Origin of the sequence: Vibrio glycogenivorans, assembly GCF_051660965.1 — a bacterium.
Classification (GTDB): Bacteria; Pseudomonadota; Gammaproteobacteria; order Enterobacterales; family Vibrionaceae; genus Vibrio.
The window spans coordinates 57,672-519,044 of record NZ_JBPVIS010000003.1; the positions used below are offsets into that span (position 1 = coordinate 57,672).

328 protein-coding genes and 1 tRNA gene (2 of these 329 running past the window's edge) are annotated in these 461,373 nt (G+C 47.8%); 119 read left to right on the forward strand and 210 right to left on the reverse strand.

Going from position 1 to position 461,373, the window contains the following annotated elements:
- Together ACSTTG_RS08690 and ACSTTG_RS08695 are read right to left on the reverse strand one after the other, a co-directional pair.
- Positions 1-183 carry the 5' portion of an extracellular solute-binding protein gene (locus ACSTTG_RS08690; protein ID WP_438474504.1) on the reverse strand. Its footprint begins 1,650 nt before the window's first position, so the window shows 183 of its 1,833 coding nt (coding positions 1-183); its start codon is at positions 181-183; its stop codon lies beyond the left edge, outside the window.
- Between the two features lie 173 nt (positions 184-356).
- Positions 357-635 (reverse strand): peptidylprolyl isomerase, encoded by a 279-nt coding sequence (locus ACSTTG_RS08695; RefSeq protein ID WP_438474505.1) that lies wholly within the window; start codon positions 633-635, stop codon positions 357-359.
- 431 nt (positions 636-1,066) lie between these two features.
- Here ACSTTG_RS08695 and ACSTTG_RS08700 point away from each other — a divergent pair, with 431 nt between their 5' ends.
- Both ACSTTG_RS08700 and ACSTTG_RS08705 read left to right on the forward strand, forming a co-directional pair.
- The gene (locus ACSTTG_RS08700; RefSeq protein ID WP_438460813.1) at positions 1,067-1,981 is read left to right on the forward strand and encodes a chemotaxis protein; all 915 of its coding nucleotides are present in this window, start codon (positions 1,067-1,069) and stop codon (positions 1,979-1,981) included.
- A 37-nt stretch (positions 1,982-2,018) separates the two neighbouring features.
- On the forward strand, positions 2,019-2,189 hold the full coding sequence (locus ACSTTG_RS08705; protein WP_438460812.1) for a DUF2256 domain-containing protein: 171 nt from the start codon (positions 2,019-2,021) through the stop codon (positions 2,187-2,189).
- On the opposite strand, the gene ACSTTG_RS08710 is transcribed toward ACSTTG_RS08705, so the two are convergent.
- Positions 2,176-3,753 (reverse strand): cryptochrome/photolyase family protein, encoded by a 1,578-nt coding sequence (locus ACSTTG_RS08710; RefSeq protein ID WP_438460811.1) that lies wholly within the window; start codon positions 3,751-3,753, stop codon positions 2,176-2,178. The two genes, ACSTTG_RS08705 and ACSTTG_RS08710, sit on opposite strands and share 14 nt — an antisense overlap.
- A complete protein-coding gene (locus tag ACSTTG_RS08715) occupies positions 3,725-5,014 on the reverse strand; it encodes a DASH family cryptochrome (protein WP_438474506.1) in 1,290 nt (429 codons plus the stop codon). Before ACSTTG_RS08715 ends, ACSTTG_RS08710 begins: the two co-directional genes overlap by 29 nt.
- Positions 5,015-5,309: 295 nt before the next feature.
- On the opposite strand from ACSTTG_RS08715, the gene ACSTTG_RS08720 reads away from it, so the two are divergent.
- Positions 5,310-6,035, forward strand: coding sequence for a sulfite exporter TauE/SafE family protein (locus ACSTTG_RS08720; protein ID WP_438474788.1), 726 nt, complete (start codon positions 5,310-5,312; stop codon positions 6,033-6,035).
- A 50-nt stretch (positions 6,036-6,085) separates the two neighbouring features.
- On the opposite strand, the gene ACSTTG_RS08725 is transcribed toward ACSTTG_RS08720, so the two are convergent.
- The 3 genes from ACSTTG_RS08725 to ACSTTG_RS08735 form a co-directional block, all read right to left on the reverse strand.
- A complete protein-coding gene (locus tag ACSTTG_RS08725; protein WP_438474508.1) occupies positions 6,086-6,703 on the reverse strand; it encodes an esterase/lipase family protein in 618 nt (205 codons plus the stop codon).
- Between the two features lie 103 nt (positions 6,704-6,806).
- Positions 6,807-8,822, reverse strand: coding sequence for an EAL domain-containing protein (locus tag ACSTTG_RS08730; protein WP_438474509.1), 2,016 nt, complete (start codon positions 8,820-8,822; stop codon positions 6,807-6,809).
- Between the two features lie 153 nt (positions 8,823-8,975).
- A complete protein-coding gene (locus tag ACSTTG_RS08735) occupies positions 8,976-9,332 on the reverse strand; it encodes a hypothetical protein (protein ID WP_438460806.1) in 357 nt (118 codons plus the stop codon).
- Positions 9,333-9,510: 178 nt separating this feature from the next.
- On the opposite strand from ACSTTG_RS08735, the gene ACSTTG_RS08740 reads away from it, so the two are divergent.
- Complete coding sequence (locus ACSTTG_RS08740) at positions 9,511-9,837, forward strand: Hpt domain-containing protein (protein ID WP_438460805.1); 327 nt, start codon at positions 9,511-9,513, stop codon at positions 9,835-9,837.
- 107 nt (positions 9,838-9,944) lie between these two features.
- On the opposite strand, the gene ACSTTG_RS08745 is transcribed toward ACSTTG_RS08740, so the two are convergent.
- Both ACSTTG_RS08745 and ACSTTG_RS08750 read right to left on the reverse strand, forming a co-directional pair.
- Entirely contained in the window at positions 9,945-10,553 is a 609-nt protein-coding gene (locus tag ACSTTG_RS08745) for a molecular chaperone TorD family protein (RefSeq protein ID WP_438474510.1), read from the reverse strand.
- Between the two features lie 83 nt (positions 10,554-10,636).
- On the reverse strand, positions 10,637-11,518 hold the full coding sequence (locus ACSTTG_RS08750; RefSeq protein ID WP_438474511.1) for a LysR substrate-binding domain-containing protein: 882 nt from the start codon (positions 11,516-11,518) through the stop codon (positions 10,637-10,639).
- A 115-nt stretch (positions 11,519-11,633) separates the two neighbouring features.
- On the opposite strand from ACSTTG_RS08750, the gene ACSTTG_RS08755 reads away from it, so the two are divergent.
- Complete coding sequence (locus tag ACSTTG_RS08755; RefSeq protein ID WP_438474512.1) at positions 11,634-12,827, forward strand: MFS transporter; 1,194 nt, start codon at positions 11,634-11,636, stop codon at positions 12,825-12,827.
- Between the two features lie 87 nt (positions 12,828-12,914).
- On the opposite strand, the gene nfsB is transcribed toward ACSTTG_RS08755, so the two are convergent.
- The 9 genes from nfsB to ACSTTG_RS08800 form a co-directional block, all read right to left on the reverse strand.
- Complete coding sequence (gene nfsB / locus ACSTTG_RS08760) at positions 12,915-13,568, reverse strand: oxygen-insensitive NAD(P)H nitroreductase (protein ID WP_438474513.1); 654 nt, start codon at positions 13,566-13,568, stop codon at positions 12,915-12,917.
- 139 nt (positions 13,569-13,707) lie between these two features.
- Positions 13,708-16,794 (reverse strand): efflux RND transporter permease subunit, encoded by a 3,087-nt coding sequence (locus ACSTTG_RS08765; RefSeq protein WP_438474514.1) that lies wholly within the window; start codon positions 16,792-16,794, stop codon positions 13,708-13,710.
- 8 nt (positions 16,795-16,802) lie between these two features.
- On the reverse strand, positions 16,803-17,864 hold the full coding sequence (locus tag ACSTTG_RS08770; RefSeq protein ID WP_438460799.1) for an efflux RND transporter periplasmic adaptor subunit: 1,062 nt from the start codon (positions 17,862-17,864) through the stop codon (positions 16,803-16,805).
- Between the two features lie 145 nt (positions 17,865-18,009).
- The gene (locus ACSTTG_RS08775) at positions 18,010-18,393 is read right to left on the reverse strand and encodes a hypothetical protein (protein WP_438460896.1); all 384 of its coding nucleotides are present in this window, start codon (positions 18,391-18,393) and stop codon (positions 18,010-18,012) included.
- Positions 18,394-18,572: 179 nt separating this feature from the next.
- Positions 18,573-20,054 (reverse strand): EAL domain-containing protein, encoded by a 1,482-nt coding sequence (locus tag ACSTTG_RS08780; RefSeq protein ID WP_438474515.1) that lies wholly within the window; start codon positions 20,052-20,054, stop codon positions 18,573-18,575.
- A gap of 202 nt (positions 20,055-20,256) precedes the next feature.
- Positions 20,257-22,242, reverse strand: coding sequence for a peptidase U32 family protein (locus ACSTTG_RS08785; RefSeq protein WP_438474516.1), 1,986 nt, complete (start codon positions 22,240-22,242; stop codon positions 20,257-20,259).
- Positions 22,243-22,373: 131 nt separating this feature from the next.
- The gene (locus tag ACSTTG_RS08790; protein WP_438474517.1) at positions 22,374-24,284 is read right to left on the reverse strand and encodes a hybrid sensor histidine kinase/response regulator; all 1,911 of its coding nucleotides are present in this window, start codon (positions 24,282-24,284) and stop codon (positions 22,374-22,376) included.
- On the reverse strand, positions 24,274-25,347 hold the full coding sequence (locus ACSTTG_RS08795; RefSeq protein ID WP_438474518.1) for a cytochrome-c peroxidase: 1,074 nt from the start codon (positions 25,345-25,347) through the stop codon (positions 24,274-24,276). The genes ACSTTG_RS08790 and ACSTTG_RS08795 overlap by 11 nt, the downstream gene beginning before the upstream one ends.
- Before the next feature lie 107 nt (positions 25,348-25,454).
- The gene (locus ACSTTG_RS08800) at positions 25,455-75,818 is read right to left on the reverse strand and encodes a tandem-95 repeat protein (protein ID WP_438474519.1); all 50,364 of its coding nucleotides are present in this window, start codon (positions 75,816-75,818) and stop codon (positions 25,455-25,457) included.
- Positions 75,819-75,978: 160 nt separating this feature from the next.
- Between ACSTTG_RS08800 and ACSTTG_RS08805 the strand changes: the two genes are divergently transcribed.
- The 7 genes from ACSTTG_RS08805 (at position 75,979) to ACSTTG_RS08835 (ending at position 85,553) form a co-directional block, all read left to right on the forward strand.
- The gene (locus tag ACSTTG_RS08805) at positions 75,979-76,320 is read left to right on the forward strand and encodes a hypothetical protein (protein ID WP_438458821.1); all 342 of its coding nucleotides are present in this window, start codon (positions 75,979-75,981) and stop codon (positions 76,318-76,320) included.
- Between the two features lie 63 nt (positions 76,321-76,383).
- Positions 76,384-77,733 (forward strand): HlyD family type I secretion periplasmic adaptor subunit, encoded by a 1,350-nt coding sequence (locus tag ACSTTG_RS08810; RefSeq protein WP_438474520.1) that lies wholly within the window; start codon positions 76,384-76,386, stop codon positions 77,731-77,733.
- Positions 77,734-77,735: 2 nt separating this feature from the next.
- The gene (locus tag ACSTTG_RS08815) at positions 77,736-79,976 is read left to right on the forward strand and encodes an ATP-binding response regulator (RefSeq protein ID WP_438458819.1); all 2,241 of its coding nucleotides are present in this window, start codon (positions 77,736-77,738) and stop codon (positions 79,974-79,976) included.
- Positions 79,951-81,339, forward strand: coding sequence for a TolC family protein (locus ACSTTG_RS08820; RefSeq protein ID WP_438474522.1), 1,389 nt, complete (start codon positions 79,951-79,953; stop codon positions 81,337-81,339). Before ACSTTG_RS08815 ends, ACSTTG_RS08820 begins: the two co-directional genes overlap by 26 nt.
- Before the next feature lie 22 nt (positions 81,340-81,361).
- A complete protein-coding gene (locus ACSTTG_RS08825) occupies positions 81,362-82,972 on the forward strand; it encodes an ABC transporter transmembrane domain-containing protein (protein ID WP_438474523.1) in 1,611 nt (536 codons plus the stop codon).
- 3 nt (positions 82,973-82,975) lie between these two features.
- Positions 82,976-85,114: an ATP-binding cassette domain-containing protein gene (locus ACSTTG_RS08830; protein ID WP_438474524.1), complete on the forward strand. Its 2,139-nt coding sequence runs from the start codon at positions 82,976-82,978 to the stop codon at positions 85,112-85,114.
- 97 nt (positions 85,115-85,211) lie between these two features.
- The gene (locus ACSTTG_RS08835; RefSeq protein ID WP_438474525.1) at positions 85,212-85,553 is read left to right on the forward strand and encodes a hypothetical protein; all 342 of its coding nucleotides are present in this window, start codon (positions 85,212-85,214) and stop codon (positions 85,551-85,553) included.
- Positions 85,554-85,775: 222 nt separating this feature from the next.
- On the opposite strand, the gene ACSTTG_RS08840 is transcribed toward ACSTTG_RS08835, so the two are convergent.
- A complete protein-coding gene (locus tag ACSTTG_RS08840; RefSeq protein ID WP_438458814.1) occupies positions 85,776-86,678 on the reverse strand; it encodes a sigma-70 family RNA polymerase sigma factor in 903 nt (300 codons plus the stop codon).
- 392 nt (positions 86,679-87,070) lie between these two features.
- On the opposite strand from ACSTTG_RS08840, the gene ACSTTG_RS08845 reads away from it, so the two are divergent.
- From ACSTTG_RS08845 to ACSTTG_RS08855, 3 genes are read left to right on the forward strand one after another with little or no spacing between them, the layout of a single operon-like run.
- Positions 87,071-90,244, forward strand: coding sequence for a response regulator (locus tag ACSTTG_RS08845; RefSeq protein WP_438474526.1), 3,174 nt, complete (start codon positions 87,071-87,073; stop codon positions 90,242-90,244).
- Positions 90,245-90,260: 16 nt separating this feature from the next.
- Complete coding sequence (locus ACSTTG_RS08850) at positions 90,261-90,734, forward strand: hypothetical protein (RefSeq protein WP_438458812.1); 474 nt, start codon at positions 90,261-90,263, stop codon at positions 90,732-90,734.
- Position 90,735: 1 nt separating this feature from the next.
- Positions 90,736-91,845 (forward strand): outer membrane beta-barrel protein, encoded by a 1,110-nt coding sequence (locus ACSTTG_RS08855; RefSeq protein ID WP_438474527.1) that lies wholly within the window; start codon positions 90,736-90,738, stop codon positions 91,843-91,845.
- 50 nt (positions 91,846-91,895) lie between these two features.
- Here ACSTTG_RS08855 and ACSTTG_RS08860 read toward each other — a convergent pair whose 3' ends face one another.
- Complete coding sequence (locus ACSTTG_RS08860; RefSeq protein ID WP_438474789.1) at positions 91,896-93,203, reverse strand: ABC1 kinase family protein; 1,308 nt, start codon at positions 93,201-93,203, stop codon at positions 91,896-91,898.
- A gap of 129 nt (positions 93,204-93,332) precedes the next feature.
- Between ACSTTG_RS08860 and ACSTTG_RS08865 the strand changes: the two genes are divergently transcribed.
- A complete protein-coding gene (locus ACSTTG_RS08865) occupies positions 93,333-94,199 on the forward strand; it encodes a DMT family transporter (protein WP_438474791.1) in 867 nt (288 codons plus the stop codon).
- Between the two features lie 125 nt (positions 94,200-94,324).
- Here the strand turns inward: ACSTTG_RS08865 and ACSTTG_RS08870 are convergent, their stop codons facing one another.
- Entirely contained in the window at positions 94,325-94,888 is a 564-nt protein-coding gene (locus ACSTTG_RS08870) for a sugar O-acetyltransferase (protein WP_438458810.1), read from the reverse strand.
- Positions 94,889-95,251: 363 nt separating this feature from the next.
- On the opposite strand from ACSTTG_RS08870, the gene ACSTTG_RS08875 reads away from it, so the two are divergent.
- Positions 95,252-95,482 (forward strand): hypothetical protein, encoded by a 231-nt coding sequence (locus ACSTTG_RS08875; RefSeq protein WP_438474528.1) that lies wholly within the window; start codon positions 95,252-95,254, stop codon positions 95,480-95,482.
- A gap of 11 nt (positions 95,483-95,493) precedes the next feature.
- Here the strand turns inward: ACSTTG_RS08875 and ACSTTG_RS08880 are convergent, their stop codons facing one another.
- Positions 95,494-96,423 carry a LysR substrate-binding domain-containing protein gene (locus ACSTTG_RS08880; protein WP_438474529.1) on the reverse strand — a complete coding sequence of 310 codons (930 nt, stop codon included), beginning with the start codon at positions 96,421-96,423 and terminating at the stop codon, positions 95,494-95,496.
- Positions 96,424-96,617: 194 nt separating this feature from the next.
- Between ACSTTG_RS08880 and ACSTTG_RS08885 the strand changes: the two genes are divergently transcribed.
- From ACSTTG_RS08885 to ACSTTG_RS08895, 3 genes are all read left to right on the forward strand, one after another.
- Positions 96,618-97,526 (forward strand): YeiH family protein, encoded by a 909-nt coding sequence (locus ACSTTG_RS08885; RefSeq protein WP_438474530.1) that lies wholly within the window; start codon positions 96,618-96,620, stop codon positions 97,524-97,526.
- Positions 97,527-97,794: 268 nt separating this feature from the next.
- Positions 97,795-98,124, forward strand: coding sequence for a hypothetical protein (locus ACSTTG_RS08890; RefSeq protein WP_438458805.1), 330 nt, complete (start codon positions 97,795-97,797; stop codon positions 98,122-98,124).
- 207 nt (positions 98,125-98,331) lie between these two features.
- Complete coding sequence (locus ACSTTG_RS08895) at positions 98,332-98,574, forward strand: HP1242/YdcH family protein (protein ID WP_438458804.1); 243 nt, start codon at positions 98,332-98,334, stop codon at positions 98,572-98,574.
- A 56-nt stretch (positions 98,575-98,630) separates the two neighbouring features.
- On the opposite strand, the gene ACSTTG_RS08900 is transcribed toward ACSTTG_RS08895, so the two are convergent.
- From ACSTTG_RS08900 to ACSTTG_RS08910, 3 genes are all read right to left on the reverse strand, one after another.
- Positions 98,631-99,116, reverse strand: a complete 486-nt coding sequence (locus tag ACSTTG_RS08900; RefSeq protein WP_438458803.1) for an SRPBCC family protein — start codon at positions 99,114-99,116, stop codon at positions 98,631-98,633.
- A 230-nt stretch (positions 99,117-99,346) separates the two neighbouring features.
- Positions 99,347-100,780, reverse strand: a complete 1,434-nt coding sequence (locus tag ACSTTG_RS08905) for a methyl-accepting chemotaxis protein (RefSeq protein WP_438458802.1) — start codon at positions 100,778-100,780, stop codon at positions 99,347-99,349.
- Between the two features lie 333 nt (positions 100,781-101,113).
- A complete protein-coding gene (locus ACSTTG_RS08910; protein WP_438458801.1) occupies positions 101,114-101,461 on the reverse strand; it encodes a HopJ type III effector protein in 348 nt (115 codons plus the stop codon).
- 133 nt (positions 101,462-101,594) lie between these two features.
- Between ACSTTG_RS08910 and ACSTTG_RS08915 the strand changes: the two genes are divergently transcribed.
- Complete coding sequence (locus ACSTTG_RS08915) at positions 101,595-102,245, forward strand: endonuclease III domain-containing protein (RefSeq protein WP_438458800.1); 651 nt, start codon at positions 101,595-101,597, stop codon at positions 102,243-102,245.
- A gap of 50 nt (positions 102,246-102,295) precedes the next feature.
- On the opposite strand, the gene ACSTTG_RS08920 is transcribed toward ACSTTG_RS08915, so the two are convergent.
- The 4 genes from ACSTTG_RS08920 to ACSTTG_RS08935 all read right to left on the reverse strand — a co-directional run bounded on the left by ACSTTG_RS08920 (position 102,296) and on the right by ACSTTG_RS08935 (position 107,026).
- Positions 102,296-103,246: an ABC transporter permease subunit gene (locus ACSTTG_RS08920; RefSeq protein WP_438474531.1), complete on the reverse strand. Its 951-nt coding sequence runs from the start codon at positions 103,244-103,246 to the stop codon at positions 102,296-102,298.
- A 1-nt stretch (position 103,247) separates the two neighbouring features.
- Positions 103,248-104,099 (reverse strand): taurine ABC transporter ATP-binding protein, encoded by an 852-nt coding sequence (locus ACSTTG_RS08925; protein WP_438458798.1) that lies wholly within the window; start codon positions 104,097-104,099, stop codon positions 103,248-103,250.
- A gap of 50 nt (positions 104,100-104,149) precedes the next feature.
- Entirely contained in the window at positions 104,150-105,181 is a 1,032-nt protein-coding gene (gene tauA / locus ACSTTG_RS08930; protein ID WP_438474532.1) for a taurine ABC transporter substrate-binding protein, read from the reverse strand.
- A 432-nt stretch (positions 105,182-105,613) separates the two neighbouring features.
- Positions 105,614-107,026: an aminotransferase family protein gene (locus ACSTTG_RS08935; RefSeq protein WP_438474533.1), complete on the reverse strand. Its 1,413-nt coding sequence runs from the start codon at positions 107,024-107,026 to the stop codon at positions 105,614-105,616.
- A gap of 283 nt (positions 107,027-107,309) precedes the next feature.
- On the opposite strand from ACSTTG_RS08935, the gene pdxR reads away from it, so the two are divergent.
- Positions 107,310-108,776, forward strand: a complete 1,467-nt coding sequence (pdxR, locus tag ACSTTG_RS08940) for a MocR-like pyridoxine biosynthesis transcription factor PdxR (protein ID WP_438474534.1) — start codon at positions 107,310-107,312, stop codon at positions 108,774-108,776.
- Between the two features lie 123 nt (positions 108,777-108,899).
- Here the strand turns inward: pdxR and ACSTTG_RS08945 are convergent, their stop codons facing one another.
- On the reverse strand, positions 108,900-109,376 hold the full coding sequence (locus ACSTTG_RS08945) for a pyridoxamine 5'-phosphate oxidase family protein (RefSeq protein WP_438458794.1): 477 nt from the start codon (positions 109,374-109,376) through the stop codon (positions 108,900-108,902).
- Between the two features lie 367 nt (positions 109,377-109,743).
- Between ACSTTG_RS08945 and ACSTTG_RS08950 the strand changes: the two genes are divergently transcribed.
- Complete coding sequence (locus ACSTTG_RS08950; RefSeq protein ID WP_438458793.1) at positions 109,744-110,088, forward strand: YajD family HNH nuclease; 345 nt, start codon at positions 109,744-109,746, stop codon at positions 110,086-110,088.
- 79 nt (positions 110,089-110,167) lie between these two features.
- On the opposite strand, the gene ACSTTG_RS08955 is transcribed toward ACSTTG_RS08950, so the two are convergent.
- The gene (locus ACSTTG_RS08955; protein ID WP_438458792.1) at positions 110,168-111,010 is read right to left on the reverse strand and encodes a hypothetical protein; all 843 of its coding nucleotides are present in this window, start codon (positions 111,008-111,010) and stop codon (positions 110,168-110,170) included.
- A gap of 311 nt (positions 111,011-111,321) precedes the next feature.
- Here ACSTTG_RS08955 and ACSTTG_RS08960 point away from each other — a divergent pair, with 311 nt between their 5' ends.
- Positions 111,322-113,949, forward strand: coding sequence for a glycoside hydrolase family 3 C-terminal domain-containing protein (locus ACSTTG_RS08960; RefSeq protein ID WP_438474536.1), 2,628 nt, complete (start codon positions 111,322-111,324; stop codon positions 113,947-113,949).
- A gap of 127 nt (positions 113,950-114,076) precedes the next feature.
- On the opposite strand, the gene ACSTTG_RS08965 is transcribed toward ACSTTG_RS08960, so the two are convergent.
- The gene (locus ACSTTG_RS08965; RefSeq protein WP_438474537.1) at positions 114,077-115,576 is read right to left on the reverse strand and encodes a sulfatase family protein; all 1,500 of its coding nucleotides are present in this window, start codon (positions 115,574-115,576) and stop codon (positions 114,077-114,079) included.
- 335 nt (positions 115,577-115,911) lie between these two features.
- Between ACSTTG_RS08965 and ACSTTG_RS08970 the strand changes: the two genes are divergently transcribed.
- Positions 115,912-116,637, forward strand: a complete 726-nt coding sequence (locus ACSTTG_RS08970) for a TSUP family transporter (RefSeq protein WP_438458789.1) — start codon at positions 115,912-115,914, stop codon at positions 116,635-116,637.
- 18 nt (positions 116,638-116,655) lie between these two features.
- Positions 116,656-117,414, forward strand: a complete 759-nt coding sequence (locus tag ACSTTG_RS08975; protein ID WP_438458788.1) for an SDR family NAD(P)-dependent oxidoreductase — start codon at positions 116,656-116,658, stop codon at positions 117,412-117,414.
- 116 nt (positions 117,415-117,530) lie between these two features.
- Here the strand turns inward: ACSTTG_RS08975 and ACSTTG_RS08980 are convergent, their stop codons facing one another.
- Both ACSTTG_RS08980 and ACSTTG_RS08985 read right to left on the reverse strand, forming a co-directional pair.
- The gene (locus ACSTTG_RS08980) at positions 117,531-117,674 is read right to left on the reverse strand and encodes a hypothetical protein (RefSeq protein WP_438458787.1); all 144 of its coding nucleotides are present in this window, start codon (positions 117,672-117,674) and stop codon (positions 117,531-117,533) included.
- A 294-nt stretch (positions 117,675-117,968) separates the two neighbouring features.
- A complete protein-coding gene (locus tag ACSTTG_RS08985) occupies positions 117,969-119,903 on the reverse strand; it encodes a hypothetical protein (protein ID WP_438458786.1) in 1,935 nt (644 codons plus the stop codon).
- A 714-nt stretch (positions 119,904-120,617) separates the two neighbouring features.
- Here ACSTTG_RS08985 and ACSTTG_RS08990 point away from each other — a divergent pair.
- The gene (locus tag ACSTTG_RS08990; RefSeq protein WP_438474539.1) at positions 120,618-123,014 is read left to right on the forward strand and encodes an alkaline phosphatase D family protein; all 2,397 of its coding nucleotides are present in this window, start codon (positions 120,618-120,620) and stop codon (positions 123,012-123,014) included.
- An 84-nt stretch (positions 123,015-123,098) separates the two neighbouring features.
- Here ACSTTG_RS08990 and ACSTTG_RS08995 read toward each other — a convergent pair whose 3' ends face one another.
- The 8 genes from ACSTTG_RS08995 to ACSTTG_RS09030 form a co-directional block, all read right to left on the reverse strand.
- Positions 123,099-123,251, reverse strand: coding sequence for a hypothetical protein (locus ACSTTG_RS08995; RefSeq protein WP_438474540.1), 153 nt, complete (start codon positions 123,249-123,251; stop codon positions 123,099-123,101).
- A 225-nt stretch (positions 123,252-123,476) separates the two neighbouring features.
- Complete coding sequence (locus tag ACSTTG_RS09000; RefSeq protein WP_438474541.1) at positions 123,477-123,821, reverse strand: hypothetical protein; 345 nt, start codon at positions 123,819-123,821, stop codon at positions 123,477-123,479.
- 444 nt (positions 123,822-124,265) lie between these two features.
- A complete protein-coding gene (locus ACSTTG_RS09005; protein WP_438458783.1) occupies positions 124,266-124,730 on the reverse strand; it encodes an outer membrane lipoprotein in 465 nt (154 codons plus the stop codon).
- Positions 124,731-125,142: 412 nt separating this feature from the next.
- Positions 125,143-127,992 carry a beta-galactosidase gene (locus ACSTTG_RS09010; protein WP_438474542.1) on the reverse strand — a complete coding sequence of 950 codons (2,850 nt, stop codon included), beginning with the start codon at positions 127,990-127,992 and terminating at the stop codon, positions 125,143-125,145.
- Positions 127,993-128,012: 20 nt separating this feature from the next.
- Positions 128,013-129,467, reverse strand: a complete 1,455-nt coding sequence (aldA, locus tag ACSTTG_RS09015) for an aldehyde dehydrogenase (RefSeq protein ID WP_438458781.1) — start codon at positions 129,465-129,467, stop codon at positions 128,013-128,015.
- 15 nt (positions 129,468-129,482) lie between these two features.
- Positions 129,483-130,268, reverse strand: coding sequence for an enoyl-CoA hydratase/isomerase family protein (locus ACSTTG_RS09020; protein ID WP_438474543.1), 786 nt, complete (start codon positions 130,266-130,268; stop codon positions 129,483-129,485).
- Complete coding sequence (locus tag ACSTTG_RS09025; protein WP_438474544.1) at positions 130,265-131,416, reverse strand: CaiB/BaiF CoA transferase family protein; 1,152 nt, start codon at positions 131,414-131,416, stop codon at positions 130,265-130,267. The genes ACSTTG_RS09020 and ACSTTG_RS09025 overlap by 4 nt, the downstream gene beginning before the upstream one ends.
- Entirely contained in the window at positions 131,413-132,558 is a 1,146-nt protein-coding gene (locus tag ACSTTG_RS09030) for a CaiB/BaiF CoA transferase family protein (RefSeq protein ID WP_438474545.1), read from the reverse strand. The genes ACSTTG_RS09025 and ACSTTG_RS09030 overlap by 4 nt, the downstream gene beginning before the upstream one ends.
- 462 nt (positions 132,559-133,020) lie before the next feature.
- On the opposite strand from ACSTTG_RS09030, the gene ACSTTG_RS09035 reads away from it, so the two are divergent.
- Together ACSTTG_RS09035 and ACSTTG_RS09040 are read left to right on the forward strand one after the other, a co-directional pair.
- The gene (locus ACSTTG_RS09035) at positions 133,021-135,387 is read left to right on the forward strand and encodes a glycoside hydrolase family 2 protein (protein WP_438474546.1); all 2,367 of its coding nucleotides are present in this window, start codon (positions 133,021-133,023) and stop codon (positions 135,385-135,387) included.
- Positions 135,388-135,443: 56 nt separating this feature from the next.
- Positions 135,444-135,815 (forward strand): cupin domain-containing protein, encoded by a 372-nt coding sequence (locus tag ACSTTG_RS09040; protein ID WP_438474547.1) that lies wholly within the window; start codon positions 135,444-135,446, stop codon positions 135,813-135,815.
- A gap of 189 nt (positions 135,816-136,004) precedes the next feature.
- Here ACSTTG_RS09040 and ACSTTG_RS09045 read toward each other — a convergent pair whose 3' ends face one another.
- Together ACSTTG_RS09045 and ACSTTG_RS09050 are read right to left on the reverse strand one after the other, a co-directional pair.
- On the reverse strand, positions 136,005-137,093 hold the full coding sequence (locus ACSTTG_RS09045; RefSeq protein WP_438474548.1) for a glycoside hydrolase family 117 protein: 1,089 nt from the start codon (positions 137,091-137,093) through the stop codon (positions 136,005-136,007).
- A gap of 78 nt (positions 137,094-137,171) precedes the next feature.
- Positions 137,172-138,779, reverse strand: a complete 1,608-nt coding sequence (locus ACSTTG_RS09050) for a sulfatase-like hydrolase/transferase (protein ID WP_438474550.1) — start codon at positions 138,777-138,779, stop codon at positions 137,172-137,174.
- 241 nt (positions 138,780-139,020) lie between these two features.
- On the opposite strand from ACSTTG_RS09050, the gene ACSTTG_RS09055 reads away from it, so the two are divergent.
- The gene (locus ACSTTG_RS09055) at positions 139,021-139,893 is read left to right on the forward strand and encodes an AraC family transcriptional regulator (RefSeq protein ID WP_438458773.1); all 873 of its coding nucleotides are present in this window, start codon (positions 139,021-139,023) and stop codon (positions 139,891-139,893) included.
- A gap of 61 nt (positions 139,894-139,954) precedes the next feature.
- Here ACSTTG_RS09055 and ACSTTG_RS09060 read toward each other — a convergent pair whose 3' ends face one another.
- Both ACSTTG_RS09060 and ACSTTG_RS09065 read right to left on the reverse strand, forming a co-directional pair.
- Positions 139,955-140,224, reverse strand: a complete 270-nt coding sequence (locus ACSTTG_RS09060) for a hypothetical protein (RefSeq protein WP_438474551.1) — start codon at positions 140,222-140,224, stop codon at positions 139,955-139,957.
- Positions 140,225-140,283: 59 nt separating this feature from the next.
- Positions 140,284-143,109 (reverse strand): beta-galactosidase, encoded by a 2,826-nt coding sequence (locus ACSTTG_RS09065; protein WP_438474552.1) that lies wholly within the window; start codon positions 143,107-143,109, stop codon positions 140,284-140,286.
- Positions 143,110-143,696: 587 nt separating this feature from the next.
- On the opposite strand from ACSTTG_RS09065, the gene ACSTTG_RS09070 reads away from it, so the two are divergent.
- The 3 genes from ACSTTG_RS09070 (at position 143,697) to ACSTTG_RS09080 (ending at position 149,130) form a co-directional block, all read left to right on the forward strand.
- Complete coding sequence (locus tag ACSTTG_RS09070) at positions 143,697-144,983, forward strand: oligosaccharide MFS transporter (protein ID WP_438474553.1); 1,287 nt, start codon at positions 143,697-143,699, stop codon at positions 144,981-144,983.
- A gap of 124 nt (positions 144,984-145,107) precedes the next feature.
- Entirely contained in the window at positions 145,108-147,489 is a 2,382-nt protein-coding gene (locus ACSTTG_RS09075; protein WP_438474554.1) for an alkaline phosphatase D family protein, read from the forward strand.
- Between the two features lie 423 nt (positions 147,490-147,912).
- Positions 147,913-149,130: a LamG domain-containing protein gene (locus ACSTTG_RS09080; protein ID WP_438458768.1), complete on the forward strand. Its 1,218-nt coding sequence runs from the start codon at positions 147,913-147,915 to the stop codon at positions 149,128-149,130.
- Positions 149,131-149,265: 135 nt separating this feature from the next.
- Here the strand turns inward: ACSTTG_RS09080 and ACSTTG_RS09085 are convergent, their stop codons facing one another.
- Positions 149,266-152,382, reverse strand: coding sequence for an FG-GAP-like repeat-containing protein (locus ACSTTG_RS09085; RefSeq protein ID WP_438474555.1), 3,117 nt, complete (start codon positions 152,380-152,382; stop codon positions 149,266-149,268).
- A 1,204-nt stretch (positions 152,383-153,586) separates the two neighbouring features.
- Here ACSTTG_RS09085 and ACSTTG_RS09090 point away from each other — a divergent pair.
- Positions 153,587-155,773, forward strand: a complete 2,187-nt coding sequence (locus tag ACSTTG_RS09090; RefSeq protein WP_438474556.1) for a GlyGly-CTERM sorting domain-containing protein — start codon at positions 153,587-153,589, stop codon at positions 155,771-155,773.
- A 348-nt stretch (positions 155,774-156,121) separates the two neighbouring features.
- On the opposite strand, the gene ACSTTG_RS09095 is transcribed toward ACSTTG_RS09090, so the two are convergent.
- The 6 genes from ACSTTG_RS09095 to ACSTTG_RS09120 form a co-directional block, all read right to left on the reverse strand.
- Entirely contained in the window at positions 156,122-156,895 is a 774-nt protein-coding gene (locus tag ACSTTG_RS09095; RefSeq protein ID WP_438458765.1) for an IclR family transcriptional regulator, read from the reverse strand.
- Positions 156,896-156,974: 79 nt separating this feature from the next.
- Positions 156,975-158,417 carry an aldehyde dehydrogenase gene (gene aldA / locus ACSTTG_RS09100; protein ID WP_438458764.1) on the reverse strand — a complete coding sequence of 481 codons (1,443 nt, stop codon included), beginning with the start codon at positions 158,415-158,417 and terminating at the stop codon, positions 156,975-156,977.
- Between the two features lie 172 nt (positions 158,418-158,589).
- Positions 158,590-159,345, reverse strand: coding sequence for an FCD domain-containing protein (locus ACSTTG_RS09105; protein ID WP_438458763.1), 756 nt, complete (start codon positions 159,343-159,345; stop codon positions 158,590-158,592).
- 733 nt (positions 159,346-160,078) lie between these two features.
- Entirely contained in the window at positions 160,079-163,369 is a 3,291-nt protein-coding gene (locus ACSTTG_RS09110) for an FG-GAP-like repeat-containing protein (RefSeq protein WP_438474557.1), read from the reverse strand.
- Positions 163,370-163,776: 407 nt separating this feature from the next.
- Complete coding sequence (locus tag ACSTTG_RS09115) at positions 163,777-164,178, reverse strand: hypothetical protein (protein ID WP_438458761.1); 402 nt, start codon at positions 164,176-164,178, stop codon at positions 163,777-163,779.
- Between the two features lie 26 nt (positions 164,179-164,204).
- A complete protein-coding gene (locus ACSTTG_RS09120; RefSeq protein WP_438458760.1) occupies positions 164,205-165,476 on the reverse strand; it encodes an oligosaccharide MFS transporter in 1,272 nt (423 codons plus the stop codon).
- Positions 165,477-166,005: 529 nt separating this feature from the next.
- Here ACSTTG_RS09120 and ACSTTG_RS09125 point away from each other — a divergent pair.
- Positions 166,006-167,088, forward strand: a complete 1,083-nt coding sequence (locus ACSTTG_RS09125; RefSeq protein WP_438458759.1) for a glycoside hydrolase family 117 protein — start codon at positions 166,006-166,008, stop codon at positions 167,086-167,088.
- 229 nt (positions 167,089-167,317) lie between these two features.
- On the opposite strand, the gene ACSTTG_RS09130 is transcribed toward ACSTTG_RS09125, so the two are convergent.
- From ACSTTG_RS09130 to ACSTTG_RS09175, 10 genes are all read right to left on the reverse strand, one after another.
- Entirely contained in the window at positions 167,318-168,982 is a 1,665-nt protein-coding gene (locus ACSTTG_RS09130; RefSeq protein ID WP_438474558.1) for a sulfatase-like hydrolase/transferase, read from the reverse strand.
- 403 nt (positions 168,983-169,385) lie between these two features.
- Positions 169,386-171,959 carry a glycoside hydrolase family 3 C-terminal domain-containing protein gene (locus ACSTTG_RS09135; RefSeq protein ID WP_438474560.1) on the reverse strand — a complete coding sequence of 858 codons (2,574 nt, stop codon included), beginning with the start codon at positions 171,957-171,959 and terminating at the stop codon, positions 169,386-169,388.
- A 318-nt stretch (positions 171,960-172,277) separates the two neighbouring features.
- On the reverse strand, positions 172,278-174,200 hold the full coding sequence (locus ACSTTG_RS09140) for a sulfatase-like hydrolase/transferase (protein ID WP_438458756.1): 1,923 nt from the start codon (positions 174,198-174,200) through the stop codon (positions 172,278-172,280).
- A 664-nt stretch (positions 174,201-174,864) separates the two neighbouring features.
- Entirely contained in the window at positions 174,865-176,799 is a 1,935-nt protein-coding gene (locus tag ACSTTG_RS09145) for a sulfatase-like hydrolase/transferase (RefSeq protein WP_438458755.1), read from the reverse strand.
- Positions 176,800-176,906: 107 nt separating this feature from the next.
- Complete coding sequence (locus ACSTTG_RS09150) at positions 176,907-178,376, reverse strand: carbohydrate porin (RefSeq protein WP_438458754.1); 1,470 nt, start codon at positions 178,374-178,376, stop codon at positions 176,907-176,909.
- Between the two features lie 579 nt (positions 178,377-178,955).
- Complete coding sequence (locus ACSTTG_RS09155; RefSeq protein WP_438458753.1) at positions 178,956-180,434, reverse strand: methyl-accepting chemotaxis protein; 1,479 nt, start codon at positions 180,432-180,434, stop codon at positions 178,956-178,958.
- Positions 180,435-180,451: 17 nt separating this feature from the next.
- The gene (locus ACSTTG_RS09160; protein WP_438474562.1) at positions 180,452-181,321 is read right to left on the reverse strand and encodes a transporter substrate-binding domain-containing protein; all 870 of its coding nucleotides are present in this window, start codon (positions 181,319-181,321) and stop codon (positions 180,452-180,454) included.
- Positions 181,322-181,420: 99 nt separating this feature from the next.
- Positions 181,421-183,742 (reverse strand): GlyGly-CTERM sorting domain-containing protein, encoded by a 2,322-nt coding sequence (locus tag ACSTTG_RS09165; protein ID WP_438474563.1) that lies wholly within the window; start codon positions 183,740-183,742, stop codon positions 181,421-181,423.
- Positions 183,743-183,802: 60 nt separating this feature from the next.
- Positions 183,803-186,640, reverse strand: a complete 2,838-nt coding sequence (locus tag ACSTTG_RS09170) for a beta-galactosidase (RefSeq protein WP_438474564.1) — start codon at positions 186,638-186,640, stop codon at positions 183,803-183,805.
- 157 nt (positions 186,641-186,797) lie between these two features.
- A complete protein-coding gene (locus tag ACSTTG_RS09175; protein WP_438458749.1) occupies positions 186,798-187,397 on the reverse strand; it encodes a hypothetical protein in 600 nt (199 codons plus the stop codon).
- 778 nt (positions 187,398-188,175) lie between these two features.
- Between ACSTTG_RS09175 and ACSTTG_RS09180 the strand changes: the two genes are divergently transcribed.
- The 4 genes from ACSTTG_RS09180 to ACSTTG_RS09195 all read left to right on the forward strand — a co-directional run bounded on the left by ACSTTG_RS09180 (position 188,176) and on the right by ACSTTG_RS09195 (position 198,666).
- A complete protein-coding gene (locus tag ACSTTG_RS09180; protein ID WP_438474565.1) occupies positions 188,176-191,466 on the forward strand; it encodes an FG-GAP-like repeat-containing protein in 3,291 nt (1,096 codons plus the stop codon).
- A 205-nt stretch (positions 191,467-191,671) separates the two neighbouring features.
- Positions 191,672-194,965, forward strand: coding sequence for an FG-GAP-like repeat-containing protein (locus ACSTTG_RS09185; protein ID WP_438474566.1), 3,294 nt, complete (start codon positions 191,672-191,674; stop codon positions 194,963-194,965).
- 358 nt (positions 194,966-195,323) lie between these two features.
- Complete coding sequence (locus ACSTTG_RS09190) at positions 195,324-196,751, forward strand: sulfatase-like hydrolase/transferase (protein WP_438474568.1); 1,428 nt, start codon at positions 195,324-195,326, stop codon at positions 196,749-196,751.
- Between the two features lie 331 nt (positions 196,752-197,082).
- A complete protein-coding gene (locus ACSTTG_RS09195) occupies positions 197,083-198,666 on the forward strand; it encodes a sugar porter family MFS transporter (RefSeq protein ID WP_438458744.1) in 1,584 nt (527 codons plus the stop codon).
- Positions 198,667-198,750: 84 nt separating this feature from the next.
- Here ACSTTG_RS09195 and ACSTTG_RS09200 read toward each other — a convergent pair whose 3' ends face one another.
- Positions 198,751-199,329 carry a hypothetical protein gene (locus ACSTTG_RS09200; protein ID WP_438474570.1) on the reverse strand — a complete coding sequence of 193 codons (579 nt, stop codon included), beginning with the start codon at positions 199,327-199,329 and terminating at the stop codon, positions 198,751-198,753.
- Between the two features lie 425 nt (positions 199,330-199,754).
- Between ACSTTG_RS09200 and ACSTTG_RS09205 the strand changes: the two genes are divergently transcribed.
- A complete protein-coding gene (locus ACSTTG_RS09205) occupies positions 199,755-202,094 on the forward strand; it encodes a beta-galactosidase (RefSeq protein ID WP_438474792.1) in 2,340 nt (779 codons plus the stop codon).
- Between the two features lie 314 nt (positions 202,095-202,408).
- Entirely contained in the window at positions 202,409-204,748 is a 2,340-nt protein-coding gene (locus ACSTTG_RS09210) for a beta-galactosidase (protein WP_438474571.1), read from the forward strand.
- A 95-nt stretch (positions 204,749-204,843) separates the two neighbouring features.
- Here ACSTTG_RS09210 and ACSTTG_RS09215 read toward each other — a convergent pair whose 3' ends face one another.
- Complete coding sequence (locus ACSTTG_RS09215; protein WP_438458741.1) at positions 204,844-205,602, reverse strand: FCD domain-containing protein; 759 nt, start codon at positions 205,600-205,602, stop codon at positions 204,844-204,846.
- A gap of 287 nt (positions 205,603-205,889) precedes the next feature.
- Between ACSTTG_RS09215 and ACSTTG_RS09220 the strand changes: the two genes are divergently transcribed.
- Positions 205,890-208,124: a beta-galactosidase gene (locus tag ACSTTG_RS09220; RefSeq protein ID WP_438474572.1), complete on the forward strand. Its 2,235-nt coding sequence runs from the start codon at positions 205,890-205,892 to the stop codon at positions 208,122-208,124.
- Between the two features lie 202 nt (positions 208,125-208,326).
- Here ACSTTG_RS09220 and ACSTTG_RS09225 read toward each other — a convergent pair whose 3' ends face one another.
- The 5 genes from ACSTTG_RS09225 to ACSTTG_RS09245 form a co-directional block, all read right to left on the reverse strand.
- Complete coding sequence (locus tag ACSTTG_RS09225; protein ID WP_438474573.1) at positions 208,327-210,237, reverse strand: sulfatase-like hydrolase/transferase; 1,911 nt, start codon at positions 210,235-210,237, stop codon at positions 208,327-208,329.
- A gap of 651 nt (positions 210,238-210,888) precedes the next feature.
- Complete coding sequence (locus tag ACSTTG_RS09230) at positions 210,889-212,799, reverse strand: sulfatase-like hydrolase/transferase (protein ID WP_438474574.1); 1,911 nt, start codon at positions 212,797-212,799, stop codon at positions 210,889-210,891.
- A 750-nt stretch (positions 212,800-213,549) separates the two neighbouring features.
- The gene (locus ACSTTG_RS09235; RefSeq protein ID WP_438474575.1) at positions 213,550-214,638 is read right to left on the reverse strand and encodes a 3,6-anhydro-alpha-L-galactonate cycloisomerase; all 1,089 of its coding nucleotides are present in this window, start codon (positions 214,636-214,638) and stop codon (positions 213,550-213,552) included.
- A 17-nt stretch (positions 214,639-214,655) separates the two neighbouring features.
- Positions 214,656-215,279: a bifunctional 4-hydroxy-2-oxoglutarate aldolase/2-dehydro-3-deoxy-phosphogluconate aldolase gene (locus ACSTTG_RS09240; RefSeq protein ID WP_438458736.1), complete on the reverse strand. Its 624-nt coding sequence runs from the start codon at positions 215,277-215,279 to the stop codon at positions 214,656-214,658.
- Between the two features lie 9 nt (positions 215,280-215,288).
- Entirely contained in the window at positions 215,289-216,254 is a 966-nt protein-coding gene (locus ACSTTG_RS09245) for a sugar kinase (protein ID WP_438474576.1), read from the reverse strand.
- A gap of 353 nt (positions 216,255-216,607) precedes the next feature.
- Between ACSTTG_RS09245 and ACSTTG_RS09250 the strand changes: the two genes are divergently transcribed.
- The 3 genes from ACSTTG_RS09250 to ACSTTG_RS09260 are packed head-to-tail and all read left to right on the forward strand — an operon-like array spanning position 216,608 to position 220,133.
- Positions 216,608-218,068: a mannitol dehydrogenase family protein gene (locus tag ACSTTG_RS09250; protein WP_438474577.1), complete on the forward strand. Its 1,461-nt coding sequence runs from the start codon at positions 216,608-216,610 to the stop codon at positions 218,066-218,068.
- Between the two features lie 22 nt (positions 218,069-218,090).
- Positions 218,091-219,107, forward strand: a complete 1,017-nt coding sequence (locus ACSTTG_RS09255; RefSeq protein ID WP_438474579.1) for a zinc-binding alcohol dehydrogenase family protein — start codon at positions 218,091-218,093, stop codon at positions 219,105-219,107.
- A gap of 18 nt (positions 219,108-219,125) precedes the next feature.
- On the forward strand, positions 219,126-220,133 hold the full coding sequence (locus ACSTTG_RS09260; protein ID WP_438474580.1) for an Ldh family oxidoreductase: 1,008 nt from the start codon (positions 219,126-219,128) through the stop codon (positions 220,131-220,133).
- A gap of 230 nt (positions 220,134-220,363) precedes the next feature.
- Here the strand turns inward: ACSTTG_RS09260 and ACSTTG_RS09265 are convergent, their stop codons facing one another.
- The 25 genes from ACSTTG_RS09265 to ACSTTG_RS09385 form a co-directional block, all read right to left on the reverse strand.
- Positions 220,364-221,389, reverse strand: a complete 1,026-nt coding sequence (locus tag ACSTTG_RS09265; protein WP_438474581.1) for a DUF2860 family protein — start codon at positions 221,387-221,389, stop codon at positions 220,364-220,366.
- 185 nt (positions 221,390-221,574) lie between these two features.
- Entirely contained in the window at positions 221,575-222,528 is a 954-nt protein-coding gene (locus tag ACSTTG_RS09270; protein WP_438474582.1) for a HupE/UreJ family protein, read from the reverse strand.
- Entirely contained in the window at positions 222,521-223,381 is an 861-nt protein-coding gene (locus ACSTTG_RS09275) for a peptidylprolyl isomerase (RefSeq protein ID WP_438474583.1), read from the reverse strand. The genes ACSTTG_RS09270 and ACSTTG_RS09275 overlap by 8 nt, the downstream gene beginning before the upstream one ends.
- A 54-nt stretch (positions 223,382-223,435) precedes the next feature.
- Positions 223,436-225,994 (reverse strand): metallophosphoesterase family protein, encoded by a 2,559-nt coding sequence (locus ACSTTG_RS09280; RefSeq protein WP_438474584.1) that lies wholly within the window; start codon positions 225,992-225,994, stop codon positions 223,436-223,438.
- Positions 225,995-226,435: 441 nt separating this feature from the next.
- Positions 226,436-226,903, reverse strand: coding sequence for an Sbal_3080 family lipoprotein (locus ACSTTG_RS09285; RefSeq protein ID WP_438474585.1), 468 nt, complete (start codon positions 226,901-226,903; stop codon positions 226,436-226,438).
- 80 nt (positions 226,904-226,983) lie between these two features.
- Complete coding sequence (locus tag ACSTTG_RS09290) at positions 226,984-227,418, reverse strand: excinuclease (RefSeq protein ID WP_438458729.1); 435 nt, start codon at positions 227,416-227,418, stop codon at positions 226,984-226,986.
- A 15-nt stretch (positions 227,419-227,433) separates the two neighbouring features.
- Positions 227,434-227,826: a hypothetical protein gene (locus ACSTTG_RS09295; protein ID WP_438474586.1), complete on the reverse strand. Its 393-nt coding sequence runs from the start codon at positions 227,824-227,826 to the stop codon at positions 227,434-227,436.
- A gap of 15 nt (positions 227,827-227,841) precedes the next feature.
- On the reverse strand, positions 227,842-228,804 hold the full coding sequence (locus tag ACSTTG_RS09300; RefSeq protein ID WP_438474587.1) for an esterase/lipase family protein: 963 nt from the start codon (positions 228,802-228,804) through the stop codon (positions 227,842-227,844).
- Between the two features lie 45 nt (positions 228,805-228,849).
- Positions 228,850-230,076 carry a beta-ketoacyl-ACP synthase gene (locus ACSTTG_RS09305; protein WP_438474588.1) on the reverse strand — a complete coding sequence of 409 codons (1,227 nt, stop codon included), beginning with the start codon at positions 230,074-230,076 and terminating at the stop codon, positions 228,850-228,852.
- Positions 230,076-230,804, reverse strand: coding sequence for a 3-oxoacyl-ACP reductase FabG (fabG, locus tag ACSTTG_RS09310; protein WP_438474793.1), 729 nt, complete (start codon positions 230,802-230,804; stop codon positions 230,076-230,078). The genes ACSTTG_RS09305 and fabG overlap by 1 nt, the downstream gene beginning before the upstream one ends.
- Before the next feature lie 20 nt (positions 230,805-230,824).
- A complete protein-coding gene (locus ACSTTG_RS09315) occupies positions 230,825-231,289 on the reverse strand; it encodes a hotdog family protein (RefSeq protein WP_438474589.1) in 465 nt (154 codons plus the stop codon).
- A 7-nt stretch (positions 231,290-231,296) separates the two neighbouring features.
- Positions 231,297-232,475, reverse strand: a complete 1,179-nt coding sequence (locus ACSTTG_RS09320; RefSeq protein ID WP_438474590.1) for a beta-ketoacyl-ACP synthase — start codon at positions 232,473-232,475, stop codon at positions 231,297-231,299.
- Complete coding sequence (locus tag ACSTTG_RS09325) at positions 232,468-233,055, reverse strand: DUF3261 domain-containing protein (RefSeq protein WP_438474591.1); 588 nt, start codon at positions 233,053-233,055, stop codon at positions 232,468-232,470. Before ACSTTG_RS09325 ends, ACSTTG_RS09320 begins: the two co-directional genes overlap by 8 nt.
- Positions 233,048-235,309, reverse strand: coding sequence for an MMPL family transporter (locus ACSTTG_RS09330; RefSeq protein ID WP_438474592.1), 2,262 nt, complete (start codon positions 235,307-235,309; stop codon positions 233,048-233,050). The genes ACSTTG_RS09325 and ACSTTG_RS09330 overlap by 8 nt, the downstream gene beginning before the upstream one ends.
- Positions 235,309-235,944 (reverse strand): outer membrane lipoprotein carrier protein LolA, encoded by a 636-nt coding sequence (locus ACSTTG_RS09335; protein ID WP_438474593.1) that lies wholly within the window; start codon positions 235,942-235,944, stop codon positions 235,309-235,311. Before ACSTTG_RS09335 ends, ACSTTG_RS09330 begins: the two co-directional genes overlap by 1 nt.
- The gene (locus tag ACSTTG_RS09340; protein WP_438474594.1) at positions 235,932-236,342 is read right to left on the reverse strand and encodes an acyl-CoA thioesterase; all 411 of its coding nucleotides are present in this window, start codon (positions 236,340-236,342) and stop codon (positions 235,932-235,934) included. Before ACSTTG_RS09340 ends, ACSTTG_RS09335 begins: the two co-directional genes overlap by 13 nt.
- Positions 236,335-237,885, reverse strand: a complete 1,551-nt coding sequence (locus ACSTTG_RS09345) for an HAL/PAL/TAL family ammonia-lyase (protein WP_438474595.1) — start codon at positions 237,883-237,885, stop codon at positions 236,335-236,337. The genes ACSTTG_RS09340 and ACSTTG_RS09345 overlap by 8 nt, the downstream gene beginning before the upstream one ends.
- Positions 237,878-239,515, reverse strand: coding sequence for a glycosyltransferase family 2 protein (locus ACSTTG_RS09350; RefSeq protein WP_438474596.1), 1,638 nt, complete (start codon positions 239,513-239,515; stop codon positions 237,878-237,880). The genes ACSTTG_RS09345 and ACSTTG_RS09350 overlap by 8 nt, the downstream gene beginning before the upstream one ends.
- Positions 239,512-239,856: a 3-hydroxyacyl-ACP dehydratase FabZ family protein gene (locus ACSTTG_RS09355; RefSeq protein WP_438474597.1), complete on the reverse strand. Its 345-nt coding sequence runs from the start codon at positions 239,854-239,856 to the stop codon at positions 239,512-239,514. Before ACSTTG_RS09355 ends, ACSTTG_RS09350 begins: the two co-directional genes overlap by 4 nt.
- Before the next feature lie 2 nt (positions 239,857-239,858).
- Positions 239,859-241,190: an AMP-binding protein gene (locus ACSTTG_RS09360; protein WP_438474598.1), complete on the reverse strand. Its 1,332-nt coding sequence runs from the start codon at positions 241,188-241,190 to the stop codon at positions 239,859-239,861.
- A 2-nt stretch (positions 241,191-241,192) separates the two neighbouring features.
- The gene (locus ACSTTG_RS09365; RefSeq protein ID WP_438458715.1) at positions 241,193-241,741 is read right to left on the reverse strand and encodes a COG4648 family protein; all 549 of its coding nucleotides are present in this window, start codon (positions 241,739-241,741) and stop codon (positions 241,193-241,195) included.
- A 3-nt stretch (positions 241,742-241,744) separates the two neighbouring features.
- Positions 241,745-241,999: an acyl carrier protein gene (locus ACSTTG_RS09370; protein WP_438458714.1), complete on the reverse strand. Its 255-nt coding sequence runs from the start codon at positions 241,997-241,999 to the stop codon at positions 241,745-241,747.
- A 6-nt stretch (positions 242,000-242,005) separates the two neighbouring features.
- Positions 242,006-242,278 carry a phosphopantetheine-binding protein gene (locus ACSTTG_RS09375; protein ID WP_438458713.1) on the reverse strand — a complete coding sequence of 91 codons (273 nt, stop codon included), beginning with the start codon at positions 242,276-242,278 and terminating at the stop codon, positions 242,006-242,008.
- Positions 242,259-243,062: a lysophospholipid acyltransferase family protein gene (locus ACSTTG_RS09380; protein WP_438474599.1), complete on the reverse strand. Its 804-nt coding sequence runs from the start codon at positions 243,060-243,062 to the stop codon at positions 242,259-242,261. Before ACSTTG_RS09380 ends, ACSTTG_RS09375 begins: the two co-directional genes overlap by 20 nt.
- Positions 243,043-243,741 carry a beta-ketoacyl synthase chain length factor gene (locus tag ACSTTG_RS09385; protein ID WP_438458711.1) on the reverse strand — a complete coding sequence of 233 codons (699 nt, stop codon included), beginning with the start codon at positions 243,739-243,741 and terminating at the stop codon, positions 243,043-243,045. Before ACSTTG_RS09385 ends, ACSTTG_RS09380 begins: the two co-directional genes overlap by 20 nt.
- Before the next feature lie 283 nt (positions 243,742-244,024).
- Here ACSTTG_RS09385 and ACSTTG_RS09390 point away from each other — a divergent pair, with 283 nt between their 5' ends.
- Positions 244,025-245,092 carry a class I SAM-dependent methyltransferase gene (locus ACSTTG_RS09390; protein ID WP_438458710.1) on the forward strand — a complete coding sequence of 356 codons (1,068 nt, stop codon included), beginning with the start codon at positions 244,025-244,027 and terminating at the stop codon, positions 245,090-245,092.
- 7 nt (positions 245,093-245,099) lie between these two features.
- A complete protein-coding gene (locus ACSTTG_RS09395) occupies positions 245,100-245,648 on the forward strand; it encodes an acyloxyacyl hydrolase (protein ID WP_438474600.1) in 549 nt (182 codons plus the stop codon).
- Here ACSTTG_RS09395 and ACSTTG_RS09400 read toward each other — a convergent pair.
- The 3 genes from ACSTTG_RS09400 to ACSTTG_RS09410 all read right to left on the reverse strand — a co-directional run bounded on the left by ACSTTG_RS09400 (position 245,645) and on the right by ACSTTG_RS09410 (position 248,403).
- Positions 245,645-246,412 carry a 4'-phosphopantetheinyl transferase family protein gene (locus tag ACSTTG_RS09400; RefSeq protein WP_438474601.1) on the reverse strand — a complete coding sequence of 256 codons (768 nt, stop codon included), beginning with the start codon at positions 246,410-246,412 and terminating at the stop codon, positions 245,645-245,647. The genes ACSTTG_RS09395 and ACSTTG_RS09400 overlap by 4 nt on opposite strands.
- Before the next feature lie 87 nt (positions 246,413-246,499).
- Entirely contained in the window at positions 246,500-247,066 is a 567-nt protein-coding gene (locus ACSTTG_RS09405; RefSeq protein WP_438474602.1) for a porin family protein, read from the reverse strand.
- A gap of 644 nt (positions 247,067-247,710) precedes the next feature.
- Positions 247,711-248,403 carry a hypothetical protein gene (locus ACSTTG_RS09410; protein WP_438474603.1) on the reverse strand — a complete coding sequence of 231 codons (693 nt, stop codon included), beginning with the start codon at positions 248,401-248,403 and terminating at the stop codon, positions 247,711-247,713.
- A gap of 223 nt (positions 248,404-248,626) precedes the next feature.
- On the opposite strand from ACSTTG_RS09410, the gene ACSTTG_RS09415 reads away from it, so the two are divergent.
- A complete protein-coding gene (locus tag ACSTTG_RS09415) occupies positions 248,627-249,826 on the forward strand; it encodes an OmpP1/FadL family transporter (protein WP_438474604.1) in 1,200 nt (399 codons plus the stop codon).
- 51 nt (positions 249,827-249,877) lie between these two features.
- Here ACSTTG_RS09415 and ACSTTG_RS09420 read toward each other — a convergent pair whose 3' ends face one another.
- Positions 249,878-250,816 carry an alpha/beta hydrolase family protein gene (locus tag ACSTTG_RS09420; protein WP_438474605.1) on the reverse strand — a complete coding sequence of 313 codons (939 nt, stop codon included), beginning with the start codon at positions 250,814-250,816 and terminating at the stop codon, positions 249,878-249,880.
- A gap of 190 nt (positions 250,817-251,006) precedes the next feature.
- On the opposite strand from ACSTTG_RS09420, the gene ACSTTG_RS09425 reads away from it, so the two are divergent.
- A complete protein-coding gene (locus ACSTTG_RS09425) occupies positions 251,007-251,972 on the forward strand; it encodes an AraC family transcriptional regulator (protein ID WP_438474606.1) in 966 nt (321 codons plus the stop codon).
- Between the two features lie 129 nt (positions 251,973-252,101).
- On the forward strand, positions 252,102-252,587 hold the full coding sequence (locus ACSTTG_RS09430; RefSeq protein WP_438458702.1) for a VOC family protein: 486 nt from the start codon (positions 252,102-252,104) through the stop codon (positions 252,585-252,587).
- 40 nt (positions 252,588-252,627) lie between these two features.
- Here ACSTTG_RS09430 and ACSTTG_RS09435 read toward each other — a convergent pair whose 3' ends face one another.
- Positions 252,628-253,146 carry an ester cyclase gene (locus ACSTTG_RS09435; protein ID WP_438474607.1) on the reverse strand — a complete coding sequence of 173 codons (519 nt, stop codon included), beginning with the start codon at positions 253,144-253,146 and terminating at the stop codon, positions 252,628-252,630.
- A gap of 213 nt (positions 253,147-253,359) precedes the next feature.
- On the opposite strand from ACSTTG_RS09435, the gene ACSTTG_RS09440 reads away from it, so the two are divergent.
- Complete coding sequence (locus ACSTTG_RS09440; RefSeq protein WP_438474608.1) at positions 253,360-254,547, forward strand: anaerobic sulfatase maturase; 1,188 nt, start codon at positions 253,360-253,362, stop codon at positions 254,545-254,547.
- 20 nt (positions 254,548-254,567) lie between these two features.
- On the opposite strand, the gene ACSTTG_RS09445 is transcribed toward ACSTTG_RS09440, so the two are convergent.
- On the reverse strand, positions 254,568-255,509 hold the full coding sequence (locus ACSTTG_RS09445) for a LysR family transcriptional regulator (RefSeq protein ID WP_438458699.1): 942 nt from the start codon (positions 255,507-255,509) through the stop codon (positions 254,568-254,570).
- A gap of 141 nt (positions 255,510-255,650) precedes the next feature.
- On the opposite strand from ACSTTG_RS09445, the gene ACSTTG_RS09450 reads away from it, so the two are divergent.
- The 10 genes from ACSTTG_RS09450 to ACSTTG_RS09495 all read left to right on the forward strand — a co-directional run bounded on the left by ACSTTG_RS09450 (position 255,651) and on the right by ACSTTG_RS09495 (position 268,146).
- Positions 255,651-257,162, forward strand: coding sequence for an arylsulfatase (locus ACSTTG_RS09450; protein ID WP_438474610.1), 1,512 nt, complete (start codon positions 255,651-255,653; stop codon positions 257,160-257,162).
- 63 nt (positions 257,163-257,225) lie between these two features.
- The gene (locus ACSTTG_RS09455; RefSeq protein ID WP_438474611.1) at positions 257,226-258,188 is read left to right on the forward strand and encodes an AAA family ATPase; all 963 of its coding nucleotides are present in this window, start codon (positions 257,226-257,228) and stop codon (positions 258,186-258,188) included.
- 1 nt (position 258,189) lies between these two features.
- On the forward strand, positions 258,190-259,071 hold the full coding sequence (locus tag ACSTTG_RS09460; protein ID WP_438474612.1) for a DUF58 domain-containing protein: 882 nt from the start codon (positions 258,190-258,192) through the stop codon (positions 259,069-259,071).
- Between the two features lie 3 nt (positions 259,072-259,074).
- Complete coding sequence (locus ACSTTG_RS09465) at positions 259,075-259,539, forward strand: DUF4381 family protein (protein ID WP_438474613.1); 465 nt, start codon at positions 259,075-259,077, stop codon at positions 259,537-259,539.
- Positions 259,533-260,510: a VWA domain-containing protein gene (locus tag ACSTTG_RS09470; RefSeq protein WP_438474614.1), complete on the forward strand. Its 978-nt coding sequence runs from the start codon at positions 259,533-259,535 to the stop codon at positions 260,508-260,510. The genes ACSTTG_RS09465 and ACSTTG_RS09470 overlap by 7 nt, the downstream gene beginning before the upstream one ends.
- A gap of 2 nt (positions 260,511-260,512) precedes the next feature.
- Positions 260,513-262,057: a VWA domain-containing protein gene (locus ACSTTG_RS09475; RefSeq protein ID WP_438474615.1), complete on the forward strand. Its 1,545-nt coding sequence runs from the start codon at positions 260,513-260,515 to the stop codon at positions 262,055-262,057.
- A complete protein-coding gene (locus ACSTTG_RS09480; protein WP_438474616.1) occupies positions 262,057-263,265 on the forward strand; it encodes a hypothetical protein in 1,209 nt (402 codons plus the stop codon). Before ACSTTG_RS09475 ends, ACSTTG_RS09480 begins: the two co-directional genes overlap by 1 nt.
- A gap of 8 nt (positions 263,266-263,273) precedes the next feature.
- Positions 263,274-263,672 carry a hypothetical protein gene (locus tag ACSTTG_RS09485; RefSeq protein ID WP_438474618.1) on the forward strand — a complete coding sequence of 133 codons (399 nt, stop codon included), beginning with the start codon at positions 263,274-263,276 and terminating at the stop codon, positions 263,670-263,672.
- A 287-nt stretch (positions 263,673-263,959) separates the two neighbouring features.
- Positions 263,960-265,006 (forward strand): efflux RND transporter periplasmic adaptor subunit, encoded by a 1,047-nt coding sequence (locus tag ACSTTG_RS09490; RefSeq protein ID WP_438474619.1) that lies wholly within the window; start codon positions 263,960-263,962, stop codon positions 265,004-265,006.
- Positions 265,007-265,014: 8 nt separating this feature from the next.
- Complete coding sequence (locus tag ACSTTG_RS09495; protein WP_438474620.1) at positions 265,015-268,146, forward strand: efflux RND transporter permease subunit; 3,132 nt, start codon at positions 265,015-265,017, stop codon at positions 268,144-268,146.
- Between the two features lie 126 nt (positions 268,147-268,272).
- On the opposite strand, the gene ACSTTG_RS09500 is transcribed toward ACSTTG_RS09495, so the two are convergent.
- From ACSTTG_RS09500 to ACSTTG_RS09570, 15 genes are all read right to left on the reverse strand, one after another.
- Positions 268,273-269,433: an ABC transporter substrate-binding protein gene (locus tag ACSTTG_RS09500; RefSeq protein ID WP_438474621.1), complete on the reverse strand. Its 1,161-nt coding sequence runs from the start codon at positions 269,431-269,433 to the stop codon at positions 268,273-268,275.
- Positions 269,424-270,227 (reverse strand): ABC transporter ATP-binding protein, encoded by an 804-nt coding sequence (locus tag ACSTTG_RS09505; protein ID WP_438474622.1) that lies wholly within the window; start codon positions 270,225-270,227, stop codon positions 269,424-269,426. The genes ACSTTG_RS09500 and ACSTTG_RS09505 overlap by 10 nt, the downstream gene beginning before the upstream one ends.
- On the reverse strand, positions 270,224-271,240 hold the full coding sequence (locus ACSTTG_RS09510) for a FecCD family ABC transporter permease (RefSeq protein ID WP_438474624.1): 1,017 nt from the start codon (positions 271,238-271,240) through the stop codon (positions 270,224-270,226). The genes ACSTTG_RS09505 and ACSTTG_RS09510 overlap by 4 nt, the downstream gene beginning before the upstream one ends.
- The gene (locus ACSTTG_RS09515; RefSeq protein WP_438474625.1) at positions 271,237-272,295 is read right to left on the reverse strand and encodes an ABC transporter substrate-binding protein; all 1,059 of its coding nucleotides are present in this window, start codon (positions 272,293-272,295) and stop codon (positions 271,237-271,239) included. The genes ACSTTG_RS09510 and ACSTTG_RS09515 overlap by 4 nt, the downstream gene beginning before the upstream one ends.
- A gap of 62 nt (positions 272,296-272,357) precedes the next feature.
- Positions 272,358-273,350, reverse strand: a complete 993-nt coding sequence (locus ACSTTG_RS09520; RefSeq protein WP_438474627.1) for an ATP-binding cassette domain-containing protein — start codon at positions 273,348-273,350, stop codon at positions 272,358-272,360.
- A gap of 2 nt (positions 273,351-273,352) precedes the next feature.
- The gene (locus ACSTTG_RS09525; protein ID WP_438474628.1) at positions 273,353-274,042 is read right to left on the reverse strand and encodes a GTP-binding protein; all 690 of its coding nucleotides are present in this window, start codon (positions 274,040-274,042) and stop codon (positions 273,353-273,355) included.
- A gap of 42 nt (positions 274,043-274,084) precedes the next feature.
- A complete protein-coding gene (locus ACSTTG_RS09530) occupies positions 274,085-276,106 on the reverse strand; it encodes a TonB-dependent receptor plug domain-containing protein (protein WP_438474630.1) in 2,022 nt (673 codons plus the stop codon).
- 299 nt (positions 276,107-276,405) lie between these two features.
- Positions 276,406-277,245 (reverse strand): TOBE domain-containing protein, encoded by an 840-nt coding sequence (locus ACSTTG_RS09535; protein ID WP_438474631.1) that lies wholly within the window; start codon positions 277,243-277,245, stop codon positions 276,406-276,408.
- Between the two features lie 153 nt (positions 277,246-277,398).
- Positions 277,399-279,099 carry an alkaline phosphatase family protein gene (locus ACSTTG_RS09540; protein ID WP_438474632.1) on the reverse strand — a complete coding sequence of 567 codons (1,701 nt, stop codon included), beginning with the start codon at positions 279,097-279,099 and terminating at the stop codon, positions 277,399-277,401.
- A gap of 234 nt (positions 279,100-279,333) precedes the next feature.
- Entirely contained in the window at positions 279,334-280,062 is a 729-nt protein-coding gene (locus ACSTTG_RS09545) for an esterase family protein (RefSeq protein WP_438474633.1), read from the reverse strand.
- The gene (locus tag ACSTTG_RS09550; RefSeq protein ID WP_438474634.1) at positions 280,052-281,026 is read right to left on the reverse strand and encodes an acetylxylan esterase; all 975 of its coding nucleotides are present in this window, start codon (positions 281,024-281,026) and stop codon (positions 280,052-280,054) included. Before ACSTTG_RS09550 ends, ACSTTG_RS09545 begins: the two co-directional genes overlap by 11 nt.
- A gap of 184 nt (positions 281,027-281,210) precedes the next feature.
- The gene (locus tag ACSTTG_RS09555; RefSeq protein WP_438474635.1) at positions 281,211-282,335 is read right to left on the reverse strand and encodes a zinc-dependent alcohol dehydrogenase; all 1,125 of its coding nucleotides are present in this window, start codon (positions 282,333-282,335) and stop codon (positions 281,211-281,213) included.
- Between the two features lie 148 nt (positions 282,336-282,483).
- On the reverse strand, positions 282,484-283,323 hold the full coding sequence (locus ACSTTG_RS09560) for a class II fructose-bisphosphate aldolase (protein WP_438458676.1): 840 nt from the start codon (positions 283,321-283,323) through the stop codon (positions 282,484-282,486).
- 26 nt (positions 283,324-283,349) lie between these two features.
- Complete coding sequence (locus ACSTTG_RS09565; protein WP_438458675.1) at positions 283,350-284,864, reverse strand: L-fucose/L-arabinose isomerase family protein; 1,515 nt, start codon at positions 284,862-284,864, stop codon at positions 283,350-283,352.
- Between the two features lie 11 nt (positions 284,865-284,875).
- On the reverse strand, positions 284,876-285,781 hold the full coding sequence (locus ACSTTG_RS09570; RefSeq protein ID WP_438474636.1) for a carbohydrate kinase family protein: 906 nt from the start codon (positions 285,779-285,781) through the stop codon (positions 284,876-284,878).
- A gap of 170 nt (positions 285,782-285,951) precedes the next feature.
- Between ACSTTG_RS09570 and ACSTTG_RS09575 the strand changes: the two genes are divergently transcribed.
- The gene (locus tag ACSTTG_RS09575; RefSeq protein ID WP_438474637.1) at positions 285,952-286,794 is read left to right on the forward strand and encodes an AraC family transcriptional regulator; all 843 of its coding nucleotides are present in this window, start codon (positions 285,952-285,954) and stop codon (positions 286,792-286,794) included.
- A gap of 98 nt (positions 286,795-286,892) precedes the next feature.
- On the opposite strand, the gene ACSTTG_RS09580 is transcribed toward ACSTTG_RS09575, so the two are convergent.
- The 3 genes from ACSTTG_RS09580 to ACSTTG_RS09590 form a co-directional block, all read right to left on the reverse strand.
- A complete protein-coding gene (locus ACSTTG_RS09580) occupies positions 286,893-287,393 on the reverse strand; it encodes a tetratricopeptide repeat protein (RefSeq protein ID WP_438474638.1) in 501 nt (166 codons plus the stop codon).
- 68 nt (positions 287,394-287,461) lie between these two features.
- The gene (locus ACSTTG_RS09585; protein ID WP_438458671.1) at positions 287,462-288,157 is read right to left on the reverse strand and encodes a hypothetical protein; all 696 of its coding nucleotides are present in this window, start codon (positions 288,155-288,157) and stop codon (positions 287,462-287,464) included.
- A gap of 187 nt (positions 288,158-288,344) precedes the next feature.
- Positions 288,345-289,742 (reverse strand): c-type cytochrome, encoded by a 1,398-nt coding sequence (locus ACSTTG_RS09590; protein WP_438474639.1) that lies wholly within the window; start codon positions 289,740-289,742, stop codon positions 288,345-288,347.
- Between the two features lie 272 nt (positions 289,743-290,014).
- Here ACSTTG_RS09590 and ACSTTG_RS09595 point away from each other — a divergent pair, with 272 nt between their 5' ends.
- Entirely contained in the window at positions 290,015-290,725 is a 711-nt protein-coding gene (locus ACSTTG_RS09595) for a hypothetical protein (RefSeq protein WP_438474640.1), read from the forward strand.
- A 188-nt stretch (positions 290,726-290,913) separates the two neighbouring features.
- On the opposite strand, the gene ACSTTG_RS09600 is transcribed toward ACSTTG_RS09595, so the two are convergent.
- From ACSTTG_RS09600 to ACSTTG_RS09620, 5 genes are all read right to left on the reverse strand, one after another.
- Positions 290,914-291,720 (reverse strand): hypothetical protein, encoded by an 807-nt coding sequence (locus ACSTTG_RS09600; protein WP_438474641.1) that lies wholly within the window; start codon positions 291,718-291,720, stop codon positions 290,914-290,916.
- Positions 291,721-291,820: 100 nt separating this feature from the next.
- Positions 291,821-293,500, reverse strand: coding sequence for an ATP-binding protein (locus ACSTTG_RS09605; protein ID WP_438474642.1), 1,680 nt, complete (start codon positions 293,498-293,500; stop codon positions 291,821-291,823).
- 95 nt (positions 293,501-293,595) lie between these two features.
- Complete coding sequence (locus ACSTTG_RS09610; protein WP_438474643.1) at positions 293,596-294,900, reverse strand: sodium ion-translocating decarboxylase subunit beta; 1,305 nt, start codon at positions 294,898-294,900, stop codon at positions 293,596-293,598.
- Between the two features lie 9 nt (positions 294,901-294,909).
- A complete protein-coding gene (gene oadA, locus ACSTTG_RS09615; RefSeq protein WP_438474644.1) occupies positions 294,910-296,721 on the reverse strand; it encodes a sodium-extruding oxaloacetate decarboxylase subunit alpha in 1,812 nt (603 codons plus the stop codon).
- Between the two features lie 18 nt (positions 296,722-296,739).
- Complete coding sequence (locus tag ACSTTG_RS09620) at positions 296,740-297,027, reverse strand: OadG family protein (RefSeq protein ID WP_438474645.1); 288 nt, start codon at positions 297,025-297,027, stop codon at positions 296,740-296,742.
- A 251-nt stretch (positions 297,028-297,278) separates the two neighbouring features.
- On the opposite strand from ACSTTG_RS09620, the gene citX (ACSTTG_RS09625) reads away from it, so the two are divergent.
- The 3 genes from citX (ACSTTG_RS09625) (at position 297,279) to ACSTTG_RS09635 (ending at position 300,023) form a co-directional block, all read left to right on the forward strand.
- The gene (citX, locus tag ACSTTG_RS09625; protein ID WP_438458664.1) at positions 297,279-297,833 is read left to right on the forward strand and encodes a citrate lyase holo-[acyl-carrier protein] synthase; all 555 of its coding nucleotides are present in this window, start codon (positions 297,279-297,281) and stop codon (positions 297,831-297,833) included.
- 301 nt (positions 297,834-298,134) lie between these two features.
- Complete coding sequence (zigA, locus tag ACSTTG_RS09630; RefSeq protein WP_438458663.1) at positions 298,135-299,349, forward strand: zinc metallochaperone GTPase ZigA; 1,215 nt, start codon at positions 298,135-298,137, stop codon at positions 299,347-299,349.
- A gap of 2 nt (positions 299,350-299,351) precedes the next feature.
- Positions 299,352-300,023 carry a DUF1826 domain-containing protein gene (locus tag ACSTTG_RS09635; RefSeq protein ID WP_438474794.1) on the forward strand — a complete coding sequence of 224 codons (672 nt, stop codon included), beginning with the start codon at positions 299,352-299,354 and terminating at the stop codon, positions 300,021-300,023.
- A 39-nt stretch (positions 300,024-300,062) separates the two neighbouring features.
- On the opposite strand, the gene ACSTTG_RS09640 is transcribed toward ACSTTG_RS09635, so the two are convergent.
- Complete coding sequence (locus tag ACSTTG_RS09640) at positions 300,063-300,947, reverse strand: LysR family transcriptional regulator (protein WP_438474646.1); 885 nt, start codon at positions 300,945-300,947, stop codon at positions 300,063-300,065.
- A 104-nt stretch (positions 300,948-301,051) separates the two neighbouring features.
- On the opposite strand from ACSTTG_RS09640, the gene metE reads away from it, so the two are divergent.
- A complete protein-coding gene (gene metE, locus ACSTTG_RS09645; protein ID WP_438474647.1) occupies positions 301,052-303,340 on the forward strand; it encodes a 5-methyltetrahydropteroyltriglutamate--homocysteine S-methyltransferase in 2,289 nt (762 codons plus the stop codon).
- Between the two features lie 123 nt (positions 303,341-303,463).
- Here metE and citC read toward each other — a convergent pair whose 3' ends face one another.
- The 3 genes from citC to ACSTTG_RS09660 form a co-directional block, all read right to left on the reverse strand.
- On the reverse strand, positions 303,464-304,555 hold the full coding sequence (gene citC, locus ACSTTG_RS09650; protein ID WP_438474648.1) for a [citrate (pro-3S)-lyase] ligase: 1,092 nt from the start codon (positions 304,553-304,555) through the stop codon (positions 303,464-303,466).
- Between the two features lie 315 nt (positions 304,556-304,870).
- Complete coding sequence (locus tag ACSTTG_RS09655; RefSeq protein ID WP_438474649.1) at positions 304,871-307,456, reverse strand: bifunctional aconitate hydratase 2/2-methylisocitrate dehydratase; 2,586 nt, start codon at positions 307,454-307,456, stop codon at positions 304,871-304,873.
- A gap of 239 nt (positions 307,457-307,695) precedes the next feature.
- Entirely contained in the window at positions 307,696-309,315 is a 1,620-nt protein-coding gene (locus ACSTTG_RS09660; RefSeq protein WP_438458658.1) for a sensor histidine kinase, read from the reverse strand.
- Positions 309,316-309,695: 380 nt separating this feature from the next.
- Between ACSTTG_RS09660 and ACSTTG_RS09665 the strand changes: the two genes are divergently transcribed.
- The 5 genes from ACSTTG_RS09665 to ACSTTG_RS09685 all read left to right on the forward strand — a co-directional run bounded on the left by ACSTTG_RS09665 (position 309,696) and on the right by ACSTTG_RS09685 (position 315,732).
- Positions 309,696-310,679, forward strand: a complete 984-nt coding sequence (locus tag ACSTTG_RS09665; RefSeq protein ID WP_438474650.1) for a Bug family tripartite tricarboxylate transporter substrate binding protein — start codon at positions 309,696-309,698, stop codon at positions 310,677-310,679.
- Positions 310,680-310,694: 15 nt separating this feature from the next.
- Positions 310,695-311,183, forward strand: coding sequence for a tripartite tricarboxylate transporter TctB family protein (locus ACSTTG_RS09670; protein WP_438474651.1), 489 nt, complete (start codon positions 310,695-310,697; stop codon positions 311,181-311,183).
- A 22-nt stretch (positions 311,184-311,205) separates the two neighbouring features.
- A complete protein-coding gene (locus tag ACSTTG_RS09675; RefSeq protein ID WP_438474652.1) occupies positions 311,206-312,720 on the forward strand; it encodes a tripartite tricarboxylate transporter permease in 1,515 nt (504 codons plus the stop codon).
- Between the two features lie 334 nt (positions 312,721-313,054).
- Positions 313,055-314,014 carry a transposase gene (locus ACSTTG_RS09680; protein WP_438474653.1) on the forward strand — a complete coding sequence of 320 codons (960 nt, stop codon included), beginning with the start codon at positions 313,055-313,057 and terminating at the stop codon, positions 314,012-314,014.
- A 659-nt stretch (positions 314,015-314,673) separates the two neighbouring features.
- Entirely contained in the window at positions 314,674-315,732 is a 1,059-nt protein-coding gene (locus ACSTTG_RS09685) for a 4-oxalomesaconate tautomerase (RefSeq protein ID WP_438474654.1), read from the forward strand.
- 79 nt (positions 315,733-315,811) lie between these two features.
- On the opposite strand, the gene ACSTTG_RS09690 is transcribed toward ACSTTG_RS09685, so the two are convergent.
- A complete protein-coding gene (locus tag ACSTTG_RS09690) occupies positions 315,812-316,525 on the reverse strand; it encodes a response regulator (RefSeq protein ID WP_438474655.1) in 714 nt (237 codons plus the stop codon).
- 248 nt (positions 316,526-316,773) lie between these two features.
- Here ACSTTG_RS09690 and ACSTTG_RS09695 point away from each other — a divergent pair, with 248 nt between their 5' ends.
- Entirely contained in the window at positions 316,774-317,052 is a 279-nt protein-coding gene (locus ACSTTG_RS09695) for a hypothetical protein (protein ID WP_438474656.1), read from the forward strand.
- Positions 317,053-317,099: 47 nt separating this feature from the next.
- Here the strand turns inward: ACSTTG_RS09695 and ACSTTG_RS09700 are convergent, their stop codons facing one another.
- The 11 genes from ACSTTG_RS09700 to ACSTTG_RS09750 all read right to left on the reverse strand — a co-directional run bounded on the left by ACSTTG_RS09700 (position 317,100) and on the right by ACSTTG_RS09750 (position 328,164).
- Positions 317,100-317,882, reverse strand: coding sequence for a DUF5718 family protein (locus tag ACSTTG_RS09700; protein ID WP_438474657.1), 783 nt, complete (start codon positions 317,880-317,882; stop codon positions 317,100-317,102).
- An 87-nt stretch (positions 317,883-317,969) separates the two neighbouring features.
- A complete protein-coding gene (citG, locus tag ACSTTG_RS09705; RefSeq protein WP_438474659.1) occupies positions 317,970-318,950 on the reverse strand; it encodes a triphosphoribosyl-dephospho-CoA synthase CitG in 981 nt (326 codons plus the stop codon).
- On the reverse strand, positions 318,937-319,458 hold the full coding sequence (gene citX, locus ACSTTG_RS09710; RefSeq protein ID WP_438474660.1) for a citrate lyase holo-[acyl-carrier protein] synthase: 522 nt from the start codon (positions 319,456-319,458) through the stop codon (positions 318,937-318,939). The genes citG and citX (ACSTTG_RS09710) overlap by 14 nt, the downstream gene beginning before the upstream one ends.
- A 3-nt stretch (positions 319,459-319,461) precedes the next feature.
- Positions 319,462-320,931 (reverse strand): citrate lyase subunit alpha, encoded by a 1,470-nt coding sequence (gene citF / locus ACSTTG_RS09715; RefSeq protein WP_438474795.1) that lies wholly within the window; start codon positions 320,929-320,931, stop codon positions 319,462-319,464.
- A gap of 71 nt (positions 320,932-321,002) precedes the next feature.
- Positions 321,003-321,878 (reverse strand): citrate (pro-3S)-lyase subunit beta, encoded by an 876-nt coding sequence (gene citE, locus ACSTTG_RS09720; protein ID WP_438474661.1) that lies wholly within the window; start codon positions 321,876-321,878, stop codon positions 321,003-321,005.
- Complete coding sequence (gene citD / locus ACSTTG_RS09725) at positions 321,878-322,171, reverse strand: citrate lyase acyl carrier protein (protein ID WP_438458646.1); 294 nt, start codon at positions 322,169-322,171, stop codon at positions 321,878-321,880. The genes citE and citD overlap by 1 nt, the downstream gene beginning before the upstream one ends.
- A 435-nt stretch (positions 322,172-322,606) precedes the next feature.
- Entirely contained in the window at positions 322,607-323,596 is a 990-nt protein-coding gene (locus ACSTTG_RS09730) for an SPFH domain-containing protein (protein WP_438458645.1), read from the reverse strand.
- 306 nt (positions 323,597-323,902) lie between these two features.
- A complete protein-coding gene (locus tag ACSTTG_RS09735) occupies positions 323,903-324,829 on the reverse strand; it encodes a family 16 glycosylhydrolase (RefSeq protein WP_438458644.1) in 927 nt (308 codons plus the stop codon).
- A gap of 986 nt (positions 324,830-325,815) precedes the next feature.
- Positions 325,816-326,949: a YyaL domain-containing protein gene (locus tag ACSTTG_RS09740; protein WP_438474662.1), complete on the reverse strand. Its 1,134-nt coding sequence runs from the start codon at positions 326,947-326,949 to the stop codon at positions 325,816-325,818.
- 20 nt (positions 326,950-326,969) lie between these two features.
- Positions 326,970-327,665 carry a sulfite exporter TauE/SafE family protein gene (locus ACSTTG_RS09745; RefSeq protein ID WP_438474797.1) on the reverse strand — a complete coding sequence of 232 codons (696 nt, stop codon included), beginning with the start codon at positions 327,663-327,665 and terminating at the stop codon, positions 326,970-326,972.
- Positions 327,666-328,089: 424 nt separating this feature from the next.
- A tRNA-Gly gene (locus tag ACSTTG_RS09750) sits at positions 328,090-328,164 on the reverse strand.
- Between the two features lie 266 nt (positions 328,165-328,430).
- Here ACSTTG_RS09750 and ACSTTG_RS09755 point away from each other — a divergent pair.
- A complete protein-coding gene (locus ACSTTG_RS09755; protein WP_438458600.1) occupies positions 328,431-328,790 on the forward strand; it encodes a glutaredoxin family protein in 360 nt (119 codons plus the stop codon).
- A 59-nt stretch (positions 328,791-328,849) separates the two neighbouring features.
- On the opposite strand, the gene ACSTTG_RS09760 is transcribed toward ACSTTG_RS09755, so the two are convergent.
- On the reverse strand, positions 328,850-329,590 hold the full coding sequence (locus ACSTTG_RS09760) for a type 1 glutamine amidotransferase (RefSeq protein ID WP_438458599.1): 741 nt from the start codon (positions 329,588-329,590) through the stop codon (positions 328,850-328,852).
- Between the two features lie 756 nt (positions 329,591-330,346).
- Between ACSTTG_RS09760 and ascF the strand changes: the two genes are divergently transcribed.
- Positions 330,347-331,822 carry a PTS cellobiose/arbutin/salicin transporter subunit IIBC gene (gene ascF, locus ACSTTG_RS09765; protein ID WP_438458598.1) on the forward strand — a complete coding sequence of 492 codons (1,476 nt, stop codon included), beginning with the start codon at positions 330,347-330,349 and terminating at the stop codon, positions 331,820-331,822.
- Between the two features lie 75 nt (positions 331,823-331,897).
- Positions 331,898-333,328, forward strand: coding sequence for a 6-phospho-beta-glucosidase (locus ACSTTG_RS09770; RefSeq protein ID WP_438474663.1), 1,431 nt, complete (start codon positions 331,898-331,900; stop codon positions 333,326-333,328).
- A gap of 71 nt (positions 333,329-333,399) precedes the next feature.
- Here the strand turns inward: ACSTTG_RS09770 and ACSTTG_RS09775 are convergent, their stop codons facing one another.
- The 5 genes from ACSTTG_RS09775 to ACSTTG_RS09795 form a co-directional block, all read right to left on the reverse strand.
- Positions 333,400-334,554 (reverse strand): winged helix-turn-helix domain-containing protein, encoded by a 1,155-nt coding sequence (locus ACSTTG_RS09775; RefSeq protein ID WP_438474664.1) that lies wholly within the window; start codon positions 334,552-334,554, stop codon positions 333,400-333,402.
- Positions 334,555-334,648: 94 nt separating this feature from the next.
- Complete coding sequence (locus ACSTTG_RS09780) at positions 334,649-335,056, reverse strand: hypothetical protein (RefSeq protein WP_438458595.1); 408 nt, start codon at positions 335,054-335,056, stop codon at positions 334,649-334,651.
- Between the two features lie 165 nt (positions 335,057-335,221).
- Positions 335,222-335,674 carry an ecotin family protein gene (locus tag ACSTTG_RS09785; protein ID WP_438458594.1) on the reverse strand — a complete coding sequence of 151 codons (453 nt, stop codon included), beginning with the start codon at positions 335,672-335,674 and terminating at the stop codon, positions 335,222-335,224.
- A gap of 268 nt (positions 335,675-335,942) precedes the next feature.
- Positions 335,943-336,941: a cytochrome d ubiquinol oxidase subunit II gene (cydB, locus tag ACSTTG_RS09790; RefSeq protein ID WP_438458593.1), complete on the reverse strand. Its 999-nt coding sequence runs from the start codon at positions 336,939-336,941 to the stop codon at positions 335,943-335,945.
- A gap of 11 nt (positions 336,942-336,952) precedes the next feature.
- On the reverse strand, positions 336,953-338,341 hold the full coding sequence (locus tag ACSTTG_RS09795) for a cytochrome ubiquinol oxidase subunit I (RefSeq protein WP_438474665.1): 1,389 nt from the start codon (positions 338,339-338,341) through the stop codon (positions 336,953-336,955).
- A gap of 336 nt (positions 338,342-338,677) precedes the next feature.
- Between ACSTTG_RS09795 and ACSTTG_RS09800 the strand changes: the two genes are divergently transcribed.
- The 6 genes from ACSTTG_RS09800 (at position 338,678) to ACSTTG_RS09825 (ending at position 344,438) form a co-directional block, all read left to right on the forward strand.
- Positions 338,678-339,970, forward strand: coding sequence for an extracellular solute-binding protein (locus tag ACSTTG_RS09800; protein WP_438458591.1), 1,293 nt, complete (start codon positions 338,678-338,680; stop codon positions 339,968-339,970).
- Between the two features lie 69 nt (positions 339,971-340,039).
- Positions 340,040-340,921: an ABC transporter permease subunit gene (locus ACSTTG_RS09805; RefSeq protein WP_438474666.1), complete on the forward strand. Its 882-nt coding sequence runs from the start codon at positions 340,040-340,042 to the stop codon at positions 340,919-340,921.
- 9 nt (positions 340,922-340,930) lie between these two features.
- Positions 340,931-341,773 carry a sn-glycerol-3-phosphate ABC transporter permease UgpE gene (gene ugpE / locus ACSTTG_RS09810; RefSeq protein ID WP_438474668.1) on the forward strand — a complete coding sequence of 281 codons (843 nt, stop codon included), beginning with the start codon at positions 340,931-340,933 and terminating at the stop codon, positions 341,771-341,773.
- Entirely contained in the window at positions 341,763-342,932 is a 1,170-nt protein-coding gene (gene ugpC / locus ACSTTG_RS09815) for a sn-glycerol-3-phosphate ABC transporter ATP-binding protein UgpC (protein ID WP_438474669.1), read from the forward strand. The genes ugpE and ugpC overlap by 11 nt, the downstream gene beginning before the upstream one ends.
- 15 nt (positions 342,933-342,947) lie before the next feature.
- Entirely contained in the window at positions 342,948-343,715 is a 768-nt protein-coding gene (locus ACSTTG_RS09820; RefSeq protein WP_438474670.1) for a DeoR/GlpR family DNA-binding transcription regulator, read from the forward strand.
- 15 nt (positions 343,716-343,730) lie between these two features.
- On the forward strand, positions 343,731-344,438 hold the full coding sequence (locus ACSTTG_RS09825) for a glycerophosphodiester phosphodiesterase family protein (RefSeq protein WP_438474671.1): 708 nt from the start codon (positions 343,731-343,733) through the stop codon (positions 344,436-344,438).
- A 90-nt stretch (positions 344,439-344,528) separates the two neighbouring features.
- Here ACSTTG_RS09825 and ACSTTG_RS09830 read toward each other — a convergent pair whose 3' ends face one another.
- From ACSTTG_RS09830 to ACSTTG_RS09905, 16 genes are all read right to left on the reverse strand, one after another.
- Entirely contained in the window at positions 344,529-344,912 is a 384-nt protein-coding gene (locus ACSTTG_RS09830; protein ID WP_438474672.1) for a hypothetical protein, read from the reverse strand.
- Between the two features lie 240 nt (positions 344,913-345,152).
- Complete coding sequence (locus ACSTTG_RS09835) at positions 345,153-346,241, reverse strand: acyltransferase family protein (protein ID WP_438474673.1); 1,089 nt, start codon at positions 346,239-346,241, stop codon at positions 345,153-345,155.
- A gap of 147 nt (positions 346,242-346,388) precedes the next feature.
- Positions 346,389-347,612, reverse strand: a complete 1,224-nt coding sequence (locus tag ACSTTG_RS09840; RefSeq protein ID WP_438474675.1) for an allantoate amidohydrolase — start codon at positions 347,610-347,612, stop codon at positions 346,389-346,391.
- Positions 347,613-347,622: 10 nt separating this feature from the next.
- Complete coding sequence (locus tag ACSTTG_RS09845) at positions 347,623-348,852, reverse strand: pyridoxal-phosphate-dependent aminotransferase family protein (RefSeq protein WP_438474676.1); 1,230 nt, start codon at positions 348,850-348,852, stop codon at positions 347,623-347,625.
- Between the two features lie 54 nt (positions 348,853-348,906).
- Positions 348,907-350,079: an amidase gene (locus tag ACSTTG_RS09850; RefSeq protein ID WP_438474678.1), complete on the reverse strand. Its 1,173-nt coding sequence runs from the start codon at positions 350,077-350,079 to the stop codon at positions 348,907-348,909.
- 14 nt (positions 350,080-350,093) lie between these two features.
- Positions 350,094-350,915, reverse strand: coding sequence for a MurR/RpiR family transcriptional regulator (locus ACSTTG_RS09855; protein WP_438458569.1), 822 nt, complete (start codon positions 350,913-350,915; stop codon positions 350,094-350,096).
- A gap of 13 nt (positions 350,916-350,928) precedes the next feature.
- A complete protein-coding gene (locus tag ACSTTG_RS09860) occupies positions 350,929-351,657 on the reverse strand; it encodes an amino acid ABC transporter ATP-binding protein (protein ID WP_438474679.1) in 729 nt (242 codons plus the stop codon).
- Positions 351,644-352,297, reverse strand: a complete 654-nt coding sequence (locus ACSTTG_RS09865; protein ID WP_438458567.1) for an amino acid ABC transporter permease — start codon at positions 352,295-352,297, stop codon at positions 351,644-351,646. Before ACSTTG_RS09865 ends, ACSTTG_RS09860 begins: the two co-directional genes overlap by 14 nt.
- A 10-nt stretch (positions 352,298-352,307) precedes the next feature.
- The gene (locus tag ACSTTG_RS09870; RefSeq protein WP_438458566.1) at positions 352,308-352,976 is read right to left on the reverse strand and encodes an amino acid ABC transporter permease; all 669 of its coding nucleotides are present in this window, start codon (positions 352,974-352,976) and stop codon (positions 352,308-352,310) included.
- Between the two features lie 12 nt (positions 352,977-352,988).
- Positions 352,989-353,783, reverse strand: coding sequence for a transporter substrate-binding domain-containing protein (locus ACSTTG_RS09875; protein ID WP_438474680.1), 795 nt, complete (start codon positions 353,781-353,783; stop codon positions 352,989-352,991).
- 290 nt (positions 353,784-354,073) lie between these two features.
- Positions 354,074-355,240: a tetratricopeptide repeat protein gene (locus tag ACSTTG_RS09880; RefSeq protein ID WP_438474681.1), complete on the reverse strand. Its 1,167-nt coding sequence runs from the start codon at positions 355,238-355,240 to the stop codon at positions 354,074-354,076.
- The gene (locus ACSTTG_RS09885; protein WP_438458563.1) at positions 355,237-355,854 is read right to left on the reverse strand and encodes an energy transducer TonB; all 618 of its coding nucleotides are present in this window, start codon (positions 355,852-355,854) and stop codon (positions 355,237-355,239) included. Before ACSTTG_RS09885 ends, ACSTTG_RS09880 begins: the two co-directional genes overlap by 4 nt.
- On the reverse strand, positions 355,854-356,258 hold the full coding sequence (locus tag ACSTTG_RS09890; RefSeq protein WP_438458562.1) for an ExbD/TolR family protein: 405 nt from the start codon (positions 356,256-356,258) through the stop codon (positions 355,854-355,856). The genes ACSTTG_RS09885 and ACSTTG_RS09890 overlap by 1 nt, the downstream gene beginning before the upstream one ends.
- Entirely contained in the window at positions 356,255-356,812 is a 558-nt protein-coding gene (locus tag ACSTTG_RS09895; protein WP_438458561.1) for a MotA/TolQ/ExbB proton channel family protein, read from the reverse strand. Before ACSTTG_RS09895 ends, ACSTTG_RS09890 begins: the two co-directional genes overlap by 4 nt.
- Positions 356,812-358,167, reverse strand: a complete 1,356-nt coding sequence (locus ACSTTG_RS09900; protein WP_438474682.1) for a MotA/TolQ/ExbB proton channel family protein — start codon at positions 358,165-358,167, stop codon at positions 356,812-356,814. Before ACSTTG_RS09900 ends, ACSTTG_RS09895 begins: the two co-directional genes overlap by 1 nt.
- A gap of 1 nt (position 358,168) precedes the next feature.
- Positions 358,169-358,933: a DUF3450 domain-containing protein gene (locus ACSTTG_RS09905; protein ID WP_438474683.1), complete on the reverse strand. Its 765-nt coding sequence runs from the start codon at positions 358,931-358,933 to the stop codon at positions 358,169-358,171.
- A gap of 389 nt (positions 358,934-359,322) precedes the next feature.
- Between ACSTTG_RS09905 and ACSTTG_RS09910 the strand changes: the two genes are divergently transcribed.
- Positions 359,323-360,876 (forward strand): DUF1800 domain-containing protein, encoded by a 1,554-nt coding sequence (locus tag ACSTTG_RS09910; RefSeq protein WP_438474684.1) that lies wholly within the window; start codon positions 359,323-359,325, stop codon positions 360,874-360,876.
- A gap of 48 nt (positions 360,877-360,924) precedes the next feature.
- On the forward strand, positions 360,925-362,220 hold the full coding sequence (locus ACSTTG_RS09915; protein ID WP_438474685.1) for a DUF1501 domain-containing protein: 1,296 nt from the start codon (positions 360,925-360,927) through the stop codon (positions 362,218-362,220).
- A 66-nt stretch (positions 362,221-362,286) separates the two neighbouring features.
- Here ACSTTG_RS09915 and ACSTTG_RS09920 read toward each other — a convergent pair whose 3' ends face one another.
- The 3 genes from ACSTTG_RS09920 to ACSTTG_RS09930 form a co-directional block, all read right to left on the reverse strand.
- Positions 362,287-363,126: a histidinol-phosphatase gene (locus tag ACSTTG_RS09920; protein ID WP_438474686.1), complete on the reverse strand. Its 840-nt coding sequence runs from the start codon at positions 363,124-363,126 to the stop codon at positions 362,287-362,289.
- A 102-nt stretch (positions 363,127-363,228) separates the two neighbouring features.
- A complete protein-coding gene (locus tag ACSTTG_RS09925; RefSeq protein ID WP_438458555.1) occupies positions 363,229-363,480 on the reverse strand; it encodes a DUF6482 family protein in 252 nt (83 codons plus the stop codon).
- A gap of 154 nt (positions 363,481-363,634) precedes the next feature.
- The gene (locus tag ACSTTG_RS09930; protein WP_438458554.1) at positions 363,635-363,964 is read right to left on the reverse strand and encodes a YnfA family protein; all 330 of its coding nucleotides are present in this window, start codon (positions 363,962-363,964) and stop codon (positions 363,635-363,637) included.
- A 329-nt stretch (positions 363,965-364,293) separates the two neighbouring features.
- Here ACSTTG_RS09930 and ACSTTG_RS09935 point away from each other — a divergent pair, with 329 nt between their 5' ends.
- The gene (locus ACSTTG_RS09935) at positions 364,294-365,829 is read left to right on the forward strand and encodes a phospholipase D family protein (RefSeq protein WP_438474687.1); all 1,536 of its coding nucleotides are present in this window, start codon (positions 364,294-364,296) and stop codon (positions 365,827-365,829) included.
- 201 nt (positions 365,830-366,030) lie between these two features.
- Here the strand turns inward: ACSTTG_RS09935 and ACSTTG_RS09940 are convergent, their stop codons facing one another.
- Together ACSTTG_RS09940 and ACSTTG_RS09945 are read right to left on the reverse strand one after the other, a co-directional pair.
- Complete coding sequence (locus ACSTTG_RS09940; protein ID WP_438458552.1) at positions 366,031-367,914, reverse strand: methyl-accepting chemotaxis protein; 1,884 nt, start codon at positions 367,912-367,914, stop codon at positions 366,031-366,033.
- 202 nt (positions 367,915-368,116) lie between these two features.
- Positions 368,117-369,019, reverse strand: a complete 903-nt coding sequence (locus ACSTTG_RS09945) for a LysR family transcriptional regulator (protein ID WP_438474688.1) — start codon at positions 369,017-369,019, stop codon at positions 368,117-368,119.
- Between the two features lie 230 nt (positions 369,020-369,249).
- Here ACSTTG_RS09945 and ACSTTG_RS09950 point away from each other — a divergent pair, with 230 nt between their 5' ends.
- On the forward strand, positions 369,250-369,894 hold the full coding sequence (locus ACSTTG_RS09950) for a glutathione S-transferase family protein (protein WP_438474689.1): 645 nt from the start codon (positions 369,250-369,252) through the stop codon (positions 369,892-369,894).
- Between the two features lie 37 nt (positions 369,895-369,931).
- Positions 369,932-371,935 (forward strand): hypothetical protein, encoded by a 2,004-nt coding sequence (locus ACSTTG_RS09955; RefSeq protein ID WP_438474690.1) that lies wholly within the window; start codon positions 369,932-369,934, stop codon positions 371,933-371,935.
- Between the two features lie 102 nt (positions 371,936-372,037).
- On the opposite strand, the gene def is transcribed toward ACSTTG_RS09955, so the two are convergent.
- From def to ACSTTG_RS10010, 11 genes are all read right to left on the reverse strand, one after another.
- On the reverse strand, positions 372,038-372,541 hold the full coding sequence (def, locus tag ACSTTG_RS09960) for a peptide deformylase (protein WP_438474691.1): 504 nt from the start codon (positions 372,539-372,541) through the stop codon (positions 372,038-372,040).
- A gap of 89 nt (positions 372,542-372,630) precedes the next feature.
- Entirely contained in the window at positions 372,631-374,049 is a 1,419-nt protein-coding gene (locus ACSTTG_RS09965) for an ABC transporter ATP-binding protein (RefSeq protein WP_438474692.1), read from the reverse strand.
- The gene (locus ACSTTG_RS09970; RefSeq protein WP_438474799.1) at positions 374,036-374,839 is read right to left on the reverse strand and encodes an ABC transporter permease; all 804 of its coding nucleotides are present in this window, start codon (positions 374,837-374,839) and stop codon (positions 374,036-374,038) included. The genes ACSTTG_RS09965 and ACSTTG_RS09970 overlap by 14 nt, the downstream gene beginning before the upstream one ends.
- A complete protein-coding gene (locus ACSTTG_RS09975; protein WP_438474693.1) occupies positions 374,832-375,782 on the reverse strand; it encodes an ABC transporter permease in 951 nt (316 codons plus the stop codon). Before ACSTTG_RS09975 ends, ACSTTG_RS09970 begins: the two co-directional genes overlap by 8 nt.
- Positions 375,775-377,334 (reverse strand): ABC transporter substrate-binding protein, encoded by a 1,560-nt coding sequence (locus ACSTTG_RS09980; protein WP_438474694.1) that lies wholly within the window; start codon positions 377,332-377,334, stop codon positions 375,775-375,777. The genes ACSTTG_RS09975 and ACSTTG_RS09980 overlap by 8 nt, the downstream gene beginning before the upstream one ends.
- Positions 377,331-377,903, reverse strand: coding sequence for a HupE/UreJ family protein (locus ACSTTG_RS09985; RefSeq protein WP_438458543.1), 573 nt, complete (start codon positions 377,901-377,903; stop codon positions 377,331-377,333). The genes ACSTTG_RS09980 and ACSTTG_RS09985 overlap by 4 nt, the downstream gene beginning before the upstream one ends.
- Before the next feature lie 30 nt (positions 377,904-377,933).
- The gene (locus ACSTTG_RS09990; RefSeq protein WP_438474695.1) at positions 377,934-378,458 is read right to left on the reverse strand and encodes a hypothetical protein; all 525 of its coding nucleotides are present in this window, start codon (positions 378,456-378,458) and stop codon (positions 377,934-377,936) included.
- Positions 378,448-379,293 (reverse strand): peptidyl-prolyl cis-trans isomerase, encoded by an 846-nt coding sequence (locus ACSTTG_RS09995; protein ID WP_438474696.1) that lies wholly within the window; start codon positions 379,291-379,293, stop codon positions 378,448-378,450. Before ACSTTG_RS09995 ends, ACSTTG_RS09990 begins: the two co-directional genes overlap by 11 nt.
- 11 nt (positions 379,294-379,304) lie before the next feature.
- Positions 379,305-380,312: a HupE/UreJ family protein gene (locus ACSTTG_RS10000; protein ID WP_438474697.1), complete on the reverse strand. Its 1,008-nt coding sequence runs from the start codon at positions 380,310-380,312 to the stop codon at positions 379,305-379,307.
- The gene (locus ACSTTG_RS10005) at positions 380,305-381,228 is read right to left on the reverse strand and encodes a peptidyl-prolyl cis-trans isomerase (RefSeq protein ID WP_438474698.1); all 924 of its coding nucleotides are present in this window, start codon (positions 381,226-381,228) and stop codon (positions 380,305-380,307) included. The genes ACSTTG_RS10000 and ACSTTG_RS10005 overlap by 8 nt, the downstream gene beginning before the upstream one ends.
- A 302-nt stretch (positions 381,229-381,530) precedes the next feature.
- Positions 381,531-383,378, reverse strand: coding sequence for a DUF3604 domain-containing protein (locus ACSTTG_RS10010; RefSeq protein ID WP_438474699.1), 1,848 nt, complete (start codon positions 383,376-383,378; stop codon positions 381,531-381,533).
- 283 nt (positions 383,379-383,661) lie between these two features.
- On the opposite strand from ACSTTG_RS10010, the gene ACSTTG_RS10015 reads away from it, so the two are divergent.
- On the forward strand, positions 383,662-384,339 hold the full coding sequence (locus ACSTTG_RS10015) for a Crp/Fnr family transcriptional regulator (protein WP_438474700.1): 678 nt from the start codon (positions 383,662-383,664) through the stop codon (positions 384,337-384,339).
- A gap of 219 nt (positions 384,340-384,558) precedes the next feature.
- Here ACSTTG_RS10015 and ACSTTG_RS10020 read toward each other — a convergent pair whose 3' ends face one another.
- The 4 genes from ACSTTG_RS10020 to ACSTTG_RS10035 form a co-directional block, all read right to left on the reverse strand.
- Positions 384,559-386,088 (reverse strand): hypothetical protein, encoded by a 1,530-nt coding sequence (locus ACSTTG_RS10020; RefSeq protein WP_438474701.1) that lies wholly within the window; start codon positions 386,086-386,088, stop codon positions 384,559-384,561.
- A gap of 171 nt (positions 386,089-386,259) precedes the next feature.
- Complete coding sequence (locus ACSTTG_RS10025) at positions 386,260-388,338, reverse strand: DUF4962 domain-containing protein (protein ID WP_438474703.1); 2,079 nt, start codon at positions 388,336-388,338, stop codon at positions 386,260-386,262.
- Positions 388,339-389,334: 996 nt separating this feature from the next.
- Positions 389,335-390,246 carry a family 16 glycosylhydrolase gene (locus ACSTTG_RS10030; protein WP_438474704.1) on the reverse strand — a complete coding sequence of 304 codons (912 nt, stop codon included), beginning with the start codon at positions 390,244-390,246 and terminating at the stop codon, positions 389,335-389,337.
- A gap of 138 nt (positions 390,247-390,384) precedes the next feature.
- Positions 390,385-391,062 (reverse strand): hypothetical protein, encoded by a 678-nt coding sequence (locus ACSTTG_RS10035; RefSeq protein WP_438474705.1) that lies wholly within the window; start codon positions 391,060-391,062, stop codon positions 390,385-390,387.
- A 281-nt stretch (positions 391,063-391,343) separates the two neighbouring features.
- Between ACSTTG_RS10035 and ACSTTG_RS10040 the strand changes: the two genes are divergently transcribed.
- The 3 genes from ACSTTG_RS10040 to ACSTTG_RS10050 all read left to right on the forward strand — a co-directional run bounded on the left by ACSTTG_RS10040 (position 391,344) and on the right by ACSTTG_RS10050 (position 396,383).
- The gene (locus tag ACSTTG_RS10040; RefSeq protein WP_438474706.1) at positions 391,344-392,618 is read left to right on the forward strand and encodes a carbohydrate porin; all 1,275 of its coding nucleotides are present in this window, start codon (positions 391,344-391,346) and stop codon (positions 392,616-392,618) included.
- A 591-nt stretch (positions 392,619-393,209) separates the two neighbouring features.
- Positions 393,210-394,793, forward strand: a complete 1,584-nt coding sequence (locus ACSTTG_RS10045; RefSeq protein ID WP_438458531.1) for an MFS transporter — start codon at positions 393,210-393,212, stop codon at positions 394,791-394,793.
- Between the two features lie 63 nt (positions 394,794-394,856).
- The gene (locus tag ACSTTG_RS10050) at positions 394,857-396,383 is read left to right on the forward strand and encodes a sulfatase family protein (protein WP_438458530.1); all 1,527 of its coding nucleotides are present in this window, start codon (positions 394,857-394,859) and stop codon (positions 396,381-396,383) included.
- A 648-nt stretch (positions 396,384-397,031) separates the two neighbouring features.
- Here the strand turns inward: ACSTTG_RS10050 and ACSTTG_RS10055 are convergent.
- A complete protein-coding gene (locus ACSTTG_RS10055) occupies positions 397,032-398,453 on the reverse strand; it encodes an aldehyde dehydrogenase family protein (protein WP_438474707.1) in 1,422 nt (473 codons plus the stop codon).
- A 412-nt stretch (positions 398,454-398,865) separates the two neighbouring features.
- Between ACSTTG_RS10055 and ACSTTG_RS10060 the strand changes: the two genes are divergently transcribed.
- From ACSTTG_RS10060 to ACSTTG_RS10070, 3 genes are all read left to right on the forward strand, one after another.
- The gene (locus ACSTTG_RS10060; protein WP_438474708.1) at positions 398,866-400,749 is read left to right on the forward strand and encodes an Ig-like domain-containing protein; all 1,884 of its coding nucleotides are present in this window, start codon (positions 398,866-398,868) and stop codon (positions 400,747-400,749) included.
- 182 nt (positions 400,750-400,931) lie between these two features.
- Positions 400,932-401,294 carry a YidH family protein gene (locus ACSTTG_RS10065; RefSeq protein ID WP_438458527.1) on the forward strand — a complete coding sequence of 121 codons (363 nt, stop codon included), beginning with the start codon at positions 400,932-400,934 and terminating at the stop codon, positions 401,292-401,294.
- Between the two features lie 16 nt (positions 401,295-401,310).
- Positions 401,311-401,637 carry a DUF202 domain-containing protein gene (locus ACSTTG_RS10070; RefSeq protein ID WP_438458526.1) on the forward strand — a complete coding sequence of 109 codons (327 nt, stop codon included), beginning with the start codon at positions 401,311-401,313 and terminating at the stop codon, positions 401,635-401,637.
- Positions 401,638-402,304: 667 nt separating this feature from the next.
- Here ACSTTG_RS10070 and ACSTTG_RS10075 read toward each other — a convergent pair.
- Entirely contained in the window at positions 402,305-403,075 is a 771-nt protein-coding gene (locus ACSTTG_RS10075) for a sulfite exporter TauE/SafE family protein (protein WP_438474709.1), read from the reverse strand.
- Positions 403,076-403,282: 207 nt separating this feature from the next.
- Here ACSTTG_RS10075 and ACSTTG_RS10080 point away from each other — a divergent pair, with 207 nt between their 5' ends.
- Entirely contained in the window at positions 403,283-403,900 is a 618-nt protein-coding gene (locus ACSTTG_RS10080; RefSeq protein ID WP_438458524.1) for a Crp/Fnr family transcriptional regulator, read from the forward strand.
- A 167-nt stretch (positions 403,901-404,067) separates the two neighbouring features.
- Positions 404,068-404,793, forward strand: coding sequence for an IclR family transcriptional regulator (locus ACSTTG_RS10085; RefSeq protein WP_438458523.1), 726 nt, complete (start codon positions 404,068-404,070; stop codon positions 404,791-404,793).
- A 72-nt stretch (positions 404,794-404,865) separates the two neighbouring features.
- Here ACSTTG_RS10085 and ACSTTG_RS10090 read toward each other — a convergent pair whose 3' ends face one another.
- The 3 genes from ACSTTG_RS10090 to ACSTTG_RS10100 are packed head-to-tail and all read right to left on the reverse strand — an operon-like array spanning position 404,866 to position 407,606.
- Positions 404,866-405,504: a 2-dehydro-3-deoxy-6-phosphogalactonate aldolase gene (locus tag ACSTTG_RS10090; RefSeq protein ID WP_438458522.1), complete on the reverse strand. Its 639-nt coding sequence runs from the start codon at positions 405,502-405,504 to the stop codon at positions 404,866-404,868.
- Positions 405,482-406,432 (reverse strand): 2-dehydro-3-deoxygalactonokinase, encoded by a 951-nt coding sequence (locus ACSTTG_RS10095; protein WP_438474710.1) that lies wholly within the window; start codon positions 406,430-406,432, stop codon positions 405,482-405,484. The genes ACSTTG_RS10090 and ACSTTG_RS10095 overlap by 23 nt, the downstream gene beginning before the upstream one ends.
- Positions 406,433-406,460: 28 nt before the next feature.
- Complete coding sequence (locus ACSTTG_RS10100; protein ID WP_438458520.1) at positions 406,461-407,606, reverse strand: mandelate racemase/muconate lactonizing enzyme family protein; 1,146 nt, start codon at positions 407,604-407,606, stop codon at positions 406,461-406,463.
- A 425-nt stretch (positions 407,607-408,031) separates the two neighbouring features.
- Between ACSTTG_RS10100 and ACSTTG_RS10105 the strand changes: the two genes are divergently transcribed.
- Complete coding sequence (locus ACSTTG_RS10105) at positions 408,032-409,438, forward strand: aldehyde dehydrogenase family protein (RefSeq protein WP_438474711.1); 1,407 nt, start codon at positions 408,032-408,034, stop codon at positions 409,436-409,438.
- Positions 409,439-409,537: 99 nt separating this feature from the next.
- On the opposite strand, the gene ACSTTG_RS10110 is transcribed toward ACSTTG_RS10105, so the two are convergent.
- Positions 409,538-409,837, reverse strand: coding sequence for a putative quinol monooxygenase (locus ACSTTG_RS10110; RefSeq protein WP_438458518.1), 300 nt, complete (start codon positions 409,835-409,837; stop codon positions 409,538-409,540).
- Positions 409,838-409,902: 65 nt separating this feature from the next.
- Positions 409,903-410,220, reverse strand: coding sequence for a cupin domain-containing protein (locus ACSTTG_RS10115; RefSeq protein WP_438474712.1), 318 nt, complete (start codon positions 410,218-410,220; stop codon positions 409,903-409,905).
- A gap of 665 nt (positions 410,221-410,885) precedes the next feature.
- Between ACSTTG_RS10115 and ACSTTG_RS10120 the strand changes: the two genes are divergently transcribed.
- A complete protein-coding gene (locus ACSTTG_RS10120) occupies positions 410,886-412,445 on the forward strand; it encodes an AbgT family transporter (RefSeq protein ID WP_438458516.1) in 1,560 nt (519 codons plus the stop codon).
- Between the two features lie 159 nt (positions 412,446-412,604).
- Here ACSTTG_RS10120 and ACSTTG_RS10125 read toward each other — a convergent pair whose 3' ends face one another.
- On the reverse strand, positions 412,605-413,060 hold the full coding sequence (locus tag ACSTTG_RS10125; RefSeq protein WP_438458514.1) for a GNAT family N-acetyltransferase: 456 nt from the start codon (positions 413,058-413,060) through the stop codon (positions 412,605-412,607).
- Positions 413,061-413,335: 275 nt separating this feature from the next.
- Between ACSTTG_RS10125 and ACSTTG_RS10130 the strand changes: the two genes are divergently transcribed.
- The gene (locus tag ACSTTG_RS10130; RefSeq protein ID WP_438474713.1) at positions 413,336-413,857 is read left to right on the forward strand and encodes a DUF2058 domain-containing protein; all 522 of its coding nucleotides are present in this window, start codon (positions 413,336-413,338) and stop codon (positions 413,855-413,857) included.
- Between the two features lie 234 nt (positions 413,858-414,091).
- The gene (locus tag ACSTTG_RS10135; protein WP_438474714.1) at positions 414,092-414,778 is read left to right on the forward strand and encodes a DUF4336 domain-containing protein; all 687 of its coding nucleotides are present in this window, start codon (positions 414,092-414,094) and stop codon (positions 414,776-414,778) included.
- A 325-nt stretch (positions 414,779-415,103) separates the two neighbouring features.
- Here the strand turns inward: ACSTTG_RS10135 and ACSTTG_RS10140 are convergent, their stop codons facing one another.
- Together ACSTTG_RS10140 and ACSTTG_RS10145 are read right to left on the reverse strand one after the other, a co-directional pair.
- On the reverse strand, positions 415,104-416,987 hold the full coding sequence (locus ACSTTG_RS10140) for a glycoside hydrolase family 127 protein (RefSeq protein WP_438474715.1): 1,884 nt from the start codon (positions 416,985-416,987) through the stop codon (positions 415,104-415,106).
- Between the two features lie 75 nt (positions 416,988-417,062).
- Positions 417,063-418,028, reverse strand: coding sequence for an aldose epimerase family protein (locus ACSTTG_RS10145; RefSeq protein WP_438474716.1), 966 nt, complete (start codon positions 418,026-418,028; stop codon positions 417,063-417,065).
- Positions 418,029-418,575: 547 nt separating this feature from the next.
- Here ACSTTG_RS10145 and ACSTTG_RS10150 point away from each other — a divergent pair.
- Both ACSTTG_RS10150 and ACSTTG_RS10155 read left to right on the forward strand, forming a co-directional pair.
- The gene (locus ACSTTG_RS10150; RefSeq protein WP_438474717.1) at positions 418,576-420,021 is read left to right on the forward strand and encodes a sulfatase family protein; all 1,446 of its coding nucleotides are present in this window, start codon (positions 418,576-418,578) and stop codon (positions 420,019-420,021) included.
- Between the two features lie 267 nt (positions 420,022-420,288).
- Positions 420,289-420,585, forward strand: a complete 297-nt coding sequence (locus ACSTTG_RS10155; protein WP_438474718.1) for a hypothetical protein — start codon at positions 420,289-420,291, stop codon at positions 420,583-420,585.
- A gap of 170 nt (positions 420,586-420,755) precedes the next feature.
- Here the strand turns inward: ACSTTG_RS10155 and amrA are convergent, their stop codons facing one another.
- Entirely contained in the window at positions 420,756-421,364 is a 609-nt protein-coding gene (gene amrA / locus ACSTTG_RS10160) for an AmmeMemoRadiSam system protein A (protein ID WP_438474719.1), read from the reverse strand.
- Positions 421,339-422,145, reverse strand: a complete 807-nt coding sequence (gene amrB / locus ACSTTG_RS10165) for an AmmeMemoRadiSam system protein B (RefSeq protein WP_438474721.1) — start codon at positions 422,143-422,145, stop codon at positions 421,339-421,341. Before amrB ends, amrA begins: the two co-directional genes overlap by 26 nt.
- 68 nt (positions 422,146-422,213) lie before the next feature.
- On the opposite strand from amrB, the gene amrS reads away from it, so the two are divergent.
- Entirely contained in the window at positions 422,214-423,302 is a 1,089-nt protein-coding gene (gene amrS / locus ACSTTG_RS10170) for an AmmeMemoRadiSam system radical SAM enzyme (protein ID WP_438474723.1), read from the forward strand.
- Positions 423,303-423,350: 48 nt separating this feature from the next.
- Entirely contained in the window at positions 423,351-423,794 is a 444-nt protein-coding gene (locus ACSTTG_RS10175) for a copper resistance protein NlpE (RefSeq protein WP_438458502.1), read from the forward strand.
- Positions 423,795-423,904: 110 nt separating this feature from the next.
- Here ACSTTG_RS10175 and ACSTTG_RS10180 read toward each other — a convergent pair whose 3' ends face one another.
- From ACSTTG_RS10180 to ACSTTG_RS10195, 4 genes are all read right to left on the reverse strand, one after another.
- The gene (locus ACSTTG_RS10180; RefSeq protein ID WP_438458501.1) at positions 423,905-425,653 is read right to left on the reverse strand and encodes a sodium:solute symporter family transporter; all 1,749 of its coding nucleotides are present in this window, start codon (positions 425,651-425,653) and stop codon (positions 423,905-423,907) included.
- Between the two features lie 727 nt (positions 425,654-426,380).
- Complete coding sequence (locus ACSTTG_RS10185; RefSeq protein WP_438458500.1) at positions 426,381-427,004, reverse strand: bifunctional 4-hydroxy-2-oxoglutarate aldolase/2-dehydro-3-deoxy-phosphogluconate aldolase; 624 nt, start codon at positions 427,002-427,004, stop codon at positions 426,381-426,383.
- Between the two features lie 31 nt (positions 427,005-427,035).
- Positions 427,036-427,962 carry a 2-dehydro-3-deoxygluconokinase gene (gene kdgK, locus ACSTTG_RS10190; protein ID WP_438474725.1) on the reverse strand — a complete coding sequence of 309 codons (927 nt, stop codon included), beginning with the start codon at positions 427,960-427,962 and terminating at the stop codon, positions 427,036-427,038.
- A gap of 29 nt (positions 427,963-427,991) precedes the next feature.
- A complete protein-coding gene (locus ACSTTG_RS10195) occupies positions 427,992-428,327 on the reverse strand; it encodes a cupin domain-containing protein (protein WP_438458498.1) in 336 nt (111 codons plus the stop codon).
- A gap of 318 nt (positions 428,328-428,645) precedes the next feature.
- Between ACSTTG_RS10195 and ACSTTG_RS10200 the strand changes: the two genes are divergently transcribed.
- The 4 genes from ACSTTG_RS10200 to ACSTTG_RS10215 all read left to right on the forward strand — a co-directional run bounded on the left by ACSTTG_RS10200 (position 428,646) and on the right by ACSTTG_RS10215 (position 438,235).
- Positions 428,646-430,799: a heparinase II/III domain-containing protein gene (locus ACSTTG_RS10200; RefSeq protein WP_438474726.1), complete on the forward strand. Its 2,154-nt coding sequence runs from the start codon at positions 428,646-428,648 to the stop codon at positions 430,797-430,799.
- A gap of 4 nt (positions 430,800-430,803) precedes the next feature.
- The gene (locus ACSTTG_RS10205; RefSeq protein WP_438458496.1) at positions 430,804-432,957 is read left to right on the forward strand and encodes a heparinase II/III domain-containing protein; all 2,154 of its coding nucleotides are present in this window, start codon (positions 430,804-430,806) and stop codon (positions 432,955-432,957) included.
- 463 nt (positions 432,958-433,420) lie between these two features.
- On the forward strand, positions 433,421-436,693 hold the full coding sequence (locus ACSTTG_RS10210; protein ID WP_438474727.1) for a mechanosensitive ion channel domain-containing protein: 3,273 nt from the start codon (positions 433,421-433,423) through the stop codon (positions 436,691-436,693).
- Positions 436,694-436,843: 150 nt separating this feature from the next.
- Complete coding sequence (locus ACSTTG_RS10215) at positions 436,844-438,235, forward strand: MATE family efflux transporter (RefSeq protein WP_438474728.1); 1,392 nt, start codon at positions 436,844-436,846, stop codon at positions 438,233-438,235.
- Between the two features lie 73 nt (positions 438,236-438,308).
- Here the strand turns inward: ACSTTG_RS10215 and ACSTTG_RS10220 are convergent, their stop codons facing one another.
- Positions 438,309-438,464: a hypothetical protein gene (locus ACSTTG_RS10220; RefSeq protein WP_438458493.1), complete on the reverse strand. Its 156-nt coding sequence runs from the start codon at positions 438,462-438,464 to the stop codon at positions 438,309-438,311.
- Between the two features lie 322 nt (positions 438,465-438,786).
- Positions 438,787-439,542 carry an SDR family NAD(P)-dependent oxidoreductase gene (locus ACSTTG_RS10225; RefSeq protein WP_438458492.1) on the reverse strand — a complete coding sequence of 252 codons (756 nt, stop codon included), beginning with the start codon at positions 439,540-439,542 and terminating at the stop codon, positions 438,787-438,789.
- 446 nt (positions 439,543-439,988) lie between these two features.
- Between ACSTTG_RS10225 and ACSTTG_RS10230 the strand changes: the two genes are divergently transcribed.
- A complete protein-coding gene (locus ACSTTG_RS10230) occupies positions 439,989-440,786 on the forward strand; it encodes an SDR family NAD(P)-dependent oxidoreductase (protein ID WP_438458491.1) in 798 nt (265 codons plus the stop codon).
- Positions 440,787-440,976: 190 nt separating this feature from the next.
- A complete protein-coding gene (locus tag ACSTTG_RS10235; RefSeq protein ID WP_438474729.1) occupies positions 440,977-441,849 on the forward strand; it encodes a B12-binding domain-containing radical SAM protein in 873 nt (290 codons plus the stop codon).
- Positions 441,850-441,904: 55 nt separating this feature from the next.
- Here the strand turns inward: ACSTTG_RS10235 and ACSTTG_RS10240 are convergent, their stop codons facing one another.
- The 5 genes from ACSTTG_RS10240 to ACSTTG_RS10260 all read right to left on the reverse strand — a co-directional run bounded on the left by ACSTTG_RS10240 (position 441,905) and on the right by ACSTTG_RS10260 (position 445,264).
- Positions 441,905-442,828: a LysR family transcriptional regulator gene (locus tag ACSTTG_RS10240; protein WP_438474730.1), complete on the reverse strand. Its 924-nt coding sequence runs from the start codon at positions 442,826-442,828 to the stop codon at positions 441,905-441,907.
- A 113-nt stretch (positions 442,829-442,941) separates the two neighbouring features.
- Positions 442,942-443,256 carry a hypothetical protein gene (locus ACSTTG_RS10245; RefSeq protein ID WP_438458488.1) on the reverse strand — a complete coding sequence of 105 codons (315 nt, stop codon included), beginning with the start codon at positions 443,254-443,256 and terminating at the stop codon, positions 442,942-442,944.
- A gap of 189 nt (positions 443,257-443,445) precedes the next feature.
- Positions 443,446-443,922, reverse strand: a complete 477-nt coding sequence (bfr, locus tag ACSTTG_RS10250) for a bacterioferritin (protein ID WP_438458487.1) — start codon at positions 443,920-443,922, stop codon at positions 443,446-443,448.
- Positions 443,923-444,077: 155 nt separating this feature from the next.
- Complete coding sequence (locus ACSTTG_RS10255) at positions 444,078-444,266, reverse strand: bacterioferritin-associated ferredoxin (RefSeq protein ID WP_438474731.1); 189 nt, start codon at positions 444,264-444,266, stop codon at positions 444,078-444,080.
- 71 nt (positions 444,267-444,337) lie between these two features.
- Positions 444,338-445,264, reverse strand: coding sequence for a LysR family transcriptional regulator (locus ACSTTG_RS10260; RefSeq protein WP_438474732.1), 927 nt, complete (start codon positions 445,262-445,264; stop codon positions 444,338-444,340).
- Positions 445,265-445,302: 38 nt separating this feature from the next.
- On the opposite strand from ACSTTG_RS10260, the gene ACSTTG_RS10265 reads away from it, so the two are divergent.
- A complete protein-coding gene (locus ACSTTG_RS10265) occupies positions 445,303-446,115 on the forward strand; it encodes a fumarylacetoacetate hydrolase family protein (protein WP_438474734.1) in 813 nt (270 codons plus the stop codon).
- A 75-nt stretch (positions 446,116-446,190) separates the two neighbouring features.
- On the opposite strand, the gene ACSTTG_RS10270 is transcribed toward ACSTTG_RS10265, so the two are convergent.
- From ACSTTG_RS10270 to ACSTTG_RS10280, 3 genes are all read right to left on the reverse strand, one after another.
- Complete coding sequence (locus ACSTTG_RS10270) at positions 446,191-446,610, reverse strand: YMGG-like glycine zipper-containing protein (RefSeq protein WP_438458483.1); 420 nt, start codon at positions 446,608-446,610, stop codon at positions 446,191-446,193.
- A 122-nt stretch (positions 446,611-446,732) separates the two neighbouring features.
- Complete coding sequence (locus tag ACSTTG_RS10275; protein ID WP_438474800.1) at positions 446,733-448,022, reverse strand: MATE family efflux transporter; 1,290 nt, start codon at positions 448,020-448,022, stop codon at positions 446,733-446,735.
- A gap of 158 nt (positions 448,023-448,180) precedes the next feature.
- Entirely contained in the window at positions 448,181-448,897 is a 717-nt protein-coding gene (locus ACSTTG_RS10280; protein ID WP_438458482.1) for a FadR/GntR family transcriptional regulator, read from the reverse strand.
- A gap of 612 nt (positions 448,898-449,509) precedes the next feature.
- Between ACSTTG_RS10280 and ACSTTG_RS10285 the strand changes: the two genes are divergently transcribed.
- The 5 genes from ACSTTG_RS10285 to ACSTTG_RS10305 all read left to right on the forward strand — a co-directional run bounded on the left by ACSTTG_RS10285 (position 449,510) and on the right by ACSTTG_RS10305 (position 455,182).
- Positions 449,510-450,229, forward strand: coding sequence for a FadR/GntR family transcriptional regulator (locus tag ACSTTG_RS10285; RefSeq protein WP_438458481.1), 720 nt, complete (start codon positions 449,510-449,512; stop codon positions 450,227-450,229).
- Positions 450,230-450,390: 161 nt separating this feature from the next.
- Positions 450,391-452,253: a DUF294 nucleotidyltransferase-like domain-containing protein gene (locus tag ACSTTG_RS10290; protein WP_438458480.1), complete on the forward strand. Its 1,863-nt coding sequence runs from the start codon at positions 450,391-450,393 to the stop codon at positions 452,251-452,253.
- The gene (locus ACSTTG_RS10295) at positions 452,253-452,969 is read left to right on the forward strand and encodes a 3'-5' exonuclease (RefSeq protein WP_438458479.1); all 717 of its coding nucleotides are present in this window, start codon (positions 452,253-452,255) and stop codon (positions 452,967-452,969) included. Before ACSTTG_RS10290 ends, ACSTTG_RS10295 begins: the two co-directional genes overlap by 1 nt.
- 1,122 nt (positions 452,970-454,091) lie before the next feature.
- Positions 454,092-454,256 carry a hypothetical protein gene (locus ACSTTG_RS10300; RefSeq protein ID WP_438458478.1) on the forward strand — a complete coding sequence of 55 codons (165 nt, stop codon included), beginning with the start codon at positions 454,092-454,094 and terminating at the stop codon, positions 454,254-454,256.
- A gap of 137 nt (positions 454,257-454,393) precedes the next feature.
- Positions 454,394-455,182, forward strand: a complete 789-nt coding sequence (locus ACSTTG_RS10305; protein WP_438474735.1) for a hypothetical protein — start codon at positions 454,394-454,396, stop codon at positions 455,180-455,182.
- Between the two features lie 217 nt (positions 455,183-455,399).
- Here the strand turns inward: ACSTTG_RS10305 and ACSTTG_RS10310 are convergent, their stop codons facing one another.
- Positions 455,400-456,119: an oligogalacturonate-specific porin KdgM family protein gene (locus tag ACSTTG_RS10310; protein WP_438474736.1), complete on the reverse strand. Its 720-nt coding sequence runs from the start codon at positions 456,117-456,119 to the stop codon at positions 455,400-455,402.
- 650 nt (positions 456,120-456,769) lie between these two features.
- Between ACSTTG_RS10310 and ACSTTG_RS10315 the strand changes: the two genes are divergently transcribed.
- From ACSTTG_RS10315 to ACSTTG_RS10325, 3 genes are all read left to right on the forward strand, one after another.
- Positions 456,770-458,329, forward strand: coding sequence for a polysaccharide lyase 6 family protein (locus ACSTTG_RS10315; protein WP_438474737.1), 1,560 nt, complete (start codon positions 456,770-456,772; stop codon positions 458,327-458,329).
- Positions 458,330-458,396: 67 nt separating this feature from the next.
- On the forward strand, positions 458,397-459,251 hold the full coding sequence (locus ACSTTG_RS10320) for a right-handed parallel beta-helix repeat-containing protein (protein ID WP_438474738.1): 855 nt from the start codon (positions 458,397-458,399) through the stop codon (positions 459,249-459,251).
- Between the two features lie 108 nt (positions 459,252-459,359).
- Positions 459,360-460,361, forward strand: a complete 1,002-nt coding sequence (locus tag ACSTTG_RS10325; protein WP_438474739.1) for a polysaccharide lyase family 7 protein — start codon at positions 459,360-459,362, stop codon at positions 460,359-460,361.
- A gap of 229 nt (positions 460,362-460,590) precedes the next feature.
- Here the strand turns inward: ACSTTG_RS10325 and ACSTTG_RS10330 are convergent, their stop codons facing one another.
- Positions 460,591-461,373: the 3' end of a methyl-accepting chemotaxis protein gene (locus ACSTTG_RS10330; protein ID WP_438458472.1), read on the reverse strand. 1,155 nt of this gene lie beyond the right edge of the window; 783 of the gene's 1,938 nt are visible here — the last part of the coding sequence; the start codon falls outside the window, past its right edge; its stop codon occupies positions 460,591-460,593.

Sequence of the window (461,373 nt, forward strand, 5' to 3'; positions counted from 1 at the left end):
GCCATATTTAGGCGCATCGGGATTCACGTAGTCAAAATGAGAAAAGTCGGCGGGATATTTCGCTTCACCGAATCCGACCAAGCGGTCAGTTTCAATTACGCTGGGCTGCGCGTCCTCAGCGTAAGCTGACAGCGCAAAAAAAGAGACAGAAACACCCAAGATCACCTGCTTCAGTTTCCCCATTACCATTTCCTTATATTCCATTTGGGATAGAATTTGAGTATAACCCACTGAAAAAGAAAAAGACCAGTCGGTTTACCAACTGGCCTTAAAAACAGTTTATACGAGCACACTTTCAGCGTGACAGTGAAATTTGGGTTCCATTTGCCAAAACATGACTATTTCCCAAAATATGACTAGGTGCGGTAAAGCACCTTCACGACATGCCAGCCAAACTTGGTTTTGACTAGGTGCGGGACCAGCGTCTCGCCGCTGAAACAGATGCGATCAAAGGCGGGTACCATTTGACCTTTTTTAAACTCGCCCAAATCGCCACCTTTTTTGCCAGACGGACACTTAGAGTACTTACGTGCTAATGTCTGAAACTTCGCGCCTTTTTTTAGTTGTTTGATGATATCTTCTGCCTGCTCTTTGTGACTCACAAGGATGTGCAAGGCTGCTGCTGTGCGTGCCATTTAAATAACCTATAACGATAAAACGTGATCATTATACCATTTATTATCCTCTGCTCACTAGTTGAGGCTGGCATTGGGTATTTTATCTATATACCCAAGTGACCTCAAGATGCAGTTTCAGCGAGATTTGCTTGGTTTGCAGCCAAGGCGGTCACTTGAAGATTTAGTGGTTCTAAATCGAAAGTGACCAACGCAGGCTGCGAGCCGCGGGCGGCCAGCCAAGCAAACTCGCCCGAGGGAGTCAATATACAGGCTCATCTCCGCGTCAAATGACTTTGAAAGGGATGACCATTTCTGCAGCCATTTTCCTTGATATGAGCCTGTATATTGACTCTGAAGTCTGCATCTTGAGGTCACTTGGGTATAGCGATGGTTGGAAAACTTACCGTCAGCACAGTCGTTTATTTACAGTATTGAGGTAATTACTGGTTATGGTTGAGTTGCAAACCCAATCCAATCAAGCGCAAGGGATGTTGATGTTCACCCTCAACAGCCAACAACAGCGCTTTGCCATTGGCACGTTAAAAGTACGCGAGATTGTTCCGTATCTTCCCACCACACAAATTCCATACTCTCACCCTAACGTGATTGGCACCGTCTCAATCCGCGATAAAACCGTGCCGGTTATCGACATGCCCGGAGCGATTGGGTTTCGTCCAATCCAGCCAGAGGAGTACGAGAGTTGCTACCTGATTGTTACCGATTGTCTTCGTAGTGTGGTTGCGTTCATGGTTCGCTCGATTGAGAAGATTATTGAGTGTGACTGGCGCGCCATTGAGCCAGCGCCGCGCTCAGCTGGGCATCACGTTTTCGTTACCGGTATCGCGCGCTTTGACGACCAGTTGGTTCAGATGCTCGACATTGAGCTGCTGCTGTCAAAAATCTATCCTCAGCTCAATGATACCAGTCAACCTATCGTCACCGATATTGAACGAGAGCAGCTCAGAAGAACCAATATCTTGCTGGTGGATGATTCGGCCATTGCCCGCAAACAACTCGCCAACGCACTAGGCAATTTGGCGATACCTTATCAGATGGCAACCAATGGAGCCGACGGATTAGAGCGCATGCGAGAGGCAGCAGCGGCTGGCAACCCGTTTGATGTTTTGGTCAGTGATATAGAGATGCCTGGGCTCGATGGCTATGAACTGGTTTTCGCTGTGCAAAACAGCCCTGAGCTGCGCCACTGCTATCGCATCTTACATACCTCTCTCTCAAGTGAGATCTCAGTTGAGCGCGCCAACCAAGTCGGCGCGCACCAAGCACTAGAGAAGTTCAATGCGGCAGAGCTGGTTTCTGCAATGCTAGAGGGCGCTCAAAAGATAAGTGATCAAACCCTTAGCTAGGTAACGTAGTAGCACTTAGAGATTCTAAGGAACTGCTATGAGTCACAACAAAAGCACTTTACCTTCCAAAATATGTCCCGTTTGCCAGCGCCCTTTTTCTTGGCGGAAAAAGTGGCGGCTGAATTGGGACAATATCAAGTACTGCTCTAAGCGCTGCAGCAGTAAACGCAGCAGTAGTCGAGACAGCCAGTTAGCTACAACTGATTAATATCGCGTAAATAAAACTCGGCAGTTTGTAGGATCTCATCCTGCTCTGGATCACTAAGCTTGTCCCAATTACGGTAGACCATATTCATGCGCGGGTTGCGCGCTAGCCAGTCACGATGCTTGACCATAAAACGCCAGTAGAGCGGATTAAATGGGCAGGCCCCCTCTCCACTGCGCAGCTTGACTTGGTAGTGACACCCTCTGCAGTAGTCGCTCATGCGGTTGATATACGCACCGGATGAGATGTATGGCTTAGAGGCGATCAGGCCGCCGTCAGCATAGAGTGCCATACCCAATGTATTGGGCAGCTCCACCCACTCTATCGCATCAATATAGATACCCAGGTACCATTGATGGACCTCGGCCGGAGCCAACTCTGCCAACAAGGCAAAGTTGCCGGTGATCATCAAACGCTGAATGTGGTGCGCGTACGCATAATGCAATGACTGTTCAATTGCTTGTTGCATACAGCGCATCTTAGTTTGCCCATTCCAATAAAAATCCGGCAGTGCTCTTTGATGGCGCAAATGATTCAAGCCGGGATAGTCGGGCATATTGGCCCAGTACATACCACGAATGTACTCACGCCAACCGAGGATCTGACGAACAAAGCCCTCGACTTGCGCTAACGCCTGCTTCGAAGGGTTATGGTTGTAGACACGCTCGGCTGCGTCAATCACCTCACGAGGTGACAACAACTTGCAATTCAGGGCAAAAGACAATCGGCTGTGATACAAAGACCAGCGTGAGGTTGACTCTGCAGTCATTGCATCCTGGAATGTACCAAAATTTGGCAGGCACACTCGGCAAAAATGGGCCAACAGGTTCAGCGCTTGCGCACGATTAATTGGCCACAATAGCGCTTGGTCAACGTGACCAAACCCGAGCAATTGATGCTCACGCAGCCGCTCAATAATATCTCCTACCGGGTTGCTAAATACCAAAGGCTCCGGGAGCTCTGCGATATCGCTTGCCTTGAGTTTATGTCGATTATCGACGTCGTAGTTCCATTTTCCGCCCTCTGGAGCCTCCTCAGAGTCAACCAGGACCCCATGGCGCTTGCGCATGCGGCGATAAAAATGCTCCATCCTCACCGCTTTACCACTGGGAAATTCTTCGAGCAACCGGTCGAACTCGCAAAGGAAATGCTCAGTATCAAACTCCACCACCTGACAATCAGTCAAGCTCAGTTGGCGCAGCATACTCAGCAGGCGGTACTCATCCGGGCGCTGATAACAAAAGCGTTTCGCATCGACAACCTGACACACATCTGAAATCAATGGCGGCAAACTTTGATACACAGCAGTGTCATCTAGGGTGAGATGGACGACTTGATGACCATCTTTGGCCAAGTCGTCGGCGAACGCTTGCATCGCTGCAAAAAAAGCCACCTGTTTTTGCCGGTGATGACGGACATAGGTTTGCTCTTGAACCAACTCAGCGATCAGATAAAGCACATCGTCTTGTGGCTGCTTGAACCAACTGTGTTCACTGTTGAGTTGGTCACCCAATATCAGGCGCACCTGCCGATAGTGCTTACCCTTGATTAATTTCTGTATCGTCACTTAGCCACCTCTGGATAAACGCTTCATCTGGGTCATAGATCTCAGTCTGCTTTTGCAAATCAAACCGGCGATGACCACGAGGATCAGCGCCCACACCTGCCAAATATTGCCAATTACCCCAATTCGAACAGACATCATAATCAATCAACATTGCTTCAAAGTACGCTGCGCCAAAGCGCCAGTCCAAGCCAAGTTCGTGAACAAAGCAACTTGCTACTAACTGTCTACCCCGATTAGACATCGTGCCCGTGTATTTTAGCTGGCGCATACACGCATCCACGATCGCAAAGCCTGTGCAGCCCTCGGTCCATTGGCGGTATTGTTGCGAGTAAAACGTGGTCAAGGGTTTGCTTCCCTTAATTCCTCCAAACGAGAATAGCTTATTGCTGTGTTTTTCTGCATACCAACGAAAGTACTCACGCCAAAGCAACTCGAACCAAATCCAGTAGGTTGATTCATTGTAGCCATGGTTTTGTTGATAAGCCTCAAGGCACTCTACGATCTGTTTTGGGCTTATACATCCCCACGCCAGCCATGGTGAGAAACCAGTCGACTTGGTCCAATCATCAAGGTGGTTGCGCGTCTGCTTGTAATACGAGGGTCGTTGTGAGTCAAAATAGCCACGAAGCCATGCCTGACCGCTTGTCTCCCCACCCACAAACAAGCGTTGATCGTCAATTGGCTCTAGCGTCAACCAACGCATACCTTCATCATTGATCAACGCGAGTGGCGGCAGATTGTCCGGCATAGTGTCTAGCGCATGTCGAGGCGTGATATTGTCAACTTTCTTGCGAAAAGGAGTGAAGCTTGCTGGTAATTCACTGAGCGCAAACGGCAACTGCTCTAAATCAAACAGACCGCCTTGGTTGGCGATGTGCGTCGTAATTTCGGGCAATGTCGAGTTGAGGTAGCGTACTAGGGCATGTTGCTGATAGTCCGCACCACAATCATGATACAGGTCGCTGATGTGCGGGTTTTGTCCAAGGAGTTGCGTGAGTACCTGACTTGGTTGGCCACAAAACGTATGTAACACATGCCCATACTCCGCTAACCGACGCTTCAGGTCAGATATACACTGCTGCTCAAAGTTTGCCTGAGCCTTGCCTTGTGTTGCATGGGGAGAAAAATGGCGGGAAAAGACGCTAGGTTCAGGTTTAACATAAATAAAAGCAAGTTGGTCGCACTCATTCGCCGCCGAATGTAGTAAAGCGTTATCAGCCAAACGCAGATCCCGATGAAAATAGTAAATCCCAATACGCACACGCTACTCCTGTTAGTTTCACTATGCATGGTTACGTGAGTGACTAAAGGCTGATCACTTTGAATAAAATAAACCTAAGTATCAGCAGTAATTTAGGTCAATTTTCGATATTATCTAATACGTATTTTTCAGGTCAGGCTTTATCGCTCTGCTTGATTTCTCATAGTGTTAACTTTTTTGATGAGTCGCCTTGGAATAATTAAGGCTTACAGGCTTTTATCGCTCTTCATGTTCGTCTCATCACTTTGCTTATTTCGATACGCATCAAACGATATATCAATTGGAAATTCTGACTATGTTTGAAGAGTGGTTCACCACATCGGCTTTGCTCGCCTTTGGCCTGATTTTCTTGGGCTCTTTTGTTCAAACCGCCATTGGTTTTGGCCTTGCCATCGTTGCTGCGCCCTTGCTATTTCAGGTCTCCCCTATCTATGTACCTGGTCCAATCTGTCTTGTCGGTCTATGTCTATCCATCATGAATGCACTAAAACATCGAGAAAATATTGAGATGGGTGGATTAAAGATGGCTTTTCTTGGCCGCGTGCCCGGCACCCTGGCCGGTGGGTGGCTGTTGCTGGTGGTTTCAGGCGAACAGTTGTCGTTATTACTCGGGTTTATCGTGCTGTTTGCGGTGGTTTTGAGCCTGTTGCCTTTTCGTATTGAACCTACCCCAACTCGGATGGGGATCGCCGGATTCTTCTCGGGTTTTTTCGGTACCAGCTCTGCCATAGGGGGGCCACCCATGGCACTCTTACTGCAACATCAAGACGCGAGCAAGTTACGCGGTAACATGTCTGCGTTTTTTGTGTTTAGCTCTACGCTGACCCTACTGGTACTGATCCCCACCGGTTACTTTTCGCTAAACCACCTTTATCTCAGTATCCCACTGATACCGGCCGCATGGTTGGGGTATTACCTTGCGTATAAAACGACCCACTCTTTACCAAAAGAGAAGATCCGAATGGGGGCACTGATTCTTTGTTCAGTCAGTGGTCTTACGGCTATTGCTCAGGCTCTGTAAGCTCTTAAAAGTAGGACACAAGCGATAAAGAGCTAAGTTAACGATGCACTCTATTCGTCGGCAAACTCGCCGTAGCGAATAAAGTGATCTATCTGACGGGTGGCAAAGTCACTATAGATGAGGCTGGTATGACTTTGCTTGGTGACTATATGGTCGGTCATGCCCTCAATACGCGTTTCCGCTACTGTGACCGTGCCATCGGACTCTTCCATTTCTCCGAGCAGCAATCGGCGTGCACCGAGATCGAAGTTGCCCGCAATGCTGCCCAGCTTTTGCGGTAATTGCCAGCGATTGTCATGCATCGAAAGGCCATGCTCGGTTGAATTGCCCAAAATCATGCCCATCCCCATCTCTTCAATCACAGCAACAATCGATGCCCCTTGCAATGGAGAGCCAAGGGTGACTACATGGGAGACATGCTCAACAGAGGGTTGGCGGCTCTCAAGGTAACGCTGGATCATCAAACCACCGAGGCTATGTCCAACCAATATATTGGGCTGCTCTTGGTTTAAAGCTTGATCAATATCAGTAAAAACCTGCTCGGACTCAATAGCAAGGCTGTTGTAGGAGATAACTTGAGTACTGTAGCCCAACTTCTCTAGGTTTGACGCCAATGGTTGCATCACAACGCCATGCATGTACAGTCCATGCAGTATGACTATGTTCATTCCATTCCTCGTATTTGTGGCTAAGTGCACAGCAGGTCATAGGCCTTACCGGGCGCAGTCTTTACCTTACGAGATTTTTCCTAACAATCACAAGCGATTTTCATTATTCAATTACACTAATTGCAATAAGATCAACTGCATATTCTGGGTGGTCAATCACGTCATTGATGCTTTCGCACTCGAGTATCTGCTGCAAACTGCACGGCTTACTGAAATAATAACCCTGCACATACTTAACCTTGAGTGCCGCGAGTGTTTTTAGCTCGGCGAGCGTTTCGACTCCCTCCACGACGACATCCACCGCTAACTCGTGGGCAAGTTCAGTGAGCATTTTTACCGCTAAATACTTATGTCTCACGCTGTCAATATCAGAGATAAAACTGCGATCAATCTTGATACAATCAAACTTGATATCATTGAAGTATTGAAATGATGAGTTCCCAGAGCCGAAATCATCCACAGCGATATCAATGCCGTTGTCGCGCGCATTCATCACCTGCTCTGAGTCCATTAAGCTGTTATCGAAATAAGCCGACTCGGTGATCTCTATCATTACTGAAATATTCTCAGGCTTGTGCTTTTGTATCACCGTGCACAGCTCATCGAAGCACTTGAGCTTTTCATCGCTCTCTTTGAGTGAGCAGTTAAGAGATAAACGATGAACCGTTGGAAACTTAGCTCGAATTTTCTTCATTCCATGTAAGGCTCGCTCCGCAACGATTTTATCCAGCACATGCACGACACCAATTTTCTCCGCGGTATCGATTAATTTCTGAACCGAATACTCTTTCCCACCACCAGTAAATCGACACAAGGCTTCCAAGCGATGGATCCGGCCTGTTGATATATTCACGATCGGTTGAAAAGCAACGTCTATATTTCGCAGCCTCACGGCTTCCAATACAGCCGCGGTTAATTTCTGGTCAGTATTCGCCTTTTCTACCAATTGGCGATTAAAAAATGCATAAGGTGTTTTGCGCCTATCGTGGACACGCATAGTCTGCAGCGCTCGTTCTATCACCTTATCCAACGAGCTATTGTCAATACCATAGATATCAATGCCCCAATGTCCATTGACAATATCCCGATAGATCAAGTCATGAACGTTGCTTTTGAGTTCTTTGCGAAGCTGGCGCAACAACTTGGTCACCGCGTGGGTGTCCTGAAAGTTCTTTGGGCATAACTTGGTGACTAGGCAATACACACCACTCTCTAAACGCCCCATGACCAAAGGTATGGAGAGCTTCTTCAGTGCCAAAGAGAGTCGCCTATCCGCTTCTTCCCTAACCGACTTAAAAAAGTTTGGTCTGATACAGGCCACCATCAGCACTTGGTCCTTACAGCCCTGCTCGACTCGCTCAATAATGGCCTGCCTGCTGGGCAAATCAAAGCTTGGTTGCCATTTGACCTGTTCACTGTCGGTTAAATTGAGTTGTAAGCCATTAAGTTCATGTAGATTAATCACGTAAACTTGATTATCTGCCGACCAGCGAATGGCTCGCACGTCAATATCTTGAACGCTAGATTCCCCATTTGATTTGGCAAACTCTGCAACACTTCCCCATGACTCCTTATCGCGGTTATCGAGTAGCACAGACTGGATACTCTGGGCAGAGGACGCCCCAGCGCTCAATATCCAAACTGGCAGACCTAAGATCTGCTCTTCTTTCACATCAAATTTATTGAGTAATCGATGGTTAACACACAGGATATTGAAACTTTCATCGGCAATGATGACGCTTTTGCGCTGGTCATTGAGTAAGGTCTGTAGCAGCCACTCCGAGCCAACCTGGCTAGGAATAACCGATTGAACATTTCCCAATCCATTCACCTGCCCTTGGTGATTACCCTGGTGCTCGATATAGACAATACAGCTGCGCACGTCGTCGATTTGATAAATAAAAGATGCCCTCGCGACTCCATCATTATTTGGATGGAGTAAAAGGTTTCTTAGTCTTTTTCTGCTGACCGGGGAAATGTGACGAAAGACATCGAGCAAACTGAGTCGAAACTCAAAGCCTGCCCGCGACGCTCCGCTTGCAATGAACAGCGACCAAGTGGATAGGTCGAGTACCCACTTAAAGCTCTTTCCGACTAAAGAAGCAATCTGGCTGTCCATAACCTACCTTAAGCTTACCCAACTTTATGTAATTTTAGGAGATAACTAATATCAATCAATCACGTATATCCAAATAACCTCTAGATGCAGTTTCAGCGAGATTGGCTTTGTTTGCAGCCAAGTTTTCTCAGGCCCAAAGCACAGTAAGCGAGGTTAGTACTCGAGGCTTTCACATTTCTGATTTATCACCAACAAATAGTTGGCATAGGTTTTCGCCACTGTGTCATCCCGCCACTGATCAACAATTCTCACTGCGGCACAATAATAGTCACTGTTTTTCAATAAGGTAGATACCGTTTCATTCATGTCGTAGAAACGCTGTGATTCGATATCACCCAACTCACCGGGTGAGGTGTTCAAAATTGGTTCCAACCCAAACTCCAGCCAGGCTAAAAGTATTTCGCGCATTTCAAGTTCTGCTTCTGGTACATCTTCGCAAGAAAGGGCTCGCCCTTTAGGAGGGGGCTTTATATAGTGAGTTGCTGTGGGCGAGTCGACATATTTATACATGAATATTTCCTAACCAGTGTGGCTTGAAAATAATCTAGGAGTTAACCCGCGCAAATCAAATTAATAGGCCTATCACTAACTCGTTATTTGATTACCAGCAAGCCACCTGCAAGAAAATTTTGATTTCCAATAATCTATCCTAACTTACCTGTTAGGACTGTTAAGTAGGGACAAAGCAATGATTGATATTACTCAGTTAGAAGAAATGTTCGACGGTGATAAGGAGCTTATTCAAGCACTGTTTATGGCCTATCTCGATGATCACGTACAAGCTGAGAAGAAGGTGCAAGAGAAGGTCGACACGGGTGACTTTGAACAGCTGTTTTTCTTGTCACACACTCTCTGTGGCACGCTAAACAACCTGTGTGAATCCGATATCACGGCAAATTTGAAGCAGCTTGAAGAGGCCGCTCGCGATGGCAATCTCTCTAGCCAGGAAGATTTAACCAAGGTACTCAGCGAACTGCCGAAGATTGAGCAACAGATGAACGAGTACCTCGCCTAACAGCCAACCTAAAAGATACTTATGGCAAAGTAGCAAACCACCATCAAGCTACTTTGCTTCTTTCTCAAAGCTCTAACCAAGAAAGGTCAACCTTCTATGGTTGTGTCTTATCGATACAGCATTAAGGGCTTAACTTCGACCGACATAACCTCTTGTACAACTCGGCACCATTGCCTGGTTAAATAGGCGAGCTCGCGGTAGCTCTTGGATAACGCATTACGCTCAACCAATTCTAGATAGCGATAACACCACGGGAGCAGAAATTGTCCCAACAAGTGCTTGACCGCTTCAACATCGTAACGCAGCTCAAGAAGTTGGCTCACGGCAAACAGCATTAAGCCGAATTGATCTTCAGGATCATCCGCCCCTGTATTTACCTCGATTCCGTAATCTCTCAAAAACTGGCGATACTTGAGCGTGCTGATCCCTATCGGAGACTCACTCTGTTCAAGATACAGCGATCCCCATGGCGGGGCGACCAAGATCTCCCCACCCTCAAACAACAAGAAAAAGTCTTGCTCTAGGGTATCGGGTAACTCTCGATTGACGGTGTTCGACCAATCACTGAACACGCTCCCACCGCACTCAGACGCGTACGAGAGCGCACGTATTAGAGCCTGGTTATTGGCATCCGTTAGTGGATAGTAAAACAGCGACCCAAGGACCCTTGCCATGGTTTGTACGCTGTCTAAATCGATATCTGTGTGTTGGGACATGATCTTTCTTGTCTGCGGGTGATGTAATAAATCTAGTGTTAAAGGCGTTTTCCTGCCATTCCCAAACGAGCGACATCACGCACTTACAGTGTCAATCGTGGCTGGATAAAGTCGATAAATGCGGTAATTCGACGCGCAACATTGGATGACTTGTAGTACACCGCATTGACGAGTTCGCGCCCAGTATCCGTCATCTTTTGCTGCTCGAATAAGGCAATCAGCCTACCTGCTTGAATATCTTTCTTCACCATAAACCCCGACAGACACGCGATACCATTGCCATCTAACGCCATTTGACGCACGGTTTCGCCATTACTGGCGCTAAAGCAAGGGGTGATCATAACTCCCCCGTCGATTGGCCAATAGTTGAGGATCTTTACATCGGAAAACCCTATCAATTGGTGTGCAGCCAATTGATCACTGTGATGAGGTGTACCCCAAGCGGCCAGATACTCGGGCGAGGCTACAATAAATAATTCACTTTTGCCCAGTGCTCTTGCGTGCAAGGTAGAGTCGGTGAGCTTGCCGATACGAATCGCAATGTCAGTCCGCTTTTCTAGTAAGTCAACGAAACCCTCATTCGACGTCAACTCAAGCTCGATATCTGGATACTCAGTCTTAAATGCCTTAATCAGAGGAACGAGTTGATGAAAGATGAAAGGACTCGCCGCATCGACTCTCAATCGCCCTTGTGGGGTCAACCCTCTCGTCATCACCTCCTCTTCCGCCGCTTCGAGTTGCCCCAACGCCTGGCGGATTCGCTCAATAAACTGCTGGCCTTCTTCGGTCGGTTTCACCCGGCGTGTGGTACGATTTAGGATTGTCACGCCGAGTTGTGCCTCTATACGGCTGACTGCTCGTGAGACTTTGGCAACTTGGATCTCCATCTGCTCTGCTGCAGCAGAAAACCCACCGCTATCGACAACGGTGAGTAATATCTCTAAATCATCTGAACGTGTTCTCATCACCCCTCCCCCTTTATTGCAAATATAACAAAGGTCATTTGTCATTTTTACTGTTTCTGACAAAAGAAGATCTAAGCATAATGCGCCCCGTTCACTCACACAACGAGATACTATTATGCCATTAGCACTCTTTGCTCTTACGCTCAGCGCGTTTGCCATCGGCACCACTGAGTTCGTTATTGTTGGTCTGATCCCTACTATGGCATCGGATCTAAATGTTTCACTACCCTCTGCTGGACTACTTGTCAGCCTTTACGCGCTTGGTGTGGCCATTGGCGCACCCGTTTTGACCGCTCTTACTGGTCGATGGCCACGCAAGCGTGTCCTACTTGCCGTGATGAGCCTGTTTGTCTTGGGTAATCTGCTTGCTTGGCAGGCACCGAATTATACAACCTTGGTTGTCGCGCGTATTCTGACCGGGCTTGCCCATGGTGTGTTCTTCTCTATAGGTTCAACCATTGCAACGGGTCTGGTGGCCAAAGAAAAAGCGGCAAGTGCCATCGCGATTATGTTTACTGGCTTGACGGTTGCCTTGGTGACTGGCGTGCCCCTTGGAACCTACATTGGGCAATCTTTTGGTTGGCAAGCCACTTTCTTGATCGTCGCTCTACTTGGTCTCATTGCTCTTATTGGTAGCGCAATCTTGGTACCAAGTAACCTAAAGCAGCCACCAGCAACTAAGCTTGTCGATCAAATGAAGGTTCTAACTCAACCACGACTACTGCTGGTTTACTTGATCACCGCTCTTGGTTATGGAGGCACGTTTACCGCCTTTACCTATCTTGCGCCAATTCTAGAGCAGGTTTCAGGTTTTGAATCGACCGCAATTGGCTTGATTATGTTGGTTTACGGCGTTTCAGTCGCCGTGGGTAATATCTGGGGTGGTAAGCTGGCTGATAAAGCGGGCCCAATTAAAGCATTAACCATTATTTTCACCCTGCTTGCAGCGATTTTGTTGATGTTTACCTTCACCGCTGGCAATAAAATTACCGCGGTAGCGACCATCTTAATTTGGGGTGCATTTGCTTTTGGTAATGTACCAGGGCTACAGGTTTACGTGGTCAAACTGGCTGAGAAGTATGCACCGAATGCCATTGATGTTGCATCGGGTCTCAATATCGCGGCGTTTAATGTCGGTATCGCACTTGGTTCATGGGGCGGCGGTGTTATTGTTGCTGAAACAGGACTAATGAACACCCCTTGGGTTGGCGCGATTATTGTGGTCTTGGCTCTGATGCTGACACGTTTCAGTGGCGCGCTCGACAAGCGTTCTGCCTCTGCTGATACAACGGTGAAAGTAACTGTTTAAAAACCACAGTATTCTGACAAATACAACAAAGGCGGGTATTAACCCGCCTTTTCTTTTGCTAATCATCTGCGATCTTGTATTGAACGCCTAACACTCAGTGATAACGCGCTCTTGTGACCAACGCGCCTTAGGCAAGCTCGCATTGAAATCTTGCTCAGAATGGTGGCCAAGCGCCACTAATACAACGGACGTGTAGCCTTGCTCGCGTAAGCCAAACTCCTGATCAATCTTCTCAGCATCAAATCCTTCAATTGGCACGGCGTCGAGGCCGAGTGTTTTGGCGCCTAACAATAAGGTACCCACATTTAGGTAAACCTGTTTTTGCATCCAATGTTCGACATCACCAAGCTCATTGCGATGCAGGCCAACAAAATAACTCCTACCCGCATTCACCGTGTTCTTAACCTCTTCACTTGGGTAACGTCCAGCGCTCTCTTCGAGATCAGAGAGTGCTTTTAAGTAGTCATCATCCATCGAGGTTTTGGCACAAAATACCACCACGTGTGAGGCCGCTCTGACCTTGGCATCATTAAAGGCAAACCCATCCTGTGTGCCTTTGGCAACCCTTGCTTTACCCTCATCGGTGCCAGCGATGATAAAGTGCCACGGCTGTGAGTTGACACTTGAGGCGCTCAATCGAATCAACTCTTTGACGGCTGTCACCTGCTCTTCAGTCAATTTCTTTGAACTGTCAAAGGCTTTCGTCGCGTGACGAGACTTCGCGATGTTAACTATTTCCACACCAAAACTCCTGAAAGGTCATCTTTGCTACGGTACTGCAGCAGATTCATCGTGAGCACATAGTAGCAAAATACCCTGTGTTCACGATGAAAACGTCAAGTTATCTAGTTGAAAACCTAGCCCGATCACATTGTGGTTATCAGCGTGCGATCGCGGTATCGACATGAGCGACACGCGCTTCTGGCGATAAGCTCTTTCCACCAATTAGCAAGTATAGACTCGGGATCACATACAAAGTCACCACTGTGGTTAACAACATGCCGCTGAAGATCACCACACCCACTGCATAACGTGTCTCTGAGCCCGCACCAGATGCCAAGAGCATTGGAAGTGAGCCAAGTAATGTCGTCAAAGCCGTCATCAGGATTGGGCGCAAACGCTGTTGAGCCGCGTTGGTGATCGCCTCTTTCACCTCCTGCCCTTGATCTCGAAGCTGGTTGGCAAACTCAACAATCAAGATACCGTTCTTAGTCGCCATACCAATCAGCATCAACATGCCAAGCTGTGAATACAAGTTGAAACTTTCACCGGCGATTAAGATCCCGGTCAACCCCCCAAGCAAACCGATGGGTACGGTTAACATAACGATAGTTGGGCTGGTGAAGCTCTCAAATTGCGCAGCAAGTACCAAGTACGAAACAAACAGAGCCAAGACGAAGATCAACCATATCTCAGTTTGGTTATCGTAGTAATCCTTTGACTCCCCGGCATAATCATAGGTATAGCCTGGTGGGAAGAGCTTCTTCGCCTCCTCTTCAAGGAAGTGCAGACCCTCACCAAGGGTAACACCCGGTGATAAACTGGCTTTCAGGCTGATCGACTTTTTACGCTGATAGTGGAACAAACCACGCGCCGACGCGACGTCTCGTGAAGAGACTAAAGTATCCAGTGAGATGAGTTCGCCATGTCTTGAGCGAATGTAGACTTTGCTCAAGTCGGAAGCGGAATTAAACTGAGCTTCGTTGGCACGCAGATAGATATCGTACTCTTGACCCGTTTCCTCGTAGCGAGTTTCCGTCGCTCCTGCGAGCAGAACATCCAGTGTCGTGGCAATATCCGTGATGCTTACCCCGAGCTCACGCGCGACCTCGCGTTTGACCGAGAGCACCATCTCTGGCGTAGTCGGGTTATAATCAAGCTGCGTGCCATGCATCATTTCACTGGCTTGGACGATTCGCTCAAGCTCCTGAGCTATCTCGTATAGCACTTCATAATCATCACCTTGGAGAACAAAGTTGACCGACTTATCCATGCCGCCACGAAAACCCGGTAAGAAAGGGTTAGCCCGAACGTCTGTGATGTCATAAAGCAACTCACGGATCTCCTGCACCACCTCAGAAGCAGTTTCCTTACGCTCGCTCCAATGCTTGAGACGGATAATAAAGTAACCCGTATGGTCGGCCCAAGTACCAAAGGCTGGCGCTGAGTAGTTGAGATTCTCAACCGGACCGTCCTCGCTTGCCAGTGGCAACAGGCGCTCATTAATCAGCTCCATACTGCGTACCATACGCTCGTAACTGGTCGCCTCTAGGCCAAACACGCCGAGGTTTATCTGACCACGGTCTTCCACTGGAACAAAGGCGCGCTGTTGATTGTCATAGGCGTAATACAGACCAACGCCACACAAGAGCAGAACGACAAACGAGAACCAGCGCCAACGCAATACACGCTCAAGACTGCCGCGGTAAGACTGCTCTGCCGATTTCACTCCCGATTCAACCCACTGACAAACTTTACTTGGCTCTTCTAGTGGCTTGCTAAATAGCTTTTCACTTAGCACTGGACCAAGTGTCAGAGCCGCAACCGATGAGAAGCCGACGGCCGCCGAGAGGATAACCGCAAACTCAGCGAACATATTACCCATCTTGCCATCCATAAAGATCAACGGCAAAAAGGTCATGATCAGCACCAGTGTGGTGGCGATGACGGCAAAATTAAGCTCCTTGGTGCCTTGATAAGCAGCTGCGAGGGCAGACGCGCCATTACGCCGGTGACGAACGATATTCTCCACAACGACGATGGCGTCATCCACAACGAGACCGATAGCCAGGATCAAGCCCATTAAGGTCACTAGGTTAATCGAGTAGCCACACATATAGGCGACAGAAAATGCCGAGATGAGAGAAACAGGCACCGTTATCGCTGGAACTATCGTGGTTGATAAACGTCCCAAGAACAAATAGAGCACTGAGATCACCAGCACTGCCGTAACCGCGAGCGTCATGTAGACCTCTTTAATGGCTTCGCGAATAAAGAGCGTGCTGTCATAGTCCACATCCAGTGCCACTCCCTCTGGTAGGAAGTTTTGCAACATCTTGAGTTCTTTATGCACCGCATCGGAGACGGTCAACGGGTTAGCGTCTGACATTGGGACGATACCCAGCCCCATACTATCGATGTTATTGGCTTTAAAGGTCGTGGTTTGCTTCTTGGCGCCGACATAGACATTGGCGATGTCCTTCAGCATCACTGACTGGCCGTCGCGTTCGACGATTTGTAGCTGCTCAAAATCTTCTACTTGCTGATAGAGACGCTCGAGGCGAACCACCAGATTGAGTGCATTATTTCGCACGTAGCCAGCCGGAAGCTGAATGTTCTCCGCGCGCAGTGCTCGTGTCACATCGGTGGTGGTCAGTTCACGGGCGGCAAGGTCAATCGGATTGATCTCAACATACAACACCCGCTCGATAACGCCAGAGGTATTGATTGAGCTCACCCCTGGCAAGAGACTTAATCGCTCAATCAGTACCCGCTGCGCGTAGTCACTCAAATCCACCCTATCGTGCTTGGTACTCGTGAGGTTGAGCCACATGATGGGGTCACCCTCACTGCTGTTTTTGCGCACGTTTGGTGTGCCAGCATCACGAGGCAGGCGACCACGCGCCCGTCCAACGGCATCTCGAACATCACTGACCGCTTGCATGATGTCGTGCCCAGGCTTAAAGGTAATGTTGATGCCTGACCAGCCATCAACCGAGCGAGAAAAGATAAAATCGATACCGTCTATGCCGCCTAATTGATCCTCAATCGGTTTGGTTATCTGGCTCTCAACGATTGAAGAGGCGCTGCCTCGATAACCCGTACCGATTGAGACGACATTGGCATCAACCCTTGGCATCTCGCGGATCGTGAGCATACTGGCACCAACCAGACCAAAGAGAACCAATAACACATTCAATACCAACGCCGATGTTGGCCGATATACCGAAAAATCCGATAACTTCATCGTTTATTTCAACCCTGTGCAGTTAAGTCCGGCTGCACAGTTTCTTGCACTTCCACTGATGCACCATCACGCAGTTTAACCGTTCCTCGGTAAACTATTTCCTCACCCAGTTCAAGGCCTGAGCGTACCTCGACGATTTCACCATTGCGCTCACCCAATGTAACCTGTCTTTGACGCGCAACTTCGTCTTCAATAACGTAAACATAGCGATTTGGCCCGCGATAGATGACTGACTGGATGGGTATCGTCACAACATCTAACGCTGCAAGGGGGAGCTCGCCCGTCATCAGGCTCCCTGGTGTTAATTTTGCGGTTTGGTTATCAATACTGAACTGAGCTTGGATATTCTGTGTTTGACTGCTGACTCGTCCATCTAAGCTATCCAGTTTGGCGGTGATTGGAGTTAAGCTCTCGACATGAGACAGCGTCGTTGTGTTACCAAGGCGTAGATAAGGAAGATAGCTGGCGGGAATCGCAACGTTTAAACGCAGCTGGTCGGCATCATCAAGCGTAGTGAGCTCAGTACTATTTTCGACCCTTTGACCAACACTGATATCAACCAGACCGAGTCGCCCATCGAAAGGCGCTGTGATTTGTGTGTCTTTAAGGTTGACCAACGCTATTTCAAGCTCGGCTTGCTGCATCTCAAGCCGCGCAAAAGCGGCATCGACAACCGCTTTGGTTACCGCGCCATTCGGTAAGAGCTTAACCAGTTTATTGTAGTTTTGCTCAACATCACTGAGATTGGCTTGTTCACGCTTAACTTCCGCTCGCTCATAACGGTCATCGAGGGCAAATAACAGTTGCCCTTTTTTGACGTGCTCACCAGACTTGACTAAAACCTGACTGATACGTCCGCGGTTCTTTGGCGTGATGGAGATAGATTTGTGCGCAAAACTGTTACCCACTATGTGAATGCTGCGATCAAGCGTGCCACGTTCGACGATGGTAGTGTCCACCGTGAAAATACGAAACTTATTATTGATGGGTTCAGGTTCTGAACTGTTGAGGTAGTGTGCCCCCCAGCCACCGAGAGCGATGATGACTGAAAAAAACGCGATCTTTTTCATAGTGAGTTTTGCCAAACATTTAAACGGAATCCCATTGTACTTTGGAATTCCGTAAAATGGTGAAACAAAGCTCACACTTTTAATACCAATTTAATAAATTGGTTAACAAGAGGTAATGTAGGGTCGCTCCTGAGGTAAAATAGACCTAGAAGTAGACTCGAAAACCTGCTCGGGCCTCAAGTTCGATATCAAGTTCGTCAAGATACACACTTGGGCTCAGATCGATATAGAAACCAAATGGCCTAGCGCCTAGCTCGGCACCAATACCGGGTACGATGGCCAGTGATTTATTATTGCGGTCGACATAATGACCACCTAAAAATAAGTAGAAAGGTGTATTGTTAACACCAAAAACTTTATTTGCACCAAGACCAAATTGGTCGTCAAGGCTCACGTTAAATCTCAGGTCATTATGCTTGAGTTCAACACCCCAATACGGGTCACCAACCATCACGCCAACGCCTGTTGCTGCAACAGAGCTAAAGCTCATCATAAGCGCCATTAACGCTAAAGCACATTTTTTATACATCACACTGCTTTCCTGAGAAAAATAGAAAGCGCGTAACCTACCAGAAGAACATGATAAAACTATCAGTATACTGGTGCTTTGACCGAATCCTAACATTGGCGCACAGAATTCAACCATAAATTGACAGAGGGTTAAATTGACCAGTTACAAAAAATTACTTTTTATTCAATAACTAAGTGTTACAGCTTAGCAAGCTCAAACTTTGTCAGTGGCCGACTAAAAAGGTAGCCTTGTTGATAGTGAGCGCCTGCGGCAGATAAAAAGTCTGCTTGCAACTGAGTCTCCACCCCTTCCGCGACAATTTCAACATTAAGTCGATGGCCAAGGTTAATGATCGACTCAAGCACGGGACTATTGACCGCATCAACCCCAATACTGTCTATGAAGCATTTGTCGACTTTCAACACATCGAAGTGGACCTTTTGGATGACAGACAATGCGGTTTGCCCGGTTCCGAAATCATCCAACGATACTTTAATCTTATTCTCTTTAAGCACCGTTAATGCCTTGCGTGCATCACCATCTAAAAACTGTCTTTCTGTAATTTCAACACAAAGCTTCAAACCTATTTCAAGCAACTGTTTATTTGTCTCCAATATCTTATCCAGGTTGATTTGATGATGAAGATATTGTGGTGGAACATTGACCGCGACATAATTTATCTTAACGCTGTCTAATTCATTTAGGTCTCGTTGTAGCTGATGTAAGACAAAATCTGTCAATCGATTAACCAAACCATATTGCTCTGCCAGTGGAACAAAGACTTCCGGACTGATCATTCCCGTGCTTGGATGCTGCCACCTGATTAAAACCTCGGCACCGACTGCCTGGCCATCCTGACTTGAGACAATCGGTTGGTAAACCAAAAAAAGCTCATTGCGCTCAAGCCCACGCTTAAGATCGTCAACTACGGAATTACGATATTCAAGTGCCTTGCGGCACAGGAGCAATAGCAAGGAGATAACCAAGGATAAAAATAGAGCTTGAAGCATAACAAATACCATCATGTGGCGAACAAACGCCGGGTTAGCTTCAACAATAACTTGGTAACCATAACTTGCAGAGTCAGCCAATACATGCACCAAGTCAGATTCAAAGTGCTCATATTCTGGATATGTTTGGTGACCGAGACGAAATTTTACTCCATAGATACCATCACTGACACCTTTGCCAATATTGCGGTCAAAGTAATTCCGCTCGATAACCGACAACACCCCACTTCTAGCATCGTTTGGGTATGTATTTACTATCACTAAGGTTCTTTGCGAAGGGTCACCACCCTTGTTATGAAGATACTCTCCTGATGCAACGCCTTCACCAACTAGGTGGCTCAAATCTGCATGTGTTTCACCTATGCGAGAAGAGCAAGTAACGACACCGTCTTTGACCAATAACATCTCACGAAAAGTACTGTCGAAAAACAGGTCATCGCGCAGCGCCTCGCAACTTTCTTGATTATTCATCACCTGTTGGTGTTCGAAATACACTTCTTGGATAATCGTATCCAGTCGACGTACAAAGCCACTGGCAAACTGGTCTAGCGAGTCAGTGACTTTTCCCAATGCTAAAAATACCGCACACGGCATAATGACCAGCAAAGGCATTAACACCATAACTAGTTGAGCCTTAAGCTGTGGTTTAAGGTATTTCTTAGCAACCATGATTTCTCAAATTAACAAATAGGTGAATCCAACTGAAGTTGGCAACACAGGGACTCACGTCTGTGTTGGCATCACGTTACCAAATCTCATCGACATTAGCCCTGCTTATGTCACTAGGTTATAAAAAACGATATTAGTATAGATCCAAAACAAAAATAAGATGTGGGACTTTGATTCCCACAATGTGACATCTGGTTCAAAACTATGCGACACCTTTACGATACTGCCCATTACTTATGTTGAGGATCACTTTACTGAGCTCTTTCGTTGGTAATAGCTTTGTCACCGCCTGCTCAAACAAACTCACCAGCTCACTCTCAGCAACCAACACGCGAGTCTCGGTTTTAATTGGCCTTAAATCAACGACGTAGTGTGTAAACAAACCGTCTAACTCTTCAATAGAATCAAGGTGAAGCGCATTTTTGTCAGCATATAGGCTGTTAAAACAACCTTTTTGTTTATCAATAACGTAGGGGTTGTCACGCAGGTTCAGAATCGATGTATGCTTGCGGCATCGCTTAAGGCATCCACGGTTCATGCGCGTTTTTTTGCAACCGACACTTTGCATAAACAGGCAGTGACGACTGGTCAGGAGGGTCGTTGGCTGGTAGAGCGTGTAGTAGAGATCAAATCCTTCTGGTCGCGCCAACCGCTTCATTTGCTTGTGACTGAGCTCTGACGAAATCACTGCGCCATTACCCGCCAAATCACTATCGATACATTTTAATGCAAATGAGTTGGTAATATTAAGCTGCTGGCCTGCAATCCAGTTCACGCCTAGCTCTTTGGCCAACTGCGCGACACCGAGGTTGTTGGTGACCAACTTACGACCAACTAGCGTTTTGACCAACTGCTTAGCCGCTTGGTAGTGCTCACCTATTAATATCGCGGGAAAAACCGGAACAAGCGTTGAGTGCTCAGCCAAAATATCGGTCAACTGCGCCTGATAATCACTCAGTGCATCGGGCAGTTGATAGAAAAACTCGGCCTCTGGATGCTGTTCAATCAGCTCCAATTGCTCTGGCGTTGAAATATAAACTACAAGCCTTGCGGTTAAGGGCTCACGCGTGGGCTCAGGCATTGTAAAATCCGATAGTTCAATCGCGCCCTTCAAACTTCGTCGCTTTTCCTGGGTGATAGTCATATCGTGAGTATGTCGTTCAACATTCTCAATTATCGCCGTTTTTTTGTTGTATAGTTCTTGCTTTACTCGCTGAAGAGCCTCAGGCTCAACCGCATTCGCTAGCTGACTGAAATGGCGTGGTGCGTGATCGCGAGGATTATCTATGTACATGGCTTGGTTAATGTCGCCTTGCAAATAACCATTTGAGAAGTCGCGGTTAAACACCGTATACAGGGAGTCGGTATCGGTGAGTAGTTCACCCGTTTGACTAAAGGTATCTATCTGTTTGCGCCAGCTATCGACAACGGTGTACACATAGTGTGGTTTCTTAATCCGCCCCTCAACTTTGAGCGAATGTACTCCAGCCTTGGCCAAAGCCGCCATATCATGGTACGCAGAGTTGTCCTTGAGGTTAAGTGGGAAGTCCTTGCCAGTCTCAGTACGCTGATACTGCTCACGACAAGGTTGACTGCAGCGACCTCGATTGCCTGAGGCGCCGTTACGCGCCGAGCTGATGTAACACAATCCAGAAAAACCAATGCAGTACGAGCCATGGACAAACACTTCCATCAGCACATTATGTTGGTGACCAAATTGCGCCAAGTGAGTAATTTCTTCGATATTGAGCTCACGAGACAAGTTAACGCGACTGGCCCCCAAGTTACCCAACAGCAAGATTTGTCCTTCATTGTGAGTATTCATCTGCGTCGAGGCATGCATATCCAATTGTGGGAAATGATGCTTGAGGATATACGCCAGGCCCAGGTCTTGAACGATCACGCCATCGATCTTGGTGTCAATGAGTTGTTGTAGTAGGCGGACAATCGCTGGGATCTCACTCTCTAACACAACAATATTGAGAGTAAGGAATATTTTGCAGTCATGACGGTGCGCCAACTCAAGCACGCTGTCGAGGACATCTAAAGTGATATTGGTAGCTCGGTTGCGGGCATTGAATCGGTCTAAACCGCAATATATCGCATCAGCGCCTGCCGCAATGGCTGCTTTAATCGAATCAAGATCGCCGCCGGGGGCAAGAAGTTCAAATTGCTGTTTACTGTACACCGTCAAAGCCTGCTACCACTTAAAAACAAAAGTCCGGCATTGTAGCGATCTCGCTCACAAATTTCGAGGACTAGTTGAATAAACCGGCTTAAAGGAAAGGGCGAAATAACTCAGCAATCGCCAACAGGGGGTTAATTAAGTTGTTGTAACACCTTTATGCCCCCAATCGATTCTGCCAAGCGGTCTTTTTTTATCGGCTTGTGGATATAGTCGGTCGCTCCGGCCTGAATAAACTGCTGCTTGGTCTCCTCAAACCCATCGGCTGTACAGACAATGATCGGTATCGCCAGCTTGAGCTCACCTAGAATCACCTTTGTGGCCTCAAGACCTGTCATATTGGGCATATGGTGGTCCATCAAGATCAGATCAAAAGACCGCTGCTTGACCAGTTCGACGGCTTTTTCCCCATCAACCGCCACCTCACTGGTGTAACCAAGGTCTTTGCACAGCTTTTTGGCGACCATGGCATTCACTTTGTTATCCTCGGCAATCAATATATGTAGAGTGCCACTCTCTTCTTGTACTACTCGTTGGCTGTCTAATGTCGGTTGTTTGGCAGCGGCTAGCCGTGATTCGATAGGGATCGACACCCAAAAATGACTACCTTCCCCTTCATCACTATCGAATCCTTTGGTCCCGTTCATGCCCTCAACCATTTTATCGACAATCGCCAGTCCCAGCCCAGTCCCCCCGTACTCGCGCGATATACTGCTATCACTCTGCACAAACGGGTCAAATATGGTCGGCTGGCTCCTAATCGGGATCCCAACGCCAGTATCGATTACCTCAACCTTAAGATGATCGGCGTCGAGTGATAGGTTAAACACGACCTCCCCTTGGTGAGTGAATTTAGCGGCATTGCTGACCAAGTTATAGATGACTTGTCGAAGCCTCGATTCATCGCCTAATAGCTCGATATCAGGCTCAACCGAATTATTCACCACTAAGCGAATCCCCTTTGCATCGCAAATCGGTTTGTAAGTCGCAACGATAGGGTTAATTAACTCGGTGAGAAAAAATGGCTCTTTGGCAAATTCAATTTTATCCTTGTCAGACTTAGAAAAGTCCAAAATATCATTGAGTATGGTGACAAAATGGGTGCCACTGTCGACAATCGTCGAGAGCATCTCACGCTGCTGAGGGTTGGTGATCTGGCTCGATAGAACTTGCGCCATGCCTAGGACACCGTTCATCGGAGTACGCAGCTCGTGACTCATTGTCGCGAGAAACAAGCTCTTGGCCTCACTCGCGGCCTCTGCTTGCTCGCGTGCAATTTCCAGTTGCTGATTGGATCGCTGCTCACGAACATAACTTCGATACAGATAGCGGTAAAACAATATACCTGCACATATAATCGCGATGACACCACCGATAATCATCCCAAGCAGGGATTGGTTAATCCTGTTTATATAGTAGTTTTCTGTAATGTGGATATAGGCGAAGTTATCTGCTGTCAATAATTCGCCAACGATCTGTTGCTGATCCACAACCAAATTATAGTAATTATCGGCGTAAATAGATAAAGGTGCAGACCGCTCCTCGCTTGGTTTAACGCCATCGCTACTAAGAAGATCGATAATCACATCGACCAATTGCTGCTTGCTATAGTTATCTACATTTTGTGCTAGCGAATTTGGCATGGCCTTCTGAACAAATTGCAGCGCCACCTCGACACGAATTAACTGCTCAAGTCGGCTGACAATGTACTTTGACTTGGAATAAAACGCTTGCCGATAACGCTCATCCTGCTGGTTTAACGCTGCAAGTGGAATGGCTTGAGATGAATCTAGGTTTAATGTCTCTATATCGATATCAAATTGATTAAGCGTGTGGGTTAACTGGCTGGCAGCGGCTTGTGGCTGAATTTGAAATGCCAAGAACTCGCTGTTGATATCAACCAGTCGGTGTCCCAGTTCATTAACTACGACTAGATTACTGTCGAACAGCCGCAACTTATAATACGACCAAGCACCGGCTCCAGCAGAGAGCAATAGAATGACAACCAGAATACTGTTGTAAAAAATGAACTTTCTAATCTTCATTTTCAAGCTGCCCCAAAATGATTGGACGAGGGGTTTCTAAGCTCTCAAGAAATGCCGCTAGCTCTGCGATAGCTTGCTCATCAAGCTCCTGGCCCAACTGGACCTTGCCCATAATATATATCGCAGACTTAAGCTCCATGACTTTACCGTCATGAAAGTAAGGAGCAGTCACGGAGACATTACGCAGACTCGGAACGCGGAAGACTGAGCGATCAATCTCATCCCCCGTGATCGCCTGACGGCCAACATCTGGCGTTAGGTCTGTATCAATATAGTAGCCAAATTTCTGATAGATACTGCCGCCAACATTCGGCCCTTGATGACAGACGATGCAGCCGCGGGAGTTAAACTGCTCCCAGCCGGCTAACTCAACGGCGGTTAGTGCATCATCTTTACCGGCAAGAAACTGGTCAAAGCGCGAAGGAGGCGTGATCAACTGCGCTTGGAAGTAACTCAATGCCCTTTTCACACCGTGTTCACCAATATCTTCGATGCCTGCTTGGGCAAACAGAGTTGGGTACTCTGGGTGCTCACGCAAATACTGCGAAATCTCAAGCCAGTTATTGGCCATTTCTAGGGGGTTATGAATTGGGCCATCGACTTGTGCCTCAAGGGTATTTGACCGCCCATCCCAAAAGAAACGTGTATTGAGCGAGACATTAAATACCGTCGGTGAGTTACGCTCTCCTAGCCCACCGACCCCAACAGACAGCGGTGTAAGATCTGCGCCATTGGTGGCGAGGTCGTGACAGCTATTACAGCTTATTTGGCCATTGGATGACAGGTTTGGGTCATTAAACAGCTTCCAACCCAATCGAGCTAAAGGCTGGTTAGAGTTAACCACTTCTGGCAGCGGGAAAACAAGATCACTGCGAGAGTCGGGTAAAGACGCACTCTCCTTTGCAGAATGCTGATGAGAGTGCGAGTCATGATGATGGTGTTGATCGTGGCTATCTTCGCTGAGACTATGTTGATCAGAACCATTTTCGCTAAAACTATGGTCTTCACAACCGATGATGAGCACACACAACGCCACGCTCCAAAACAGTGATCGTTTGACCATAGACTTTTCCTTATCAGTGAACCTGATTGCCTTTACTGCCAGCCAAGTCACCTTTGTGCCGGTCGAGGTGGGTATTACACCCACCTCTTGTTGCGAACGCCAACTCATCAGAATGAGTTGTTATCGAAGTCGTTTTCGAAGTTGCCGCCTCCTTGTTGATCGTTATCGAAGCTACCGGAGTCGTCAGTAAAGTCGACACCAGCATCACCGCCACCAGCATTGGTCCAGTCACCGCCGCCTGCATCACCACTATCCATCTGACCAGCATTTGGATCTTGCTGCTGCGATGCCGTCATTGCGTGCTGATCATCGACCTCTAGCTCAACCGATGCCTGAGCGCCGTCAACCTGACCACCCAAATCATCGAAGCCTTGGAAGCCCACATCCACCGTGCCTTCATAGCCATCCGGCAATTCAACACTGACTGGCTGCGACAAGTCGCCACTGATGGTGTAGGTGCCATCGCCACTGTCAAGCGCACCACTGACATTCGAGCCATCCGGTAAGCCACTCATCTCAACGTGGTCGACGTCGTCATTGCCGCTGACCTCATCTGGAATCGCGATATTGATGGTGTCACCTGGCGCTGCAGTCATATCAGGCTCGGCCTCTTCATCACCGGCTGCTTCCGCTGCCGCCTCTTCAACCACAGGTGCCTCTTGCTCGGCTGCTGCCGCTTCGACCTCAACCTGCTCTTGCTCAGTTTCAGCCGCCGCTGGAGCCTCACCGCCGGTATCCACTTGTACCGTCAATGCATGCTCTTCGATGTTGCCGTTGTCGTTGACTTCAACCGCCATTGGGATTTCACCATTGAAGTCATCGTTCGGCCAGAAGGTCCACTCATTCTCACCGGACTCAACGAAGAAGCCCACGTCACCTTGGTCAGTCACATCCATTACTTCTGCCGATGGACTTAGGTCAAGCTCGCTGAGCAGTTGCTCTTCGCTAAAGGCAATCGAGCCGTCTTCAGCTTGAACATACTCATCGCTCACCTCGCTCGGACCTTGCAGGTTGACGTTGAAGTGGCTTTCGATGCGGTTTTCACCATCGGTGGCGATAAACCCAATCTCAACCGGTCCTTCATAACCCTCTGCAGGTGTGAACTGGTAGTTACCCTCGTTGTCGCTCTCGACCATGCCTTGGCCTTCCATAATACTGACTGACTCGATTGACAATGAGTCACCCTCAGCATCAGACAGGTTGGCGAGCATATCTTCATCGGTAAACTCAAGCGTTGAGCCTGGTTCAAGGTCAGTCGTCGTTACTGTCTCAACCTGTGGCGCCTCATTGGTGGCTTCGCCTGGTTCATTTACCACGATGCCAGTTTGCTCATCATGAAGCACGCCGTCTTTATCGATAACGTAGGCAATATCAACCTCACCGGTAAAGCCTGGTGCTGGGTTGAACGTCCAAGTGCCGTCACCATTATCGACAATCTCACCTTGGCTACGGTCAGCAAGATGAACCATCTTGACCTCATCGCCCGCATCCACATCGACATTCTCAGCAATCGCCATTAGGTCATCGGCAGTTAGCAAGATTGACTCACCTGCCACCATTTCGAAATCACCTGAATCGATGCCATCATCAAAGGCCTCTGGCTCATCACCGTAATCTACCGTGGTGGCGGATACGGTCACGAAGAAGTTGCCTGAGAAGTCATCTGGCGGTGTGATTTGCAGATCCGACATATCCCACTCGGTAATATCGATGTATTGATCTGGCGAGGTGATAATAATCGTGTTCTCACCATCCGATACCTCGAATCCTACTGGGAAGCCGGTCATAACCAAGTTACTCAGCGTCTCTGAATCATCAATCAAGTCGACATTCAGACCTAAGTGACCGGTGCTGTCTTCACCAATCACCAGTGGGCCATCGTGGTCAGTGGTGATCACGGCGCCATCAGCGACTGGGCGAACAAACACTGGTACATCTAGTGCCGTCTCAAACTCACCATCGCTAACCACTACTTGCATATCCGCAAGGCCTGCAAAGTCACCGGTTGGTGTGAAGGTCCAAGTGCCATCTCCGTTGTCGGTGATTGCACCGCCGTCTTCGTCCTCTGGCATGATGATGCGTGATACCACCAAGTTCTCGGTATCGATATCATCAAACAGGTTCATCAGGTCGCTAGCATCGAAGGTAAATGCCCCGTCCTCATCAGTGGCCATAAACGCATTGCCGTTGTTAAACGGTGCATCATTGACCGGAATGACGTCGACGTTCATTGCCCCTTCAACCGACTCAGTGCCATCGGTGATGGTGTACGCCAGCTCAACCAGACCGTTGTAGTCTTGCGCGGTCACTAAGTGGAACATACCATCTGGCTGCTGAGTAATGGTCGCATTTGCTGGTGCACGCACCGATAGATTTTCAAGCGAGATATTGTCGCTATCCATATCGGTAACCTGACTGGTGATAAAGCTTGGGTCGATGACCATTAACTGGTCTTCCTCACCAATCATCTCAACCATAGGTGCGTCAGGCGTGTCATTCACCGCTTCGATATCGATATTGCCCGATACCGTGGTGGTGAGTTCACCATCGCTGACCTCAAACTCCATTGGCACATCGCCATTAAAGTTCTCGGTTGGTGTAAATGACCAAGTGCCATCACCGTTATCTAGAAGCTCACCGAACTCTTCATCGATTCTCAAGTCAATCGCACTGAGCTCATCGAGGGTGTTATCCACGTCTGTTGCTTGAGCCAGCAGCATATCTTGAGTGATCAGAATCGTCGTATCTTCAGTACCTTGAAGCTCGATGTCCTCAGACTCTGGCGCATCATTAACCGGTACAAACTCAAGGTTCGCTTGGGTATCGACGACCTCAACGCCATCGGTCACTTGGTAATCGAGGGTAACATCACCGTTGAAGTCTTGTGCCGGAGTGAACTCGAAGAAGCGATCCACTTCGGTATCACCGCTGACATCCAGCTCAACACTGCCAGATTGATCAACAATCTCACCGTTTTGTACTTGAATATCTAGCGCTAGGTCATCAGAGGCTTCGCTGATTGGGGTGCCATCTAAGATGGCCTCTTCATCAACACGCTCGTAAGCCATGGTGAAGCCTGACAGCTCGACGTTCTCAAGACCACTGTCATCGAGTGAATCCGCTGCTTGACCAATGGTTGGCTGGATACCAGCTGGCATGACGATGCCAGGTTCAACTGCTTCGGTACCAACGAGCTCACCGTTATCATACAAGCTCACGGAGCCGTCTTCACTGCTCCAAGTCAGCACGATATCGTGGCTGTTGCCGTCATTAAGGTCGATACCGTCGAACATCACATTATCTTGGCCGTTCAAGTCAAGACCGATACCACCGTCCTCGTTGCGCACGTAAATCGACAGTCCTGCACCCTCGGAATCGCCAGACATCAAGGTTTCAACATTACCTTCATGCTCACCGGTCGAGGTGTATTCGAATTGAATTGAGAACTCGTCGTGCTCTTCGAGTTGATCCTCTATCTGGATTTCACCCGAGCCATCTGCACCAAACTGGATGGTACCGGTGTCCGCAATCGAACCATCGTCACCTGTGTACTCAACATTGATGACTTCCAGATCATCACCATCAATATCGGATGCATTCTCCAGAAGCTCCTCTGGGGTGATACGCATCACCGTATCTTCAAAGCCACTGAAGTCAGTTTCACCAGCAACTGGGACGTCGTTGGCAGGGTCAACCGTCAAGTCAACACCTACCTGAACGCTGGCTCCATCGTTATCGATCAGGTCGAACTGTAGATCAATCTCACCGTTGAAGTTCTCATCCGGTGTGATAGTGAAGCTGCCGTCCTGATTCTCGACTACGGTCGCATTGCCTGCTGCGGTGAGGTTGGTTGCTTCAAGATCAGTGCTATCAATATCCGATGCTTGCGCAAGCAACTGCTCTTGACTCAAGGTAATTGAGCCATCCTCGGTAACGGTGTAAGCCAAATCACCAGAGACCGGAGGGTCATTGATTGGCAACACATCAATGCTGGCAGTGGCCTCAGCGGTCGCACCATCGTCATCGACAACCACCACCTCAAGTGAAACCTCACCGTTGAAGTTTTCATTCGGCGCGAAGCTAAAGGTGCCGTCACCGTTGTTGGTCAAGATACCATCTGCGCCCGAGTAGTTGACGCTATCAAGACCTACTTTACCTTCGATATCACTTGATTGGGCAAGCAATTGGTCGGCAGTGAAGGTCAAGACTTCGTCTTCATTGACGCTGTAGCTGGTATCGCCGGCTATTGGTGGGTCATTGACCTCAATCACCTCGATGCCCGCGGTGGTCTCAGCTGTTGCCCCGTCTTCATCGGCGACGGTCACATCTAGACTGATATCGCCTGAGAAGTTCTCGTTTGGTGAGAAGGTGTAGGTGCCATCACCGTTATCAACAAACACGCCATCCGTGCCGCTGTAGCTGACATCGCTGACAGAGACATCCCCTTCAACATCAGAAGAGTTGGCCAGAAGCTGCTCATCACTAATTGTGATCGAGTTATCTTCTTCGACGGTATAGGAGGTCGCACCTGCTACTGGAGGATCATTCACCTCAGTCACAGAAACATCGATATTCGCGGTTACGGTATCGGTGCCATCGGTGACATCGAAGCTAAACTCCACATCGCCATTGAAGTTCTCGTTCGGTGCGAAGCTATAGGTGCCATCGCCGTTATCAGTAAGTACACCATCGGTGCCGGTGTAAGACACGCCTTCTACCGAAAGCTCATCACCGTCGATATCAGTAGCATTTTCTAGTAACTGCTCATCGGTAAAGGTGAGCGTACCGTCCTCTTCTACTGTGTAGGCTTTGTCTTCAGGTTGTGGCAAGTCATTGACTGGGTTGACGGTAAGGTCAGCCGTGGCCTGAATAGTGTCAGTGCCATCAGTGATATCAAAGCTCATATCGATATCACCGTTCCAATCTGCATCTGGCGTAATAGTGAACGAACCATCGTCGTTGGCCGTCACTTCGGCATTGCCATCAACCGTCAGATTGCTGGCTGTCAGATCATCGCCTTCAACATCTGATGCTTGTGACAGCAGCTGCTCTTGACTGATAGTAATTGAACCGTCTTCGTCAACTTGGTAAGCGGTGTCACCCGCTACTGGCGCATCATTTATCGGCAATACATCTACATTAATCACCGTTTCTACTGTTGCACCATCATCATCAGTGACAGTAACGTTGAGCTGCACTTCGCCGTTGAAGTTTTCATTCGGCGCGAAGCTACAAGTACCATCACCATTGACGGTAAAGACACCATCTGGGCCATCGTAGTTGATCTCAAGGGAAGTCACTTCACCATCGATGTCCGAGGCATTGGCCAAGATTTGCGACTCGCTAAAGGTCAAGACGCTGTCTTCATCAATGCTGTAAGACGTTGGGCCAGCAATTGGTGGGTCATTAACCTCAATCACCTCGATGCCTGCGGTGGTCTCAGCCGTGGCACCATCTTCATCCGCTACGGTCACATCTAGGCTGATATCGCCTGAGAAGTTCTCGTTTGGTGAGAAGGTGTACGTACCGTCACCATTATCAACAAACACACCGTCGGTACCGCTGTAGCTGACATCGCTGACAGAGACATCCCCTTCAAGATCCGAAGAGTTGGCTAGCAGCTGCTCATCACTGATAGTGATTGAGTTGTCTTCTTGAACCGTGTAAGACGTTGAGCCTGCAACTGGTGGATCGTTCACCTCAGTCACGGATACATCGATATTGGCTGTGACCGTATCGGTGCCATCACTCACATCAAAGCTGAACTCGACGTCGCCGTTGAAGTTCTCGTTCGGTGCGAAGCTATAGGTACCATCGCCATTATCGGTCAGCACACCATCGGTTCCGGTGTAAGACACGCCCTCTACCGATAGCTCATCACCATCGATGTCAGTCGCGTTTTCAAGTAGCTGCTCATCGGTAAAGGTGAGCGTACCATCTTCCTCGACTGTGTAGGCTTTGTCTTCAGGCTGTGGCAAGTCGTTAACCGGGTTAACGGTTAGGTCTGCTGTGGTCTGGATGGTATCGGTGCCATCGGTGATATCAAAGCTAATATCGATATCGCCGTTAAAGTCGGCATCTGGGGTAATGGTAAATGAGCCATCGTCATTCACTGTTACCTCAGCGTTACCATCAACAGACAGGTTACTCGCAGTCAGGTCATCACCCTCTACATCAGAGGCTTGTGCAAGCAACTGCTCTTGGCTAATGGTGATTGCGCCATCTTCATCGACAGAGTATGACGTTGTGCCTGATACTGGTGCATCATTGACATCGGTGACGGTGACATCAATGTTCGCTGTTACGGTTTCTGTACCATCCGTAACATCGAAGCTCAGCTCAACATCACCATTGAAGTTTTCGTTTGGTGCAAAGGTGTAAGTACCATCACCGTTATCGGTAAAGATACCATCACCACCTGTGTAAGAGACGCTTTCGACGCTGAGGTCATCTCCATCAATATCAGTTGCTCCTTCAAGCAACTGCTCATCGGTGAAGGTCAGCGTACCATCTTCTTCAATGGTATAGGCCTTGTCTTCCGCTTCTGGTGCATCGTTGACTGGGCTGACCGTTAGGTTCAGGTCAGTCGAGACAATCTGGTCACCATCTGAGACATCGAAGCTAAACTCAATCTCTCCATTGAAGTCCGCATCTGGCGTTAAGGTGTATGTACCATCGCCATTATCGGTAATGGTGACATTGTCATCATCGGTCGATAGGTTCAGTGCCGTTAGGTCATCACCATCCAAGTCAGTGGCATTGGCTAACAGATCCTCTTGAGTGATGAGAATTGAACCATCCTCATCAACCACCGCATCAACCGGAGCAGCCTCTGGTGCATGTTCAATATCAATAGTAATGGTCTGCGTTACGGTCTCTGAATCATCATTAGACAACTCAGTCGCGGTAGCGGAAACCGTAATATCGAAGGTTTCGCTCGCATCCTCAGGCAGCACGAACTCGATGGTTTGGTCGATCGCTGTGGTTGGTATGATGACTTGACCATCCTCACCGACAGTGATTTCACCACTGTAGATCTGGCTGTTTACTTCACCGACATCAATGGTGTAGTTAAAGTCACTGAAGTCGTTATCACCGCCGCCATAGAGGTCCTCGAAGCCATAAACCAACTCACCGTCTTCGTTGATGGTGGTGCGAGTATGCTCAATACCATCCTCGTTGATGCTCTCTGTTGAGCCACCATGGAACACGGCATCACCAAATTGACTGGTAACAACCGTCACTTCGCCATCTTCACCAACATGCACGAGTTGTGGATCAACCGTATCCATTGTCGCTGGTGAGCCATCTTCAGCGCGGAACTCGAAGCTACCGTCTTGCATCGCATCGAAGTCGTTAGTGTTGAAGCCATTTGGTACCACGAAGAGGTTGAAGCTTTCACCTTCTTCAATTGGGAAGGTAAATGAGTCTTGTCCTGGGACAAGGTCACCACCGCCACCAACTTGTGAGGCGTTTTCGTAGACGATTTCTACATCGTAGATATTGCCCTCGTCATCGACTTTGTAGTAACCCGCGGCATTCTTGAACCCGGCAGTTTCACCCTCAAATGTCACGGTGATCTCAGTATCATTGAAACTGGTGATACCGTTTTGCTGATCAGCCAAGACCTCTTCGTTGTCATAGCGAACCACGGTGCCTTCTGGGATACCATCGACGGTGACACTTAAGGTTTCTGACAAGTCTTGGTCGACCAAGCTGGCGCCAATGTTAAGCTCTACCACACCGCCTGGTTCTGTGACGATGGTGCTATCACCGACCTCATTACCATCACCATCGGTGACGACAAGATCCGGTGCATCGGCCACTGCCTCAACATTAACATCGATGGTCTGAGTGACCTCTGTTTCACCATCAGAGACGGTAAAGTCGAGCTGCAACTCACCACTGAAGTGCTCACCCGGTGTGAACGAGTACGTACCATCGCCGTTATCGACAATCTCACCCTGCTCACCGCTGTAATTCACGCCCGTTACAGACAAGTCGTCACCATCAATATCGGTGGCATTCTCAAGCAGTGCTTCTTCAGTGATCAGCAGTGTGCCATCTTCCTGCATGTCGAAGGCAAGGCCTTCCACTTCAGGGGCATCATTGACTGGCGTTACATCAAGGTTCAATTGCGTGGTGGTGCTAAGCTCACCGTCGCTAACCTCATAGTCAAACTGGATTTGACCATTAAAGTCCTCTGACGGTGTCACGCTAAAGGTGCCATCACCATTGTCGACCACGGTTGCGTTCGGATCGTTAGTAGTCAGACCTGAGGCGTAGAGATCATCGCCATCCACATCCGAGGCATTCTCAAGCAGCATCTCTTGAGTGACCAAGATGGTGCCGTCTTCCTCAACGGTTGCGGCAACCGCCTCTGCCTCAGGTGCATCGTTAACAAACTCAACAGTGAGGTCAATATTGGCAGTAACAATATCAGTACCATCACTGACATCAAAGGTTAAGTCAGCATTACCGAAGTAGCCCTCTTCTGTCGTTAGGGTAAAGGTACCATCACCGTTGTCTACCACCTCTACATTCTCATCAAGGCTGGTTACATTGAGCGCGGTTAGATCATCACCTTCAATATCGGTGGCTTGCGCCAACAACTGATCTTGAGTGAGGATAATCGACTCACCATCTTCAGTAGTGAACGATAGGTCCGGTACGTCTGGCAGGTCATTAACTGGATTCACCGTTAGGTTCAATCCGGCAGAGACCGTCTCAATCGCATCGGTCACATCGTAGGTAAACTCTACCTCACCGAAGAAGTTTTCACTCGGTGTGATGGTGAAGCTACCATCTGGGTTTTCAACAATGGTCGCATTTGGATCATTGGTTTGTAGATTAACTGCGGTTAGGTCATCACCATCCAAGTCAGAAGCATTCTCTAGCAAGTCTTCTTGGGTCAAGGTAATGGTACCATCTTCATCGACAGTGGCTTCCACTGGGCCAGAGACATCAGGGCCAGTATTGACCATTTCAACATCAATCGAGGCAGTGCTTGGCGCGCTCGCCATACCATCGCTGATATCAAAGGTTAGACTCACATCACCACTGAAGTCCGTTGCCGGTTCAAAGGTAAAGGTGTTGTCGCCATTGTCGGTCAAGGTACCTTGAGTCTGATCCACCAGCAGCAGGTTCTCGATATGGAGGATATCGCCATCCACATCAGTCGCACCAGCAAGCAGATCCTTGGCTTCGATAACGATCGTACCATTCTCAAGCATCTGAGTATGGAGAGGCTCACCAGGAACCGGTACGTCGTTGACTGGGATCACCGTCAAATCAAGGTGCGTTTCAGTGGTGTCCTGGCCATCAAAGACGGAGTAATCGATGTCCACTTCACCATTGAAGTTCTCGTTTGGCATAAAGGTGTAGCTGCCATCGCCATTATCAACTAGCTCACCGTTATCGCCATTGTAGGTGATGTCTGTAATAGACAGCTCATCCCCTTCAACATCGCTGGCATTGGCCAATAGATCTTCGGCGTTGAAGGTAATGCCCACATCTTCATCGGTTGAAAGTACGATTGGTCCAGAGACAATCGGCGCATCATTTACGGACTCGAAGTTGATATTGATGATGTTGTCATCAGTCAACTCGCCATCGGTAACTTGATAACCGAGCTCAATCTCACCGTGGAAGTTCTCATCCGGTGTGACCGTCCAAGTGCCATCGCCGTTATCGGTCAAGGTGGCATGCTCGGAGTTGTCACCCACTAGCTCGAGGTTCTGGATATCTAGGTTTTCACTGTCGATATCGGAGGCTTGAGCTAGTAACTGCTCTTCGGTGATAACGATAGAGGCAAACTGTGAGGCACCCTCGGTATCGATCTCGATGTTTGGCAGCTCAGCAGTTAGGTCTATCTCAGTGTCACCCTCGTGTAGGTTAAGAGTAACCGCCTCAGTGATCTCAGAGCCATCTACTCCAATTGAGGTAAACACGGCTTCATCTGGACAGGTTTGTGACACTGTCATGTTTTGTACAACGTACGTGCCGTTACCTTGAATAGTACCGAGCTCGAAGTAAGAAACAGGCTCATCAACCGTCAAGGTGTAGTCGGTCTCAAAGGTACCACGGTCTTCTTTGTGGTAGGTCATTGAGTCAATCAAGTCACCATCGGCGTTAAAGGCCTTGATTTCCACTTCAGTAAAGTGACGCGACTCTTCCATAAACCAGCCGCCAACACCATCAAGGTGGAAGCTAACCTCGTTGATGTCTTGCCCTTCGACCGTTACGGTCAGTTTCTCATCACCGCTCAAGCCTTGACGGTCGGTATCGCCGATACCATGCCCAATATGTCCATTGCCGTTCCAAGCGCCCAGTGGATCGTCGTTACTTTGAACGGTAATCGTTAGGTCGCCGTCGGTGAACTCACGGGTATATGGGTCAATCTCGGTACCCCAATCATCGACACTAGCGTTGTCGTCGAAAGTACCCACTTGGGTAGTATGAGTTCCGGCTGCAATGTCCTCTTCGTTGGCAACGAAGCGCACCTCAGTATCAGCTGGAATCTCAACCCCTACCTCAAGCTCAACCCACTCATCGTTGAGATTGGCTTCAATAATGCCGTGCTCTGGCGCTTGGTCAAGACGTAAGCTTGGCTCTTCACGTAAGGTCACACCAACGGTTTGGTCTTCTTCCGCTTGGATAAAGATCTCTTCACCAGCATCTGGCGCATCATTGACTGGATTCACCGTAAGGTCTGCGGTGCCCTGAACCACATTGTTTCCATCAGTGACATCGAAGCTAATATCAATATCACCATTCCAGTCTGCATCTGGCGTGATTGTGAATGAACCATCCTCGTTAGCAGTAACATTGGCATTGCCATCTACCGCTAGGTTAGTAGCACTCAACGTATCGCCTTCAACATCGCTGGCGTGGGTCAACAACTGCTCTTGGCTTAGCGTGATCTGACCGTCTTCATCAATGGTGTAAGCGAGGCTGCCATCGACAGTCGGCGCGTCATCCACTGGAGTGACTGACACGTCCACATTGGCGGTGACGGTATCGGTGCCATCACTGACATCGAAGGTAAACTCAACATCGCCGTTAAAGTCTTCGTTTGGCGCGAAGCTATAGGTACCATCACCATTATCGGTCAAGATCCCATCGGTACCAGTGTAGCTGACACCCTCAACAGTCAGTTCATCACCATCGATATCCGTTGCATTCGCCAACAACTGCTCATCGGTGAAGGTTAGGATGCCGTCCTCTTGCATGGTGAACTCATGATCTTGAGGCTGTGGCAAGTCGTTGACTGGGTTAACCGTCAGATCAGCCGTCGCTTGAACTGTATCGGTGCCATCAGTGATGTCGAAGCTTAGGTCGATATCACCATTCCAGTCTGCATCTGGGGTAATTGTGAATGAGCCATCATCATTGACGGTCACCTCAGCGTTGCCATCTACAGTGAGGTTACTCGCCGTTAGGTCATCACCCTCGATGTCTGACGATTGGGCAAGCAACTGCTCTTGGCTAATAGTGATTGCACCATCCTCATCGACGCTGTATGAGGTTGAACCCGCCACCGGAGGATCATTGATTGGCAACACATCAATACTCGCCGTCGCGGTATCGGTAGCGCCATCTTCATCAACTACGGTCACCTCAAGGCTGACATCACCGGTGAAGTTCTCGTTTGGTGCGAAGCTATAGGTGCCATCACCATTGTCGGTCAAGATACCATCTGCACCTGAGTAGCTGACATCTTCAATCGCTACCTCACCCTCAACATCACTTGATTGAGCAAGAAGCTGCTCAGCACTGAAGGTTAGGACTTCGTCCTCGTTGATGCTGTAAGCCGTATCACCAGCAACTGGTGGGTCATTCACTTCAATGACCTCGATACCCGCTGTTGTTTCTGCGGTCGCGCCATCTTCATCTGTAACCGTAACATCTAGGCTCACGTTACCAGTGAAGTTCTCATTTGGAGAGAAGGTGTAGGTGCCATCACCGTTGTCAACAAAGACACCCTCGTCACCAGAGTACGAGACCTCATCAATTGCAACGTCGCCTTCAATATCCGAAGCGTTCGCCAACAATTGCTCGTCACTAATGGTGATAGAGTTGTCTTCTTGAACCGTGTATGACGTCGCGCCGGCTACTGGTGGATCGTTGATCTCTGTAACCACAATGTTCACTTGGGCTTCAGAGATTAACTCGCCATCGGTAACCATGTAGTTAATGCTCAAATCACCATTGAAGTTCTCATTTGGTGAGAAGGTAAACGTGCCATCACCGTTGTGAGTGAACACACCGTCATTACCATAGTAGTTATCCACCTCAACCGTGAGCGCATCACCATCAGCATCGGTGGCATGTTGCAACAACTGCTCTTCGGTGAAGGTCAGACTGCCATCTTCTTCGATGGTGTAGGTGATATCATCCGCTTCCGGCGCCTGATTCTCAGGCTCTACCGGTGGATGCTCTCCAGTTTCTTCACCACCGTCACCTGGGTCGGTCGGATCGGTTGGGTCCGTCGGATCGGTCGGTCCACCGGTTGGCGGCTCTGGGAATACCTCGATACCCGCTTTGGTATCGGCGGTTGCCCCGTCTTCATCGACCACAGTAACATCGAGTAACAGGTTACCGGCGAAGTCTTCGGAAGGCTCGAAGGTAAAGGTACCATCGTCATTATCCGTCAGCTCACCGAAGTTGCCCGAGTAAGAGACGCTATCGACAAATACCTCACCCTCAATATCAGAGCTGTTGGCCAATAGCTGCTCTTCACTGATGGTGATTGAGCCATTGGCATCCATGGAGTACGAGGTAAAGCCTGCGATTGGTGGGTCATTCACCTCGATAACTTCAATACCCGCGGTGGTTTGCGCCGTTGCGCCATCGTCATCGCTGACGGTCACATCTAGGCTAATATCCCCCGAGAAGTTCTCGTTTGGTGAGAAGGTGTAGGTACCATCGCCGTTATCGACAAACACACCATCGGCACCGCTGTAGCTAACATCGCTAACCGACACCTCGCCGTCAACATCAGACGAGTTAGCCAGTAGCTGCTCATCACTGATGGTGATTGAGTTGTCTTCTTGTACGGTGTAAGACGTTGCACCGGCTATCGGTGGATCATTGACCTCAGTGACCGACACATCGATATTCGCTGTAACTGTATCGGTACCATCGCTTACATCAAAGCTAAACTCAACGTCACCCGTAAAGTTCTCGTTTGGCGCGAAGCTGTACGTGCCATCACCATTGTCAGTCAAGACGCCATCGGTGCCGGTGTAGCTCACACCCTCAACCGAGAGCTCGTCACCGTCAATATCGGTAGCATTTTCCAGTAGTTGCTCTTCACTAAAGGTCAGCGTACCGTCTTCCTCTACCGTATAGGCTTTATCTTCTGGCTGTGGCAAGTCATTGACAGGGTTAACTGTCAGATCCGCAGTGGCCTGAATAGTATCGGTGCCATCGGTAATATCAAAGCTCAAGTCGATATCACCATTCCAGTCTGCGTCTGGCGTAATGGTAAAGCTACCGTCTTCATTGGCGGTTACCTGAGCGTTACCATCCACAGTAAGGTTATCGGCAGTTAAGTCATCGCCATCAACATCCGAAGCTTGCGACAATAGCTGCTCTTGACTAATGGTGATTGAACCATCTTCGTCAACTTGGTAGGCAGTATCACCGGATACTGGTGCATCATTGATTGGCAATACATCAACGTTAATCACCGTATCAGTCGTCGCACCATCATCATCGGTGACGGTCACATTGAGCTGTACTTCGCCGTTGAAGTTCTCGTTCGGCGCGAAACTGCAGGTGCCATCGCCATTGACGGTAAAGATGCCATCAGGGCCATCGTAAGTGATTTCCATCGAAACCACTTCTCCATCGATATCGGAAGCATTGGCTAAGATCTGCGACTCACTGAAGGTCAGTACGCTGTCTTCATCAATGGTGTAAGAGGTTGGTCCGGCAATCGGAGGATCGTTCACCTCAGTGACCGACACATCGATATTGGCCGTCACCGTCTCGGTGCCATCGCTAACATCAAAGCTGAACTCAACGTCACCAGAGAAGTTCTCATTTGGCGAGAAGGTGTAGGTGCCATCACCATTGTCTGCCAACACACCGTCTGTACCGGTGTAACTCACCCCTTCTACTGAGAGGTCATCACCGTCAACATCTGTCGCGTTTTCAAGCAATTGCTCATCGGTGAAGGTAAGCGAACCATCCTCTTCAACGGTATAGGCTTTATCTTCCGGTTGAGGCAAGTCGTTAACTGGGTTGACGGTTAGGTCAGCACCGGCTTGAACGACATTCTCACCGTCAGAGATATCGAAGCTAATATCGATATCGCCATTCCAATCAGCGTCTGGGGTAATGGTGAACGAGCCATCGTCATTGGCGGTGACCTGCGCATTACCGTCAACACTCAAGTTGCTAGCCGTTAGATCATCACCCTCAACGTCTGAGGCTTGTGAAAGTAGTTGCTCTTGGCTGAGGGTAATCTCGCCATCTTCGTTGACACTGTAGGCCAAATCACCAGAGACTGGCGCGTCATCCACCGGAGTGACTGACACATCGACATTAGCGGTGACCGTATCGGTGCCATCCGAAACCTCGAAGGTGAACTCAACGTCACCATTAAAGTTCTCATTTGGCGCGAAACTATAGGTGCCGTTGCCGTTATCGGTCAAGATGCCATCGGTGCCTGAGTAGCTGATACCCTCGACAGACAGATCATCGCCCTCGATATCACTCGCACCTTGCAGTAAGTGCGCATCGGTGAAGGTGAGGATGCCATCTTCTTCAATGGTAAACTCTTGGTCTTGCGGCTGTGGTAAGTCGTTGACTGGGTTGACGGTTAAGTCAGCACCTGAGGCAACGATATTTTCACCATCGGAGACATCGAAGCTGATATCGATATCACCGTTCCAGTCCGCATCCGGTGTGATGGTAAATGAGCCATCGTCATTGACGGTGACTTCAGCATTGCCATCCACACTCAGATTCGACGCCGTGAGATCATCACCCTCAACATCCGTCACATTAGACAGCAGCTGCTCTTGGCTAAGCGTAATTTCGCCATCTTCATTAACGGTGTAAGACAGGTTACCTTCCACCGTTGGCGCATCATCGACTGGCGTCACTGACACGTCGACATTGGCTGTTACCGTATCCGTGCCATCAGAGACCTCGAAGGTGAACTCAACGTCACCGTTAAAGTTCTCGTTTGGCGCGAAACTGTATGTGCCATTGCCGTTATCCGTCAAGATACCATCGGTGCCTGAGTAGCTAATACCCTCAACCGACAGATCATCGCCTTCAATATCGGATGCACCTTGGAGTAAGTGCGCATCGGTGAAGGTTAAGATGCCATCTTCTTGGATGGTAAACTCTTGGTCTTGTGGCTGTGGCAAGTCATTAACTGGGTTAACGGTTAAATCGGCGCCGGAAGCGACAATGTTTTCACCATCAGAGACATCGAAACTGATATCGATATCGCCATTCCAGTCAGCATCCGGTGTGATGGTAAACGAACCATCATCATTCATTGTGACTTCAGCATTGCCATCGACACTTAAGTTACTCGCAGTCAGGTCATCCCCTTCCACATCAGTGACATTCGATAGCAGCTGCTCTTGACTTAGGGTGATCTCACCATCTTCATTAACGGTGTAAGACAGGTTACCCTCAACCGTTGGCGCGTCATCGACTGGGGTGACGGCGACATCAACATTGGCAGTGACCGTATCGGTACCATCAGAGACTTCGAAGCTAAATTCAACATCACCATTGAAGTTCTCGTTTGGCGCGAAGCTGTAAGTGCCGTTGCCATTATCGGTCAATATACCGTCTGTACCACTGTAGCTAATGCCCTCAACAGACAGGTCATCGCCTTCGATATCGGTCGCACCCTGAAGCAGGTGAGCGTCAGTGAAGGTGAGGATACCGTCTTCTTGAACAGTAAACTCTTGGTCTTGTGGCTGCGGTAAGTCGTTGACTGGGTTAACAGTTAAATCTGCACCCGAGGCGACGATATTTTCACCATCAGAGACATCGAAGCTGATATCGATATCGCCATTCCAGTCTGCATCCGGTGTGATGGTGAATGAGCCATCATCATTGACGGTGACTTCAGCATTGCCATCCACACTTAGGTTGCTCGCGGTTAGGTCATCCCCTTCCACATCGGTGACATTCGATAGCAGCTGCTCTTGGCTTAAGGTAATTTCACCATCTTCATTAACGGTATAAGACAAGCTGCCTTCTACCGTTGGTGCGTCATCGACTGGCGTCACAGACACATCAACATTAGCCGTTACGGTATCGGTGCCATCGGAGACATCGAAGTTGAATTCAACGTCTCCGTTGAAGTTCTCGTTCGGTGCGAAGCTGTAGGTACCATCGCCATTATCGGTCAAGATACCATCGGTACCGGAGTAGTTAACCCCTTCAACCGATAGATCATCGCCATCAATATCGGTAGCTCCAGTCAATAGGTCCTCATCCGTGAAGGTCAGCGTACCATCTTCTTCCATGGTAAACGCCTGATCTTCTGGCTGTGGCAAGTCATTAACAGGGTTCACCGTCAGATCAGCCTGGGCTTGAACCACATTGTCGCCATCCGAGATATCAAAGCTGATATCAATATCGCCATTCCAGTCGGCATCTGGCGTGATAGTGAACGAGCCATCATCATTGGCCGTCACATCGGCATTGCCATCGACGCTGAGGTTGCTGGCGGTCAGATCATCGCCCTCAACATCCGATGCTTGCGACAATAACTGCTCTTGGCTGAGCGTGATTTCACCGTCTTCGTTAACGCTGTAAGCCAACTCTCCTGATACTGGCGCATCATCAACTGGCGTCACTGAGACGTCGATGTTGGCCGTTACGGTATCGGTACCATCAGAGACATCGAAACTAAATTCAACATCACCGTTGAAGTTGTCGTTTGGTGCGAAGCTGTAGGTACCGTCGCCATTGTCACTCAAGATACCATCGGTACCGGAGTAATTTACACTTTCAACAGACAGATCATCCCCGTCGATATCAGTGGCTCCGGTTAATAGGTCCTCATCGGTAAAGGTCAGCGTACCATCTTCTTCCATGGTAAACGCTTGGTCTTCTGGTTGAGGCAAGTCATTGACTGGGTTAACGGTGAGATCCGCTCCAGATTGAACAATGTTCTGACCATCAGAGATATCAAAGCTAATGTCGATATCACCATTCCAGTCGGCATCTGGGGTAATGGTGAAGCTACCATCATCGTTAACTGTGACATCAGCGTTACCGTCCACACTGAGGTTACTTGCCGTTAAATCACCACCATCAACGTCGCTGGCATTGGCCAGTAATTGCTCTTGGCTTAGGGTAATCTCACCATCTTCATTCACGGTGTAAGACAAATTGCCTTCCACTGTTGGCGCATCGTTGACTGGCGTCACTGAGACATCGATATTGGCGGTTACGGTATCGGTGCCATCTGAGACGTCAAAGCTAAACTCAACGTCACCATTGAAGTTCTCGTTCGGCGCGAAGCTGTAGGTGCCATCGCCATTGTCAGTCAAGATACCGTCAGTGCCGGAGTAGTTAACCCCTTCAACGGACAGATCGTCGCCTTCAATATCGGTCGCACCGGTCAATAGATCGGCATCGGTGAAGGTCAGCGTACCATCTTCTTCCATGGTAAACGCTTGATCCTCAGGCTGTGGCAAGTCGTTAACTGGGTTAACCGTTAAGTCAGCACCTGAAGCAACAATGTTGTCGCCATCAGAGACATCGAAGCTGATATCGATATCGCCATTCCAATCGGCATCTGGCGTAATGGTATAAGAACCATCATCGTTTACCGACACTTCAGCATTACCATCTACTGTCAGATTCGAAGCGGTTAGGTCATCACCCTCCACATCAGTGACGTTAGACAATAGCTGCTCTTGGCTTAGGGTGATTTCACCATCTTCATTCACGGTGTAAGACAGATTACCTTCTACCGTTGGCGCATCATCAACCGGCGTCACTGACACATCAACATTTGCCGTCACGGTGTCTGTGCCATCAGAGACATCGAAGCTGAACTCAACATCGCCGTTGAAGTTTTCGTTTGGCGCGAAGCTGTAGGTGCCATCACCGTTATCGGTCAAGATACCGTCAGTACCTGAGTAGTTGACGCCTTCAACCGATAGGTCATCACCATCAATATCGGTGGCACCGGTTAATAGGTCGGCGTCGGTGAAGGTCAGCGTACCGTCTTCTTCCATGGTAAACGCTTGGTCTTCTGGCTGTGGCAAGTCATTGACTGGGTTAACCGTTAAGTCCGCACCCGTAGCAACAATATTTTCACCATCGGAGATATCAAAGCTGATATCGATATCGCCGTTCCAGTCTGCATCTGGGGTGATGGTAAATGAGCCGTCATCATTAGCCGTGACGTCGGCATTACCATCAACACTTAAGTTACTTGCCGTCAGATCATCACCTTCCACATCCGAGGCTTGTGACAATAGCTGCTCTTGGCTTAAGGTGATTTCACCATCTTCATTCACGCTGTAAGCTAAATCACCTGAAACTGGCGCATCATCGACTGGTGTGACTGAGACATCGACGTTGGCGGTCACCGTATCGGTACCATCAGAGACCTCGAAGGTGAACTCCACATCACCGTTAAAGTTCTCATTCGGCGCGAAGCTGTACGTGCCGTTGCCATTGTCAGTCAAGATACCATCGGTACCGCTATAACTAACACCTTCAACCGTGAGGTCATCCCCCTCAATATCGCTTGAACCTTGAAGTAGGTGTGCATCGGTAAAGGTTAAGATGCCATCCTCTTCGATGGTAAACTCTTGGTCTTGCGCTTGAGGCAAGTCATTGACCGGGTTGACCGTCAGATCTGCACCCGACGCAACGATGTTTTCGCCGTCCGAGACATCGAAGCTAATATCGATATCACCGTTCCAGTCTGCATCCGGGGTAATGGTGAAGCTGCCATCATCGTTGACAGTCACTTCAGCATTACCATCCACGCTGAGGTTGCTCGCGGTCAGGTCATCCCCTTCCACATCCGTCACATTCGACAGTAACTGCTCTTGGCTCAGAGTGATCTCACCATCTTCGTTGACGGTGTAAGACAAGTTACCTTCGACGGTTGGCGCGTCATCCACTGGCGTCACTGACACATCAATGTTGGCAGTAACCGTATCAGTGCCATCGGAGACATCGAAGCTGAACTCAACATCGCCATTGAAGTTTTCGTTCGGCGCGAAGCTGTAAGTACCATTGCCGTTGTCGGTCAAAATACCATCAGTACCACTGTAGCTAATGCCTTCAACGCTGAGGTCATCACCCTCAATATCCGTTGCCCCTTGAAGCAGATGGGCATCGGTGAAGGTTAAGATACCATCCTCTTCAATGGTGAACTCTTGATCTTGCGGCTGCGGCAGATCGTTAACTGGGTTAACGGTCAAGTCTGCGCCCGACGCAACAATATTTTCACCATCAGAGACATCGAAGCTGATGTCAATATCACCGTTCCAATCGGCATCTGGTGTAATGGTGAAGGAGCCATCGTCATTGACGGTAACTTCCGCATTTCCATCCACACTCAAGTTGCTGGCAGTCAGGTCATCACCCTCAACGTCAGAGACATTCGATAGCAACTGCTCTTGGCTAAGCGTGATCTCACCATCTTCATTAACGGTGTAAGACAAGTTGCCTTCTACCGTCGGTGCGTCATCGACAGGAGTGACAGAGACATCAATATTAGCGGTGACCGTATCCGTGCCATCAGAAACCTCAAAGCTGAACTCGACATCACCATTGAAGTTCTCATTTGGCGCGAAGCTATAGGTGCCATTACCGTTGTCAGTGAGGATACCGTCTGTACCGCTGTAGCTGATACCTTCAACAGTCAGGTCATCACCCTCAATGTCCGTCGCCCCTTGCAGTAGGTGGGCATCAGTGAAGGTTAAGATACCATCCTCTTCGACGGTGAACGCTTGATCTTGTGGCTGCGGCAAGTCATTAACTGGGTTAACGGTCAAGTCCGCACCGGATGCAACAATATTTTCACCATCAGAGACATCGAAGCTGATATCAATGTCACCATTCCAATCCGCATCAGGAGTAATGGTGAACGAGCCATCGTCATTCACTGTGACCTCTGCATTGCCATCAACACTCAAGTTGCTGGCCGTCAGGTCATCACCCTCAACATCAGTCACATTCGACAGAAGCTGCTCTTGGCTAAGAGTAATCTCACCATCTTCGTTGACGGTGTAAGATAAGTTGCCCTCGACGGTTGGGTCATCATCCACTGGTGTAACGGATACGTCCACATTCGCCGTCACGGTATCAGTGCCGTCAGACACATCGAAGCTGAACTCAACGTCACCGTTGAAGTTCTCGTTTGGCGCGAAGCTGTAGGTACCATCACCGTTATCAGTCAAGATCCCGTCTGTGCCGGAGTAGTTCACCCCTTCGACAGACAGATCATCCCCATCAATATCCGTCGCACCCGTCAATAGGTCGGCATCAGTGAAGGTCAGCGTACCGTCTTCTTCCATGGTAAACGCTTGATCTTCTGGCTGTGGTAGGTCATTAACTGGGTTAACCGTCAGGTCGGCCTGGGCCTGGACGATATTATTGCCATCCGAGATATCGAAGCTGATATCGATATCGCCATTCCAGTCTGCGTCCGGCGTGATAGTAAACGAGCCATCATCGTTAGCCGTCACCTCAGCATTACCATCGACACTGAGATTACTTGCGCTCAGATCATCCCCTTCAACATCACTAGCCTGAGATAGTAGCTGCTCTTGGCTTAAGGTGATTTCGCCATCTTCGTTGACGCTGTAAGCCAGGTCACCTGAGACTGGCGCATCATCGACTGGAGTTACTGACACATCAACATTCGCAGTCACCGTATCGGTGCCATCGGAAACATCGAAGGTGAACTCAACATCACCATTGAAGTTTTCATTTGGCGCGAAGCTGTAAGTACCATCACCATTGTCGGTCAAGATACCGTCAGTACCGGAGTAGTTGACCCCTTCAACAGACAGATCATCCCCTTCAATATCGGTGGCACCAGTGAGTAAGTCAGCATCAGTAAAGGTCAGCGTACCATCTTCTTCCATGGTAAACGCTTGATCTTCAGGCTGTGGTAGGTCATTGACTGGGTTAACCGTGAGGTCAGCCTGCGCTTGGACAACATTGCTGCCATCGGAGATATCAAAGCTGATATCGATATCGCCATTCCAATCCGCATCTGGGGTAATGGTGAACGAGCCATCGTCATTGACTGTTACTTCGGCATTGCCATCAACGCTGAGGTTGCTCGCGGTCAGGTCATCGCCCTCAACATCAGAAGCTTGTGACAACAGCTGCTCTTGGCTGAGGGTAATTTCGCCATCTTCGTTAACGCTGTAGGCCAAATCACCGGACACTGGCGCATCATCAACTGGCGTTACTGACACATCGATATTCGCGGTCACAGTATCCGTGCCATCCGATACATCGAAGCTGAACTCAACGTCACCGTTGAAGTTCTCGTTTGGTGCGAAGCTGTAGGTGCCGTCGCCGTTATCGCTCAAGATACCGTCCGTGCCTGAGTAGTTAACACCCTCTACGGTTAGGTCATCACCATCAATATCGGTCGCACCGGTCAATAGGTCCGCATCAGTGAAGGTCAGCGTGCCATCTTCTTCAACGGTAAAGGCTTGATCTTCAGCCGTTGGCAAGTCGTTGACTGGATTAACAGTCAGGTCTGCACCAGACTCGACGATATTTTCACCATCGTTGATATCGAAGCTGATATCAATATCACCATTCCAATCGGCATCTGGAGTAATAGTGAATGAACCATCTTCATTTGCCGTCACCTCGGCATTACCACTGACACTGAGGTTGCTGGCGGTCAAATCACCACCGTCAATGTCACTAGTATTCGCCAGTAACTGCTCTTGGCTTAGGGTAATTTCACCATCTTCATTGACGGTGTAAGACAAGTTACCTTCCACCGTTGGTGCGTCGTTTACCGGAGTCACGGACACATCAACATTCGCCGTTACCGTATCGGTGCCATCGGAGACATCGAAGCTGAACTCAACATCGCCATTGAAGTTCTCGTTTGGCGCGAAGCTGTAAGTACCATCACCATTGTCAGTCAAGATACCGTCGGTACCGGAGTAGTTCACGCCTTCAACAGACAGATCATCCCCTTCGATATCAGTCGCACCGGTCAATAGGTCGGCATCGGTGAAGGTTAGCGTACCATCTTCTTCCATGGTAAACGCTTGGTCTTCAGGTTGTGGCAGGTCGTTGACTGGGTTAACGGTCAGTTCAGCACCAGAGGCAACGACATTTTCACCATCAGAGACATCGAAGCTAATATCAATATCGCCGTTCCAATCCGCATCTGGGGTAATAGTGAACGAGCCATCGTCATTCACCGTCACCTCGGCATTGCCATCGACGCTGAGATTACTGGCGGTCAGGTCATCGCCTTCCACATCAGACACATTCGATAGTAACTGCTCTTGGCTTAGGGTGATTTCACCGTCTTCGTTCACGGTGTATGACAGGTTACCTTCCACCGTTGGGGCGTCATCGACTGGTGTCACTGACACATCAATGTTAGCCGTCACGGTATCGGTGCCATCGGAGACATTGAAGCTAAACTCTACATCACCGTTGAAGTTCTCGTTCGGTGCGAAGCTGTAGGTTCCGTCACCATTATCAGTCAAGATACCGTCGGTACCGGAGTAGTTTACGCCCTCAACAGAGAGATCATCCCCATCGATATCAGTGGCACCAGTCAATAGATCGGCATCGGTGAAGGTGAGTGTACCGTCTTCTTCAACAGTAAACGCTTGGTCTTCTGCTTGCGGCAGGTCATTAACTGGATTAACGGTGAGATCCGCCGTGGCCTGAATGGTATCTGTGCCATCGGTGATATCAAAGCTCATATCAATATCGCCGTTCCAATCTGCATCCGGCGTGATGGTGAATGAGCCATCATCGTTAACCGTGACTTCCGCGTTGCCGTCCACTGTCAGGTTGCTAGCTGTTAGGTCATCACCCTCAATATCTGAGGCTTGAGACAGCAGCTGCTCTTGGCTGATGGTGATCGAACCATCTTCATCCACTTGGTAAGCTGTATCACCCGACACTGGCGCATCATTGATTGGTAATACATCAACGTTGATCACCGTATCAACCGTCGCACCATCATCATCAGTAACCGTAACGTTCAGTTGTACTTCACCATTAAAGTTTTCATTTGGTGCGAAACTGCACGTACCGTCGCCATTGACGGTGAAGATGCCGTCTGGACCATCGTAGTTGATTTCAAGTGATGTCACTTCACCATCAATATCCGAGGCATTGGCCAGGATTTGTGACTCACTGAAGGTTAAGACACTGTCTTCATCAATGGTGTAAGACGTTGGTCCTGCAATCGGAGGATCGTTAACCTCAATCACCTCGATACCGGCTGTCGTGGTATCCGTTGCACCGTCTTCATCAACCACGGTCACATCAAGACTGATGTCGCCCGAGAAGTTCTCATTAGGTGAGAAGGTATAGGTGCCATCGCCATTGTCGGCCAACACACCGTCAGTGCCAGAGTAAGAGACATCCTCAACCGCAACGTCCCCTTCGATATCACTCGAGTTGGCAAGCAACTGCTCATCACTAATCGTGATCGAGTTGTCCTCTTGCACTGTGTACGCAGTAGAACCCGCCACCGGAGGATCATTGACTTCGGTTACGGAGACATCGATATTCGCTGTGACCGTATCAGTACCATCTGAAACGTCGAAGCTGAACTCAACATCACCGTTGAAGTTCTCGTTCGGAGCGAAGCTGTAGGTACCGTCGCCATTATCGGTCAAGATACCGTCGGTACCAGAGTAGTTCACCCCTTCAACAGACAGATCATCGCCATCGATATCCGTCGCACCCGTGAGTAGATCCGCATCGGTAAAGGTCAGCGTGCCATCCTCTTCGATGGTGAATGCTTGATCTTCCGGTTGTGGTAAATCGTTAACTGGGTTAACAGTTAAGTCAGCGCCTGCTTGAACGACATTCTCGCCATCAGAGATATCGAAGCTGATATCAATATCACCATTCCAGTCCGCATCTGGAGTAATGGTAAATGAACCATCGTCATTCGCCGTCACCTCAGCATTACCATCGACAGATAGGTTAGACGCGCTGAGATCATCTCCTTCCACATCCGAAGCTTGTGATAGTAGCTGCTCTTGGCTGAGGGTGATTTCACCATCCTCATTAACGGTATAAGCTAAGTCGCCGGAAACCGGTGCATCATCGACTGGCGTCACTGAGACATCGACATTCGCTGACACTGTATCTGTGCCATCGGAGACCTCAAAGGTGAACTCAACATCGCCATTGAAGTTCTCGTTCGGTGCGAAGCTGTAGGTACCATTGCCGTTATCGGTCAAGATACCATCCGTGCCGCTATAGCTAATGCCTTCGACAGACAGATCATCGCCTTCAATATCGGTGGCACCTTGCAATAGGTGTGCATCGGTGAAGGTTAAAATACCGTCCTCTTCAATGGTGAACTCTTGATCTTGTGGCTGCGGCAAGTCATTAACCGGATTAACGGTTAAGTCTGCGCCCGAGGCCACGATATTCTCGCCATCTGACACATCGAAGCTGATGTCGATATCACCGTTCCAGTCGGCATCTGGAGTAATGGTGAATGAGCCATCATCGTTAACCGTCACTTCCGCATTACCGTCAACGCTGAGGTTACTCGCGGTCAGGTTATCCCCTTCCACATCCGTTACATTTGATAGTAACTGCTCTTGACTGAGGGTGATTTCACCATCTTCGTTGACGGTGTAAGACAGGTTACCGTCGACCGTTGGTGCATCATCAACAGGGGTCACAGACACATCAACATTCGCTGTGACCGTATCGGTGCCATCAGAGACCTCAAAGGTAAACTCAACATCACCATTGAAGTTCTCGTTCGGTGCAAAGCTGTAAGTACCATTGCCGTTGTCGGTCAAGATACCATCAGTACCGCTATAACTGATACCTTCGACAGACAGATCATCCCCTTCAATATCGCTGGCCCCCTGTAGTAGGTGCGCATCGGTGAAGGTGAGAATACCGTCTTCTTGAATGGTAAATTCTTGGTCTTGCGGCTGCGGCAGGTCATTGACTGGGTTTACGGTCAAGTCTGCACCGGAAGCCACAATGTTCTCGCCATCCGACACATCGAAGCTGATATCGATATCACCGTTCCAGTCCGCATCTGGAGTAATGGTGAAGCTACCATCATCGTTGACAGTCACCTCGGCATTGCCATCGACGCTGAGATTACTCGCGGTGAGATCGTCTCCTTCCACATCCGTCACGTTAGAAAGGAGTTGCTCTTGGCTGAGGGTAATTTCGCCATCTTCGTTGACGGTGTAAGACAGGTTACCTTCGACAGTTGGCGCGTCATCGACTGGAGTCACAGACACGTCAATGTTGGCTGTTACTGTATCGGTACCATCCGACACATCGAAGCTGAATTCTACCTCACCATTGAAGTTCTCATTTGGCGCGAAGCTGTAAGTACCGTTGCCATTGTCAGTAAGAATACCGTCAGTACCTGTGTAGCTAATGCCTTCGACTGACAGGTCATCGCCTTCAATATCCGTGGCACCTTGAAGCAGGTGAGCATCAGTGAAGGTCAAGATGCCATCTTCTTCAATGGTGAACTCTTGATCTTGCGGCTGTGGCAAGTCATTGACTGGGTTAACCGTCAAGTCCGCACCAGATTGAACGACGTTTTCACCATCAGAGACGTCGAAACTAATGTCGATATCACCATTCCAATCGGCATCTGGAGTAATGGTGAACGAGCCATCATCATTGACCGTGACTTCAGCGTTGCCATCGACGCTTAGATTACTAGCGCTCAGGTCGTCGCCTTCTACGTCAGTCACGTTAGATAGTAGTTGCTCTTGGCTTAGTGTGATTTCACCATCTTCGTTGACGGTGTAAGACAGATTGCCTTCAACGGTTGGTGCATCATCAACTGGTGTAACCGATACGTCCACATTCGCGGTGACGGTATCGGTACCATCCGACACATCGAAGCTGAACTCAACGTCACCGTTGAAGTTCTCGTTCGGTGCGAAGCTGTAGGTGCCATCACCATTGTCGGTCAATATACCATCGGTGCCGGAGTAGTTTACCCCTTCAACGGATAGATCATCTCCATCGATATCGGTCGCACCCGTTAATAGGTCGGCATCGGTAAAGGTCAACGTACCATCTTCTTCCATGGTAAACGCTTGATCTTCTGGCTGCGGTAGGTCATTAACTGGATTAACCGTCAGGTCAGCCTGGGCCTGGACAATATTATTGCCATCTGAGATATCGAAGCTGATATCGATATCGCCATTCCAGTCTGCATCCGGCGTGATAGTAAACGAGCCATCATCATTAGCCGTGACTTCAGCGTTACCATCGACGGCGAGGTTGCTCGCGGTCAGGTCATCACCTTCGACGTCAGAAGCATGTGACAACAACTGCTCTTGGCTTAGTGTGATTTCACCATCCTCATTGACGCTGTAGGCCAGGTCACCAGAGACTGGCGCGTCATCGACTGGGGTCACTGACACATCAACATTGGCAGTCACCGTATCGGTGCCATCGGAAACATCGAAGGTGAACTCAACATCACCATTGAAGTTCTCGTTTGGTGCGAAGCTGTAAGTACCATCACCATTGTCGGTCAAGATACCGTCCGTACCGGTGTAGTTGACACCTTCAACAGACAGATCATCCCCTTCAATATCCGTGGCACCGGTTAGTAGGTCGGCATCGGTGAAGGTCAGCGTACCATCTTCTTCCATGGTAAACGCTTGATCCTCCGGTTGCGGTAGGTCATTGACTGGGTTAACCGTCAGATCCGCTTGCGCTTGAACGACATTGCTACCGTCGGAGATATCAAAGCTAATATCGATATCGCCGTTCCAGTCCGCATCCGGGGTAATGGTGAATGAGCCGTCATCATTAACAGTCACCTCTGCATTGCCATCGACGCTGAGGTTACTTGCTGTTAGGTCATCGCCCTCAACATCAGAGGCCTGTGACAACAACTGCTCTTGGCTTAAGGTGATCTCACCGTCTTCATTAACGCTGTAGGCTAAATCACCGGATACTGGTGCATCATCAACCGGCGTCACTGAGACATCGACATTCGCCGTCACCGTATCGGTGCCATCAAAGACATCGAAGCTGAATTCAACATCACCGTTGAAGTTCTCATTCGGCGCGAAGCTATAAGTTCCGTCGCCATTATCACTTAAGATACCGTCAGTACCAGAGTAGCTGACGCTCTCAACAGACAGATCATCCCCATCGATATCGGTCGCACCCGTTAGTAGATCAGCATCAGTGAAGGTTAGCGTGCCATCTTCTTCCATGGTGAACGCTTGATCTTCTGGCTGTGGCAGGTCGTTAACTGGGTTAACCGTTAGGTCAGCACCTGAGGCAACAATATTTTCACCATCAGAGACATCGAAGCTAATATCAATATCACCATTCCAATCTGCATCTGGAGTAATGGTGAAGCTGCCATCATCATTAACTGTGACTTCGGCATTGCCATCGACACTCAAGTTGCTCGCTGTGAGATCATCGCCTTCCACGTCAGTCACATTCGACAGGAGCTGCTCTTGGCTGAGAGTAATCTCACCATCTTCGTTAACGGTGTAAGACAGGTTACCTTCTACCGTCGGAGCGTCATCGACTGGGGTGACAGATACATCAATGTTAGCGCTAACGGTATCCGTGCCATCAGAGACATCGAAGCTGAACTCAACATCACCGTTGAAGTTCTCGTTAGGAGCGAAGCTATACGTGCCATTGCCATTATCGGTTAATATGCCATCGGTACCGGAGTAGTTCACTCCCTCAACAGAGAGATCATCCCCTTCGATATCCGTGGCCCCCGTCAACAGATCGCTGTCGGTGAAGGTGAGCGTGCCGTCCTCTTCAACACTGAACGCTTGGTCTTGTGGTTGAGGTAAGTCATTGACCGGGTTGACGGTTAAGTCAGCACCAGATTGAACGACGTTTTCGCCATCAGAGACGTCGAAGCTGATATCGATATCACCATTCCAGTCCGCATCCGGCGTAATAGTGAAGCTGCCATCGTCATTGACGGTCACTTCAGCATTGCCATCAACGCTTAAGTTACTGGCCGTCAGGTCATCACCCTCTATGTCAGAGACATTGGACAGCAACTGCTCTTGACTCAAGGTGATTTCACCATCTTCGTTGACGGTGTAAGACAGATTACCCTCAACCGTTGGCGCATCATCGACTGGAGTGACCGAAACGTCGACATTGGCCGTCGTCGTATCCGTGCCATCAGACACTCCAAAGCTAAACTCTACATCACCGTTGAAGTTCTCATTTGGTGCAAAGCTGTACGTACCATTACCATTGTCGGTTAAGATACCGTCGGTGCCAGAGTAGTTGACGCCGTCAATAGACAGATCATCCCCTTCCACATCCGTTGCACCCGCTAGTAGATCAGCGTCAGTAAAGGTTAAGGTTCCATCTTCTTCGACAGTGAAGGCTTTATCTTCAGCTTCAGGAGCATCATTGACTGGCGTAACAGTTAAGTTGAGGTCAGCTGCCACCACCTCTTCACCATCGGTGACGTCATAGGTAAATTCAATATCACCAAAGAAGTCGTCGCTTGGCGTGACGGTAAAGCTACCATCGTCGTTTAACTCAACCGTTGCATTTGGATCGGTGGTACTCAGGTTAATTGCACTGAGATCATCCCCGTCAATGTCGACGGCATTTTCAAGCAACTGCTCTTGAGTGATCACAATACTTGTGTCTTCAGCGGTCACCGCTGACACGTCGCCCTCTACCTCAGGGGCATCATTCGCAGGTGAGATGTGGATGGTGACATCTTGCGTCGCCGTAGCTGTCTGACCGCTATCAATGTCAGTCGACGTCGCATTTACGACCAGCTCAACATCACCGTTAAAGTCAGCGGCAGGAATAAACTCAAGTCCGGTCAGTTCTTCAGGCTCAAGTGACCAAGTTCCATCACCATTGTCGATACCTGCCGATAATTCGCTGCCTTCTGGGACATTTTCAATCAGGATTGAGAGATCTTCTGAGCCATCGGTATCAGTCAGATTAGCGTCAATATTCAGCGGCACTGGTTCGTCTTCAGTACCAATGATTTGATAATCAACATTGGCGGCGGTAATTTCGATATTATCAATACCGAACGACTCATCAGGCACGCTTTGGTTCAGTGTGGACCCGAAGCCAAGCTGCAACTGACCATCTTCTACTGGCACCGTTAGGTGCACTTCGTGAGCTTGGTCATTCCAACCGCTGAAGCCCTCTTGCTGCGAATCACCATGCACTACCTCACCGACTTGGTTACCATCTGAGTCGTACAAAGGTGTACTGCCGTCCTCTACGCGGAATGCCGAGTTCGACATCGCCGTTAACTGCTCGCCTCCAACGAAGATCTGGAAGGACTCACCATCCCACGAATCAATTTCGTAGAAACTAAACGAAATGTTAACCTCTGAGACATCATCTGGGATGTCATAGGTTTTGCTCACTGCCTCATCGCCACCAGTGCCACCGATGCGACCAAGCATGTCACCACTTTCAAAGCCTTGCGAATCCTCGGTACCGGCATTCCAGCCAGCAGAGCCCTCTTCAAAGTTGTCCGACGCGAGTAACAAGTCTGATGCAATCGACAGCTCTGGCATATCGACCACAGACTGGACATCAATATTCACCTCAGCAGGCACAACATTCACGCCATCAGAAACGTCGTAGCTGATATTGACATTGCCATCAAAGTTCTCATCTGGCGTAATGGTAAAGCTACCGTCATCGTTGGCGGTGACTTCGGCATTGCCATCCACCACCAAGTTTGAAGCGGTTAAGTCATCCCCCTCTATATCCGAGCTTTGCGATAGCAATTGCTCTTGGCTTAGAGTGATTTCGCCATCTTCGTTGATGGTATAAGACAAACTACCCTCAACCGTTGGTGCATCATCGACCGGGGTCACGCTGACATCGATATTTGCAGTAACGGTGTCGGTGCCATCGCTCACCTCAAAGCTAAAGTCAACATCACCATTAAAGTTCTCATTAGGCGCGAAACTGTAGGTTCCATCGCCATTATCGGTAAGAATACCGTCTGTTCCGGTGTAGCTGACGCCTTCGACTGACAGATCATCCCCTTCTACATCCGTTGCACCTGCCAACAGGTCAGCATCAGTAAAGGTGAGTGTGCCGTCTTCTTCTACGGTGAAGGCCTTGTCTTCTGCCTCTGGGGCATCATTGACTGGCGTCACAGTCAAGTTGAGGTCGGCCGCAACCACGTCTTCACCGTCGGTCACATCATAGGTAAACTCAATCTCACCAAAGAAGTCCTCGCTTGGCGTGACGGTGAAGCTACCATCTTCGTTCAGCTCGACCGTTGCGTTTGGATCTGTGGTGCTAAGGTTGATTGCGCTGAGGTCATCACCATCGATGTCCACCGCATTCTCAAGCAGCTGCTCTTGGGTGATGACGATACTGGTATCTTCCGCCGTTACTGCAGAGACATCTCCATCCACCTCTGGCGCATCATTGGCCGGTGAGATATGGATGGTTACCTCTTGAGTTGCGGTTGCTTGAGTACCGGTATCCACATCAGTCGAGATGGCGTTGACCACCAACTCAACATCGCCGTTGAAGTCAGCAGCAGGGTTAAACTCAAGCCCAGCTAAATCACCTGGTTCTAATGACCATGTGCCGTCACCATTGTCGACACCCGCTGAAAGCTCACTGCCCTCTGGCACGTTTTCAATCAAGATGGCCAAGTTCTCTGAGCCATCGGTATCGGTTAGGTTCGCGTCGATATTCAGTGGTACTGGCTCATCTTCCATACCCAGAATTTCGAAGTCAGCATCTGCTACCGTAATTTCGATATTATCGATACCGAACGACTCATCTGGCACGCTCTGGTTGAGAGTTGAGCCGAAGCCAAGCTGCAATTGACCATCTTCCACGGGCACGGTTAGGTGCACCTCGTGTGCTTGGTCATTCCAACCACTAAAGCCCTCTTGCTGCGACGCACCGTGTACCACTTCACCAACTTGGTTGCCGTCGGAATCAAATAGCGGTGTGCTACCGTCCTCTACACGGAATGCTGAATTCGACATCGTGGTTAGCTGTTCACCACCGACGAAGATCTGGAAGGATTCACCATCCCATGAATCAATCTCATAGAAGTCGAACGAGATATTGACCTCAGACACGTCATCTGGAATGTCATAGGTTTTACTCACGGCCTCATCGCCGCCCGTGCCACCTATGCGACCGAGCATATCGCCACTGTCGAAGCCTTGTGAGTCTTCCGTCCCCGCATTCCAACCTGCAGAGCCATCCTCAAAGTTATCAGAGGCAATCACCAAGTCAGAAGCAATAGACAACTCCGGCATATCCACCACAGACTGCACATCGATGTTCGCTTCTGCAGGCACCGTTGCCGTGCCGTCGGAGACGTCATAAGTGATGTTGACATTGCCATCGAAGTTTTCGTTTGGCGTAAAGGTGAAGGTGCCGTCGGCATTATCCACCAAGGTACCGCTATCAGACGCGACATTCTGAACTGACAGGTTATCGCCATCAATATCGCCTGCATTTTCAAGTAGCTGCTCTTCAGTGAAGGTAAAGCTGACGTCTTCTTGAGCCGTAAACTCTGGCTGGCCGACCGTTGGTAGATCATTGACTGGATTAACGGTGAGATCAGCCTGTGCTTGAACGACGTTCTCACCATCTGAGATATCGAAGCTGATATCGATATCACCGTTCCAATCAGCATCTGGCGTAATGGTAAATGAGCCATCGTCATTGGCTGTCACTTGCGCATTGCCATCCACGCTGAGGTTACTCGCGCTGAGATCATCTCCCTCAACATCCGATGCCTGTGACAACAACTGCTCTTGGCTTAGGGTGATTTCACCATCTTCGTTGACACTGTAGGCCAGGTCACCGGAAACAGGTGCATCATCAACTGGTGTAACCGAAACATCCACATTTGCCGTGACTGTATCGGTGCCATCGGAGACTTCAAAGCTAAACTCTACGTCCCCGTTAAAGTTTTCATTTGGCGCAAAACTATATGTACCGTTACCGTTATCCGTCAGAATACCATCCGTACCGGTGTAACTGATGCCCTCAATAGACAGATCATCGCCTTCAATATCGCTTGCACCTTGCAATAGGTGTGCATCGGTGAAGGTCAAGATACCATCTTCTTCCATGGTGAACTCTTGATCTTGCGCCTGTGGCAAGTCGTTCACTGGGTTAACGGTTAGATCTGCGCCGGAGGCGACAATATTTTCACCATCAGACACATCGAAACTAATGTCGATATCCCCATTCCAATCGGCATCTGGGGTAATAGTGAAGCTACCGTCGTCATTGACGGTCACCTCTGCATTACCATCCACGCTCAGATTGCTTGCGGTGAGATCATCACCTTCAACATCCGTAACATTGGACAGCAACTGCTCTTGGCTCAGCGTAATTTCGCCATCTTCGTTGACGGTATAAGACAAATTGCCTTCAACCGTTGGCGCGTCATCCACAGGCGTAACAGAGACGTCAACGTTTGCGGTGACCGTATCCGTGCCATCCGAGACTTCAAAGCTAAACTCAACATCACCGTTGAAGTTCTCATTTGGCGCGAAGCTATAAGTACCATTACCGTTATCGGTAAGGATACCGTCGGTACCACTGTAGCTAATACCCTCGATTGACAGGTCATCGCCCTCAACATCCGTTGCACCTTGAAGCAGGTGTGCATCGGTGAAGGTGAGAATACCGTCTTCTTGAATGGTAAATTCTTGGTCTTGTGGCTGTGGCAGGTCATTGACTGGGTTAACAGTCAAGTCTGCACCGGAAGCCACAATGTTCTCGCCATCGGACACATCGAAGCTGATGTCAATATCACCGTTCCAGTCCGCATCTGGAGTAATGGTGAAGCTGCCATCATCGTTGACAGTCACTTCGGCATTACCATCCACGCTGAGATTACTCGCGGTGAGATCGTCTCCTTCCACGTCAGTAACGTTAGAAAGAAGCTGCTCTTGGCTGAGGGTAATTTCGCCATCTTCGTTGACGGTGTAAGACAGGTTACCTTCGACGGTTGGCGCGTCATCGACTGGGGTCACAGACACATCAATGTTGGCTGTCACTGTATCGGTGCCATCCGACACATCAAAACTGAACTCAACATCACCATTGAAGTTCTCATTTGGCGCGAAGCTGTAAGTACCGTTGCCGTTATCGGTAAGAATACCGTCGGTACCGCTATAGCTAATGCCCTCTACTGACAGGTCATCGCCTTCAATATCCGTGGCGCCTTGAAGCAGGTGCGCATCGGTGAAGGTGAGAATACCATCTTCTTCAACGGTGAACTCTTGGTCTTGCGGCTGTGGTAAGTCATTGACCGGGTTGACGGTTAAGTCCGCACTAGATTGAACGACGTTTTCGCCATCAGAGACGTCGAAGCTGATATCGATATCACCATTCCAATCGGCATCCGGAGTGATGGTGAAGGAGCCATCGTCATTAACTGTAACTTCGGCATTGCCATCGACGCTGAGATTGCTCGCGCTTAGATCGTCGCCTTCCACGTCAGTCACGTTAGACAGAAGTTGCTCTTGACTAAGGGTAATTTCACCATCTTCGTTGACGGTGTATGACAGGTTGCCTTCTACCGTTGGCGCGTCATCAACTGGGGTTACTGACACATCAACGTTAGCCGTTACCGTATCGGTGCCATCAGAGACATCGAAGCTAAACTCAACATCACCGTTGAAGTTTTCGTTTGGCGCGAAGCTGTAGGTACCGTCGCCATTATCAGTCAAGATACCGTCTGTGCCGGAGTAGTTCACGCCTTCTACAGACAGATCATCCCCATCGATATCGGTAGCACCGGTCAATAGGTCCGCATCAGTAAAGGTCAGCGTACCATCTTCTTCCATGGTAAACGCTTGGTCTTCAGGTTGTGGCAAGTCATTAACTGGATTGACTGTTAGATCAGCCTGAGCTTGAACAATATTGATGCCATCAGAGATATCGAAGCTGATATCAATGTCGCCATTCCAGTCGGCATCTGGGGTTATAGTGAATGAGCCATCATCATTCGCCGTTACCTCAGCATTGCCATCGACGCTTAAGTTCGAGGCAGAGAGATCATCCCCCTCCACATCAGTTGCTTGTGATAATAACTGCTCTTGGCTTAAGGTGATTTCACCATCTTCGTTAACGCTGTACGCAAGGTCACCAGACACAGGCGCATCATCGACTGGCGTGACTGATACATCTACGTTAGCCGTCACAGTATCGGTACCGTCAGAGACATCGAAGCTGAACTCAACATCACCATTGAAGTTCTCGTTTGGCGCGAAGCTGTAAGTACCGTCACCATTGTCGGTCAAGATACCATCCGTGCCGGAGTAGTTCACCCCTTCAACAGACAGATCATCACCTTCAATATCAGTAGCACCGGTTAATAAGTCGGCATCAGTGAAGGTCAGCGTGCCATCTTCTTCCATGGTGAACGCTTGATCTTCTGGTTGTGGTAAGTCGTTAACTGGATTAACCGTCAGGTCAGCACCTGAAGCCACAATATTTTCGCCATCAGAGACATCGAAGCTGATATCGATGTCGCCATTCCAGTCTGCATCCGGGGTGATGGTGAACGAGCCATCGTCATTAACGGTGACTTGAGCATTGCCATCGACACTTAAGTTGCTCGCGGTTAGATCATCACCCTCCACATCAGTGACGTTAGAAAGCAGTTGCTCTTGGCTGAGAGTAATTTCACCATCTTCGTTAACGGTGTAAGACAGATTGCCTTCAACGGTTGGTGCATCGTCGAGTGGTGTAACCGATACGTCCACATTTGCCGTAACAGTATCGGTGCCATCCGACACATCGAAGCTGAACTCAACGTCACCATTGAAGTTCTCATTAGGTGCGAAGCTGTAAGTGCCGTCGCCGTTATCAGTCAAGATACCGTCAGTACCGGAGTAGTTCACGCCTTCAACAGACAGATCATCCCCGTCGATATCGGTCGCACCCGTCAATAGGTCTTCATCGGTGAAGGTCAGCGTACCATCCTCTTCCATGGTAAATGCTTGATCTTCAGGTTGTGGTAAGTCGTTAACTGGATTAACCGTCAGGTCGGCACCCGAGGCTACGATGTTTTCGCCGTCAGAAACATCGAAGCTGATATCGATGTCGCCATTCCAATCGGCATCTGGGGTAATGGTGAAGCTTCCATCATCGTTGACGGTCACCTCGGCATTACCATCCACGCTAAGGTTGCTCGCGGTTAGGTCATCGCCTTCCACGTCAGTTACATTGGATAGCAGTTGCTCTTGGCTGAGGGTGATTTCACCATCTTCGTTAACCGTGTAAGACAAGTTTCCTTCGACGGTTGGCGCGTCATCCACCGGCGTAACCGATACGTCCACGTTCGCCGTAACCGTGTCAGTGCCATCCGACACATCGAAGCTGAACTCAACGTCACCGTTAAAGTTCTCGTTCGGTGCGAAGCTGTATGTGCCATCGCCGTTATCGGTCAAGATACCGTCGGTGCCGGAGTAGTTCACGCCTTCAACAGACAGATCATCCCCGTCGATATCAGTCGCACCGGTCAATAGGTCTTCATCGGTGAAGGTCAGCGTACCATCTTCTTCCATGGTGAACGCTTGATCTTCCGGCTGTGGCAAGTCATTGACTGGGTTAACGGTTAAGTCAGCGCCCGAGGCAACAATATTCTCACCATCAGAAACATCGAAGCTGATATCAATATCGCCATTCCAGTCCGCATCAGGGGTAATGGTGAATGAGCCATCATCATTAACGGTGACTTCGGCATTGCCATCAACACTTAAGTTGCTCGCGGTCAGATCATCACCTTCCACATCAGTGACGTTAGAAAGCAGTTGCTCTTGGCTCAGCGTAATTTCACCATCTTCGTTAACGGTGTAAGACAGGTTGCCTTCGACGGTTGGTGCGTCATCCACTGGCGTAACCGATACGTCCACATTCGCGGTGACGGTATCCGTACCATCCGACACATCGAAGCTGAACTCAACGTCACCGTTAAAGTTCTCATTCGGTGCGAAGCTGTATGTGCCATCGCCGTTATCGGTCAAGATACCGTCAGTACCGGAATAATTCACCCCTTCTACAGACAGATCATCCCCGTCGATATCGGTCGCACCGGTTAATAGGTCGGCATCAGTGAAGGTCAGCGTACCATCCTCTTCCATGGTAAACGCTTGATCTTCAGGCTGTGGCAAGTCATTGACTGGGTTTACGGTGAGGTCCGCACCCGAGGCAACGATATTCTCACCATCAGAGACGTCGAAGCTGATATCAATGTCGCCATTCCAATCGGCATCTGGGGTGATGGTGAACGAGCCATCATCATTAACGGTGACTTCGGCATTGCCATCAACACTTAAGTTGCTCGCGGTCAGATCATCGCCTTCCACGTCAGTGACGTTAGAAAGAAGCTGCTCTTGGCTTAGCGTGATTTCACCATCTTCGTTGACGGTGTAAGACAGGTTACCCTCGACGGTTGGCGCGTCATCGACTGGCGTCACAGACACATCAACATTGGCTGCCACTGTGTCAGTACCATCAGAAACATCGAAGCTGAACTCAACGTCACCATTGAAGTTCTCGTTCGGCGCGAAGCTGTAGGTGCCATCGCCATTGTCGGTCAAGATACCGTCGGTGCCGGAGTAGTTCACGCCTTCTATAGACAGATCATCCCCGTCAATATCAGTCGCACCGGTCAATAGGTCAGCATCAGTGAAGGTCAGCGTACCATCTTCTTCCATGGTGAACGCTTGATCTTCTGGCTGTGGCAAGTCGTTCACTGGGTTAACGGTGAGGTCTGCACCCGCTTGAACCACGTTCTCGCCATCTGAGATATCGAAGCTGATATCGATATCACCGTTCCAATCGGCATCTGGAGTGATGGTGAATGAACCATCGTCATTGGCTGTCACTTCAGCGTTACCATCGACGCTGAGGTTACTAGCGGACAGATCATCACCCTCAACATCAGACGCTTGTGACAACAATTGCTCTTGGCTTAAGGTGATTTCACCGTCTTCGTTGACACTGTAGGCCAGATCACCCGAGACCGGTGCATCATCTACTGGTGTGACAGACACATCAACATTAGCAGTGACGGTGTCAGTGCCATCAGAGACTTCAAAGGTGAATTCTACGTCACCGTTAAAGTTCTCGTTCGGCGCGAAACTGTAGGTACCGTTGCCGTTGTCGGTCAAGATACCATCAGTACCACTGTAGCTAATGCCTTCGATAGACAGATCATCGCCTTCAATATCGGTGGCACCTTGCAGTAGGTGTGCATCCGTGAAGGTTAAGATGCCATCCTCTTCGATGGTAAACTCTTGGTCTTGCGCTTGAGGCAAGTCATTGACTGGATTCACCGTCAGATCAGCACCAGAAGCGACAATATTTTCGCCATCAGAGACATCGAAGCTGATATCAATGTCGCCATTCCAGTCTGCATCAGGGGTAATGGTGAAACTACCATCATCGTTGACAGTCACTTCGGCATTGCCATCTACACTAAGGTTACTCGCGGTCAGGTCATCGCCTTCCACGTCAGTGACGTTAGAAAGAAGCTGCTCTTGGCTTAACGTGATTTCGCCGTCTTCGTTGACGGTGTAAGACAGGTTACCTTCGACAGTTGGGGCGTCATCGACTGGTGTCACTGACACATCAATGTTAGCTGTCACGGTATCGGTGCCATCGCTGACATCGAAGCTAAACTCTACATCACCATTGAAGTTCTCATTTGGTGCGAAACTATAGGTGCCGTTGCCGTTATCGGTCAAGATACCATCAGTACCGCTGTAGCTAATGCCTTCGACAGTCAGGTCGTCACCTTCAATATCCGTCGCACCCTGCAGTAGGTGTGCATCGGTGAAGGTCAGAATACCATCCTCTTCCATGGTAAATTCTTGGTCTTGCAGCTGTGGTAGGTCGTTAACTGGGTTAACGGTCAAGTCCGCGCCGGAAGCAACAATATTTTCACCATCAGACACATCGAAGCTGATATCGATATCACCATTCCAGTCCGCATCTGGCGTAATGGTGAACGAGCCATCATCATTAACCGTGACTTCCGCGTTGCCATCCACGCTGAGATTACTCGCAGTCAGATCATCGCCTTCCACGTCAGTGACGTTAGAAAGCAGTTGCTCTTGGCTGAGGGTAATTTCGCCATCTTCGTTGACGGTGTAAGACAGGTTACCTTCGACAGTTGGCGCGTCATCAACTGGGGTCACCGACACGTCAATGTTGGCTGTTACTGTATTGGTACCGTCCGACACATCGAAGCTGAATTCTACCTCACCATTGAAGTTCTCATTTGGCGCGAAGCTGTAAGTACCGTTACCGTTGTCAGTCAAGATACCATCGGTACCACTGTAGCTGATACCTTCTACCGTCAAGTCATCTCCTTCAATATCGGTGGCACCTTGAAGTAGATGTGCATCGGTGAAGGTTAAGATACCGTCTTCTTCAACGGTAAATTCTTGGTCTTGGGGCTGTGGCAAGTCGTTAACTGGATTAACAGTTAGGTCCGCACCAGATTGAACGACGTTTTCACCATCCGAGACGTCAAAGCTAATGTCGATATCACCATTCCAATCCGCATCCGGAGTAATGGTGAATGAGCCATCATCATTCACGGTGACCTCTGCGTTGCCATCCACGCTGAGGTTGCTAGCAGTAAGATCATCGCCCTCAACGTCAGTGACGTTAGAAAGAAGTTGCTCTTGGCTGAGAGTGATTTCACCGTCTTCATTAACGGTGTAAGACAGATTGCCTTCAACGGTTGGAGCATCATCGATTGGTGTGACAGATACGTCTACATTCGCTGTTACGGTATCGATACCGTCCGAGACATCGAAGCTGAACTCAACGTCACCGTTAAAGTTTTCGTTTGGTGCGAAGCTGTAGGTGCCATCACCATTATCGGTCAAGATGCCGTCTGTGCCTGAATAGTTCACGCCTTCAACAGACAGATCATCCCCATCAATATCGGTCGCACCCGTCAATAGGTCCGCATCGGTGAAGGTCAGCGTACCGTCTTCTTCCATGGTAAAGGCTTGATCTTCTGGCTGTGGTAAGTCATTGACTGGATTGACTGTCAGGTCAGCCTGAGCTTGAACAACATTGCTACCATCCGAGATATCGAAGCTGATATCAATATCGCCATTCCAGTCCGCATCTGGGGTAATAGTAAACGAGCCGTCATCATTCGCCGTTACCTCAGCATTGCCATCGACGCTTAAGTTAGAGGCAGAGAGATCATCCCCTTCTACGTCAGTTGCTTGTGATAACAACTGCTCTTGGCTCAAGGTAATTTCACCATCTTCGTTGACGCTGTAGGCCAGATCACCAGAGACAGGCGCATCATCGACTGGGGTTACGGACACATCAACATTTGCGGTGACCGTATCGGTGCCATCGGAAACATCGAAGCTAAACTCAACATCACCGTTAAAGTTCTCGTTTGGCGCGAAGCTATAAGTACCGTCGCCATTGTCTGTCAAGATACCATCCGTGCCGGAGTAATTGACCCCTTCAACAGACAGATCATCCCCATCGATATCAGTGGCACCGGTCAATAGATCGGCATCGGTGAAGGTCAGCGTACCGTCTTCTTCCATGGTAAACGCTTGATCTTCTGGCTGTGGTAGGTCATTTACTGGGTTAACCGTTAGGTCAGCCTGCGCTTGGACTACATTGCTGCCATCGGAGATATCAAAGCTGATATCGATATCGCCATTCCAATCCGCATCTGGGGTAATGGTGAATGAGCCATCGTCATTGACTGTGACCTCAGCATTGCCATCGACGCTAAGATTGCTCGCGGTAAGGTCATCACCCTCGACATCGGAGGCTTGTGACAATAGCTGCTCTTGGCTTAGGGTAATTTCGCCATCCTCATTAACGCTATAGGCTAAGTCGCCAGAAACTGGCGCGTCATCCACTGGCGTAACGGAAACATCGACATTGGCTGTCACCGTATCGGTACCATCGGAGACGTCAAAGCTGAACTCAACATCACCGTTGAAGTTCTCATTCGGCGCGAAGCTGTAGGTACCATCGCCATTATCGGTCAAGATACCGTCAGTTCCGGAGTAGTTCACGCTTTCAACAGACAGATCATCCCCATCGATATCGGTGGCACCCGTCAATAAATCCGCATCAGTGAATGTCAGCGTACCATCCTCTTCCATGGTGAACGCTTGATCTTCTGGCTGTGGCAAGTCGTTAACTGGGTTAACGGTTAAGTCTGCACCGGACTCGACAATGTTCTCGCCATCGTTGATATCGAAGCTGATATCAATATCACCATTCCAATCCGCATCTGGCGTGATGGTGAATGAACCATCCTCGTTTGCCGTCACTTCCGCGTTACCACTTACACTGAGGTTGCTGGCGGTCAAATCACCACCATCAATATCGCTAGTATTCGCCAGTAACTGCTCTTGGCTGAGGGTAATTTCACCATCTTCGTTAACGGTGTAAGACAAGTTACCCTCAACGGTTGGTGCGTCGTTGACTGGAGTCACGGACACATCCACATTGGCCGTTACCGTATCCGTGCCATCCGAGACATCGAAGGTGAACTCGACGTCACCGTTGAAGTTCTCATTCGGCGCGAAGCTGTAGGTACCATCGCCATTATCGGTCAAGATACCGTCAGTTCCGGAGTAGTTCACGCCTTCTACAGACAGATCATCGCCTTCAATATCGGTGGCACCGGTTAATAGGTCTTCATCCGTGAAGGTCAGCGTACCATCTTCTTCTACAGTAAACGCCTGGTCTTCTGGCTGAGGCAGATCGTTAACTGGGTTAACGGTGAGGTCTGCGCCTGACGCAACGATATTTTCACCATCAGAGACATCGAAACTGATATCAATGTCGCCATTCCAGTCCGCATCTGGGGTGATAGTAAACGAACCGTCATCATTGACTGTGACATCAGCATTACCGTCCACCGTTAGGTTCGACGCAGTCAGGTCATCGCCTTCGACATCCGACACGTTAGAGAGCAACTGCTCTTGGCTGAGGGTAATTTCACCGTCTTCATTCACGGTGTAAGACAGGCTACCTTCGACAGTTGGAGCGTCATCGACTGGTGTCACGGAGACATCGATATTCGCTGTGACTGTATCGGTACCATCTGAAACATCGAAACTGAACTCAACGTCACCGTTGAAGTTTTCATTTGGTGCGAAGCTGTAGGTGCCATCGCCGTTATCGGTCAAGATACCATCCGTGCCAGAGTAGCTCACGCCTTCAACAGACAGATCATCCCCGTCAATATCGGTGGCACCGGTCAACAAGTCGGCATCGGTAAAGGTTAATGTACCGTCCTCTTCAACTGTAAACGCTTGATCTTCGGGCTGAGGCAGGTCGTTGACTGGATTAACAGTAAGATCAGCTGAAGCCTGAATGGTGTCCGTACCATCAGTGATATCAAAGCTCATATCGATATCACCGTTCCAGTCGGCATCTGGCGTAATGGTGAACGAGCCATCATCATTGACTGTCACCTCAGCATTGCCATCAACCGTTAGGTTACTAGCAGTGAGATCATCCCCTTCGATATCCGAAGCTTGAGACAACAGTTGCTCTTGGCTGATGGTGATAGAGCCATCTTCGTCGACTTGGTACGCCGTATCTCCAGAGACCGGAGCATCATTAATTGGCAATACATCAACGTTAATTACCGTTTCAGTCGTTGCACCATCGTCATCCGTCACGGTGACGTTAAGTTGTACCTCGCCATTGAAGTTCTCATTTGGCGCAAAGCTACAGGTACCATCGCCATTAACCGTAAAGATACCGTCCGGTCCATCGTAGTTGATTTCAAGTGAGGTCACCTCACCATCAATATCTGAGGCATTAGCCAGGATTTGCGACTCACTGAAGGTTAAAACACTATCTTCATCAATGGTGTAAGAGGTTGGCCCAGCAATCGGTGGGTCATTGACCTCTATGACTTCAATACCCGCTGTTGTGGTGTCCGTCGCACCATCTTCATCGACAACGGTGACATCAAGGCTGATATCACCCGAGAAGTTCTCATTTGGTGAGAAGGTATAGGTGCCATCGCCATTGTCGGCCAATACACCATCGGTACCCGAGTATGAAACATCCTCGACCGAAACATCACCTTCAATGTCACTCGAGTTGGCAAGAAGCTGCTCATCACTGATGGTGATCGAATTATCTTCTTGGACTGTGTATGAAGTTGAGCCAGCGACTGGTGGATCGTTGACTTCCGTCACTGAGACGTCGATATTTGCCGTGACAGTCTCGGTGCCGTCACTGACATCGAAGCTGAACTCGACCTCACCGTTAAAGTTTTCATTTGGCGCAAAACTGTAGGTGCCATCGCCATTGTCGGTCAATACACCGTCAGCACCCGTGTAGGACACACCTTCTACCGACAACTCATCGCCATCGATATCGGTGGCATTTTCAAGTAGCTGCTCATCGGTAAAGGTCAGCGTACCGTCTTCTTCGACGGTGTACGACTTATCTTCTGCTTGTGGCAAGTCATTGACTGGATTAACGGTCAAGTCAGCACCCGCTTGAACCACATTCTCGCCATCGGAGATATCAAAGCTGATGTCGATATCCCCATTCCAGTCGGCGTCTGGGGTAATGGTGAATGAGCCATCATCATTGGCCGTCACCTGTGCATTGCCATCAACACTTAGGTTAGACGCAGTAAGGTCGTCGCCTTCCACGTCTGAAGCTTGTGACAGGAGCTGCTCTTGGCTAAGGGTGATTTCACCGTCTTCGTTAACGGTGTAGGCTAGCTCACCCGAAACAGGCGCATCATCAACAGGCGTCACTGACACATCAACATTCGCTGATACCGTATCGGTGCCATCAGAGACTTCAAAGGTAAATTCAACATCGCCATTGAAGTTCTCATTCGGCGCGAAGCTGTAGGTACCATTGCCATTATCGGTCAAAATACCGTCGGTACCGCTGTAGCTGATGCCTTCAACAGACAGATCATCCCCTTCAATATCCGTGGCACCTTGCAAGAGGTGTGCATCGGTGAAGGTGAGAATACCGTCTTCTTCAATGGTAAATTCTTGGTCTTGAGGCTGTGGTAAGTCGTTAACTGGGTTAACGGTGAGATCAGCACCAGAGGCAACAATATTCTCGCCATCGGAGACATCAAAGCTGATATCGATGTCGCCATTCCAATCGGCGTCAGGGGTAATGGTAAACGATCCATCGTCGTTAACCGTCACTTCAGCATTACCGTCGACACTTAAGTTGCTAGCGGTAAGCTCATCGCCTTCAACATCAGTCACATTGGACAGCAACTGCTCTTGACTTAGGGTTATTTCACCATCTTCGTTCACGGTGTAAGACAGGTTACCTTCCACCGTTGGTGCATCGTCAACTGGCGTGACCGACACATCGACATTCGCCGTCACGGTATCGGTGCCATCAGAAACATCAAAGCTAAACTCAACATCACCGTTGAAGTTCTCATTCGGTGCGAAGCTGTAAGTACCATTACCGTTATCGGTAAGAATACCGTCAGTACCACTGTAGCTAATGCCTTCGACTGAGAGATCATCACCTTCGATATCCGTTGCACCTTGAAGTAAGTGGGCATCGGTAAAGGTCAAGATACCATCTTCTTGGATAGTAAACTCTTGGTCTTGTGGCTGAGGCAAATCATTGACAGGATTCACCGTCAAGTCTGCACCTGAGGCAACAATATTCTCGCCATCAGACACATCGAAGCTAATATCAATGTCCCCGTTCCAGTCGGCATCAGGGGTAATGGTGAACGAACCATCGTCGTTCACCGTCACTTCGGCGTTGCCATCAACGCTCAGGTTGCTCGCGGTAAGGTCATCCCCTTCCACATCAGTGACGTTGGATAGGAGCTGCTCTTGGCTAAGGGTAATCTCACCATCTTCATTGACGGTATAAGACAGGTTACCTTCAACGGTTGGCGCATCATCAACTGGCGTCACAGACACGTCAATATTGGCCGTTACCGTATCCGTGCCGTCAGACACATCGAAACTAAACTCAACATCACCGTTGAAGTTTTCATTCGGTGCAAAGCTATAAGTGCCGTTGCCGTTATCGGTCAAGATGCCATCGGTGCCGCTATAACTGATGCCTTCAACGGTAAGGTCATCGCCTTCAATATCGGTCGCACCTTGCAGTAGATGCGCATCCGTGAAGGTAAGAATGCCGTCTTCTTCTACGGTGAATTCTTGGTCTTGTGGCTGAGGCAGATCGTTAACCGGATTGACTGTTAAGTCCGCGCCAGATTGAACTAGGTTTTCGCCATCAGACACATCAAAGCTGATGTCGATATCACCATTCCAATCCGCATCTGGGGTAATGGTAAACGAGCCATCGTCATTGACAGTGACTTCAGCATTACCATCAACCGAAAGGTTGGAGGCGGTGAGATCATCGCCCTCAACATCGCTTACATTAGATAGAAGCTGCTCTTGGCTGAGGGTAATTTCACCATCTTCATTCACGGTGTAAGACAGGTTACCTTCCACCGTTGGCGCATCATCGACTGGTGTCACGGATACATCGACATTCGCCGTGACAGTATCCGTGCCATCGGAAACATCAAAGCTGAACTCAACATCACCATTGAAGTTCTCGTTTGGCGCGAAGCTGTAGGTACCATCACCATTGTCGGTCAAGATACCATCAGTGCCGGTGTAGCTTACCCCTTCAACAGACAGATCATCCCCATCAATATCCGTAGCACCGGTCAATAGATCGGCATCGGTAAAGGTCAGCGTACCGTCTTCTTCCATGGTAAACGCTTGATCTTCAGGTTGTGGCAGGTCGTTGACTGGATTAACGGTAAGATCAGCTTGTGCCTGTACTACATTGTTGCCATCAGAGATATCAAAGCTGATATCAATATCGCCATTCCAATCTGCATCAGGCGTAATGGTAAAGCTGCCGTCATCATTGACCGTGACTTCGGCATTACCGTCGACGCTCAAATTGCTCGCCGTCAGGTCATCGCCCTCAACATCCGAGGCTTGTGACAATAGCTGCTCTTGGCTCAGCGTTATCTCACCATCTTCATTCACGCTGTAAGCTAAATCGCCAGACACTGGCGCGTCATCTACTGGTGTCACTGACACATCAACACTTGCAGTCACAACATCCGTGCCATCAGACACATCGAAACTAAACTCAACGTCGCCATTGAAGTTTTCATTAGGTGCGAAGCTATACGTGCCATTACCATTGTCAGTTAAGATACCGTCCGTTCCGGTATAACTCACTCCATCAATCGACAGATCATCGCCATCGATATCGGTAGCACCGGTCAAAAGATCAGCATCAGTAAAGGTTAGAATGCCGTCCTCTTCGATGGTAAAGGCTTGATCTTCAGGCTGAGGAAGGTCGTTAACTGGGTTAACCGTCAAATCTGCCTGAGCCTGAACAATATTACTGCCATCAGAGATATCGAAGCTGATATCGATATCGCCATTCCAATCGGCATCTGGAGTGATAGTGAAAGAGCCATCACTGTTCACGGTGACATCAGCATTGCCATCAACACTAAGGTTGCTGGCAGTCAGATCATCGCCCTCGACATCACTAGCCTGCGACAGCAACTGCTCTTGGCTAAGCGTGATTTGACCATCTTCATTGACGCTGTAAGCCAGATCGCCTGAGACAGGAGCATCATCAACCGGCGTGACGGAAACATCGATATTTGCCGATACCGTATCGGTACCATCGGAGACGTCAAAGCTGAACTCGACATCACCATTAAAGTTTTCGTTTGGCGCGAAGCTATAAGTGCCGTCGCCGTTGTCAGTCAGGATACCATCTGTGCCGCTGTAGCTAACGCCTTCTACAGACAGATCATCTCCTTCGATATCGGTTGCACCCGTGAGTAAATCGGCATCGCTAAAGATCAAGGTGCCATCTTCTTCAACACTAAAGGCTTGATCTTCAGGTTGTGGTAGATCATTAACTGGATTGACGGTGAGGTCAGCACCTGAGGCAACGATATTCTCGCCATCAGACACATCGAAGCTGATATCAATATCACCATTCCAATCCGCATCTGGCGTGATGGTGAAAGAGCCATCATCATTGACGGTGACATCCGCATTACCACTGACGCTAAGGTTACTCGCGGTTAGATCACCACCATCAATATCACTGACATTGGATAGCAACTGCTCCTGACTTAGGGTGATTTCACCATCTTCATTCACGGTGTAAGACAGATTACCCTCAACCGTCGGCGCATCATTGACTGGTGTCACCGACACATCAACATTGGCCGTCACAGTATCTGTGCCATCCGACACATCGAAGGTAAATTCTACGTCGCCGTTAAAGTTCTCGTTTGGCGCGAAGCTGTAGGTACCATCACCATTGTCGGTCAAGATACCATCGGTGCCACTATAGTTGACCCCTTCAACTGACAGGTCGTCACCCTCAATGTCTGTTGCACCTGTGAGTAAGTCTGCATCGGTAAAGGTTAGCGTACCGTCTTCTTCAACACTAAAGGCTTGGTCTTGCGGTTGTGGTAAGTCGTTCACCGGGTTAACGGTTAGATCCGCTCCAGAAGCAATGATGTTCTCACCATCAGACACATCAAAGCTGATATCGATATCGCCATTCCAATCGGCATCTGGCGTAATGGTAAATGAGCCATCATCGTTGACTGTTACCTGCGCATTTCCGTCTACAGTGAGGTTCGATGCTGTTAGATCATCACCTTCAACATCCGACACATTGGACAACAGTTGCTCTTGGCTTAGAGTAATCTCACCATCTTCATTGACGGTATAAGACAAATTGCCTTCCACCGTTGGCGCATCGTCTACCGGGGTTACCGAGACATCAACATTGGCCGTTACGGTGTCAGTACCATCAGATACATCAAAGGTAAACTCTACGTCGCCGTTAAAGTTCTCGTTTGGTGCAAAGCTGTAGGTGCCATCGCCATTGTCGGTTAAGATACCGTCGGTACCGGAGTAAGTTACCCCTTCGACCGACAGATCATCCCCTTCGATATCCGTCGCACCGGTGAGTAGATCGGCATCAGTGAAGGTCAGAGTGCCATCTTCTTCAACAGTAAACGCTTGATCTTGAGGTTGAGGCAGATCATTCACCGGGTTAACGGTCAGATCTGCGGTGCCTTGGATAGTATCAGTGCCGTCAGAGATATCGTAGCTAAGGTCGATATCACCATTCCAGTCAGCATCTGGCGTAATGGTGAACGAGCCATCCTCATTGATGGTCACTTCAGCGTTACCATCGACGGTTAAGTTTGAGGCTGTCAGGTCATCCCCTTCCACATCAGAAGACTGAGACAAGAGCTGATCTTGGCTAATGGTGATCGAGCCGTCCTCATTGACTTGATAGGACGTTGAACCAGAGACTGGTGGATCGTTAATCGGCAACACATCAACGTTGATCACGGTATCCACGGTCGCACCGTCATCATCGGTGACGGTAACGTTCAACTGAACCTCACCATTAAAGTTCTCGTTAGGGGCAAAGCTGCAAGTACCATCCCCATTGACAGTGAAGATCCCATCTGGGCCATCATAGTTGATCTCAAGCGATACGACTTCGCCGTCGATATCGGAGGCATTGGCAAGGATCTGTGATTCACTAAAGGTCAGGACTTCATCTTCATTGATGGTGTAAGAAGTTGGTCCTGCAACCGGCGGATCATTCACCTCTGTGACTTGGACATCAATGTTAGCTGTGACGGTATCGATTCCATCGGTCACATCAAAGGTAAAGTCGACATCGCCGTTAAAGTTCTCGTTTGGCGAGAAGGTATAAGTACCGTCACCATTGTCAGACAAAACACCATCTGTGCCCGTGTACGAGACCCCTGAAACCGAAAGGTCATCGCCATCAATATCGGTCGCATTTTCTAACAACTGTTCATCGGTAAAGGTTAATGAACCATCTTCCTCAATGGTGTAAGCCTTGTCTTCTGCTTCCGGCGCATCATTAACGGGCATGACTTCAAAGTCAAAACGTGTTCTGGTCGATGCGGTATCACCATTGCTGTCCTCAACGGAAGTCGAGGTGATATTCAACGACACTGGGCCATTGAAGTTCTCCGCACCTTGGAAGCTCAAATTATCGAGGTCCCAATCAAGCACATCGGCGCTGTCATTATCACCGTCTGCAGTGAAGGTATTGGTGCCATCAGTGATGGTAGCACCATCGGGGATCTCGTCGATCACCAACGACTGAAGTGACTCTGAACCGTCCAGGTCCGTCACGGATGAGTCAATACGGATCGGCACCGAGTTATCTTCACTCGGCATTTTGGTCACTGAGATATTATCTAACAAGCCACCCAGAGAGTTATCGTCAGGTGAGTCAAATTCAAGGCGGGGGTTATCAGTCGTTGCAGTCAGTTCATAGTTGAAACTGTTCCAACCCATCTCTTCAGGGACGATGGTATCGATCAACTCCCCTTCAAAATAAACATCAATTTGTGAATCTTCACCTAGATGTCCTTCGCGTCCAGACATATCGAAAGACAAGCTGATCACTTCACCCGCTTCGGCATCGAGATCCGTGAACAGATTAGATTCATCACCACGATTCGCTTCAAGTTCAATCACATCGCCGCGATCATCACCCGCGCCGTAAACCCAATCCGGGTTGACCTCAATAGCGTTATTAACGTTATCTGTCTGCCAACCTGTCAGCACACTATCGTCACCTTGGCCATAATCCGCCAAAGTCATATCACCCAGCGAAACGGTCAGAGATGGTTCATCTGCATCTGCGGTAACGGTAACTGGCGCATCAAACACAGCATCAACCGTTCCGTCGTTAACCGTGATGCTTAGGTTGGCGTCACCACTGTAATCTTCATTTGGTGTGTACAACCAATCACCGTCTTCCGTTTGGGTAACGGTGCCGTTTTCATCCGAGCTAATATCCGTAATCGACAACTGATCGCCATCAATGTCGGTCGCATTTTCAAGCAATGAAGATTCGGTGATCAGGATCGATCCATCTTCATTGATTTCATAAGAGGTTTCGGCAAGTACTGGGGTATCGTTTACCGCGGCAAGATTCACGTTACCAGTCGCTTGTGTCACTGCCCCGTCGTTATCATCAACATCGAAGGTAAACGGCACATCACCGTTATAATCCTCTGTTGGAGTATAGGTAAAGGTTCCATCACCGTTATCGACAACGGTACCGTACTCTTCGTCAATCTGGAGATTCAGTGCGGTTAGCTCATCTGAGTCGATATCCGTCGCCGTTTGTAACAGCATCTCTTGGGTAAAAACGATAGCGGTATCTTCGGTACCATCAATTTCGGTTATGCCCGCTTCTGGCGCATCATTAATTGGGCGAACCGTTAGGTCAATATTGCTAGTGACCGTCTCTTGGCCATCACTAATATCAAAGGTGACGTCCAGCTCGCCGTTAAAATCTTGATCTGGGATAACGGTAAAGGTGCCATCACCATTGTCGGTAACGGACGCGTTCTCACCCACCGACAGATTAGAGGCTGTCAAATCATCACCTTCAACATCGCTGGCGTATTCTAATAGTTGCTCTTGGGTGAAAGTAATCGTGCCATCTTCGTCCATGATGTAGGCGAGGTCTTGCTCAACCTCAGGTGCATCATTAACGTCCTCGACTTGTATCTCGAAGGTGCTGCTAGTGGTTTCTGAATCAAAGTCATCCTCGGTTTGACCCGTGGTCTCATCGCTGCCATCAGCAACATTGACTTCGAACTGCTCACTGGTGGTTTCAGAGTCAAACTCTTCCTCTTCCCCCTCGCCTGCTCCAGTACCTGAAGATGCTGCGGCTGGCGCAGCGCCTCCAGCTGCAGCGGCAGCTTGTGTCGCCCCCTCAGCTTCAGCGCCGCCATCAGACCCACCAGTATCGCCACCAACGGCTTGAGAACCTACTGTTGCACTAGCGCCACCACCAGAACCACCACCAGTATCGGCGCCAACACCGCCACTGTCTGAGCTGCCATCAACGTTCTTAGATTGAGCCGCGCTCGAGCCTTCGGTCCCTGTATCAGCAGCGCTCGCTGCTGATGAGCCGGAGCCACCACTCTCGCCTTCCTCACCTGCCCCAGATGGACCACCCGCCATCGCCTGATTCGCCTGCGCCGCCGCATCTTCAGAGCCCGCAGCAGTCGCCGCAGCCGTTGCTGCCGTACTTTGTTGATTTCGCGTATTCGCCTGCTGTGAGTCGGTCCCTGCATCCGGTGTAACTTGCTGTTCTACCGCATCATTTAGTTTGTTTTCATTATTGTTGGGATCTTTGTTATCAGCCATGATGAGCTCCAATAGGGTGGAAGTGCAAAATATTTCATAGGTAGTAAAGAAAACTAATCTCAAACTTCAAACTTTTTTGCCGCTTTGTCTCAGAAAATAAATTTGAAAAACAGCCAAATAGCTACTTAATTGCTGTCGTATGTTTGGAATGGAATGAGTGATGATAGATATGGAGCAGTTCTCCAAATCGATGGAGTTGAATCACAATGGTATGCAACTGCTTTTGGTGGATTATGTGAACCACTTCAAGCGGCCCAGCACGTACATCAATCAGCTGTACAAGCGCGAAGACTATTTAGAGCTGATGACGTACTCCAAAAAATTAAAAATGACGCTTGCACTATTTAGTGACGCTGACACACCGATAAAACTTGCTAGGCTAGAGCATCTAGCCAGACACGAGTTCTATCCACCAGAGGAGCTGATTCGAGATATTCAGCTCGATTTAGCGGTGGTTGAGCATCAAATACGCTCACTGTGTTCCACGCTTCCTAGTGACTGAGTCACACATAGCGATCAAAAATGCCCAAGGGGTTATAGATGCCCAAGGGCTTAAGGATATGTAGTGAGCAAGAACCCCATTGAGCAACACCTCAAAACCGCCCTTATCTCTAGTGGCTCAACTGATGGAGATAAAGTCGATGACAAAGTAGTCCTGTCTAGCACGATGACAGCCGTGCATAAAACGCTACTGGTCATCTTCTTTTTGATCATCGTCGCTTTAGTCGTCGCATCACAAGCACGCATCGATATCGTGGTCTCGGTGCGTGGAGAGCTGCTGCTCGATTCTGATATAGAGAAGGTTCAACATCTTGAGGGAGGGATGTTAGAGGAGCTGTTAGTAAAAAAAGGTGACCTTGTTTACGAGGGGCAACCTATTGCAAGACTCAAGGCACTTGAGCGTAACAGCCAGTTGGATACGGTGAATACTGAGCTAGTCCAGCTGCAACTCGATAAAATCCGCTATCAAAGTCTGCTCGATATGGTTGAGCCAGACTTTTCCGCCTATCAAGAGGAATATCCTGAGTTCGTTGCCACCAACTTGAATACTTGGCGCCAAGAGTACAGCAAAAACCTCTCTAACGAGCAGTTGATCACCCACGATATCGAGCACAAACAAGCCTTAATCTCATCTATGCGAGAGCGCAGAAAGAGTTCGGTCCATCAGTTGGGCTTGATTCGCAAACAACTCGAGATCAAAGAAACCTTATATAAAGAAGAGATGGCCTCGTATGTCGATGTCCTCAACAATCAAGTGCAAGTGTCTAATATGGTGCGCGAGATAGAAAACCTCGATGAATCGTTGATGAATGAGGATTTTCAGCTTGCCAAGCTCGATAAGCAGCTGCGTGATTTAGTTGAAAACCGCAACTCCGAGTACCAATCGCAGATCATTCAAGCCAAAAAAGACATTAAGATTAAGCAGCTACAACAACCTCAACACTCAGACAAAGTCGACCGCCTGACGGTCTATTCCCCCATTGACGGGCTGGTTGACAAGGTCCATTTTAACTTTAAATCCGCCATTGTGCCTCCCGGTGAGAGCATCGCTGATATTGCCCCGCTCAACAACTCTCTGCACGGAGAGGCCAAAATCCCTAGAAAAGAGATGGGCTTTGTCGAGATTGGTCAGGTAGTCAAGGTTAAGTTCGACACCTATAACTTTGCCAAGTTTGGTTTTGTCGAGGGAACCATCACTTCCATCAGTCGCTCCTCTTATGAAGAGGAAGACAATCAGTTCTACCTTGCCGCTATTGAGCTCGACCGCAATTATCTTGAACGTGCGGGGGCAAAATACAACTTATCACCCTATATGGAGTTTACCGCAGACGTCAAAACCGGCTCTCGTCGGGTCATTGAATACGCGGCTAAGCCAGTTATGTCGGCCATTGAAGATGCCTTTGATGAGAGATAAATATGGCTAAAATACAGAAACCGCTACTCACTCTCTCTATATACCGAATCAGCATAGGCTTGTTTGTGGCAATTGCCGTGTTGGTCGGTATGATGTTCTACAAGTGGCAACAAATCACACCGATAGATTCTGTGGCCAGCAATGAGTTGGTCATCGCCTCCAAAACCCTCAATGAAACGCTCTCTTCTGTGACCCTTGCTTTACAAGACTGTTTTGTCGTCGAAGATTGTATGTTTGCTGAAATTAGTCAGCAGCTATTGACTATCCAACAATCACTCGATGACTTGATAAAAGGTGCGTCGTTGGACAAGAGTAGCCTTAGCTTAGTCGGTGCTATTGAGTACACCAATCTACAATTAGCTCTCGCTCGCTACCTTCGTAGTGCCGATAGCGAATATATTGCTACCCGAGCTCTTTATGATGCTTTGGTTACTGCAGGCGTTCATTTTGAACAGAATCACTCAGCCTTAACCCAAGCGCTACTAGCAATGGAGCTCAATGAAAAAGATCAGTATTACCATCGCCTAATGTGGTTGATCGCTGCCGCTTTGGCTCTTGGGGTATTAGCCGTGAACTTGCTTTATCTTCGGCTGAAAAAAGTTAGGCATGGCTCACAAGACATCAGCTCAGGCTACCAGCATTTGGCCAAACAAATCGAAAATATGGACACCACGGCCCTGCGAGCGCAGCTCAATGATACCGCTTTAAATGTTCATCTTCGCCAAATTTACTCCACCCTCAAGCAAATCCTAGAGGGCAGTGAACGACAGAAACAGGTCAATGATCTCTACAAGCAACTGTATGCGTTGATCGGTTACGAGATTCGTAGCATCACCACCACCATCAATGGTGGCATCCAATACCTGGTTCAAGAGACGGATGACAGCGGTGTGGCGATGGCGAGAGACATTACCTCAGCGGCCAATACCCTGTCAGAGCTGGCGGACAATTATAATCGCCTCATTTCAAAAGGCGGGGATACCGAACAGAAAGACTTTGCCCTGCCAAATGTGTTGTCAGAACTTGTGATCCACCTGCACTCTAAAACCTCGCGCGAGCAAACGCGCCTAGAGTGCTATATCGACAATGGCATTCCTAACCGAGTACAAGGCCAATCGACCCAATTGTTCTGGATCTTATTTCTTCAATTATCTAGCGCATTGCAGGTACAAAATAGCCAGCACATACTGGTCAAGGCCACCTCAGGTGCCTCGAGCAGCGTTGAGAAAACCAAGCTGACCATCAGCGTTTATTTCCTTACGACATCAAATGTCACATTAAGCAAACTCGATACACTTCACTGGAGTAGACACACTAACCCGCCAACCAGCAATGAGGAGTTGGCAAGAACACTGCTTAATGATGACAGCCATTTTTCAATTCAATGGCTGCAATCCGGTAACCAGGTCTGTTTCCAATTGCAAATCGATCTGAGTGTAAAGAGCTATTTGTCAGATGAAACCAAGCTAGATAATCGCCAACTACTCGTGCTGTCCAACTCCCAGCTCCAGGTCGATATCTTACAAACTACCTTAGAGCCGACTGGCGCCACGATCACGGCTATCGATAGCCCAAACGAATTGTTTAAGCTGGCGGGTAAATTTAAAGACTATGATGCGATTATCCTCACCGATACGCTCGATAGCAAAAAACTGCCCAGCTTCAGTAAGACCGTCAAAGCGCAACTGAAAGCAGCACCAGAGACCAAGTTGTTCCTGTCCGTTTCCTCGGCACAAATGGCTCAAGAGACCCTATCCTACGTCGACAAAATATTTTATCTCCCGTTTATAGGTTTTGAGTTCACTCCGGCTCTTTTGACCGCCCTTGAGACTGAGAGCACTGAGGACAACGCTCAAAACAGCTCCTTCTTGATTGTCGAAGACGATCGAGTACAGCAAATCTTACTCAAACGAATACTAACCAGTCAGGAATACGAACCTGATGTAGTCAACGATGGTACTGATGCGGTTGAGCACTACAAGCAGCAGCGCACCGATATTATCTTTATGGACTGCATCATGCCCGGCATGAATGGTATGGAGGCCACCAAACTGATTCGAATTCACGAGCAAGAACAAGACCTAATGCCCTGTACCATCATTGGCGCCACAGCACTGACCAGTAGCCAAGAGCACCAAGCCTGTATCGAGGCCGGGATGGACTTTGTGATCAGCAAACCCTACAAAAGCGATGAAATCGTCAAGGTGATTAATAAGTATGTTGCGGTTCAAAAGCTCTATTAACCCCTTGCTAGTGCTGCTCACTGCAGTCAGCTCAGCTAGCCAAGCCACTACCCTGCTAGAGGCGGTTGAGCTGGGCCTAGATAATAATATTTCCCTGCGCGCGAGCGCTAAGGGCTTAGAGGAGAGTGAGAACAGCATCTTCATCAGCCGCTCAAAATTCTTGCCCTCACTGACAGCAAGTGCCAACACTAACTGGAGCCGAAGCCACAGCAACCGCACCGGTGCCGTCGATGCCACCTCTTACTCTCACTCCAGTGGCGCTGCCCTCTCGCTATCACAAACACTATTTAACCTTGGGGATATCTACAAATATCAAACCGCCAAACTGAATTTCAACACCGAAGAGCTCAATCACGACGACAAAATTCAAGGCACTATCGTCGAAATCGCCACCAGCTACTTTGAATACCTTAAAAATAACGCCCAAATAAAAGCAACCGAGGTGGAACTCAAATCATCCAATTCTCGTGAAACGCAGATGCGTCGCAATGTAGAATTAGGTAACACTGCAGGCAGTGAGCTCTATGAAGTCGTATCACAAAAAGAGGAAGTCAGTAACCGGCTCAGAAGCTTGAGAAAAGACCGCCAAGTGATCCTCAACGATCTCGCTGTTCTCATCCAAAACCCAATCACTCCCTCGCAAGACTTGTATAGCCGTGCTGAGCTCGATGAGTTTGACCAACAGCAAACCCGTCAGTTGATAGAGGAGTCGCTAAGATATAACAGCAGCGTGCTGATCTCGAAAAACACCTTGGATATCAGTCGCCAGAGCCTAAAAGAGAGCGGCGCCACCTTCCTGCCCTCATTGTCGTTATCGGGTAGCTATAGCTATGACTACGCGCACAGCTTTGAGGATCTCCAAGACCCAACTGCAACAGGTAACTCAGATTCAGCCAGCGTCAGCCTCAACCTCAGCATTCCCATCACCTCCGGCGGCTCTGACTACTATGACTACAAAAAAAATGCCTTGGCCATCGAACGTCAAGAGCTGCTATATCAAGACACCTTGATCTCGACGCGCAATGACGTTAACTCCCTGATCATGGACGTTAACGACCTAGCCCAATCAGTCGATAGTTTTGAACGAATTATTCGCGCTAACTATTCCTCCTACCGTGGTATCCAGCGCGCACAGCAATTGGGCACCCGGACCATCACCGACCTTCTCGCCGCCGAAAGTAAGCTGTTTAATGCGGTGCGGGATTACCAAAACACTCGCTACGACTATGTGATCAACATTATTAATTTGGAGAAATCCAAAGGCTCTCTCTCGCTCATCTCCATGCAAAATATGATGGACCTGATGACCGACATGAGTTCACAAAGTGATGAGGAGTTAATTCCAATGCACCTATTGGAATAACGAGCGAGGGAGAGACAACACTATGCAAACTGAACACTTTTCACAAAAGATAAACCTCGCCGACAAGCTGTATCTCACCGCATCGACGATCCTCTCAACTTTGCTTGGCTTGGTGCTGCCGTTTTCCATTCTGATCATCTTTGACCGGGTTTTACCCAACCAAGCCAAAGATACGCTCTATTTACTGTTCACCATTATCCTTGGCGCCATCTATCTCGACTATCAACTTAAAGCGCAAGAGGAAAAGATCTCTTCCGCGCTGATGAGTCAGTTTGAGACCAACCTGACTAACAAGGTTTTTCGCTCGATCTGTTTGGCTGAATTTTCCAAGTTCCGTACCCGTGAGCCGGGCGAGTATTTAGAGCGGATCGCCACGATCCCCGAAATCAAAGCCTTTTTTGGCGGGGAATCCGTCAGAGCCCTGATTAACTTAGCCGTCAGTATTATTACCATTGCCTTGATTGGTGTGATTAACCTCGGCGCAGGGATAACTCTGATCATAGCCTCAACGGTGCTGGCCATTGCTGCCGTGCGATTATCAGAGAAAAAAGTCGCCAACTTGCAGAGCAAGTCCGATATTGAGGGTCTCACCACCTCAAAAATCATCGAAATCGTCTCAAGCCCTATGGATATCAAGGCGCGGAATATGGAGTATCGGGTAGAAAGCTTGATGACCGAGATGATCAAAGAGCGTGAGACCGAGAGCATCAATTATGAGCAAATTGAGTCACACTTTGGCCTAGTCCTATCTCTTATCCAGCAGTTATCAATCGCCTGTGTGGTGGTGTTACTGGCATCGGCGGTCATTAACCTAGAATCCAGTCAAGGTATCATGGCCGCGATCATCATGCTCACCAACCGCTACTTTGCCCCTTACCAGCAAGTTATGCGTACGCTCAGTCGCTGGAAGTTGAACAAAATGCACATCCAGCGTATTGCTGAAGTACTTGACCTAGTCGCCGATCAGAATCAGCAAGATGAGGATATGGATGTAGAAACCATCAAGGTCACATTCCCTAATGGTAAGCGGATTGAACTGAACCGTGGCACTGCTTTTCTATTGACTGGACGCAGTGGTACCGGCAAAACCCATTTGTCCTCTTGCCTAGCAAGGCAGAAACACGACCCTCAGCTTGCTATCCTGATCAATGATAAATCGCTTGACGATATCAACTACAACGTATGGAAGAACAGCGTCATCCTGATCAATAACCGCAGTACCTTTGTTGAGGGCTCGATCATCGATAATCTCACCTGTTTCAAGCCAAGTTCAAATACCGCGGCCTATTCACTGTGTGAAACACTTGGTATCAAGGCGCAGATCGACAGCCTGCCGAATGGCTTTTATACCGAGTTAAGTGGTAATCAGCGCATGCCGTTTTCACGCCAGGTTGTGTATTCGCTGCTGGTTGTTCGAGCGATTCTTGCAGATAAACCACTGATTATTTTAGATGACATTGACGCTGTCTATGACGAAACCTTCGTCAGAAAGATTCTTGCTTCACTGATCAGTCGTACGCAAAACAAGATCACTATCGTGGCAAGCAACAAGATTGACGCCACCGCTAAACTGAAAAAGATCAGCCTCGAGCGTGAGTTCGCCGCGACACAGAAACAGACGGTGGAGAGTTAAGTTATGGGTATCTTAGTCGATTTCAACAATATCTCTCAGCGCTTAGCAGACTTTGATGACGCTGCGTATGATGAACGCTATCGCCACTCTCCGCTATTGCGGGGGTTGGCTTATTTGCTTATCTCAGTTGAGTGGGAGGGCACACCCAGCCTACTCAGTGACGCCTTTGTCCCAGCAACTAATGATACCGACGCGTTCACCGAAACGCTCGAGCGATTGAGCTATCAGTGCAATATCGAAAAGCACCGCAACACCTTTGAGTTGCAGACTTTCACTAACATCTGCTTCGTCAAAATCGAAAACTTGTGCGCAATCTTGGTCGGCCATCATGACAATAAGCTGATTCTTTTTGATTACAACAACAATACCACCTTCGAGATTGAAGCGAGCAACACCCCCTGTACGACTATTTCGATCAGCGAATATTCGCGGCTGTTTCGCGAGCCACCGCCGGAATCACAGGATAAGTCCAACTGGATTAAATATTCTTTTTATCGTTACAACAGTGAACTAAAGAGCCTGATCATACTGAGCTTTGCCATCAGTGTCCTCGGCGCGCTGCAGCCGTTTTTTATTATGAGCGTGTATAATTTTGCCCTCACCTCCAGCTCGGTGAGCACCCTGTACTGGCTGACACTGTTTGCGATTATCGTTGCCTTTGCTGAGTACACGTTTAAAAAGCTCCGGGTCAAGATCATCAGTACCTCAGGCAAAGATCTCGCCGTGCACATCTCAAAAAACGTGGTGTCTAAGCTGCTGTGGCTACCCTACTCAATGACATCCAGCGCAGGCGTTTCAAGCCAGTTAGCTCGCCTTAAGGATATCGACAATTTCCGCCGCTTGGTCACTGCTGAATCGACCATGAGTTATTTCGATATGCCGTTTGTGATTGTGTTTATCATCGCTATTGCCTTTATGTCGGGTACCGCTGCGATTGTGGTATTCACTGGACTACTTTTAATGCTAGTTTTCTGTGTCTACTCACGTTATCAATACACCCAAGCAACCTCACAAAGCTCGCGAGCCAACGCTATGGTCTCCTACCAATGGAACGAGATATTGCGTGGAATTCGCACCATACAGGGACTTCCACTGCTGCGTGTGATCCAATCACGTTTTCGCGCTTGCCACAGCCAAAGCACCGGTGATGCAGAGCGCGTTGCAGTGACCAATAGTAAAGTTCAAGCCGCTGGGGGAAGCTTAATCCAGGTGATAGGTACGGCGAGTATCGTGGTTGCGGTGGTAGGCGTGATGGATGGCACCTCAGATGCAGGGGCGATGCTGGCCACGGTGATCTTAGTCTGGAAGGCATTAGGGCCTATCATGGGGATCTACAACTCGATCTCAAAGTTCCAATCGTTAAAGGCATCAGCCGCGCAGATAAACAACCTGATGGCGCTGGGTGATGATAAGTTGACCCTGCATAAAAGTCCCCCGGTGCGTCAGTTTGAGGGCTTAATTGTTGGCAGTGGCATCACTCACCGCTATCTGGGTGCCACAACTGGACTGACTAACCTTGGCTTCAAGATGGCGCCAGGCTCAAAAACCGTAGTGTCCGGTCCTTCAGGCAGTGGCAAAACGACCCTACTCAATGTGCTAACCGGGATGGAAGATCGCTACCAAGGCGCTGTGTATTTTGATGGGTATAACATTAAGCAATTCAATAGCTTTCGTTTTAGAAAGTCGATTTGTCATATCCCTTTTGAGCTGCATATCTTCGATGGTAGCCTCGAAGCCAACTTTATTTTCCACAATGGTGTTATGCCGACCACGCAAATGAACGAGTGGATTGAGTTCTTTGATCTTGGATACTGGTTTAAGGAGGGGTTAAGTACCGAACTCTCGATGGATATCGTCCAGGGCTTTCCCAACAGCGTGCAACAAAAGCTGCGTCTCGCTTTAGGTCTTGGCACGCTTGAGCAGCAGATCTACATCATTGACGAGCCATTCTGTGGCTCTGAAAAGGAAAACGCCCACTATTTTAACCAACTCTTTAGTGACAAGTTGCTCAAAAAAACAGTGGTCTTTTCGTCAAACGACACCAACCTAATCTCCTCAACCAACCTTAGCATGGTGTTGGAGGCAGATGGTAACAGCAAGTATTTTGGCCTTACAGACAAGTACTTAGCGAGTATGGGCTAGCAAATTCTCACTTGTGAACCAATCTCAATTTTGAGATAATTTTTGGTGATAGGATTATAGATACGGCCTTAGTTCAGGCTAGCTGAAATGGATTCATATGCGAAGAAGCAACCTTAAACAACACAGTGTTCACCCTCCTTGCACGTGCAGCGACTGTGTCGACGCGTACTTAGCGAGCGCGAGAGAGGAAATCAGGGATATCCTTGACATCTGGTATCACGAGGGCTTTCTGCCAAGTACCAGGCACTGTCATACCAAGCCAATGACCAAGGCAAAAGCCGACCGCACCCGCTATGAAGCCACCATCGTCTTCTTACTCAAGTCAAACCAATATAGAGACGCACTACAACACCTCACCCACCACTGGCCCTATTGCAATGCCAGCCAAGAAGCACTCGAACAACTGACTTGCCTTGCTGATACGGAACTGCAATCGTAGAATCGAGAGGCGAGATCGGGCTTTGCCCTGCGAGAAGCGAGTAGCTTGTCTCGCGTGATATTCCCTCGATCCAGAAATGAGTCTGGAAACGGACTTAAACATTGACATTCGATTTAGGACTCAACTCCTTACGATATGGTTCTCGCCTCTCGAAGCGCAGCGATCTCGCCTCTCGCCTCTTCCCGACAGGGAAAAAAAGAGGACCTAAGTCCTCTTTTTTGCTCAAACCCATCCATCATTCATCAGCCGTTTTTGTATCCTGTCGATGGCCTCTATTTGTAGTTGTCTTACTCGCTCGTTGGAGATACCTAAGATCTGCCCCACTTCAGCTAGGGTTTTTGCTGGGGTATTAAACAGCCCATAACGATTGATAAGAATCATTTTCAGCTTCTCTGGCAGAGAATCAATCACATGCTCAAGTGAAGTCCCAAACTCTTGATCTTGAAACATATCCAGTGGATCGACACAGGTCTCACTCTCGCACTCATCTAAAGTAAGTGGACGAGAGAGGATATCTGCAGTGGTTGAAGTCTCGATAAAGCCGCTCAATTTTACCAACTCACTCACCTTCTCTACTGACATTTGCGCTTCATCGGCGAGCTCAGAAACCGAGCTGGCGTGTGATTCCGCCCTGTGAAAAGCAGAACTCTTTGAGGCGAGTTTATTGATCTCTTTAACCACATGCACTGGGATTCGCACTGTACGGCTAGTGTTCATTAAAGCAGATTCAATGCTCTCTCTGATCCACCATACTGCGTAAGTAGAGAAACGATAACCCAACTCTGGATCGAACTTTTCAATCGCCTTAATCAAACCGATGTTACCCTCTTCAATCACATCGAGCAGATTGAGGTTACCAAGATTACGTCGGGTATAGCTTTTGGCAATCTTTACCACCAAGCGCAGATTCGCCTCTATAAGGGTATCACGAGCACTCACATCACCGGCACGATTGAGGCGTGCGTAATGAAGCTCTTCTTCGGGAGATAACAGATCGATACCCACAATATCAGAAATATAGTTGGAGTAAGGATCATAGGAACGGCTGCTTGAGAACCCTGTTTGGTTCTCTTCTCTCTCTTCCCTGACCTGCTCCCTTGCTCTGCAACGGCTATTTCCTTCCATACGTCGTTCCCCTGAACCAACATTAATGTTTTTGATTCGTACTACCTGACCGATTCACCATCCATAGCCAGCTTGACAGCACGCCTTTTCAATACATCTAACGTGTGTTGCGTTACGCTTTTGTTAAGTATTTGTTCAATCAACACATGTAAATGAATTGCTACCCTCTTGTGGGGAAAAGCTTAGCAATATTAACAATGAGAAACACAAAAATCACTAACTTTTTACACAATTCATTAACAACAGGCTCACTTTTGAGCTACCTAAGTATCTCACTTTTACAACTATAGCAAAGGAGGGGTGTTTTTGTGCTTTTTTTCCTGAAAGTGAGATTTTGTATCCTAGACTGATTTCTGTAGTAAACAGATCTATGCATTATTTGGGTATTATTTATGACGCTATGGCACGATTTATCAGTAAGATATAAGCTCATTGGGCTGGTATTATTGCCAATTATTCTCGTGGCGGCCTTGGCATTCAATCAAGTACACGGGCTGCAAAACCAGGTTCAAGATTTAGAGAAAATTAAATCCGCCTCACAATTTATCGATCACCTCTCCTCGTCAATCGTCGCAGATAAGGAGTTGCTGACAAAACAAGATGCGTTACAACAACTGGACAATAGCCACGCTATCCAGATCCCCTTGTTGCCCAACCTATTCCCCTTAGATGACCAGTTGGCTGAGCGTATGGCAGAAATGCAGGAGGCGGTTGAGTTCCTCTATGAAAGCGAAGATGCCTATGACCAATATGATGCTATCGAATCACAAGCCGACATCGTCGAAGAGTTGCTGACTAAAATCGAAACTCTGCAACTCAACGCTGCCCCGCAAGACATTCAGGATGACCTTGGCGCTTTGGTCAGAATCGAGTGGTTGATGCTTTGGGGGTTGAAGGAAAACGCTTTAAGTCACCTTTTGTATAACAGCTATCTGCAAGAGGCCGAGTTTGATTCAGAAATCGCCGATGAGATACAAGCCCTAAGTCAGAACCAGCTTCTTTATCTCGAACGCTTCATCGCCCTAAATGCCGACGAACAACAGGTATCACTGATGCTTGAAGTGTTTGGCAACCAAGTATTTTCACAAGGTCGCGAATTCATGCAGACCCTGTTAGAGGAAGAGCAAATCGCTGAGGTGGCCTTTGAGCAAGCCCAAGTTGGCTTCTCTGTACTCGAGCAGCGGCGTGTACTCCTTGAAGGTGTCGCGGATAACATTGAAAGTCAGTTGCGCTCTGAGGTGGACCAAAAAGCCACCGCTGCCAAAAACCAAATCACCGGCTTCACCCTGACACTCATCGTGATCAGCTTGGCGGTTGTGATTGTGACTGTGCGCTTCTCGCGCCATGTCACCAACAACCTCAAATTGGTACTGGAGTACCTTATTGATGAGCGCACTCCAGATGGCCTGGCTCTCTCATCACATATCAAGGGTAAAGATGAGCTTAATACCTTCGCCAACGAGGTGGAGCGACTAACGGTTGAGCGAAAGCATGCGCAAGAAAAGCTCAAACATGCGATTGAAGTAGCTGAAAAGGCTAAAGACGATGCCATTATGGCGAGCAAGGCAAAAAGCAGTTTCTTAGCTAATATGTCACATGAGATCCGTACCCCGCTCAACGGTGTGATTGGTATCTCTGAGGTATTATCGGACACCCAACTGACCGCGACGCAGCGTGAGTATGTTGACACCATCGAGACCTCTTCGCATCTATTGCTCACCCTGATCAATGATATTCTCGACTTCTCTAAGATAGAGTCCGGCATGTTGATTGTGAGCCCCCACGCTTCGAGCTTGAGAGAAACTGTCTATGATCTCGCCTCGATTGTAATGCCCAAAGTCAAAGAGAAAGAGATAGGCCTCAATATCAACATCAGCAATGATATGCCCTACAGCTTAATCATCGATGATCACCGTCTTAGTCAAGTGCTGATGAACTTCTTGTCCAATGCCGTTAAGTTTACCAGCGAGGGCACTGTCGAGCTCAGCGCTCAATGCCTAGAGCTCACCGATAACAATGCCAAGATAGAGTTTGCTGTACAGGATTCTGGCATTGGTATCGATGCTGAGCAGCAACGCAAGATTTTCGAGCCTTTCTCCCAAGAGGACAGCTCTACAACACGTCAATTTGGGGGGACTGGGCTTGGCCTGGCAATTAGTACCCAACTGGTTGAGTTGATGGGGGGTAAGATTGCGCTCCATTCTGAAAAAGGAGTGGGTAGCCGTTTCAGCTTTGTCTTAGAGGTGCCTCTTGATAAGCAAGACTACACACCGAAACACGCAATCAAGGCACCGATTGTGCTGGTCGGCGAGCCTTCGGCGGCGTTAGAGTCGTTACTGCATGAGATGCAGGTTTACAAATTACCTATCAAACAAACCGTGAGTTCAATTTCTCAATTAGAATCCGACCTTGCCAAAGCGCTTGTCGTGTATCTTGAGTCCTCTGCAAGTCAAGCTAATGACCTCGTCGACGCCTTTACCCAACTAGAGGGTAACAATAACCGCATCTGTCTGGTTCAGCACTTTGCCAGCCAAAATTTTGATTATAAAAGCAGTATCTCTGCCCTAGTCACCAACCCTGTTTTCGGACTTCGCCTGGTTAAAGCGATTGAGAATTGCGACAAAGCAATGACTCAGTCGGTAGCCAAGGAAGATAGCCAATTCGAGGTCAAGCAACGACTATTGATTGTCGAGGACAACAAGGTTAATCAGAAAATTGCCAGCTTACACGTCTCTCGCCTAGGTTTTGATTTTGACATCGCCAACGACGGTCAAGAAGCGGTAGATATCATTAGTGGTGGCGCACGTTACAACTTGATCCTCATGGATTGCATGATGCCGATTAAAGATGGCTTTGAAGCGGTGATTGAGATTCGCCAATGGGAAAAAGACACTAATACCCGCAAGACTCCGATCATTGCCCTCACCGCCAGTGTGGTCGACGATGATGTCCAACGCTGTTTTGATGTAGGCATGGACGGTTACGTACAAAAACCGTTTAAAGGTAATCAGCTCAAAGAAAAGATCTTTGATCACATCGATTCCAGCGTTAGTCCTCAGGGAGTTGCTACAACCTCTGAGAATCTAGCCTCAGAGAGCACCTCAAAGGCTGTGGATGATAAGCGGCCACAAGCCCCAACTAAAACTCCAGATTCACACAACGTCAGTGCACAACCCAATGTCCCGTTAGAGGACAAAAAAGAACGGGTCATGCTCGTAGAAGACAACAAGGTTAATCAAATGGTGACTAGCCTGTTTTTGGAGAAGGCCGGCTATCAATATGAAATCGCCAACAACGGTCAGGAGGCCATCAACACCTATCTCAGCGGTAACTTCGACATTATCCTGATGGACTGCATGATGCCAATCAAAGACGGATACGAAGCCACCAAGGAGATACGGGCCTATGAACAACAAGAGGGTCTCAATCGAACCCCAATCATAGCCCTCACAGCCAGTGTTATCGATGACGATATACAGAAGTGTTACGACTCTGGTATGGATGCTTATGTACCTAAGCCAATTAAAAAGGAAAAACTCCTTCAGCAGATGCAAAGCATCGTCTAGCAGGGAGAGGTTAACTATGAAAAAACTTTTTTCGAGAACACTTTTTAATCGAGCGGCCTATTTTGCAGTGTTGTTAGGTCTCTCTCCCCTATCCACTTCATTCGCCCTCTCTGCTTCTGAGCAGTTCGCGATCATCTCTCTTAATCCTGAGTTTGAACAACTGAGTGTGAGTAAGGCCAAAAAGCTCTATCGTGGGAAAACCAAAAAGCTCCAAGGCGAGCGAATCGAGCTGTCTGACTGGCCCGAAGGAACCAATGTGCGCGAAGAGTTTTATAAATCTCTGCTGGGTAAAACCGTAGCTCAGATGAACGCCCATTGGGCAAGCTTGTCATTTTCGGGCAAAGCTAGGCCCCCCAAAGAGATTGATGGTAATAACGTTAATCAGTTAATTGAATGGTTGAATGATGATCCCAGCCGTATTGGTTATGCCCCTCTGAGGTTAGTACCAGAGAATGCCAATATTATCTATGTCGTTGGTGCGGAGAAATAACATGAAAAAGAATATTATTTACGGGACGCTTTGCTTACTTCCACTCCAAACCATGGCAGCGATTGATCTCACAGATAACCTTTCAGTTAGTGGGTTTGGTACTACTTCTTGGGCGACGAGTGACAATGAAACACCTGTTTTAATTAATCGTAACATAGACGACTCTAACTGTTTTGATTGTGACACAATATTAGGCCTACAACTCGACTTTTATCATGAGGCCTTAAAAGCATCTGCTCAGGTGGTTAAACGACCACAAGATGATTGGGGAGAGCCTGAGCTAGAGTGGGCTTACATTGGCTACGAATGGGATAACTTTGAGGCCAAAGTCGGTCGGCTTAGACTTCCAGTATTTTTAAAATCTGAGTACTTTTATGTCGGTCACGCCTATACCTATGCAAGACCACCAAGTGAAGTTTATGACGGAATTTTGGGAATCACGGCTTTCAATGGGGTCAGCGCAACTTGGAATCATGATTTCGATACTACTACATTGACGCTGACTCCATTTGTAGGGTTTAAAGATAGTAATACCGTTGATTACACACCTACATTTAGACTGGAGATCGAGACACAATACACCGTTGGTTTGAATAGCATTATCACTGGTGAAAACTATCGAGCATACTTAACCTACCTTCGATCCAAATATGACGCAGATGCTATACTCCAAGTTGGTCCTGGTGAGATTCCATTCCTTCCTTTTGGTGGGACCGTCACCATACCAACTCGAGATGTCGAGGTTGATCTCTACGCTGCAGGCTTCGAGTATGAATTTGGCCAAGCTACTCTTACTTTTGAAGCGCAAGCGAGCGACCAGAGACAGTCATGGTATTCGGGTGCAGAATATAATGTAAATAAGCTGACTCCTTACGCAATTTTTGGTCAACAGTATTCAGACTCTCAGCACTCTAATTTTAGAAAAGCGGGCAATAGTTTCACGTTGGGAGCGCGTTATGATTTGCTGCCGAACGTGTCTGTTAATGCCGAGTGGCAAAAATTCAAAGCGTTTACACCATACGGAGGTGCATTCGCGGTAGCCGAAGGTGCAGAATTAGGTGATGATACTGATGCTAATGTTTACACCATTATGGTTAACTTTGTATTTTAGAAACGCGAGAGGCGGTGATACCACTATCACCGCCCACTGTTTGGCTTGCTTCACAAATAACACTGGACTAATTTGTGGATATCGACGCGTACTTTTAACCTAGCAGCGAGAAGGTATAACCCCGCGATCTTGCGATGCAAAAACAACGCCTCGACCGGAGGCGTATGCCAGTACCCCTGCTCCAAACTCAGCGCTGCTCCAGCATCGCGAAGTCTTGGTGCCAAATCACTGGTAGCAAAATTGTATCGCCCTTGCACCAACATCGGCTCGCAGGCAATCGAGACCAAATTAAGAACCGATTGTCTCTGCTCATCCGCAATCTCTTCACTGAAAAACCCTATCTGCTCGAGTGCGGCATTAAGCCCTTGATTATCACTGCGCATCACCGCAGCAAACGCTAAGCGGTAACCCTCACAGATCCGCTCGTCGTACTCTCTTGTGGCACCAAAATCGAGTAGACCAATCTGTTGGGTCTCTTCTAGGTAAAGGTAGTTGGCAAAGTTAGGGTCGGTTTGCACCAAGCGATATTCAAAAATTTCTTTGAATAGCAGCTCGAGCAATTTGGTCATAACATGGTCACGGGTCGCCTGATCGTGTCCGGCCAAATCTTCGATAGCAATCCCATTGAGGTATTCCATCGATAACACACTATCACTTGAGCAGTGGCGAATGATTTTGGGCACAACAAAGTTGCTATCCCCTGCAAGTAACTGCCCATAGCGCTCCGCAAATCTTGCCTCACGCTGGTAGTCAGCCTCAAAATGAAGCTGCTGCTTGGCATCTTCAAGTAACTCGGAATAATTTACCCCCTCAGGGATCAATCCCACCATGTTAAGCAGTGTACCGACGTTATCTACGTCACTATCAATACTCTTTCTAATCCCAGGATATTGAACCTTGATTGCCAGTGAGTCGCCGTTTTCAGCATAGGCATGATGGACTTGGCCAATCGATGCGCTGGCAACAGGTTTGAAGTTAAACGCCAAAAAATGCTGTTTCCAGTCAACACCTAAACCATCTTCAAGCGCCTGTGCAAGTTGTTTTGCTGGCATTGGATTGGCATCAGAGCGCAATCGTGCGAGGATTTCAGCCAAATCTGGGTCAATCAGTTCCCCGGCATCCATCGAGAGCATTTGACCGAGCTTCATGGCTGCGCCACGTAACTGAGCAAGCTGATCCGCCAGGTGAGCAATATTGTGTGGTGTCAGCACCAAGTCTCTCATATTGGGACGCTGTCCTTTAAACCACTGTTTGGAGCCCTCAGTCACCACGTTTGTCGCTACGCGCGTAGCAAGGGATGCAAACTTACCAAAACGAGCCACTCTGTGCGTTGGTAGGTTGCTCTCTTTCATTAACACGTCTTTCATCAACATAGGTCGCCTATATCATCTATTAGTAATTTTTAGTTCCTACGCACGAATAACTAATAGGTAGCAAACCTCGTGTTGCAGTATCATAGCGACCCAGAGATTTCCAACCCTATTCCGATGAAAATGATCAACAAAGGCGACTTAATCATAGTTCTGACCACCCTACTCGCAGCTGCAGGATGGGTGTTTTCAAAAGAAGCGGTGCAAGAGATGCCGCCGTTTATGTTTATTGGTACGCGCTTTTTTCTTGCCAGTGTTTTTCTTTTGCCTTTTTGTTGCAAAACACTGCGTCGGATCCCGAGCAAAGCGTTATCATCAGCGATGGGTGTCGGAGTGGTACTTGGGTGTGCGATTTTCTGTTGGATTTATGCCATCTCTATCTCAGATACCTTGGGCGAGGGCGCGTTTATTATGAGCCTATCGATGCTGTTCGTTCCCATCGTCGCCTGGGTAATGTTCGGCCAAAAGCCTACTCGCCTATTTTGGTGGTCACTGCCCATTGCTGCGCTCGGACTTTTTTTGCTCTCTTACGACGGCGGATTCGTGTTCGCAAGCAGCCAATTACTGTTTTTACTTTCTGCGATGGCACTGGCCGTTCACTTTAACCTCAACAGCAAATACGCCTCTACAATCCCACCGCTGGCGCTGACTACTATTCAACTGTTCGTGATTGGAATCATTGGTACACTGCTCTCAGCCGCTGTTGAGCAATGGCCAAGCACCCTTTCGGCACCGACGCTGAAATGGTTTGCGCTGAGCGTATTGCTCGCCACCAGCATCCGCTATGTGATGCAAACCAGCGGACAAAAATTTGCCCAGCCAACCTCAGCTGCGATTTTGATGCTGCTCGAGCCGGTTTGGACGGTTGTACTGAGCGTTTTGATCTACGCCGAAGCGATGCCTGCTACCAAGCTGGTAGGCTGTGGACTACTTCTATTTTCTTTGCTGTTTTATCGCTTAGGCAGCCTGCGAAAACTTCACTAACGCTATTTTAGTTGGCGAGGGGCGGGTTACACTTCGTTGCGGGTTTCGAGGAGTTACCAAACAGAGGTCAATTTCGCAGTACGCCAACTAGTGATAGATGTATACCCAAGTGACCTCAACATTCATCACTGGTTGTTATCGATTGGGCGGATGATTTTACATGGGCTGCCTGCGGCGAGGACATTGGCCGGGATGTCTTTGGTGACAACACTGCCTGCGCCAATAACGGTGTTTTCGCCAATCGTGACACCTGGACAGACGATCACCCCGCCTCCGAGCCAAACATTGTCGCCAATGGTGATTGGCAGACCAAACTCAACGCCTTCTACCACTCGTTGCTCAACATCAAGTGGATGACCTGCAGTATAAATCTGCACGTTTGGCGCAAACATCACATTGTCACCAATCTTGACAGGGGCGACATCTAGCACTACGCAATTGAAATTGGCATAGAAGTTTTTGCCCAGCTTGATGTTGTAGCCGTAGTCACAACGAAAAGGGGGTTCAAGAAACGCTTGCTCAGAGTCCGGAATAAGCTTGTCAATTGCGTCTCGCCACTCTTCAGAATTGGGGATTGAGTTATTTAACTCCATCAAGGTTTTACGACACTCAATTCGCTCGTTGTATAAAGTTTCATCCCACGCATCATAGGCCTCACCGGCCAACATTTTTTCTTTTTCGGTTCTCATTTACTTACTTCACTTAACAATGATTGGATTGAATTTGCGAATAGTGCAGTGGAATATCCCTCTTTCACAAGCCATTCATCAAACATTTGTCTAAACGACTAACTAGGTCACATTATTTACGCCAACTCTGGCTCTACCGGTTCGGCTCTTTGAATCATTGGTCACTTATAGAAATGAGATCCTGTGCCAATTAACGGCAATACAACTTGGATAATGGCGTGCTAGATCCTAAGTTTAATAGGTGTCATGTTGCTTAACTTGGCGTTACTTTGCACAGACTTGACACAAATCTGTCCAAACACTGTTTTGTAAATGACGTGCTAGACGTATGCTTTTTGCCTATTGAGAATACAAGGTCCTGCGATGAAAGAGACCATGTGCAACCAAACAGATACAACAAAAGCGAGCAGTAGTGAGATCAGCCTTATGGATAATGAAAAATTCAGTGAACTCATTTCACAAGTCGGCCGACTCTCGAGCGAGCAATTAATTCGTCTCGAGCAAGAGCTGCATTTACGTCGTACTCAACCTCAAACCATATTGACAGAGGATGAGTTAGACGCCCTTCAAGCCCTATTCCGCGAGCAGGACTAACCGCTTACGCCTCAAGATTGGCTCTTGGCCCAGCTTTGCATAAACCCAACCAACTGATTGAGCCCAACGCTGCGAAACTTATTTTTGTGCAGCACAATCGAATACTCACGCGTCAAAGGCCTGTCCAACTTCACTCTTTGTAGCTTCTGTGCTACTCGACTCGCATCAAGCGATAAGTTTGATAAACAGCAAAAACCCAATCCCGCACTGACACCATTGATAATGGCTGTTGCAGAGTTAAATTGATAGAGCTCCCCCCAACTCGTGAGTGAAGGGGAAACGTGTTTAATGAAATACTCGCGACTGCCTGAACCATACTCCCTCAACAGCCACTGTTGATCAGATAGCTCATCTAAACTCATTGGTTTATCCATACTCAATGTGCTATTGGGCGGACAAGCAATCACCATTTCATCACTGGCAAAAGGCAACGCCACTAAGTCTGAATGGCTCACCTGCCCCTCAGTTAAACCAATGTCTAACTTAAATTCAGCTACCTGGTCACACAAGGATTCATGATTGGTAATTTGAATGTTTGGATCAATCAAACCAAGTTTATCCCCCTGCAACCCGGCATCCTGATATTGCGCATTCAGCGCAGCTAAGATTGAAGGTAGCATGTGATTTCCAATGGTTTGACTTGCTCCCAGTTTCAACCCTGCCAGGGACGAGTATTCTTTTTGCCCCAACTGCTCGATTTCTGCATGCCTAGCCAGTAATTCATCCGCTAAGGGTTGTAACTGTTTGCCTTGATGATTGAGCTGAAGTCGATTATTAATGCGATCAAACACAGTATGCCCGAGTTGCTTCTCCAGCTCCGAGATAGCAATGCTGACCGCTGCTTTTGACAGGTAGAGTTTTGCCGCAGCATCACTTAAGCTGCCTGACTGTGAAACATGCAGAAATATCGTCAACTGACGGAGTGTGATTCCTGAAGCCATCGTTAAATTCTATTAAACATTGATAAAATAAGTTTAAATTTATTTAAACTTATTTTCCATGTATTATGCTCTCATTCTCTCGATACCCATCGCAGCACTCTTGAAAAGCAATCAAACTTTACCTGGTATTCACCACTGGTGATTAGATGCTGGACTGCACAGGAGCAGGACTTTAGTTCCTCGAATAAATGAACATGAATAAACGAACCCTTTTTTACATCGTCGGACTCCTGTGTCTCACGCCTTGGATTTCATCGCCTATGGCGTTAACCCTGGGCTTTGCTTTGTCCTCTTTTGGCATGGTGCCAACCCAATTCCCGGTTAGCAAATGGACCAAAAAACTACTGTCTTACTCAATTATTGGTCTTGGCTTTGGCATCAGTCTTGAGCAGGCCCTCGTCGTGACCGGTGACGGTATTGGTCTGATTGTCACTAGTATTGCCGCCACCTTTGCCTTAGGTATGCTGCTGGCGAAGCTGCTGCAACTCGACACGGTCCTGAGTTATTTGATCTCTGCGGGAACTGCGATTTGTGGTGGTAGTGCCATAGCTGCCGTCGCGCCAGCCATCAAAGCCAAAGACCAGCAGATAGGGCTTGCTCTCGCCACTATCTTTGTCCTCAACTCGATTGCTCTATTTATCTTTCCGGTCATAGGGCATGCCTTGAATTTAGACCAAGTCACCTTCGGTCAATGGGCAGCTATCGCCATACACGATACTTCCTCAGTTGTGGGAGCGGCGTCTGCCTATGGTGAACAAGCGCTGCTCACCGCGACCACCCTCAAACTTGCGCGAGCGCTATGGATTGTTCCCGTCGCTTTTGTCAGTGCGCTTATTTTTCGCAGCGACAACGGCAAGGTGAGCATTCCATACTTTATCCTCTTCTACTGCCTCGCGATCTTGATCAGTGATTGGCTTCCGCAGTTTGAGTTGATCTATTCGGGTATCTTCTCTGTAGCCAAGCAAACACTTGTGTTGTGTTTGTTCCTGATCGGCTCTGGCATCTCTATTGATAACCTCAAAGCAGCCGGCATTAAGCCAATGGTGCTTGGCATCAGCTTGTGGTGTTTTATTTCGATTGGTTCATTGATTTGGCTGATGTGAGATATACCCAAGTGACCTCAAGATGTATATTGGCTCCCTTCGGGCAAGTTTACTTAGCTGAAACTGCATCTTGGGGTTGCTTGGGTATACGACAAAGTTGCGCTGATGAACCGATAGTCTCATCAATAACCAATAAAAGCCGTCAATTAGTGATCTTGCACGCGCCACACCTGGGTATTTTTTGACCAAAAACAATCTTTTCTAAGTTCAGCTAAGGCATAACTTTTAAATAGATGAATTTGTATAAACTTTCCGCGGGGTAAAGGCGATGAAGATAGCTTTTGAGAGGTTGAAGTTATTAACCAACCAGTTATGTGAGACTGAGGTCTCTTCACCAGAAACACAAGCAGCGCGAACCTATGCTTACGGTCTCTGTTGTGAGCTTGGCTCGGTCAAAACCGAGCAAGAGTTTGAACGAGGATTACTCAACAACCTGTATCTAAGCATGCCAACAAAGACGATAGAGAAGGCGCAAAACCAACTGCTCGCTGCTCAACAGTACCACCTAGCAGAGAAATGGCAGAAATTGATGTCTAACTTACAAATGCGTTACCAAGATCAAAAACGCGCCAATCGACACTTTGCCAGACATCTGTAATACGGATGAGTTTGCTGACTCAATTCACTTAAATCGACGCACTAACTGAGAGGTTATTTGAGGTGATATTCTGGGTGTTTTTCGGGGTACTATAGCGTGCGATCGATCATACATCCAGAGAGTAAAATGTAACGGTGCAGCAAACTCACTCTTGTCTTCTATACTGTGATTAGCGATGCAAAACCAACGGTTACGAAAGGAGACACTATGTTAGGTGAAGTACACTCTCTCAATAACGACTTTCCTGAGCACGAAGCTGCGATCAACAAACTTAAAGAGACCGACGCAGACTTTCTCAACAGTATGAAGGAGTACGATGCGATCGATAAGCAGATCCGCACCCTTGAACTTAACGGTGCCCCAATTGGCGATGACCAGATGCACCAGCTCAAGCATGACAGAGCGGTATTGAAAGACTCACTGTATAAGCGCTTAGTTAACGGTAAATAGCGCTTTTTTTTTACGCCATAATGTTAGATCGAAATAAGCCAAGCCATTCGCTTGGCTTATTTGTTTTTACAGCTGGTTTGCTCCGTTAAGCACTGCAGCCACTTTTGATGATAAGCTTGCATTCGGGCTGGCTGGTAGAGGCGCGTCAACCAAGTCATCCCCCCGCGTTGAGTAGCCTCGGTGATCACGCGGCTCCCTTGCTCTAACGGCTCAATCACCCAGGCATGATACATTTCAGTGCTGCCCAGCCGACCCTTCCAAGCGATGCGCTGCAAAGGCTGGTACTCAACAACCGTGCAGTTATAGGCAAGCCAACCCGCCTTCCACAGAAACGCAGTTCCCCGCTCCAGAGAGTGTCCATCGCCATGAATGATCTGTACCGATGTTTTGCTGTGCTTCCAGCCCGGCCAGCATGCTGCGTTAACCAAACAGCGCCAGATCGTTTCAGGTGAATTGTCACTGATCACCTGGCTTTTGACATGAATACGCGCATTTCGCGGGTGATAGTAATCTGGCCAATAGATAGATGTTTGCTCTGACATAGCGAATCTCTTACATAACGTCGTAAGTTAAGGCTAAGACAATGACTGGTATTTGCCAAATTCGACCAAGCCAGTCTAACTAAAGTCAGGTACCAACGCATCCACCAAACGGCCTGACGCGAAACGTTCAGAGTCCCGCGAGTTTGGTCGGCAGAGCTCACGGGGCATAGTGTTGGCCGATACGAAAAAAGGAGCGCAACGCGCTCCTTTGTCAACTAGTCAGTAGCGACTTACTCGGTATGGTAGCCTGATAGCACTTGACCAATTTCGCCTGAAGCATTGCCAACCTGCGCCACACCCTCTGCACTGCCGCTGATCTGCTTCTTCATACTGTTGGCATGATTGCGAACATTGCTAAGTTGCTCTGCAATATCGCTTGCTACGGCGCTCTGCTCTTGTGCGGAGCCAGAAATCTGTACGCTCATTGCAATCATAGAGCGAGCTGACTCCGCAATTCGGCTTACGTCACCGCCGATTTCTGCCACCAAATCACTACTGGTCTGCGCCTGTTGTACCGTTTGATCAGTAATCGTCGCGATACTCTGGCTCTCTGCCTGAAGTTTTTCAATCATCGTCTGGATTTCAACAGTTGCTTGCTGGGTACGACCAGCAAGGGTGCGAACCTCATCAGCCACAACCGCAAAACCACGCCCTTGCTCGCCAGCACGAGCTGCTTCGATCGCCGCATTTAGAGCCAATAGGTTGGTCTGCTCTGAGATAGCGTTGATGGTCGTGATCACCTCATTAATCTGAGTTGTGCCGTTATTGAGGCTTTCAACCGAGATTGAGGTTTGCTTGATTAGCTCACTTAGGTGACTAATTTCCTGCATCGATGACACAACACGCTGCTGGCTAGATTCGACGTACTCGGCGTCTTTCTCCGTCTGTTCTGTTGCCTGATTGGCAACCATTGCTACTTCTTTTGATGAAGCCGTCATCTCTTCCATTGCGGTCGCGACGGAATCAAGCGAAATACACTGATCATCGATTTCAGACTCGTTCTTGGCCACTACATGAGTAAACATCTCAGACAGATTATCCAAGTTATTGGCATTGCCTTTGACCACGTTGATCAAATTAGCCAGCTTATCCATCGCAGAGTCAAGCTCACAACCAATCGTGCCAAATTCATCGCGACCCGATCTAAGCCCCAAGCGTGAGGTCAGATCCCCTTGAGAGATCTTCTTGGTTGTGTTGTATAAGATCCACAATGCACCATTAATAAACGACGTAATCCAATAGCAAAACAGCGCAAACGGTAAAATCCATAACAGGCTCAGCAATAGCGTATTACGTGCCTCTTGTTTCACCAATGAATAATCCGCGGAATAATCATGACGTACGCGAACATACTCCCCAGAAGCGAGTCGAGCGCTGGCAGTAGCTGTATGGCCGTCAAATCTTGAGGGTGATGCATTGCGAGTGATATCGATATTTTGTGGCAAACGCGTTTGATCATTGCCTATTACAGCGGCTATCCCTTCCGCTCTTGCTTGAGTGCTTGCGACAGCTTGTTGCTCAAAAGAAGCTAATTGAGCAGAGTAGCGTCCTGTCGCCAGCGTCAGTGTTGCAGCAAGGAAGATCGCTGATAACAACCACATCTTATCGTTAATTGACATCTTAACGAACAGAGCATCGATCGTTCTAAAAGGGACATATTTCATAGATTTTCCAATAATTTCGTCAACAGCTTGGATTTAACGCTCAAATACTAGACTTGATAAGCGTGTCCTTAAACAGAATAACACTATGACCTCAAAACATTGCTTTCAGCATTCCGAGGAAAAAGGGTCTAATTTATTTCAACGTCGCTAATCTATCAAAACTTAATAGAGCAATCTATGTTACTCATGCTAATTGTGCACTGTAAGAGCAACTGAGTGACTAACATGACAAAATTTAATCAAATTAAGGAATTATACGCAGGAAAACTATTTTGAGAATGAGATAAAGTGGCTTGCAAGATCCCACTTCATCTCGATTACTGTGGGTTAAACTTAACGTTTTTCAATCAGCGGCTGACCTTTAAAACTTACTTTATCCCAACCATGGAGAATAAAGTTACGAATATTGGCGTGGTCATCACCTGAAGGATTGCCCAACACGTCAATGCGGTAGTAATCACCAAAACAGCTTAGTGTCTGCTCTTTGCTCAAACCTTGCAGTTGACCAAAAGCGAGAATTTTACACGAGCCGTTGTTTGTCCCAGCTAGGTTTTCCACCGCACCATTAGTAAAATCCGTTGGCGTGAAATCATACAAGGCATCAATGACTGCCATGGTCTCGCTAAATTGAATCTCAGCGGGCTCGTTGTTAAGTCGTTCAATAAATTGTGTTAGTGGCATCTCGGGTTTCCATTGCGTTTTTTCCAAGCGCTAATACTAAACGCCAGTCAAAAACAAACGCAAGCCAATTTGTCTAACACTAACTACACTTTTACTCTAGTGGCCTAAAGATAACCTTGCAGTGAGATGGGTAATGTCAACTTCCAAGCTAATATCGGACGTGTTTTATCAACTAGAGCAGCATTATGGTTATTTTATCTGGTGGCCGAGTACCAGCCCATTTGAGGTGATGGTTGGAGCGATTCTGGTGCAGAACACCAACTGGCGCAACGTAGATAAGGCCCTCAACAATTTACCCTCTCCCCTCACCCCACAGGCGATAGAAGGTATTGAGCAAGACGAGCTTGCAAAGCTGATTCGCTCAAGTGGCTATTACAATCAAAAAGCAATTAAACTCAAGTCTCTACTTGCGTGGTTTAAGCAATACAACTATCAAGTCGATCCACTGCTGACTCGAGATGTGACGGGATTGAGAGCAGAGCTGCTCAAGATCAAAGGTATCGGTAATGAAACCGCCGATGTGATCCTCACCTATGCGCTAAATAAACCCTCGTTTGTGATTGATGCTTACGCAAGACGGATCTTCAGTCGCTATGGCCTTGATGTGCCGAAAAATTATGACCACTTTCGCGCAATGATGGATAGCGCCTTATCCCACCAACGCGATAAGTATGACTACTTTCATGGACTGATGGTAGAACACGGTCAGCAGTTTTGTAATAAGGCGCCAAAATGTGCTGAATGCCCACTAACGCTGTTGTGTCAAAAAAGGCTAGAGAACTAGCCTTTTTATTAACGTGTTTATCAGCGTGTTTATCAGCGTAGTGTGCTCAATTAGAAGCCTTTCCAAGGCACCAACTTTTTCTCAAGGTAGCGCATCAAAAGGTCAAACGCATAGGCAATCACACCAATGATGATAATCCCCGCGATCACCACATCCGTGACGAGAAACTCGGCGGCGTTAAGCACCATAAATCCGATCCCAGCCTCAGCGGCGACCATCTCACTCGCAACCAGCGTCGTCCAACCAAAACCGATACCAATTCTTAACCCGGTTAATATCTCTGGCAAGGCACTTTTAATGATCACATGATAAAGCACTTGGGCTTTACTCGCGCCCATCGAGTACGCCGCCTGGATCTGCTCACTGCGCGCCGAGTTGACTCCCGCTCGAGCACTCAGCGCAATCGGGGCGAACATCGCAAGATAAATCAGGGTCACTTTGCTGGTTTCATCAATACCAAGCCAAATAATCACCAAAGGCAGATATGCCAAAGGCGGTAGTGGGCGATAGAACTCAATCAATGGGTCAAATATACCGCGAACCCAGACATTGGCGCCGATTAAGATACCAATTGGCACCGCGGTGACTACCGCGAGGAAAAAGGCACCAAACACACGGCTTAGGCTCGCACTAAGGTGCTCGGCCAATGAAACGCCAGAGAAACCATTGACCACTAAGTCAAAGAAGCGTTCAATCACCGCACTCGGAGACGGAAGGAACAGCGGTTTCACCATTCCCATCTCTGTCACCAACGCCCACAAGCCGATAAAAAAGCAAGTCGCCAAAACAGACACCAAGCGTGAATCCCCTTGCCCGGGCTCACCATAGTAATTCCCCTTGGTTAATGTTCTGCGTTTAATCGCCTGGATAAGAACAAAAAACGGGGGCGTCTTGTGTAGTTGACTGTCCTGTTTTTGCTCAGGTTCAGTGCTTGGTTTTTGGCTGGTCTCCGCGCTCCCTGCCGAAATCTTCGTCTCTGTCGCTAACAGTACGTCACTCATACTAGGCTACCTCCGGCACTTCGTCTTGGTGAATAATGGAAAGGATTGTCTCACGCATCTCGATAAAGTCCGGCATAGACTTGACTGCCCTTGCATCTCGGCACTCTAAAAAGCGTCGGTTAAAATCTAACTCGAAGCTGTGGGTGATCCGTCCGGGTCTTGGTGACATCACGATCAAGCGTGAGGCCATAAACAGCGCCTCTTCCACACTGTGGGTAATGAAAAACATCATCTTGTTGGTGGCCTGCCACGCATCGAGCAACAGCTCTTGCAGCGTTTCTCTGGTTAAAGCATCGAGTGCGCCTAACGGCTCGTCAAGCAAGAGAATACTTGGGTCGTTAGTCAAGGCTCGTGCAATGCCGACACGCTGTTGCATCCCGCCGGAGAGTTGATAAACCTTGTGATGATGGAAATCCTCAAGCCCAACCAACTTTAAGTACTTCGCCGCGCGATCCAAGCGCTGCTTCTTGTCGACCCCTCTGAGCTTTAAGCCAAAAGCGGTGTTTTCAATCACATCCAACCAAGGAAATAACGCATGCTTTTGAAACACAACACCTCGATCAGCCCCTGGTCCTGTGATTTGGTCGCCAATTTCACGCCCCATGCTGACTCGTGGTAAACCTTCAATTGATGAATTACCCAGGGTCAAGTAGCCTTCCGTTGGGGGAATAAACCCAGCCATCAGATTAAGTAAGGTCGTCTTACCACAACCTGAGGCACCGAGTGCAACCACCAGCTCGCCTTGCTCAATCTCTAGGTTGACACCTGAAAGAGCACGCACCGGCTCACCACCTTGATGATCCTCATAGATCACTGAGACATCTTGAATTTTTAATGTTTTTTCTGCAGTCATACGTTACTTCCTTGTCAGTACGTCCTTGTCGGTATTAGCAGGTTAGGCCATTACTGAGACACAGCCGCAGCCGCATAACTTGGGTTGATAAATACACTGTAGTCAGGCTTAAGTGCAGAGATCTTTTTCTCTTTAAGCAAGAACTCTGAGGTGGCCTTAAGCGCTTGGCTAGCACCGCCTTCTGCGCCGCAGCCTAGCCACTGACATGACAACTGCGTCTCAACATCCAAGAACTCATAAAGGCTCATTGCTTCAACCACACCCTCTGGTTCGCCACCGGCAAGCTTGGCAACCGATACTGCCATTGGGTCTTGCGCAGAGAAGCTGTCTTTACCCGCGCGGTACTGTTCATCCACACCGGCAACCACAGAGATAAATTGAGTGACAAATTCAGGGTTAGCGGCAGCAAACGCTTTATTAGCGATCATGCCATCAAAGGTTGGTTTACCCCAGGCACTAAGCTGCTTAGAGCTGATCAGTACACGACCGTCTTGCTTGATTTGACCCAGAGCTGGATCCCAGATAAACGCACCATCGATATCGCCACGTTGCCACGCTGCCATAATCGCGTTCGGTTGCATGTTGATCAGTTTGACATCGCGCTCAGTCAAGCCAAACTGCTCAAGGGCAAACAACATATGAAAATGGGTTGTTGAGACAAACGGTACGGCAATGCGTTTACCCTTAAGATCCGCCGGTGAAGCAATGCCGCTACCCTCTTTAACTACCAAGGCTTCTGCATCGGCGATGTTTTCCATCACCCACACCAACTCCATATCGACACCGTTGCTGGCTGCACTCGCAATTGGGCTTGAGCCTGCTACTGTCATATCAACAGCACCCGCCGCCATTGCAGTAATCGCACGCGCGCCTGAATCAAATTTGCGCCACTTAATATCGTAGCCAGTTTCAGCCTCAATCAATTTTTGGTCGATGGCAAACTTCATTGGGTTGTACATGCCCTGATAACCGATGGTCACTTCCTTTGCCGCCCAGCTATTGAATGAACACAATAGCGCTCCGAGAAGCACGGTTTGTTTTACTAGTTTATTTTTCAGAGACTTAGTTAGTAATCTATTCATGTCTACGTCCTCATATGCTGTATGACATCTTTACCCTAAGACTTTGATCACAGATTCGGTAGGGCCAACTAATTTCTTTATTGGTCCAGATGTGCACTATGGTGAGGCACTAAAATAGTGCAACCACATTGGAGGGGCGAGGGGCGGGTACGCTTCGCTACGGGGTTCGAGGAGTTTAGTGGGTAGGTGTGCTTACCGCGCCCACCCCTCACTCCTCAGAGGGCGTTAGCCCGAAACTCGCACCTTAATTACAGGGGCGAGGCGCGGGTACGCTTCGCTACGGGGTTCGAGGAGTTCAGTAGACAGGTGTACTTACCGCGCCCACCCCTCGCTCCTCGGAACGAAGTGTAACCCGCTCCTCGAACCTAAAAAAAATGCCCTAGTTGGAAACTAGGGCATTTTTTAGCTGGGATAGCAAAGTGTTTTGGATAGTTAAGCTGTTGTCGTCGGTACTTTGTCTTTAATTGCTGCGGTCACCGCTTCGATGATCACATCGGCTTGCTCTAGGCTCAAGGTTAGCGGTGGGCTTATGCATAGAGTGTTGTTAAAGCGTGCGAATGAGCGGTTGGTGCGGCCGATGATGACGCCGCGTTGCATGCAGTTGGCGACCACCTCTGCGACCAGCGATTCTGCTAGCGGCTCTCGGGTTGCTTGGTCTGCGACGAGCTCAATGCCAATAAGCAGCCCTTTTCCTCGCACATCTCCGACGATAGGTAACTGCTCCTTAAGCAAAGACAGCTTGGCTAAGAGATATTCTCCGACCATTTGGGTGTTGCTCACCAACTGCTCTTCTTCAATGATCTTGAGGTTTTCTAATGCCGCGGCTGGCCCCATAGTACAACCACCAAAGGTACTGATGTCGCGGAAATAGTCGTATTTATCGCCTGGGTTCTGGCTAAATTGCTCGAAGACTTCCTCTGTTGTTACGGTACAAGAGATAGCGGCGTACGCAGAAGCCACACCTTTAGCCATAGTGACAATATCTGGCTTGAGGCCATAGTGCTGATAGCCAAACCATTTGCCCGTGCGGCCAATACCACACACGACTTCATCAACATGAATGAGAATATCGTACTGCTGGCAGATACGCTGCACTTCTTGATAGTAACCTTCTGGGGGGGTAATCACGCCGCCACCCGCCGTAATAGGTTCGACCACAATCGCGCCCACGGTGTCTGGGCCTTCACGCAAGATCACTTCCTCAAGGGCACGTGCTGCCTTCAAGCCATAGTCTTCACTCGAATCAAACTGGCTACGATACTCGCAACAGTGAGGAAACTCGACAAATCCAGGCGTAAACGGACCATATTGCTCACGTCGCTCCTCTTGCCCGGTTGAGCTTAGACAAGTAATCGTCGTGCCGTGGTAATCACGCTCACGATAGAGAATTTTGTTCTTCTTGCCACCATATTTCTTATGCGCGATCTGTCTGACTATTTTGTAAGCTTTTTCGTTTGCCTCGGAGCCTGAGTTTGAGAAATACACTCGGCTCATCCCCGGCATTTTCTCTATCAGTTTATTAGCAAACTCCGCCATTACCGGTGAGCCAGCGGTGCCAGCAAAGTAGTTAAGTTGCATGGCTTGCTGCTTGATCACTTCCGCGATGCGCTCACGACCATAGCCAACGTTGACGCACCATACACCACCAGAGCTGGCATCAAGATAGCGTTTACCATTAATGTCCCAAATATATTCCGCTTTACCATGCGACATGATCAACGGCGCTTGGTCCTTAAACTGCGCGTGTTGCGTCATATGATGCCAAACATGGGATTTGTCCCACTGCTTGATTTGCTCGACACCTTCAGCGCTAAGCTGAACCTGAGTTGATTGTCCGTAATCCATAAGCCCTCCTGCCTTTTGTTACAACATAGGCAATCGACTCAGACTTGGGTTAGATCCAGAATTGGCTATTTATGGTGACAAAAAATCACAGGTGCGGGGCGCGGGTATCACTTCGTTCCGAGGAGCGAGGTGTCCACAACGCGTGTTAAACTCCTCGCACCTCGTAGGGCAAAGCCCGTACCCGCGCCCCGCCCCCTAGCCTTCCACGTCTTAAAAAGTTTATTGGCACGCTTGATGCACAGTTTAAATTAATGATTAAAATAACAACGTTTAAGGCTAGGTAATGAAGAGTGATTTACTCCTGCATATCCAGTTTTCGCCTGAGCGGAGCTTGCAAGAGCAGATCAGGGAACATCTGTTGGAAGCGATGCGCAATGGGGTTTTTGAGGGGAAAGCGCTGCCCTCGTGTAGAAAATTAGCATCAATGCTACGTGTTTCGCGAAATACCGTGGTTTTAGTCTACGATAGGCTGGTGGATGAAGGGTATCTAGAGGCGCAACAGCGTAGTGGCTACTACCCAAATGCGGCGGCGTTTGAGCCCAATACTTGTGGTACTGCCCCGAGTATCAGTGACAATTTTGGTGCAAAACCCGCCCATTTTTGGGCAAAGCGAGTCAAAAAAGACCTTTCAAGTCAACGTAATATCGTCAAAGCGAAAAACTGGCAAGACTACCCCTATCCGTTTTTGTTTGGTCAGCCTGATCATTCGCTGTTTCCTTTAAGTCATTGGCGCGAGTGTTGTCGCTTGTCCCAGCGCTCAGGGGTGGTGAAAGACTGGATCTCAGACTCCATCGACAGCGATGATCCTGCACTGATTAAACAGCTACAAAACAACGTATTACCCAAACGCGGCATCCAAGCACATCACGAAGAAATTTTGGTCACGATCGGCACACAAAACTCACTATTTTTGCTCGCTCAATTGCTCTCTGACCAAGACACATGCTTAGGGGTTGAAGAGCCTGGTTATCCCGATGTACGCAATATTTTCTCGGCACATGGCGCACGAATCGTGCCACTGGGCATTGATTGCCAAGGTGTCGAGGTCAGTGATCAGCTTAAGCAGTGTGACTACGTCTATGTCACTCCCAGCCACCAAGTCCCCACTAACGTCACCATGTCGATGGCAAGAAGAGAAGCGCTGTTGGTCGCGGCTGAAAAGCATGACTTTATCATTATCGAGGATGACTATGAGAGTGAGGTCAACGTGCTGCACCAGGCGAGCCCTTCACTAAAAAGTCTCGATACTAATGGACGCGTCATCTATATCGGCAGCCTTTCCAAATCCCTCTCGCCCGGGCTTCGACTCGGCTACATGGTCGCTGAGCGCCCGCTGATTGATGCAGTGCGCAGCTTACGCCGCCTGATGTATCGCCATGCGCCAGCCAATAATCAGCGCACCTGCGCACTTTTCATTGCGCTTGGGCATTACGACAGTTACCTACGCAAACTGAAAAACTGCTACCAAGAGCGCTGGAGCATCATGCGCCAAGCGATCGAGACCCACCTGCCACAATGCATCACCACGGACTCCGTCGGCGGCAGCGCATTTTGGTTAAAGCTGCCCAAACACACCAACTGCGAAACCTTCACCCGCCAAGCCAAGGAGCTCGGCGTGCTCGTTGAACCGGGCACAGTACACTACGCCCGCTTTCACATCGACAGCCGCAACCACATCCGCCTCGGCTTCTCAGCGATTGATACTGATAAGATCGAAGCGGGGATTAGAAAACTCGCCCAACTAATTTAAGAGCGAGTTTCACTGCGTTCCGGGGTTCGGGTTACACTTCGTTCCGAGGAGCGAGGATTTCACTGCGCGCTTCAAACCACTCGCACCTCGTAGGGCAACGCCCGTCCCCGCGCCTCGAACCTTTTATTTCGCGACTTGCTCAATAAAATCCACCTCAAACACCCGTTGGCCATAACGGGCTTCGAAATCGGTAATCGAACCTATGGTTGGGGAGATTAATAGTACGATTGAATCCGGGTTGTTTTCGTCGCCTTCGCTGTCAAACCAATCGAAAGTCTGCTTGAACTTATCTCTTATATGGCGGTTTTTCTCGGCGCCTACCCAGCCTAGGTTCTCTGCAATCCCGTGGAAGGAAAAACCATCGATACCTGCGATGGTGACATCATTGTTGTGCTCGATCTGAAGCACCTTGTTAGATTGTGCATCGGTCGAGACGTAAAAATCTCCATCCTCGTAGTAGGCACACAGCATTCGATTTGCTGGGCGTGGTTTACCCTCAACACCGGGCTCTAAAGAGATTGTTGCGAGCGCTATGATGATTTCTTTGCCATTGCCACAACACTCATCCATCAGTTTAATCGCGTCATCATACTTGCTCATCATTACATCCTTCTAATATAAAGCGCACGATAGCCGTGCTTTTCTGGTCTATCAATTAAAGGGGGATACACTCAAACCAGCCTGTAGCTTGTTTGGTCTATCAGGTAACGTGCCACTCAGATTACGATTGACGCGAGGAAAGGCCCTATGATTTGGATCAATTGCTCTATATAAACAAACATCGGGTAATCAATAATTTGCACTGGCGCAAAGGTGATGAATTTATAGCCAAACCTCCTATCCGAGTTATAAGCTTCAGTTTGTGACCGCGATCTGATACCTGAGTGATTTGTCTGAAGCTGCACCTTGAGGTTACTTGGGACTATGTTAGCATCGCGCGACATGCTGTTATTTATGGGAAAGAACTATGTCGTCAGACTTTTATGGCTCTAGTGCGGCTTATGCGCGCAAGGAATCCGACTATCGAGAGAAGGCACTCAAGCTTTATCCTTGGGTATGTGGCAGTTGTGCGAGAGAGTTTGTCTATTCAAACTTGCGTGAGCTCACTGTGCATCACAAGGATCATGACCATACCAACAATCCTGAGGACGGCAGCAATTGGGAGTTACTCTGCCTTTACTGCCATGATCATGAGCACAGCAAATACCTTGAGCATGATCGATACGGTAGCGAGATCAAACCGGGTGAGGACGACCATCAAAGTGCGACCTATAACCCATTTGCTGATTTAGCCAATATGATGAAAAAGTAAGGTTGATCCTATTTTTCGCCAGGTGAGCGGCCCGTTGCCCCTCACCTGCTATTGTCTATCTCATCATAAGAGATAGTAATTAGTAGATATCCAACCAGGTGGCAAAATCATCAACATCATTGATTTGGTCAAGCTTTAATATCCATATCAGCTCAGCAACATCCGAGAAATCAACGCCATTTTCCTTAGCGATCATAGGGTTTAAATACCGCCCGTCTAAACCGTTATATTCGTGGGCAATATCAAAGGCCAGCTTCCAGGATTCACCATGTACTGGATTGCTTTTGATGACCTCAACAAACTTTGCGTTAACCTCATAAAAACCAGCCGTGCTGTTAGTTCTCACATTGCCATCCTCAATTCGATGATAAGAGATATGCTGTTTAACAAACGCTAAGTCGGCTGGTGTGGTTTGCTCTTCATTCCAGTCACTGTGCTGAACAATATGCACGTGTGCTTTTAACTCCGCGGGCGATAGATGTTCTTGCAGCAAAGCAACCCAAGCCGCTGACACATCAGACTGCCCAGCCTCCATTACCCAAACATTGCCGCCAGCAGAGATGGTTTGCTTGGCTTTGGCGTGAATTGCCTGTGCGGCTTTTGGCTTGTTTTCATGTGCATCGACCCAGTTATCACTGAACACCAAATTAAACAGCTCAGGGCTGGGAATATAGAGCTTGCCTTGTCTGCCATAAGCGCCTGCGACGGCTAAGTAATCGATATTACTTGGCTCGAGTTTCTTCAACATACTGCCGACCGCCGCAATTGACATAATATCATCCGCATCTGGGTTGCTATCAAACTGCAGTAGCAATAAATCTGCTTTGGGGTCAAAGTCGGGTCTTGATTCTACACTCGCCGAACTATGAAACGAAAAGGCGATAAAACTCAAACAAATTAGATTAATAAACCACTGCTTCATTGAAACTTCCTTATTTTTGTTAATAGATACTCTGCAAATGACGGAAAAGAGCCGGCCCTTCTAAGGCCACTTTACTTAATTTTAACCTGAATATTGACTTTAAAGTCAGTAACTTGGATTCACCCAAGCATCTATCTATTTTGTATCAGATGACGGAATCAATATACCAATATCGTAATTGTTGACCAAATTCACCGATCCAAAGCACATTATTGGTTTTCCAATATTAGCGAAAAGAGTTTTGCTCGATAGAGTAAAACTCAGTAATGCACGGCTAACCATTAACAATGAACACACTAGGTAAACGAATAATGATGCGTAGAAGAGAGTTTTTGAAAAAATCATCAGCCGTTGGTTTGTGCGGCCTTCTTCCTGTGCCTATCTCTATGGCACAAATAATGAGTGACGTTTCCTCTCGGCAAGATTCAGCTGAGACAGCCTTATGGCAAGACGCCAGCGCAAGCCCTGAAGAACGTGCTGCTGATTTAGTCTCCCGAATGACGGTAGATGAAAAAATCAGTTTTTTTGGCTCCAGGATCCCAGAAAGTGAGCGACTAGGTTTACCCTACTTTGAGTGGTATGGGGAGGCGCTGCATGGACTCATCGCCTGGAACTGCACCCAGTTCCCACAAAATATTGCCATGGGCTGTACTTGGAACCCTGACTTAATGTTTGATGTTGCCACAGCCATTTCTAACGAAGCACGCGCACTGAAAAATGTTGGAGAGAAAGAGTTGATGATGTTCTCACCAACGGTGAATATGGCGCGCGATCCTCGCTGGGGAAGAAATGGCGAGTGCTATAGTGAAGACCCTCACCTGATGTCGGAAATCGCCCGTATGTACGTACGGGGCATGCAGGGTAACGACCCTAAACATCCCAAAACGGTTACCACGGTTAAGCACTTCGTCGCCAATAACATCGACACAGGTCGCAATCGAATCCATTCAAATATCAGTGAAAAAGAGCTCTATGAATACTATTTCCCGGCTTATAAGACGTGTATTGTCGATGAGGAAGCGACGGGAATGATGATGGGTCTGAACGGTCTCAATGGCGTTCCGTGTTGCGCTCATGACTGGTTGATCAATCAGGTATTGCGTGATGAATGGGGCTTTAAAGGCTATGTGATCGCGGACTGGACCGGGGTTCGTGGTCTTGAGATCAATATGCACTACGCCAATAGCCAGCCTGAAGCCGCGGCAAAAGCCCTCAAAGCGGGTGTTGACCAAGAGTGTTTCAGAAACGCAGAAAGACTGGCGCCGATGGTATACGCGCTAAAACCGGCACTCGAGCAAGGTCTGATTGAAGAGAGTGAGCTCGACGTTTCGGTTCAAAGGCTGCTGCGCCTGCGCTTTATGACCGGAGAATTTGATGATCCTGCCTTATCACCTTACTCCAATATTCCTAAATCTGTCCTTGAATGTGACGCCCACATACAGTTAGCCAGAAAAGCCGCTGAGCAATCCATCGTCATGCTCAAAAACGACAATGCGCTACCGCTAAGCAAAGATCTCAACAGCATCGCTATGATCGGTCCGTTTGCTGACCGCTGCTGGCTCGGTATTTACTCTGGATTCCCACGTAGTAAAGTCTCACCTCTAGATGGATTGCGCCAGGTGACTAACGCAGAGATCACCTTTGCAACCGGTTGTGGCGTGACGGAGCATGAGGATGACGACGCCAATATTGCCAAGGCAGTTGAAGCGGCGAAAGGCACTGAGAGCGTCATACTGGTAGTGGGTAACGACTCATCAACCTCGACTGAGAACGTTGACCGCATGTCGCTGAGTCTGCCGGGTAGACAGCACGAATTGATTAAAGCGGTGCAAAAGGTCAATAGCAACATCACCCTAGTATTGGTTCCAAGCGGTCCAACGGCGATTTCATGGGAACAAGAGCACATTCCAGGTATTGTTTGCGCATGGCCTAATGGCCAAGAGCAAGGAAACGCGCTGGCTGACGTCCTGTTTGGCAACGTCAACCCAAGTGGCAAACTCTGCTCAACCTGGTTTAATTCCGAAGCTGACCTGCCCGATTTGCACGACTACACCATCGAGAATGGCCGCACCTACATGTACTTTGACGGCAAACCTCTATATCCATTTGGCTATGGCTTGAGCTACACCAATTTCACTATCGAAGATATCTCCTTGAACACGACTTCTGTCGCGGCTCAAGCCAAGCTTGTGGTCTCTGCAACCGTCTCTAACAAGGGTAAACGAGATGGAGATGAGATAGTCCAAGTGTATGTCAAAGACCCTAACTCAAACAAAAAGCAAGCGCTGAAAGGCTTTAAGCGTGTCAGTGTTGCCGCAGGGCAAACTGTGCCTGTTGAAATCACGCTCCCTTATGAGGCGTTTTCTCACTATGATACCTCGGATAAAGAGTATGTCGTCTCACCTGGTGACTTTGAGATCCGTGTCGGTAGCTCAAGCGTGGATATCGCCGCAACCAAAACAATCCAGGTTGCCGGAGGTGTGCTACCTGTTGCAAGAGTGGGCGCAAATAAGAGTGGCTATTTCATCGCGGATGATCCCAAGCGCCAATTGGCTTGGAACTATCTGTATCCGAATAATCAGGGCATGACCACCGCGGCGACTGAGGGTGATGAGGCCCTTGGCTGGGTAGAGTACGAGATAACCTTCCTTGATCCGGGCTTTTATGTCGCCACATGGGATGCCACACTCAACTTCGAATCTGCATCGAAAAACGCAGTGATCGAGACCTCTATTGGCGGCGCCAAAATCGCCTCTTACCAATTGAAGCAAAAACTAAATCAGCCGATTAAAATCCCAATTCCACCAGAATACGGCAAACCGGTTCGTTTACGAGTCAGCACTTTGGCAGGTGATGTGAAAAACCACTCCATCCAAATCACACCACCAGGCGAAGTCCCAGCATTCGTAATCAACAAAACCGCCGCACAATCAAGCTAAGCCCAACCCAGGCGAGCATCGAGAAGAAGCAAGAGTCATCTATCCTCGACTCTCGCCTCTCGATTCTCGCCTCTTGTCCACAACACTCTTCGATTACGAATCACTTAAAACACCCGTATCACTCAACTTAATCGATAAAATAAGGTTCACGCTCTTGGGCAAGCTTCACCCGCTCTTGGTACAAGCTGTCATAAAAGTTGCTGATAGTCTTTTTATACGGATAGCTCTGCTGAAGAATCGTTTGCGTATTGTCCGCATTCCAGGCGTTCCACAACTCAGCGAGCTGTTGCTGCACCATAGGCTCTTGACCATAGATATCATGCTGCTCATAGGGATCATTGACCATATTAAACAGGGATTTACCTTGAACCCCAGGGTCTGTCACACCTTTGCTTGTGACCTTGGGAAAGCCTTGAGACAAGTACTTATGGGTCGGTGTGCGCACTGCCCAAATATGGTCACCCTCTTCAAAGCGCCAAAACAGCGCATTGTGTGGCGAGCCCTGTTTCGTTCCCTGGATATAAGGGATAAGGTTTTTCCCCTCCAGTTTCATCTCCGCTGTATCGATTCCGGCAATACTCAGTGAAGTAGCGGCTATATCTAAAGCGGAAACCAAACCATCAAAGTGGGTGTCCTTGGCTATCGCATCAGGCCAGTGGGCGATAAACGGGACATGCACTCCTCCTTCCAACAGCGCCACCTTACCACGGCGAAAGGGGAAGTTATCCGCCCAATCAGATTTGGGTTGCCAAGCTTCAGGGTAGACCCCACCGTTATCAGATAGAAAGAAGATTAGGGTATTATCCAATTCATAGGTCTGCTCGAGAGAGTCAATGATCATCCCCACGCCTTGATCCATCGAGTCCACCATCGCAGCATAAATTCGCCGTCTTCTATCTTCAATATGCGCGTATTTCGCCACATCTTGCTCTAATGCTTGCAATGGCGCATGAGGCGCATTGTAAGACACATATAGCATGAAGGGCTGCTTACCCGCGCTATCTTGAATAAACTCAGCAGCCTTACGGCTTAAGGCAGTGGTCAGATACTCATCGAAAATCGCGGGCTTGCCATTTTCCACCATCGGCATCCAGTACTCGTTGTGGTGCCCTACGGCGACCCCGTCAGGAAAGTAGTTATGCCCACCACCAAGAAAACCATAAAAGTAATCGAAACCGCGATTTTGCGGCTGAAAATGCAGTGCGCCACCAAGGTGCCATTTGCCCACCATACCGGTTCGATAGCCCGCGGTTTGCAGATGCTCAACAAAGGTAGTCTCGGACAGCGGTAATCCCATATGCGGGTCTTGAGGCGCATAAGTGATGTTATTTTCCATGCCAAACCTGGCTTGGTATCGACCGGTCAATAATCCCGCGCGTGAGGGCCCGCAGTATGGGTGCGTCACGTACCCATTGTGAAAAATAACCCCATCGTACGCCAAACGATCAAGATTAGGGGTTTGAATTTGCGTTTCTCCAGTAAAACCCACATCGTTATATCCCAGATCGTCCGCCAGAATAACTATGATGTTGGGAGCTAAATTATCAGCCGCTAGCACGGGTGACGGCGTAACACTAGCCAGCGCGATAACAACAGATAAAGTGACCTTTGTACTCGACAATTTCATTCCCTTCCCTCTTTTATTTATCGACTACGATGATAACTACACTAACGACTCAATCACGCCATCGCACATCGGTCAATCTTTCCTGCCATTTTGGTTAACCATAATAACAACACATATCATCAAGAATAACCACAGCGAATCTAACCTGTGACTTAAGCATCCTTTTGCCCAAGAAACCAATCAGTTACCAAAGCCAACCCAAGGGTAGATATCGCCACCTGATGCCGTTATTTTTCCACTGCCCCAAAAATTTACTCTAACTGGTACTAACACACCCCTGGCCAAATCGGCGACCATCAAGCTAAAGAACGATTGATGTAAATGGGGTTAATAAAGTGCTTGAGGTCATCATCATCGCTACGCTGCTGATCGCGGGTTTCTTACGTGGCTACACCGGGTTTGGGTTCTCTGCATTAGTGATCCTGGTGTTATCAAGCTTCTACCCCGTTGCTGAGATGGTTCCTGCGGTGTTACTGCTTGACCTAATCATATCGCTGCCCCTAGTCGCGCGTAGCTGGCAGCAAACCGATTTACAAAAGCTCTCCCCACTGCTGTGGGCAACAGGTCTGGGCGTCCCTTTCGGTTATTTGCTGCTCAGTTACTTACCAGATCCGATATTAAAACTAGTGGTCCCCGGGGCCATCTTGGTTCTAGCACTGATGACCCATAGCCAAAACCGGATAACTCAATGGCTTTCGCGATCGGCTTGGCTGTGTGGTTTTATGTCGGGTTGGACCACCAGCGCTGTCTCTGCTGGCGGTGCGCCAGTGGTTATCTATATGCGCCAAAGCAACCTGCCACTTGCCGAGCAGCGTCATTGCTTAATCAGCTACTTTTTTCTTACCACCTGTCTGGTTGTGGGCTGTAGTTATTCCCTCACAAGGCAGTGGCATTTGCTCCCTGATCGTCCAGTTGTCTATGGTCTAGCCGCTTTATCTGCACTGCTTATTGGACAATGGGCACAGCGCAAAACCGATCATCCACTCATTCACCATGTGGCGTTCTACTTAATGCTCTCGCTCTCGGCGATCTCTTTGCTGCGCGCATTGTGGATGCTTTAATCGATAAGGATATTAACTATGACTACACCCAGCGTATTTATTACTGGTGCCACCTCTGGCTTTGGTCAAGCGGCTGCACGTCGCTTTGGTGAGCAAGGCTATCAACTGATCTTAACCGGTCGACGTCAATCACGCTTGGAAGCACTGGCTGATGAACTTGGACAATACTGCCGGGTACACATTGCCAGTATGGATGTGCGCAATCAATCGGACGTGACCGACGTCATCGAGATGTTGCCGGCTGAGTTTAGAAATATTGAAATCTTGATCAATAATGCCGGACTGGCCTTAGGCGCAAGCCCTGCCGATCAAGCCAGCCTTGATGACTGGCACACCATGATAGACACCAATGTCACCGGGTTGGTTAATGTCACTCACGCGCTGCTGCCTACCCTACTCAAGCAGCCGAAAGCAACCATTATCAACCTTGCGAGCATCGCCGCCAATTGGTGCTACCCTGGCGCACACGTTTACGGAGCGAGCAAGGCGTTTGTCGCACAGTTTTCGCGTAATCTACGCTCAGACTTTGCAGGCACTGGTTTGCGTGTCACCAGCCTTGAGCCGGGTTTATCAGAGAGCGAATTCAGCTTAGTCCGCTTTAACGGCGATCAAGACAAATACAACCAGATTTATAATGGCACCAACCCACTGCAACCCGAAGACATCGCCGACATTATGCTGTGGATAGCCGAGCAGCCAAGCCACATCAATATCAATAATATTGAGGTCATGCCAACCAGCCAGGCGTGGGACAACTTTAAAGTCGTCAAGGCTTAATACCAACCATAAATAACAACGCACCTTATATTTAAGGTGCGTTGTTTCTTCTCATCAAACTCCGGCAACCTGCCGTTTTTTTAATTTAAGCTTATTCTAGCAAAGAAATATCTAGGTTAATCTGAACTCTCATTACCAGTTAGCAAGAGTTCTGCAGCAAAGACACCGTTGCTAAACGCCAAACCAATCACCGCCGCAATCGAGGCATATTTCCAGGCAATAACAATCATCCAAACTTTGTGAAGAATAGCTAATAACATCGTGATACTCCCAATAACTAACATCTGTTTTCAGTATACCGTTACCCCCACGTAACAACGCACTTGCGGTGCAAGTTGAACATTGAATTAGGGTGAGTATTCATTGTTGTGACAGTGAACATGCTTCTTGCAAAGTGAAACGCAAGCGATGATTTTAACGCTACTCAATAACCTCGAATCGATCACATGAAATGCAGGTGAGCAATTGAGTCACTGAGCCTGCGCCTAAACATCTGTAAGTCATAAAAAAAGGCAAAGGGTTTAGCCTTTGCCTTTAGTCTTGCGAAATGGCGTTTAGCGCTTAGCCAGTTTGCGCACGTCTGAACTAAACTCGAACGTTTGCAGCGTAGTACTGGTCACAAAGCCACCACGATCTGGGAACGTAATCGCAATTTCATTGTTCTTTTTCAGTAGCTCGTTTGGCACATCAATCTCTAGCATGCTAAAGAATTGAGGACGATGTTCCTGTCCATCACCGGTGTGTTTCGCTGGTAGCTCTAGTTGCGTACCGTTGAACGTCACGACTGGTTTTTGAGACTTGTTGTGCTTACGTCCGAAGCTTAAACGAAGTACCGCTTCACCAAACTCATTGGCTTGAACATCGTTGATGTTAAAGTTGATCGCCTGGTTCTTCTTAATTGGCTGATGGTAGCTGGTCGCGTAGTACTTACGCTCAACCGACTTCTCTTCAATCTCAATTGGGTTCTTGAACACATACTCAAGGATCATTGAGCCTTCAGGATCGATTGCTAGCTTCTCAGGCTTGTTGGTGTAAGACGTCTCGGTCAGCTTGATCTCACCATCAACATAGTGCAGTTGCTTAACCTTCAAGCTCTCGAATTCAGCACCTTGGACATTAAGCAGATTAACCGAGACTTCAGCAGGCTGATTCAATACGTTCGCGATAGCAACATAAGCCTTGTTACCATCAACGTAGCTATCGACCATGATATCTTTATCAACCGATTTAGTATCGACACGCGTACCGTTGACATCAGACCACAACTCATAGAACTTGATGATATCGGTGTAGATGTAGTGACTACCCTTCTCACCTTTCTTCTCGTCGTTATGACGCATAATACGCCATGGGTAGTTACGACCCTCCTCGCCGTGCCACTCCGCTTTAGTCAAACTAAATGGAATCGCTTTAAGGATCTGATCCGGCTTGGCCATAAACTGCATCATCATCGAGCTAAACGATCGCATGGTTTGCCAGTCGTTGCGTGCTGACCAAGTCTCTTTCTCGGTTTTATGGTCACGACCGCCGTACTCAGAGATCATAAACGGCTTCACTTCACCCAATTGTAGGTATTGATACTGCTCCATCATATCCATAGTGGCTTCGATACGACCACCACGGAAGTTCACCTCACCCTTGTCGCGGCCAAGGTAACCAAAGTCATACAGGTGAATCGACATAAAGTCCATGTGCTCGCCGCTGGTATCGATAAACAGCTTCATGCGCTCTTCCCAACGATCAAAGTTGCGATCATCAAACCATGGGAATGCTGTGGTGTAGCCGCCAATCATCACAGAGTCATCTTTGACGTGCTTACGGAATGATTCTGCCACTTCATTATGGTAAATAAAGGTATCGATTGGGTCATTACCGTGGACTGTCACTAACTCGTAGAGGGGCTCATTGAGGATTTCAACATACTTCGGACGTTTGTGACCTTTGGATGGATCTTCATCATCCTCACGATAAAACTCGTTAATGAATCTACCCATAAATTCACCGACTGCATCGGTGTTTTTAAATGTCCAGCCACCCTTTCCGGTGTGCTCACCAATCCAGAACTGGTGCGTTTGTCCGCCGATCATGACCTCAAAGCGGTCATCATACTTGTGGTGCTTCGCCAGTTGCTTACCATAGGTTTCAAGACGATGGTGCTTGCCGAGCTCTGCCAAGCTTTTCGGGTCAGCGTAGCCTGGACGATTTGGGTCTTGGTCGACGAGCGTAGCACGCAGCGGCATGGTGCCATTATCGCGCCCAAAATATACATCCAAGTCATCAAGTAAATATTGAAGCTTAACATCCTCACCGCGCCAGTCTGGCTCGGTAACTTTTGAATGCATAACGATATATTTACTACGATCAAATTCAGAAATGCCACCAACCTCATGCTCTACATTAAGGTCAACAAACACTTGCGAACTTGCAACAGCGTAGCCTGAAATAAGTAGGGCGTTCGCTAATAAAAGCGATTTAGACGCAGCCTTCATATAATTTCTTCCTTAGCTAGTTTTATTTTCACATTATTTAACAGACAACAATCTTCACCGGCGAAAGCGCTCCGTCACGCTGAAACCCTAGCTCTAAGACGATAGCTTTGAGGCGATAGTTTCGAGGTGATAGCTCGCCAACATTTCTCGATAAATCCACCCAAAAGCTACCTCGCCGAGACAATCAAACACTTCGTGGTCAACCAAACAACCTTAATACCAGACAATACTCGGTAACCCACATCATTACTCAGGTGTGTAGCACACATGCAACCTGAATTCATGCCAACGCCATCAAATTGTTTAAACCAGTTTATATAACCATCGCCACAAAGGTAAACCAAAAACTGCCACATCTGTTAACCAGATCAACAAGACTCGTTTTTTGTGATCTTACCCTGCTTTTTGAGTGTCGATCTTAGTGGCGTCGAATCGTCTTAATCGGTCAAAAATGAAGTGATTCTTGGGTTAAAAATCCTATTTAAATTTTCTGTAATGTGACATAACTTAAATTATTGAAATAGGGATTAAGCCTATTTCGTTTTTTACATCATTTGATTGTGTTTATCGTATTTATTTAATTGTCCCACCATGTAGCATAAAAAACATTCCGAGGTTGCTCCCGATTTCAGATTATTTCATAGGCCTATTGAAACTGTTTGAATCTTGAACACTTCGCTTCTATTTCCAACGATGTATTAAAGGATTCTCCTTATGGTCAGTAAAGTTTCAAGACGACATACACTTAAGCTTCTTGCCTCAGGTATGGTAGCTGGCGGTGTAGCGGCATGTAAAAGCACTGCGATCGCCGCAGTAGAAGAGCCGTCTACGGCAGCACCCGCCACCCTTCTGAATAAGACCCAAAAAGACCCATGGCAAAACACGCATGACCGCGTTTGGGTTGGCAATAAGTATTGGGCAAACCCAATGGAAGATTGGGAAGTGAAAGATGGCGGTGTTGAAGTCAACAGCTTGGGCGGTAACCGCAGCGTTCATTCTCTTACCCATCAACTGACTAATCCAGATAAGGGCTTCAATGTTTCGGTTGTGGTTCGTCGAGTAGAAAAAACCGATAATGATGGTGGTGGCGGCCTTCGCCTTGGGGCAAAAAGTGATATCAATGAGTACCGCAGCAACTGTTTTGTTCAACGTGGCTACGATCTAGGTATCATTCAGCAAAGACTCGTGCTTGGTCGTGGTGTGAAAAACATCAGTGAAAACATTGATAACAAAGACGTATTGCTTAACCTCAAGGGGACACAGGTTGCGGGCGCGATGACGCTTGAGTTGACAGCGACCCTTCAAGAAACAGGCAAAGAGATTGCTAAACTGACTGAAATCGTACCTAACGACCGCCTAATTGGTAACGTGGGCGTCGTGAGTAACTTCAGAATTGGCTCGACTTGGGGTCCGGCTAAATCTAGCGAGCAAGAAGGCTGTCGCTACCGCTTCAGCGAGTTTGCCCTAAGCGGTGAAGGTTTCTCAGAGAAAGAAGAGCAGCGCTTTGGTCCGATTCTATGGTCAATGTACACCTTGAGTGACTCTCGCAGCTCTGATGGTCATGTCATGAACCTCAGTGTATTGACTGCCCCTATGGGCGATAAAGCCAACCAGTTTGTTGAACTGCAGTTTAAAGATGGCGCGGATTGGAAGTCCTATGCTAAGGCGCAACTTGACCCTCATGGCTGGGTCGCCAACTTTAGCGTGCCTAACTGGGATAACGAGGTAGAGCGTGAGTTCCGAGCGGTTTACTTCGAAAAACACAAAGATGGTACAGAAACGCCTGATGTTTGGACTGGTATTGTGCGTGCAGAGCCAAAAGGCAAGCAGCTCAAAATGGCTGCGTTCACCTGTCAGAATGACTACGCTTACCCTTATGAGCCTCTAGTGAAAAACGTTGTGGCAACCGACCCTGATGTCTTGTTCTTCTCTGGTGACCAACTGTATGAGAGCCATGGTGGTTACGGTGTGGTTCGTGCACCTGAAGACAAAGCTATTCTATGTTACCTGCGTAAATACTATCAATTTGGCTGGGCATTTAGAGAGTCGATGCGCGATCGCCCGACCATCTGTATCCCTGATGATCATGACATCCTGCAAGGTAACTTCTGGGGTGAAGGCGGCTTGCTGATGGAAGAAGAAGCGGCTAAGAAAGACCCTAGCGCGTCAATCACTCCTGGGTATATTCAAACACCGCTGTTGGTTAATACGGTGCATAAGACGCACGCGTCACATCACCCAGCGCCATACAACGCGTATCCAGATGAGTCCTCAAATGGTATCTCAGCCTACTTTGGTGACCTGGTTTACGGTGGTGTTAGCTTTGCCATTCTTTCTGACCGACAGTTCAAGAGTGGTCCAAATCGCGTCGGTGCGGTTCACGGTGGTACTGGTCATAACGAGCACCCACTGTATATCAACAAAGAGCTTGACCAACCAGGCTTGGAGCTTCTGGGTCCAACGCAGGAGGCCTTCTTGGAGAAATGGAGTAAGGACTGGGATAACCACGCACTTAAAGCAGTACTAAGCCAAACCATTATGGCTAACATCAACACCCACAATGGTAAAATTGACCGCTACATGAAGTACGACTTCGATGGTAACGGCTGGCCAATTCAACCGAAGAACAAGGCGGTGGGTATCATGCGTGACTGTATGGCACTACAAATTGCCGGTGATACTCACCTAGCCACTCTGTCACAATACGGCGTTGAAAAGCAGCGTGACAGTAACTGGTGTTTCGCGGTACCGGCTATCGCCGCGGGTTGGCAGCGTTTCTGGTTCCCAGAGCAAATGGGCATTCCTCTTGAGAATATTCCCAAGCACGGTTTGCCACACACAGGTGAGTGTCTAGATTCGTTCGGTTCATTTAACTACGTGTACGCTTGTGCCAACCCAGATAAACCAAAAGGACGCAACCGCTACGTTCGCGCTCAGCAAAAAGGCAGTGGTTTTGGTGTGATTAACTTTGACACCCAAGCGCTGACTTACACTGTCACTGCGTATAAATTCTTAGCGGATGTAACCGACCCAACAGCTGACAACATTTATGACGGCTGGCCGGTAACCATTGCACAAAAAGAAAACCGTGGTGAAAACATCATCGGCTAAACGGCACTAGCTAACCGATGATTCACATTAAAAGCCAGTAGATGACATCTACTGGCTTTTTTACGGTCAACACAAAATATCCGCTTATTGCAGATAGTCTAGTTGACGCAAATGCTCCATAGCGTGCTCATTTCGCTGCGCCTCAGTTGTCTGCTCATACATTGGCAATGACTGGATCCTTGATGTACAACCTGTCGCCAACACTGATAATAATGCGATGGTCATTAGCTTCTTCACTGCGATCTATCCTCTAATTTTCACTCGATATAAAATCTTTGTGACCAGTTTTTGAACGCGCAGAAGGCTACATCAACCCCCCATGGTGGTTATTGATATAAATCATAATAAAATTTGTGATGCCGGTTTTCCTTGAGCACAGCACTGGATGAAAAATAGGAACCTACAGCTTTAGCTCTTGAAGCCTTAACTTCGTGTAATGCTCGAGCGATTGCAGTGGCAGTGCTAATGAACGGTTTCGTGTGGTTTTTTGACTGGCTCTCGGTGGACTTCCGATAGCGCATAAGACGACTGGATTAGGCTCAGGCACTGGCTCGTGCATAGCTCCTTGAGAGTGGCGTAAAGCTGACAAAGCTGCTCGTTCGTCGGTTGGCCTCCCGAGATCTCAAGCTCTAAAAGTGCTGTCTCTGCCTTCAATACGGCGAGTTTGAGGCGGGCTTGATCATCGGCTAGCTCTGAGGGGTTAAAAGATAGGGCAAGTTCAACTATAGCCTTGAGGGATGAAGAATCTTCGCTATCTGGATAAGCGGCGTTGGCTTGCAAAAGTGCGTCGGTAAAAAGCTTTTTCATCATCGCCTCCTCTCGTTTGAATTTACTTTATCTCAGGGTCATTACTAACTTTAGCTAATAGTACTAACTAAAGCTGATAATATCGGTTCTTGCACAATGGTAAACAGTAATATGCGACTCACCTATCACATATTTTCTTATGATAATCATTATAAAAATTGGTGGGCCACTGCATGTTTTAGCTATGCTGTAAACAGGATACCAAGCTCAGCATCAAAAATAATAAGTAATTCCATCACCATTATTATCACTAGATATATTATTTATGGGTACCTAATGACACGCTCACCAAAATTTCTAGCAAGGTGTAAAAATAAAACGCTAAGTGTAATCACTAGGCACAAACATCATAACGATGAACTGAAAGCGAAAAGATCTCGATAAATATTAAACTACCAAACCGGAACTTTACCGCTTTCAGTGGTTAATTGCATGACTTCACCTTTACTCAGGAACCACTCTCGCAGTCCTTCCATCAATATTTACCCGGACCCTCTGACCCACGGAGAAGATCATGTTCGGGTTGGCTTCTTGGACAATAGCAATCACCTCTCCGGTATCATCCATTTTGATCGTCAGGTTAACACCATTTTTGCGACTGATGGCTTGTGATGCCTTATTACCGGCAGCAGCTCCGATAACACCGCCACCGACTGCTGCAATATCAGAGCCTTTCCCGCCCCCGATGCTAGAGCCTAAAATCCCCCCAATCGCTGCACCGGCAACGGTGCCGATAACATTACTATCGCCATCAATCGTTACAGGCTCTGTTTGCTGAATAACGCCTGTTCTCACCTGCTGAATGGTTCTCGTTGAAGACGTATTGTATGCATCACCATATGGGTTGCTCGCGCAACTCGCAAGGACTAAGGCGCCGAAGAAAACAAGCAAAAAATGTAGTACTTTCATATTCCCCCCAGAAATTCCACTTTGAGAATTCAACCACAGGGTTAAGTATAGTAGCAAACATCAACTCTTGACTTACTCTTAGCATTTATATGCATATTGACGACTGAGATATTACGTTCGCAAACTGAGAATACTGATAGGATTCTATACTTTCAGATTACAAACCCCCTTGAGCAAATAACAGCTTTGCAATTAAAACCATCAGCTACCCTCTTCATATCAACTCGAATCAACATTCAATTGAATTACAACCAAAAATAAAGTAAAAACATATCACATTTAACAAGCAAAAATAAAACGAGTTTTTTGTCAGCGTATTTCAGCAAGGAAATCGGTGCTAATAATAGCACCGATTTATATCCCCAGTTGTAAACCAAATACACCGACAAGTAAACGGAGTAATTTACCGCCGTTAACGCTGCGTCAGCTTATAGCGTTTCTCGTACATGGTTTGATTAAAGGCTCTGGCATGTTCCACCAGCGCTTCATACGGTGTATCCGTCACGGTAACAAAGCCGACGTTGTAGTTCTCACCGTCCCAAGCTCGACCTGTCGCTGGCGAATCGGTGTATTGGAACCAGTGCGCGCCAACAAAGTATGGGTTCTCAAGGATTGAGTCCATGTACTGAGTGAACATCTCACCCCGCTCTTGCTGGTTAGCTGTGGTCACAATACCGCCGTGGAACAGGCCAGTATCTGTCGAACCAAAGTGGAATTCACCAATCATCGAAGGCTTGTCGAGCTCTGGCAAACGGCTCCAGTCCCCTTTCGAGTTGAGGTCATTTGCGTAGAGATTGTAGCTCATGATGTCGACATGCGGTGCTGCCCCTTTGGCCACTTCCGGTGTTACGCCCCAAGTGGCAAAGCGCGCGCCCATGTACATGTGGTTAGGCAGTACTCGCTTCACCTCTTGCTCTACCACGGCAAAGTACTGCGCTGAAATCAGTTCAAGCATTTCAGCGTAATCTTCACGCATGGCTGGGTTTAAGCGACCACGATACTCGTACTCCTTAGCAAAACTTGCCCAATCTGCGACGTCAACGCCCCACTTCTGATTAAGCTTCGCAACCGTACCATAACGCTGCTTGAGGTGGCTAACCAAAGCCTCTTTGGCTGGGCTGTCTGCGCTATCATAACTCAGCGCATTGACCACAATACCATATCGGTTGGCTTCATTAGCGGTGTTACCCCAGCTCATCTCGTTGTCAATAAACACACCAATCAGCCATGGGTCGTCCACATCAACCTCGGTTGCGATCTTATCCACGGTATTTTTTGCCGCTTGGACGAAATCAGGGTCGAACGGATCTGGAATTGGTCCCCAATAATCATTACCTGAGCTGATGCCTTTGAACTCACCACCAAACATCGTCCAGCCATTGGCCACATAAGGCACGCGCTCGTTGCCATAAAACGATGGGTCAGCCCAGTTTCCGAGCGAGGTAAAGCCCCAATCGAGCATGCGATCGAGCGAGACATCTTGCCAGATTTCCAGTGCTTCTTGCGGAGTGTCTACGTCATATTTACGCATCAAGTTAGCAAGGTAGAAGCTAAACACCTCGCCTTTCTCAACCGCACCTTTATGTACAAAGGGCACGTAATCATAGGCTTGTGCAAGCTTTGAGTCGTCTTCCGGCAGCCAACTGAACATCGAGCGACGCAGCTCTGACTTCACCTCTCCCCCAGCGCGCGCATCAGGATCGGTAAAATCAACCCCAGTTATGGTCATCGTATCTGTCGTACGCAGATTGTCGATACCAGTCATAAAGTACAGATAGCCATCTGGGTCAATCATATTCCACTGACCGTTGGTTTTCTCGACACGGAAGAAGCCCGTGGCTTCAAACTGTGGTCCATCAGACCAACCACCATAAGCACTGCGGCCCGGGTTATTGGCAACGGTGCCGCGACGGGCAAAATCGTCCATCCCTTGACGTCGCAACTCCTCCTGACTGTTGACCTTTTCAGACCAGTCAGAGCCGGTAAACTGACCAAACTCATCGATAATGTCCTTGAAACGAGTCGTATCTGAGACCAGATCGGGAACCAAACGCAGACCATTGACCAGCAGCTTGTAGTCTTTATTGGGCGACATCAAGAACAGCTGCACGGTATGAATATTATCAAGCTTGGTTAGGTCTTGCTCTCCCCATGAATAGGTGATGGCTTGCCCGTTATAGTTCGCTCTTGGTGGCTCGCCACGCATCCCTGTTACTGCATCCTGACTTGGCTTAGAAAGGGCCATGTAATACGTCGAGTCTGAGTTGGGTGCGATTGCCATCGAGCCAACCATACTATCCACAACACCATCAGCGCTGCCACCTAGAGTGGTGTGCTCGGCTTGATCGATTCGTACGTAGACCTGCACAGGATCATCGGTTGGGTTTTCGATGTCTAGCGCTAAGTTAAATGACTCAACATCACTCCAGTTCCAAGGAGTCGCAGGTCTAAAGGCCACCGAAGGGTATTCGGACTGCTGACTAAACATTACCTCTAGCGTTTGGTCTTGGTTGGTCCCCTTGACTAACTTGGTTTGAGTGCCTGGGTTGAGCTTGGAGCTGACAATATCGAGGTTACCGTTTTCAAATTGACTCAAGCTCTTGATAGTTGGGATCGGCCCAACATCAAAAGTTTGTGCTTGCTGAGCAATAAAGTCGCCAGTCGCATCAACCAGTTCAAAGTTACTTAATATAGCGGTTTGCGCATCAGCTGGGCCTTGAACATAAACCTGGAGTTCACTCAAGTTAGTCAGGTCCAGCTTCTCACCACCGAAATAGCCCGGCATTTTTCGCTTCGAGCCATTAAAGATCAGCTCGACACTGCGGTCTTCACCCGGCTGCAGCTGTACTGCATAGTTAACAGCATTGTCGGCTGATCCCACCATCCCGACTCTATCTGATAATTTAAGCACTAGGCTCAGTGGCTGCTCTTGTGAGGGGTTTTTGACATCCACCACCAAACTGCCCTTGTCGTTCCAGTTCCACTGTCCATCTTGCGGTGCAAATCGAATATGCGGCCAATAGGTGTACTTGTCGGCATCTGATACCGCATCAAACTTCACCTCTAGCTGTGAGGCACCACCGACCTTAATCGCTTTCGCTTTAGCGTGTCCTGTCTTATGGTTAGCAAACAGGTTCTCCTCAACCTGTTTGACTTGAGATGAACCCGATGATTGCGTCGAAGCGCCATTAGGTTCATTAGAGCACCCAAACAACGCCATTGAACTCGCTGCAATGGCTAGGGTCACTACATTTAATTTCATCCCTATCTCCTTTAAAAGCCTTACGCGTCATAGCTCCAGTACACAACGCGTTTTTGCAGGTAGTTCTCAATGCCATGAATACCATCCTCACCACCTATGCCACTGCGCTTATGTCCTGAGTGATAGCCTTGCACATTGCCCGTGATCATACGGTTAACAAACACCGTGCCGACCTCAAGCTCATTGATGGTCTTCATGATCTTATTGATATCGCTGGTGTAAATGTAAGACGACAGGCCTTCCTCACGGTTGTTACCAATTTCAATCGCTTCTTCGAGGCTAGACACTTTGATGATTGGCATTACAGGGGCAAACAGCTCTTCCGCTGCAATCGGCATGTCTGCCGTGACATTAGTCAGAACGGTCGGTGCAAACCAGTGCCCTTTGGTAAATTGCTCGCCCTCAGGGCGTCCACCACCAATCTCAACCTTGGCACCTTGCGCCACCGAAAGCTCAACCATAGTCGCAACGCGATCTAGGCCGGCCTGAGTAACACTCGGGCCCATATCAACATCGGTCATCGGATCGCCAACGCGAATTTGCTTCACTCGCTCTAGCACCTTAGCGGTGAACTCTTCGGCAACCGACTCATGAACCAGCACCAATTCATTACAGATACATACCTGTCCACAGTTGGCATAGCGAGAAATCACCGCCGCCTCAGCGGCCTTGTCGATATCGGCATCTTCCATGACGATAAACGCCGCTTTACCACCGAGCTCTAAGACTAGGCCAGACACGTTGTCAGACGATGCTTTGTAAATGGCCTGTCCCGCGCGCGTACTTCCGGTTAGCGACACTAGACGCGTTAAGGGGTGAGTGACTAGCCAAGAGCTGACATCAATGCCCGCGCCACTGACCAAGTTAATCACACCCGCAGGGATACCCGCTTCTTCGACACACTTACAGAACTCCGACGCAGTCACTGGCGTTGCCTCATGTGCTTTCAAAATCATGGTGTTACCAGTAACCAAGGCCGGGCCAATCTTACGACCAATCAAAGCAAGCGGATAGTTATAAGCACATAGGCCCAGTGTCACCCCGTAAGGCACGCGGTTGATATAGATCTGCTCGTTGGCGGCATCAGAAGGTGCGATTTCACCATGAATACGACGCGCAGCCTCAGCGGAATACGTCATATAGTTCAAAGTATCATCGAATTCACCGTAGGCTTCAGGTAAGGTTTTGCCCTGCTCTTTGACCAACAGGTGAGCAAAGTGATCGCGCTTGGGCTTCATTACCTCAATCAGCTTAAGCAGGTAACGACCGCGCTCAATCGCTGGTAGCATCTGCCAGGCGCGCTGCGCCTGCTGCGCACTCTGCATCGCTTGCTCAACATCCTCTTGAGTACAATCTGGGATGGTTGCCCAAACCGTCTCGTTCGCCGGATCAATCACATCAAAGGTTTTGCCGTTTGAGGCATTTACCCATTCACCATGGATAAAACAAGGGTAGTGTTTCACGTTATTAGTCATATTGATTACCGTTTCTTATTTCCCTAAAAATACTGGTTCACGCTTTTCAACAAAGGCTTTAAAGCCTTCATCGGCGTCATGGGTGTCATAGAGCTCATCTGCAAGCGATTTTTCAAGCTCAAGACCTTTCTCAAGCGATAGCGCCACCCCACCCTGTATCGCGCGCTTAGTCGCTGCGACGGCTAAGGCAGGGCCTGCTGAAATGGCTTTGGCATAGGCGACCACCTCATCAGACAGTTGCTCTGGCTGATAGAGTCGATTGACCAATCCCCATTGTTCAGCCTGCTCTGGAGTGAAGCTCTCCCCGGTGGCTAATAGTTCCAGCGCGCGTGTTGCACCAACTAATCGCAGCAAGCGTTGAGTTCCACCATTACCTGGGATCAGGCCAAGCTTGATCTCTGGTAAACCGAAATAGTATTTACCCGATGCTGCAAAGCGCACATCACAGCTCATTGCAATCTCAAGTCCGCCGCCCAGGGTATGTCCCTCGATTTGCGCGATATAAATCTTATTACTTGCCTCTATCGTCGCCATATTGCGACGCGCTTGGTCAACCATGCGCTGATTATCTTCGGTTGAGTTGGCCTGAAACGCCTTGATATCTGCACCGGCGCAAAAGAAGCGCTCGAGTGCGCTGCGAATCACCACCGCATTAACCTGCGAGTCTTGCTCCGCTTGCTCGAGTGCTTGTGCAAACTGAGTGACAAACTCGAGATCATAAGCATTGGCTTTGGCGCGATTCAGGGTGATCACACCAACACGATTATCGTGACAATAAGTCACCCAAGGTTGTTGACTCATATTACCTCCTCTATTTTTGTTGAAAATTCAGCGCGAATTGTCTGATTATCTTGACCTAAACTTGGTGCGCCTTTTGGACTGGTAAAGACATGACCATCAATGCGAATTGGACAGCGGGTGGTCTGGTAACTCTGGCCATCGCTCAGCTCGACCGTCTGCAGCATGTTAAGGATCTTGAACCCATCGTGGGCCAGCATTTGCTGCCAATCGAGCACCTCAGCACACCAAATATCAGCTGGCTCTAGAATGGCTAACCAATGCGCTGTGCTTTCAGTTAGCAGAAACTCACGAATAATCGTTTTAATCTCATCACGGCGTGGATACCATTCGCTAGGGTCAGGAAATGCTAGCAGCTCTTGAGACTCAAGGAGGTGACCCAATTTGGTTATTGAGCCCATCGCCAGCACCATGTAGCCGTCTTGAGTTTGATAGAGACCATAAGGCGCCGCCACTAACGGGTGCGCACCATTCACCTCACCGCGAACCACGGGCTGGTCATCTTGGTAGTACAAGGTCAGTGGCTCGAGCTGAAAATCTAAGATGGCCTCAAGCATGCTCACTTCGACTAGCGTGCTCTCACCGGACACCAGTGCTGCCAAAATACCTTGCACCAACTGACCGCCAGCGAGCATATCGGCAATCGCTAGTCCCATTGGCACTGGGCCGTCTTGGTCGCTGCCGGTTTGCCAGGCTAATCCTGATAAGGCTTGCAGCAGCAGATCTTGCCCTGGCTTGTCACGCCATGGTCCCTGCGTCCCGTAGCCTGAGATCGCCCCATAAATCACGTCAGGATTAAGGGTTTTGACTTGCTGATAATCCAGGCCTAAGCGTGTCATCACGCCAGGTCTAAAGTTGTGCAGCACCACATCCGCCTGTTTGACAAGCTCTTTGGCCAACTGCTGGTCATCAGGAGAACTTTTCAGGTCTAGCTCGACACTCTCTTTGTTGCGATTGATCGCCTGGTAAAACGATGACTCTCCGCAAAGGCGGTAAGACTCTCCGTAAAGATGGCGCGATAAGTCCCCCTTGCCAGCTTGCTCTACCTTTATCACGCGAGCACCTAGGTCTGCCAAACGCATTGACGCGCTAGGACCAGACAAGAGTTGGGTGAAATCGAGAACGGTAATGCCCTCTAACGGTAAATTCATAACCCAAACTCCTCGATAATTGATAGGTTATCTTGACCAAGGCGCGGAGCCGGCTTGTCAGATTTAATCACCTGGCCATTGATGCGAATTGGGCAGCGCGTGGTGCGGATTTGTGTCTGCTCATTTCGAGCCAACACTAATTCCATATCCAACGCTTGGTAAGCCTCGCTGGCCATCAAGCGTGGGTAGTCATAAACATCTGAGCACCAGAAACCAATATCTTGAAGGCGTGTTAACCAATAGCTTGAAGACTGTGCTTTGAGCACTTTGGCAATGATCGCTTTCGCCTCGTCACGCTCGGTGAAATACCTTTCACCTTGACAGTAAGGCTCAAGCTCTACGCTATTTAACACCGTGTTAAGCTGTGAAAGGTCACCCATTGCTAGCGCAATGTTGCCATCTTTGGTTTGGTAAATCCCATACGGGGCACCTAAATACGCATGAGCGTTGGATTCTTTACTGCGCACCGGGGCGAAATCGGCATTATTCAGGTAAGCAGTGAGTCCCTCGAATTGGAAATCCACTACCGATTCCATCAAGCTGACATCAACCTTGGCCCCCTCACCGGTGCGACGTCTGCGCACCAAGGCAGCAAGGACGCCCTGGACAAGGTGCGTCCCACACAGAATATCCGCTACCGCAGCGCCAAATGGGATCGGCAGTTGCTCTTGATCGCCGCTTAACCATGTCAAACCTGACATGGCCTGAGCAAGCAAATCTTGATCAGGCTTAGTGCGCCATGGCCCTTCTTCACCATAACCACTGACTTGGGCATAAACCAATGTTGGGTTGAGCTGTTTGATGGTGTCGAAGTCAAGCCCTAAACACTGCATTTTCCCAGGACGAAAGTTATGGGTGATCACATCCACTTTGCCGATCAGCTTCCTGATAAGCTCAATGTCGTCAGGATTATTCAAATCGGCGGCAAACGACGATTTATTGCGGTTAACAGTATGAAACAACGCACTATCGCCATTCGCCCACATGCCCTTGGTCGCTAGTTGGCGACACGCATCGCCATATTTCGGCTGCTCGATTTTAATCACCCGAGCACCGAGATCTGCAAGGCGAAGACCTGCGTAGGGTCCAGACATAGACTGGCTGAACTCTAATACCGTTATTCCTTCTAACGGTTTTTTCATAGTTTGACTTCCTCAGAAGTAATTGTGCTTTTAGCTTGCCGACACGGTAGCACCTGTACCACCTAGGGTCGTAATTAGGTGGCCGTTACCATTCAGGTCTACCGTGCCAGCAAATTTGAGGCTCTTACGCATATAACCATATTCGGACATGGCTATATTCGGCGTATTAGCGCAATTATTATCATTCCATATATAAATATCGGATTCACATATAAATTAAAACCCACTTTTTTCAAAATAGTCAAGATAAACAGAAAAGCACGATTCAAATTTGTGACCACACAGCTAATTACCTCGCTTTGATCCTAAATATGACGACACTTTTGTTACATAAGCGGGATTTCAACCGTGACTGACGACAAAGTGAGATCGCGATCAAAATAACCTCAACTAGTTAAATTTCCATTTGAATAACACATTCATATTTGAATATAGTATTTGTATCGACCTTATGGAGGATGTATGACACGTATTAACTTAGATTTAAGCGGTGATCGTTGGCAGATGGAGCGCATGCGCCCAGGCCAAGGCGTCATCGAGGGACTTCACCTTTTACCGGCGGAATACCAAGGAACGCACTTTAGTTGGAACTTTGCTAAGGTGCCGGGTGATGTCTACACCGACCTTTACCGAGCAAATGAAATTGACGACCCATATTTTGGTCGTAACATGCACCGCGCCAAGTGGGCGGCAGAATATGAATGGTGGTATAGCCGTCGCTTTGCGTTGCCTGATGAAATGCAGGGTAAAAAGATCCGCTTAGTCTTTGAAGGCGTGGATTACAGCTGTGAGGTATGGCTCAATGGTCATTACCTAGGCAAGCACGAAGGTATGTTCTCGGAGTTTGAGTTTGATATCACTGAGTGTGCAAGCTTCGCCGATTGGCGCGATGGCTCAAACATGCTGATGGTTAAACTTGATCCGCCGCCAAAGAACTACCGCAACTGCGGCGGTAAGAAAGTTAACTTCTCTGGTGACTACTTCTCTGGCCTAGTACCGTTTGGTATCTGGCGTCCTGTCCGCGTTGAAGCAACTGACAATGTACGCGTATCTGAGATCCGTACTGATGTGAAGGTTCAGGGCGATGACAAAGCCGTAGTCAATGCAAGCTACACCGTTGTCAACCACGAGAGCAGCGCTAAAGAAATCACTTTGGTTTCTCACCTACGCGGTAAAAACTGCGAAACCGGTGACTACTTCAGCGAAACCAAACTCACCGTTGCGCCAGGCGAGCATGAGGTAACAACACAGATTGATGTTGACGATGCCAAGCTGTGGTGGCCGTGGGATATGGGTGATCAAAACTTGTACTCACTCGATGTGTTCGTTAAGCAAGATGGCACTGAGCTAGACGTCGCCTCTGAAACCATCGGTCTGCGTGAAGTCACCATGGACTTCAACCCGGGCTATACCCGCGATGAAGCTGAGTTCCCTTGGACCTTCTTTATCAACGGCAAGCGCCACTTCCTGCGCTCAGCCTGTTGGGGTGGTCAGCCTTCGTTCCTTTACGGTCAGAACAGCCTGAAGAAGTACGAAAAACGCCTAGAAATGGTGCGCGAAGCGAATATCAACAACCTGCGTATCTTCGGCTGGCACCCGCCTGAGATCCCTGACTTCTATCGCCTGTGTGACGAGCTAGGTATCACAGTATGGACCAACTTCACGCTGGCAACTCAAGCCTACCCTGAAGATGAGACCTTCATCAATGGCGTACTGCACGAGTGTGTTGAGACGGTTAAGCAGCGTCGTAACCACCCATCGAACATCTTCTGGATGGGGGGTGAAGAGGTCTTCTTCTCCGGTGCACACGAAGAGAGCGGTAACAAGAAACTGATGGAGATCATCGGCGAATCGGTAGCTGAGCACACTGACGTTCCATACGGACTTGCTTCACCGCTAAGCTCTGAGTCAGCGCAAAACATGGGCTTTAAAGCGCATGAGTCAATCCATGCTAACGAGCACTACTACCAAGGTGGCGCTGAGTTTATGGAAGAATACTACCCAGCGCTCGACTGCTGTATTATTCCTGAGCTAACCGCGGCCTCGGCGCCTTCCATCGACAGCCTGAAGAAATTCATTCCTGAGAATGAGCTATGGCCAATGGGTCCAAGCTGGGCATACCACTGGGCGGATATCGATATTCTTAAGAACCTCAACTTTGAAGTCTTTAATGACTACAAGCTAGGTTCACTAGAGGAGTTTGTTGAAGCTACGCAGATCGCTCAAGGTACCGTGATTCAATTTGCGCTAGAAACCTATCGTCGCCGCAAGCCGAAGATGAGTGGTGTGGCACTGTGTCACTTTATTACCCATGTGCCAGACATCAAATGGGGTGTCGTGGACTTCTACGGTGAGAAGAAGATCAGCTTCGATTACCTAAAACGCACCTATCAGCCAGTGCTGCCAAGCCTTGAGTTTAGCAAGCGCCGCTGGGATGCTGGCTCGAAATTCAACGCAAACCTTTGGATTGTCAACGACTATCAGCATGCGCTTGAAGGCGTCACGCTTGAGTGGGAAGTGATCTACCAAGGCAAACCAACTGGTTGCAAAGGTGAGTTGACTCAAGATGTTGCTATCGACAGTGCGACGCAACTGGCTGGAATCGAGTGGCTAGTGCCAAGCGATGCCGAGAAAGAGTTCGAGGTGGTTCTAACACTGAAAGACCAACAAGGTGTCGAGATTGCTAACAACCACTACGTGCTGCTGATTGGCAACCAAGAGCAAGCCAAAGAGCAGAGCCTTAAGTTCCTTGCAGAGGCTCAAGAGCGTCTAGAGCGCCACGGTCACTGTATCTACCGCTACTGGCCGGAGATGTGGGACTACGAGTAATTTGTTCACTAATAAAGAGGCAGTAATGCCTCTTTTTTTTCATTAAGGATAAGAGTATGAATCAACATATCACCATGAGTTTGGATAACCACAGCAGTTACCTCACCAGCAAAGCCCTACCCGCATATACACCACTAGACTTCCCAGGTTGGCAAGGACTCGCTATTGAAGACAACAAGTTCTTTATATTTGTATTTGATATCGAAGCCAATGCCGCCGAGTTTCCCCTGCACAGCGATGAAAACACTTGGTTAGCGTATGTCATCGAGGGCCAAGGCACCCTATTCGCCGGCACCAAAGACAACCAGGAAAAGACCTCACAGATAGAATTTAAAGCAGGTGACGCCATCACTTTTGAAGCGAATACGCCACATGCTTGGCAGGTTGGGGACAAGGCTAGTAAGATTTTGTTCTGCCGCAATAATTAAAGGCAGAGGCGAGAATCGAGAGGCGAGAGGCGAGGAGATCGCTTGCGGAGACGACTTCGTTCCCAAACGCAAAGCAAGGGCGTTGTTGGATTAATGTAGCGATACAAACCCTAACAGGCATAAACACTTACAACGATCACCCCCTCGCCTCTCGCAGCGCAGCGATCTCGCTTCTCGCCTCTCCAAAGCCTAGACTTTGGTGCGGTTTTGATATTTCCCCAACACCTGCCGGCGGATCTGATAACGGCAGAGATGGTAGGCTTTATTCGCTAGGTCATATTGGTGACACAAGCCCCACTGCAAGCCGGGATCGGCTAAAGTCGCTTGGTCATCTGATGGTGGACGATAGATCCCGAGTGATTCTGGGGTTCCTTTGATATAGGACATAATGTCAAAGTTGATACCATCGGCTGCCCATTGGATGGTGTTCTTTTCGGGGCCTTCGCCGGTGATCAGTGAGGCGATACCGCGGTTGTGGAGCCATATGGCTAGCTCACTACCACTGTTGGAGATCGGGTTATACTCTGATTTTACATAAGGTCCAAAGATTTTATCGGCAATGGCAACACCGTGCTTGGTCTCGCGCCCACCCATGTTCATTTGCTCGCCCATAGTCTCGCCTTTGTAGTAAAGGTAAAACTTGTCGCGAAAGACCATCAGGCAGGGATCACAGACCTTGTGACTATCAAAACTGCCCTTGGACTTGACCAAAGAGCGCTTGTCCTCTTCACCAAGCCACTCGCTGACGCGCTGTGGGCTTAGGATAGGCTCAGATAATTTGGTCCACGGGCCAAATGGCGAATCTGACCACGCCAGGCCAATCTCTACAAATTGACCTTGGGTACAAGGGGTACTTGTAGTCTGATAAACCAGATAGAATCGATCTTCATAAACCAGCACTTCGGGCGCGGACACCGCTAGGTCATCATATTGACCGGGCTCACCAACCTCAATTGCTGCGCCTTGCTCACTCCACGTAATACCATCGTCAGAGATCGCATGCCACACAACAGCCTGTTGGTAAGGGAAAGCTTTGTCGTGCGGGCGAACCTTGAGTGGTTTGGGTTGCCGGTCCTCCTTGGTGTACCAACAATGATATTGCCCCTCGTGTTGAATAATCGCACTAGGGTCGCGGCGAAAAATGCCAGCCTGCTTAGCAAAATCACCTTTGAGTGGCAACACATCGAACTCGATAAGCCACTCGGGGCCTCTTTGGTCATAACCAAGTTCAATCGCTCGCAGAGTGGCTAAGCTGCGCTTGTTGTGTGAATAAATCATCCTTTCCTCGTCATAGTTAGCTCTGTTGGCTCGACTCCTACCCACAGAGCCAACAGTCTAGCTATTTAGAGTGTGCGTCTATACTGCCGGCTTCAACATTTGCATGTCAGCGCACGCCTGTTTGTCCAAATAATCGGCATTGTGCAAACGAAACGATGCCCAGTATCCGCGCCAGCGTGGATCGCTGGTTAATACATCAGCCATCTGGTCGATGGCAATCTGGCGAAGATTGTCGTATTCACTGTCGTAGAAATAGTTTATCTGCGTGTCTTGATTAATATCGTAAAGCTCTTGGTAGCCTGTTGAAGCATTGTAGCCATACAGCCATTGCTCCTGCCCAACATCTATCTTAATCCCGGCGCCCAGATTCATGCCGACATGCATGCCTAATTGAAAGACTTGCTGCAAAGGCTCTCGCTCGGCTCCAACGGCAACAGGGATGAGGTCGCACCCTTCCATATTGAGCGGCTTTTTGATGCCAGCAAAACCAAGTAGAGTTGGTGCGATATCCAGCGAAGAGCACGTTTGTTCAACGCACTTATCCACCAGCCCATAAGAGTTAGGTGCCTTAATATATAAAGGCACTGAGAATATATCCGGTTGAAAATAGACGCCTTTATCAGCTAAACCAAGTCGAGTGTTCATGTCTCCGTGGTCTGCAGAAAAAACTATCGCACACTCATCCCAAAGCCCGGCAGATTTCAGGTAATCAATCAAAATCCCCACGGCGCAATCGACGACTTCAACCTGTAATAAGTGCGCAGCAATATAATCCTTAGCCAGTTCATCGTCGTACATTCCCCAGTATCGCTGATACAAAGGATAGATAGTGCTCTCTGAAGGCTCTGCGTCATTGTTCCTATTGACGTAACTATAAGGCAGATTTATCGCGGCTTTAATCGCTTGATATCTTGCCTCGAAACCACTGGGTATCGAGTATGGTTGATGAGGATCGAAGAAATCCAGTTGGGCAAAGAATGGTTGGTCTGGTGCTTGACGCAATGCCGCCTTGATTTGACGAATGGTCAAGTCGGCTAAGAAGGTCGAATAATGGGCTTGTGTAGGAAAGTCTGAGCCATCGATTTGCTCAATCCAGCCACCAAACGAATTGGCTTTTGTTTGGCGATCGGCTTGCAGGCCGGTCAATTCACGCCGATACCTTGGCGGCAACACCCCCATTGAATCGAGATAGTCGATGTATCTATCATCATCCATCGTCGGTGGCCCCCAGCGATCCCAGGCGTGAACATTCTCGCCAAAGGTGCCGATAAACTTCTCGACCCCAACATGGCATTTACCAGCATGCTTAAGTGTATAACCCTCAGCCTTGAGATAATCCTGAAAAATCACATCATCACAACTCAAGTCGGTTTTACACCCTACCGGTGCGCGCTCGGAATTAGTCAAGTAAGGCGGATGCATTCCGGTGAACATTGCCGCACGTGCAGGACCACACAGAGGACTGGTGGTATACGCCTGAGTAAAGTTCACCCCTTGCTCAGCAATTAAGTCGATATTGGGCGTTCGTATCACTTTGGATAGATGTCGATCGTTTTTGTAGCAGTCAGGAGAAATCATATCGACAGTGATCAGAATCATATTGGGTTTACGATCTACCTGTGATACCTGATAACCGTGCTTTCGTTCTGTCCGGTTCAAAAACTTATGATCAACTGTTGAGCGCATACACTCTTAACTCCACATATATAATAGCATTTTACTAATAGATTATTAGCCATAATAAGCACAAAAACCGACAAACTAAATATAATTAACGAAATATCACATGTAAAAAACGAACCAAAATCTTTAGTCTGTTTATATACCAATCACTCTGTGATGGGCATCGATATTTCAATCTGAACCCCAGCTAAATTTATCACTAAGTGATACACTTTATGCACTTTAGATTCACGCTAGACTTGCTATGAAAAACTCTCCTATGATTCTCGGTGATACCGTGGGTATCACACCAATAAGGATTCGCTCATTTTGGGATGTGATTGGTGATGAAAGTTACCTAAACATCTGGCCTAGAGATAGAAAACTCCCTATGGCCGATAACACCTTGGTGATTATCTATACCGAAAAGGGTCAAGGTTTGATCGAGCTAAACTCGGGTGAAATCATTAAGATCCGTGGTAATAGTCTTCTTTTTTTAGAGCCAGCTTCCATTAAAGGATATTGGTGTGACGGATATATGTGGAAGCTCTTTTGGATAGAGGTTTACATAGAACAACAACTCAAAGATCTAGTAACGAAACAAAAAACCATTCAGTTTGAAAATAATCGTTACTTCAATCGCCAGTTCGAAGAACTACTGACTGTGTTTGCCAATGATGACATTTACTCTCGAAACTATGCGGCGGCTCTTTTTAATAAGATTTTCCATGAGTGGCTATTGATCAATAACTCTCAAAAGGGCTCAAAGAATCAAGAGTTGGTATCCTCAGTTATCGATGAAATGTATTATCACCTCTCGGAGAATTGGCATGTTAGCCAGATGGCAAAATATGCCGCTTGTAGTGAACAGCATCTAAGAAAGCAGTTTTTGATCTACACGAAAACCACACCGAAAGACTACTATAAAGCACTAAAACTGGATATCTCACTGGGTATGCTGAAAAGGGGCACAAAACCAGTTAACCAAGTCGCGTATGAATTAGGTTTTTCCGACGCTTACCATTTCAGTAACTCATTTCGTAAGTACTTTGGCTACAGTCCCTCAAAGGTGAAACCCGTTATGTTGTCTCGAAACGAGATATCCATCGAGCATCGACCTGCCTTGTCACCAGAGTAGAACGTCAGATGCCCAAGTCACCTCAATCTGTCATTGCAGCGAGGTTTACTTGGGTATCGTCCTAGATTGGGTCGTGGCAAGAATACTGACAAGATGGGCCGAAGCCATGCGGGTCCTGTTGTGGTGGTGTCTTCCAGATATCAATGTCACTCAGATCCCCTTCAGGACCAAAACCTGAGTCAATTGGATATATCTCTTTAGGCTCAGCCATTGTTTCTGCTAATTCCTCGAGCACGACTTCACTGCTGTCCTTTGCAGCACTGTGAGCACAAACCAAAGCGATGATCAGGGACATCATCGCTAACTTTATAACCTTAGCTAGCGTTATCAAAACACTTCCTCTTTCGTTCAAATCGGGCTGAGCACTGCTGACCAGCCCGATTCATACCTTTACTGACCAAAACGGTTGGTATATAGGCGCTGGTTAAAGTTACGTGCCGACTCTACCAACTCTTGATACGGCTCATCAGCGATCGAGACAAAGCCAACGTTAAAGTTTGCCCCATCCCAAGAGCGACCGGTTGCCGGAGAATCTAGGTATTGGAACCAGTGCGCACCGACCATATAAGGATCATCGACAATCGACTGCATGTAATGCGCATACATCTTGGCTCGCTCTGCCTGATCGGTCACGGTGATAATACCGCCATGGAACAACCCAGAGTCCGTTGCGCCAAAGTGGAACTCACCGATCATAGTTGGCAAGTCGAACTCCTCGAGTAATGGACGCCAGTGCGCTTTGGGTGAATTGAGATCATTGGAATACAAATTGTGGCTCATAACGTCAACATAAGGTGCGGCCCCGCGCAGGACTTCTTCTGTCACACCCCAAGGAGCAAAACGTGCGCCCAAGTACATGTGGTTAGGTAACACACGCTTGATCTCTTGACGCACAATTGAGAAATACTGCTCAGATAACATTACCTTCATCTCAGCGTAGTCGTGCTCCATACCTGCACTCAAAGTAGTTCGGTATTCGAACGACCGAGCAAAATCTTCCCAAGACGCTATCTGAGTCCCCCAGTGCTGGTTTAACTCATCCACGGTTGGGTATTTTGATTTAAGATGCTCGACAAAAGCCGCTTTAGCCGGGCTCTCACTGGCATCATAGCTCAATGCATTGATGATCAAACCGTAGTGATTGGCTTGATTATTCGGGTTACCCCAACTTGCCTCGTTATCAACAAACACGCCAAGTAGCCAAGGATCATTGACATCAACCTTGCTTGCCACGTCCTGCGCCATCTGCTTGGTGCTGACTATAAACTCCGGGTCAAATGGGTCATGAAGTGCTCCCCAGTAGTCATTCCCCGAACTGATACGAGCGTGGTCACCACGGATCCACCCATGCGCCTGATAAGCAACCTTCTCGGTGCCAATGAAGTCGTCACCAATCCAGTTACCCAAGGTGGTAAAGCCCCACTCGCGCATACGCTCTAGAGTCACCTCACGCCAAATATCCATCGCTTCGTCAGCGCTATCGGTTTGATACTTTCTCATCAGGTTAGAGATATAAAAGCTAAACGTCTCACCGTTTTTGATTGCGCCCTTATGAACTCCTCGCGCGTAACCATAGGCCTGAGCATAAGGGCTGTCATAATCTGGCAGCCAACTGAACATTGAATGACGTAAATCAGACGCGATAGTGCGTCCCTCGCGGGTTACATGATTGTCAAAATCAACCCCGGTAATGGTCCCCATATCAACATTGCGAATATTGGCTAAACCCGTGATAAAGAACAGATAACCTTCTGGGTCAACCAAAGCCCATTTTCCATCGACTTTCTCCGTTCTAAAGAAACCCGTCGCCTCAAGCTTTGGCCCATCGGCCCAGCCACCAAATTTGCTTCTATCATCAAACGAAGTCGATTTTTCCATGCTCGCTAGTGTTTCAGCGCCCTTGGCACGCAACTGCTCATCGCTATGGACTTTGCCGCGCCAATCATAGCCGGTAAATTGACCATACTGATCCACCATGCCCTTATATCGAGACAAGTTAGCATCGATATTCGGTATCAAGCGGATGTTGTTAACGATGATAGTGCGGTCTTTACTTGGGTTTTGCAGATACAACTTAACGGCATAAATACTACTGGTATCAAGCTCATCAAGCCCCCAGCCACGACTGATAGGCTGAGCATTGTAGGACAGTCTTGGTGGCTCACTACCAATCCCAGAGTCAACATGACCGGTCAGAATGCTCAGCGGCATATAGTAGGTGTTGGTACTCTCGGCTGGCAGCGTGATGTAGTTGGTCATACTGTCAATAAAGCCGTTGGCAGTCCCGCCCTTGTAGGCTTCTTCGGCTTGGTCAACGCGAATGTTGAGCTGTACTGGTTCAGTTAGAGGGTTTGCTATCTCTAGCGCAAGGTTAAAATCACCGACCTCAGACCAATCCCATGGCTGCGCTTCCCTGAAGGTGACACTTGGATACTCTTCATCTGCTGAGTAGCGGATCTCCAGACCATAGCCGTCACCTTGCTCCACGAGTTTTAGCTCGCTGCCGACAGGACGAACATTTTTGATCGGCCCTTGGTCAAAGCTCATCACATCGAGTAAGGTCTCAATGGGCTCTTTGGCAATCACCACCTGCTCGGTTGCCGAGACAAAATCTCCGGCTGCAGCGGTCAGTTCAAGGTTATCAATTAGAATCGTTTGCGCATCTTTTGGTCCCTGCACAATCACTGCAAACTCAGCCAATTGGCGCAGATCAAGCTTTTGTCCCCCCCAATAACCATTCAACTTACGTTGGCTACCATTAAACTGCAGGTCTACCTCGGTCGACTGACCGGCTGGCACAGTAACAGCGTAATTCAGTTGATTAGAACTTGCCCCCATTAACCCTGCTCTATCACTGAGTTTAATAACAACATCGGCTGGGCGCTCGAGTGGATTGGACAGTGTCAGTTTCAGGCTACCCCGATCATTCCAATTCCATGTCCCGTTCTCTGGCGTGACCTTGACATTTGGCCAGCGTCTCGCCTTGTCTTGCTCAGACACTGCCTCAAAGTCTACTTGATAGCTGCCACTGACTTTACTCAATGTTGCGTGGTTTACCGTTGCCCGTTCGAAAAAACCATCCAATTGCGCATCTTGGTTCGTGACCACACCGAGCTCACTGGTCACATCCGTGGTGGTATTCGCTAGTGCGAAGTTAATGCTACAAAACATAATAGAGGACAGTAAAACGGCAACCTGGGTTTTCCTAGGTTTCATATCGTCTACTCAAAGTTTTTATCTAAAATCTTGTCTAATCATTGACACAAATCACCATCGACTGCGTCAAAAAAATCGGTCAATCAGTCGCCTTTTTTGGCTATACAAATCGCTTGAAAAAATATACTTATCAATCCTTTAAATTGCAGTGATCTTGGTAGCAAATGAGGAGCGTTTTTTAGTTGTCAGCCAGATACTTTATGTATACTTTTTACATCCATCCGGTTATTTTGCATTTATTTTCAAACACTTAATAAAATGGAATTTTACATCCCTATATGATCTTGACCATAATTTTTGTGACATATCAACCAATTCCAATAGCTCAGTGTTTTACTTTCACTCTTTTCACTTATGATTGTGGCGGTCAATCAGGGAATATCGCGCAACAAAACATTTTTGTGCAAGGGCAATTTGGCAGATGTAAATAGCAATCCTGATAAGAGTTACCTTTTGTTGTGTTTGCTTACATTTTAAGTGCGCTTAAATCTTATTACTTTAAGCAGAGTTATCTTCGTCAAATTAAAGACCTCTTTTCGTTGGCAGTTTATCAACCAATACCATTAACCTAGATACATGGAGAAAGTATGAAAACGGATTCAAATAGAGTCGCCATGGGCAAGGTTTGCCTGATGTACTTTTTTTATAATTTCTTTTGGTCACTAAGTACAGGCTCACTATTTGCCGTTTGGTTGAATGACAAGGTTGGCATCGAAGGATCACAAATCGGTCTTCTTTTTGGTTTAAAAGCGGGTATCGCCGTCTTGTTTAAGCCTGCAATGGGCTATGTGATGGACAAGCTGGGGATGAAAAAACACCTGGTTTACTTCATCTCTATCTTAAGTGTCGCGATTGGTCCTTTCTATATTTTTGTCTACGGGCCGCTATTGAGCGATCCCGACACCTTTATGCTCGGCATTCTCGCCGGCTCAGTCTATTTAGGTATGCTGTTCCAAGCTGGCAGTGCAGTCATCGCTTCTTATTGTGACCGTTTTGCTCGCTGCCACAATAACGACTTCGGGCTAGTCAACGGGTTCGGCATCTGCGCTTGGGGGGCATCGGCAATTTTGGGTGGATACCTGTATAATATCGACCCTGATCTACTCTTTTATGCATGCAGCGTTGCAGCGTTCTTAATGTTTGCCTTCGCCATTTCACTGCGAGTGAAGTACCTTGATGACGCCGATAACGAAGTTATCTCAGCAGAAAAAATCCAGCGTCACGATGTCGTCAAGCTATTCAAAAACCCTAAATTCTGGGCGTTCATGACCTATTCAGGCACGATTTCGGTGGTGTTCTGGACATCGATGACCCAATTCACCCGCTACTTTATCGAGTTCTTTCCGACTCAAGAGGCAGGTGTGACCTTCAGCTCGAATATGGATGGCCTGACCGCTATTTTCCTGTTCGGTGTCAGTGCTTGTGTGCCTTTGGTCATAAAAAAAATCGGTGCAAAAGGCAGCTTAATTCTTACTGCCATCGGCATCACCACGTTTTTATTAATGATTGGTTATGCCGGTTTGGGTGAAGAAAAAAACCTCACCTTGGCGATAATCGCAAAATTACTCTTCGGTATCACTAACCCATTGCTCATCGTCTCCGTTTTCGCCTACGTGGCGGAGCAATTTGATAAGAAAGTGAACTCGTTTACTTACATGTTTGGCTTCCAGGTGGTGAACAACATCATGACCGCGATAGCCTCACCAATCATGGGAACCATGTACGATAGTTACGGCTTCCCCATGAGTTATATCTACTGCGGTATTTTTGCCGGCTCTGCAACGATTCTCGCAATGTTTACATTAAGCTCGAAAAAACAATCTCAAGAAACCGTCCAAGATAGCGAGGAAAACGCGCAAACGGTTTCAGCTTAATAGTATCTAAACCATTTTTCTTATAGCCCAACTTACTAAGTGCGGCGACTTTGATATGACCTATCGAGATGTGAACTCGTTAGGAATAGTTTTATAAGTTTGATTAAATAATGTGGTAATAATCATGGAACATAACCTTTCAAGACGTAACATGTTAAAAGCAGTGGGGGGCACCATCGTCGCTGGCGGTGTGGCTCACTATGGATTATCCGGCTCAGGTTCGGTGGCTCACGCTCAAGAGCAAACAGAAATCGCAAAGCCTGCGGACTTTTCAGATAACTGGGGCAATACTAATGACCGTATCTGGCTTGGTGGCGACTACTGGGCTAACCCGATGGATGACTGGATCCTCCGTGACGGTGGCGTCGAGACCGTTCGAGAAGGGGGTAACCGCAGTGTACACCTGTTGACTCATCAGGTGACCAACCCTCAAGGTGGTTTCGAAATGTCGGTGATAGCTCAGCGAATCGACACATTAGATCAAGACGGTGGTGCGTGCTTGCGTATCGGTGCCAAGAGCGATATCAATGAGTATCGAAGCAACCTCTTTGAAGAAAATGGTTACAATGCTGGCTATAAAGGTGACAAGCTTATCCTTGGCACCAAGACCCTGACTTTGAAGGAAGATGTTGGCGAAGGCGAGATCCTGCTTAAGCTGAAGGGCTCTGCCGTAGCCGGTGCTATCACCCTAATCCTAGAAGCCTACTCAGTTAAAAGCGGCGAATTGATTGGCAAACTGACCAATATTGCCGCGAGTAATGAACTGCTTGGAAATATCGGTGTTGTCAGCAACTTCTTAATCCCTTCTACTGGCTCTTACGACCTACCTGCTAAGCTGAGAGGCTCAAACTACCGTTTCCGTGATTGGCAAGTACGCGGCGCCGCATTTACCGTTAAACCAGAACAGCACTTTGGTCCGGTACTATGGTCGATGTACACCGTCAATAAGACCGATAAAGGCCACGACCTTAAGCTGACTGGCTTTACTGGCCCAATGGGTAAAGACGATACTCAAGAGCTAGAGCTGCACCTAAAACAAGATGGTAAGTGGGTGAAACACTCAAGCGCGCCACTCGATCCTGTTGCATGGATTGCCACTTTTGAAATCAAGTCATGGGATGCAACTCAGGCTGTTGACTACAAAGTCGTTTATAAAGAGAAGCACAAAGACGGTAGCTACACCACTGATGAGTGGCCAGGCGTGATTCAAGCCGAGCCTAAGGGACGCCCATTGAAAATGGCTGCGTTTACCTGTCAGAACTACTACTCGTACCCGTATGAGCCACTCGTGAACAACGTTATGCGCAGTAATCCTGACATCTTGTTCTTCTCCGGTGACCAAATTTATGAAAGCCACGGTGGCTTTGGCTTGGTGCGCTCACCAGAAGATAAGTCGATTCTGTGTTACCTACGCAAATACTACCTATTTGGCTGGGCCTTCCGCGACGCTATGAGCATTGCGCCGACCATCTGTATCCCAGATGATCACGATGTTCTTCAGGGTAACTTCTGGGGTGAAGGCGGCGTACCAATGGAAAACCCTGAGCGCGATCCAACCGCCTCAGTCCTAACTGGCTTTATTCACACACCAGGCATGGTAAACGTTGTCCATAAAACTCACACCTCACACCACCCTGCACCTTATGATGCGGCGCCAAAAGAGGCACTCAACGGTATCACTGCCTACTTCGGTGAAATGGTTTATGCCGATGTTGGTTTTGCGATTCTGTCTGACCGCCAATTTAAAACCGGACCTGATAAGGTTGGCGCTGAAGTGGGTGTCACTGGTCAAGACGAAGATCCATTGTATTTCAACCCTGATCTTCACCGAGACGATCTGCAATTGCTTGGGCCAACTCAGGAGCAATTCCTAATCGAGTGGAGTCAAAACTGGGATTCGCAAAAGCTTAAAGCCGCGCTCAGTCAGACAACCTGGGCGAGCCTTTCAACCCATAGCGGTGGTCCAAACAACTACTTGAAATACGACTTCGATGGTAATGGCTGGCCACTCAGTGGTAGAAATCGTGCGATTAACGCCATCCGTGAATCTATGGCACTGCATATCTGTGGTGATACACACCTAGCAACGCTATCTCAATATGGTGTTGAGGAGCAAAGGGATAGTAACTGGGCCTTCGCCGTTCCAGCAATTAGTGCCGGCTGGCAGCGATACTGGCTACCCGATTCTGTCGGTTACAAGCGAGAAAACCCACCAGCACATGGACTACCGCACACTGGTGAATCGACAGACGCCTTCGGTGGGAAAAGCTATGTGTATGCCGTTGCAAACCCTGTTGTAGGTAAGAGTGGTAACCGCTACGTACACGCGAACGAGAAAGGCAGTGGCTTTGGTATCGTTGAGTTTGATACTGAGAAACTGACTTACACCTGTACAGCAATCCGTTACTTAGCCGATATCAGCGATCCTACCCTGGACAACATCTACCCAGGCTGGCCGGTGACTATCGCGCAAAAAGAAAACCGTGGTGAAAACATCCTCAGCTAGGTTTAAAGACTAATTTATCCATTGGCTCATAGGCACACGCACTTCTTCCGTGGCTATGAGCCTTTTTTTTGTCCTCACTTTTTGTGAGGAGAGGTGGGAGTCGAGAGGCGAGAGGCGAGGAAATATCGTGCGCTTCTAGTATGCTCTGACACTTGGCTAACCTACTCGCTTTGAGTTTTTTGTTTAAGGCAAAAGGGAGCCTTGGGTAATCAGAATCAAGCCTCGTTCAAAATATTTCCGCTTAATAAAAACCTAACGTCTATCACACTCTCATCATTATTGATTGGTAGCTCGACCAATATCGGATCAATATGTGATTTTGGTTATCCAAAATCGCATATAGTACATACCATAAAACAACTAAATTATTGTTTATGTGAAACATTGGTAACCCAATACCTAATGGAATGTATAAGGACTATTATGATTAGTACCCAACCAAAGTTATTAGCAGTTGCTATAACCTCACTGTTTGTCGCGTCAGCGTCAATTGCCGCTGTGGTTCCAACTGAAGTGGCGCCGACCACACCTGGTCCAGACAGTCGGTCAGTATTAACCGATATCTCAGCTAAAGGTTATGCCAAGCATAAACTTGATCCTGCATCGGTTGCGACGCTTCCCGTGCCTGCTTTTGCAGGAGAAAATATGACGTGGAAGGAAGAAACTCATATTTCGGATACTTTTGACTACGTCTTCGCGCCGACCAGTGAGCAAGTCGACTTTGGCGATGGCCGTTGGTACAACTTTTATCATAATAGTTGGGACGGTCCAGGCTCGACTTACTGGAAGCACGACCATGTAAAAGTTGAGAATGGCAATCTTGAGTTTATGCTATCTCGCAGTGAGAGCTCGCATAAGCAAGGCAAACCCGGTATCAATTCAGGTTGTATATCGTCGAACAATACGGTCCACTACCCGGCCTATGTTGAAGCTAGTGTGAGTATGCCCGACATCTCGATGGCGACCGCTTTCTGGCTGCTAAGTCCTGACGACACTCAAGAAATTGACATACTCGAAGCTTATCCTGGTGCGGATAATGGCAATAGCTTTTTCGCTGACAAAATTCACCTAAGCCACCACTCCTTTATTCGCACCCCATTCACAGATTATCAGCCTCGCGATGAGGAAAGCTTTTGGAAAAGCAAGATACCAGGTGGGGCTAAATCATGGGGCGAGCATGGTTGGAACAACGGCGATCGCCAATACATGCAAATTGGGGTTAACTGGATAAATCCATGGCACTTTGAGTACTTCATTGACGGTGAGTTGGTACGCGTATTGTACAACAATGCCGTTGCGACTAAAGAGTTCGGGCGTTGGTCATACACCTATCCACAGGTGGGTGAAGACAACAAGCTAGTCGTTAAAGGCTGGCAAGCAATGGATGTCTATAAACAATCGAAAGGTGAATTTGATTTTGATATTTTGAAGGCTGCTAGTGAGGCTTCACCGGCTTCGATTATCGACCCTTATGATTTCCAGAAGGGTAAAGGCTTCAACAAAGAAATGGACATTATCATCAATATGGAATTCCAAGACTGGTGGAACTTTAACCCAACCGATGAAGAGCTGGCGGATAAATCGGGTCGCCGAAATATGCTCGTCGACTGGATACGAGTTTTCAAACCAGTGAAGAATTAGAAGAGGCGAGAAGCGAGAAAATCGCGCGTTTGTAATCTCATCGAACAGGTTAACTCCGTGTACTTTTTTTGTCCGGAGTTACTCTGAGAAAACCTACTGAGATTTGGTTATCTCAGTAGGTTTTTCTTTTGGGTGTTACTTGGAGACGAACTTGATTGGGCGTATTTCGTCGCTGAAGAAAGTGCCGTCGCTGGAGGTGAAGGTGGCTCTTAGTAGGTAGAACTCTCCCTCGGGCAGTTCGCTTGCCGGGATGAGATCATCGACAGCAATTTTGAACGTCGCTTTACCCGATTCGGTATTAAGCACCGTTGAATCCACTAGCACGATGTCTTTTTTCGGCACAGCACGTTTGCGATTAGCATTATACTCAAAGTGGCGCAGCCACAGCTTTACTCCACCCTCGTTAGAAGAGATCACCTGGTTGCCTGTACCCGCATGGTAATCAAGCTCAAACTCTAGGTTTTCCGTAAGCTCGACCGATTTTTTCAGCGTGCTCTTATCAACAAAACGGGCAAATCCAGGGACATTTGGCTCGACAGTGAGATTGACTTGCTCAAAGATATCCGTGTTAGCGCGAGCGTACGCTCTGATTACCACGTCCCCGGCAGATTTCGCGGTGACTTGACCATCTGAGTCAACGGTAGCGATACCCTTGTCACTACTGCGCCATAAAACGCGAGCGTCATCCGGCTGCGCTGGCATGACCTCTAGCGCGAAAGTTTGACTTTGCCCCTCGATCATCTCTGTCTTTTCTGCACTCAACACTAAGGATTTGATTGGTCTTGGCGACCACTCCACGATTTCGAGCACACGTTGAGTTTGTTGACCATTGGCCTGGCTTGATGCGCTAATAGTCGCCGATTGACCCACCTTACCTACTGCAGTCACTTGACCGGACTGATTCACCTTAAGCACGTTATCATTACTGCTTTGCCACACCACTGCATCGTTGCCATTGATAGGTGTGGTGCTCAAGTCAAGGTTCATCACCGCCCCTTGTCGAATATCTTCGCTAATCGCGACAATGGCGATACTCTCCGGGTCAGGCTTATTGGTATCGATTAATTGATTAACCGGTTTGTTTACAAACTCCATCGTCTCGCCGTTACGCCAAGTCACCGTAATCAACTCAATTTCATCGGCCTTATCGAGCCCGAAGTGGACAATATTGAGCAAGCTTTGTGAGAACACCTCCCCAGCTGAGCCAACACGCTGGCGCCAAACGTTGTCTGCCGTTTTCACCTCAACGGTGGCTGATAACGGGTCAACATTATCGCGCGGTGAATACCCTACTCTCACCAAGGTGTGATTACCATTATCCGGAGATTGGTTGCTGTAAAGATACCACTCACCAAAAGCACTACCACTGAGGATATCGAGCTGACCACTCAAGTCAAAATCAAACGCCTGCCCCATATCACCATAGCCAGGACCACCGACATCGGCCGCGCCATGCATAGTCACCGCTTCAAAGCGATCGTTATTATTGAGTAGCATGACATCAGAGATACGATGGTTAAGGTTACCCCAGCGGTAAACCAGCAAATCTTGGCGACCATTGTTGTTAAAGTCACCTCGAGTGACCCCCTGAGTATCGCCGCCCATTGGGATATCCCACTCATGGGATACATCGACGAATTTATCGCCATCATTACGGATCAGGTAATCACGGAAATTGCGGTTAATCGGTTTAAAGTCGAGCTCATAAGAGACCACGCCAGTTAAATTAAATCGATAGGTAAAAAACAGCGTTGATTCTCTGACTAATGCAGCGCGCCATTGACCGTCACCAAGGTAACCGAAATAGGCGCCACTGGCGGACGTGTCTTCAGGCCAGCCCTTGGCATCAGAGGGTGAAAACTCAAACTCCTCACGTGACTGAACGTTGAATGCTTTTTTATCTGCCCCAAGGAAGATTGGGTAATCTTTACCGACAAATGGGAATCGACCAAGGTAATCATAGTTGTCTATCTTTAGGCTACCCGGTGCCTCGAACGTCCACTCCTCGCGCCCAGGGGTCGGGTTCGAGGCGATAGAAAACTGCTGTAGCTCTGGGTCAAAATCCACCATTGGAGACATGCCGTAGCCTTTACCACGAGCAAAGTAGAGATCCTTGCGACCATTATTGTTGATATCAATATCGACGACTGCAGCGATGTTTTTGCTATTGACTAACTCGGGAGGAAATCGGTCGGTGATCTCAGTAAAGGTAAAATCACCATTCCCCAACCATACCGACATGCGGTGATAATGATCATAGAAGATGAAATCATCGATACCATCGTTATTAAGGTCAGTGATCAGGGTCCGTGATGAGACTTGGTTCTGGATATCACCCACATCCATCATCTCAAACTTGCCATTACCCAAGTTCTTGTAAAAATGGTGCTGCGGCTTTTCCCCGTAGAGCCCTTTTTCATTGATCAACACAAGATCCAGCAGGCCATTGTTATCAATGTCTGTCCATTTTGACGCTCGGCCACGGGCACCCATTTCAATGCCAACGTCACCTGTGTAAAGAACAAACTCTCCGTCTTTGTTATGAAAAAAGTTCGCTCGAGTGGGGTTTCGTCCATTCCCTCCTCCTTGAGCCAGGAGCAGGTCCAATTGTCCGGAGTTGTTGTAGTCGCCAAACGATGTGCCATGCAAGTCATGCTTATACCAACGAGAAAGGTTCTTGTGGTGTTTGGTCACCGTACCATCACCATTATTCCAGTAGATCTTGCTTGACTCATCATTATGATTATTAACCACAAAATCGTAATAGCCGTTGTTATTGATATCCGCAACCGATGGTCCGCTAAACTTGAGTGAACTCACCTTATCGAGTCCAGCCTTACGCGAGATATCGACATACTGAGGGATACTAACCGTATCAACATCCTCCAATACAAGGCGCTGAACCTTGATATTTGAGCTCAAGCTTTTAAGTCTAAAATCCACCTCTCCTAGCTGATCAAAGCGCACTAGCGCTGATACGGTCTGCTTACCACTTGCCGGGACGTTTAGGTTATCAATCACCAATTGTTCATTGGCATAAAGGCTAATCGTTGCGTAATCGCCAGAATTATCGAGATCAAAAACCACACGTTTGGTATTGCTACCGGATAAAACGTGCTGGAATGCGACTGGGCTGTTGCGACTGACGAGTAGATCAGTTGCGATTGAAGTCTCAGCAAACACCGATGAGGCAATCAAGCTGCTCGCAAAAACAAAGGGAATCACCCTACTCTTGGGCCAAGTCCTAGGCATAGTTACTCCTGTACAATTGTGTTTTTCATAATCTGTAATTGGGACTTATCCCTTGCAATACCCGATTACAAAGAAGGCTAAGCCCTGCATTTTGATAGATAAGCCACTGTGAGTGTTCAGGAAGACCTCAATGAGTAGCAACACACAAGTTACCCAGTCACCAAAGCTTGGTTAATTTGCTCACGATTTATCCATTAAACCAAAACTTACAATACCCCCCCTAATAAACAACATCGATCTTACTAAAATGTTACCTAGAGCATAAAATGCTATTATAGTTGTTGTTAAGCTTGTGTGGACGGCGTATGGTTTTATTGAAACGTGAGTAACGTTAAGAGAACGTAAATATGGAACTCGATTTCCAAATATCATTCTCTCATAACAGAGGAGAGTACTTTACCTAATAAAAATACATTTGGAACTCAACTCCCAAATATTAAACCAAAGATATACACATAGAGACATAAGTGGGATTAAATTCCCAAACTTGGGGGCAAAACGTAATTAAACGTAGCAGAATGCGACATGACAATTAGCGAATGAGAACCTAAATCTTACATTTTAAGCATTGATAAGACTGTATTTATTTAGATCAAAGACATAGCAAACAGTAACTTTACTCAGGAGAAACATATAGATATTTAACTAACATCGTGCATCAGATGCTCGCATATTATGAATTGATGCATCACTGCCTAGCCAATCGCTATGTAATGGGCACTGTGTAGCATCGCCAAGCCCTGTTCGCCTCTGTGGTCAGGCTAACTTGGGACCGGAGCAAATCTTACATTGCGAGAGTAACAGGCCACTTATGCAAATAGAGTTCGCCTTAAAAGTTAGGAGAACTTAAAAACAATTAAATAGCATGCCGACGGAAACAGTTATATTCCATGGTAGGGACACTTCTATCCAACGCTAATTTAGGCTCCAAGAGGGTTCTCTGTAAGACATGACGAACGTAAAAAGCACCTGTATTTTGTTGGATAATTTAAATTTAGATACGTGAAGTTTCTTTGGTTTTAGGACATACCTGGAACAAGAAAAAGGTCACCTTAGGATTTGATTAGAAAAGTAAGCATCCTGTATTGACCTTATTAATATAAAAACAATACAAAGCCAATCTTTACCCTAACAGAGTCAATTTTAATTGGTAATGATTGTGCAACTTGAATAACCACCCACAATTATTTAGGAAAAGCACAATATGAAATTATTTAAATTGAGCCTTATCGCGTCCGCACTTGGAGCTAGCATAGGTGTTCATGCAGCAGAAGTCGTGATTGAGTCCTTTGAATACCCAGATATGGTCGGAGAAGAGTATTACAGTAATTTTGGTGGCCATCCTAACGAGATTAGTGACAGCTGGTCCTCTGACGGTACTCACTCGTTGCAAGTCGATATGTCAACCGGAGGAAATCTTCAGATCGAACCTGAGTTCGACTGGAGTAGCCAAGAAGTCTTCAAGTTCGGCGCATCAAATCCAACATCACAAGATATTGAGTTCAAAGTCAAATTCGTCGCTACTTCAGATAGCGGAAACAAGGCGCTGGAGCGTGTATTTACTCTTGGGGCCGGAGAATCAAATGACGCTTTCGCTGTTGATTTAACTGATGATGCCCTCCCCGCAGACTTTGTAAAAGCGAATATTTTCCGCATATTCTTCTATCCTTCCGTCAAAGAAGTCGAGGGGACGATGATCTATATCGACCACCTGCGGGCAGATGATGAAGTGGATGGAGATGGCGATGGTGATGGCGACAATGGACCAATTGAAAATCCAAAACTAATTAATGATTTCAGTGGTTACGGTCACACCGACTCGGTATGGCCAGAGGGTCAAGGTAATCAAAATGCGGCATCAGAAAGTGTTCAGGCTAACCCATTAGATGCTGACCTCAATAGTTGGCTTATCGAGTTCGAAGACGGCAAGGTGTTCTCTGAATACTGGGTCAATGATGCGCAAGATTCGAATTGGGATGCTTACGATACGGTCGAAATCACCGTTATCAATACATCTGGATTACCAATGACACTCCTGGCGCGACTACAATCAGGCAATACTGGAGCGGATTTCTACAGCCCGGCCGATATGGCGATCACCGCCGTTGCCACGCCTCAAGTCTTCGCACTTGACTTGGATAGCGAGAGCAATAGAGGTGACAATTTTACTAAAGAATTTGTCGAGTCAATTCGTTTTGCTTTAAGAGGTTACTCACCCAACATCGCTCCATTGTATATCGATAAAATAGAGTTGAAGTCAGGTGATGTCGATGATGAAGAGCAAACGACCATTGAGTCTTTTGATTACCATGATGGCTATGTGATGGGCGGTAACCACTCGGTTAAATCTCAGCAAGTCACCGATGAGTATGACTCGGCAACCCACGGATTATCTTGGAAGCTAGAGTACAATATTCTCAACCAGTATGCTGAAATCACCCCTTCAGAAAACAACTGGGCCGATTGGAAAACACTGGAAATGGATGTGTTAAACCCATCGGATGCGCCTGTTAATGCATCCATCTGGGTACTGACACAAAACAAGTGGAGCGACGAGTACTACTTACAATATCCAGTCACAGTAAAACCAAGTGAAGAAGACCAATTCGAGACCATCATGGTTAACCTTGAGGCCGACATCAAAGGTGAAGAGTTCAATAAAGACCTTGTCCATAGAGTCCAATTTAGACTTGCTGGTTCCGGCGGTGAGTCCGTTGATACTACCCTATACTACGACAATATTGTTGTTTCTAATCGCGACGTTGACACAGGTGAGCCTGGTGAACCAGGAGAGGAACAAGTGGTCGAGGACTTTGAAAGTAGACTCGGTACAACGCCTGTTTATCACGTAGCTAACGAAGTGGTATATATGGAAGAAGAAGGCTTCAATGCCCTCATGGTCAATTTCACTCAAAAAACGAGAAACTCAGGCATATTTTTCCCTTATGCCACTAATGACATAATTCCAGTGCGCAACGCAAAAGTGTTCAAGGTCGATGTTCTAAATGAATCCAAGAACGCTGAGTGGGTTAAGTTTGAGATAGGTTCAAGCAATTGCGCACAAAACCAGTGCTACTCAGTTGCTTCAAAACTCATTCCTGCCGATGGTCAATGGCATACGATAGAGTTTTCTATCGCTGATGGTGCTCTAAGCGACTTCGACCAAGCTTTAGCCAGCAAATACCGCGTAGGAACGCCTAACGCATATTCTGGCAATCAAACAAAGATTTATCTGAACAATCTGCGTGTAGCGGATGCACTTGAAGGTGAAGGCGACCACGGCGACAAAGTGATCAACACCATTCCTGAGTACAAAAACGAAGGTGGTAGTTTTGGTTTGTTCAGCTTACTACTGATGCCTCTGATGGTGTTGCTGCGCCGCAGAAAATAGTCAGTAGTTAATGATGTGGCCTGGTGCCACAGCATAGAAAGTAATAAATAATAGTAGAGGTGTGCTCCTATCCATGCTTCTATTATTCCTCAATAGAGGCGTGTCCCTATCCACGCCTCTATTTTTTTGTTCTGCGATCAGGCAAAGTACGCGACAGGCGCTCTCTTTTGCGCCATTATTCAGACGTGAAGTTGCCCGTGCCTTTTAAGCTCTCGATGCGTGAGCGAGTCAAAGCTCTGTAGTTAGCTCAGTAAAAATAGAAGATCATGCAGATTATCGACAAAGATATGCGCCTTAGTCGAAGCTAAAGGAATGTAACTGGCGCAACGTTGAACCTATCAGGCAGAGTTAACAGCCTAGCTGCACCGTGATCTTAGCGGCCGCTTCTTGGAGTTTATTGATCAACTCTTCAGCATCAACCTTATCGTTGAGCGGGGAAGGCATTGAGGAAATAGACAGTGATGCAATCACGAGACCTTCAGGTTGACCGATAAGCGTCGAGTACTCCTCGGCACCTGCCACGAACGGGCTTGGAGCCAATACAAAACCCTGCTCTCTTATATCGGTAAGCTCTTGTGCCAGTGCTTCCTGTTTTGCTTGAGACATGTTCTGGTACGCGCTATCGCGTTCCAAAATCATATCGCTAACCTCTGGCTTACTGTTGGCAAGTAAGATCTTACCCGGGCATGTCGACATGGTGGAAATCAACGTACCTTCAGCGATCGAGAGTGAAACAGGCTCATGACTAGATGCATGAACGATCACCATGGTCTGACTCTGATACAGCATGGTGAGGTAACAAGAACAACCAGTAGAAAACGCCAAATCTTCCATATGCGGCAGGGCGAACTGGCGAACCTTATGCACCGGACTGATGCGACGAGAAAGGTTGTAGAGTTTTAGAGAGATTCGGTACTTACCCGAAACCTCTTCTCGGTAAAGGTAGCCTCGTGCCTCTAAACCAACCAACACTCGGTAGATCTCATTGGCACTGCGCCCCAGCGCGGTAGAGATTTCTGCCTGAGAGCGTGGCGACTCCTGCGATGCAAGATATTCAATGATGTCGAGACCTTTGTCCAACGCGGGCACTGCGTATTTGTTGGTTGGTGTTTTTTCTGCCATTTGTATATCCTGCTTTAACTAACACTAAAGCCGAGGACAGACCCTCGGCTTTACTTACTGACTTTAAACTTGGGCTATTTTAGCCAAAGTTGACATAGAATGTCTTCTTCTCTAAGTACTGTTCGAAGCCATATTTACCATCTTCGCCACCAGTACCACTTAGCTTGTAGCCATTGTGGAAGCCTTGGTGCTGTTCGCCGTGGCCACGGTTAACGTAGATCTCACCACACTCAAGCTCGTGAGTTAGACGTTGTACGTACTTCATGCTTTGCGTACAGATCATGGTTGCCAGACCGTATTCGCTGTCGTTGGCATAGCCAACCACTTCTTCGAACGTATCGAACTTAAGCACTGGAAGGATTGGGCCAAACGCTTCTTCGTGAACGATAGTCATCTTCTGAGTTACATCACCAAGCACGGTAGGCTCGAACCAGAAACCTTTATCGAAATCGCCACCAGTAATGCGCTTACCACCATGAAGAAGTTTCGCACCCTCATCAATCGCTTGAGCAACAAGTTCTTCCATGTGCTCTAGCTCACGACGGTTAACTTTTGGTCCCATGTCTGATTCAGGATCCATTGGGTTACCCACTTTGATCGCCTGAACCTTCTCCATGAAGATCGCCATAAACTCATCGTAAACACTGCTGTGAACGTACATACGCTCGTTACAAGTACAAACCTGACCACAGTTATCAAAGCGTGAGTGAAGTGCTGCCGCCGCGGCTTGCTCAAGGTCCGCATCTTCCATAACGATAAACGGTGCTTTACCACCGAGTTCAAGCTGTACGTGCGCCATGTTATTCGCAGAAGCTTTGATAATGTGTTGACCAACAGGCGTAGAGCCGGTCATTGTCACCATATTCGTCAATGGGTGACCAGTCAGCGCGCCACCTAGGCTAGCACCACCACCAGTAACAATGTTAAGCACACCCGCTGGAATACCTACTTTTTCAGCTAGGAAACCAAGCTCAAGTGTTGCAAGTGGTGTTTCAGATGTTGGTTTAACAACAATAGCGTTACCCGCAACCAATGCTGGACCAATTTTACGACCAGCTAGTGCTAGTGGGAAGTTCCATGCAGTAATCGCAACAACCACACCACGTGGGATTTTTTGAATCCAGATGTGCTCGTTTTCATTATCAGATTGAACGATATCACCGTCCATTTGACGTGCCCAGTCACAGGCATAATCGATAAATGAAGCCGTTACATCGACCTCACCCAGTGCAACGCGGTGAAGTTTACCTTGTTCTGTTACTAGCAACTCTGCCAAGTATTCACGATTATTGCGGATCTCTTGGGCAAACTTACGTAGCAGCTCAGCACGTTGACGAGCTGGTACACGCTTCCACTCACTCTGCGCCTTTTTCGCAACTTCAAGTACATAATCAGCATCAGCCTGATCAGCGTCTTGAATTTCTGCAATCACTTCCTCTGTCGAAGGACTGATAACTTGGTCAACTTTGCCGTTTTTCGCATCAATCCATTCGCCATTTACAAACATTTGGTAACGTTTCATAGCTATTCCTAATTTAAACTTATCGTGACAGCTAGACTTGAACTGGATAGCCAAACATCCAACTGGTTAACCACATATTACCACTAATCGACCAGTTGTATGTGCGCCAAATCTAACTTTTGTGATTTACCTCGGACAATCAAGCAGATTGACGGTGTTTTAGGCAAAAGAATTAGATTTCCTGTGCAAAGAACAAGTCATCCAACTCGGGGCTCGCATCTTCAGCAATCACCAGCTTCATCAATTCCTGACGGCTTTGCTCAATATGATTCCAAACCGCTTGGCGTGCCTCTTCAGGATTACGCTTCTGCAGTGCAACGAAGATACGCTTATGATCCTCAATCCAGGTGTTTTTTAGTTTCTCTTCATGGAGATACTTTTGATTCAGCTCTCGCCACAATGGGTTTTGAATCCGCACTGAACTCCACATCTGAGTAGCCTGGTTGATCAATACACGATTCTGCGTTGATTCTGCAATCATGTGATGGAATGTTTGGTCAAGCTCTTCAAACTTAGCGCTGTTGCCATTAATCTCTTTTTCCTGCTGCACCAGTATCTTTTTCAGTGCTTGCAGTTCATTAAATTTAATTTGGCTCGCAGCGAAAGCAGCAATTGTACTTTCAATGACTTGACGAGCCTGAAGCAACTCAAACGGGCCGACATCACTCTTGGGTGCTAGAATAGGTTGTACTTTTTGATCTTCAACATCAATAAAGTAGATACCTGCCCCCTGCTTAACTTCAACCAAGCCCTTGAGTTCTAACATTATTATCGCCTCACGAATCGTAGCACGACTCGTATCCAGCATGTCACTCAGTTCACGCTCAGAAGGAAGGCGCTCACCAACCTTAAAAACACCCGATTCCAGCAGACCTTCGATCTGGGTACCCACATCAAAATATCTGCGTTTATTGATTAATTCTGCCATAAGATAATTCAAACCCGTCACTATAACTGGTCAACACAAAAGCCCATTGACCCACCAATAATGCCTATTGGTAATAAAGTAAAACAACAATGACACTTATATTACCGAATACGTGCTGCTAAACGTTGACCAAAGTCTAATTATAAGACCAATGTCGCATTTAGTTGTAGAAACTGTAAATTTATCAATAAAACTGGTTGACCACAGGTCACAACCGGTTTATCTTTAATCCCGACAGCAAAGTGTTCTCTTACACCTTGTAAGAGAGGTCCATTAGCAGGTGGGTACATGGGGGTACAATCTGCAGTTTTCGCCCTGTGCTTTTAAAGCGCAGGGCTTTTTTTTTCCCTTGGGGAAGAGGCGAGAGGCGGGAACGCTTTGCTGCGAGAGGCGAGGTGTGATCGTGGGTATTCTTGCTGTTAAAGAAGCAATTATGTACGCTTTGCTCTTTTGGTTTACAACAACGACTCAATCATTCATAGCTAGGTTTTCTCGCAATCTTGACGGCTTCCTATTCTCGTGCACAGATAAGCACGACCTCAGCATTGCTGAAGGCGTTTTTATAAGGCTCACACAAGACCGTTGAGACAAATACTTATTTTGAATATCGAATGCCATTTCGCCCGTCATGTTATTAAGCCAAACATGACGGGTGAAGCTCAATACTGAGCTTCACCCCTTTACTGGTATTTAGCCTACTGGCTTAAGTGCTAGTGAGACCAAACCATTTGTGCTAACAGTTTTCTGGGGTCTCTCCTTCCGCGACAGGCGGCACAATGCACACTGGGTATACTGCTTTCTGAAAGTCCTCACCACTCTCACTCTTACCCACTACGTACAGATAGTAGAATTGGTTTTCTGGTAAATGTTCCGACGGCACCAAACCAGCTTGTGCGAACCCAGGCAAGTCTAACTCATAGGTCACTGTCCCAAGGTCGGTTCCAATTGTCTCTGCTATTACATCGAATGCCTCGCCACTTGACTGGCCGTTGTAATCTTTCACAACCTGCCAATTCTCAAGTAGACGGAAAAACACTCGAATCCCGCCAGATAATGTGTCATTGGACCCTGCGTGATAGCTCAAATTTACCAAAAGAGGTTTATCGATTGGATTAGCTTTTGTTTTATAGTACCAGTCAGTATTGTCAAAAACGACAAACGGAGATTGATACTCTTCAACGTCAAAGCTTATCGTGTCAGTCACCATGTTAGGTTGTTCACTTCCGTTAGCCGAGGCCACAATGTCAACCCTGCCCTCGGTCACGCCCGTGACCTTGCCATCAACCGATACACGCGCGATACTGTCGTCGGAACTACTCCAGCTTACCGTAGCGTCATCCGGTTTCTCCAGTGGATCACTTGCAGTCAACACAAAGTCAAGTTCCACTTCCGTACCAACATATAAGTATGTTCCATCATGCTCGATCTGAATGTCAGTGACATAGTTAGGATCGAAATCACCTACAGAAATAGCGATTGTCTGCTCGACACTGGTGTCTTCGCTTGATTGGACAGTGATAGTGGCATCACCTTCACTCACCCCTGTGATATTTCCTAATTGATCAACCGTCGCCACCGCTGGATTACTCGAGTGGTAGGTAACAGATGTCAGCGCATTAAGCGGAGTAAATGACGGCTCAAGCTGATATTGCTCGTCAACTCGCAGCTTCTTCTCATCCCTTTCAAGCTCAATAGACACAGGTAGTGGTGAATCACCATTCGCTGACAACAAAGTTGAATTGACACTTGGTTTAGTGAAGGTAACGACTTCACCATTTCGCCAAGTTACTGTCGCTTTATCAACAGACTCTGAGAAATCTAAACCAAAGTGAGTTAAATTCATCACCCCTTGTGAGAAGACTTCACCACGCGAACCAACTCGATGTGACGGTGTTGTCCCTGAAGCGGTTTCGATCACTACTTTAGCGCCCATCGGGTCGATATTGCCCACAGGGCTGTAACCAACATCGATGTTTAGGAAGTTGCCATGATCAGCGGTGGCGTTTTTGTACAGGTACCATTTCCCTTGCTCGTTACTACCATTGAGCAGATCGACCCGACCGTTGCGGTCAAAATCAAACGCTTGCCCCATATCGCCATGACCAGGATCCAATACGTCATGTGCGCCATGCGCCGTGGTAATTTCAAAGCCCTCTCCATTATTGATCAACAACAGGTCGCGAATACGCTCTTTAAGGAACCCGTAGCGGTGAATAAATAGATCGTTCCATCCATTGTTATTAAAATCACCAAAGGTTACGCCCCAGTGGTTGCCGCCTTTAGGAATATTCCATTCCTCAGAGGCATCAACAAATTTTTCGCCATCATTAATTAATAGGATGTCGTTTACGTTACGATTATTTGGTATCCAGTCCATCGAAACATCATTAACATTTTCAATGGTAAAGCCAACCATCCAATATACGTTTTGATCGCGGACCCATTCTACTTTCCATTGACCATCACCGAGGTGACCAATATAAAAACCATTTTGGTCACGTTGTTCTGGCCAACCCTCAGCGTCTGCTGGTGAAATATCAAGGAAATGAGGGGCATCTTTCATATCAGGATGTAATTGGTTTTCCTGAAAGCCCTCTGCATAAACCCATTTCTTATCTTTGTCACTACCAAGATAAATTGGATAGCCATCATTATATTGACGATAGGTTAACTCTAGATTTTTTAAAGTAATTGTACTGCCTGGATCAGTGGCTAAATCAACCAGTGTTTCACCTTTTTCTCCATCATCACGAACATCGAACTGTTTGGTGGTTGGATTAAAATCATAGGACTTTCTGGATAATTGATATTCTGGTAGCCCGCGAGATAGATAAAGATCCGATAAGCCATTATTGGTCAAATCCATATCCGCAGCGGCCTGGACTTGATGTAGACCGTGGACATTCGCAGGCAGCCAATCTGCTGTTACGTCAGTGAAGGTAAAGTCACCATTGTTCTGCCAAAGCGACAGAGGTGAGAACAGCATCAGATCTTGGTAACCATCATCGTTAAAGTCGAGTACGAGAACCCTTTCACCGCCTGCTCTTTCGATACCTGCTACCCTAACTTGTTCAAACGTACCATCGCCTAGGTTGCGATAGAACAACTGTTGTGGCCCATCGTAGTTAGGTGTCATTGCATTAACCAAGACTAAATCGAGTAGTCCATTATTGTTCAGGTCGACCCACCGAGGCGCTCTCCCTCGAGCCGGTGTGTTGATACCCGCATTGTTCTCGACTTCTACAAACGTTCCACCCTCATTTTTTAACAATATATAAGAAGAAGGACTGGTGCCATTGGCGCCACCCATTGCCACCATCAGATCTAAGTGTCCGTTGTTAGTGTAGTCGCCAAGAGCCGTACCATGATAGTCTCTTGGCCAATCCCACTGTGGCTTAACATCAACACTTTGCCCACTATGGTTAGTCATTAATTGTGGTGCAATAAAGTTATGATTGTTCAGTACAGCGTCGTAAAAACCATTCCCCTCGAAATCACCAACAGAAGGGCCGCCATACTTGTATGTGACCTCGGTTTCTAAACCGATATCGCTGGAAGCGTCGTAAAAACTCGGCAAGGTCATTTCATTAAGTGGAGTCGCAGTAACGGACTTGAGCGTCACCGTGCCGTTACGCACCGCAACCGACAATACCTCTCCATCATCACTCGATGAAGTTGTGAGCTTGTCTGCCGGAAGCTGAGCAACTAGTCGCAACTTGTGCTCCCCTTGTGAAGGTATATCGACATTATCAATTAGGATCGTATCGCCGCTCATAATACTAATGGAGGCAAAGTTTGACGTTATTTCAACATCCAACTCAAATGCTTGCAGCACCTCAGGTGAAATAACATCAACACTAATATCTATATCATCCCCAACCTCTATTTGCGCAGGTAAACTGACAACGTCGCTACCATTATCTCGGTCTCCATTGCTATTATCACTATTACAACCTGCTAATATAGCAGCGGAAAGTGCTAGCATGCGAATTCCCACTGGGGAAATTACGTTATACTTCTTCATATGACAATCATTCCTTATGTATTGGAATTTTAATATTGTCATTCGACCACAAAAATTATCGTGATTCATAACTCAAGCTTTATATTACAGAATATATCTGACCAATTTATGTGGAATAGGTCGACAATGTAATTTACATTACTAAAGTTTATTAATTTTTAATTACAAAGTTAAATTAATACAAACAATTACGAGAGCTTACAAATAACCTTGACATGCTATATTAGCAGTTAAAATCATATATTTTCCATTAACGTTATAATATAACACCCACTATTGTTATAGTGTAACAATAGTGGGTGTTATATTACAACTCATTACTTATGTTTTTAATGACATAAAAATAAAAACCGCCTAATCGTACTAGCCGATTAGGCGGTTTGAGTTAGTCTAAACGACAGACTAAATTAGAACCCTTGATGGAATGGGACGTTGTTTTTAAGGTTAATAATCTGTTTAAGGATCACATCCTCCGGCGCGTCACGCTTGTACTTGTCGGTATCTTTGGCATCCATGACCAAACTAAATACCTCATACCCATTATCTTGAGCAATCTGATAGAAAAAATCCAAATCACTGTTCTTAGAGAATGAGTTAGTGACAGCGATCTTCTCCACCTTGTCACGCATCAGTTGCACTACAGACTCACGACAATATTCATCAGCATGTACTTTAAGTTTAGCGTCAAACTTGTTCATCCCATAGCGAGCATAATAGTCCCAGCAAGACACAACATTGTTACAAATAGTATTGGCAAATTCTGTTTTACCTGTGCCAAATGGGCCACGCACGATATAAAGACATTTCATTGAATTATCCTCTTTCGATTAACAGACTAGGCTGTAACGGGTTCGCTTTGTTCTTCTGTTTTCGGAGCATCCTTTGGTGAGCTCAGAGTAAAGAAGGCAAGGATGGTTGCAGCCAGTGAGAACAGACCGAAGTAGATGTAACTCATTGGGAAACCGTAGATATCGTACATATTGCCCATAAATGGCGCAGCAATCGCGGTCATGATGTTGTTGATGACCTGGAAACCAAACATGTAGGTAAACGAGTTCACTTTCTTATCGAACTGCTCGGCGATATAAGCAAACACTGAAACGATAAGCAGCGGGTTAACAATACCAAACAGCAGTTTTGCGCCAATCGCGATCGGTAGGTTTTTCTCACCCAAACCAGCGTAACCGATAAGCAATAGACAAGCGGTGATACCGAATGCCGTTAGGATCAAGCTGCCCTTACTACCGATACGTTTAATCACGAATGGTACGCTAGCACTGACGAAGAATAGGAAGACCGATGTCAAACCGTCCATGTTCGAGCTAAATGTGATGCCCTCTTCCTGAGTCGGGAAGAAGCTGACGAAATAACGAGTAAACTGCGTCATCGATGTCCAGAAAACCACTGAAATCGTACCCGCATAGGTCATAAATGCCCACATTTTTGGATTTTTCAGCAGCGTAATAACATCTGATCTTTGAATTTTCTCAGCAGAGAGAACCTCATTATCAACCGTTTCAAGATGCTTAACTCGCAGGGTGAAGGCAAAGAACAGCATCAAACATGCAGCGATACTTGCAGCAACGAAAATAAGGTTAGGATCAATATTGTAAAGGAAACCAGCGAGAACCGCTGATACACCCCAAGCAGCAATACCAAAGCCATTGACCAAACCGAAGTCATTATTGTGGCAACGGGCGAAACGGTCAGAGTAAGAACAGATTACACCACTGCCCGCCTGGAATAGCATGCCTAAGTAACAAGCACCGATAATAACGCCGGCCCAGAACGTGGCATCATTACCAAGTAAAGGAGCGTAGACATAAAGATAGAATGGACCAATAAGGACACTCAGTACCGCAATAAAGTACAGCAAGTGCTTTTTCAGCCCCAGTTTGTCCATGATATAACCCATCGCAGGTTTAAAGAGCACGGCAATACCGGTTTGTAGACCAAATAACACACCAATTTGAGACCCATCAATGCCAACTCTGTCGTTTAGCCAAACAGCAAACAAAGAGCCGGAGGTCAGAGACCAAAAGAAGTTATAGAAAAAGTACATCAGGCATAGCTTGCCCATTGCCACTCTATTTGAATCGGTTTTCATAGTTACTCCGTTACGTTCCTTTTACAGCCGTTCCCGACTAATCAAATTTCTAAAGGAATAGTACAGAACGTATTGGCTTGATACAGTGACAGGTGTAACAGTTTTTGATTATTGGATAACTTGTGGAGTGATATTGGTTAACCTTTTGATGAATTTGCTGTTTTCTGCCCTTGTGATTTTGGGCGAACATCGTACCAATCATCGTTGATGGGCGATAATAGCATTGTATGTCGATGTTTAAAGCGACACCTCTCAAGATTTTGGTTCTCTATTCGATGAAATTAATTTGCCAGGGCATATGATTTATAGCATCAGTAACTATTCAACTTGATGCTTTAAAATTTAGATATTTAATGCCCAGGTCATAAAATCTTCGTGCTTTGAAATAGCATAAATGCACAGATAACGTATCCAATCGTCATTAACGTGCTCACAATCACGCTATTCGTACCTAGCTCACAGCATCTGTTGCACCAGTCAACAAATTGGTTTACCTTTTTCACATCAATTCCAAGTATCTGAGGCAAAAATGGAAAATTCAGGAAAGAAACTCAGTCTCGCTAGCCAACGCGCAATTGAGCTAGGCTATGACAACAAAGGACCAGAATGGGTCGTTGAGTTCGATGTAATCGAGCTTAAGGGAGATTTTGAATTTGAAGACGGTGTGATTCGACGCGACCCTACCGCTGTGATTCAAGTTGATGGTGTTTACCACTGCTGGTACACCAAGGGCGAAGGTGAGACACTTGGATTTACTGGTAATATAGAAGATAAAGTTTTCCCTTGGGATTTGACTGAAGTCTGGCACGCCTCGTCTGAAGATGGCATCACATGGAAAGAGGAAGGCCCTGCGATTCAAGCTGGAGAGCCTGGTTCATACGATGATCGCGCCGTGTTCACACCAGAAGTACTAGTCCATGAAGGTAAGTACTACCTTACTTACCAAACGGTTAAAACTCCGTACACTAACCGTCAGTTTGAAGAGATCGCGTTGGCGTGGTCTGACAGCCCATACGGCCCATGGACTAAATCAGAAGCACCAATTCTAAGCCCTGCACGCGATGGCGAATGGGATGGCGATGAAGACAACCGCTTTATCGTTAAATCGAAAGGCAGCTTTGATAGCCACAAGGTGCACGATCCATGTCTCATGTTCTTCAACAACAAGTTTTACCTTTACTACAAAGGTGAAACCATGGGTGAAGAGATGAACATGGGTGGTCGTGAGATCAAACACGGCGTTGCAATTGCTGATCATATCCTTGGCCCTTACGTGAAATCTGAGTACAACCCAATCTCAAACAGTGGCCATGAAGTAGCCGTTTGGCATCAAAATGGCGGTATCGCGTCTTTAATCACCACAGATGGCCCTGAGAAGAACACTATCCAGTGGGCACCAGACGGTATCAACTTCGAAATCATGTCGTACATCAAGGGTGCACCAGAGGCGTTAGGTATTTTCCGCCCGGACACACCTGAGGAGCAAGAAGAACACTCACTAGAATGGGGCCTTTGCCACAAGTACGATCCCTCGTGGAACTGGAACTACATCTGTCGTTACAAGGTAAAACGTCAAATCCTTGAAGCGGGTACATTCCAGAACTCAAACTAAGACCAAGACTGTTCAATAGACGCTTGTAACCCGCCCATTGTGGCGGGTTTTTTGTTCGCTCAGTACATAGATATCCGTGAAGCGAAACTGTTTCGCAATAAGTAGCGAGGCTAAGTTATCGCCTCTCCCCTCTCACTTCGACCCAGTCTACAGCGCTGAAATAGCAATAAGATTAGCGCAATAGACAATATCGGACGGCTCAGAGCAAGCCAATCGCGAGTCACTGGATTTATTCCAAACTAATAAAGTCATGCTCTTGCTGATAGGTATCAAAGTGCGGCAAAACCAACAGCAGTTTATCTCGCTCTTGGCGATGCTGTTCGGAAACCTTCGACCAATCTTTAATTTCATTGAAGCTGATTAAATCCGCGGGCGAACTCGATACATCCCACCATTTGTCATCACCATCTTTCATCACTTTATCGCCACGGATCATCTGACGATGGTTTTTGTACGAATAAATCCAATCACGATGCTTGATTTTATCTGTCGTCAGAAATGGCCACAGGCTTTCACCATGAACCACATAATCGGTCGGAATAGGCTCTTGCATGATATCCGCTAGTGTGGGTAACACATCGGCGATAGAGGCAATTACCGGCTGCTTACCTTGCTTACTCATCTCGACTCCAGGAGCATAGATCACCAAAGGAACGTGCATACCCAGTTGTTTACTGTGTGAATGCTTACCATAGCCGCTGGTGCCATTGTCGGCAGAAAATAATAAAATCGTATCATTCTCAATTTCCAGCTGTTTTAACTTCTCAAGGTATAACCAAATTTGATAGTCAAGATAGGTTATATGGCTCGCCATACCAGGATCCGTCACTGTGCCATACGTCTCATAGGAACCATTTTCACCTGTAATTTTGCTTTCTACCCGTGTGTATTTTTCACCATCCCAGTGGACCACTGGGGTGCCGGGCCATTTTTCTTGAGAAGACGGATTAAGCCAATCAAACGCGTCATGGCCTAGGTGACTGGTATGATAGACAAAAAACGGTTCATTCTCTGCGGTTTTCCGCTCCATAAATTCGAAAATAAAGTCTAGCTCTACATCTGGACCGTAGGTGGTGAGACCATAGTCGGCTTTAGATTCCTCAGTATTGGGCCAAAATTCAAACGTTTCCGAGTTACTGGGGTGATTCATCAATGTCACGCTGGGTTGCCAGAGTCGACTCTGTTGAGCGTAGGAGCGAGACTCTATCGGTTCACCTGTATCTTTGTTTATCAGAGCGCGTTTCCCATCTACCTGTTTGGGTATCAGATCAAAGCTGGTGTAGGGACTTCTATTGTTCCAAGTTTCGTACCGCGTTCCGGGGGTAAAGACCCCCTCATCAAACCCATACTGATCCCATTTGGGCATTTGAGTTTTGCCTGCCCAAATAGTGGCGTAACCCGCATTTTTGGCTAAATGACCAATTTGCAACTCTGACGTCTCTAACAGGTTAACCGTTCGCCCTTCCAACGGTCCTTCATAAGTAATCCAACCTGGCTTTGGCGTCACAATTTGCTGCGATCCCTTGGGCAACACAAACCCATAATCTTTGTTGTGCCACCATTTATGGATACTGGCATAACGCCCTGTCATCATCATCGCTCGACTAGGCGAACACACCGTTGCTGCCCAAGCTGTCTCAATAAAGGCACCTTCCGATGCAATGCGATCAAGCACCGGCGTAGTGGCCAATTTACTTGGGTCACTCACGCTCTCTCCACGAAAACCTGACCACTGCGAAGAGCCATAAATTGGCAGTTCGCGCGCACTAATATCATCGGCGTAAATCAAAATGACATTGGGTTTTGGTGACGTTGCTATCTCATCGGCTGTCACAGCAGACCACGCCAGTAGCGAGCACATACTGGCAATTGCTGTTTTGGCTATTCTATTCATTCTCTCGGTCCCTAAAAGTCCATTTCATCACCACAGTGTCAATCCTTCGATCGATGACACAGTCAATTTTGCACTAATATTAACCAATTAGAATAAATTGATCAGACCAAAGGCCCCAAAGTGTTATTTGAGATAGAGACTTTGACGTTTATACACCACATTTTGTGATATCAAAGTTGATAGTGCTTACCATGACAAGCCCACTAAGATAATTTGCCCACTTATTGTGTCAATCCTGGGCTAAATTGAAAGGCAGCATAGTGACGTTCAAGTCCGGCTGATAAAGTTGCCGTTATTCAAAAATAATGTAGGAGATACAAAAAACTGCTTATCTCCAATAAGAAATTACCGGAAGATAAGCAGCGATAGGATATTAAGATTATTTACTTTCTAGCAGCTAATATTAGCTAGACTTTGCGGCGATCTTGTTAACCACAAATGGTGGCACATCCCCTGGTGAGATAACCTTGATTGACGCGTTGGTCACATCACCTTTCATGGTAGTCACACGCAAGCGCACCGGACGGCCATACTCTGGTGGGATTGGGATCTTGATCTCTTGGCTGCGTTGCTGATTTAGCTCGTAGCTCGCGATCTTCGCGCCGGCCATTGAGGTCTCAATCACCGCATCTTTAGACACGTTGTCGAAGTTCAGTACCGCGTCCCATGTATTCACATAGAAACCTGGGTCAACGAAGGTGATTTCGTACTCAATCCAACCGTTACCACTGTCGGTAGAGGCGGCTGTTGCCGTCATACCGCGGTTGTTTGGATACAAGAAGTTCCATGCCAATTGACGCTTAGGATCGCTTTCAGTGAAGTAACCACCTTTGTTCTCACCAAGCTTAACGATTGGCGGAGTACCACCAGCAACACGGATTGTCTTGGTTTGCGCGATGTTATCGCTTGAATTACCAACTAGGATATCAAAATCACCCTCGGTCACGACAAACTTGTTCTGCTCAGTATCGTAATGGGCAAACGCTTCATACGGTACATCAAGCTCAACAGTGACTTTGCCACCCACAGGCACGCCAACACGCTTAAAGGCTTTTAGTGCTTGCTTACGCTTAGATTTCGCATCACGGATGTACAGCTGGACTACCTCATCACCGTGACGGCTACCGGTATTCGATACATCGATTGAAACACGCAGTGTATCTTGCGCTGCCACTTTGGCTGAGCTAACCGCTAGGTTATCTAGTTTAAAGCTGGTGTAGCTCAAACCGAAACCAAATGGGTAAAGTGGCTTACCGTCAAAGTACATGTAAGTACGGCCATTCTCGACGTTGTAATCGTGCATATCTGGCAGATCGTCGTCAGAATTAAACCAAGTAGACGTCAGTTTACCGCCCGGGTTCACTTTACCAAACAGCATGTCCGCTAGTGCATCGCCCTGCTCCTGACCATTTGGCCAAGCACAAACGATACCTGGGATATTTTCTTGCTCCCATGGAATTGCGGTTGGACCACTTGGAATTAACACCAAGACAATGTTCTTGTTAACCTTTTGAACTGCTTTGATCAACTTATGCTGGTTGCCAGGTAGAGTAATCGAATCTCTATCAAAGTTCTCTGTTGAAGTAGTCTCATCGTTACCAACTAGCATGATGACGGTTTCAGCATCTTTTGCCACTGCGACCGCTTGCTCGATGTGCTTCGCATCGTCTTCGTGCTCAGTCACTTCACAGCCGAGTGCATAGCGAACGTCCGCATTTGTCGCCTTTTTCAAGCCATCGTGTGGTGAGACTTTGTTTTTCGGGAAGCCTGAGTAGATACCCATCCAACATCTATCGGCAAACGGGCCGATTAGCGCAATACTCTTAGTGTCACGCTTAAGAGGCAGAACATTGTCATTCTTCAATAGAACAATCGCCTCTTCTGCCGCGCGACGCGCCAGTTTTCTGTGTGCGTCACACTCTAGTAGAGTGGTTGGGATCTGTGAGTATGGGTTGAGTGACGGATCATCAAAGTCGCCAGTCATAAAGCGTAGACGAAGAAGACGACTAACAGAGACGTCTAGCTCTTGTTCTGTCAACAAACCTTGCTCGATGGCAGGTTTTAGTGCCTCAACAAACGGTGCACGTCTGACGTTGTTACGGAAACACTCTTGGTCAACACCCGCTTTAATCGCCATCGCTGCCGCTTCTGGCTGGCTGTCAGCATACTTCATGCGCTTATGCAGACCCTCTACAGCCGCCCAGTCAGCAATCACGTAGCCTTTAAAGCCCCACTCATCACGAAGAACTTCATTCAGTAGCCAGTTATGGGCAGTACAAGGGATGCCATTTAGACCGTTAAGGCCGGTCATGATACCAGTGGCTTCTTCATCCACCACCATAGTTTTGTAGGCTGGGAAGTAGTATTCGTAAAGGTCTTTCTTGCTGATATTTGAGTGAATCCACTCGCGGCGGTGCTCAACGTTGTTGGCGACAAAGTGCTTAACGGTAGTGACGGTTTTGGTGTACTTAGGATCGTTACCCTGCATACCGCGCACGTACATACGCGCCATTTCTGTCATCAGGTGCGGGTCTTCACTATAACACTCACCGTTACGTCCCCAACGCGGGTCACGGGCGATGTTTACCGTTGGTGAGAACATCATTACCTCTTTCTCACCGGCATTTTTCAGTGCGCGCGCTTCGTTTGAGATTGCCGTTGCAACATCAAACATCAGGCCAGGGTTCCAAGTACTACCCATTGCGCTGTTTTGTGGGAACTGCGTACAGTTCCAAGCGATAATGCCGTGCAGCGCCTCACCGTACCACTCAAAAAACGGTACGCCCAGACGGTCAATCTCAGGGATTCGGGAGCCACAGTAACCAATTTTTTCATCGAGGGTCATTCTCGACATCAAATCGGCTACGCGATCTTCCATGCTTGCATTAGGATCACGCCACAACTGCTTTTCATTCGGGTCTTGTCTTGAGATAACGTCATCTAGAATTTTTGCCGCTGACACCTGCAGAGGTATCATGCTACAAAGTCCCACTGCAGATGATTTTTTCAAAAAGTCTCTTCTTCGCATTACTATTTATCCACGTATAATTTAGTAAACTGATACTGCTTAAAAAAAGCAATATAATGCCTGACCAATCATCCATGTATCGATTGGCATAAACTAATAAACAGAGATTATTATTAATTGTTATTTGAATTACTCTGAGACCAAAATATATAGCGGCCTCTGAAATAGCCCAAGTAGCTTAAATACACCGTGATCAGGATAATAATCACCGTTTATACAAGAAAGCCAAGCAGACCTACATTTACGACCTGCTTGGCATACTCCTGGTTAGCTCGCTGGAATCAGCTCTGCTGGGATATCAGCAACCTTATCATCAGCGCCTTCGGCGAAGTTACTGATGTGGTAGCTGTTCTCTTTAGACCAGTCCGCTTCAACACGACCATCACCCAACACAATGTTACCGAGTTTATTTCTAAACCAGTCAGCAAGCGCTGCGTAATTTTCATCGTAAGCGACGTTGATTTGCTCTAGAGGGTCGTTGTCCAAATCGTAAAGCGTCATCTCGGCTTTTTCTGGTGTGGTGGTCAGGGCCCAATCAAGATCTTTACCTAGTTGCGACTCGTTCACCCAGTTGTTGAATGGGCGAGTACGCATTGAGAAACGGAAACGCTCTGTATGTAGATAAGCGCGCGGACCAGAGATAACATTCACTTCACCTAGCGCGTAATCACGTTTTGGCAGATTCTCGTGGTAAACATCGATTAGGTTGTAACCATCAAGGTAATCAAACTCATCTTGGGTAACATCCAGACCTGCTGCTGTTAGAACCGTTGGCGCGAAATCCACATACTCCACGATATCGCTATAAACTTTACCAGCAGGAACTAGCGACTTATCTGAAGACACCACGATTGCTGCATTCGCGGTTGACTGGATCCATGGACCGAACTTAGCGTTCATGCCCTGCTCACCCAAGTGCCAGCCGTGGTCACCGATGGCAAACACGATCAGCCACTCTTGGCCATTGTCTTCGCTGTACTTCTTGAATGCCTCAACCGCTTCACCGATCAGGTTGTCACCATGTGCACAGAATGCGTAGTAATCCTGGATGGCTTGCTGCTTCTCATCGTAGGTCATTGGGTAAACATCACCCGCTCGTTGGATCTTCTGCAGTTGATCAGGCAGAAGCGCTGTCTCAGAGCGATCGTACGCTGGGATGTTATACGTGTGCTGCTTAAAGCGATCACGATAAGATTTCGGCGGCAGTACTGGTGTATGCGGCAGGTGGAAGCCGAGCTGCATGTACTGAGGCTTGCTCGTATCGGCACCTTTCGCCGTCTTACCCCAGCTAGTCTCAAACTTCTTATCCGCATTCTCTAGGTAGTTCTTAAACTCTTTAACAATGTAAGCATCAACCGTCTCTTCTGCCGGTTGAGGGTTCTCACCACCCAGAATAAGATTTTGGTTACCACGAGTGTAGGCGCGCAGCAGTTCAAACTCTTCATCCACCTCAGCACGCATTCTCAAATCTTCTTCGGTTAACGGTGCGCCTTTGGCACGCTTCAGGAAGTAGCTCTTAGTTGTACCATCCGGGTAAACCACATTTTCAGTGGTGCCCTGCATCTCATACACACCGTCATCATTGAAGTCATAGACGCCCTCAGTGAAGAGATCGCCGATAAAGTTTTTCTGCAGGTCGTGTTTAAAGTGGACTTTATAGTCAAACAGTCCCGCTTCGTGGAAGCCTTGACCTGGACCCCATCTGAAGATGTAAGCATCTTCTTTACCATAAACCGACGTTTGGTAGCCCGCGTCACGCAGGGTTTGCGATACAGTTGGTGTGATAAAGTCCGGGGCTTGGTGAGTTAATTCAAATGCATAGTGACCATTACGGAATGGGTAGCGACCGGTCGCCATCGAGCCACGCGTTGGACCACACACTGGAGAGTTAGAGAATGCGGTCGTAAACAGGGTACCCTCAGCAGCCAGTTGGTCAATGTAAGGGGACTCAACATAACCGAGTGGGCTGTTTTTGGTGCCAAAAACGGCTTGGTTATACGCACTGATTGAGTCAGGGCGGTGGTCATCGGTAATAATCCACAGGATGTTAGGTGCAGCCTCAGCCTCTGCGGCAGGCTTGGCCTTAAAAGTTTCTGCTGATGCTTGCAAGTTATTGCTATCACTACAACCTGACAGGGTTGGTAGGACAAACAATAGCTGCATTGATGTAACTAAGAGTGTCTTTTTCATATCTCTAACCATTCGTTATAGACTAAATTCAACGCGAATTTTTCTACCCGGACGCTGGGGTCAACGCCCTAATCATTGGAAAAAGATGGAGTGGAACAAGAAGCAAATATTTTGTTAAACACGTTAAGTGACACATTCCCCCGCAAAGCCGACAGAAAGGTCTCTTAATCATGAGTCACCATGGCATAGCCAGGGCGATACAGTGTTTTGGTTGCTTGACAGGGTAGTTTAAATAGCACGGACGCAACATCAATAACGATTACAAGGATGACCCTCTTTTGGCCACCAGATCCTTATTTAGATTGTCCAAATTTCCATGTCATGATCTCCATCGCGATTGATTATGGCAATTGGTCGCCCAATTATCCGTGATTGGGTTAACAGTAAATAAAAAAGGTTAATCGAAATATGGGCTTAATCATAAAATCGTGCGCTGTGTAGGTTTTTTTCATCTAATGTAAGCAAATTTTGGTGTTCTGAGCGCAAATTAATCAGATGCGGTTAGCCACTTGAATGCGCTTGACGGTTGTGTGGTTGCAATAGCTTGGCTCACTCCTAACACGAAAATGCGGGTACTTACTAAAGTAAGTACCCGCATACAAAGTTTAAATTGGGGTCAAAGGCAAAATAGTCAAGTGACCACTGTAATGACGCCCTTACAGTATTAAAGCGTTGGAATCAGATCCGCTGGGATATCGGCTACCTTGTCATCCGCACCGAGCGCAAAATCACTAATGTAGTAGCTATTTGCTTTTGACCAATCGGCCTCAGCACGGCGATCACCTAACACGATGTTACCAAGCTTGTTGCGGAACCAGTCGGCAAGCTCAGCGTAATCTGCATCATAAGCGACATTCTTCTGCTCTAACGGGTCGTATTCGAGATCGTACAGCACCATTTCCGCTTCCTCAGGTGTCGCTTCCAGCGCCCACTTGATGTCTTTACCGAGTTGATCTTCGCGTACCCAGTTGTTGAAAGGACGCGTTCTCATTGAGAAACGGAAACGATCGGTGTGCAAGTAACCACGAGGAGAACCGATAGCATTGATTTCACCCAGTGCATATTCACGTTTTGGTAGTTTTTCATTGTAAACATCAAACAAGTTGTACCCATCTAGGTAATCAAACTGTGGCTGGTTCACATCAATACCTGCTGCGGTCAAAACGGTTGGAGCAAAGTCAACGAACTCAACCATGTCTTTATAAACCGCACCGGCTGGGATCAGGCTCTTGTCCGATGAAGTGACGATCGCCGCATTGGCAACAGACTGTTTCCATGGGCCAAACTTGGCCATGGTGCCCTGCTCGCCAAGGTGCCAACCGTGGTCACCAATGGTGTAGATGATTAACCATTCTTGGCCATTGTCTTCGCTGTACTTCTTGAACGACTCAACTGCCTTACCTACCAGGTAATCTCCATGTGCAGCAAAGGCATAGTAATCCTGGATCGCTTGTTGTTTCTCTTCGTATGTCATTGGGTAGATATCACCCGCACGTTGTACTTGCTGTAGAGAACGTGGCAGCAATTCAGTTTCAGAGCGGTCATAGTCTGGAATGTTGTACACCTTATCTTGGAAACGCTCACGCACCTCTTTTGGTGGCAGTACCGGCGTATGCGGCAAGTGGAAGCCTAACTGGATATACTGAGGCTTGCTTGAATCTGCACCACGCGCGGTTTTACCCCAACTGGTCTTAAAGCGCTTGTCGGCGTTTTCAAGGTAGTTTTGCAGCTCTTTAACGATGTAAGCATCGACCGTCTCATCTTGTGGCATTGGGTTGACACCACCAAGAATCAAGTTTTGGTTGAAACGTGTGTAAGCACGAAGTATGTCGAACTCTTCCGTTACGGCGTCTTTTGCGGCAATTTCTTCGGCTGTTAATTCACCATTTTTTCGACGGATAACATAGGTCTTTTCGCTGCCATCTGGATAAATAACCTTTTCCGCAGAACCCATGTTTTGCAGCTTACCGTTCTCATCATGGCCCCAATGCACGGTGGTGAACAGATCACCTTTGCCATTTTTTTGCAGATCGTGCTTAAAGTGAACCTTGTAGTCAAAGAAACCCGCGTCATGGAAACCTTGGCCTGGACCCCAAGCGTAAATATACGCGTCTTCTTTACCGAACACGGCGGTTTGGTAACCGACATCACGGACAGACTCTGGCACGGTTGGGCGGACAAAATCAGGATTGGTATGAGTGAGCTCAAATGCATAGTGACCATTACGGAACGGGTAGCGGCCAGACAGCAAAGATCCACGTGAAGGACCACACATTGGCGAGTTACTAAACGCCGTGGTAAATAGCGTGCCTTCTTCGATCAATTTGTCTGTGTTTGGCGACTCCACATAACCCAAGGGGCTTTCCTTGGTGCCGAACATAGCCTTGTTGTAGCCACTGATTGAATCAGGGCGATGGTCATCGGTGATAATCCACAGTACGTTAGGTGCAGATTGAGCATCAAATGTTTGTGCGGTGGCTTGAACAGGGGCTTTGGCCGGGACTTGGGCGCTGTTACTAACAGCACCTTGGCTACACCCATACAGGGTTGGCAATACAACCATCAGTTGTATCGTCGATGCGATGATTTTCTTATTCACTTATTACTCCAAATGTTTCCTACATACTAAAATAAGCTTAAAAAAATGGAGTCAATTAAGACTCCATTGCATTACTAAATATTATTCTTGCTATATTTCGGACTGAATTAGTTCCACCAAGTTTGGAACATGACACCGGCAGACAACGCATCGCGTGTACCAAGTTTGCTAACAAAGTCTTGGTTATTGTCTTGACGCCAGTCACCAAGGTTGGTGTAGGCCAGAGTCTTCGTATCAAGCTTGCCGTAAGTGACAAAGAAACGAATTAATGGTCTGTCATAACGAGAGCCACCAATGTGTAGGTCTTGTGCTAGCGTCACTTTATAAGATGAGTTTGTTCCGTCTTTGTGCACTGAAGCGTCTTGGTTGGCTGCAAAGTCAAAGTTTTCAGCAACAACGAACTTCATTTGGTCATACGCTAACTCAATTTTCGTGGAGGTGCGTTGGTTCCAAATGTAGGTACCTGCGATAACCGCTTGATTCCAGTACGTTTCATCATAGATGTAGTCGTTACCGTACTTTCTGAAATCCTCATCATCAAAAATAGCGGTCTCGTGAGAAAGGGTATACTCGAGACGGTATTGTTGAGCACCACCAAAGTGTTTCAGGCCAGTGAAGTAACCACCAATTTGATGGCTTGGGTTGTGTAGCCATGTTTGTGTAACACCAGATGCAGTTTTATTGTTGTAGCGAACCGCTAAACGGTCAAACTCTGTCCACGCACCACGGGTGAGCTGGAAACCAATTTGGAAACCATCAGGTAGTTTATCTTTTGCAGTCGGCGTAGCACCTTCTACATCGGTCATATTCTTATCAGAGCCATAGTAAGTTCGATAGGCACCGAATACATCCGCTTTTAACCAATCAGTGACTTCGATTGCTTTAAGACTCGACACTAAGCTGTAGTAAGTACCACCCCAGCCCTTCTCACCTTGACAAGCCCAGCCAACGTCTTCGCCACCGCGCTCGCCACACCAGCTGTGGTAATTACCACCCCAGTTAGGCGCAACAATGCCGACGTTCCACTTGGCAAAATCTACATCGAAATTATCGATACCCACACCAATACCATCTGATTGAGTAATATCGTTACCACTGATTGGTGAGTATTTAGGGTATTTACGTTTACCCATCCAAACAGAGGCATCAGGGTTACTTGGGATCACGCCAACACCATGTACCCACCACTGGTCCAAGAAGATGTTATCACCTCGAACCGCGTCGTTGTCTTTTCTGTACTGAGTCGCACCACTGGCTAAATCGATGTGTGCCACCCAGTTTTGATCATTTTTGCTGAGGCCGTAATCAACGTATAAGTGAACTTCACCACCTTCGTTGCCTAAGCTGCCTGTTTCTGTGTATGGGTTACCGGCTGTTTGAACATAGTTCAAACCATTCGCATTTGTTTCTGCTTTTCTGTGCATCAGACGGTCATTAGTCACACCGAAAGATGCTTTACCATAACCTGATACCGATAAACCTTCGTATCGACCATATTTTAGGCCGGCGTATGTAGACTGACTAAATGTACCAACTGCCAGAGCGATTAGAGAGAGAGTAAATATTCCACGCTTCATGTTATTAACCCATTATTTTTTGATTAAGTCCGTGAACTGGTTGTGCTCGACATTAATTAACTACCACTGCTTTGAAAGCTATCGACGTCATCCATTTCATCTGCAAAAAATTGTATCAATTGGTAATCCAATTTACCGTGATAAGGTTAACAACAATGAGTAATAGGTTGACATCAGAAAACATAGCGTGGATCACAATGGCTGTAAGAAAGGCTATAAAAGATGTAAAAAACGTCATCTGTGGTGTAACAGTTGATTTCAATACCCGTAAAAACAGGTGGTTCAGACGCATATCAACCACAATCACCTGCTTGGCAAATGATCTTTAGCGTAAAGTCAAACCGCGCTTGAGGACTAATTAAACATATATTTGTGACAATTATCGGGTATCACTATCGTTTCGTGAGTTAGATCTCACACTGCATAATATTAAGAGTAATAAGGCTTTTGGGCGTATAAATAAAAACGACATCGCGAGACAGCGATGTCGTTTTTATTGTTCAATATTTGTTCTAAAACAGTTATATACTACCCAAATGGACGATATAACATCTTCAAGAATAACCTATATAACCAAGGCTAAAGCTTAAAGCGTGCAACATTATCCGTCAGGGTTAAATTGAGCTTATATAGGTCTGCCGTTTTATCTTCCAAATCCGAAGCACTCGAAGCAATCGAACTCGCCAGGCCGTTAAGATCGTCAATGTTGACCACGATACCCTTAGTTACAGCGCTCTGCTGCTTAGTCGCAACCGCCACCTCGTTATTCATATTGTTGATCACTTGAATATTGGTCGATATTTGACTCAAGATTTCCGACAATGATTCCGCAGCCGAGGTGACCTCTTGTGAGGACCCTTGGCTAGATTGCATCGACTCTGCCGCACGCTTAGCGTTGTTTTGCAAGCTGGTGACAATAGTTTCAATCTCAGAGGTCGAGTTTTGCGTTTTCTGTGCCAGCGCTCTTACCTCATCGGCAACCACAGCAAAACCACGCCCTTGCTCGCCAGCCCTTGCCGCCTCGATTGCTGCGTTCAGTGCCAGTAGATTTGTCTGCTCAGCAATGTTTAGAATAACCTCAACCACCGAGCCAATATCAGAAGAAGACTGAATCAAGGCATCGATGCGTTCTGAAGTATCACTGATCTGCTCAGAAAGGTGCCCTGCTAATACGCCATTCTTCTTAACCATCGCCACACCCTGCTCTGAACTTTCAAGAGCAAGCTTAGTCTTCTCTAGCGTAACTTCGGCGTTGCGGTATACCTCATCGGCAGAGGCACTGATCTCCTCAAGCGAAGTCGCCGCCGACTGCATTGACTCGTGCTGTGCATTAGCATCTACCATCGAGCGCTTGGCAACATCCGAAAGTTGGGCAGACAAGCCATCAATCGATTTACCCGCGTGCGCGACACTATCAAGCATCTCGGTTAGGTTATCCATCAACATATTAAAGTTCTTAGTCAATTGACCAATTTCATTGTTGGATTGGACAGGAATGCGCTGCGAGAGATCCGCTTCACCGCTTGAGAGGGCATATAATGACTTAGCGACGTGATTGATTGGCGTAATGACAGCGTAACTGGTAAAGAAGTAAACACTGACGATCACAATAATCAGCACCAGTATAATCCCAACCACCATTAGGAACAGCTCACCGGCTAAGCTGTCTTGAATAACGCTGGGGTTGAACTGAAATTGAATGGTACCGATCGTATCTTCACCACGATTCACCACGTGTTCAGTCGTTGGGAGTGTTGAAATTGGTTGACCAGAAACCGCAATATTCTTGCCACGCTGATCGACAATAGTCACTGCGTTCAAGATATCCGCGCGCACCATCGCATTGGCGACCGCTTCTGCTTGCTCAAAGTCATAGACAAAGATGGCTTCGACCAAGGCCGCTTCAGCAAGCTCGATCTGCGCATGCACATCTTCTTGATAGTTGGTTTCTAGGCGATCTTTAACGATAAAATAGCTAAAGCCACTACCAATCGCGATACCAAACACACCGACAATAATCAAAAACAGTGACAGAGTGCGACTTAATTTACTTTTCATTATTTTCGTTCCTATCTCTAGCGGTTGATATCAAGCCACAACTCTTCGCGTTCTAATGGCACATCGTGAGGTAAAAATGGATTATCAATATGGATCGCTACCCGTTCGTGGATATTACTAGTGGCAAACGTGCGAGTAATAAGTTCTGAGTTATAAAACAGCTCATCAAAGCTACCATCGGCAATCGCTTGCTCTAAGCCATGATTTAAATTGTTATATAAGCGTTCGTTGTCTTTAGAGACATAGAGATACATCGCAGAGGGATAAACCAGCAGCAGGTTTTCTTCTACGACAAGGTTGACGTTGTTGTTGTTCTGCATGTCCACCACCCCTTGCGATTCGTGCACAGCAAGTGGGATATAGTCAAAGCGGCCACCGTCAACCATATGGAACAGGCTTTCAGCTTTAACTGGCTGGATCACTTCCATACCCGCCGCTTCAAGGATCTTGGTGTCACTCCAAAAGCGACCTAATCCGGCTTTGCGTTGATTTAACTGAGCTAAGGTTTGGATATGATTGAATTGATTCTGAGTACTTTCCTCAATCACAAAGGTGCGATATCCAGATAAGCCTTTAAAAATCGGAATCTTAATTGCTCTAAGTTGGTTTTGTAGCTCAGACGACGCGCCGGCCCAGATGAGATCAATATTGCCAGTGCGTGTCTCTTCAACTACGCGAGCATCTGTTAAATACTCCTCAGCGGGAATGAACGTTGGCGTGACACTACTTTTGTTCAGTGCCAGTTTTACGATATCAAGCACTAAGCCATCGCGGCCAGGAAAGACCATCGGCGTGCGAATATCGGTTGCTTGAGCGTTGAATGAGGAAAAGAGAGTTAAAATTAGACCTAAATTTAACACCGCTGTTATTGTGCTTTTTTTTATCATACTGCAAGCCACTTAGTGTTAATGAATAGAGCAGCGACAACGCTGCTCTACAATTGATAAAAAAATGGAGTGCCCCTTGAGGCACTCACAGGTTGTTGCTTATTTTCTGCGACGGAATAGCGCCACTAGAGGCATCAGCAGGAAGCTGAAGATACCAAAGCTACCACCTTCGTCCTTGTACTCAGGGATGGTGTTGATTACATTGTCACCGTGATCTCCATCACCTTCTAGTTCGCCACCTACGCGTAGGTTGTTAATGTAAATAGTGGCTGGGTCTGCTGAGTAGGCATTTGGTGTACTAATTTTGAAACCAGTTATTTTATCTTGTTTAAATGAGGTTCCGGCACCTTGTGCAATTTCAAATTCAATCGTATGCCACTTGCCATCATTAGGAATGTTCTTAGATGAAATTGAATTACACTCTGGGCTCCAGCAATTATTTTTACCATCATCGCCAACAGTTGATGCGGCAGCAGCTATCTCAAATTTAACCCAGTGAGAGCTAGCGGAAGTATTCTTTACATCGATCTTAAATACTTTGGCTGCTTTGACCATGTCAATGTTAGCGCCCCATTGTCCACTTTGATTCTTCCCATTGAAGATGATTTCTCCGGCTTTGGTATCCTCATCCTCTAGGTAGACAACTTCGTTATGGAGAGGTGACTCCCAGAAAATATCAGCACCTACATTCATGGATTCGAAGTCTTGAACGATTTGTTCTTCGCCATCACCTGGCTCACCTGGGCCATCCGTATCACCAGTATCCCCATCACGGTTAGAGATACGCAAGTTATCCCAGTAGAGCGTAACGTCTTTATCCATCGGATTAGCAAGAGTAAACTGAACGGTCTTAATATCCGCTGGGTCAAAGCCAGACTCCATGAAGTCTTCTGACATAAACTCGAATGCGAGCGTTTCGAAGTTGCCTTCATCATTCGATGCTATCTCTTTCTTATAGATAGAGAACTTGTTCCAATCTTCACCAGTGACTAAACGCACCAATGCATTGACTGTCTCGCCTGTCTCGTTAAGAACATCGACCTCAAATGTTTTGAACTCTGAAAAATCCTTTGTCTCTAGGCTGCCCAGTTGGAAGAACTTCGTTAGGCCTTCCTCGTAATCTATTTCCCAAGAGTACCCATCATCGTTTGAAGAGTAAGAGGAGTTAGTGCGATTGTGTTGCGCGTAATCATACGTCTCCCAAGCGTTGTCAACGAAACGATCGTCTGGGATACCGCCAGGGAATTTGCTGAAGTCAACAAGTTTGACGTCTTCGCCATCATCTGGAGCTTCACCAATTGAGTTGTTAGCGCGGATACTATCAATATAGATAGGCTCATAGTTCCCGCTCGATACAGTGAGTACAAAACGTATTCTATCAACCGAAGATTTAGTGAAGTTCTCTCCGCGATTCGGGTGATCCGCATCTAGATCGATCTTAAATGTTTGCACCCCAGTTTCTGCTGTAATGTCAATATATGCAGGGCTATAGTAGTAAGTCTGATCCCAAACATCGCTCGCCGTGGACTCAAGTCGAGCAAGAAGTTGCATCGGTTTTTCTGAAGTATTAACAACATCTAGCTCTAACGTACTGAAGTTACTCCAGTCACCATCTTTACCCAATTGATCAAGTCTGTAGATTACGTACTTCTGATCACCGTCAGCGCTATATTCGATATGCCAAGCTTTACCGTCTTCACTTGCAATCGGATGGTCAACAACTGTGTTTTTCGCACCACCCCATGAGTTGTCAAACAGTTCATTATCGGTACCTGCATAACCTTCAAAGTCGTCAACTAAGATTTCTGTGCCTGGTTCAGTACCGTTATCGCCGCCATCGTCTTCTAAGTCATCAACACGCAAGTTGTCAAAATAGAACGTGCCGGGATCAAGGTTATATCCACCGACAACTACTTGTACTGCGTGAACTTCTTCTGGATTGAACAACGAATCTTCAGCTTTGTGATCCTCCAAATGAACTTCGATAGTTTGTTTGTCTAAAGACGCATTCAATGAATAACCTTTCTGAACTACGTATTCTTTCGAGTATTTTTCACTTGACATTACCTTTAAAGTGACTTGCTGCGGTACACCCGTCGCGTTTTGAACGTCAAGTCTGACTACTTTTTGATCGGACCAATCCCAGTACGCAAAATTATAGGTTGAGGCGCCATCTCCCCACTTATTATGGTCAGTACCACCATTGTCAAATGTTTCGCGTGAGATTACCTTCCAAGACCTCTCCCCTACCGAACTCCAATCTGCGCTGGGGTAGTTTTCAAGCGCTGTGCCTTTATCAATTGGCGTTACCGGGTCGGTTACTGGAAACCCATCGTAGTCTTCAATCAGTGTTTCTACCGCATGAGCCCCAAAGCTCACCCCAATAGCCGCCGCTAGTAGGGTATATTTAAATGTCTTCATGTACTTTTCCTTAAGATTAAGAAATGACGGTGGCTATTCACGTCTAGCCACCGTGACTAGTTAATTTGCAAAACGTTTTGGATATAAGTCAGCGTTAAACTGCTTCGCTGTATCAATTAGCTCGACGTATGGCTCATCTGCAATAGTGATAAAGCCGATGTTGTAGTTCTCGCCATCCCAAGCACGTCCAGTTGCTGGAGAATCTAGGTACTGGAACCAGTGGGCGCCGACGAAGTATGGGTTCTCGACGATGCTGTTCATGTAGCGAACGTACATCTCTGAGCGCTCAGACTGGTTAGACACCGTGATGATACCGCCGTGGAACAGACCCGTATCGGTGGCACCGAAGTGGAACTCACCAATCATGCTTGGCTTATCCAGTTCAGGCAGTAGGTCTTTCCAGTGCGCTTTCTTGCTGTCATTGATGTCATTGGCGTACAGGTTGTAGCTCATCACGTCAACGTGTGGCGCTGCTCCGCGAGCAATCTCAGGTGTTACACCCCAGTCTGCAAAGCGCGCACCTAGGTAAAGGTGATTTGGCAGTACGTTCTTCACACCAGCGCGAACAATTGAGAAGTACTTATCAGACAGCATTTCTAGCATCTCTGAGTAGTCGACTTTCATACCAGCAGTCAGTGCTGAACGGTAGTCAAATGACTTCTCGAACTCGGCCCAATTCGCCACATTGCTGCCCCATGCTTTGTTCAGCGCGGCAATGTTTTTGTACTTCGCTTGCAAATGGTCAGTGAAGGCGCGCTTAGCTGGGCTTTCATTCGCATCGTAAGCTAGTGCGTTTACAACCAGACCGTAGTGGTTTGCTTCGTTGTGTACGTTACCCCAGCTGATTTCGTTATCGACGAACACGCCGACTAGCCATGGGTCATCGTCTTTCACGCGCTCAACCAGGTGATCCGCCATCGCGCTAACACTGTTGACAAACTCAGGGTCAAACGGGTCATGGATTGGGCCCCAGTAGTCGTTACCAGTGCTGATGCGTTTGTGATCGCCATTGATCCAGCCGTGGATCTGGTAAGCTACTCGCTCACTGCCAAAGAACATTGGGTCAATCCAGTTACCTAGCGTAGTAAAGCCCCAATCGACCATACGATCGAGCGTCACATCTTTCCAGATCTGCATCGCTTCATCTTGGTCCGTGTCGTATTTACGCATTAGGTTGGCGCGGTAGAAGCTAAATACTTCGCCTTTCTTTAACGTACCCGAGTGAACGCGGCCAGCATAGCCGTAGTTTACAGCCAGTGGATCGTCTTTCTCTGGCAACCACTCAAACATTGAGTTACGCAGCTCAGACGCTACATGGTAGCCATCTTTTTGCCAGTAGTTTTCGTAGTCCATACCCGTGATGGTGTTGGTATCACCCATACGGATGTTATCAAGACCGGTGATAAAGAATAGGCAGCCCTCTGGGTCAACCAGCGTCCATTTACCATCGAGCTTCTCAGTGCGGAAGTAACCGGTTGCATCTAGGCGTGGGCCGTTTTTCCAGCCACCGAACTTACAGCGGTCATCCATCTGCTGAGCGTTACCTAGATTCGCCAGCTCTTTTTGACCTGCCGCTTTAAGCTGCTCTTCTGAATGGATTTTCTCTACCCAATCATCACCTGTGAACTGACCGAATTTGTCGACGATATTGCTGTAGCGCGTCATATCGGCGTCTAGGTCTGGTACAAGACGGATTGAGTCAACGATGATCTCAGCGTCTTTGGTTGGGTTTTGCAAGTAGAGCTGGATGCTGTAAATACTTGAAGTATCGAGGCTCTTCTCACCCCAGCCACGGCTGATTGCTTGCGCGTCGTAAGCCAGCTTTGGTGGCTCACTACGCATACCTGAAACCACATGCCCTTCAGACTGGCTCAGTGCCAAGTAGTAAGTGCTCTTGTTTTCAGGGCGTAGCATAGTGTAGCTAGAGATACTGCCCTTTGCGCCGTCAGCGTCAGCGTGTTGGTCAACACGGATGTAGAGCTGAACCGCTTCATCACTTGGGTTTTCAATATCGAATGCTAGGTTAAAGTCACCCACATCAGACCAGTTCCAAGGCGTCTTTGGTGAGAACATAACGTTCGGGTAAGCGTTAGAAGAGGAGAATTTAACCTCGAGTCCTTTACCATCTTTTGTCTTCACTACTTTGGCTTTAGAGCCACGCGTTGATTTAACGAATGTCTCTTCGCCCGCTTCAAAGTTAGTGATCGATTTCACTGTTGGCACTTCACCGACCGAAACTATGCGCTCTTCTGCCGAGATGAAGTCGCCCGTCGCATTTACAAGCTGTAGGTTATCAACGATAACGGTTTGAGCGTCCGCGGGACCTTGAACAAAAATCTCGAACTGTTGGATTTTACGCAGGTTGATGCTTTCACCGCCCCAGTAACCATCGAGCTTACGCACGCCGCCGTTAAACAGCATTTCAACTTCTTGCGTTTCGCCCGCTGGTACGTAGACCGCGTAGCTTAGCTGGTTGCTCTCGGTTCCCATCTTGCCGAGATCATCCGCTATTTTAAATACGATATTAGCCGCCTTGTCAGATGGGTTAGTCACATCCAACTTAAGGCTGCCTTTTGCGTTCCAGTTCCAATTTGTTTCTTGTGGAGAGAACTTTGTTGAAGGCCAGATTTTGTATTTATCAAGGTCAGAAACCGCATCAAAATCAATCTGTAGCGCCTGATCACCCACCGTTACGCCCGTGCCAGAAACCATTTTGTTTTTAGCATGCTGAGATTGAGCCGAAGCGAAGAAGGTATCTAAATTAACGTCTGGTGTTGCGACTGCAACGGCTGTGGCCGGCTGTGATTGCGCATCGGCATTCGCCGTAGATTTACAACCATAAGCAGCAACTAACAGCGTTGACAGAACAACGGCTACTTTAGTCTTGGTAGTTTGCATTGATATTTTCCTATCAAATTGAGAAAAGCCACTCAATTATTGGTGGCGAACAGACACCGCCCAATGCGAAGGCAAGTGTAAAAAGAATCTATTCGTCAGATTGATTTGCTATTGAATGGGCCACCTTTAGTGGCCCATTTATAGTCTTTGCGAGCGTTTAGTCTAGTAGCTCGAAGTTATCTAGAGTGATTGTTTGCTTAGGCACTGGACCTTGAACGTAAACAGAGAACATTGAGATTTTCTGAAGGTTAATGTTTTCACCACCCCAGTAGCCGCCCATTTTGGCTGCATCTTTATCTAAGCGCATCTCAACTGGACGAGTCTGACCCGCTGGTACTTCAACCTTGTGGCTGATTGCTGTAGCCTGACCACCGTGCTGGTTATCGTAAACTTTTAGGATAAAGTGCGCGGTTTGATCCATTGGGTTAGTGACGTCAACAATAAAGCTTTCTTTGTCCGACCAATCCCATGGACCACCTTGTGCGCGGAACTGAGCACTTGGCCAAATCTTGCCTTTATCAGCATCAGAAACCGCTGGGAACTCAAGCGTCAAAGACGTGCCTTTTTCCTCAACCACTTTCGCCAGGTTTAGCTGTGGCGCTGTTAGTGGGTTGCTTGGGTCTGCTTTAGCTGCTGGCGCAGCCGCAACTGCTTTAGGTGCAGCTTGAGTTTTTGAAGCCGACGTTGATTGACAACCGTAAGTAGCAAACAAAGCAGTTGAAAGTAGGATAGCGACCTTAGTGTTCATCGTTTTCATGAGTTTCTTCCTATCAAATTAGATCATATTCACAGCCCAATAAGGCGATGATATTGGTTACAGAGATGGTCTCTGTATCGTTGTTATAAATTTTTCAGCTCAGAACCAGCTCATAGACTGTTTCTTGAATTCCTTGTAAACCTCATCGATATCAATTCCTGACGTTACTGTTTAACCAATCATTGATATCTGGCAACAATCCTAACCTCTGGTTGTCCAATTTAACGTGACGTGGGTTACATTTCCTCTTTCAAGTGAGTTTTTCGTCAAAAATATTTGAACTAAAGCGCATTTTATTGGCAAAAACAGTTCAATTTTGTATGACAAAACACTTTGATTGCAGGGCTACTAGTGAACTAGCCAATTGACTCAATTTAATTTAAAGCATTGATATAAAGGGTTTTTCTTTAATGCCATTTGAGTCAACACATTGTTTACTGATTTTTAATAACCACTATGAGACATTTGGCATAGACTGTACGAACTATTTTGTGACCAAGTGCAAATTTCTCAGTATGATACCGACGATACCGTTAATAAATTCATCAATTTAACTACATTTATTAAACGTTACCATCATCATTTCACTACCTTTTTTATTGCGTAGGCCAGATTTACTTTCATTTATTTTTTCTCTCCATCTACACATTGGTTAATCAATATCACATAATTGGGCGACAATTGTTACCTTCGTCACATCCATAGCAATCAACCCATGGTGTGTTTGGTTGATAAGATTTATGATCTGGGCAACAAATGTGCAAATAAAGGATTAACCATGCCTGTTGAAGATAAAGTTTCAACCAAACCCGCGGCGCTCGGCGTATTAGCGCTGACCATTGCCGTTACGCTTGGTTGCAGTGGCGCTGCTAGCTCAACTGATTTAGGCGTTAAAGCCCCACGTCAATTACCAACGGTCACGCTACCGACAACGGTTGAAGTCGGTAATGATGTCAATATCGAATTAGCGATTGTTTCACCTAATGAGGCGCAGGCCTTCGACTTAATAGTTGATACCGAGTCAGCCTTTGCATCTATTAGTATCTTGCAGGGTGATACTGTACTAATCGACCATGTCGATATCCCCTCTAGCGGCGAACATTTATTGCGTTTTGTTAGTAACCTCGATCTGACTGAGAGCGAGAGTAATGAAAAGCAGCCTTTAACTCTATCGGTTCGCACTGGCGCGGTTGAAGTTAAATCAGTGACCGCAACACCATTGGGTGACCTGGTTCTGCCGAAATTTAAGGACATTTCAGATGATATTGGCTTAGTGACAGAACAGACCTATAAATACGGTGGCCCATCTGTCGGAGACGTCGCTGGCAATGGCTTTTATGATGCGGTTTTGAATAACCACAACTATATTGCTCCGCAGCTTGTTACCAACAGTGAGGGTAAATCAGTCACTGTAGAGCCCTACTTCCCTTACCCATTGGACTATCATGGTACCGCTTTCGGCGATTACACCAATAATGGTCAACTTGATTTGATGCTCGCGATGGGTGGTGCTAACGGTACCAATCCAACCTCTTATATTTTGTTTGAAAACCGCGATGGCAAATTTGTTCAACCAGAGAATAATGCCGGGATTAATACTCCAGCCCGCGGCCGCTCTCCACGTTGGATTGACCTAAACAACAATGGCTGGCTGGATTTGCTGTTAGTAAATGCTAAGACACCAAATTATGATGGCCCAACTCAGCTGTTTTATCAAAACAATGGTGACGGCACCTTTGATCAAGTTCGCGTTCCGGGCATCGAGTATGCCCAAGGTCAACGCCCACTGATTTTTGATTTTGATAACGATGGTTTACCAGACGTTCTGCTATTCTCGCCTCTGACACTGTGGAAAAATAACGGAAACTTTACCTTTACTGATGTCACTTCTGAATGGCTACCAGAGGAAATTCAAGGTTTAACGTCTATCCAAGCTGCTGCGGATATGGATTTGAACAACAACGGGTTACCAGATCTTTATCTTTCACGTGGTCTTGAAGAGTACCTCATGTCACGTAAGAGCTACGACTTCAACCCTGTGACTAAACAGTTCGACATGCGTGACGAAGGTAACCCGGGGCGCACCTTAGTTGACTTGACTACCGAGCCAGGCAGTACCATCACGTTAAAAGATCTTGAACTGACCTATCGTCAATACAACGATGGCTACCCAATCTTCTTGGGTGACAAAAAAGACAAAGTTTGGATGTGGGCTGAGGGTTTCCAGAAGAGCCAACTTCATCCGAAAATGAAAGATGGACCACACTCGCTTGATATCTCACCAAAAGATGCGCAGGGCTGGCCAGAAGAACGTAAAGAAAACGGTATCTATATTGGCCACGTTGGTAATGGCGAATGGAAAATGGAGTGGATCCGTAATCAGGCGGTTTACTGGATGGTTGGATTCACGCTTGAAAACATTTCCAATGTCGCTATGGACTGGGAGCCGAACAACCGTAACGTCGATGACTTCTTGTTGGTGAACAAAGGTGATAAGTTTGTTGACGCTTCTGACGAGTGGAACATTCCTAAAGGCGGTAACCACTGGGGTGTGACCTATGGCGACTTTAACAACAACGGCTGGAATGATCTGTTTATCCACCGCTACGGTTTTGTTAAAGAGCGCGTGAGAGATCTGCTGTTGGTTAACACCGGCAAAGGCTACTTCGAGACCACAACCGCGCATGGCGCGCACGACATCGCAGACCCTGGTCACGGCGATATGGGACAAGCGTTTGACTTTGACCGTAACGGACAAGTCGACCTGCTTAATGGCAGTAATGAAACTGGTCATTGGTACATGTATAAGAACATCACCGCTGAGCAAGGCAACTTCCTCAACATCGATGTCGGCTACAGCCCATTTGCTAACGTTGACCCACTTGGCGCTAAAGTCGTCATTGAGACAGCCTCTGGCAAAACACCATCGCATCAAGTTGGCTCACGCGGTGAGTCTTTCTCTCAAGGTGTGATGAACCTGACTCACTTTGGTCTAGCGCCGTCAGAAAAGGTTGAAAAAGCAACGGTAACATGGCGAAACGGTGAAACCGTCACCTTCGTTAAACCGGGCGCTAACAGCACGCTTAAAACCGCGCAAGGTATCGCGCCAGCACCAACGGCAATCACACTCGAACGCGCAGAGAAAAAACTGCGCGTCGGTGAGAAGTTTAACCTAGAGACTACGTTTGCGCCGCTTAACGCGAAGAATGACGTGGTATTTACTTCGGCTAATCCTTCGGTTGCCAATGTTGATAAGCAAGGTAACATTCGCGCTCTAGCCCATGGCGAAGCTGTGATCACTGTCAGCTCGAGCATCGATTCAAACGTTGAGCAACAAATCAAGGTACTAGTGGGTGATTTTGCGCCAGTGTATGTGTCTGAGATTAAGATCGATTACGATAATGAGCCAGTTTACGTCGGTAATATGGTGGATTTGAGTGCGGTACTTACCTCAAGTGACCCAAGTGAAAAGCCTGATGACCAGTCGATTACTTGGTCAAGCTCAAACCCGAGCGTGGCAAGTATCTCCCAAGATGGTCAGCTAACCATGCTGGCTGAAGGTAAGGTCAATATCACGGTAACTGCCAATGGTAGCCAAAAACCGGGCAAAGTGATTGATACTTTGAGCTTCGATGTCGAAGAGTTCCAAGCAATCTCGATTAGCTTAGCCGATGACGCAAAGCTTAAGAAGCAAGCCAACCCGATTGACCAGCCAATGGAAGTGACGTTTAACTACAACGCTGGCTCTAATGCTGTGATTCCAAATGGTGTTCAAGTCTTCTTGCGCAGACTACAAAAGCCAAGCTGGGGACTCGTCAATGACTACACTGGCGGAAAGAACGGTCAGTTCGACATCGTCAAAGAAGCGGTAGGTACAGGCTCTGGTACCCTGACCTACGCATTAAACCTGCCAGACTATGTTCAAGAAGGTCTTGTCCCAACCAGCGAGCTACCAGAGAACGAGTTCTACTTCCTGATGCTAAAAATGCAAAATGACCGAGGCGAGGGTACTGAGGTTGGTGTTCAACCAATCTGTATCGCCGCTCCGGGTCAAAATAGCGGCTGCTAATTCATTTATCGATTTCACTCGAAATATGAAGCCTCTCTTTTAACAGAGAGGCTTTTTTACATCATTTGTTTGGTTTTTTGGTGAGTCACTCAGTTGATTGGACACCGATAGTTACCTTCATCACAACCAGACATATCAACCTATGGCGCATTTGGTTGATAACCTTTATGATCGCCACAACAAATGTGCAAATAAAGGATTTACTATGCGTGTTGAAGATACCATTTCGACTAGAAATGCAGCAATGAGTCTGCTCGCCCTTGTTGTTGCAACCACGCTAGGTTGTAGTGGCGGAACAAACTCCCACGAGTCAAGCATAGCCATGCCTCGAGAGTTGCCAACAGTTACCCTGCCAGCCTCGGTAGCGGTTGGTGGTGACGTCAATATCGAGGTCGAAATTACCTCACCCAAGGAGGCTCAAGCCATCGACCTTGTGGTTGATATCGACTCTGCCTTCGCTTCTATTAGTATTATGCAGGGAGAAAGTATTTTGGTTGACCACGTAGACATCCCGTCTCGTGGTGAGCATTCGCTGAGATTCGTTAGCTATCTTGCAGACACCAAGGCAGCGACAGAAGAAACACTTCCGCTGACGCTGTCGGTGCGTACGGGCACCGTCAAAGTAAAGTCAATGACCACGACACCTCTGGGTGACCTAGTATTGCCTACATTCACTGACATATCAGAGGACATAGGTTTAGTCACCGAGCAAACCTACAAATACGGCGGCCCCTCTGTAGGCGACGTCGCGGGCACCGGTTTCTACGATGCCGTATTGACTAACCATAACTATATTGCCCCACAGCTTGTTACTAATAGTGAAGGTAAGTCTGTCACGATAAAGCCATACTTCGATCATCCGCGTGATTACCATGGCACCGCCTTTGGTGATTACACTAACAATGGTCAACTTGACCTAATGCTTGCCATGGGTGGCGCTAACGGGACTAACCCTACCTCTTATATTTTATTTGAGAATCGTGATGGCGAATTTGTTCAACCTGAGAACAACGCTGGTATTAACACCCCAGCACGCGGGCGTGGCGCACGATGGATTGATCTCAACAATAACGGTTGGCTCGACCTTGTCTTAGTTAATGCAACAACGCCAAACTATGACGGTCCCATTCAACTGTTTTACCAAAATAACGGCGATGGTACGTTCAACCAAGTTCGTGTCCCCGGTATCGAATATGCGCCAGGTGAGCGTTCACTCATCGTCGATTTTGACAACGATGGCTTACCTGATGTTGTATTATTTTCTCCGCTAACCTTATGGAAAAACGAAGGAAACTTTACTTTTACTGACGTCACGTCTGAGTGGCTACCCGAAGAGATGCAAGGCTTAAATGCGGTTCAAGCAGCTGCAGATATGGATCTGACCAATAATGGGCTGCCCGATTTGTACCTATCGCGGGGTCTTTCTGAGTATCTGATGTCCAGTAAGAGCTACGACTTTAACCCGGTCACCAAGAAGTTAGATATGCGCGACGATGGTAATCCTGGTCGTACGTTGATCGAGCTGACTACCGATAAAGGCGACAGCATCACGCTAAAAGATCTTCACTTAACCTATCGCCAGTACAATGACGGCTACCCTATCTTCCTTGGCAACAATAAGGAAAAAATCTGGATGTGGGCGGAAGGGTTCCAAAAAAGTCAACTTCACCCGCAAATGAAGAACGGCCCACACTCATTGGATATTGCTCCGAAAGACGCGCAAGGTTGGCCTGAGCAGCGTGAAGAGAATGGTATCTACATCGGTCACGTCGGTAACGGCGAGTGGAAGATGGAATGGGTCAGAAACGGTAAAGTTTACTGGATGGTTGGCTTTACTCTCGACAATATCACCGCTGTTAACATGGACTGGGAGCCTAATAACCGCAATGTCGACGACGTTCTCTTAATCAACCAAGGCGATAAGTTTGTCGACGCTTCGCGTGAGTGGAATATTCCTCAAGGGGGCAACCACTGGGGCGTCACTTATGGCGACTTCACCAACAATGGCTGGAACGACTTATTTATCTACCGCTACGGCTTTGTTAAAGAGCGCGTCACCGATCTCTTGTTAGTCAATACAGGTAACAGCACCTTTGAAATCACGACCAATCACGGTGCCCATGATATCACAGACCCCGGCCACGGTGACATGGGGCAGGCGTTTGACTTCGACCGCAATGGTCAGGTTGACCTGCTTAATGGCAGTAATGAAACCGGTCACTGGTATCTATATAAAAACATCACCGAATCTCAAGGCAACTACCTCAACGTCGATGTGGGCTACAGTCCATTTGCCAATATCGACCCACTAGGGGCTAAGGTCGTGATAGAAACAGAATCTGGCACTACCCCATCTCACCAAGTTGGCTCACGTGGCGAGGCATTCTCACAAGGCGTAATGAACCTGACCCACTTTGGTCTGGCTGCAGGTGAAAAAGTTAATAAAGCAACCGTCACCTGGCGTAATGGTGAGACCGTCACCTTTGTTAAGCCGAAAACCAATAGCACGCTAACCACCGACCAAGGTCTCGCACCAAAACCGTCTGCAATCGCCTTACAGCGAACGGAGAAAAAGCTGCGTCCTGGCGAGATATTCCAACTCGAGACTGAGTTTACGCCACTTAATGCGAAAGATTCGGTAGAGTTCAACTCTTCCTCTCCTTCGGTGGCCAGTGTCGACCCGCAAGGTCAAATCCAAGCGTTAACTCACGGCAACGCGGTTATTACCCTGACCTCAACGCTAGACCCTGCAGTCACTCAGCAATTTGAGGTATTTGTTGGCGACTTTGAACCCATTTACGTCACAGACATTGCCATTAATTACGATAACGAACCGGTTTATGTCGGTAATATCGTCGACTTTACTGCAGTTTTGACATCGAGTGACCCAAGTGAGCGTCCTGATGACCAGACAATCACCTGGTCTACCTCAGACGCGAGTATCGCCGCGATTTCTCCCGAGGGTCAATTGACGCTGTTCAAAGAAGGCCAAGTGGAGATCACGGCTACTGCAAACGGTAGTCACCAGCCAAACAACGTCGTCGATAGCTTAAGCTTGGATGTTGAAGAGTTCCAGCCGATTAACATCAATATGGCTGATATGGCAAAGCTTAAACAGCAGGCAAACCCAATTGACCAGCCATTGGAGATTACCTTCTCTTATAATGCCGGCTCGAATGCGACAATCCCTAAAGGCGTTCAGGTGTTCTTGCGTCGCCTGCAAAAACCTGGCTGGAGTCTAGTCAATGATTATGCGGGCGGAGGAAAGGGTCAGTTTGATATGATCAAAGAGGCAGTAGGAACCCAGACGGGCACCCTAACCTATGCTCTCGACCTCCCAGCTTTTGCCGAGCAGGGCCTAGTACCAACCAGTGACCTGCCAGACAATGAGTTTTATTTCCTAATGCTCAAAGTTCAAAACGACCGAGGTGAAGGCACTGAGCTTGGTGTTCAGCCGATCTGTATTGCCGCTAAAGGGCAAACCAACGACGGCTGCTAATCGTCGACACAAACAAAGTTAGGGTGGCCTAATCTATTAGTTATTCTCCACAAGAGTGGAATGAGTAATTGTTAGGCTCCCCTTGCTAACCCTTAACCATGGCACAAGATTTTTACAGCTTCACCACTTGAATAGTACTGACTATGACTGCCTTTCAGTTGGTTGAGGCGCGGTCTTGCTAATGGGTTTTGGTCGCTAAATTGTAATTCCACACAGCGATTCATAGCCGTCTTTCTCACCGTTTGGCGCACAAACACTTCAATCTAGAACGTGCACCATATTGAGTTCATCTAACAATTAATTTTTTTCATCCCTACAAAAGGGGCAGATTCCATTTGTTATATAGGTTGGTTATTTTATGAAGTATAAATCCCTATGTCTTGCTCTTGCTGGCTGTCTCTCGGCCTGTTCGGCAGATCAATTATCAACAAATCAAAGTACTTTCTCTCCAGGGAATGTTACTCAGAGTCAACCAAACATACTGATGATAATGGTCGATGATCTCGGCTGGGAAGACCTCAATGTTTATGGAAATCATGATATTGATACACCTAACCTAGATAGGCTCGCTGAGCAAGGAATGCTGTTTAGAAACGCCTATGCGAGTGCCCCCGTCTGCTCTCCTTCCCGAGCTGGAGCAATTACCGGTCAGTACCCTGCTCGCCTTGGTCTTACTAATCACATCTCCCCTCACGACTATACGCCTGAGAATGCTGTCGTTCGCGACGCGCCGACTTTGGGCAACCTACCCGCCGAAGCAACGACTTTTGCCGAAGCCCTACGCGACAACGGTTACAGAACCGGTTTCTTTGGTAAATGGCATTTAAATAGTTTGAAGCCAGGCGGTTGGGAAGCTGAATTTCCTGAAACCCAACCAGAGAATCGAGGCTTTGATGTTGCCGTTGCAGGGGGGCCTTTCGGCGGTCCCTTGTCATGGTACTCTCCTTACAAAAACCCTTACATCACTGACGGCCCAGAGGGAGAGTACCTGCCTACACGCTTGGCTAATGAGGTGATTAGCTTTATGGGGCAAGAAAGCCCACAACCTTTCCTTGCCGTCATGTGGAACTACCTTGTGCACTCTCCTTTGCAGGCGCCTGAAGAGTTACTTGAGAAATACCAACTAAGGAAGAAACAGGGTAAAAAAGTGGGGATGCCTGTATTCGCCGGGATGATAGAAGCGATGGATACCTCAGTGGGTAAGGTATTAGATGCAGTAGATGAGATGAACCTCACCAACGATACCTTAATTGTCTTTACATCCGATAATGGTGGTATTTGGAAAGTCAGTGATAATGGTGGTTTGAAACTGGGTAAAGGCTGGCCATATGAAGGTGGCGTTCGTGTTCCTCTAATTGTCCGCTGGCCTGGCAAAGTGCCAAGTAACACTGTCAGTCAGGAAAGAGTAATTAACGTCGACTTTTTCCCAACCTTTTTGTCGCTCGCCAATGTTGATAGCACACAGTATGAAAATATCGATGGTATCGATATAACATCAGTACTGACTGAAAACAAACAGCTAGAGCGCGACGCGATATTTTTCCACTACCCTAACTATGCCTGGCATGCAAAAAACCGTTTGAGCAGCGCCATGATTGAGGGGGATTTCAAGCTTATCAGCTATTATGACGATAATACGGTCGAATTATACAACCTTAAAAAAGACCCTTGGGAAAGTCGTAACCTAGCGAAGCGAAATAAGGATGTGGCCGACTCAATGAAGGTAAAACTTGATAGGTGGCTTGAAGAGACAAATGCTGAAATGCCGATCAGAATCGAGCAGTAATTTCTTTGATTAAGTTGGTTCCATTGAACGCCTCTCCTAAGTGAGAGGCGTTTTTTTTCGGGCCTAGACCGAGCCTATTGCGCTACTCATCGCTTTGCTTCCTGGTTATTTTTACTAAATTATGTTCACGGCAATAAACCCTTCTACCACAGATATCAAAAACAGCATGTCCCTGTTCACATAATGCACAGCTTTTTCGACGCACATCACATTGGTTGATAAAAAATCGATATCACCGCCAACAGTTGAACCAATTGTGATCCAACTGGCAAACACATACCCCAGTTACCGCCTACAATAGATCAACCAATTTATTTTAAAGGTATATGTTATGGAACAACAAACAAGAAACGCGATGAAATATGCGTTGATCGTTGCGTTCGGTGGTTTCGTTTTTGGTCTTGATGCCGCCATTATTTCGGGTACGGTGCGCTATATTAGTGTTGAATTTGGGCTCACCGATCTACAAATCGGTACTGTGGTTAGTGCACCGAGTCTTGGTGCGATTATCGCGCTGCTTTTTGCTGGTAAAATTGCTGATGCTTACGGAAGAAAGAACACACTGCTGCTGATTGCGGCCTTGTATGTCGTGTCCGCTCTTGGCTCTGCGTTAGCGCCAAACTTCGAGGTGTTGGTTGCCGCGCGCTTCTTAGGCGGTCTTGCGTTTAGCTCGCTATCGCTTGCCTCAATGTATATTGGGGAAGTGGCACCATCACGTCTGCGCGGTAAGCTTGTTTCCGCTAACCAGTTTAATATCGTAATTGGTTTGTCCGGGGCCTACTTTATTAACTACTACTTGGTAGTCAACGCAACCGATAGCATCTACCTTCTTTCCAGCGCAGGTATCTGGCGTACTATGCTAGGTTCAGAGCTTATCCCTGCCTTTGTTTGGCTTGGTCTACTATGCACGGTTCCAGAATCACCACGCTGGTTAATCGCTAAGGGTCGTGAAGACGAGGCGAAAGCGGTTCTGAAAAACCTCAACAAAGAAGAGGAAGTCACACCGCTATTCAACGAAATCAAGAGCTCACTCCAGACCACTGATGCGTTGTCCTTTGGTAATCAGGTTAAAACACTGCTTACTAATAAATACCGCACGGCATTGATTATTGGTGTTGCCATTGCGATCATCCAAGGCGCAACCGGTATGAACGCGATCTTGTTCTATGCACCAACCGTGTTTGAGCAAGTTGGTTTTAGTGGCGATATCGCATTCCAACAGTCACTCTACATTGGTCTAACCAGTATTGTCTTTACTCTCGTCGCTATCGCCTTTATTGATAAGCTAGGTCGTCGCCCACTACTGTTAATCGGCCTTGCTTGTGCACTCGTCAGTCACCTAACCTGTTGGTACGGCTTCAATAGCGCGCAATTTGTTCTAACAGAAGCGGATTTGGTCACACTGTCAGCCAGCTTAGATGTCAGCGTACTTGAGCCAATGAAGGGCATCACTTACCTGACGGATGTTGAATTCAAAGAGGCGCTAGCTGCCATTTATCCGCTGTCTGAATACCGCCTACACGAAGGTTTGATCATTGAAACAGCCATCAGCGTCAATCCTTACCTAGTATTGTTCGGTATCCTGGGCTTTATCGCGGCATTCCACATCTCAATTGGTCCAATCATGTGGGTGCTGTTCTCTGAGATCTTCCCGAACTCAATCCGTAGTGCCGCTATTCCAACTGCTGCCATCGTAACCAGTATCACCAGTTACTTCATCCAGCAGTTCTTCCCATGGCAACTTGCCAACCTAGGTGCAGCGAATACCTTCCTAATCTACGCAGCATTCAGTGGCATCGGTCTACTGCTCATTATGAAGCTTCTTCCAGAGACCAAAGACAAGTCAATCGAAGAAATTGAAGAGCTATTAGCCAACAAGTCACAAAAGCAAAAAGAAGTACTGTCAGAGGCTTAAACCTCAGTTCATGATCAAATAAAAAAGCAGATACCTTGTGGTATCTGCTTTTCTTTTGCTGAACTAGAAAAATTGACTAAGTCGTTAGTTACGATTTACTAACAGTGTACTCGGGCTTCCTCGCCGGGCAACGCCCACTCTCGATTCTCGACTCTCGACTCTATCTTGTTCAGAAAACGCAACACCAAAAACCCGATCCAACTCTTTGCGCTCTTCTTCACCAGCATTAATCGAAACTAACCCTTCTTCTTTGGCAAACTGCCATGTCAGTTTGCCCTGTGCGAGTGCCAGTAAAACATCGGTTTCTGTGATCAATATAGGTAGCACTTCACCAAACTTGTACTCAACCAATTTGACACCGGAACTATCTTCAAATGATGAATAGTGCCCATCGAGCGCCTGTCGCAAATGAAAGCTTGGAACAGCCTCATTCACCTGACTCAACCTCATGCTGAAAAGATACATTGCCATTCGTTGGTTAGCTAGATTCCCTTCCAGCACAGCGGTCTTTCTATTGTGTTTAATGTAATATCCAATTGTAATAGATATCTCATCAGTCAATCCATCTGTGACAAGATCATGAAACGGGCACGCATAAGCAGTTGGCACTGAAAACAACGCTCCAGTGATTAGCAATACCGACTTTAACCTTGATTTTTTCATTCCAATTCCATCTTTGACTTAGTGGCATATCACTGCACTCTTAATTTAGACATGCTAATTCGTTAACCTCACCTTTGGAGGCAAATTATCGGTTAATTCTCAGTGACTCTTCCCACGACCTTGTAATGATTGCAGCAACTTTCTGTTGACCAATATATCTGTATTCAGATAAATTTTCCACAACGTGGGCCAGTTATATGATCGACACTATAAAATAATAATTTTATTTATTATTTTCAATAATTTAAAAACAATACACTTCTCATCAAAACTGTTAAAAACTCACATTCACCGCCCAGGGCAAACTGCTAATATAGCTTTTATGTATTAAGTCACAGAATTATTTTTAATATTGGTTAATCTATATTCATGTAATTAGAGCAGACATTGACCATCATTATCCGTACAAGGAGCTAAACGTGAAAATGCATAAATCTGCATTATCTGTCGTTATGACAGGTATTCTCTTAGGCATGAATCACCCGACCGTTTTCGCACAAAGCCAATTATCACAGGCGAATGACGAGCAAACGGGTACCCGTAATGCCATCCAAGTCGTTACACCTATTGTCGATTTTAATCAAGGTAATCTCGATATTATTGAAAGCCATAATGGCTCAGAGGTAGCCTTAGTGGAGAGAGATGGCGCTAAGGTGCTTCAAGTCAATTACGGCAATAAGAGCAAGTTCCCTAGCATTGTATTCTCTGTCCCTGGCGGTTGGGATTGGAGTGAGCACGGTGATATCACGCTAGGTATCGATATGGCCTATACCGGAGAAAAACCGGCTCAGCTCTATATTCGCGTTGACGATGGACGCACGCCGCAGGGCGCCATTAATAGCCGGACTGGATATGTGCAGCTCTCACCTGGTGATAACGGCATGTACTACTTTACACTGCGAAACCTAGACAGACAATTTACTGAGGGCATGCGCGGTATGCCACCACGCCGCGAAGGCCAAGCTCAGCAAATTGGTTACGCGTGGGGCGAAACTCACCTTAATTTAAGCACTATTGAAAATTTCCGTCTTTATCAGTCAGCGCCACAGAATGAATCAAGCCTTGAGATCGCGAGCATCGCTTTGCTGCCTAACTTTTCAGCTGACACCACTCGCTTTAAAAATGTTGTAGACAAATTTGGTCAATACTCGGGGGGAACTTGGAAGGAAAAAGTCACTAGCGAAGAGCAACTCACAGAACGCGCAAAGCAAGACCTTGATCTGATCAAAAACGTGAAGCTAATGGATGATCGCTCTAAATTCGGTGGCTGGAAAAGAGGTCCGAAGGTCGAGGCCACTGGCTATTTCAGAACGGAAAAGATTAACGACAAATGGGCACTGGTTGACCCAGAAGGATTTCTCTATTTCGCCACGGGCCTGGCTAATATTCGACTCAATGACACCTACACGACGACGGGTATCGCCTTTACTGATATCGAATCTCCAGATACCTCTCATTATCGCCCAAGTGAAATACCCACTGAGCCTTATCTAACTATTGAAGGGAATAAGGCCACTCAAGCAGAGTTGCGTCACAACATGTTCTCATGGCTGCCAGACTATGATGACTCATTGGCCCAATCTTACCAGTACAGCCATATGATCCATGCCGGCCCACTTGATCATGGCGAGGTATTCTCTTTTTATGCGGCAAATTTACAGCGTAAATTCGCCCCAGACTCGTTCGACCAAGCCGTGGAAACTTGGCGCGAATCTGTGCTAGCTCGCATGATGGACTGGGGCTTTACTTCTGTGGGTAACTGGTCTGATTATGGCTACTATTCGAACACCAAAGTGCCTTACACCGCGCACGGCTGGATTGTCGGTGACCACCAGCGCATCTCAACCCACGGCGATGTGTGGGGCGCGATGCACGACCCGTTCGACCCACAGTTCCGTCAATCGGTGCGCACTATGGCGCAAGAGATTGCCGAAAACGTCAATGGATCACCTTGGTGTATTGGTACCTTCGTCGAGAACGAGCTCAGTTGGGGTAACACCCGCTCGAATGCCGACCATTACCTACTCGCACTTGGCGCGCTTAACCTAGATGCCAACGAAAGCTCCGCTAAGGCAGCCTTTGTTAGCGCTCTCAAGGAAAAGTATTCTGACATTGCGTTACTTAACCAGGCGTGGGGCGAGAAATTTGCCAACTGGCAAGAACTAGAGCGAGGCTTTAACTTTACTGGTGAGTACACATCAACTATTAAAGAAGATTTCTCGATGTTCTTAACCATGCACGCCGAGGCCTTCTTTGGTGTAGTGGACAGCGAACTCAATGCGGTAATGCCAAATCACCTCTTCCTTGGCTCACGTTTCGCCTTCTGGGGACTCACCCCTGAAGCCGCCGATGCAGCCAACAAGTTTGTTGACGTGATGTCCTATAACCAATACGCCTACGATCTGGAGTCAAAAGGTGATTGGAGTGGCTTAGCCAGACACGATAAGCCAACCATGATTGGTGAGTTTGCCTTTGGTGCGATGGACAGTGGCATGTTCCACCCAGGACCTATCAGTGGTGAATCACAACAATGGCGTGGTGATATGTTCCAACACTTTATGCAAAGTGTGGTCGATAATCCGTACTTTGTCGGCGCACACTGGTTCCAATACCTAGACTCGCCAGTCAGTGGACGTGCTTGGGATGGAGAGAACTATAACAACGGCTTTGTGACCGTAACCGATACGCCGTATCAAGAACTGGTTGACTCAGCTAAACAGTTCCACGCCGCCTTGTATGAAAAACGTTATGGCGATCTTAAATAGGTAATCGCCTGCAGTGAGGAAGCTCTCAGGCTTCTTCACTGCCTTTTTCTACCTCGGTGCCTACCAAGGGTCAGTGGTATCGCTGACAGCTCAAGACGCAGTGACAAAAAAACACACATTTTCATGTATATAACGAACCCATATTCATCTTGCCCATCTACCGTCTTCACTCACTATCTATAGTTGTGCAATTTAAATCACAAATTCGGTAATCAAAAACAACCTAAACTCAATTATTGGTTAATCTATATTGGAACATATTAGTCCAATAATATCCTTTCACTAACCAATGCAATTTTCGCAAGGAGTCTTAGGTGAAAATTAGAAAATCAGCACTGTCTTTAATGATTTCAGGCATTCTTTTGAGTATGGGGCATGCGCAAGCGGCTAGCAGTTCGCTTGCAGATGCTAGCCCGGCCGCTGCTCAAGCAAGCGCTGCACAAATCATCGCACCGATTCACAGCTTTAGCGATGGGGATCTTAGCATCATTGAGAGCCATAACGGCTCACAGATCGAGCTTGTTGAAAGAGGCGATAGCAAGGTTCTTCAAGTCAACTACGGCAACAAAAATAAGTTCCCAGGCATTGTGTTCTCTACTCCTGACGCTTGGGATTGGAGCGAGCATGGTGATTTTACGCTCGGGTTTGAAATGACCTACACCGGTGAAAAGCCAACTCAGCTCTACATCCGCGTCGATGATGGCTTTAAGCCTAACGGCTCGATGAGCGCACGTACCGGCTATGTTCAGCTTTCACCTGGAGATAGCGGCACTTTCTACTTTACGTTACAAAACCTTGAGAAACACTTTAGTGAAGGGATGCGCGGCATGCCGCCAAGCAAGCCTGGTCAGCCTCAACAGTTTGGTTTTGCTTGGGGTGAAGAAACACTCAACACCAGCAACATCACCAGTTTCCGTCTCTATCAGTTTGATCCGCAGAACGAATCAAGCCTCGAGATCTCAAATATTTTCCTCCTACCCAACCTAGCAGCTGATACCAAACGTTTTGAAAACGTGGTCGATAAATACGGTCAATTTGCTGGCTCAACCTGGAAAGACCGAGTCACTAGCGATGAGCAACTCCAAGAGCGTGCCCAGCAAGATCTTGACCTCATCAAAAATGCATCGCTAATGGCGGATCGCTCAGTCTATGGCGGCTGGAAAGACGGCCCACAACTGGAAGCGACCGGCTACTTCCGAACTGAAAAAATTAAAGGTAAATGGGCTATTGTCGATCCTGACGGTTACCTCTACTTTGCTACTGGCCTTGATAATATCCGCTTGGACGACACCTATACCACAACGGGTAAAGCCATTAACAGCATCGAGAGGCCTGATCCTGCGCTGATGGAGCCAAGCGAGATCGCAACTACACCTTACCTCGAGCGCAAAGGGGAAAGAACCACCCAAGCTGAACTGCGTAACAATATGTTCTCTTGGCTACCTGACTACAATGACCCACTAGCGCAATCATACCAGTACAGTAAGATGATCCACGCAGGCCCACTCGAGCATGGTGAAGTGTTCTCCTTCTACGCGGCGAACCTGCAACGTAAATTCGCCCATGATTCGTTCGATACGGCGGTTGATACATGGCGTGATCTTGTCCTTGCCCGCATGATGGATTGGGGCTTTACCTCACTGGGTAACTGGTCAGACACTGGCTACTTCTCGAACACTAAAGTGCCTTATACCGCTCACGGCTGGATCACCGGTCACCACCAGCGCATCGCGACAGACAATGATGTTTGGTGGGCCATGCACGACCCATTTGACCCTGAGTTCCGCCAATCAGTGCGTAGGATGGTGGATAAGATCGCCAAAGACGTTGATGAGTCACCGTGGTGTATCGGTGTCTTTGTTGAGAACGAGCTAAGCTGGGGTAACTCAAGCTCAGATAATGAACACTACAAGCTGGCTATCGGCGCATTGCGTCTTGATGCGAAAGAGAGCGCAGGTAAGGCTGCCTACATGGTTGCGCTTAAGACCAAATACAGCGATATCGATGCACTCAACCAGGCTTGGGGTGAAGAGTTCGTCAATTGGAATGCACTGGCTAACGGCTATAACTTCTCTGGCGATTACAATGACGCCATCAAAGAGGACTTCTCGCTATTCTTGAGCTTGCATGCGGATGCCTACTTCGATGTGCTGCACAGTGAACTTGAAGCGCAGATGCCAAACCACATGTTCTTGGGTTCACGTTTCGCTGATTGGGGACTCACGCATGAAGCGGCAAATGCTGCAAGTCATTATGTCGATATCATGTCCGTCAACCACTACGCTTACGATCTCGAATCAAAAGGTGACTGGGACAAGATGGCCGAGTACGACAAGCCACTCTTTATCGGTGAGTTTGCCTTCGGCGCTATGGACAGTGGCATGTTCCACCCTGGCCCTATCAGTGGCGAGTCACAACAATGGCGTGCGGACATGTTCCAGCACTACATGCACAGCGTGATTAACAATCCGTACTTTGTTGGCGCTCACTGGTTCCAGTACCTTGATTCACCGGTGACCGGACGTGCTTTCGATGGTGAGAACTACAACAATGGCTTCGTCACGGTTACTGATACTCCGTATCAAGAGCTGGTTGATGCCGCAAAACAGTTCCACGCTGCGTTGTATGAAAACCGTTATGGTGATCTGAAATAGACATCAGGCAATAAAAAACAGGCCACTCGTTGAGTGGCCTGTTTTACTATTTGTCCTAACGCTATGCTAACAATGCCTTTAAATTCGGCTAGCGCCTAGATTTCGAGATCCATCGCGAAGAAGTAGTCATCTAAGTCTGCTTCAACGTCACCTGAGCTGGCAATCTTCAGCAGCTCTTGCTTACTGTTCTCTAAGTGATCCCAAATCGCTTGTTTTGCTTCTTCGGGATTACGTCTTTGCAGAGCCATGAACACTTTTTTATGGTCATCAATCCAAGTTTGGCGCAGACTCGTTTCGTGCAGATATTTATCGTTCAACGCTTTCCACAACGGGTTTTGCGTTCGTACACTGCGCCACATCTCATTGGCTTGATTGATCAGAACGCGGTTTTGCGTTGATTCAGCAATCAGAGTGTGGAACTGACGGTCCAGATCCTCAAAGCGCTCGCTATCACCATTAAGTTCCTGCTCTTGCTCGTTCAGCACGCGTTTAAGATCACGTAATTCGTTGATCTTAATCTGAGTCGCAGCAAAAGAAGCAATGTTGCTCTCAATAATTTGGCGCGCCTGCAGCAACTCAAATGGACCAACATCATTGTGCGGAACAATGGTTCTGTGCGTGATTTTCTCTGGGGAATCGATAAAATAAATGCCGGCACCCTGACGCACCACCACGAGCCCTTTAAGCTCAAGCATGATGATCGCCTCGCGGATAGTTGCACGACTGGTCTCGAATCGCTCACTCAATTCACGCTCAGATGGAAGGCGCTCTCCCGCCTTGAAGACACCTGAATAGAGTAGCTCTTCGATTTGTAGACCAATGTCGTAGTAACGGCGCTTTGTTGTTTGCTTCATATTTACAACCCAATTCAGACCCGGACCTTTAGTCCTATTATATTCATTATTTTCGCAAAGTTTATTCAGTATACCAGTACACCAATCGAACTAACAGTAGTGAGCAATGGGATTTTGCGCTAGATCTGTAGGTTATCGTTTACAGTCCCACTTTTGAGCTTGATAAATTCACCAATAGAGTGAGAGAGCGATCATATATTGGTTGAACAGGATAAATAATTGGTTAACAAAGAGAGATATTAGCCTTAAAGTAGGGTAAGGATTTGTCTTAGATGAGAGTTATAACAATGAAACCAACCATTAAGGATATCGTTGAGTATTCAGAGCACGATCGCTCGGTAGCACTTTTCGACTTCAACGCTGATACCCTACCCTCAGCATTCCGCTTCAACAACGTCGACGCAAGCATGACGCCTGCTGCGAAGCTTAACGCGAAGTGTCACAGTAAAGAAAATATGTACACCTCTGTGTTTCTTGAGCCTGTCGAGGGTGAAACATGGGACTGGAGTGCAATGCCGAACTTCTGTTTCGCCTTTGATGTCGATAATCTTCAATCGCGCTCTACCCAATTGTTTATCAACATCTTTAACGAAAAAGGCGAGATGCACAGCCGCTGTGTTAATGTCGCGGGTAATTCAAGCCAGACCTACATGATTGAGCTCAAAGGTGAGCTACTCAAAGGTAAGACCAACTACTATTCTGGCCTGCGTTCAAACCCAGCACCTTGGGATAGCCCGTTTGTTTATGCCACCTGGATGTGGGGCGAAATGAACATTGATTTGAGCAGCATTGCTCGCATCGAGCTTAGCGTTCAAGGCACCATGATCGACCACGAGCTGGAGTACTCAAACTTCCGCCTAATGCTCAACCCAGAAATTAACCCATCGTTCCTAACTAATGTGATTGACCAATACGGTCAAAATGCTGCGGCCGAGTACGCAGAAAAGGTTCATAACGATAAAGAGTTGGCTGAGCGCACGGCTCGTGAGTTGCAGCAGCTAAAAGAAGGCGCAATGCCAGATCGTTCGCGTTTTGGTGGCTACATCGAGGGCAAGCGTTATGAAGCAACTGGCTTCTTCCGCACCGAAAAAATTGATGGCAAGTGGTCACTGGTTGACCCAGAAGGCTACCCTTACTTTGCCACTGGTATCGATATTATTCGCCTTGCTAACGCTTACACTCAAACAGGTGTTGACTACGACCACTCACTGGTTGAGCAGCGCTCGCCTGATGACCTCACCCCTGAAGATTCAATTGAGAAGTTTGAAGTCTCAATGGAAGCTAAAAGAACCGCGTTTGTGGGCAGTGATATCCGCCGCGACTGCTTCCAATGGCTACCAAGCTACGATGAGCCACTAGGCCAGCACTATGCGTACATGCGCGAAAACTTTGAAGGTGCTCTAGACCAAGGTGAAACCTTCAGTTTCTACGCGGCAAACCTGCAGCGTAAATACGGCGAAGACTACATGGCAAAATGGCGTGAAGTCACTATGGACCGTATGCTGAACTGGGGCTTTACCTCGCTAGGTAACTGGACTGCGCCTGAGTACTACTCAAATGAGAAGATCCCATTCTTCGCTAACGGTTGGATTATCGGTAACTTCAAGACCGTAAGTAGTGGCGATGACTTCTGGGCACCAATCCCTGACCCATTTGATCCTGTGTTTAAAGAGCGCGCTGAAGCCACCGTCAAGCAAGTTCGTGAAGAGATCCAAGACACGCCTTGGTGTGTGGGTATCTTTATCGACAATGAGAAGAGCTGGGGTCGTATGGGCACCATCGCGGGTCAGCATGGTATTGCTATCCACACCCTAGGTCGCGACGTTGCCGATTGCCCAGCTAAAGTCGAGTTTATGTCAGTGTTAACTGAAAAGTACACTACCATTGAGGCACTAAACCAAAGCTGGGGCACTAATTACGACTCATGGCAAGTGATTGCTCATGGCGTTAAAGATCTTGAGCACAACGAAGCACAGCTTGCTGACTACGGCATCTTGCTAGAAGCGTTTGCAAGTCAGTACTTCAAAGTGGTGCGTGAAGCACTCAAAGCAGAGCTACCAAACCACCTATACCTAGGTTGTCGCTTTGCCGATTGGGGGATGACCCCAGATGTGGTTCGTGCTGCAGCGAAATACTGTGACGTTGTGAGCTACAACTGGTACAAAGAAGGTCTTCACCCTGCCGCCTGGACATTCCTAGAGGAAGTGGATATGCCAAGCATCATCGGTGAGTTCCATATCGGCTCGAAAGATGTCGGTTTCTATCACCCTGGATTGGTCACCGCTGACAACCAACAAGAGCGTGGTGAGATGTACGAAACCTACATGCACTCTGTCATCGATAACCCATACTTCGTTGGTGCTCACTGGTTCCAATACCTTGACTCACCAATCACTGGCCGCTCATACGATGGCGAAAACTACAACGTTGGTTTCGTCTCAACCGCTGACGTGCCATACGAAGCGATGACAGACGCTGCCAAGCGCCTACACAGCTCAATGTACAAACGTCGCTACAAGTAATAATTAGGTTATTACTACCATATACCCGAGCACAGCTCGGGTATTTTTTTAGCATAAAGATCAGACTCATCTATTTACGCCAATGTTGAAGTTGACGAATCTCGATTCTCGCTTCTAGACTCTCGCCTCTTAAAAAAAAGCCCCGTTTGCTTGCACAATCGGGGCTATTGTTAATTACTTATTGACTTTCAATTCTTGGATCTCAGGACGCAGGTATCAATTTCACTGGGATGTCGGCAACCTTGTCATCCGCACCTTCGCTAAAGGTACTGATGTGGAAGCTATTGCCTTTAGACCAGTCGGCTTCGACGCGGCCATCACCAAGCACGATATTACCGAGTTTGTTTCTGAACCAGTCCGCTAGCTCTACATACTCCGGATCGTACGCGACATTCTTTTGCTCAAGTGGGTCGGTCTCTAAATCATAGAGCGCCATTTCTGCTTTTTCTGCTGTCGTTTCCAGTGCCCATTTCATATCTTTACCAAGCTGGTCTTCTTTAACCCAGTTGTTGAAAGGACGAGTACGCATCGAGAAGCGGAAGCGGTCTGTGTGAAGGTATGCACGAGGGCCTGAGATTACATTGGCCTCACCAAGCACATAATCACGTTTAGGCAGTCTTTCATGGTAAACATCAAACAGGCTGTAACCATCAAGATAATCAAACTCTTCCTTCGTATGGTCAACCCCGGCAAAATCAAGAATAGTTGGTGCAAAGTCGACATACTCAACCATATCCGAGTACACCTTGCCAGCCGGGATCAGCGACTTGTCCGAGGCAACAACGATAGCCGCGTTCGCCACCGACTGCTTCCACTGACCAAACTTGGCCATGATTCCCTGCTCACCTAGGTGCCAACCGTGGTCACCAATGGTAAAGATGATCAGGTACTCTTGACCATTTTCTTCACTGTACTGCTTGAAGGCATCGACAGCTTGTCCAATTAGGTCATCACCATAGGCAGTAAACGCATAGTAATCTTGGATCGCTTGCTGCTTCTCTTCGTATGTCATCGGGTGGGTATCACCGGCTTTTTGCACGCGTTTTAGCTGTTCAGGCAACAGTTCAGTTTCAGAGCGGTCATACTCCGGAATTGTATATGTGTGCTGCTTAAAGCGATCACGGAACTCTTTTGGTGGCAAGACTGGTGTATGAGGAAGCGGCAAACTGATTTGTACAAATTGCGGCTTCGATGTATCCGCGCCGTTTAATCGCTTGCCATAGCTGGTTTTGTAGCGTTGATCAGCATTGTCGATATAGCTAATCATCTCTTTAATCAGGATCCCATCGATGGTGTCACCCGCAGGACGTGGATTTTCTCCGCCCAGTATGAGCGTAGGGTTGCCACGGGTGTACGAGCGGAGAATATCAAACTCCTCATCCACCTCGGCGAGTTTTTGTTTGTCTTCCTCGGTTAAATCACTGTCTTTTCTTGATATATAGTATGTCTTTTTCGAGCCATCAGGCATCAGAATGGTTTCGGTAACACCAAGTTGGGTAAAATTCTCCCCCCGCTCTACTTTAGTATAGAGGTCGCCGATGCCGTTATGAAGTAAGTCAGCTTTAAAGTTAACATAGTGATCGAACAGGCCTGCGCTATTAAAACCTTGACCCGGCCCCCAGGCGAAGATGTACGAGCCATCTTTTCCGTACAGAGAGGTCTGGTAACCAGCGTCACGCAAGGTTTGACTTACAGTTGGCGTTATAAAATCTGGATTTTGGTGTGTTAACTCAAACGCATAATGCCCATTTCTAAATGGATAACGCCCCGTCGCCAAAGAGCCACGAGATGGGCCACAAACCGGTGCATTACTATTTGCATGCACAAAGAAGGTGCCCTCTTTGGCTAATTGGTCAATATTAGGTGATTCAACATAACCAAGCGGGCTATGTTCCGTGCCGTAAACGATTTGGTTGTAAGCACTTATAGAGTCAGGTCTATGGTCATCAGTGATGATCCAAAGCACATTGGGTGCCAGTGGTGCCTCTGCCTGAGATTCAAATGTCTCTGCTTTCGCTTGCAGATTGGTTGGCTCAACGCCCTGAGTACAACCGGACAGGACGGTCGTAGCACACAGCAGTTGCATTGTTGTCGCTAATATTTTTTTGTTCATATAACTAACCATGAGTTTTTGACTGAATTCAAAAAGATCGATGTGCCTGAACGCTCCTAACCATTGGAAGCCAACAGACTTGATGCGAAAGATAGAGAAACCTCGATTCTCACCTCACTACCTGAACGATGTAACCCTCAAAATCCCTTTATGCCTGCCCTTTTCCTCTTTTATCACCCAAGTGAATACCCCACGAGCCGGTATGTGCGGACCGACTCCTGATTTTATTCGCCTTAGAAGAGGCTCCTATACAGATGCATAATTCAATTATAGCATTTTGCAGTTCAGCTAAAACCATACTAACAATTGGTAATCCAATTTACCGTGATTGGGTTAACAGCAATGACATCAAATTGACTTTTTTGTCCCGGGCGAGAAGCGAGAAGCGAGAAGCGAGAAGCGAGAAGCGAGAAGCGAGAAGCGAGAAGCGAGAAGCGAGAAGCGAGAAGCGAGAAGCGAGAAGCGAGAAGCGAGAAGCGAGAAGCGAGAAAATCTTCCAACTCAGACTACCACTGTCAAGTGTTTCACCACCTCGAGCGTAGCGTACTCGCAGGACGAAGTCCGATCTCGACTCTCGATTCTGCCGTTTAAAGAAGAAAGCCCCACGAGTTTTTACACAAGTGGGGCTAAAGAGTACTAATAAAGGAGCACTTAGATAGCAGGAATAATATCTGCTGGAATGTCAGCGACTTTATCGTCTGCGCCTTGAGCGAAATCACTGATGTGGTAGCTATTGGCTTTTGACCAGTCTGCTTCGGCACGGCCATCACCTACTGCGATGTTACCCAGCTTAGTTCTAAACCAGTCAGCCAGCGCTGCGTACTCTGGATCGTAGGCAACGTTCTTCTGCTCTAGTGGATCGTGAGCCAAGTCATACAGTGCCATCTCTGCTTTTTCTGGCGTCGTTTCCAGTACCCACTTAAGGTCTTGGCCTAGCTGCGATTCATTCACCCAGTTACTGAATGGACGAGTGCGCATAGAGAAGCGGAAACGCTCGGTGTGCAGGTAAGCACGAGGTCCTGAGATAACGTTCGCTTCACCTAGAACGTATTCACGTTTTGGTAGACGCTCATGATAAACATCAAACAGGCTGTAACCATCTAGGTAATCAAACTGGCTATCGTTAATATCTACACCTGCAGCATCAAGAGCGGTGGGACCAAAGTCAACGTATTCGATGAAGTCTTTATACACTTTACCTTCTGGGATCAGTGATTTATCCGAAGACACAACGATAGCTGCGTTACCTACTGACTGTAGCCACGGGCCAAACTTCGCCATTTGACCTTGCTCGCCTAAGTGCCAGCCGTGATCGCCAATGGTAAAGATGATCAGATACTCTTGACCATTCTCTTCACTGTATCTCTTGAAGGTTTCAACTGCTTTACCAATCAAGTCATCACCATGCGCCGCGAACGCGTAGTAGTCTTGAATAGCTTGCTGTTTCTCTTCGTAGGTCATTGGGTAAATATCACCCGTTTTTTGTACGGCTTTTAGCTGATCTGGCAGCAACTCTGTCTCTGAGCGATCGTACTCAGGAATGTTGTATGTGTGCTGCTTAAAGCGATCACGGATCTCTTTAGGTGGCAGTACTGGTGTATGTGGCAAATGGAAACCAAGCTGAAGATACTGTGGCTTACTAGAATCCGCACCCTGCGCAAGCTTACCAAAGCTGGTTCTGAAGCGTTTGTCAGCGTTGTCTAGGTAAGCTTGGAACTCTTTTACAATGTACGCATCTACCGTTTCGTCAGCTGGTTGAGGGTTTTCACCACCCAAAATCAGGTCCGTGTTCCAACGCGTATAAGCGCGTAAAATTTCGAACTCTTCGTTGACCTCTTCTTTAGCTCTAATATCCTCTTCCGTTAACGGTTCATTATTCCGTTTGAGGAAATAGGTCTTCTTCGTCCCGTCCGGGTAAAGTACTGTCTCCGTCAAGCCTTGGTTAACAAACTCACCAGAATCATTGTGACCCCATTGAACCTTGGTGAATAGATCCCCAATGCCGTTGGCTTGAAGGTCTGATTTAAAGTGAACTTTATAGTCGAAAAGACCAGCGTCATGGAAGCCTTGGCCTGGTCCCCATTTGAAAATGTACGAGTCTTCCTTACCAAATACTGAGGTTTGGTAGCCCGCATCACGGATAGACTCTGAAATTGTTGGTCTGACAAAGTCAGGATTTTGGTGTGTCAACTCAAAGGCATAGTGACCGTTACGGAATGGATAACGACCCGACAACATTGAGCCACGAGAAGGACCACAAACTGGAGAGTTACTATTCGCGTTAGTAAAAAGAACCCCTTCTTTGGCTAATTGGTCAACGTTTGGCGATTCAACATAACCCAGAGGGCTGTTTTTGGTGCCGTACATCACTTGGTTATAGGCACTGATTGAGTCTGGTCGCTGGTCATCGGTGATGATCCATAAGATGTTAGGACCCGTTTGCGAGTCAAAAGACTCCGCTTTTGCCTGTAGATTACTGTTATCAACGCTTTGACTACAACCCGAAATGACCGCGGTTGCAAACATCACTTGCATTGTTTTCGCTAAAAGTTTTTTATCCATATTTCTAACCATTAGTTGAACACTAAAATGAAAACTTCTTCCTAGAAAAGCCCAAATGGACTTGTAAAATAGTGGGGCGACTGACACGTGAAACGAACATAACTATTTTGCTAAATGACGAATCGATTTGAATATGTCAGCCATAGTTAAACCAACTTAACGTTGACTGCTTAACGCAGTTTAAAGATGGCAACTGTTGATTTTTCAGACGAGAATCTTTCGTCTTACCTTCAGTGACTCTTCTTCGTAACTGTTAACCCTGCTGCTACCTTCCTAGTATCAATACAGAGATAATCATTGACTGTTACCTTGCTCACCGAAGGGGTGTCTTTTCTTTAGTTTTACCTCAGCCAATCAAGAAAAAACGAACGTCCTTGTTGCGGTTTTTTTCGCTACCAAGTGCAATTTCACCGGTAACATTTAAATCGGCGGCTAACCGATTATGGAAGTGATGTACACCACAAATACGCTTAGCTGAGCTAAGAAGTCCGTACCACCCACTTCACTAAATGCAATAATAGCAATTGGTCGCTCAATTTACCGTGATTTGGTTAACATCATGCAAACTTCGGTCAACATTTTATTGTGAACCAAAGGGGCGAGGTACGGGGGCGGGCTATGCCCTACGGGGTGCGAGGACTTATCGCAAATGGTGGGTTACTCGCACCTCGGAACGGAGTGTAACTCGCACCCCGCCCCTAAAAAAAACGACCCTATTTAGGGTCGTTTTTTGTAATGGGCACTGCAATATTAGACTTCGTACTGAGCAATCTTATCCCAATCGAACTCCACACCAATACCTGGCTCATCCGATGCAACCGCACGGAAGTTTTCAACTACTAGTGGTCGTTTGGTGTATTCATCAATCGGGAAGCTATGAACTTCTAGCCAACCGGTATCGAAAGCAGAAACCAAGCTAACGTGCAGTTCCTGCATACCGTGGGTACAGACTGGTATGTTGTTTTCGGTGATCAAATCAGCGGCTTTCAACCAACCCGTGATACCACCACAGTTTGATGCGTCAGGCTGACAGAAACCAAGTTTTGCCTGATCCATCGCGTAACCAAACTCATGGATAGTATGCAGGTTCTCACCCATTGCCAAAGGAATACTGGTGTTTTCCGCGATCTTAGCAAAGCCTTTGTAGTCATCTGGCAGTGTTGGCTCTTCAAACCAAGTGATATCGTACTGCTCTACTGCTTTTGCAAGTTCAATAGCTTGCTCGACAGTCAACGAGTAGTTGGCATCAATCATAAACGTGATGTCAGGGCCAATTAGTTCGCGTACCGCCTTGATGCGATCGATATCCTCTTGCATATTTGGTCGACCGATCTTGATCTTAACAGCGTTAAAACCACTCTCAAGGTAACCGCGGATATTGTTCAGCAGTTTCTCTAGTGGGAACTGCAGGTCGATGCCGCCGCAGTAAGCCTTACAGGTGTTGTTTTTGCCACCCGCCATTTTCCACAGTGGTAGACCTTCACGCTTACCTTTCAGATCCCAAAGGGCAATATCCACCGATGACATTGCAAAGGTAGAGATACCACCACGACCTACGTAGTGGATATGCCACTCCATAAAGTCGTAGATCTCTTCGATTTGAGTGGCATCTTTGCCAATCAAGTGTGGCTGGATGTCATGCTCAAGCATTGCCTTGATTGAGTAACCACCTTTACCGCCAGTGTAGGTGTAACCAGTACCCTGTGAACCATCTTCCAATGTAATGGTTGTGGTGATCAGTTCGAAGTGGTCATGATCGCCGTGTTTAGCATCGGACAAGATCTCTTTCAACGGGATCTTAAACAGTTTGGTTTCAATATTCTTAATTGCTGTGTTCATTACTACTACTACCTGTCTTAAACGTTAGCGACGATTTCACGCACGAGACGACCGATTTCATCCCAAGCGCCATCGTTGATCAGTGATTTATCAACCATCCAAGTACCGCCGCAGGCCAGTACGGCAGGCAGTGCTAGATAATCGTGGATATTTTTTGGGCTCACGCCACCTGTTGGCATCACCTTGATCTGTTGGTAAGGACCAAGCAGTGATTTCAACATCGCAAGACCGCCAGATGCCTCTGCTGGGAAAAACTTCACCGTGTCGATGCCAAGCTCGAGTGCCTGCTCAACCAAAGAAGGGTTATTCACACCTGGGATGATAGTAATATTATGTTTTTGACTAGCTTTTACTGTGCTCGGGTTCAAGCCTGGAGAAACAATAAAGTCGGCACCTGCCTCTTTTGCTTCGATTACTTGAGCTTCATTCAATACTGTGCCAGCGCCAATCAGCATTTCTGGGTAAGCTTTACGCAATAAACGGATAGATTCCGCCGCCGCATCTGAGCGGAAAGTGATCTCAGCAACAGGCAGGCCGTTTTCAGCCAATTGCTTACCTAAAGGAAGGATATCTTCTGCATTGTCCAGTGCAATGACTGGAACTACTTTCAATTCCGCCAAGCGTTGATTTAAATCGTTCATCATAGTCCCTTATTTTGCTTCTGCGAGTCTTGCCAGTACTTGTTCAAACGTTGGTAGTGGCGCGACCGCACCATAGCCTGTGATCGTGATTGATGCCGTTGCATTGGCATAAGCCAAACATTTTTCGAGCGGTTCGCCGTTAACAAAGTGGGTACAGAATGAACCCGCAAACGAATCGCCTGCCGCAGTTGCATCAACCGGTGTTACCTTGTGCGGACGAACAAAATGGCGTTGATTACCATCAGCAACCGTAGCGCCGTCACCACCTTGCTTAAGCACAACTACTTTGGCACCCTGTTTTAGGTAGTAGTCGATAATGTCGTCTGGTTGCTCAAGGCCCGTTACCAATCGTGCTTCATCTAAGCTTGGGAAACAGATATCAACCAATGATGCTGTTTCATTGATAATTGCGCGCGCGCGTTGCAGTGACCACAACTTAAGACGCAAGTTGGTGTCGTAGGAAACTAATGTGCCATTTTGTTTGGCTGTCTCGATTGCCGCAAAGACAGAATCACAGCTAGAGTCGCTGATCGCTTGAGTGATTGCGGTAACATGCAGCAGTTTAGCGTTGGCAATCGCCTGTTGTGGCAAATCTGCCGGTGTGATACGGCTTGCTGCTGAGTTTTTACGCAAGAAAGAGAAGTGGTGACCGTCCTCATCGTGAGTAATAAAGTACACGCCTGTTGCAACGCCCGGTAGCGTTTTTACTGCTTTTGCATCAACACCTTGCTCTTGCCACAACTCCAAGAAGCGCTTACCAAACTCATCATCACCCAGTTGAGTCAACATACCCACTGACGCGCCTTGACGCGCTGCAGCAATCGCAAAGTTAGAGGCATCACCACCAAACCCGCTTAAAAAGTCTGCAGAACCACTACCGGCCTGAGCCACTTGGCTGAACTCAAACATTGGCTCACCAAAGCTGAGAATTTCGCTAAATCCTGTGCTGTCCATCGAGTCTATCTCTCCCTTCATCTGTCAGTTCTATCTCGACAATCTTAAACATTTCGGCGCCAAATACCTAAATGGCAACCACTTAGCACAAATAGTAAGTAACAACACCACTATGGTCAACCAATTACACATAAGATTTACCAACTCAGATCACATTTCCTATTCATAAGCAAAATCGGCGTTACAGGCTATTTTTTAACCTCAATAACATTGTTTGAAAACGATACCACCATCACAAAAAACACTAAAATACAGATTTGGTTAACCAGTATTTGACATCTGGTCGCTTATGTGTGATTTTGGTCACTGAAATCAGTCTGATTGAACAGTATAAATCTAGGCATTGGTTAATCAATTAACTCTGAAGGTTGAACATGAACAGTTTAGATATTGAAAAAGCGAGATATACCACCCAAACAACGTATGCTCGTGAAGAATTAACAACAGACATCGTGCATATCGGTTTTGGGGCGTTTCACCGCGGACATCAAGCTGTTTACAACGATTTAACGAATGACATCACAGGCTCTCGCTGGGGCATTTGTGAGATCAATATGTTTGGCCCTTCTGATCTGATTAACGATTTGAACGCACAACAAGGTCTATTCACCGTTGTAGAAAAGTCGGCAACAGAAACAGAAACTCGCTTAGTTCGTACCGTAACAGAATCAATTCACACACCGGATACCGGTATCCAAGCGGCAATCGATAAGCTACTTGAACCGCAAGTCAAAATCGTTTCTCTCACTATCACCGAAAAAGGCTACTGTGTTGACCCACAATCACGTCGTCTAGATGTGAACAACCCGCTTATCGCACACGATTTACAACAGCCACAAGCACCGCAATCGGCTATTGGCCTGATCACTGAGGCGTTAAGACTTCGCCAAGAAGCGGGTCTACCGGCATTTAGCGTCCTGTCTTGTGACAACATTCCTGAAAACGGTCATTTAACTCGCGATGCAGTTCTAGAGTTCGCTGAGTTGTGCAGCCCTGAACTCAAAGGCTGGATTGAGAGCAATGCCTCATTCCCAAGCACTATGGTTGACCGAATTGTTCCAGCAATGACACCAGATCAGTTTGATGTTATCGAGCAAGAAACTGGTTACCGTGACCCTTGTGGCGTGGTATGTGAAGACTTCCGTCAGTGGGTAGTCGAAGACAACTTCGTTGCGGGTCGCCCAGATTGGGATGCAGCTGGCGCGATGCTCGTTGAAGATGTACTGCCCTATGAAGAAATGAAACTGCGCATGCTAAACGGCAGCCACTCATTCCTTGCTTACAACGGCACGCTAGCGGGCTACGAGTTCATCTATCAGTGTATGCAAGACTCACAACTGCGCGATGTCACGCTATCCCTGATGAAAGAAGAGCAGGCCAAGTCACTTAACCCAAGCCTAAGCGTTGACCTTGATGAGTATGCAGAGCTTCTTGTTGCCCGCTTTAGTAACCAGAATATCAAGCACAAAACTGGTCAAATCGCGATGGACGGTTCACAAAAACTGCCACAACGCGCCGTTGATCCATTCCTAACGCTTCACGAGCGCGGCATTGCCACACGTTGCCTGCCAGTGCTTATCGCAGGTTGGATGCACTTTGTGATCAACGCAGTACAAACCGGTAGCGAATTGGTTGACCCACTGGCTGATACCTTCGCTGAGATTGTAAAAGGTACAGCAACCAAACTTGAGATGGCCAACGAGCTATTAAAAGTCGAGAAAGTCTTCGGCGACAACGCAGAACAACACAAATTATTTAAGCAACAGACACTGAGTGCATTTGAACGCATTGAAGAGAACGGCATCAAGCAGATGTTTGCCGAGCTAACTCAGTAATTTGAATTCCAGGATTGAAACAATGAAAACTCTAATTTGTAACGAACCAAACTCGATCGAATACATCGAACGCGATATTCCGACTATCGAGGCAAACGAAGTACTACTAAAGATCAATGCGGTTGGTATCTGTGGTACCGACATCCACGCTTACGCGGGTCGTCAACCATTCTTCTCTTACCCACGCGTACTTGGTCACGAAATTTGTGGTACAGCTGAGAAAGTGGGTGAAGCATGTAAAACGGCGCAAGCTGGTGAGCGTTTCTCAGTCATCCCTTGTATCCCATGTGGCGAATGTGCAGCATGTGAAGAAGGCAAAACTAACTGCTGTGAGAATGTATCGCTTTACGGCGTGCACCAAGACGGTGGTTTCTCTGAGTACCTCGCGGTTTACGAAGACAACCTAGTCAAACTGCCAGACAATGTTTCTGCCTCTGAGGGCTCTCTGGTTGAATGTTTCGCTATCAGTGCCCATGCCGTTCGTCGCGCTGAAGTTCGCCCAGGAAACAATGTCCTTGTTGTCGGCTCAGGCCCAATCGGTCTTGCTGCAGCTGCCATCGCAAAAGCGGAAGGCGCTAGCGTCGCGGTAGCAGACGTTGACGCAGGTCGCCGTGAGCACGTTGAAACTAAATTAAACGTGCCAGCACTAAACCCATTGGAAGAAGGCTATGAAGCAGCGCTTAAAGACGCGTTTGGCGGTCGCCTACCATGCACAGTGCTTGATGCAACGGGCAACAAAGGCTCAATGAGCCGCAGTGTTGAACTGATCCGCCATGGCGGCAAGATTGTCTTCATTGGCCTATATATTGGTGACTTGGTCCTTGACGATCCAACGTTCCATAAGAAAGAGACCACGCTACTAAGTAGTCGTAATGCTACTCGCCAAGACTTTGAAAAAGTCATTGAACTGATGGCGGCAGGAAAAATTTCTCAAGACATCATGAAAAACAAAGACTACGACTTCCAAACTTTCGGCAACACCTACAAGCAAGACGTTGTAGAGAACCGTGACTTGGTTAAAGGCGTGATTAACTTCTAAAGGATTAGGACAAGTATTATGACAACTGTAAATGTAAAAGAAGCCGATCTACGCGAATTGGCACTGAAAAAACTCACTGCCGCTGGTCTTGACCAAAGCACCGCTCAGGAAGTGACTGATGTACTGGTACACGCTGATAAAACTGGCGTTCACTCTCACGGTGTTATGCGCGTTGAGCACTACTGCACACGTATCGCGGCAGGCGGCCTTAACAAGAGCGCTGAGTTCAGCATCGAACAGGTTTCACCGTCAGTAGCTGTACTCGATTCTGATGATGGTATGGGTCACTCTGCACTGATTGCTGCGACTAAGCACGGCATCGAGATGGCGGCTGAAACAGGTCTTGGTTTTGTGAGCGTGAAAAACACTTCTCACTGTGGTGCCCTATCTTACTTTATGGAACAGGCAACGTCGAAAGGCATGATCGCAATTGCGATGACGCAAACTGACACCTGTGTAGCACCACACGGGGGCGCTGAGCGTTTCCTTGGTACTAACCCAATTGCGTTTGGTTTCCCGGTAGAGGGTTCACACCCAATGATCGTTGATATGGCAACCAGTGCAACAGCGTTTGGTAAGCTTCTACATGCTAAAGAGACGGGTCAACAAATTGGTGAAGGTCTAGCTATCGATAAAGATGGTCATCAAACAACCGATCCACACCAAGTTGAAAACCTTCTACCATTTGGTGCTCACAAAGGTTCTGGTATCGCGCTGGCAATCGACGCTCTGACTGGCGTCTTGATGGGAGCAAACTTCGGTAACCACATCACGCGTATGTACGGCGAATACGACAAGATGCGTAAGCTAGCAAGCCTTGTGATCGTTATCGACCCAACTCGTCTAGGCACGCCGCTATTCTCAACAACAATGGCTGTGATGATGCAAGAGCTTCGCGCAGTACGTCCAGTACCTGGTGTTGATAAGGTTCGTGCGCCAAACGATCCACAAGTGGAGTACAAGGCTCAGTGCGAAGCGAATGGTATCCCAGTCGCACAAGGTGTTTACGATTACCTTGTAAGCTAGATTCTCCTTTTAACTATCCTCTCCATTGTTAGTTAAGCATTGCTGCAGCTCGTTGATAGTCTCGGGCCGCAGCTTTTTTTTTTGATTCGAGAAGCGAGAGGCGAGAGGCGAGGACGATCGCTGTAGCTTCTCGATTCTTGTTTTAAGGCTTCACGTGCCTCTAGATTCGATGCCTTTTCATTTTGTAACTCCAATTATGTAAGAGGAGTTCCTTTCCAATTATCCCTATGCTAGAACCGATATAGTACTGATGCGTTTCCTGCGATGATTTCGCTGTCGTAGAAGTTGACATCTGAATCGCCGTTTACCCAAGCTACACCAAACAGCAAATCGACGTTCGGATCGGGAAATAGATTGCGGATAAATACTGAGCTGCTTAATCCAAAGCCGAAAGTGTCCGGTTTTTTGTCAAATATTGGATTGGCCTCATCGTAGTCTCGCTGGGACACAAAAGAGGTCACTACCCATGAGTAATCGTTATCGACATACAAGTATGAGAGTTGAAATTGGTAACTGTCTGATGAGGCGGCGGCACCATCACTGTCAAAGCGGGTGTAGGTAAATTCCGGTGACACCTTCTGATTGGGGGCGATATCTAACAGAGATAACACCTCCAAGCGGTGAATAGCCCCTTCTCTATTTAGCTTGTTTTGCTGTGTCGAATTCAATCGACCCAGGTTCACCAATGCTTCCCCACTGCGTTCTTGGTCTATATCGACATTACGATAGGTGTAAGCCACACCGATAGGCGCTTGGAATATATCATCCCACGCCACTTTAAAGCCGCTAGAATCGCGATTAGAACGCTTTCTTTTTTCCCCGACTAAGAACGGGTCCTCCCAGACTTCAGTTGGTATGGTAGAAAATAGGTAGCTTGCAGATAAGGTCCCTAGCCCATCTAACTTATGCTTAATGCCCAACTGCTGTGAAAGGTCGAGGCGAACCAAGTCGGCCAGCGCATTACCCGCAAATATCTGCGTCTTGCCATCACTAAAGGTATATCGAATATCAAGTTGGATATCGGGCGAAAAGCTTGCTTCACTGCTTGGGGAGGAGCTTAGGCTCGACACCTGTTCATTATCAAGGTCAACAAAACGATTGCCGCCAATAAAGTTAGATTCAACATGAAAGTAAGCGGCCCCACCACCAACCACACCGCTGAAGCCAGGCTTACTCGGTATGGGGTTGATAGTAGACGCTAAGGTGCCGAAGGCGGACATGAACAACACAAAAGCTAAGCAAATTTTATAATTCACCATGAACTCCCCCATACTGTGACAGTTATCATTAACCCTCGTAGTATAGGCAATTAAACTGTCACTAGGTGATCAAATCAGCGCCTGTTGCTGGCGGCTACTGCTTAGCTTAGCGCATCGTTTCCATTGCAAAAAAGCCTGTCTTATCTATTTTTTTAACCTCAACACCAAAAGCCGAGGCTGTTTTATACCACCAGCCTCGAGAACAGGTGGTCAGTGAGCCAATAGCAACTCAACAGCGCAATGCTGTATTTTGCCAACTGTATGTTCTGCTCAACATCTTGCAATGAAAACTGAAAGGAACGAGCAACCTTTGCGATAACGAGAACCACCGCTAAGAGTGACAACTGTGCCGTTTCAATACCAAGGTTAAAATAGAACAATTCGACGGCACTATGTTCAGCAACTTGCGTCTCTGCAACCGCACCGTACATAGCTATACCATGGAACATGCCTAAGACGATAAACAAATAAATGGGCACACGATGTTTTTGCTGATATTGAATGCTCTGATAGGTCATAAGCACCAAGCTCAGATAAATAGCAAACGAGGCGGCATCGCTCGATATTATTCCATACAGCCAAGGAGCAACTAGCATTGACAACAGGTGCGAAGCGGTAAAAAGACTGACTGCCTTTACTAATTTAACCGTAGTTTGATACAAGAGAACAATCATAAGCACTAAAAATACATGCTCGATACCCGACAACATATGAACAAAGCCTGTTTTGAAGGAGAAAGCCTCCGTCGTTTGTGCCTGTTCAGTGAGAGTGAAGTGATCGGCATGCTTGGTCTCTATAACCGAGCTTTGCCCATGCCTATTAAGGTAATTAACTACAATGTTGACGTGCAAGTTTTGAATAACATACTCTACCGCCACCTCATTACCGACCAAAGACTCGGTGCAACTGAGAAGGTAATAGTCCGGAAGCAGCGATTCATTTTGACAAAATGCCGGAAACACTAGACTCGGTGTATTGCCATTGTCGCCTTTACTACTTGGTGTCACGACCACCCGATACACATGCTCCTCTGGCTCTGAAATTGAAATAAACATCGAGTCGAGCGTATGAGCTGTGACTATACCCGGCCAAAGAGATACTAGACATACTAGAGAGAGGAAGACACGCTTAAACATCTGGCTCACCGCTTAGCTCAAGATCATAAGTCACATCAAAGTTATCAGTCATGGCTTGGAGTTCTTGTTGGTACCGAACCGACAACGTAGACATCAGTAACTCGTTCGCCACCTGTTCTTTAATCTGGTGAAAAGGAACGGGTACTCTCGGCTGATAATCCGTGACGCGGTATAAATGGTAGCCAAAGCGTGTCTCAAACCCAGCTTGCCACTCGTTTAATCGGTGAGGGACGCTTGCATCCGCAAAAATTTGCTGCTGAATCTGTGTTCCAAATATCGCTCTGAGTCTAGATTCATCAGCCTGATGAAAAACGGTGGGCATGTGCTCTACATCTGAGATGTCATCAGCGGCAATGCTAGGTGTTTGCGCTAACTCTAGCAGCAAGCTTTCAACCGTATCCTGAGAGGGACTAGACAAATTTATCAGCTCAAGATTTATGGTCGCCTCATCTACGTATTTGTCTAAGTTGTTTGCGTAGTAGTTGTGTACTTCCCGCTCACTCAAATCAATCTCAGCGAGCAGCCTCATCTCTATCGCATTCTGCGCCTTATCGATAATAATGGTCTTGATATCATTATCATCTTCACCCAAACCTGCTCGTTTACCATAGTCGTAAAGCACTTCATTGGTCACCAGTGTATTAAACAGGCGCTTTTGCCCGTCATGGTCTAAACCATTAAGAACATTCTCAAAGCCCGACTGGTTTGTGATCTCTAAATCATGGTAAAGAAAGTCATAAACACTTCGATCGTCAATCACAATCGTATTTTCAATTTGTGCCAAATGGTAGTCTGCAACGCAGTAAAGGAACGAGAGGCCAAAAAAAGTGGCAAAAGTAGTGTTTGTTTTCATCTTGTAACTCTGTATACAGAGCAGCCCCTAGGGCTGCTCTTTTCAAACGATAGATTATCGTGAAGCGGACAACGCTGACCCTTTATTGACTAGTGCATAATGACCGTCTTGGTTAGACAAGAACCAAACCAGTCTTTGCTGTGAGTCAATACCGTGAATCAAGTGACGGTCTGTATCTATCAAGTTCGATACCTCATCCGGCAACTCACCACCAGCTTGAAGATAGCTGTCTTGGAACGGTGTATCTGTTTCAAGCGCACCATCAGGATGGGCCATTGATACCCACTGCCCCAACTCTTGATCAAAGCGAGCTGGCTCAACCGAATCGAGACTTACCCCTTTTGGTACCACAAAGCCCAGAGCGTATAGGTCACCAAAGTTGTCGCCGATAAAGCCATCAATTTCCTCACCATAGTCGATACGATTCTCATGAAAACGTTCGTCGTTGGTTGCCTGCAAAACACCACCGTGGTTTAGGTGCGCACCATCTTGCTGCTGCGTACCACTCACTAGAAGGACATCCGTGATCGTCTCACTGCCATTGGCATCAGAGAGGAATGAGAAGGTCAACAGGGTATCTTGGTTCTGTTCACGAGCCTCACCACCATAAGAACCACCTGTGTCTCCACTGGCGTTGTAGGTGTTGAAGGTATAGTTGATATAGTTCAACAACTGAGCCTGGGTGCCAACGTAATCGTCGTCAGCATGCGACGCTAAGTGGATCAATCCCGTCTCAGCTTGATTATTGCTTTCACTATCCAAGATAAAACTGTGTGCGCCCTTCACCTTACTGAAACGGTCAATTTCAAGCCATGGAATACCCTCATAATCAAACGCATCCCAGTTTTCATTCGCCTCATACTCATCCTGATGACTCTGTTTATATTTGTGTGGCGCCACATAAGCGGTGTAGTCGATGAGATTACCTTGGATGTTGAAAATAGAAGCGTTAAGGCCGACAGTTTCAAGAGAAGACATAGTATGTCGACCAACAATTCGCTCGTGATAGCTTTCCGTATCACTGTGCGCGCCGGCAAAATAACGCGTGCTGTACTCTTTGAACGACGCATTGCCTGAGATCATGTGATCGAAGTAATTGACCGGCACCTGTTTTTGTAGCTCTACATCAACATTTCGATCTTCATCCGCCAAGATCACTGAACGGGCATATTGATGGTCATGACCAGACACGTAAGTGATATTGTTGTCGGCAAAGTACTCCATGACTTCCTGACGTAAGGCAATGCCCTGCTCGGTTGGTCGGTCAAGAATAGAGCCCCAAGAGTCGATAGATGTCCAACGACCATTTCTGCGGCGACCGAACATAGGATCGTGGGTCGCTAGGAAAATATGGTCTACCTGATCACGGTATTTCTCGACCATCTCTTTAATCCACGGGAAGGTGGTTACCCAAGAGTTCCGGCCAATCTCACTTGCATTATCGTGGATATACGCGTCCATCATAATAACTAATACGTTATCCGTTACACTCGCGTAAGTCAGTCCTTCGTAGTTCGGCATCTGCTCGGCGTGTTCGGTCATATGATTGACATTACGCCTAAAAATATTCGCCCCCATCGAAGGGTCGAGACCATCTGGGAAAATTTCATGGTTACCACGAACAGGCAGGATCTTCATCTCACTATCTTCAAGATATTTATCCATCACACGCAGCCAATGATCATACTCATATTGAGTATTCATGTTGGTAATATCACCTACTGCAAGTACAAGATCGACATCCTGCTCCGCATAGAAGTTCATGATCCCGTCTTGTAGCAACCACGAGTTATTGAAGTTGTCCCCTTGCGTATCTGGTACGATACCGATTCGAAGGGCACTCTCATCACTGTTAAATTCAGCTGTATATTGACCAGCGCTGTTAATGTGTTTGTTACGGGATTCTGCATGGAAAAGCGCACGAGCCATATACTCCTCAGCGAGTGCAGGCGTCACAACGTCATCCTCGTCAAGAATGCCATTGTCTGCAAGCGACTCTAGGATATTTGCCAGCCCATCAAGCTTGTAACCTGTTGTTGAAGTTGCGTTGGTGAAGTATGACATCGCATAGGCAAGTTCATTCAGGTCATTAAAACCCGTCTCACCTAAGGTATTCAACCTCTGCACATCACTTGGTAATAGAGATAAAAGTTGCTGATAGTCCGCGTAACCTAACTGGTTTTCAACCACATACTGACTGATACCGGTTGTTAGTGGGTTAATGATTAACTCCTCAAGTTCACCTGCCACAACCAGCGCAGATAGCTTGTGACCCTCAAAGCTCGTTTCAAATGACTTATCACTTTCCAGACCTGCGCGGTTAAGTCGTCCACCTTCGACCTCAATCAGGTAGGTTTCATCTTCTTTTAGGCTTTTATCACCACCAGGAAAAGCAAATCGACCAAAATTGCTGGTGGTTACCTCAACGACATGATCGCTATCTAAGCTAATAGCGGTAACCTTGGCCCCTAATACAAAGTCATCAACTGCATAACCGGTTAGTGATGGTGGCAATGGCGGATCAATAGGTGGATCAGTAGGTTTGTCGGTATCATTAGAACTATTACAAGCCGTCAAAATAGCGGCGGTAAGTAGAGTTACTGCAACTCTCATTATTATCTCCAGTTAATTGAATTAGCTTTCGACTCTCAAACTTATCGAAAGCATCAAACCGTAAGTCTTCGATTTGAACGAGGAGATAATGGTGCCAAATTATGACATTTACATAACAAAATATTGCAACACACCCAATAATCAGATGTTCACACTATTATTGATAACACTATAATTTATAACGTAAATGATCAATTTACTGTAGAGAAATTCGCTTACACACCTTAAACCACGTGCGATAAGCAAAATTAAAAAGTAATTAACATAATTGTTTTTTTACTATTCAACGTTGCTGCAATGAAAACCACTTGTAACCAAACGACCAGAGAAATCGGAAAAAAAGACAAGATTAAGAATTGATTAAACTATTATTTCTATCTGGTAGAGATTGAGGAATTTGCAGGCCCAGTAAGAATTAACTGAGCCCGAGCTATTTGGTGATTAAAAATCACCATCTTCGATACGCTGAGTCGCTTGCTCGCTGCTCGATAGGCCGAATAAAACGTCCATCATCGCGCTGATACGCGCCTCATCATCACCGAACTTGTTTAAGTTGGCGTTGTTGGGTGCACTAAACGTAACATTGCCCACACGCTCCCCTTCGTAAAACGCAGAGATCCTAGCTTCGCCAATGAAAGTGGCAATATCCCAGCTCCACTTAGCAATGTAATCCAGCGTTAACTCATCTTCGTCTTGCTCGGTTCCCTCATGAGAAACCTTACACGTGTACTGATTGGCATCACACCAATCGAGCATTGTAGTCAGAAAAATGTCTCGGGTCGCTTCATCTTTAATGATGGTCACTTGATTATTTGGGTTTTCGTGGTCAATAGCGCTCCCTTGGTATTTGGGTGCTGCACAACCGGTCAGCAGCAAGGCAACAGACGCGGCGATAACTTTTTTGTACATACATTTCTCTTTTACAACAGATAAAAAAACCGCCTTGTAGATCGCTATCCACAAGGCGGCGAGATTTTACACTGCGCGTATTACAGTTTTACGACTTTACCCGTTAACGCTACACCAGCGACAAAGGTTCCAGCGCCACACTGAAAAGTTGTTTCGCTAGAGGTCAGATTGTTTTTGTAGTTTGACTTGATCTCCACAATCGCATTGCCTCCCTCTTTGACAGCGCGATCCTTAAGGGTCTTCATTGCTGACAAAAACACCCAAGAGCACGCCTCTTTGTCCGATTTATTGACGGCGTTGGTCTTCTTGTTGGTTTTGTACTCACCAAGGTTGCTGACAATGCTCGGGTGCTTTTGATCACCAAAGTAGAACTGAATGTCGCTACCCAGAACAGATTGACCATCAGCACTTGCGAGTACTTCGGCAATATCAAAATCACTAACGTCGTCACGAGCAAAGGCCGACGTTGAACACACGCCTGCTAAAACCACTGCGCTTAATAGTTTTTTATACATAACTTTCCCTTATTATCATCGTGCAGCGCGAAGCTGCTTTTGGATATCACTGTTTAGGTTTCTAACCCAAGCATTGTATTTTTTATGGATAGTGCCGTTCGGTTTGTACTTCATATTTTCGCTATCGTGATAGTTAATATCATAGCTATCTTTATGAATAGTAATGTTAACGGCAACATAATGGCTACGAACGTGAAGGTCAGCAATCAGACTGTTTGCCTCCTCACCGTCTTTCACACTCCAACCGCGTCTTGAGGCCGCCTGAGCAAAAATTACACGAGCATCATCAAAACTAAGCTCTGAATACATAGGTTGGCCCTCTACTGGAATAACTTTAGCTGCCTGTGCTAATGGCGCAAAACACAGTAGAGAAATGAGTGCGATTTTAATCACATTGATAAGTTTCATATTGTCCTCCTGACATTAGTAAATATTGAATTGAAATATTCGATTCACGACTTGAATAAATTCCACCTTGTCTTTATCAGCAGGTAGCGTCATTAAATCGTGCTGCTGCAACAAAGAAATCAACTTCCACGGCGTGGTGGTTTCACCGCCGACGATCTCAACGTGTCCTGCATCAATCACCACCGTCTCACTTAATAACGAGTTCTCAACTTTATATTGAGTTTGCTCAGCCAAAGAAAACACATAGTCATCTTGGTCGCATTGCCCAGTGGAAGAATACGACCGACAGGTATCGGTTTCGTCGGTTTTGATGACTAAATGGGAGCGCACTTGATTCGCCAAAGGGCCTGGCTGTTCAATAAAGCTTGATTGAGGTGGGATCTCTAAGTATTTTGGGCCCGCAACCACATAGCAGATTGCATCCACAATACCCAAGGTAGCGATACGTAACCAACCTATGCCACAGTGGGAAGAGGCCTCAATGCCATTAAAAGGCGCTGATATCGTGGCAATATCAATGTTGTCATGTGTGAGTGTCTTCGAATCTTGGCGATTGTCGGCATGAGCTCGACGGGTAATCAAACCACCTTGGCTATGACCGAGCACAACCATCCGCTCGTCTCCGACGATTGGACTTAAGGTGTTCATCGCATCGATCAACTCGCCTGAGACCTTCTCCAGACTGCGCCGATCGTCATATTCAAAACACGCGGTTTGCTCACCAAGATGCTCGTAAACTTGCGCGAGCGCTTTAAATTGGCCAGCGGAAGAGCGACAGCCATGAACCACCAAAACCAGCGGTTCATCTTGCCTTAATAACAGCGGTTGCGAGGTATTATCACACCGCTTTACCTGTTTGTCGGGAAACAGTGTTTCGACGTCGACTAACCCTTGTTTAGCGACTGCACTGTTGCTCGCCAAGAGTACCCAACACAGCGCCACTATGAGACGCCCTACCCAACCGGCCTTCGCAAACATACTTACCTTCCCTGGTTATTGCTCATCGGTGAGCAATGAGTATTGTTATAGCCTTTTAAAGATCATCGAGGTATTAATCCCACCGAACGCAAAGTTATTTGTCATAACATATTCACATGACAAGGCTCTACCCTCAGTATGAATATAATCGAGGTCACCACAGCGACTATCAATATTTTCCAGATTGAGCGTTGGGGCAAACCATTCCTGATTCATCATATTAATGGTCAACCAAGCCTCAATGCCACCGCATGCGCCCAGAGTGTGACCGAAATAGCTCTTAAGGCTTGAAATCGGCATTCGATTACCAAAAACATTATATGTCGCTTGGGTTTCGGCAATGTCACCCAGCTCAGTCGCTGTTCCGTGACCGTTAACGTAACCTATCTGCTCGGGCTGCAAATTAGCATCTTTCAATGCCATTTCCATACACAGTTGCATCGTTTCCGCTCTTGGCTGAGTAACGTGGGCAGCATCACAGTTAGTGGCAAAACCCACCAGCTCTGCGATAGGTTTAGCGCCTCGTGCTTTCGCGTGCTCATACTCCTCAAGGATCAGTGTCCCTGCCCCCTCACCAATAACTAGCCCATCACGGTCACTGTCATACGGTCTTGGGCTTAAATGTGGCTGCGTATTGTACTGACTGGTCGCAAATAGGGTATCAAACACGGCGGCTTCTGTCGGACACAGCTCCTCAGCCCCGCCCGCGACCATGGCTTTTTGCATGCCGTATTTGATTGCCTCGTATGAGTAACCAATCGCTTGCGAGCCTGAGGTACACGCCGAAGAGGTCGGGATCACGCGGCCGCGCAAGCCAAAAAACAATCCGGTATTGACAGCAGTGGTGTGCGACATCATTGCCACGTAGGTGTTAGCGTTGATATTGCGCGTACTGTGGTCAAGCAACATGGTAGCAAAAGCGGAGACTGGCCCGGTACTGCCCGTTGATGAGCCGTATGCAATCCCCGTCGAGCCGTCAGTTAGAACATCTTCACCGAGTAGGCCCGCGTTCTCCAACGCATATTCTGAAGCGCGTGTTGAGAGTAGCGACACGCGTCCCATTGAGCGGATACGCTTACGGGTATAGTGCTTAGGTAGCTCAAAGCTTTGGATCGGAGCGGCTAGACGGGTTTGTAAGCCATCGTACTTGTCCCACTCATCCATGGTCACGACGCCATTTTTATATTGGCGAAGCTTTTCCCACACGCTATCTAAACTTTCTCCTAACGAGGTGACACCTGCCATACCCGTTACAACAACTCTGTTTGTCATTAATATAGACCTCCATTAATGCCAATCACCTGACGGTTAATATAACTGGCTTTATCTGACATAAGAAACGCTGCTAATTCAGCAACTTCTTCCGGCTTACCCATACGTTGAACAGGGATTTGTGGCATCACACGATCCACGACATGAGGTTCAATCATCCCCGTATCGATAAGTCCTGGCGCGATGCAGTTCACCGTTATTTGGCGACGCTTATTGCTCAACTCAAGCGCGAGCGCTTTAGTTGCGCCGATGATACCAGCTTTTGCGGCAGAATAGTTGACCTGCCCTCGGTTACCAATTTGACCACTAAGAGAAGACAGCGTGATGACGCGCCCTTGTTTTAGAGCAATCATAGGCATAATTAAAGGGTGGATAACGTTATAAAACGCATCAAGATTGGTGTGTACTACGCCTTGCCATTCATCACTGGTCATCGATGGGAACGAGTTATCACTCGTCATACCCGCATTGTTCACCACGCCATAATAGCCACCGAATTGCTCAATTTGCTCTTCAATTACTGCCTTACACTGAGCTTGGTCGCGAATATCAAATTGAACAATTCGGCACTGACCACCTGCCTGTTCAATCTGGCGTGCCGTCTCTTGTGCCCCTTGTTCGTCACCACCATAGTGTATGGTCACCATGTAGCCGTCTTCGGCAAGGCGTACGGCGATCGCACGACCTATACCTTTACTTGCGCCTGTTACTAGTACATTTTTCATTATTAGTCTCGACCTAGTGTTATTTAATCATTTGTTATTGCTGTGAGCATATCACTTGAGGCAATGACGGTATTCACTTGACCAGAAGCGACCAACTGTTGCTCCTCATCAAAAATTTGGCACTGATAGACCGCCATATTGTCGTCGCGCATCAGCTCGTTGGCGTGAACCTGATAGCAATGACCATTTTGAAAGCCGCCGCCGGTATGTTTATAACGACGGGCGCCAAGCAAAAATCCAATCGGTGGCTTATCTCCAGCTTCGCTGGCCTCGATCCCCCCTAAAGCCGCAACCGTCTGCGCCATATATTCGATGCCAACTTGCGCTGGAACGCCATTGATCTCGGCTTCAAATAAAAAGCTGTCTGTATCAATCGCTACCTCGCACACGATCATGTTGCTTGCGTGCTCGATAACCCGATCGATCAAGATCATTGGGCGATTATGGGGAAGCAGATGTTCAATCGAAGGGTAGGTATTCTGTTTCATTATCTTATTAATTCTTGGTCATAATCACGGCGGCATTATTGCCACCAAAAGCAAAAGAGTTCGACATCACGACCCTGACCTCCGTTTTCACTGGCTCTAGGACTAAGTTGATCGCCGCAATCTGTTCGTCCGTGGTGCGCTCAGCGGGCCACTGACGTGGCAATGGCTGCTCACTATCGCGAAGCACCAAACAGCTCAGCGCCGCCTCTACCGCACCAGCAGCGCCTAGACAGTGTCCGGTCAGCGCTTTGGTCGAGCTCACGGCAACCGATGAGCCAAAGAGATCGGCGATAGCACGGCTTTCCATTGCGTCATTCTGCTCGGTTGACGTACCGTGGGCGTTAATATAGTCCACTTGTTCTGCCTCAAGTCCAGCACTCTCAAGCGCCATTTGCATCGCTTGACGTGCCCCGCTGCCACAAGGCATTGGGCTGGATAAGTGATGAGCATCCGATGACTCGCCAAAGCCTGCCAAGCAGATATCACTAGGCTCTTTAGTCACAATCATCAAAGCCCCACCCTCAGCGACATTAATCCCCTTACGCATCGGGTCAAAAGGTCGACAAGGCTGATCGGAGACCTGCTCAAGAGAGTCAAAGCCATTCACTGTCAGCTGGCATAAAGTATCGACACCACCACAAATCACAGCATCACAAATACCAGCACGAATCAATTTTGCCGCACTAATTAATGCGCGAGATGAGGATGTACATGCGGTTGATACGGTGTAGGCTGGCCCTTTTGCCCCCGTGAACTTAGCCACCATATGAGCGACATCGCCCATCTCTTGATGGCAATAACTGTAGTCCTCAGGCAACTGCCCATGCGCGACCTTGTGCGCTATTTGTTTTTCGGTTACCTCAATGCCCGATGTGCTCGAGCCTATCACTACACCGATCCGCGGCGCAGAATAACGCGTGTGCAGCCCAGCCACACTATGCTCTAACTCTTGGCACAAAAACTGAGCCAGACGGTTATTGCGATTGTCTGGCGCATCTTTAAGAATGATATCGTCAAGTTGATGGGTCAGGCGGCCGACATACGCGGCGCGACCAGAGTATAGCGTTGTTGGCCAAGGCTGTAACCCTGGCGCTCGACCCTGACGGAGATTGGTCAAGATCTCACTGCCGGTTTTACCCAATGTGCAACTTACGGCGATGTCTTCAATGTATATGTTTTCACTCATATGTTGCATCCCACTGCAATGTTTCTAACTGGTAACCAACGCCAATATCATGGTAATAGACGTCAATTACCCCTTTGATCTGCTGATGATCTGAATAGTCAATACTCATCACGGGTTGGTGATTAATATCGACAAAGCGTCGCTGTACGCCGTCCAGCTCCAATGACCAACCCTTGGAGGTTAATAGCGGGTCAAGAGCCGATGTTGGCCAAAGCGCCAACATCACATCTTCGATAACTCTTTGTGCACTCAACACTTCTGCATCTGCTGGTAAGTTTGAGCGACTCGACAGCGCCAAGCCGTCCCAAGCAATATTAAACACCGGCACAGAAAAGCCACTCAATCCAACTAGCGTCACCTTATCAGGGTTGATTTCGAGGATCATTCGCAACCGGTGTTGCTGATTGTCATAATCAACACTCATCAATTGCTGCGCATACAACTGGCCATTAAATGTCGCTGGGCTCAATAGCACACTGCTGTCACTACTGCCCTCGGGCTCAACGTGTAAGCTTGAGCACCCCGAAAGCAGCAGCGCAATGCTTGCCAGTACCCAAGCGACGAGCGATGGTTTAGTCATTCCCCTTTCCTCTTAGCAACACCAATGGTGCAATCAACCAACTGGACAACACCCCTAACCCAACTGTTATACCAAAGCTTGCAATGGCATAGTTCGATGAGAGAGACATCAAGCCAAACGACAGCAATGAGCTGATCCCTGCGACAAACACCGCTAGGATGGTATGTGGCGAACGACCATGACACATCAAGAAAACGCTGTAATCAATACCGATACCGAATATCAAAAACAAGCCCAGTACGTGAAACAGTGTGAGCGGCATCCCCAGTGCTGCGGGCAGCGCAGCCGCTATAACTAAGGCTAGGACCGGTGACACCATCAAACGCAAGCAGCGGCGTGGTCCAAAGTATATCGCCATAACCGACACGACCGCCGCAACCGCCCAAAAGAGCAACTTCGCGACACGCTGGCGATAATCACCCAGCAGCGCACCAATATCATTCACGTAATTGATGTAGTGCTGATTGGGCGATAATAGTTGAGGGTCAAATTGTGCCTTCAGGCCGCTGAGCAGCAACAACGAGAAATATCGGCCATCATCTAACTGTCCTGCCAGTTTAGGCAGGCCTAAGTCGCTTTCACTTTCAATACTCAGTAACGGCTTAAATTCGTTGCTGGCTGGCGCAGAAGTCATTCCCACCGCTTCAACTAGGCTACCTCCTTGCTGATCAAGCAGGGCTTGATAGGCTTGCCAGTTATGCTTTTGACGCTCTACTGAAGGAACCCATTGGGTTGCCGCCATGTAACTGGTCAACTTGTCCTGTGCTATCCATAACTCAAGCTTCTCCGTCAATGCTTCTTCCTGCAGCGCCACGCGCTCAGCAGAATCGCCTAGGGTGATCACCCAATCAGAGCCTCCCTGCGAGTTAAGCCGCTGTTTAATCAGCTTCTCTTCGAAAACTAACTGCGCATCAGGTGACTGCAACAATCGGACATCATCATTCGCGTGACCAACCATCAGGGCGCGGATCGCGATAAGCAAATAAACGCCGACCAGAATTAGCAGCCCTTTTGAGCCAACCCAACGACTAACCGACTGGCTGAGCGTTGTTGCAACCCTCTGAGTGCGCAGCGAGGCTGGAAAACTCTTAATTTGAGGATAAAGCAGCAGTACGGATGCAAGCGCACCGACAAGACCAAACACAGAAAACAGCGCCATTTGATTCAGCACTGGTAGTTTGGCCCAAAATAGACAGCTATAAGCGACGATTGAGCTCAGCATACCCAGCATCAGTGCCGGACGCAGGTGACGTACCAGGCTCTGATTGGATTGCTGGTGCGACTGACAGGCAAGGTAGCTCAAGTAGTGAAAGGAGTAATCAAAAGACAAGCCGATTAAGCTACTGCCCATGACCAGTGCTAATACGTGCACCTCACCAAAACAAAGCAGTGTCATAGCTAACCCGCACACGACTCCACTGCTGAGAGATAATAGCGTCATTGCCAGTGGTTTAGGGTGGGCAAACAACCATATAACCACTGCGATCACTAGCAAGAGTGCCCCTCCCCCAATCACTGAGATCTCGGTCTTGGCTAGATCCATGGCACTCGCAGAATAAAAACCGGCTCCAGTACGATAAACATTAAGCTCAGGAAGCTGCTCTAAGCCACCAAGCAAGCTGTTGAGCTGATTAATTCCCTCAATCGCATCACTGCTAAACGCGCTCGGTTTTAGGTGCAGCTGCAGTAAGATTTGCGTACGATCTTCTTGATGCGCAATAAGAAAGCCGTCTTGATAGCTAAATTCGCTGTGATCAATTTGCGCCAGCAGGTAGCGCTCAAACGTCTGCCATGGATCATGAATAAAGCTCTGACCATTAAGACCTGCCGGAGAATACAATCGGCGCAGTGTTGCTTGAGTCAAATTGGCACTAGCACCATCGGCAATCGTCGCCCTATCCTGTTCAGTCATCAATTGTTGACGATAATCGAATAGGTGCTTAATGAACTCCGACCTTTGCTTTGAACTGATTAGGTGAATGCCGTCAATTTGTTCCAGGTCGTTGGCCAGTTGATTGGCAGCGTTAAGTGTATCTTGCGCGTTTTTACCGTCTAACATGACGATAAGGTCATGCTCAAACACGGCTGAGGCATGTTCCAGGGCAATATCTAAAGCTGGAGTTTGTGTCTGAGACGGAAACATCGCAAATAAACTGGTCTGCACGCTCTGCCCACCAGCTAATTTGCTGCCGGCAAACCCAATGGCAACCAGCAAGATCAATAACCATGTTCGTCGCAGCATGGTATCGCGCATCAATCCTGTCCTCTGAGCCAGTGATCAATGCTTGAGGTTTGAGCATCAGCAAGCGGTGTCAAGCTGATAGCGGTATGATCACCCGACAACTCGGCAAGCTCCACCTGACTCAGTTGTCCACCTTGACCAGAGAGCGTTATCAGTTCAAACACCTGATCTAGCGGGGCAGATAATGGCTTAAGTGAGACCATCCATTCATTTTCAGACTGGCCCTTAGAGAATTCCAGCCTAAATTGGCGCTCGAGATTGCCAATATTGCCGCTCATCAGGCCTGCAAAAATATCAGTGAGCAGCGCGACCACATTAGCAGGCACGTCTTGCGCAACTAGCTTATCACCCTGACGGCTAAACAACCGCTCATCTTTCACCACCAACAAGTCCTCAAATGGCCTTACTTGTGACCAGACGATACCCAGGTCCGCATCAATAAAGTAAAGGCCAGAGGAGTTGAGTGCTTGGCTAAGGCCGGAAATGGTCTTAGCTTGACTAAACTCTCCTGCTTGAGTGCGATGGTGGCTGAGTAAGTCAACCACCTCGGCAAGTGACGTTGGCGTACCCTTATGTTCACCCGCTATCGCGCCGATGCTCAGTATGCACGCTATCATCAAGGTGAATATCGCCTTTATTCGCAACACGCCGCCACCTTGTCTAACAAACATTGCGGAGAGGCAAATAGCATCTCCTGAGTTTCCAAGTCAACCGCACATTGGATCGTATGAGCCTTCACACACACCTTTTCAGTCGTATGATTAAACACCACAAAATCCATCCGCAGACGATTTTCCCACTCATTCAAGGTCACTTTAACCTCAAGCTTATGCGCGTGCTGGGCTGGCGAGACAAATTTCATCCGGGTATCGACAATTGGAAAGGCAAGACCCTGACGCGCCATTTCTTGATAAGGAAAACCAATCTTATCCAACAAGGCGCGGCGCGCCTCTTCTAAATAGCGATAATAATTCCCATGCCACACAACCTGCATGGGATCGCAATCTTGAAAGGCAACGGTCACAAAAGCGTTAGCATTAATCATAAGCGTAACCTGTAAACTGACGCTGACCTAGCATAGCAACACATTGACGCAGCTCGGCCTCTAACGGGCGGTCGCCTTCCAGGAATGGCGAGATCTCACGCACCTCTTGGATAGTGGTACTAATCGCGGCACTCAAAGAGGCACTCTCAAGCTGGTTGGCGTTTAGTCGCAACTCAACACCCTGCACCGAGGCAAACAGACACGCAGCCGTCACTTGCTCGGTCAGCTCGATGATGCGGCGACAATCACGCGAAGCAATCGTACCCATGCTCACTTTGTCTTGATTGTGGCTCTCAGTGGAGCGAGAGAACACTGAAGCTGGCATAGTGTTCTTTAGTGCCTCAGCGGTCCATGATGACACGCCGATTTGTACCGCTTTAAAGCCGTGACTGATTGGTAGAATATCTTCACCGGCACCGGTCAGGTTATAAGGTAAGCCATTGTTAAATTTGTAGTCACACAGCTGGGCTAATTGGCGATCCAGAAGGTCTGCCACGTTCGCTACCGCGGTTTTTAGGCTGTCCATTGCCATGGCAATATGACCACCATAAAAATGCCCACCATGCAGAACCGTTTCGTTTTCACCATCGATAATTGGATTGTCGTTAGCTGAGTTCAGCTCTGTCTCAATCAACTGACGAGTCCAAGTTAGAGTGTCTTCTAGCACGCCAATAACATGAGGTGCACAGCGCAGTGAGTAACGGTCTTGCAGGCGATCTGAGTTACGCGGTGGGCGCTCTGCGGCAAGGTCTTCTCTGAGTCGACGTGCACACAGCACCTGGCCTGGGTGCGGCTTCACCGCATGCAAACGCTCATCATAGTGGAAGGCGTTGCCCTGCATCGCCAAGGTGGTCATTGATGTAATGCGCGTTGCCATTTCGGCCAAATAGCTGGCACGCTGCCAATTCAGGCAAGCAATAGCGGTCATAACGGCAGTGCCATTCATCAGCGCCAGCCCCTCTTTAGGGCGAAGGGTAATTGGCGTCATTCCGGTCAGTTGCAACGCCTGTTTTGCCGGCATGACTTGCCCATTATAAGTAACTTCACGCTCGCCGATCAGCGCCGCAGCGACGTAAGATAGCGGGGTCAAATCACCTGAAGCACCTACCGAGCCCTCCTCAGGAATTTGAGGCATGATGTTGTGCTCAAGCAAGTGGGTCAGGCCATGTAATAGCTCCCCTGATACGCCCGATTTGCCAATCGACAAGGACGCTAGGCGCGCGGCAACAATAGCTCGCGACTCTTGTGGGTCAAAATATTTGCCCAGTCCGCAACCATGGAAACGGGTCAGTTGCAGCGGCAGCGCCTCGACCAAATGATCAGGGATTTGCACCGTGCAGCTGTCACCATAACCCGTAGTCACGCCATAGATATCGCCATCTTCACGAAGCAATCGCTCGAGAAAGGTAACAGAATTTTCGATCAAGTCTAAGTAGGCTGGTTCGCTGTTCAGTACCGCCTTAGCATTCCCTGCGGCAATCGCATTAATATCTTCAATTGTGATTGGTTGTTGTCCAAATACAACAGGCTGTAAACTACTCATTATCTAATTTCCAAAAATCATAAAAGTTAAACCACTGCAGTGGGTAACGAAGCGCGTAGTGCTCAAGACGAGACACGTACAAATCGACATTATCTTGAATGTCCTGATCGCGTTGCTTGCGACTCAGTGGTTTTAGCGGCAATGCTTCTAAATGCACCTCAATACTGTTGGATGCACAGAAGCCAAACATCACATAAGTTGGATGTTTAAGCACTGACGCTAAGATAAACGGGCCAAGAGGAAACGGGGCTTGGGCTCCCATAAAGTCACTCCAAACCACTCTTTTGTTGTTTGAAACCGGGGTGCGATCGCCAACGATCACCACCCACTCGCCAGCGGCCAGTTTTTGCTCTAACAAAATGGCCGTATCCGGGCCAAGCTCCGTGACTTGAATAAGGTTGAGCGAGCTGTCTTTATTGACCGACTCCATCACAGCATTGAACTTCTCGGCATGCTGAGTGAAAACGATCGCGTTCATCTTCAGCCCAGTGTAGTGCTGGCTTAGCGCGCGGCAGGCCTCAAGGTTGCCCAAATGACTGCCGATGATCAGGCAGCCACGCTCCTGCGAAGCAGCCTCACGCAATAGCTCAGGGTCATTGATGGACACGTGATCATTAGAGTATTCACCCATCCAAGCAGCGAGTTTGTCTAACATCGCTTCGCCAAACTGATACAGGTGACGATAACTGCTCTTGACCGGCTGTTGGTTGGTGTTGGCTACCGCAGTTTGAAATTGCTTGGATGCACGACGCGATTTATGGTCGGTTAGATAGTAGTAACCAATCACTGGGTGCAACAATGCCTTAAACAAACCTCGGCCGAAGCATTTGTATGCCCAAAGGAGAAGCTTCATTCCAATCACTGTGCCATTTTCTCGGCGACTGGACCAGTGGACGTGACGTGTCCAGTTGCGCTTGAGCAGACTTGGAATCCGCGGCAGCATCCCAGTGATTAGCCGTGTGTGCAACCAACTAATGCGTAAGTTATCCTTCAAGCCAGAAAAGTGGCTGATGCCATCTTCTGGGTAATGAACCTCGACCGGTATGTACTCAATATCGACACCTTGCCAGTACAAACGCACCAAGACCTCAATATCATAATCCATCCGAGTGCCCAGTTGCTTGCGGGCAAACAACTCGCAGCATGGCGCGAGTGGATAAACTCTAAAGCCAATCATCGAGTCTTTGATCTGCAGTGATAAGGTTTCTATCCAAACCGAAACATGCGTAGCATAACGACCATAGAGGCGTGCTTTTGGCACCGACTCACCATAAACAGGCTTACCTGAGATCAGTTTGTGAGGCGATTTCTTTGCTGCTGCAAGCAATTTAGGAATGGCTAAAAGATCGTGCTGACCATCGGCATCCACTTGCAGAGCGTGGCTGTATCCCTGTTGATACAAATGTTTTAAACCTGCCATTACCGCCCCACCCTTACCAGAATTTTGACTTAGGTGCAGTTGGCTGACACTTTGATAGTTATCAACAAGCGAGGTAATAATCTCACTCGTCTCTTGATTACTTCCATCATTCACCACCAAGATTGGCAGCGAGACAGCCTGTAGTGATTCAATTACGCCAACTAGGGCTCGGCCATGATTGTAGCAAGGGATCAGTATGGCGCAGTTCATCGCAGCTTTACCTTCCCTTTAGAGTACGTGTTAGCGTCGTCGGAATAGGTAAACTGCAACTTGTGCTTGTCACGCAACCACTCCAGCTCAAGGCTTACCGTTGCGCTTGGCACGATTGGCTGTTGATACTTAACCAAGTCCATACCCGCAAACTCAAATTGCTCATCAAAGTACTGCGCAGCAAAATGCAGCGCCCAATCGAGTTGAACCACACCTGGCAGGATCGGGAAGTGGTCAAAATGACCTTTAAAATACGCCAGTTCTGGCTGGATAAACAGGGTGATCACCAGCGTGTTTTCGCGCTGCTCGACACCGTTTAGTTGAGGAAGTTGTCTATCCATAATTAGTGAAATAGCTCCTGAAGTTGTTGATTGTCGGTTTTACCTTGCGAGTTACGCGGGATATTGTCGATAACCCGGACTTTTCTTGGTAGTGCAACCGACTCAGTATCTTGCGCCAAATGCTGACGAATTCGTTTCCACCAATCAGCGTTTGAGTTAGTGGCTTTTACACCGCTCTCTGCCAAAACGATAACCAGGTTGACCACCTTGCGGGTTTCTGTTTCCGACACGATCGCCACGGCAGTGTCAACCTCATCGAGCGCGGCAACTGAGCGTTCGATAGCGCTCAGCGACACACGTTTCTCAGCCAGTTTTACCACCCGGTCTCGACGACCAATCAACTGAAAACGCTGCTCATCAATGGGTCGAATCGAATCATCGGTGTAGTAGTCGCCTGGCTTATCGATAAACGGCGAGCGCAGGACAAGTTGATCCGCAACCGCACGATAAGACAAGCTAGGGAACAGCTGCCAAGGTGTATCAACATCGCTCTGACGTCGCCAAGCGATACCGCCGGTTTCTGAGCTGCCAAAGACCTCCAAAGCGTAGCGCTGAGTCTGCCGCTTAACGGCCTGCGCGGTCGGATACTTGAGCGGACCACCAGAACTAAATACCTCACCGACGACCAAGCAGCTTTGGTCTTGCGCCAAGTGTTCAAGCATAACCGGGCTAGCAATTAGGGCGGTTTTGTCATCGACCGAGGCGGCTAATTGCTCGATATTAGTGATCAGACGGCGGTCAAAACAACGACCGGATAACAACGGCCAAACCAGCCTAAATAGGAAACCGTAGATATGATAGTGCGTGACACTGCCGACGATACGGGTAATGTCTTTCATTGACGTAAACTGCTGCTGCAACACTTGTGCTTCTCGCTCGAAAACGGCAAGCGATTTTACGATTTTCTTTGGCTCAGCGGTCGAGCCTGATGTGTACAACTCCAACCGGCAATCGAGCGCATTCACGTCACGCAACAAGCTATCTTGCCTGTCATCGATGAGCGTTGGCTCAGCAAGCAATACATCGGGCTCAAGCTGAGGATCGTCAGCGATAAGTGCAGCATCTTGGCGATAGCTTTTAATCGTCTCTGCGGCTTGATTGTGGGGAAAAACAACGGTTTTTCCTAACTGCTGCAGCGCAAGCATGGCAACAAGGTGAAACCAGGGGTCACGACACGCGATCACATAGCGCTCAGCCGAGCTGGCCTGACAAGATTTTTGGGTAGCCGCCACTTGGCTTCGAAGATCCGCTAAAGTCTTAGTCTTGTGGCGGTCATACGCAATCACAGTGCAATCTGGACCCGAGGACAAAAATTGATGGAGAGTCGAAAGCATGATTACTGACCTAGAACTGTTTTTCTGTATATCAACTCACCCCCGGCAAGCAATCCTATCAGCAGATAGCTGATCGCACCGTTGTAAAGGGTCCAAATATCGATACTTAACTGGGTGGTGACTAGTGCAATCCCCCCATTAAGGGCGAAGAAGATTGCCCAGATCTGTGTGAGCCGACGGGTATAACGTATCCCTTCATCATCAAGGGATGTGGTCATTCGTGCCAGTCGAGTAATGATTGGCTGACCAGAGTAGACAGACAAGCTGAATGTCGCTAGCAGCGCTAGATTAACCACCACTGGATAGTAGAGAAAGCCTCTAATATCTTGATAGGCCAGTGCTGATGCGATGACGATGATACCGAGGATCACCGGTAACAGATCGTTTAATTGCGTCCGTTTTTGGTGAATCAGTGATCCCAGCCTCACCAACAAAAGCACAATCATCAACACAGCAACGATCGTCAGATTATCCGAGCTTAACCCCCAGTAAACAACAAAGGGGTAACACACGGTGGCGATCGTCACTAGCAACTTAAACAAAACTTGCAAAAATTACGCTTCCGTTGCTTCAACGAGGTTCAGAACCACTGAAACAATATCTTCTACTCGACGCACCGATTTAAATTCTTCTGGCTTGATCTTCACTTCGGTTTGACGTTGCAGGTGGACAATGAGGTCAACAGCATCGATGCTGTCCAACTCTAGGTCATCGACGATGTGCGCTTGCATTGTAATATCTGCCGGATCAAGCTCAAAAAGCTCAACCATAGCGTCTTTGATCAGGGCAAAAACTTGTGTTTCATTCATCACCGATTACTCCGCAGCTACTGCTTGTTGTTCAATCAGCTGACACAGAGACGCCACTGAACGGAAGTATTCACGAGCTTGAGGATCATCACCATTAATTACCACGCCAAACTCCTGTTTGATCGCTAGACCTAGCTCAAGCGCATCGATAGAGTCAAGGTTTAGTCCACCCTCATCACCAAACAATGGTTCATCAGATTCGATATCAGCAACCGTGAGGTCCTCAAGGTTCAAAGCGTTAATAATCAGTTGTTTAATTTTATTTTCCAGAGCTTCCAACTGCAAATTCCTCAATATTTATAGATTCAAAGATATAATTTGGCTCGAGTGCGGCCTCAAAGTAACGAGTCAATCGACGTGCTGCTATCGGCGTTGATCGCGCCGTTTGAATAATTGGCATCACCGATTCCCGTTCCATGATTTGGAGGTCCATTACGGGTTTACAAGCCGGCACTTTATACCAAGGAAGTCCCTTATACAAAATAGCCGGATTGGTTGTAATTAATATTCGCTGAATATCTGCTTCGCAGCGTACAGCAAGTTGTGCAGCACCACGCTGACACTTTATCTGTTCACCGGGCTCAGTACGAGTGCCCTCAGGAAAAACCAACAGTTTACGCCCCGATGACAATTTGGTTTGACAGATCGTTAGGATATCTGGAGATTCATTGGGTATATAGCCCGCCATATCAATGACATGGCGAACAAATGGGTTCTTCCATAAGCCGGATTTAACGATGCAATCACACTGGCGCAGCTGTGAAATTATGATAACAACATCAATTAGTGTCGGATGGTTGGCCACCACCAGCACACCTTGACTCGAATCGAGCCTGCCTTTGTCTAGGATGTTAACTGAAACGATCTGCAAGACACCGAGCATGCGCACAAAAGCTTCAAAGCTACATGAGATCCAGAATTGGCAAACATCTTGTCGCTGTTTTTTGTCTCGGTAATAGACAAAAATAATCGGGAATATCACGTAAGACAGGATCAACCCGCCCAGACCAAAAACGAGGAATGATAACCCAAATCCAGCTTGCCTAAGACGTCGCATTATCATCAGTCGCTAGGCTCCATTTTAAGTTTATTGACGTTGAACGTAATTCAAATGCGGCTGAATTGGTGATCTGCTCAAGCATATGGTCAAGATTATCGCTGTTGGTGACATCACCTTGCTCATCTTGCGCCGCGACAACATCAACCGTATACGCATCACCAGCTCGAAGTTTAATTGCGAGTGAATACTCACAACCGTCACCGACAAAGCTGGTCAACTCATCTGGTACGCGCTCATCAGCAAAGATCACACACACCTCAGAATCTGGGTGATTGCGGATATAGGATACAGCTTCAACCAATGCCATGACCAAGGTTTGTTGCCCTGCACAAATAGTTGTAAACGGCACAGGCTCCTTATTGGCAATAGTCAGAATACCTGGTGCGGTACTGTGCACCGACTGGGCAAATTGTGTTGGAGACAGCTCGCTTTGCTCTGCGATGGAATGCAGCAAGCTCATGGTGCGTGCGAGTTCACCGTGGCGAGTTGCAAAAATCAGAAAACTTGGAACCGAGGAAAAGACAAAATCAGAGAATGCCAACACTTGCTTGGTTAGCGGGCTACTTCTGCGCAGGAACGACTTAGGTACGCTAGGCGCCGAGTCTGCAACAGCGATATTGTCATTTGACGAGAAATGGTCGCCTGCACTTGCACTTAGACAGACCTCTATGTTAATTCCCATTTTTACGTGACGTATATTCCAAATTAAAATTGTATAAATCGTATAACAGTCGATAACATATGGCAAAGCAAAATATGTCACCACCCAAGTCAATTGAGCAAAATGTTAGCAATTCATACCTTTAGCCATCACTCACTTAAATATTACGACACTTTTTAACGTTTATTTTACATCTCGTATTTATCCATACCTCAACGACCGAATCTGACTATTTTGACAGTTGCACTTCTTATTAATTTTAAATAGGCTTAAGTCTGAATTATTTTACAAGAATCATATATAAATGGATTTTTACTCTAACGATAGTCTCACAGCTGTCCAAGCCAAAGAGGAAGCTCAACGATTGGCGTTTGCCCCAGTCGCCTTCCACGCCGCAAAATCACTTCGTGACCTTGGTATCCTTAATGCGCTTAGCCGTTTTAAACAACAAGGTGCAACCGTAGAACAATTAACTGAGCTCGTCGAAGTAGACCACTACGGGATCCAAGTCTTACTTGACATGGGCTTGTCGGTGGGCCTGGTCACTTGGGAGCAACCGCGCTACAAAATTACCAAACTTGGTCACTTTGTTAATCACGATCAAATGACTAAGGTCAACATGGATTTTGTCGCTGATATTTGTTACCAGGGTATGGCACGCTTGACCGAATCGATTGTTGAAAGCCGTCCGGCGGGATTGGAGGCCTTGGGCTCTTGGTCTACCGTTTATGAGGGTCTTTCACAACTGACCGAAAAAGAAAAAGCCAGCTGGTTTAATTTTGACCACTACTATTCTGATCGAAGCTTTCCAACCATTCTTGAGACGGTATTCAGTGGCGAAGGTAAATCCATCTGTGACATTGGCGCGAATACCGGTAAATGGACACTTAAGTGTTGCGAGTACAACCCGGATATCCGCGTAACTATGGTCGATCTGCCACAGCAACTCGCCGTAGCGCAGCAAAACGTCGAAGCTAAAGGCTTTGCTTCGCGAGTAAACGCGTACCCATGTAATCTACTCAACATCGATACAGAGCTGCCAAAGGGACATGACGTATACTGGATGAGTCAGTTCCTTGACTGCTTCAGCCAAGCTGAGATTGTGAGTATTCTCAGCCGCGTTTCAGAGGCGATGAACAGTGACTCTGATGTGTATATCTTGGAGTTGTTCCCGGATCGCCAAGAGTATGAATCGGCCAGTTACACACTCAATGGTACCAGTCTTTACTTTACGGCAATTGCTAACGGCAATAGCCGCTTTTATATGAGCAACGACTTCCTGCCATTGATTGAGAAAGCGGGTCTATCGATAGTTTCGGTCAAAGACAACATTGGTCTAGGGCACTCATTGATCCATTGTCGTAAGGCCTAACTCACTTATGCTGCGCAAGGTAATCGCGAAGAAACTAAGGCATCTTGCGCTCTTTGTGAGCCTTATCACCTGCCATAGCCAAGCCGGAGAAGTAATTTTCGGCTTTGGCGGCGGACCACAGTTTGGCAGCGATGACACTCACATAGCTGGGTTCATCGATGCCATTGTCTACGACTATCAGCGAAGCGAGCGTCAACTGCTGAGTATCGGCACCAGTGTTACGCACGCCAAGACCAACAGTGCACAAGGCGACTCTTCGTTCACGGCCATCTCAATTTTTCCCGAGCTCAAGCTGTTTAGTCAACTGTGGGATAAAGAGGTGTTCTTTCAAGTCCGGGCGCTTGGACCTAGTTATATCAGTACCGACACCTTTGGCTCGCGTGAGCAAGCCATGCAGTTTGCCTTTCAAGCACAAGTCGGCGGTGGGATATACCTAGATTCGCAACGACACTATCAGTTACGAGTTCAATATCGCCACTTTAGCAATGCCAACCTAAAACAGCCCAACGATGGCATCGATTTCCCTTTGATGCTGAGTTTTGGTGTTCAGTTTTAGTTTTCTAAACCAAAGTCAGCAGGACCTATCCATCGAGTGTTAACCTCAAGCGGTTGGGATTTGGGTAGTTTTGCGCACGCCGCCAACATATGATGCTTGGTGAGCATTTCAAGGTGAAATTGCCAGTCGTTGTCTAGCAAGTCAGTATGCTTTGCTGGTCCATCGAGCTTGATATCATCTAGGTCACTGATATCAAAACACACCTCTGTCAGTGGGACCGTGATCCCTAAGCCACACCCCTTCAAGTATGCTTCCTTTAGGGTCCAGAGACGAAAGAAATACGTTTTTTGCTCGTGAGCGGGCAAACGTTGTAACGCCTGCCATTCAGCGTCGGCAAAGTAATGCTGCGCAATCTCCATAAAGCTCAGCGACTTATTTACTGCCTCTGTATCAACCCCGACCTCATTGTAATCGCTGATCGCACATACGATAAGATCTTGAGTATGACTGAGATTAAATTGTAGCGATTGATTTGAATTAACAATATAGGGCTTGCCGCCTTCATGCTTGGCAAACTGCCAGGCTTTAGGCTCTAGAGTACTGTACTCTGACAATACGGATCGAATAAAGAAGCGCGTTACGCGCTGGAGGTGGCGATTGTTATCGCGTTTTATACGCTCAATGCGTGCCTGCTCTGGTGTGGATAGCACAACCCGACATTGCTGTTTAAAAATTGGGCTTGCAGCCCAATCACTAGGGCGAGTGCACCAAAGATCCACTCGCCCCAATGGTGGCGTTACTGATGGTTCTCTCGAATCTGGCATTTATTCACCCGTGCATAGAATAATGGACACAAGCTTACATCATTGCCATCGATTTGATCAGTAATATGCCCAAATTAGCAATAGCGCTTAGAATCGAAACTGTGCGCTGAGATAGAATGAGTCAATAGCGACAGTGTAGTCTGTGAACAAATCTTCAACCACAAACATATCACCCTCGTAACCCAAACGTACCGAGAATTTGTCTGAGATTGGCGGCATGTATTCAACACCAAAACCATAGTGGACACTCACAGCAGAATCGCCGTCTAGATATTCCTCACCCTCTGCATTTAGGGTCAATGAGCCTAAACCGATAATGCCGTATGGACGCAGACCATTTGAGAACGAGTAACCTAAGTTCGCCGCTACAGAAAAGCTGGTTGGTGCTAGGCTATAGTTACCTGTGAAATCGATATCACCATAATCTGTGTATTGTGCCTCAACCGCGACGATTTTATTAAACTGGTAGCCGCCGAGAAATTTAAGTGTGCTGTTGGTATCTTCACTGCCGAAGACTCTAAACGCCCCATCATCGTCAAGGCCAGTTGAACCGTAACCAAGACCAAGATAAGCGCCTCGCTCTATTGTATTCGCGTATGACGCACCACTAAATGCCATCGCCAACAGAGCGCAAGAAATCATTGTTTTTTTCATTGTTTATAATCCTTTAACTATACGACAAGTTGTGGTAAGCGATAATAAACAGCTATCACAACAAAAAAATGTTAAACGAAAATCGTCACAAAAACAAAACTATTAGTCATTTACGATATTTTTAATTCACAAACCCAAAAACCAAAACAAAGTGCAACACTATACATAAATCTTTGTACAACAATTAAAGCCTGCTACATATAACTAAATACATTTACTTTAATAGGACAAATAACGCAGAACACTGTGTGCTAGTTGCCATTTCGGCCTAACCACATAATCTATCTTTTGGGTGTCACCTGGTCTTAAAGCGCTGTTTTACAGAGTCACACTAATCATACAAGTTACCACGTCATGATTTATGTTGTATATTTTCAGTCAACTGCATTGCGCTTAAATAGCAAAGTTCTATTAAAAATAGTGTTTGTATGTATAGATTTTGCACTATGCGCCAACTGTTTTTCTTGCTTCTAAACACCATAATAGAAGCACGTAAACATAGAAATAAAAAAAGAGCGCATCCTAAAGGCATGCGCTCTGTCCTAGAAACTCTGATAAGCAAACTGTGGAGAGGAAAGCTATTAATATGAGCAAGGACTATCGGACTCAGTCATAATTTCGGAGATTAAAACTGAAATTCGGGATTAGAATTGGTATGTAAATGAACCGCTAAACTTGTTCAAACTGCCAAAGTCGTCGCTTGAGTAATAGCCAAAGCTGTTAAACGATAGGTTGTCGTTCACTTTGTAGCTTACACCGGCACCAACCCAGTGACTTGAGTAGCTGTTAGAGCCCGCGCCAGCACCACCAAATGACATTACACTCCATTTAGTGTTAGCGATTGGACGTACACCAAACATACCTAGATAACCTCCATGACTGGAGCTGCGCATCAGAACGTAATCGCCGTCGATATCATCAGACGGAACCGCTTGTTTACCATCGTTATAGGCATAGCCCGCCATCGGGAACAGCATCCAGCCTGCTGGCTGAATATCAAAATAGGTCAGTGGGACATAAGTGCCAATACTGTAGTTGTTGCGGTAGCTATCATTATCGTAATCGGTTTTACTGAAGTTGAAGTTAACGATACCGATATCAAACAGCCATGAGCCACCGATGCGCCACTCTGAGTTATCGCTAATTCTGGCTGATAGCATACGTGCATCATCCAGGCCCAATGAGCCAGACAGCGTCACTGTATCACTGATGCCGATGCCAGCCTTGGTCACGATCCTAGTTGGATCTTCATGGTGTTTCTCTTCACCTTGATTGTCTTCAGCGATAACAGCGCCTGAAACCAGTGTCATTAGAAGTAAACTTACGGTGCGATTCATTGGATATTCACATCTCTAAAAAGGGAGTGCGAGGTTACAGCAATCAGCGAACACAGACGCACTTCGAGTGCAAGATGCGAACTTAATTCCAATTGTGTTACTTATCTCTCACTATCCCGAGGTTGAAAAGGGGCGACGCACTCCGCGTGCGACAAACGAAAAGTCGCTATGATACCGTCGGTTTTTTCTTCCTCTTTGACTTTGGTTAATAAAACAATTCACCATGAATAAAAAGAACGCCCTATTTTTGGCTGTTACAGCCACGCTCGCCACTCAAGCTCACGCCGGTGGTATCATTCTTCACGAAGTTGCGACCTTTGATAGTGTTTCGTCTGCGGGTGTGGGTAACACCACTAACCGTAAAGACGCCAGTGCTGCGATCACTAACCCTGCGGGTCTGACTGCGATTGAAGATTCTAGCTGGTCTTTTGGTTTGCAGGTTGTTGATGCAAAAACCGTATTAGAAGGCAAAGGCCCCAATAGCCCTGCCACCGGCCTACCCTTGGAACTAAGCTCAGAGGGTACCACTACTGCCTTAGCCCCTAGCCTCGCCTACGCTAAGCGCGTTACAGACAACCTAGTTTTGGGTGCATCGCTGCACGCTGATGGCGGCCTGGGCATGGAGTACGACAATGGCTTGTCAGGTTACGGCTTCGTTGATAGTCAGTCGCAAGAGTTCGTTAATGTTAACTTAGCTGCTGGTTACGCAGTAAATAATCAGTTGTCTATTGGTGGTGCATTAGTAATCCAGCATATGATGACGACTATGGATATCGATCAATCCGCTCTCGAGTCCGGGCTAAAAGCAAGTGGCGAAGATGGTACAACCGCTGCCAGCTTTATGTTGTCGACTATGTATGACATCAGCGATCGCACTTACGTATCGGTTAACTACAAGCACAAGGTAAAGCACTCTGACGCTTCGTTGACCTTGAAAGGTTCAGTAAACCACGATAATGAAAGCGAAGGTTTCAAAGGCGATGCTGATATCAGTGTCAACTGGCCAAGCCAACTAAGCTTCGGTATTCAACATCAGCTTGACCACGCTCTAACGCTGAAAGGTATGGTGGGTGCTGAATTCTGGTCTGACTACAGCAAAGAGCTAAAAACCGAAGATGTTTACACCATTGGTACGGCTATTGAGTACCAACACAACGCTTGGACCTACCAAGCAGGTGCTCGCTACGACACCTCGTTTATGAAAGACAAAAACCTAACCCCTCAGCTTGCTGTTGGCGATAACTGGGCGGTTGGCTTTGGTGCAGAACTGAAGCGCAGCAACGGTCATCGCATTGGTATTGCCTACCAGTACCGTGACATGTCAACAGCTGACACTACTCACGAGCTATTTGGCGCACCAATCTTTGATGGCAGCATCAAAGAAAACCGCTTGCACGCACTTAGCTTGAGCTACGCCTACTAAGCAAACAGGTAAAAAAACAGCCCAACATTTCGGTTTGGGCTGTTTTATTCCTCATTTCATATACCGAGCGAACCAATCCAGCATCTGTTGTGGGTGCTCGGCAAAATAATTATACCCATCAAAGCGCCGCGTGGTGCCCTCTAGCCAAAACAGCTCTTTATCTTGGGAGCTAAGTAGATCGAATGTTGCCTGCCCATCGCGAGGATTATCTGTCCAAGCGTCGTCTTTCACTTGCAGCATAAAGACTGGCATTGTCACCGCACTAGCAAAATGTTGCGGATTCATCTCTTCGTTGGTTAGCCCACCAAATTTGATCTGCTCAAAGTCCATCTCATCCATGTAGTCTCCCACACCCTGCAATTTGGCAAATGAGCCCATCAGCGCTTCCATCGACACAGGTAGAGGAGCGAACATACACTGGATGTTATCAAACAATTCCGGCTGCTTATCAATCGCCTCGAACTGCGCATTGGCACCGGTGCATTGACTGTATAGACCAACCGTCATTTGACTCAACTGTGGGTGACTATCGACGAATTGCTTGGCACCAATACAGTCGCGCCATTCATAGCGACCAATCCCGCAAATTCCCCCGTTAGCACTCCCACTAGTGCCATGGTTGCGTAGGTCGTAAGCTAAAACGTGATAACCTGCCTTGACTAAATGCGCCCATATTTTGACAAAATCGATCTTAATGTTATCGACACTGCTCCAGGGCTCTCCCAAATGACCACAAAAACCGGCTCTAGACATTGGCATCGGATGATTGGCAATAATCAGCTTGTTCGAGTTCTCAGCCTTCATCCACCAGCCCTCAAGAGGCACGCCATCTGCTGAGGGAAAGTAGACCTCTTCGTAGTCTTCAATCCCCCACTCTTCGGGTTTTACAAACAGCGGTGTGCGGAACATTGGCCGCACGGCGAACTCAGCCAAATACTTTATCACTTGCTGCTTTTCTTCACTGATCGCGCGGCTAGATTGAGTCTGCATAATCTTCTCCTTCACTGAAGCCTAGTCGATAAACCTTAGCCATAAACATAGGGCAACTTATCTCCGGCAGCTAAGCACGATCCTATCGAACTATTGCACTTTCCTATCACGTTGGTCATCCATGGATTGGGCTTAACTATACTGTCAGTTCAAGGTGATTGGTTCAGAGTAGACAGAGGAACATCTGCAGATGATTAATGGTCGCTACCAACAATTTGAACTTTTCCGTCAGGAGTATGGGCTGCGAGGAAAGCTTGGGTTTTGCGAAACTCATATCCCCGGCGTGAACTTTTTTTGGAGTGAGGAGAGCATCGATTTTAGCTCGATGGTTTACCCGTCTGGTATCGCCTTTATTCGCAATGGTGCCAAAACCGGAGTATTTGCCAATCAGCGTTTTCGCTACGATGCCGACCACTTTCTTTTAGTAACCGTTAGCACGCCTCTGATCTGTAAAACCATCGCTGAGCCGCAAAACCCAGTATTTGGTATTTTCCTGCAATCTGACTCGGCGCAGATCCGTCAGATGGTGATGGATATGGGCGGGGAGTCCGCTTTACCCACTAGCCGAACTCGTGGAGTTGAACCAATCAGGATAGGCGCCAGCCTTGAGAATGCCTTAGAGAGACTGATGAATGCGCTTTTATCCGCCACCGATAGTAAAGTGATTGGTGAGGCCCTACTCAAAGAGGTGATCTATCGGGTGTTGCAAAGCCCCCATGCTCAAGCGCTGTATTCGGCCATGCTGCTCAATACCAGCGAGCACAAAATGGCGAGCGTGATCGACTATATCAAGAAGCACTACGCGCAGCGATTATCGGTCGCCGACCTTGCCGCTATGTCTGCCATGAGTTCAAGCCACTTCCATCGTGAATTTAAGAATATTACCGGCTCTTCTCCGATTCAGTTTATTAAGCGTATCCGCCTAAGTCGCGCGCGTAGTCTAATCGTGCATGACAACTGCCGATCAAACATCGCAGCAGATAAGGTCGGCTACCGTAACCTCTCGCAGTTCTCGCGCGACTTTAAGCTCTATTTTGGTGTCACTCCTGCCAAGGCCGGTCAAACTGGCTACGCTGAGATTGATATCTGGCCAGATGAAGCACCTACTCAGGTAACAGTGCCCCCACATACACCAAGCCACACTTCGGCACCATGACCCCTTCAATATGATAATTTTAGGTTATCATATAAATCATTTTTGATAATTTTACGCCATGTATCAATCTGCTTATACTCTCCCCATCGAAACGCACTAGCAAGCAATTTGTTTATTGGAGAGCACGTTATGAAAATGAATCACATCGGTATTATGGTTGGCGACATGGACCAAGCGGTTGAGTTTTACACCAAAGCACTGGGTCTTGAGATCGTGATGAACAATACACCTGTGATTGAAGAGCGTGAAACGGCGATCGGCCGCATGTGTATCGCAGTCTTCGGTGAAGGTTTCAAGGGCTTTAATATTGCACACCTTCTCACTAGCGACGGCATCGGTGTTGAGCTGTTTGAAATGAAAGAGCGCCAAGAGCGCCACGAAGTGGACTTTTCTCGTATCGGCATCTTCCACTTCTGCCTGCAAACTGATGACTTTGCGGGTGTAATTGAAAAGGTTGAGCAGTACGGCGGTAAAGTACGTATGGACATCATGCGCTACCACCCAGAAGATGACAGCAAGCCTGCGCAAATGATCTACCTAGAAGACCCGTTTGGTAACCTGTTTGAGCTCTATTCTCACACCTACGCAGAAACCTACGCGTCTGATTACGAGTAATTAAATCCGCATTAAATTCAACAGGATTAAGGCATACGCCTTAATCCTGTTTCGGTTTGACTTGCCAATCACTAACGGAGAGCTGTCTCAGCGCTCCAGCCCAATCCTCAACATGGTAAGTCTTGATTATCTTGCCATCACGCACCGTGTGCATATCAATCGTCATAATCGCAAAACTGTTGCCCTTGTAGGGCACGCCAAAAAACTCGCCGGTCGGGGTACCCGTTGCCTCACTGCGCACCACAATTGTGTCTTCTGCCACCTTGATATCACGTATTTCCCAGTTCAAGTCAGGGATCAAATCTCCATAGCGTGCCACCGCGCTAATGGTTTCGTCCAAGCCACGCGATGACTCATTACTGAAATAGGATTGCCAGCTGGGATCAAAGATGGCTCGCGCCTTTTCTGCCGCCTCTTTATTTGCTGGGTTACTCAAATAGGAATAAAAGGGCTCGACTAACTCTCTTGCAGATTCTGTAGTGAGCGCTTTTGCAAGTGCTGATGTGGTGATGGTTAAGCCCAAAACCAAAGCTAAACCAATATGTCGATAAGTGACCATTGCCAGACCTCTCCCAACAATACAAATTGTCAATACGCAATGCTGGTTAGTATAGAAGCTACGAAAGTCTCTGTACAAAAGCAGCGTGTGTATTTACTTGGTAAATAGCCTCTATTTATGACCCGACATTGTGCGGGGAGCCGCTACTTTTATAATTCTGCCTCAAGGATCGCTTGAACCACAGGGATAACCTGACCACAAGAGGCTTATACAATGACACAACGCTCACCACATCCCTTTCACCTAATCGTCAAACCAGTTGGTGCCAAATGTAACCTTGATTGCAACTACTGCTACTACCTTAACAAGGCTGAGCGTTACGAGCCCGGGGCAACGATGCTAATGAGTGATGAACTGCTTGAGAAGTACACACGCGATTACATCAGTGCACAACCGGCTGACGCTCGACATATCGAATTTAGCTGGCAGGGCGGCGAGCCAACACTGCGTGGGATTGAGTTTTTTGAAAAGGCGGTCGCATTACAGAACAACTATCTGCCCGAGAACATGACTTGCACTAACAACTTTCAAACCAATGGCACCCTCATCAACGATCGCTGGGCAAGTTTTTTCAAGCAACACAACTTTTTGGTTGGGATCAGCATCGACGGTGATGAAGACAACCATGGCCCAACACGGCCAAACCTCAACGGAACCAGCAGTCACGGTGCTGCGCTGCGAGGTCTTAAAGCGCTTAAGGCGCACAATGTCATGTTCAACACCTTATCCGTCGTTCACAGTGATAATTCAGGAAAAGGCAAACAAACTTATCAGTACTTAAAAGGTTTGGGCTCAAGCGTGATGCAGTTTCAACCTTGTGTTGAGGATCCCGTTGATCGCCGCGGTGACAAAGATTGGTCGTTGACCGCTGCCCAGTGGGGTAACTTTCTGTGTGACGTGTTCGATGAATGGAAAAAAGCCGATGTGGGCAAAGTTCATGTGCAGCTGTTTGAGAACATTTTGCTGATCCTAGCCGGGCAACAGAGCCAAATGTGCTTTCACAGCCCAGTGTGCGGCCAGCAGCTCATGCTTGAGCATGATGGCAGCCTCTACAGCTGCGACCACTTTAGCTACGATCACTACCGCATCGGTCATCTTGGCGAAAACGATGCTACGCCACTCGGTGCTATGGTCAGTAACAAGCGCCAAATTAAATTTGGTACCGATAAATGGAGCGACCTACCTACACAATGTCGTCAGTGCCCGTATCTCGCTTTATGCAATGGCGGCTGCCCGAAACACCGCACTGCCTATACTGCCGATTTAGAGCCTAACCTCAACCAGCTGTGCAGCGGGTATAAACAGTTCTTTATCTATGCGATGCCCTACTTTGCTGCGATGCTCAATGCGCTTAATCAAGGGCACAGTGCCACCATGTACCCACTATTCCTTAAACTCTAACCACAGGGTTATTGCTCAGCCTATGATTGAGATGAGCTTGAGTCTGGTCGCTTTTGATATTGGCCCATCGCCGAGGTGATCGCCTCGCGCAGCCATTGATGCGCCTGATTATGATTGTATTTTTTATGCCAGATCATGAACAGGCTCATCGGGCTCGTTTCAATCGGTGGCTCAAGGACTTGTAAATCAAACGTCTCACCAAAGGTATGGGTAAACGATGACAGTGTGGTTGCAATCGCGTTCGATGAGTTCACGGTCCAAAGCGCGCCGTACATTGAGGCTTGCTCACTAAACACTTTTCTATCTAATAACGGCTCAACTGACACGGTTTCCAGTGCGGTGCTCGACCTACGTTCGAGATTAACCAGGACGTGCTTTTCCGCAAAGAACTGTGCTTTGCTGATCGCACCCTTAATGCGCGGATGATCCTTTCTTGCCACCACCACCAGATCGTCGCTAAAGATCTTTTGATACTCAACAACGCTACCACTTGGCGGATAGATATCGATCACTAGATCGACTTTATCTAGAGTGATCGCCTCCATCATCTCCTCTTCACTCGGTGGACTCTCTTTGAACACCACGTCAATATCGGTGCCCTCTGTCAGCAACTCGATATCACTGACCAGCATTTGCATAATCGAATCAGGGCTCAAGACCGTAAACTGGCGACTGTGACTTTGCAGATCAAAGCGCTCAAACTGGCTCACCGCCTGCTCAATCTGTAGGAAATTATTGTTCACTTGGCGAAACAACTGCTGCGCAGCCGCAGTCGGCACGATTCTTTGCCCATCTCGAACGAACAGATTAACGCCGAGTACCTTCTTAAGCCGCGAAATCGAATTACTCACCGACGACTGGGTCAAGTCGAGCTTTTCTGCGGCTTGGGTAAATGAGCCAAGCTGATAAACGGTAATAAACGTGCGCAACAGGTTTAGGTCAAAATGTCGATGTTGTGGCATAGATACATTTATATTATGAATGGACTCTATCAGCTTAGATGTATTTTTTAACTAGGGCAAGAGCTCTATTCTCTTGGTGAACTCATTGTTAATCCTGTCGCTATCGGCAAATGACGATGATTAACTCATCAAGGTGAACGAATGAAATACACAACAAAACAAATCCTCGGTACCAGCCTAATGGCAACGGCGGCTGTCGCCTCGCCAGCCATGGCTGACCAAGAAAAGCCTAATATCGTGGTTATTATGGCTGACGACATCGGTTGGTTTAATACATCTGCATACAACAACGGCATGATGGGCTATAAAACGCCTAACATCGACCGAATTGCCAAAGAAGGCATGCTGTTTACTGATCACTACGGTCAACCAAGCTCGACCGCGGGTCGCGCTGCGTTCCTTACCGGTCAGATGCCGGTACGTACAGGCCTGCTAAACGTTGGCCTGCCGGGCTCACCTGTGGGCCTGTCGCCTTCAGACCCTACGCTAGCCGAAGTGCTGAAAGAGCATGGCTATGCCACCAACCAGCTGGGTAAAAACCACCTGGGTGACCAAGAGCACATGCTGCCACACCGCCGTGGTTTCGATAACTTCTACGGTAACCTTTACCACCTAAACGCCGAAGAAGAGCCAGAAAATGAGGACTACCCTCAAGATCCAGCCTTTCGTGAGCGCTTTGGCCCACGTGGTATCGTCACCGGCACCGCAGATGGCCCAACCGGCTCTGATGGCCCATTAACGCGTAAGCGAATGGAAACCATCGACCGTGAGTTGACCGATATGGCTGTGGACTACATCGAGACACAAGCCAACACTGACGACCCGTTCTTCCTATGGTTTAACCCATCACGTATGCACGTTTGGACCCACCTGTCTGAAGAGTGGTCTGGTAAAACCGGCTACGGCCTTTATGCCGACGGTATGGCAGAGCTTGATCACTACGTAGGTGAAATCCTCGATAAGCTTGAAGAGACCGGTCAAAAAGACAACACCGTGGTGATCTTCACCACCGACAATGGCGCGGAAAAAATGTCTTGGCCTGATGGCGGTAACACACCGTTCCACGGTGAGAAAGGCATGACCTCAGAGGGTGGCGTGCGCGTGCCGTTTACAGTGATGTGGCCTGGACATATTCCAGCAGGCAGTGTCAATAACGGTATCCAGTCTCACGAGGATGTCTTCACCACGCTTGCCACCATCGCTGGTGAGCCAAACGTTCAAGAGAACTTCAAAACCAAGCATGATGTTTACATCGATGGTTACGACCACACCGGTGCTTGGTTCAATAACGAAGAAACTCTGCGTGATGAGATCTTCTACTTCGCTGAGACCGGTAACCTAGAAGCGGTTCGTGTTGGCAAGATCAAAGCCACCTTTATCCAACCGACCGAAGACTCATGGTTCGCACCGCGTCTAGCCTCAACTTGGCCACAGCTGGTTGACCTACGAGCTGACCCATTCGAGGAAGCGCCAGAGCACTCGATGATGTACCTAAAATGGTTTGGTGACCGCATGTTCTTCTTTGTCCCAGTGCAGGTAAAAGTGGCCGAGCTGCTGCAAACCTTCGAAGAATTCCCACTGCGCCAGCCGCCAACCGGCTTCAACCTAGAGCGCATCATGACTCAGCTGCCATATCGACCTACAGCTGAATAACGTCAAAAACGATCACTCAAGGGATTCCAAATTCGGAATCCCTTTTCACTCAGAGGACTCTTGATGAGCACTGCATTATTAGAAAAATTCAAACACCTTGAAGCGCGTGTCAACAGCCAAGTCATCGGTCAAGCCAATGTGGTGCGCCAACTGATCATCACCCTGCTTGCCGACGGGCATGCGCTGCTTGAAGGTATGCCGGGGCTGGCGAAAACCCGGGTTGCCCGTGAGATTGCCTCGTGCATGCGCTTAGAATTGGGCCGGGTTCAGTTTACGCCTGATATGTTGCCTGCCGATATCACCGGCAGTGAAGTGCTCAATACCGAGCAAAATAGCCTTTCGTTTCGGCCAGGACCAATTTTTACCCAATTGCTGCTTGCCGATGAAATCAACCGTGCACCCGCTAAAGTACAATCGGCGCTGCTAGAGGCGATGGCTGAGAATCAAGTGACTGTCGGCGGTAATAGCTATCCATTGCCAAGCCCGTTTATGGTGATGGCAACCCAAAACCCAATTGAGCAAGCGGGGACTTTTCCTCTGCCAGAGGCGCAATTAGACCGGTTTTTGACCAAGATCGTCGTCGGTTATCCAGACAAACAAGATGAGATCGCGATGCTGAACATGCTGCGCGGGGAAGAGGTAAGCCGAGTCAAGTCTGAGCACGTTGTTTCACTTGAGGACATCACGCAAGCGAAATCGCAAGTCAAGCAAGTCCATGTCAGCCCTGCGGTTGATCAATACATCGTTGATCTGGTGAATGCCACTCGTTACCCCCAAACCATCAGCGCTGAATTCGCGCAGTGGCTCGAGCTTGGGGCAAGTCCACGCGCCAGTATTGCGCTCGATAAAGCAGCTCGCGCACACGCGTGGCTCAACGGGCAGGACTATGTTGCTATCGACAATGTCCAAGCGGTCGCGGTGGCGGTTTTGTCGCATCGAATCAAACTCAGCTATCAAGCGGTCCACCAAGGCCATGATGCGGTTGGGGTTTGTCAGCAACTCCTCCAAGCGGTTGCATGGGTGTGATATGACCAATCATTTCACTCAGATTACTCGTGCACGACTATTGAAACTCTCGGCGCTGGGGGCCCAGATGCCATTTGCCGCCATGCTCAATATCAATAGTCACCGTGTTGGTACCTACGACGACGTACAACGTGGCCAAGGCCATGATTTTCTCGAGCTGCGCGAGTATCTGTCAGGCGATGATATTCGCAATATCGACTGGAAAACCACATTAAAAACCGGCCATCACTACGTGCGCCTATTTGCTGACCAAAAGCACAAAACCGTGCGGCTGATCGTTGATCTGCGCCCGTCAATGCTCTTTGCCTCTCAAGGCAGCCTTAAAGCGGTGCAGGCGTGTGAGGCCGCAGCACTCTTGTGTGGTTATCTTGAACGTTTGGCCGTCAATATTGACCTCCATATCGTGCTTGATAACGTGCGCACGTTCTCGCAGATTAACAGCCATCTGCTCGCGCAGGCACTTGAAACAAGTTTTGTTCAATCGAAAGACCTGGATAACAACCCCTTAGCGCTGACCGACTTATCTGCTGAGCAGTGTACTCAATCCACCAGCGGTGAAAAGATCATCTTTATTTCTGATTTTTTCGGCTGCCATGAGGGATTTGCTCAGCATGTCGCGATGCTAGCAAAACAAAATTCGCTACTAGGGTTGTATATCCATGACCCACTTGAGGATGCCCTGCCTCAAGCCAGGCTCGTCCTTGGCGATGAGGAGAGCCAAATCTCGATTGACAGCACCAACCATGAGCTGCGCCAATTGCATGCAATGCGTGTCCAAGCGCAACGACGCTTTATCTTCGACGCGTTCGAAAACAGCGGTGGGCAGTTAGAGTTCTTAACCACCCAACTCGACTGCCAGCAGCAGTTGATTAAGAGGGCATAATTAATGTCAGACACCGGCCAAGTTACCGCGTTTGCAAGCCATATCATCGACAAAATGCACACCGGGCAGACACCTGCAGCCATCTCTTGGCTACCTGCCACGCCCGCTTGGTATGGGCTCTATGGCTTGATCGTGCTTGTTATCACTTATCAACTGCTTCGGCGTTGGTATTGCTGGCAAACCCAGCTCTATTTACGCCAGGCACAAGCGTTGATCACGGCTTACCATCAGCAGCAGCGTCATGACCAGATTGGCTTGGTGATCAAGCGGGTGATTGCTCAGCATTGGCCAAATGCCAAGGCCCAGTTTATGACGGCCGAGAAACTATGCGGGTTCCTAGCAGAGCAAGGCTCACCGTTACCCTTGCCATTACTCGAGCGATTAGCCGATGCTACTTATCAGAGAGAGTCGCGATTAACCTATCACGACATAAACCAATTACACACCTGGGTTAGAACACTATGCTGACTTTTGAATACCCATGGGCTGGCGTCTTGATTATCGGTCCATTATTCGCGCGACTGCTCCCTGACTACCTCACCAAGCAGCAAGCGATCAAACACCCGGTCTATGTCGATCTTTTGCTGTGGTCAGGGCTTAAGGCTATGCCTGGCTCTATCGCGGTCAAACGCGCGCCATGGCAGTGGCTAGGGCTGTGCGCGCTGTATATCGCTCTCGTAGTGGCTGCGATGAAGCCCGTGATGATCGGTGAGGCCATCACCACTGAGGAGTATGGGACAGAGCTGATGATCGCGGTTGATTTATCAGGCTCTATGCAAGCTCACGACTTTCCCGCGGGAGATAAGTTAGAAACACGCATTGATGCTGTTAAACGCTTGCTGTCTGAGTTTATTCGCACCCGAGATAAGGATCGCATCGCCTTGGTGGCCTTTGGTGATGAGGCTTATCTACAAGCGCCTTTTTCCGCCGACTTGAACTTGATAGAACGACTTCTCGATGAGATGCAAGTTCGCATGGCAGGCAGCGGTACCTCCATCGGCAGTGCGATAGGCGTCGCGGTTGATCACTTTAAATCGGCGCAAACCGATCATAAAACCCTGATCTTGATGACTGATGGTCGTGATACCACCAGTCGATTCCCGGTGACCGATGCAGCCCACTATGCCGCCGAGCAAGGTATCGTGATCTACCCTATCGCGATTGGTGACCCAACAACCCTCGGTGAGCAAGAGATCGATATTGCACTCCTTGAGCGTATTGCCCAGCTCACCAATGGTCAGGTTTTCTCAGCCATGGATAGTGATGAGCTGGCGCAGGTTTACACCACCATAAGCGCCCTTGAGCCTTCCCTCTTTGCCACTTCTACGACTCGGCCTAAGCAGCAACTGTTTTATCTGCCTGCTGGCTTGGCGTTGATGATTATTTTTGTGTTGAGCTTACCCGTCGTAGCGAAGCGCTATTTCAATCGAGGAGTATAGTCGTGAGTCAGTTTCATTTTATCCGCCCCGAGTGGCTGCTGCTGTTGGCCCCACTGGCGGCCCTGGTCTACATCACTCTTAAATCCAATCAAAAAGCATCGATGGATCCGCTTATCGCGCCCCACTTGCGTGAGTCAGTACTCACCAAAGGTGATCGTCAGCGTCTGGCAACGCCTAATTCACTGTTTCCGAGCGTGCTGGCTATCTTGGTGTTGATGGTGGCCGGTCCAACACTTGGTCCTGAAAATCAAGATTTGATTGAGAATGATTCGATCACCACCATTTTGTTTGATCTGTCACCTTCGATGAACGAAATCGATATCGCGCCAACCCGCTCTGCCAATGCCAAAATCAAACTCGAACAGGCCGTTTCCGACCTTGATGAGCGCGTTGCTGTATGGGGTTTTGCCGGCAGTGCGCACTTAGCGCTGCCGCCCACCAAAGACAAGCATGCTGCCGAGCTCTATATCGATGCCCTGTCACCATCAATCATGCCAACAAGTGGAAACCATCTCGGCAGTGCGCTTGAAACGCTCGCCAGCGAGCCGTATTACCAGAGCCCACAAGCCACCAGCCTAGTGTTGATCACCGATTCATTGTCATCGGTCCAAGTTGAGAAGCTCAAGCGTCATCATCAAACGTCACAGCAGAATATTCTAGTCTGGCAGTTTGGTTTTGAGCCGATGGCATCACTGCCTTTTGGTATCGGTATAATTAACAGTCATTTACATAACGATGACGCCCAAATGGTCGCAGAGTGGATCAGCAAGCAACGCGTTTTTGACCCGCAGGATGAGGATATTCAATGGCAGGAGCTGGGCTACTTTCTGGTTTGGCCCATGCTGATGATTGTGATGTATTGGTTTCGTCGTGGTTGGACGATTAAGTGGTACTCACTGGTGTTGGGGGTGTCATTAGTCAATTTCAGCCCACCGACTCTTGCCGCCCAAATCAACTGCTCTAACTGGTTGCTCAGCCAGGTCTTCACCAGTGATCAGCTAGGGCGCTATCACTACCAGAAGGGCAACTATCACTGCGCGGCTTGGGCGTTTGAGCAACCCCATTGGCGCGTAGAAGCCCTACTCAAGGCGCAGCGATGGGAAGATGCGGCATTGATCTTAGAGCAAATTAACCACGAAGCCGCCTCAGCCGAGAGTCATCTTAAGCTTGGAGTTGCCTACGCCAATCTGCAACGCTTTCGCAGTGCTCAGCAGCAGTTCATGCTCGCACAACAACTCGCGCCGCAAAACCCCGACATCCAGCACAACCTTGGGCTGATTGAGGAGATTTTCACCCTAATGGAGCAACGTGCCCGAGGGCAAGGGACTGCAGGTGAGGACATGACCGCAGACATGGTGCAATCAATGCAGGAAGATATGGGCATCGACGAGCCAGAAGACAAGATCGAGGTGATCAATAGTGCCGATCTAATGGCCGAAGAGCACCTCACCAAAATTTGGTTGGAGCAGGTCAAGACGGACCATGCCCAGTTTCTCAAACGCAAATTTTCCCAACAATACTTCACACATCAGAGCGAGAATAACTAATGTGGCGTCATATTGTCCTTTTCAGCCTGCTTACCCTGTCATTGTCAGCGCAAGCGCAATGGGAAGCTCGGTGGGTTGAGCCAACCGATAGTGGCGTTGAGCGCCAAAAGTTCACCGTTTGGCTTGAGGTGTATCATCCGACTCAAAGCAATACTGAGCAAAATAATGCTGGCAGCGTATCTGTTGAGCCCTTGCAAACCCGCGACTTTTTCTACGAACAAAGCGCGTTTCCACTGTTCAAACAGACACAAATCGGTGATCGCCACATCTTTGCCACGGCCTATCGGTTTGATATCTTTCCGCGCCGCAGTGGAAAACTCCTGCTACCGAGTGCCGAGGTGTTGATTGACAGCCAAAGTATTGTATCCCCACCTCTTGAAATCACTATCGATGCTCAACCTAGTGAGGCGATGGGGGCAATGAGTGCTCGCGAGGTTCACGTTTCACAGCAACTCACCAGCCAGCAAATCCGTGTGGGTAGCATTGCCCGGCGGACAGTGCACATTGAAACTATCGACCTACCTGGGTATCTCATCCCACGCCTGCCTCACCCACCCATGACTAGTGGTGAGCTGAGTGAGCATGTTGGCTCAGCTGGCGTGATTAACGAACGAGGAATCATGCGCGGCTATCGCGAGTTTGACCTTCGTTATCAATTTGATGAGCCAGGGCAATACCAGTTGCCGGAAATCACTTTTCAGTGGTGGAACTCGCGCACGCAATCGTTAGAAAGCACTACACTGTCGGCTCTGACACTTGAGGTCAACCCACTGCCGCCCCCAAGCTTAAGCCAGAGAGTGAATCAGTGGTATCTGCAGGCAAGCAATTTAACCACTGAACAGTGGCTGAGTATGATTGTCTCATTCACCTTACTCATTAGTGTCACAACGCTCTTGTGGCGCTATTTACCCTTAATGTTAAAGCAAGTAAGCCATGCCGTCTTTAATCGGCTAAACACGCTCAGTGCTAGCCTTTTATTGTGGATTGCGTGCCTATTTCTGCCAGCGAAACCACTGCACCTTACCCTAGTGCGCTGGAGTCACTTTGTCAGTCAGCAGGAAAACCTAACGCCCAATCACCCACTGTTCTCAGCTTATTTACGCGTACTGGCACAACCTAAGGATCGTCATCAACTTCGCCGTTCCTGTTGGCAGTTTATCCAGCACGCCCACGTGACCAAACACGGCCTTCACCCTTTAAATCGATAGGTATCAATATGAAATACATCAGTTTACTTATTGCGCTAGTGGCGTTCACTGCTTTTGCTCAGGATCTCAGCAAGCTGGCCCCCTACCAATACGATCAGCAGTTTATCCAACCGCTAGCCCCTAGCCACTATCAGGCTAGGGTCACCTCACCAACAGCCGTTAAGATGCGCTGCGTTGCGTATAACGACCAAACGCCTATCGCGATTAACTCTGTCGTCGTCTATCCACCCTCAGTGGTGGCCGACTTCTATATTGACCCAGAGGAAGGTCCGGTTAATCTGGTCAAATGCTGGATCACAAGCAGTCGAGAAGCGGATGTCGAACAGATAGAAAAACGTGAAGCCGAGGCGACCGAGCGTAATCTTAATCAACAGCAATCTGAACCTGTGCCATTTTATCAATGGTGATTGAAAGTCAATGGTAGTGGTGCAGAGCACGACTACCATTGTTTGCTTTGATCCAACTACCTTTTCGCTTACCCCAGCGCCTCATAATTCAGGCTTAGAGACAATGACCCCAAGGACTATAAGATGAGAATTTAAATTATAAACCAATGATATAAATATACTTTTGCCTAAATTTGTAAAAGCGTGATCTCAAACTTTATTGTATTACAAATACGCACGCACAGTGCAATGCTCACATTTTGCTTTCGCTAACATGACTCGGTTTTGACAATAACGAGTTTTAAACAATGAAAAAAACCACTTTTTTACTTCCGGTCTTGGCTGGGGTAATCGCGGCACCTGCACTAGCCTCTGGCGTGCCGGTTACCGCAACGTCAGTCGTTGAAGGCGTCTACCAACCGACTCTAGTTTTAACCAGCAAACTTGAAGCGCAAGAGCATGCAAGGCTCACCCCGCGCGTGACCGGCTACCTTATCGAGCAACACTTCCCTGACGGCGCGTTTGTCAAACAAGGCGATGTACTCTTTCAAATTGATGATACGTCTTATAAGCTCGCGCTGCAGTCTGCCCTTGCCCAGAAGCAGCAAGCTCAAGCCGCGCTACAGCAGGCTAAACTGAACCATCAACGTATCTCTGATCTGATTGCCTCCGGTGGTACCACCAAAGCCAACCTTGATGATGCAAGCGCTAGCTTGTTGATTGCCGAGGCAGGACTGGCACTGGCAACAGCATCGGTGGACAAGGCACAAGATGACCTGTCACACACCCAAATTCGCGCCCCTTACGATGGACAACTGGGTAAGAGCCAGTTCTCTCGCGGTGATATGGTGTCACCCAACTCAGGCGCCGTAATCGATATTGCCCAGTTGCACCCACTCAATGCTTCTTTTTCACTGAGCTATGACGATTACAACCAGTTCCCGATCGACAAAAGTAATGCGGTAAACGTTGCGCTAAAACCAAACCTACTTGAGGGTCAAGTGACCTTCGTTGACAACAAGGTCCATGCATCAACCGGTACACTGAGCGCCGCCGCAGAGTTTGCTAACCAAGATTACGCCCTGCGCCCTAACCAAATCATGAAGCTTAAGCTGACCAGCAAAGAAAGCATGACGGGTGCTTGGCTGCCACAAACGGCGGTAATGCAAGACTTGATGATGCAGTTTATCTATATCGTCAATGAGGAAGGACTGGCTGAGCGCCGTGAGGTGAGCGTGGTTGCTCGCCAAGGTAAGCAAGTCTTTATTGAGCAAGGCGTAGAAGCCGGTGAAGTGGTCATTACCGATGGATTAGTCCGCGTACGTCCAAACGTTCCGGTTTCTATCCAAGAATAAGGTCACTCATGCTAAGTAAATTCTTTATCTATCGACCAAAGTTCGCCTTTGTTATTTCGATTGTACTAGCATTGATTGGCGCGGTTGCGATCAAGCTGATGCCGGTTTCAGACTATCCCGATATCACGCCCCCTGTGATAAACGTTGTGGCTATGTACCCAGGTGCGAGTGCCGAGACGATTGAGAGCGTGGTCGGCGCGGCCATTGAGGCGGAAGTCAACGGCGTGGACGACATGCTGTACATGGACTCACGCTCGGCCAACGATGGCTCTTATCGCCTGCAGGTTACCTTTAATATCGGTACTGATCCCGACATGGCGCAGGTGAACGTGCAAAACCGAGTGTCCGCCGCACTGCCACTGCTGCCTGGTGTGGTTAACAATATGGGCGTACGAGTATTCAAGGCCTCATCAGATACCTTGATGGCACTGGCGATCCACTCACCAGAGGGGACCTACAGCGAAACGCACCTTAACACTTGGGTTGAGATCAACCTGCAAGACCGTCTAGCGCGTATTCCTGGGGTGGGTGACACCAACGTACTGGGTACTAGCTATGCGATGCGTGTCTGGCTCGATGTTGAGCAGATGCATGCGCTGAATGTCACCACACAAGAGGTGCGTCAGGCACTGATTGACCAAAACGTCCAAGCGCCAGCGGGTCAGTTGGGAGCGACTATCGTCAGTGATGATATCTCGCTACAGATCCCACTACTTGGCGAAGAGCGCCTCAGCGATGAGCAAGAGTTCGCCTCTATCATGGTTAAGACCGCGGCAGATGGCAGTAATATCTACCTGAGCGATATCGCCAGCATTGAGATGGGCAATGACCGTTATGAGTCGTACGCGCGCCTTAATGGTGAGCCTGCATCGATCATGACCATCTCGCTTGCACCGGGTGCAAACGCACTAGAGACCGGCGAAGCCATCAAAACCATGCTGGCTGAAACGCCGTGGCCATACGATATGGCTTACGCTTACCCGTTTGATATCACCAACTTTATCGAGGACTCGATCAACGATATCACCGAGACGCTGTTAATCGCTGCGGTTTTGGTGGTTGTGGTGACCTACCTATTCTTGGGTAACGTGCGCGCCACTATTGTGCCTTTGGTTGCGATCCCAGTGTCGCTGATCGGTACCTTCTTCTTTATGGATCTGATTGGCTTTACCATCAACACCATTACCCTGTTTGGTTTGATCCTCGCGATCGGTATCGTGGTGGATAACGCCATCTTGGTGATTGAAAACGTTGAGCGTATCCTCAACGAAAACCTCGACTACTCACCAGCTAAGGCAACGTTCGAAGCCATGCGTGAGGTAACCGGTCCAATCATTGCCTCTACCCTGGTAATGCTGGCGGTATTCCTGCCGGTGAGCTTCCTGCCGGGTATTACCGGTCAGATGTTCTCCCAGTTCGGTCTGACCATCTGTATCGCGTTGGTGCTATCGGCGATTAACGCCCTGACACTTTCCCCGGCCCTGTGTTCTCTGATCATGAAACGTGTTGAGCGTCAGCCGAAATGGTTTATCGCTTTCAATGCCGGTTTTGACAAAATCACTCAGCTGTACGGTAAAGCGGTCACGCTGGTTGTGCGTAAGGCTCTGGTTCTTTTGATCATCTTTGCCGGTACCATTGCGACCATGGTGATGATGAACCAACAGATCCCAACGGCGTTTATCCAAAACGAAGACAAAGGCAGCATGCTGGCGATTGTCCAATTGCCTGATGGCGCATCTTTAGCGCGTACCAAAGCCTTTACCCAACAAGTCGAGGAGATCATCCTTAATGACCCTGCGGTAGACAACGTGGGTGGCGCAGTTGGTTTCGGTATCCTGACCTTCTCTCGCCAAGCCAACTCAGCGACCTTCTTTGTCGATCTCAAGCCTTGGGAAGAGCGTCGCGAGATGGAAGGGAACAACACCGCCGCCGGGGTTCAACAGCGTCTTAATATGGCATTGAGTCAATTCCCACAAGGTGTTGCGATGGCGATTACACCACCAGCAATCCCAGGTATCGGCTCAGGTGCTAACCTTGAGTTTATGCTTCAGGATCAGCGTGGCCGCTCTAAGGCAGAGCTAGCTGAGACGATGCAACAGCTGATTGCCGCGGCTAACCAGCAACCTGAGCTGCAGGGTGTCTTCTCACTGTTCCGTGCTAACGTTCCGCACTTTGCCATCCATATTGACCGCGAAAAAGCCCGTCAATATGGCATCCCGGTGACGACCATCAATGACGCGATCACAACCAATCTTGCCTCGGCGCGTGTGAATGACTTCTCACTCTGGGGTCGCACCTACTATGTGTACCTTCAGGCTAAGGCTGAGCAGCGCCTTGACCCGCAGGATATCGGTCGAATCCACGTCCGTACTGCCGGTGGTGAGATGCTGCCGCTATCAGAAGTCGCCACCATTGAGTCACAACTGGTACCGGATATTACCAACCGCTACAACATGCTTGCCGCGACTAAGATCTTTGTCGGCACCGCGCCAGGTTACTCATCGGGTGAGACAATTGCCGCGATGGAGCGCGTCGCAGCAGAGGTGCTCCCTGATGGCTACAGCTATGAGTGGACCTCGATGGCGCTGCAGGAGAAGCTGGCGGGCAACGCCATCATGTACGCGTTTGCGCTGGCATTGGTGTTTATTTACCTGTTCCTAGCGGCTCAGTATGAGTCTTGGGCACTGCCTGCCGCTATCATTATTGCAGCGCCAACTGCCGCGGTGGGTACCATGCTAGCACTTGCCGCCAATGGTATGGCGCTAACGCTGTATGGACAGATTGGTTTGGTACTACTGATTGCCCTTGCAGCCAAAAACGCCATCTTGATCGTCGAGTTTGCCAAAATCAAACGCGAGGACGAAGGTCTATCTATTGAAGAGGCCGCTATCATGGGCGGTACGATGCGTTTCCGCGCGGTTAATATGACCTCTTGGTCATTCGTACTTGGTATCGTGCCTATGGTGCTTGCCGACGGTGCGGGCTCAGTCGCTCAGAACAACATGGGGGTCGCGCTGATCGGCGGTATCTTATGTGTTATGACCCTTGGTGCTGTCCTCACTCCTGGCTTCTACGCAATTTTCCAAACTCTGCGTGAGAAATTAAAGCCAAATAGAAAAGCGGTTGAGATCTTAGAGTAAGGATCACCTAATCGCGAGTAAAACACCCTACCCAGCAAAGGCCTTTGCTGGGTATTTTTTTGCTGTAAAATCCTGCTTATAGGTTTGAGATGCTCGTTTCCAAACAAGGTGTATTGAACCACGTGCTTAAAATTCGCCTGTCTCAACACCCCCCAAACCCGCAAGTCGTGCCTTTAGCCAAGGCAGAGGAAGGTCGTATAGCGCTTCCCACTTGGGAAAGCGATAACGCTGCGCCTCTTGGGCGGCACTGCCGATATCAACCAAGCCTGCCTTTGTCCAATGGGGCTGCATATCCGGCAGATAGAGTGACTCGGCTAGCGCCAATAGTGACTCATTCGCATTGGATTTGACCAACATATAGACAGCCGAGCAAGGTGCCCCTCCCTGTAGATGGTCAATATCAAGTTGTTCACGATATCGCGACGGAACAAACAGTCGTGAATAACGGCGCATTAAATAGCACCTTGGGTCTGCGTGGTGATCGTGTCGCACTAATTGCTCAACGATCTGGCTAAAATGCAAAAAGCCGGTCACTTGCTCAAACTGCCTGCGCACGGCCGATTCACCACCTTGCAGATAGCGCTCGAGGAGCAGCGCAAAGTTCATATGTTGCTTGTCTGGTCGTCCGGCGACCCAAAGCTGTTGCTGTTTTTCACTTGTCGCGCTGTCGATATGGCTGACTCGCTCTAACGGGTCTAACGCTAGCAAATGATAACTGTGCCTAGGGTCTTGCCAAGGATGCGTTGGCTCGGTGTCGATCCGCTGTTTAAACACGCCGGTCTGAACAAATAGTGCTTGGAAGCGCGCACTCATGAGTGAGCTAAAGCCCTTACCGATCAGCATATCCGGTAGTTGGTCTGCTTGCTCGCAAGCTGCTAGATAGGCCTGTAGTTCTATCTTGTTTCTTTTGCTAAACACCTGCAAGTTCAGCGCTATCTCAAGCCTTTTCGCCTGCTGCTGAATAAAATCTATTAAGGGCTCATGCCAGGTAAAATGGCTGAACACCGCCACATTGATATGCCCTGGCTTGATTAGGCGGCGGTATAGTTGCTCCTGTGGCGCTGCAAACTGCTGCTTACGCACGGCTCGGTTTAATCCTTCGATCATCGAGTCAACAGCAAGCATTGATTGAGCACAGTACTGCCCAAGTGTCATATTCCCAGGCTTGTAAAAAGGATAGAGAAACTCATCAGCCAACGAACCCAGTTGGCGAATGTGTTCTATCGATGTCTCGGCCCCAATCTCTGGGTGGGATGGCCGATCATCATTCATCATAGTTAGTGACATAGCCCCTCCGCAAAGAACGTCGGATTACACCAGCGCATTTGCCCTTTGGGCCCATTGACCTCACGCACATACACATCAACCCCGTAGGCTTGGCTAAGTGTAAACTCCTCCAATACCTCATCAACCGGGCCTACCTTAGGGTCAGTATCAGGACTTAACAGGGCCACTTGCCCGCCACAAGCGAAAACCTGGCTGGGCGCGTGGGTGCTCATAACAATACCAATACCTTGTGCGGCCAGCGTGGTCAGTTGACTCAGCACCCGCTGCTGATTAGCCAGGTCAAGGCTTGCTGTCGGCTCATCAAGCATGATGATCTGCGCCTGCTGCGCCAAGGCACGAGCGATCAAAATCAGTTGCTGCTCGCCACCACTCATTTGATCAAACGTCTTCTCACTTAAGTAGCAAATATCCAGCCGTGCCATCGCCTGCTCTGCGATGGCATAGTCCTCTTCATTTGGCGAGGCAAATAGACCTCGCTGCGCGCACCGACCCAATAGCACCGCTTCTCTTCCTCGATAGGCAAAATTGGGACGATGATGCTGAGGGACATACGCGATCACTCTCGAACGCTCGCGTTCACTATAGGCTGATAGCGGCCTTTGATTGAGTGTCAGCCCGCCACTGAGTAGGGGTGATAACCCAAGTAAGCTACGAAATAGTGTGGTTTTACCCACGCCATTAGGGCCAAGCAGTGAGAAGAACTCACCACTACGGATGGTTAGATTGACATGCTGCAAAATACGTCTTTGACCATAGCCACAGCTAGCGTCTTTTAAGCGAAGTGAAAGGCTCATACGCGTTGTCCCGTAAACATCAGGTAAAAGAAGAAGGGGGCTCCGACTATCGCTGTTAATATCCCCAGAGGCAGCTCAACCGAAAATAGACTGCGACTGAGCGTATCTACCGCCAATAAAAAGCAGCCACCGAGTAGAATGGAGCTCGGTATCAATAGCAGGTGGCTAGGACCGACTAGCATTCTCGTTAGGTGAGGTACAAGCAACCCCACCCAGCCAATCATGCCCGCCAAAGAGACACTCGCAGAGGTGAGTAAGGTGGCGCACAAGATATATATCAAGCGCAGCTTGTTAACGGGAAGACCTAACGCCTTCGCCTCCTCATCACCACAAGAGAGCGCATCTAAAGGCCAACGTAACAGTAATATCGGTAGCGCTCCGAGCAGCAGCGGAAAAAGGCTGAGCTCAAGTGCGGACATGTCCACAGCCGTCAGAGAGCCCATCAGCCAAAAGGTAATCTCTGGCAACTTGCTGTAAGGATCGGCAAGATACTTAGTTAACGATATAAACGCCGACAGCAGACTGGTGATCATCATCCCCGTGAGCACGATCAACAGCTTTGAGTATGCCCCACGCGATAACCATCGGCTAAGCAAATAGCAGGTCGATACCGCAATCAGCCCACCCGCAAACGCCATTAGCTGCATGCTCAAATAATCTAATGAGAGCAAAATCCCCACACAGGCTCCAAGACTTGCGCCCGCTGATGCCCCTAATAGGTCCGGCGATACCATCGGGTTGTGGAATAGCCCTTGAAAACATGCCCCCGATAGCGCGAGAGCCCCCCCAACCAACATCGCCGCCATTACCCTTGGCCAGCGAATCTGCCACAGTACTGCCTCAAACGTAGGATCAAGCCCGACATCACTGGCGATAAAGACTCGCGCAGCTAGATAGCTCGGAGGAATGCTCATACGCCCAACTCCCAGCGCTAAGATGATCGCGATAACGGGCATCATACCGATGAACAACAACCGTGGCGATGTACCCTTTTGCTTTACCCAGTGATTCATCGGCTCGACTCCGCTATGGTTTTGGATAACAAAAGGCTGACGGTTTGAGGGTCAAGCTCTTGCTGATAAAAGAGCGCAAAGTACTCTGCTAGCTCTGTGGCTAAATCTTGGGCAAAATAGGTCGGATAAAACAGGTGCGAAAGCCACAGTAGTCCTGCGAGACGATTACTCGAGGGGGGTTGATCGAACCAGCCAAACGGTTGCTGTGGTACGCGGTAGTACTGCCCATTTTGAATAGCTTTGACCTTGTTCCAACCTGGTTTAGACTCAACCTGGTCTAATAAGCCATAGCCATTTTGCTTGTCATAACCAGCTAGCACAATCTCTGGCTGCCACAACAGCAACTGCTCCATGTTAACCGCTGCGCGCCCCCGAGCAGGTAGTGTGGTCAATCTCGCCACATTATCGACCTTGAGCAACGAAAATAGCTCGCTATTCCATCCCCCTGCGGGATCAGTCTTAAGACCGTTTGCTCCTAGCGCATAATAGACTCGCCATGGCGTGTGCTCTACCGGCAAATCGGCCAGGCGCTCAGCGACTCGCTGCAGTAAGTGCTCGCTATAGCTCGCCAACTGCTCGGCTCTGTGTTTATCATCGCTCAGCTCACCAAGGCGGCGATAGACCTCAGGCGCCGCACTAAGTGCACCATCTAGGCAGATCACTGAAATACCGGTTAATCGCTGAAAACGATCCGCTGCTGCTATTTGACTGTTATCAAGGCTACCGACGCTGATCATCACATCGGGGCGAACGGCAGAGAGCTGCTCAAGGTTAGACTGAAAACCTGCTTTTCGCCCGCCGCCGAGTATCGGCAACTGCTGCTGCGCCTCACTAAGCCAAGGGAGTAAGTTGGCGCTCGGCGGTGAAACCCATCCCGCCAGTTTATCTGGATTCAAGGTATACAAATACACAATCCCAAGCTGGCTCATCGCCATATAGCGTTCAACCTTATCGGGTACGGGGACAACCCGCCCGGCCATGTCTTCCATATCCCGCCCCTGCGCGTAGCTGCAAAACATCAGCAAGCCTATCGCTAGAAACCTATTTACCCACATCCTTGTGTGCTCCTTTGTCATCCCTTTAACTCAAACCTATGTACCTATTCATCCCGTCATCCTTATGCGAGGCGACTCCCCTCCCTAAGTTGCTGCCGCAGTTGCTGAAGCTCTCTATCCGCCGATTCGAGCTCACTCAAGCGCTGCTGCTCGGCCAGGCTTATGGTTAGCTGCTTAGCAATACCGCCATGACGGATCACCAGCCGTGTCTCTGCCATTAGCGCCAATACCGGATCATGGGTGGAGATCAAGACGATCTTGTTGCGATCAACCAATAATGACAGCGCTTGTTGCCGGTCGATGCCTGCATTTTCTATCTCATCAATCAGCACCACTGGCGATGCGCTCAAAAAAGCGGTATCAGCTATCATTAGCGCTCGTGACTGACCACCGGACAGCGCGGTTAAAGGGGTGTCAGCGCTAAACGCTTCGCCCGCGAGTAGATTCGCTTGGCTTAAGATCTGATCGAGTACGCCAACGGTGGTGATCTGACGACTAGCAGCATGCATCTCGATAAACTCGCCCACCTTAGCATCGACCACAAAGTTCATATTCTGCGACAGCTGCGCCACGAGCTTGTTCTCCAAGCTAAAACGCAGCTCGGGATCAGGCACCTGACCATTAATCAAGATTTGCCGCCCCGTTGGGGTATCTCCTTGTGCTAGCCACTCTATATCCGCCAAAAGGCGACTCTTTCCCGAACCCGTTGGGCCGACGATACTGCTGACCGAGCCAGGCTCTAAGGTGATGGTGATATTTTCTGACTCACCGAGCTTATTACGCCCACCAACGATGCTCAGGCTAACGATGTCATTGTCCTTAGGTCCATGGTCGATCGCCTGGGTTAAGGCATGTATAAAACTCTCCCACAACTGCTGAGGCTCTTGGCCGATTTGCTCAAAGTAACACCTAGATAAACCCGCCAGTACAAGCCTAAAGGGACGATGGTCAGGAAGAATCTGCCACTGCCTAAAGAAAGCTTTAACGCTCGGATAAGCTTGCTGCAGCTGTATACAACTCATCGCCATAGACTCTTCTACACAATCAATCTGCATCTTCAGCCTCCCATCGCCATTTTCTTAACGTTACCCACCTGGTATTGGTCACCAATCTGGGTCTCACCCAGGCAATAGGAACAAACGGCGGCAGGCAAGGTAAAACGCAACCCACCATCGACTAGGCTACATACCGAAGGGCTCTCGTTAAATAGAGTCGACAGCTCAAAGCATCCCTGCCCCGATAAGCCGTTGACATGGATAATTTTCGCTCGAGGATTAGACTGACGAACTTGGTAGGCAAATACCTCTCGCTCTGCCTGCGAGACAATGTCCCCTTTGGTGATCACCACCACATCGGCAAAGCGCAGCATTGGGCCGACTTTTTTCGGTGTGGTAAGCCCCATCAGGTTATCAATCACGCATACCGCCATCACGCCCCGCACATGCGGGGAGCAGCGATTGCATAGCCCCGCACTCTCTGACAACAGCAGCTGCAGATCCTGCGCTTGTCCCCACTCTACGCAGTCTTGAATATTGCTGACAAAGTAATGATCTGGGCACAGGTTCCCTGCTATCCCAGTCCTTACTGGAACACCTAAGGTTTCGTAGCGGCTTTGATCATCGGAAACCAGACAATCAAATTTGACCACTCCAACCCGCTTTTGCTGCTGTTGTAGATGAGCGATCACTTTGCTGATCACTGCGGTTTTCCCTGATGACGGCGGCCCAGATATGGTGACTAACTGCATCTCAACTCCTTATATTAAAACTCTGCTCTAACTCGCTTTGGGTTAAAACGCGGCACTGACCTCGACACCAATTCGTCGACCTTGGTCAGCATAGGCGTATTGGCTTTGATATTGAGTGTCACCAAGATTCATCACATACAGACTGAGATTAAGCACAGCGGGATCAAGCTCTAACTCTCGGCTCAATCGGGTATCGACCACCCAGTAGTCACCGACTCGATGCGCTTCACCATCTTTGGCAAAATTGCTGTTTGAGTAGTAGTCACTGACATAGCGCCCCTGAAGTCGCAGTTGGTAGTCCTGCCACCATTGGGTCAAGGCAAAGTTGACCATATGCTCAGGGTAAGACCCCGCCAACAGGCGATCCCAGTGCTGTGATTGGGTATAGATGTAGGTCCAACTCGCGTCGTAACACAGGTTGTCGCTCAGCTGCCCATCAAGCATCAACTCGGTGCCGCTGTTACGGCGCTGGCTTTGGTCAAAGCGAGTCAGCAGAAGAGCTTCATCATAGTCGACGGGCTGTTTATCGTTTTCGATTCGACGCTGAAACCAGGTCACACGTGGCTGGATATAACGCCCCCAATCGGCCGCAATACCAAGCTCCCAGCGATGCTGACGCATCGGCTCGGCATCGACATTGTCGACCATAGGGAGATCATGAACGCCCCCTTGACGGCCGAAGGCATAGCGAGCATTTAGCAAGTAGCCCTCCAAGCCATTCCAACTGGCACCCGCGCCATAAAACAGTGAGTTGGGTAAGCGGCGGTCACGATAACTCTGCTTATCTTTGTCCTTATCCGAGATGAAATCGACCCCTTGCTTGACGTATTTACTATCCAATCTGACACTCGCATCAAGCATTAACTGCTGGTCAAGCAACGCACTCTCACCAAGGATAAATCCGCCGAGCACCTGCTCTTCTCTAGCAAAGCCATCATAGTTAAGCTCACCATATGGACTTTCCCAGTGAAGATAGTCGCCGCCTGCTTGGAGCAAATGGTTACCAAGCTTCCAACTGTGACGAGCAGCGATGCGGTAGGTCATCGATTCACTGTATTTGGGATCCTCAGCTTTGGGTTGTTCTTGCCCCTCAGGAAAAGCGAAGTACTCTCTAATCAACAAGCTTGAGACCTTGTTGTATGACATCTGCAACAGGCTTACATGGTCCGGATTCCACACCATCTCAGAATTGAGTGCGACCATACGGGTTTTCAGTGAATCATAGCGCCACTTGGCGTAGGCCAGCTTATCTTTAGCTTGATCGGGGTCGGCACGCTGAAACCGATCACTCCCCTCATCAATATAGGCGCTGATTGAGGTAGAGAGCCTTTCTCCCGACAACCCACCACCAATCAGCATATTTTGGTACTCAGAGCCATCGTACCAATCCTTGTAGTCACTTTGATTACTGTAATTCAACGATACATTGGCATAGCCACGCATGCGTTCAAACTGATGGTCGCTGCCAAGATAAACGCCAGCTTTGTAGGCTTCGGGATGCTCAGCACTGGCATTAAGCTCTAGACTCCGTTTGCTCGCTTGACGCGTGCGAATAACGATAAAGCCACTATTTAACGCGCCATTAGATGCTGAGCCGATATCGGTTAAAGGCCCAAGAGACAGCACCGATGCATCTCGGACAATCTGCAGCTGCTCTATATCGCTGACCGAAAGGTTTTGCAAAACTCGACTCGCCGCCGCGGTGTTAAAATAGGCTCCATCGATTAGGTAAGCGAAATTCTTATCACCACGCACAGCGATAACATAAGGTTGTTTGCGTCCACGCCTTTGAACATTGACCCCTGGCAGGTGATCGAGCAGCTCAAAGATATTCCTCGCCTCAATCTCCTGCAACTGCTCTCGATTGAGGGTTTGGCTGCTAATACTAGAGCTGGCACTCAGACGATAAGGGTTGCTAAGACTGTCGGATTGAAACGACTGTGGCAGCGTCTGTCCATAGACCGTCACCACTTCATCGGTTTGCTGTGCCTGTGCTTCAAGGGGCAAGCTCAATGCAGCTACAGCAAAGATTAATAAACGTTTTCGATTTCCTTGATAATGCATGTATCTTCCTTTCTAAATGCAATCGTCACTGTTTCCATACCGTTATATAGGTCGGTATATAACGCTAATTGCAATTCACGCACCAAGAGATACTTTGCTTACATTCCCAATTTTTCAAAAACTTATATTGATAAGTTACATTGTAACCCCGTCTCATTTACGACAACTATTAACTATGTCATAAATGAGACACGACATTTAGGGGCGGGGAACGGGTTACACTTCGTTCCGAGATACGAGTAACGAGCCGCACCTGGTTAATTTCTCGCTTCTCGCCTCTTGAATCTCGCCTCTTTTTACTAACTCTCGCCACACAAAATGACATTGGCTGCAGAGAACCCTGCGCTGACCTGCATACCCTCTGCCAGACCCATTTGCTCTGCACTGCTTCGGGTGACTGAGGCACACAGGGTTTTATGTCCGCCGATGTCGACATTGACCTCGCTGTGTACAGAGCCGTGTTCAATTCTCACTATTTCGCCCTGATAGAGGTTTTGTAGTGAGCAACTAGTTACCTTCCCGCCAAACAACACCACTTGCGAGGCCTTGACCATCGCTAGGATATGATCGCCGGCCGCAAGACCCATGTTCGACAGCGACTGCTCGGTGATTGTCGCCACTAAAGTCAGCGCCCCATCCAGGCTCAAAGTCACCTGAGCATTAACGACACCGTGTGCTTGCAACTCGATTTTTCCGAAGAACTGATTGCGCGCCGAGCTCGATAGGTTCATTCTCCACAGCAACTGCCGATAATTATTCAGCTCTTGCTCGGCGTCTTGCTGATGTCGCATCCATTGTTGAAAGCTGTCTAGATTGCGCTGCTGCTCAAGCTCGAGGCATCGATAGAGGCCAATTAACTGGCGACCATAGCCAGTCAGCTGAGTGCCTCCCCCCTTCGCGCCGCCTGTGCTGCGTAACACTACCGGCTCTAGCGCAAGGTTATTGATGTGATCAAGGGCATCCCAAGCGGCTTTATAAGACAGGGGTAAGCTTTTGGCTGCAGCGTTTAAACTGCCGTGAGTATCAATCGCCTCGAGTAGTCGAATGCGAGTATTGTTGAGTAGCAAACCCAACTCACTATCGATAGTGAGTTGGGTTTGAAGATTGATGCCCTCAAGAGCTTGCTTCAAATCCGTCATCTGACTCCCTGTATGAATAATGCAAGAGCACGATGCGTCAACGAGGTGCAAGATTTCCCCATAACACCCCGTCACGCGCTTTTGATGAAGGATCCTGCAAGTTTCTTACCATCTGAATAAACTGAGGGTGAATATTTCAGGGGATGACTTTATCTATTTCTTGTCAGCTACCTCATGCAACACCTCACCTGTTGCTCCCGTTGGTGCAGTCACCCCAAGCAGATTGGCGATGGTTGGCGCGATATCATACGGCGTGATTTGACGTGAGATTGAGCCCGCCTTAAGCCCAGAGCCTGCGAACATAACCGGTACATAGGTATCATACCGCCATGGTGAGCCATGCACCGATGCCACTTGCAAGCTATCAAATTCATTGATGTACACGCCTGGTTCAAAAATAAGGTGAATGTCCCCCGAACGAGCTGGGAAGTAATTATTAATCACCAGCTGATTAATACGGCTCTGGTTGAGGTTGCCACGAACAATATCCTCTGCGGTCACTGCCTTATGCACGCCTGCGATAGTGACCAGTTGATCGGCGATAAAGCGTTGCACCTTCGCAACCTTGTGGCCCTTAGCGGTGATCAGCTCGTGATCAAGGTAGAGGTACGGATCTGAGTAGTCGAGCACCAACTCTGAGCCTAAACCAAACTGCTGTGCGGTTTTCGCGAACAGGCCTTGGTCTTCGAGTAAGCTGACATCGAAGAGGTTTTTCTTCTGTGCGCCGAAGTTGGCGATATAGCTTGGGGTATCCGGAGCGCCATGGTCCGCTGATAGCACGATAAGCGTGTTATCAAGACCGACCTTGTCATCAATAAACTCAAACAGGTCTGCAAAGATGTTGTCGAGACGCAGCAACGCATCCTCAGCCTCGATACTCGATGGGCCATTAACGTGGATGACATAGTCCAGCGCAGAAAAACTCACTGAGAGATAATCGGTATATTCCCCCTGCCCTAACTGCTCGGATTCAATGGCTTGTTTAGTAAAATCTGCCACAATTTCATCGCCGGCTGGGCTCAAGCTCAACATCGTGGTGAAATAAGGAAAGGTCGAAGGGCCATACGGGTATGGAAAGCTACGCTTGAAGGTGGCTAGCTCGGTTTTGAAGCTGATGTCACCCTCTTCTGCAAACAGATAGCCTTCGCGAGGATATAAAAGCTCCCATCTTTGATTATGGTAGCGCTCAATAAACTTGCTGTCGTTCCACTGCGTTACCCAGTCTGGGTAGTCAGAATAGTAGTAGTCACTGCTAACGAAATCACCACTGGCTTTAGAGAACCAAAACGCCTTGCCAAGCGAGCCCGCCATCGAAACCGCAGCGCGATCTTTAAACGAGATAGCGACGGCCTTTGACTTGCCATTGCTGGCTTTGACCATCTCATCTGCGATGGTAGAGGTATAAAGATTAACCGGAGAGCGACCATCACCTTGCGCCACACGCTGGGTATCATCCACCTCAACTGCGCTATCGACATCCGCGCCGCTCGTCAGCAGCGAGAAGTTGCTGTCCTCAATATTGTAAATCGGCCTGTTATCCGCACGGTCATACCATACGTTGGCTACCATACCGTTCACCGATGGCGTCGTCCCCGTTGCCAATGCCGCATGGCCCACAATGGTTTCCGTATTGGCATGCTGATAGTGGGCATTATTAAAATGAAGGCCATTTTTCATTAGGTAGTTAAAACCACCCTCTCCCATCTGCGCATTATAACGTGTTGGTAGGTCGCCACGCAGGGCATCAACCGTGATTTGCAATACTAAAGACGGATTTTCCGCCGCGTGAACATTGGCTGACACCAAGGTACTCACCAAGCCTAAAGCAAGCATATTTCTAACATCGACTCGCATATTTTCTCCAAAAGCCAAAGCTTAGGTTAACTGACTAAATTTACTGTGGATCATAGGTTTAGCCTAGTTCAACAACAACATAGCTGGATAAATAGAGAGTATTAATCTGGTGAATATTCGCTATTTTGCTGACCGACTTAACCTAATAAAGCAAAATTAATCATAGGGTTATCAGTCCGCCTGAACAATAATCCTCACTTATAGCGTCTATTGATGCGGTTAATGCGTTGGCTACTAGAGATACAGGGGTACCATTTGGCGCCAATAACGTCCGCGGTGCGCTCGTCCATCCCACTCATACAAGCGGTGATGCACACCTTTTTGGTTGAGGGTCCGGCTGATCAGATGGTTGTTGTACAAGAAAGGGTCTTCCTTACCGACCACAAAGACGATGTCGCTGTTTCGAATATGATTAAGCTGTTCTGGATTGGAGAGATTGTTTAAGAAATGCGTTGGGGTATTAAAGTAAATATCCTCGTTGTAGTAACCATCAAACAGATCACCAAATGACTCAACACCCCAGGTTAAATCATATCGACCCGAAAACGCCGCTAGCTTGTCAAACAAGTGCGGATGACGAAAGAAAATATTGGCTGCGTGGTACGCCCCGAGGGAGCATCCATGGGCAATAGTGCATGGATGATCATTTTTCATCGCCATCAAGGGCAGCACCTCACGCAGGATATACTCCTCATAGCGCTTGTGTCGCTCAATCCGCCCGTGCGGGTGGGCCCAAAAGCAGTACATGCTTTCACTGTCGATACTGTCTACACAATACAGTTGTAACTGCCCAGCATTGATTTTATTGGCGATTGAGCTGACCAAACCTAGGTTCTCATACTCAAAAAATCGTCCGCCTCTGGTTGGAAACACCAACACCTTTGCGCCGCCGTGGCCGAAGATCAATAGCTCCATCTCGCGGTCTAAGTTTGGACTCCACCAGCGGTGATATTCACGATGCATCCTTGATCCTTAATTGGTTAAAAAATCGGTGAACGTTTTGCTTCATAGCTCGCAGCTGTTGTACTTTACCTTGGTAATCAAAGTGCCCGGCATCTAAAACCGTCAGTTTTTTAGGGCTTAAACATGCATTAAAGGCGCTGAACTGCCCAGGAGGTGCGACAAACGGATCGAACAGCGCTAAGCCCCAGTGGGTGGGTTGAGTGAGATAGCGCGCTGCAACAGAAGTATCAAAATAAGGCAAGGTCTTTGCCAGCAGCGCTTTATCCTTGAAGTCAATCAAGGCTTGAGTGCTGCCGACCGTGGGCATGGTCAATCTCAACTGGGTATTGCCAAAGGTGGGCACATGAAAATGTCCTCGCGTAATGCGCAGATCAAAGGCCGTGGCTATAACGCCCAGCCCCCCACCAAAGCTATCCCCCGCATAGCCTATAGCCTGCTCAATACCGGGAAACAAGGTCAAGAGTGCAGAGATGCCGCACCAGATATCTTGCACACAGCCGCCAATAATATACTGGTGCGGGTCTTGAATATGATGTAGGACATGCCAATAGGGATCATCCGATACCCCCGGGTAGCGACTACGGCTAATCCCACGAATACAAGGCATAAGGATTGCGGTATTATCAAGCGCCCAAGAAGTATCGGGGGCGTGTAAGCCACCATAACCGTGACCATAAATCACCGCAGCTTCTACGCCCCCACATAAGGGCAGCAACAACCAACCTCCGATGCGTACGCCTTCAGTCGAGTCGTAGTAACAATTAAATACTCGCCAACGCTGGGTTGTTACGCCACTGTCTTGCAGACTTAAATGCGTACTGACTTGTGCAGCTTCTTGGTACTTTTGCTGCCAAAAATCTTCAAACCCACTTGGCTCTATCCCGCTGGGCACCGATTGTAAACGTTTCAGGTCGTAGCCATAATCTGGCTCAAATGGAAAATCGTGGTCAATGATCTTAGACATGTCCCTATGTCCTTGATGATAATGAATTAATCTTATTCGTTACATATTACACTTAGATTAATTATTCACCACAGTAGATAGGCAAACCTTTAACATCACTCGCAAAGACAGAAAGCTTAGGATGGCGTTAGCGCCGACAAGGCAGGACACTAACGCAGTTTGGGAAGGTTGGAGTTGGGTGAGATTAATCGTCGTTAACAGTGATAACCTTAATCCCTTCCATGCGAATGTTGGTTTCGACCGCCTCGGTGATCTGATCGAGCGGGAACTCATGTGTGACCAACTTTTCGATCGGCAGACCAATGCGCTTGATGCCTCGCATACACTCAATCGCATTTGGGTAGTCTTCTGGACTGTAGGCCCAAGAGCCCACCAAGGTAAGCTCTTTATTGCAGATATCGATATGCGGATTGTAGGCCGCCTCACCTAGGTTAACGAAGAAACCCACCTCACATAAGCCGCCGCCACGCTCTACCAGTTTAAAGGCCGTAGTTGCCGCTGCAGTTACCCCCGTGCACTGGAAGACAAACTTAGCACCGCGCCCGTTAGTCAGCGTCTGCACATGAGCCGCTAAATCGTCGCTCGAATCAAAATCCATAAAGTTAACCACATGAGTGGCGCCGAGCTCTTTTGCCAGCTCGAGGCGAGAAGCTTGGCCGTCAACGGCAATAATGTTCTGTACACCTAGCGTCTTTAGTACAGCGATGACTGAAAGACCAATGGGGCCTGCTCCTTGGATCAACACTGAAGAGGCAAAGTTGATAAGACCGGTCGTTTTTGCTCGCTCTACCGCGTGAACCGCGACAGCAACGGGCTCAATCAGGATACGCTCTTTAAGACTAAACTCAGACACGTTGAACAAAGTGGAGCCTGGCTTGATCACTAGGTAATCGCCGAACCAGCCATTAAAACGGTTCTCTGGCTGGTCGCCCATCAAGCCATAACAGCCCATGTTTTCACACATATTGGTTCTGGCCGGCGCAGTTTTACATGGTTCACACTCACCACATGGGATAATACTGGTGATGATCTTTGAGCCGACTTCAATCGGCTTACCTGTACTATCTTTAGTGACATTTTTGCCCATCTTAACGATGCGCCCAGTCCCCTCATGGCCAAGAACAATCGGCATCACGCTAAACGGGTCATTCCGGTATTCGTGCACATCGGTGCCACACACGCCACAACCCTCGACTTTGATCAAGATTTCATCGTCTTGGATCTGCGGGATCGGGTAAGAAACAAATTCAAAGGTTTTTAAGTCGCGCAGGACGGCAACTTTGGCTTTTTCTGGTACAGCAATGCTCATATCAAGGCTTCTCTCTAAATTGGTAGAAATCGTTTGGTAAAAATGGGCAATACCTGCTCCCCCATAGCGAAATGGCGCGGCAGTATTGACCGGGAAATCTGCCCTAGACCGGTCGGTCTAGGGCGTTGTTATGGGCTAATCTGTTGGATTATAAGTGAGGGTTCACCGCCTTTAATCGGTCCAGAACCACAGCTTGAACCTCTGGGATCACCTCTTTCATAATGAACGGTGGGTAGGCTGATGCGACATCTTTTGCAATTCGCTCATAGGCTTCACGCATATAGGTGGTGTGCACTATGGTGCCGATATTGATTTTGGCAATCCCCATCGTGATGGCTTTTTGGATATCCTCATCAGCAATGCCTGTTCCACCGTGAAGCACGAGCGGATTTGGCACTGCATTAGCAATGGCTTGCAGGCGGTCAAAGTGGATTTTTGGCGTGGTTGGCGTAAAGCCATGCGCAGTACCAATACCCACTGCAACAATGTTTGGACCCGCTTCTTCGCACAGAGCGACCACGTCCGCCACACTTGCTAGGTAGTCGTCCTCACTCTTAACCACGACATCGCGACCCATGATCTTGCCAATTTCTGCCTCAACCGTGACGCCTGCACTGCGTGCGTAGTCCACGACCTCACGTGTCATCTGAATATTGGTTTTGAGATCATGGTGTGAGCCATCAATCATCACCGAATCATAGCCATCATCAATCGCCTGTTTACACAGGTCGACCGACGTGCTGTGGTCAAGGTGCAGGTAGATTTTGTTGTTGGCAATCTTCTCAAAGCCATCGACCATCTTGCGGCACAGGTGAGTGCCATTAAGCTCTGCAACCGGTGGGTAGGTCATCGCCATAAATGGCAGATCAAGCTCGTTAGCCGCCAAAGCAACCGCATGCAAATCATAGATATCATTGATGTTAAACCCAGCTAGACAGCGTTGGTCCCTACGGTAACTGTTTAGTAGCGACGTTAGGTTCATACTCATAGTCTTTTCCCTGTTGGCCTATTGAATTAATAATCAAGTTTCTTGGGTAAACCGCGACCCGTGGTTTTTGCCTCAGCTGGTGCTAGTTCATTAACCCCAACCCAGTAGTTAAACTCACGCAGCGTTTCGATAAGATGACCACGCGCCACCACCCAGTGGTGATCCATGCCGTGATTCATAATTGAACCGGCGATTGATTTTGAGCACAGCTCACGCGGTGCAACCTCACCGTAACAGCCTCGATAGCGCATTGGTGAATCGACAATGTCGCCCTCAAAAGCAAAGATGGTTGAGGCATGGGGGTACTGATATTTTGCCACTGTGATTGGGCCAAGCTCCTGCATAAACTCAAACAGCATGCCGTAGGAGTCTTCAGGATCGTAGTTATCTAGGATACTGTGGTTACGCACCTCAAGCTGAGTGCCCTCACGCATCAACTTGGTCGCGGTGCCGCCACAGTGCCACATGCCGACCTTGTTCTCAGCGTGATCGACAAACGAGAAGTCCATCAAGGTTGGCAAGCCTTCACTCATGGTCAGCTCATTGAAGGTCACCATGGTCAGCAAGGCGCCCATATCCGACTCATCCGCGACTGGAATACCGAGATCTTGCACTAGCGAGCCCGCACCATCGCCGGCGATGCCGTAGTTATCAAACAGCTCAGGCCAGTTTTTCAGCGCGACGCCCACATAACCATTGCGGTTAGCAAAATCAGCGATAGCGAGTGATAGGCGAACCGACTTAAGGACCTCATCGTATTTAACGAAATTACCCGCCACCATCGATGAAGACAGCAACTTATCAACGATAGGGTTAAGTGTCTCTTCACTGAAGTTCTCCTCACCGTGGCGCCAGATAGTCTGCATGTCGATGCGATCCACCGCCAAGCCAAAATGCTTGGCAATCGACATCTCGTTAAGCTCACAATCATAGAAACCAGGAACACGCATGCCACCAACCATCAAGATCTTGGCGTGCTTCAAGCGCGCTTTGGCAGACACCGCTGAAATAAAGCGACCCAGAGACTCGCCCAGACTATCGGCACCTGGCTGCTCAAAGATCCACGAGTACTTCACTTCCATATTGGAAAGATTATTCAGCAGGAAGTTTTGACCACATAGGCGGTTCGCAGTCAGGCTGCCCCCAGTGGTTTCTGTGTGTGACCAACTCAGGACAGGCACATCATGATCAGCAAGCCAAGTGGCCAGTGCTAGCGCGAGGTCACCCTGGATGTAAGATGCCTGATAAACAACCAACGCCTTCATACCTTGCGAGTAGTAGCGCTCAAGCAGTTCCAGCATCTCTTCTTTGGTCTGGATTGGCTCTTGTTCAGCCAGCATTGAGTTGTAATCGGTGAATACCTGCTTAACATCGCTCACGGCTTGCGTGTACGACTGCTTGGCTTTTTGCCAGTCAAAGTGAAGCTCGAAGCCAATACCAATAAAGCCGATTGGCACGTCTTTGCGTGGCGCTTGTGGAGTGACAAGTGGACGCATCTGCTCTTCCAGTAGACCGATACGTTGATTGAATTTAATGCTCATAGTGTTACCTATTATTTGTAATTATTGATAAAGGCGTCGACTTCCGCTGCGCTAGGGAAGGCAGTTCGACCACCAAAATGCGTTGCGACGATGGCTGCAAAAGCGGCAGCAAAAGTCATACGCTGGGCAAGAGGGGATTCTTGAAGCAACGCGTAAGCATACGCTGCATGGTAAGCATCACCACAACCGGTGGTATCAACCACCGCAACCTCGAAACACGGCTGGTGAATCACTTCCTGATCAACGAGTGCCCAACTGCCATTCGCACCATCGGTGATCACTAATTGCGCTTCGGTCAACTCACTCAGTTTTTTCAGGCAAGCCTCAGCATTTTGCTCACTAGCAATAAATTGAGCCGCTTCAAGCGGCAGAATGGCGTGCCCGGCCAGTTTTAGCATGGTGATAAGCTGCGTGTGATCACCCGCCTCGATGTCGATGACAGAGGGGATCCCGCGCTGCTTTGCCATCTCGAGCAATGCAATATTGCCCTTAACGTCATAACCATCGACATACAGAAGGCGTGTGTCCTCAAGCCAAGCCGGATCAATATCGGCCGGTGTTAGGGCCCGATAACCCTGGGTGGTATAAAACACTGTTCTATCGCCCGATTTAGGGTCAACTTCCACCAAAGCGGTTGCTGGCACCGCGGCTGAGTCGTGAAGAAACAGGCTAGTATCTACCCCGCAACGCGCCAGTTCAGAGCGGGCAATGTCGCTCTGTGCGTTATCGCCAAGATAACCAACAAACGCGGTTTTTAAACCCAGGCTCGCTAATCCACAGGCGCCATTTCCAGCCGGTGCCCCACCTTGGATCATGATGTTGTCTACTTCATGCTTGCAGCCTAAGGTGTATTCCTCAGGAAGGGTGACTAACAGGTCCACCACATTGAGACCTGAGACAATCACGTCAAAACTCATCGTGTTTCACTCCATGTAAATATGTGAGTCAGTACAGAAATACTAAGAGACAACTTGAGCTGGGCTTAAACACTGAGTTAGTTTGTTTGTGTACTATTTTTCCCTTGATGGGAAATTGTGAGCGCTTTAGATGGAAAATTAGAGCCTGATCAAGCTTTAGGGAGCGAGCGGTGAAACCGATATTAGAACATGTGCCCAATAACCAGCAGCAGTCGCTGTTCTTTAACCAGTACGAGAAAAAGGTCTTCAGCTTTCCCTGGCACTATCATCCGCAATGGGAGCTGACTTATATCTTGGCGGGGACGGGGACGGCCTACACCGGTAATGCGGTGCGCCACTACAGCGCCGGTGAGTTGGTTCTGGTCGCGCCCAACATCCCTCACTGCTGGAAGAGTGATGGCAGCTCAAAGACTGGGGTCAAATCCGTGTTTGCACAATGGGATAACAGCTTTCTTGGCGATAACTGGCTAACGAAGCCTGAGTTTGCCAGCATCCAGCACCTGTTTGAGCAGTGCCATAGCGGCCTGTCTTTCATTGGTTGCGAGGAGTTGGGAGAATCCCTCAATGCCCTGCGCTTTAAAAGTCCTTTCCATCGCACTATGGGCTTTGTTGACCTTTTGCATGAGCTAAGCCTCAAGGAGCATATCGAGCCACTGGGCCAAAACACCCATGTGCATCTCGACTTTGGTTCAGACAAGCGTATCGAGGCCATTCTCAACCACATTACCGATTATTTCGACCAGAAGATCACCGCCGCTGATATGGCAGCCGTAACCAATATGACTCCCGTCTCGTTCAGTAAATATTTCACCCGAACCTTTAGCAAGCCATTCACCCAGTTTCTCAACGAGTTTCGCGTCAGCCAGGCCTGCGGCCTGCTAGTGTCGACCGAACTTTCGGTTGAACAAATCGCCTATCAATGCGGCTACCAAAATATGTCCTTCTTCCACCGCCAGTTCAAAACCATAACGGGACACACACCAAATGGTTTTCGCTCAAGTTACTTGAGTTAATAAAAAACAGCTGATAATCCAATAATATAGAGACATGCAGAAAAAGGGACAGGCACCTAAACGAGTAGGCCCTGCCCCATTGGATCAAGTAGCGCTTTTTACTGCTCTACTTTTGCAGAGACTCCAAAAAATTGCTCAGGGGTTTTCTCACTACCCTGAGCTATCACGTACTCAAGTTCAGTTGCTAACGTTGGACTAAGCCGTTTGAGGGTTTCAAGATCGCGCAGGGCAAAATCCGGCTTTTGCATTTGCACGTAAAGTACGCCGCGATACATGTAGGGCTCTGGCAGATCAGGTGCTAATTCGATGGCTTTGTTGTAGTGGTACAGGGCCTGAAAGTAGTTATCTTCGCCTTGCTTACGCAATGTGTATGCGAGATTGTTGTGCGCTTGTGCCCACGTCTCCTCTCGTTCTATCGCGCGGCGAAACTTTTTTTCTGCTTTGTTGAACTGACCATTACGCATCAGTTCAACCCCTTGATTATAAGTGCGTTCCGCCCTTGTCAGCGCACTGCTGCTGCCAGAGCTTGAACCAGACCCTGCAGCCATAATCGGCGCCACTGCAAAGAGCAAAGAGAGAAAAAGGACATGTTTGAGCATGATTTTTACCTAGATAAGTGTTTGTTATCTATGCTACGTGCTCAATTGGCTGATGGTTCAGCTTCAAATTAGCAACCGATTAAGCACTCACTTCTATTGCTCTCGACCAATTCCTTGTAAGCCAAAGAAAGCGAGGTTACGGTGAGAATCATCACCACATTGCTGACAAGATTAACGACCACATGCGGCAATCCGCTGGTCAAAAGTGGCGAGATTAGCAAGCCTAATATGACAGGATAAACACCCACAACAGCAAACATGTAAGCAGACTTGCCCCTGGTCAGTTGCCATGCCTGGCGAAATGTGAGGGCGTGTTCCATTGCGATGGCCGGAAAAATAACACACAGGCGACACATGATGACATAGAGCGCCAACATACCGACAAAGATCACAGCTTGGATAAACGTGGTGTTTTGTACCAATGAAGCAAGCAAAACCACAGCAACCCCAGAAGAAATTAGCGCCAAGACGAGGCATAGAGAGTGACCAATAAATGCGATTTCCACCTGACCTAGAGTAAATCGTCCCCACTTAGGAACCGATTCCACACCATTTAACACGAGCTTGTGTACATTGATCGCCACTACCACATACAAAAAAGACAAAAGAATGATACCCAAAGTAGTGAGCAATTCGTTATCAACGCTAAATAAAGCCAACTCGAGTAGTATTGATAAAGTGATAGGTAGTATTGTCACTTTAAGCAACGCTCCTTTATAATAGTTAACATAAAGAAACGAGCCCACAATGGTTTTCTTCAACATCTCGATAAACTCTCTTAAATAGCCTTTGGCGCCGCCTTTGTACAAGTCCCGTCAAATCATATCAATGATTGAGTCTTTTTTTTTCGCCGAATATTGGATTAATATCTTATTCTTTGAAAAAAAGTCGACTACCTTTCGCTATTTGTGGTTTACCTATCGTTTTGCAACACACCAATGGTAGTGATATCTAATCATCTAAAGAGCGAATATATTTTACTAATGCCTCTCGGTCCTTTTGATGACTCAATCCACTAAAGCCCATGTAGGTCCCAGGAATCAGCGCTCGTGGCGAAGCAATAAATTGCTCAAACAAACTTTCACTCCAAATTTTTTGGTTTTGGGCAAATTCCATTATTGCGGGAGAGTAATAAGCGAAGTCAGAGTCACCAGCGACTTTCGCGCCCAGAATGCTGTCGATCTTCGGGGCAATCACGGAGGGGGTGGTGCTTGAGTGGCATAAGCTGCACTGGGAGTATAACTGACGCCCTCGACTGATAGGGTCTTCGACAACCACTGCCGATTTATTGGCGATATACTGGGCACGCATCTCAAGCAATAATGACGATTGTGATGGCGAGAGAGTCTGCCTCACTTTTAGCATCGCTTGTGCTTGTTCCCATGTCATTAGTGCCTCAATCCGCCCCACTTCACGCCCAAGTTCCGCTACCTTGCTTAGGTCAATCACGCCACCATCAAGCGCTACTTCAAGCTCACGAAGTAGCTTGCCTCGGCTATGCATAAACATTTCAAATTGCTTGATATTATTTTGGGCTGATTGACGCAGGTATCCGAGCTGCTCATCGCTAAGAAGCTCCATCACCTGCTTGGCAATTTGACCACGCTTCACGCCGTGATTTGACTCGATTCGTAAACTGACAAAGCCAAAATGTTGGCTTGGTTTACCCACCACCTCAAAATCATTGTATTCAACGCTACCCGTAGACCAACTCAACAGCCTAGCGGCAAGATTGGTCAACTCACGCTTGTCTTCTTTACTTAGTTTGAGCTTATATTCTTGAAAAGAAAGCTCATGGCCACGCCCAGCTAAATGTGCTGTGCGGATAGTGTTAAGCTGCTTCTTTTGCTGATCCGTGAGCGATTGGGTAATCGACCCAAGGCGTTGGGCAATAGTGGAGCCCAGCATCGCCTCATCGAGTCCATATTGCTCGCCCAAAATAACAAAGTCACCGTGTGATATCAGCTCGCCAACTAATAGACCCTCTAGTGCCCGATTTATCGCAAAACGGGATTTGGTCACTCTCTCGTATGGGGTTTTCTGCTGTTGAACTAGATCGACGAGTTCGCGCCTTTGGCTATCACTAAGGACTGCAAGTGTCTGTTTCGCGACCTGGCTGCGGGATAGGCTGTGTCCACTGGCAACGCGCAATCCGACAAAGCCAAAATAGTTTGCCATTCTACCGACTGATATATAGTCGTTATTCGCTGAACTTCCCGTCAACCATGATAAGCTACGTGAGGCAACAGCCTCAGTCAGGGCGTTTTCATCCACCTGCTGACGGGTAATATCTCTAATAGTATTAGGCTCAGACGAAGCGAACGTAGCAAAAGAAATAGAAAATAGCATGGCGAAAAATATGCTTTTTATGGTCATCCTTACCTCAAGTTAATATCAGCCTGTTGAATTTACCCAGTCTAACAGGTTTATTGTATTACAATATTAGTCTTGACGTAGCTTTACATTCCTTTACAACTTACTTTCACTATGGGTTGATGTAACTTGCCAACTAGTTCTAATAAAGCTAACCTCATCGCTCTCTTATTAGCTATGACTGTTTTATGTATTTATCTGGTTACCGTCGGCTTAATTTTGTAATTTTTAGCCTTATATTCTCGGCTATGGCCTATGGAAGTGATCTCGAGTCGTTTGAAGACAGCATCAAAGCCAAGCGAGGCTCTTCGAGTGCACGAGTCAGTAACTCGGTGTGTGATGAGATTTACATCTCCATCCGTTGCGTTGCCAGTCAAATCGTCGATGAGATAGTGCTCGAAGGCGGTAGCTATAGCTTCACCCGACTTGAAAATGGCCTGTTTTTTCAATCAAAAAAAGATAAAAATACCAACCCTCGCCTAACCGGCGATCCGCTGATCCCTTATTTGCGCCTTGATGGTACCTATCACCAATACTCATCCAAAATACACTCAAATGACCTAAAACTTGAGCTTGGTTATGGGGCTATTGCTATGAACTATCATCACAGTCGATTTGACCAAACGCAGCCAAGTTATAATCTCGAGTTCGAACGTATTTTCGCCACCTATCGGATGTCCTTTGGTGACTCTGTTGAAGCCGACTTGGGGTTGGGAAGGTTGAATACAAAAGGTGAACGAACACGGTCCTACGATTATTTCACCACCCCCCTACTAGTGCACGCCTCACCTTGGGCTGGATTCGAGTTTCGACCTGCCTGGGCGGCTAATATGGCCGAATATGATCTCGCGGTGATGCTCAAGACCCGCTATGCGGCGCTTAAAGGCGGCTACAAATGGCTCAACACCGATGACGAAAAGCTCAAAGGGCCCTATGCCGGGGTCACATTTTACTTTTAGCCATTTGTTAACGAGCTATCCCACCGCCACCGTGAAATCAGATTTGCCAGTAACCTAGGCTTACACTCATCAGTCACGTGAAAACCAAATAGAACTAGGCCAAACGTAACCATGGCCTAGTTTTTTTGGGGGGGTGTTGAACTTATTAGCGAGCTGATCATCGACTCATATATTGCAATATCTTACAGTTAAAAGATTCTCTTGCCGTCCACATAGTACGATTGCAATTTCGAAAGCTCATAGATACTTTCAGATTCGCGCGGATCTTTCCCTTCTTGCTCAAACGCCATCTGTACCATCAAGCCTGTCTGCTCATCTAACCAATAATTCTTGTGATTAATATAGTCTTCCGCAAAGCTTCCATCCTCAAGGTAACGATACGTATGGGAATCGTGGGTAAAATGACAAGAGCGCAGATTTTTGTCACCGAGACTCAGTTTTTCAAGGCCATTATTGATAAAACTTTCTTGGATATCCGAGTGGTATTCTCGGTCACTGCCATGACTGAACTCGACCAGAAAAGACTGCTGACTATCAACATCGCCTACACTCAAATCGTGGTGTAAATAAAACGCAGCTGGAGAGTACTCAGACCAACGCTCGACTTCATCACCCTTGAACTCTTGTGACCCAACAGTAAGCACACGTCCATTACCCTTATCAACCGATAGATAGGTGTAGAATGAGCGAACCGGCTCATCAATCACCCCATCTTCAGAGATTTCATAACCAATTAACTCTTTCGAGATTAAATCATGGTGGCCATTAAAGTACTGCCCTGAGCGAAACTCCTCCGTCAAGGTCAGGGTATAGCTATACGGATGCCCCGTTTCAACGCCCTCAATCAACCAGGTGGCCTTATGTACTCCATCACGCCAGACATCGGCGTTGAAACAGTTTTCGCCCACACTTGCACTGTCTTCGCTTCCACAGCCGACTGTGGCTAATAACAACAGGGCTGACGAGGCGGCATGACATACATTAAGTCTATTCATTTTATTTCACCCAGATTCAAAAAGCGCGAATTATAGCCTGGATGTATGATAGTTATGTTAAAAGTTATCCTGCAATACCGCTTACTATCAAAACATATGACTAGTTAATTGCTTCTAGGTCCTGGGTATCTTCGGGTAAATTGCCGACTTTTGGCTTATCTAACTTAGGCACAAACGCAGAAATAACCGTACCTTTGGGCTGCACCTCATCGACCATGATCACTCCACCAGCGTTAGTGATATAGCGATTGCTCAGATATAACCCGACACCTTTTTGCTCATCCTCTTTGCTGCTCACACCGCGACTGAACATGGTCATGGCGAGCTCAGGATCAATACCACAACCGTTGTCTTTAACCTCTATCACCAACTCCTTGCCTTGATCGGTGATCAGTAGGCTAACGACTTTATTGCTGTCGGGGTTTTTTAGTGTCGCCTCAAAGGCATTATCAAGCAGATTACCCAGTACCGCACACAGCTCCTTAGTATCTAGTGCGCCGCTTTGCTCGCCCAACTGGCACTCGGGAGAAAAATGCAGATCCAAACCTAGCACCCTTGCCCTTGCCGCCTTACCTATCATGATCCCGGCGACTTGTTTGCAGTGAATTTTCTCGCTAACAAAGTCAACCGTCTCTTGATTTCGATGCTGTTCATTGTAGATAAGGCGCAGCGCGGCATGGCTATCACCCATCTCAATTAAACCACAGATGGTCGAGAGCTTGTTCTCATACTCATCACGCGCCGCGCGCAAACTATCGGTGTATTGCTTGGTTTGGGTCAGCTCTTCGGTCAGGAGTGACAGCTCCTCTTTCTTGCGCAAGCTCACCACCCAGCCGGTTAACACCCCTTGGTCATAAATCGCGACCCGATTGGCAATCATGACCTCACCATTAACTTTAATCAGTTCATTCTTCAGGTTCTCATCATAAGGGGCATGGAAGAAAAACTGGCTCTGATTCACGTAATCACCGATGTCTTTGCCTCTCAGCGCTCTAGGCGGTTTATCGGTACCAAGCATTTTTAACGCGGTAAAGTTGACGGTCAGTATTCGCCCTTGCTTATCGATGGCGATAATGCCTTCATACACCGAGCGCAAAATGGACTTACGCATATTGTAAGCAAAGGCAATTTCTGCAGGCTCTTTGCCGTTCATATTACGCTTAATATGGGTAGAGAATCCCCACCCTACAACCAGCGTAATAATGATCACCGCAACCACCCCGATACTTAGCGGCTGGGCATACTCCAATAACCATTGATCAAAGCGATCTATCAAGTAGCCAACCGACACCACACCGACAATCTCACCCTGCGGATCAATAATCGCCGCCTTACCACGTACGGACAGTCCTAGGCTACCTTCATTGAGTGAGGTATATGATTCTCCCCGCAGCAGGGCGCCCTCATTGTCACGCCCCTTCATCAGTTGCCCGACGCGCTCTGCAACTGGGTGAGAGAGACGCACGCCCCTGTCATCGCCAATCACAATAAAATTTGAGTCGGTCAGCTCGCGACGTCGCTCAACTAATTGATCAACTAACTCGGTGTCTTTGCGTTTCACCGCAGCAATCATTTGTGGATCAGTGGCAATTTCGCGGGCCTGGATCAGCGCCTTACTGCCGACTTGGTCTTGCAAAGCATCCATCGCCACAATATGCAGATTGACGCCAATAAAGCTCAGCTGTAGTGCTATGGAGACCAACACAAACAGAAAGATTTTATTGCGAAAAGATATCCGACTCTGGAGTCTATCCATAGCAGTTAAAGACTTTGCTAACATACGCGCCTCGCTTGCTGGTTACTTGATAAATAAAGTGGAAAAACGACAAAAAGGGAGGCAAGCCGCGCTCCCTGTTTTGCCTCGATTAATCACAATTAGCCGGCCAAGACATATTTGATCATCACCCCAGCGGCGACCGCAGATCCAATTACCCCAGCCACATTGGGTCCCATGGCATGCATCAATAAGAAGTTTTGGGGGTTAGCCTCCAAACCTATCTTATTCGATACCCGTGCTGCCATCGGCACAGCGGAAACCCCGGCCGAGCCAAGCAGTGGATTGACCTTATCGCTGAACAATCGATTCATCAGCTTGGCCATTAATAGCCCCGTGGCGGTGCCAACACAAAAGGCGACAATGCCAAGGGCTAAAATGCCCAATGTCTGGGGCTGCAAGAACTTATCCGCCATCAACTTAGACCCCACCGACAACCCAAGGAAGATCGTCACGATGTTGATCAACGCATTTTGCGCAGTGTCATTCAGTCTTTCCACCACCCCACACTCACGCATCAGGTTACCAAAACAGAACATGCCGAGCAGCGGCGTGGCCGAAGGCAAGAGCATGGCAATCAAAACCAGCAGCATCAGAGGAAAACAGACCTTCTCAATCTTGTTAACCTGGCGCAGCTGCTTCATCTCGATTTGACGCTCAGCCTGTGTGGTTAACGCACGCATAATCGGTGGTTGGATCATCGGCACCAGTGCCATATAGGAGTAGGCTGCAACCGCAATTGCCCCAAGCAGCTCCGGTGCTAACATGCTTGATACATAGATGGCGGTTGGGCCATCTGCCCCGCCAATGATACCGATGGCTGCGGCTTGCGCCACGCTGAAGTCCATGATGCCCAGTTGACTCAGGGCCAATGCACCCAGCACCGTGGCAAAGATACCAAACTGGGCCGCGGCGCCAAGGAGCAAGGTCTTCGGGTTGGCGAGCAAGGGACCAAAGTCGGTCATTGCCCCCACTCCCATAAAGATCACCAATGGCCCAACCCCCGATGCAATCGCCACACTGTAAAAGGTGTACAACATGCCATCAGAGTAGTTGTACTGTTGGGCTAATAGATGCAACTGCATCTTTTGCTCCGGGGTCGCCATCTCATAGGCATACTTGACCGCCTCAGGCGTACTGTCAGCAAGCTGCAATACCGAAGCGAACGAGGCCATCACCTCACCCTTGCCGGCATGGATGGCTGCCTCGACCGCACTGACCGCCAAGTTGGCATCCGGCAGGTTCGCTAAGATCCCACCCAGGCCAATTGGCACCAACAACAGCGGCTCAAACTGCTTAACAATCGCCAAGTAAAGCAGCCCCATCCCCACCAATATCATGATCGCCTGACCCAATTCTAGGTGCAGAAAACCAAAGTCTTGTATTAGCGCTAAAACACTATCCATGTTGGCTCCTTAAGCGAGCGCCAGTAAAGCGTCACCGACTTTAACCGCATCACCCTCGGCTACAGAAAGGTGCTCTACCTTGCCATCGCGAGCCGCCTTGATCTCCGTTTCCATTTTCATCGCCTCGAGGATCAGCAGGGTGTCGCCCTGTTTGACTTCCTGACCGGCCTTGGCGTGGATTTTCCAGATGTTTCCGGCCAAAGGTGCGGCAACAGTTTCAGTGTCTCCGGTTTGACTATCCTGACTTGGCGCAGCAGCCGAAGTCGCTTGTGGCGCAGCAGCAACTTTATCGCTCACCGCAAGCACCTCAGGGTCAGCACCTTCATTAATTTGCACCACATAGGCTTTGTTATTCACGTTCACTGTGTAAACGGCACTCTCAGCCACCGGTTTGGCCGGTACAGGCTCTGGCTGACTCTCTCTTGCACTTGGTACTGGCTCAAACGCTTCCGGGTTATTGCGATTTTCCAAGAACTTCCAAGCCACTTGATCAAATAGAGCAACAGTAAGCACATCGTCGATGGCATTGTCAGCCAATGTTACTCCTTTCTCTTTAGCTTGCGCTTTAACCTCTGACGTCAAGCTCTCCACCTCCGGCTCAATCAGATCGGCGGGACGACAGGTGATTGGCGCACCGCCCTCCAGTACGCGCTGCTGCAAATCAGGGTTGACTGCTGCGGGTGTTTCACCGTATTCGCCACGCAACACACCTGCGGTTTCTTTGGTAATGGTTTTGTAGCGCTCGCCCAGCATGACGTTGATCACCGCTTGGGTGCCCACGATCTGCGAGGTGGGCGTGACTAAGGGAATGTAACCCAAGTCTTGGCGCACTTTCGGGATCTCTTCTAGAACTTCATCAATGCGATCCAGCGCGTTTTGCTGCTTGAGTTGTCCTTCCATATTGGTCAGCATTCCGCCAGGGACTTGAGCCACCAAAATACGGGAGTCTGAACCCCGTTGCTGGCCCTCAAACGCATGATATTTCTTGCGAACTTCGCGGAAATAGGCTGCGATATTTTCGATTTTCTTAATATCCAGCCCAGTGTCTCTTGAGGTCCCTTTTAACGCTGCAACAATCGATTCAGTGGCTGGATGGCCATAGGTGCCACTCATTGAGGAGACCGCCGTATCGACACGATCCACACCCGCTTCGATCGCCTTTAATAGCGTCATATCAGCAATGCCTGCGGTAGAGTGGCAGTGAAGATGCAGCTCAACATCGAGTTTTTTCTTTAGCGTCGAAACCAGCTCATACGCTTCATATGGAGCCATCACCCCAGACATATCTTTAATTGCTATGGAATCCACGCCACACTCCACCAGCTGCTCAGCAACATCGAGCCATGACTGCATGGTGTGTACTGGACTGGTGGTGTAGCAAATCGTGCCCTGAGCGTGCGCGCCCTGCTTATTCACCGATTGAATGGCTTGCTTCATATTGCGCACGTCGTTTAGCGCATCAAACACGCGGAACACATCCATCCCATTGACGACAGCGCGCTCGACAAACTTATCCACCACATCATCGGCATAATGGCGATAGCCCAAAATGTTCTGCCCACGGAACAGCATCTGCTGCTTGGTATTTGGCATGGCCTGTTTTAACTCTCGTAAACGTTGCCAAGGATCTTCCCCTAGAAAACGAATACAAGAATCGAAAGTTGCACCGCCCCAAGACTCGAGTGACCAATAACCAATTTCATCTAACTTAGCGGCAATCGGCAGCATGTCATCAATACGCATGCGGGTGGCGAATAAAGACTGGTGGGCATCTCTGAGTACCACATCCGTGATACCAAGGGGTTTAACTGCTTTGGGCATAATTCATCCTTAATAATTTCAAGCTTGGTGGCCTAAATGGCTCTTGTTTAATTTTTGCTTGTGGTGATGAAGCGCGGCGCTAATGGCGGCAACAACGGCGTCATCCGATGTATCTATAGGAGGAGAAGTTGGCGAAGCTCGCGGGACTACGGGCTGGAGTCTCATTGCGATGGCGGATAGCAGACGGGTCGCTCCTACCATCAGAACAAGGAAGCTAAAGACAAACCCCATGCCGAGTGACATCAGGGTAATGCCTTCTAAAATTATTGGGCTCTCATTCATGATCATTCTCTGCACACTGTTCATTAATCGCTACCAGTCTAACTCTGATTATTCAATGAACTTCGTGAAGCACATCATTCAAATAGCGCCACAAAACTACTTAAATGGTGTTTATGAATTTAATAGAAATGCTACTAAAGATTATTTAAACAAGGGGTTTTGAGCATAAAAACCATTTAGTAAACAATTACCATCTAAAAGTGTTTTCCAACGCGCATTTTTAATTTAATTGCTCATTTAAAATACTGTCTAACCGGCTAGGAATGGAGGCGCCAATGTTCGATAACAAAAAATCCAAAGACCAATGCGATAGCGCTTGGCAACACACTAATAGACAAAATATCTGGGTATCTAAGTACCGTTTACCGCTACTGAAATTGACGACGTTTGTGCCCGAACACATGGCGAACAGTGAAGTTGCAGAAAAGATCTTCTCGCTCGCTTATCAAGAGATGCATCGCACACTCGAAAAGCACAACTATAAGGTGCTAGAAAGTGAATGTTTCCAGCACCTTAATGGACGTGGGCTATTAATGGTTATTTCTGGTGCAGCCTCGACGGAATTAAAAAGGGCTATGATCAAAATAGAAAACCAGCATGCACTTGGCGGCTTATTCAATTTTGATGTACTCAACAGAGAAGGCAAGATGATCACGCGTAAGGCTTCGGAACTGTCACCGCGCCGTTGTGTGTTATGTAATAATGCCGCTTCTTTTTGTGCCGCGGCTCATAAGCACTCGCCTGAAGCGATGGAGAATCAAATCGTCTCGATGTTGGGTAATTACCTCGTCTCGTTTGACGAGTCAAACAAAGAAGCCGTTGGTGCCTGACGCTAATATCTTATAGTTGTGGAGAAGTTCGCCTTCCCATTCGATATTCGTCCTGTTCGGTTGCCACACGCAAATATTCACAAAAGGTAAGGCATTACGCCTTACCTTTTTATTAACGAGGATAAATGTTCAACCCATTCTGCGAAAGCGATTAATCTGCCATTCACACCAAAAGGCTCGCTCGCCGAAAAGTTCCCCCGCTCCTGAGCGTCAAAACGTTCTCCACGATACCTGAAGTTGTGATCCCATCAATACATGCTACGTTATAACATAACAACACAAGCAACACTGCAGGCCAAAAATGCAATCCCCACTCCCCGACCTTCTTCCTGTCACCGTATTATCTGGCTTTCTCGGCGCAGGCAAAACTACCGTCCTAAGCCACATATTGAACAATCGTGACGGCCAAAAAGTCGCGGTTATTGTCAATGACATGAGTGAAGTTAATATTGATTCTGCCATCATCCAGCAAGAGGTGAGCCTCAATCACAGCCAGGAAAAGCTGGTTGAGATGAGTAATGGCTGTATCTGCTGCACGCTTCGAGAGGACTTACTGGTTGAAGTTGGCAAACTTGCTCAAGATGGGCGCTTTGATTATCTTCTTATCGAATCGACGGGGATTTCTGAGCCCCTTCCAGTAGCAGAAACCTTCACCTTTGCCGACGATAGGGGCGTATCCTTGTCTGATATTGCTCGCTTGGACACTATGGTTACCATCGTCGATGCGGTGAACTTTCTCGTCGACTATGAGCAAGCACAGTCACTCAGTGAGAAGGGTGAATCACTCGGTGAAGACGATCAGCGCAGCGTGGCAGATTTACTGGTTGATCAGGTCGAATTTGCCGACGTCATCTTGATTAGTAAAACCGATCTCGTTGAGCCTCACGATATCAGCAAGCTCACTGCGGTGCTCAAGACGCTCAATACCCGCGCCAAGATCATCCCAATCTCGGGAGGTGAGGTTGCCCTTGATGAAGTCCTCAACACGGGCCGATTTGATTTCGCCGAGGCGCAGCTCGCTCCAGGTTGGCTGCAAGAGATCCGTGGTGAACATATCCCAGAAACCGAGGAATATGGCATCGCTAGCTTCAACTTTAAAGCGCGTCGACCGTTTCATCCTGAGCGCTTTTTTCACTTTTTGCACAATACCGAAAACTACGGCAACTTAATTCGCTCAAAAGGGTATTTCTGGCTCGCATCACGCCCCGAATACGCGGGACAATGGAGTCAGGCGGGTGGCATTGCCCGATATGGATTTGCTGGCCTGTTCTGGAAAGCCGTGCCTGAATCGGAGTGGCCTACCGATGAGAATTATCTCAACTCTATCCAGCAACAGTGGGTAGAGCCTTACGGGGATATGCGCCAGGAGCTGGTGTTTATCGGTCAAGATCTCGATACCGAGCATTTTGTCCGGGCGCTAGAGGCCTGCTTATTGACTGATGACGAGATGGCGCTGGGCGAGTCCGTTTGGCGCCACTTCGAGGATCCATTTGCAGCATGGGAGGGAGAGGAATGACCATGATGATAATTGACAATCCGTCAGCACAGCTCCCAAAGGACGATATATTCAAGTCGGCGGCGATGGGCCAGCAACCCACAGCGCTGACTGATATCTACCATGACACGGTCAATATTGCCATCTGGCAGCGTCGTCTTGACACACCTATTCGCATCGCAGCTGAGCAGTTTACCACTATGCTGCCCCAGTTCGAAAAATCGATATCCACGTCTCCAGACACAGCCTATGAGGATCTCGTGTACGCTACTGATGGTAAGGCAGATACAGCGCTAATGCGTGATATGGCCCATCTTGTTGATATGTTTTGCTGCTTGTTCGAGCTAGACCAAGTTGGACTGCGTCTAGCCGTTCTAAGCGGAGCGATGTGCCCGCGCTTTCACGTGGATAATGTTCCTTGTCGGCTGGTCACCACCTATACGGGTGTGGCGATCGAGTGGCTGCAAAACTCAGCAGTGGATCGCGACAAGCTCGGGCATGGCAGTCAGGGTTTACCTGACCACAGCTCTGGTCTCTACCACTCACACGAGAGCATTAGTCAGCTTAATCAAGGCGACGTGGCCCTGCTTAAAGGTGAGCGCTGGGAAGGAAATGAGGGTGCAGGACTGGTGCATCGCTCACCGGTGGTCACTGACAGCAAACCACGGCTGCTGCTGACCTTAGATATGCGATAAACGATGATGACAATCGCCGAGTTACTATTGTGATTTAGACTAACGAGTTTTCTGCGCTAACTCGATAATTGCCTGTACATAGTGATTATCGATGGTGCTGTCTTTGGTCACGATATTAATCTCTTTACTGATGCCCTCCGCGCCCAGTCGTACTGACTCTACAGGCAATGTGTTTTTATACTCATCGGCGAGCCAAAGCGGCAGTGTTGTCACGCCTCGCCCTGCCGCCACCATCTGCAAAATCATATCGGTATCTTCTAGGGTTTTATGCCGTCGAGGCTGACACCCTGCCGGGGTCAAAAACTGCTGGTAAACATCAAGGCGGGCCTTTTCTATCGGGTAGGTGTAGAGGTTTTCCATCTCTAAGTCATGAGGCTGTATATGATCTTTTTGCGCAAGTGTATGCTCGCTCGATACCACTAATACCTGCTCATAAAGGAACACTGGAAAATGGGTCAGACCGGTGCGATGGATTGGGTCAGGGGTGATCAAGATATCGATTTCATTATTGAACAGCGCGGCGATCCCACCAAACTTAAAGCGCTGATTGATATCAATATCCACCTCCGGCCACTGAGCCAGAAAAGGGCGGATCACTTGCTGCAACCAGTGATAACAAGGATAGCACTCCATACCAATGCGCAGCGTACCCTTCTCACCACTCGCATACTGCATCAGGACTTGATCGACACGCTCCAACTGAGGCAGCAACTTCATCGCTTCACGCTGCAGATACACCCCCGCGGATGTCAGCTTAAGCACTCGCCCCTCTTTGGTCCACAAAGGTGTGCCAATTTGCTGCTCTAGTTTCTTAATACTATGCGTCAACGCAGATTGCGTCAGGTATAAACGCTTTGCCGCTGCCGTTAATGAACCTTCAGTCTCTATCGCGCGCAATATGCGTAAATGGATCCGTTCAATCATCCCTAACCTATGAACAAAACTAATCATTTGATTAATTTATACCATTATTTTTAATTAATCGACTCCATTAGTATTTTTCCAAACCAGACTAAAGGAGAAACGACATGGCCGTTATACACAATCTTGGATTTCCGCGCATCGGCGCAAAACGTGAGCTTAAATTTGCCCTAGAGAAGTTTTGGCGTGGTGAGACGGATGCACAAGCATTACATGACACTGCAAGCACCCTACGCAGCGAAAATTGGCAGGTACAAAGCGCCCTCGACCTCGCACCTGTTGGAGACTTCTCGCTCTACGACCATGTTCTCGATACCAGCTTTTTACTCGGTAATCTGCCACGGCGCGTGCGTGACCTTGAGGGTAGCGATCTGGACAACTACTTCCGCCTCGCGCGCGGTCGCTCGGCCAAGGATACGGCACAAAACCAGATTCATGCCGGCGAGATGACCAAGTGGTTTGACACCAACTACCACTACATCGTCCCCGAGGTAACTAAGGACACACACTTCTCACTGAATGCAAATAAGCTGATTGAGCAGCTAAAGGAGGCTCAGCAAAACCAAGTTAAGGCCAAGCCAGTCATTATTGGTCCAGTCACCTATTTGTGGCTGAGCAAAGCAAAAGATAACTCTGACCGCATACAGTTGCTTGATCAATTGATCCCGATTTATCTTGAGCTTCTAAACCAGCTTTCTCAAACAGGAGCAGAGTGGGTGCAAATTGACGAGCCAGTATTGGTGACTGAACTTGAGCCAAATTGGCAACAAGCGCTGACCAAAACCTACACAGCGCTGGCCACGAGCCAACCTAAACTGCTCGTCGCCACCTATTTTGGTACTCTGGCTGAAAACGTCGATATCGCCTGTTCATTACCCGTTGATGGACTGCACATCGATGCGATTCGTGCGCGGGAAGAAGTGGACACGGTAATCAGCAAACTGGCACAGGATAAGGTCCTGTCGCTTGGAGTGATCAATGGGCGCAATATCTGGAAAACCGATTTAACCGCGACCCTAGACTGGTTGGAGCCGATTGCCGAGCGACTTGGTGAAAGACTTTGGCTTGCCCCCTCATGTTCACTGCTGCATGTCCCGGTTGACCTTGAGAGTGAAGAAAAGCTCGATGCCGAGATCGTAAGCTGGCTCGCGTTTGCAAAACAGAAACTTAACGAGCTTGAGGTGCTCGGCAAAGCGCTAAAACAGGGTCGTAGCGCGGTTGCCAGTCAATTGGCAGAGAATGCTGATGCTCTCACAAGACGTGCGCAATCAATACGGGTACACAACCCTTCGGTAAAGCAAGCGCTTAAAGCGGTTAATGCCTCGCTAGGCAAGCGCCACTCTCCCTATGAGACGCGTGCTCAACTGCAAAAACAAACCTTGCCACTGCCGCTCTATCCGACGACGACAATAGGCTCTTTCCCACAAACCACCGAGATCCGCCAGGTACGCCGCGCCTATAAAAACCAGGCGATTTCGACCGAAGAATATACCGCCAAAATGAAGGCAGAGATTGAGTTTTCAGTTCGCCAACAAGAGCAGTTGGGGCTCGATGTCCTAGTGCATGGCGAGGCCGAGCGCAATGATATGGTCGAGTACTTTGGGGAGCAGCTTGAGGGCTATGCATTTAGCCAGTTTGGCTGGGTGCAATCGTACGGCTCGCGCTGCGTTAAGCCACCAATCCTATTTGGCGATATCAGCCGTCCACAAGCGATGACTGTTGACTGGACGCGCTATGCTCAATCGATCACCGATAAACCGATGAAGGGTATGTTGACCGGTCCTGTCACCATCTTGAACTGGTCGTTTGTTCGTGATGATCAACCTCGTAGCGAGTCATGCTTACAGCTGGCATTAGCTATTCGTCAAGAGGTTCAAGACCTCGAGCAAGCCGGAGTCAACATTATCCAGATTGATGAAGCGGCACTGCGCGAAGGTCTGCCTCTGCGCCAGTCGCAGTGGAAGGACTATCTCGACTGGACGGTAGAATCTTATCGTATTGCGGCTAACGGAGTGAGTGATAAAACCCAGATCCACACCCATATGTGTTACTCCGAATTCAATGACATTATTGAGGCCATCGCCGAGATGGATGCCGATGTGATCACGATTGAAACCTCGCGCTCAGATATGGACTTACTTGATGTGTTTGAGCAGTTTGATTATCCAAATGAGATTGGTCCCGGTGTTTATGATATTCACTCACCCAATATACCGGCGGTTGAACAGATGGTTTCTTTGATTAATAAAGCAGGACAACGTATTCCAGCCGAAAGATTGTGGATCAATCCAGACTGTGGATTGAAGACTCGTCAATGGGCTGAGGTGACGCCAGCATTGGCTAATATGGTTGAAGCAGCGAAGCTGTTGCGCGCACAAGGTGCAACAACTGCGTGATGAGCATATTCAGCGATATGCTTAAGCATGATTAATTAATCGTATCGCTGCGTTATTGATAATATGTTGACGGTCGCTCGTAGGGGTGATCGTCAATTCATTGATATGACTTTGCTCTAGAGACTAATGCTCCATTTGCAAGCGAGGAATACCCTTCTCTATCACTTTCTGGCGCTTAGTCTGATAGCTTGATTTCTCTTCGCGAAACAGTCCCTGTAGATATTGGTATGTACTCTCTGGGACAATTTGCTTGATCTCTTCCCAGCGCTTTTGAAACAGCAGATTACGCACTAATGAGGCCGAAATCGGTAGCTCCCCTTCCTCTTGACGAAGTATTTCAACCAACTCGATGGGGTCCGTTTCCAACGTTGGCGTGACTAACCACTGGCGCATCTGCTGATTGTAAAAACGGGTGACTTTACAAATCGGTTCAGTGCCCACGTAACGGTGCGTGATCCCCAATGCCGGAGCGATATAACTGCGATAAAGCTGAAGGTCAATCGCGGTGTGAGCGAAGTTAATCACCCCTTCATCTTTAAGAAAATAACTCGGAAAGGTGGCTCTTGAGATCATATAGTCTGAGCCCGGATGGACAATCACATTGCCGAAAGACTCAACCCCCACCTCAATCATCTTTAGTCTATCCGGGTAGGTAAAAAATGAACTATCTTCTTTGACCACAAACAGATGCACCCAGTCACATTCATTAGCGGCTTTCTCTACCAAGTAGCGATGACCAAGGGTAAAAGGATTGGCATTCATGACGATACTACCGATCTTCTGCCCCTCTTTACGCAGCCCAGCCAACTTGTTGCAATAACGGCGCAAACGGGTTTTGCTGTTTTCCATTAAGATCACGCGATCTTTTACCGAAGTTAATAAATAAAAACCAGCGGCATGAAACATCTGATAATTTTCAGGTTTAGTGTAGATAAATAAGTTGTAGCGCTGTAAGTCGTACGCCATGGTCACCAACTCTGTCAGTAACTTGGTGGACAAACCTTGACCTTGGTGTTGCTCGTCAATCGCAATCGATTTAAGCGTATTACCTGCCAACCCACCACACCCGACGATTTGATTATCTTGATAAGCAATGACAAACAGTTCGACATCAACGTCCACCCCCAAACCCATGCCATCTAGGAAGTGGCGCACGACCTCCATTTTCCGGCTACTGCCATTGGTGACCTTCTCAAACTGATACATTCCAAGCACGGCTGCGTCTCTTTCGCTGATCTCGAATTTATTATCCTAATTGCCCTCTAGCAAATACATGACACGCATCAAACCCATTAGTAGACTTTTATTACTCAATGGAGTTTATGAATTTATTTCTCTGGATTACGAAATTCTCGCGACGGTTTTGCGCTTACATAAATGCCCCAAAAAAAAGATTCATCGTGCCTCAGCACGATGAATCTTACACAACAGGCTCACACGAACAGACTTGATAACAGGAATTCAACCCATTCTGTGTACTACTCGAACCTCGAACCTCGAACCTAGAACCTAGAACCTAGAACCTAGAACCTAAGAGCTTAACACCAAGTTAAGCTCTTTGTTGTAACGAGGGTCTTGGTCGAATTTTAGGTAACGATAAACCTGATCTCGACTCTCCCTGAGTACTGCTACTGCTCGCTGGTACTCATCAACGGTTGGCAGGCGCCCCGCTACAGAGGCGATCACCGCAAGCTCTGCCGAGGCAAGGAATACTTGGGTATTAGTCCCAACCCGGTTAGGGAAGTTCCGCGTTGAGGTCGACACCACGGTCGTGCCCTCTGCTGCTCGGGCTTGGTTACCCATACACAAAGAGCATCCCGGCTCCTCCACCCGTGCGCCATAGCGGACATAGGTGTAGAAGCAGCCCTCTTGGCGCAGTTTCATCTCATCCATGATGGTGGGTGGTGCGAGCCAAAGCTTTGACTCGACGATCTTTGCTTGGTCCTCTAACAGTTGTGCGACGGCTCTAAAGTGACCAATATTGGTCATGCACGAGCCCACAAACACCTCCTCGATTTCCGTACCGGCTACTTCAGACAGCAGACGGGCATCATCGGGATCGTTCGGGCAACAGAGGATTGGCTCTGTGATCTCGTTAAGGTCAATCTCGATCACCGCCGCATATTCAGCATCCTCATCGGCTTTGAGTAAGCTTGGGCTTGCCAGCCATGTCTCAATTGCATCAACACGGTTTTTCAGCGCAGATCGATCGCCATAGCCACTATCGATCATCCAATTAAGCAGCGTCACGTTCGAGCGCATATTGTCAACCACCTTCTCCTCGGTCAGCGCTATTGCACATGCCGCTGATGAGCGCTCCGCTGAGGCGTCGGTAAGCTCAAACGCCTCATCCACACTCAAGTGCTCAAGCCCTTCGATTTCAATAATGCGCCCAGAGAAAACATTCTGCTTATTGGCTTTTTCAAGCGTTAGCAAGCCCTGCTGACGCGCCGCGTATGGGATGGCATGAACCAGATCACGCAAGGTGATCCCCGGTTGCATTTCACCGCTAAATTTCACCAATACCGATTCAGGCATATCGATTGGCATAGTGCCTGTTGCTGCGGCGTAGGCGACCAGCCCAGAGCCTGCTGGGAATGATATTCCTACCGGGAAACGTGTGTGACTGTCACCACCAGTCCCCAGCGTATCCGGGACCAGCATTCGATTGAGCCAAGAGTGAATCACACCGTCACCCGGGCGCAGGGCAATACCGCCTCTTTGATGAAAGAATTCCGGCAGGGTTTGATGCAATTTACTGTCGATCAAGCGTGGATAGGCTGATGTGTGGCAGAAGGACTGCATGACCAAGTCCGCACTAAAGCGGGTACAAGCGAGATCTTTTATCTCATCGCGCGTCATGCCACCAGTGGTATCTTGAGAGCCGACCGTTGCAACTTTCGGTGTGACAAAGGTGCCTGGTTTAACCCCATTCACGCCACACGCTTTGCCGACCATTTTCTGGGCGAGTGTGTATGCGCCTGACTGCTCATCGCCGGTATTGGCCTCAATCGGCAGGTCAAGCTCGCGACGAACGCGCTCAGTCAGCGACTGACCGATCAGATAAGGGATGCGCCCACCCGCGCGCACTTGATCAAGGATCGCATCGTGCTTGAGGTCGAAGCGCGTGATCTCAGCATCCGTCCCATTGCGACGGATCACTCCCTCGTAGGGGTAGATATCAATAATGTCACCGGTTTGCAGCAGGGATACGTCTACCTCAATTGGCAGGGCGCCCGAGTCTTCAAGCGTATTGAAAAAAATCGGCGCAATCTTTCCGCCGAGTACGACACCGCCGGCTTTTTTATTTGGCACAAAAGGGATCGGCTCACCGATATACCAAATTAGCGAGTTGGCGGCGGACTTGCGTGAGGAGCCTGTCCCAACAACATCACCAACAAAACAGATCGGATTGCCCTTAGATTTCAGCTCTTCAATCTGAGTCACAGGACCGGTTACCCCCTCTTTATCTGGCCAAACGCCATCACGGGGGTTTTTGTACATACTTTTTGCGTGCAGAGGAATATCGGGGCGAGACCAAGCGTCAGGGGCTGGAGAAAAATCATCGGTTGTACTCTCACCGACAACCTTGAATACCGTCATGGTGATCCGATCGGCAACAGGATCCTTACGTGTAAACCAATCCTTATTCGCCCAGCTATCCAGTACCTGCTTGGCGTAGTGATTTCCCTGCTGCGCAAGTGCGATAATCTCATCGGACTTATCGTAGACTAAGATCATGTTCTCGAGCTCATCCGCCGCCACCCAAGCCAACGCCTCGTTGTCGAGTAGTGCGATCAGTTTATCTACACAATAGCCACCCACCATACTGCCGAGCATCTTCGCAGCAACAATTGGTGTGATGCCGTGAACCTCAAGCGTATTCGTGGCAATCTGATATAGCTTATCTGACTTAAGTTGTGCCGCTTCATCCACTCCTGCCGGGGTTTGATAGCGGATTAGGTCAACTATCTCTTCAATCAGTGACTGATCCGTTTCACTCGATAAAAGGCTAAAACATGCCTCAACCTCAGCTAAGGTCAACGAAGGGCGCGCTACCCCCATCTCGGCGCGGTCGGCACATTTTTTTAGGTATTCTTGGTAGACTTCTTTCATACTCAACGCTTCCTGTCTGGTTTGTTAGCGTTAGTTTTTCTTATTTATCCACTATGGAACGTGACTGACCGCGCCAAGGTTTAAGAGATAAAAAGACAGTATGGGTTTTATGAACACAAACCATACGAAGGGGCGAGGTGCGGGGACGGGCATAGCCCTACGAGGGGCGAGTATTTTGGAGATCGTAGGGCAACTTGGAACGAGGCGTTTACTGAAGTGAGAGGTGCTCGTTCATTGTTTTATACTAACTGATGGTTTTCGAGCATTTCGCGTTGGGTTTCGACGGATTTGGATACGGAGGTGGTTTGGAAATTGTCTGGGATATAGAGATTAAATAGCGCGCCGCCGAGCTCTGACTCTTCGACAATAATGGTGCCGTTTTCATTGGTGACGATCTGGCGGATCAAGCTCAGGCCAATTCCATGGTTTTTTCCATGCTTAGCTGTGTATGAACGCTCAAAGATCTTATCGATATCCTCTGGTCGGATACCATTACCACTGTCTTCGACCTCAATCAAAAGCTCGTTGGCATGATGAATGTATAGACGAACGATACGTGTACTCGGCTGAGCCTTCACAATCGCCTCAAAGGCGTTATTGATTAGGTTACCTATAATACAAGTAATTTTCGCCTCACTGATGGGCAAATTGTCCGAGTGAATCGCACTTAATGGGTCAACCTCCAGGGTAATACCCAGCTCTTTGGCCCGCGACATTTTACTCAGCACCAGGGCTACGAGGGTTGGTATACGCAGTGTTTTTGACACGTGATAGATATCACTCTGCTTACTTTGATGCTCAGCTTGGATAAAGTCTCGTGCTTTCTCGTACTTCTCCATTTGCAGTAAGCCATAGATTATCGCGATTTGATTGTTGAACTCATGGATAATGGCGCGCAGATTTTCTTTATCGTTATTCACCGCGTTAATCGTCTGCTCAAGCTCACTAATTTCGGTATTTAAACGAAAGCTGATCACCACCCCACTGCGCTCACCTTTGCTATCCAACATATACTTGCGATTAGCAATAATCGTTTCTCCATTACATACGATGGCTTTATCGGAGATTTCCTCCTGATTTGAGATGGAGAAAAATTCAGTCGGATAGATATAGTCTCGGATATCACTGCCATGGACCTTATCTCGTCCATCAAGAATATGCAGAAATTTGAGTGCCGAGTCGTTGATCACCAAGATACGGTTATCTTTATCGACGGCAATCACCCCTTCAAAGACCGTGTTGAGAATACCTTGGCGCAGCTTTAGTGCCATCTCGATCTGTTTAGGACTTTGATGTTGCATATTATTAGCAAGATAGTGAACGAAGCGTCTACTGGTTAAAGCCAACAACGCCATAACGAGGACGGCTAGTCCCATTGCAAAGATAAATCTTTGATAGACATTTTTAATCGCTTCATCGTAATCAACACCGACCGAAACAATGCCAATAAACTGATCGTCAATAAAGATCGGCACCCTTGCCTTGATCAATGCCTTATTTTCCATACCAACGCTGACCGTGGTGACATGCTCGCCCTTGAGTAATTGACCATAGTTTTCCAAACTGGCATCAACAAAACGGACACCGACCCCGCGTCCCTTGCTGTGATAGAGGCGGATCTGGTCGACATTCGCAACCGAGACATAATCAATGTTGGCAGGCGCTTCATAGTTACGCATTAGGTGTTTGATCATCAGGGTGTTTTCTGTTTCAACCGCTTCCCGCAGCTGAGTGTTTGAGGCAATCAACCTAGCCTGAGTCAGGGCAAGTGATTTCATCGACGCCACGCGAACCGAGGTTACATTCTCATAAAGGATAAAGCCAAAGATCGCCACCAGACAAAATGCAATAAATAGCATCCAAAGAAAAACACGCTGAAAAAATGAGATCGCCTTCAAAATAACCTCGATTGTTCCTAATTCCCTTAAAAGCAGCATACCTAAATTATCGGTTGTTGAATAGTTTAAATTTACCCGACTAAACTATTTCAACCCCACTAATAAATCGTTTAAAACCAAGTTGATAGACTTTTTTACTGAGAAATAAAATTCATTTAAATCATAAACTTAAAATCAATCACAAACTCAAAATTGAATTAGAACCATAAAAACCATACTGTCTATTGTGTTTCAGTTTTATACCTGCTGCGGTCACACTCCACAATAACCATTCCTCTTATTATTACCCTCAGATTCAGGATTTGAATCAGCGACACAAACAATATCTGAGGATGTGCCCTATGAAAAAAATAATTTGTTTATCAAGCGTTGCCGCCGCTATCTTACTCGCGGGCTGTGGACCAGAAAACAGCGCACAAGACACGTCAAACTACCCCAAAAAACCGATCGAGATGATCATTCCTTTTGGTGAGGGTGGTGCCAGTGACACCTTTGCTCGTAAATTCTCTGAGCTGATGGCAAGCCAAATGGATCAGCCTATCCAAGCGGTAAACAAAAAAGGCAGTAGCGGTTTGGTAGGTATGGTTTACGCCGCCCAAAAGCCAAGCGACGGCTACACCATCCTTTCTGTGACTCCCTCAATGGTGATTGCTGATGCACTTGAGGTGAGTGACGCGGTTAAATTCATGCGTGATTTTGAGCCTCTCGCGCGCATCCAATCTGACATTTACATCTTGTGTCTACCTGGCGAGAGCCGCTTTAGCTCTTTTGAAGAGCTAGTCGAGTATGGCCAGAAAAATCCGGTCACCTTCGGTGGAATAAGCCCAGGTGGTCTTGATGACCTGACGCTTAACGCGCTTGCCGCTGAAACTGGCGTTAATATTAAGTTCATTCCATACAAATCAGGCTCTGAGGTCAAAGCTGCAGTATTAGGTGGCGAAGTCGACATTTATCTCGACAAGATCGTATCGGCCGTCAACTACATCAAGGATGGCAAAGTCAAACCGGTTGTGGTGCTCAATGATGAGCGTATCTCTCACATTGATGTATTCGCTGATGTCCCAACCACCAAAGAGTTGGGTTACGACGTGACCATCGGCTCATGGCGTGGTTTTGTGGTTAAGTCGGGCACGCCACCTGAAGTGAAAGAGTACTTGATCGACAAAATGAAAGTCGCTTACGACACACAAGAATATCAAGATTTTGCCGAGTTAAACCTGGTAAATATCCGCCCTGGTTACCTAGATTCCGAAGGCTTCCAAGAGCAGTGGGAACAGGAATATCAGAAGTTTGAGAAAGTCGCCAAGCAAGTTGGCTTGAAATAAGAGTGAGAGCAAATCATGGGTGAAATTATTTTTCATATTTTCCTGATTGCCCTACTAGGCGTTTTCTTTGGCGAGTCGATGGACATTAATACCGCACGTATGACTGACCCCATCGGCCCGGCAGGGTTCCCTCAGGCAATCATTATCTTAGCAATCGGACTGCTGATCCCATCGTTATACAAGGCGATGAAGGCCTACAAAGCCACTGCGGGCGCGCCGAGTGGTGAAAAACAGAAGATCAAGGAACTCGACCCTGGCTTCCTAGCAGTTCTTGGTGTCATCGTGGTGTTTGTCATGGTGATTGGTTATGTCGGCTTCTGGTTTGGTACGGCGATTATCATCCCTTCGGTGATGTATATCCTCAACGAGCGTAAGCCACTGCGCATGGTGTCGACCACGGTCATTGGTGCTATCGCGTTTACCTTCGTGTTTGGTAACGTCTTGAGTATTCCTCTTCCTCGTGGAATTGGGTTATTTGAGTCAATTAGTTACCTGCTCTACTAATTAATTTCAAAGGAGTGAAACAATGGACTTTGCACTATTGGTGGAGGCACTACAAGTTATCTTTGTCCCCACTAACTTCGCACTCATCATTGTCGGTATGTGTCTAGGGGTGTGCTTTGGTACCCTGCCTGGGATCAGCTCGTCAATGGGTATCGTACTGATGATACCATTCACCTACTACATGGGGATTTACCCTTCGATCATCTTGCTGGTTGCGCTCTACGCTGGCTCGGCTTACGGGGGGTCCATTACGGCAATCTTGTTCAATACCCCAGGTACGGCAGAATCGGTAGCGACCACGTTTGATGGCTATCCGATGGCGCAAAAAGGCCGCGCGGGTAAGGCGCTGGGTCTGGCGATGTCTGGCTCTTCATTTGGTGGTATCTTCGCTGTCGTGGTGATGCTGCTTCTGGCGCCGGCCCTGTCAAAGATAGCGCTTAAAATCCAAAGTGCTGAGTACTTTGCACTGACACTACTGGGCATGGCATGTATCTCATCTGTCGGCTCAAAGAACCTTGGCAAAGCGTTAGCAACCGGTCTAATTGGTATCTTGATTGCAATGATAGGTATGGACCCAATGACGGGTGTGTCCCGTCTAACCTTCGGTGAGATTCAGTTCCTTAATGGTATTGAGTACATCCCTATCATGATCGGCTCATTTGCGATGGCAGAGGTGTTCAAACAGATCATCAACCGTGCTAGCCGTAACGACGGTACCACAGGTGACTCAGGTAAAGTGTCACTGGAGAGTATTAGCCTGAAAGACTTCTTTAAATACAAAGCAACTGTAATTAAATCAGCCGTCATCGGCACCTGTGTCGGTATCCTTCCCGGGACAGGCGGCTCAATTGCCTCAATTGTCAGCTACGGCGAAGCGGCTCGCTCGAGCAAAGACAAAGAGAAGTTTGGTAAAGGCGCAGAAGAAGGTGTATTGGCTCCAGAGACTGCAAACAACGCAGCGGGCGGTGGTGCAATGATCCCGACTTTGGTGTTGGGTATCCCAGGCTCACCAACAACCGCGATCATCCTTGCGGCACTGGTACTACAAGGTTTGCAACCTGGCCCTCAATTGATGGCTGAGCAGCCGCTGCTACTCTACTGCATCTTCTTCTCCATGCTAGTGGCGAGTATCGTGGTGTTCTTTAGTGGTCGCTATGCAGTAAAAGCCTTCGCTGCGGTACTAAGATTGCCATATGGCTTGATCGCACCAATGATTGTGATGTTCTCTATCATCGGTGCCTATGCACGAACCAATGATGTCTTCCAAATCTGGATCATGCTCGCGTTCGGTATCTTTGGCTACTTTGTGAAAAAATATAAGTTCTCATCAGCATCGCTAATCTTGGGTATCGTACTAGGGAACATGATGGAAGAGAGCTTCCGCCGTCAATTACTGATTGCCAACGGCGACTTCACCTCCTTCTTCACCCGCCCAATCACCGTGACCATCTTTATCGCGGTACTGGCTGTTGTCTTCTGGCCAATGATTGGTAACAAGATCGCGAAGATGAAGAAAGAAAAAGAAGCTGTTGCTTAAGCTACGAGTCATCAATAACTAAATAGAGCCGCTACTCCAACAGTAGCGGCTTTTTATCCTAGGACACACACCAAAAATATTTTTATAAGGACACACTCTATTTTCAAGTTTTACTGGGACAGGCGCCGAATTTTTCGTAAAAACCCAGATTTCTACGAGGACACACACTGAGTTATCGAGATACCAAATAATCTAGACTGCACTTTCTTGAACGACAGTCATAAATTCGAAAAGTATGGTATTTGCATTATTTTTCTGATTTTGAATACTCACTCGCAAGTTTAACTGAGATCCCCGATTAAACTTTCGCAGATGACTCTGTGAGGACGCATCAATGACTACTGCTAGAAAACAACTTATCTCGACTGATGTTACGTCTTATTATCACTGCATTTCGCGCTGTGTCCGACGCAGCTTCTTGTGTAGAAAAGATCCAAAAACCGAAATCAGCTATGAACACCGAAGAGAATGGATTGAACAAAAAATTCAATTATTAACAAGTGTTTATTGTATCGACATTTGTGCCTTCGCAATCATGAGCAATCACTACCATCTAGTGGTAAATATTAACAAAGAGCGAGCTTTAAACCTCAGTCATGACGATGTAGTCGAACGTTGGGGGTATCTGCATAAACTACCGACAATAATCAAACGTTGGCAAGCTAAACAACTTAATAACGAACTCGAAAAAAACAAAGCTCTAAAACTCATTGAAACTTGGCGACTAAGGCTATGGTGTTTGAGTTGGTTTATGAAAGAGCTCAATTACGATATCGCCTGTAAGGCTAACCGAGAAGACAATTGCACTGGTCACTTTTGGGAGAGTCGGTTCAAAAGCCAAGCCTTACTTGACGAAAAAGCTCTCGCTTCAGCAATGGCTTATGTAGATTTAAATCCGGTTAGAGCGGGCACAGCTAAGACACCTGAAAGTTCAGAGTTTACATCAATAAAAGCGAGAATCGACGCTCTTTCTGAAATGAAAGTCTCTGTCCCTTACCTTCATCCATTTGTAGGAAGTGTCTGCAATCAAACTTTAGAAGGAATACCTTTCCGATTAATCGAGTACATTGAACTAGTTGACTGGACTGCACGTCAATTTCAAAAGGACAAGGCCTACCTTGATGAAACAGTGCCCCCGATTTTGGACCGGCTCGGCTTCAACCAACATCACTGGCTAAAAATCTGCACTCAATTTGAGGTCAAACACTCAACGGCTGTCGGTTCTAGAGCATTAGCTGACCAAGCCAAGTCTATCTTCAATAAAAAGAAGCTGCACCTCTATCAGTTAAACTAAAACATGCCTATTTGATACTATTCGGTCATGTGGCAGCTAACAATTACAATATCTTACTTGTTTAGGTCATAAAGGACTGTACCGCTTCCAGTTGTTGACTTTTACCTCTAACCAGCGCTTAAACATCGAACGTATTGGATAAAAATTAACGATTTAAGCAATTGTCTTCACGAGAATGCGTAATGTGTGTCCTAGTTTGATAGGTGTACTTTAGCTTAGGTGTTTAAATTAGGTGTGTGTCCTATTTTAAACGTTTAATCAATTAGTTCCATGAGAGTGCGTAATGTATACCCAGTTTGATAGGTGTGCTTTAGCTCCGGTGTTTAAATTAGGTATGTGTCCTTGTTTTGGGGTTTAGATAAAACTAGTGTGTGTCTCTATTTAGGGGCTTGTGTCCCTATTTAGGGGCTTGTGTCCCTATTTAGGGGCTTGTGTCCCTATTTAGGGGCTTGTGTCCCTATTTAGGGGCTTGTGTCCCTATTTAGGGGCTTGTGTCCCTATTTAGGGGCTCGTCTTCCAGTGTGTGTCCTTGTTTAGGGGTTTTGTTCATTTTATCCATAGTGTGTTTTTATTTCTTGGGTGGGCGTTTGTGTTATCGCAAATCGGGTTGAGGTATTGCTCGACTATAGAGGTAACTCCACGAACAATGAGGGATTGCTATGACCCAACCAACCACACTACCCTGCGTTTTAATGCGAGGCGGCACCTCGCGTGGCCCTTACTTCCTTGCCTCAGATTTACCTCAAGACCGAGATCAAATGGCTGATGTCCTGATGAAAGCCATGGGCTCAGGCCATGAGCTACAGGTTGAAGGCATCGGTGGTGGTAACAGCCTGACCAGTAAAACCGCGATTGTGGGCTCCTCAGATTGCCCTGATGCTGATGTCGACTACCTGTTTGCCCAAGTCGGGATCGAGAAACAAAATGTTGATTTTTCTCCTAATTGCGGGAATATACTCTCAGGTGTTGGCCCGTTTGCGATTGAAAAAGGCCTAGTCAAAGTCCAAGGCAATAAAACTCTCGTTCGGATTCGCAACCTTAATACCAACAAAATTATTCATGCCAATATCGATACACCGAACAATCAGGTCAACTACCAAGGTGACACCTATATCAGTGGTGTAAACAGTCCAGGCGCCCCAATTGAGTTAAGTTTCCTTGATGTTGAGGGGGCGAAAACGGGCAAACTATTTCCGACTGGCAACACCGTCGATAAAGTCGGTAATTTCCGCATCAGCTGCGTCGATGCAGCAATTCCAGTCATGATTGTCGAAGCTTCCCAATTTGGTAAAACCGGTTACGAGTCCCCCGCTGAACTGGATGCCGATAGTGAGTTTACCGACCGACTTGAGGCGTTGCGCCGCCAAGCTGGCGAGATGATGGGACTTGGTGATGTCTCTGATAAAGTCATTCCAAAGCCAGTACTGATTGCTAAACCACAAACCGAGCAAGGCACTATTTGTGCTCGCTATTACGTGCCAAACCGTTGCCACAAAGCCATTGCTGTTACAGGTAGTATTGCGATCACCATGTCTCTGTGTTTCGAGGGCACGGTGAGCTCTGAAATGCTTCAGTTAGAGGATCAGCTGGTCAATAACTGTATTGAACACCCTTCGGGCTTTATTGACCTTAAGGTTGCACGTGAGCAGGGTAAAGTATCTTCAATTTCCTTGATCAGAACGGCGAGAAAGATCTTCGAGGGTGAACTCAATCTCTAGCCGCCTATTCACCTGATAAAAAGTAGCTAACCAAAAGAGGAGCCAATTTGGCTCCTCTTTTCTTCGTTTCAAATCAAACTCAATTGTCTGCCGATTCCGGCATATTCCTCACCACTGCTGAGCGAAAAGTACGCTGTGGACGACCGACCTTACCATGCTTAATATCGGCCGACAGCTGACCGATGTTCGCCGCATACTCTAAGTAGCGCCTAGCTGTTGTACGGCTGATCGAGGTCTTCTCACTGATCACATCAGCCGTGTACTCCTCACCCTCTTCAAATACAGCCAGCACTTTTTGTAAGGTGATCACATCAATACCTTTAGGGTGGTTAATCACACTGTCAGAGTTGAGATGGGTATTGTAGATTTTCTTCACAAACGCCTGGTTTATATTCTCATTCTTTTCAATGTGGACACTGCGACTAAACTCAAAGTAGCGCTCAAGTGAATCGGTAATTTGCTCAAGAGAGAACGGCTTAAGCAGGTAATCAAAGGCACCGTAACGAATCGCAGTAACCGCGGTCTCAGACTCACTAGCCGCAGTCACAAAGATCACATCAACTGGGTTGTCCTTAGCACGCAAACTCTTGATTAGATTGAGCCCAGTGCCATCTGGGAGGAAATTGTCTAAGATAAGCAAAGTTGGCTTTAGATGATTAATCATCATTCTTGCATCGGCGATTGTCGGGGCGATCCCGACCACCTCATAGGGATAGAGCTTTGAGATGTGCTCTGACAACAGACTCGACATCTCCTTGATGTCTTCCACGATGAGAACCTTTACTTTAAACATATAACAATCTCATTCCATTCAAATCATTATTCTATTTAAGGTTACTACAATAACTCATGCGTAACATTGAGCGCTCTCGCAATTAATTCAATTTGGTCAAACCTTTGAAACCCTGTTGTCCTTAATATTTTTGTTTATTAACACCAGTTAACTACTTTTGTGCCTCGATATCCTGAGCTATCGGTCAAAGATTCAAATGTTGCACTCAAATAAAATAATCAACGTACCCCGAACAAGAGAATAACCACATGATAGTTATCAATATTTCTGATGAAACCGTCACTGACACTGCAAGAAACAACTGGCTAAAATATTGGCAGCATTTTTCCGATGAGGAGTACCACTTTTGCTCAGAGGCGAACTGCACCGCTAAGCACCAACATGGGGTTTTGGTTAAGCACAAGCTACCCGATAACCAAAACCGCCTCCTTGTTGTCCCGTTATGTAAAGAGCACAGCTACGGCTTCAAGAGCCAGCTCGAGTTGGACGAGCGAGTTCCCGTCGTGCATGCAGATATGAGTTTGTAGGGATCTTGGGACAAGAGCAATAAAGTCTTTTATTGCTCTTTTTTTGTTTAGATGATTTCTTGAGAAAAGGTCAAGACTGTAGAGCCATTCACTTTGACATTATTTGTCGCCAACATTTCTATCTGTTCTGACTGCCAAACATCTGAATAATAGGCCATTATATGTACTCTATCACCACGCTGAATATAGTTATCCTCTCCCCAAGCAGAATAATTCGGTGCTCCCGTGTACAACAATAACTCATCCGGCATTCCAGATCGTTCAAATTCTGGTAGGATCTGTTCGTATATTCCGTCATCTTGCTGGTTATTTATTTTATTTACCACCCATTTGATCAATTCACGATTAAATAACTTAGTATTCGCACAGCTCACACTTGGTGTTGCACAGTGTATTTTACCGTCTCGCTCGATATATGAGACTATATTTATATTTCCAGCGGAATTTTCATCAGTGAACGAGGACTCTTTCCACCATGAGTGGTTGATTCCCTTAGATTTATTGCCCCATGCTTTGCGAGCACTGATCTTAGTTGCCCCTTCAAGTGTGCGAATAGTGTAGTCATTGCCAATTGTCATGGCTAGCGGCACTAAATCAACCACTTCCCCCCTTTCATAGACCACTTTACAGCGCACCACAAACTCCGGCTCGATATCTACATCACTGCCCTGTGGAGGGTAAACCGCCACACTCTCTGAGGTTAGTGTCTCAGCGTCTCGTTGATGAATCACGAAAACCCCATTTGGTAACGGATGTTCTTCTACGTTTTCCGCTCCGCTCGCATGGCCATAATAGTTACCAATAATTCCAATACAGATAGGTTTAGTCATAAGATTCCTTAAGTAAAAAGTCCCGCCAATGGCAAGGACTGTGTGAGCAAGATGACAGCTGACCACGCACCTCTTATGGTTGAGACTTTAGTGGACGTTAGGTTGTTGGGTATCGTTACCCTGTTTAGAAAAATTTGATTGATGACATAGATTAAGCTGCGCCAACAGCCAGGTTGCCGCGAGGAGATCTGCGCTGCCTCCGGGACTTAGGTTGCGTTCAACCAATGCCTTATCAAAGTCGACGATGTACTTCCTGACATACAGGCCATCGAATTTAACTCGGCCAAGCAGGCGTTTTGATTCCGCTTGAACAAAGCGCAACCCTGCAATACCGCCTCGGCTCACCAAGTTGGTATCGCTGTTGTTTGCCATAATCGAAAGCAGGGTTTTTGACATGGCTTGCTCTTCTGAAAAACTTCGCGTTATGCAATGCTCATAAATAGGTAAGCCATGCTCGAAAATGGTCGGATAGCCAAGCGCGGCCTCACCGCGGATCCCAGTCAATCCATAACGCTGAAACAGGCGCTCTCCAGCCGTTTTTGGTGGCGAAATGCTCGCTTTGAGGTCATCAGTCACTAAGTCTTGACAGCACTCGATGATCACCTTACGAATATTGTCACTATCAAAGGCTTGATGATTACCACTCAGCCAGCCGACGGCACCGCAAATCAGGCCTAAAGTGAAAATCATACCTTTGTGGGTATTGACGCCTAGAGTGGCAGTGAACATCGCATGCTCCGCCTCAAGGCCCACTTTGCGAAGGTGAGGCAGAAGATCCTTTTGAGGAAAGTTGGAGACTTCGATACCAGCGCGGACAAAGGTCTTCATAAATGGCCGCAAGGCGTTTGAGCTTTTGACAAAAGTATTAATGTCCATGTCCTTGTGGGCTCCGGGAGAGGCACAATCGACTAACCCCGGTTTGGGTGTTAAGTGCGCCTCAAGCATCATCGCGTGATACGCAAGGTTACCCACCAGTTCCGTAATATTCAGTCTCATCTGCCCATTAGGCAGAGACTGATAGAGGCTGCAGTCATCGAGCAGCCATCGAATCGAATTAGACGCTATCATTTATCATCTCGCACATTTTGTCTTTGAGTTGATCAAGGTGATGAGCGCGACTTCGTGCACACACCTTGGCTTCGGCATCACACAACAAACATTTGCGCCGTGCCAATCCCAAGGTCTCACGTGATATGCCCCTCCCTTGCTTATCCAATACATCGATATCAAACAGGCGGCCTAAAGGGTGTGTGTCCTCGATAGTGACCATCACTTCTTTTAGTGAGCGTGCACTGTCTACACCAACACAAACCAGCAATTCGAATCCCGTATCCAGTTCCAATCGCTGCACTTTGTACAGTGAAAAGTCGTGGATCTGACACGTCTCCAAGATGGCTAGGCAGCCTTGGTCGAACGCTTGCTGAGATATGTGATTGCGTTTCACATCCCCCGCCATGTTGATGGTGAAGCTGATCAGAGGTAGCGAGTACGACTCAAGCCACTCGTTTTGGCGCGCAGCGCGCGCCTCTCGGCTATTGAGAACTTGCTCCATTGTCACTTTAGGCCCGTTATACAAAGGCTACTCCTTAACTTGCTTGATCACATCAATCACCGAGCCGTCACGATAACGCACATAAGCCACCACGTTATCGTGATACTCAATCGCCTTAGGTTTACCTGTCATCAGTTCGGCGCGTTGCAATAATGCCTCGATATCCACCACATCGATACCAGCCTCCACCAAGCGCAAACGTACATCCTCACGAAACGGATTCACTGCGATGCCGTGATCAGTCACCAGCACATCAATCAATGAGCCTGGCGTGACAACATTTAACACCGATTCGACCACCGTCGGAATTCGGCCACGAACGAGCGGGGCAACGACCACAGTAAGATTGGCAGAAGACGCGGCATCGCTATGGCCACCAGAGGCGCCTCGAATAACCCCATCCGAGCCAGTGATGACATTAACGTTAAACTGCGTATCGATTTCTAATGCGCTGAGAATAACCACATCAAGCCGCTCCACCGCAGCGCCCTTAGATGATGGGTTGGCATATTGATTCGCAGAGATCTCAAGGTGGTTAGGATTACGTGATAATGAGTTGGCTGCATCTGCATCAAACGATTGCACATCCAACAACTTGGTGATCAAACCCTTCTCATGCATATCAACCATGGTGGAGGTGATCCCGCCGAGCGCAAAACTTGCCGTGACATTGTTTTTGACCATCTTGCTCTCAAGAAAACGGGTTACGGCTAAAGAGGCACCACCAGAGCCGGTTTGCATGGAAAACCCATCATAGAAGTAACCCGACTTTTCAATCATATCGGCCGCTTTTCTCGCGATCAGTAACTCGCGAGGATTTTTCGTCATGCGCGTCGCGTCCCCGCCAATTTTTGATGGATCGCCGACCTCTGTAACTTGCACAACGGCATCAACACAATCTTGGGCAATCGACGCTGGCGAGTTTGGATAAGCCACCAACTCTTCGGTGAGTACAATGACATAGCCGGCATGCTCTGCATCGACCTTAGCATACCCAAGCGAGCCACAGCGTGAGCGCCCTGTGGTTGCATTCGCATTGCCAAACTCATCACACGTCGGCACACCGACAAACGCCAGATCGATTTTTAGCTCGCCCGTTTCAAGCAAGTGCACTCGACCACCATGAGAGTGGATCTGCACTGGTTCAGACATGAGTCCGCGCGAGATAGCTTCAGCTAACTCACCGCGCAGACCTGAGGTATATATCTTACTCACGACGCCAGATTGAATGTGCCCAACCATAGGAGAGTGAATAGCGGCCAGTGAGCTCGAGGCTAAAGTAAGATTTTTAAAGCCCATTTTCGCAATTACATCCATCACCATATTGATGGCTTTATCGCCACCGCGAAACGAGTGGTGAAAAGAGATAGTCATACCGTCTTGAAGGCCAGACGCTTTAATCGCTTGCTCGAGCGTATCGTAAACCTTGCGACTCGCCTTTAAATCCGGTTTGAGTAGGTACTTGGTCAGCTCATGCGCATCAACAAATGGTCGCATATTGTTATGCTCACCACTTGGGATAGAGACTTCTCGGTTTAGTGCATTAGTAAATTTTGTCATGATGGTCCCTACTCCTTGATTCCCGTTTCGGCGCGCTGCAGCGTCCATTTTGCCCGCTCAATAATTGGGCCATCGACCATTTTTCCGTTCAGTGATGCCACGCCTGAGCCTTGGGCTTCGGCTTCCTCGGCCGCTTCAATCACGGCTAATGCGTGATCGACCTCCTTCTGAGAAGGAGCAAAGACATTGTGTAACATTTCAATCTGACGCGGGTTGATCAGCGACTTACCATCAAAGCCCAGTGATTTAATTAACTCGGCCTCGTTAAGAAATCCCGTTTCGTTGTTAGCATCGGAATACACGGTATCAAACGCCATGATCCCAGCCGCCCTTGCCGCTTGCAAAATCGAACAACGCGCAAACAGCAACTCGGTCCCTTCTGGCGTGCGCTGGGTACGCAAGTCGCGAACATAATCTTCCGCGCCCAACGCAATACCAATCAGCCTTGTCGAGGCCGTCGCTATCTCTACCGCATTGTTGATCCCCATTGCAGACTCGATAGCCGCAAGCATCTTGGTACTACCAGGATCAATACCAAATTCCTGCTCAGCCTCGCCAATCAGAGCATCCATCTCCATCACATCATTGGCCGTATCCGTTTTTGCCAAACGCACAGCATTGACGCCCGCTTTAACCACCGCCTTGACATCATCTCGACCATACTTGCTATCGAGGCCATTAACACGAACGATGGTCTCAATATCTTCATAAAAAGGATGTTGCAGAGCGTTGTAAACCAACATGCGTGCAGTATCTTTCTCGCGGATCGATACCGAGTCCTCAAGATCAAACATGATCGCATCTGGGCTATAGATAAAAGAATTGCTCAGCATAGCGGCATTAGAGCCGGGAACGAACAGCATACTACGACGTAACTTAGTCATTATAGGCTCCCCCAGATCATATCTTCTGTTTTCGCGGCGCGCATAACTGCAGCCTGAACGCGAGCCCGAATAACGCAATCTAGGGCTCCTTTATCATTGACTACCACGTACGCGGATTGAACACCCAACTCATCAACCGTTTGCGTCACAACCTGACGGATCAGGTGATCAAACTGCTTCTCGACGGAGCTGGTAATTTCGATTTCTAGAACATTGTCGTCTGAGGGCATAACCTCAACCAAAAGGTCACTGGACTCCAAGGTTCCAGCATAGGCTCGCTGGATAATTATCATGTATCGTCCTCATGAATCTCGCTTTAGATAAAACAAAAATGATTCGAGGTGGCAAAGATGAGCATTGCCAAGTCGTTTGAGTTAATTGTCGCGAAAGCAAGATGTGAGATTGGCGATAGCAATCAAGTTTCTATTCAGGCTAAAAAATATTAATGGTTTTAATGGTGAAAAAGGGAAGAGAAGTAAGAGTGGTTAGCTAGTGGCGATCCTTCGCTTGTGCGCGGGCAGACTGACAAATGAAGCTAAGGCTTAAATAGACGTTAAGCCATAGAGTTCGGTGTATAGCCCAAGCTCAACAATGTTATATGGTAGGAGTCAACGTTGCGCTCGAGCTTAAGATAAAGACTGGAAATCCTAGAAGCAATATGTGTAGCGATGCAAATCCATCGCCACACAGTTGATAACAATTACCCTACTAGGAGTTTAGAAACTAAACTAGTTGCCTACTGCAATTGGCACGCCAAGCGCACGCAAATCCGTCTCGCCGACAATCGTTTGTGGCACCGCACCTTTTGAGCGACTGTAAAGCACTTGCTCGTTATCAAGTCTCTGCTTCTCTAAAATCTCAGGGGTAAGTGACTTGGTGAGCTCAAGGTTCGCCTCCGCCAGCAGTTTCAAGGCCGTTGCATCAGCCTGGGCTCGCAATTCGATCGCCTCTGCCTCGCCTTGTGCTTTGGCAATTTGTGCGGCTTTTTCTGCATTGGCCACCTCGGTTAGACGATAGGCCTCGGCATCTGCCTCTTCACGCTTTTGGTTGGCGACACCAATTGCATTTTGACGCTTGATTTCCGCCTCTGTTGCAGCAATTCGCTCTTGTGACTTTTTCTGCTCTTCGGCTTGAATACGCATTTGCGTATCGAGGATCTGCTGTGCAATTCGGGTATCAAACTCGATGTCTTGGATGAGAACCTCTTGGATATCAATACCCGTATCATCCAATGCTGCGATCAGTCGATTGCGTGTGTTTTCCTGCATGGTGGTGACATTATCTGATTGAGCCAGTCCGCGACTGTCTTTGATCTTACGGCCTTCATCACGAACGATTGAGCGCAGCTGCTGGCGCATCGTCTTATCGATGTACTCTTCCGAGGTACCATAGTTCTGCTTAATATAAGGCGTTCGATGCGCATCAATACGATAAAGGACTGTCACATTTCCGGTTGAGTTAAAACGGTCTTGGGTCGGAATGTTTAGGCCATTGACCTCATAGCGTGCATTTCGCGTGTCGTACGTATCAAAATTAGAAAACGGGTTAACTGGGAAGTAAATCCCTTCCCCATAATGGCTAGTGTTCACCGTACCAAATGTGGTTTCGACCTTTGCTGTACCCGCATCGACAATCACAAACGTGCGGTTAATCGCAAATAGCGCAATCGCAGCAACTACTGCAACTTTGACATTCACCTTCTTAACATCAAACTTCATTTATTTACCTTAACTCAATATATGAATAAAATCCGGATATTTTATCATATAGCGCAATGAATGTATTGCAGTTAAGCCAATAGGCAGAAGCTTATGCTATGTAAGAGTGCCAATCTGATTAATATGACTCGGAGTTGAGGTGAGGCTAACGAAGGATATTGATAAGCGCTTATCAAAGCACTATAGATATATTTATAAAGGAAGCCGTTGTTTCAACAACAATTTTAGCCAAGGGTGAAATTAAGAGTAGGAGCCGGAGATGAGTATTATCCAGACTAAGCGCTATCACCGGCTCCCGATTTTATATTAGTTTACTTGCTCTTCCTGTTTCCAAACACGCACGTACTTCACTTCCATGGTGGTTGGTAGGCCAGCCTCTTCAGCCGTCACATCTTTAGGGTAGAACTGGTTACAATCCCAGCGAGTGAAGGTCTCACCACGCATACCCATTGACAGCGCCACATTCATCTCTTTATGCCAGTAAAGGTTCTTCTTCTTACCGACTTCTTCACCATCAACATACCAAGTGATCTCTTCTGGCGTTACGTTAACCGCATAGATATGGAAATCCTCACGCGGGTCGAAGCCCAAGTTGTGCAGGTTCTGGTGCGTTTCTGGGTTTGGCTTAGGTCTTACCCACTGTGGCTTACCATCTTTTACGATAATGTTGTGTAGGTTGTGGTCACTGTGAGTGGCATCTTTTTCATCTTGTTGCAACTCAACTACATCGATCTCAGCGTACTGGATATCTCCCTCTTTTTTCAGCGCAGTATCGATATTACTGTAGATCCAAAATGCCGGTGAAACGCCTGGGTGTAGATGCGCGCCCTTCATTTTCGCTTCATAGTAACCATAAGTACCACTTGCTTTAGACTTCACCATGCCCGACTTGAAGTATAGTGGGAAGTCGTAAATGGTTTTCTCGTTACAACCATCTTCAAACTTACGCTTGTGCTCCTCATAAGAAGCGGTCAGTTTTAGTGTGCCATCTTCAACAATGGCGTTGTTCTTATCCCAAGTCCAAATTTGGAAAGGGTTAGGTTGGAAGTCCCACTTGCGAGTATCTTCGAACTCAAACTCATCCGAGCGATCTTCTTGAAGAACCCATTTCTCACCTGGTTTAGCGGTATGAGGTTGAACTTCTTCCTTAGCAACCGCTGCATTTGCAACTACACATGATGCGCCAATTAATACGGCGATCAAATTCTTTCTACAAAATAAACTACTGGTCATTTCCCTTTCCATCTCCATTGTCATGGTTAATAACTTAGAAAAACTCAGAGTAATAAAAGCCCTCTGGTTTATTTCTAATAACCCAGTTCAATTTACTTAATACCTTAGATATTAAGCACGGTACTATTGTTTTCAATTAAATACTCATCTCGAGTGATATAAAGCTTAACACTCTAAATAAGTTTTTTTGTGATCCAGATCTTTACGTGTGTTTTAGCAACAAAGGTCCCAGTATGCGGAATATTTTATTAACAATTATGACATTTAGATACATTTGGAAATTAATTGAAAACCCAATGAAGATACACTTGAGCAACAAAGATGAAAATCTAATAAAAACAACAATTTAAGTAACACTAACGAAAGGTGATTTACCCAAGCTTATCAACTAGGTAAGGCGCATGCCCCTTTAGAACCATTCAGAATTGTACGTCTTTTGTAATACATTACCATCGCCTAAAATTAGCGACATAGCTTGTGCAGTTAACACCTAAAACCAATATTTACGAGCTAACTTTATATTCAAATGGCCATAAACATGCAGCTTGAACAAGCAGAAAAACAACAACCACATTCAAAATCTCAATGTAAACTCTCGTTTCATCGTGGCGTTAGATTTACATATTAATTGGTAGTAAGGGGTTAATAGCTGGCAATACCTTTGGTCAATTCAAGGTTGTTTTACAACGTCGCTCTTCTTAGTGTTGTGATATATAAGATACTGTTCTATTGAAAAGTAGTAAGTCTTAATTCTTCCAGTAAGTACTGATTAGATCAATATCATCTTTTAAAACTTCTGAGTATGTCATATGTTATCAGTAATCAACGCCATAAGGCTCCTCTATCCAGCATTCTGATTGACTTTTGCCGTTTCTGAAGTTTTTACCAAAACGCAACCTAGGATCTTGTTCTTTGGTTTAGAGTCTAAACAAGCGTTGAGATTGCATATTACCTCAACACTTGCCGTGTCAAAACTAGGCAGACACTTATACTAAGTCCAGCTTATTTTTCAATCTGTATAGACCTTCCACAAAGTAGTAATCACCGTAGATCAATGAGCAGTCAATACCGAGTCCTTTAGGGTAGTTGAAGGTACCTCCAACCAAAATGCCCTGATTGGTATCATCCCCATATGTCCCGTAATGGTTGTACAGGCTTTGTAGAATGTTATTAGCCGCGGTGAGATAACGCTGACGTAACTCTTCGGTTGGTGCCAAATCTGATAGCAATACTAGACCGCTTGCAGCACACGCCCCTGCGGAGGTGTCTCTTGGTGTATTCGCATCAGTTGGCGCCCTGAAATCCCAATAAGGAACTGAGTCTTGATCCAGGTTTGCGATAAAAAAGTCGGCTGTTTTCATTGCCGCTTCAAGATAGCGTGGTTCTTTGGTGTATTGGTAGCTTAACGCAAAACCGTGTACCGCCCATGAAGCGCCGCGACTCCATGCAGAGTCCTCATTGTAGCCTTGACCACCGTGATATTGTTTTACTTTACCCGATAGGTAATCAAACTCGACCATATGTCTTACTGAGCCATCTTGACGAATAAACTCTTTTAATACGGTATCGGCATGTGCCATTGCGATAAGCTTGAATCGAGGTGCATCCAACTGCTCTGCCGCCCAATACAGGATCGGAAGGTTCATCATGCTATCAATAATACTCAGCCCCTTCGGGTCTGCATCGTTGACATCATTTTTATTCCAAGCAGTCAGAAAGCGGCCGTTGATGTTAAACCGACTCGCAAGATGACTAGCCGCTCTCAAAGCGCGAGTTCTAGATTGCTCATTGCCCAACAACTCATACTGCTTGATAGAGGTGAGTTGCCACATAAAACCGACATCGTGATGAATATTGACAAACTCATCCAACGCCCCGTCCATGGTCTCTTCACGCGCAATGGCGATCTCCTTGAAAGGTGCATAGTCTTCTTTCTCATGCAACAACCACAACAGACCCGGCCAGAAACCGACTACCCAGCCCCAAAGCCTATCGCTATCAGCGTAAATGCCATCTGATGTCATTGTAGGAAAACTAGCTGAGATGTCTTCGCTCGTGAATTTTACCTTCTCGAATGTATCAGCCCAGGCTTGCTCAACCCATAACATATTATTCTTCATTACATACCCTTATAAGTTAATCAAATTACTGCGAGCCCTGAATAGACGGCGCCTAATCCAGCAACAACACACAAGGTGAGTGAAACACTACGCACCCATTTGGCGGAAAGTCGCGGCAACGCATAAAGTGCTAACTTGTGGCCCAGATAGCCTGCTGGTATCAAAGGCAGTGCCAGCAACACATGTTTAATACTCATGTAGCCAATTGGGATCTGGATCAGCAGTGACAAAGCAGAACTCATTAAGAAGAACCCAGCTAAGTTTGCACGAATCTTATTGACTGCCTGATGCTGAAGGAGCAGTGCCATCGGCGGACCGCCGATACCTGAACTTGTTCCTAGAAAGCCAGAAAAGAAGCCAGCCAACATTAATCGTCTCGGAGTTACCTCTAATTTTATTGGTAATAAGCTAGCGCCTACCGCAATAAGGACAGTCGACCCCAGTAACACTGAGAGCTGAGCTACATCAATAAAGTATAGGATCGCAGCCCCAACACAACTGCCTGGCAGCAAACCTACCGTGCTTTTTTGTAGACCTTTGAGTGATATCTGTGTGCGATATTTATAGGTGTTAATTGACGCGATAAACAATCCGACAATGATGATTGGTCCTGGTATGTAATCCGGTGATATGTACAACAATAGTGGCGAGGCGACGATTGCCATGCCAAAGCCAGTAGCAGTTTGAATGAATGCTCCTATGAATATCAGAGACATAGCTAGTAGGACTGTAATATCTATCAAATTATCATACCTTGTCAGTTAATAGCTCAGACTGGATGTGCCAGAACTACACTCTTGCTGGAAACGATACGTCAAATTAATTAAACCACCGTTTCATCAAAGATCGTATTGTATTGATGTGTGACAAAATGTCGATAGGTTTTTGTAGCTGTCTCCTGTTCGCTCTCAGAGCTACTGCGCTGAGAAATCTGGTGACAAAAGTGACAAATTTTTGGATCAACAAAGCGTGAGGCTTTGACAAAGATGATTGAACTTTGGAAATCTTTTGCTCTTGAGTGGCACGAGGCTTTCACTTCGATTACGAGAGTAGAGACTAAGTGAAACTTAAATTCTAGATATGATAAAACACGCATTTAAGCGCTAATTTTTTTTAAGAAGTGCTTGCTTTAGGGAAGCTTGGAGCGTGCAGCGGGAATCGAACCCGCATCATCAGCTTGGAAGGCTGAGGTAATAGCCATTATACGATGCACGCATCATCGTGGGACGAGAGTTAATATGCCACACTGGGGAGAAAAGAAAAGCACTATTTTGGCCTTTGAGCGCCAACTGGGCATCTTTTGCTCATTTAGGGTGATTTTCATTCTAGGTGGTTGTTCTATCTGAAAAAACTGCGATATAGATCGCATTTTTCTCAGTTTAATTCTGCGTGCAAAAACAGAGCTTTTTCTGTACTTTGATTCAAGAGTGTTTAACATTACGTAAACAATACTAATTATCACTTGCTCAACAAAGGTCACTATGAAAATCATTAGAATCATCCTTGGGAAACTGATTTTACTTCTAAATTTTATCTTTCGGCCCAGCGGCGTAAAACGCAGCGCTCAGGCGCAGCAACTTGCCGATCAAAAAGCCAACGACCTGACTCTATATCAGTTCGAGGCCTGCCCCTTTTGTGTCAAAGTTCGACGTGAGATGAAACGTCAATCGATTGATATTGCCCTAAAAGACGCCAAAAATGATCCGATTGCTCGAGAAGAGCTTCTCAGTGGCGGTGGACAGATTAAGGTACCTTGCCTGCGCATTGAGCAAAATGGTGAGCAGACTTGGATGTATGAGTCTTCTGATATCGTTGCCTATTTGCAACAAGAGTTTGCGTAACGCTTTAGGAGTAACCGTGCAGACAAACTGGCGGAGCGAAAAGCCCCGCCAAGTGTGGATTACACGACACCCACCTTTTGTTTAACCTGTTGGTCGCGCACCGCGGTTTCGAAAAAGCTGCTGATCCAATGAAGGATTAGTGAGGAATCCTGTGGTTTACTAGCTTCAGCGAGTGCTGATTGGCACTGCCCAGGTCTTAACAGGTGCTCTCGCTGCCTGGTTAACGCCTGAGTAAAGCTCGAAGAAAATTCTGGGTGGCCCTGAATAGTCATCACGTGATTGTCTTTAACCAGCATAAAGTTCGGACAAAAGTCATTGCGAGCGGCCACCTTCATTCCACTTGGCGCAATCACCACTTGATCCTGATGACTAACCAGTACTCTTGCGCTGTCGACCCCAAGCTTCATCCAGCGCTTTTGCCTGATGATATTGACCTCATAGCTACCAATTCCCCAGCCTTTGGTTGATTTTTCAACCCGTCCGCCGAGAGCACGCGCGATCAACTGATGACCGAAGCAAATTCCAACCAGTGGCTTACGCTGCGCTTCACACCGCACTACCCAATCCATCAGGTTGGTGATCCATGCATCGTTGTCATAGGCGTTATGCACACTTCCGGTCAGAATAAAGCCAAAACACTCATCTAGGTCCGGCAGCTCGCCTGCATATGCATCATAATTGATGAATTCTAGCGTTGGCTTTATCTCACCCAGTGAAAGCTCGATCATCTGTGCATACTGACCATAAGTCTTGGCTAACTCACTGTCGACATAGCCACAGGTTAAAATCCCTATCTTCATCCGTCCTCACTCCTTGTCAGGCTCTTATTCGTCCACTCTCTACAACGTCCATTTAACTCTGTTTATATACACTATCAATTATAGACCAAGTAGTTATAAGTACCTGATCACTCACAAATATAACGTCTTCATCCGAACTAGGCAAACCCAGGTTCCTCGCTTTTTCAGGCTTGGTTGAGCTCGAATAATCGCTGATTCCACTGGCACTCTTAAGCCTTGATTATTTGTAAACGATCTGGTGACCATTTAGACACCCAAAGATAGAAGTCAAAAATACCCAATCCAAGCTCTAATTAGTGTTTTATTAAATTTGCTGAACAAGGTGACGAATCAAAATGTGATATTAGTTCGATTTTTATGAAAAATAGTGTAACTCGATCTACATCCCACTTTTAAAATGTTCTCTCGCATGTGGTTTATTTTAAAAATATTACCGGTAACATGTTACGCGTAATATCACTAATTGAAGCCCTAAAATTGATATTTCACCAATAGAGCTCAGTAAAAATAGCGCTTAGTTTGCTGAGAAGTCGAATGGAGATTAATGACTCATATTGGTGACCGAGCAGCTCGGACGGCTCAAATCCGTTGTTGGCCTGGGGAGATGGTACGCCATTGGTCACAGGGCTATAAATTCAATCAGTGCACTTTATTAGAACGTATTGGCATTTGAATAAAGCCAATCAAAAAGCATTTTGGGGAGTTGGGTGCTAAGGCCATCTAACGCTGTTACCCCACACTAGCAGGAGTAAGAAAATGTCGAAAGATTACAGCGCTGTCGCTCGCACAGTGGTGGACAAACTGGGCGGGGCAAGCAACGTGGTTGCTCTGACTCATTGTATGACTCGTTTACGCTTTGTACTGAAAGACGAAGCCAAAGTTAATGCCGCCGCCCTAAAGGGAATTAATGGTGTCATGGGAGTCGTACACAACGGCGACAAGTGTCAGGTGATCATCGGCAATAATGTCGCTTATGCGTACAAAGAAGTGATGAAGCTGTGTAACCTTGATGGTGCCGTTGAGGATGATACGCCGGCACCAAAAGTCAAACTGACGCCAAAAGTGATTGGAGCGAAGATGCTCGACGCATTGGTTGGCACCATGTCACCGCTGATCCCTGCCATTATTGGTGGCTCAATGGTCAAACTGGCGGCAATGCTCCTTTTGATGTTCAACATTTACGAAGCCGACCACTCAACGATTATTTTACTTAACACCATTGGTGACGGCGCATTCTTCTTCCTGCCGATCATGGTTGCGGCGTCAGCTTCGATCAAGTTTAAAACCAACATGTCACTGGCAATTGGTATCGCCGGTGTTTTGGTTCACCCCAACTTTATTGATTTGATGGCACAGGCTGCTGAAGGCACCGAAGTGGATCTGTTTGGTATCCCGGTCACTTCAGTTCGCTATACTTATACCGTAATCCCGGTGCTGATCATGACCTGGATCCAGTCCTACATCGAGCGTTGGGTGGATAGCATTACCCCACCGGTAACCAAGAACTTCCTCAAACCAATGCTGATTGTGTTGCTTGCAGCGCCGGTTGGTATCCTGTTCGTGGGTCCTATGGGCATCTGGATTGGTACCGCTATCTCGACCTTGGTTTACACTATTCACGGCACCCTAGGCTGGCTAGCGGTTGCCATCATGGGCGCACTGTGGCCACTACTAGTACTGACCGGTATGCACCGCGTCTTTACCCCAACCATCATTCAAACTATCGCTGAAACCGGCACTGAGGGGATGGTAATGCCGTCTGAAATTGGTGCGAACATCGGCATGGGTGGCGCTTGTCTTGCAGTAGCGTGGAAAACTAAAAATATTGCCTTGAAGCAAACCTCAATGGCCGCAGGTGCTTCGGCGCTGATGGCGGGTATTTCTGAGCCAGCTCTTTACGGCGTACTGGTCCGCCTTAAGCGTCCACTGATTGCCACTCTTATTACCGGTTTCATCGTCGGTGGTCTAGCGGGTATGGCCGGTATTGCAAGTCACTCGATGGCGGCACCTAGCCTGTTTACCAGCGTCCAATTTATCGACGTTAACGACCCAATGAGCTTGGTTTGGGTACTTGGCTTGATGGCGCTATCGGTAGTGTTGTCGTTTGTTCTGACGCTGATGCTTGGCTTTGACGATATTCCAAATGAGGAAGACGCCAAATCAACAGCAAGCAAATCGTCAGCAAAACAAGATGATAAAGAGCTTGGCGCAACGGCACCCGCCAAAGCCTAGTAGCTCAAACAAGACCAAAGAATAAATATACAGCCACCTCTATAGAGGTGGCTTAAACACAGATAGAGGTAAACCATGTCTGAAACAAGATTTCCTGATGGCTTTCTTTGGGGTGGCGCGATTGCGGCAAACCAATCTGAGGGCGCTTACCGTGAAGGCGGTAAAGGACTAACCACAGTTGATATGATCCCTTATGGCGTCAACCGCATGCCAATCAAGCTCGGTCAGGTTGATAGCGTTGAGCTAGACAACAGTGAGTTCTACCCAAGCCACAATGCGATCGACTTTTACCATCGCTATAAGGAAGACATTGCACTGCTAGCCGAGATGGGCTTTAAAGTCTTTCGTATGTCAATCGCTTGGGCGCGTATCTTCCCTAATGGTGACGAAGAAACGCCAAACCAAGCCGGTATCGATTTCTACCTCGACGTGTTTAAAGAGTGTAAGAAGTACGGCATTGAGCCACTGGTGACCCTGTGTCACTTTGATGTGCCAATGCACCTAGTCAACGAATATGGCTCATGGCGCAATCGCAAGATGATCAGCTTCTTCGAGCGCTACGCCCGAACCTGTTTTGAGGCCTTTGATGGCCTGGTTAAGCACTGGCTGACCTTCAATGAGATCAACATTCTGCTCGCTAGCCCATTCTCTGGCGCAGGTCTGCTGTTCCAAGAAGGCGAGAATCACGATCAGGTTAAGTACCAAGCCGCACACCATGAGTTGGTTGCCAGCGCGTTGGTGACCAAAATCGCGCATGAGATCAACCCAGAGAACCAAGTAGGCTGTATGTTGGCCGGCGGTAACTTCTACCCATACTCATGCAAGCCAGAAGATGTGTTTACTGCGATGCAAAAAGATCGCGAAAACCTATTCTTTATCGATGTGCAATCTCGCGGCTACTACCCGTCTTACGCCCAAAAAGTATTTGACGACAAAGGCGTTAAGCTTGAGATCGAGCCTGAAGATCATGAGATCCTCAAAAACACCGTCGATTTTATCTCGTTTAGTTACTACGCCTCTCGCTGCGCTTCAGCCGATATGAATGAGGGCAACACCAGTGCTGCTAATGTGGTGAAATCGATCAAAAACCCACACCTCGACGCCAGTGATTGGGGCTGGGTGATTGATCCGCTAGGTCTGCGTATCACCATGAACACCCTATTTGATCGTTACCAAAAGCCGCTGTTCTTGGTTGAGAACGGGCTGGGTGCGAAAGATACGCCAGATGCAAACGGCGAGATTAACGATGATTATCGTATCGATTATTTGCGCGCACATGTTGAAGCGATGAGTGATGCGATTGCCGATGGTGTGCCTTTGATGGGTTATACACCGTGGGGCTGTATCGACTTAGTCGCGGCCTCAACCGGTGAAATGAGCAAGCGTTATGGCTTTATCTATGTAGATCGCGATAACGCAGGCAACGGTAGCTTGGATCGTACCCCCAAGAAATCCTTCTACTGGTATAAAAAAGTCATTGAAAGCAATGGCGAGAAATTAGACTAGCTCCACTCTATTCTCAATCAGAAATATCCTGATGCCGATAAGTATTTCTTATCGGCTTTTTTTTGCTTGATTTACTTTAAGTGGGTGCGTTTACTGATCGCATAATGATCACAATGATTAAAACGGGCAAACTCCTCTAACGCTTTAGCCAAGGCTTGCTCAAAATCATCGGGATTGATAAGTGATGGCTCGATAAATAGATGGCTGACCTCCAATCGTGCTTGTTTCCGATGTGCTTTGCAGTCGATTCGAGCGACCAATCGCCCATCCCACAAAACCGGTAAACAAAAATAACCATACTGCCTTTTGTTCGCTGGCACATAACACTCAAGAAGGTAATCAAAGCAAAATAGATCTCTTAGCCTATTGCGCTGAATAATGAAATTATCGAAGGGTGAGAGAATTTTTACCGCCTTACGCGCAAGCCGTCTCTCAAGAAATTGGAGTGAGTCGGGTAGTAGGTAATATACCTCATGATTGACCGACACTGGCATTACCTCATGACTTTCAATCATCTCATTCAGAGCGACTTGAACATCCGATTTCACGCCTTTAAGCAGATAAACCATCTCTGCTAGCCTTGCAAGGCCCTGCGTTTTGAGGGTATTGATAATCAAAAATCGGGCATGCTCTTGTGCACTGGGAACCGAGTTGTCGATATCACTCGGCAACACGCGCTCAGTCAGGTCATAGACTTTGTGAAAATTGCGCCGCTCACTGATCATCAAGTCGCCCTGCATGTAGAGCATCTCAAGCGCCTGTTTGGTTGGCCGACTCTCCCACCCCGTTTTCTTGATCACCCTGGATTCAAAATCCTTGGCCATCAACGGCCCATCAGCGCGAATCCGGCTAAGCAGCTGCGACATCAACTTGTGATCTTTTTTAAACCAATGCCCCTGCTTATCTGATTGAATCGCGTGTTTTCTTGGCAGTGAAAAGCGAAAGTCTCGCATTGTCAGATAAGAGGCCGCATGAGACCAATACTCAAACACTCGCCTTTCTTGCACCATGCGATCGAGGTGAGTCAGTTGATAAGCAGGGTTACGACTCCATAAGGTATGATGATGGGCACGCTGAACGACCGAGATGGTATCAATCTGTACGTAGCCCAAATTATCCATCACCTGGACTGTTTTTTGATAGCTGGTGCCTTTTAAGCTTGATGACGGAAGTCCCTGTGCGAGTAGGGCAAGCTTTTGTGCTTGCGGTAATGAGAGAGATTCCATCTTGCCCTCGGTCGATGACGGTCAAAGTGCGTGGGTAAAGTGTAAGCTTAGTCAGATGCCAGCATTTGATACAAAGATGAGAATATTTGAGGGGTTATTTCTTCTTCCCCTGCTCCACCAGCTTTTCATGCCATGCGTTGTTGCCGTCTTTCTTGCTCACATCGTACTCGGCGCAAAACTGTGAAATCGTCATGTTGTTGTCACCAGTGGCCAGCTTCAACGCTAGTTCCACGCGCTGCAAGCGCCCTTGCAGGCGTAAGATCTGTCCCGCTTGAGGGCTTTTTTCTTTTGCGTACTTCAGCGCTGCATGTTTGCGCTCGGCAGCCCCTGCTCGGCGATCCGCTTCACCAAGAAGGTGTTTTAGCTGGGCCACGCTTTTCCCTCTCTTAAAAGCCGGCTCGATCAACTCAACACACTCTTCAAAAGTAGGCTCTTCAGTATAGGGATCGATCTTATGAGCGAGTTGACGCATCCACTCGAGTGCACGTTGTTCATCTGACATAATGACGCCCTTGCAATTAAAAAAAGTCCTTATACCACAGTCTACTAGTTAACAGCTAGAGAGTAAGTGCAGGTTCATCACACCCGCGCCTTTTATGCGACAGAAAAAAGGCGGTCAACTGGGTTAACCGCCGTGAAAAGCTATTCAATCTTGCTCAAGCATAGGTTAGTTTGTCGGTGCCCACACTCGGTAATTCACTGTCACATCTTCCGGTGCATAGATCACCAAAGGAATTTTTGAGTTGTAATTGTAAAGCTCGCCACGCCCCGCAAACACCTCACGCTCGACCACTTCGGTGTTATCACATGCCATCATGGTTGATGCTACACCGGTATCAGCTGAAACCTTGTAGTAGCTGTATCCCCAGCCTTGAACTGTGCCTTTGTCGATACTGCTTGCCAGCGCAAGGCGGTTGCACGTATCTGTTGTTTCAACGGTTTTGCTTACAACAATTTCAATCAGGCGATCAGTTTCTTGTTCGAACTGCTCGAGCACAAAGGTATGTTTCACCAGACCATCAATCTGCTCTGGATACATGTGGTCAACAGGCTTGTCATTACTAAAGGCAGTCGCTGACAGAAGAAGCGTGGTAATACCTACCATTGATTTTTTGAACATAGTTTGTCCTTTTGATTATTGTTGTGAATGCGAACACTCACTTTTTTAAGTACATCGAGCGCGGATTATACACGCGCTACTTAATAACAGTTACACATAGGACAAACGGTTTTCGTTAAAGTTGCGTAGCCAATGTCAGGCTTTTGTCAACGATAAAGGCATTATGCCAAGATGGCCCGAATGGTATAAGAGACAAGCAACAAACACCCGACACTGGCGATCCAAATACCAATAAACCACAGTAGTTTTCGCATTGTTCTGTTCATTATCAGTGATACCCCTCTCCGTGCTTAAGCTTGCCGCGAAATACCCAGTAAGAGTAGGCGGTATAAGCGATGATCACTGGTAGCAAAATCGCCGCACCGACAAGCAGGAACTTGAGGCTCGAGTCCGGGCCCGCGGTCTGTTGGTAAGTCAAGGCAAAAGGAACCAAATAGGGATAAGTACTCACGCCAAAGCCCAAGGAAGAGATAACAAACAAGCCTATGCCGTAAAGGTAGGCGCGCAGGGGCTTGTGCTCGGTTAGCGCAGAGAATAGCTTCCAGATACACAGGCCAGCAGCAATTGGGATTAGCACGAATAAGACAATATTGGGAAAGCTAAACCAACGCTGCAGCACTAGCTCATTGCTTATCGGTAGCCAAAGGCTGACAAATACCACGCACCCCACCATAGCGAGCCCCCAGCGCTTGGCTATCGCATAGTAGCGTCCAACCAAATCATCGGGCAGCTTCATAATAAGCCAACAAGCGCCAAGCAAGGTATAAGCACACATAAGCCCAAGGGCGCAGAAGACACTGAATGGTGTCAACCAATCAAACCAACTGCCTGAGAACGCCCGCCCCTCAACCGAGATTCCCTGCAGCATAGTGCCTAGCATCACGCCTTGCATCAAGGTTGCCATCAAGGAGCCAAAGAAAAACGCCCCATCCCAAAGAAACTTGCCGCGCTTGGTGCGAAAGCGATACTCAAACGACACACCGCGCAGAATAAGACCGAGCAACATTATGATCAGCGGCGCGTAAAGCGCTGGCATCAGTACCGCGTAGGCAAGCGGAAAGACCGCAAACAGCCCGCCACCACCTAGGACTAGCCAGGTTTCATTGCCATCCCATACAGGGGCAACACTGTTCATCATCATGTCACGTTCGTTGTCACTGTGGGCACTGGGAAATAGAATTCCGATGCCGAGATCAAAGCCATCAAGCACGACGTAAATCAATACCGCTAATCCAATCAAACCATACCAAATCAATGCATAATCCATATCGGACTCCTTTACGGTAAATGGTTGGAGTGAGTGACCACTGGCGCGTCACTGCCATCGGGTAAACGTGCGTCCAAGGACTGCTCGTATTTCGAGGGTGATTTTTTCATTAGCCGCAGCAGATAGAAAAAGCCGCAGCCAAAAACAATAAAATACACCACGATAAACGCGGTTAAGGACACGCTTATCGCAGCAGCATCAATCGGTGATGCAGAATCGGTGGTAGTCAGTAGTCCGTACACGGTGTACGGCTGTCGCCCGACCTCGGTCGTCACCCAACCTGCCAACACGGCAATAAAGCCGGCAGGTCCGAAGGCGGTGCAGAGTCGCAAGAACCATGGCTTTTCAAAGAGTTGGCTTTTTTTACGTAGCCACAAGCTATACAGCCCAATTGCTAGCATGGCAAAGCCGATGCCAACCATGATTCTAAAGCTCCAGAACACGATGCTAACCGGCGGGTGCTGCTCTGGTGGAAACGCATCCAACCCCTGGACGGTACCGTTGAGATCGTGCGTCAGGATCAGACTACCAAGCTTGGGGATTTCTATCGCATAGTCGACTCTCTGCTCCTGCTCATTAGGCAAGCCGAACAGTATCAAGGGCGCACCCTGGTGAGTCTCAAAGTGGCCCTCCATCGCAGCGACTTTAGCTGGCTGGTGCTCTAGGGTGTTAAGTCCATGCATATCACCAGCAATGATTTGCAAGGGAGTCACAATCGCCGCCATCCACATCGCCATCGAGAACATGGTTCTTGCTAGAGGGTTTTTGGGCGTCTTAAGCAGATGATAAGCCCCCACCGCCGCGACCACGAACGCCGTGGTCAGATAAGCGGCGAACAACATGTGTACTAAGCGGTACGGAAATGATGGATTGAACACAATCTCAAACCAGTCTTCGGGAACGAACTGACCCGCCTCGTTGATCGAATAGCCGGCTGGGGTCTGCATCCAGCTGTTGACTGACAATATCCAAAACGCAGAGAGGAAGGTGCCGAACGCAACCACACAAGTCGAGGCAAAGTGGATCTTCTTACCAACTCGCTCCATGCCAAATAACATCACGCCAAGGAACCCTGCCTCGAGGAAAAAGGCTGTGAACACCTCGTAGCCCATCAGCGGGCCAAGCACTGGACCCGTTTTATCGGCAAACACGCTCCAGTTGGTGCCAAATTGGTAGCTGAGCACGATGCCACTGACCACCCCCATACCGAAGCTGATGGCAAAGATTTTAAGCCAATACTTGTAAAGCTGAATGTATTTATCTTGACCGGTTTTCAGCCACAAGCCTTCAAGCACAGCTAAATAGCTAGCAAGCCCGATGGTAAAAGCAGGAAAAATGATGTGAAAAGAGACAGTAAAAGCAAACTGAAACCGAGCCAGATCGATTGCGAGTGTGTCCATTGGGCATACCTCAGTGGTCGCGACCTAGTTTATACGCGCTAAGCAGAGACTTTGTTCAAACACAATTACCTGTATCGACCAAGTGCAATCTGAACTAACCCTATCTCTTCGATAGCAACATCAAAATGCTGACCAACCGAAAACCGTCGAGCAATTGCAATGCGAAAGCAAGCTGGGTAATTTTTAAGCAAAGCGAAATCCAATCGGCATAAAACGTTAACCTATTTGACATTTTCCCCACATCCAAGTGCAACAAAGCGCGTAGAGAATAGCCTTAAACGAAACAAACGAACCCTCGTTAGAAACTCACATTGAGAATGATATAAGGAAAGAACCATGAACAAGCTAATGCTAGCAGGATTGCTATCAGCGACGATTTCCAGCACAGCGTTTGCTGCCACTGAGATCACGTTTTGGCACGCGATGGGCGGTCAACTGGGTGATACAGTGAATCAGATCGCAAGCGACTTCAATGCTTCACAAGATGACTACAAGATCACCCCTATCTACAAGGGTGAGTACACTGAAACGCTAACGGCTGGTATCGCAGCTTTCCGCGCGGGTGAAGCGCCGAACATTCTGCAAGTGTTTGACGCAGGCGCAGCGACAATCATGAATGCGCCAGGCGTGGCCAAGCCAGTGCAAGATATCTTGGTCGAGTCAGGTTATGACTTCAATGCAGAGAACTACCTAGCGGGCGTGCGTAACTTCTACGCGGACAATCAAGGCAAAATGGTCGGTATGCCGTTCAACAGCTCAACGCCAGTGCTTTACTTTAACAAAGACATTCTCGATGAGGTCGGCGTTGAAGCGCCAAAGACTTACGAAGATCTAGAGGTGGTTGCTGCGAAACTGAAAGCGGCTGGCTACGCGACCTTCTCGCAATCTTTGACACCGTGGATCATGTTTGAGAACTTCAAGTCTCGCCATAACCTACCACTCTCAGACAAGCAAAACGGCTACGAGGGCCTCCCAACTGAGATCCACTTTGGTACCGAAGACATGCAGATGCACGTCAGTAAGCTTAAAGAGTGGTCAGATAAGGGCTACTACAAGTACTACGGCAGTGACTGGGATTCTAACCAAACCCCATTTGAGCGCCAAGACGTCGCAATGTGGATGGGGTCATCAGGCTCTTTCGGCGGTCTGCGTAACCGCGTTGAGTTTGAGATGGGCACCACCTACCTGCCTTATTGGGAATCCGTTGCTGAGCAAGGTAGCCACACCTTTATCGGTGGTGCAGCGCTGTTCGCACTTAACGGTCACGATAAGAAGCAAGACGATGCCGTTGCGGCCTTCTTTGCTTACCTGACCGAGCCAGAGACGCAGATGTACTGGCACAAGACAACCGGCTACGTTCCTGTCACCAACGCCGCCTACGATCTGACTAAAAAATCTGGCTACTACAACGAAGCGCCTGATGCCGAAGTTGGCGTTCTCCAGCTAAGCCTTCCTGAGGGTGAGTGGACGAAGGGTTACCGCCTTGGTTTCTACCCACAAATTCGCGAAATCATGCACCGCGAGTTCGACAACATTTTCGCTGGCCAATCGTCTGTTGAAGACAGCCTGAAGAAAGTGGATGTTGAGAGTGCCCGCCTACTGCAACGCTTTGCGCGTACAGTGAAGTAATCGCACGGCTTATCTTCGCCCTCACCTCGGTGAGGGCGCTTGTGTTTGTTCTCACATAGGAACATTAATGTGAATCGTCGACAACAATTCAGCCATAGCCCCTTGGCGTACCTATTGCTGGCTCCGCAGATTGCCATCATTGCGGTGTTTTTTATCTACCCAGCAGCGCAGGCCGTTTATCTCTCTTTTATGCTCGAAGACCCATGGGGTATGTCTTCGACTTTTGTCGGTCTGGAAAACTATCAAATGCTGCTCGAGTCGAGCGATTACCTCAACTCGGTGGTTTTCACCGTGCTGTTTGCCTTTACGGTTTCACTGCTCTCGCTGAGCATCGCTTTATTACTCGCCGTGAAAGCTGACACCGTACTGCACGGACAAGGCCCGTACAAGGTTACTCTGACTTGGGTCTACGCGGTGGCCCCAGCGGTTGCCGGGATCATGGGCGCATTCCTGTTTAATCCCCACTTTGGCACCCTGACCGAGCTGTTTGCCAAGATTGGCTGGAAGTTCAGTTTTCAAACCGACCCGTTTGATGCCACGCTGGCGCTGATCATGGTATCGGTGTGGAAGCAGGTCTCGGTTAACTTTATCTATTTCCTTGCCGGCCTGCAGTCGATCTCTTACGCCGTGCGTGAGGCCGCAATGCTTGATTGTGTTTCTGATCGCAAGCGCTTTTGGACCATCACCTTTCCACTCTTGGCGCCAACCGGCTTCTTCTTGCTGGTAATCAACTTAGTCTACGCCTTCTTCGATACCTTTGGCGTGATTGACACCATGACCTCCGGCGGCCCGGGTGGCAACACCACGTCCTTGGTTTACAAGGTTTATCGTGATGGATTTGTCGGTGCGGATCTTGGCGGCAGCTCGGCTCAGTCGGTGGTTCTGCTCCTGTTGGTGTTGACCCTGACTTACTTACAATTCCGCTTTGTCGAAAAGCGTGTTCACTACTAAGGGCCTGGAATGAAAAGCAATAAAATCTCAGACCATATTATCTTGATCCTCGGCGCGCTGTTCATGCTTGCGCCGATATGGTTGATCTTCGCCAGCTCAACCCACCACCCAAATACTATCGTCAGTGAAGGCCTACAGATAACGCTTGGCGATAATCTTGTCGGTATCTATCGCGAGGCATGGCAAACCAGCCTCGGATTTTCAGATGCGGTCACCGCCAAAACCATGATCACCAACTCGATGATCATGGGGCTCGGTTTTGCACTCGGTAAAATCCTTATCGCCATCATCGCCGCCTATGCACTGGTGTACTTTCGCTTGCCTTATGCCACGGCTTGGTTTTGGCTGATCTTTGTCACCCTGCTATTGCCGCTTGAGGTGCGCATTATTCCGTCGTATGAAATCGTCGCTAAAATGGGCATGCTCAACAGCTACTCTGGGCTGATTTTCCCACTGATTGCCTCGGCCACGGCGACATTTTTCTTCCGCCAGTTTTTTAAGACTATTCCAGACGAACTGATGGAGGCCGCGCAGCTTGATAACGCAGGTCCGATCCGTTTTCTTATCGATATCGTTCTGCCGCTATCCAAAACCATGATGGCTGCAATCTTTATCATCATGTTTGTTGACGGCTGGAACCAGTATCTGTGGCCAATCATGATGACCACTGATGAGAGCTACAACACTATCGTGATGGGCATAAAGCAGATCATGAATAACATCAGTGAAGCAAGCCTCCCCCGCTACGACTATGCCTTTGCCATGGTCATCTTCGCCATGCTACCACCGATCCTGGTGGTGGTGGTCTTCCAACGTTGGTTTGTAAAAGGACTCGTAGAAAGTGAAAAATAATCAGCCACACACTCAATCAGCTCAAGTTGTCACCATGCATAATCCATCGACGGAGGCGAGTATGCTAAGCCTTAAACAACTGGTTAAAACCTATGAAAATGGCCATCAGGCGGTCAAGGGCGTCGATCTGGAGATCAAAAAAGGCGAATTTTTGGTTCTAGTAGGCCCCTCTGGCTGCGGTAAATCCTCGATCCTGCGCTCAATCGCGGGTCTTGAGTCGATCACCAGTGGTGAGATCCACCTCGGCGGACGTCGAGTCGATACCGAGAAACCGGCGCTGCGTGACATCGCGATGGTGTTTCAAAACTACGCGCTTTACCCTCATATGACGGTGTATAACAACCTTGCCTACGGCCTTAAAAACCGTGGTGTCGATAAAGCCACGATTCAAAGCAAGATCGAACAGGTGGCCAAGACACTGAAGATTGAGGAATACCTCGATCGCAAGCCGGCAAAACTCTCCGGTGGCCAGCGCCAACGCGTGGCAATGGGGCGCGCCATCGTTCGCTCACCGCAACTGTTCTTATTTGATGAGCCATTATCGAACCTCGATGCAGCGCTGCGTGCCCATATGCGCTTGGAGATCAAAAAGCTCCAACGCGAACTTGGGGTCACCAGTGTCTATGTCACCCACGATCAGGTCGAAGCAATGACACTCGCCGATCGCATCGTGGTATTAAACAGTGGCAAGATTGAACAAATTGGCTCCCCATCAGAGGTTTATCACCAACCAGCAAGTCGCTTTGTGGCGAACTTTATCGGTAGTCCAGCGATGAACTTCTTACCCGCCACCCTTGAGCTGGGTCATCTGAACATCGGTGATCAAAGCCTATTCTTACCCGAGTTTGCCGATATCAGTCTCGGCAATATCAGTGTTGGAATTCGCCCAGAAACCGCAATGCTTGAGCGTGAGGAAACGAGTCAAATCGAACTGGCCATGGACATCAGCGTCGTAGAGCCGCTAGGACCAAACCAACTTGTGCATGGTAAGGTCAATGGAGAACAGTTTATTGCCGTGACACCAGAGCTTGAGATAGACGCAAGTCGATCGCTCGCACTGCATGTCAGCCGTCAACACTTGCACTTGTTTGACCATAGTGGCAAGCGCCTAAACGTCGATGAGCCGTCCATCTCAGCTGCGCAGCAAGCGATCGCCTAGTTGTGGGGTTTAGCCGTGTCGTTATCAGCAAGACAAAAAGCGATCTTGACCTTTCTCGGTGAAACCAATGGGGTGCTCTCAAGCACCCTGCTCTCCGAGCGATTCTCTGTTTCAGTGCAGACGATTCGTAAAGATCTTAACGATCTGCACGATAAAGGGATGGTTCGCCGAGTGCATGGCGGTGTAACGCTGCTGACCGAAAATGACAATTTGTCGTTCTCCAATCGTGAAGTAGTGAACCTCAGCGCCAAACAGGCCATCGCTCGGCGCATCGTTCAAGAGTTGCCCGAAGGAACCAGTATCTTTCTCGGTATTGGTACCACCCCAAAACAGGTCGCTCATGAGCTACTGGATCACCCCGGGCTCACTGTGGTAACCAATAACATCAATGCCGCCTCGATACTAAGCCGCAACCCAAATCTCAGCGTGCATCTCGCTGGAGGTCAGGTTCGTCCATCAGACGAGGATACCGTGGGGGAGGCCGCCACCAACTTCTACAGGCGCTTCTATATCAAAGTAGGGATCTTTGGCGTTGGCGGTTTGACTCCGCAGGGGCAGTTACTTGATTTTACGCCGGAAGAGGCGGATCTTTCTCGAGCCATCATGGAGCAAAGCCATCAATGTTGGGTGGTCGCGGATAAGAGCAAATTGGGTCGCTACGCGCCTATCGTCAGTGGTAAGCTTGCGCAGGTAGACAAACTGTTTGTTGATCAAGCATCCGACAAGTTTCAACACTTATGTAAGATAAACCAGGTTGAGCTGATCGCTGCCAACCCAGAATAAAGTAAAGGAATTCATATGACTGCGATGATCGTGGGTCACCGAGGCGTAGCGGGTCACTACCCAGAGAACACCAAGGTAAGCATTTTAGCGGCTATCGAGCTTGGTTTAAAATGGGTGGAGATAGATGTTCAGCCCACCAAGGACAATATCTTGGTCGTGTGCCACGACCACACCATCAATCGCTGCAGCAACGGCAATGGTCGAGTCGATAGCTATACCCTGGCTGAGCTCGAGCAGTTCGACTTTGGTGGTTGGTTCGATTCTAAGTTCGCTGGTGAGCCAATTTTAACCCTAGAAGCGCTACTCAAACTGGCCGCAGCGCACGACATTGGCCTTAACATCGAAGTCAAAGTCGACCGACATGATGTCGCTCTGGTCGCCTCTCAGCTCAAAGCCCAACTGGACGCCTCTCCGCTTGAGCAAGATAAGGTGATTCTATCGAGTTTCAGTCACGATATTATGCGCCAGCTCTACCAGCACTGTCCGGGGTATAAACTTGGTGTTTTGAGTGAGCGATTACGTAAAAAAGACTGGCGTCTCTTAGAAGAAATAAATGCGTTTAGTTGCCACTTGAATCACCGTTGGACCGCCAAGCGTCACGTCACCCGCCTACAAAGTGCCGGTTATCAGGTTTGGTGCTATACCATCAATAACCCCGCTCACCTAAAGCACATTGCTATGGTTGATGCCGTATTCAGTGACTATCCGAGTCGGTTTCGTTAACCAGTCCTCAAATATGTGCAGCTCGTAGAGTAGAGAAGGCTTGACTGACCTTCTCTTGTGGCACCTAATCAAACCGCCGCGCGATCGCAGCTAGTAACAGAGATAGACCTCGTTGTAGCGCGGGGCTTGAAGGGACTGACGGAACATTGGCTCTAGCTCTTGCGGGGAAGTCTCTCCAAGCAGTGCGGAGTTGAGCGGCAATTGAAACCTCACCCGAATAGCCGTGCTATTGTTAGTGGCCAATTTATCATCCACCACGATGAGCTCTCCATCAGCAATACTGTCAATATGTAATGCGACTGAAAAGTCGATGGTATCCGCTGATTGATAGTCTTGTGACAAATGTGGCTTGGTAGTATCGGGGCTTACTAAAGGGGCTGGGTCGCCACCAGAAATATTGATCGTCTTTTGCGACTCTTGTACACCTTCGGTAATCTGAACTAAAGCTTCTTTTACAAACTGTTTTAAATCCATAAAACTCACCTTCTAGCCGAGAAACCAAATTGTGTGTAAGGAGACTGGGTTGCTCTCCTTACACTAGGATTATCTCACACTCGCCCTAGGCAAACTTTGAACTCAGGCGAGGATCTCGGTGAAATTGCTGCCTATTCAATTACTACCCGAGGGTGTCGCAGCAAACCGATTTGCTTAGTTCATGCTGAGGATAATAACGATATCGCCCCTGAATGACGTTCAGAGAGCTTTAGTGCTGACTTAGCCCCTTGCGTGAGATGGTTCCTTGCGTGAGATAGCACCTTGCGTCACATAGCGTTGTTGACACCATCGCCACAGCCTATCAACGCCAATTGGACCATACAGACCTGCAATGAGATAAACCACAAAGGCTTGAGGGGTAACGTAGTGATTAAGGGCAGTGATGGACTGGCTTTCAATGAGGCCAATTTCAGCGAACACCAAGTCAACCAAGACAAAAAACGTAATATGCAGGGTCATGATCGCTTTGCTCAACTGACCAATCATAGTTAAGTGTTGGCAGGTATTTAATTTTCTAAGTAACGCCGCCGCGCTGATAACACCCAGAGAGCCAAACACGGACGCACATAAGTGGAGTAAGAAGCCGTTGGGATATTGGCTCCAAGACATGCTTAGCTCTTGAACAGAGCCAAATCGGATCAGAAACGCCAATCCAAACCAACTCACCAACAGTGCCGTCATGGAAGCAAGATAGTGAAGATATTGGCGCAGTGCATAGCCGATCGAGAAGTACATCCAACCAACACACAGCTGAATAAACAGATTTAAAGCCCAAGAGCGCAGCTCTGAGTATATCGGCGCTAAGACCTCGATAGCCCAAAATCCAACCGCCAAGCCAATTGCAGCTACCACTGCCGGAGACATTAGTCCTCGGGTGAGGGTAATAAACACCTGAAAAGCCGCCTTGGTCAGGCAGTAAGCGATTATAAACCACCCGACCATAAAGAGAGAGTTATTGTGGCTGTTGTGCACCAAAGGGAAATACAATACGTCGATGTCGTGACCAAGGTTGAAGTCAATGCTGGTGTGCCAAAGCGACATAATGCCCCAAGTCAGTATGGCGAGCAGACAGTACCAAAATAGATAGTACAGCAGGCTATCTTTAACTAACTTGCTGAGCCAGTAACGCGGGTTGGCGACAGGCTTGGCAACAATACCACCGAGGATAAAAAATAGCGGCATATGAAACAAGTAAGGTGACCAGGTCCAATTTGGATGCCACAAGTAATGGCCCACCACGACCAAGACGATCCCCAAGGCACGTGTAATATAGAGCACCTCAGAATCTTGCTTCGACAACGCCGACATCGATTTTTCCTCTAACTATGGATGGAGACCCTAAGCTAGCGTTGAATGATATCGATAACTGTGAGCCATGATGGACTCTCTGTAAATTGGACAACCAAAGATCACAAATTCATCAATCCAATAACTGTGACACGTGAAACGTTATTGTTAATAGTCGAGCAACATCTCAATCAAGCAGCGTAGGGCAATGGCCACATCCGCCTCATTGACCGCCTCGAGCGGATTATGACTGATCCCCTTGTCACAGCGAACAAACAGCATACCGACCTCGGTTAAATGCTGCATCGCGAGCCCATCATGACCGGCCCCACTGGGAAGAAGATGCGCCGATTGCTCAGTCACTTTTTCCACGGCAGCCGCCCAACGCTGTTGCAGGCGAGGGGCACACTGCAGCGCATCTGCCTGATACAATCGTTCTGTGATCATCAATACCCGCCGCTGCTGCGCAATGCCTTCAAGCTTAGCGAGCAACTGCTCAGTACAAACCTCCAACTGCTCTTGCTCTGCGCAACGTAAATCCAAGCTAAAGCTGACCTCACCGGGGATCACATTGACCGCTCCAGCACGCACATCGCATTGGCCCACAGTTGCAACGATCTGTTCGTTTCGCGCAAAGCGCTCAATTGAGCCGATCATCTCGGCCACCGCGCAGAGTGCATCCTGTCGCAGCTCTATGGGCACCGTCCCTGCATGCCCTGCAACCCCTTTGACTTGAATTTGAAAACGCTTTGCCCCCGCAATGCCCTCTACCACACCAACGGGCAGATCAAGATGCTCGAGTACCGGTCCCTGCTCGATATGCACCTCTAGGTAAGCACCGATATCGGCAGGCTTGCGCGCATCACTGCCCGCTCGGCTTGGGCATAACCCAAACTGACGCATTGCCTGCGCCATGCTGATCCCGTCAGCATCAGTGATATCGAGCCAGGCGCGATCAAAGCAGCCCGCGACGCCGCTTGAGCCAATCAGAGTAGTGCCAAATCGCACCCCCTCCTCATCACCAAACGCCACCACATCGATATGAAAGGGAAACTCGACCTCACTGAGTGCCGCTAGTGCCTCAATCGCGAGTAAGATACCCAAATTGCCATCGTACTTACCGGCATTTCTCACCGTGTCACTGTGCGACCCAAGAATAATCGTGGGTAAATCTGGATTAGGTGAGACCTTGCGCCCCCACTGATTACCCACGCTATCCACCCAGGTTTCCAGCCCCGCGGCTTGCATCCATAGCGCCAGTTGCTGGTTAGCTTGCTGGTGCTCTTGGGTTAAATAGGCGCGCGTAAGGCCATCGGCATCACTCGAATACTTCGCCAACTGGTCCGCTTGGCGCATCACTTTGTTGGATCGACACTCCATTGTCTCAAACATCCAGCTCTCCCTACGCGTAATACTCAATCGCCGCAGCAACTGCTTGGCCTGGGTTAATGTTGGCTTTGTGTTTCAATAGCACCGCTTCAAGCGCCGCCAAGGTGGTCAATACACACTCCTGACGCGCGTTGTAGCCCATGGTTCCGATGCGCCAGATCTTGCCATGCAGTGGGCCAAAAGAGGTGCCAATCTCTATCCCAAATCGTTGCAGCAGTTCACCACGCACCGCATCTCCATCGACATTGCTTGGGATATATACGCCCACCACGTTATTCATCTTGTAAGCTTGGTTGCCAAATAACTCTAGGTTCATCGCGACTAAGCCAGCCGCCATGGCATCGCCAGCCTGTTTGTGACGAGCTATCACCTGATTTGGTCCCTCTTCGAGGAACAGGCGGGCACACTCTCGTGCGGCATACAGCATACTGGTGGCCTCTGTATGGTGATTAAGGCGCTCTGGTCCCCAGTAATCCATCACCATCGCAAGATCAAAATAGTTGGACTGGATCATCCGTCCCTGTCCTGAAATATGGTGCTCAGCGCGGATGCCTGCCTCGATATGTTTACGTTGATTGATCAGGTCGGCACATGCATCACTAAGAGTGATCGGCGCTGAGCCCGATGGGCCACCGAGACACTTTTGTAATCCGGCCGATACCGCATCAAGGTGCCACTCATCGGTCTTTAGTTCATTACCGGCAATCGATGCGGTCGCATCGCAGTAAAATAGAACGCCATGCTTTTTACACACGGCGCCAATCTCAGCCAACGGCTGGTTCATGGTCGTTGAGGTGTCCCCCTGCACGGTCGCGACCATTTTTGGACCAAACGATTTGATGGCGGCTTCAACTTGCTCAGGCTGACACACCTCTCCCCACTCAATATCAATGGTTTTCACCTCGGCCCCAACGCGCTGAGCGATCTCACACAGCAAATGACCAAAGCGACCAATAACCGGAATCAAGACCTTATCACCAGGCTCGAGCACCGACACCAACACCGCCTCAATCCCAGAGCGCGCCGTGCCATCCACCAGCATGGTTTGTTGATTACTAGTTTGAAACACACCGCGATAGAGCGACTGAACCTGATTCATATAGCCTGTCATTACCGGGTCATATTGACCAATCAGTGATTGAGATAAGGCTTGATGAACCCTAGGGTAGGCGTTGATGGGTCCCGGTCCCATCAGCATGCGCTGTGGTGGATTGAGGGTTTCAAAAAGTTGTCCTTGAGTCATGTTGTGTTATTCCTTTTTCTTTTCAGTAGAGGGGATTTACCCACTACCGCAAAACTAATTGGTAAGTTGGTCAGCAAATGCCATCAAGCGATATTCACTGTGCGCAGGCCCTAGCAAAGAGTAACCAATTGGCCCTGTTTTCTGCTGCGTTAAAGGGATATGCAACTGCGGCAGGCCGGTTAAACCAGCAACACTGGTCAGTCCCATCAGTTCAATTCGATATTGCGCCAAATATTGCGCGCTGCTATCTAATCTTGGCGGACCAGAGGGTGTTGTCGGGAGCAACCAGTAAACAGCGTTGTCTATGATATGTTGCTGGATCGCCAGAGAAAAATGCGCCTGCTGCTGTTTGGCTTTTTGGTAGTCTTGGGCGGTGATGGTTCGTGCCCATTCGACACGCTGAGTAATACTCGCATCTAAGCTGTCTAAATGCTCAGCCAACCACTGGTCATGCTGAGCAATGATTTCGAAACCCTGAATGGTACGAAATAACTCGCTGAGCTGAACCAAGCTCTGCCCCTGTTCAGCGAGAAAGTCGCCTTGGATAAGTTCGACATTCGCTTCATTTAATGCCTCTATAAGCGCCTTCATTCGCCCTGCACCCATTAATGCCCCATGCTGCTTATCTAGGTACACTCGTGTAAAGTGATTTTGGTTATCCTGCTTGGGTTTGAGCGCCTGCCAAACCTGATTCAGTACGCTGAGCTTTTGACTAAATAGACCGGCAGTGTCGAAGCTCTTGGCAAGCTCAAAGCAGTGATCAAGGTCTAAAGCGCCTAGCGTTGGGCGCAGTCCAAACAAACCACAGTAACTGGCTGGGACACGCACCGAGCCACCCGTATCAGTGCCAAGGGAAAAATCACAATCACCACTGGCCACCGCCACCGCACTGCCACTGGATGAGCCCCCGGGAATGCACTCTGGGGCTCTAGGATTTACGGGCGTACCGTAGTGTCTATTCTGCCCATTCAGGCTATAAGCCAGCTCATCGGTCTGCACCCGACCGACACAAAGGGCACCTGCATCAAGCAGTGCGGAAAGAATCGGTGAAGTGTGCTGAGCTGGCTCGTGAGTATCTAGCCAAGCCGGGTTACCAGCACCCGTTGGGTAACCTTTCACATCAAACAGATCTTTGAATACAAACCTCAAGCCATTTAGGCTGCCTGGCGCACTGGACGCAATGCTCTCAGGCCCTTGCTGACAATAAATACGGCTATCTCTATTCACGTGTTGCTTGTTCCTTATTCGAGTTCACTCAGTTGGGTGTAACTCGTGGCTATCTTCTGACTCAGGCTTGTCGCCTGATTGCCCAATTTGCGATAGGCCTTGTTGACTAAAAACGAGATCAAACTCATTGGCACGGCGTAGCTGTCGAGTGGTGATTCATTCTTCATATGGCAGATCACCACGTTGTCGACCTTATCGGCGTATTTCTGCCCCGATTGGTCGGTAACTAGCAGGCAAGGTTGACCTTGCAGAAAGTCGATGATCTGGGCAAAATTTTCAATTCGGCGTCGAATGCCAAACAGCACCACAAAGTCGCCTGGCTCGATGGAGGTGAGATCTTCACCTAGGGTCTGCCCCGGCAGTGGCAGCAGATCCACACCCGAGCGGCACTGCATCAGTTGCTGACGAAAGTGCATCGCGAGTGGGTAGCTGTTACGGTAACCAATCACTTTAATCCGCTTTGCCGAGATCAACTGATCTATCAGCGCATCGGTATCCATACTCGCTAACTGAGCCCAAAGTTGCTCGAGAGCTTTCATATCCGACTGGATATCACCATCATCAATCTCTGAGGTGATCACCGGAATACCTTGATCGCGCTCCTGCATCAACTCCTGACGCAGAGCAAGATGATCGTTATACCCCAGTTGGCGAATAAAACGGCTGACACTGGTTTTTGACACAGCACAAGCCTCGGCAATCTCACCCGTCGAAAGAATCAGGACTTTTTCCGGATTGAGCTGTAAAAAGTCCGCCACCTTGCGACTGCTCTGAGTCAACTGCGCATACTGCTCGGTAATACGCTCACTAAGGGAGTGATGAGGAAGTCGAGTCATCGCTTAGTGCCTCTTATCGAACCGCTGACAGAAAGCTTTGCAGCTCAGGCGTTTTTGGCGCGGCAAACACCTCTTCACTTGTGCCGGTTTCCCACACTTTGCCTTGGTTCATAAACACCACGCGATCGCCCACATCTCGGGCAAAATTCATCTCATGGGTGACCAATATCAGTGTCATCCCCTCCGCCTTAAGCTGCTCTAACACCTTGAGCACTTCGCCGACCAATTCTGGGTCAAGCGCTGAGGTGATCTCATCACACAGCAGTACTTTGGGGTTCATCGCCAATGAGCGAGCGATCGCCACTCGTTGCTGCTGACCACCTGATAGGTTAGTCGGATAAGCATCAAACTTGTCGCTCAAGCCCACTTTCTCAAGCAGCTCCCTCGCCAGCGCCTCACACTCTTGAGAGGATTGTTTTAACACCAATTTCGGCGCTAACATCACGTTCTCACCCACCGTCATATGCGGAAACAGGTTGAAGCTTTGAAACACCATACCAACACTGCGACTGAGCAGGCGCAGCTTATAATCGTCATTTTCCACCGCCTGACTATCTAGGATGATCACGCCGTCTTGGTAATCCTCCAGACCATTCATACAGCGCAGTAGTGTGCTTTTACCTGAGCCACTGCGGCCAATGATTGACACAACCTCACCTGGTTTGACTTTTAGATCCACGCCTTTTAGAACATGGTTTTCGCCATAATACTTATGGACTTTCTCAACGCTAACGAGTGACATGATTACGCGCCTCCAAATGACGAGCTAAACAGGAAAGAGGAAAACAGATAGCAAAGTAAAGCAGTGCCACGAGGGCAAAGACCTTAAATGGTTGAAAAGTTGCATTATTAAGCATGGTGCCAGCCTTAGTTAGCTCAACAAAGCCAATGATTGAAGCCAAGGCGGTACCTTTGACGATTTGCACAGAAAAACCCACCGTCGGCGCAATCGCCAAGCGCGCTGCCTGCGGCGCAATGATATAGCGCATGGTTTGCAGATAGGTTAAACCAAGCGTACGACACGCTTCCCACTGGCCCTTGGCGAGAGACTCGATACAACCACGCCAGATATCGTGAAAGTAGGCACTGCTGTAAAGGGTTAAAGATAAAATCGCTGCGGTCCACGGGCTGACATCGACGCCGAGCAAAGACAGACCGAAAAAGGTCAGAAACAGTTGCATCAGTAAAGGGGTCCCCTGAAAGATCTCGACGTACAGTTTGATCATCTGAATAAAGGCACGATTTTTGGTGCTACGCAGCAGAGTCAGCACGAGACCAACCGCACCACCACCGATAAAGGCAATCAGCGACAACAATAGTGTCCAGCGCGCCGCCAACAGCAGGTTGCTAAAGATGTCCCAGTCGGAAAATTCCATCATCATAGTAAGCCTCCTAAAGTGCGGGGTTTTTGAATGCTACGCGGCGCAGCAGCGCAAACGCCTGACGCATGATCATCGCCAGCACCAGATAAATCGCTGCGGTAAGCATATAGGACTCAAAGCTTAAGAAGCTGCGCGATTGAACAAAGTTAGCGGCAAAGGTCAGATCTTCGACCGAGATTTGCGATACCACCGCAGAGCCCAGCATCACGATAATGCTTTGACTGACCAGCGCGGGATAAACGCGCTGATAAGCCGGGGGAAGCACAATGCGGGTGAAGATCTGTAGCCGGGTCAGACCTAGAGTTTTCCCCGCCTCCCACTGCCCTTTTGGCGTGGCATCGATACCCGCGCGAATGATCTCGGTTGAGTAAGCACCCAGATTAATCACCATCGCAATCACACCCGCTTGCCAGGCCGATAATTTGATACCCAGTGCTGGCAGGCCAAAAAAGATAAAGAACAGCTGAACGATAAATGGGGTGTTGCGGATCACCTCAACGTAACAGCGGCATAAAAAGGATAGCCAACGTACCTGACTGCTTTTCGCCCCTGCACACACGGTGCCAAGCAGTAAGCCCAGTGTGGTGGTGATCAAGGTAAGCTCGATGGTTGTCCAAAGACCTGCCACAAAATGTGGCAGGTAAGGCACAAGCTCAGCGAACGATAACTGGTAGTTCATGCCAGGCTCCCGTTACACTTCATCAAGATCGGCAGGGAATGGGGCTCTCATCCATTTTTGCGACAGCGCCTCAAGCACGCCCGCTTGCTTAGCGTTCGAGATCAAACGGTTCACTTCATCAAGTAGCTCCTGCTGGCCCTTCATTACCCCAACATAACAAGGCGAGTTTTTCAGCAGGAACTTGGTTTGCGGCGCTTTACTTGGATAACGGGTAGCGATTTCTGTTACCACAAGGTTACCAGTCGCAATCAAGCTAACTTGTCCAGATAAGTAAGAAGAGAGTGTGGCGTTGTTGTCTTCAAAGCGCTTAATAATCGTGTCAGATGGTGCAATCTCGCTCAGGTTCAAATCCTCTACCGAGCCACGAGTAACACCAATCGTTTTTCCACTCAGATCGCTTGCCGAGGCCACCTCTTCACCTTCTGCACCAAACACACCTAAGTAAAACGGCGCATAGGCTTGAGTAAAGTCAATCGCGCGCTCACGCTCAGGGTTTTTACCCATACTTGAGATCACCAGATCCACGCGCCCAGTCTGCAGGTATGGAATACGGTTGGCGCTGGTGACGGGTACCAATTCCAGCTTAACGTTAAGTTGATCAGCCAAGTAGGCCGCCATATCGATATCATAGCCTTGTGGCTTAAGATCGCGTCCAACCGAGCCAAACGGAGGAAAGTCCTGTGGCACGGCAACCTTGAGTACGCCCTTGCTCTGAACGGATTCAAGTTGATTTGCTTGCGCTGAAGAAACGCCGGCCATTAGACCTAGCGACAGTACAACTGTGGATAACGCTGAAAAGAGTTTCATTGTCTATCTCCCTATAATGTATGAAACGTTTGAAACAGTTATAATTACAACTGCAACGAACGTACCAAAATATCAGACTGATAGATAAACCAATAATTTCAGCCACTTGCACTCGCAGTGCAAGCACTTAAGGCGGGAAGAGTAACCCACTGTTGTGCATAAGTGGTGCATTTGAACCAATAATGGTGCACCTATGAAACAATCGAAACAAAAAAAGCCAGTGGTTAATACCACTGGCTTAAAACAACGTTATTCATTGTGAGTATGGAAAGGCATAAGCCCCTTTTTAATCACCCATGGGCACGCCTAAGCTGACCAAGGTACTTAACCCAACTTTTGGCTTGGCTCGAAGGGCTAATATTATTGGCAAGCTTGGCCTGCACGATCGCCTGATCGAGCTTATCAAGCTTGTAGTAGGCACGCGTTTTGGCGAGCGCAACTTGTTCTTCTCGCGCGGGTACCTTATCAAGCACAGCGAGAGCGGCTTGATAACGCTGTTGCTGAAGCATAATTTGCGCTGCATTCCAATGGTAATCAGGCTCATATTTTGCCGCCTGCAACCAAACATGCGTTGCACGATCCCACTCTCTCGCTTGCTGCCAATAGGTGGCCTGCTCCCTGAGTAGTTTGACATCGGTTTTTGCATTATCCAGCTGTGCAATCTGACGAGCAGCCTGCTCTGGCACGCCATGTTTAGCATAGAGTTGTGACAGCAGGCGTAGCTCTTGCTGAGACAGCTCGATATTGCGCTGTTTTGCCAAAGTCAGATGATTAAAGGCACTTTTTTCATCACCTACACGCAGCTCTAAACCGACTAGCTGCGTCCACCACTGATCCTTCTCTGGCTCTAGATCGACGAGTTTCTTTAGTGTGCCGATAGCGCCCTGCCACTGCTCAAGATGAAGCTCTGCGCCCAGTTTAAGGCTGTATGAGGCGACATCTGGCACCACTAATTTGTGCAGCGCTGCGACAGCGGTTAATGTCTCGTGCCACTGCTTAGCTTGATAGTGAGATTGAGTAATGCGCAGCTGGATCTGCTCGACCATCTCTGGCTCCGGCGCATTCTCAAGCAATGGATAATAATACTTAAGCGCCTTGGTGTACTCTTGCTCACCCAACAGCAGATCAGCCAGCATTTTTTGTGTATGCCAAGCTTGCTCATCTTTTAATAGACCACTGTCTACTGCGATGGTGATCTGCTCTATCGCCTTAGTTAATTGCTCCGCTTGCCAGTAAAACACACCCAGCATTCGGGCAATAAAGGCCTGATCGTAGGCTCTTGATGTCTTGATGCCTTTGAGCTGCTCAATCGCTTCAGAGATCTTGTCATCTTGTGCTAGCTCATTCGCCCGCATTACACGAGTGGCAGAATAGGGAGACAGCTCTTGGGCAACCGCAGATGCACAAACCAATTGGCTGAGCATAAGTGTCACAATCATCAGGGTTCGCTTGATCATTTTTCTAACTGAAACTCCAATTTAACCGTTTGATTGGGCTGAGCCACCGCACTACCGTCCACCAGTTTAGGCTGATATTTCCAGCTGCGTAGCGCGCGGGTTGCCTCACGCTCAAAGACGCGATTTGGCTGCGCCTCGACGACTTTAATATCAGTGGGCTTACCCGTTGGGTCTATAGTAAAGCTCATCACCACATACCCCTCTATCTTGCGACGCAGGGCATTCGGTGGGTAACGCGGCTCGACACGATAGAGCGGCATCACCTGTTGGTTGGCGTTGAAATCACTGAAGGTCGGTGCACTAATTGCCAAGCCATCAATACTGGTGTCCAGATCTAAAACCGGCTGATCCATCATCGCCATATCAGACACAAGATCTTCTGACTGCGCCATTGGCGTTTGCTCAGGCATCTCAGGCGTCTCAGGTTTTTCTGGTGCTGTTCGTCTGCGGCGCTGAACATCTTGCTCATTCTCAACCATCACCATGTTAAAGCTCACCCCTTCCGATGCGTCCGGGGTTTTGCGGTGACTGGTATCCACCATCCATGACATAAACATAAAGATGCTTAACGTTATCAGCAACGCTGGCGGAGTTGCTAATAGGAGACGTCCCATTACTGTTTCTCCGCCGCCAAAGCAATATTCACCACGCCCGCACCCTTGGCTGCGTCCATGACTTTGACCACCGTGCCGTTGTAGGCATGCTCATCGGCTTGAATCACCAAAGAGGCATCAGGCTTATCAAGTAACAGGTGCTCGAGTGTAGCTTGAACACGTTCCACATCAACCATGCGCTTATCGATATAGATGTCATTGGCTGAGGTGATCGCAACGAAAATACCCGCGTCTTTTTGACTGACCACATTCGAGGCCTGTGGGCGGTTTACTTCTACACCCGATTCACGCACAAATGAACTGGTGACAATAAAGAAGATCAGCATGATAAATACGATATCAAGCATCGAGGTCAAGTCGACTTGCGCCTCATCTTGGTTATGTTGTCGTCTACCAAGTCTCATTGACGACTCCTTAATGATTTTTCTAATTTAATTTCGCGCTTTTGGCAGGCTTTAAACAAGCGTGCGTGAAAGAACATACCAGTCAGTGCCGCCACCATGCCAGCCATGGTTGGCAGTGTGGCTAATGATATTCCCGAGGCCATCAACTTTGGATCGCTGCTGCCTTGGGTTGCCATCACATCGAACACCGAGATCATACCGGTCACTGTGCCGAGCAGACCCAACATTGGGCAGATAGCGACTAAGACCTTGATCAGGTTCAGATTCTGATAGATCTTGATATGCGCCTGAGCAAGCCAACCATCACGAATCGAGCGGGCATACCATGAATGCTGATCACTGCGCTGATGCCAGGCATCAATCCAGCCTGCTCTCTGTTTCGGGAAGCTAAATACCAAGTAGAGAACTCGCTCAGCGACCAGCAGCGTGTTGATTGCCACCACCGCTGCTAGCCACCAAAGTATTTGCCCCCCCTGCTGCATAAAGCTGAGCAGTGACACCGATAGGTCACTCTCAATCAATGCTTTAGGCAACAGAGACAAAAGCAATTCCATTACGCTGCACGCTCCACAGGATTAGAGTCACTACGATCGTTCTCTGCTTGCGCAGCCACTAAGCCAATACCCTGCTTCTCAAGGATATTGCGGATCGACTCAGCTTGTGAGCTCAAGATGTTATGAGCAAGCAATAGCGGCATCGCAGCAATCAAGCCCAGTACCGTGGTAACAAGCGCCATCGAGATACCACCGGCCATCACTTTCGGGTCACCATTACCAAATTGAGTGATCACTTGGAAGGTTTCAATCATACCGGTTACCGTACCGAGTAGACCCAGCATCGGTGCCAGTGCTGCAAGCAGCTTCAACATCGATAGGCCGCGCTCAAGGCTGGTCTGCTCATCGACAATGCTCTCAAGCAAACGCAGCTCCATCGCTTCAACACTGCGCTCCTTGTCTTGATGATAAACAGACAGAACGCGTCCCAATGGGTTATTGGTCGGGTTTTCTGGCTGCTTAAGCTGCTTACGAATTTTCTGACGAGTCACGAGCAGGCTCACACCACGCACTAGCGCGATCACCAAACCAATGGCCAATAGACCAAGGATGATTCGACCAACCACACCACCGGCGCGCAAGCGGTCTGCTAAGTCAGGCGTCAGGGCCAACTGCTCAAGCAGTAAGCCACGTGATGGGTCGATGATCATCGACACGCTTTCACCTGACGCTAAGCGCTGCGCTTCTGTCAATGTTGGAATTGAGCTCGGCTGCTTAAGGTAAGTGCGAGTTTCGGCTTTTGCGCCATCCCAGTTCAGGTAACCGTTCTCATCAACCAGACCCATTGCACCAATACGTGCTACTTGCTTTTCAACTACTTGACCATCACCATCGATGTAGCGAACCGGTGCAAAGCTGACTTGCGCGCTCGCATCAATCTGCTCTTGCATCGCCTGCCACAGGCCAGTCAATTGTGGCATAGAAGGGAGGCGAGTTGCTGCTGTAATATCAGCAACCATCTCTTTGTGCGTCTGGGCATCCAGACCAGTTACTGAGGTTTCTAGTTCAGCTTCAAGCTCTTTTGCCGTTTGGCGCACAACGCCGAACACTTCACCTAGGCTACCGGTTTCCAGACGAAGCTGCTCTTCAAGACGGGCAAGCTTGTCTTCGTTGGCACTAAAGGTGTCGGTTAGGCGTGCATTCTCTGCTTCGATAGCTTTTTTATCCGCCTCAAGTTTCGCTTTCAGCTCATTGAGCTCTTTTTCGGTCAGCTTAAACACTGACTCACGAGCTTTGTCATGCTGAGCTTGCTCAATCGAGTGCGTCTTCGCCGTGTTAACCAGGTCTGTATCAGCGACTGCGCTAAAGGTGGCCAAAGACAGCGCCAACATTGAAATTACAGGAATCGTTTTCATCTTACTTCACCTCCGCGTTAGCAACTGAAACCGGCAGGCTTAGTAGTGTTGGGGCGATCTGTTGATCGGCCAAACGAAATGCTTGTTCTAGGTCGTTGTTGATTGTGTTATCGACAATTTGCCACTCACCCTGAGCTTGGTTCCAAGACCAGTAACGCGCTCCGTTGGCACTTTTGGCGATCAGCGATACACGACCAAGATAGAGCATGCTCACTTCAAGATCTTGGCCATCGAATTCGATTTGTCCTTGGTAGGTACCGAGCTTAAATCCGTAGTCCATCTCAATCATGTAGGCTTCGAGGATACGGCGATACTTTTCTGCATCACTGACATCGGCGCGAGACATCATTTGCTCAAGTTTATTCACGCGCTCAACACGCGCTTGGTAGCGAATTGGCACATCAGTATCGATGTGTGTTTTCAGCGCATCGATCATCTTATACATCAGTGGCACAACGCCCTGACGTGTGTCTTGGATCTGGTCGATCTGCGCTTCAAAACTCAACACCTCTTCCTCTTGGTTTGCCACCAAGGCACGGAGATGGTCGCGATAGATCTCAAGATTACGGATCTCTTGTTGCAGCTGCTCGGCTTCAAATTGCAGTGCCAAGGTAGCTTCAGAGCTTTGATTAATACGCTGCTGGGTAGCGGCAGATTTTTGGTTGGTTTTGTCAGTAATGGCTGAGGCGTTGTCAAGGCCCGAGGCCCCCGCCTGTCCTGCAATCGCCATCATTAGTATTGCAAGGCTAACTTTAGGTGTTTTCATATCAGTTGTTCGGGCTAAATTTAAATGATAAATATTCTCATTAGTAATGACGTCGATATTACCTGAAGTTTTTCAATTTTAAAACTGACAATTGAACTTTTAGTGTTTTAAGTCAAAACCTTCGTTTTTCGCCGGTTTACTTGGATAAAAATCTAGGTAAATTACGGGCTAGGCTATCCCACGATAGTGTTTCAGCGAGTAACCTCTGTGCTAACTCAGAATGACTCAAGCAGTTTGTGTGTACTCTCTCATCTTCCTGTTCCATTTGCTGATTTAATAAACAAAGACCTCTTAGCGCGCGTCACGATGATGGCCTGTGAGCAACCCAATCTCGTGTCCTATGCTATTGGAAAGTAACTCGGGATTTATCGGCAGAAGGAAGTGGTGGTATGGATAGACCTAACTCATATGAAGCATCTCGATTTCTCCAACGTGCCACGTTTGGCGTCAAACAGGATGACGTCGAAGAGCTACAGCGCATTGGTGTACAGCAATGGCTTGCTCAGCAGTATGCCGTGCCTGCCAGTTTGCACGAGGAGCGTGGGATGTACCAAAAAGCCCATCGCCGTAATCAGAAATACTGGCCAACCGTACGAGTCAGTGCTTGGTTTGATATTGCCATTTGGGGCGATGACCAACTCAGGCAACGGATGGCGTTTGCCTTAAGCCAACTGCTGGTCGTCTCGCAAAAAGACGCTAACCTTGCCTCAGAAAAAGAGGCACGCGCGCTGGCACGCTATTACGATTTGCTGGTGACGCATGCCTTCGGCTCCTACGCCGAGCTTTTATACCAAGTTGCTCGCTCGCCAGTGATGGGCATTTACCTCACTCATGCGGGCAACCGCTCTTTTTCTTCAGCTGGCGTTGAGCCAGATCAGAACTTCGCCCGCGAGCTGATGCAACTTTTTACCACCAGCGACTTTGCCCTCGAAGACACGGGTCAAATTAAGCTCGACGCCAATGGACGCGCTATCGAAAACTACGATGAGGAGCAAGTCGCCGAGCTTGCCCGCGTGTTTACCGGCTGGGACTTAGATAAGAAAAGTCTCTTAAAGCCAATGAGAAATAGGCGTGCTCACCACGATAAAGGCCAAAAGCAGCTTCATGGCGTCACACTTGCGGCGAATCGTGATGCAGATGCGGAGTTAAGGCAGGTTATCTCGATACTGGTTAATCACCCGAGTACCGCACCGTATATCTCGACATTTTTAATCAATCGATTTGTTTCCTCGAACCCTAGTGGCGACTATGTCGCGCGTGTAACTAAGGTATTTCGCCAGACAGAGGGGAATCTCGGTGAGACACTGACCGCTGTATTAACCGATGATGAGGTATTTAAGCCACGCAATGTGGGTAATATTCGCTATCGTGATACCCTGTTGCGCCTGACCTATTTTTTCCGCGCGCTGGAGGCTTACCCTGGCGTCTCGAGTCGCGAGAATCAATCCTCGGATCGGATGTTTTATGCCTCGGGCAAATTCGTCGACTATCGTGACGGCTTTAACCAAACCCCGCTGGGCGCGCCATCGGTATTTAACTTCTTTAGTCCTGAATACAGCCCTCAGGGTGAGCTTGCCGACGCTCAGTTATTCGCACCTGAGCTCGAAATCATGGAGTGGATAGATATCGCTGAGGTCAACGATATCATGTATCGCACCATCACTAAGTTCAACGATACCGTTCGCCATGGTAAGTACTTTCGCACTGATGAGCGCACCTATATAGCGCTCTCCCCCTACTATTGGCTCGCTCGAAGACAAGGTCCGGATGCTTTAGTGGACAGGGTATCCACCACACTCTTAAATGGCAGGGCCAGTCCCGCCCTGCGCGCGACCTTGACCTCGCTCTATTCTGAACGCCGCAAAGAGCAGGGCAACAAAGCGGCGGTCAATGACGTTCTGCTGTTAACGCTTCTTTCCACTGACTTTAGTATCGAGGGCTAGGCTATGACATTCAATCGACGACAAGTTTTAAAAGCCGGGGGGGCGGTTATGGCTTCTGGCAGTCTCCCTCTCAGTCTTACGCTGCCCTCCACCGCTCTTGCACAAGGAAAAAAAGACTACAAAGCCCTGATAGCGGTTTATCTGGCGGGAGGGAACGATTCGTTCAATATGGTATTGCCCATAGATAACGCGCAATATAACCTATATCGCCAATCACGCCCCAATGGTGTCGAAAAACACGCGATTCTCTCGACAGGCCTGCGCACAGATAACGGTGTTGAGCTTGGCCTGCACCCGAATATGCCTCAGCTCAATCAACTATTAAACTCGCACAAAGGAACCATCATCACCAATGTGGGCCCTTTGATAGAGCCCTTGGGCAATCGTAATCAGCCGCGCCCCTCTAGCCTAGGCTCGCACGCCTCAGCAACTAATATGTGGCAAACTCGCTGGAATCCTGCCAGCCAAGCCTATACGGGAAGCTGGCTTGGGGCGATGATGGACTTTCTCCATCAGCCAGACCAATCACTGCCTGAGTCGATTAATGTCAGCGGGTTTAGTATCAGTGGCCAAGAGTCCAACCAACTTAAACTCAATGCCGGCACTATGCCCGGCCTCTCTGCGCTAGAAAACTCTCCGGCATTCGCTCGCCATCTTAAGGCCTATTCCTCTTTGACAGGACAAGACCCACTTGAGAGTGAATGGCTGGCGCGGCTGAGGTTTTTGGACCAAACCCAGGCCCAGATCAGCGCTCAGCTCTCACGGTATCCGGTCGATGAGAGCATCAGTGGAGGCAAGCTAGCGCCAGCGCTGCAAACCGTGAAGCAAATGATGCAAGCCGCGAAGGGGTTGGGACATTCACGCCAGGTCTTTACCGTGGTGATGGGCGGCTGGGATACTCACAAAGGCAGCAATGACGAACGACTGGCACAACTTGACGCCGCGTTAGCAAGCTTTTACCTCTCGCTTGAACGTGACGGTTTTACCGACGATAGCCTGGTATTTACCATGTCGGATTTTGGTCGCAGCATCAATGAGAACGCCAACCAAGGGACGGATCATGGTTGGGGGTCGAACCAGATTGTATTGGGTAAAGCCGTTGATGCCAGCAAAGCCCATGGCGATTATCCAGAGTTTAAAGTGGATGGGGTCAATGCGCTGGGAAATAAAATCAAACCGACCTTGTCGAGTGAGCAAATGGCAGCGACGCTCTGCCGCTGGTTTGGGCTGAGTGAAACGGCTATTGACTATATATTCCCTAGCCTCAATGCCGACAACCCTAATCCATTTGCCAGTCGTTACCTGTCGTTTATTCCACTCAAGCGGCAAGCGCTCTCGTCGTAATCAAACGCTGAGCGATATAATGTGTTGGTGTAAATGCCGCTCCAAGTTAACGCTTTAGGTTTACTTTTACAGCGGCACATCCTGCCAGCGGCCTTGGAGTAAAACGCGCTGCTCGGTAAAGCCTAATTGCAGTAGCTGCTCGCGACAGGCTTGATGGTGAACTCCGAGATGATGAGGCGCATGCGCATCGGCATTAATCTGGATTGGAATATGACGTGCCTTGACCGCTTCAAGCAACCAGTGCGATGGGTAGGCCGATTGAGTCGCGCCGCGTAGAATGCCGCCGTAATTAACCTCGAGCACGACGCCGGATTGCGCAACCGCATCAAGCGTATCAATCGCCACCTCACGATACCAAGGGGCTTGCTCGTCAAATAGCCCCTGGGCAAGGTTGTGCTTTTTGACTAAGTCATAGTGGCCAAGAATATCAAACCCGCCCGAGCGGCACAGCGCGGCAACACAGCGGTAATACTCCTCGACCATGGCTCTCACGCTCCCCTGGTAAACACCATTGATGAGTTGATCTAGTTCTTCGAGCGGACCGTCGACACTCAACATCGGATACTGCTCGTTAGGTCCCGCCAAGGCGTGAACAGAGCCTATCTTGTAGTCGAGGTTAAGCATCTGCCACTTGGCATCACTCGGAGCAACGACGCCATTGATGAAATCACACTCGAGCCCCAAATACACCTCAATGTCTGATTGGAGTTTCAATCTATTGATGTCTTCGACGTACGCAGCCAGTTTATCTGGATGCATACAAAAATCGTTATCGAAAGGCAATGGAGCGTGTGAGCTAAAGCCAATGGCTTTGAAACCCAGTTGCTCGGCGTGTGCGAGCATCTCCTCGGGTGACCCTTTTCCGTCACAATAGTGACCGTGAGTGTGATAATTGGTGAGTAGCATATAGGCCTCTGGGCTGGAAACGATGGTTACGCGCGTGCAGCTAAGAGGCCTATATTAACGGTAGGTATATTGTTTTCAAAGATATTTTCCACTTGCTCGGTGTTAATACCATTTCAAGTCGATTTGCATCTCAGAGACGGGAGCCACTGCCCCGCCGCACATTTCATCATAAACACATGCGTGTTGGAGGACGGCTGATTGGTACACTTCATCCGAACAATAGTCCCGAACCTGGTTGAGGCTACGGAAAGTGATCGCCCTATCCATTTCATCGCGAATCAGCGATTCCGTTTTACCATCGACGCGGTAGGCTAGATAAATATCGCCCTCAAATGACTTAACCAGTAATTGCATGGGAGTTCTCCTTTGACTGCTCCAGTGCTACCTACGTGGTTATGATGGGCAAAGATCGCTCGAGTTTCCATTGCATACGAACAATCTATAATTACCAAACTTTTGGTTGATTCTCAGCCGGGCAAGGCTTGTGATGGCTGCCCCTCGAAATAAGTTAAGTGCGCGGTGCGAACATGATGATTGCCATACCCGTCATCGCGACGAGCACTCCGATTGTATCCCATAGGGTTGGGCGAATACCGTCCACAACCCAAAGCCACATAATCGCGACAAAGATGTACACACCACCGTAAGCAGCATAAACTCTCCCAGCTGCGGTAGGGTGCAAGGAAAGTAACCAAGCAAATAAGCCCAAAAACAAGACTCCCGGTAGTAGCAACCAAGCAGACTTATCCTCTCTTAGCCATAAGTAAGGTAAATAACACCCAAGGATCTCCGCTATTGCGGTGATCATGAACAGCCCGAGCGTTTTAAGTTCTAACAAAAGATTCCCCTTTGAGTATGGTAATAATGGTTGGCACTCCTGCACTAGAGGCTAGTGCAGCGCGATGATTCGCCATTATTATACCCAAGTCACCTCAACCTAACCTGCCTAGAGCAAGATTATTATCTCGGCGTGGGTTTAATTCACGCTTTACGCCCTTGCTTGACCATTAACTAACCACCTAGCGCGGTTAGGAGCGTTTAAACAAGACTCTGTTGCTACTCACAATTTTTCCTTTGATATACTTCACCACCAAAACTACTCTATAAAAATAAGCCACACAACGTTGTCATAGAGTGCCCCATTAGAAACAAAGGAAATTTGATTTTATGCCTGTGCTCCAACGCATCAGTCTATTTGCCCTGCTAGCCACTTTGCTTGGCGGCTGCAGCTCCCTTCCCGAACAGATCACCCATTCCTCGCCATCCGCGCCGGTAACTTCAACCAATAGTGCCCTGTTGACCATGGCTGAAGAGCAACAGTCTAGCGCACAACTACTCACCAATAGTGCAGTCGTGTTGCAAAAAAGTGGTTGGGATGCGCTTGCCCAGCGTCTTGCCATAGTCGAGAGTGCTGAGCAAAGTATCGATATTCAGTATTACATCTGGAATTCAGATGCCTCTGGCACTTACCTCGCCAGCCGATTGATTGCCGCGGCAGAGCGCGGAGTACGCGTGCGAGTGATGCTGGATGACATCAATCTCAACGAGCGTGAGGACCTTCTCAGCACGCTCGATGCTCACCCAAATATCGAGATCCGCATCTTTAATCCCATCCCTTCGCGTAAAGGGAAGACAAAGATGCTACGCGTATTGGGCGATTTCTCGCGCTTAAACCGCCGCATGCACAATAAGACCTTTACCGTTGATAGCGCTCTGTCCATCGTCGGCGGCCGAAATATTGGTGATGAGTACTTTGACCTGTCTGATGAGATCAATTTTCGCGATCGCGATGCGCTGGTAATGGGCGATGTGGTCGCAGAGGTTGAGTCGAGCTTTACCACCTACTGGGACAGTCCTTGGGCTTATCCGATCGCGCTCCTTGGCGGTGAGGCGGACTCAAAGATCCCTGATATCAGTCGAGTCAGTGTGCCTGTTTATCAAAACTACCCCGCGCTGCCACAAGATAAGGACACCGCTCATCAATATCTCAAGCAAGTGATGGCGCGGATGAGTTGGGTTAGGGCGATGTTTATCGCCGATCAGCCGGTACCAGATGATGCTGCCAATACGGATGTCCCCAAGGCGACCGCTCTGCGACTTGGCCGCTATGCGCAAAATGCCCAGCAGCAAGTGTTGATAGAATCGGCTTACTTGGTGTTTGATGACCGTCAACTTAAAGGCCTGCAAGCCTTGGTAGACGATGGCGTTGAGATCAAAGCGCTGACTAATTCTATGGTCTCAAACGATCTGCTGACTAACCACTCTGGCTACGCGGGGCGCCGCCAAGATATGCTTGAGCACGGCGTAGAGCTATTTGAACTCAAGCCAAGCACGGCCCTATGTCAAACATCCACTAAGGATGCAGCTAAGTGCGCGCCAAGTGTGCCTTATGGCCTGCACACCAAATCCGTGGTGTTTGATCGAAAGTATGCGGGAATCGGCTCGTTTAATTTCAACCTGCGCTCGACCTACCTCAACACCGAGTCTGTGCTGCTAATAGAAGATCAAGCCTTTGCCGAGCTGCTAGCGCAAGATATTGAGCAGACCATGCTTGATGAGAACAGCTGGCACTTGGAGCTGGACGACGGTGATATCCGTTGGCACTCAGGTGGACAAACTTGGAATGCTGACCCCGACACCGGACGCTGGGAGCGTTTTCAGTCACGGTTTATTCAGCTATTTCCTATCGAAAAATACTTGTAAAACACAGGGGCGGGGGACGGGGACGGGCTTTGCCCTACGGGGGACGAGGGGTTTACCGAGTGTGGTAAATCCCTCGCTCCTGAAAGGAAGAAGCGGGTAGCGAGATCGGGCTATCGCCCTCCGGGAAGCGAAGTGATAATCGCGTGTGACTAATCCCTCGCTCCTCGGAACAAAGTGTAACTCGCTCCTCGCCCCTGTCTGTTAGATTTTGAACACGTTGACTCGTTGGTAGAGTTGTTCTGATTGTGTTTTTAGGTTTGCAGACTTTTCTTGGCTGGCGGTGACTACGCCGGCTAGGGCGTCGGTGACGTCTTTTATGGCTACCATGCTTTGACTGATCTCTTCGCCGACTTGGCTTTGCTGACCAGCAGCAGTGGCGATTTGCATGGCCATATCGCTGATAAGCTCGACGCTTGAGCTGATTTCATCCAAAGCCTGAGTCGCTTGCTCGGCGCTGGTGACGGAGTGGTCTGCTTGCTCGGAGCTGCTTTGCATCAGATCAACCGCTTGCTGTGTGGTCTGCTGCAGGGTTTGGATGGTTGTTTCGATCTCTTGGGTTGAACTGTAGGTACGCTGGGATAAAACACGGACCTCGTCTGCCACCACGGCAAAGCCGCGCCCATGCTCACCCGCGCGCGCCGCCTCAATCGCTGCATTAAGCGCCAACAAGTTGGTTTGCTCGGCAATATCACGGATGGTTGCGAGTACTTTATTGATCTCTTGAGCGTGTAGGCTCAGTTGCCCAATCACCTCATTCGCCTGTGTCACCTCACCCGCCAGCGCACCAATCGCGACTTTTGTGCCGGTAACTAACTCGCGCCCAGTCTGAGCATTGCCACTGGATTGCTGGGCCGCCTGTGCGGTTTGCTCGGCATGAGAGGCAATCTCTTGAGTCGATGAGGCCATTTCAGTTACGGCAGTGGCTACTAAGGTCACCTGTTGTTGCTGCTTGTTAATCTCATTGGCAGCGTGACTCACTTGGCTTGAACCCGTATCGGATTGACGATTAAGCTCCGCTGCTTGATCACCAATAAGACCAATCAGGCTTTGCAGACTCGACATAAAGGTATTGAAGTTTTTTGCCAGTACACCGATTTCATCGTTGCTGTCGAGCTTGATACGTTGAGTTAGGTCGCCATTACCTTGGGCAATTTCGGCAAGTGCTGAAGAAACGGTTTGCATCGGGCGAAATAGCGCGCGACATAGCAGGTTAAATCCGATGGTACACAGCATAACGAAAAACACGGTAGCCAACAGTTGGCGCCATACTTGACTGTAGAGAGGCGCGATCAAAGAACTCTGCTCGATCATCGCAACAGTGACCAAATCGGTACCATCGATTGGCCAAGCAAGGGACACGTAGTCTTGCCCAGTCACTGTGATGACCTCACTTTGATGAGCCTGGATTAACTGACGAAGTTGGCCCTGCTCAATACCCAAGGCACTAATAGGTTGGTCGAGTAAGCTAACATCGCGATGAGTAAAGATAGTGCCGCTGCGATCAACGATAAACATACTGCTGTCGCCAGGCAAGATCACCTGATTGAGGCCGGCAATAATATCAGTAATTTCAACGTCTGCGCCGAGCACAAACTGCTCACCAGATAGATGAATCGCCTTACCTAGTGACACCACATTCGCCCCAGTTGCTGCCGCTACGGTCGGGTTATCTACGAAAACTCGAGCCGGGTTTTCTAAGGCGTGAATGTACCAGCCCCACTCGCGCGGGTCATCGTTGCCAGGTGGTAGGCTGACACCGTTGGCGTTGCGTTGCGAGCCATCTGCTCTGGCGATAAATACGTTATCAAACGCGGCTGAGTCACGAATTTGCTCAAGGTGCGGCATCACCTGTTCAATCTCTGTCCTGGCTGGAATCGCCGTCAAAGCGCGTTGCTTAGAAGCAAGCCAATCGGCAACATAGTGATTATACGCTGAGGCGCTCGCTTGCAATCGCTCCTCAACATCTTGGTTTAATCGCTGCAAGGCATTAGTAAACGAAAGCCCCTCGACAACTAACCCGCCAATAATAATGGCAAGGCTAGCAGACAAGGCCAGCTTGTTCTTTAAAGACATATTCTTGAACATGGTGTTTGACGCTGCTGTGATGATGGTTTGGTCGGCTGGCGATTATATTTTATCGGATAAAATAAATCGAACACCAAATCACCATAACGGCTCTAAAATGCAGCCTTACTACAAAAATTACAGCTTGAGATTAAGCTTGGTCGCAAAAGGGTCGTTTTGTATAAGGCACCGATGCAAAGATAGGTTTATGTTTGGTCCAGTTTTACTGGTTAATGAATGGGTTGTTGCGTAAACATTCAGCGGCTAAATCGATAAAAGAGCGTATTTTGGCGTTCGCGCGACGACCCTCTAAGTGAATCACGTTTACCGGCATGGGCGCTTCCTCGTACTCTGTGAGTATGGCTTGTAAACTGCCTGTTTCGATCTCTTGTGCAACTTGGTAGGAGAGCAGACTTGTGATCCCGTAGCCAAGAATCGCAGCCTTACGAGCGGCTGAAATTTGATTGCAGCGCAATCTTGGGTTGAGCTTGATGGTTTGTTTCGTTGTTTGATTAAGGAATGTCCACTGGCTTATGTTCCCGCTAGGAACAGGCAATATAATGCTATGTTTGCTTAAGTCAGCCGGTGTTTTTGGTATACCGTGCTGCTCAAAATACCTAGGTGCTCCACAGACAACACGCCTAACGTCACCGACCTTAACAGCGTACAAGCCAGAATCCTTTAGGTGTCCAATGCGAATCGCCACATCGAACTCCTCTTCAACCAGGCTGGTAATCCGGTCATAAAACATCGCTTTAACCGAGACTTCGGGGTTGCGCTCCAAGTATTCCGTCACGATAGGCATAACGTGTTTTTCACCAAATAACACTGGCGCTGTCACGGATAAGGTACCGCTGGGCTTAGTGTAAACACCTCTAACGGCTGCCTCAGCCTCTTCTAACTCTTCAACAATGCGCTTGGCATCCTGCAAAAATCGCACGCCTGCCTCTGTTAGACGTACATGTCTCGTAGTTCGATTAAATAACTTAGCACCCAAACGACTCTCCAATTCAGCAATCGATCGCGTCACAACTGGCGCTGAAAGCCCTAGTTTATTCGCCGCTGCAGAGAAGCCTTGTAAGTTGGCAACTTCGATAAATACCTGAATGGTGTGTAGCTTATCCATGTGCCAACCCCAGCCTAAAACCGACAATCATAATTATTGCACAATCAGAAATAATCAATTGCTAATAACACCAATTATTTCTTCATTTCGGTCATCTAAAGTCACTCTATCACCCGCTGAACAGCCGTTTGGCAGATCGCAAGCGATGATCTGACAAGCTTTATCTCGCTCGTCGCACAAGTGAACTGAGCTCACGCTGCGCAGTAAACTGCCACCCTGAGGATAGCAAAATGAACGTTAAATTTAGCCCATCACATGCTCCAATCAAGCTCTATCGCAATCCCATCTCCGGACATTGCCACCGTGTTGAACTGATGCTGTCGTTACTCGACCTACCCTATCAGACTATCGATTTAGACATGGCCAACGGTGCCCACAAAGCGCCGGAATACCTTAAATTAAGTCCCTTTGGTCAGGTGCCTGCCATTGATGACAATGGCGTAACCTTATCGGACTCCAACGCAATTCTGATTTACTTGGAGAAAAAATACAGTGATGGCTATGAGTGGTTACCACAAGACCCTGTGCAAGCGGCAGAGGTCCAACGCTGGTTATCGGTGGCTGCGGGAGAGATAGCCTATGGCCCTTGCGCGGTACGCCTCGTCAAAGTATTCGGCGCACCTTTGGACTACAACGCCGCAAAACTGAAAACCGAAACGTTGTTTGCGGTACTCGAAGCCCGATTGAAAACTCAAGACTACCTAGCTAGCGATAACGTCACCTTAGCAGATGTCGCCGGTTACAGTTATATCTCTCATGTGCCCGAGGGCGGCATCAGTCTCGAGCCCTACCCCGCTATTCAAGCCTGGTTAAAGCGCATTGAGGCACTGCCACTGTTTGTTGGCATGGCACGCTCGCCTTTGCCCGAATCTTAATCGGTAACGGATTCGATCTTCTAAAGGAAAAGTCATTATGAACTCGCGCAAAACCCATACCCTGCACTCAGGTGAACTCAGTATTCAAAAGCGTCGCAATACACCCGAAGAACTGACTATGAGGATACCTGATTTTGTTGAAGCCGATATGCCGGCAGAGCATGCCAATTTCTATTCCGAATTGCCCTACTTGCCGCTAGCAACCGTAGACGTCAACGGGCGCCCTTGGGTTAACTTATTGGTGACACAAGCACAAGGTGACGACTCTATCGGGGTCAAGGTCACAGGGCAAAACCGGCTATCAGTCGTCGCTGAAGCCGTCGTAGATGAACCCTTTATACGCGCTTTGAGACAAACACAACTGGCCTTGGCACGAGAGAGCGCCCTGTTTGCTGGGGTCGGTATTGATTTTTCCAATCGGCGACGCAATAAGTTTTCCGGCCGTATAAACAGTGTCGAGCTTGAACCCTCGGGTCGGATCGGCTTGAAGCTATCATCCGATCAACACCTAGGCAACTGCCCCAAATACATTACGGTTCGCTCGTTGGAATATCACCAACGTAACGCACAAATAGTGTTCGATCACTTTGAAACGCTCAATGTAGAGCTGCCTAAGTTTAGTAAGGCACTCATAAATGAGGCCAGTACGCTGTTTCTTGCCACCAAGCATACCTCGAAAGATGTTGGGGCGAGTCAAAGCCAGCAAGACATGGGGCTAAACCATCGCGGTGGTACACCCGGCTTTGTCCGACTCTACCAAGAGTGTATTGAAGAAAATGTAACGACCTTTTTGACCCTACCCGATCATTCTGGTAACCGTTTCTATCAGTCACTTGGCAACATCGAAACCGATAAGCAAGTGGGTTTGATATTTCCAGATTTCAATACTGGCGATCTCTTGTATCTAACTGGAGATGCCGAAAACCTGTTTGACGAAGACGCCGAGCAACTGATGCCTCGTGTTCGCTTATTAACCCGCATCAAACTAACTGGCGCAGTACACATCAAGCAAGGCTTAAATCTAAAGATGGTTTCAGCCGAGCGACTCTCGCCTTACAACCCACCCGTGAGGTATTTAAAACATGAGTTAGAACAGATGGGGCACCTTAGTAATGAAGGCAGTCCGCTTGAAACCCCTATGTCTGCGAAGTTGATAGCCGTTGAACGACTCACCGCTAACGTCAGTACCTTTACCTTTCAGTTGCCAAAGGCGATAAACCTCCCCGCACCTGGTGGTTTCGGTGTGTTTGATTTTTCGCAGCTAATCAAGGCTGACTACCAACATATGAATGACAACAACCCGCAAGTGGTGAACGATGATTACATTCGAACTTGGACACTCTCCAGCGCCGCAAATTTTGATCCTCAAGCCGCAAGGTTTTGCCCTGTTGATAAAATCAAAGTAACCGTTAAACGTAAGCCCGGCGGATTGATTTCAAATTTACTCCATCAAAATTGTGCGCCAAAGAGTTTAAATCCGCGCCGTATAATCAACCCCAACTTCAAAGGGACTGGGGCCGGATTTAGCTGCTTCAGCACTAAACCAGACGATGGTCTTCCTGTTATTCCATCAAAGATGCTTTGGGTCGCGGGCGGGGTTGGTATTACGCCATTTATGGCGATGTGGGACGGCATCTTACAGGTTGCTCGCAAGCTACCAAACCGAGCAGAGTTAGAAACCGACATTATCTTACTGTTTGCTGGCCGTGATGATGATATTTATCTACTGAAACCCTTTTTGCACCGAGCGGCTTCCCTACCCAGCAACATTCGCCTGCGGGTCTTTGCCTTCCAGAGCATGGGTCATGACGCATCAAGTGGCAATACCTCGTACTATGAAATGACCCAAGAGTTTCCGAGGCCAAGACTAGAGATAGTACAAAGGCGGTTACAAGAAAGTGATCTTAGACATATCGAACATTTAACCGATAGAGAGGCGTTCTTATGCGGTCCTCTCGCCTTGATGGAAACAACGACCGCAGCACTGAAACGCTTTGGCGGACCAAACTTAACAATCCATCAAGAGTCATTTTTTTTCTAGCGATTGTGCGAAAAAATATGGGAAAATGTGATGTTGCCCCTTCTATCCACTTCGTTAGGAGCAACAACTCACCCTCAGAGAAAGTTGAATAAATCCACAGTTCTAAGCGTGCGCTTTAAGGTATTTCTTAACCTTTTTCATCGCCATTTGACGCTTGAGTGGTGAAAGATAATCAATAAATAAGTTACCGGATAGATGGTCGATTTCGTGTTGCATGACAATCGCGAGAAACTCATCACTCTCAATGGTAATAGGATGACCGCTGCGATCTAACGCTGACACCTTCACCGAGGTAAATCGTTCAATATCGGCATAATAGTCAGGCACAGATAGACAACCTTCTTGACCTAACGCCTTATCTGAACCATCAACCACTTCCGGGTTAAGCAAAATTAGTGGCTGGTCGCGATCTTCTGAGAGGTCGATAACAACCACCGCCTCTTTTCGACCAACTTGAGTTGCAGCCAGCCCGATGCCGTTATCTGTCGCATACAAGGTATCCAACATATCGTCGATTAACGTTTGTACCGATGAGATATCGTTAACCTTCTCAGCTTTTACTTTTAGCCGTGGATCGGGTGCGGTGAGAATGTCTAAAACTGCCATATTTACCTTTTGATCTGTAGATATCATGTATCCGATACGGCTCTATGCCGCGCTCTAGGCCGATATGATGCAGGTTTTCACCAGTCACTTCAATTGTCTTTACCAAGCTTGAGCACACGATGACAGCGCTGCTGCAGCATCCGCTTGTCATGGCTGATCAACAGCACCGCATAGCCTTGCTCAGCCGCCAGTTCAAAGATCAAGTTGTTGATCGACTTACTGGTGATAGGGTCAAGGCGTGATGTCGGCTCATCAGCAATCAGTAATTTCGGCTTCATTAGCATGGCTCTGAGCAGAGCAAAGCGTTGTAACTCACCACCGGAGACCTTGGTTGCTGGACGCTGCAGTAAGCTTGAATCGAGTCCAAGCCTAGCCATGAACTCTAGCAATCGGTCGTGATCAAGCTCGTGCAGCTTAATTAAGTCGTTGATCAATTCACCCAGCGGCACATGATTGGCAAAGGCGGCTGGCGGGTCTTGGTACAGTTTGAGCGCCTGGCAAGGACCAAGATTCGCCGAGTAAATGATCTCACCCTGATCGGCTGGTTGCAGTTTAAGTAGGATATCCCCTAAGGTACTTTTCCCACAGCCACTCTCGCCACACAAGCCCACCACTTCACCAGAGGCAATGGACAAATTAAGGTCGCTAAAGAGTGAACGGCCACCGCGTGATTTAGCTAGCGCCTTCGCACTTACCACCACCTCAGCATCAGGACGAAGCGATGGTGGACAATATTGTGCACGGCTGGCTTCTATCAGCGCTTTGGCATAGTCAGATTGAGGGGCACTCAAAACCTGGTCTGCCAAACCTTGCTCTTGGACTTGCCCCTGGCGCATAACAATAACAAAGCCGCCAAGCTCTTGTGCCAGTGCGACATCGTGAGTGATGGTCAGTAGGCCGCCCTCGGTCGCTTTATGCTTCAACTGCTCGGCAATCTGCGTACCGCGTGCGCTATCAAGCCCTTTAGTTGGCTCGTCCGCAATCACCAGTTTCGCGCCAGCATAGGTCGCCGCGCAAAACGCCACTCGTTGCGCCATTCCGCCTGATAGCTGCAGAGGAATTTTGCCCATGTCATCGGCAAGCCCAAGTGCACCCAAACGTTGAGAGCCCGATTTCTGCGCTCTGTCAGATGACTCGCCCAGCACTAACTCGCCAACTTCGATACACTGCTCACCCGCTGACATGATCGGATTCAGCGCATGCCAAGGCTCTTGGGGCAGAACTGCAATATCGCTGCCCCACAAGGTCTGGATTTGCGCCGTGGATAGGCCGGATTGATCCTGCCCAAACAGCATGATCGTGCCCGACTGGGTCAGGTTACTTGGCAAGATACCGACAATCGCATTGGCAAGTAGACTTTTACCCGAGCCTGTCTCACCCAAAATCGTCACCGGCTTACCCTGCTCGATTGTCAAAGACAGGTTATCGACCAAACATCGGTCGCCAGCATAAATGGACAGGTTAGACACCTCAATCATTGCAGCTGATAATAGCTTAGTCTTGCTCATGTTGATCAAATCCCGTGGCAATCAGATTAAAACTTAGGATCAGCAGGAATACCGCCAGCACTGGTTGTGCTAGAACCCACACCGCATCACTATAGTAAGGGAACAGCTCGACCATCATCAGGCCTAGCTCAGCTTGAGGTGGACGCAAACCAACATAGACAAAACCAATTGAGGCAAGTGCTAAAATCGCGTTCCCCGCGCCAAAGCAAGCCAGCGTCAACAGATCCGGGAGCAGTTTGGGCCACAAGTGACGACGAAACAGATAGCGATTGCCAAAGCCATATAGGCGCGATGCCTCCATCTCAGGTGAGTTGACCAGCGATAGGGTCACAGCGCGTGACATACGAAAGTAATCTATCCATAAAATCAGCGAGATCGCCAAGTAAAGGATGACAAAAGAGCCCGGTACCAGCGCGCCAAACAGTAACACTAAAATCAAGCCAGGCAGCGCCATCAGCATATTAACGACGAAAGACAGCGCACGATCAACCCAGCCACGATACCAAGCGGCAGCGACGCCCGCTAAAGTGCCGAGGATCGCAGAGGTGATCACACTGGCAATGCTCATCAGCAACGAGACTTGAATCGCCTGCGAAAGGCGCGCTAGGTTATCTCGACCAAAGTGGTCCAAGCCGAGCGGATGAGCCAGTGATGGCAAATCAAACGCCTGACTAAGCGCTTGCTCAGCAAAGTCATAACCATAGATTAGCCGTTCCACCAGCACCAGTACCAGCAAGCTTGCAAGCAATCCCCAACCCAGCCAGTAGGTTTTCGGTTTGTTATCACGCAGCATGATTTACCTCCACACGCTGCCTTGGGTCAAGCAGGTAGCCGAGCACATCCACTAGGGTGTTGATGGCGACAAAGATCAAGCCCATCATCAGAGCAGTGCCTTGGATCATCGGGATATCGCGACCAAAAATGGCATGAGCGAGGGCGTGGCCAATCCCCGGCCAAGAGAACAGAGATTCGATCATGACTATCCCTTCTATCAAGCTCACAGCCTGCACGCCAACAAAAGCCAATGTGGGCAGAGCGATATTGGGTTGCGCATGATGTTCAAACACCTGCTTGTCACTTAAGCCTTTCAGGCGCGCAAATTGAACATAGCGCGAGTGCCACACCGTGCGGGTATGGTTGCGGATGATCCGGCTTGATAGAGCAGCCATTGCGAGTGCGAGTGCCGTTGCCGGTAAGATCAAGTATTGACTGCCGCCAAATCCAGCAATAGGAAACCACCCTAGCCGCTCGGCAAACACCAACACAAGAATAAGACCGACGACAAACACCGGCTGGGCACGAATAAACGCAGAGATAAACAATGATGTTCGGTCAGCAACACTGTTACTGCGTCTGCCACAATAAACGCCAATCGGCAGCGCAATCAGCATCGACAGGGCGATGGCGTAAAGCGCGAGCTCTAGTGAGTGACCTAACTGGTGGGCAATTTCTTCGCTCACGGGCAGACCGCTGACCAGCGAGTGGCCGAGATCAAAACGGATCAAATCCCAAAACCAGTTGAGATACTGCTGCCAAAGCGGTAAATCAAGCATCAGCTCGGTGCGCACCTGCTCAGCTGCCGCTAAGTTGACCGCATCATAGCCGTAACGCCCTGCTGCAATGCGATAGGCGATGTCACCCGGCAGCAAGTTCATCAAAATAAAGGTCAAGGTGCCGATGGCAAAGGCGACAAACACCGCTTGCAGCAAGCGCCGACGTAAAATATCAATCATGACTTAAGAAACTCATCTGATTCAGGTAATAGTTGGTCTCGAACGGATCGAAACGAAAGCTAGAGACGCGCTGATTAACCGAGATATACTGGGTGCTAAACAGCACTGGGATCTGCGGCATTTGCTCGGCAAGCAACATCGCCACCTCAGATGCCATTTGATAGTAGCTTTCATCGTCAATCGCCTGCGTCATCTGCTCGAGTAACGCCGATAGCTCTGGTGAAGACCAATTCATGTGCCCCCAGTCGGAGCCATGATGACTGGCGTTGTCTTCGAGCATCAAGGACAAGGGATCAAACAACCAGCCCATATTGCGCGCCACCAGCGCCATTTCCAACGTACCATCGTGATGCGCGGCCGGGATAGCGCCAGAGTTGACCACCTCGACATTCAGCTCAATACCAATTTCACTAAGCTGCGCCTGGATCGCGGTGGCGATCACTGTCAGCTCAGGGCGATCAGCGTAGGTGACGATCCGAGTTCGAAAACGCTCGCCGTCACGTACTAACACGCCATCATCACCGGTTTGCCACCCCTGCTGTGCTAGCAATTGACGTGCTTTATCGAGATCACGTCCTTGGTGGGCATGATTGGGTAAATGCCAACCCTTGAGTGCGGATGAAAACAACTGATACGCCTCTGAGCCTGGGGCTCGCACCACGTAATCCGCCAGATTTTGTCGATCAATCGCCAGGCTAATGGCGCGTCGAATATCGTGATGGCCTAGTATCGGGTGCTGATTATTTAGCTTGATCAAGATGGTTCTAGGCAGTGGCTCAGCGTGTAGAGACAGACCCTGCGCATCACTTAGCAGCGCTTGGCTGGCGGGGTCTAACGTATAGATAAGGTCTGCATCAAACGCCTTGGCTTGCAGCGCACGGCTCTCAGCTCGGTGTCCGGTCAGATACCGCGCCCTCTCGATGCTCGCTTTCTGTCCCCAGTACTGCTCAAAACGCTGGGTATCGAGCTTGTGCGGCGGCTGGAAAGAGGTCAATCGATACGCGCCAGTACCGATAAGAGAGATGCTCGCCCCATCGAGGTTATCCGCGGATTTAACAATCCCAGTACTATAGTGAGCAAGCACGGAAAGCAGCGGGCGATAACGCTGGTGAAGGGTGATCTCTACCTGATCATCAACCGCAAGGATCTCATCAAGTGGCACTAACGACATAGGTCCTGGCTTGGATGAAGCTTGGCGCAAACTCTCAACCACTGCATCGACATCCATCACACTGCCATCATGAAAAAAGACATTATCACGCAGTTTGAAACGCCAGCGTAGACCGGTTTCATCCGCTTGCCAGTCAGTGGCTAGGGCAGGCAACATAACGCCATCTGGCGCGACACTGATCAATGACTCAACCACCTGCATTTTAGAAAACACATAGCCGTGGCGTGATAAGTCTTGGCTGGTAAACTCGAACGGTGCACCGATAGAGAGTGTACGCTGCTTATCAACGGGGTCAAAGTCCAACACAAGATTGACCGCCAACACAAACAACAGTGCCTCAGCACTGCGGCGCAGCCAACGAATAGTCTTGGTCGGGGTCACATCACACCTGCCACAACACCAAGACCAAGCAGGCAACATACATACCCAGAGGTACGCAAGCTTTTGTGATAAAGGGCAAATCGCTCAGGCACTAAGCCTACCATCACACCGATAAAGTGGATCACCACTGAGCCAAAGAAGAAGCCCTTTTTAAAGCCCTGGACATTGGCGATGCCAAGCATCTCCACGCCATGCTCATAACCATGAAAGATACCAAAGAACAACACTCCAGCAACCATGATCCATACGTTGGGCTCAATCGGTCTGGTGATCAAAAGACCAAGCATTACCAAAGACACGCCCATCGCAAGTGTCACATACGGTACATGATAGGCATTAAGACCAAAATGCATCCCTACCAAGACAGAAACGATAAACGCAGCGGGTACCTTCCACATTAGAGCGTCACCGTAGCGACTGGACAAAATACCAACCGCAACCATGGCTAAAAAGTGATCCCAACCCGTGAAAAGGTGGATGAAACCGGCGACCGAGCCACCGGTTGGATCGGCGTAGTGCGCCATTGCATTAGCCGAAAACAGTAATGCTAGCAATGCCATCAACTTCATGACAAATTCCTTCGTTAATAATCAGACCGTTCAGTGGCCAGGGAAAGCCTGGCTAAGTAGTGAATGCAATACAGAATCTTGGATATCAATTGGCATGAGCCCCATCTCCTCAACCTCGGGGAATGAGAGTTGGCCCTCTACCAAAGCAAGCAGCACACGCACATCAGCGATCACAACACCTGGGTGGCCCAAGGGTGGAAAGCGGTGCTCACCAATGTCCAATTGACCACCATCAATCGCCAAGTAAGTAAAGTGTGAGCCATAAATATCAAACAGGTAGTACACCCCATCTTGAGCACTCGCTACGGCCTCTAGACGCTGACGAAACAGCCAGAGGGCAATATCTAGTCGTTCGAGTTGTTGCTCATCGAGCTGAATGATCTTGTGTTTGACCGCGCGATCGATACGCATCTTAACCACGGCAATACCATTTGGCTGGCGAAAATCGCTTTCCAACGTGCTGCACGCTAGCGCCTTAGGCAGAGGGGAGCAAAACACGCCTATACTCAGAGCAAAATAAATAACAAAGTTCAGGGCTTGACGATTAATTCGCATCGTGGCGCCTCGGGGTATCCTCAATCACCACGGTGTACTTTTGGCGATAATCTTGATAATTCGCCTCATTAGTTTGCGTCGTAAGGTGTGCATCCCATCGCTCAAGGACATAAGCGTGATGCTGCTCGACATCAATCAACTGTCCCTGGCGAACGTGATCGATATAAAGCAGGTGATAGCCCAATGGCGAGCGCACCGGCCCAAGCCACAACCCCTGCTCTGCCCGCTCCACGGCACGCATCGCCTGCACGCCAAACAAGCGTTCCACTTCTAAGGCAGTGATATCATTAAAGCGGCGTTTGAGGGTGCTTCGATCGCCTCTGATACTTTGAGCATTATCGCTGGAGTTCAGCTCAGCTAATAAATCTGCAGCATCACCGCTAATGTCATTGCGCCGTCTTGGGTCAAGAAACACCTGTTCAAACGTAAATAGGTCTGGCTGAGTAAACTCTTGGTGATTGTCCTCAACGAACGCCTGCAGGGTTACAAGGCTCGGCGGCTCGACATCCGCAAACCCACCGGTGATAAATTCCAGCTTTTGACGCAAGTGGCGTTTCACGACATTATCGTCTTGATCCAAGCCAAGCTCTATCGCGCTGCGATACATGATCTCACTGCGCACAAAGCTATCGAGTAGTGCTCGATACTCTCCATCCGATGGTAGCCTCTTATGACGACGCTCGAACTCCACCACCAACGCATGAATCTGCCCCTCTTGGACTTGAATAAAGCGACTACCCTGACTCTGACCATCGAGCAGTTGCGAGCCCCAGAATAAACCTGCCGCCGCAAGCAGCGCTGGGATGAGTGGTTCTTTGGTTAATATTTTCATCATCGCCATTCACCTTAGATCCAAAAGTAACTGATTCGCTCGAGGGTCCAGTACAGACTGACCACTGCGATCACATAAGCCATTGGCACTTGGTAGCGACGCAATAGACTGAAGGTATTGGCCTCAAAGCCCGCATGCTTGATTGACATCAGGCGCACCACACCAAGGTAAACTAATACAAACGCCACCTGACCGATCTCAACCCCGATATTGAAAGCAATCAGAGCGGTCGGTATTTCATTCGATGGCAGACCTACTTCAGTCAACGCCGCAGCAAAACCAAAGCCGTGCAACAGACCAAATGCGCTCGAGATGGCGATGGGATAGCGCCAGGTGATAGTGTCGCGCTCGGGTTTGATGATCTCGCGCGCGAGGAAGGCAATCGACAGTGCGACAATGGCCTCAGTGGGTGGCAGAGGCAAGCGCACCACTTGCAGCGCGGCAAGGGCCAACGTCACCGAGTGAGCTAATGTAAAGCCAGTAATCGTGATCAAGATACGGCGCATATCGCCCGCAATAAACACCAAACAGGCAATAAACAACAGGTGGTCAAAGCCCTCAAGAATGTGCTCAACCCCAAACAACAGGTAGGTTTGCAGCACATTGATAAAACTTGGCGCTCCCTGGATAGCAAAGCTGGTATTGGCGGAGTTCATCCGCGCGGTTTCAGAGCTGCCATCAAGCCACTCGACTCGGGCCAGCACATCTTTATTGGTTCGGTCAAGCCCGAGCACTCTGACCTCAGCGCCAACCCAACTCTGCTCACGTGTCACTCGGCGACGCTCGATATGGGCACCGCCCATCAGCATATAGATTGGCTCTTCAAGCGTGACATCGGATGGAAAATCAAGATGGAGGCTAAGACGCAGGTCCTCACCAACCGCGGGCACCTTCCAAATCAAATCAAACTCACTCTCGCTAACTTGATTCATCTCGATATAAGCTGGGCGATAATCATCGGCCACAACCGCACTACTGATCATTATCAGCAAGGCAATAGTTGCGCGTATTAGCTTATTCATCAAGGCTGTCCTCTGTGGTTTGGCTTTGCATCGCTCGATTCAACTCTTGCGGCGGCGTCCAGGTATAATCTGAAATAGCGACACGATACTGCTGAGCTAGCTGCTCTATTAAGCCATCGAGCATCTGACGGCGATGGTGGTAACGAAAATCGCGCTCGACTTGGGCTCGAACCGTATCGAGCTCAGGTTGCTGTGCTTGCTCGTGTTGGTGGACCAAGACCAAGTGGTAGCCCATCACAGATTGAATCGGACCAACCCACTGCCCTAGTGGGATATCGTCCAGTTGATCGGCGAACTGCTCGCCATACTCCCAGCTCAACTGCTGCAAAGAGCACTGTCGGCAGCTAGGTGCCAACATACTGGCATCACTGACTCTCGCCAACTGCTGTGCATTCGCACTGAAAATAGGGTCGTCGCTATCAGCAAGCCGCGCTAAGACTGCTCTCGCGCTTTGTCTGTGGTTAAAGAACAGCTGTTCGAGAGTATAACGTTCAGGAGTTTGATACTGCTGTGGATTATCACGCAGATAAGCTGCAAGTTCTTGGTCGGTAACCGAGATACTCGAGACCATATCAGCGGCATAACGTTCCATCTTACTCAACAGATGACGCCTGATCTCGGCATCATCTTGGTCAAGACCCATTGCTACCGCCTCTCGATACATGATCTCATCACGCACATATCCCTCGACCAAGGCTTCAATCTCTTTTTCCGAGGCAGAGCGTGACCAAGTACGCTCAAAACTATCAATAAGCTGTGTCATGTGGTGTGAAGAAACGGTCACCACTGCATTGTCACCCGATATAGGCTCAGAGACGCGAATATAGAGCCCATACAGACAGCAGGAGAGGAGGACAAAAACCATCAAAGGCTCTGTAAGCACCTGACGGAATACCCGTTTTTTATCGGTTGGCATAGAGAACGCTCATAAAAACCATTACAACAGTGCAACCAACCCAGCCATCTCATCGAGACCCGGTCAGCTATCGAATAATGGCGGGGAATTTACACCGCACAAGCACGGAGTTCAGCACTACGAGTGCGCACTATAAAAAACAGTTTCGAGGGGCGGGGACAGAAAAGAATCGAGAATCGAGAGGCGAGAATCGAGGAGTTACCGCGATCACCCCTCGCCTCTCGCAGCGCAGCGGTCTCGCTTCTCGAATCTAAAAATAAAGGGACGCGATGCGCCCCTTCACTTGTACCAAAGTAATAGGATTACTTACTCGGGCTATACCAAATCGGTGAAGTGTAAGCACGTTCTTGCGTTTCGGTTGGCATGTCGTCGTGAAGACCTGCACCGTACTTCACGTCATCGTACACGTGCCAGCGTGGCTGTGGGATCTCTAGGACGCGCACGTAGTAGAACGCGTTAAGTGCTGGATCGAACTCAGGATCTTGCCAATGCGCCATTAGCTGAGGTGCACCGATGCTGTTGTTGTAGGTTGCTGTTTTTACATCAACCGTGCTGCCAACCGCTTCTTTCACGCGGCCAGTTTCATCCGCCTGACGATCGCCAGAGGTCGCAACATCAAAGATGCGCTCATGGCTTTGACCTTCTGCGTCTACCCAGCCCTTGATTACCTGGATACGGTCAAGGTTAGCACCCTCTTGGTCACGGATCGCTTGGATCAAGAAGTTCGGAGCTTTGCCTTCAGGAGCTTGAGTCAGATCACCGCCCATAGGCACACCGTTACGGTAACCGATGTCAGCTAGGTTTGGTGTATAGATGTCATCCGCTGCGAAATCCCAGCCAGCGAATACGCGCACTTTTAGACGCGTACCTGTGGTTGCGTAAGTCTCTTTACGCGCCATGGCGTCAAAGATTGCTTCACGGGTGTTCTCTTCAGCCCAAACCGCCGCAAGACCTGCTGCTGCCATGTCTTTTGAGAACATGCTCAGCTCTTCATTAACACCCTGAACTAGCATGCCATCTTTACGTTGTGGCATGCCAGGCTCCCAGAAAACACCTTTGTGGAAGAAGTTTTCCTGACGGCTACTTGGGAAGCCGTTGTGGGTATCAGTCGAGCCGATCATACCGAACTTGAACGGGTTAGCACCGATCTCTTGTTCAATCTCAAGACCCATTTTCAGCGCAGAGCGAGCGTATTCTTGTGCCAACATCCAGTCTTCTTTCGCCACAATGCCTTTCATTTCACTTGCATCGATGGTTTCGAAGTCTGCAAACTCATCATCTGGAGAAAGGAATGGGTGGGTTTCGCCATCGCCTTTCATCTGAGTTACTTCCACCAACTTCTCAAAACGCATACGCATTTCGGCATACTCGCGCGATAGAGGCTCACCCTCAAAGTCAGTTGGGCTGAACATCAGACCGTTAGACAAGTTACCGTTGTGCGGGATAGCCATTACGCTGCCACCGGTCTTCTCTTCATAGTCTGCTAGGTACTCCCACAGTGCCTCTGGATCTTCTGAGTCAAAAGCACTAAACGGCAGAACTTGGCTGGCTTTATCTTCGCCATCACGGAAGATCACCACGCGGTGCATATTGCGACCTTGAGGCATTGAGGTCCACTCAAAACCGTGGAATGCAGTAAATTTACCCGGCTCATTGTATTCCTCAGCAGCATCAATCATGTACTGCCAAGCTTTGCGTGCCATTTCTGGTTCGTTGATTTGGTCGTTGTCATCACGTAGCCACTCAATGTACGCCTCATAACCGCGACCTTCTTGGTTCATATCGTACCAACGCTTGCCGACTTCATTTTCCAAAATGATCGGGTCACCCGTGCGCATAAACTCGGCAATACCCAAGTTCTCTGCATGGTCAGCGATCACGACAAAATCAAGTGGGCGAATAAGGCGGAACTTGTGACCACTTTGACCTGTTGCCACCTCACCGCGTGCAACACGATAGGTCTCTTCAGGAGAGATAGTGCCACCTGCAAGGCCAGTATCGGCTGACATGATGGTGTGGATATGCGTATCACCAAAGTAGACGTTCATTGGGTAGTCTGCATCGACATATGGAGAGTATTCCGTATCCGCCGCATGAGCGACAAACGGAAGTGCCATCGATACAAGCATGCTGATTGCTTTTCTTTTCATAACACTGTTTCTTTTATAGTATTTTGATCACTAGCTTCACAGAGACAGACAAAGAGTTACTGCCAAAAGGGTCTGAAGCCACCGAGCGTATCCGAAGGGGAAACGTTAGCAGTGTTGTTGATTTGATTCGCATAATCAGCACCAGAAGTGCATGACGGACAGATCAGTTTCGATTAATCGTCAAGGCGTCAAACCGACCTCTCATTTAGTTATTTTTAGACTGAAAAGCGTGTGCTTCTATACTAATATTGACCGCGAAAATTTTAGCTTGATGGATAAAACATTGCGCCCTTCTCTCCCTCAAAACCAACTGCAAGTCATTAACAAACTCATCAATGCTTTTGGTGTCAGTCAGCCATTAGCAGAAAAGATGTACGCCGTAGGGCAATTAAAATCGATGGCACTGAATCAAGTGATTACCCATCAAAACAGCCCACCCAATGGATGCCTGTTTGTGCTTGAAGGCTTTGCGATTAACTTTCTGACCAATGAGTCTGGAGTGGACCGAGCGGTAGGCATTGCTGCAGCGGGGAACGCAATGTACGAAGACCTTCCCTACCACACGTTGTTTCCTCGAGGTCGCCTTGAGGCCAGTGAGCCAGGTTATGCGCTATTAATCGATTTTGCTGATATGAGCAAACTCAAGCGTGAATCTGAGGAGTTCTCTGAGCTGATCTACTCGATCATGAGTGAAAAAATGCAGTGCGCGACCAAGATATTCTATTTCAGCCATGAGCGAGATATCGCGTTTAAAATCGGCATCACACTGGCAATTCTAGCGGGCTATGCAAGGCGCAATACGTTGCCAATATCCAAAGAGCAACTCGCTAGTGTACTTGGCATGTCACGCAATACGGTCACCAAAGCACTTCAGGGCTGGATAGATCAAGACATTATCCGGGTAGAAAACAAAACCTTTGTCATCAATTCCCTCGACAAACTTGGCTTAGACAGTATTTAAAACAAGGAGCAAGTACGGGCTTTGCCCTTCGAGGTTCGAAGTTCGAGGAGTTTGACACGCGTGGTGAACTCCTCGACACTCGGAACGAAGTGTAACCCGCACCAAAAAAGGGGCGAGGTTCGGGGACGGGCTTCGCCCTTCGAGTTTCGGGGAGTTTGACACACGTGGTGAACTCCTCGAGACTCGGAACGAAGTGTAACCCGCTCCTCGCACCTGTCTTTACACGCTGAAGGCTGAGTAAAGTACCCCAAGCGTACCTAGGACAAAGATAACTAGTACCGCTTTGCTTGCCATCTCACCGTTGTTTTCAGCAGCTTTACCAAATAGACCGAATACTAGTGGATGAACTAGGAACGGCGTAGCAAAGATAAAGGTGATCATGCTTGCAGCTTCGGCACCAAACATGCCGCCTTGCGTGGCTGCAAATAGACCGAAGTGTGACAGGCCAGAAGCGGCTGCCATTGAGGCATTCTCGATCGGCATACCGGCAAAGTGCAGGATAGTAAAGCTACCGAATACTGCCGTGATCTGCCAGCCGAATGAGAACTGCATTAGGCCCTTGATCTCTTGCTCGTCATTACCGTTCGCATTGCGCAGGTTCTTCGTCGCAAGGTAAACACAACCTAGACCCACCAGCACCAATGGCAGTACCCATTGTACAAGTAGCTGACCACTCTCTGCGCTTGCTGCCAAGATAGTGAAGACGAAGATATGGCCAAGGAATGGTACGTTAATCATAATCGGTGCACGTGCAGCTGCCGTTGCGCCAAGATCGCCTGCAGTACATGCGCCCGTTAGGCCAGAGTGTGAAAGACCACCAGCCATACCCGGTGCTAGGTTACGCACGTGGTTTGCTTTAGCTAGGAAGATAAGAATGGCTAGGCCACCAAACATCCAGAACATTTGACCAGCGAAGCCGTAAACGATCACGCTTTGCAGACCAGGAATGCTGAACGCTTCCATCATGTGTGAGCCGCCCACTAGGAAGCTGCCGGTTAGAACCACTGGAATACCAGCAAACAGCAGCGCATTCATCGTTGGACCCAGCTTCCATTTTGGCATCGCCATACCCAGACCAGAAGACAGCACCATGGCAAAGAAGATTTGTGGCAGACCAATCACACCCGCGATCGCTTGTGAGATGCGCAGAGAAATCATCAATACGGCGATGATTGCCATCACTTCCAGCACGCCGCGTACCAAGTAGTTACGCTTGTCCGCTATCTTCGCCTTGCTATCAATAAGGATCAGCGAGATAGTCATGCCGACATAAGCCAGTGCCATGTAGGACTCGCCAAGAGGATGCGCAGCGGCGCGACCTGATAGCAGCGCTGACACCATCTCAATACTCATTAGCAGTACGAATGCACGGATAACATACACCAGTTGGGTGCTCGTGGTGCCAACAAACACTTCGTGCTTACCTGGCTCAACTAAACTACCCACACTTCCCAGTTGCTTCATCAGCAAACGGCGGATCTCCTGACCACCAACGAAGAACGAGGCAATCAGAGCAATCACAGTGGTTTGACTCAAAAGGACGATAACGGGGAATTCGCCAAGTCCTGGCTGGGCCAAGCCACTTTCAACAAATAGAGTACCCATTAGCAGACCGAATACAACGATCATCAGTACTGCTGAGTACTTAGTACCCGCAACAACAGTGCGCGCGAGTAGTACCATGATCACCACCGCGACCATAGAGAAGAACAAGTGGTTGAACGCCACCAGATAAGATAAGTTTTCCATCTACTTCCTAAAAAGTTTTATAAGCTTCCCTGATGATCTTTCAAAAGATCATCAGCGCTTCTAATAGTAATAAGGGGCATAAAAAAAGCCCCGAGCATATGCTCGGAGCCTTCGATATTGTGCAATAACCTCTCGCGCCGTTTCTAGCAGAACTGGCACGAAATTGTTACATTACAATTCAATTGTTACGGTTTCACCGTCAACAGTTAGCTCTAGAGTGTTACCTACAAGCTTATGAGATACAGCAACTTGCTCACCTTCGTTCTTGTTAGGAACAAGTAGAGTCAGGATGTTGTGCTCTTTCGATGGCTTGAATTCCACTTCAACGTGACGGTGGATCTCAAGATCTTGGTACTCGTATGGGTCAACTTCGCCGAAGCCTTCAACGTTCTTCACTGACGCGATGTTGCCTGCAGACTCATTGATGAAGTTCACGTCTAGGTGCGCAACTTCGCCACGGATAGTAAATGACTTGTCAGCCACTTCGTTAGCGAATGTTGTGTGCATTAGCCAAGTCATGTCTTTCTCTTCAGATAGAGCAGCCTTGTCTTGCATTACGAATACTTTACCCTTCACAAACCAAATCTTACGCTTGTAAGACTCGATTTCAGGAACAAAGTACTTGTAAGATGCCGTTGCGTCACCCTCAACCATCTTCACATCAGACTCAGTATCGAAGTCTGTGATCTGGCCGCCCGCTTCAATACAGAAGCGATCTTGGTGACCTTCGTAGCCCGTGTTCTTGTTCTCGCCGTACTGACCCTTGCCACCGAATAGAGGCAGGTTCTTAGAGAACGTTTGACGACGCCACTTAGTGTGCATGTCAACACCGAAACCACCGTAGTAGCCAGTGATTGCTGCTAGCGTTTCACCAAATGCGTGTAGAGTGAACGCGTTTTGGTCGCCGTGTGAGTGCGAGATAGAGCCAAATGGTGAACACTTAAATACCATGTGGATGTGGTTATCACGCTCAGTCATCTTGTTGTGGAACGCAGCCCAACCAGTGATTGGGAATACTTTCAACAGAGGATCGTTTGACGGTGCTTGCTCTTCAGGCGCATCCCAAAGGATGTTGAAGCGTAGATCGTCGTAGCCGAAGTCCCACCAACCGAAGTTGTAGAACTTAGTGTGCGCTTCAGTATCACGACCTTTAAGTTGGTTGTAGTACCAAACGTACTCAGGCTTCTGGTTAACACCCGCGTAGTGCTTGATGTTGTAAGCCAGTTTTAGACCTGGGAAGTCACCGATTGATGACTGGTCACAGAAGCTCGCGCGCTTAGAGTGAACAGGCATACAGTAAAGTGGGAAGTCACCTGTGTTCTCGTAGAATGTTTTGTTGAACATGTCTACGCCACAGTAGGCTTTCAGTAGGTCGAACGCTTCGCCTAGGAACGCAGTTTGCGTGTTCCAGTAGTCAGGACCTTCAGCCCAACCGCCGTCTTCACCGCCCCATGGTGGGTAGTGTACTGCGTAGTACTCTAGTGCATATGCGATGTACTCGCCTGCTTTCGGGTGATCGTGGTAAAGCGCGATACACGTTGGGATGATAGCAGAAGAGATCGAACGAACACCGTGGCTGTTCAGTGGGTTGTTCAGTAGATCAACCGTTACTTTCAGGTGGTGCATGATCTCGTCTAGACGCTCGATTAGTGCGTCTTGAACTTGCTGACGCTCTTCATCAGTGAAGTAAGCGTGTAGCCAGTCGTAACCCCAAGCCATTGCTGCGATAACACGGAAAGCTGCTTCATCGTTGTAGCCACGAGAAGTCACGCCTTCTGGATCGTAAGTAGATAGCTTAAGAGTCCAAGCTTTTGCTTTAGCAATTAGCTCTTCGTCTTCTTTTACGATACCCGCGATTGCTAGGTTACGCGTCGCGTTCAGTGCCATTTGGCAATCAACGTACATTTGACGCCAGTAAGGACGCCATAGAGAAGCTTTACCTACTGTCTCTTCTGGGTAAGGCTGAGGCTCTTCGAATGGAGCAGTCTCAAGGAACTTAACCGTAGAGTTGTTGTAGAAGTCATCGAACATGCAGTGTGATTCGTCTGCACGTACCGCTGCTTTGAACGCTTCTAGATCCGCCGATTGAACCAGAAGACGTGGACGTGCTTCTGATAGGTTATCTAGGAAAGACAGGTCAAAGTCACGCTTTTGAACTTCGATTGGGAGTAGGTCTACAAGGTTACCTGCTGAAGTATCGTTCTCCAGCTTCATCTTCCTGATCGCGTCAAGAGATTTTTGGTTGCTCATGCTAACTCTCTTATATCAATATTGAGTGAAGGATTGGCGATAATATACGTCTTATTGTAATACAATTGAACGATTTTCGTCATCTGACAGCAACTTTTTACCGATTTCGTGATGTAGGTCAGAACTTAGGCCGAAATTGACATTGATTGTTCAATGATCCCTCTGGCCCCGTGTGTCATCAACCGACATCGCAGCTTTTCATTGACTTAATAGTATGATTTTTACCATAGACCCTAACCCTACAAAATGAAAGCCGAGCCAGAATCGCATGCTTGTTCGTAGATCGTATCTGATCAGAGTTTTGACGCAATGGTAAACTAAGTGCATATAAAGAATGGACGTCAGAAAATGCTTATCTGTAGCTGGTAGGAGTGATCATTTGAGCTCTTATCAATCTAAGCAAGTGCCAGCCTACTTTAACACTTGTTACTCAATGGGCCGTCGAGCTGAAAGCACTTCTTGTCCACAGAGAATAGATGGAATGGCAGTTCCGACTTTGGTCAATCATAGATATTATCAAGACCACAAACTATTATCCCGACCATTTCAGTTTTGATAAATCCCATATATTGGGATTTGCCTTGTTAGCCAAAGTATATAGAAATATAACCATTTCCATAAATTTTGCCTAATAAATATTAACATCGAAAATAATCAAATTAATTTTTAAGTGTAAACGCTAACAGTGCAGGAGCGATTTGCAACTATTTAGGTAGCAACTAGAATTCAAATTGCAAAGAGGAGAAAGCAAAGAGAGGCAAAGACCATGCGAGTATTATTTATTTCACTAATTGTGGCTTTTGCAAGCCCATTATTAGCATCAGAATCAAGCCAAAGTACCACACCACCAGAAGTACCGTGTTATACGGAAAGTGGGGAATTGATTGGAAGTAACGTTCCTATTACTGAGTGTGAAATTCACCATATGTAATTAAGTAAATAAAAAAAGCTGGGGAAGACCCCAGCTTTTTTTGACTCTACCTGCTTAACAAGTAATTAGTCTTCTAGACGCCATGCACGTACGTACTCAACTTGCATGCTGGTTGGTAGACCTGTTTCGCCTTGTAGGTCAACTGGGTAGAATTGGTTACAATCCCAGCGAGTGAACTGCTTACCACGCATACCTAGCGACAGTGCCACGTTCATATCACGGTGCCAGTAAAGGTTCTTCTTGTAACCCACTTGCTCACCGTTTACATACCAAGTGATGTCCTCTGGGGTAACGTTTACAGCATAAATAGCAAACTCTTCACGTGGATCAAAGTCCAAGAAGTGGATGTTTTGGTTAGTTGGCGCGAATGGCTTAGGACGCATCCACTTCGGCTTGCCGTCTTCTACGATAACGTTGTGTAGGTTGTGGTCACTCTGGAATACGTTGTCTTCTTCTTGCTGCAGCTCGACAACGTCGATTTCAGAGTATTGTACATCGCCGTCTTCTTTTAGTGTGCGGTCAAAGGCACTGTACAACCAGAATGCTGGAGAGACGCCGGGGTGAAGGTCTGCACCCTTGATCTTAGCTTCGTAGTAACCGTAAACGCCCGTTGCGTAAGACTTCGCCATACCTGACTTAAAGTACAGTGGGTAATCATCAACTGGCTTCTTATTACAACCATCCCAGAAACGACGTGTGTGCTCTTCGTGTACTGCGCTTAGAGTTAGAATACCGTCTTTAACAACAGCATTATTTTTATCCCAAGTCCAAACACCGAACGATTCCGGTTGGAAATTCCACTTCGATGTATCACGACCATCGAATTCATCCGACAAATCGTCAACTAGAACCCATTTCTCGCCTTCTTGAGCGGTATGAGGTTGGAATTCAGCAGCAAATGCCGCATTTGACAGCACGCATGAAGCGCCAATTAGCAATAATGACAATTTTGGGTTACAACTAGTTCTGGTTGTCATAATTTATCCTTAAAATATATATACAACTATTATTTTGCAATATTCAACGTCGCAACGACATTGAAGTAATGCGCTGATTTAAGTATTGATGGTTTTTTACTAATTAAGTTATTACAGCAAATTCAATGTACTTGAACATTAATAAGCATGCGCACTCAGGACTCCTAACTCTGAGTTAGCTACTGTTAACATAACGTCTCTAGGGTAGTCAGTATTATTATCCTTATAATAATGATATCTGGCATCCCAAGCATAATGCTCATCACCCAATTTACTTGGATCGTTATAAACCAGAATATATTTAGCATTGCTGTAGTTATCGTCTAAATAAACACTGGTAAAAAAGTAATTTGTTAGGTCATTGCCTCGTTCAACCCAACTTGCCTTGATTTCCTGCCCAATCGGCATAAAAGAGTCATCAAACAACTGATAGATTGGCTCGAAGACAAAATTTTCATTTGCATAGCTGTAAAGGTCGACAGTGTATTTACCTTTTTGCTCGGGCAACTCGATAACATAAACCTGTCTAAGTACTTTATCTATCATCACATAAGGTAGTGATGGCCCAAAAGTATAGAAAGCGGGTTGGCCAAACTCTAAAACTAATGGGTCGTAGAGGCGAATCTCACCTTCGTCCGACTCATCTTTACTCTTTGCTTCTAAGTTTCTCCACAGCTCCGTGATATTCACTTCACCTTTAACCACTTTATTGCCTGATACACTGGACGTTTCAACAATCACATCACTGGATATGCAGCCTGAAACCAATGCTGCGGTGAGTAAATATGCTAAACCATGTTTTGATTTATTAAACATACTGTTGTCCAGTTTCCTATCAAGTTGCTACAAAGTCTAGCATGCCTTTTAAAAATAATTTTGTGATCTAATTCTCTTAAAATAGGTTTGTGAACTAACGTCCCAACATATGGGAAGATGCTAATTACAATATCCATGTCCTTGAGCCAGACAAATACTTTTACATATTATTACATCCGCAATCTGAATTAACAAAATTAAGCAGTCTTTCGTCAATGGCCCTCCACTAAGGTGAGAATAATCGAATGAAAACGAAACAATTAAATGACAAGGATTAAGTCATGCGAAAAACATTAGCAGTCTCTTTACTTACATTGGCAACACTCCCCTATCAATCTTTTGAAGCTCACGCAGATGATTCATTTCGCCTAACAGGCTATGCGCGTTACGGTATGGGGTATTCAACTGGCGAGAGATATCAAAACTTCTCATATATGAACGGTATTAACACCATTAAGTCAGCGGGCTCACAATATGCACTGACCGGCCACCTTGCTAACCAAGGTATGGGCCATGAGCTTGGCTTTGAAAAAAAATGGTCACGTAATGATAGCAACTGGCGCGCATTATTTATGGCCACCGATAACTACAATGCCGACCCTTGGAGAACCGCCCAAATGTGGGCAGGCGGAAGTAATGTTATCAAGAGCAATCCAACTGCCGAAGTCTGGGCAGGTCAACGCTATGCTCAGCGTGTTCAAATGCTGCTCAATAACTACAAGCCTCTTCTCAACGATGGTGTTGGCGGTGGCATCAAAAACTTTGACCTCGGCTTTGGTAAAGCCAACGTTGAAGTGATTTCCGGCATTAGAAACAATGGCCAAGAGTTCAATCGCGCCGACAGTAATGGTCGCTACGCACTTTTAACCTCACTAAATGGCATCAGGTTAGGCGAGGGTAACACGCATACTCTTGATTTCTATGCCAACTATGGCTTCAGTGATGGACGTGATCGTGAATTCAACGGTAACGAAGTCAGCCAGGAAGATTCTTACCAGTTGGGCGCAATGTATAACTGGAACCGCAAAGGCAACTGGACCAAATTCTTCGTTCGTTACGGTGACGGTGTGAAAGAAAATATCGTTATGCACCGTGGACCTTCAGACGACGGCGGCTCATTGGGCATCTTCCTTTATGGTCACGAAAAAATCACCGATAAGTTCTCTATGATGTATGCCTTTAGCCATGAGAACAACAACAACTCAAACAATGCTGGCCTTGTCGCTGGTGAAGGTAAGCGCGAAAAATGGTATCAGGGCGTACTTCGTGGTGGCTACTACTACAACAAACACCACAGTACATGGATAGAAGCAGCCTACGATACTATCGACTTATTTGATAACCGAGGTGACATTTCTGGCGACTACGGCACCAACTCATCGTGGAAGATCACGGTATCGCAAAACGTTTCTCTAGCAGACTTCATGTTTGCGAGACCGATTGTCCACTTCTATGCCTCTTACGGTGGCCTAGATACTGAAATTGCGCGTAATGGTGCTAAACTGGGCGTCAACGACGGCTTTACTTTCGGTACTTACTTCGAAGTGTTCATGTAACCCCTATTATCAGGAGTTGAAGATGAGTTAGTAGAACTTGTCAATTCTTAACAGAGAAAAACCGCCTTTCCCAAGGCGGTTTTTTATTTTTAGAACAGCATACTATTTTTAACTCACACGCTAATAATTTGTGAATCATACTTGTTAATAATACAAGTGTATAAGGCCTACGCACACTAAATATGTCATTGCATACGGTAAAATAACCTCGACTATTGCTCTCATCAAATCAGCTGCCACATCAGATTCGATATCTCAACGACATCTGTTTGGTATTAATTTAATACTATTTACACCAAAACGGACCAACACACCGCTATGGCCCTAAGCTAGTTGCTTGATTTGCCGCTATTTTACTCAATTTAGAGGCACGTTTATGGCTAATTCCATGTTTTTGCCACATTCCCATTCTCTGGGAATCACGATCCATACTCTTGCTGCGTGATCTATGTCCACTATGCAAACATTCGATTATGTTAATTTAAATGGGACGAAAGATTGCATATTCGAATCAAATCACCAACGTTTAATTCGTACGTTTAATATACGATTTAAGGTTGTGAAGCTTATAACTATAGGGATTTAACCAAAATGACACATAATAGAAACCTCGTATACTACATGGCTATTATTGTTTTGAGTGGATTTGTTTTTGGCGTTGATGCTGGAATCATTTCTGGAACAGTAAAGTTTATTAAAGCAGAGTTTGCACTCACTGACCTTCAAATTGGTACTGTCGTCAGTGCCCCAGCCTTCGGTGCTATTATTGCACTTTTATTCAGCGGTAGTTTAGTTGATAAACTAGGCCGCAAAAAAATGATGCTAGTTATCGCTGGCTTTTATTTAGTCTCTGCGATTGCATCAACAATAGCTAATAACTACACCGTTCTTGTGCTAGCTCGTATGCTTGGTGGTATGGCCTTCTGCTGTCTGAGTATCGCCTCGATGTATATTGGTGAGCTTGCGCCAAGTAAAATGCGCGGTAAGTTTGTAGCGTCTAACCAAGTTATGATGGGTATCGGTTTCTTCGTTGCTTACCTAATTAACTACGGCTGTGTACTGGTACTCGACGAGCAGTCTTTCCTATTCTCAACTGAGAATGTATGGCGCACCATGTTCGCTTCTGAGATTCCAGTCGTAATCCTATGGACACTAACGCTACTTAAGCTGCCTGAATCACCACGTTGGTTGATGAAAAAAGGCTACAAAGAAGAAGCGGTTGCGGTTATCCGTAAGGTCACTCCTGAAAATGAAGTCAACGCGGTTGTTGCTGAAATTGAAGAGAACCTAGCGAAAACTGACCACAGTATCCCACTGGGTGCTCAGCTTAAGATCCTATTCTCGCCACGCATGAAAACTATCCTAACCATCGGTATTGGTCTAGCGCTAGTGCAATCATTCAGTGGCATGGGCGCGGTATCTTACTACTCACCAATGATTTTTGAGCAAGTTGGCCTGGGTGAAAACAACGCCTTCTTCCAAACCACGCTGCTTGGTCTTATCAGTATCTTCTTCGCGATGATTGCGATGAAGCTGGTTGATAAAGCGGGTCGTCGTACACTACTACTCATTGGCTTGCTAACTATCGCTCTAAGTCACCTAACTATCTGGTACGGCTTTAGCAGCGCAAATTACCACATCTCTTCTGAGAAGATCGTTAGCCTGGAAAGCCGTGTTGACACTGCACCACTACAATCACTAGAAGGTCAAACCTTTACTAGTGACCGTGATTTTAAAGATGCGATTCGTCCACTTTACTCTGACCAAGAAATGACGCTAAACGAAGGTGCATTTATCAATGCCTTCATTCAGCTTAACCCTTGGATGATAGTGACCGCTATCTTCGTCTTCAAGGCCGCGTTCTTCTTCTCGATTGGTCCAATGATGTGGGTGGTGTTCTCGGAAATCACACCGAACTTGGTACGCTCTATCGCTATCCCGTGCTTTGGCCTGGTAGCAAGTTTGGCAGCCTTCTTTGTTCAGCGCTTCTTCCCATGGCAGCTAACGACGTTCGGCGCAGCCAATACGTTCTTGATGTACGCCATCTGTAGCTCAATCGGTATTCTGTTGGTGCTATTCATCTTGCCTGAAACTAAGAACAAATCGATTGAAGAGATCGAATCCATCCTGGTTAAGGGTGAGCTTGCTGACCTCTCCCCTGCACAAGCTAAGTAATTAATCTTGGGCCCATTTTACCGCCTCGGGGTAAGGTGGGCCAATCTCAAATTAGGATATTCCATGAAGAAAAACATTATCATCCTCCATACTGACCAACAGCGTTTTGATAGCTTAGGTTGTAATGGAAACAGTCACGCACAAACCACCAATATCGACCAACTAGCTAAAGAGGGTTGTAACTTCAGCCGCCATATCTCAACCAACTCCGCCTGTATGCCATCACGCGCAAGCTTGATGACTGGCCTTTATGTTCCTGGCCACGGCGTTTCATCAAACGGCATCCCTCTATGGCGCCGTGATAACGGCTGTGAAGATAAAAATAACGTCATCAGCCAACGCCTATTTGGTGTCGACGTCATGGATAAGATCCCGACCATCGCCGACCTACTCACAGAGCAGGGCTACCACACAGCGCTGTTTGGTAAAATGCACCTAGAGCCAATGCTTGCTGACCGCTCTTACGATTTCTATGACTCCTACTCAAAGTGGGATGAAGAAGAGACAGAGCACGATGAAAGCCCATACTACGGCTTCGCTAAGAAGAAACTCATCCTAGGTCACGGTGAAGCGCCGTGTGGTTACAACCGTGGTCATTACGGTCGTTGGTTACACAAAAACCACCCTAACTATGTCGAGCAAGTGTTCCCAGGGGAGGATATCAACACTAAAGAGGGCTCGATCGCCAACGATATCTATGCTTCAAAACTGCCTGAAGAGCTCCACAACACCATGTGGCTTGCCGATGAGGTCTGTGAGCACCTAGAGCAGCAAAAAGACAGCGATCAGCCAAACTTTATCTTTGTTGGCTACCCAGATCCGCACCACCCTTTCACGCCACCGGAGTCGCTTGCAGCTGAGTTCCATGACATCCCGCTGCCAGAGTTTACTCAGCGTGATGAACTGGTTGGTAAGAAGCCTGATGCCGTCGAGCAGGCAATGGAAAACTTTTCGGCTGAGAAAGAAGATTTGGCCAAGGCTTATCGCTACACAGCGGCTTCGGTTAAGCTTATCGATAAGTCGGTGGGCAAGATCATCGAAAAAACCAAAGAGCTGGGTATCTACGATGACACTATCATCGTCTTCACCTCAGATCACGGTGACTTCCTTGGCGATCTAGACATGATCTGTAAGTATGACGTGGCGTTCAACAACCTACTTCATCTTCCATTCGTCCTTAAGCCAGCCAAAGACATGACTCTACCAGAGAAGTGTGCAACGCCAATGAGTAATGCCGACGTAGTACCAACGTTGCTATCGCTAGTTGGTGTGGAAGTCCCTAGCTACGTTCAAGGTATCGATATTTTTGGTGACAAAGCAGAAGACAACACCCCAATGGTCACCTGCTACACCGCTCGCGAGCAGAACCGTAATATCTCACTGTTCGATCAAAACTATCGCTACACCTATTACCTAGATACCGCTGAAGAAGAGCTGTATGACCACCGAGTTGACCTAAAAGAGCGCGTTAACCTCGCGGTAACGAAAGATCCAGTCATCCGCGCAATCTGTGATCGCCTCAAAGCCCAGCTATTCCAAAAACACATCGAATGCGACCTAGGCATCTTCAACCATTACGCGCTGTGGTAATTGACTAAATTTCATCTTATAAAGTTCGGCCACCCGCTTGGGTGGCCTTTTTTGTCTGAGTTACACTTCGTTCCGAGGTGCGGGTTACACTTCGTTCCGGGGAGCGAGTATTAAGGAGCGTGTAATATATTAAGGGTGTCTCTTTAGGGATACTGCCTTTTTTGTGTGAGTTACACTGCGTTCCGAGATGCGAGTATTAAAGCGCGTGTAATATATTGGGGGCGTCTCTTTAGGTATGCTTGGTTACCTAATATACCAAATTAATGTGCTGCATTTATCTAATTGCACTCTATACCGAATAGACACATGGAGTTGGTAGTTAAATCTTATTAACGAGTTGATTCATTCCCTTGAGTAAGATCTATTGCTCACCACACAAATGACCAAAGACAAACTATTGCCCAAAGCAGCCTTAAAGTTATTTTTATATAGATACAACCATAGCAGGAGTATGTAATAGAACAGGGGATAATTAGGCCCTTATTGAAATAAGGTTTTAATCTCTACTCTGTACTCCTCGCACCTCGGAACGAAGTGTAACCCGCTCCCTGGAACGAAGTGTAACTCACACCTCGAACCTAAAAAACGGCCTCACGCTAGAGAGAAGCGTGAGGCCAAGTGCTGGTGTAGTATGGAGAATTTAAATTATTATAATGAATGGGTTTCGCGGGTCAGATACAGATAGTCGTTCAATGCATACTTAGAGCAGTCACAGCCAATACCTGACTGTTTGATGCCTACGTGCGGTAGTTCGATTGCGTATTTAACGCCGTTGATTTGAACCTCACCAAATTCGAGGTTCTCAGACACGCGCTTGGCCTTGGCATGATCTTGGGTGAACACGTAAGACGCTAAGCCAGTATCTGTGTCATTGGCCATATCAGTCACATAATCCTCTCCCTCAAAGCGGATCATGCTAATAACAGGGCCAAACAACTCTTCGCGGTAAATTTCCATCATGTCATGGACACCGGTTACTACAGTTGGCGGGTAGAATGCACCGACATCACTATCAATCAGCTCTCCCCCAGCGTGCAAGGTTGCTCCTTGTTCAACCGCGCTCATGACCAAATTGTGAATTCCGGCTCTGGCTTTCTTGTTGATCAACGGCCCCATAGTCGCGTCGGTATCTCGACCGAAACCAAGTTTAACTTTAGCGGTTCGCTCTAGTACTTTTGCCAAGAACTCATCATGGACTTGAGATTCAACAAACACGCGGTTGGGTGCAACACAGATTTGACCACTATTGCCATATTTAAGTGCGGTCAAAATATCGGCGGCTTTGTCTAGATCAGCATCGTTAAATACGATAAACGGCGTGTTCCCACCAAGCTCCATCGAGTAACGTTTTATGTTGGTTGCGCCCGTGGCCATAATCTTCACCCCAGTAGGGATGGAGCCTATCAAGGTGATCATTGCTGGCACTTTCGACTTAGTGAGCAGATCACTCACGTCTCTATCACCACCAGAAATGATGGTAACCGCCCCTTTAGGCAAACCGACTTGGCGGCATAAATCCCCCACCAAATAAGCTGACAAAGGCGATTGAATGGAAGGTTTGAGAATAATCGGGCAACCACTGGCCATGGCTGGACCTAGCTTATAGCCTAGATTAAGCAACGGGAAGTTCCATGATAAGTAGGCGACCACAACGCCAACCGGTTTATGACGTAATGTGTGAACACATTGCCCATCAGGGTCGACCAGTTGATCCGGTTGAAAACGAGTGATCTCTTGAGCATAAAACTCCAAGCTGTCGATCAACAGTTGGTAATCTTCTTGCGTCCCTTCCCAGGTCTTGCCGGTTTCCAAGTGCACACACATGCGCAACTGCTCTTCATGGTCGATACAAGCTTGTCTGAGCTTATTCATCCATTCAATGCGAGATTTAACACTGGCTTTACCCCAACTAATCTGCGCCTCTTTGGCACTCTCTAGGGCAATTTGTGCGGTTTCCAAAGTCGCAGCCTGGACATTGGCTAGCACTTCATCTGTGGCAGGGGAATAAACAGCAGTCGTTTCACCACTATCATATGCCCTGCCATCTACGTACATACTATTTACAATCATCACTCGACCTTATTCCATTAGATTCCAGAAAATAATACCCTACTTGTTAATTATTTCTCGTATCTCACTCGGCTTTCTTCGAAAGTGGAAGTAAATTCCCACATTATGGAATACCCAATTATTCATCTAGCAAACAAGTTTAAATAGTATCTCGTCCAGTAAAGCTGCCGCCAGTAAATTCACTATTGAGCATTATATAAACCAGTCAACAATTTTAAACCCTCTTAGTGAAATTAACTTACAATTCACCGCGACTTCCCATGTCACGGGACTTTAGACACAGGGATATCTATCGTGACGGATATCACACACCTATTTAAATTCTCAAATTAGAATCCCAATGGATTAATTAATCGAAGCATTAAATAAAATATAACTTAGTTTTGAAAAATAACTTACCCTCAGGACCTCTATGAAAACACAATATTTAATACTATCGACCCTGGCGCTCGCCGTTACCACCGCCCATGCCAGTGTGATCCGTCCTACCGGCTTTCATGCCGGTGAAGTTCGCTGGCAGGAGTTAGGCGACAGGAGTGACGACTTTACTTCCGGCTCAATTAATCCAGCGAAATGGCAAAATGCACCAGCAAGCCTGAACGTGGGTGCGTGGACTTTTGATCCTGCTAATGCTTACGTTCAAGATGGCAAACTCGTCATAGAAACCACCCAGGAAACTCACACACGTCGTTTTGCTGACAGCTGTTGGGATGGCGTGGCAGGAGGCCCACCACAGTTCGTCGACCGCGAGCTCTACTACAAATCGGGCGCGGTTCACTCAATCGCTAAAGGCGTCTACGGATTCTATGAAGCCAAAATCAAGGGTGTTGAGATGTTCCCTGGACTGAGCCCTGCATTCTGGCTCTACAGTGACGATCACCCATTCGATGATCGCAATGACCCAACCAAGCAATACGTCGACTACAGCGAAATTGATATCGTTGAGCTGCAACAAGCCGATTGGCGTAGCCCAACCGACTTTGACGACCAATACGATATGGACCACAACCTGCACGCTCGCGTAGAAGAAAACGGCCAAATTGTATGGAAACGTCCGAAGCCAAACCCTGAAGCACAGCTGCTTCACTATCGCGCACCTTTTGATCCTCGATTGGATTACCACACCTATGCCGTGGAAAACCGCCCAGATCGAATCACATGGTATGTTGATGGCGTTGAGGTCGGCTCCAAGCCAAATAAATGGTGGCATCGTCCAATGCGCGTAACCTTCTCACAAGGCCTGCGCCGTCACCTGATTAAGTATAACCCTGACTGTCAGCGTGCCGATCCAAACCCTGACAACATCATCTCAGAAGGTTTCCCAGAGAAAGCACGTATGAAGGTTGACTACGTGAAAACCTGGAAGGCCCTACCATCGGTATGGATTGACGATGAAGACCGTTACGTTAACACCGAGTTCCCAACCAACCAACCAATGGACGTTGTGGTTAACTACCACGGCGGCAGTGATTACTACGTTAAGTCGGGTCAATACAACGGCGTCACCCTCAACCTGATTGAGAAAAATAGCTCAGGGCTTGTTCAAGTCGTACGCAGCGCGAATGATCCAAACACCACCAAAGACGACAACAAGTACGCGGGTAAAACCACGCTTAGCATCAACCTGTCTGGGGTCACTCCATCAAGCCAGCTGCCTAGCGGACACTTCTACGCGCTAGCCCCAGTGTTTAATTCATCGAATGGCTCGGTGATCTACGCACAAGGCCCAATTGAACCAATCCTTATCAGTGGCGAAGGCAATGGCGGTGGCGGCGATGTCGCGGTAACGGGTGTCGAGCTTTCACCCGCTTCAGCAACGTTAAAAGTCAATGAGAGCGTGCAACTCTCGGCCAAGATCAGTCCCTACAACGCGAGCAATAAGAGTGTCTATTACTATTCTGACGACTCCGATATTGCCAGTGTAAATAGCAGCGGTATGATCACGGCAAAGAAAAAAGGCTCCACTGTCGTATCTGTAACGACTAATGATGGTGCCTACACGGATAGCAGCGTCATCACCGTTGTCGAGAGCAATACGGGATGGGTACCTGTGACTGGCGTAACCACCTCTCCTAGCAGCCTGAGCATGAAGGTTGGCGAGACCAAGACGGTATTAGCTAATGTGATTCCTAGCAATGCGAGTAACATCAGTGTGACGTACCAGTCTAGCAACCCCTCTGTTGCTATCGTCAACGCACAAGGTCAAGTTTCTGCAAAAGGCAAGGGCAATGCGACGATAACAGTGAAAACTAAGAATGGTGGCTTCACTGCGACCACTTCCGTTGTAGTTAATTAACCAATCTATTAACCTAATAAGCACGCAGGCTTGCCATGTTTACATGGTGTCCGCGTGCTTTTTTTTACTCAAGGAATGCTTAGCAGTCTTTCGCTCGAATCACATCGACCGTGAGCGCGTCTCCAATGGCTCATTTTCGACTCTCTTTGTCATGCTGCTAGCACCAACTAAGGGATTGCTTAATGAAAAGACCAAAACGTCATCGTCGCTGGAGACATCAAGGGAAAGCCCCTGACTATCGCTTTTCGCTCGCTAATGAACGTACTTACCTCGCTTGGATTCGCACCTCTCTGGCCCTTCTCGCGGCTGCTATCGGTATCGACCAACTCACCCCAGACCTCGCTAACCCACAAGTCAGAGTGCTTATCTGCTACTTTCTGTGCTTTTGCTCTGCAGGGCTTGCAAGCTTTGCGTATCTTCGTTGGGCAAGTAATGAGGATGCGATGCGAAGAGAAGCCCCAATCAAATACACTGGCTTTCTAAAAGTCGTCAGCGTGGTAGTATTAATTCTCTCTCTCGCCGTGATTTTAGCTGTCGCGTTATGAGCAAAGGTGTCTGTTTATGAGCAAGGGTATAGACGCAAAAGATCCCGGACTGCAGCCTGAACGCACATCATTGGCCTGGCTGCGAACTCAATTGGTTCTCTTTGGAATAGGGCTTATCTTCTTCAAACTCCTGAGTAGTAGCCATGTCCATCACCTGTCGCAACTTGGCAGTGCAACCATGGTGTTTGCAATAATCAGCTCAGTTTATTCGCATCGCCGCTGCCAATCAATCAGCGAGGCACAGATAAAAGTCGGGATTAAGGACATTGTTGTTAAACAAATTCTATCACTGATCGTGGCGCTTCTTGCCGGTTGTTACTTTATATACATGCTGTTGAGATAACGCTCGGATATCTTCATTTTTGACAGATCAACGCCCTATTACAAATAAAAAAAACCACCCTATAAAACTCAGGGTGGTCTGCACAAAACTGCAAAGTTAAGGAACATGAAACATCATTGTACCCAGTTTCTCACTAGGGAAACTTATGCTCGTAGAAGCCAAACAAGCTATGTTTTGCTTTCTATGGCTAGCCAGAAAAATAATGAATAAACCGTATTATCGTTAGTGTTTCTTGGAAAGCATTAATCTAGTTAAATACAATCAAAAGTGACCAAACGGTCATTATAAGAGCAACAATAAAAATCACTGCCTTTTCAATCAACCAACAAACATTTCAGGCCTAGAAATTCGTGTGAGAATCAATAATAAAACAAATTAAAGTAACTTCGCTAGAGAGCATTCCACTAGTATTTTCACGAACTAGTATTCGCAATATTTTTCGCCCAGAAACACACCAAATAATTTAATTTCATTTATTGCACATAAATATTATGCATGATTAAACCAAATAAATTTGTGATCTTGATAACATCACTATCTGTTTAGGAAGCGGTTCCCATATAGTGGAAAAGAGACTTTATCATTCAACTTATAGCCGCTGCTATATAAACGACCACCTTACTCTACTATCACTCTGACTTGGCCGTCTTTGGTTAATTACAATTGATCAGAATGCTGAAAGATACATAACTAAACTCACAGAGATCACACTGACGGTAATCAAGTAAAGGACCTTGTCTGACAGGCGCTTCATCAACCAGGCAGCCGCAGGCACCCCAACAAATGAGCCTATGACGAACCAAACAGCGGTTATCGTATCGGCTTGTCCACCCTTGGCATAACCAATAGCAGCGACTGATGATAAAAACAGGGCAAGCACCACAGACGAACCGATTGATTTTTTAATGTCTAATCGCAGTACATTATTGAGTACAGGCAGCAAGAGTACACCTCCACCAACCCCTGTTGACCCTAACACCGATCCACAAAACATCCCTGAAACCAACGCTTTGTACCCACGAACAGGCTTTTCTTCTGACAAGTCACGTGACTTGGCTTTAGGCTTAATATTCATCAGTACCGACAACAATGAACCCACCATCACGATAATCACAAGCGCAGAGATAAGCGATTGGGTTAGATCCGCATGGACGGGGTGTTGATTAAAATACACCACGACCTGAGTGACCAAAATGGTGATTGGTACTGCGCCAATAAACAGCAAACCGACTTGACGCCAAGAGACATTCTTCGCTTTCACATGCACAATCGAAGCGTTAATTTTTACCATCGCAGAAATCAGACTTGCCGTACCGACCGCTAATACTGTCGGCATACCACAAAACAGTTGCAGCATTGGAATTAGCAATACACCACCACCGACTCCTGTCAGGCCAAGGCAAAGACCAAATAAACTACCAAGTGCAATTTTGAGCATTAACACATCAGTAGTTAACATTTGTGAAACAAACTGAGCTATATCCACTGCTATTTCCTCCAATTCAGAACAGCATATTGTAAACGTTATCACTTTATGTGACTTTAGATCAGTTTTGACTTCAAAGTTTATGGTGATGACCATATCTGGGTAACTAATGTTACTGTAAACTAACTTTGATTTAATTTTATTTATGGCTTTAAGACAATGATTGACATAAAAAATCAACTCGCAGCAAATATTAACTTTTTTCAACTATCTAAAAAGGAGATCATCTATCAAAGTGGTACTCCAGCCAATGGGCTGTATTACGTTGAAAAAGGGTTGATTGGTTTATATCAAGTCTCTGAGAATGGCCGTGAATCTCTGTTGAGAATTTATGGACCGGGTTCGTATTTTGGTTACCGCTCGCTTTTTACTCAGCAAAAATACCCTGCAACGGCAAGAGCTATGATTGACAGCACAGTCGCATTCTCCAATGTCAAAAGCTTTAGTGAACTCGATAACCTTTCGCCTGAATTAGCAAATTATCTAATGAGAGAGGTATGCTTTGAATTAGGCGAGGCTGAAAAACGCTTGATGCAGTTTAATGCATTTAACGCCAAGAAGCGTATCTTGGACTCTATCTACCATGTGTTCGATATGTACCCAGATTATCCGTGGACCTATCGAGAGATTGGTGAGTATAGTGGCACCGACATCAGTACAGTAATCCGCTATTGTAGTAAGTTAAAGGACCAAGGAATACTGGATAAAAGTAGCCGTAAACCTATTCCAACGGATCTTAATCAATTAGCCGACTACCGAAAGAGCCTTGTGGATTGAGGGTTTATTTTCTCTTCGACTTATGATGATGAAAATAAAAACCAATAATTTATCCGAAACGTTGAAACGAACTATACCAATAAAGAGCAAGGAAATCGCTCAATTTATCAGAAACTTAACCCTATCATTAATCAAAATAATCATAAGCCAATAGACAGGAGTAGCAAATGTCTAGTAACAATGGAAATCAAGCTCTCAATAAGGCAATCGACGTGGTTGATGCTGTCGCGGATGGACACCGACAACTCAAAGCGATTTGTGAAGCTACCTCTCTACCTAAATCAACGGTACATCGGATCCTTCAAGGACTTATCGAAGCAAGATACCTTCGAGAAGTAAAAGGAATTGGACTGGTACTCGGTACCAAGATGATCCAATTGGGCAACAAGGCGCAAAAAGACATGCCGCTGAAAGAGGTTGCCCACCCGATTCTTTCAGAGCTTGCTGAACAGACTAAAGACACGGTTCACCTTGGGATCAAAGATGAGGACCATATTTTTTACCTGGATAAGATCTCTGGACAGCGCCCTATTGAGCTGCGCTCTCGCATTGGTGACCGACTACCCCTTGCTGCTACTGGGATAGGAAAATCCCTGATGATTGATATGCCACAGATGGAGTGGCGTAGACTGATCAAGAAACACGACAATATCGACCTACCTCACATGCTGCAACGCATGAATGAATACTCAAAGCGCGATTACAGCTATGACCTAGAAGATAATGAAGAGTTGGTCCGATGCGTCGCTGTGCCAATTCGTAACAAATATGGCAATATTATCGCTGCTATTTCTGTCACCAGTATTAAACCTTACATGCCAGATGACAGAATGGTTAATCTCATTCCGGTATTGCAGAAATACAGCCAGCGTATCTCTGATAGTTTAAACTAAAAAAACACACTAATATAGAATAAAAAAAATCACCATACTTGGTGATTTTTTTTATTCTAATACAAACGAAGCTTAAGCTAAACTTGTATAAGTTTGCACAAATTGACGTGCGTTCTCTCTGACTTGCTCAGTGCTTAATTCTGGCGTGTAGAGCGCGGCCCCCAAACCAAATCCGCTCACACCAGCCTCAAGCCAAGGCCGCATTGAATCCGTCGTCGCCTTTACACCACCTACGGGAATACACACGGTGCCCTTAGGCAATACCGATTTAAGCGCTTTATAACCAGACAGACCAACAACATCAGCGGGGAAAAGCTTAATCCCAGTTGCACCATTATTCACTGCGCTGAATGCCTCTGAAGGCGTCACAACACCTGGGAATACGTAGCAGTCGTTTTCAGCGGCTAATCTGATCACATCCACATTTACATTCGGTGTCACGATCAATTTGGCACCGGTTTCTATGACCGCTCGTGCGTCATCTAGCGTGGTAACTGTACCTGCTCCTACTACCGCTTTCTCACCCAACTCATCTACTAATAATTGGATACTTTCTAATGCGTTAGGGCTATTTAAAGGCACTTCAATCAGGCTAAAGCCCTCTTCTAGTAAGGCGTTCGCGATCTCTAGAACGTTGCTAGGGCACACACCACGAATAATCGCAATCAGTGGCAAGTGCTGTTGTATATCAAACGACTCCGACTTGTTCATTTACCTTCTCCCTTTGAAGCTCTTTCATCCCTTCGATAAAACATGACTCACCATCGAGTACCTGTGAAATTAGTCCCAATGAGTTGAGTGCCATTTCATATTTTTTACTCAGTTGGTGGCTGCCAATAATATTGAGCTGCTCTCTACGAGATGAAATCATCTCAGCGATAATCGATTTGATCTCGTGACCAATCAGCAATCCTGATAAGTAATCAAGTACGTGTTGCGTATCTATCTGGTTAAACAGGCGATGGGTTCTGGCCATAAACAACTGCTTAGTCAGGCTATCAACGCTACTTTCCTCAACCCCTTTCAGAAACACCTCAGTGTTGTGCGGCAGATCGGTCGTCCCAAGGTCTTTGCCCAAAATGGTGTGCTTGGAAAGAACAGAGAACATTTCACCGGTCATATAGGTCGAAAATGATGCGATTGCACCTCGCTCTACTTTGACATATTTGCTATGTGTACCAGGGAGCACCGCATGGAAATTCTCTTTACCCAGTAATGATTGAGCACCGATAAGTTGAATCTCCTCCCCACGCATGACATCAAACTGACCATAATTATGCTGGTGACGTACACCCGGACAGATACTGGCCTGAGCACCCCATGGCAGCGAGAATGTGTGACAATGCTCCAAAATGCCTCGCGTTTTCACCGGTGTATTCACATAAGGGACGTCATGCCAACCCTGTTGCGAGCCCACCATACCAGCCATAAATACTGGTAGATGTTGATAATCACCTAACCAACTGGACAGCACTTCTTCTAACTTTTGTGCAAATTCCCCCTGCTTCACCGTTAGCAAGCCAAGCTTATGCTCGATACGACTTATTTCTTTGCCGTCACTGCTCATGGCGAAAGCTCTAAAATTGGTTGTCCCCCAGTCAATAATTAACCAGGAGACACCACGATGCTCAGCTACCATATCTGTCTCCGAAATAGATATTCTAAAACTAATTAATTTTGTATTTGCTAATAACTTCAGTATTCACCTCTACACCAATGCCCGGCTTATTTGAAATTTGTACTTTACCGTTATTTAGTTTAATTCCATCAAATATTAAATCCGTTCTAAATGGATGCGATGATTGATCAAACTCAAGCATTGGCTCAATTGGATTCAGCGATAATGGTGTGGCTGGAATTGAGGCAATAAACTGAAGTGAAGCGGCAATACCAATACCTGAACCCCACACATGTGGAATAAACCGTGTATTTGTTGCTTGGGCCAAGGCCGCTATTTTTTTACATTCTGTGATCCCGCCAGAAGAACATAAGTCTGGTTGGATAATATCGAGGGCGCCTTGAGCAAGCCAAGGTTGGTAACCATGCTTACCAAAAATCTGCTCGCCCGCTGCAATTTGTGTTTTGGACAGGTTTCTTAGCTGTTTATAGCCCTGTAAATCTTCAGGTGCTAATAGTTCTTCTAAGAAGTAGAGGTTACACGATTCGGTCTCTTTAATTAGTCGACGCGCACCACCAACACTATAGGCGGCGTTGGCATCGGCCATAATATCCACACCCTCACCCACAGCCTCTCTGACTTGATGGATCAGCTCTATATCACTGTCGAGATCAAAGCCAATCTTAAGCTTCATCGCACTCAGGCCCGCATCAACGTATCTTTGGGCTTCATCAATCAAGTCATGGGGATATTGACCATCTGCTACACGGTAGAATCCGGTCGCATATGGTTGTACTTCGGTGCGGTAAGCACCGCCAATCAGCTTATGAATAGGTTTGCCCAAGGCTTTACCCATCGCGTCCCACAGGCCGATATCGATGCCACTGATCGCATTAACCGTCGCACCCGCTTGACCATAAGGTCTTGTGCGGTTGTACATCTCTTCCCACAAGACCTCGACGTCAAACACATCACGTCCAATGAGCATTGGCTTAAGCACACTGTCAATGATTGCGGCAGAGATCAGGGGGGATTGTAGGCCATGACATAAGCTTTCGCCCCAACCGATGATCCCTTCGTCAGTGACAACCTCAACGATAAGTGAGCTGCGTGCCTTCACCCAGCCTTGAGAAAAGTAAAAAGGCTTATCTAGTGGTACTGATATTGCGTGTGGAATAATGTCAACGATCTTCATAAACTTCTCTTTATCTTTTGTACGAACTACTTAAATTCAACACGAACAATGAGTAATTCGATTAATTACTAACCAGCTAAAGTAAGTATTTGGCTTACTTAACGGACAACTTTTAGCAAATTACTAAGCTACACAGGTTACAGTGACTCAGTCGCTTTTTAAGGCCTGTTAGGATAGCTTTATCGTTGGTTATTTTGGCTAATATTAATGTGATCACACCGACATTTCCATCTGAGCGGAATCGGTTCCCATATTCTGGGATTTGTCGTACATACTCTACTCACCTCAAGCCATGACATGTTATTTTTTAGTTGGCGAATAAATGCAGATAACCCCGACTTACTGCCAAATTAGTAAATCAATTGTGCGAATTTATTTCTGAAGGTTTGAGTTAGTAAGAATAGAAACGTAGGAATTATTCATAGATGTATATTAACGGAAAATTAATTGAGACAGACCTCAAATTCTCGGTCGAAAACCCAGCAACCGACCAGGTTGTCGAAGAAATATCTATCGCTAACCAAGATGTTGCTTTGCAGACGCTGAATGCGGCGAAAGCAGCCGAGTCGACTTGGGGCAAGAGTACCATCGCTGAGCGCGTTACTTGGATGCATAAGTTACGCGAAGCGTGTATCAACAATGAAAATGCACTGCGCTCTGCGGTTCATTTAGAAACCGGTAAGCCTTGGGCTGCGACTGAGGAAGATTACCAATCTTTGATTGATAGCCTTGAGTTCTATGCCGAGGAGGTTACTCGATATGCGCCCCCAGCACTATTAGGTAAGGACGACACGTGTCGTCATCAACTGCGTTATCTACCGGTTGGTGTCGTGGTAGCCTACCTTTCTTGGAACTTCCCGCTACTTAACCTTGGCTTTAAACTAGGACCTGCAATGGCTTCAGGCTGTCCTGTCATCCTGAAACCAAGTCTTAAAGCGCCGCTTTCTGCTTACTTAGTCGGCGCCCTCTGTCATGAGATTGGTTTGCCTGCAGGCGCGGTCAACGTTATTGCCGGTGATGATATGGAGGTTGGCAATTTTTTGTCGTCGTCAAAAATCCCCCAGATGCTGACCTTAATCGGTTCAATTAATACCGGTGTCAAAGTGATGCAGGCAGGTGCTACCTCGATTAAACGCTACTCCATGGAGTTAGGCGGCAATACACCATTCATTGTCTTAGAAGATGCGGATCTCGATTTGGCCGCTGATACACTCTGTGGTCTTAAGTATCACAATAGTGGTCAAATCTGTGTTGCGCCAAACCGTGTATTGGTGGCGAAATCTGTCAAGCAAGCCTTCATCGATAAAGTGCTTGAGCGCGCTGATAAGGTGAGATTGGGCTTTGGTATCGCATCCGACGCGACAATGGGGCCTGTAATCGACAAGGATTCGCGCAGCAGAATACATCAACTGGTTGAGCAAGCAGTAGAGGCTGGTTCGACGCTGTTGAGAGGCGGGACGTACGATACTCAAGAAGTAGGCGCTTTCTACCCGCCAACCGTGCTGTGTGATGTCAACACAAGCATGGAGATCTACAACGAAGAGATCTTCGGCCCAGTGATCAGTATTATCGACTTTGATGCTCAAGATGACATTGTCGCTATCGCCAACAGCACGGATACTGGCTTGGCTTCTTATATTTTCACCACTGATATCACTAAAGCAGATGCCATAGCCGACAAGTTAGAGTTTGGTGAAGTTCAGATCAATGGTGTGAAATATGGTATTGACTTACCTCACGTCGGCATTAAGCAATCTGGAATTGGTTGTGACTGCTCAAAATACGCGCTAGATGACTATTTCTACCTCACTCGCGTTACGCGAACACTATAGACGTTAATATGTCACAAGAGAGGGACGAGTTTGACTTCGTTCCAAACGACGAGTAATCGCACGTACAGGTTAAATTACTCGTCGCTCTTTCCTTGATGGTTATAAAGATGCTTTTACTTTCGCCAACTCGGTGATCTGGTAATAACGTTCCACCTCTTTGCTGACCTGACCCCAATAAGAACTTTTTGAGCGGACTTGATGAAGAGCAAACGCTTCCTTATCAGCAAACTCTTCATAGACATCAAATCGATTAGGCTGTTGTGCGTTCACTGTTACACGAAACACTGTGCAGCCTGGCTCACGTCGCGTTAACTCAATATGCTGCTGTAGTGCTTGTTCTATCTCGGCCAACTGTTCCATCGGCACAACGATATAACCCTCAACGGTAATTTTTGCCATGTATATTTCTTTCCCTGTCCAACTGAAACTGTATCCTGAGGTTACTTGGGTATAATATGCGCTACTCAATAAAAGACCGCAAGCCAAACGGTCGGCTCTTCGAGTGAGGTCGCTAGCACTTTGTGTTTTTGCCGTGCTGGAATATTAATGTGGTCGCCAACGTTCAAGTGAACGATCCTTCCATCGACAAACTCGAGCACACCACACCCCCTCAATACTACCACCCACTCATTTTGCTCTTGGTCATACCAACCACTCGCAGGAGAGCTTTGACCAAACGATACGATTCGTTCAATTCTTACCTGTGCACCTTTTACTATGTCTTCAAAAAGCTCATTTTCTGCTGCCTCTGGTATGTGTGAGAATAGGTTTTCCGTGTTCATAATGACCATCCAGTGCCCAAATCTAAACTCACTATAGCGTCAAATTTCCAAGTATGAGGAAAGTGAACGGTCGATATTTCGAAGCTGATCACTTCGATCATCGATTACCTAAGGACCATGACTCAGATCACACCCTATTCATGTCAATTCATCGTTTGGGTAGATTTACAGTGTGAATCATCCTTTATGCGCCACAGCTTGTTTTACCTGTCACACCAATTAGTATCTACAAATCATATAATTAGGTAATTATCCTGCATTTGAGATAGTAATCCTATATTTTGCACTACAAGTCCATATTGATCAAAAACGTTCCCAATTTTGCAACCATCTAACATGCGTCTGTACTATGCCCCGCGAAAACACCTGAAATAGCAGGACACCAAACGTTAACAACTGCAGTTGGCAATATAACATTTCACTTACTAAGAAACACAAGACCATAACGTCCAGAAAATTATTAAAATAAAGTGAAATGAACCAATAAAAGCCACATGACCAGTCATTATCACTATCTAAGACGGGTTTAGCCCTCATAAATTGAGTGTTATATCGATAAGCGGCAGCACAAAACCTAACCAGATATCATCCCGTACTATTTTACTAGTACACTATTTCCTGCTAAGTTGCGCAAATCTGTTAATCTCATATGAAGGAATAACCAAGTGAGTGATGTTCAAGCACAACCACAGCCTAGCAGTTCGGGCGTGATTGGCTTTATTGAAAGAGCTGGAAAAAAAATCCCTGATCCCGTGATCATCTTTATGTCTCTGTTTGCGTTCTGTCTAGTGCTGACAGCAGTGATCGGTGGTCTAGAGTTTGAAGCTCTTGGCGCAGATGGCGGTATGGTTCAATACACCATCAAGAGCATGACAGACACAGAGCACTTCCGTTGGTTGTTTGATAATGCGATTCTTGCCAACTGGCTTGGCTTTGGTGGCGGCGTTCTCGGTGTGATTTTGATCACTATGCTAGGTGTTGGCGTTGCTGAAAACTCTGGCCTTCTGTCTGCAGTGATCAAAAAAGTTGGTCTACGCATCAACCACAAGTACCTACCGATCCTGATGGTATTCATGGGTATCATGAGTTCTATTGCGACCGATGCAGGCTACCTAGTATTGATCCCTCTTGCAGGTATCCTATACGCAGGTCTAGGTAAAAACCCTCTGATTGGTATGGCAGCAGCCTTTGCTGGTGTATCGGCAGGCTTCAGTGCAAACCTTCTTCCAGCGACTCCGGTAGACGTTGTTATCGGTGTAAACGCACAAATTTTTGCTGAAGCTCAGGGTGTCCCATTTGAATCTGGAGACGGCCGTGCGCTAAACCCAGCGACCATGCACTACTACTTTATCCTTGCTTCAACCTTCTTGCTTGCAGGTATCGGTGCATGGGTAACGGCTAAGTTTGTCGCGCCTCGCCTTGAGAAAATGGACTACCAAGTTCCTGAAGAGATCAACCTAGATGACTTCTCTGTATCTGAGCAAGAAAACCGTGGCCTGAAAGCAGCAGGTATTGGTCTAATCGTTGCGATTGCTGCCATCGTTGGCCTAGCAAATGGTCCACTAGCGACTTACGTCAATGACGCTGGTCGTGAAGTGACACCTTACCTAAACAACATCATCATTTTGATTGCGATGACGTTTGTGATTGTCGGCTCATTCTTCGGCTTTGCGACAGGCAAGTTCAAGAAAGTGCAAGACGTTGTAAACTCAATGGTTAAACAGATGAACACCCTAGGTTATGTCCTAGTACTGACGTTCTTCTGTCACAACTTCCTAGCACTAATGAGCTACTCAGGTCTGGGTACCTACGTGACGTTCCTAGGTGCAAGCTTCCTTGAGATGCTAGGCCTGCAGAACTTCCCTATCCTACTGATCTTTGGCTTTATCATTGTTACTGCGGTAATCAACCTATTCGTAGGTGGCCTAACGGCTAAGTGGATGCTTCTAGGTCCTATCTTCGTACCTATGCTGTACCAAGTAAACCCTGACATGACACCTGATATCGTAGCCGCTGCTTACCGCGTTGCTGACTCATCAACCAACATCATCACACCAATGATGACTTACGCTGGCGTTATCCTAGCCTTCATGCGTAAGTACAAGCCTGAGCTAAGCTTTGGTGATGTGATCACTATGATGGTGCCATATTCAGTTGCCTTTATGACTGCATGGACAGCACTACTGGTTACCTTCTTCACTTTTGGTATCCCGCTAGGTTTCTAATCAAATCAATCTATGATTTTAAAAAGGCTTGCACATGTGCAAGCCTTTTTTTAGTTTCGAGGGGCGGGTTACACTTCGTTCCGAGGAGCGAGTAATCTACCGTGAGTGTCAAATTACCCGCCCCCCGAAGGGCAACGCCCGTCCCCGAACCTCGAACCTTTATAGCGCGAGTTTGAGCCCCTCATGGCTCGCGATAAATCCGAGCTTTTCATAAAAAGCAATTGCTTTAGGTCGGCTTTTATCTGATGTCAGTTGCACCATTCCACACCCCTTATTCTTAGCTAGTTGCAGCGCATGTTGGATAAGTTGCTCACCGATTTGACGGCCTCGGTAATCTTCATGCACCCTCACTCCTTCAAGCAAGGCTCGCCAGGTCCCCTTGTGGGTAAGGTATGGGATAAAGGTGATTTGCACCATCCCCACCAAACTGGAGCCTACCTCGGCAAGTAACAGTTGATTATTATCATCTCGGGCAATCGCTTCAAACGCCTGATAGTAACCTGAACTAAGTGGACGAGAGTTATCTTCTCTTTGCTTACCCAATATATCGTTTGCCAACAAATCTACTAACTCCGGTAGATCACTGCTCTTGGCGACTCTAAAATGCAGGTCCATCTTTACTCCATTTAATTTTCAATACAATAAGCCATGTTACACTGTCACAGGGTGCAGCTGACTACTTTCAGTGTCCTGTCGATTGCTTTAGGACTTTAAAACAATCTGCATGATAAAACCAAAATCATTACTTCATAAGTCACTATGGCAAAGAGACTGGGACCTACGACTTCACTCTAGAAATCCTCATTCAATAGCTCAGCGACCACCCACATCACTTTATTTGTCCAGACTGACTCGCTAAAATAATGCCAAATTCATTTATTGGAAACATCATGGCAAAACTATCCCTTCAAGAGCAGATGCTGAAAGCGGGTCTGGTCAACGAGAAGAAACTGAAAAAGGCTAAAAAGGGCTCAAAGAAATCACGCGTACAAGCACGTGAGGTAAAAGCGGCAGTTGAAGAGAACAAGCGCGCGCAGCAAGAGCGAGATAAAGCACTCAGTGAGCAGCAAAATGCCGACCGCCTATCAAAAGAAATCCAAGCTCAGGTTAAACAGCTGATTGCCATGAACAAGATTGAACTAGCCGACGGTGAGATCAAATACAACTTTACCGATGGTACCTTGGTAAAATCGCTCTATGTCGACAACAAAACTCAAGATCAGCTCAGCAAAGGTATTCTAGCGATTGCCCTTGAGGGTGAAAACTATGTGGTTATCCCGGGCACGGTGGCGAGTAAAATCGCTGAGCGTGACGCTGAATCCATCATCGACCACAAGACCAATGTCGATGAGACGCCAGATGAAGACGACCCGTACGCAGACTTTGTCGTCCCTGATGACCTAATGTGGTAAACACGCCGCTATTATAAAGCCCAGTAAGTCCTCAGGCAGGAGAGTAATTCCTGCCTGCCTCTTTATCATCAAGCCTATCTTCAGTGCGCAAGGTTAAAGCCACCTAGATCGCGCAATTAGAATCGAAGCCTAAGCTGAACTCATCACATCATTTTGTGTTGCAGTTCAAGCCATTACTTGTCACAGTAAGCCTTAATAAGTTGCATTGTTCAGCTTACCCAAAGGAAGGGCGACATGGAGAAGTTTGCACAAGATATATGGATATTTGAAGGGCCTGACGTTCAATTCCTCGGCTTGCCTTACTCAACGAGAATGACCGTCGTTAGGCTGCCATCAGGGGAGTTGTGGGTCCATAGCCCAATCCAACTATCAACGCGGTTATTTGAGCAAGTTACTCGCCTCGGCCAAGTCAAATACTTGATCGCCCCTAATCATCTGCATCACTTATTCTTGCCTGAATGGGTCGCTGCCTGTCCAGATGCACTTGTCTATGGGACAGACGAAGTTATCAAAAAACGCAGCGATATTGCATTTAGCGCCTCATTGAATACCACTAAAAGATACGCTTGGAATGACAGTCTCTCTCAGCTCCTGTTTTCTGGCTCCCGCCTCATGGAAGAGTGTGTCTTCTTCCATCAACCCTCAAAAACGCTGATCGTCACTGATCTTATTGAAAACTTCTCTGGGGAAAACTTTACTCGCTGGCAACGGTGGTTAGCAAGAGTGGTTGGCATACTCGCGCCAAACGGGCAGATACCACTCGATTGGCGCTTAAGTTTTCGGTTTAGTAAAACAGTTGCTCACCAGCATCTAATCAGGATCCAATCTTGGCAACCAGAGAGGATTATAATGGCGCATGGCGAGCCTATTAGAGAAGAAGCTTGTGATTTCTTGGCAAAATCATTCCGTTGGCTACTTTAATGATGAGGAGGAAAGTCAACGCAAGCTCCTTAGAACGGCACTAATTAAGATTCTTTAATCGAAGTACTCGTCCCCCTCTATTAAGACCACAAAACCTGGAATTTTGACCTGTTGATTATTTAGTTCAGGGCGTACTGAACCCAGGACAAAAAAAAGCACCACACAAAATGTATGGTGCTTCAAAAATTGCGTAGTTAAATTACACGATTATACCTCTTCCCTCTCAGCGAATTACCCCCACGTCGGATGGCATTAACTCTATCTAGCCAACGACATTAATAACCGCTGTAGAGAATAATCGTCACTACGCAATTGCTAGGATTTCTTAGCCGCGAGGGAACCAGATGCCCATGTCTTGCTCTTCGCGGTTAGCCCATGCAAAGTAAGGGATAAGGCGAACAGATACTTGCTCGTTCAGATCCGGTTGAACTTTAAAGTACAGGGTGTCTTGCACTGGGCGCACATCCATGTTCGTGGTTAAGCCAACCATGTCATAAGGCAAATCAGTGATGGTTTGCTCTTCAAACGTTGCATCAATCGGCAGAACCAAATCATCGATGGTGTATTTCTCACTGTCAATGTCTGAGCCCTCTAGACAGTAGACAACTGGACCTCGCTTCACAGCGACCATACCATTGCTTTGCTCAAGCATTGGGTTCGCGCCGTAAAGCTCGACCTTCATTGGTAACACAATCGCCAGTTCATCACCCTCTTTGACCGTTTGAGTCTGCATACCTGATGGTACAGCAACGCCATTAACACTGGCTTGGTCACACCAAGCAGGAATACGGTACGTCAGCTCAAAGCCATCGACAGGGGCTTTAGGAACCTTGATGGTCACCGTTTCTGTCCATGGGTAATTGGTTTCCATGACCACTTTAACCTGGTCACCATTGGCTAGCTCGGTTTCAATCTCACTGCCAGCAAACAGATTAATAACCACACCCTGATCGCTCTTCGAGTAGATAAACTTCGGCATGCCCGTAAAGGTACGCAGAAGCTGCGGTGGACAACACCAGCAATCGAAGGTAAAGAAGCGCTCATTTGGCACGTGAGAGTACTGCTCAAACGTCGGCTCAATATGCTTGTCACGACGGTGCGCTGCTGGGTTTGAATAGAAGTAACGCTTCATATCCAAGCTTGAGCCTGAGATACCCGAGTTAAACATAATCGTTTCTAACCAGTCGCCAAACTCAGCCTCACCCGTGACGTTCAGCATACGTTTTGCCCACATCGCACCGGCGATATTGGCGCAGGTTTCATTGTAAGCCACACGCTGCGGCAGGTTGTACTCTGAAGCAAATGCCTCAAACACTCGGTCACCACGGTCAGAAATACCCACATATTGTGGACCTAGTGCACCCGTGATATAGATACGGCGTTTGATGAGGTCGTTCCAAATACGCGTTACCGCATTAAGTAGCGCCGGCTCGCCAGTGTGGCTGTATACATCGGTAGCCCCCGCATACAGGTAGGCACCTGTTACTGCGTGACCAACAGGTTGAGTCTCTTCTCTCAGTGGCGTGCGGTTTTGTGAACAGTCTTTACCCGAGTGAGTCACACTTTTCGCTTCCAGTTTGCGTCCGCGCATCGAAACGAAAATATCAGCAAGCTCTAGGTAACGCTTGTCTTCAGTCATGCGATATAGGTCAACTAGGCCCATGATTTGACTTGGGTTAAAGCCAAAGTTTGCTAGTTCATAAGGCTCTGGTGAGAACAGGTCCCAGAGATAGTCAGCGTTCTTGATCGCCACTTTCAGTAGGCGATCATCACCGGTTGCCTCGAAGTGAACACAACCGAGTGTGTGCAGGTGGCCCATGTTATAGAGCTCGTGAACCTCGATATCCACCCAGCGCTCAACATCGGTGAGCAGTGTTTGAGTGCCAACATAGCCATCTTCTTCTTGGCTTGCCTCAATCCAAGGGATGTATTTATTAATAACCTCAAGAATGCGCTCATCTTTTGTCGTCGCATATTGGTTACAACAACCTTCTAGGAACTTGTAGCAGTCACCATCCGACCAGTAGTTCTCATAAAACTCACCTTCAACTTCACCAGCAGCGATACCAAAGTTTAAAAGACGTGCTGCGTTGGTTTCATTCAGCAGTGCCGCTTCTAAGTTGAAGATGATATCCATGTAGTTTTCTACACGATTTGCCCAAAAACCGCTAGTTAGCCTAGCCTCACCTGTTTTTATGTTAGAAAACATATTTAGTCCTTCAAACGATTATTATTTTGAACGAATTAAAACTCTATCACTAAGTTTTTCTACGAACTTTTATATTTAAATTTCCCGACAGTCATTTAAATAATAACTAATATACCAATTCCGCGGTTCACTTTTAGTAACATAAGACACCGAACCATTGTTCTGCGCATCTTCTGCACTGTCATAAACCCCTGAACAAGGTTCAAGCGCAAAATTATGCGTATTATTATCTGCTCCTTGGTTTTTCCAAACCCCCAAATAAGGAGCAGTGTGGCTATCAACTGCCATTAACACTTGATAGTTTTTATTCTTAAAGCCAAACACATCATCGGCCTTGAGTTTTTGCTTAAAGTAAAACTTGTCGCATGTCCCTTCATCCTGTTTTAGGAACTTCGAGCAATCCCATAAACCCACTTTTGAGTCATGGGTAATCGGGTAGCTATAAATCACATCTTCTCGGTCAAGTCGCCCTACGCTACACACACTTTTCACCTCGTTGAAGCGCCGTGGCACGATGATCTGTGTGTGCTCGTCATAACGAAATAGCGCATGTGGCGTCCATAAAAATGGCAGTTTTTCGATATCTTCAATTAGCTCAACTCGATAGGATAAACGCAGTTCCCGCTCGATCAGCGCCACTTTTTTAGTCAGTCGATAACCGAGCGAAGGGCTGGTAACGGAGAATTCGAGCTCTTTGTTCTCATTGATACAATAATCCCAAGGCAACGACCAAACCTCACCATGACAAGGAACAGACACTCGAGTCTTTTCTCCGCCCCTCTCCACCTCAACCTCACAGGCATCAATGGATGGGAAACATTCATCGAACCCGCTGGTATCATAATCTCCAAACCGAGTACCATAAACCGGTAATTCTAATTGCGATTGTGGTGCTTGATACAGTAGTTCGCAGTCAAACAGTGACTTTAATTTCAATGAAGCGAGCTTCGCTCCATATATAGGCAGCCATTCTGTTCGAATAAAGTCATTTTCTAAAACAATGGAAGGTATTCCTTTAAACTCACTATAGGAAATACTCATACTCAACTCATCATTTATTAACAAACAATCAACCACAAACTTACCTATATGCTACCACTTAAAATTAAATCTCAAAGCACTTAGAAACAATAACCCTGCTCATTAAGTCAATCTAAGAGTTATCATTGAAATTATTCATAGCTCCTATTTTGTAAACGCATATCAAAGTAAAACCAAGCGTTTGTATATAACCTCGAATTCGAAATTATTTTTACCATTAATACGTTTAACTTCCGTGAAGTATGTCACATCAAAAAACTATCCCAAAAACTATCCCACATATTGGGACTCTATTCTCAAATACACTTGGATTATATAGGGTTAACGTTTCCCATGTACTATACCTCTAAGAGTGACTTGCTCACTCCCCCACTCTAGGTCTCGTCTACTCGAAGCGATCGTATCGAAACTCAACTGAGTTTCGACTAACTATACAACCCCTGTCACACAACCATTGCTTACTAGTGTTTAAGGTCACATTACACAAGGGAGTACTTCCTCTTCACTGTTTCTAGCACTAAATTGAAACGTTTCTACTGGAGGTCATATGAGAAAAATTTCAACACTTGCGCTCGCACTCTGTCCCTTTCTAGGGGGAGTATCTGCACACGCGACAGAGCAACCACACAATGTCATCATCATTTTGGTCGATGATCTTGGCTACGATGAGCTGGGCTTTATGGGTTCAGACGATATTCTTAGCCCCAATATCGATGAGCTCGCGCGTGGTGGAACGCACTTCTCGCAAGGCTACATGACTTCCTCCGTTTGTGGCCCTTCACGCACCGGCTTGATCTCAGGTCGCTATCAGGACCGTCTGGGTATCTGGGGCAACTTTGGCGCGCACTCCCAAAAAGGTTTTCCGCTTAACCATGAGATGCTGCAAGACAGATTCAAATCTGCGGGCTATACCACTGGCGCAATTGGTAAGTGGCATCTTGGGATGTACAAAGATGCCTATAAACCTTGGAATCGTAACTTCGACTACTTCTATGGTTTCCTCGGTGGCGGGCACAAATACTCCATGGCTCGCACCGAGTACACCGGCCGTCAAAACGAGTGGCCAATTCATCACAATGAAGCCATTGTTCAGTATCGGGATGGCGACTATCTTACTGAGCAATTCTCTCAGCAAGCCGTTGACTTTATCGACCGGCACCATGAAGAGCCGTTTTTCTTATATCTCGCCTACAACGCCCCTCATGCGCCATGGGAAGCGCCACAGTCTTACTTTGATCGAGTCGACGAGCACTTCGGTGGCCAATTTGAAACGCGTTTCCGACGAATTCTTGCAGCGATGATGCTGGCAGTTGATGACGGTGTAGGGGCCATCATGTCTAAACTCGAGCAACACGACATCACTGACAGCACTGCTGTCATTTTTCTGTCGGACAACGGCTATCAAACCCGTATGCGCCGCGTTAATACCACCAACCTAGCGGGCAATCCTGATAATTTGCGCGGCTTCAAGGGCGATAGCTATGAAGGCGGGATCCGCGTGCCGTATATTATCCGTTGGCCAAATGAAGTCCCTGCCGGTCTAAAATATGAAAAGCCAGTTATGTCGCTGGATATTGCTCCAACCGTCACCCGACATCTCGATGATGGTGGTCCTCAACACGCGTACGACGGTGTAGACCTTATCCCGTACCTTAATGGACAAAATACCAAGCGCCCTCATGAATGGATGTTCTTCCGTTATGTCCACGATGTGGCGTATCGTAAAGGTGATTGGGTGATCACTTGGAATGATCAGTTAAAAATTGCCGGAGAGAAGCGTAATAATCGTGAACTGCCCATGGATGAACAAAAGCTGATGCTGTTTAACTTGGCTGATGATGTCGCGCAACAGCGTGATTTGCGCCAGGCGAATCCGACCAAGTTTGCTGAGCTATACAATGACTACCTAGAACTGATCGAGAGCTTCCCTGACCCTGATTACCCTGCCTTGTTTGATACTCCTTACACTGTGATCAATGCAGAGGATCTCTAATACATTTGTGGTGGCATAACTGCCACCACACTTTTTTGTAATACCATATCATCTAAATCCAAGTAACTTTCCAAATATCATAAATACTTGGTATTTCGATTAAAATCTAGCATTACTGTAAATTACTATTATATAAACTAAGCCTTTATTAATACGTATTACTTATTTGTCCAACAGACTATTAATTCCATAAACCCTGTTCACTTGACGAATATTCACTCGATGACTACGATTTAGTCAATCCAATCAATTAATAGGGGTTTAGTTATGACGCGTAAAAATAAGATATTGAATATCAAAGTATATTTATACTCAATTGCTGTTTCACTGTCGCTGATTGCATTTCCATCTTTCGCAACTGATCAAGCTGCAAAGTCAGAATTTGTCTTTGCTGCTAAATTGTCCTCGAATGCAGCAGCATTCACACAACGCTCTTCCATTGATCCAAAGCAGTGTCGAGAAGAGAGCAACGAGTGTAAGTCGTGGTGCACGGATTCAAAAATCGACTATCTCAATTGCTTGCGAGAATGTGAGGACGAAGCTGGCGATTGTGATTTAGACTAGTGAAAATAGAGTGGATAATGAGGGTAAATTAGTGGTTTTACTCTCACCCTCCCATCAGCCGCATAAATTATTGCAATGCAGCGCAGCAAACTCTATTTAATGACCACTACTTCCGTTTATTTTTCGTCCCAACCCTCTTCTTTAAAATTTATTAAACGCCAAATAAATTTTCAGTTAACCGACGAAGAATAATAGTTACAAGCGAGTGATTGAACCTCAAATGTTGCTAAATCAATAGTTTCGCTCCAATAATCCTGTGGCCACCCCCCTTTATGTTTTAGATGACTTAGAAATTGTGTTGGCTCAGGAAGTTGTTGCCAAACTTGGGGAAGAAATAGTGCCCTCCTCGGACCTTCACTCAGCGTTAAACCGCTTCGGTGTATCGCCAAATACTTGAGTAATTCTGCTTCACTAGCAACATCAAGCGGCTCGGGTTCACTCAATAACGAGACCTCAACCTCAAGACCTTTAAGTTGATGTGCTTGGAGCGGAGTAAAGCGCCGGTCTTGACAACACGCTGCCCAAGTCTTGCGTTGTACTTCCATAATCAAGGGGACTTGGGCTTGCGTTGTACCAATGCATCCCTGTAAATCCCCATCAACATGTAAGGAAACAAAACACGCACCCTTACGTAAAAGACTCGCTGGATAATCACTTGCCTTTAACTTACTCAGTGTCGAACCTTTGATATAGCAATCAATAGTTTGACGAGCAACCTCTAGCAGTATTTTCAACTCTTTTGTGGTGTAACGTCTACTGACAGATTGCGTAACTGGCATAACCTACCACCCTATCTTTATCGCCGAATTTAGTGTCGCCCGAATTGATCCGCATCAGTGGCTTCAGTTGGTAGTTGCTCTGTAATATCAGATGCAAAGCTGCGTTGACTGCCATTGAGCCACAGGCCTCATGAGGGGTGATGTCTGATTGGAGTAGCTCTATTTTTTCACAAGTGCTGGCATCCAATGCCTGACACTGTTCATAAGTATGGAAATGACTCAAATCCGTGCTGATCACCAGCAGTGTCTGTACATCCCAAATTGGCGCAATGAGTTCGGCAACCGTTTGATAATCAGTTATGCAAGTCACCATTGGCACCAAACGGAACTCTTTGAGGCACTCTTGGAGAAAAGGAATTTGTACCTCTAGGCTGTGCTCTTGTGCATGGGCATCATTCGAACGGATAACATTCGGAGATTGGGCCAAAAGAGCAAGCGCATCGCTGTCTAAGTCAACTAGGCCCAGTGGTGTGGCGAACTGCGCGCAAGTCGGGATCGCAACGCCATCAAATCGTGCTCGATGACTAGGGCCCACTAAGATGACTCTCTTGATACTCTCTGCCAACGGTTTAAGTAGTCGGTATGCGACACCAGCTACTCGACCCGAGTAAACATAACCGGCGTGAGGCACGATCAGCCCCCTAACCCCCTCAACTTGGTTGTTTAAAGGCTCTGAGCTTTGATACTGGCTGTCACTCAGCAGTGCACGCACGTGCTGGTTCAGCGTATCTTGTTCATCAGAATAGAAATGGCCAGCGACCGCTGTAGCTCGAATACGCATTTCTCCCCCTCTGCCACGCTGACTGTATATACTCAAAGTATAGAGTTGATAAACACTCGAGGTGTGAGATGACAGAGATTATCACCAATCACCCGACGCAATACTGGCAGACATTGGCTGACGGTCGAGTGCAGTGCACCGTTTGCCCAAGGCTATGCAGCCTTAGAGAGGGCAAGCGTGGAGCGTGCTTTGTTCGCCAGGCAGTGGATGGCGAGATTGTTCTCGCCACCTACGGTCGCTCAAGTGGCTTTTGTATCGACCCTATCGAAAAAAAACCACTCAACCACTTTTATCCCGGCAGTTCAGTGCTTTCCTTTGGCACCGCCGGCTGCAATCTTGGCTGTAAATTTTGCCAAAACTGGAACATCAGCAAATCGCGCCAGCAAGATATCCTAGCAAGCCAAGCCCTTCCTCAGCAAATTGCGCAAGCGGCGCGTAAGTACGGTAGCGACAGTATTGCTTTTACCTACAATGACCCAGTCATTTTTCTTGAGTACGCTATCGATACCGCCCATGCCTGCCGTGAGCTTGGCGTTCATAGTGTCGCTGTCTCAGCAGGATATATGTGCGAAAAACCTAGGGAAGCCTTCTATTCAGTGATAGACGCGGCGAACATTGACCTCAAGGCGTTCACTGACAGGTTTTACCGCCAACTGTGCGCAGCGCAGCTCGCTCCGGTGTTGGAGACGCTCAAATACCTCAAGCATGAAACCGATGTATGGTTCGAGATTACCACCCTGCTTATACCCGGTGAAAACGATAGTCCAAGCGAGATCGACCAGATGACTGGTTGGATCATGGATAACCTAGGCCCTGAGGTTCCCCTGCACTTTAGTGCTTTTCATCCCGACTTTAAGATGCTCGATAAGCCGCGCACGCCAGGTGATACTCTAGTTCGAGCGCGGCAAATCGCGCTCGATAATGGCCTTCACTATGTCTATGTTGGCAATGTACACAACCAAGCCTGCAGCAGTACTTACTGTCCAAACTGCGGCAATATCGTTCTTGAGCGTGACTGGCACCAATTAGGCGCACAGAGCATCACCCACCAAGGTACTTGCTATCATTGCGGACATCGAATTGCCGGACGGTTCACCCCAAAAGATCGCTCTTTCGGGCGCAGGCGAATACCGGTCCGAATATCACCTCAGGCCTAACCGCGATCCTTACTCGACCTAATCACATCAAATCTCATGGAGTTGACTATGCAACGCATCAGCCCCCTAATCATCTTAGCTAGCCTCGCCGTTAGTGCGTGCAGTGACAACATGGTTAAAGACACGACACCTGTTGTTAATGCAGATAACAACGACAGTTGGCCAGCGCACAGTGCTCGCGACTCATTAGATTGGGATGGCACGTATGTTGGAAAGTTGCCGTGTGCCGATTGTCCAGGCATTGATATCTCTTTGACCTTGAATCTCGATGGCAGTTATCGACTGGTCAAGCACTATCAAGGCCATGGCGAGAATAGCTTTATCACCGAGGGAGAGTTTAGCTGGAACGAGGCAGGCTCCATCATCACACTCGATCACTCAAGCCCGGCAAATAGCTATTTTGTCGCAGAGGGGCGCCTGATCAAACTGAATGCGGATGGAAACAAGATCACTGGTGATCTTGCAGAGTGGTACCAAATTACCAAGCAATAGTCTTTTGGCAATAGTGCTTTGGCCAATACGTGAAAAACAAAAAAGCCGCTGAAAATTTTCAGCGGCTTTTCTATACATCACAAAGACGTATCTTTGATAAGAGCTAGCAATTAAGAGTTAGCTAGTTCTTTCTGTGGAGCGCGTGATGCGTTAACTAGTAGGATACCTACTGTTAGTACCATCGAACCACATAGCAAGAATAGTAGGCGACCAGTTGGGTCATTTGGAATCAGTGCCATTGCAAGGATACCGAAGCCTGCTACTGAGATTAGCTTACCAAGCATACCACGTTGTTTGGTATCTAGGTTTTGCTGCTCTTCTGAGTCTGCAACTACAGGCGTGTTCCAGTTCTCGAATAGTTTCTCAACTTCTGCTTCACGCTCAGGTGTACGACCTTTGTAAACCAGTGTCGTTGCTAGGAAGAAGCCACCAGTGAACACTACGTGCGCCATTAGGCTCAGTGTTACTTTCAGGTCTGACCACTCACGACCAGTCAGTGCTTGCTCCATGTTGAACCAGTTCTCGATGTCTTCTGCTTGAAGCGCGATACCGAATACGTAAGAAACAATACCACCAACAACTAGCGTCATCCAACCTGCCCAGTCTGGAGTCTTGCGAATCCACATACCTAGTAATACTGGGATTAGCATTGGGAAGCCGATTAGGGCACCAACGTTCAGTACGATGTCGAATAGACTTAGGTGACGTAGTGAGTTGATGAATAGACCGATACCGATGATGATGAAGCCCATCATTACTGTTGTTAGCTTACTTACAATTACTAGCTCTTTTTGTGTCGCGTTTGGACGCACAATCGGGCTGTAGAAGTTCATCACGAAGATACCAGCGTTACGGTTTAGACCAGAGTCCATTGAAGACATGGTCGCCGCGAACATTGCTGACATTAGTAGACCAACCATACCAGCAGGCATTACGTTCTGTACGAATGCTAGGTAAGCTGCGTCGCCACCAACAGAGCCGTATGCATCAGCAAAATCAGGCATGAATGCCGCTACGTACCATGCAGGTAGGAACCAGATTAGTGGACCGATAACCATTAGGATACAAGCAAGACCTGCCGCTTTACGTGCGTTGTCACTGTCTTTAGCACATAGGTAACGGTAAGCGTTGATGCTGTTGTTCATAACACCGAACTGCTTAACGAAGATGAACACAACCCAAAGAACGAAGATGCTCATGTAGTTTAGGTTGTTACCAACGAAGAAGTCGCCTTCAAAGTTAGAAACGATGTTACCTAGACCGCCACCGTGGAAGTAAGCTGCTACCGCACAGGTAATTGTTACTGCCATGATAACCAGCATCTGCATGAAGTCAGATGCAACAACCGCCCAAGAGCCGCCCGTTACTGCCATTAGCATCAGTACCAGACCCGTTACAACAATCGTTGCTTCCATTGGGATGTTGAATACTGCGGCTACGAAGATAGCGAGACCGTTCAGCCAAATACCTGCTGAGATCAAGCTGTCTGGCATGCCAGCCCAAGTGAAGAACTGCTCTGACGTCTTACCGAAACGCTGACGAATTGCTTCGATAGCGGTTACAACGCGAAGTTGACGGAACTTCGGTGCAAAGTAGATGTAGTTCATGAAGTAGCCAAACGCGTTGGCTAGGAATAGGATTACAACAACGAAACCGTCGCTGAACGCGCGTCCTGCGGCACCCGTAAACGTCCATGCTGAAAATTGGGTCATAAATGCGGTTGCACCAACCATCCACCAAAGCATTTTACCGCCCCCACGGAAATAGTCGCTGGTAGAAGTTGTGAACTTACGGAACATCCATCCTATGGCTACTAGGAAGAAGAAGTAGGCAAGAACCACTAGAGTATCAATAGTCATTTTTTCAGCCTTAATTAAGGTTATCATTTACTGGGCGGTAGATTACACATTTCTTAAATCTATTTGTACTACAATAAGCCTTTTATGTGATCTAGAACATGTGTTTTTACGAGGCGTAAAATATAAAAATCCTTACTATATATGAATCAAAAGCTTACAAGCTTTAACAGCAGGCCTATCCTGCACATTTTTACTGCACATATTATATGATTTATATTTTTATCAACAACGTTTGTCCCACGTCCTGTCTTGTTTCAAGCATAGTCTAGTATAGTGGGGCGTGGGAGAGGCGAGAAGCGAGAATCGAGAGGCGGAAAAGCAGGTTCGAGAAGCGAGATCGCTTCGCTACGAGGGGCGAGGAGAGCGGCGCTCGCGGTGAAATCCCCGTGCAAAAAATGGATTTATAGAGGGATTAACGTAAACCATGAAAACCCTATAAAGACCGAGAAATTCTCACGATCGCCCCCTCGTATCTCGCAGCGAAGCGATCTCGCCTCTCAACTCTTCTTAAAGAGAAAAGCAAGACAAACGTAAGCCACACAAAGACAAGGAATACCGCGACGTTCCCACGATCGCCCCCCTCGTCTCTCGCAGCGAAGCGACCTCGCTCCTCGAATCTGCTCTTCCGCCTCCCGCAGCGAAGCGATCCCGCCTCTCGCCTCTTCCCCAAAGGGAAAAAAAAAGCGAGCCATCATAGGCTCGCTTTTTATTTCCCGACGGGAAGGAATTAGTTTACGTGAGCAACTGCATCACGTACTAGAGCACCTAGCTCGTCCCACTTACCTTCGTCCATTAGCTTGGTTGGTACCATCCAAGTACCGCCACATGCTAGAACAGATGGGATTGATAGGTAGTCATCAACGTTCTTAAGGCTTACACCACCAGTAGGCATGAAGTTTACTGGGTAAACAGCCGTTAGTGCTTTAAGCATAGGTACGCCGCCTGATGGCTCTGCTGGGAAGAACTTAAGTGTGCGTAGACCCATTTCCATCGCTTGCTCAACTAGGCTTGGGTTGTTAACGCCAGGTACGATAGCAACGCCTTTGTCTAGACAGTATTGAACAGTACGTGGGTTGAAGCCTGGGCTTACGATGAAGTCAACGCCAGCGTCGATAGACGCGTCAACTTGCTCGTTAGTCAGAACCGTACCAGAGCCGATTAGCATCTCTGGGAACTCTTCACGCATTACGCGGATTGCTTCGATAGCACACTCGGTACGTAGAGTGATTTCAGCACATGGCATGCCGTTTTCAACTAGCGCGCGACCTAGTGGAATTGCGTGCTCAACCTTGTTGATTGCAATTACAGGGATAACTTTCAGGCTAGCTAGCTTGTCGTTTAGTGTAGTCATTGAAACTGTCTCTCAATAAAAATTTGTGTGCTTATAGCGCAGGCATCACATCTTTAGGGATGATCGCGCCTTTGTATTGGATTACGGTACCCGCTACACAGTGGCCTGTGAACGCAGCTTCTTGAGCGTTGCCGCCAGTAAAGCGCTTAGCTAGGAAGCCCGCACTGAATGAATCGCCAGCAGCCGTGGTATCAACTACGTTGTCGACCTTATTCGCTGCAACGTAGTTCTGCTCGTCGCCTTCAACCACTAGACACGCATCGCCACCACGCTTGATGATGATCTCGCTAACACCCAGAGAAGAAGTACGCTCGATGCACTGCTCAACCTCAACGTCACCGAATAGTAGCTGGTCGTCATCGAAAGTCAGTAGAGCGATGTCAGTAAACTTAAGTACTTTTAGGTACCAAGACTGAGCTTCTTGTGCGCTTTCCCAAAGTTTTGGACGGTAGTTGTTATCAAAGATAACTTTGCCGCCTTTCGCTTTGTATGCTTCAAGGAAAGTCATTAGCTTCTCACGACCCGCTTCGGTTAGGATAGCTAGCGTGATGCCGCTCATGTATAGCGCATCGTTGTCGAATAGTTTTTCGATCAGTGCGTCTGATTCTGGCTGGTCGAAAATGTATTTCGCCGCAGAAGCGCTGCGCCAGTAGTGGAAGTAGCGCTCACCAGTGTCATCCGTTTCGATGTAGTAGATACCAGGCGTTTTGTCTTGGATGTTAAGCACAAGGTCAGTGTTGATGCCTTCGCTCTTCCACATGTCCAGCATTTCTACACTGAATGGGTCGATGCCCAGTGCTGATACGTAGCTAACATTTACATCGTGACCTTCAGTCAAACGAGATAGGTATAGCGCTGTGTTTAGCGTATCACCACCGAAAGCTTGCTTTAGCTCGCCTTCTTTCTTTTGCAGTTCGACCATACACTCGCCGATAACTGCAATATTGAATTTGTTCATTTGCTTACCTTAAACTAGGACGCTCGGGCTTATTTTAGGAAATCTTCACGCGCTGGGTTGAAGATATCTAGTAGAATGCTGTCTTGCTCTAGAGCAACTGCACCGTGCATCGCTAGTTTACGTGCGAAGTAAGCATCACCTTCTTTAAGCACTTTCTTCTCACCGTCGATCTCAGCTTCGAAGCTACCGCGAACTACGTAACCGATTTGATCGTGGATTTCGTGAGTGTGAGGATGACCAATTGCACCTTTATCGAAGTTTAGGTGTACAGCCATTAGATCGTCAGTGTAAGCAACGATCTTACGCTTGATACCATCGCCTAGGTCTTCCCATGCGTGATCTTCGTTTACAAAAAATGCGTTCATTGTGAATCTCCAATAAGGTTCAATGTAGTTTATTGACTGATGCGATGATAGCGCACCTCCTCCAATTGTCATACAATATATCGATAATAATGTGACCTACATCAAGTATAGACGCTTGAATCACTCTATCACAAACTGGTTAAGTCTTTGTCCCATATCACTCCGCCAGGATATTCAACCTTTATTTATCAATAACTTAAATTTACACGCGTGATTTCGATCATTATTTTGTCGGGTTGGACTACCACATTAAACCTTATTGTATTACTTTATATAGGTTTTACGATTATTCCGTACTGATTTAGGGTGTTTGAGTATATGACTACACAGCCAATTCTTCTATCACAAGAAGAGATTGAACTGCTTCGCAAGGAAGTGGGCAAACCAAGCTTGATGGGTCGCACCATCGAATCTCACCGCAAAGACCTGGAAGCCTTTATGCGCCTTCCTCTTGATGTTCCTGGTCACGGTGAAGCGGGCGGTTACGAACACAACCGTCACAAGCAAAATTACACCTACATGAGCTTGGCAGGTCGCCTATTTCTGATCACTCAGGAAGATAAGTACGCAAAATTTGTCCGTGACCTTTTGGCTATCTACGCGGAAAAATACCTTACTTTTGATTTCCACGTGCAAAAGAACACCAACCCAACCGGTCGTCTCTTCCACCAAATTCTTAACGAGCACTGCTGGCTGATGTTTACCAGCCTAGCGTACTCTTGTGTGGCTTCAACCATGAGCGAGCAAGAGCGCCAAGCCGTTATCGATGGCGTCTTCGAGCCAATGCTGGATATGTTTACCGTTAAGTACGGTCACGACTTTGACCGTATCCACAACCACGGCATCTGGGCTGTAGCCGCTGTGGGTATCTGTGGTCTTGTGGTGGGTAAACCGGAATACCTAGAGATGTCAGTATACGGTCAAGACCGTAACGGTACCGGCGGCTTCCTAGAGCAGATCTCGCGCCTATTTGCACCTTCTGGCTACTACATGGAAGGTCCTTACTACCACCGCTACGCAATTCGTCCTTTGTGCGTCTTGGCGGAAGTAATTCACCGTCATATGCCAGAAATCGACATCTACAACTATAAAGATAAAGTGATTGGTAACACCGTACAGGCACTGCTGGCGACAGCATACCCGAACGGCGCCTTCCCAGCACTCAACGATGCATCACGCAGCATGGGCATCACTGATATGGGTGTTCAGGTCGCGGTGAGCATCTACGCTAAACACTATGGCCTGGATGACAACATCCTTGGCATGGCAAAGATTCAAAACAGTGTGTGGATGCACGCGTGCGGCCTTGAAGTCTCGCAAGCGTACGAAGCGGCCACTGCAGAGCGTGAAATTGGCCTGCCTTATTGGCCGAGCGTAGAGTTGAACGAAGGTCCAAACGGCGATCGTGGCGCACAAGGCTTTGTGCGTATGCAAGACAACACTGGCGATGTATCACAGCTAGTGATGAACTATGGCCAGCACGGCATGGGTCACGGCAACTTCGATACGCTGGGCATTTCATTCTTCAACCGCGGCCAAGAAGTTCTGCGTGAGTACGGCTTCTGCCGCTGGGTCAACGTTGAGCCCAAATTTGGCGGCCGTTACCTTGATGAAAACAAATCCTACGCACGTCAAACCATTGCCCACAACCTGATCACGATTGATCAGCAGTGTCAGAATCAGTTTGACGTTGAGCGCGCAGATGGCGTTCACGGTTTACCCCACTTCTTTAAGGTGGATAACGAGCAAATCAAAGGCATGAGCGCGTTTGCCAACGACCATTACGATGGTTTTAACATGCAGCGCAGCGTGTTTATGCTCAGCCTTGACGAGCTTGAAGCACCACTGCTGCTAGACCTGTTCCGCCTTGAGGGCGAGGGTGAGCATCAATTTGATTACTCACACCAATACGCAGGTCAAGTGATCCGCACCAACTTTGATTACCAAGCATTTGGCGAGCTAACCACCCTAGGTGATGATGCGGGGTACCAGCACCTATGGAAAGTGGCAGCGGGTGAACAAAACCAAACAGCGTTGGTAAGTTGGCTGCAGAATAATAGCTACTACACTTGGTTAGGAACGAGCTCTAACGACAACGGTGAAGTCGTGTTTACGCGCACGGGCGCAAATGACCCTTCTTTCAACCTTCGCAGCGAATCAGGCTTTATGCTGCGCAGCAAGGGCACATCGCCACTGTTTGCTTCAGTACTAGAGACGCACGGCTACTTTAATGAAGAGTTTGAGCAATCCGTTAACGCGCGCGGCCAAGTGAAGAACATTACCATTATCGGACACAACGACGTGGCAACCGTCGTTGAGATTGAGACGGCGAAATCACAGTGCGTGGTGATGATCAGCAACCAGCTAGACGCCGCCGAAGCAACACAGCACACAATAGAATTTAACTCTAAGACATACAGCTGGACGGGTTACTACGCTCTTGAAGTAACTCAGATCGAGCAGGAGAAATAACAAAATGAGCTATCAACCACTCTTACTTAACTTCGAAGAAGCAGCAGAACTTCGCAAAGCGCTAGGCACGGATAGCCTGCTTGGTAAAGCACTTGCACGCGATATTAAACAAGCTGATGCTTACATGGCCGAGGTTGGCATCGAAGTACCGGGTCACGGTGAGGGCGGCGGTTACGAGCACAACCGTCACAAGCAAAACTACATCCACATGGATATTGCTGGTCGCCTATTCCTGATCACGGAAGAAGAGAAGTACCGTGACTACATCGTTGAGATGCTAACGGCATACGCAAAAGTATACCCAACGCTAGAAAGCAACGTAAGCAAAGACACTAACCCACCGGGCAAAATCTTCCACCAAACTCTAAACGAGAACATGTGGATGCTTTACGCTTCTTGTGCGTACTCTTGTGTCTTCCACACGCTATCTGAAGATCAGAAAACACTGATCGAAAACGACCTATTCAAGCAGATGATCGACCTATTCGTTGTGACTTACGGCCATGACTTCGATATCGTTCACAACCACGGCCTATGGGCAGTGGCAGCAGTGGGTATCTGTGGCTACGCAATCAACGATCAAGAGTCGGTAGACAAGGCGCTTTACGGCCTAAAACTCGACAAAGTTAGCGGCGGCTTCCTAGCTCAGCTAGACCAACTGTTCTCGCCAGACGGCTACTACATGGAAGGTCCTTACTACCACCGCTTCTCGCTGCGTCCAATCTACCTATTCGCTGAAGCGATTGAGCGTCGTCAGCCAGAGATCGGCATCTACGAGTTCAACGACTCTGTGATCAAGACAACCTCTTACGCGGTATTTAAGACAGCATTCCCAGACGGCTCACTACCAGCATGTAACGACTCATCGAAGACTATCTCGATCAACGATGAAGGTGTGGTAATGGCAACATCAGTATGTTTCCACCGCTATGAGCAGGCTGAGACTCTGCTAGCAATGGCAAACCACCAGCAAAACGTGTGGGTACACTCTTCTGGTCTAACTCTATCTAACGCGGTAGAAGCAGCAGATGAAATCAAGCCATTCAACTGGGGCAGCCTGTACATCACTGACGGTCCTCAAGGCGAGAAAGGCGGCCTAGGCATCCTTCGTCACCGTGACGCACAAGATGACGACACTATGGCACTGATCTGGTTCGGCCAACACGGCTCTGACCACCAGTACCACTCTGCACTAGACCACGGTCACTACGACGGTCTACACCTAAGTGTATTCAACCGCGGCCACGAAGTTCTACACGACTACGGCTACGGTCGCTGGGTAAACGTTGAGCCTAAGTTCGGCGGTCGTTACATCCCAGAGAATAAGTCTTACTGTAAGCAAACTGTTGCGCACAACACAGTGACAGTAAACCAGAAGACGCAAAACAACTTCAACACAGCACTGGCTGAGTCTAAGTTTGGTGAGAAGCACTTCTTCAATGTAGACAACGCGAAACTGCAAGGTATGAGCGGTCGCATCGCAGGTTACTACGAAGGCGTTGACATGCAGCGCAGCATCCTACTTGCTGAACTGCCAGAGTTCGAAAAGCCGCTAGTGATCGACGTATACCGCATCGAGTCTGAGCAAGAGAACCAGTACGACCTACCGGTACACTACTCAGGTCAGATCATCCGCACTGACTTTGACTACAACACTGAGTCTACTCTGAAGCCTGTAGGCGATTCAGACGGCTACCAGCACCTATGGAACCTAGGTTCAGGTAAAGTCGAAGGCAGCTCGCTAGTAAGCTGGCTAGTCAACAACAGCTACTACTCACTAGTAACTAGCGCAACGGCTGCTGACAGCGAAGTGATCTTTGCTCGCCTTGGCGCGAACGATCCTGACTTCAACCTACGTAGCGAGCCTGCGATGATCATGCGCCAGTCTGGTAAAGATCACGTATTCGCTTCTGTGCTTGAGACGCACGGCTACTTCAACGAAGAGTTCGAGCAATCAGTTAATGCACGTGGTCTGGTTGAGTCTGTGAAAGTTCTAGGCAACAACGAGACAGCAACAGTCGTTCGTATCGCAACCACCACAGGCAACACTTACGACTTTGCAATCTGCAACCTAAGCGAAGACCAGCAAGCAGGCACTCACACTGTTGAGTTCGGCGGCGAAACCTTCACTTGGGAAGGTGCTTTCGCAGCGCTTTAATCCGCTTTTAGCGAACACTGCTTAAATATCAAAGCCGGGCACTGAGTCACTCAGAGCCCGGCTTTCTCGTATTCTGGGGCCAGTATCACTTCGTTCCGGGGTTCGGGTTTCACTTCGTTCCGAGGAGCGAGGAGTCCGTGCGTGCGGCAAATTCCTCGCTACTCGAAGGGCAACGCCCGTACCCGCTACCCGCCTCTGTCTTTAAGTTCCGAGGAGCGAGGAGTCCGAGCGTGCGGCAAATTCCTCGTTACTCGAAGGGCTACGCCCGTCCCCGCTACCCGCCCCTGTCTTTAAGTTCCGAGATGCGAGGACTCCCAGCACACGAAAAACTCCTCGCTACTCGTAGGGCAAAGCCCGTACCCGCACCCCGCACCCTCTCCCCATATTCAGGTAGATTTTCAGCGCGCTCGTAGAGTCGTGTATACACTTACTCTTGGTTTGTGTTGAAAAATCGGGGGCGAGTTTGCAGCGACTTAAGTCTTGGGTATGTCAGGTGATGCTCTGTATTGGGGTGTATTTATGCGTGTTTGCATCCGCTCATGCCACGCTTCCCGATGTCGAAACCCTTGAGGCTGAGCTTAATCAGATGCGTAATCAGTCGTCGGTTGATGAGGTGGTGGTTAGCCAGTACGAGACATTGCTGTCACAGCTGCAAGTGCTGGAAACCGAGCAGAGTGAGAAAGAAGAATACCGTCGTATTATTAGTCAATTTCCTGAGATAAAAGAAAAGCTTGAGCAGACAATTGCTGAAGTACCGACACTCGATATCTTCAAAGTCTCCCCCAATGATGATACTGAAGACCTCTCACTAAGCATCTCTTCACTCCAGGCTGCACTCAACCAATGGCGCAGTGCCTTCCAAACTAATGCCGAGCAATCGACCAAACTCAGTGGCGATCGCATCGCTCTACCTCAAGCACTGGCTCAGCTTGAACGCGAAATTGAGCAGACTTCGCTGTCTGCCCCCTCCCAAAGTGATGATATCAACAGCTGGCTCGAAGACGCTAGCCTTGAAGCACTCAGATCACAGCGAGATCTAATGCAGGCTGAGCTGCAAAGCCTAGACGAGCGTACCGAGCTTTTCCGCCTTGAGCAGCAACTGCTTGAGCGAAAAATTCAGATCGGCACACCTTTGATCATTCAGTGGCAAGAACGGCTAACCGATGTCGAGCAAGCCTCTGTCAAGGAGCTTATCAACCGAGCTCGCTCTATGCAGCGCAGCAGCAACAACGTCGATGAGCCGATACAGGGTCAACTTAATCAAATGAACCTTGAAGCGACTGAACTCGAACAAGTATTGGCGCAAATCGAACAAGGTCGGATCGACACCCAAAGACTCGATACGGAAAGACGAAATTTGGCTGATGAACAACGCCTGATCAAAGAAAACTTAAGCTGGCTGCAAGGCAGCACCTCGTTTGGAGCTTCCCTTACAGCTCAGCTTCAACGCCTACCCTCAACCATTAGCCAAGACACCATCCCTGACCAAATTGCTCAAGCGCACATTAGAAAATATGAAATTGGCCAACAGCTCGATGACGCGGCGATTCAATCGGCAGCTCAGTCTGACCGAATGGCGGGACCGGCAAACACCCCAGTATCCGCTCTTGCCCATCAAATTCAGATCGAGCTATTAGCCAATTATGAAAAACTGATCGTTGCTCTAAGTAAACTTCAGCTAGCCAAAAATCAGTACACCATCGAGGTACAAAGTGCCCGCTCATTCTTACAAGAGCAACAGTTATGGACGCGGAGTAATGTCCCTATCTGGGAAAATATTACCCACTTAGACCCAGTAACCTGGGTTGGGATCCCAGCCCCAATGCGCACCTTTATCTCTGAGATCAATCAGCCGCAGATGATCCCATTTACCATTCTTTTTGTTCTTTATTCCGTTGTGCTGTTCGGGGTCAATAAATACATCAGTGGTATTGCGAGCAAAAAACGCCTCGAGTACCACAAAATTTTTGGTCACCCAGTCAAAGACCGCTTTCGCAACTCATTACATCTGCTGTTACTCGGCTGTGCCAAGGCATGCTCGCTGCCAATATGGTTTGGCTTGAGTGCACTCTCCGTGGTGATCCTTTGGCCGAATGAAACTACCTACCAACTAGAGACCATTATCTTTACCGTGTGTGTGGGCCTATTTGTTACCGAGCTACTTTATTCACTGAGCTTTCCCAAAGGACTGTTCGAGACCCACCTTAACTGGCCAGAATCGGTGTGCCTTTATCTCAACAAAGAGAGCTTTCGCATTCGTTGGCCATTCCTGATCCTGGTTATCTTAGTATTCTTGACCGAACTGCTCTCAGGCATCAATCAAGCTGAGTTATCGCGAGTGCTGTTTTTACAACTCTTGGTTGGTATGACCTTGATCTACAGCGCCTTGTTCCGAAAAAAACGCATTCTGTCCACCCTACCTGCGCCATTTAACCGCAACTTCTCCATCGTGGTTATCCGCAGCTTGATCTTCACCTCCTTTCTTGCAATTGGCGTGATGGCCATCTTAGGCTATTACATCCTCGCGTGGATGCTGCTGATCTATCAACAACTGACCATCTTCGTCGTTATGGGTTTTGTCTTGGTTTATCAACTGGGCGAGCGCTGGCTCAAGCTTGAACACCGCCAGCTGACTTATCAACGCTTGGTTGCTCGTCGCGAGGAGTTGATCGCACAACAAGCCGAGCAAACCGAAGAGATTGAAGAGGCCTCTGATTTGCGCCTATCTTCACCAGAAATTGATATAAGAGGTATGGACAGCGAGGAGATTAACGAGCAATCAATGACGCTACTTCGCGGGCTGTCACTGATAGGGCTGATCATTGCGGTATTAACCCTGTGGTCAAGCGCGCTCGAGATGACCAGTATGTTAGAGAATGTGGTGCTGTGGCAGGTATCCGAAACCACCGCCAGCGGAGTGAAGTTTAACGACGTGACGTTGCAATCTTTTATCTATGCGTTGATTGCAACTCTAATCACGTTTGTCGGGGTGCGTAACCTTCCCGGCATTTTGGAACTATTGATCCTGCGTCGCCTCGAACTGGCGCCCGGCGCTGGCTATGCCGTCACGACTTTGCTGCGTTATGTGATTGTTGTCGGCGGTGTGCTAACTGCTTTCTCACTACTGGGGTTTCAATGGTCAAAACTGCAGTGGCTCGTTGCCGCCTTTGGTGTGGGTCTGGGCTTTGGCTTACAGGAGATCTTTGCAAACTTCATCTCAGGTCTGATCTTGCTGTTTGAGCGCCCAATTCGTATCGGTGATATCGTCACCATCAACGATCTCTCCGGTACAGTGAGTAAAATCCAGACGCGAGCGACAACGATCATCGACTGGGATAACAAAGAAATCGTAGTGCCGAACAAAACCTTTATCACCGAAAAGCTGATTAACTGGTCACTCACCGATCCCGTCACGCGCATTGTGATTCCCATTGGGGTCGCGTATGGTTCTGATGTGGAAAAAGTAGAGTCATTGCTGCTGGAAGTCGCAAACGAACACCCTCTGGTTATTGAAGAGCCATCTCCTTCCGTGCTCTTCCTAGCCTTTGGAGCCAGTAGTCTAGATTTTGAATTACGAGTGCATATCCGCGCGATCAACAACCGCTTATCGACGATTCATATCTTAAACAAAGGTATTGATAAGCTGTTTAGAGAGAATAATGTCGAGATCGCCTTCCCGCAAATGGACATTCATGTGCGCGATATGCCACCGAAACCGGCCAGTGACCAAGGGTAAAGAGTGCGGATACGTGAGATAAATCACAGTGCAGTTGAATTCCTAACTAAAGCTGTATATATTACCGCCGCTCCAAAGAGCACACCCTAGAATGCACACTCGCCATCCTGCATCCACTCGTGTATTGCTACAGGTGTTTTTACTGTCCCCATGAAAAATCAGAACTCTTCAGTTTCTCGCTTTTTTAAAGAATCGGGTGCGTTGTTGCACCTCTCAATCCCTATCATTCTTACCCAACTCGCGACTCAAGCGATGGGCTTTGTCGATACGACAATGGCCGGTCAAGTCAGTGCAGCGGATCTTGCCGCAATTGCACTTGGCGCAAGTCTATGGGTACCTGTATCCCTCTTATTGCGCGGTATTATTATGGCGCTAACGCCTGTCGTTGCTTTTCATCGCGGTGCGCAAAAGCTTGACAGTATCCGTATCGAATTTATTCAAATGCTGTGGGTCGCTGCACTCGTCAGCACTATCCTGATCGTTTATTTATTGCTCGGTGAAACACTCCTTAATGCCATTGGCGTCGCGGCCGAAATTATTCCAATCACCGGCGACTATGTCGTTGCATTGGCCATCGGCGTCCCTGGTATAGCCCTCTTTTACACCCTGAATGGCTTTTGTGAGGGAATGAACAATACTCGAGCACCGATGTTAGTTTCGGTGATTGGTTTGCTGATCAATATTCCGGTCAACTATGTACTTATCTACGGCAAGCTTGGCTTCCCTGCAATGGGTGCGGTTGGTTGTGGCTGGGCGACTAGCCTTGTCTACTGGCTTATGTCAGCGATGCTGTGGAGTTATATTCGTTATCATCACCACTACAAAAACATTCTACACTTTGCAGATATCACACCTCGTCTGAAAGAAATCAAACACCTACTATCTCTGGGTGTGCCTATAGGTACCAACATCGCGGTGTGTGGCAGCATCTTCGCTGTTATTGCTCTCCTGATTGGTCGTATTGGTGCAGAAAACGTTGCAGCGGCGCAAATTGCCCTCAATATCTCGAGCATGACCTATATGATCCCAATGAGCTTATCTTTTGGTATCACGATTCGTGTCGGCCACTCACTCGGAGCCAAACTAGAACGCGATGCCCGTGAGCGCAGTCTATATGGCATTATTACGGCTGGGTTACTCTCACTGGTCTCTGTGGCGATGTTCTTGCTGTTTCCTGAGCAAATTGTTCGTCTTTACACCAGCGACCCTGCCGTCAGTGCAACCGCAATGAGCCTATTGATGTTTACCGCCATCTATCAGTTTAGTGATGCGCTGCAAACCTCCGCCAATGGTGCGCTGCGTGGTTATAAAGATACTAAAGTACCGATGATGCTCGCTATTGCCTCTTACTGGGGACTCGCTCTACCGATGGGCGTTATCTTGGGCATCACCGACCTAGCTGGCCCTGCAATGGGTGAGCAAGGCTTCTGGATTGGCATCGTTACAGGTCTCACCGTAGCCGCCATCGCAATGCTGATTCGCCTTGGACTGGTTTTACGCCGCCGTGACCTGTCATCACATCGGACACTGAACGTAGCCTAGCCGACTTACACCGCTCTAGCGCTCTTAAAATGCCCCTTTACGTCGCTATAGGGGCATTGATTGACTCGATTAACTATTTAATCGGCTTCGTGTTCTTTGGACAGAACTCGAGGTTAGAGATCATCATTCCTCCATCTTCCAATTGGCAGCGCGTACCAGGTCCATCACCCGCCTGCACAACAAATGAAGAGAATGAAAAGCAGATCAAGATACACATTAGGATCTTCATCGCGGTTTCCCTTTTTGGTTTTACCCTATACAAACATAGTCATATTGCAATACGTTGCGTAATAACTTTGAGGTTGAGCGTTATGCTCTAGCCTTATAAACACAGAGGCGGATAAAGATAGGTTCGAGGGGCGGGTTTCACTTCGTTCCGAGTAGCGAGGAATATATCGCGCGTGAAAGACTCCTCGTACCCCGTAGGGCGAAGCCCGTCCTCGCACCTCGCCCCTTCTTTTACTAGCTGTTGTTTATCAAAAAAAAACCTGCTGACGGCGAGCATCAGCAGGTTTTCAATTTTCAGAATCGGCTTTATCAAGCTGTAGGGATTAGATACCTAGAGCTTGGCCACCACCGATTTGTAGTGTTTCAGCAGTGATGAATGACGCATCTTTGCTTACTAGGAAAGAGATTGCTGATGCAACTTCTTCTGGTTGACCCAGACGACCTAGCATGATGCTGTTAGCCCAAGAAGCGAATACTTCTGGCTTAGTTTCTTTGATCTGTGCGTGGAACGGAGTATCGATAGTACCTGGAGATACCGCGTTAACACGGATGTTAGCTGGAGCAAGTTCTTTCGCTAGTGCGCGAGTTAGCGTGTGTACTGCTGCTTTAGAAGTACCGTAGATACCTGCACCTGGGCCGCCTGCGTTCCAAGCTGCGTTAGAAGTGAAGTTGATGATTGACGCGTTGTCAGACTTCTTCAGGAATGGGATAGCAGCACGTGACACGAAGAATGCGCTGTCTAGATTTAGAGCCATAACCTTACGGAAGAACTCAGTGCTCATCTCTTCGATTGAGCTACGACCACCTAGGCCACCAGCGTTGTTTACGATAACATCGATTTTGCCGTATTTCTCACCGATAGCATTGATGTTTTCAGTTACTGCGTGCTCGTCAGTAACGTCAAAGCCACGGTATTCAGCGTCGATGCCCGCTTCTACAAGCTCAGCAACGCACTTAGCACCTTTCTCGTTCTCGATACCGTTAAGAATTACAGTATAACCATCTTTACCAAGACGAGTCGCAACCTGGAAGCCGATGCCACCAGTTGCACCAGAGATAAATGCAATTTTTTTAGACATAATGATGTTCTCTATTGAGTGAGTGAAAGGTAATGCTCAGTTCAGCGACGAACCACCGCACTACATTATGGGTCTTATTGTATTACAAATAACGCAATTGGGAAGTATTTTACCGATTGCTATCAACCTTAAAGTGATCCAGATCTCTTTTTTAGCCTTGGAATGGCTAAAAAAGAAGCGAGAATCGAGATCGTTTCACTGCGAGTACGCTTCGCTCGAGGGGAAAGACACTTGACAACAAAACTCAAGGTTGCAAAATTTTTCTCGCCTCTCGCCTCTCGCCTCTCGCCTCTCGCCTCTCGCCTCTCGCCTCTCGCCTCTCGCCTCTGCTCTTCCGGGGAATTATCAATAAAACAATAAAACTGTGTCCGGAATTCCCTGCATTATCATGTCGGTGATATTAAGCTAAGCTTTGGAGCAATACGAACTTGGAGCGGAACTGAATGATGAGCAAAACAATTTTACTGACTGGTGCGACAGATGGGATTGGTTTAGAGGCAGCTCAAATGCTGTATTCACTTGGACACAACCTACTTATTCATGGTCGAAGCCAAGATAAGCTGGACGCCTCTAAACAGATTTTGCTGCAGGGTGGTCAGAAAGGCAGTATTGAAACCTATCGCGCGGACCTATCAGACCTAGAGCAAGTGCAGCAGTTGGCTGAGCAAATAAAGACACAACATAGCTCGCTCGATGTGATCATTAACAATGCTGGTGTCTACAGTACCCCGGTGAAGACAACCGATAAGGGCCTTGATATTCGATTTGTTGTCAACACACTCGCACCTTATGCACTAACCAAAGCACTGATGCCATTGTTATCGGTGGACAGTCGTGTCATTAACCTCTCGTCTGCCGCACAAGCTCCGGTCTCGCTACCAGCACTGCGAGGCGAGAGTGCGCTCGGTGACAGTGCGGCCTATGCACAGAGCAAGCTCGCGATCACCATGTGGTCTCGTAAGCTAGGTTTGGCCCTCAAGGGCAAGGGCCCATTAGTGATGTCGGTTAACCCAGCTTCAATGCTTGGCAGTAAAATGGTCAAAGACGCTTATGGTGTCAATGGCGGTGACTTGGCGATTGGTGCGACAATCCTTACCCGCTTGGCAACATCGGATGAGTTTAGTCAATCACACGGTGACTACTTCGACAACGATATCGGCCGAATCAGCAATCCACACCCAGATGCACTCAACCCGAGCAAAGTCGATGCAGTGGTAGACACCATTGAGTCACTACTCAACTAACTGATTCTTCTCGATATAACTCTTATGCCCTCAGGCCAGCAATTCCTATTGCTGGCTTTTTTATCGCTCAATTATCAACGAAAGTGAGAAAGTCATTCTCTAAATAACGAAATTATCAAAACAATCATCGATTGATAGGATGGCGGCAATCAATAATTGCTACAACGGGCAGTCGCCCAGGAGTCTAATCATGAGATACGAGGGCAAAATCTATCGTCCTTGGCCAGAAGCCAATAGTGTACTTATCCAGGTCACGCTTGGATGCAGTATCAATACTTGCACGTTCTGCACTATGTTTGATGACAAGCGATTCCAGATTCGCGACCTTGAAGACGTGTTTGCTGATATCGAACAAGTGAGACGCGTCTATCCTCATGTCGAATCCCTATTCTTAACCGATGGTAACGTGCTCGCGGCTCGTACCGATTACCTATTAAAGGTTCTGAGCAAGATCCGCACAACCTTTCCCGAGTGTCAGCATATTGCCCTTTACGGTGGGATGAACGATTTTCGGCGTAAAACCGTTGAAGAGCTAAAGGCACTTAAGCAAGCAGGGTTGAGCCTGGTTTATGCTGGGTTAGAGTCTGGTGACCCCGTGGTGCTAGACAAAATCAAAAAACGCATGACCCAAGAACACGTGATTGAGGGAATGTCGCGCGCTAAAGCTGCCGAGATCCCAGTGCTGTTGTCATTTATTTTTGGTTTGGGTGGGCGCGAGCGCTCTAAAGAGCATATTGAGGAGACCACCAAACTGCTGAACGAGGTCAAACCTGAGCAGATTGCGCCGATGGCACTGGCGATCCAACCAGGCAGTGAGTTAGAGAAAGAACTAGAGCGTGGTGAATTTACCTTGCCAACTCAATTGCAGATCCTCGAGGAAGAGCAATATCTATTGCGCCACCTCAACATTGATACCTATTACTGGGGCGATCATGGGAATAACATCGTGCCGCAACGAGGTTATTTACCAGACTCACAAACGGCAATCTTGCAGCGAATCGAGTCTGCAATCAAACAAAACCCACTGGCAAAGGACAATGTGATCCAAACATTTGCTTGGTGAGGACGGGACTTAAGTCACCTCAAGTATCTGAGGGAGCGATATCGCTCCCTTACGATTAACCAATCTCAAGCGCTTTAAACGCCTCTTCAAAAGCCACCATCACGACTTTCTGCGCATTCGACTTAAGAACACGGTGACGATAGACCAAGTGCATTCCATAGCTTCCAAGATCATAGTTTGGCAACCATTCAACAAACTCACCACTTGCGAGATAAGGCTCAGCATAATACTCAGACACCACACTAAACCCGATTCCAGAACGAGTCATCTCAACCACACCAGGGGCATCGACTAACACCACCTTGGGATATAAGTTAACCGAGTCCATTTGATCAGTATCTCGGTTGTATCCGCTGAGCGAGCTATGTTGAAGGTGACCAATGAAGTTATGTTTTTTCAGCTCAGATAAGGTAGTTACCACCCCTACCTCTTGGGCAAGCGACTTGGCCACTACTGCTTTTACCCTAAAATCTAACAGCTTCTTTGCTACCAAACTGCTGTCTTGTAAGTCACCAACCATAAATCCGAGATCAGCATCAGGATGTAAGACCGACGTGTCCACCGCTGGGATAAACTTGATTTTAAGTTTGGGATACTGTTTTAACAGGCGAGTGACCGTGGGGGCGAGGAAAGTGTTATAAACCAGAGGCGTGCAATCAATGGTGACCTTACCTGCAATATCACTTTCATCGCGCTGTATATTATCAATCTCTTCAGCAAGATTATGGTAGTGAGGTGATAACCTTTGATAGTAACTCGTGCCTTCATTACTGGGTTTGAGGCTGGTTTTTGAGCGGATAAACAACTGGCTTCCAACATGAGCCTCTAGGCCACTGATGCGACGACTCACGGTAGACAGCGGAATTTCGAGTTGTTCGCTGGCTTTTTTCATGCTGCCAAGCTCTACAACCTTACAAAAGATATAAAAATCATCAAGTAGACGCATGATAGAACACTGAGATGGGTTTGTGTTTAGCATACGCTTAGGAAGGCTATCAGGGAATAGACTTTTGCTAATTCCCTGAAAATTCGTGTCTTATACTCTAGTTATCTCATTCGGTGAGAAGGGATGCTTCAGCTAAACAGATCTGCTTATGAATAACGCTCACTCGTACGCATTTGCTGTTCAAAATCATCAAAGCGTTCGCCCGTTCTCATTTCGTCTTCAAAGTAAGCAAAGCGCTCACCCGTTCTCATTTCATCCTCAAAATAAGCAAAACGCTCGCCCGTTCTCATCTCGTCTTCAAAATACGTGAAACGCTCACCTGTTCTCATTTCATCCTCAAAATAAGTCGGTTGGCGGCTTTCGAGTTCACCTTGTGCTGGGGTAGCTTGGTCGACTTGAGCAGCAAAAGCAGTCGGTACGAGCAACAATGAAGAGATGAGGAATGCAGTTAGCTTTTTCATAGTAATCACCTTACGTTCAGTATCGGATAAAAAAGGCCGCTTCCCTGCTGACAGAGATATATTAGGTGATGGAGAGGAGTGGGTGTAGAGGGTCTTTTGCAACCTTCAATACCATAAATGGCATTGAAGGCGTATTAAATTTCATTTTCGGCAGGTAAAGAATAACAGCGCTATGACGCGCCCAGTAGACTATTCTTCGTCAACGTATTGAGCTTGTAGGTAGTTCTCGATACCCGACATTTCAATCAAGCCCAGCTGTGTCTCAAGCCAATCAACGTGCTCTTCCTCGTCTTCTAGTATTTCTTGGAACAGATCTCTCGACACGTAGTCGCGCACGTCCTCGGCATACGCAATCGCATTGCGCAGATCAGGTATTGCGATCATCTCTAGTTTAAGGTCACACTCAAGCATTTCACGCGTATCTTCACCAATCATCAACTTACCGAGATCTTGTAGGTTAGGTAGCCCCTCAAGGAACAAAATACGCTCGATCAGTTTATCAGCATGATTCATCTCATCGATGGACTCATGGTACTCTTTGTCGGCTAGGTGCTTTAGTCCCCAGTCTTTGTACATTCTTGCGTGCAAAAAATACTGGTTAATCGCGATGAGCTCGTTGCCCAAGATTTGATTGAGGTGTTGAATAATGATTGGATCGCCTTTCATGACATGCCCTCCCTTCGGCTCTATTAAGATTAGAACCTACGAGCGTCCTGTCAAAAAAGACCACTGATGATGGAGGATCAGTAGATATAATTTGAAGGTTTCTTGGAGCGGTATCGTTTTCGCACTCTAACTTTTCACGGTCCTGCCGCAGCGGATCAACCGACTTTTTTATACTGGTAATCTAGTGTCTCGCTCAAGATCTCCTTAGCTTGCCTAATGCACTTACCACACTGCGATCCCAATGCAGTACATTTCTTTATCTCGCGTATGTCTTGCAAACCCTGCTCGATCGCCAGTTTCCTGATTTTTTTGTCTGAGATGCCGTGACACAAGCATACGTACATGGGTTACCTTTATTTATAGAGCAAAAATCAATTGCGCTCAATATAAACGATAACAATTCGTATTTCCAGATCTATTTGCACAACAAACCCGTGCTAGAGGCTACCACCTTATCCCAGTAGGTTGGATAACCGAAATAGTCACTGAAAAAGTCAATAAAAGCGCGTACCTTCGGTGCCAACAAGCGTGAGCTTGGGTAAACCGCCCATATCGCCGAGCTGTTAACCATCGGAAAATCCTCCAGCACTTGGATGAGTCGACCATCTTGAAGATGTTGGTAGACACACCATGTTGAACTGACTGTTAAGCCGAGTCCATGGGTACAGGCATCACGTACAGCCTCGCCGTTGTCCGCCTTGAACTGTCCCATGGGTTTAATCAATTGTACTCCCTGCGGTGTATCGAAGTGAAAGCTCTCAACACCTGTTAGGCGAACAAATTGATGGTTGAGTAGATCACTGGGCGAAGTGGGTTTACCAAACTTCGCCAAGTAACCCGGCGCGGCACACACAATACGTCGGTCCTCAGCCAGTTTTCTTGCTACCAGCGTAGAATCCTTCAATTCGGCATTGCGAATGGCGATATCAAACCCACCCTCCACTAAATCAACGATCGAGTCGGAGAGTCTAAAGTCAATCGCCAAACCAGGGTACTTGCACATAAAGGCCTTGAAGGCCTCAATCAAGTGCATACGACCAAATGATGCTGGGGCCGACACACGCAAGGTTCCAGTTGGCACAACACAACCCGCCCCCACCGAGGCTCGCGCGGCATCAACGCTCGCAATGACCTCCTCTGCGTGAGGCAAAAACGCAACGCCCTCTTCTGTCAATGACACCTTACGTGTAGTGCGATGGATCAAGCGTACACCCAAAGATTCCTCTAGCTTGTTGATATGGGCACTGGATACTGCTGCCGATAAGCCAAGCTCCTGTCCGGCGGCACTGATATTATGGGTGCTCGCAATTCGAACAAATAGCCGAACATGCTCTATATTCATAACTCAACCAATTACTTAATAGATAGAAGGATCTTAGCATGAGATATTGGTTTGCTTGGACTATTGCGCTAATGAACAGCGTCGCTGTGGGAGCAGAGCCGGAGCAGTTTATTCGTTTTGAGTATCAGAACTCCATCCAGTACGGCCAACTTGACGGCCAACGGGTCTATCCACTCGATGGCGACCTGTTTGGTGATTTCTCTCAGAGCGGGCCGCCACTCAAACTCGATTCGGTGCAGTTACTTTTGCCAAGCACACCAGAAAAAGTCTTTGCTGTCGGCATGAACTTCGCCAGCCACCTCGCCTCGTCTGCGGAAGGGGCACCGCCGATGTTTCTCAAGCTGCCCTCCTCCTTGGTGCTGTCTGGACAGCCTGCAAACTTGCCCATAGAGGCGACCAACGTGCATTTTGAGGGTGAGTTGGTATTAGTGATTGGCAAAGAAGCAAAGGACGTCTCAATTGAACAAGCAAGCGAGTATATTTTTGGCGTCACTGTGGGTAATGATCTCACCGAGCGCACCTGGCAAGGCAGCGACTTGCAGTGGATGCGTGCCAAAGCCGCGGATGGCTTTGCCCCGATTGGAGGGACCATAACGCGCGGTGTAAACTACAAGAATGCGATGTTAACCACTCGCTTGAATGGCAAGGTCGTACAGCAAGAGTCAACGCGAAATATGATCCATAGCCCAGAGAAGGTGGTCGCCTACCTGAGTCGATACTTTACGCTCAAGCCTGGCGATTTGATTTTTATGGGAACGCCAGGTCGAACGCAAGCACTGAGCAACAATGATGTCGTGTCTGTTGAGATCGAAGGCGTTGGAATGGTGCAGAATACCATCGTCTTCAAATAGGAAACCCGCCGTTTAGGCGGGTTATTCATAGGCTGCAACTTGAGACTATTGTCGGAGCTGTAACCAGAGTCCAAATTAGCCTGCAGGCTGCTCTTGGTTGGCCTGCTGCTCCATCTCAGCCAGTTTTTGCTCTAGTTCTTTGATGCGGATTTGCGCTTCCAATTCCGCAACGCGGCGCTCAGCATCACTGCGATTATCGTGACGTACTGCATCGGCAGTTACGTGTACTCGCTCAGTCTGGCGTGCATCTTCCAAATCTTTGGCAGAGCCCGCTACACCGCCAGCAACGCCACCGGCAATCGCACCTTTCACTGCTAACTCAGGCTCACCCACCAAAGCGCCAACCGTCGCGCCCACAAGAGCACCACCAGCTGCGCCGCGGTTGCGACCTGCGTTCTCGTTCTCAGAGTCAAACGCTGGAGAAGAACAACCAGCCAAAACAACAAGCATTGAAGCTGCCACAGTGGTTTTAATTGTTGATGTAAAGCGTGTCATGGGAGTGTCTCTATCAGTTTGTTAAGTTGCTGGCAGTCTATCCCAGTCAGACAAGTGGGGAAATTTCGTTCTACTAATATCGATCATAAGCAACAGTTATTACCCGCGCCTCACAGCTTTCTTTAGTCGTAAAGCAGCTTATCAGCCTGGGCTTGGTCGAACTCTTTGACGGCTTGACGAGCAAGATGACGAAACGGCAGCATCTTTACGATTTCTTCAAATGGCATGACAGCAAATGCCCAAAAGATCGAGCCATCAAAAACCAAGATGATCACAGCGCACAGTGGGATAGATACCAACCACTGCCCTGTAAAGTTCACCTTGAACACTTCCTTAGTCTTACCCAATGCACGCAGAGCATGGCCGTGCACGGTGTTGTAGCCACGCACTAGCGGCAGGAAGATATACAGCGGCGCGATGGTGGCCAGTGCAACATAGGTTGCCTCGTCTAACTCAGAGTATATGCTTGGAATCAAATAGCTCAGCAGCAAGAACAAGCCTGCGGAGAGCACGGAGATCCCCACCGCCATATCGATACTCACGTTAAGCTTCTTATCAAGATCCTTAAGATCACGTGAGCCAATGGCCTGACTAAGCGAGATTGCCGACGAGTGCGCCCACGCTGTAATAAACTGAGTGCCCGCTTTTATCCATGGCATCATCACTGAGATTGCTACATACGCATTGATGTTTAACTGAGAATACAGCAGTTGGTAGATAGTGGCACCCACCGCCAGCATCGTCACATTGGCAGCAACCGGGAATATCTCCTTGAAGTGATTAATCACGTTGCGCTTCATCGAAGAATCCAGCTCACGCGTCGACACCTGAATGTTCGGGTCGATACGCATACACCACCATAAAAAGGCTAAACGCACGACAATGGCAATCAAACTGCCCAGTGCTGCCCCGGTGACACCAAAACCGGAGAATTGGCCAAACCCGTGGATTAACACAAAAGATACGCCGGCATTAAGCGGCATTTCAATCAAGTAACCCTTGAATGGAACTTTGGTTCGACCGACGGCATTAAATAGTGCAATCATCACTTGAGTGATGGCATTGAGCAGTACTATGTGGATGGCCACCGACAGATAGTTTTGTGTAGTTGCAAGCAAACTCTCATTGTCGGTCAAAAGACCAATCAAGGACTCGTCGAAGATCTGAATGAGTGCCCAAAACAAAACCGCGACGAGAAAGTTAATCCCCATACCAGCCCAAAAGCCACGGTTAACCGACGCCTTTACCCCTGCCCCGACTGCACGGCTTAACACCAATTGGGTGCCGTTGGCCAGAGCCATCTGAATACCTATCACAAACGCAACAATAGTGGTAGCAATACCTAATGCCGCTAGAGAGATCTCACCTAACGGCGAGACAAGCAAGGTATCAATCATTAGCATCGATTGCATAAGTAGAGCATTCATGGCTAACGGCCATGCTAAGGAGAGGTTTTTCTTAACGTAAGACTTAGTGGTGGACATTGCGTACCTTGTCGTTGAAAAAAAGAACTGCTCCCTAAGGAGCAGTTCTTAATAAAGCATTAATTCATATAGCAATTACTTAACCGCTAGCTGTTAACCACGTTCGCTAATCGTTGGTTCTCATCATGGAGCAAGGTCATTGAGGCACAGCGCGCCTCGTCTGCTTTGCCTGCCATAATCGCCTCATAAATAGCACGGTGTTCATCCAAGCAGAATCGTCCGCCTTCGGCTGACTCATCAATGAACTGCTTGAAAATTGTCTCTAAAATATTACCAAACGGCAAATAAAACTGATTACCAGTTGAGGAGAAGATTGTCTGGTGGAAAAGGTGGTCGTTCAGCGTCCACTCTTCATAATCAAAACAGCTCGCCGCCATCGACATCTTTTGAAAAATCACCGAGAGATTTTTTCGCTGCTCAGCGGTGGCATTGGTTGCGGCAAGCGCACACGCCTCTGGCTCAATCGCTTTACGCAAGCCAAGGAACTGAGAAAGAAACGGTTGTGTATCTTCCAGATCTTGGATCCAGCCCAGCAGTTGAGGGTCCAAAAAGTGCCATTGCGAGCGTGGTCTTACCGTAGTGCCCACTTTTGGGCGAGACTCGATTAGTCCCTTTGCCGACAGTAGTTTGGTCGACTCACGTAAGGCTGTGCGGCTAACGCCAAACGCCTCACAAAGCTCGACTTCATTGGGTAGCTTTTCACCCTCTTTCAATTTACCGGACAGGATCTGACGTGAAATTTGTCTGGCAACCTGAACATGTATCTTGCGACTGGAATTCTCGACCAGAGAAAAAGTTGCCATTTGATGCTCCAAAAAATAATAATACCAATTCCAATCTCCACTACACACGAATATATTTATAAATATCAATGCTATAAATACAGTTCGCACAGTGAACAGTGGAATAAATACTTGCTTAGCCGCATTGAAGGAATATCGACAAATAGTCACTTAATGAGAATAACAATCATTTAAATTCGATGCGATAAAAAATATGCAGTTAAGTGCACTTACTGTTGAACCTAACTCATAAGGCATACATCAATAATAATACAATATGATATTTGCGTTGCAAGTTTTTCATGTCTCAAAAACGACTTAACTAACGTTCAGGCCTGAGTTTTGCTTAATAGTGTGAAGCGGATCATCCTCATTAATGCCCATTCTCCATGGTGTCGCATCAAGTTCTCATAAAATAGAAAGATATTTTTTGAGAGCAACTACGTTTTTACGTTGAATCGCTTGTTAATCAATCAAACCGAAGTCACAATACAAGCCATACGTCACACATTGTCACTTGTGTTTGCTCTGTGACTGGTTATTTATTGGTGCACCCTTTACCCAGTGATATACTTCATAACATAAGACATAAGTAATAATACTAAATCGAAGCAAATAGAAGTAAGAAAAGTTATGGCAAGCGCATTTAATTCAATCTCTGGTTCAAAGCGCAGTCTCCACGTTCAGGTCGCTCGAGAAATCGCTCGTGGCATCCTATCTGGAGAACTACCAGAAGGCTCTATTCTCCCAGGGGAAATGGCGCTGTGCGAACAATTTGGCATTAGCCGTACCGCTCTTCGCGAAGCGGTTAAACTATTGACATCAAAAGGTCTGCTTGAGTCCAAGCCTAAAGTCGGTACTCGCGTAATTGACCGAGCCTACTGGAACTTTCTTGACCCACAGTTGATTGAGTGGATGGACGGCCTAGCGGATACTGATCAATTCTGCGGCCAATTCTTGGGACTGCGCCGTGCCATTGAGCCGGAAGCGTGTGCGTTAGCTGCAAAAAACGCCACGGCTGAGCAGCGTATTGAGCTTTCAGAAACCTTCCAGCGCATGGTGGAAGTGGCTGAGGCCGACGAGTTTGACCAAGCGAAATGGATGGAAGTGGACACCCAGTTCCATAGCTTGATCTTCAATGCGACGGGTAACGACTTCTACCTTCCATTTGGTAACATCTTAACGACCATGTTCATTAACTTCATTGCTCACTCGTCAGAGGAAGGCAGCACCTGTATCAATGAACACCGTCAAATCTACGATGCGATCATGGCCGGTAATGCGGATAAGGCGAGAATTGCCTCTTCTCGACACTTGATCGCTGATAATCACCGTTTGCCAGAAGTTAGCTAAACGACGCAGATTAAATCCTAGATCATAACGCACGCCCAAATGGCGTGCGTTTTTTGTTTCTGACATCACCAAATCTGCGGGATAAGCCGCAAATTTTGCTATGTACAAACCCGGTAGCACGGATAAAATAATAAATACTACAAATAAAATGAGCTCACGTAATGAACGATTCCCTCCTACCCAATATTGTGGAGTTTATCAGCCAGATAGACCCATTTGATAAAGTACCCAAGCGCGCCTTACGTGAGCTTTCTTCTGAGATTGAAATAACCTATCTCGCCAAAGGAGAGACGGTTGATCTCGCCGGAGAGGGCACCAAAAAATCACTGTATGTGATTCGTACCGGTTCCATGGAGCAGCGCAAGGCGGACGGGGTATTGCGCGCTAGGCTTGGCCCAGAGGATCTGTTTGGTTTTACTTTCCTCTCCCAAGAGCGTGCCAACTCCGAGGAGTACCACGCCACCGCGATTGAAAACTCTCTAGTTTATATCGTTCCTCATTCTGCGCTGCAGAAATTGTTCAAAACTCATCCTGAGTGCGCTGAGCACTTTGCCTCACAGGCACAGGTTCGACTCAAATCTGCACTGGATGTGGTTTGGTCGAACAAAGAGAAAGGGCTGTTTATTCGCCGGGTTGAAGAGGTAGCGAGCGGGCGAGTTGCTATCGTCAACTCTGACCAATCGATTCAAGAAGTGGCCAACGAGATGTTGGTGCAGCGATCTCCCTGCGCAGTGGTGTATGAGGGGGACGAGTTGGTTGGCTTGATCACTGACCGAGATATGACCAAGCGAGTGATTGCCAAACGCGCCGATGTCGATAGCCCAATCGTTAACGTGATGACGCCCAAACCCGTCACGGTAAAACCGGACGACTTGGTGATGCACGCCGCCTCTATGATGATGCAGAATAACATTCGCAACCTTCCGCTGGTCAAAGACAATAAAGTGGTTGGCTTACTGACCACCAGCCACCTGGTACAAAACCATCGCGTTCAAGCTATCTTCCTGATCGAAAAGATCAAATACGCAGGAAGCGTATCGTCACTCGCCGCGTTCTCTTCTGAGCGTCAGGCTATCTTTGAAGCCCTGGTGGAAGGGCGCGTGTCGCCAGAGATCATTGGCAAGGTCATGACCATGATCATGGATGCGTATGTGCGTCGCCTGATCCAAATTGCGATTGATAAGCTTGGCCCTCCACCGTGCGAGTTTGCTTGGATTGTCGCGGGTTCGCACGCACGTAATGAGGTGCACATGCTGTCTGACCAAGACAGCGCTATCGTTTTGGCTGACGATGCGACAGAGAATGACCGTATCTATTTCAATCACTTGGCTATGATGGTTTCTAATGGCTTAGACACCTGTGGCTACCCACTCTGTCCGGGCAAATACATGGCGGCGACGCCGAAATGGTGTCAACCGCTCAGCGTTTGGAAGAACTACTACAAAAAATGGGTTGCTAGCCCTGAGTACGAACGCCTTCTCAATATCAGTGTGTTTCTTGAGATCCGTTCTATCTATGGCAATAGCGAGTTTGAAACCATCTTGCGTGATGAGTTGCACCAGAATATTCGTGACAACCGCGAGTTCCTCGCCATGTTGGTTAACGACTCCGTCTCCGTCAACCCGCCGCTGGGTATCTTTAACAAATTGGTGCTGGAGAAGTCGGGAGAGAACAAAAAGACATTGAATATCAAGCGTTATGCTATCAACTTGATCATCGATCTCGCTCGTATTTATGGCCTTGCCTCTGAGTGTGAGGTCTCCGCCACTGATGAGCGGTTTAAGCACGCGTTTGAAAACGGCGCGCTCAGCGAAGACTCTTACAAGAATATTATTGGCGCCTACCAATTCATTTTGTCGGTTCGTTTTGATCATCAGCTCGAGGCGCTAAAAACCGGACAAGCGGCGGACAATAATATCAACCCGGATAGCTTCGGAAGTTTTGAACGTGGTCACCTTAAAGATGCCTTCCGCATCATTGCAGATCTGCAAGAAGCGGCAAAAGTACGCTTTGGAGCCCGCTAATGCTGTCTGTCCTACGTTACTTTCATCCCCTCGAGCAACTACGTCGCAAACGAACCAAGTATATTGAGGCTGAGCAGTTACCTGACAGCATCAAGCAAAACCTCGAGGTTGATATCCCTGAGATCAGTGCAGCCATCAGCGAGCTTGATTTTATTATTCTCGATTTCGAAACGACGGGGCTCGACAGCAGCGAGGATCTTATCCTCTCAATAGGCTGGGTTGAGATGTCCAACAACAAAATCGAGCTAGCAACTGGTCAGCACCTATTTATCAACAGCGACTCTCAGATCAAGCCTGAGACTGCGGTGATCAACCATATCACCCCACAGATGCTGACTGAAGGCGTCTCGTTACACGAAGCCATTGATCGCTTTTTTGCCGCCGCAGCTGGCAAGATCGTCGTCGCTCATGGCTGTGTTGTTGAGGAAAGCTTTCTTAATCACTACTTGCACAAGCAGTACCAATCCGACAAGCTGCCCTTGGTTTGGGTCGATACGATGCGGATTGAAAAGCAGCTTGCTAAAGCGATTAATCAAGACAGTGATATTGACGTTACTCTCTCCGGTTCACGTCGGCGTTATGAGTTACCCGAATATCAGACCCACAACGCGCTGCTCGACTCCGTTGCTACCGCCGAGTTGCTACTGGCGATCAGTAAGCGTATCGACCCAAAGAATGCACTCACCATCGGAACCTTGTACAAACTCAGTCACTAACGCGTTGACCACGTAATTGTGCCCCTAACAATGTAACTCGATGTGCTAATGGCATCGAGTTACTTTGTTGATTAGTGCCAGATAGTCATACGTAGCAGCCTACCTTGCTCAAAATGACCAAGAGCGTCACCAAGCCGCGCCAATGTGTAAGTCGATAGGACTCTGTCAACTCTTACCATCTATCGCAGTCAATAAATATGACTAAATACGCATATAGTTAAGCCGCCTCGAGATGTTGACTTCAGAGTTAATATATCAATGACCACTCTTAACACCCATTCTATATCCACACGAATACCCTCTGGATAGGTCAAACAAATAGAATAACGACTTTTAATCGGCACTTACCTGATCACATTTTTTGACTTTGAATATGAAATTTCGTGAAACATATATTTTGCCAATCGATGTCACTTCATCATATGCCTAAACAAATAAGCGTCGAAGGCTAAGCGCAATCTCGATCCAGCTCACAATAATAATATTTTACGACCACACTGGTCTGCTAAATTTTGTCAGTATCCGTGATTTTTTGATTGGATCAACGCCAAAAATAGTCGGTTACATCATGTTTGAGTGCAGTCTAAAAATTCAACATATTCTATGAAAGTAAATCTGATATCTTTACCAGCAGTGTTTTAGAAATGATGTCTTCAATGATACATATAGCCACAATAAATTACTGATTAATATGTGATTAATCTTCTAAAACACCCGATAACTCTCATTGTCATTCCGTCTATACACACCGCACCAACCCACAGAACTAACTCAATATGTACTCAAATAACCAGTAAGATTAACCGCTTCTCCCGATGCTACAACGATCACATTAATCAAGCACAACTCTACCTTGGTCACAAACCTAACTCGAACTGATTGTGTTAGCTGCTATTGTATTATTATATATCCACATCCCAGCAAGTTATTAAGACAAGAAGATTTGGATATCAAACGTCAATAGTAACTTAAGCAATATGGTTTGCTGGCATTAATACATGACTGAATGAAAATTACCAACACGTAATTTATCGCTTCCAACGAGATAGCGTCATCCTACGGTAGAAATTACTTAGTCATAAATTGTATTTATTTAATGAGCTTGTGCTCAAGGAACTTTAAATGAATAAGATCATCTTATCCCTTCGCACTAGATTTGCGTCATTACTCGGCAACAACTGGCTAATCAATATGTTAGGTACTTGCTGTATGAGAGTGACGACGCCAGCAACAACCTATCAGTCAAGTTTGATCGTGATGGCAAACCGCCAAGCTATCAAACACTAGATCTAAAAATTTATGGTTGCAAAATTGATTAGCTCTTAATCGATGTCGGTGCATCTTTGAGCACCACACTGATCACGACAATAAAATCATCCAAGTGACCATCTACGACCTACAACATAAAATTAGTGAGAATCACAATGAAAAAAATGGCACTTATTATCGCTGCAGCAGTGGCAGCCCCAACAGCATTCGCGAGCAGCGGTGGTAACTTTTACTTCGGTCAAGTCTATGATGACACCATCGAAGCCGGTTTCGATGCTTATGTAGGCGACGTTCGCTTCGGTATCGAAAAAGACGATAATCCAGATCGCTTCCGAGTTGAAGGTTACATTGGTTATAAAATCAATGACCACCTTACAATGGACCTTAAATATCGTGAGTCTGATATGATGGATGAAAAGCTAGATGACCGACGTGTTCGTCTAGAGACTACAGTTGGTAAGCTGGGTTTGCCAGAGTGGTTACTACGCGATGTTCGTATCCGTGCAGATTACTTTGCCGATGCCGACGAGCGTGATAACGACTTCCGTGGTGAGGTGCGTCTACGTAACCGCGTTCGCTATGGCAACCTACAGTGGATTGTTGTTCCTGAGTTTACTGATATCAACCACGATGCTCGTGATGGTTCAAAAGCATGGGAGAATGGTAAGTCTCGCATGCAAATGCTGCTTGCTAACGAATTTCACTACAAACTAGATGGCGATGTAACGGTGACCTATATTAACCAACCTCGCTACACGCTGCGTGGCGAAGGTGGTTTTAACCGTGTCCGTAACACATTCGAAATCCAAAAACGTTTTGACAACGAATGGCGTCTGCGTGCCGGTGTGCGTAAACAGGCAACGCGTAACGTGCACGAAACGGGTGGTGGTAAATGGAATGACGAGTTCCTTTGGCGCCTAGGTGCGGATTACCGTTTCCGTTAAGCCTACGTAAACTCGTTTAGACCTCGCGCTTCAGTCTATTGGTGTTCAACGACAAGAGTTGAGCTAAGATTGGGGCGCTTTGTCTTTCTGCTGCAAACTAAATGTCTCAGCAGATCTCCCTCCTCGCAGGGTAAGATAAGAAACTACCAGCCAGCTAGGCTGACTGGTAGGATGAACCAAACAAGATTAGTCCATTGATTTACTGTTAAGCCATTGCTTAGAAGCTGTAAGTTAGACCTACACGGCTACGTAGCTCACGCTTGTCAGTTTGGCTGTCTACGTTCACATCACCGAACTCTACGTATGGTGCCCATTGGCCCATGATCTTACGTGCTGTCGCGTTTAGCTCGTAGTTAGTGTCGCCGCCATCGAAGATGTCGTAACCATCTGCTTTGTACCAGTTCGCTTCGAAGCCAAAGCGTAGGTCGTCGTACGCGTAGTTTACGTTACCTGTGATACGGTGACGACGTTGGTTGTCTGGGTTTACTTCAACCACTTCATTGTTTTCATTTAGAGTGTTGTAGCTGCTGTTCTGACGCATGTCGTAACGGTAACGAGCACTTAGGCTTAGACCTTCAACGCTGTCTAGCGAGTAAGTTGCACGAACTTGTGGCTTGTAAGTAACGCCGCTGTCGCGACCTTCGATAGGCATACCGTAAGTCATTGTCCAGTTGTCGTTGATAACGTGGCGGTAGTTCAGACCTAGTTCCCAACCGTTGTTCTCTAGATTTTGTAGGAAATCACCATCTTTTCTATCTTTAAGCTTCGCTTCGATATCTACAAGGAAGTTACCGATGCTGTCTGCTAGCTTAACGCGAGTCGCATGCTCTTTAGAGTCGTGCTTATACTCGTGACGTACGTCAAAAGAAGCTGCAGATACTGCAGTAGCAGTAAGTAGGGTTGCCACTGCAACAGATACTTTAGATAGTTTGTTCATAATCAAACCTTTGTTTTGTTTCCGATGTAATAAGGTATGACAAATATATTACCTGCTCGAGTTCCCCAAAATCTGTGACCACCATCACTTCAAAATCTAAACCAACCCTAAAAAAACCTAATAAAAACCACACTATATCACTCTATACTATTGTTTTTATTGGCTTTACATTTGAGGCAATCGTTTCCTATATCACTTTCATGTAACACGCCATTTGTGACCGACACCTCGCAGCTTTTACATCACTTTAGTATTACAAGTTAAAATTTGAACCTACGTTTTAATTTATTGAGTTTAAAACCGCCAACTTGGTTCAAAGCAAGTGAAAGTAGGGGCATATCAAACCACTAACAAACCCGCCTTGGTTGCATGACGTGGCTTAGATCACGCTATGTTCGATTTATCTTGAGTGTTTGAACATTGCTCAATTTGAATGCCATCACGAAAATGCAATGTACATTCTAATGCTACCCTCCCCACCAACAAAACTCTAAAGAACTGAAAATTAACCAATTAACTGACAATATAAGCACTCATAGGGCAAAAACCTAAAAGCACATAAAACTCCGCTAGAAAGGTTTTTTGGTCAGGATCACGGAATCACTTAACGAATCATATAAAAATAAGATAAGACAAATGAGGAGTATCTAATGAAAAAGTCTATCTTAGCAGCCGTGATATCCACTGTTGCTTTCACCGGTTTCGCTCAGGCAGAGAACATCAACCCTGCACAGATCCAAGATCGTGGTTTGGACACTGCAACGTATCTTGCCGATTGGGACAAACCCGTGATTGCCTCCGAGGACATTCCAGCTGGTGATGCCGCGGACCTTAAGAAAAACCTGCTGGCACTCAAAGATGGTCAGGAATTAGTGATCCCGCCAGGTAAGTATGCCGACATGGGGCGTTTTGAACTCAACGCCAACGATGTCCATATCCGCGCTGAGCAACCGGGTACCGTATGGTTAACTGGTTCAGTGCAAGTGCGCCTTGAAGGCAATGGCATCACCCTCGATGGCATCGTGTTTACTGAGGGTGGCCCCGCTGAGCGAATGGGCGGTGTGATCTTCCGTGGTGACAACAACAAGCTGGTCAACTCGACGTTCCACTACTTCATCCACGGTTTTGACTATCAACCCGATGACCGCCGCTCAGAGTACCCACGATACCTTTGGATTGCGCTGTACGGTAAAAACAACCAGTTGATTGATAATACCTTTGAGGGCAAGCACAAGCGCGGGACACTGATCGGGGTACAAAAAGCCCGTGGTGATGAAACCCCGGACAACCACGTGATCAAAGGCAACCTGTTCTACAACCAGCAGCATAACCAATTTAACGAGTTCGCGATTGAAGAGGCGATTCGCTACAACTCGAACTCGTGGGAGGCGATCCGCGTCGGTGACTCCAGAAGTTCTGTTTTCCCATCCGAGACAACCATCGAGGGTAACCTGTTCCTGCAAATGGATGGCGAAACCGAACTGGTATCAATCAAATCCGGCGGCAATACAGTCCGTGGCAACACCATCATTGACAGCGCATCGATGATTTCGCTGCGTCATGGCGTCAATAATACCGTCGAAGACAACGTTATCCTAGGTAACGACAAGGATCGCAGTGGCGGTATTCGGCTCTACGACGAGGGCCATGTGATCCGCAACAATTACATCGAGCGTGTGATGGGCACAGGTGATGTGCGTGGTGGTATCGCGATCAACACCGGAATTACCGATGTGCTTATGGGTGAGAAGCTTGATAACGACGTCAAAGGCAAAGAGCTGAGCAAACAAGCGACGCCGTTTAATGTGAAAATTGAGGGCAACTCAATCATCGATTCCCGTCAGAACTTCCTGTTCTCAGACAAGATGCACCGCGTAAGCCTATTCGACAACAGTCGCATCGAAACCATCTTTGCCGGTACCAACATCAGCTTTAGCGACAATCTGTCTTACGCTAACGCACCCCGTACCAAAGCCTTGATTGCCAATGACGAGGTTGCGCCACTAGTTAATCCAAGCTTTAGCAACAATATCTTTGCTGGCGCAGTCTCTGGCACCGAGTTACCAAAAGACGGCATCACTGAGATCAAGCCAAGCTTTAAGTTGGCGGAGAATGGTCTTTTAGAGCCAAACAACTTTGACGGTGGTGCACGCAACCTGACGGTATTAGGCATGAACGATACCGGTGCGTCTTACCGCATCAGCAACTAATTCGTTTAACCCCAAAATAGTGAGGCTCATGAAGAGCCTCGATCAAAATAACAACTGAGAGAAGAGCATGAAGCTAAAAACACTATCTATTTTAATCTCTGCAGCAGCCTCTGCTGCCCTGCTAACTGGCTGCAACTCTGGCGGTAACAAGGATATCATCGAAGAGGAAGTTGCTGGTGAAACCGTCGCGGAACTCAATGATCGCATTAATGAAGCCAATGATGGCGATATTCTTTATCTAGAGAAAGATGGCAACTATTCCTCAGGAATTATCGAGCTTAAAAAAGCTATAACATTGGATGGTGAGAATGTTGCCACTATCACCGGCGATGCATGTATTAATGTCAGTGCTCCTGGCGCCGAAATCAAGCAGCTAAGTTTCGCAGTGTCTAAGATTGGTCAGTGTGATAGCGAAGAGACTAGCCAAGGGCGCTCGGGCGCGGTAACCATCATGCCAATCGGTGAAGAAGATAATCCAGTTGTGCTAAGCGACCTGAAGTTTGATGGCTCGGGTTATGGCGAAGGTGATCTACAAAATAAAGCCAGCCTAGTGTACTCGGGTGGATACTTTGAACTTTATAACAGTAGCTTTGAAAACCTTCAGGCATCGATACAGAACAACGCGGTGTATGTGCCTTGTCATAAAGACACAAATAAAATGGATATCGTAATAGAGAACAATACGTTCTCCATTGGCAGCGGTGACAAAGAAACGGCAGCCATCAAGCTTGGTAACTCAGCAAGTGCCATCATCACTACTGAAGAGTGTAATGTAACTATCTTCAATAACACATTCGAAAATTACACCACAGATTTCAGTGCTGATCTTAGCTCAGGGAGCAGCCAAGAACGTGTAACCGCAATATTTGCCACAGAAGGCTCAGTCGCGAACGATGCACTAAACGACAACGTCTTTCTATAAAAGAGAGTCAGAAAGAGCCTTAGGCCCTTTCTTTTCAGATTAGTCCAGCCAAAGGATAAGGTAACTTAGTGACTTAAGTGGCCTTATCCTTCTTTTTTAGGTTTTTTTATGCCGATAATTACCCGTTCAACACTCGCTTTAAGCCTTGGGATGCTGCTGACCGGCTGTAGCGAGGACAATACCGCCCCCCCACCCTCCATCGACCCTGGCGATTACTCTTGGGATATCTCTCAATGGAAAATCACCATCCCTGCCAGCAAAGACGATTGGTACGGCAGTGGCGGAACCAGTGCGGCTGAGCTTGAGCCTTTTCACTGTGCTTCCAGCAAAGATGTGCTCGACAATGACTCGGTCATCTTCCACCAGCCACACTCGATTTCTTTTTTTGATGTGCAGAGCGAACGGATGCATTTTCGCGCCAATATGGGCTTTGGCACCACAACCGCGAATTCTAGTTACATCCGCTCTGAACTGCGTGAGTTGTTTAACGCGCAAAAACTGGCAAGCTGCAGCACCAGCACAGCCGCAACCAGCTGGTTTATTCAAGACACCGCCACCAATACCGACAGCCATCAACTAGAAGCAACACTCAGAGTGGAAAAGTACCCTTCAATAGCGGGACAAGACCCCAAAGTGATCGTCGGACAAGTGCACGGATGGAAGATCAAGCAGGCGTTAGTTAAGGTCTTATGGGAAGGCGATCACAAGCCTGTGCGAGTGATACTGAACAAAGACTTTTACCATGACAACCAATCCTGTGAGGCAGGCACCCCCAAGTATCCAGAATGCGAAAACTGGTCATTTAGCGTTAATATGGGCTACTACCCAGCGGGAAGCGATTGGCAATACCTTATCCACGTCGATGAGCAAGGCATCAACCTTGAAACCCAATATCCAGATGGCAGTAATAAGGTCCAACACTTTTTACAATGGGGTGCCCCCTACTCTGACACCAACAACGGTACTGTCACCCTAGCCCAAGAATGGGCAGGTACCGATGTTGCCTACTATTTCAAAGCCGGCATCTACCCACAGTTTCGCCCTGATCCCGCTCACGCCGGAAAAACCTTCGACGTCAGCTTCGCCGGACTCACCATCACACATAAATAAAACAGGCTCGAGGTGCGGGGACACTTCGTTTCGAGTAGCGAGTGGTTCGTCACACGCTACTCGTTTCTTGTGCACATTTACCCGTTCCATTGTGGAGACATCTTGGACATCAGGTTCATCTTACATGCACAAAGCCCCTCGCACCTCGAAGGGCTCCGCCCGTCCCCGAGCCTCGCCCCTTCTACACGGAACAAGTGCAAGAGGCCGCCTCGCCTCTCGCTTCTCGAATCTATAATTTAAATTGACCTACCAAACGACTGACCCCGTTGTTTTCGCGCAGGATCGCCTCAGACTCTTCAACCTGATCGCGACTCATGGCATTGAGATCCGTCACTAGGTCATTGATCTTGTGAATATTCACGTTGATCGCTTCGATCACTGTGGTTTGCTCGCTGGTTGAGTTTGAGATCTCGCTATTGTAGCCACAAATCACCTCAATTTGCTCATCTAGTGTCTCAAGCATCTTGACCGCTTTGTTCACCTCTTGCTTAGTGTCTTCACAATGGTGTTTGGTGCCCTCGATTGAGCTTACTAAGCCGCCCGATTTATCCAGTAGCTTAGTCAATGCCGTCTCTATCTCTTGAGTGCTAACTTGAGTGCGATTGGCGAGTGCACGCACCTCATCAGCTACAACGGCAAACCCACGACCATGCTCACCCGCACGTGCGGCTTCAATCGAGGCATTTAGCGCCAGCAGATTGGTTTGCTCTGCTATACTGCCGATCACGCTAACAATAGACTGAATACTATGTGTCTCTTCGGCCATTTCATTAATGTCTGTCACCGTGCTGGTGATGCGTTTATCCAACTCAGCCACATGTTGCTGAGTCAAAGAGTTGATCTCTTTAGTTTGATCGCTCAATTGAGTGGCATTGTTCGCCGCTTCAGCCGCCGCGCCAGAATGATTTTCGACCACTTTTGCCGTTTGCGATAACTCATCAATTGCGGTCACAATCTGGGTGGTCTCGCCCACATGCGTGCCCAATTTGTCATGGGTCGCCTGACAGATTTG

Coding starts and splice junctions, on each gene's coding strand:
- ACSTTG_RS09685 (WP_438474654.1), top strand. CDS start 314,674: ATGACCCAACCAACCACACTACCCTGCGTTTTAATGCGAGGCGGCACC.
- ACSTTG_RS09345 (WP_438474595.1), bottom strand. CDS start 237,885: ATGAGTAGTTTACAGCCTGTTGTATTTGGACAACAACCAATCACAATT.
- ACSTTG_RS09775 (WP_438474664.1), bottom strand. CDS start 334,554: ATGGAATCTCTCTCATTACCGCAAGCACAAAAGCTTGCCCTACTCGCA.
- ACSTTG_RS08770 (WP_438460799.1), bottom strand. CDS start 17,864: ATGAAAAAGATCGCGTTTTTTTCAGTCATCATCGCTCTCGGTGGCTGG.
- ACSTTG_RS09200 (WP_438474570.1), bottom strand. CDS start 199,329: ATGAAAAAATCAAGGTTAAAGTCGGTATTGCTAATCACTGGAGCGTTG.
- ACSTTG_RS10300 (WP_438458478.1), top strand. CDS start 454,092: ATGAATAAGATCATCTTATCCCTTCGCACTAGATTTGCGTCATTACTC.
- zigA (WP_438458663.1), top strand. CDS start 298,135: ATGCAATCCCCACTCCCCGACCTTCTTCCTGTCACCGTATTATCTGGC.
- ACSTTG_RS09955 (WP_438474690.1), top strand. CDS start 369,932: ATGAACTCGCGCAAAACCCATACCCTGCACTCAGGTGAACTCAGTATT.
- ACSTTG_RS09940 (WP_438458552.1), bottom strand. CDS start 367,914: ATGTTCAAGAATATGTCTTTAAAGAACAAGCTGGCCTTGTCTGCTAGC.
- ACSTTG_RS09445 (WP_438458699.1), bottom strand. CDS start 255,509: ATGCCACAACATCGACATTTTGACCTAAACCTGTTGCGCACGTTTATT.
- ACSTTG_RS08845 (WP_438474526.1), top strand. CDS start 87,071: ATGACGCTATGGCACGATTTATCAGTAAGATATAAGCTCATTGGGCTG.
- ACSTTG_RS09895 (WP_438458561.1), bottom strand. CDS start 356,812: ATGGAATTGCTTTTGTCTCTGTTGCCTAAAGCATTGATTGAGAGTGAC.
- ACSTTG_RS09155 (WP_438458753.1), bottom strand. CDS start 180,434: ATGAAAAGTAAATTAAGTCGCACTCTGTCACTGTTTTTGATTATTGTC.
- ACSTTG_RS10110 (WP_438458518.1), bottom strand. CDS start 409,837: ATGGCAAAAATTACCGTTGAGGGTTATATCGTTGTGCCGATGGAACAG.
- ACSTTG_RS09380 (WP_438474599.1), bottom strand. CDS start 243,062: ATGATAATGCGACGTCTTAGGCAAGCTGGATTTGGGTTATCATTCCTC.
- ACSTTG_RS10145 (WP_438474716.1), bottom strand. CDS start 418,028: ATGAGTATTTCCTATAGTGAGTTTAAAGGAATACCTTCCATTGTTTTA.
- ACSTTG_RS08855 (WP_438474527.1), top strand. CDS start 90,736: ATGAAAAAGAATATTATTTACGGGACGCTTTGCTTACTTCCACTCCAA.
- ACSTTG_RS09130 (WP_438474558.1), bottom strand. CDS start 168,982: ATGAATAGAATAGCCAAAACAGCAATTGCCAGTATGTGCTCGCTACTG.
- ACSTTG_RS09305 (WP_438474588.1), bottom strand. CDS start 230,076: ATGACAAACAGAGTTGTTGTAACGGGTATGGCAGGTGTCACCTCGTTA.
- ACSTTG_RS10280 (WP_438458482.1), bottom strand. CDS start 448,897: ATGGCAACTTTTTCTCTGGTCGAGAATTCCAGTCGCAAGATACATGTT.
- ACSTTG_RS10140 (WP_438474715.1), bottom strand. CDS start 416,987: ATGTTTTCTAACATAAAAACAGGTGAGGCTAGGCTAACTAGCGGTTTT.
- ACSTTG_RS09825 (WP_438474671.1), top strand. CDS start 343,731: ATGACTGCGATGATCGTGGGTCACCGAGGCGTAGCGGGTCACTACCCA.
- cydB (WP_438458593.1), bottom strand. CDS start 336,941: ATGGATTATGCATTGATTTGGTATGGTTTGATTGGATTAGCGGTATTG.
- ACSTTG_RS08750 (WP_438474511.1), bottom strand. CDS start 11,518: ATGAGAACACGTTCAGATGATTTAGAGATATTACTCACCGTTGTCGAT.
- ACSTTG_RS09320 (WP_438474590.1), bottom strand. CDS start 232,475: ATGAGTGAAAACATATACATTGAAGACATCGCCGTAAGTTGCACATTG.
- ACSTTG_RS09515 (WP_438474625.1), bottom strand. CDS start 272,295: ATGTGGGTAAATAGGTTTCTAGCGATAGGCTTGCTGATGTTTTGCAGC.
- ACSTTG_RS09415 (WP_438474604.1), top strand. CDS start 248,627: ATGAATAAAAAGAACGCCCTATTTTTGGCTGTTACAGCCACGCTCGCC.
- ACSTTG_RS09540 (WP_438474632.1), bottom strand. CDS start 279,099: ATGCGAGTCGATGTTAGAAATATGCTTGCTTTAGGCTTGGTGAGTACC.
- ACSTTG_RS09660 (WP_438458658.1), bottom strand. CDS start 309,315: ATGCTATTTATTGCATTTTGTCTGGTGGCGATCTTTGGCTTTATCCTT.
- ACSTTG_RS08955 (WP_438458792.1), bottom strand. CDS start 111,010: ATGAAGCAGTGGTTTATTAATCTAATTTGTTTGAGTTTTATCGCCTTT.
- ACSTTG_RS09080 (WP_438458768.1), top strand. CDS start 147,913: ATGATTAGTACCCAACCAAAGTTATTAGCAGTTGCTATAACCTCACTG.
- ACSTTG_RS10305 (WP_438474735.1), top strand. CDS start 454,394: ATGAAAAAAATGGCACTTATTATCGCTGCAGCAGTGGCAGCCCCAACA.
- ACSTTG_RS09495 (WP_438474620.1), top strand. CDS start 265,015: ATGCTAAGTAAATTCTTTATCTATCGACCAAAGTTCGCCTTTGTTATT.
- ACSTTG_RS09185 (WP_438474566.1), top strand. CDS start 191,672: ATGCGTGTTGAAGATACCATTTCGACTAGAAATGCAGCAATGAGTCTG.
- ACSTTG_RS09485 (WP_438474618.1), top strand. CDS start 263,274: ATGAAATACATCAGTTTACTTATTGCGCTAGTGGCGTTCACTGCTTTT.
- ACSTTG_RS09560 (WP_438458676.1), bottom strand. CDS start 283,323: ATGAGTATGAACCTAACGTCGCTACTAAACAGTTACCGTAGGGACCAA.
- ACSTTG_RS10030 (WP_438474704.1), bottom strand. CDS start 390,246: ATGACAACCAGAACTAGTTGTAACCCAAAATTGTCATTATTGCTAATT.
- ACSTTG_RS09640 (WP_438474646.1), bottom strand. CDS start 300,947: ATGATTGAACGGATCCATTTACGCATATTGCGCGCGATAGAGACTGAA.
- ACSTTG_RS09000 (WP_438474541.1), bottom strand. CDS start 123,821: ATGAAAAAGCTTTTTACCGACGCACTTTTGCAAGCCAACGCCGCTTAT.
- ACSTTG_RS09945 (WP_438474688.1), bottom strand. CDS start 369,019: ATGGATAAGCTACACACCATTCAGGTATTTATCGAAGTTGCCAACTTA.
- ACSTTG_RS09665 (WP_438474650.1), top strand. CDS start 309,696: ATGAAAAAAATAATTTGTTTATCAAGCGTTGCCGCCGCTATCTTACTC.
- ACSTTG_RS08830 (WP_438474524.1), top strand. CDS start 82,976: ATGGGTATCTTAGTCGATTTCAACAATATCTCTCAGCGCTTAGCAGAC.
- ACSTTG_RS09460 (WP_438474612.1), top strand. CDS start 258,190: ATGACCAATCATTTCACTCAGATTACTCGTGCACGACTATTGAAACTC.
- ACSTTG_RS08910 (WP_438458801.1), bottom strand. CDS start 101,461: ATGCCACTAACACAATTTATTGAACGACTTAACAACGAGCCCGCTGAG.
- ACSTTG_RS08780 (WP_438474515.1), bottom strand. CDS start 20,054: ATGGTTGCTAAGAAATACCTTAAACCACAGCTTAAGGCTCAACTAGTT.
- ACSTTG_RS08795 (WP_438474518.1), bottom strand. CDS start 25,347: ATGGTCAAACGATCACTGTTTTGGAGCGTGGCGTTGTGTGTGCTCATC.
- ACSTTG_RS10220 (WP_438458493.1), bottom strand. CDS start 438,464: ATGAAGATCCTAATGTGTATCTTGATCTGCTTTTCATTCTCTTCATTT.
- ACSTTG_RS08840 (WP_438458814.1), bottom strand. CDS start 86,678: ATGGAAGGAAATAGCCGTTGCAGAGCAAGGGAGCAGGTCAGGGAAGAG.
- ACSTTG_RS09330 (WP_438474592.1), bottom strand. CDS start 235,309: ATGCGCGATACCATGCTGCGACGAACATGGTTATTGATCTTGCTGGTT.
- ACSTTG_RS09680 (WP_438474653.1), top strand. CDS start 313,055: ATGACTACTGCTAGAAAACAACTTATCTCGACTGATGTTACGTCTTAT.
- ACSTTG_RS09010 (WP_438474542.1), bottom strand. CDS start 127,992: ATGAAATTAAATGTAGTGACCCTAGCCATTGCAGCGAGTTCAATGGCG.
- ACSTTG_RS09425 (WP_438474606.1), top strand. CDS start 251,007: ATGATTAATGGTCGCTACCAACAATTTGAACTTTTCCGTCAGGAGTAT.
- ACSTTG_RS09590 (WP_438474639.1), bottom strand. CDS start 289,742: ATGCTATTTTCTATTTCTTTTGCTACGTTCGCTTCGTCTGAGCCTAAT.
- ACSTTG_RS09465 (WP_438474613.1), top strand. CDS start 259,075: ATGTCAGACACCGGCCAAGTTACCGCGTTTGCAAGCCATATCATCGAC.
- ACSTTG_RS10235 (WP_438474729.1), top strand. CDS start 440,977: ATGAGATACGAGGGCAAAATCTATCGTCCTTGGCCAGAAGCCAATAGT.
- ACSTTG_RS09085 (WP_438474555.1), bottom strand. CDS start 152,382: ATGCCTAGGACTTGGCCCAAGAGTAGGGTGATTCCCTTTGTTTTTGCG.
- ACSTTG_RS10185 (WP_438458500.1), bottom strand. CDS start 427,004: ATGACTACACTAAACGACAAGCTAGCTAGCCTGAAAGTTATCCCTGTA.
- ACSTTG_RS09975 (WP_438474693.1), bottom strand. CDS start 375,782: ATGATTGATATTTTACGTCGGCGCTTGCTGCAAGCGGTGTTTGTCGCC.
- ACSTTG_RS08740 (WP_438460805.1), top strand. CDS start 9,511: ATGATTGATATTACTCAGTTAGAAGAAATGTTCGACGGTGATAAGGAG.
- ACSTTG_RS09700 (WP_438474657.1), bottom strand. CDS start 317,882: ATGACTAAACCTATCTGTATTGGAATTATTGGTAACTATTATGGCCAT.
- ACSTTG_RS09325 (WP_438474591.1), bottom strand. CDS start 233,055: ATGACTAAACCATCGCTCGTCGCTTGGGTACTGGCAAGCATTGCGCTG.
- oadA (WP_438474644.1), bottom strand. CDS start 296,721: ATGCCCAAAGCAGTTAAACCCCTTGGTATCACGGATGTGGTACTCAGA.
- ACSTTG_RS09875 (WP_438474680.1), bottom strand. CDS start 353,783: ATGAAACTCTTTTCAGCGTTATCCACAGTTGTACTGTCGCTAGGTCTA.
- ACSTTG_RS09535 (WP_438474631.1), bottom strand. CDS start 277,245: ATGACGGATTTGAAGCAAGCTCTTGAGGGCATCAATCTTCAAACCCAA.
- ACSTTG_RS09140 (WP_438458756.1), bottom strand. CDS start 174,200: ATGAAAAAGACACTCTTAGTTACATCAATGCAGCTATTGTTTGTCCTA.
- ACSTTG_RS09770 (WP_438474663.1), top strand. CDS start 331,898: ATGTCTGAAACAAGATTTCCTGATGGCTTTCTTTGGGGTGGCGCGATT.
- ACSTTG_RS09600 (WP_438474641.1), bottom strand. CDS start 291,720: ATGAATAGACTTAATGTATGTCATGCCGCCTCGTCAGCCCTGTTGTTA.
- ACSTTG_RS10005 (WP_438474698.1), bottom strand. CDS start 381,228: ATGCCAACCGATAAAAAACGGGTATTCCGTCAGGTGCTTACAGAGCCT.
- ACSTTG_RS10260 (WP_438474732.1), bottom strand. CDS start 445,264: ATGAATATAGAGCATGTTCGGCTATTTGTTCGAATTGCGAGCACCCAT.
- ACSTTG_RS09175 (WP_438458749.1), bottom strand. CDS start 187,397: ATGAAAACGATGAACACTAAGGTCGCTATCCTACTTTCAACTGCTTTG.
- citE (WP_438474661.1), bottom strand. CDS start 321,878: ATGACTAAGTTACGTCGTAGTATGCTGTTCGTTCCCGGCTCTAATGCC.
- ACSTTG_RS08960 (WP_438474536.1), top strand. CDS start 111,322: ATGATGCGTAGAAGAGAGTTTTTGAAAAAATCATCAGCCGTTGGTTTG.
- ACSTTG_RS08915 (WP_438458800.1), top strand. CDS start 101,595: ATGTCAACTTCCAAGCTAATATCGGACGTGTTTTATCAACTAGAGCAG.
- ACSTTG_RS08885 (WP_438474530.1), top strand. CDS start 96,618: ATGAATAAACGAACCCTTTTTTACATCGTCGGACTCCTGTGTCTCACG.
- aldA (WP_438458781.1), bottom strand. CDS start 129,467: ATGACTAATAACGTGAAACACTACCCTTGTTTTATCCATGGTGAATGG.
- ACSTTG_RS08730 (WP_438474509.1), bottom strand. CDS start 8,822: ATGGACAGCCAGATTGCTTCTTTAGTCGGAAAGAGCTTTAAGTGGGTA.
- ACSTTG_RS09385 (WP_438458711.1), bottom strand. CDS start 243,741: ATGGGAATTAACATAGAGGTCTGTCTAAGTGCAAGTGCAGGCGACCAT.
- ACSTTG_RS09745 (WP_438474797.1), bottom strand. CDS start 327,665: ATGTCTCTGATATTCATAGGAGCATTCATTCAAACTGCTACTGGCTTT.
- ACSTTG_RS09095 (WP_438458765.1), bottom strand. CDS start 156,895: ATGGCAGAAAAAACACCAACCAACAAATACGCAGTGCCCGCGTTGGAC.
- ACSTTG_RS09915 (WP_438474685.1), top strand. CDS start 360,925: ATGGCTTCTGGCAGTCTCCCTCTCAGTCTTACGCTGCCCTCCACCGCT.
- ACSTTG_RS09090 (WP_438474556.1), top strand. CDS start 153,587: ATGAAATTATTTAAATTGAGCCTTATCGCGTCCGCACTTGGAGCTAGC.
- ACSTTG_RS09450 (WP_438474610.1), top strand. CDS start 255,651: ATGAAATACACAACAAAACAAATCCTCGGTACCAGCCTAATGGCAACG.
- ACSTTG_RS10055 (WP_438474707.1), bottom strand. CDS start 398,453: ATGATTGTAAATAGTATGTACGTAGATGGCAGGGCATATGATAGTGGT.
- ACSTTG_RS09860 (WP_438474679.1), bottom strand. CDS start 351,657: ATGTCACTCGTTAGCGTTGAGAAAGTCCATAAGTATTATGGCGAAAAC.
- ACSTTG_RS09435 (WP_438474607.1), bottom strand. CDS start 253,146: ATGGTCACTTATCGACATATTGGTTTAGCTTTGGTTTTGGGCTTAACC.
- citX (WP_438458664.1), top strand. CDS start 297,279: ATGTTCGATAACAAAAAATCCAAAGACCAATGCGATAGCGCTTGGCAA.
- ACSTTG_RS09390 (WP_438458710.1), top strand. CDS start 244,025: ATGGATTTTTACTCTAACGATAGTCTCACAGCTGTCCAAGCCAAAGAG.
- ACSTTG_RS09045 (WP_438474548.1), bottom strand. CDS start 137,093: ATGATTTATTCACACAACAAGCGCAGCTTAGCCACTCTGCGAGCGATT.
- ACSTTG_RS08800 (WP_438474519.1), bottom strand. CDS start 75,818: ATGGCTGATAACAAAGATCCCAACAATAATGAAAACAAACTAAATGAT.
- ACSTTG_RS08700 (WP_438460813.1), top strand. CDS start 1,067: ATGGTTGAGTTGCAAACCCAATCCAATCAAGCGCAAGGGATGTTGATG.
- ACSTTG_RS10270 (WP_438458483.1), bottom strand. CDS start 446,610: ATGACACGCTTTACATCAACAATTAAAACCACTGTGGCAGCTTCAATG.
- ACSTTG_RS09730 (WP_438458645.1), bottom strand. CDS start 323,596: ATGAAGTTTGATGTTAAGAAGGTGAATGTCAAAGTTGCAGTAGTTGCT.
- ACSTTG_RS09040 (WP_438474547.1), top strand. CDS start 135,444: ATGAATCAACATATCACCATGAGTTTGGATAACCACAGCAGTTACCTC.
- ACSTTG_RS09620 (WP_438474645.1), bottom strand. CDS start 297,027: ATGAACAGTGTGCAGAGAATGATCATGAATGAGAGCCCAATAATTTTA.
- ACSTTG_RS09740 (WP_438474662.1), bottom strand. CDS start 326,949: ATGAAGAATAATATGTTATGGGTTGAGCAAGCCTGGGCTGATACATTC.
- ACSTTG_RS10020 (WP_438474701.1), bottom strand. CDS start 386,088: ATGGAAAACTTATCTTATCTGGTGGCGTTCAACCACTTGTTCTTCTCT.
- ACSTTG_RS10130 (WP_438474713.1), top strand. CDS start 413,336: ATGGCAAAACTATCCCTTCAAGAGCAGATGCTGAAAGCGGGTCTGGTC.
- ACSTTG_RS09315 (WP_438474589.1), bottom strand. CDS start 231,289: ATGAAACAGAATACCTACCCTTCGATTGAACATCTGCTTCCCCATAAT.
- ACSTTG_RS10150 (WP_438474717.1), top strand. CDS start 418,576: ATGAGAAAAATTTCAACACTTGCGCTCGCACTCTGTCCCTTTCTAGGG.
- ACSTTG_RS09865 (WP_438458567.1), bottom strand. CDS start 352,297: ATGATGATGGAATTTTCCGACTGGGACATCTTTAGCAACCTGCTGTTG.
- ACSTTG_RS09530 (WP_438474630.1), bottom strand. CDS start 276,106: ATGCATTATCAAGGAAATCGAAAACGTTTATTAATCTTTGCTGTAGCT.
- ACSTTG_RS09910 (WP_438474684.1), top strand. CDS start 359,323: ATGGATAGACCTAACTCATATGAAGCATCTCGATTTCTCCAACGTGCC.
- ACSTTG_RS09205 (WP_438474792.1), top strand. CDS start 199,755: ATGCATAAATCTGCATTATCTGTCGTTATGACAGGTATTCTCTTAGGC.
- ACSTTG_RS09255 (WP_438474579.1), top strand. CDS start 218,091: ATGAAAACTCTAATTTGTAACGAACCAAACTCGATCGAATACATCGAA.
- ACSTTG_RS09245 (WP_438474576.1), bottom strand. CDS start 216,254: ATGAAGGGAGAGATAGACTCGATGGACAGCACAGGATTTAGCGAAATT.
- ACSTTG_RS10035 (WP_438474705.1), bottom strand. CDS start 391,062: ATGTTTAATAAATCAAAACATGGTTTAGCATATTTACTCACCGCAGCA.
- ACSTTG_RS10325 (WP_438474739.1), top strand. CDS start 459,360: ATGCCGATAATTACCCGTTCAACACTCGCTTTAAGCCTTGGGATGCTG.
- ugpE (WP_438474668.1), top strand. CDS start 340,931: ATGAAAAGCAATAAAATCTCAGACCATATTATCTTGATCCTCGGCGCG.
- ACSTTG_RS09455 (WP_438474611.1), top strand. CDS start 257,226: ATGAGCACTGCATTATTAGAAAAATTCAAACACCTTGAAGCGCGTGTC.
- ACSTTG_RS09935 (WP_438474687.1), top strand. CDS start 364,294: ATGCCTGTGCTCCAACGCATCAGTCTATTTGCCCTGCTAGCCACTTTG.
- ACSTTG_RS09430 (WP_438458702.1), top strand. CDS start 252,102: ATGAAAATGAATCACATCGGTATTATGGTTGGCGACATGGACCAAGCG.
- ACSTTG_RS10085 (WP_438458523.1), top strand. CDS start 404,068: ATGTCTAGTAACAATGGAAATCAAGCTCTCAATAAGGCAATCGACGTG.
- ACSTTG_RS08865 (WP_438474791.1), top strand. CDS start 93,333: ATGAAAATGATCAACAAAGGCGACTTAATCATAGTTCTGACCACCCTA.
- ACSTTG_RS09905 (WP_438474683.1), bottom strand. CDS start 358,933: ATGAAAACACCTAAAGTTAGCCTTGCAATACTAATGATGGCGATTGCA.
- ACSTTG_RS10000 (WP_438474697.1), bottom strand. CDS start 380,312: ATGAATAAGCTAATACGCGCAACTATTGCCTTGCTGATAATGATCAGT.
- amrB (WP_438474721.1), bottom strand. CDS start 422,145: ATGCGTATTCGAGCTACAGCGGTCGCTGGCCATTTCTATTCTGATGAA.
- ACSTTG_RS08985 (WP_438458786.1), bottom strand. CDS start 119,903: ATGAAGGCTGCGTCTAAATCGCTTTTATTAGCGAACGCCCTACTTATT.
- ACSTTG_RS10245 (WP_438458488.1), bottom strand. CDS start 443,256: ATGAAAAAGCTAACTGCATTCCTCATCTCTTCATTGTTGCTCGTACCG.
- ACSTTG_RS10065 (WP_438458527.1), top strand. CDS start 400,932: ATGAAAAGACCAAAACGTCATCGTCGCTGGAGACATCAAGGGAAAGCC.
- ACSTTG_RS09295 (WP_438474586.1), bottom strand. CDS start 227,826: ATGAAACTTATCAATGTGATTAAAATCGCACTCATTTCTCTACTGTGT.
- ACSTTG_RS09285 (WP_438474585.1), bottom strand. CDS start 226,903: ATGTACAAAAAAGTTATCGCCGCGTCTGTTGCCTTGCTGCTGACCGGT.
- amrS (WP_438474723.1), top strand. CDS start 422,214: ATGACAGAGATTATCACCAATCACCCGACGCAATACTGGCAGACATTG.
- ACSTTG_RS09525 (WP_438474628.1), bottom strand. CDS start 274,042: ATGCAGTTAGTCACCATATCTGGGCCGCCGTCATCAGGGAAAACCGCA.
- ACSTTG_RS10295 (WP_438458479.1), top strand. CDS start 452,253: ATGCTGTCTGTCCTACGTTACTTTCATCCCCTCGAGCAACTACGTCGC.
- ACSTTG_RS09800 (WP_438458591.1), top strand. CDS start 338,678: ATGAACAAGCTAATGCTAGCAGGATTGCTATCAGCGACGATTTCCAGC.
- ACSTTG_RS09350 (WP_438474596.1), bottom strand. CDS start 239,515: ATGAACTGCGCCATACTGATCCCTTGCTACAATCATGGCCGAGCCCTA.
- ACSTTG_RS09785 (WP_438458594.1), bottom strand. CDS start 335,674: ATGTTCAAAAAATCAATGGTAGGTATTACCACGCTTCTTCTGTCAGCG.
- ACSTTG_RS09510 (WP_438474624.1), bottom strand. CDS start 271,240: ATGAATCACTGGGTAAAGCAAAAGGGTACATCGCCACGGTTGTTGTTC.
- ACSTTG_RS08945 (WP_438458794.1), bottom strand. CDS start 109,376: ATGAGCAAGTATGATGACGCGATTAAACTGATGGATGAGTGTTGTGGC.
- ACSTTG_RS09990 (WP_438474695.1), bottom strand. CDS start 378,458: ATGCGAATTAATCGTCAAGCCCTGAACTTTGTTATTTATTTTGCTCTG.
- ACSTTG_RS09165 (WP_438474563.1), bottom strand. CDS start 183,742: ATGAAGACATTTAAATATACCCTACTAGCGGCGGCTATTGGGGTGAGC.
- ACSTTG_RS09070 (WP_438474553.1), top strand. CDS start 143,697: ATGAAAACGGATTCAAATAGAGTCGCCATGGGCAAGGTTTGCCTGATG.
- ACSTTG_RS09795 (WP_438474665.1), bottom strand. CDS start 338,341: ATGGACACACTCGCAATCGATCTGGCTCGGTTTCAGTTTGCTTTTACT.
- ACSTTG_RS09890 (WP_438458562.1), bottom strand. CDS start 356,258: ATGAGACTTGGTAGACGACAACATAACCAAGATGAGGCGCAAGTCGAC.
- ACSTTG_RS08890 (WP_438458805.1), top strand. CDS start 97,795: ATGAAGATAGCTTTTGAGAGGTTGAAGTTATTAACCAACCAGTTATGT.
- ACSTTG_RS09340 (WP_438474594.1), bottom strand. CDS start 236,342: ATGATTAATGCTAACGCTTTTGTGACCGTTGCCTTTCAAGATTGCGAT.
- ACSTTG_RS09065 (WP_438474552.1), bottom strand. CDS start 143,109: ATGAAACCTAGGAAAACCCAGGTTGCCGTTTTACTGTCCTCTATTATG.
- ACSTTG_RS09020 (WP_438474543.1), bottom strand. CDS start 130,268: ATGAGTCAACAACCTTGGGTGACTTATTGTCACGATAATCGTGTTGGT.
- ACSTTG_RS09870 (WP_438458566.1), bottom strand. CDS start 352,976: ATGAACTACCAGTTATCGTTCGCTGAGCTTGTGCCTTACCTGCCACAT.
- ACSTTG_RS10045 (WP_438458531.1), top strand. CDS start 393,210: ATGACACATAATAGAAACCTCGTATACTACATGGCTATTATTGTTTTG.
- ACSTTG_RS09235 (WP_438474575.1), bottom strand. CDS start 214,638: ATGAACACAGCAATTAAGAATATTGAAACCAAACTGTTTAAGATCCCG.
- ACSTTG_RS10225 (WP_438458492.1), bottom strand. CDS start 439,542: ATGTCTAAAAAAATTGCATTTATCTCTGGTGCAACTGGTGGCATCGGC.
- ACSTTG_RS08725 (WP_438474508.1), bottom strand. CDS start 6,703: ATGAACATAGTCATACTGCATGGACTGTACATGCATGGCGTTGTGATG.
- ACSTTG_RS09855 (WP_438458569.1), bottom strand. CDS start 350,915: ATGACTCGACTTCCTCATCACTCCCTTAGTGAGCGTATTACCGAGCAG.
- ACSTTG_RS09565 (WP_438458675.1), bottom strand. CDS start 284,864: ATGAGCATTAAATTCAATCAACGTATCGGTCTACTGGAAGAGCAGATG.
- ACSTTG_RS10025 (WP_438474703.1), bottom strand. CDS start 388,338: ATGAGCAACCAAAAATCTCTTGACGCGATCAGGAAGATGAAGCTGGAG.
- ACSTTG_RS10180 (WP_438458501.1), bottom strand. CDS start 425,653: ATGACTATTGATACTCTAGTGGTTCTTGCCTACTTCTTCTTCCTAGTA.
- ACSTTG_RS08775 (WP_438460896.1), bottom strand. CDS start 18,393: ATGTATAAAAAATGTGCTTTAGCGTTAATGGCGCTTATGATGAGCTTT.
- ACSTTG_RS09240 (WP_438458736.1), bottom strand. CDS start 215,279: ATGAACGATTTAAATCAACGCTTGGCGGAATTGAAAGTAGTTCCAGTC.
- ACSTTG_RS09500 (WP_438474621.1), bottom strand. CDS start 269,433: ATGTCACTAACTATGATGAATGATGATCGGCCATCCCACCCAGAGATT.
- ACSTTG_RS08870 (WP_438458810.1), bottom strand. CDS start 94,888: ATGAGAACCGAAAAAGAAAAAATGTTGGCCGGTGAGGCCTATGATGCG.
- ACSTTG_RS10010 (WP_438474699.1), bottom strand. CDS start 383,378: ATGAAAAGAAAAGCAATCAGCATGCTTGTATCGATGGCACTTCCGTTT.
- ACSTTG_RS10090 (WP_438458522.1), bottom strand. CDS start 405,504: ATGAACAAGTCGGAGTCGTTTGATATACAACAGCACTTGCCACTGATT.
- ACSTTG_RS09220 (WP_438474572.1), top strand. CDS start 205,890: ATGAAACCAACCATTAAGGATATCGTTGAGTATTCAGAGCACGATCGC.
- ACSTTG_RS08950 (WP_438458793.1), top strand. CDS start 109,744: ATGTCGTCAGACTTTTATGGCTCTAGTGCGGCTTATGCGCGCAAGGAA.
- ACSTTG_RS09505 (WP_438474622.1), bottom strand. CDS start 270,227: ATGAGCCTTTCACTTCGCTTAAAAGACGCTAGCTGTGGCTATGGTCAA.
- aldA (WP_438458764.1), bottom strand. CDS start 158,417: ATGAAACGTTACCAAATGTTTGTAAATGGCGAATGGATTGATGCGAAA.
- ACSTTG_RS09570 (WP_438474636.1), bottom strand. CDS start 285,781: ATGAGTTTTGACGTGATTGTCTCAGGTCTCAATGTGGTGGACCTGTTA.
- ACSTTG_RS10275 (WP_438474800.1), bottom strand. CDS start 448,022: ATGCAATCGATGCTAATGATTGATACCTTGCTTGTCTCGCCGTTAGGT.
- ACSTTG_RS09405 (WP_438474602.1), bottom strand. CDS start 247,066: ATGAAAAAAACAATGATTTCTTGCGCTCTGTTGGCGATGGCATTTAGT.
- ACSTTG_RS09395 (WP_438474600.1), top strand. CDS start 245,100: ATGCTGCGCAAGGTAATCGCGAAGAAACTAAGGCATCTTGCGCTCTTT.
- ACSTTG_RS09655 (WP_438474649.1), bottom strand. CDS start 307,456: ATGAAAGAAGTCTACCAAGAATACCTAAAAAAATGTGCCGACCGCGCC.
- ACSTTG_RS10310 (WP_438474736.1), bottom strand. CDS start 456,119: ATGAACAAACTATCTAAAGTATCTGTTGCAGTGGCAACCCTACTTACT.
- ACSTTG_RS08735 (WP_438460806.1), bottom strand. CDS start 9,332: ATGTATAAATATGTCGACTCGCCCACAGCAACTCACTATATAAAGCCC.
- ACSTTG_RS09110 (WP_438474557.1), bottom strand. CDS start 163,369: ATGAAGAAGTATAACGTAATTTCCCCAGTGGGAATTCGCATGCTAGCA.
- ACSTTG_RS09830 (WP_438474672.1), bottom strand. CDS start 344,912: ATGGATTTAAAACAGTTTGTAAAAGAAGCTTTAGTTCAGATTACCGAA.
- ACSTTG_RS09420 (WP_438474605.1), bottom strand. CDS start 250,816: ATGCAGACTCAATCTAGCCGCGCGATCAGTGAAGAAAAGCAGCAAGTG.
- ACSTTG_RS08925 (WP_438458798.1), bottom strand. CDS start 104,099: ATGACTGCAGAAAAAACATTAAAAATTCAAGATGTCTCAGTGATCTAT.
- ACSTTG_RS09400 (WP_438474601.1), bottom strand. CDS start 246,412: ATGCCAGATTCGAGAGAACCATCAGTAACGCCACCATTGGGGCGAGTG.
- ACSTTG_RS09280 (WP_438474584.1), bottom strand. CDS start 225,994: ATGAGAGTTGCAGTAACTCTACTTACCGCCGCTATTTTGACGGCTTGT.
- ACSTTG_RS10230 (WP_438458491.1), top strand. CDS start 439,989: ATGAGCAAAACAATTTTACTGACTGGTGCGACAGATGGGATTGGTTTA.
- ACSTTG_RS09225 (WP_438474573.1), bottom strand. CDS start 210,237: ATGAACAAAAAAATATTAGCGACAACAATGCAACTGCTGTGTGCTACG.
- ACSTTG_RS09835 (WP_438474673.1), bottom strand. CDS start 346,241: ATGTCGGCGTTGTCGAAGCAAGATTCTGAGGTGCTCTATATTACACGT.
- ACSTTG_RS09300 (WP_438474587.1), bottom strand. CDS start 228,804: ATGTTTGCGAAGGCCGGTTGGGTAGGGCGTCTCATAGTGGCGCTGTGT.
- ACSTTG_RS09885 (WP_438458563.1), bottom strand. CDS start 355,854: ATGGGACGTCTCCTATTAGCAACTCCGCCAGCGTTGCTGATAACGTTA.
- ACSTTG_RS09995 (WP_438474696.1), bottom strand. CDS start 379,293: ATGATGAAAATATTAACCAAAGAACCACTCATCCCAGCGCTGCTTGCG.
- ACSTTG_RS10080 (WP_438458524.1), top strand. CDS start 403,283: ATGATTGACATAAAAAATCAACTCGCAGCAAATATTAACTTTTTTCAA.
- ACSTTG_RS08875 (WP_438474528.1), top strand. CDS start 95,252: ATGAAAGAGACCATGTGCAACCAAACAGATACAACAAAAGCGAGCAGT.
- citF (WP_438474795.1), bottom strand. CDS start 320,931: ATGCGACCATTTGTTGATGCGCATGAGCTGACCAAGTACCTACTCAAA.
- ACSTTG_RS08705 (WP_438460812.1), top strand. CDS start 2,019: ATGAGTCACAACAAAAGCACTTTACCTTCCAAAATATGTCCCGTTTGC.
- ACSTTG_RS10265 (WP_438474734.1), top strand. CDS start 445,303: ATGAGATATTGGTTTGCTTGGACTATTGCGCTAATGAACAGCGTCGCT.
- ACSTTG_RS09555 (WP_438474635.1), bottom strand. CDS start 282,335: ATGAGCATTGCTGTACCAGAAAAAGCCAAAGTTGCCGTCCTGCGCGAC.
- ACSTTG_RS08990 (WP_438474539.1), top strand. CDS start 120,618: ATGGTCAGTAAAGTTTCAAGACGACATACACTTAAGCTTCTTGCCTCA.
- ACSTTG_RS08920 (WP_438474531.1), bottom strand. CDS start 103,246: ATGAGTGACGTACTGTTAGCGACAGAGACGAAGATTTCGGCAGGGAGC.
- ACSTTG_RS09105 (WP_438458763.1), bottom strand. CDS start 159,345: ATGGCAGAATTAATCAATAAACGCAGATATTTTGATGTGGGTACCCAG.
- ACSTTG_RS09965 (WP_438474692.1), bottom strand. CDS start 374,049: ATGAGCAAGACTAAGCTATTATCAGCTGCAATGATTGAGGTGTCTAAC.
- ACSTTG_RS09025 (WP_438474544.1), bottom strand. CDS start 131,416: ATGAATTTACCGTTAGAGGGCATTACCGTTCTCGATTTCACCCAACTC.
- ACSTTG_RS08720 (WP_438474788.1), top strand. CDS start 5,310: ATGTTTGAAGAGTGGTTCACCACATCGGCTTTGCTCGCCTTTGGCCTG.
- ACSTTG_RS09260 (WP_438474580.1), top strand. CDS start 219,126: ATGACAACTGTAAATGTAAAAGAAGCCGATCTACGCGAATTGGCACTG.
- ACSTTG_RS10255 (WP_438474731.1), bottom strand. CDS start 444,266: ATGTACGTATGCTTGTGTCACGGCATCTCAGACAAAAAAATCAGGAAA.
- ACSTTG_RS09880 (WP_438474681.1), bottom strand. CDS start 355,240: ATGATCAAGCGAACCCTGATGATTGTGACACTTATGCTCAGCCAATTG.
- ACSTTG_RS08900 (WP_438458803.1), bottom strand. CDS start 99,116: ATGTCAGAGCAAACATCTATCTATTGGCCAGATTACTATCACCCGCGA.
- ACSTTG_RS09115 (WP_438458761.1), bottom strand. CDS start 164,178: ATGAAATGTCTTTATATCGTGCGTGGCCCATTTGGCACAGGTAAAACA.
- ACSTTG_RS09845 (WP_438474676.1), bottom strand. CDS start 348,852: ATGACTCAAGGACAACTTTTTGAAACCCTCAATCCACCACAGCGCATG.
- ACSTTG_RS10195 (WP_438458498.1), bottom strand. CDS start 428,327: ATGAACGCATTTTTTGTAAACGAAGATCACGCATGGGAAGACCTAGGC.
- ACSTTG_RS08880 (WP_438474529.1), bottom strand. CDS start 96,423: ATGGCTTCAGGAATCACACTCCGTCAGTTGACGATATTTCTGCATGTT.
- ACSTTG_RS08805 (WP_438458821.1), top strand. CDS start 75,979: ATGATAGATATGGAGCAGTTCTCCAAATCGATGGAGTTGAATCACAAT.
- ACSTTG_RS09030 (WP_438474545.1), bottom strand. CDS start 132,558: ATGAAAAAACCGTTAGAAGGAATAACGGTATTAGAGTTCAGCCAGTCT.
- ACSTTG_RS08695 (WP_438474505.1), bottom strand. CDS start 635: ATGGCACGCACAGCAGCAGCCTTGCACATCCTTGTGAGTCACAAAGAG.
- ACSTTG_RS09190 (WP_438474568.1), top strand. CDS start 195,324: ATGAAGTATAAATCCCTATGTCTTGCTCTTGCTGGCTGTCTCTCGGCC.
- ACSTTG_RS09275 (WP_438474583.1), bottom strand. CDS start 223,381: ATGAAAACAAACACTACTTTTGCCACTTTTTTTGGCCTCTCGTTCCTT.
- ACSTTG_RS09055 (WP_438458773.1), top strand. CDS start 139,021: ATGAAAAACTCTCCTATGATTCTCGGTGATACCGTGGGTATCACACCA.
- bfr (WP_438458487.1), bottom strand. CDS start 443,922: ATGAAAGGCGATCCAATCATTATTCAACACCTCAATCAAATCTTGGGC.
- ACSTTG_RS10115 (WP_438474712.1), bottom strand. CDS start 410,220: ATGAACACGGAAAACCTATTCTCACACATACCAGAGGCAGCAGAAAAT.
- ACSTTG_RS09545 (WP_438474633.1), bottom strand. CDS start 280,062: ATGCATCGTGAATATCACCGCTGGTGGAGTCCAAACTTAGACCGCGAG.
- ACSTTG_RS10215 (WP_438474728.1), top strand. CDS start 436,844: ATGAAAAATCAGAACTCTTCAGTTTCTCGCTTTTTTAAAGAATCGGGT.
- ACSTTG_RS10155 (WP_438474718.1), top strand. CDS start 420,289: ATGACGCGTAAAAATAAGATATTGAATATCAAAGTATATTTATACTCA.
- ACSTTG_RS09250 (WP_438474577.1), top strand. CDS start 216,608: ATGAACAGTTTAGATATTGAAAAAGCGAGATATACCACCCAAACAACG.
- ACSTTG_RS10135 (WP_438474714.1), top strand. CDS start 414,092: ATGGAGAAGTTTGCACAAGATATATGGATATTTGAAGGGCCTGACGTT.
- ACSTTG_RS09410 (WP_438474603.1), bottom strand. CDS start 248,403: ATGAATCGCACCGTAAGTTTACTTCTAATGACACTGGTTTCAGGCGCT.
- ACSTTG_RS10060 (WP_438474708.1), top strand. CDS start 398,866: ATGAAAACACAATATTTAATACTATCGACCCTGGCGCTCGCCGTTACC.
- ACSTTG_RS08965 (WP_438474537.1), bottom strand. CDS start 115,576: ATGAAATTGTCGAGTACAAAGGTCACTTTATCTGTTGTTATCGCGCTG.
- ACSTTG_RS09230 (WP_438474574.1), bottom strand. CDS start 212,799: ATGGATAAAAAACTTTTAGCGAAAACAATGCAAGTGATGTTTGCAACC.
- ACSTTG_RS09780 (WP_438458595.1), bottom strand. CDS start 335,056: ATGTCAGATGAACAACGTGCACTCGAGTGGATGCGTCAACTCGCTCAT.
- ACSTTG_RS09925 (WP_438458555.1), bottom strand. CDS start 363,480: ATGCAATTACTGGTTAAGTCATTTGAGGGCGATATTTATCTAGCCTAC.
- ACSTTG_RS09920 (WP_438474686.1), bottom strand. CDS start 363,126: ATGCTACTCACCAATTATCACACTCACGGTCACTATTGTGACGGAAAA.
- ACSTTG_RS08905 (WP_438458802.1), bottom strand. CDS start 100,780: ATGAAATATGTCCCTTTTAGAACGATCGATGCTCTGTTCGTTAAGATG.
- ACSTTG_RS09670 (WP_438474651.1), top strand. CDS start 310,695: ATGGGTGAAATTATTTTTCATATTTTCCTGATTGCCCTACTAGGCGTT.
- ACSTTG_RS08745 (WP_438474510.1), bottom strand. CDS start 10,553: ATGTCCCAACACACAGATATCGATTTAGACAGCGTACAAACCATGGCA.
- ACSTTG_RS09585 (WP_438458671.1), bottom strand. CDS start 288,157: ATGTTGAAGAAAACCATTGTGGGCTCGTTTCTTTATGTTAACTATTAT.
- ACSTTG_RS10285 (WP_438458481.1), top strand. CDS start 449,510: ATGGCAAGCGCATTTAATTCAATCTCTGGTTCAAAGCGCAGTCTCCAC.
- ACSTTG_RS09050 (WP_438474550.1), bottom strand. CDS start 138,779: ATGCGCTCAACAGTTGATCATAAGTTTTTGAACCGGACAGAACGAAAG.
- ACSTTG_RS10105 (WP_438474711.1), top strand. CDS start 408,032: ATGTATATTAACGGAAAATTAATTGAGACAGACCTCAAATTCTCGGTC.
- kdgK (WP_438474725.1), bottom strand. CDS start 427,962: ATGAACAAATTCAATATTGCAGTTATCGGCGAGTGTATGGTCGAACTG.
- ACSTTG_RS09950 (WP_438474689.1), top strand. CDS start 369,250: ATGAACGTTAAATTTAGCCCATCACATGCTCCAATCAAGCTCTATCGC.
- amrA (WP_438474719.1), bottom strand. CDS start 421,364: ATGCCAGTTACGCAATCTGTCAGTAGACGTTACACCACAAAAGAGTTG.
- citG (WP_438474659.1), bottom strand. CDS start 318,950: ATGATAGCGTCTAATTCGATTCGATGGCTGCTCGATGACTGCAGCCTC.
- ACSTTG_RS09675 (WP_438474652.1), top strand. CDS start 311,206: ATGGACTTTGCACTATTGGTGGAGGCACTACAAGTTATCTTTGTCCCC.
- ACSTTG_RS08895 (WP_438458804.1), top strand. CDS start 98,332: ATGTTAGGTGAAGTACACTCTCTCAATAACGACTTTCCTGAGCACGAA.
- ascF (WP_438458598.1), top strand. CDS start 330,347: ATGTCGAAAGATTACAGCGCTGTCGCTCGCACAGTGGTGGACAAACTG.
- ACSTTG_RS09610 (WP_438474643.1), bottom strand. CDS start 294,900: ATGGATAGTGTTTTAGCGCTAATACAAGACTTTGGTTTTCTGCACCTA.
- ACSTTG_RS10320 (WP_438474738.1), top strand. CDS start 458,397: ATGAAGCTAAAAACACTATCTATTTTAATCTCTGCAGCAGCCTCTGCT.
- ACSTTG_RS09580 (WP_438474638.1), bottom strand. CDS start 287,393: ATGCTCAAACATGTCCTTTTTCTCTCTTTGCTCTTTGCAGTGGCGCCG.
- ACSTTG_RS08790 (WP_438474517.1), bottom strand. CDS start 24,284: ATGAAGATTAGAAAGTTCATTTTTTACAACAGTATTCTGGTTGTCATT.
- ACSTTG_RS09075 (WP_438474554.1), top strand. CDS start 145,108: ATGGAACATAACCTTTCAAGACGTAACATGTTAAAAGCAGTGGGGGGC.
- ACSTTG_RS10125 (WP_438458514.1), bottom strand. CDS start 413,060: ATGGACCTGCATTTTAGAGTCGCCAAGAGCAGTGATCTACCGGAGTTA.
- ACSTTG_RS09900 (WP_438474682.1), bottom strand. CDS start 358,167: ATGAAAACGATTCCTGTAATTTCAATGTTGGCGCTGTCTTTGGCCACC.
- ACSTTG_RS09760 (WP_438458599.1), bottom strand. CDS start 329,590: ATGAAGATAGGGATTTTAACCTGTGGCTATGTCGACAGTGAGTTAGCC.
- ACSTTG_RS09150 (WP_438458754.1), bottom strand. CDS start 178,376: ATGAAGCGTGGAATATTTACTCTCTCTCTAATCGCTCTGGCAGTTGGT.
- ACSTTG_RS09370 (WP_438458714.1), bottom strand. CDS start 241,999: ATGAATGAAACACAAGTTTTTGCCCTGATCAAAGACGCTATGGTTGAG.
- ACSTTG_RS08980 (WP_438458787.1), bottom strand. CDS start 117,674: ATGTTATTAGCTATTCTTCACAAAGTTTGGATGATTGTTATTGCCTGG.
- ACSTTG_RS09035 (WP_438474546.1), top strand. CDS start 133,021: ATGACACGTATTAACTTAGATTTAAGCGGTGATCGTTGGCAGATGGAG.
- tauA (WP_438474532.1), bottom strand. CDS start 105,181: ATGAATAGATTACTAACTAAGTCTCTGAAAAATAAACTAGTAAAACAA.
- ACSTTG_RS10095 (WP_438474710.1), bottom strand. CDS start 406,432: ATGGTAGCTGAGCATCGTGGTGTCTCCTGGTTAATTATTGACTGGGGG.
- ACSTTG_RS09605 (WP_438474642.1), bottom strand. CDS start 293,500: ATGTTAGCAAAGTCTTTAACTGCTATGGATAGACTCCAGAGTCGGATA.
- ACSTTG_RS09840 (WP_438474675.1), bottom strand. CDS start 347,612: ATGTTTGAGACAATGGAGTGTCGATCCAACAAAGTGATGCGCCAAGCG.
- ACSTTG_RS08755 (WP_438474512.1), top strand. CDS start 11,634: ATGCCATTAGCACTCTTTGCTCTTACGCTCAGCGCGTTTGCCATCGGC.
- ACSTTG_RS10050 (WP_438458530.1), top strand. CDS start 394,857: ATGAAGAAAAACATTATCATCCTCCATACTGACCAACAGCGTTTTGAT.
- ACSTTG_RS09520 (WP_438474627.1), bottom strand. CDS start 273,350: ATGCAGATTGATTGTGTAGAAGAGTCTATGGCGATGAGTTGTATACAG.
- ACSTTG_RS09195 (WP_438458744.1), top strand. CDS start 197,083: ATGGAACAACAAACAAGAAACGCGATGAAATATGCGTTGATCGTTGCG.
- ACSTTG_RS09985 (WP_438458543.1), bottom strand. CDS start 377,903: ATGAAGTTGATGGCATTGCTAGCATTACTGTTTTCGGCTAATGCAATG.
- ACSTTG_RS08935 (WP_438474533.1), bottom strand. CDS start 107,026: ATGGATTACGGACAATCAACTCAGGTTCAGCTTAGCGCTGAAGGTGTC.
- ACSTTG_RS08850 (WP_438458812.1), top strand. CDS start 90,261: ATGAAAAAACTTTTTTCGAGAACACTTTTTAATCGAGCGGCCTATTTT.
- ACSTTG_RS10175 (WP_438458502.1), top strand. CDS start 423,351: ATGCAACGCATCAGCCCCCTAATCATCTTAGCTAGCCTCGCCGTTAGT.
- ACSTTG_RS09270 (WP_438474582.1), bottom strand. CDS start 222,528: ATGTTTAAGCGTGTCTTCCTCTCTCTAGTATGTCTAGTATCTCTTTGG.
- ACSTTG_RS10200 (WP_438474726.1), top strand. CDS start 428,646: ATGACTACACAGCCAATTCTTCTATCACAAGAAGAGATTGAACTGCTT.
- def (WP_438474691.1), bottom strand. CDS start 372,541: ATGGCAGTTTTAGACATTCTCACCGCACCCGATCCACGGCTAAAAGTA.
- ACSTTG_RS09120 (WP_438458760.1), bottom strand. CDS start 165,476: ATGAAAACCGATTCAAATAGAGTGGCAATGGGCAAGCTATGCCTGATG.
- ACSTTG_RS10070 (WP_438458526.1), top strand. CDS start 401,311: ATGAGCAAGGGTATAGACGCAAAAGATCCCGGACTGCAGCCTGAACGC.
- ACSTTG_RS10205 (WP_438458496.1), top strand. CDS start 430,804: ATGAGCTATCAACCACTCTTACTTAACTTCGAAGAAGCAGCAGAACTT.
- ACSTTG_RS09550 (WP_438474634.1), bottom strand. CDS start 281,026: ATGTCTAAGATCATTGACCACGATTTTCCATTTGAGCCAGATTATGGC.
- ACSTTG_RS10040 (WP_438474706.1), top strand. CDS start 391,344: ATGCGAAAAACATTAGCAGTCTCTTTACTTACATTGGCAACACTCCCC.
- metE (WP_438474647.1), top strand. CDS start 301,052: ATGGCCGTTATACACAATCTTGGATTTCCGCGCATCGGCGCAAAACGT.
- ACSTTG_RS10075 (WP_438474709.1), bottom strand. CDS start 403,075: ATGCTCAAAATTGCACTTGGTAGTTTATTTGGTCTTTGCCTTGGCCTG.
- ACSTTG_RS08975 (WP_438458788.1), top strand. CDS start 116,656: ATGACTACACCCAGCGTATTTATTACTGGTGCCACCTCTGGCTTTGGT.
- ACSTTG_RS09755 (WP_438458600.1), top strand. CDS start 328,431: ATGAAAATCATTAGAATCATCCTTGGGAAACTGATTTTACTTCTAAAT.
- ACSTTG_RS09355 (WP_438474597.1), bottom strand. CDS start 239,856: ATGGATAGACAACTTCCTCAACTAAACGGTGTCGAGCAGCGCGAAAAC.
- ACSTTG_RS10240 (WP_438474730.1), bottom strand. CDS start 442,828: ATGCTAAACACAAACCCATCTCAGTGTTCTATCATGCGTCTACTTGAT.
- citD (WP_438458646.1), bottom strand. CDS start 322,171: ATGATAATTATCCAGCGAGCCTATGCTGGAACCTTGGAGTCCAGTGAC.
- ACSTTG_RS08835 (WP_438474525.1), top strand. CDS start 85,212: ATGCGAAGAAGCAACCTTAAACAACACAGTGTTCACCCTCCTTGCACG.
- ACSTTG_RS08825 (WP_438474523.1), top strand. CDS start 81,362: ATGCAAACTGAACACTTTTCACAAAAGATAAACCTCGCCGACAAGCTG.
- ACSTTG_RS09480 (WP_438474616.1), top strand. CDS start 262,057: ATGTGGCGTCATATTGTCCTTTTCAGCCTGCTTACCCTGTCATTGTCA.
- ACSTTG_RS09170 (WP_438474564.1), bottom strand. CDS start 186,640: ATGCAAACTACCAAGACTAAAGTAGCCGTTGTTCTGTCAACGCTGTTA.
- ACSTTG_RS09290 (WP_438458729.1), bottom strand. CDS start 227,418: ATGTATAAAAAACTATTAAGCGCAGTGGTTTTAGCAGGCGTGTGTTCA.
- ACSTTG_RS08815 (WP_438458819.1), top strand. CDS start 77,736: ATGGCTAAAATACAGAAACCGCTACTCACTCTCTCTATATACCGAATC.
- ACSTTG_RS08765 (WP_438474514.1), bottom strand. CDS start 16,794: ATGAAGTTATCGGATTTTTCGGTATATCGGCCAACATCGGCGTTGGTA.
- ACSTTG_RS09690 (WP_438474655.1), bottom strand. CDS start 316,525: ATGTTTAAAGTAAAGGTTCTCATCGTGGAAGACATCAAGGAGATGTCG.
- ACSTTG_RS09470 (WP_438474614.1), top strand. CDS start 259,533: ATGCTGACTTTTGAATACCCATGGGCTGGCGTCTTGATTATCGGTCCA.
- ACSTTG_RS09440 (WP_438474608.1), top strand. CDS start 253,360: ATGACACAACGCTCACCACATCCCTTTCACCTAATCGTCAAACCAGTT.
- pdxR (WP_438474534.1), top strand. CDS start 107,310: ATGAAGAGTGATTTACTCCTGCATATCCAGTTTTCGCCTGAGCGGAGC.
- ACSTTG_RS09595 (WP_438474640.1), top strand. CDS start 290,015: ATGGCCTATGGAAGTGATCTCGAGTCGTTTGAAGACAGCATCAAAGCC.
- ACSTTG_RS10290 (WP_438458480.1), top strand. CDS start 450,391: ATGAACGATTCCCTCCTACCCAATATTGTGGAGTTTATCAGCCAGATA.
- ACSTTG_RS09160 (WP_438474562.1), bottom strand. CDS start 181,321: ATGATAAAAAAAAGCACAATAACAGCGGTGTTAAATTTAGGTCTAATT.
- ACSTTG_RS08820 (WP_438474522.1), top strand. CDS start 79,951: ATGTTGCGGTTCAAAAGCTCTATTAACCCCTTGCTAGTGCTGCTCACT.
- ACSTTG_RS09360 (WP_438474598.1), bottom strand. CDS start 241,190: ATGCTTTCGACTCTCCATCAATTTTTGTCCTCGGGTCCAGATTGCACT.
- ACSTTG_RS09635 (WP_438474794.1), top strand. CDS start 299,352: ATGATGATAATTGACAATCCGTCAGCACAGCTCCCAAAGGACGATATA.
- ACSTTG_RS09695 (WP_438474656.1), top strand. CDS start 316,774: ATGATAGTTATCAATATTTCTGATGAAACCGTCACTGACACTGCAAGA.
- ACSTTG_RS09735 (WP_438458644.1), bottom strand. CDS start 324,829: ATGACCAGTAGTTTATTTTGTAGAAAGAATTTGATCGCCGTATTAATT.
- ACSTTG_RS10100 (WP_438458520.1), bottom strand. CDS start 407,606: ATGAAGATCGTTGACATTATTCCACACGCAATATCAGTACCACTAGAT.
- ACSTTG_RS09125 (WP_438458759.1), top strand. CDS start 166,006: ATGGAAAATTCAGGAAAGAAACTCAGTCTCGCTAGCCAACGCGCAATT.
- ACSTTG_RS09180 (WP_438474565.1), top strand. CDS start 188,176: ATGCCTGTTGAAGATAAAGTTTCAACCAAACCCGCGGCGCTCGGCGTA.
- ACSTTG_RS09215 (WP_438458741.1), bottom strand. CDS start 205,602: ATGAAGCAAACAACAAAGCGCCGTTACTACGACATTGGTCTACAAATC.
- ACSTTG_RS09005 (WP_438458783.1), bottom strand. CDS start 124,730: ATGAAAGTACTACATTTTTTGCTTGTTTTCTTCGGCGCCTTAGTCCTT.
- ACSTTG_RS10315 (WP_438474737.1), top strand. CDS start 456,770: ATGAAAAAGTCTATCTTAGCAGCCGTGATATCCACTGTTGCTTTCACC.
- ACSTTG_RS09490 (WP_438474619.1), top strand. CDS start 263,960: ATGAAAAAAACCACTTTTTTACTTCCGGTCTTGGCTGGGGTAATCGCG.
- ACSTTG_RS09135 (WP_438474560.1), bottom strand. CDS start 171,959: ATGATACCTCTGCAGGTGTCAGCGGCAAAAATTCTAGATGACGTTATC.